Below are 446,299 nucleotides of genomic sequence, written 5' to 3'. Positions count from 1 at the left end.
AACCGCCACCGCCGGAGGGCTCGCGCCGCTTCGGCTGGCCGCCCTTGCGCGGCTGCCCGCCACGGCGCTCGCCGCCACCACCACCAGCGGGTTTGGCGCGGCCGCCGCCGACCTCGTCGTCCAGGCGCAGGGTCAGCGAGATCCGCTTGCGCGGGATGTCCACCTCGAGCACTTTCACCTTGACGATGTCACCCGGCTTGACTACCTCACGCGGGTCCTTGACGAAGTTCTTCGACATCGCCGACACGTGCACCAGGCCGTCCTGGTGCACCCCGATGTCGACGAACGCGCCGAACGCGGCCACGTTGGTCACCACGCCCTCGAGCCGCATGCCCGGCTTGAGGTCGCCGATCTTCTCCACACCCTCGGCGAACGTCGCGGTCTTGAACGCCGGACGCGGGTCGCGGCCGGGTTTCTCCAGCTCGGCGAGGATGTCGGTGACGGTCGGCAGGCCGAAGGTCTCGTCGACGAAGTCCTCGGGGCGCAGCTTGCGCAGCACCCGCTCGTTGCCGATCAGCTCCCGCAGCTCGATGCCCGTCTTCGACAGGATCCGCCGCACGACCGGGTAGGCCTCGGGGTGCACGCTGGAGGAGTCCAGCGGGTCGTCGCCGCCACGGATCCGCAGGAAGCCGGCGCACTGCTCGAACGCCTTCGGGCCCAGCCGCGCGACGTCCTTCAGCGCCGAGCGCGACCGGAACGGGCCGTGCGTGTCGCGGTGGTTGACGATGTTCTCGGCCAGGCCCGCGGTGATGCCGGAAACCCTGGTCAGCAGCGGAGTCGACGCGGTGTTGACGTCCACGCCGACCGCGTTCACGCAGTCCTCGACCACCGCGTCCAGCGAGCGGGACAGCGCCACCTCGGACACGTCGTGCTGGTACTGCCCGACGCCGATCGACTTGGGGTCGATTTTCACGAGTTCGGCCAGCGGGTCCTGCAGGCGCCGCGCGATCGACACCGCGCCGCGCAGCGAGACGTCCAGCTCGGGCAGCTCCTGCGAGGCGAACGCGGACGCCGAGTACACCGAGGCGCCGGCCTCGGAGACGACCGCCTTGGTCAGCTTCAGCTCGGGGTGCCGCTTGATCAGCTCGATGGCGAGCTTGTCGGTCTCCCGGGACGCGGTGCCGTTGCCGATCGCGATCAGGTCCACCGAGTGGGCGGCGCAGAGCTTGGCCAGCTCGTCGATCGACTGGTCCCAGCGGTTCTGCGGCTGGTGGGGGAAGATCGTGTGGGTGTTGACGACCTTGCCGGTCCCGTCCACGACGGCGACCTTCACGCCGGTGCGGAAGCCCGGGTCCAGGCCCATCGTGGCGCGGGTGCCGGCAGGTGCGGCCAGCAGCAGGTCACGCAGGTTCGCGGCGAACACGTTCACCGCGTCCTCCTCGGCCTTCTGCCGCAGCCGCATCCGCAGGTCGATGCCGAGGTGCAGGAGGATCTTGGTGCGCCAGGCCCACCGCACGGTGTCCTGCAGCCACTTGTCGGCCGGGCGGCCCTCGTTCGTGATGCCGAACCGCTGCGCGATGCGGCGCTCGTAGTCCGACGGGCCCACCTTCGGCTCGTCGCTGGGTTCCTCGGGCTCGACGGTGAGGTCGAGGACCTCCTCCTTCTCGCCGCGCAGCATCGCGAGCACCCGGTGCGAGGGCATCTTCGTGAACGGCTCGGCGAAGTCGAAGTAGTCGGCGAACTTCGCGCCCTCGGTCTCCTTGCCCTGGCGGACCTTCGACGAGAAGTAGCCCTCGGACCACATCTTCTCGCGCAGCTCGCCGATCAGGTCGGCGTCCTCGCCGAAGCGCTCGACCAGGATCGCGCGCGCGCCGTCGAGGGCGGCCTGCGCGTCCGCGACGCCCTTCTCGGGGTCGACGAACACGGCCGCCGCGGCCTGCGGGTCGGTGTTCGGGTCGTTCAACAGGCCGTCGGCCAGCGGCTCCAGGCCGGCCTCCCGGGCGATCTGCGCCTTCGTGCGCCGCTTCGGCTTGTAGGGGAGGTAGATGTCCTCCAGCCGGGCCTTGGTGTCCGCGGCGCGGATCGCCTCGGCCAGCTCCTCGGTGAGCTTGCCCTGGCTGTCGATCGATTCGAGGATCGCGGCCCGGCGCTCGTCGAGCTCGCGCAGGTAACGCAGCCGGTCCTCCAGGGTGCGCAGCTGGGCGTCGTCCAGCGCGCCGGTCACCTCCTTGCGGTACCGCGCGATGAACGGCACGGTCGCCCCGCCGTCGAGCAGGTCCACGGCGGCCTTGACCTGCCCTTCGCGGACGCCGAGCTCCTCGGCGATCTTCTGCTCGATCGACTGCACGGCCACTGTCACGATGCTGATCACTCCCTGCTCGCGGTTGCGGGGGCCAATTCTGCCTGCGCCGGCCCGGCGCGGCGCGGAAGGGGTGCCCGCCGTTGCCGAATCGGGAGGATCGGCGCGGTAACCAACGCGGGCCCGGCCGCGACCTCGGGTTACCGGGGTCGAGGTGGGCAGGTGCGGATGGGCGGGAAGCGGCAGGTGCGGGTGGCGATGCACCGCCGGCGGGTCGACGGGGACGGCCCGGACGGCGAGGCAGTGACGTTGTCGTACCCGGGGATGCTGCTGACCGGGTACGAGGACGGCCGCGAGGTGTGCCAGCGCTGGATCCCGCTGGGCAACGAGCCGAGCGTGTCCGACGACGAACGGCTCATCGCGGCCCTGCATGCGGCGATGCTGTGGCAGAACAACGAGGCTGAGGAGGAGTGCCCCTGAGGGGGCGTCCGGGCGATCGCGCGGTGCCGAGCCCGGGCTAGAGCGCCCAGAGGTGCACCGACGCGCCGTCCTCGCTCACCGTGTACCTGGTGCGGTCGCCGGCGGAGCGCGGTGGGCCCGCGACGGGAACGGGTAGGTGACTTCGCCGCGTGGTGTCAGGTCGCGCGGGAGCCAGTGACGGGCCGGGTGGTTGCCCGCGTCGGCGACGATGACCGTGCTCTCGTCGGCGAACGCCGCCTCCAGGTCCCAGTAGACGCGGCTCCCGGCGGGAGAGTGCCCGTCGCGTCCAGCTCACCCAGTACCGAGCCGTCCTCGTCGTGCAGCGACAGGTCTCCTGGGTGACGTCGACGGCGAGCAGCAGGCCGGACGGGCTCACCGCGAGCGCGACCAGCTCGTCGTCGACCTTCGTCACCGACAACCGCCCGTCCCAGCGGCCGGACAGGACGGGTGAACCCTCCTCGCCGATGCTCAGGTGCATCCGGGTGCGCGGTGTGGAACGAGCCGGAGGCGACGGTGCCGGTCTCCGCGCGGCCGAGCACGCGGCCGTCGACCGCGTCCAGCACGAGCCACGCCTCGCCGTCCGCTTCGCGGACGTGGGCCCAGACGAGCTTGCCGTCGCCGGACACCGCGGCCGATCCGTGGTCCGGGTACTCGTGGTCCTCATCGCCGAGGTACTCGGCAGCTGAGGCGTGCAGCATGTCGCAGCCGCCCCAGCACGCGTGCCGCACTTCCCAGCGGAGGTCGCCGGCCGGATCGACCGCGCGTACCGCGTGCAGCCCGGCGAACACCGCGAAAACGCCGTGCGGGGACAGGGTCGCCGTGCCGAAATCGCGTGGCCACGGCGCCGGGAGCGCACCTCGCGGCCCTCGCCGTGAACCAGCGCCACCAGTTCGGTGTCGCCGCGCTGCACGAGCAGCCCGTGCACCAGGTCAGGAGCTTCGGCGCCGGACGGGGGCAGCGGCGCGGCGAGGGTGGCGAGGAGACGGGCGACGGTCACGCACCCACCTTACGGTCAGGCCGGCGGCGGGCTGAGCTTCAGCAGGAGCCGGTGCAGTTCGGCGCGCTCCGCGTCGCTCAGCCGCCTCAGCATCGACTCGTCCACCTCGCGCGCGACCGGGTCGGCCTCGCGCAGGGCGGCTTCGCCCGCGCTGGTCAGGCGCAGGATGCGGCGGCGCCGGTCAGTGCCGATCGTGCGGGTGATCAGGCCGCGCTGTTCCAGCCGCAGCATCAGGTTCGCCAGCGTGGCCTTGTCGATCGCCGCCTGCTGGCCCGCGCTCGCCTGGTCCACGTCGTCGCCGTCGGCGATCGCCTTCAGGACCGCGTACTGCGGCTTCGTCAGCGCGGGCAGCTCCGCCTGCCAGCGTGCGCCGTGCTCCTGCAGGGCTCGGCGCATGACGTGGAACACGGCTTCGTCGACAGCGGTCATGGGGGCATGTTAGTGTGCGTACGAAAGGTTCGTATACGAACTAATAGGAAGGGTGCGATGCGGCTGATCGTCGGCATGACCGGGGCGACGGGCGCACCCTTCGGCGTCCGCCTGCTCGAAGCGCTGCGCGACCTGCCCGGGGTCGAGACCCACCTGGTGCTCTCCCGGTGGGCCCGCACCACCATCGAGCTGGAAACCCCTTACACCGCAAGGGAAGTCGGCAAGCTCGCCGACGTCATGTACGGCGCGGGGGACCAGGCCGCGCCGATCTCGTCCGGCTCGTTCCGCACCGACGGCATGGTCGTCGTCCCGTGCAGCATGAAGACAGTCGCCGGGATCCGCGCCGGGTACGCCGATGGGCTGGTCGGCCGCGCGGCCGACGTCGTGCTCAAGGAACGGCGCAAGCTGGTCCTGGTGCCGCGCGAGACGCCGCTGAGCGAGATCCACCTGGAGAACCTGCTCGCGCTGGCCAGGATGGGCGTGCGCGTCGTGCCGCCGATGCCCGCCTTCTACAACCACCCGGACTCCGTGGACGACATCGTCGACCACGTCGTCGCCCGCGTGCTGGACCAGTTCGACCTGCCCGCACCCCGCGCCCGCCGCTGGTCCGGCCTGCACCGATAGGAGGAAACCCGTGCCCTACGACGACTTCCGCTCGTTCCTGGACACATTGGACGAACACGGGCAGCTGCTGCGGATCACCGAGGAGGTCGCGCCCGAACCTGACCTCGGCGCCGCAGCCAACGCCGCTCCGCGTCTCGGCGACAAGGCGCCCGCGCTGTACTTCGACAACGTCACCGGATTCACCGATGCCCGGATCGCGCTCAACGTGCACGGCTCGTGGGCCAACCACGCGCTCGCGATGGGACTGCCGCCGCAGACCGGGATCAAGGACCAGGTCGCCGAGTTCATCCGGCGCTGGGAGGACTTCCCGGTGCCGCCCGAGCGGCGCGCGAACCCGCCGTGGGCCGAGAACGTCCTCGAAGGTGACGACGTCGACCTGTTCCGGGTGCTGCCGCTGTTCCGGCTCAACGACGGCGACGGCGGGTTCTACCTGGACAAGGCCGCGGTCGTGTCCCGCGACCCGGCGGACCCGCACCACTTCGGCAAGCAGAACGTCGGCGTGTACCGGATGCAGGTCAAGGGCCGCGCCAAGCTGGGGCTCCAGCCGGTGCCGATGCACGACATCGCGTTGCACCTGGCCAAGGCCGAGGAGAACGGCGAGGACCTGCCGGTCGCGATCGCGCTGGGCAACGAGCCGGTGATCTCGATCGTCGCGGCCACCCCGATGGCCTACGACCAGAGCGAGTACGAGATGGCCGGCGCCCTGCGCGGCGCCCCGGCCCCGATCGCGACGGCGCCGCTGACCGGGCTCGACGTGCCGTGGGGCTCGGAGGTGGTCCTGGAAGGCGTCATCGAGGGCCGCAAGCGCGAGATCGAGGGGCCGTTCGGCGAGTTCACCGGGCACTACTCGGGCGGCCGGAACATGACCGTGGTGCGCGTCGACCGCATCCACCACCGGACGAACCCGGTGTTCGAGTCGCTGTACCTCGGCATGCCGTGGACCGAGATCGACTTCCTGATGGCGGCGAACACCTGCGTGCCGATCTACCAGCAGCTGAAGGAGGCGTTCCCGGAGGTGCAAGCGGTCAACGCCATGTACACGCACGGGCTGCTGGCGATCATCTCGACGAAGAAGCGCTACGGCGGGTTCGCGAAGGCCGTCGGGATGCGGGCGATGACCACGCCGCACGGGCTCGGGTACGTCAAGACGGTGATCATGGTCGACGAGGACGTGGACCCGTTCAACCTGCCGCAGGTGATGTGGGCGCTGTCCACAAAGGTCAACCCGGCCGGCGACCTGGTGAACATCCCGAACCTGCCGGTGCTGGAGCTGGATCCCGGCTCGCAGCCGGCCGGCATCACGAACAAGATGATCATCGACGCGACCACCCCGGTGGCGCCCGACGACCGCGGTCACTACAGCCAGCCGGTGCGCGACCTGCCCGAGGCCGCCGCGTGGCTGACCAAGTTGCAGGGAATGCTGGCGCGGTAAGGAGAATCCGATGTGCCCACGTTGTGAGTTCGAGGTCGTGGAGAAGCTGGCGGACTCGCCGGTCGCCGGGGTGTGGGAGGTGCTGCAGTGCCGGCGGTGCCTCTACACGTGGCGGACGACGGAGCCGCCGCGGCGCACGAGCCGGGAGCACTACCCGGAGGAGTTCCGGATGACCCAGGCGGACATCGACAACGCGCCCGAGGTGCCCGCCGTGCCGCCGCTGCGGGTGCGCTGATGGCGGACACGCTGATGTGGGAGGCGCGCGCAGTGCCCGGCGGGCGTGACGCGCTGGCGCGCTGGGTCGTCGAGAACGTGCCCGGGCCGGCCGACGTGTATCTCGGCGGGCAGGACCGGGTGGTGGTGATCGCGCGCGGCGCTGGCCGGCTGCCCGAGCCGCCGGCGGACCTGGTGGCGCGGCCGGTGGCGCAGTGGCCGTTCACGTTCCACCGGTCGGTGTAGTGCACGATCGGTGAACCCCGCCCGGCCCGTTACGCTGGCTGATGGCGGACGAGGACGAACCGGCGCGCCCGGAGGAGTCCTTCCCGTGGCGGCGCAAGCCGGAGGGCGCGCCGACGCAGTACCCGCGCGAGACTCCCAACCGCGACCCCCGGCGAGGGTCCGCGCATCGAGGGGCTGCCGGAGCCGCCCGCGATCGCCTAGGGCCTGTTTCAATGCGCTGATCTGGGAAGGTCTTCGGCAGTGTGGGTGTCGCGGCGTGTCGTTGATCAAATAAGTGAGGTCTCCGGTAGATCGATCAGCGACTAAGAAGATCGAGAACACCGGAGACCTCGTGGCTAGCGTAGCGGCGGCGGGGCGAGCCGATCTGACCGACGCGCAGTGGGCGGTGCTGGAACCACTGCTGCCGGTCGGCCAGAAGCCGGGTCGCCCACCGAAGTGGACCAAGCGTCAACTCCTCGACGGAATTCGGTGGCGAGTGCGTGTGGGCTCTCCCTGGCGCGATGTCCCACCGGTGTATGGGTGCTGGCAGACGGTCTATGGGTTGTTCCGGCGCTGGCAGCGCGCGGGTGTGTGGGCGGTGATCCTGGCGGCCTTGCAGAGCAGGGCCGACGCCGCTGGGGTGATCACCTGGGACGTGAGCGTGGATAGCACGATCAACCGAGCGCATCAGCATGCGGCGGGCGCGCGGACCGAGAGTGAGGTGCAGAAGGAACCACCGGGTGGGGTGGGCGCGCCCGAACCCGCTGATCACGCATTGGGCCGGTCTCGGGGTGGATGGACCACCAAGCTGCATCTGGCGACTGAACAGGGGCAGAAACCGCTGTCGCTGCTGGTCACGGCGGGGCAGCGTGGGGACAGCCCGGAGTTCGAGGCGGTACTGGCCGGAATCCGGGTCGCCCGAATCGGCGGTGGACAAGCCCGGACCCGACCGGATCGGGTGCTGGCGGATAAGGCCTACAGTTCCCGCGCCAACCGGGCCCACCTGCGCAGGCGCGGGATCGCGTGCACCATCCCCCAGCCCGCTGATCAGATCCGGCATCGCCGCAACCGTGGACCAGACGGTGGCCGGCCACCAGCCTTCGACCCGCACACCTACAAACAGCGACACGCGGTCGAGTGCGGGATCAACCGCCTCAAACGTCACCGAGCCCTCGCCACCCGATACGACAAGCTCGCCGTCCGCTACGAAGCCACAATCCACATCGCCGCGATCAACGAGTGGCTACCTCGCTTATGAAACAGGCCCTAGTCGCGGCCGCGGGCAACGGTGGGTCGGCGAGTCCGCTGACCGGCGGGGTGGCAGCGCTTGAAGCCGATCCATGTGCGGTAGCGCTCGCGGGCCGCGAACTGCGTCAGCGTCCACACCTCCGGCATGCCGATTTCCGCGCAGAGGTGCAGGACGCGGTCGTCGTCCGTCCAGACGCCCAGGTGCGCGCCGCCGGGTTGCCGGGGGAGCGTCAGCCACTCGGGCAGCCGGGTGAGCAGGGAGTTCACGAGACGATTCTGCTGGTCCGTGCCAACCCGCCGCGACTGTGCCAAGCTCGCCTCTGCAGGGGTCAGCGAGGACTTGGAGGGCGCACATGGAGCGGGTCGGCACCGGCGAGCACGTCGTTCTCGTGCTGCACGGTTGGTTCGGGTCGTCGACGGCGTGGGAGGACCTCACCCCGCACCTCGACGCCGAGCGGTTCAGCTACTACTTTCCCGACTTCCGCGGCTACGGCACGCGCAAGGACGAGGCGGGCACGTACACCATCGCGGAGGCCGCCGGGGACGTGCTGCTGCTCGCCGACGAACTGGGCATCGACCGGTTCTCCGTCGTCGGGCACTCGATGGGCGGCAGCGTCATGCAGTACGTCCTCGCCGAGGCGCCCGGCCGCGTCCGGTCGCTGTTCGGGATCTCCCCGGTGCCCGCGAGCGGGGTGCCGATGGACGCGGACACCTGGGGCCTGTTCAGCAGCGCGGCCGAGAACCCGTCGAGCCGCCGGGCGATCATCGACTTCACCACCGGCGGCCGCCACCCCGACTCGTGGCTCGACGGCATGGTCCTGCACTCGCTGGAGAACTCCGACAGGGCAGCGTTCGGCGCCTACCTGGAGGCCTGGGCGAAGACCGACTTCTCGGAGCGGATCGCCGGTAACGAGGTGCCGGTCAAGGTCGTCGTCGGCGAGCACGACCCGGCGCTCAGCGAAGACGTCATGCTCGCGACGTTCGGGCAGTGGTACCCGAAGCTGGAGCTGGAGGTGCTGCCCGACGCCGGGCACTACGCGGCCGACGAGGTGCCGGTGACCGTGGCCAACATGATCGAAGTTTTCCTGGACGAGCACTGATGTCCGATGTGGACGTTTTCGACCCGAGGGTGTTCGCCCGCGGCGTGCCGCACGACGAGCTGCGCCGCCTGCGCGACACCGAACCGGTCGCGTGGCAAGAGGAACACGAGGTGCTGGACTGGCCGTCCGGGCCCGGCTACTGGGCGGTGACGCGGTACGCCGACGTGAAGCACGTGCTGCGCACGCCGGAGGTGTTCTCGTCCTGGCTCGGGGCGACGCAGATCCGCGACCCCGAGCCGGACGACCTCGCGTTCATCCGGCGCATGATCCTCAACATGGACCCGCCGGAGCACAACCGGTTGCGTCGCATCGTGGCGGCGGTGTTCACGCGGCGGCGGCTGGAACGCTCGGCGGAGCAGATCGCCGAGCGGGCCCGCGCCCTCATCGGGGCGGTGGTGCCGCGCGGGCGGTGCGATCTGCCGGTCGAGGTGACCGACGACTTCCCGCTGCTGAACCTGGCGGACCTGATCGGGGTGCCGCCGCGGGACCGCGGGTTGCTGCTCAAGTGGACCAACCGCGTCATCGGCTACCAGGACCCGGAGCACGCCGAGGTCGTGCGCGGCCCGGACGGCAAACCGCTCAACCCGCGCTCGCCCGCGCTGCTGGCCGACATGTTCGACTACGCGCACGAACTGGCCGAGACGAAGCGGCGGGACCCGGCGGACGACCTGATGACGGCGCTCGTCCAGGCCACTGTGGACGGCCGGTCGCTGGACGACGCCGAGTTGCGGATGTTCTTCTTCCTCATGGTGATCGCCGGGAACGACACGGTGCGCAGCGCGTTGCCCGGCGGGGTGCTGGCGCTGGTGCAGAATCCGGGCGAGTACCGGCGGTTGCGGGCAGATCCGTCGCTGCTGCCGTCGGCGGTGGAGGAGATGCTGCGGTGGCACCCGCCGGTGCTGACGTTCCGCCGCACGGCTGCTGTTGACACGGAGCTGGGCGGGCAGCGGATCGCGGCGGGGGACAAGGTCGTCGTGTACTTCGCCTCGGCGCACCACGACGAGCGGCAGTTCCCGGACCCGCACCGGTTCGACGTGTCGCGGACGCCCAACGACCACCTGGCGTTCGGGCAGGGGCCGCACCTCTGTCTGGGCGCGCACTTCGGGCGGTTGCAGATGCGGGTGTTCTTCCGGGAGTTCCTGACGATGCTGCCCGAAGTGCGCCTGGACGGCGAGGTGCGGCGGTTGACGTCGAACTTCATCAACGGGATCACGCATTTGCCGTTGGCTTGGTGATGGCGCTACGCGGGTTCTGCGCTGCGACTAAGCAAACGAACGAACCGAAACCCCAGCCTCCACCAGCGCCGCTCGTACGCGGCGGCCGATCTCCACCGCGCCGGGGGTGTCCCCGTGCAGGCAGATCGACTCCGGCTCCACCTTCACCTCGGAGCCGTCCACAGCCACCACAACGCCCTCGACAGCCATGCGCACGCACCGCCGCACCACCTCGTCGGCGTCGTGGATCACCGCGCCCGGCTCGCGGCGCGAGACCAGCGTTCCGGACGGCGTGTAGGCCCGGTCGGCGAACGCTTCGCGCACCGGGCGCAACCCGGCCTTTTCCGCCTGCCGCAACCACTCCGAACCCGGCAACCCCAGCACCGGCAGCGACGGGTCGAACATCCGCACCGCCTCGACGACCGCCGCGGCCTGCTCCGCGTTCGAGACGATCGCGTTGTAGAGCGCGCCATGCGGCTTCACGTACCCCACCCGGGTGCCCGCCACCCGTGCGAACGCGTCGAGAGCGCCGATCTGGTACAGCACGTCGTTCGCCAGCTCGTCCGGCGGCACGTCGATGAACCGGCGCCCGAAACCGGCCAGGTCCCGGTACGCCACCTGCGCCCCGACAGTCACTCCCCGCTCGGCCGCGGAAGCCGTCACGCGCCGCAGCACGCTCGGGTCTCCCGCGTGGAAACCACACGCCACGTTCGCGCTCGACACGATCTCCAGCAGCGCGTCGTCCTCGGTGAGGTGCCAGATCCCGAACCCCTCGCCGAGATCCGCGTTCAGGTCCACCCCGGTCACTCGCCCTCCAGCTCACCTTCGGTCCGCAGGTACACCTCGCGCAACTGCCCCAGCAGCTCCGGGTCCGGCTCCGCCCACAGGCCGCGGTCGGCGGCCTCGGTGAGCCGCTCGATGATGCCGCGCAGCGCCCACGGGTTGGCCTTCGCGAGGAACTCCTGGTTCTGCTGGTCGAGGACGTACGACTGGGACAGCTTTTCGTACATCCAGTCCTGCACGACCCCGGCGGTGGCGTCGAAGCCGAACAGGTAGTCCACAGTGGCCGCGAGCTCGAACGCGCCCTTGTAGCCGTGCTTGCGCATCGCCGCGATCCAGCGCGGGTTGACCACCCTGGCGCGGAACACGCGGGCGGTCTCCTCGGACAGCGACCGCGTCCGCACCGCGTCCGGGCTCGTCGAATCGCCCACGTAGGACGCGGGAGCCTGGCCGGTCAGCGCGCGCGTGAACGCGATCATGCCGCCGTGGTACTGGAAGTAGTCGTCCGAGTCGGCGATGTCGTGCTCACGCGTGTCGGTGTTCTTCGCCGCCACCTCGATGCGCCGGTACGCGCTCTCCATGTCCGGCCGCGCCTCGACGCCGTCCAGGCCCCGCCCGTAGGCGTAGCCGCCCCACGTCGCGTACACCTCGGCCAGGTCGGCGTTGTCCCGCCAGTTGCCCGAGTCCAGCAGCGGCAGGATCCCCGCGCCGTACGCGCCCGGCTTGGAGCCGAAGATCCGCGTCGTCGCCCGGCGCTCGTCGCCGTGCGTGGCCAGGTCGGCCTGCACGTGCGCGCGCACGAAGTTGTCCGAAGCAGGCTCGTCCAGCGACGCCGCCAGCCGGACCGCGTCGTCCAGCAACGCGACCACGTGCGGGAACGCGTCCCGGAAGAACCCGCTGATCCGCACGGTCACGTCGATGCGCGGGCGGCCGAGTTCGGCGAGCGGGATCGGCTCCAGCCCGGTCACCCGGCGGGACGCGTCGTCCCACACCGGCTGCACTCCCAGCAAGGCCAGCACCTCTGCCGCGTCGTCGCCCGAGGTGCGCATCGCCGAGGTGCCCCACACCGACAGGCCGACCGACTTCGGCCACTCGCCGGTGTCCTCGCGGTAGCGGCGCAGCAGCGACTCCGCGAGCGCCTGCCCGGTCTCCCACGCCAGGCGGCTCGGGATCGCCTTCGGGTCCACGGTGTAGAAGTTGCGGCCGGTCGGCAGCACGTTGACCAGCCCGCGCAGCGGTGAACCGCTCGGCCCGGCGGCGATGTACCCGCCGTCCAGGGCGTGCAGGACCGAGTCGATCTCCGCCGACGTCCCGGCCAGCCGCGGCACGATCTCGGTGGCCGCGAAGGTCAGCACCCGCGCGACCTCGGGATCGGGAGCCACCTCCGCGACCGCCGACGGAGCCCAGTCCCGCTTCTCCATCGCCTCGACCAGGGCACGGGCCGACGCCTCGATCGCGTCCACTTCGGACGTCGGCGCGCCGTCGGTGAGCCCCAGCACGGACCGCAGGCCGGGCACCGCGCCGACCTGGCCGCCCCACATCTGCTGCGCCCGCAGCATCGCCAGCACCAGGTTCACCCGCGCCTCGCCGACCGGCGCCGCGCCGAGGACGTGCAGCCCGTCGCGGATCTGCGCGTCCTTCACCTCGCACAGCCAGCCGTCGATGTGCAGCAGGAAGTCGTCGAACTCGGCGTCGTGCGGTCGTTCCGCCACACCCAGGTCGTGGTCCAGCTTGGCGGCCTGGATCAACGTCCAGATCTGCTGGCGGATCGCGGGCAGCTTCGCCGGGTCCATCGCCGCGATGTTCGCGTGCTCGTCGAGCAGCTGCTCCAGCCGGGCCAGGTCGCCGTAGCTCTCCGCACGCGCCATCGGCGGGATCAGGTGGTCGACGATCGTGGCGTGCGCGCGCCGCTTCGCCTGCGCGCCCTCGCCCGGGTCGTTGATCAGGAACGGGTAGATCAGCGGCAGGTTGCCCAGCACCGCGTCCGGCCCGCAGGACGCGGACAGGCCGGCGTTCTTGCCCGGCAGCCACTCCAGCGACCCGTGCTTGCCGAGGTGGACCACCGCGTGCGCGCCGAACTCCTCCTCGATCCAGCGGTAGCAGGCGAGGTAGTGGTGGCTCGGCGGCAGGTCCGGGTTGTGGTAGATCGCCACCGGGTTCTCGCCGAAGCCGCGTGGCGGCTGGATCATCAGCACGACGTTGCCTGCCCGCAGCGACGCCAGCACGATGTCACCATCCGGATTGGACGATCGGTCGACGTAGAGGTCGCCCGGCGGCGGGCCCCAGTGCTCCTCGATCTCGGCGCGCAGGTCCTCCGGCAACGCGGCGAACCACTCGCGGTAGCGCGCGGCCGGCACGCGGATCGGGTTGCCGGACAGCTGCTCCTCGGTCAGCCACTCCGGGTCCTGGCCGCCCGCGGCGATCAGGGCGTGGATGAGCGCGTCGCCGTCCGGCTGGTCGGTGCCGGTCGGCTCCACGCCGGGGAACGGCTCGTCGCCGAGGTCGTAGCCCTGCGCGCGCATGCGGCGCAGCAGCTCGATCGCCGAGGCCGGGGTATCCAGGCCCACCGCGTTGCCGACCCGCGAGTGCTTTGTCGGGTACGCCGACAGCATCAGCACGATCTTGCGCTGTTCCGGCGGGGTGTGCCGCAGGCGGGCGTGCGCGAGCGCGATGCCCGCGACCCGCGCGGCGCGCTCGGGATCCGGCACGTAGTGCGGCAGGCCGTCGTCGTCGATCTCCTTGAACGAGAACGGCACGGTGATCAGGCGGCCGTCGAACTCGGGCACCGCCATCTGGTTGCCCGCGTCCAGCGGGGACAGGCCGTCGTCGTTGTCCTCCCAGGTCGCGCGGTCGCTGGTCAGGCACAGCGCCTGCAACGTCGGCACGTCCAGCGCGGCCAGCTCGGCGACGTCCCACGCCTCGTCGTCGCCACCGGCGCCCACCTCGGACGGCCGGGTGCCGCCCGCCGCGAGCACCGTGACCAGCAGCGCGTCGGCCTTGCGCAGCTCGGCCATCATCTCCGGCTCGCGCGAGCGCAGCGACGCGCAGTAGATCGGCAGGGCCTGCCCGCCCGCGTCCTCGACCGCCTCGGCCAGCGCCTCGACGAACCGGGTGTTCCCGGACAGGTGGTGCGCGCGGTAGTACAGGATCGCCACCACCGGGCCCTGGGAGTTCTCAGCGCGGCGTCCTTTTCGATCCAGCACACCCCACGCCGGCTGCTCGGCGGGCGGCTCGAAGCCGTCGCCGGTGAGCAGCAGCGTGTCGGAGAGGAACCGGTGCAGCTGGGCGAGGTTGTCCGGCCCGCCCTGCGCGAGGTAGGCGTGCGCCTCGGTGGCGATGCCTGCCGGCACGGTGGACAACGCCATCAGCTCGGCGTCCGGCGTCTGCTCACCACCCAGGACCACCACGTGCTTCCCGCTCGCCCGGACGGTGTCCAGGCCCTCCTGCCACGTCCGCGCGGATCCCAGGATGCGGACCACGACGACGTCGGCCTCCGCCAGCAGGCCGGGCAGCTCGGCCAGGTCGAGCCGCGCCGGGTTGGCCAGGGTGTAACCGGCCTCACTGGTCCGGGCGCTGAGCAGGTCGGTGTCCGAAGTGGACAGCAGCAGGATCACGCGGTTCCCTCCTAGGTCCCCCCAACACTGTCCGCTGGGCAGGCCCGGAGTCAAGCCGTCGGTTCCTCGCGGCCGAGGCGGGGGAAGGGTTGCGTGGAGAAGATCACCTCGACGGGCACCTCGAAGTACTCGGCGATGCGCAGCGCGAGGTACAGGCTCGGGCTGTATTCGCCGCGTTCGAGGTACCCGATCGTCTGGTAGTGCACCCCGACCGCCTCGGCCAGCTGCCGCCGCGAGATGCCGCGCTCGGCGCGCAGCATCGCGATGCGGTTGTAGATCGACTCACTCATCCCGGCATCCGCTGTAGTGCCTTCTCCCGCCGTGCGGCCACGGTTGACCCGGACTCGCGCCGCGCCATCCTACGCAGCACGATCGGTGCCAGTACCAGGCCCGCGACCGCCCACGCGCCGAGCACGCCGAAGGTCTCCCAGGTCCGCCACGACTGCCCGATCTCCACGGCCACCATGCTGTCCGGCAGGAACGCCGAGCGCATGCCGAGGCCGAGCCAGTACAGCGGGAACACCTGCGCGATGCCCTGGATCCAGGACGGCAGCTCGCCGATCGGGTAGAAGATGCCCGACGTGCCGACCAGCGCCATCACTGGCAGCATGATCACGCCCATCGTGCGCGGGTTCTCGAACAGCGACCCTAACACCGCCCCGATCGGCAGCGTCGCGACCAGGCCGAGCACCAGCACCCAGGCGAGGGTCACCCAGGTCATGGCGTCGATCTCCAGGCCGTCGAACATGAACAGGCCGGGCAGGATCAGCAGCGCGATGCCGACGATCGCCATGCCGGAGACCAGCACGATCTTGCCGATCAGGTAGCCGCTCATGCCGTTGGGCAGGGCCTTCGCGCGCAGCAGGGTCCCGTCCTCGCGTTCGACTGTGAGCTGCTGCATCGTGTTGACCAGCCCGCTGAAGCCGACGCTCGCGCCGATCAGGCTGGGCAGCGTCATCGAGCCGCGGGAGAATGTGGTGCCCGGGATGACCGAGCCCTGAAGCTCTGCCGCAGCTCGATCAGGCCGCACTGGAACCCGGCGCGCAGGGCCGTTCATCGGGCGCCTCCCTCGAACTCGCGCAGCAGCGCCATGTAGGTGTGCTCCAGGCTCGCCCGGCGCACCTCCAGGTCCTCGATCTCCTCGTCGTACTGGGCGAACAGCTCGCGCACGTACTTCGTCGCGTCCGTGGTCGAGTGCACGTACCGCTGGCCGCCGCGGGTCCAGCGCACCTCGGCGTCGGTGGACATCTCGCGGCCGAGCCGCTCGGCCGAGCCGTTCGCGAGGATCGTGCCGCCGGCCAGGATGAGGATCCGGTCGGCGAGCTTCTCGGCCTCGTCCAGGTCGTGCGTGGTGAGCAGGATCGTGGTGTCCGACTCGTCGGCCAGCCGGTGCACCAGGTCGTGGAACTCGCGGCGCGCCTCCGGGTCGAACCCGGCGGTCGGCTCGTCCAGGAACAGCAGGTCGGGCGGCCGGCGATGCCGATCGCGACGTCCAGGCGCCGCCGCTGCCCGCCGGAGAGCCTGCCGACCCGCTTGTGTGCGTGCGGGGTGAGGCCGACCGTCTCGATCAGGTCGTCGACGTCCCACGGCTGCCGGTGGTCGACGTAGTACGAGCCGAGGTGGGCCAGCAGCTCGCGCACCTGCCACTTGCCGTGGTCCCGCCACGACTGCAGCACGATGCCCAGCCGTGCGCGCCAGGCCTCGGTCCCCCTGGCCGGGTCGACGCCGAGCACGCGCACCTCGCCCGCCGAGCGCATCCGGAAGCCTTCGAGGATCTCGATGGTGGTTCGTCTTGCCCGCGCCGTTCGGGCCGAGCAGCGCCAGCACCTCGCCCGGCGCGGCCTGGAAGGTCACGCCCTTGAGCACGTTCCTCAAGCAAGCATCGCGCCGGGATGCGTGGACAACTCGCGGCCGGCGTTTTGGCCTGGTGCTCAGGTCGATCGGGTCACCTTCAAGTTGGGGCATCCGCGGCCATCTCGGGGCGCCACCCCGGATCGCGTTGGGATGCGTAACGGTCCGTCACGGGCATTGGCAGAAGGTAACGTCGCGTCGGGATGCGTGCTCATGAGCTGCTGCGACACACCCAGAGCGCTGGCAGCGTTCACCTCCGCTCGCCTCTACGCTGTGCGAGGTGACGACACAGGCCGATCTTGCCTTCGCGCGGGACGCCGCGCAGGTGAGCATCCTGGACCGCGAACAGCAGGAACTTGGGTTCGTGACGCGGGTGTTCGCCTCGACGTCACTGCCCTACAAGGAACCGCCGCCGACCACCGAGGTGTGGTGGCGCCGCAACGGCAAGCTGCTGCTGACGGTCACTCCCGGCAAGACTCTCGATGAAGACGGCACCGTCCAGAATCTGGGGTTCCCTTTCGGGGCGATCCCGCGACTGCTGCTCGCCTGGTTGTCCACGGCGGCCGTGCAGACGCGAGATCCGCTGTTGCAGCTGCCCGATTCGATGGGCGAGTTCATGCGGGACCTTGGCATTGGCGCGGCGACCGGCGGTAAGAAGGGCAGCATCAGCCGGTTCCGCAACCAGACTAACCGGCTGCTCGAGTGCAACCTCACCGTGAAGCAGGAGGGCGACCCGCGCCTCGACAAGGGCGGAAAGCTCAACATCGCCAGCTCCTGGCAGCTGTGGTGGAGCGAGAACAAGACGCCTGGACCGTCGTGGATCCGGCTCTCCGAAGAGTTCTTCCAGCTGATCCTCCGAGCACCGGTGCCCATCAGCCTGCACGCCCTGCGGGTTTGCCAGAAGTACCCGGTGCAGATGGATCTGTACTGGTGGCTGACCTACCGGCTGTGCTTCCTGCAGAAGCCAGTGCTCGTGACCTGGGAACAGCTCTCCGAACAGTTTGGCTTCCAGCTGGCCCCAACACCGCGCGGCCTGTTCACTTTCAAAAAGGCGATCGTCGACAACTTGAAGAAGGTGCTGGCCGTCTACCAGCAGGCCAATGTGGAGGTCACCAAGCACGGACTGCTGCTCAAGCCGAGCCAACCGCACGTGCCGTTCAAGGGGCTGCGCGCGCTCGAAGTCGGATGATCCGGCGGCGGAGGGGCGCCTGGCGCCCCGCTGTAGCACTCGCGGCTGTTCCAGTCGTGTTGAGCACCGCCTATCAGCGGCTCGCCGAGCGGCGGGACGCACGCCGCTTCCCGTCACCCGGCGCTCTGGTCGACATCGGTGGCCGGCGGGCTGCACGTCTTCCGGTCCGGCAGCAGGGCACTAGCGGTGATTGTGTTGCCAGCGCCGACGAGGCCCACACCCTGCTCACCGCGCTCGAGCTCCACGACCCGGTGATTCTGGTTGGCCACTCCGTCGGCGGGCTGATCGCGAGGTTGTTCGCTGCACGCCATCCGCAGCGTGTGGCATTGTGCTGATGCTGCGCGGGCCGTGGTCTGCTTCGCTCCAGCCGATGCCCGCCCGATCGACCAGCACAACCTGCGCATCCGTGCGCTCGGCGACGGCACGGTGCACCCGGATCTATTCGATGGCCGGGGTCCCCATCGGCACGTGTCATCCTTGTCGACTCCAGCCACGAGGACATGTACGAGCGGCTGCACCGAGTCGATCGCACAGTTCGCGCGAGCGAGCGGTGGAAGGATGTCATCCGTTGGCAGCTGCGGGTGCTGGGCTGGCGGAGGCTGCGGTTTGCGCTCGGGGGACTTCGCGAGCTGCGGAAGTCAGCGGCGCGCGAAGCGCCGCTGATCTCGTCCATGCCCACCTCGCCCGCCAGCTGACGAGCAACTACCGCCGCGCTACCGTCCAAGAGTTCCTAGGTCTCCTCTGCGGCCGGCAAGTCCTGCGTCGCGAGGCGCGAGAACTCGGAGACGTGCCGATCACGGTGGTGACCGCCGGTCCGGCCGGGCGCGAAACCTGGTATCAAGCCTGGCTTGACCTCCGTCCCGGCCGCTGAGACCCGGCGATCCATCCGCCCGTGATTTCCGCGCGTCTGCGAGCCTGCGCGCGGCCAGCGCGATGTCAGCCTTAAGCCCCTACGATGCGCCAGGTTGGCGCACGCCTCATGTCCCCAGCCTGCGCCAATCCGACCCAGCGAAGCGCCCTTCGGTTAGGGCTTGCCCCGCCCCTCACAGGGGCCCGGACGACCGGGCCAGCAGCTTCCCGAGTGCGGCCGAGGCCTTCCCGCCTTGCCTCAACGTACTACGTACCGGAATTCTGGGCCGACTTTCGATGAGGTGAGGCGGCGGGCAGCGAGATGCGCGCGGGCTACGACCGCGTCGACCGGTGGCGGCAAGACTGCGCCCGGCTCGCCGCAGAGCACCGCGGCATCCTCGACGCCCTCGAAGCCGGGGCCCGGCTCGCCGCCGAGTACGTCACCGCCCATATCAGCCGGTTCTAGGGCCTCCTGCACACGAGCTGGCGTGCCCCGCCCCGGATGTTCAGGATTCCGGGGTTCGCCGGTAGTGGTCGGCGTAGCGCTGGCGCACCACGTTCTTCTGGATCTTGCCCGTGGAGGTGCGGGGCAGTTCGTCAGTCACGATCACCGACTTCGGTGCCTTGTAGGGATCGATGCGCTGCTTGACGCCGGTGATGATTGCCTGCGGATCCAGCCGAGTGCCAGGACGTGGCACGACCACCGCCGTGATCGCCTCGCTCCAGTGGTCGTGCGGCAGGCCGACCACCACCGCCTCCGCGATGTCCGGCTCGACTTCGTAGACCGCCTTCTCGACCTCGATCGAGGCCACGTTCTCGCCACCGGTCTTGATCACGTCCTTGCGCCGGTCGGCGAACCACAGCACCCCGTCGTCGTCGAACAGGCCCACGTCGCCGGAGTGGAACCAGCCGTGGGCGAACGCCTCGGCGGTGGCTTCGGGGTTCCGCAGGTATTCCGACAACGTGTGGGGGCCGCGGTAGACGATCTCCCCCTTCTGTCCCGCGGGCAGCAGCCTGCCGTCCCCGGCCATGATGCCCACCTGGACGTTCGTCACCGGGGTGCCGACCGCGCCTGGGTGCGACAACTGGTGCTCCGGCCGGAAGAAGGTCGCCACCGGGCTCATCTCGGTCTGACCGAACAGCAGGTAGAAGTCGCAGGCGAACACTTCCAGGCACCGGCGTAGCTGGTCGTGGGGCATCGGCGCCATGGCGTAGCAGGCGCGGCGGAGGCTGCTCAGATCGCGTTCACCGACTCCGGGCTCGTCGAGCATCGCCCGGTACATCATAGGCAGGCCGAACAGCTGGGTGACCCGCTCGCGCTCGATCAGGTCAAGCAGTGGCCCGGGCTCGAATCCCCGACGCAGGTACTGCGCGGCGCCCACCGCGACCGCGGGCGTGCAGAACGCGTTGAGCTGTGCGGTGTGGAACATCGGCATCATCGCCACGATCCGGTCGTCCTCGGCGAAGCGGGCCTCTAGCGCCACCGATAGCGACTCGAGATAGATCGCGGTGTGGTTGCCGACCACGCCTTTGGGAAACGACGTGGTCCCGCTCGTGTACAGGTAGCTCAGCGGATCACGGTCGGCGACGTAACACTCCGGATCCGTGCCGGGCCGGTCCGCGCCGAGTTCGGCGAACGTCAGCCATCGCCGGTCTACGGGGCGCGGCAGTCCCGCCGTGACCGTGCCCGGCGCGACGATCACCTCCCGCACCCCGCCCGCTCCGGCGATCGCGGGCACCATCGCGGCGGCGAGCTGGCTCTCCACGACGATGCCGCGGGCCCGGGAGTGCTCCAGGACGTAGGTCACCTCGTTCGGGCGCCAGCCTAGGTTCACCGGTACACACACGATCCCGGTCTTGGCGCAGGCGAAGTACGTCGCCAGGAATTCCAGGCTGTTGCCCGAGGCCACTGCGAGCGCGTCCCCGCGGGTGTAGCCGAGCGCGAGCAGTCCGTGTGCGGTCCGGTTGACGAGGGCATTGAAGTCCGCATAAGACAGCCGCCGCTCACCGTCGGCGACCGCGAGCCGCGCGGGAAAGCGCGCGGCCGAACGTGTCAGCAGGTCCCCCACGTTGACCCGCTGGATGAGATTGACACCCAGCTCTCCGGCTCCGGTCATCGTTTACGGCTCTCCTCGGTCCGGAATGAACGGTTTCGGCTGGATCGTGAGGTTTGGACGCGGAGCTCGTGCCGCTCGGCGCCCGGGGCGTGCGTGCGGCACGCACCCTCCCGTCAGGTCCGGCCAGCAACGACGTTACTCACTATTCACTAGTTGGGAAAGTCGAGGTTTCTCCGAGTGCCGTCCCGCTCGCGGGGGATACGATCCGCGATCGGTGCGCCTCGCGCGAGCCCCGGGCGAGACTGGACTGCCTAGTCAGGCGCGATTCACATCACAGGCGCGCTCGCGCGGGGGCAGGCGGCGCAACGGAACAAGAGGATAACCCTGCTGAAGCTGCCGATTGAGGGTCGAGCCGCCCACGCGGCCGACCGGCGGGGTGTCCTTGTCAAACCGCCCGTAGTGAACCATCATGCACTAAGGTGGCTTCGCTGCCTGCGGCGCACGATGACAAAGGAGTTGGCGTGGACTTTCGGGAGACCTCGGAACACAGGGATCTCCGCGACACGGTGGCGGCGATCGCGGCGAAGTTCGGCCCGGCCTACTACGTACCGCGGGCCGAGGCGGGGGAGCCGACCTCCGAGCTGTGGGCGGAGCTGGGGCGCAGCGGCTTCCTCGGTATCAACCTGCCCGAGGAGTACGGCGGCGGCGGGGCAGGCCTGGCCGAGCTCGCGATGGTGTGCGAGGAGACCGCGGCGGCGGGCTGTCCGCTGCTCCTGCTGCTGGTCTCGGCCGCGATCTCGGGGGAGATGATCGCCGACTTCGGCACAGAGGAACAGAAGCGGTACTGGTTGCCGCGCATGGCCTTGGGCGAGTCCAAGGTGGTATTCGGCATCACCGAGCCGGAGGCGGGCTCGAACACCCACCGGCTGTCCACAGTGGCCCGGCGGGACGGCGGGGATTTCGTCATCACCGGCACCAAGCACTACATCTCCGGCGTGGACGAGGCCGAGGCGATCCTCCTCGTGACCAGGACCGGGTGGGACGAGGCCGCGGGCCGGGGAAGGCTCTCGCTGTTCGTCGTGCCCACCGACACCCCGGGTCTGGTCGCGACCCCGCTGCCGGTCTCGGCGAAGGTGCCGGAGAAGCAGTTCGTCCTGCACTTCGACGAGCTCCGTGCGCCAGCCGAGTGGCTCGTGGGGGAGGAGGGCAACGGCTTCCGGCAGGTCTTCCACGGGCTCAACCCCGAACGCATCACCGGCGCGGCCGTGTGCGTCGGCGTCGCGCGGCACGTGCTGCGGCAGGCCGCGGACTACGCCTCGACGAGATCGGTGTGGGGCACGCCCATCGGCACCCACCAGGGCGTCTCCCATCCGCTCGCCAAGGCCCAAATCGAAACCGACCTCGCCGCCTTGATGACGGCGAAGGCGGCATGGCTGCACGACAACGACCTGCCGGCGGGCGAGGCATCCAACGAGGCCAAGTACGCCGCCGCGGAAGCCGCCGGGGCGGCCACCGACGCGGCGATCCAGGCGCACGGCGGCAACGGGCTGGCCACCGAGTACGGCCTGCTGCCCTACTGGGGCCTGGCGCGGCTGCTGCGGATCGCTCCGGTCAGCCGCGAGATGATCCTCAACTTCGTCGCCCAGCACGGCCTCGGGCTGCCCCGCTCCTACTGATCTGAGAAGAACGGACCACAGCCAGATGACGACGGTACTGCGCTCCGCGCTCAACACCGCGGACGAGACTTACCAGGCCAACTACCGCCACCAGAAACGGGTACTGGCCGAACTCGACGAGCAGACCCAGGCGGCCATCGCCGGTGGTGGGCCGCGCTACCAGCAACGCCATCGAGACCGCGGGCGGATGCTGGTCCGCGAGCGCATCGAGCTGCTGCTCGATCGCGACGCCTCGTTCCTCGAACTGTCCACGCTCGCGGCGTGGGGCACGCAGTTTCCCGTCGGCGCGTCGGTGGTGACCGGCATCGGCGTCGTCTCGGGCGTCGAATGCATGCTCATCGCCCACGATCCCACGGTACGCGGCGGCGCGATGAACCCGTACTCGCTGAAGAAGACATTGCGGGCGCTGGAAATCGCCCGGGTCAACCGGTTGCCGGTGATCAACCTGGTGGAGTCCGGCGGCGCGGACCTGCCGACGCAGTCGGAGTTGTTCGTGCACGCCGGGAAGATCTTCCACGACCTCACCGAGCTCTCGTCCATGGCGATCCCCACGATCGCGCTCGTGTTCGGCAACTCCACCGCGGGCGGCGCCTACGTGCCCGGCATGTGTGACTACGCGGTGATGGTCGACCAGCAGGCGAAGGTGTTCCTCGGCGGCCCACCGCTGGTGAAGATGGCCACCGGGGAGGACGCCGACGACGAGGAGCTCGGCGGTGCGGCGATGCACGCGAAGGTGTCCGGGTTGTGTGACCACTTCGCCGTCGACGAGCGGGACTGCATCCGCATCGGGCGGCAGATCGTGTCCGAGCTGAACTGGCGCAAGCTCGGCCCGGGACCGACGATGCCTGCCGACGAGCCCCTTTACGACCCGGACGAGTTGCTGGGCATTGCCCCGGCGGACATCAAGGTGCCCTTCGACCCGCGCGAGGTGATCGCCCGGGTGGTCGACGGTTCCCGGTTCGGTGAGTACAAACCGTTGTGGGGCACGAGCCTGGTTACCGGCTGGGCCTCGGTGCACGGTTACCCGGTGGGCATCCTCGCCAACGCCCGCGGCGTGTTGTTCAGCGAGGAGGCCAAGAAGGCGAGCGAGTTCATCCAGCTGGCGAACCAGACCGACACGCCGCTGCTGTTCCTGCAGAACACCACGGGCTACATGGTGGGCAAGAACTACGAGCAGGGCGGGATCATCAAGGACGGCTCCAAGATGATCAACTCGGTCGCCAACAGCAAGGTCCCGCACATCACCGTCAACCTGGCGGCCTCTTTCGGCGCGGGCAACTACGGGATGTCGGGCCGCGCGTACGACCCGCGGCTGATGTTCGCGTGGGCGGGCTCGCGGCTGGCGGTGATGGGCGCCGCGCAGCTGGCCGGGGTCCTGTCCATCGTGGCGAAGCAGTCGGCGTCCGCCGCTGGGCGCGAGTTCGACGTCGAAGCCGATGAGCGCAACCGCGCGGCGATCGAGGCACAGATCGACAAGGAGTCGCACTCGTTCTTCGTCACCGCGCGCCTGTACGACGACGGGCTCATCGACCCGCGTGACACCCGCACCGTGCTCGGCATCGCTCTGTCCGCCGCGCACTCCAACATCGTCGCCGGCCAGCGTGGCTACGGCGTCTTCCGGATGTGAGGACCACCTGAGATGACCACCCAGACCAGCCCGGCCCGGCACCCGATCCGGAAGCTGCTCGTGGCCAACCGGGGTGAGATCGCCGAACGGGTCATCCGCTCGGCGCGCGCACTGGACATCGCCACCGTCGCGGTGCACTCCGACCCCGACGCCGACGCCCTGTTCGTCGAGGCCGCCGATGAGGCAATCCTGCTCCCCGGTGCCGCCTCGGCCGACACCTACCTGCGCGGCGACCTGATCATCGAGGCCGCATTGGCCACCGGCGCTGACGCCATCCATCCCGGCTACGGATTCCTGTCGGAGAACGCCGGCTTCGCCCGCCAGTGCGCCGAAGCGGGATTGATCTTCGTCGGGCCGCCGGTCGAGGCGATCGAGGCAATGGGGTCGAAGATCGCTGCCAAAGAGCTGATGGCCAAGGCGGGCGTGCCCGTGCTGCCCGGCGCCACGATCGACGACACTGATGAGGTCGACGCCGTGGCCGTGGCCGCGATGGCCGACGGCGTCGGGTATCCGCTGCTGGTCAAGGCCGCCTTTGGGGGTGGCGGGCGCGGAATGCGCATCGTCCGTGATGCGGACGAGGTCGTCGACGCCGTAACCGGGGCTCGGCGGGAAGCGGCGTCGGCGTTCGGCAACGCAACGGTGTTCCTCGAACGGTTCGTCGAGAACCCGCGGCACGTCGAGGTACAGATCTTCGGCGACACCCACGGCACCGTGGTGCACCTGTTCGAACGCGAGTGCTCCATCCAACGCCGCTATCAGAAGATCATCGAGGAGGCCCCGTCGCCCGCCGTGGACGAGGTGCTGCGCGCGCGGCTCGGCGAGGCCGCCGTCGCCGCGGGCGCCGCGATCGGCTACACCGGTGCCGGCACGGTCGAGTTCGTCATGGCGCCCAACGGCGAGTTCTTCTTCCTTGAGGTCAACACCCGGCTCCAGGTCGAGCACCCGGTCACGGAGGAAGTCACCGGCCTGGACCTCGTGGCGCTGCAGATCCAGGTCGCCGAGGGCGAGCCGCTCCCGGCCGAGGTCCTTGAGGCGAGGATCGCCGGGCACGCCGTGGAAGCACGCCTGTACGCGGAGGACCCCGCAGCCGACTACCTGCCGGGCAGCGGCACCCTGCACCGCTTCCGGATCCCGGACCTGCCCAGCGTGCGCGTCGACACCGGGGTCCGGGACGGTTCGGTGGTCGGGACGAATTACGACCCGATGCTCGCCAAGGTGATCGCGCATGGGCGGACCCGCGACGAAGCCGTGCGCAGGCTGGCCCGGGCACTGGCCGAGGCACAGATTCACGGGCTGGTGACCAACCGCGATCTGCTGGTCGCGATCCTGAGGGACCCCGAGTTCGTGGCCGGCGCCACCGACACCGGCTACCTCACCCGGCACCCGCCCGCCACCCTCGTCGGCACGCCGGGCAAGGACGTCATCGCCGTGCACACGCTCGCCGCGGCACTCGCGGGTCAGGCCGCGCGCCGGGCCGGGGCGCCGGTACAGCGCGCGGTGCCCACCGGCTGGCGCAACGTCGTGAGCGGCCCGCAGCGCGCCGAGTACCGCATCGGCGACACCGATGTGGACATCGCCTACCGCATCACAAGGGAGGGCCTGACCGCCGAGGTGGACGGGACGCCGCTGACCGGGCTGGCGCTGCTTGCCGCCCGGCCGGACCTGGTAGACCTGCGCGTGGACGGCGTGCGGCGCCGGGTGCACGTTCACACCGTCGGAGACGCGGTGTATTGCGACTCCGTGCTCGGCGGGACCACGCTGACCGAACGCCCCCGGCTGCCCGAGCCGGGCAGTGGCGCGGCGCCCGGCTCGCTGCTCGCGCCGATGCCTGGCACCGTGGTCCGGGTCGTCGCCGAACAGGGGCAGCAGGTCGAGGCCGGCGCGGTGATCGTCGTGTTCGAGGCGATGAAGATGGAACATTCCGTGCGCGCACCCATAGCCGGGACAGTCGCCGAACTGTCCGTCCGCACCGGGCAGACGGTCGAAGCCGGCGAGACCGTCGCCGTGATCGCCGAGGAGGAGGCCTGATGACCCCCGTGCGCTACGAAGTGACCAACGGTGTCGCCTGGCTGACCATCGACCGCCCGGAGGCGCGCAACGCACTCAGCGAAGACGTCCGGAAAGGACTGTTCGACGGGGTGCACCGGTTCAACGCCGACGACGAGGCCAAGGTGCTGGTGCTCACCGGCGCCGGGGAGAAGGCGTTCTGCGCGGGCGGCGATCTCAAGGAGATGAACGCCACCGCACTGACCGTCCCGCCGCCGGACTTCGTGCCCCAGATGGGCCGCAACGTCGACGTGCCCAAGCCGACGATCGCCGCGGTCAACGGGATCGCCTACGGCGGCGGGTTCCTGCTCGCCCAGCAGTGCGACCTGGTCATCGCCGCCGACCACGCCCGTTTTGCCGTCTCGGAGGTCAAGGTGGGCCGCGGTTGCCCGTGGGCCGCGCCGCTGTCGTGGCTGGTGCCGCCACGGGTGGCACTGGAGATCCTGCTCACCGGTGATCCGATCAGCGCCGCCCGCGCCCAGCAGCACGGGCTGGTCAACGACGTGGTGCCGCTGGCCCGGCTGCGGGAGCGCACCCAGCAGCTCGCCGAGCGGATTGCCGCCAACGCGCCGCTGTCGGTGTTGGCGTCAAAACGCACCGCCTATCTGTCCGCCAGCCACCCCCGTGGGCAGGCATATGACCGGGCCGAGGAGATCTGGGAGCCGGTGTACCTCTCGCAGGACGCGCAGGAGGGGCCGCGGGCCTTCCGGGAGAAGCGTGCGGCGGTCTGGCGGGGGCGCTGACATGAGCGTGTCGATGGATCAGGTACTCGACGATCTCACCGCCGAGACGGGGGTGCTGGCCGAGCTGGTCGCCGGGCTGGACGACACCGCGATCTCCGCTCCCACACCCGCGGTGGGCTGGAGCATCCGCGACCAGCTCACCCATCTCGCGTTCTTCGACGAGACCGCGACGCAGGCCGCCGTCGATCCGGCGGCGTTCCGGCGCCACGCCGACGCGCTGATCGCCGGCGGTATGGACTTTCCCGACCGGATCGCCGCCGAGCACGCACACCTGTCCGCTGACGAGGTCCGCGCCTGGCTGACCAGGGCGCGGGCCGGGCTCGTCACGGTGTTCCGCGACCTGGCACCGAAGACGCGGCTTCCCTGGTACGGGCCGGACATGAGCGCGATGTCCTCGGTCACGGCGAGGCTGATGGAGACCTGGGCGCACGGTCAGGATGTCGCCGACGCGCTGGGCAAGCAGCGCGAGCCCACCGACCGGTTGCGCCACATCGCGCACTTGGGAGTGCGCACCACCGGGTTCTCCTTCGCCCTGCACGGCAGGCCCGCGCCGACCGAGCCGATCCGGGTCGAGATCGACGCGCCCTCTTGCGCCCGCTGGACGTGGGGCCCTGCCGACGCGCGGGACCGGGTGAGTGGGTCCGCCCTGGACTTCTGCCTCGTCGTCACCCAGCGGAGGCACTTGGACGACACCCAGCTCACCGTCACCGGCCCGGTCGCGGCCGAGTGGTTGTCGATCGCCCAGACCTTCGCGGGCGCGCCCGGCACCGGGCGCGCTCCTGGTCTGGTGACCAGTCGAGGAGGAACATCATGACCAGCGCCGGCCGGGCCGTGCGGATCGGCAACTGCTCGGGCTTCTACGGTGACCGGCTGGCCGCCGCGCGCGAGATGGTCGAGGGCGGACCGATCGACGTGCTTACCGGCGACTACCTCGCCGAGCTGACCATGCTGATCCTGTGGAAGGCCAAGCGGAAGGACCCCGCCGCCGGGTACGCCAAGACGTTCCTCACCCAGGTCGAACAGGTGTTGGGCACGTGCCTGGACCGCGGCATCCGCATCGTGTCGAACGCCGGCGGGCTCAACTCCGCCGGGCTCGCTGCCGAGCTGGCGGCGCTGGCCGGGCGGCTCGGGCTGCACCCCCGGATCGCCCACGTCGACGGGGACGACCTGATCCACCGTCTCGACGAGCTGCAGGCGGCGGGCCACGCGCTCGCGCATCTGGACACCGGGCGCGAACTCGCCGAGGCACACGTACGGCCGGTGTCGGCCAACGCCTACCTGGGGGGGTGGGGGATCACCGAGGCGCTGCGGGCCGACGCCGACATCGTGGTCACCGGGCGGGTCACCGACGCCTCGCTGGCCGTGGGACCCGCGGCCTGGTGGCACGGCTGGAGACCCAGCGACGCCGACATCTTCGACAAGATCGCGGGCGCGATGGCCGCCGGGCACGTCATCGAGTGCGGTCCCCAAGCCACCGGCGGGAACTACGCGTTCTTCGAGGAGGTCACCGACCGCCGCTACCCGGGCTTCCCGATCGCCGAGATCGCCGCGGACGGTTCCAGCATCATCACCAAGCACGAGGACACCGGAGGCCTGGTCTCGCCAGGAACCGTCACCGCCCAGCTGCTGTACGAGATCGCCGAGCCCGCCTATGCCGGACCCGACGCGGTCGCTCACTTCGACACGCTCAGCCTGGAACAGGAAGGAGTGCACCGGGTCCGGATCCGGGGCACCCGCGGCAGCCCGCCGGGTGACCAGCTCAAGGTCGCCCTCAACTACGAGGGTGGGTACCGCAACACCATGACACTCGTCCTCACCGGCACCCGGATCGAGGAGAAGGCGGCCTGGGCGGTCGAGCAGCTGACCGAGCTGCTGGGCGGGCCGGACGCCTTCGCCGAGTTCGACACGCGGCTGTTGCGGTTCGACAAGCCCGACGCGCCGAACAATGCCGAGGCCACCGCGCACCTGCGGGTCTCGGTCAAGGACCCGGACCGGCGCAAGGTCGGGCGGGCCTTCTCCAACACCGTTATGGAGCTGGCTCTGGGTGGTTACCCCGGGTTCCACACCACGACCCCGCCATCGGCGGAAAGCGCGTTCGGCGTCTACTGGCCCACCCTCGTCCCCGCCGGGGAGGTCGAGCACCGGGTGACCCTGCCCGACGGCGGTGTCCGGGTCATCCCGCACAGTCCGGTCACCGCCCCGTCGCCGGCTCCCGGGGTGCCCGAACCCGCCGCACCGCCGCCGCCCGGGGCGACACGCCGGGTGCCGCTGGGCACCATCGCCGGGGCACGATCCGGCGACAAGGGCGGCAACGCCAACGTCGGCGTGTGGACCCGTACCGACGACGAATACGCCTGGTTGCGTGGTTACCTGACCACCGCTCGCCTGCGGGAGCTGATCCCGGAGGCGGCGCCGCTGGAGATCCGCCGCTACGAGCTGCCCAACCTGCGCGCGGTCAACTTCGTGATCGTCGGCATCCTCGGCGAGGGCGTGGCCTCGGCGACCCGGCCTGATCCGCAGGCCAAGGGACTTGGCGAATATTTGCGCAGCAGGTTGGCCGACGTCCCGGAAAGCCTGCTGGGAAGCTGAGCGCCGCCGTGCCCGCGCCTAAGCCGGCCAGAAGTCTCGACCGCGTCCCGCGGCGGGACCCCGGCCGTAAGGCACGCATCCTGGCCTGCTCGGCAGAGCTGATCTCCCGGCACGGCTACCACGCGGTCGGGCTGGCGGACATCGGTACCGCGGCAGGAATCGTGAGCACGGGGATCTACCGGCACTTCCCGAGCAAGTCGGCGATCCTGACCGCGCTGCTGCACCAGGTGATGGACCTGCTCGCGCGCACGTCCGCGGAGATCACCAGCACGGCGCAGAATGACCGCGCGGCGCTGACCGCCCTGGTGGAAAACCACGTGCGCATCGCGATCGGTGACCGGCGGATCCTGCGGGTCTACCACCTGGAAGCGCACAATCTCGCACCCGAGGACCTGCGCGGGCTGCGCCGTGCGCAGCGCCGCTACCTTGAGCACTGGGTTTCGGTCGTGGTTCTGTTGCGCTCGGGTGTCACCGGAGACGAGGCGAGGGTGCTGGTCCACGCCGCGATCGGCAGCGTCCAGTCGATCCTGTTCCACGACTCCGGGTTGCCGCTGGATCGGCTCACGGCGCTGCTGTGCCAGACCGCGCACGCCTGCCTGGGGATCGCTCCGGGCGGGGCCTGAGGTCGTGGTCAGCTGCCGAATACGGCTTGGGCCACGGCGTCCAGATCGCCGGGCAGCCCCTGCACCGCGATGGAGTCGACCACCGTGGGCTCCCCGCTGGCGAGTGCGTCGCGGATCGCGGCCGCGCCGTCGTAGGACAGTGGTGTACTCGCGTGCGAGCACCGACCACTTCGACGTACTCACGGGTCCGCGCGAGCCGGCGGGATAGGCTACGCCGTGCCAGCCCTCGGACACCTGGGGCCCGGACACTCCGAGGTCGAGGACCACCCGGCCACCGGAGAGGTGATCCAGCGTCGCCGCGCTCATGGCGGTGGCCGCCGGTGTGCGGGCCGAGATCTGGGCGACCGCGGTGCCCAGCCGCAGGCGCTCGCTCGGTCCGTGGTGCCGTGCACCAGGCCAGCGGGGTGAACACGTCCGATCCGTATGCCTCGGCGAACCAGACGTCGAAACCGAGGTCCTCGATCTGGCGGACCTGCTCGTCCCCCCACCGGGGCGGCAAGCCCCGCGGTGAAAGTGCCCGACGTTGAAGGCGGACCCAGGCGCCGCGTGCCGGGGCGCGGCGTCGGCGTTCGCCTATAGTAGTGCATGGTCATTCACTTCGACGTCAGCCATCCTGCTTCCCCGACGGCCGTCGTTGGCGCTACTCACGTGCTGTTGAGTGGACATGTCATCGCGTCGTCGCTGTCCGGCCAGGTGGGACTGATTTCATGTTGATGTGAATGATCAGTGACTTTGGTCTTGTCGCCGGGGCGCCCAAGGGGCATGCTGTCGATCGTCAGGCAGGCAGCAAGGAGGCTGATGTGGACCTGCGCGGGACGATCGATGTCGAGACGTTGCGAGGCCGCCGGGCGGTGAACCGCTGGGAGCGGACTTCCGTCGGGGACGTGTTCGAGAGACTGACCTGGAGCTACCCGGACAAGGTCGCCATCACGGGACGTCCCGGTGCCTACGGCGAAGAACGTTTCTCCTCGCTGACGTACCGGCAGGCGGACGAGTTGGCGAACCAGATCGCGCACGCACTGGCCGGCCGGGGCCTAGAACCCGGTGCCCGGGTGGTGCTGTTCTGCGAGAACTCCGTCGAGGCGTATCTGACCAAGATCGGGGTCGCCAAGGCGGGCATGGTCGCGATGCCGGTCAACCCGGCTCTGGCCACCGACGTGCTGGAGTACCTGATCGGGCAGGCCCGCCCCGAGGCGGCCATTGTGGACGCCGAGCTGTGGCCGCGGGCGGAGGCGGCCTTCGCCGCCACCGGCCTGCCGGTGGCGGCGACCATCACCATCGGCGGCGGCCCGGTCGCCGGCAGCCCCCCCTTCGGAGATTTCATCGCCGGCCACGCCACCACCGAGCCCGAGGTCGAGATCCACGGCGACGACATCTGGCAGCTGCTGTATACCTCGGGCACGACCGCGATGCCTAAGGGCGCCATGACCTCTCACCACGCGAGCTATTTCGCGGGCCTGAACTTCAGCGTCACGCTGACCCGAGGGCTGAGCCTGGAGACCGACCTGAAGCTGATCACCTACCTGCCGATGATTTACCATGTCGGCGACCAGGTCTTCACACTGTCGGTGTTCCTCGCGGGTGGATCGCTGGTGCTCGGCCGCCGTCCCGTCCCGGACCAGGTCGCGGTGGCGATCGACCAGGAGCGGCCCACCGCCATCTGGGCGGGTTCCCCGCAGTTCGTCGCCGCGCTGGCCACGGAGGCGGAGGACGCCGACCGCGACCTGTCCAGCCTGACGGTGCTGGTCTATGGCTGGGGGGCACTGGAACCGTCAGTTTATGAGCTGCTGCAGCAGAAGGCGCCCGGGCTGGTCATGGTGGGCATCTTCGGGCAGACCGAGGCAATCGCCTGCCACCGCTTCTGGCCCGCCAAGTGGCCCGAGGTCTACCAGCGCACCGCGCCCGCCGTGAACTACGTGGGGGTTCCCAGCCCGTTGTTGGCCTCGGACGTGGTGGACGAGACGGGAGCGTCCCTGCGGGACAAGCCGCACACGCCGGGCGAGGTGGTCTACCGCACTCCCACCGTCACCGCCGGGTACTACCTCAACGAGGAGGCGACGCGGGCGGCTTTCCGCGACGGCTGGTTCCACTCCGGCGACTCCGCGGTGGTCGACGCCGACGGTCTGCGGATCATGGTCGACCGGTTCAAGGACATCGTGAAGTCCGGCGGGGAGAACGTGTCCAGCCTGCGGGTGGAATCTGTGCTGCATGGCCATCCCGCGGTGGAGAAGGCGGCCGTGATCGGGCTGCCGCACGAACACTGGGGCGAGGCCGTCACCGCGGTGGTGGTGCTGCGGCCGGGTGCGGAGGCGGACGAGGCGGAGCTGATCGCGCACTGCCGCGCCAGGCTCGGTGGCTACGAGACTCCCAAGGCGATCGTGTTCGCCGACACCCTGCCCGAGACGGTGGGAGGCAAGGTGCTCAAGTACAAGCTCCGCGACCGGCACTCGGATCTTTTCCGTGGCCGGATCTGATCGTTCGCCGGTGACGAGGAAAGGAGGCTGACGTGGGTGCCTTCGAGGACGTCCGTTCGGCGAGCATGACCGACCGGGAGGAATTCTGGCTGGCCGCGGCGAAGGCCCTGGACTGGTACCGCCCTCCCGAGCGGGCTCTCGACGAGGACGACCCGCCCTTCTACCGGTGGTTCCCCGGCGGGGAGCTCAACGTCGCCTACAACGCGCTGGACCGCCATGTGGCGGGGGGCCGGGGCGGGCAGGCGGCGCTGATCCACGACTCGCCAGTCACCGGGACACGTCGCACCTACACCTACGCCGAGCTCACCGATGAGGTGGCCAGGTTTGCCGGGGTCCTGCGCGGCCTCGGCGTGGGCAAGGGGGACCGGGTGGTGGTGTATCTGCCGATGGTGCCCGAGGCCGTCGTCGCGATGCTCGCGTGCGCGCGGCTGGGCGCGGTGCATTCGGTGGTGTTCGGGGGGTTCGCCGCCCACGAGCTCGCCGTGCGGATCGATGACGCCACGCCGAAGGTGGTCGTCTCCGCGTCGTGCGGGATCGAGGGCGGACGGATTCTGGAGTATAAGCCCCTGCTCGACCGTGCGCTCGGGTTGTCGGCCCATCGTCCGGCCGCGTGCGTGATACTGCAGCGCCCGCAGGTCAGGGCGGCGATGGGGCCGGCCGACGTGGACTGGGCGGAGGCGATGGCGGCGGCGGTGCCGACCCTGCCTGTGCCGGTGCGCAGCAGCGACCCGCTGTATGTGCTCTACACCTCCGGGACGACCGGCAAGCCCAAGGGCGTCGTCCGCGACAGCGGCGGGTACGCGACGGCACTCGCCTGGTCGATGACCGGTGTTTACGACGTGGGGCCCGGGCAGGCCATCTTCACCGCTTCCGACGTGGGCTGGGTGGTCGGCCACTCATACATCGTCTATGGGCCGCTGCTGACGGGTGCCACGACGGTGCTGTACGAGGGAAAGCCGGTGGGTACGCCGGATGCGGGGCAGTTCTGGCGCGTCTGCGCCGAGCACGGGGTGCGGTCGTTGTTCACCGCGCCGACGGCGTTCCGCGCGCTGCGTAAGGAGGACCCGCACGGTGAGTACGCGCGACGGTACGCCCTGTCGGGACTGAAGTACCTGTTCCTCGCGGGCGAGCGGCTCGATCCGGAGACTTACCATTGGGCGGCGGACCTGCTCGGGATACCGGTCATCGACCACTGGTGGCAGACCGAGACCGGCTGGCCGATCGTGGGCAATCCGGTGGGTGTCGAGCTGTTGCCCGTGAAGCCCGGGTCACCAGCCAAACCCATGCCGGGCTGGGATATTCAGGTGATCGACGCCGACGGCGCGCCGGTCCGCCCGGGGGAGGACGGGGCGATCGTGGCGCGGCTTCCGCTGCCGCCCGGCGCCCTGCTGACCCTGTGGAACGACGACGACCGGTTCGTGCGGTCCTACCTGTCGGCCTTCGACGGCTGTTACCTGACCGGTGATGCCGGGCACATTGACTCCGACGGCTACGTGTTCGTCATGGGCCGTACCGACGACGTGATCAACGTGGCCGGGCATCGGCTGTCCACGGGCGCGATGGAGGAGGTGCTGGCCACGCATCCTGACGTCGCCGAGTGCGCCGTCATCGGGGTGGCCGATCCGCTCAAGGGGCAGGTGCCGCGTGGTTTCGTCGTGCTCAAGGCCGGGGTGGACGGCGACGATGAGGGTTATCGGCGGCAGCTGCGCGATGAGCTGGTGGGGCTGGTGCGGGACCGGATCGGCGCGGTGGCCTCGCTCAAACAGGTCACGGTCGTCGCCGCGCTGCCCAAGACGCGCTCGGGCAAGATCCTGCGCAAGACGATGCGCGGGATCGCCGATGGTCTCGACGAGCCGGTGCCCGCCACGATCGAGGATGCCGGAGTGCTTGAGTCGTTGCGGGCCGTGCTGCGCGGACAGGCACGATGACCGGCGCCACCGGTCTGGTCAGCCTGACCGTGCGGGAGCCGGTCGCGATCGTGCGGCTGGAGCGTTCGTCGCGGCTCAACACCCCGACCGGGGAAATGCTGGCGGATCTGCGGGCCGCGCTCGACGAGGCGGAGTCGCGGCCGGACTGCCGCGCGATCGTGGTCACCGGCAGCGGCCGGGCGTTCTGCGCGGATGCGGACCTGCGGCAGCTGCTGGCCTTGCTGGACAACGGGTCGGGAGGCGGTGTTGTCGTTCGTCCGGCAAGGCCGGGGAGGTCATCAGCAGGCTGGAGACCTCCCCTCTGCCGGTGGTCGCCGCGGTCAATGGCCACGGTCGCGGGTAGTTTCGAACTGGTGCTGGCGACGGACGTGGTGGTGGCGGCCGAGGGCGCGCTGCTCGGTGACGAGCATTTGCGTTCGGCGTGCTGCCCGATGGTGGCGGCGCGGTCCGGCTGGGCCGCAAGGTCCCAGCCAACGTCGCCAGCCGTCTGCTGCTGACCGGTGATCTCGAACCCGCCGAGCGGTTTCAGGGGTGGGGTCTGGTCGAGGCGGTGGTGCCCGCCGGGCAGCCTGCTCGAGCACGCGCTGGCGCTCGCGGGGCGCATCGCCACCCGGAGCCCCCGTGGGCTGGCCGAGATCAAGCGTGTGGCCGGGGCCGTGCAGGATCTTGCCCACCTCCGAGGGGCTCTCGCGGCCGAACTGGACGCCCTCGCCGGTTACGTGGAATCGGCCGACCTGCGTGAGGGCCCGACCGCGTTCGGGAAAGGCTGGGCGTCCCGGTTCGACGACTGGTAGGGGCGGCGCGGGGAACTGGCATGCCGCCTCCGCCGCGGTGCGCCTGCGGTCGGGGGTGGTGTGCGACCGTGCGTCCCGGCCGTGATCCGCGGCGTCGCTCCGCGTGCGCCGGGGTGCGCTGTCAGGCGACTCTGGAAAGGTGTGGCGGCTGGGGTGCCCGGGCGGTCAGGCGCCTTCCTTGTCCTGCCAGTCGGCGAGGGGTTCGACTCGTATTCCCGACGGGACACCGCGAACGCCGAGGCACGCGTGCGCGGCTTCGGTCAGCAACGTTGTCAGCCGCGGCACTGGCAGGCCGGAGTTGTAGAACAGGATCGACTGGATGCTGCCGATCGCCGCGTGCACCAGGACCCTGATCTCCCCGTCGGCCAGATCGGGCCGCAGCGGGGCGACCGCGGCCACCCACTCCTCGATGTAGTGCCGCTGCGCCCGGCGGAGGCGGCGCAGATCGTGGTCGGGCAGGTTGCGGGCTTCCCGGTGGTAGACCTGGAGAATCCGGCGGTCGTGAATGGCGATACGCACGTGGTGCCGAATCAGCCCGCTCACCGCGCTGCCGTCGTCGCGGGCCTCGTCCACGATCGCCGAGGCCCCGTTGGTGAGCTGGTCCATGACTTGTTCGAGCAGCTCGACGAGGATGGCGGACTTGCTCTCGAAGTGCCGGTAGATGCCGGAGCCCACGATGCCGGCGGCCTGACCGATGTCGGCCATGCCGACGGTGTGGTAGCCGTTACGGGAGATCAGTTCCGCGGCCGCGGTCAGGATGCGCGCCTTTCGTGCCGGGTCGCGTCGAGGTCTTCGCGCGTCCTTCACCGGTACCTCCTCGACATTCGCGAGATCTCATCGTACCGGTGCGCGCCTCGCGGGTCGCTGGGGTTTGCCCTCGCGCGGTGGGCGCGGCCACCTGGTGCTCTCCGGCTCGGTACATCTCCTTGCCGTGCCGGAGAGCACACCGCGTCCACTGTGCTCGTCCGGCACGGGTGCCCAAAAATAACCCGTTCAAGTGAAGGACCGTCGGGGCTTGCCGTGCTATGGTCCCCTAGCTAGTGAATAGCGGATCACTAAAGGTCCCGCTCGCGTCTCGGGAAACATCCTTACCGCGCGCCTTTCCCTTGCTTCTGCCCGTGTTGCTTCTAGTATCTGGATTGACAACGAGGTCAGTATGTCCATACTGAAGAATGGCCGTTCACTCAGTCGTCGGCGCCGTCGTAGCGCGTTCGTGTTGCTATCGGCGCTGCTAATCGCATCCGGTATCGCCACGACACCAGCCGAGGCAGCTCGAGTTCCCGCCACCTCTTGCAAGAATGTCGCCGTCCCGGTCACCGCGGCAGGACAGGCTGCCACGATCACGGGCACCCTGTGTGTCCCTCCGGGGGCCACCACCGTGCAGATCCTCGTTCACGGATGGTCCTACGCGCGCTACTACTGGGACATGCCGGAGCAGCCCGACACCTACTCCTACGTGCGCGCGGCGAACAGGCGCGGATACGCGACGCTGAACATCGACCGCCTCGGTGACGGCCAGTCCACCCACCCGCTGAGCGCCTTCGACACCTTCTACGCCGACGTCAGCACCGTGCACCAGGTCATCACCGCGCTGCGGGACGGCAGGCTGGGTACCGCCTTCACAAAGGTGATCGAGGTTGGCCATAGCCTGGGCGGCATCGTCACGATGACCGAGGCGGGCATGTACAAGGATGTCGATGCCATCATTCCCACCGGCATCGCCCACTCGCTCAACTACGTCAACGTCGTCACCAAGATCATCGCAGATGACTATCCGGCGGCGCTGGATCCCAAGTTCGCCGGCTCGGGGCTGGATCCGGCCTACCTCACCAGCTATCCCGGCACCCGAGGCGGATTCTACCTGGGCAGCGCCTCCTCGACCGACCCCGCGGTCGTGGCGGCGGATGAGCGGCTAAAGGAGACCGGCAACCTCGTGGAACTGGCCACGCTGGCCGGGTACAACGTGCTCAATGTCGACCGCACTCTCAACATCCCGGTCTACACGGTCGTGGGTCAGCAGGACCCGTTCATCTGCGGCCTGCTCGGCCCAAGCTGCGGTGATTCCCAGGCGCTGGCGGACTTCGAGCGGCCCTTCTACGGTCCGAATGCGACGGTCGTGGCCGACGTGGTTCCGAACACCGGGCACGACCTGCAGCTGGAACGAAGCGCGCCGCAGAGCAACGCGCGGATGCTCGACTTCGCCGACAAGTACGTCGGCGCAGGCAGGGCGCTGCGGAACACGGCTCCCGGTGTGGCCGCTCCCGTCCCGGCTCCCCGGAACCCGGCCCCCAGCCTCGCCGCGACCACCATCAACGCTGCGGTGATGCATGCCGTGGTGCCTGCCGTGGCGCTCCTGCAGCAGGCCAGCAACGTGGTGCCGGGCCTGGGGGACAACCAGGATCCGATCCCCGGTATGGCGCACGCGCTGTCCACCATCGGCAACCTGACCGACTCCCTGGTCGGCACGTTCCCCGAGGACGTGATCGGCGGCATCTGAGCACGGCATGAGGTTGGCCGGGTGCGGGGCGCTGCCCGCGCCCGGCCAATCCTTGTCTCCCTGTTGCCGGTCTCGGCAGCAGGGCGGAAGGGGCATCCGCTCGTGTCGAGCAGTGCTTCGTCCGGACCAGTGAAGTCAAGGTCGTCTCCGGGGCCCGCCCAGCCCTCGGATCCCGAGTTCGTCCTCACTAAGATCGCCAAAGAGCGGTCCCAGTACGGCGGGCGGCCCGATGATGGTCGCGACCTTTCGCGTCCAGACCCAAGCCGTCGCGATGACGTGATGTGGCTGGCCAATACCTACGACGCGCTGCTCGAAGTGCCGAGCTCTGAGGAACGCGACGCGGATCTCGCGCGCGTGCAGAAGTGGATGTGCCGCGTGACTGGGATGTCGACGGTCAGCGGCGCCGTGTCTGCCATTCGGCGCCTGACACGGCATCAGGTCGTCTTTCATTGCTCCGGTCCGGCTGCCACGCCCGACAGCGTCGCGCCGTGGCTCGGGGTGGAGACGGTGTGGCCGGCCCCCGAACCCGCTGACCGGCCGCGCCCGCTGCGTGAGGTGTTCGGTGAAGCGGTCGCCGACCTGTGTGAGGGCGTGGACACGGTGGCGGTCACCGTGTCGGGCGGCCTGGACTCGCTTGCCGTGCTGCTGCAGGTCGTGGCGTTGCGGCCCCGCCGCCGGGTGCTCGTTTACTGCACTGACCTCGTCGACGACCACGGCCTGGCCGCCGCCGACGTGGTCAGGCGCCTGATCAAGGACCTGGCGCTCGAGGTCGAGCTTATGGTGCTCGACCCCGCCGACTGCCTCGCCGAGCCGGCCTGGTCGCCGCACGGGCCGCGGCTGGACGCCCTGCCGGGCGCCAACGCCACCATTGCCCACCTCGCTGCCGATCGCGGCGCGGGTGTCGTGCTGTCGGGCAACGGGGCCGATGAACTGCTCGCCGTGCCGCGCTACCTCACCCCGCTACTGCTGCGTGCCGGGCGGCTGCCCGGCACGGTGCGCTATCTGGGCGACTCCCGGCGGTCCGGTCCGGGCTGGACCGGTGAACTCCTCGCCACGGCCGCGGGCCTGCTGCCCGCCGAGCAGCGGGCCCGCTGGTACTGGGCGGCGAACTGGCCCGAATGGTGCCAGCCGGCCATCTCCCCGGTGGTCGCGCAACCGTGGCGAGCGCCGGCGCTGACCCGCGCTCAGGAATGGATCACCAGCACGCTCGCCGAGCACACCCGCTCGCGGCGCAGCTGGGCGGCGGCCGACGCGCACGACGCGTTCTGGCCGCGCAGCTACCTCCCACCCGCCGGCCCGGTGCCCGAGGCCTCGCCGTTCCTGCACCCGGACCTCGTGGCCGCGGCGCTGGCGATCCCGTTGACCGACCGCTACGACCCGCGTCTGCCCACGGCCTACCAGCGTTGCAAAGCCGCGGTTGTCGGCTTGCTCCCGTCGGCGGCGCGGGCGGTGCTCCCGCCGCGCAAGCAGTACTACCGGCACGCGCTCACCGCGGCGGTGTCCGGACCGGTGCAGGCGCCGCTCGCGGTCGCCGCCGGCCTGCTGGATCCCGCAGCACTCGCCGGCCAGCTGGACACCGCAGTGCGGATGAACGTGCTCGCGGTCGAGTCCTGGCTGGCCGGTGCGCTCCAGGCCGGGGCCGAGATTCCGGGTGCTGAAGCTCAGCGCTCCAGCCGGTAGGAGTGCAGCCGGTCGTACTCGATGAACCCGCTGGCGTCGTAGAGCCGGTTGGCCGCCGTCCGATCCCGCTCACCACCAGGCTCGTCATCGTCGACGAACAAGATCACGTCGGAGGCGCCGAGCTCGGTCAGCAGCTGCAGCGCCGAGCCGAGCAGCGCCCGCCCGACCCCACGCCCGCGGGCCTCGGGCTCGCTGCTGATCCACCACAGCACGCCGATCCCGAACACCGGCACCCCAACGGTGGCCTGCGCGAGCGCCCGGTCTCCGTCGACCCACGGTCAGCTCACGGACGTCCGGCTCTGGGGCCTCGATCCGGACCTCCGGAACCCGGGGCAGGTCGTCGGCGGGCAGCCGGCGGCCCATGTACCGCCACAGGTCGGTGCCGACGAATCCGGCCTCGACCAGCGCCGCCGCGGTCACCGGCCGGTGCCGCACGGGCAGCGCCTCCAAACCGAGCCCGAGGGCGGTGGCGAAGCTGAACGCTTCCACCACCCGGTGCTCACGCAGCTCATCCAGGACGTGCTGCAGCAGAACGTCGATCGTGGTGCGGTCTTCCCGCGCGTGCAGCCACAGCAGCACCCCTGCGTCATCCCGGGACCGCGTGGAGAACGACACCACCCCCACGACCTCGCCGTCGCTGGTCGCGGCCACGGCCGTGCGCGGCGCGGCCAGCTCCTCCCACCACGACGAGTCGACCGGCGAGCGGCCGGCCAGAGCCTCGCCGAGCATCTCGGCCGTGGCGACCGGCTGGCCGGGAAGCCTGTCCGCGTTGACCAGCTCGAGCACAGCGTCGTGGTCAGAGGCGGGCCGCAGGAGCTGGCTCGAATTCCGGGGGCGCTACACGGAGACCGGGAGGCGGCCGGGAGACCCGCCGCCGCGGCCTCCGTTGTCGCCGAGCGTGCCGTTCTAGCTGCTCAGCGGGCGCGAACGCGCTGCACGGGGACACGATGCCGGAAGCCCCCTGCGCAACGTGCGGCGTCCACGCGGCACTCCACCACGACGTCCGGCCGGACCGGCAGGTAGCTGATCTGCTCGCCCAGCCCGGCACGCGCCGTCACCGCGGCGCGGACGGCTGGGCGCAGCCGCCCCTGCAACGCGGCCAGCACCCAGCTGGACAGTGTCGCCGACAGGCCGGTCCGCACCTGGCCGTCGTCGTCGACCACGGCGAGCACGAGTGCGGTGGGGGAGTCGAGCGCGCCGAGTACGCCGATGACCACCGCGTCCCGATCATCCCAAACTTGATCTTGAGCCAGCGGGCGCGGCCCCCCTGTATCCGCCGCCGCTCCCATCCCGCGTGTGTGCCCCGAACAGGCCGAGGAGTGGTTCACGCGCGGAGCGCAACGGAGGGCGACCGACCGGCCCTCGGTGTTGATGTCGCAGCCCCGCGATCGTTTAGCTGCTCTGGGAGGGGTGTCCCGCAGCTTGCGGACAACCTCCTTCTGCCTGTGGTGGAGTTGCCAGCTTCTTCCCCGGGTGCTGGCTCCTGGGTTGTCCCGCCGGAGGCGGGGGGTGTGTGGGTGGGGTTTGGGAGTTTGGGTGTTGGTGGGGTTGGTTGTTTGTGTGTCTGGTGGTTCGGTAGTTGGGGTGTTGGGAGCGGAGCGGCCTGGTGACCCGGGTGTGGGTACGTTTCTGGTGTATGGTACAAGCGTAGAGCGCTTACCCTGTTTCCCTTGCGTTAGCAAGGGTTCCTTTGTAGACAGACGTAGCTATGAAGAAACTCGTTGCGTAGCAACGGCTTTCGGTGGCCTGAACCACCGAAAGCGTCCGCCGGAGGCGGGGCGCCGGGCAACCGGAGGGCGGCAGTCGTTGGCGCCGTAACGCATGCGGAGGTCGCGGACGTCGAGCGTCGGCTGGTCGCGCGGCGGCTCCGGTGCTCTCATCGCGACCTGGCTCGTCGCTGTCGTAGGTGTTCTCCCCAGCGCTACGCCTGCGCGATGGAATGTAGCAGGCCTACTACATATGATCCAGGTAATACTTCGCGCCGATCCCGCCGTTTACAGTGAGCGCATGGCCCATCCCGGACGTGTCCGCCCCGACGCCTGTCCGGGTGTCTTCGCCACGCACGACGCCGCGGACGGCGCGCTCGCCCGGATCCGGCTGCCCGGCGGACGGGTGAGCGCCGATCAGGCCGACGTGCTGGCCTCGTGCGCGGAGGAGCTCGGCGACGGTTCGGTGCACCTGACCTCGCGCGGCAACATCCAGCTGCGCGGCCTGTCGCGGGACACCGGCGAGCTGGCCGCCCGGCTGACGTCGGCCGGTCTGCTGCCCGCGCCCGCGCACGAGCGGGTGCGCAACTACCTGGCCTCGCCGCTGAGCGGGCTCACCGGCGGGCTGGTCGACGTGCGGGACACGGTGTTCGAGTTGGACCGGGCGGTGTGCGCGCGGCCCGAGCTGGCCGCCCTGCCGGGCCGGTTCCTGTTCGCGCTCGACGACGGCCGGGGCGACGTGTCGGGCGAGGACGCGGACGTGTGCTGGCGGGCGCTGGACTCCGCGACCGGCGCGGTGTTGCTCGCCGGGCGGGACACCGGCGAGCGGGTGCCGTTCGCCGGGGCGGTCGACGCGCTCGTGCGGAAGGCGTTGTGGTTCCTGGAGGTCCGGGGCAGCGCGTGGCGGATGCGGGAGCTGGACCTGCCCGCCGGCGAGCGGCTGCCGTCCTCGCCGGGGGTGCCGATCGGGCCGTTCACCCGTGACGACGGGCGCACCGGTGTCGTCGGCGCGCCGGTGCTGGGGCAGCTCGCGGCCGCGGATCTGCGGGCGCTGGGCGAGGTCGTGGTGACGCCGTGGCGGTCGGTCGTCGTGCCGCTCGGCCTGGACGCGCCGGGACTGGTGACCGATCCGGACGCGCCCGGCCTGGGGATCAGCGCGTGCATCGGGCGGCCGGGCTGCGCGAAGTCGCGCGCCGACGTGCGGGCGGACGCGCTGGCCATGATGTGCCGCGTCCCCGCCGGGGTGCGGATGCACTTCTCCGGATGCGAACGACGGTGCGGGCGACCGCACGAGCCGCACGTCGACGTGCTCGCGGGCACCGAGGGATACCAGAAGGGAACAGCGTGATCGACTACATCCGCGACGGGGCGGAGATCTACCGCCACTCGTTCGCCACGATCCGCGAGGAGGCCGACCTCGCGATCCTGCCGGAGGACCTGGAGCCGGTCGCGGTCCGCATGATCCACTCGTGCGGGATGGTCGACCTCGTCGACGATCTGGCCTACTCGCTCGACCTCGTCGCGTCGGCCCGCGCCGCGCTGCGCGACGGCGCGCCGGTGCTGTGCGACGCGCAGATGATCGCCAGCGGCGTGACCCGCAAGCGCTTGCCCGCCGCGAATGAGATCCTGTGCACGCTGTCCGACGAGCGCGTTCCCGCGCTGGCCGAGCGGATGGGCACCACCCGTTCCGCGGCCGCGCTGGAGCTGTGGCGGGACAAGCTCGCGGGCTCGGTGGTGGCGATCGGCAACGCGCCGACCGCGTTGTTCCGCCTGCTGGAGATGATCGAGGAGGGCGCCGGGGTGCCCGCCGCGATCATCGGGGTGCCGGTCGGGTTCGTCGGCGCCGCCGAGTCGAAGGAAGAGCTGGTCAAGCGCGCGCCCGCGCCCTACCTGGTGGTGCACGGGCGGCGCGGCGGCAGCGCCATGGCGGTGTCGGCGGTCAACGCGCTCGCGAGCGAGGTCGAATGAAGACGGGCAAGCTGTGGGGTGTCGGACTAGGCCCCGGTGACCCGGAGCTGATGACCGTCAAGGCCGCGCGCCTGATCAGCGAGGCCGACGTGATCGCCTACCACTGTGCGCGGCACGGCCGCAGCATCGCGCGATCGGTGGCCGAGCCGTACCTGCGCGAGGGCCAGGTCGAGGAACGGCTGATGTACCCGGTGACGACCGAGGGCACCGACCACCCGGGCGGCTACGAGGGCGCGATCGCCGAGTTCTACGAGCTGAGCGCGAAGCGGCTGGCCGAACACCTGGACGCCGGGCGCGACGTGGTGGTGTTGTGCGAGGGCGACCCGTTCTTCTTCGGCTCCTACATGTACATGCACGAGCGGTTGTGTGACCGGTACGAGGCCGAGGCGGTGCCTGGGGTGACGTCGGTTTCGGCGGCGTCGGCGGTGCTCGGCAAGCCACTGGTGCAGCGCGACGAGGTGCTGACGATCCTGCCGGGGACGTTGCCCGCGCCGGAACTCGCGCGGCGGCTGGCGGACACGCAGGCCGCGGCGGTGATGAAGCTGGGCCGCACGTTCAACTCGGTGCGGGAGGCGCTGGCGGAGGCCGGACGGCTGGACGAGGCCTACTACGTCGAGCGGGCCACGTGGTCCAACCAGAGGGTCGAGCCGTTCGCTGACGTGGACCCCGCGACGGTGCCGTACTTCTCGCTGGCGCTGGTGCCGAGTCCGGCTTACGCATCGCGGAAGGAGCCGGCTGCCGAGCCGGCGGCGGTTGCCGCTGAGGGCGGCGAGGTCGTGGTGGTCGGGCTGGGGCCGGCCGGGCCGGAGTGGCTGACACCGGAAGCGTCCGCGGCGTTGGCCGAGGCTGAGCACATCGTCGGGTACGGGCCGTACGTGGCGAAGGTGCCGCAGCGGGCCGGGCAGGTGCGGCACGCGTCCGGCAACCGGGTCGAGGCCGATCGGGCCCGGCATGCGCTGTCGCTGGCCGCGTCCGGTGCTCGGGTTGCCGTGGTGTCCTCGGGTGATCCCGGGGTGTTCGCGATGGCTTCGGCGGTGCTGGAACAGGCGGCCGAGCTGGAGTCGCCGGTGCCGGTGCGGGTGATCCCGGGGGTGACGGCTGCTTCCGCGGCGGCGGCCCGGGTCGGGGCGCCGTTGGGGCATGACTACTGCGTTTTGTCGTTGTCGGATCGGTTGAAGCCTTGGGACGTCATCGAGCGGCGGCTTGATGCGGCTGGGGTGGCTGATCTTGTGGTGGCGATGTACAACCCGGCTTCGCGGACGCGGACTGAGCAGCTGGTTCGGGCTCGGGACGTGTTGTTGCGGCATCGGTCGCGGGAGACGCCTGTTGTGGTGGCGCGGGATGTTGGGGGTCCTGAGGAGTCGGTGATGGTGACTTCGCTGGGGGAGTTTGATCCTTCGGTGGTTGATATGCGGTGCTTGGTGATTGTCGGGTCGTCGCGGACTCGCGTTGATCACGGGTTTGTCTGGACTCCGCGGTCTTACTGATTGCGTAGCCGCTACACGGGTGTCTGCGCTGCGCGGCTGAAAGCGCAGGCTTCGCTTCGCTACGCCCGGATTTGACCCGCCGCCCCGAATTTCATCGTTTCTACGCCCGACCAGGGGTTGTCAAGGCTGGAAAGAGCCCCTGGTCGCGCGCAGAACTGGGCTGGGGATCGGGTGCGGGGGAGGGGTGGGCGGTCTGTGTGGTCGGGTTTGTTGCCGGGTGGCGGTTTTGTTGGTGGTGAAAAGAGAAGGCCCCCGCTGTTTGGCGGGGGCCTTCTCTTAGCGGGTTGGGGTTGAGCCGTTTGGTTGTTGGGGGCCGGGGCCGGGGCTTTGCCAGCCCCACATGGTTTCGGTTCCGTGTTCCACCTGGGGTGCCACGCCGTCGGTGTACGGCTCGATCTGAAGCAGGCGTCCCCACGAGCGGCCGGACTGGTCGCCCTCCAGGTAGCTCGGCACCTCGGGCTGGTCGGCCAGCTCCTCGATCCACCCGTTCGGCCCGCCGCCGATGTTGTCCGCCACACCGGCCTCCGCGGCCAGATCGCCCGCGGTGATGCGGTACGCCGGGATCTGCGAGATGCCGTCGTGCGAGGCGACCGGGTTCATGCACGGGTACACGAACGCCGCTGGCCAGTCCATGTAGACCGGCGCGCTGCCCACCCGCTGCGTCAGCGTGGTGAACGTCGGCACGCGCGGGGCGCTCACCGCGACCCAGCCGTCGCCCGTGATGTCGTCGTCCTTGGCCACCACACGCACCCGATTCACGTCCGCGGGCAGATCACCGATGTCGAGCCGCTCGTCGGCCCACTTCGTCTCGTCCGCCGACGCCCCGGTGCCGACGTTCTCCGCCAGCACGGTCGTCGACCGCACCACCTCGACACCCGCCGGCGTCTCCCGGCCGAACTCCAGCGCCACGCTCGTCGCCTTGCCGGGGGGCGCCGCGGCGGCGATCGTCACCTGCGCGCCTGCGTGCTGGTCCGGCAACGCGTACCAGTCGGTGCGCAGCCGGCCAGTCGCGGAGCCCTCGTGATAGCTGCTCCACATCGGCACGGTCGCCGTGGTGAAACCGTGCGGCGGCGAGGTCAGCGGGTCGTCGTCGCCGTTGCCGTCGGTGTGGAAACCCGCCGACGACTTCTCGTTGCCCTCGTCCTCGGGCCGGGGCAGCGTCGAGTTCTCCTGCGCCGTGGTCTCCGGCACGGTCACCGCCGACACCGGTTTGAGCATGCTCGACACCGGGTCCTGCTCGACCATCACGTGATCGGAGAGGTTGCAGCTCTTGCCGAACAAGTGGTCCACGTTCGCCGCGGCCAGGCTGTAACTGCCCGTCGACATCTGCTTCTGGATGCCCTTCGCCATGCTGGCGACCTCGAACACCACGACCGCCCCGCACACCACGACCAGCGACGTCGCGCCCAGCCGCAGCGCCCGGCCACCCCGCTCCTGCACCGGCGGCGGCGCACCCGGCCGCTGCATGCGCACGTTCTCCACGAACGCGAACACCGCCGCCACCGCCGCGGCCAGCAGCAGCGCGGTGGACAGGTGGTAGCCCTTGATCGACGGCGCCTTGTCCCACCACGGCACGCCGAGGCTGGACACGAACCAGTACGCGTTCGGGCCCGTCGCGGCCAGCGCGGACACCACCAGCAACCCGGCGGTGAACGCCGCCCGGTTGCGCCGCGACCGCAGCACCGTCGAACTCGTCGCCAGCGCGGTCAGCGCCGCCATCGCCGCCCCCACACCGGCGAACGCGCCGAAGTGGTGCGTCCACTTGGTCGGGGTCAGCGCCAGCAGCAGGAAGAACAGCGCCACGGTGCCGATCAGGCGGCGGGCCGGGCCCAGCGCCGCGCCCTGGATGCGGCCGCGGCGCAGCAGCACCACCAGGCAGGTGCCGGTGCACAGGATCAGCAGCAGCACCGGGAACCGGCGGGTCAGCGCGCCGTCCGCGCTGCTCTCGAACAGCAGCTCGTACCGCGACAGCTCCTCGTACCACGACTTGTTCGGGCCGACCGAGCCACGCAGGCGGGTCGCCTCCATCACCGTCGAGAACGTCTGGTCGGCGAAGACCACGATCAACACGATGAACCCGGCCGCCGCGATCGGCGCCAGCACCGCGGCCCAACCGGAATCGCGGGCCCGGCCGCGCAGCAGGTGGAACAAGGGCTTCGCGGCCACCAGGAACGGCGCCACCGCGATCAACGCGGTCGGCGTCGCGGCCAGCGCGAACGCGGCCCCGATCAGACCGAGGCACAGCGGCAGCAAACGCCGCGTGACCAGTGCGCGCTCCACGGCGCACAGCGCGATCAGCGAGCCCAGCGCGGCCCACGGCTCCGGACGGACACCGTTGTTGAACGGCAGCCACCACACCAGGAACACCACGGCCGCGGCCCAGCCCGCCGCCGGGCTGATCCGGACCTCCTTGCCCAGCCGCGGGAGCACCTCACGGCTGATCAGCAGCCAGCTCAGCACGCCGAGCAGGAACGACGGCAACCGGATCCACGTCGGCACCGTGGACACCGTCGCCATCAGCTCGTAGATGTGGTCGTTCCACCCGAACGGCGCCTCCGCGACGCCGAACCACCGGTGGTAGTTGGTCAGGTAGCCGACCTGGTCGGCGACTCTGGCCATGGTCAGGATGTAGCCGTCGTCCGAGGTCACGGGCCCGATGAACACCCACGCGCCGAGCACGCCGAAGACGGTCACGTCCCGTTTGGTGAGCTTCCACCAGCCGATCGGCGCCCACCGAGGCGCGCGCCGCGCGGTGCCCGAGTCCAGCCGGTTCACCGCGATCAGGCAGCCGATCAGCGACAGCACGCCGAACACGCCGATGCCGACCTTCAGCCCGGTGGGGGACGACTGGTAGCGGGTGTCCGGGGTGATGCCGACCGACAGGCCGGCGATCGGGTCCCGCGCCGACGAGATGTCGGTGTAGATGCCCAGCACGCGTGGCCGGACGTCGCCCGCCGAGTCGTAGACCGGGGTGCCCGCCACCGAAAGGGTGGTGTGCGTCGCGGTCGAGCTGACCCGCACGTCACACCCTGTCGCGGGCAACGGCTGGCGCGCGACCTGCTGGCCGCGGCTGGTCGCGGTGAGCACGCCGTCCTGGACGTTGAGCTGCAGGCCGGCGCCGTTGCCCGCACGGGCGGGCGGCACGGTCGAGAACAGCAGCCCCGCGCCCGCGGTGCGCGCGTCGAGCGATTGGATCGTCGCGCACGGCACACCGACCTGCAGGTCCTGCGCCCAGTAGCCGACGAGCGGGGCGTTCACCGGGCGCGTGTCGCTGCCGGCCGGCCACACGATCTTCGCCGTGTCCTGGACGACCGGCAGCAACGGGAAGGCGACCGCGCAACCCGCGGCGAACAGGCCCAGTACGACGGCGAGCAGCCGCCACAAGAACGTGTGAGGTCGCTCCGGGGAGGTGCGTGCCGAAGTGCCCGGCTGGTCCGGGTCCGTCACCTCATCCGGTGCGACAGTAGGTGTCCTGCTGGCCATCCACATTGGCAGAACGCTATCGCGATGCTTCCTCGCGCTCGCTACGGGATGGGGGTGTGCGGAACCGCTCACGGTGCGTCGCCGCCGACAACGGCCGCCGCCTGCGCCACCCGTGGCGCTCCAGGTCCGGAATGTCCTGCAGCCGGCTCACCGGGCCGAGGCAGAGCCACGCCACCGGCCGCACCCCGGCCGGGATCCCGAGCAGGTCGCGCAGGAATTCCTCGCGGTAGAAGCTCACCCAGCCGACGCCGAGGCCTTCCGCGGTGGCCGCCAGCCAGAGGTTCTGGATGGCCAGGCACACCGAATACAGGCCGGCGTCGGCGATCGCGTGGCGGCCGAGCACGTCCGGCGCGCCGCGGCTCTCGTCGTAGGTCACGACGACACCGAGCGAGGACGACAGGATGCCCTCGATCTTGATCGGCGCGAAGGTCTCCCGGCGCTCCGGCGGCAGCGACGCGGCGAACACCTCGCGCTCGGTGAGCACGTGGTCGCGGAACGCGGTGCGCGTCCGGGTGCTCTCGACGAGCACGAAATCCCACGGCTGGGTGAGTCCGACGCTGGGCGCGGAGTGCGCGGCCTCGAGCACACGGGTCAGCACCTCGTCGTCGATGGGCTCGCCGGTGAACTCCGCGCGCACGTCCCGCCGTCGTCGCAGGACCTCGTAGAACTCCTCGATCATGCGTCCAGGATCGCCGACACCCACCGCAGCGCGGCGCCCACGTCCGCGACGGTGTGCGCGGGCGGACGCGCCGGGCGCCGCACGACGACCACCGGCACGCCCTCCTGCCGGGCCGCGACGAGCTTCGCGGTGGTCATCTCGCCGCCGCTGTCCTTGGTGACCAGCACGTCGATGCGGTGCTCACGCAGCAGCGCGGTCTCGCCTTCGACGGTGTACGGGCCGCGGTCGAGGAGGACCTCCAGGCGCGGCGGCAGCGGCGGCTCCGGCGGGTCGACGCAGCGGGCCAGGAAGTGCGGCCGCGTGCAGCGCGCGAAGGCGGACAGGCCCTGGCGGCCGCTGGTGAGGAAGATCCGTTCGCCGAGGCGTTCCACCAGGTCCGCGGCCTCGTCGAGGGTGTCCACCCAGTGCCAGTCGTCGCCGGGGCCCTGCTGCCAGCCGGGGCGCTGCAGGCGCAGCAGGGGGACGTTCGCCCGGTGCGCGGCCTCGACGGCGGAGGCGCCGATGCGTTCGGCGAACGGATGTGTGGCGTCCACCACGGCGGCGGTGCCGTGCTCGGACAACCAGCGCGCGAGGCCGTCCGGCCCGCCGAAGCCGCCGACGCGCACCTCGCCGACCGGCAGACGCGGGTTGGCGACCCGTCCGGCCAGCGACGACGTGACCGCGACGCCGCGTTGCACGAGCCCGGCGGCCAGCGCGCGGGCCTCACCGGTGCCTCCGAGCACGAGTACTTCCGTCACGCCAGCCATACTGCCTGGTGATGAGGTACGGGTGGACCACCGGAGCGTGTGCGACCGCGGCCACCACGGCCGCGTACACCGCGCTGCTCACCGGCGAGTTCCCCGACCCGGTCGAGGTGGAGCTGCCGCAGGGGCGGCGCCCGGCGTTCGCGCTGGCCACCGAGCGGCTGGACGTGGATTCGGCGACCGCCGGGGTGATCAAGGACGCCGGTGACGACCCGGACGTGACGCACGGCGCGCTGATCCTGTCCACGGTCCGGCGCGGCGAGCCGGGCAGCGGCGTGACGTTCCGCGCGGGCGTCGGGGTGGGGACGGTGACCCTGCCCGGGCTGCCGCTGCCGGTCGGTGAGCCGGCGATCAACCCGGTGCCGCGGCGGCTGATGACCGAGGCGGTGCGGCGGGTCGCGGCCGAGTTCGGCGATGCCGGGGATGTCGTGGTCGAGATCTCCGTGCCCGAGGGCGAGGAGCTGGCGCGGCAGACGTGGAACCCGCGGCTCGGCATCCTCGGCGGGCTGTCGATCCTCGGCACGACCGGCGTGGTGGTGCCGTACTCGTGCTCGGCGTGGATCGACAGCATCCGGCGCGGGGTCGACGTCGCGCGGGCGCTGGGGCACCAGCACGTGGCCGGTGCGACGGGCAGCACGTCGGAGCGGGCGGTGGCCGCGCGGTACGGGCTGCCGGAGACGGCGTTGCTCGACATGGGCGACTTCGCGGGCGCGGTGCTCAAGTACGTGAAGCGCCATCCCGTGCCGCGGCTGACGATCGCCGGCGGGTTCGCGAAGATGTCCAAACTCGCGGCCGGGCACCTGGACCTGCACTCGAAGCGGTCGCAAGTGGACCTCGCGCTGCTGGCCTCGCAGGCGCCGGAGCCGCTGGCCGCGCGGATTCTCGAGGCGAACACTGCGCTGCACGCGCTGCAGCTGTCGCAGGAGGCGGGCTTCCCGATCGGCGAGGCGGTCGCGGACCGGGCGCGGGCCTTCGCGGCGTCGGTGCTGGCCCCGGCGCCGGTCGCGGTGGACGTGCTGGTGATCGACCGGGCGGGGAACGTGGTCGGGGTCAGCGGGGCCTGAGCTTTTCCGACCGGTCCCGCGCCGCCGAGTACAAGTAGCTGTCCGGGAACTTCCCCGCCGCCAGCACGCGGCCCACGAAGATCACCGCCGCGCGGTCGATTCCCGCGGCGCGCACCTCCTGCGCGATGCCGGACAGGACCCCGCGCAGGATCCGCTGCCCCGGCTGGCTCGCGCAGTGCACCACGGCCACTGGGCAGTCCGCGCCGTAGTGCGGCAGCAGCTCCTCGACCACCTGCTCGATCCGGTTGATCGCCAGGTGCACGGCCAGCGTCGTGCCGGTCGCGGCGAAGTTCGCCAGCGTCTCGCCGTCCGGCATGGCCGTCGAGCGGGCCTGGACGCGCGTGATGACCAGGCTCTGCCCGATCGTCGGCACCGTCAGTTCGCGCCCCAGTTCCGCGGCGGCCGCGGCGAAGGCCGGCACGCCGGGCACCACCTGGTACGGCACACCGGCGGCGTCGAGGCGGCGCATCTGCTCGGCCACCGCGCTGTAGATCGACGGGTCGCCCGAGCACAGCCGCGCCACGTCGTGGCCCGCGCGGTCCGCCGCGACCAGCTCGCCGACGATCTGGTCCAGCGACAGGTCCGCTGTGTCGATCCGGCGCGCGTCCGCGGGGCAGTGGGCGAGCAGGTCGGGCGGCGTGAGGCTGCCGGGGTACAGGCAGACCCCGCAGCGCGCCAGCAGGTCCCGCCCGCGCACGGTGATCAGGTCCGCCGCGCCGGGCCCGGCGCCGATGAAGAACACGGTCATTTCACGAAACTCCATTGCGTCACGGTCCGGGCCGGGGTCCAGCCGGTGAATCCGCCGAGCGGCGCGGCGTGCTCGACGGCGATCCGGGTCAGCTCGCCGCCGTGCCGCTGGTACGCCGTCGCCAGCGCCTGTTCCGAGTCGAGCGTCACCGCGTGGGCGACGAGCCGTCCGCCGGGCCGCAGCGCGTCCAGGCAGACGTCCAGCGACGCCAGCCCGCCGCCGACGAACACCGCGTCGGGCGTGGGCAGGTCCGCCAGCACCTCCGGCGCCGCACCCGTCACGACCCGCAGCTCGGGCACCCCCAGCCGGTCCGCGTTGCGCTGGATCCGCGCGACCCGTTCCGCACTGCGCTCGACGGCGATCGCGCGGTTGGCCGGATGCGCCCGCGACCACTCGATCCCGACGCTGCCGGCGCCCGCGCCGACGTCCCACAGCAGCTCACCGGCCACCGGCGCGAGCCGGGCCAGCGCGCTCGCCCGCAGGTCCCGCTTGGTGATCTGCCCGTCGTGTTCGAAGGCGTCGTCCGGCAGCCCGGGCAGGGTCGGCAACGCGGGGCCGGCGCACTCGACCGCGACGACGTTCAACGGATCGCCCACCGGGTGTGACCAGTCTCGCGCGAAACCTTCGACGCGGCGCTCGGCCGGCCCGCCGAGCTGCTCCAGCACCGTGAGTTTGCTCTCGCCGAAACCCCTTGCCACCAGCACGCCGGCGAGCTCCGCCGGCGTGCCGCCGTCGGAGCTGAGCACCACCAGCCGCGCCCCCGGCGCCAGCGCCCGGCTCACCCGGTGCACGCTGCGCCCGACGACGCTGACCACCTCGATCTCCTCCGCGGACCAGCCCATCCTGGCCCGCGCGAGTGCGACCGACGAAACGGCGGGCACGATCCGTACGTGCTCCGCGCCGAACCGCCTGACCAGCGTCGTCCCGATGCCGGACAGCAGCGGATCGCCGCTGGCCAGCACCACGGTCCGGCGTCCGGCGTGCTCGGCGAACAGGCCGTCCAGCGCGGGCAGCAGCGGGCTCGGCCACGCCACCTTCGGCACGTCCAGCGGCACCAGGTCGAGCTGGCGGCGGCCGCCGAACAGCACGTCGGCAGCCGCGATCTCGGCGCGCGCGGGCTCGGTCAGCCCGGCCCACCCGTCGGCCGGGACACCCACAACGACGATCCTCACGGGGGGAGACCGTATGCGATGATCCTGGGGACGGTCGCCGCAGGAACCCGGTGCGATTCCGGGGCGGTCCCGCCACTGTGACCGGCCAGCGGGCCGGGAGCCAGAGCTTCGACGGCCGTTACGTGCCCGGCACGTGCCCTGTTCAGGCGGGCGAGGACACCCGCGCGTGGCGAAGGAGTTCGCTTGAGGCCGTATCCGTTCACCGCCGTCGTCGGGATGCCGGACCTCCGGCTCGGGCTGGTGCTCTCGGCGATCTCCCCGGCCATCGGCGGCGTGCTGGTGCGCGGCGAGAAGGGCACCGCGAAGTCGACGATGGTGCGCGCGCTGGCCGGGCTGCTGCCCGAGGTCGACGTCGTCGAGGGCTGCCGGTTCTCCTGCGACCCCGCCGCGCCCGACCCGAACTGCCCCGACGCGCCACACGACACCCGTGCGCTGCGCCGTCCCGCGCGACTGGTCGAACTGCCGGTCGGCGCGGCCGAGGACCGCGTGATCGGCTCGCTCAACCTGGAACGCGCGCTGACCGAGGGCGTCACCGACTTCCAGCCCGGCCTGCTCGCCGCCGCGCACCGCGGCCTGCTCTACGTCGACGAGGTCAACCTGCTGCACGACCACCTGGTCGACACGCTGCTCGACGCGGCGGCGATGGGTCGCGCGACCGTCGAGCGCGAGGGCGTGTCGGTGTCGCACGCGGCGCGGTTCGTGTTGATCGGCACCATGAACCCGGAGGAGGGCGAGCTGCGGCCGCAGCTGCTCGACCGGTTCGGGCTGACCGTCGAGGTCGCCGCGAGCCGCGATCCGGAGCAGCGCGCCGAGGTGATCCGCCGTCGGCTGGCTTACGAGGCGGATCCGGATGCGTTCGCCGCCCGGTTCGAGGACACCGACGCCCAGCTCGCGGCCGAGATCGCCGCGGCGCAGAAGCTCCTGCCGTCGGTCGAGCTGAGCGACGAGGCGTTGCGGCAGATCGCCGAGGTGTGCGCGGCGTTCGAGGTGGACGGGATGCGCGCGGACATCGTCACGGCCCGCACCGCGGTCGCCCACGCGGCGTGGAGCGGGCGCACCGAGGTGTCCACAGAGGACATCCGCGTCGCGGCGCGGCTCGCGTTGCCGCACCGGCGCCGCCGCAACCCGTTCGACGCGCCCGGGATCGACGAGGAACAGCTCGAACAGGCGCTGCGCGATGCCGAGCCGCCGGAGGACCCGGGTCCGCCGGACGACGACGGCCCCGGCTCCGGATCGGACACCCTCGACGGGAGCGGCCAACTCGGTGACCGGAACGGCGAACACGGTGACCGGAACGGCGAACACGGCGGTGAGCAGCGGGCCGTCGGCGCCGGAAAGCCGTACCGGGCCAGGATGTTCAGCGTCGCCGGTATCGGTGAGGGCGCGCACGGCAAGCGGTCCCGCGCGGTGACCGACGCGGGCCGGACCATCGGCGTCCGGCCGCCCGGCGCCCGCGAGGGACGGCCGCACCTGGTCGCGACCGTGCGGGCGGCCGCGCCGCACCAGCGCTCCCGCGGCCGCGACGGCGCCGGCCTCGTGCTCCGGCCCAGCGACCTGCGGTTCGCGCTGCGCGAGGGCCGCGAGGGCAACCTCGTGTTGTTCTGCGTCGACGCGTCCGGCTCGATGGGCGCGAAGTCGCGGATGCGGGAGGTCAAGGCCGCTGTCCTGTCCCTGCTGCTGGACGCCTACCAGCGGCGGGACAAGGTCGGACTGGTGACGTTCCGGGCGGGCGGCGCCGAGCTGGCGCTGCCGCCGACGATCAGCGTCGAGGCCGCCGCCACGCGGCTGGAGGGGTTGCCGACCGGCGGGCGGACCCCGCTCGCGGAAGGACTGCTGGAGGCCGCGCGCGTGCTGCGCGTCGAGGCGGTGCGGGACCCGCGCCGTCGCCCGCTGCTGGTCGTGGTCACCGACGGCCGCGCCACCAGCGGCGCGGACGCGGTCGCGCGCTCGCAGCAGGCCGCGGACATGCTGGCCGGGGCGGGCGTCGCGTCGGTGGTGATGGACTGCGAGACCGGGCGGATGCGGCTGGGGCTCGCAGCGGAACTGGCCGCGCGGCTGGGCGGCGAGCACGTGCCGCTGGGCGAGGTCGCCGCCGACACGCTGGCCACCGAGGTGCGCAGGAGGGCTGCCTGATGCCGCAGGGGAAACCGCTGGTCGTGCCGGACGACGGCCTCACCACGCGCCAGCGCCGCAACCGGCCGCTGCTCGCCGTGCACACCGGCGAGATGAAGGGCAAGTCCACCGCGGCGTTCGGGATGGCGCTGCGGGCGTGGAACCAGGGCTGGTCGGTCGGCGTGTTCCAGTTCGTCAAGTCGGCGAAGTGGAAGGTGGGCGAGGAGAACGCCTTCCGCGCGCTGGGCGCCCTGCACGAGAGCAGCGGTCAGGGCGGGCCGGTCGAGTGGCACAAGATGGGCGAAGGCTGGAGCTGGTCGCGTAAGCCGGGGTCGGACGAGGACCACGCCGCCAACGCGCGGGAGGGCTGGGCGGAGATCAAGCGCCGCCTCGCCGAGGAGCGCCACGACTTCTATGTGCTCGACGAGTTCACCTACCCGCTGCACTGGGGCTGGATCGACACCGCCGAGGTGGTCGCCGCGCTGCGCGACCGGCCGGGCCGCCAGCACGTGGTGATCACCGGCCGCAACGCGCCCGATGAGCTGATCGAAGCCGCCGACCTGGTGACGCACATGACGAAGGTCAAGCACCCGATGGACGCTGGGCAAAAGGGCCAGCGGGGCATCGAATGGTGAACCGCGTCGTCATCGCCGCGCCCGCGTCCGGGCACGGCAAGACGACGATCGCGACCGGGCTGATGGCCGCGTTGCGGGCGCGCGGGCTGGCGGTGTCCGGGCACAAGGTCGGGCCGGACTTCATCGACCCCGGCTACCACTCGCTCGCCACCGGGCGGCCGCCACGCAACCTCGATCCGTTCCTGCAGGGTGAAGATCTGCTCGCGCCGTTGCTGCGGCACGGGTCTGCGGGCGCGGACATCGCGGTGATCGAAGGCGTGATGGGCCTGTTCGACGGGCAGCTCGGCACCGAGGGCTACGCGTCGACGGCGCACGTCGCGCGGCTGCTGGGCGCGCCGGTGGTGCTCGTGGTGGACGCGTCGGCGGCGAGCCGCAGCGTCGCGGCGATGGTGCTCGGGTTCGCGCGGTACGAGCCGGGCGTCGAGATCGCGGGCGTCATCCTCAACAAGCTGGGGTCGCCGCGGCACGAGGAGGAGATCCGCGCGGCGCTGGTGCGCACCGGGATCCCCGTGCTGGGGGCGTTGCGGCGCAGCGACGACATCCACGCGCCGAGCAGGCACCTCGGGCTGGTGCCTGCCGCCGAACGGGACGCCGAGTCGCGGGAGCTGCTGCCGAAGCTGGCCGCGTGGGTGGCCGACGGCGTCGACCTGGAAGCGATCGTGCGGGTGGCGCGGTCGGCCGGTCCGCTGAGCGCGCCGGCGTGGGAGCCGACCGGGTCGTATTCGGGGCCGCGCCGGGTGGTCGCGGCGGCCGCGGGGCCGGCGTTCACGTTCCGGTACACCGAGACCGTCGAGTTGCTCGCGGCGTCCGGTGTGGACGTCGTCGACCTGGATCCGTTGCACGACAAGGCGCTTCCCGAGGGGTGCGCCGGGCTGTACTTCGGGGGCGGGTTCCCGGAGGTGCACGTCGAGGACCTGTCGGCGAACGAGCCGTTGCGCGAGGAGCTGGCCGCGGCGATCCGGAGCGGGATGCCGGTGGTGGCCGAGTGCGCCGGGTTGCTGTACCTGTGCCGGGAGCTGGACGGGCTGCCGATGGTGGGAGCGCTGGACGCGTCGGCGGAGATGACCAAGCGGGGCGCGCTCGGGTACCGGACCGCTTCCGCCGCGCGGGACCACCTGCTGGCCCGCGCCGGGGAGCGGGTGACCGGGCACGAGTTCCACCGGACCGTGGTGACGCCGCGGGCGGGCGCGGTGGCGGCGTGGGAATGGGACGGCGTCGCGGAAGGCTTCGCCTCGTACACGTTGCACGCGTCCTACCTGCACGTCCACTGGGCCGGGCACCCCGTGCTGGCCCACCGGTTCGCGGCGGCGGTGCACGCGCGTGGCTGACTACGACCTGCACCACCACGGGGATCGCGAGGTCGGGGACGGCCTGGTGGACCTGGCGGTGAACGTCCGGCTGCCGTCGCCGCCGCCGTGGCTGCGCGCGGAGCTGGCCGCGGCGCTGGAAGACCTGGCCGCTTATCCCGATCCGGGCGCGGCTGCCGAGGCGGTCGCCGAGAGGCACGGCCGGGACGTTTCGGACGTGCTGGTGACGGCGGGCGCGGCGGAGGCGTTCACGTTGCTGGCCAACGCCTTGCGGCCGCGGCACGCGGTGGTGGTGCACCCGCAGTTCACCGAGCCGGAGGCCGCCCTGCGCGCGGCCGGCCACGAGGTGGACCGCGTCGTGTTGTCCGCTTCGGACGGTTTCGTGCTGGGACCGGTGCCCGTGGACGCGGATCTGGTGTTCGTCGGCAACCCCACGAACCCGACTTCCGTGCTGCACCCGGCGTCCGCGTTGCGTGCGCTCGTGCGCCCTGGCCGGTTGCTCGTGGTGGACGAGGCGTTCCTGGACGCGGTGCCCGGTGAGCCGGAAAGCCTGGCGGGGGAACGGCTTCCGGGTGTGGTGGTGATCCGCAGCCTGACGAAGACGTGGGGCATCGCGGGCCTGCGCGCAGGCTACGTGCTGGCCGAACCGTCGCTTGTGGACACCCTGCGGGCCGTGCAGCCGCCGTGGTCGGTGTCGACGCTCGCCGCGCGGGCAGTGGTCGCCTGCATGCGGCCGTCGGCGCTGGACGAGGCGGACAAGCTCGCCGTGCGGGCGGAGCAGGACCGGGAACACCTGGTCGCCGGGCTGCGCTCGCTGGGCGTCGAGGTGGCAGGCGATCCGCGCGGACCGTTCGTGCTGGTGCGGATCCCGGGCGCGGCGGACCTGCGGCTGCGCCTGCGGACGGCGGGGTTCGCCGTCCGCCGCGGCGACACGTTCCCCGGCCTGGACGGCGACTGGCTGCGGATCGCGGTCCGGGAGCCCGCGGTGACCGACTCCTTCCTGGACGCGCTACGAGGCCTGCGCTGACCCCGGGATTCCCAGCAGCGCGAGGAAAGCGGCCGCCGCGGGCGTCGGGCCGGAGCGGCTCCACGCGACGTACTCGACGCGGGCCGGCGCGTCCGTGACCTCGATGGTGACCACCCCCGTCAGCTGGGGCACGTAGGCGGACGGGAGCATCGCCACGCCGAGGCCCTGCCGGACCATCCGCGCCAGCAGCGCCGCGTTGGTCACCTCGAAGGCGACGTCCCGGTCCAGGCCTGCTGCCGCGAACGCCTGGTCGCTCTGCATTCGGCCGGCTGTCGCCGCGGGCAGGTCCACGAACGTCTCGCCGGCGAGCCGCCTCAGGTCGACCGCCGGTTCGCCGGCGAGGGGGTGGTCCGGCGCGACGATCGCGACGTGGGTGTCCCTGGCGAGTTCGCGCGCGTGCACGCCCTCGGGCCGCGTGGTGGTGGGCAGCCCCAGGAACGCCACGTCGACCGCGCCATGCACCACCCGCTCGGTGAGTTCCTCGCTCGGGCTCACCCGGAGGCTGACCCGCACGTCCGGGTGGCGCTGGTGGAACTCCCGCAGTGCGGCCGGGATGTCCACCGCAGCGACGGTGGAGATCGACCCGACCGCGAGGCGCCCGCGGACCTCGCCGACCGCCGCGGCGACCTCGGCGGCCGCGCGCTCGGCCGCGTGCAGGCACTCCCGGGCGGCGGGCAGGAACGCGGCGCCCGCCGGGGTCAGCCGCACGCGCCGGCTGGTGCGCTCGAAGAGCCGGGCGCCCAGTTCCCGTTCCAGGCGCGCGATCTGCTGGCTCAGCGCGGACTGGACGACCAGGCAGCGCTGCGCGGCCCGGGTGAAGCTGTTCGTCTCCGCCACGGCGACGACGTAACGCATCTGCTGGAGCTCCATGGATCAATCATGGCGAGTGATCGATGGAATGACAAAGATGCGTTGGACTCATCGATCGAGGCGCGGAAGGCTTTGGGGCATGGTCATCCAAGAAGTGCGCCCGCTCTCGCCCGTGAGAGCGTGGTCGGGGGTCGCGGCGATCACCGCGAGCCTGTTCGTCTTCCTCACCACCGAGTTGATGCCGGTCGGCCTGCTCACGCCGCTCAGCACGAGCCTCGGCGTCACGGTGGGCGTCGCCGGGCTGATGGTCACCCTGCAGGGCGTTTCCGCCGGTCTCGGTGTGCCGTTCATCGTCGCGTGGACCCGGTGGGTCGACCGGCGCGTCCTGCTGTCCGCGCTGCTGGCTGTGCTGGCGCTGGGGAACCTGGTCACGTCCGTGTCGCCGAGCTACCCGCTGATCCTGGCGACGCGCCTGGTGATGGGGTTCGCCAGCGGCGTGTTCTGGGCCATCGGGGTGAGCATGGCGATGCGCATCGTGCCGGAACGCCACGCGAGCCGGGCGGCCGCGGTCGTGATGTCCGGCATCTCGATCGCCACGGTCGCCGGGATCCCGCTGGGGACCGTCGTGGAGAGCCTCACCGACTGGCGCACGACGTTCCTCATCTGGGCCGGGCTGAGCGTCCTGGTGTTCCTCGCGGTCGCCATCGTCGTGCCGTCACTGCCGTCGGCCAACGCGGTGCCCGTCCGGGAGGTGTTCGCGCTCCCGGTCCGGAACCTCCCGCTGCGCCGGGTGTTGTGCACCGTCGTGCTGTTCGTGCTCGGCCACTTCGGGGCGTACACGTTCGTCCGGCCCTACCTGGAGGAGAACGCCTCCGCTCCGCCGGTGTTCATCACCGTCGTGCTGATGGTCTTCGGCGCGGCGGGGGCGGTCGGGAACTTCGTCGCCGGGTACACCGTGAACCGGAGCCTGCGGGGCAGCTTCCTCGTCGGCTGCGCCGGACTCGTGGTGTCCATGTTGCTGCTGCTCACGATCGGCAGCGGGCCGGCGGGCGTGGTGGTCGCGATGGTCCTCTGGGGACTGTCGTTCGGCGCCGTGCAGCTGTGCCAGGTGAACATGACGCTCGCGGCCGCGCCGGAGACGTTCGAGGCCGCGATGTCGCTGAACACCATGGCCTACAACACGTTCATCGCGCTCGGCGCGCTGTTCGGCGGGCTGTTCGCCGACCACCTGGGCGTCACCAGCGTCGTCTGGTTCGGCGTGGCGCTGACGGCGGCCTCGCTGCTCCTCACGCTACGGCGCCAGCGCTAGCCAGGCCGCGGCGGCCGCGATCTCCACGCACGCGCCGAGCACGTCCCCGGTGATGCCGCCCAGCCGGGCGGTGCAGCGCCACAACACGAGCCCGGCCGCGGCGACGGCGGCCGCCACCGCGACGGGGCCACGCCACCACTCCAGCCCGGGCGCCAGGATGGCGAAACCGGCGGCGGCGCACAGGGTCGCCACTGTCCACGGCAGACGGATGCTGCCCGCGACGGCGGCGCCGAGGCCGTCGGGCCGGGCGGAGGGCACCCCGCGGGTGCAGCACAGCGCCAGCACCCAGCGGCTCACCAGCGTGCCGGCGGTGGCGGCCGTGACCCCATGCCCGGCGAAGATCGCGCCGCTGAGCGCTCCACACTGGACGATCAGCACGAGGATCAGCGTGGCGACGCCGGTGGGACCCGAGTCGCCGCGGCGCATGATCTCCAGGGCGCGCTCGCGGTCAAAGGACGCGCCGAGGCCGTCCGCGGTGTCGGCGAGGCCGTCGAGGTGCAGCCCCCGGCTGGCCAGGCCCACCGCGCCGACCGCGAGCCCCGCCACGGCGATCGCGGGCAGCCCGAGCGCGTCCCCCGCGAGGACGACGAGCCCGGCCAGCACGGCGAGCGGCACCGCGGCGAGCGGCGCCAGCAGCATCGCCCTGCCCGCGACGCGCCGGTCGATGGTGCGCGGCGCGGGGACGGGGAGGGCGGTCAGGGTGCCGAGCGCCATCCGCAGCGCATCGCCGATCACGGCCGGCCTCCCGCGAGCCGCCGGCGCGTGATCCGGCGGAGCCGGGCGAGCCTGCATCCGGCGAGGTCGCGAAGCTCAGGCAAGGTCGACCAGCAGACCCATGTCCGCGATGATCGCCCGGGCGGCGCGCAGGGTGGGGATCGCCTGGACCGCTCCGCTGCCCTCGCCCAGCCGCAGGCCCAGGTCGACGATCGGCGTCAGCCCGAGCGCCTTCAACGCGACCGCCTGCGAGGGCTCTGTCGACCGGTGCCCGGCCAGCCACCACCGCACCGCCTCCGGCGCGATCTCCGCGGCCACCACCGCCGCCGCGGCGGAGAACACCCCGTCCAGCAGCACCGGCACCCCGCGGACGGCGCCCTGCACCAGGAAACCGGCCGTCGCGGCGGCACACGCGCTGCCCAGCGCCGTGAGCAGCTCGAACGGGTCCGACACCCGCTCCCCGGCCCGCTCCACGGCGGCCCGGACCACCGCGACCTTCCGCGCGCGCCCAGCCTCGTCGACACCCGTCCCGGTGCCGACGACCTCTTCGGCGGGCACCCCGAGCGCCGCGGCGACCAGGGCCGCCGCCACCGCGGTGTTGCCGATCCCCATGTCACCGGGGATGAGCAGGTCCGCGCCGTCGTCCACCTCGGCGTCGGCGACCCGGCGGCCGACCTCGAAGGCACGCGCCGCCTCGCCTGGTTCCAGCGCGTCCTCGGCCTCGATCGACCCGGAACCGCGCCGGACCTTCCACGCCCGCACCTCGGCCGGCACGTCGGACAGGTCGTCGTCGACCGCGATGTCCAGCACCCGGACCCCCGCGCCGACCTCGCGGGCCAGCACGTTGACCCCGCTCTTGCCTGCCAGGAACACCCGCACCATCGCCGCGGTCACCTCACGCGGGTACGCCGACAGCCGGCTCACGCCGTGGTCCCCGGCGAACACGACCACCCGCGGCCGCTCGATCGGCGGCGGCGGGACCTGCCCGGACGCGGCGCACAGCCACGCGGCGAGCTCTTCCAGCCGCCCCAGCGCGCCGACGGGTTTGACCAGCGCGTCCAGCCGTTCCAGTGCGGCGGCGTGCGCGGCCGCGTCCGGTGCGGGGATGTCGAAGCTGGTCACAGCCGAGCCCTTTCGTCGAGGTGCAGGACGCGCCCCGCCACCACCAGCTGGACGCTGTCCGCCTGGGCCGCGACGCGGTCGTTGAGCGCCCCCAGCACATCACGGAACAGCCGTCCGGAGGCTGTCGCGGGCACCACACCCATGCCGACCTCGTTGGTCACCGCCACGATCGGCACGTGCGCGATCCGCCACGCCTCGAGGAACTCCTCCATCCGCTCGTCCAGCCGCAGTTCCCAGCCGTTCTTCGCGTCCCACGCGCCGACGTCGCCGAGCACCCGCGTGACCCAGGTGCCGAGGCAGTCGATCAGCAGCGGCCGCGACGCCTTCCGGACCGTCGTGGCGAGGTCACCGGTTTCGACCGTGCGCCAGTTCGCCGGTCTGCGGGCCTGGTGCAGCGCGATCCGCGCCGCCCATTCGGGATCGTCGCCGGTGGGCACCGGGCCTGGCGCGACGTAGACGACTTCGGGATGGCGGGCCATCAGACGCTCCGCGTGGCGCGACTTGCCCGAGCGGACCCCGCCCAGGACCAGCACCTTCGCCTCGTCGTCCCCGTACCGGCGGAGCAGCCGGGCGGCGGCCTCCAATGAGGCGGCCAGCCGCTGGGTCAGCTTGGTCATACCCGGCATTGTCGTGCACGGGCTACCGTCCCGTGTGTGGTGTATGCAAGATCGTTGACCGCGGTCGGCCTCGTGGCCGGATACGCGCTGGACGCGGCCTTCGGTGATCCGCGCCGCGGGCATCCGGTCGCCCTGTTCGGGCGCGCGGCGAAGGCGCTGGAGCAACGCGTCTGGGCCGATTCGCGGGCCCGCGGCGCCGCATACGCTGTGACCTGCGTCGGTGCTGCGGCTGGGCTCGGCGTTCTCGCCCAGGCCGCCGCCCGGCGGCCGTTCGCCCGCGTCGCGGTGACGGCGCTCGCCACGTGGACCGTGCTCGGCGGCCGGGGCCTGGCGGCGGAAGGGGAGGCGATGGCCGTCCGGCTCGAATCGGGCGACGTGCCCGCGGCCCGGCAGCGGCTGGGGCACCTGTGCGGCCGCGATGCCTCCGAACTGGACGAACCGGGCCTGGCCAGGGCCGCGGCCGAGTCGATCGCCGAGAACACCAGCGACGCCGTCGTCGCGCCGCTGGTGTGGGGCGCGGTGGCCGGGGTGCCGGGGCTGCTCGGGTACCGGGCGCTCAACACCCTCGACGCGATGGTCGGGCACCGCACGCCGCGCTTCGAGCGGTTCGGCTGGGCCGCCGCGCGCGGTGACGACCTCGCCAACCTGCTGCCCGCCCGCCTCGGCGCGCTCGCCACCGCCGCGTGCGCGCGCGTGGTGGGCGGCCGCCCTGGCCGGTCGCTCGCGGTGTGGCGGCGCGATGCCGCGCGGCACCCGAGCCCGAACGCCGGGCAGATCGAGGCCGCCTTCGCGGGCGCGCTCGGCGTGCGGCTGGGCGGCGTCAACACCTACGCCGGCCGGGTCGAGGACCGGGGCGCGCTCGGCGACGGCCCGGCACCGGGCGCGGGCGACCTGCGGCGCGCCGTCCGGTTGTCCCGCGCGGTCGGGCTGGCGGCGCTAGCGCTGGCCGCGGCGGTGGCGCGATGAGGGGCCTGCTGGTCGCCGGGACCACTTCGGACGCCGGGAAGAGCCTGGTCACCGCGGGCATCTGCCGGTGGCTCGCGCGCCGCGGGCTGCGGGTAGCGCCGTTCAAGGCGCAGAACATGTCGAACAACTCGATGGTCTGCGCCGACGGCGCGGAGATCGGGCGCGCGCAGTGGTTGCAGGCGGTCGCGGCCGGGGTGGAGCCGGAGGCCGCGATGAACCCGGTGCTGCTGAAACCGGGCAGTGACCGGCGCAGCCACGTCATCGCGCTCGGCAAGCCGTTCGGGACGCTGGAAGCCGGCGAGTTCGCCACCGGCCGCCGCGAGCTGGCGCGCATCGCCTTCGAGGCTTTCGACGAGCTGCGCACGCGGTTCGACGTCGTGGTGTGCGAGGGCGCGGGCAGCCCGGCCGAGATCAACCTGCGCCAGGGCGACTACGTGAACATGGGGCTGGCGCGGCGGTTCGGGCTGCCGGTCGTGGTGGTCGGCGACATCGACCGCGGCGGCGTGCTGGCCGCGATGTACGGCACGGTCGCGTTGCTGGAGCCCGCGGACCAGGCGCTGCTCGCCGGCTGGGTGGTGAACAAGTTCCGCGGTGACGAGGCGTTGCTGCGGCCGGGCCTGGACCGGATCGCGGAGCTGACGCACCGGCCGGTGCTGGGGGTGCTGCCCTGGTTGGACGGGGTGTGGATCGACTCGGAGGACGCGCTCGCCGCGGCGGGCTGGCGGCACGAGCAGCAGGCCACCGGCGGTCTGCGGGTTGCCGTGGTGCGGTTCCCGCGCGCGTCGAACGCGACCGACGTGGACGCACTCGCCGCCGAGCCGGGCGTAACGGTCACGCTGACCGCGGACCCCGACACCGTGCGGGCCGCGGACCTGGTGGTGCTGCCGGGAACGCGCGCCACGGTGGGGGATCTGCGGTGGCTGCGGGAGCGCGGCTTGGAGCCGGCGCTGACCGCGCGCGCCGCCGCGGGGCGGCCGGTGCTGGGGATCTGCGGTGGCTACCAGATGCTGGCGGAGACCATTGTGGACGATGTCGAGTCGGGCGCGGGCACGGTGCCGGGGCTGGGTCTGCTGCCGACGCGCGTGTCGTTCAGCGTGGAGAAGGTGCTCGGCAGGCCGGTCGCGCGGTGGCGCGGGCACGCGGTCGCCGCGTACGAGATCCACCACGGCAGCGCGACGCCGACCGGGGAGGCCGAACCGTTCCTGGACGGCTGGCGCCGCGGCGCGGTGTGGGGCACGACCTGGCACGGCACCCTGGACAACGACGGTTTCCGCCGGGCGTGGCTGACGGAGGCGGCGGCGCAGGCCGGGGTGAGTTGGTCGCCGACCGCGGACGCGCCCGGTTTCGCCACCCTGCGCGAGTCGATGCTGGACCGGCTCGCGGACGCCGTCGAGGAGCGCCTGGACACGGATGCCTTGCTGCGGTTGATCGAGCGTGGGGCGCCGGAGGGGCTGCCCGGCGTGGGGTGAGTGGTGCTCGCCCGCGGGGCTGGCGCCGCGGCGCCTGGTGTGAGCGTGGCTTGCCCGCGGTGCTGGCACCGGGGTTCGGCTGGGCGGGTGTGGTCGAGCGACGGCTGCGGCGGTTCGGGCGCGGCCTGCCGGGCGGTGCCAGCGCGGGCTGGACGCGGCCAGCGGGTTTCAGCTCAGACGAGCGTCACCCGCACGCCCTCGAGTTCGAAGGCCGACACCAGGCTCGGCTCGGCGGCCGTGTCGGTGATCAGCAGGTCGATGTCGAGCGTCGGGCAGATGCGGGCGAACGCGTAGGCGCCCAGTTTCGAGCTGTCGGTCACCACCACGACCTTCTTCGCGCGGTGCGCCAGCAGCTTGTTGATCGCCGCCTCGGATTCGTGGTGCGCGTAGGCGCCCCGCAGCGGGTCGACCGCGTCCACGCCGATGAACGTCAGGTCGAGGCTGACCTCCTCCAGCACCATGCCGGCCAGGTGCCCGGTCAGCTCGAACGACTGCGGCCGCGCCACCCCGCCGGTGCTGACCAGCCGGATGCTCTGCCGCACGGTCAGCTCGTGCGCGATGTTCACCGCGTTCGTCACCACCGTCAGCACCGGCGAACTGCCGCGGTCGTTGAAATCCGGACGGCTGGCGATCGCCCTGCTGACCTCGGTCGTGGTGGTGCCGCCGTTGAACCCGATCACCATTCCCCGATCAACCAGCCGGGCCGCGGCCTCGGCGATGCGGCGCTTTTCCACCGAGTGCCGGTCGGCGTGGTTGCGGCCGGGGAGGTTGTAGGCGACGTTGGCGGCCACGGCGCCGCCCCGGGCTCTGGTGAGCAATTGGCGGCCTGCCAAATGATCGAGGTCGCGCCGGATCGTGGCGGGGGAAACGCTCAGTTTCGCCGCCGCCTGGTCCACCTCGATCCGCCCCTGCTGCCCGATCATTTCGAGCAGCGTGTTCAGCCGCTCATGCCTGTCCACGCATCAGTAATACCGCCTCGCGCGCGACTTGGAAACCCGATCACGACGACAGCCCCGCCGGGCGGAATCCGGTGGGCTGTCGGAATTTCACTCACAGACTCCGCAGAAAGGCGAGTGATGGCATGAAGAAATACTCGCCGCCCTTCATGGTGACCGCCTGTGGAATGGGAATCGGTCGCCTCGACGACGTTGTTGTGACCCCATTCCGGCGCGTATTTCTGCGGCGCCCGCGCGCCCTGCCCGATGACCGGATCGAGACCCGGCCGCGAACCGTCCGGCGGGAACGGGAACGCGGGGTTGTCCGCCCAGATCTGCTGCGTGAACTCGAACTGGTTGCCCAGGTTCGAGTTGAAGGCCATGAACAGCAGGCCGACGTCCTTCGCCGGGCGCAGTCGCGGCGGCAGGTCCGCGTTCGGGTCGTCGCGGCGGCGGCCGTAGGTCTGGCCGCGCCGGGCCATCAGGTGCTTGCGCTCGCCCTCCGGCGCCTCCGCGCCACCCGAACCACGCGGGTTGGTCTTGCGGATGTGGGCGTGGAACGGGCACTTCTGGCCCAGTTTGTCGCTGTCGTAGCTGAAGTCGTTGCCGACCGGGTGGTGTGAGCCAGGCGCGCTCTGCACGGTCAGCGGGGTGCCGTCCTCGAACCGGCCGATCAGCATCGCGCCTGCCCGTTCCCGGTCCTCGCCGTGCAGCCCGAGGTCGCGCTCGGCCTCCTTGAACAGCCGGACGTTCTGCTCCAGCTTGCGGAACACGAAGTAGCTTCCGAAGTGGACGGTCGGGTCCGGCGCGGCCGGGTCGGGCACGAGGACCTGCTCCAGCGGCGCCGAGGGGGCCCAGTCGTTGACGCCGTCGGTGGTGTCCCGCTCGGTGTCGACGTCCTCGGTGAGGAACAGCGGCTGGCTGCGCCCGTCGACGTAGCCGAAGTGCTCGATGCCGTCGCCGTTGGCGTTGGCGAGCCCGAGGCCGGACTCCTCGCCCAGCACGCTCACCGACGCCGGGCGCAGCGCCTCGATCTGGCGGCGGAGGGTGCGGACCGGTCCGGCGGTCGCGTCGCCGAGGAGGAGCACGGCGTCGATCGTCTGCTGGTAGTTGCCCTCCCACTCGGTGACGGCCGGGTCGGCCGGCGCCGTGACGCCGAGCGTGGCGTAGCCGTGCGCGGTCAGGCCGACGCCGAGGTAGGGCGTGCCGCCTGTCTTCGTGAGCTTGTGCGCCTCGACTTCCTGCAGGTGGGTCTGGGCGGACTTCATCCGCCCGGACAGGCCGTTCAGAAAGGCGCGGGCTTCGGCGGGGTCGCCGAAGCCGAGGAACAGCACGGTGAGGCGATCCCGGACGTGCGCCTTCAGGATGTCTGGCTTTACCCCAGTCACGGTGGCGGCGCCGCGAGGCCCCTGTCGTGTGCGGCGCCGTCACCTGCCCCTAAGTCGCGCTGAGTGGCGGCCAAGTACGGATCGGGCGGGTTTTCACCCGATCGGCTCAGGGGCCGAACGGGTCCGTGTCACTCTCCAGGCGCGCGCAGCCGGTCCAGGTCGGCGCTCGTCCACGTGTCCGGCCCGGGTTCGAGGTAGGTCTGCGTGATCGCGACCAGGCCGAGCGCGGGCAGCGACCAGTCGCCCGCGGCCCCGGCGATCGTGGCCGCGGTGCGCTGCTCCGCCAGTTCCGGCGTGGTGGTCGCCTTCGTGATCAGGCCACGCACCAGCGCGTTGCCGAGGTGGGCGATGGTCTCGAACGACACGCCTGCCGGGCGCAGCCCGAGCAGGTCCGCCACCCCGCGGTGGCTGCGCGCGATCCGGGTGGTGAACGTGCGCTCCGAAGTCGGCCAGCGCCGCGACGACCTGGTCGCGGAGGTCCCCGTCGGGAAGGCCGGCCGCGGTCGCGGTCAGGGCCAGGTAGGTCTGCCACACCGGCGAGCCGAGCAGGTGCCGGAAGTCCTGGAAGGCGGTCTCGCGAACCAGTTCGGCCGTGGCGGCACGGCGGCCGTCCGGAGTGGTGAGCGCGTCCAGCCGAGCCAGGAGGATCCGCCGGACCAGGACGCCTGCCGCCTCCCCGCCCGTCGCGCCGAGCGGCGCCTGGCCGCGGGCGAGTTCGAGGAGGAGGTCGCCGAGGAAGGCCTCCCTGTTCGGCCACTTCCGGTACACCGCGCTGCGGGCGACGCCGGCCTGGCGGATCAGCTCCGCGAACGGGAGGTGGTCCAGGCCGACCGTCAGGCCGGTGCGGCCCACGGCCTCGGCCGCGGTGGTCAGCATGCGTCGCTGCGTCTCCTGGTCGGACAGGCGTGGCCGGCGCCGCCCGCCGAAGGCGGCTGTCGATTCGGGTTGCACTGAACACCTCCTTTGAGACGCGATATCCCAAGTCTCAAACTTTCGGCGAAGGGGGATGGCGTGACGGTGGAGCTGACGCGGACCGGGAAGGCGAACCGGGCAGCCGCGGCGCTGTGGGCGGGGCTGGTCCTGCAGCTGGGCACGATCGCGGCGGCAGTCGCCTGGGCGGATTCGCTGGCGGAGCACCTGCGCGGGGTGTACGCGGCTTACCGGCCGGACGGGGCCGGCCAGGCCGCGACGCTGGTCACCGCGTACCTGGTGACGGTAGGGGTGCTGGGCGCGCTCGGCTGGCTCGGGACGGTGTGGGCGCACCGCCGCGGCCGCCGCTGGACGTGGCCGCTGGCCGTGACGCTGCTGATGCTCGGCACGGCTGGCGGTGACGAACCTGACGATCACCGAGTACCGCGGGCAGTCGGTGCCGCCGTGGCTCGGCCTCGTGGGGCTGGCGCCGTCGATCCCGGGGCTGGTGGCGGTGGTGCTGCTCCGCCGTGAGCGCGACGCTTGACGGTGGTGGAATTCGCGCCGTCGAATGCAGAACTCGCCACGCTGAACGTAGAACTCGCGTGCGTGAGCGTGGGGCTCGCGAAGGGCTGGGCTCGGAGCGGGCCGTCGTGGCTTCGTTGCCGCGGCGGCCCGCCCCGGGGCACTAGGCGATCGGCCGGTCCGTCGGCGCGATCGGCGCTGGCAGGACGTTCCGGCCGGTCAGGTAGGCGTCCACACCGGCCGCGGCGGAGCGGCCCTCGGCGATCGCCCACACGATCAGCGACTGCCCGCGGCCCATGTCACCGGCCACGAACACGTTCTCCACACTGGTGCGGAAATCCGCGTCCCGCGCGACGTTGCCGCGCGCGTCCAGCTCCACACCGAGCTGCTCGAGCAGGCCTTCGCGTTGCGGGCCGACGAAGCCCATCGCCAGCAGCACCAGCTGCGCGGGCAGCTCCCGCTCGGTGCCCTCGACCTCGACGAACTTCCCGCCCTCGTTGCGGACCTCGACCAGCCGCAGCGCACGCAGGTTCCCGCCCTCGTCGGCGAGGAACTCCTGCGTGCTCACCGAGTACAGCCGCTCGCCGCCCTCCTCGTGCGCCGAGGACACCCGGAAGATCATCGGGTACGTCGGCCACGGGTGGGCCTCCGACCGGGTCTCCGGCGGGCGGGGCATGATCTCCAGCTGCGTCACCGAAAGCGCGCCCTGCCGGTGCGAAGTGCCGACGCAGTCCGCGCCGGTGTCACCGCCGCCGATCACCACGACGTGCTTGCCCTCGGCCGAGATCGGCGACGACTCCAGCTCGCCCGACGCCACCCGGTTCGCCAGCGGCAGGAACTCCATCGCCTGGTAGATGCCCGGGATGTCGCGGCCCTTGACCGGCAGGTCGCGCCACGCGGTCGCGCCACCGGCCAGCACCACCGCGTCATACTCAGTCCGCAGCTCCTCCGCCGTGACGTCGACGCCGACGTTCACGCCGGTGCGGAACTCCGTACCCTCGGCCCGCATCTGGTCCAGCCGCCGGTCCAGCCTGCGCTTCTCCATCTTGAACTCGGGGATGCCGTACCGCAGCAGCCCGCCGATCGCGTCGGCCCGCTCGAACACGACCACGTCGTGCCCGGCGCGGGTCAGCTGCTGCGCCGCCGCCAGACCGGACGGACCGGACCCGACCACGGCGACCTTCTTGCCGGTGCGCGTCTTCGGGGGCTGCGGCGTGATCCAGCCCTCCTCCCACGCACGGTCCACGATGGAGATCTCGACCCGCTTGATCGTCACCGGGTCGTCGTTGATCCCCAGCACGCACGCGGTCTCGCACGGCGCAGGGCACAGCGTCCCGGTGAACTCCGGGAAGTTGTTCGTGGCGTGCAGCCGCTCGATCGCGTCGCGCCAGTCGTCGCTCCAGACCAGCGTGTTCCACTCCGGGATCAGGTTGCCCAGCGGGCAGCCCTGGTGGCAGAACGGGATGCCGCAGTCCATGCAGCGGCCGGCCTGCTTCTCCAGCTTGCTGGACGCGAAGTCCTCGTACACCTCGCGCCAGTCGAGCAGCCGCAACGGCACCGGCCGGGTCTTCGGCGTCTCGCGCGGCGTCGTCAGAAAACCCTTGGGGTCAGCCATGTGCGGCCTCCATGATGGCTTCGTTCACGTCCCGGCCCTCGCGCTCGGCTTCCGCCTGCGCGGCCAGGACCCGCTTGTAGTCCTTGGGCATGACCTTGGCGAACCGGGCGACCGTGGTCTCCCAGCCGGCCAGCAGCTCCCGCGCTACCGGCGACTCGGTCTCCACGAAGTGCGCCTCGACCGCGTCCCGCAGGAACTCGACGTCCTCGTCGTCCAGCGGGTCCACGTCGACCATCTCCGGGTTCACCCGCAACGGCGACAGGTCCAGCACGTAGGCGATCCCGCCCGACATGCCCGCGGCGAAGTTGCGCCCGGTCGGCCCGAGCACGACCACGCGACCGCCGGTCATGTACTCGCAGCCGTGGTCACCGACGCCCTCCACGACGGCCAGCGCGCCCGAGTTGCGCACGCAGAACCGCTCGCCGACCTTGCCGCGCAGGAAGATCTGCCCGCCGGTCGCGCCGTAGCCGATCACGTTGCCCGCGATGATGTTCGCGGACGTGTCGAACTTCGCCTCCTTGGGCGGCCGCACGATGATGCGGCCACCGGAGAGGCCCTTGCCCACGTAGTCGTTGCCGTCGCCGAACAGCCGCAGCGTGATGCCCTTCGGGATGAACGCGCCGAACGACTGGCCGGCGGTGCCGGTGAAGGTCACGTCGATCGTGTCGTCCGGCAGGCCCTCGCCGCCCCACCGCTTGGTCAGCTCCGACCCGAGCATGGTGCCGACGGTCCGGTTCACGTTGCGCACCGGCAGTTCCAGCCGCACCTTGTCCCCGGAGTTCAGCGCGCCCTCGGCGAGCTGGATCAGCGTGTTGTCCAGCGCCTTCTCCAGGCCGTGGTCCTGCTTGACCACCTGGTGCCGCGCGGCCCGCGGCTCCAGCTCGGGCACATGGAAGATCGGCGACAGGTCCAGCCCACGCGCCTTCCAGTGGTCGACCGCGGGACGGGTGTCGAGCACCTCGGCGTGCCCGACGGCCTCCTCGATCGACCGGAAGCCCAGCCGCGCCAGGTACTCGCGCACCTCCTGCGCGATGAACTCGAAGAAGTTCACCACGTACTCGGCCTTGCCGCTGAACTTCTCCCGCAGCTTCGGGTTCTGCGTCGCGACGCCGACCGGGCAGGTGTCCAGGTGGCAGACGCGCATCATGATGCAGCCGGACACCACCAGCGGCGCGGTCGCGAACCCGAACTCCTCGGCGCCGAGCAGCGCGGCGATCACCACGTCGCGGCCGGTCTTGAGCTGGCCGTCGGTCTGCACCACGATCCGGTCACGCAACCGGTTGGCCAGCAGCGTCTGCTGCGTCTCGGCCAGGCCCAGCTCCCACGGGCCGCCCGCGTGCTTGATCGAGGACAGCGGCGAGGCGCCGGTGCCGCCGTCGTGACCGGAGATCAGCACGACGTCCGCGTGCGCCTTCGACACACCCGCCGCCACCGTGCCGACGCCGACCTCGGACACCAGCTTCACGTGGATGCGGGCCGCCGGGTTGGCGTTCTTCAGGTCGTGGATCAGCTGCGCCAGGTCCTCGATCGAATAGATGTCGTGGTGCGGCGGTGGGGAAATCAGGCCCACACCCGGCGTGGAGTGCCGCGTCTTGGCGATCCACGGGTACACCTTCGCGCCGGGCAGCTGGCCGCCCTCGCCGGGCTTGGCGCCCTGCGCCATCTTGATCTGGATGTCGTCGGCGTTGACCAGGTACTCGCTGGTGACGCCGAACCGGCCGCTGGCGACCTGCTTCACGGCGCTGCGCCGCTCGGGGTCGTACAGCCGCTCGGGGTCCTCGCCGCCCTCACCGGTGTTGGACTTGCCGCCCAGCCGGTTCATCGCGATCGCCAGCGTCTCGTGCATCTCCTGCGAGATCGAGCCGTAGGAGATGGCGCCGGTGGCGAACCGCTTGACGATCTCGGAGACCGGCTCGACCTCCTCGATCGGCACCGGCGGGCGCACGCCCTCCTTCAGCTCGAACAGGCCGCGCAGCGTGAACAGCTTCTTCGACTGCTCGTCGACGGCGTTCGTGTACTCCTTGAACACCTCGTAGCGGCCGGTGCGCGTGGAATGCTGCAGCTTGAAGACCGTGTGCGGGTTGAACAGGTGCGGCTCGCCCTCGCGCCGCCACTGGTAGTCCGAGCCGATCTCCAGCTCGCGGTGGTTCGGGCGGAAGCCGTCGCGCGGGAACGCGCGGGCGTGCCGCTGCCGGACCTCCTCGTGCAGCACGTCGAAGCCGACGCCGCCCAGCCGCGAGGTGGTGCCGGTGAAGCAGGTGTCGATGACCTCCTGCGACAGGCCGAGCGCCTCGAAGATCTGCGCGCCGGTGTAGGAGGCCACAGTGGACACTCCCATCTTCGACATGGTCTTGCGGACGCCCTTGCCCAGCGCCTTGATCAGGTTGCGGGTCGCCTGCTGCGCGGTGACGCCCGGGATCTTGCCGTCGCGGGCCAGCTCCTCGACCGTGGCCATCGCCAGGTACGGGTTGACCGCGGCGGCGCCGTAACCCAGCAGCAGCGCGATGTGGTGCACCTCGCGGGCGTCGGCGGTCTCGGCGATGATGCCGACCTGCGTGCGGGTCTTCTGCCGCACCAGGTGGTGGTGCACCGCGCCGGTGAGCAGCAGCGACGGGATGGCCGCGTGGTCGGCGTCGACCCCGCGGTCGGACAGCACGATCAGCCGCGCGCCCTCGGAGATCGCGTTGGACACCTCGGTGCGGATCTCCTCCAGGCGCGCCAGCAGCGCGTCCCCGCCGCCGTGCACGTCGTAGAGACCGTGGATGGTGACCGCGGTGAACTCGGGCAGGTCGCCGTCGTCGTTGATGTGCACCAGCTTGGCCAGCTCGTCGTTGTCCAGCACCGGGAACGGCAGGACGACGCGGCGGCACGACTCGCCGGTGGCCTCCAGCAGGTTCGGCTGTGCGCCGAGCTGGGTGCCCAGCGACGTCACCAGCTCCTCGCGGATGGCGTCCAGCGGCGGGTTGGTGACCTGGGCGAACAGCTGGATGAAGTAGTCGAAGATCGGGCGCGGGCCGGACGACAGCGGCGCGAGCGGCGAGTCGTTGCCCATCGAGCCGATCGGCTCGGCGCCACTGCGCGCCATCGGCGACAGCAGCGTGTCGAGTTCTTCCTCGGTGTAGCCGAAGGCCTGCTGGCGGCGCACCAGCGAGGCGTGTGTCGGCACCTCGCGCTCGCGCTCGGGCAGCTCTTCCAGGCGCACCAGGCCCTGGTCGACCCAGTCGCCGTACGGGTGCTCGGCGGCCAGCTGGCCCTTGATCTCCTCGTCGTCGATGATGCGGCCCTCGGCCGTGTCGACGAGGAACATGCGGCCCGGCTCCAGCCGGCCCTTCTTCACGATCGTCGACTGGTCCAGTTCCAGCACGCCGACCTCGCTGGCGAGCACGACCAGGCCGTCCTCAGTGACCCAGTACCGCGCCGGGCGCAGGCCGTTGCGGTCCAGCACGGCGCCGATCTGGGTGCCGTCGGTGAATGACACCAGCGCCGGGCCGTCCCACGGCTCCATGAGCGTGGAGTGGAACTCGTAGAAGGCGCGGCGCGCCTCGTCCATCTCCTCGTGGTTCTCCCACGCCTCGGGGATCATCATGAGGACCGCGTGCGGCAGGCTGCGGCCGCCCAGGTGCAGCAGTTCGAGGACCTCGTCGAAGCTCGCCGAGTCGCTCGCGCCGCGGGTGATAATCGGGTAGATCCGCTTGAGGTCACCCGGGATCAGGTCGGTGGACAGCATCGACTCGCGCGCGTCCATCCAGTTCCGGTTGCCGCGCAGGGTGTTGATCTCGCCGTTGTGCGCCACGTACCGGTACGGGTGGGCGAGCGGCCACGACGGGAACGTGTTGGTGGAGAAGCGGGAGTGCACCAGCCCGATCGCGCTCGTCACGCGCTCGTCGGTCAGGTCCGGGAAGAACCGCGGCACCTGCGGCTCGGTGAGCATTCCCTTGTAGACGATCGTGCGGGCGGACAGGCTCGGGAAGTAGACGTCCTCGTCGGCCAGCAGGTGCTCGGCGCGTTTGCGCACGCAGAACGCGGCGCGCTCCAGGTCCAGCCCGGTGCGCAGGCCTTCGCGCGAGGCCAGGAACAGCTGCGCGAAGTGCGGCATGGTCGAGGCCGCCGTCGGCCCGACGTGCTCGGTGTCCACCGGGACCTCGCGCCAGCCGAGAACACGCAGGCCCTCCTCGGCGACGAGGCCCTCGATCGCGCTCATCGCGCGGCCGCGGGCGGTCTCGTCGATCGGCAGGAACGCGGTGCCCACGGCGTAGTGGCCCGCTTCGGGCAGCTCGAAGTCGACGACCTCGCGGAAGAACGCGTCCGGAACCTGGATCAGGATGCCCGCGCCGTCGCCGGTCTCCGGTTCCGCTCCTCTGGCGCCACGGTGTTCGAGGTTGCGCAGGGCCGTCAGGGCCTTGGTGACGATGTCGTGGCTGCGTCGGCCGGACATATCGGCGACGAACGCGACACCGCAGGCATCGTGCTCGTATTGCGCGTCGTACAAGCCTTCCGGCTTGCGAACACTGTGGCGGGTCACGGCTGGCCGTCTCCTCACACGTGGGCGCGGCACGGGCTGTTGTTAACGCAACAGCCCTCCTGCGCGATGGTCAGTCGAGAGCAGAAGTCCGAGTCGCCTGAACGAGGGCAGGACTCGGCACACCGGCCACACGTCGTTGGGTGGCCGCCGGTCGGCACGTCTTCGGGCCGCTGGCGCGCATCAGCGAGTTCCCGGGTTGTGGTGGGTGGGTTCCCGCGGCGCGCCAGTTACCCCCGGGTTCGCCGGGTCTTATGACAGTAGTGTGAACTCGCCGTTATCGACATACGTCGACCGGACCTCGTGGCATATGCCATACGGACGTTGACGCGACAGCCTCCGATGTGGAAGTACCGCTGCAACAGCGTTGACCTGTGCAAAGGTCGATTGGGGCGTGCCGTGATCGATTCACCGGTTCGAGTGAGTGTCCGATTAAGTAATCAAGGTGTTACGGACGCGGAGCGCCTTCCGGCCGGGATACTCGGGGCATGGACGGCCTGGCGATGCGTTTCCTCGGCCACTCGACGGTCCGACTGGAGGTCGCCGGCCGGGTCGTGCTGACCGATCCGGTGCTGACGCGCACGGTGGGCGGGCTGGTGCGGGTCGTGCCGCCGCTGGATCCGGCGGCCTACGCCGACGTCGACCTGGTGCTGATCTCCCACCTGCACGGCGACCACTTGCACGCGCCGTCGCTGCGGCTGCTGGGGCGGGACGTGCCGATCGTGGTGCCGCGCGGGGCCGGCGCGTGGATGCGGCGGCGGGGGTTTCCGGCGGTGGCGGAACTGGACATCGGGGAGCAGTTGCCGGTCGGCGACCTGCGGGTGACCGCGGTGCCGGCGGACCACTCCGGGCACCGCTGGGGGCCGCGCTTCACGCACGGCCCGCAGGCGCGCGCGAGCGGTCACGTCGTGGAGGCGCCGGGGGTGCGGGTGTACGTCGCCGGGGACACGGACCTGTACCCGGGGATGGCCGAGCTCGGCCCGGTGGACGTGGCGTTGCTGCCGGTGTGGGGGTGGGGGCCGAACCTCGGGCCCGGGCACCTGGACCCCGCGCGGGCCGCGGAGGCGGTCGCACTGGTGCAACCGCGCGTGGCGGTGCCCGTGCACTGGGGCACGCTGGCCGTCCCCGGCCTGGCGCGAACCCCCCGCATGCGGCGGTTGCTGGTCTCACCGCCACGAACGTTCGCGGCGGAGGTCGCGGACCGCCGCCTGCCGACCACGGTGGCCCTCACGAAGCCCGGCGAGCCCGTGCGCCTGTACGAGGCCCCCCGATGACCGCCCGCTGTCGGAGCGCAGACCTCAAGCGCCCCACCGCAGATCTCGGGCGCCCGGCGGGAGAACTCGGGCGCACGACCGCAGACCTCATGCGGCTGAGTGTGGGTCTCATGCGGCGGAGGGTGGGACTCGCGGGGCTGAGGGTGGAACTCGCGCGGTGGGACGCGAGTCCCACGCTTGTGGGTGCGAGTTCTGCGCTCGTCGGGGTGAGATCCGCGCTCGGCGGCGCAGTGGTCACCGGGCCGGGTGAAGACCGGGTGAGCTGTGAGGTTTTCCGGTGGCCTTGATCGGCGTGGCCCAGCCGTGCGCCGCCGCGGGGCGTGGTGGGGTGGGCGGGTGAACTGGACCGACCTCTCCAGCGTCGGCTACCCGACCCTCTTCCTGGGCGTCCTCGTCGGCTCGATCGTGCCCATCGTCCCGACCGGCGCCGTCGTCGGTGCGGCGGCCGCGATCGCCATGACGACCGGGCACCTGTCGTTGCCCTTGGTGCTGCTGCTGGCCGCCGCGGGGGCGATGGTGGGTGACGTCGTGACCTTCGCGGTCGCGCGGCTGGGCAGCGACGCGGCGGTCCGCTGGCTGGCGCGCGGCCAGAAACCGGAACGTCTCGTCGCGGCTCGGCGGCGGTTCGCGCGGCAGGGGTGGCAGCTCGTGGTCGTCGGGCGGTTGCTGCCGGCCGGGCGCATCCCGGTGCTGCTGGCCGCGGGCGCGATCGCCTACCCGTGGCGGCGGCTGTTGCCCGCCACGGCCGTCGCGTGCGTGCTGTGGGCGGTCGCGTACGCGTTGCTGGGCGTGCTCAGCGGCGGTCTGTTCGACTCGCCGCTCGTCGCGACGTTCCTGGCCGCCGTGCTGGTCTTGCTGGTCACCGGGGTGATCAACCTGGTCGCGAGGCGCCGCAGGGAAAGGGTGGGGAACCGGGGATGACAACGGCGGAGAGGGGCCGGCTGTTCCGGCGTGGACGGTCGCTCGCGCGGTTCGCCCTGGTGTGGCTGACCACGTCGCTCGCGCTCGTCGGCATGGACGACCTGCTCGACGGCTTCGCGATGCCGGACTGGTGGCAACCACTGGTGTGCGGCCTGCTTCTGAGCCTGCTGACCGCCGTGGTGTGGCCGCAAGTCCTGCGGGTCGCGTTGCCGCTGGCGTTGTTCACGCTCGGCATCGGCAGCTTCCTGGTGCTCGGCGCGGGCGCGGTGGCGGCGTTCGCGGTGGTGCCGGGGGTGGAGGTCAACGGGCTGCGCACCGGGTTCCTCGTCGTGGTCGGGGTGTCCGCGGTCAGCGGTGTGGTGTCGAGTGTGCTGGCCATCGACGAGGACGAGGTGTTCTTCCGCCGCGCCCGCCGCCGGTCGCGCCGCTGCCCGGCAGCCGAACCGGACCTGCCGCCCGGGCTGATCTTCCTGCAGGTCGACGGCCTCGGGTACGACGTCGTGCGCCGCGCGGTGCGGGACGGCGACATGCCGACCCTGGCGCGCTGGCTCGCCGAGGACAGCCACGCCCTGGTGCGCTGGCAGACCGACTGGAGCTCGCAGACCGGCGCGAGCGTGTGCGGCATCCTGCACGGCTCCAACCACGACATCCTAGGGTTCCGCTGGTACGAAAAGGACCGCGACCACGTGATGGCGTGCGCCCACCCGCGCGACGCGGCCGAGATCGAGCGGCGGCACTCGAACGGCCGCGGCCTGCTCGCCGTCGACGGCGCCAGCCACGGCAACCTCTTCACCGGCGACGCGCCGCACGTCAGCCTCACCATGAGCGCCGTGTCCGTGCTGCTGCCCAAGGGCCTGCGCCGACGCCGTGCGGACCGCGTCGGCGCGGGCTACTACGCCTACTTCGCCAACCCGGTGAACGCGTTGCGCACCTTGGGAGCGGCGCTGGTCGACATCGTCCGCGAGGTCTCGGCGTCGGCGCGGCAGCGGCGGGCGGGCGTGGTGCCGCGGGTGCCGCGCGGCGGGATCTACCCGATCGCCCGGACCGGCACCACGGTCATCTCCCGCGACGTCGTGGTGTCCGCGGTACTGGAGGACATGCTCAACGGCCGCCCCGTGGTCTACGCGGACTTCCTCGGCTACGACGAGGTCGCCCACCACTCCGGCATCGAACGGTTCGACACGCTCGCCGTGCTGCGGGGGATCGACCAGCAGATCGGCCGGCTGCACCGGGCTTCCCGGCTCGGGCCGCGGCCCTACCACCTGGTGGTGCTGTCCGACCACGGGCAGACGCAGGGGTGGGCGTTCGCACACCGGTTCGGCGAGTCGCTGGAGGAGCTGGTCGGGCGGCTGTGCGGCGGGCCGACCCCGGAAGCGGTGTCCGGCGGCCCGGTCGCCACCCGCCTGCGGGAGCGGGTGACCGGGGCGCGGCGCATCGAGCACCGGCCACGGGAGGACGAGCGGCACGAAGTGACGCGCGTGGCGCCCGGCGTGGTCGTCGTGGTGTCCGGGCACGTCGGGATGGTCTCGTTCACCGAGCACGAAGGCCGGGTCTCGCTGGAGACGATCGAGCGCGAGTACCCGGAGCTGCTCCCCGCGCTCGTCGACCACCCGGGCGTCGGGTTCATGCTGGTGCGCAGCGACGTCCACGGCCCGGTCGTGCTCGGCCGCGACGGCGTCCACCGGCTGGCTTCCGGCGAGGTGCTCGGGGAGGATCCGCTGGCGCTGTACGGGGAGCACGCCCCGGACCTCATCCGGCGCGTGGACGCCTTCCCGCACTGCGCCGACATCATGATCAACAGCCGGTGGGACCCGGAGACCGGGGAGGCCTCACCGTTCGAGATCCACGTCGGCTCGCACGGCGGGCTCGGCGGGGAGCAGGAGCGCGGGTTCCTCATCTACCCCAAGGAGTTCGAGCCGCCCGGGGAGCTGGTGGGGGCCGAGTCGCTGCACCGGTTGTTCCGGGTGTGGCTGACCAAGTTGGGGCACCCGGAGCCTGGGTCGTAGGCGCTACGCGGGTTGTTAGGGCGCCGGCTTCGCTTCGCTACGCCCGGATAGCCCCTTCCGAACCCGATCTTTCAGTGTTCGGTTGCCGAGACACCGGCTCGGCAACCGATTTGGCTGGGGATCGGGTTGCGGGAGGGGAGTGGTTCGGGGGTTTGGGCTGTTGTTGCCGGGTGGCGGGTTTTGGGTCAGCCGGCGAGTGTTATTGAGCCCAGGCTTGTGAAGTGCGCGGCGATGCGGGCCCCGGGTGAGACGGGTACGGCGTCGGTGAGACCGCCGGTCAGCACGATCCACCCCTCCTCCAATGCCAGGCCCCGTTCCGCCAGTGCGTTGGCTGCCAGTGCGAGCGCCTCGCCTGGGTGACCGAGCACCGCGGCGCCGGTCGCGCTGTCCACGATCGCTCCGTCGGCCTCCAGCAGGCACGCCTCCAGCGTCAGGTCCATTCCGGTGGGCGCGACCCCCACCGAGCCGACCCGGAAGACGCTCGACGAGGCGTTGTCGGCGATGGTGTCCGGTGCGGCGAACCGGAAGTCGGCGTACCGCGAGTCGATCACCTCGATCCCGCCGTACACCCGGTCCACCGCCGCCATCGCGGTGGCCGCCGTGACGCCGGGGCCCGCCAGGCGCGAGCCCAGCACGAACACGATCTCCGGCTCGGCCCGCGGGTGGATCAGCTTCGGCAGCGGGTCCGCGGCAGGCAGCACCATGGCGTCGGTCAGCCAGGCCATCACCGGGCGGTCCACGCCCATGCGCTCCTGCTTCGCCTTCGACGTCAGGCCCAGTTTGAGCCCGATGAGCTTTTCGCCGCGCGCGAGCCGCAACCGCAACGCCTCGTCCTGCACCGCATACGCGGTGCGCACGTCCAGGCCGGGCCACTCCTCGGTGATCGGCCCGCGCGCCGTTCCCGAGTCCTCCGCCGCCAGCAGCACCCGCGCCGCCTCGGCGATGCTCCACCCGGTCACGCGTCCTCCTTCGACCCGAACACAGCCGTCACACTGCCCAGCCCCGCCACCGTCGACACCACCGTGTCGCCCGGGCGCAACGGGATCGCTTTCGTCATCGACCCGGGCAGCACCACGTGCCCCGGCTCCAGGTCGATGCCCAGCGGGCCGACGGTGTTCGCCAGCCACACCAGCGCGTTGAGCGGCGACCCGAGCACGGCGCCGCCCGCCCCGGTCGCCACCAGCTCACCGCCCGAGTGCAGGGTGCAGCCCGCCAGGCGAAGGTCCACCGTGGACAGCGCGGTCGGCCTGCTGCCCAGCACCACCCCGCCCGAGGACGCGTTGTCGGCGATGGTGTCGACGATCGAGATGCGCCAGTCTTCGATGCGGGAGTCCACGATCTCCAGCGCGGGCACCACGAAGTCCACGGCGCGCACCGCGTCGGCCACCGTCACCCCGGGCCCGGACAGCTTCCGCCCCAGCACGAACGCGATCTCCGGCTCGATCCGCGGCTGCAGGAAGCTGTCCACCGGGATCGGCTGGTGCTCCAGGTGGAACATGGTGCCGGTGAGGTGCCCGTAGTCGGGCTGGTCGACGCCCATCTGACGCTGCATCGCGGCCGAGGCGAGGCCCACCTTGTGGCCCTTGATCTCGTCGCCGCCCTCGGTCCACACGCGCACCTGGTCGAGCTGGATCCGGTAGGCGTCCTCGATGGTCGCGCCCGGGTAGGTCTCGATCAGGGGCGCGATGGGCTTGCCCGCCGCGTAGGCCTGCAGCAGGAGGTCGGCCGCCTCCCGCACCGCTGTCGCATCCATGGCCTGAACTCTCGTGGCCGCCCCCGCGGATCGCAACCACCGCGTCCCGCTGGGCGGCACGCGTCAGACCCGCGCGCCCTGGTCCGCCGCGACGATCTCCGCCGCGGTCGGCGCGTTGTCCGGATCGGTGAGCCATTGCAGCGCGACCCCGACCAGCAGCGAGTAGTAGTGCGAGCCGACGATCCGCACCCGGTCTGGGTCCGCGTCCGGCCCGAGCCTGGCGAACGCCTGCGCGAGCGCCGTGCGCGCGGCCTGCTGGCCCCGCGCGTTCATCCCGCGGATCTTCTCGTCGTGCTGCGGGTAGGCGACACCCTCGAAGTTCACGAACCACAGCTGCCGGTTGGCCTGGATCGACTCGATGATCCGGCCCCAGCGTGCTTCGTTCGTGTCGCCCTCGCCGAGCGCCTGGAACAGCAGCTCGCCCCACTCGGCGTTCAGGTCGTTCAGCGCCCGCGTGAGCAGGCCCTCCTTCGAGCCGAAGTGGTAGTTGATCGACGCCAGGTTCGCGCCGGAAGCGGCGGCCCCTGCTGTGCGGATCCGGGCTTGCGCTGCAGATTCGAGGGGGAAGCGGGGCCGGTCGACGCGCTGCGCGGCATCGACCTGGACGTGCCGAGGCGGGCAAGACCACGTTGCTGCGCGGCCGGGCTGCGGACCCCGACCGCGGGCACGGCCGAGCTCGACGGGTGAGTCCCGCCGGGCTCGACGAGACGAAGCTGGCCGAGCTGCGCCGCCGTCGTGCCGACTTCGTGTTCCAGGCGTTCAACCTGCTGCCGGCGCTGACCGCCGAGGAGAACGTCGAAATGCCGCTGCGGCTGGACGGCCGCAAGCCCGACCCGCGCCGGACCGCCGCGCTGCTCGAGCGCGTCGGGCTGGGCAACCGCGGCGCCCATCGGCCGGACCAGCTCTCCGGCGGTCAGAAGCAGCGCGTCGCGGTGGCGCGGGCCCTGATCACGGACCCGGAGGTCGTCTTCGCCGACGAGCCGACGGGCGCGCTGGACATCCGCTGCGCCCGCGAGGTCCTGAGCCTGCTGCGCGGGCTCGCCGACCAGGGTCAGACGATCATCATGGTGACGCACGACCCGGTCGCGGCGTCCTTTTCGGACCGGGTGCTGTTCCTGGCCGACGGCCTGATCGTCGACCAGATGGCCCGCCCGGCGGCGGTCGCGGTCGCCAACCGCATGGCGACCCTGGTCGAGTCGGCCGAGCGGGCCGCCGCGATGGGGGTGAACTGACGTGGTGAGCCTCGCCCTGCGGCTGTTCCGCCACCACCGCGGCGCGGCGATCGCCACCGGCCTGATCGCGCTGATCGGGATGGCGCTGGTGTCGACGATGACCACGCTGCTCGCCACCGGGCTCGCGGACAGCACCGCCGAGGAGGACCGGTCCTTCCTGACCCAGTTCCCGGCGCGACCCTCGGCGGCCGCGCCGGGGAGATCGGCGGGCCGCGCCTGATCGGGGCGACGCCACGGCAGATCCAGGTCATGGTCTCGGCGGAGACGCTCGCCGTCTCGGCGGTCGCCGCGCTGCCCGGTCTGCTGCTGGGTTACCTCCTCGGCTGGATCGTGCTGGCCGCGGTCCGGTCGTCGGGGCTGATCGCCGGCTCTCGGCCTACTCGCCGGGCCCGGCGCTACCGGTGGCCGGTGTCGTCGTCGTCCTGCTCGCGAGCATCGCGGCCACCGCGATGACCGGTCGTCCCGCAACCGTGCTCGTCGCGATCGGGCTCGTGGTGCTGGCGCCGGAACTGGTCGTCCTGGTGAACCGGGTCCTGAAGGTCCTCTCGCCGCGCGGCGCGGCCGGGCACCTGGCGGCCGTGAACCTGTCCGCGGCGCCGGTACGGGTGCGGCCCGCGGTCACCTTGAGAACCGGCACTCGGCCGAGGGCAGCACCGCGCAGGTCCTGGCGTCGAGCAACTACCTGGTGGTGGTCCTGATCTCGGTGTTCATGGCGATCGCGCTGACCAACAACCTGGTGGCGGCGCTGGGCAGGCGGCCGGAGGAGTTCACGACCATGTCGCTGATCGGGTCGACCTCCTGGCAGAGCCGCGGGATGCTGCTGCGCGAGATCGTCGCCGCGACGCTCGTCAGCGTGATCGCGGCCGGGATCGGCGCGCTGGTGTGCGTCATCCCGTTCGCCATCGTCAAGACGGGCAGCCCCGCGGCGGCGTTCGCCGCCGGGCCGTACCTGCTGAGCATCGTGCTCGGCGCGGTGATCGCGCTCGGGGTCACCACGGTCGCGGGCAACCGCGTGGTCCGCACGGCCGCGGTGCACTGACCTGGTGGCCCGCCAACGGGGGCGGGCCACCAGGCGCGGTCACTTCTGGTGCGGCGCCACGTAGTCCTTGGCGTCCGGGGCCTCGAACAGCGGCTTCACGTACTTGATGCCGCCCTCGACGCTCGCGTCGGGCTGCGCCACGTAGACCTCGCGGGTCGGCGGCGCACCGGGCTTCGAGAAGTCCAGCGCCGCGACCAGATCACCGGTGTCGGCCGAGGTCGTCTGCTGCAGCGCGGTGAGGATGCCGTCGCGGGTCAGGTCCTTGTTGTCGCAGGCCTTCTTCAGCACCGAACCCCACACCTCGGCCACCGCGTAGCCGTACGGGACACCGGCGTTCGGCGGCTCCGGGAACTTCGCGGCCTTGTACTTCGACAGCACTTCCTTCGCCTTGGGCACGTCCGCGGCCACCGGCACGCTGCTCGCGACGACGTACAGCCGGTCCAGCGCGTTCGCGGCGGGGCTGTTCAGCAGCACCGGGTCGAACGTCGGGTTGTTGCCCAGCAGCGGCACGTTCAGCCCGAGCGCCTTGTTCGCCGCGGCCACCGAACCGGTCTGCGCGGGCGTGGTGGTCAGCATGATCGCCTTGACGCCCTCGCCACGCAGGCCGGTGACGATGTTGGTCAGGTCGTTGTCCGACGAGGTGATCTTGACCTCGCGCAGGTTCAAGCCGTGCTTCTGCGCGTAGTAGCGGGAGCCGCGCAGGCCGTTCGCGCCGTACTCGCCGTCGATGTAGATGTGCCCGACCGTGTCGCCGTCCTTGATCATGCCCTGTTCCTGCAGGTAGGACATGCCGTCGATCATCTCGACGTCGTAGGTGGTGCCGACGATCATCACGTACGGGTTGTCCAGCAGCTCCGACGACCAGGACGCCGGGGTCGTGGTCACCTTGTCGGACTTGATGTTCTGCTTCAGCGCCGCCATGATCGGCGACCCGACGACCTGCACGAAGCCGAGCACCTTCGGCTCCAGCTGCGGGTACAGGGTCTTCGCGGTGTCGGCCTTGTAGGCGTGGTCGACGACCTCCAGTTTGACCTGCCGCCCGCACACGCCGCCCGCCGCGTTGAAGTCGTTGACCCACAACTGGTTGCCGTGCGTGATGCCGATCGAGAGGTTCTTGAACGGGCCCGTCATGTCGGTCATGACGCCGAGGGTGAGCTCGTTGGCGGTGACGCCGAGATCGGTCTTGACGCCGGAGGCGTCCGAACCGGACGATCCCTGATCGCCCGCCTTGGTGCCGCACGCGGCGATGACCAGCATCGCCGCGAGGACCAGGGAAAGCCGTCGCTTCATCGGGACGTTCCTTCCTTCTTCCGTTCCCTGTGCAGGCCGCCGGTGATCCGGCGTCCGATCGCCGCGAGCCCGCCCGGCTCGAAGAGCACGACGAGGATGATCGCGGCGCCGTAGACGAAGGTGCTGACGAGGATCGGGGTGAACGCGCCCTCGCCGCTCCCGGTGAAGATCCCCAGCTGCGTCGAGTAGAGCGACAACACCTGCGGCAGGCCGAACACGATGAGCGCGCCGACCAGCGCGCCTCCGATCGAGCCGAGGCCGCCGATGATGACCATCGCCAGGTAGGCGATGGAGACGTTGATGCCGTAGGTGCCGAACTCGTTCTCGTCCGGCTTCAGGATGTCGAACCACAGCACGGTCATCACACCGGCCAGCCCGGCGTAGGCGGAGGACACGGCGAACGCCCCGGCCTTCGCGCGGGCGACGCTGACACCCATCGCGGCGGCGGAGGCCTCGTGGTCGCGCACCGCGCGCCAGGACCGGCCGACCCGGCTGTTCACCGCGCCGCGCGCCAGCACGAACGCGATCACCGTCAGGGCCAGGTAGAGGTACCACATCTTCTCGGCCTGCCGGAACGGAACGCCGAGCACCACGAGCCCGCCGGAGTTGTCGAAGGTGATCCCGAACAGCTCGAACGGCGCCGGGGTGCGGCCGGTGGACGTGCCGCCGGTCAGCCGGTCCGCCGACTGCCCGAAGTAGAGCCCGATGAACACCAGCGACAGCGACGCCACCCCGAGGTAGATGCCGCGCAGCCGTCCGGACACCGGCGCGAACGCCAAGCCGAGCAGGGCGGTCACGACGATCGCCGAGACCATCGAGAACAGCGGGTTCAGCTCGAAGCCGATGACCCGGCCGTCCTCGGTGCCGCTGGCCAGCACGGTGTAGGTGGTGCCGCCCATGAGCAGGAAGAACGCGTGCGCCAGCGACAACTGGCCGGCCTGGCCCACCAGCATGGTCAGCCCGATCGAGCCGACCGCGCCGGTCATCATCCACTGGCCCGCCTTGAGCCACTCCGCGCCGAGGTACAGCGGCAGCACCAGCAGCAGGGCGAGCAACGCCAGCCACGCCGCCAGCCGCAGCCAGCGCACGGGCTTCGCCGGGGCCTTCGCGGACGCCGAGGTGACCGTCGCCCGCGTCGCGAGTTCAGACACGGGTGATCTCCCTCGTTCCGAACAGCCCGGACGGCCGGATCACCAGGACCAGCAGCATCACCAGGAACACCGCGCTCTTGGAGAAGTCGAACGAGATGTACTGCGCGGACAGCGCCTCGACCAGGCCGACCACCAGCCCGCCCACGACGGCGCCCACGGTCGAGTCCAGCCCGCCGAGGATGGCGGCGGGGAACGCGGCCAGCGCGATCGCGTGCGTGCCGCGGGACAGGCCCGCGCCGGAGAAGTCCTGCGTGGCGAGGAACAGCACGGCGACCCCGGCGAGCATGCCGGCGACCAGCCAAGCGGTCATGGTGACCCCGCGGCTGCGGATGCCCATCAGTGCGGCCGCCTCCCGGTTCTCCGCCTGGGCCCGCATCGCGACGCCCCAGTTGGAGAACTTGAACGCGAGGTAGAACGCGGTGATCAGGACCGCGGCGACGAGCATCGCGACGAGGTGCGTGCGGAACAACGTGATGCCACCGACCTGGATCGGTTTCGCGTCCCATGCCTCGCCGAGGAACGGGATGCCGACGCCGAGGCGCCGCACGAGCTCCTCGACGACGATCACGTCCACGCCGATCGTGAGCAGCGCCAGGCTGTGCGGATCGGCCAGCTTCGAGCGGGACAGCAGGAGCCGCTCGATGACCACCGCGAGCAGGCCGGCGCCGGCGATGCCGACCAGCGAGGCGCCGACCCAGCCCAGCGACTCCCTGGTCACCACGACCAGGTAGCCGCCGAACAGCACCAGCGAGCCGTGCGCGAAGTTGATCACCTCGGTGGCCTTGAAGATGATCACGAACCCCAGCGCCAGGAGCGCGTACACCGCGCCCTTGCCGAGGCCGTTCACCACCAGTTGCAGGAACGTCTCCATCTACGCGGCCTCCGTTCCCAGGTACGCCTTGATCACTTCCGGGTTCCGCTGCACCTCGGCAGGCGGGCCGTCGGCGATGCAGCGGCCGAAGTCGAGCACCGTGACCCGGTCGGCGATGCCCATCACCAAGCCCATGTCGTGCTCGACCAGCAGGATCGAGATGCCCAGCTCGTCGCGCACGTCGTGGATCGTGGCCGCCAGGTCGGCGGTCTCCGCCGCGTTCATGCCCGCAGCGGGCTCGTCCAGCAGGAGCAGCACCGGTTCCACGGCCAGCGCGCGGGCGATGTCCACGCGCTTGACCTCGCCGTAGGGCAGCGCGGCGACCGGCGTGTGCAGCAGCCTGCCGATGCCGAGGAAGTCGCAGATCTCCTTGGCCCGTTCGGTGTGCTTGCGCGCGGCCCGCACCGTCCACGGCGCGCGCAGGGCGCACTCCAGGAACCCGCCGCGGGTGAGGGCGTGCCTGCCGAGCATCACGTTGTCCAGCACGGTCGACCCCGGCGAGAGCGCCGCGTTCTGGAAGGCCCGGCCGATGCCGAGCTTCGCCATCTTGTGCGGCCGCATGCCGGTCAGCTCCTTGTCGCCGAGCAGCACGCGGCCCTCGCTGGCGCGGTAGAGGCCGCTGATCACGTTGAAGCAGCTGGACTTCCCGGCGCCGTTGGGCCCGATGAGGGCGTGCAGCGAACCGGGCGCCACGGTGAAGGAGACGTCGTCCAGCGCGGTCAGCCCGCCGAAGCGGAGCGTGAGGTGCTCGACGCGCAGTTCCGGGATCATCCGCCCCACCTCGACAGGAAATGCTTGCGCGGACCGGCCGCAGCCTCCGCGACCTGGGTTTCCGCGTGCCCGCCCAGGTACAGGCGCTGGACGTCCTCGCTGCGGGACAGCTCGTCGGAGGGGCCGGCGAGCGCGACGGTGCCGACCTCCAGCACGACGGCGTGGTCGGCGACGTTCAGCGCCATCACCGCGTTCTGCTCGACCAGCACCACCGAGGTGCCCTGTGCGTGGATCTCGCGGATGATGCCGCTGATCTGCTCGACCACCTTCGGTGCCAGGCCGAGCGACGGCTCGTCGAGCAGCAGCACCTGCGGTGTGGACATCAGCGCCCGTCCGATCGCGAGCATCTGCTGCTCGCCGCCGGAGAGCAGCCCGGCGCGCTGCCGGGCGCGCTCGCCCAGCACGGGAAACAGCTCGTGCACGCGTTTGCGGGCCTTGGCCCGCCGCTCCGGCGACACGGCGATGCCACCGGCGCGCAGGTTCTCGTCGACGGACATGCGGGTGAAGATCTGACGGCCTTCCGGCACGCCGACCACACCAAGCCGCACGATGGCCGCCGGGTCGAGCCGGTCGATCCGCGTTTCGCCGAGCCGGACCTCACCGCGCGTGACGACGCCGCGGTGCAGCTTGAGCGTGCCGGAGATCGTCCGGAGCAGCGTGGACTTGCCCGCGCCGTTGCTGCCCAGTACGGCGAGGACCCCGTCGTCGGGTACCGCCAGGTCGACGCCGTGGAGTGCGGCGACCGAGCGGCCGTAGCGGACGTGCAGGTCTCGGACGTTCAACACCGGGGGCGCACACCTCCTCCGATCGCGTGACGGGCGTCACTCTCGGTGGCGGCAATCCTTGATCGGCCCTCGCCGGTCCGACACCCCCACTTGGAGAGGTATGCCGGACTTTTGCCCAACCGTGCCCTCTCCAGGAGGGGATGTCCGGATCGGATCCGATGTGCGATCGTGGGCGCGTGACCGCAGAGCAGCGCGTCGCCGCGGATCGTGCCGTCGAGCACAGCAACGTGCTCGACGAACTGCTGCGCGAGCGCGAAGGTCTGCTCGGGACCCTCGACCGGGTGATAGCCCTGCAGGGCACGGCGCACCTCATCCGGGAGTCACTGGGCGTGCACGCCGCGTTCGTGGGTGAGCTGGAGCGACCCGGCACGGCCGTCATCCGGTGGATGGCCGGGAACCGCACCGACGCGATCCAGAACCTCGTGGTGCCCACCGGCCAGGGCGTCGGCGGCCGGGTACTAGCGTCCGGCAAACCGGTGAAGGTGTCGGACTACCTGCGGGCGCCGACCATCACGCACCAGTTCGACGCGCAGGTCGCGGGCGAGGGGCTCGCCGCGTTGCTGACCGTTCCGATCATCAGCCGGGTGCGTGGCAAACCGGAGACGCTGGCCATCGCCTACGCCGCGATGCGCGAGCCCGCCGACTTCGGCGACGACGCGGTGCGGCGGCTGGAGGGCATCGCCGACCAGGCCGCGTTCGCGCTCAAACTGGCCGGCGTCGCCGAGTCCGACCGTGCCGACGCGATCTCCGCCGAGCGGCGCCGGATGCAGAGCGCGCTGCACGATTCGGTCGGGGCCCTGCTGTTCTCGATCGGCGTGCAGGTGCGGAACCTGCACCAGGACGTGGCAGGCGACCCGGTGCTGGAGGGCCGGCTGTGCCGCCTGGAAGGCGACGTGTCGGCGGCGTCGCGGGCGCTGCGGGAGTCGTTGCTGTCGCTGTCGGAGTCCACGCCGGAACGGGCGCTGCCGGTCGAGCTGGCCGAGCACTGCCGCTCGTTCGAGGCGCGCTGCGGGCTGCCGGCCCGGTTCGTGCAGCTCGCGCCCGTGCGGCCACTGGACGCCGAGCGCACGTCGTTGCTGGTGTGCGCGGTGCGGGAGGGGCTGCTCAACGTCGAGAAGCACGCGCGTGCCTGCTCGGTCGTGGTGAGCCTCGGGCCGAGCGGGGGAGGCGTGCAGGTCGTGGTCGCCGACGACGGCAGCGGCGAGGACGCCGAGGACTCGCCCGGCACCGGGATGGGCCTGCGCTCGCTGGCGGAGCGGGCCGCGCGGCTGGGCGGGCGGGTGAGCCTGGTCCGCGACGAGGACGGCGGCTGCACACTGCGGGCCTGGGTGCCCGAAGTGCCATGACGGCGACGGTGCTGGTGGTCGACGACCATCCCGTGGTCCGCGACGGGGTCACCCTGCTGCTGCGGGCCGAGCCGTCGCTGAAGCTGATCGGCAGCGCGGAGTCCGGGCGGGTGGCGTTGCTGCGGGTCGGCGAGCTGCGGCCCGACCTGATCCTGCTCGACCTGCGGCTGCCGGACATGCTGGCGCCGGAGGTGATCGCCGGGCTCCGCCAGGTGCACCCCGCGGGGCGCATCGTGGTGTTCACCGCGCACGGCGACCACCAGGGGCTGCTGGCCGCGCTCGACGCGGGCGCCAACGGGTGCCTGTTGAAGGACGTGGCGGGCACCGACCTGGTGTCCGCGCTGCGGCGGGTGCTGCGCGGGGAGCGCGTGGTCGACCCGCGGATCCTGCCGGACCACTCGTCGCGCTCGGACGCGCTGGCGCGCAGCGGCCTGACCCGGCGGGAGTACGAGGTCCTGCGGCTGGCCGCGCAGGGCCAGACGAACCCGGAGATCGCGGAGACGACCGGGCTGACGCGGAACACGGTGAAGACGTACCTGCAGTCCGCGCTGCACAAGCTCGGGGCGCGCAACCGCGTGGAGGCGATCGGGAAGGCGTCCGAGGCCGGGCTGCTGTGAGCAGGCGCCGCGCGGGGTGGCGGCGGTCAGGCGGCGGTAGAACTTGACGAAGTTCGTCGCCTCGGTGAACCCGGCCCGCCGCGTGTTTGCCCCTGCGCGCGCCGTGTTTGCCATCCCGGGCGCCGAGTTGGCTGTGGGGGGCGCCGAGTTGCCCTTCCGGGACAGCTCACGGGCTGGACAGGCGGACGCAGCTTGAGGACCACCAGGTCATCGCGGCACGCGTAGACCGGCAGCGACCCGCCCGCGAACCGGCTCACCTCGCCGGGCACCCCCGAGCTGCCGGGCCACCGCCTCGACCCCGGCGGCGGGTTCCTGGGGCTCAGCCTCGAACTGCTCCCCGGTAGTCCCACCCAGCGGAGATGACCGTGGCGGCCACCGCCTTCCGGTGGCCGCCACGGGCACCGCTAGGGCAGGAGCAGGAACGCCAGGCCGTTCGGCGCGCCCAGCCCGGTCACGTTGTCGTACCCGGGCGTCGTGTGGATGGTCAGGCCCGGCCAGTCCAGCTCACGCGCCGAGGTGATCAGGCCGCCGCTCGCGTCCACCGAGTTGGCGTAGTCGACCCGCATCACCGCGCCGTCCACGTGGCGCACGTCCTTGATCGCCGGCGTGCCGCCCGCCCGGTAGATGACCGGGTTGACGAACCCGTGGTGGAACCCGGACAGGCTGTCCGACACCGCCATGATCCCGGCCAGCAGCGGCGACGACAGGCTGGTGCCGCCGATCCGGTACTGGTCGTAGTACACGCCGTCGGGGAAGGTCTGCGTCTGCCCGACCAGGAAACCGGTGTTCGGGTCGCCCACCGCGGAGATGTCGGGCACCACGCGGCCCTTCGCCTTGCCGTGCTGGTTCTGCGCCGCGAGCGCGTCCGGCACGACACCCCGCTGGTAGAACGGCTCGTCGAACAGCACGCTGGTGCCGCCGCCGGAACCGGACGTGTACGCGGCGGGGCCGTACGTCCCGCCGGTCAGCGTGCTCTTGCCGGTCTCCCAGCCGGTTTCGAACAGCGTCCGGCCGTCGTTGCCGACCGCGAGGCTCGTCCCGCCGACCGCGGTCACCCACGCGTCCGACGCCGGGAAGTCCGCCGACGGGCCGCCCAGCCGGGCGGCCTCGTCACCGTTGTCGCCGGAGGAGAAGTAGACGCCGATGCCCTCCATCGCCGCCTGCTGCGCGATCTGCGTCCACACCCGCACCTCGGCGGCCGGAATGTCCTCGCCCGCGTCGCCGTAGGAGTTGGAGATGATGTCCGCCTCGTGCCCGGCGACGATCCAGTTCAGGGCCTCGTCGAGCGAGGCGTCCTGGCAGTCGGACCCGCCGACGTACAGGACCTTCGCGCCGGGCGCCATCGCGTGCACGGCCTCGACGTCCAGCGTCTGCTCGCCGTACCAGCCTGCCGCGTCGCACTGGTCCGGCGGCTCCTGGTCGACGTTGGCGGGGAACACCTTCTCCGCGAACTGGGACCGCCGCAGCGGGTGCGCCGGATCGTTCCGCCTGGCGTACTCGGCGGCGTCGGTGTACAGCGTGGGGGAGGCGAAGGCGTCCACAATGGCCACCGTGGTGCCGCTGCCGTCGGAGCGGACCTTGTCCAGCCCGTAGGCCGACCGCAGCTGCGCGGGCGTGTAGCCACACGGCGCGTACGGCCGCTGCTGCCCGCGGTACGCCGGGTCGGTGGTGTCGATCTTCTCGCGGTAGTACGCGCTGCACGGCGGGGCGTTGCGGAAACCGTCCGACGGCGGCACGTCCGCGGGCGATCCGTCCGTGGTGTCCGGCTTCATCAGCGCGCCGGCTTGGTCGACGCCGATCACGCCGAGCACGTCCCCGGCCAGCGCGGCCGGCACCGACAGTTCGCGATCCGCGGCCCGCAGCACCTGCCCGTCGACGCGGTAGCGCGCCAGGTCCACGCCGAACGCCTGCTCGACCTGGCCGGTGGTGCCGGTCGCCTCGACGTAGGCCCGGTTGGCGGGGACCTCGCCGATGCTGAACCCGCTGCCGGACAACCAGTTCCGCACCGCGCCGAGCGTCGCGTCGGTCGCGGCGAACCGGTCGCGCACCTGGTCCGGCGTCAGGTACCGGCGGAACGACGAACTGGACGGGTCGGACACGGCGCGGGCGGTGGCGTCCGCGCCGGCCTGGTCGCGCATGGTCAGGTACACCCGGAAGCTGAGCTTCGCGGACGGGGCGGAATCGGCGACCTTGGCCTGCGGGGTCGCCCACAGCGGGTGGGACAGCGGGATCACCGCGCGCCCCTGCGCGGCGGCGCCCGGAACGAGCACACCACCGGCCAGCGCCAGCGCCGCGACAACAGTCAATGCTCTTCGCATTGCGCAGACACTAGAACCGCGCCCGGGAAAAGCCAGCGCGTCCGCGAATTCGTTACCAGGTTACCGAAGGAAGTAGGGAATCCGGCAAACGGAATTCAGGGTGCCATCGGGCCCTTTTCGGTTACCACGGCGGTGATCAGCTCCGCCGGAGTCACGTCGAACGCCGGGTTGAAAACGTTCGTCCCGGGCGGTGCGACCGGAATGCCGGAAATGGTGGCGATTTCCTCCGGCGCCCGTTCTTCGATGACGATGGATTCACCCGATGTCAAGTCCGGGTCCACTGTGGACGACGGCGCCACGACGACGAACGGCAGCTCGTGCCGCGCGGCGGCGATCGCCAGGCCGTAGGTGCCGATCTTGTTCGCCACATCGCCGTTGACCGCGATCCGGTCCGCGCCCACCACGACGCAGTCGACCATCCCGCGCGCCATCGCGGCGGCCGCCGCGGCGTCCGGCAGGACCTGGTAGGGCACGCCCGCCTCGGCGAGTTCCCACGCCGTCAGCCGTGCGCCCTGCAGCAGCGGGCGGGTTTCGTCGGCGAGCACGTACTCCAGGTGCCCGGCGGCCTGCAGGTGCCACACCACGCCGAGTGCGGTGCCCCAGCCGACCGTCGCCAGCCGTCCGGCGTTGCAGTGCGTGAGCAGGCGCAACGGGCGGCGCGGGCACTTCTCCAGGATGAGCTCGGCGGCGCGGGCGGAGGCCTCGTGGTTGAGCCGCTCGTCCTCGTCGAGCAGGGCGAGCGCCTCGGCGAGGACGGCGTCGGCACCGTCGCCGAGCCGGGCCAGCGCGCGGGACACGCCCCAGCTCAGGTTGACCGCGGTGGGCCGGGCAGCGGCCAGCCGCTCCGCGTCCCCGCGCACGGCCGCCGGGTCGTCGTGGGCGAAGGCCGCCAGCGCCGTGCCCAGCGCCCCGGCTCCGCCGAGGGCGGGCGCGCCGCGCACGGCCAGCCTCCGGATGGCGTCGATCAGCTCATCTACCGTGGTCAGCCGCAGCGTCCGGTACTCGCCCGGCAGGGCTACCTGGTCGATGATCTCGACCGCACCGTTCACCCAGTCGATGGTCCTGCGCACGTCTTCCATTGAACGCCATCGGGAGCCAAGCTGGGGGAGCCGCCACGAGGGAGGTGCATCCGATGACCGGTCGCACGAAGTACCTGCTCGACGAATCGGATCTGCCCACGACCTGGTACAACGTGATCCCCGACCTGCCGGAGCCGCCGCCACCGCCGCTGCACCCCGGCACGCGGGAGCCGGTCGGGCCGGACGACCTCGCGCCGCTGTTCCCGCAGGCGATCATCGCCCAGGAGGTCACTCAAGATCGCTTTGTCGACATCCCCGGCGAGGTGCTGGACGTCTACCGGCTGTGGCGGCCCTCGCCGTTGTACCGGGCGCGGCGCCTGGAGAAGGCGCTCGGCACGCCGGCCCGCATCTACTACAAGTACGAAGGCGTCAGCCCGGTCGGCTCGCACAAACCGAACACCGCCGTGCCGCAGGCGTTCTACAACGCGGCGGAGGACATCCGGCGGCTGACCACCGAGACCGGCGCCGGGCAGTGGGGCAGCGCGCTGGCGTTCGCGTCCGCGACCTTCGGGCTGGAGTGCGAGGTCTGGCAGGTGCGGGCCTCCTACGACCAGAAGCCCTACCGCAAGATCATGATGGAGACCTTCGGCGCCACGGTGCACCCGAGCCCGTCGAAGGAGACCGCGGCCGGGCGCGCCGTGCTGGAGTCCGACCCGGACTCGACCGGCAGCCTGGGCATCGCGATCAGCGAGGCCGTCGAGCAGGCGGCCGCCGACCCGGACACCCGGTACGCGCTGGGCAGCGTGCTCAACCACGTCCTGCTGCACCAGACCGTGATCGGCGAGGAGGCGCTGCTGCAGTTCGCGCAGGCCGGGGACACGCCGGACGTGATCGTCGGCTGCACCGGCGGCGGGTCCAACTTCGGCGGGCTGGCGTTCCCGTTCCTGCGGGAGAAGCTGGCCGGGCGGATTGACCCGGTGATCCGCGCGGTCGAGCCGGCCGCGTGCCCGTCGCTGACCCGCGGCCGCTACGCCTACGACTTCGGCGACACCGCCGGGCTGACGCCGCTGCTGAAGATGCACACGCTGGGCCACGACTTCATCCCGGATCCGATCCACGCCGGCGGCCTGCGCTACCACGGGATGTCGCCGCTGCTGTCGCACATCTACGAGCTGGGCCTGATCGAGGCGCTCGCGGTCGGGCAGCAGGAGTGCTTCGCCGCCGGGGTGCGGTTCGCCCGCGCCGAGGGCATCATCCCGGCGCCGGAGCCGACGCACGCGCTCGCGGCGTGCATCCAGGAAGCGTTGCGCTGCAAGGAGACCGGGGAGGAGAAGGTGATCCTGACCGCGTTGTGCGGGCACGCGCACCTCGACCTGCCCGCCTACGCCGCGTTCCTGTCCGGGCGGATGACCGACAACGAGCTGCCCGAGTCCGCGCTCGCCGACTCGCTGGCAGGGCTGCCGTGACCTCCGCCGAGCACGCGTCGCTGACCTACACGTCGTACCTGGCGCTAGACGACCTGCTGGCCGCGCAGCACCCGCGATCGGAGGAACACGACGAGCTGCTGTTCATCGTCATCCACCAGGTGTACGAGCTGTGGTTCAAGCAGATGCTGCACGAGCTGGCGCACCTGCAGGCCAGGCTCGAAGCCGGCGACACCGCGCACGCGATCCGCACCCTGCGGCGGGTGCTGACGATCCTCAAGGTCGTGGTCGCGCAGATCGACGTGCTGGAGACGATGACGCCGAGCCAGTTCACCAGCTTCCGCACCCGGCTGGACGCGGCGAGCGGGTTCCAGTCGGCGCAGTTCCGGGAGCTGGAGGCGGTGCTGGGCCGTCGCGACCAGGGGATGGTCGCGCACTACCCCGAGGACAGCCCGGCGCGGGAGCGGATCGCGGCGGCGATGGCGCGCCCGTCGCTGTACGACTCGTTCCTGACGTTCCTGTCGGTGCACGGCTACGACGTCAACGGCGACCGCCGGAAGCTGCTGCTGGGGGTCTACACGGACGACGGCGGCCCGGCGACGGTGGCCGAGCACCTGGTCGACCTGGACGAGGGCGTGCAGGAGTGGCGGTACCGGCACGTGAAGATGGTGGAACGCACGATCGGCGACAAGGCGGGCACGGGCGGCTCGTCGGGCGCGAAGTACCTGCGGGGGACGCTCTTCCAGCCGCTGTTCCCGGACCTGTGGGCGGTGCGCGCCGACCTTTAGCGGTCAGGCGTCGCGCAGGCGGGCCAGCAGCGGGTCCAGTGCCGCGGGGTCCTCGACGTGCGCGTTGTGCCCCAGCCCGGGCAGGATCACCGCGCCGTCCGGCAGGTGCTCGGGACGGCACATCGGATCGTGCTCACCCGCCGCGAGAACCACCGGCGCCCGCGCGGCGGCCAGCAGCCCGTCCATGCGTGGCCTGGTCGGCGGCCCGCGCCAGCTCCTCGTCGCTCCAGCGCACCTTCATGCCGAGTCCGCAAGCCCCGCTCACCCGCACCCCGAACCAACCGCTCGCCAGGGTGAGGGCCACCACCCCGCCGAGGGAGTGCCCGAGCACCGCGACCGTGGTCCCGGCGGGCACGACCTCGGCCACCGCGGCGGCCAGCGCCCCGAACGAATACCGGGGGAGCGGTTCCGACCGGCCGTGGCCGGGCAGGTCGGCACGATCCAGCGGCCCGGCCACCGCTCGACCAGCCCGTTCCACACCGCCCCCGTCGCGCCGCGGCCGTGCAGGGCGAGCAGGGTTGGTCCGTCCCGACCACCGGTGCGCACGTGCATCGTCTGATCGTCCCATGGCTTTTCGCCCGAAGAACGCTAAGTTTCTCCTCAGGAGCCGACGGGAACGACCTTCCCGGGAGCTCCACCCACAACCGGTACCCCTCCGCGGCGCCACGAACGTCGCCGGACGGGTCGCAGATGAGGAGTCACCACCGTGACGGATGGAGTGTTCGGCCGCGAAAGCGGTCACGAACAGGTCGTGTTCTGCCAGGACCAGGCGACCGGCCTGAAGGCGATCATCGCCGTCTACTCGACCGCGCTCGGCCCCGCCCTCGGCGGCACGCGCTTCTACCCCTACAGCCGCGACAGCGACGCGCTCGACGATGTCCTCGCGCTGTCCAAGGGCATGGCCTACAAGAACGCCCTCGCCGGGCTCGACCTCGGCGGTGGCAAGGCCGTCATCATCGGCGACCCGGCGACCACCAAGACCGAGGCGCTGCTGCGGGCCTACGGCCGGTTCGTCCAGTCGCTCGGCGGGCGGTACTACACCGCCTGCGACGTGGGCACCTACGTCGCCGACATGGACGTCATCGCCCGCGAGACCCGCTTCGTGACCGGCCGCTCCCGCGACGACGGCGGCGCGGGCGATTCCTCGGTGCTGACCGCGTTCGGCGTGTTCCAAGGCATGTGCGCCGCCGCCGAGTTCCGGTGGGGCAGCCCCGACCTGGCCGGGCGGCACGTCGGCGTCTCCGGCGTCGGCAAGGTGGGGCACCTCCTCGTCGGGCACCTCGTCGAGGCCGGCGCCCGGGTGTCGGTCACCGACGTGTCGCAGGCGGCGGTCGAGCGCGTGAAGGCCGCCCACCCGGCGGTCGAGATCGTCGAGGACAACGCCACGCTGCTGCGGATGCCGCTGGACGTGTTCGCGCCGTGCGCGCTCGGTGGCGCGCTCAACGACACGACAGTGCCCGAGCTTGGCGCCGAGATCGTGTGCGGCGCCGCGAACAACCAGCTCGCCCACCCCGGCATCGAGAAGTCGCTGGAGGACCGGGGCGTGCTGTACGCGCCGGACTACCTCGTCAACGCGGGCGGGGTGATCCAGGTGAGCGACGAGCTGCACGGCTTCGACTTCGAGCGGGCCAAGCGCAAGGCGGCAGGCATCTTCGAGACGACGAAGGCGGTGTTCGAGCTGGCCAAGGCCGAGGGCGTGCCGCCTGCCACGGCCGCCGACCGGCTCGCGGAGCGCCGCATGTCGGAGGTCGGCAGGCTGCGGTCCATCCTTACCGTGTGACACCAGGGAAGAGCTTCGAAGCGGCGGGCGTGCGGGGTTGGCTGCACGCCCGCTGCCTCGACTGCGGCGGCGAGACCGGTCACCACCCGGACGAGCCGGTCGTGCTCGCCTCCGTCGTCAAGGTCCCGCTCGTCCTCGAACTGGCCCGCCAGGTCGCCGCGGGGCAGCTGGACCCGGCCGACCGCCTGCGGGTCACCGCGGCTGATCGGCTCAGCGGCACTGGCACCGCGGGCTGCGCCGACGACGTCGAGATGAGCCTGCGCGACGCGGCGTTCTCCGCGCTCTCGGTCAGCGACAACACCGCCGCCGACCTCCTCTTCGACCGCGTCGGCCTGGACAACGTGCGCTCGCTGCTGCGCGAGCTGGGCTGACGAACACCCGCGTCATCGGTTCACCGCGCGACGTCGTAGCCACGATGGCCGAGGACATCGGCGCCCGCGACGCCGCCGACTTCGCCCGCCGCTTCCCGGCCCTGCCCGCCGAGGAGGTCTTCGCCACCCGCGCGCTCGACCCGCTCCCGACCTCGGCGACCACCCCGCGCGACATGACCACTCTGCTCGCCGCGATCGCCGGCGACACCGCGGGCACCGCCGGAGGCGTGCCACTGGGTCCGGCAGCTCATGGGCCAGCAGGTCAACTGGCACCGCCTCACCGCCGCCTTCCCGCCCCAGGTGCGGGTGTGGGGCAAGACCGGCTCCCTGCTCGCGGTGCGCGACGAGCTCGGCGTCGCCGGGGGCGCCCGCTACGCCGTCGCGGTGTTCACGAAGGCCCGACGCTGGAATCGCGCCTGCCGGACGTCGACCACGCCATCGGCGAGGCCGCGAAGGCCGCGATCGAGGCGATCGTTCACGACCGCCCGAACACCACGCTCCACGGCCTCTGCACCGGTCCTGAACCGGCGCGAGCGTGGTCACCCCGTCGCGCGCCAGCACGTCCGCGACGACCTCCGCCAGCCGCGCGGCCTCCGGATGCGGGTTCACCGCGGGCCACGCGACCGACATCCGCCACGACAGCGACCCCGCCGCCAGCGGCCGCCACACCACGAGCGGCTCCTTGCGCGCCACCAGACCCTGGTCGAACGCCACGCCCTGCCCGGGCAACACGAGCCGCAGCACGAACTCCGGGTTCCGCGCGTGCCGCACGTGCGACGGGCGGAACCCCTGCTCCCAGCACGTGCGCAGCGTGGCGTCGTACAGGCCGGGCGCGGCGGCCCGCGGGAACAGCACCAGCCCGTGCCCGGCCAGGTCGCCCAGGGCCGGCTCGGACCGCGCCGCCAGCGGCGAGTCCCGCGGCAGGACGACCCCGAGCGGCGTCTGCACCGCCGGACCCAGCTCCAGCCCCGAGACGTCCACCGGTGCTGCAGCAGGCCGGCGTCCAGCTCGCGGTCGGCCAGCAGCCGCACCTGCTCGGTCGTCGTCAGCTCCTGCAGGTCCAGCCGCACGTCCGGGCTGGCGCGACCGAACTCGGCCAGCACCCGCCCGGCCAGTTCCGGCGGCACGCCGACCCGCAGCGCGTCGATCTCACCGCGGTGCGCCTTCCCGACCAGCGTGCGCATCCGCTCCCACCGGGCCAGCAGGTCACGCGATTCGGCGAGCAGGATCTGGCCGGCCTCGGTCAGTTCGACGCGACGGCTGTCGCGTTCGAACAGCCGCGCGCCGAGGTCGGTTTCGAGCCTGCGGATGCGCTGGCCCAGTGGCGGCTGGGCGATGCCGAGCCGGTCCGCGGCGCGTCCGAAGTGGAGTTCTTCGGCGACCACGACGAAGTAGCGCAACGCGCGCAGGCACGCTGTGACGATATCCGGGGGCGTATCACGGCAGGCCAGGACTGGTCTTGGACAGTCGTACCAGTTCCGTGCTGGGCTGGCGGAATGACTGATCGACTGAGCAGGCGCGGGGTGTTCGGGGCGGGCCTGGGGGCGGACCCGAAGACCCGGCTGTCGGTGGACACCGTACTCATCGACCACATTCTGGTGACCCACGGCCACTACGACCACCTGACCGATGTCCCTTACCTGGCGCGGAAAACCGGGGCGACCGTGTACGGGACGGAAACGCACCTGAACCTGATGGCCGCGCTCGGCGCCCCGGAGGACCAGCTGGCGGTCGCGAGCGGCGACGAGTTCCTCACCTTCGACGGCTCACTGCATTCGGCGGCCGGGGCGCGGGCCGCGGTGCCGTTCCCGGGACACGGCCGGGTCCCGGGCTCGGCAACCTACCAAAACCGAAATACATTCAGGACCTTGTGGGGGGTGGAACCCTCGCGTACCACGTGACCTCCGCCCCGGGGCCGCAGCGTGATCGACTTCGGCGGATCGAACTACGTCGAATCGGAACTGGCGGGGCTGCGCCCGGATGTGGTGCTGCTGCCCGCCGGTGGCGGCAAGATCGCCGACTACGTGGGCCGCCTGCTGCGCGTGCTCGGGCAACCGCCCTACGTGATCCCCACGCACTGGGACGACATCGACCACCCGCTGACCGAACCGGCCCGCGACTGGGGCGGCCTGGACGCGCTGCGGTCCGCGGTCGCGGCGACGTCCCCGGCCGCGCGGTTCGTCGTGCTCGGCCACCTGCGGACCTTCACGCTCTGACCCGGGTCGGCGTGGGTGCCCGGACGAGCACCCACGCCGACCGGTCAGCCGCTCTTGCGGCGGAAGGTGCGCTTGCTGGCCGCGGGGCCGTGTCCGTGGACGTGGCCGCCCTTGCCGCCCCCGTTGTCGTGCTTGCCGGACGACTGGGCGTTCGCCTGCTTGCGTTCGAGGGCTTCGCGGAACCTGCGCTTGACGTCGTCTTCCGATTCGCCTGGTGAACTGTTCTCGGACATACGACCTCCTGGGTGTCACGCGCTTGCCCGTCCAGCCTTCCAGGCCCGGTCCACCTTGGCGAGCCGTTTCCGTCACGATTCACGGCGGTGTTGACTGGCGCGCCAACACGAGGGAGCTACTGTTACGCCATGGCGAAGTCTGCTCCCGTGCCCGGTCGTCCGCGCTCCCGTGACGCGGCGGGGTTGCCCGCGGTCACCCCGGATCGCATCATCGACGCGGCGCTCGAGCTGACCGCCAGGCATGGGGTGGAGTCGTGGACGCTGCGCCAGCTCGCCGGCGCGGTCGACGCCTACCCGGCGGTGATCTACCACCACGTCGGCGACCGGGACACGGTCGTGACCGCGGTCGTCGACCGCGTCATAGCCATGTACGAGCTGCCGCCAGCCGAGATGGAGTGGCGGTCCTGGTGGCGCCAGTTCCTCACCAACCTGCGGCTGGTGTTCATGCGCTACCCCGGGGTGGCGCGCCGGGTCGCGCTCAACGGCCCCTCGGTCGAGGCCGGCGGGCCCACTGTGGACCGTGCGATGAGGACGCTCCTGCGCGCCGGGTTCGAGCAGGACGAGGCCGCCATGGTGTGCCGTCTGCTGGTCAGCCAGGCCTGCCTGTTCATCTCGCTGGAGGACGACCAGCGCAAGGCCAGCGAGGTGAAGGCCCAGATCTCCGGCGGGTGGGGCGAGCCGCCGGTGGACCCGGACCTCTCCGGCCTGGCCACCCTCAGCGAATCGGTCCACGAGCGCCTCGCCGACCCGGAGAAGAACCGCGACTACTTCGCCGAGCTGTTCGACTACGCGGTGGACCGTGTGCTGGACGGCGTTCAGGTGCGGCTCGACGAGATCAACCGCGGCTCCTGACCGACGCGAAACGGGGCCGCACCGGATCGGTGCGGCCCCGTTTTCCCGCCCTCGTCAGGGGCAGACGATCTTCGGCTGCGGGTTGTAGTGGACGGTGCGGGTCTCGCGCTTGACCTCGCGGCCGGTCTTCGCGTCCCGCAGCACCCGGGTGTCGCTGGTGGTGAAGCCCTGCGCCCCGTTGGAGGCGTGGCAGTTCTCCGCCGGGCCCGGCTTCTCCTGCGGCGGGACGAAGTTCGACTTCGGCCCCGGGATCGACTCGACGGTGTACCGCTTGGTGCCCCACAGCTTCACCGTGATCGACGACGGCGTCCAGATCGTCTGGATCGCCACGCCGGTGTCGGAGTCGTTGGTGAACTTCAGGTCGATCACGCTGCTGCCGCTGGCGCTCTGGAACACCGTCGCCTCCCGCGCGGCGGGGTAGCGGCTGATGTAGTAGCTGTGCTCCTTGTGCCCGGCGTCCTTCAGCCCGGCGAAGTAGGCCGCGTTGTACAGCGTGGTGGCGAACTGCGAGATGCCGCCGCCGACCTCGCGGGCCGGGGCGCCGTTCTCGATCACGCCGGCCTCGACGTAGCCCTGTGCCTTGCCGCGCGGCCCGGTGAACCCGTTGAGGCTGAAGGTCTCGCCCGGCTTGACGATCGCGCCGTTCACCTTCTGCGCGACGGTCCGGATGTTCACTCCGGAGTCGGGGGCGAACCCGCCGGTGGTGAACTCGCCGATGACCTCGGTGATGCCGAGCTGGTTGGCCTGCTCGGTGGTCACCTTCGCCGGGGTGGTGTGGTACTTCGCGACCAGCTCGTGCGCGCCCGGCGCCTTGAGCACGTCGAACAGCGGCTGCAGGGTCGGGTTCCAGTCGACGCCCTTGCCGTCCACCGACGGCTGCACGGTGGGACGGCCGCCCTCGAACACGATCTGGGCGTCCTTGCCCTCCTTCTCGGAGGACTTGAGCTGCGGGCCGGCCGCCTCGACGATCTTGTTGTGGTCGACCTTCGGGACCAGGATGCCGCCGTCGCCCGGCTCGAACGACAACGCGGCGGCCACGGCCGCAGGGGCGAGCGTCGCGGTGGCGCCCTCGCCACGGATGACCAGCGGCGCGGACACGGCGGGCTTGGCGAACCCGTCCAGCGTGGCCTGCACGGCCTCGGCAGAGACCTGGACCGGCGTGGTCGTCACCGGCAGGGACAGCGTCTGGCCGGTCGCCCAGTGGCGCAGCACCTCGTTCTTGGCGGCCTCGGCGTCGAGCTGCTGGCCGGGCTGCGGCGGCACCGCGACCGGCTGGGCCTCCTCGAACCGGATCGTGCCCTCGACGGGGAGGCGGTCCGTGCGGGCGCGCAGTTCCTCGATGGCCGCGGCGAGCTTGCCCTCGTCCGCGTGGGTGACCACGCCGACCTCGCGGTCGCTGAAGAACGACGCGATGCGGGTGAACGGGTTGAGCGGCTGGTCGCCGGCCTGGTCCAAAGTGGACGGCCAGTCGAGCGTGAGGCCCGCGGTGGACGGGTCGATCGCCGCGGTGGCGTCACCGGCGCGCACCGGGATCGTCTGCGTCAGCCGCGGCTCGATCTCCTCCCGCAGCTTGTCCTCGGCCGCGGTGCGCTTGAGACCGCCGACCTCGACCCCAGCGACAGTGACGCCGCGGGGCACGTTGCCCTGGCTCACCAGCAGGTCGACGGCGTAGAGCGCGGCCAGCACGCCGAGCACCGACCCGGCGATGATCGCGGCGCGCTTGGCGGACCTCTTCTGCCGCGGCGGCTCCTGCGTCACCTTCGGCAGCACGTCGGTGACCGGGGCCATGACCTCGGTCCGCTCGTCGTCGGACGTGGGCCACGCGGGTTCCTGCGTCAAGGCTCACCCCTCCTGATCCGGACAACCCGGATGAAGGTTACGGGCGGGGGGATCGGCGCCCTGCTCCGGGTGGCCCAGCGTGATACACCGGTGACCATGCAGCTCCTCGTCATGTCCGACACCCACGTGCCGAAACGGGCGCATGATCTGCCGGAACAGCTGTGGCGCGAGGCCGGGCGTGCCGACGTGGTGGTGCACGCGGGCGACTGGGTGGAGGTCGCGCTGCTGGACGAGCTGGAGGAGCGCAGCAGGCGGCTGATCGGCGTGTACGGCAACAACGACGGCCCGGAGCTGCGCGCGAGGCTGCCCGAGGTGGCCAGGGTGGACTTGGACGGTCTGCGGCTGGCGGTGGTGCACGAAACGGGCCCGGCGAAGGGCCGGGAGGCGCGGTGCGCGCGGGACTACCCGGATGCGGACGTGCTGGTGTTCGGGCACAGCCACATCCCGTGGGACACGGTGGCGCCCAACGGCCTGCGCCTGCTCAACCCCGGTTCGCCGACGGACCGGCGCCGCCAGCCGGACCACACGTACCTGACGGCGCGGGTGCGCGCGGGGCGGTTGGAGCAGGTGAAGCTGCACGCGCTGCCGCCTCGCTGATCCGGGCACTGCTGCTGGCCCCGGCCCTGCTGGCAGTCGCGTCGCCGGCCGTCGGCGGGCGGGCAGTGTCCGCGCCCGCTTCGCGGGGGCGCCGCGGGCCGTGCGGCCGCATCCGGCATGCCGCGGTGCTGGACCTTGCGGTCGCGCCGAAGCGGCTGGGCGGGTCGTCGTCAGTCGCGGTTCGTGGCCGAGTCTGCCCCGCCTGCAGGTTCGTGGCTGGCCGAGCGCGCCTCCGGCACCTTCACTTCCGCCGGCTGCGCCAGCAGCCGCACGATCGAGGTGAACGATTCCACCCCGATGGCCGGATCCACGGAGCGCAGCAGGCCCAGCCCCAGGGTGATGCTGAACAACCCGTACGCCGCCTGCCGGGCGTCCATCGGCAGCCGCACGCCCAGGCGCCGCGCGTTGGTGTTCAGCAGGCCGGTCACCAGGTCGGCAATCTCGGCGTTGCTCTTGGCCAGCCGCCCGAGGAGTTCCGGGTCGCGGCGGCAGTTGAGCAGGTACTCCGCTTCCAGCCGGATCCACTCCTGGTCGCCGCCGGTGCCCGCGGCCCACACCGCGAAGGCCGCCAGGAGCTCGTCGAGGCTGTCGGTGCCTGCCAGTGTCGCGTCCACCGATGCCGCCTTCTCCGCGCGCACCCCTTCCAGGACGGCCAGGCACAGCTCGTCCTTGTTGCGGAAGTTGGAGTAGACGGCGCCCTTCGAGAAGCCCGCCTCCTCGGCCACCCGCTCCAGCGAGGTCCCGGTGTAGCCCTCGCGCAGGAACAGCTCCGTTGCCGTGTCCAGCAGGCGGCGGCGCGTGTGCGCCTGACTTTCAGCGCGCGTCAGTCGAGCCATGCGATCACTGTAAGGCTCGACTTGAACTGTGTTTAAGCCAGGTCGGGGTTTCGGTTTTGGCTATCCCCCGTCCGGGTGGTTCAGGACGGCAACGTGCGGAACGCCAGCCCCGCGTTCTTCAGCCGGGTCAGCAGCGCGTCGCCCATCGCGGCGGCCGGGGAGAGCTGCCCGGCGCGGGACGGCAGGTCGTCGTGCGCCAGGCAGAGCGCGGACTCGGCGAGCATCTTTGCCGTCTCGTCGTAGCCGGGGTCGCCGCCGGAGACCTCGGTGACCACCCGCTTGCCGCCGCCGTCGGCGACGAACCGGACCTTGAACCAGGACTTCGCGCGGCGCTGCTCGCTCGGGCCCTCGCCGGGCTTGCGCAGGTTGCCCAGCGCCTTGCGCACCGGCGGCAGCTGCACGAGCGCGACCGCCGCGCCCAGCCCGGCGAGCCCGCCCGCCAGCACCGGCAGGTGCTTGACCGCGGCGTAGTGGCTGTAGGTGAAGTCGGGCCCGTACTCGGGCAGCTCCCGCGCCGAGCCGACGACGATCTGCGGGTCGATGGTCGGCAGCGGCACCAGCCAGTGGCCGGTCTCGCCATCGCGCCGCGGGGTGCCGGTCACCGCGCGCACGCGGCGGCCCTCGGGCCGGTGCTGCACCTTCCGGCGTTCCCGTGCGGCCTGGGCCATCGGCAGCAGCCGGGACGCCGCGCCGAGCGCGGAGGCGTAGGTGCCGCCGGAGAACGTCGCGCCGACGCGCACCTGGCCGCGCACCCGGATGGGCACGTCGTCCGGCAGCTGCTTGACCGTGTAGTAGACGCCGAGGTCGTGCGGGATCGAGTCGAAGCCGCACGCATGGACGATGCGCGCCCCCGTTTCGGCGGCGCGGGCGTGGTGGCGGACGTACATCAGGTCGGTGAACTCGGGCTCCCCGCACAGGTCCACGTAGTCGGTGCCGGCCTCGGCGCAAGCCGCCACCAGCGGCTCGCCGTACTGCACGTACGGGCCGACCGTGGTGATCACGACCTTCGCGGACCCGGCAACCGCTTTCAGCGACGCCGGGTCGGTGACGTCGGCGTAGAGGAGCGGCAGCTGGGCGAACTTCGGCCCGAGGCCGTCGCGTACGCCTTCGAGCTTGGCGCGGCTGCGGCCGGCGAGCGCCCACCGGCAGTCGTCGGGGGCGTGCCGGGCCAGGTACTCCGCGGTGAGCCGGCCGGTGAAGCCGGTCGCGCCGAACAGGACCACGTCGTAAGCCATGCGCGCCACCCTAACGGCTGCCTAGGCTCGATGGATGATCAATGGCGCTCACGTGATCCTGTACAGCCACGACGCGGAGGCCGACCGCGCCTTCCTGCGTGACGTACTCGGGCAGCCGCACGTCGACGCGGGCGGCGGCTGGCTCATCGTCAAACTGCCCCCCGCCGAGATCGCGGTCCACCCGACGGACGCCGCGCAGGCGCACGAGCTGTACTTCCTGTGCGACGACGTGGAAGGGACGGTTCGGGAGCTGACCGCGCGGGGCGTCGAGTTCACCGCGCCGGTCAGCGACGCGGGCTGGGGCCTGCTCACCCGGCTGCGCCTGCCCGGCGGCGGGGAGGTCGGCCTGTACGAGGCCCGGCACCAGCGCGCCGCCGATCTCTGAAATCCGCTGGACGGTCCCGTCACGATGAACCCGTGTGGACGATCAACCCGGTCCCGGTGACGGACCCCGCCGCGCAAGCGATCCTGCGCGCCTACCTCGACGACGTCGCCAGCCGCTACTACGGCCGCCCGGCTACGGTGGCCGAACTGGACACCGCGATGGCCGACGACCCGAGCGACGACCTCGTGCCGCCGACGGGCCTGTTCCTGCTCGCGCGGTCGCACGATGGGGTGACCGGCTGCGTGGGCATCCGCGTGCTCGACGTCACGACCGCCGAGCTGACCCGGATGTTCGTCCTTCCCGGAGCACGCGGCCGGGGAGGTGGTGACCAACTGCTCCGCGCGGCCGAAACCGCAGCTCAGGCACTGGGTCGCGAGCGGATGAGGCTGGACACGCGGCACGATCTGGTGGAGGCTCGTGGGCTCTACGCCAAACACGGCTACCGCGAGATCGAAGCCCCTGAACAACGCTTGTACGCCGATCACTGGTTCGAGAAGCGGCTGGCGCTCGGCCGGCAGGTGTAGTGGCCGAAAAACCGGGGTAGTCCTGCGCGCAACTGAGATGGTCGCGGAGGTGAGGTCGAGATGGCGGACACGTCACGGCTGCCGGTGCCTGTTGCCGAAACGTGGGAGTGGCAGAGGCACGGCAACTGCCGGAACTTGGACAGCTCGGTGTTCTTCCACCCGGACGGCGAACGGGGTTTCGCGCGGGCGGACCGCGTGGCTCGGGCGAAGCAGATCTGCATGTCCTGCCCGGTGATCGTCGAATGTCGGCACCACGCGCTCACCGCCGAAGAGCCCTTCGGCGTCTGGGGTGGGCTCGACGAGACCGAGCGGCGCGCGATGATCTCGCGGCGCAAGCAGCTGCTGGCCGTCGCTGAGAAGGAGCAGGAGTGCGTTTCGGTTACACCCTGATGACCGAACAGGCTGGGCCGAGGGAGCTGGTCCGGCACGCGGCGGCCGCCGAGCAGGCGGGGTTCGCGTTCGAGGTGTGCAGTGACCACTATTCGCCCTGGCTCGACGAACAAGCGCATGCCCCGTACGCGTGGAGCGTGCTGGGTGCGATCACCCAGGTGACCGAACGCGTCGAGCTGCTGAGCTTCGTGACCTGTCCGCTCATGCGGTACCACCCGGCGGTGGTGGCGCAGAAGGCGGCGACCATCTCCCTGCTGTCGGGCGACCGGTTCACGCTCGGGCTCGGGGCTGGGGAAAACCTGAACGAGCACGTCGTCGGCCGCGGGTGGCCGCCGGTGAACGTGCGGCACGAGATGCTGAGCGAGGCTCTCGCGATCATCGGCGACCTGTTCGACGGCGGGTACGTCAACTATTCGGGTCAGCACTACCGCGTCGACTCGGCGAAGCTGTGGGACCTGCCGGAGCGGCGCACGCCGATGGGTGTGGCCGTATCCGGCAAGCAGTCGGTGCGGCGCTTCGCCCCGGTGGCCGACGCGCTGATCGCCACCGAGCCGAAGCCGGAGCTGCTGCACACCTGGGACGAGGAGCGCGCCCAGCTGGGGCAGGACTCCTCCCGCAAGTACGCGCAGCTGCCGGTGTGCTGGGACGCCGACCCGGAGGCGGCCAAGCAGCGGGCGCACGAGCAGTTCCGCTGGTTCGGCGGCGGATGGAAGGTCAACGCCGAGCTGCCCGGCACGTCCGGGTTCGCCGGCGCGACCCAGTTCATCACGCCCGGCGAGGTCGCACAGGCCATCCCGTGCGGCCCGGACGCCGAGCCGATCGTGAAGAGCGCCCAGGCCTTCGCCGACGCGGGTTTCACGGATCTGGCGCTTCTCCAGATCGGCGGCGACCACCAGGACGGGTTCTTCGAGTTCGCCTCGCGCGAACTCCTGCCCGCCCTGAACGAGGCCTACGGCTAGTCGAGCAGGTCGCCGTCGCGAGTGATCATGGCGCGCAGCTTGCCGAGGGCGCGGTGCTGCGTGACGCGGACGTTGCCTGCCGAGATGCCCAGCGCCTCGGCCGTCTCGTTCGCCGACAGGCCGACGGCGATCCGCAGCGTCAGGATCTCCTGCTGCAGTTGCGGGAGGGTGGCCAGCAGCTTGGTCATCCGGTCGCCGAGGTCGACGTCGAGCGCGTGTTTCTCCGGCTCGTTGTCGGCCAGCGGGCGTTCCGGCAGCTCGGCGACCGGGTCCGACCGGTCCCGCGAGACCAGGCGGTAGGCGTCGGCGACCTTGTTGGACGCGATGGCGTGCACCAGGTAGAGAAACGATCCGCCCCGGTCCTGGTACTGCGGCAGCGCGTGCAGGACGGCCAGGCAGACCTCCTGCGCGACGTCGTCCGCCGACAGGTAGGACAGATCGCGTCCGCCCAGCCGCGCCCGGCAGTACCGGACGGCGACCGGGGTGATCATCTGGATCAAGCGGTCCACGGCTCCGCGTTCGCCGGTGGCGGCTTCGCGGACGACCGGGTCGAGTTCTTCCTTCGTGAGCCGCTGTGATGCCCGAGGAAAGGCCTGGGGTGTCAGCCCCGGCGCCTCGGGCTCGGCTCTTCCGGCAGTGACAGGCGGGACACTCGTTCGCATGGTCGGCTCCCCAACGACAACAACGATGACCCGTCGACCGGTCGCCGTCGGGGGCCCGCGTTTCTTGTTACTGTCGGTGAACGGGTACTCCCTCTAGGTCCCTGCCGACCCGTTCCCGATGAACTGTGCGTAATCGTATGTGGTGGTCGCCCGGCAGTCCAGATTTCAACTAGACATACCCCATTCGCAGCAAGAGCCCGCTCGATCGAGTTCTCCAGGTGTGTGAACCGAGCACCCGCGAACAATCCAGCGCAAAGTGACACACTTCTTGGCTGTGTGACAACACGCAGGTCATGGGCGTGCGAAGACCCACCAACGCAGTACCGCGAACCGGACGATGCCGCCAAGGCCGCTCGCCGCCGCGAGTGCGATCGCCTGGAGGGCGGCCGACGGGTTCGCGGTGAACAGGTGTAGCGAAAGCAGTACGAGCGAGCCGTAGCCCGCGTAGAAGGCGAATGTCCCCGCGGACTGCAGGTGCAATCGAACGGGTGACGCGGAATGGTCGGCGAACGTCACGCGGCGCTGGAACTCGGTGTTGGCGAGCGTGGTGAGCGCGATGGCGAGCACGTTCGCGGTCAGCGCGCCCAGCAGCGGGCGGGCGCCGAGGAAGAGGAGTTCCTGCAGACCGGTCGTCAGCACTCCGGCGACGACGTACCAGGCGACCGGGTGGTGTTCGGCCGGACGGTGTGCGGCGGGAGCCCGCCGCGTCACCGGCCCGCTGATCCACGTTGCGGTCATACCCAAAAACTTACCTACGCTCAGCAATTGTTTGTACTGTACAACCACGTGAGCTTGATCTCGGGTTTGCCCGTTCCGCCACTCGGGTATCGCCACCGCTAGGACAGCAGGTGAGGAGGATCGATGAGTGAGGCTCATGGCCATCCCGCGCCGGACGCGGTGGAGAGCGATCCGGCCGCGTTGAACAGCGCGGAGGACCTCGACGAGGACCGGTTGCGCGTCGACCCGCTCGAGGAGGGCGTCGAGCCGCCGGAGCGGTACATGGCCTCCGACCGGTTCGGCACGACCCCGAACGAGGAGCGCGAGGGTGAGAGCCTCGACGGGCGGCTGGCGCAGGAGCGCCCGGACGTCCAGTCGGAGGGTGTGCCCGCCGACGAGACCGAAACCCGCGACGGCCTCGACGTCGCCGACGTGGGGCAGAACCTCGGCGACGCGGTCGACCAGAAGGCGGACAACCCGCCCGGCTCGGTGCCGGACGCCATCCGCACGCCGCCGGACGAAGACCTGGTGTGAAATCGGTCACACCGACGCTGACCTGGTGAAACCGAGGGTGAGCGGCGATGACGGCCGGTGCAGGACAGCGCTCACGCTGGGGTGGCCCTACGGTCGGAGGTACGAGTGCACGTGACGCGAAGGGACTGACACGATGCTCGCTTTGACCGATGCCGCCGCCGAGGCCATCAGCGCCCTGACGGCACAGGAGGGCCAGACCGACAGTGGTGGCCTGCGCTTCGCCGTGCAGGCCCAGCAGGACAGCGGTGCGCAGCTGGCGCTGTCCGTGGCGCCGGCTCCGGAGGACGGGGACCAGGTCGTGGGCGCGGACGGGGGCGCGAAGGTGTTCCTGGAGCCGCAGGCCGCGATCTTCCTCGACGACAAGGTGCTGGACGTCCAGCAGGACGAGCAGGGGCAGCTGAACTTCGCCGTCCTGCCGCAGCCGGACGCGCAGCAGCCGGGCCTGTAGGACAAGGGACTTCCGCTGAGGGAGGGCGCCCCGTGCGGCGCCCTCCCTCAGCGCGTTCCCGGGCCGAACCACCTCGTGCAGGCCGTCGCCGTCCGTGAACAACTGGGCCCGCCTGCCGGGCCGGCGTAGGCAGGCCTCGTGCGAACCGTCCGGCGGGTTCACCGGGGCTGCCCACGAGCGCGCGGGCTGCGCCGGCGCGCAGTTCCGCCAAGCACGCTTCGCCGCCCCGGGGCAGACCCCATTCCACGGTGCTGACCATCGGGTTCGCGCGCCCGGTCCGGAAGTCGTGGCCGATCGCGAGGTGCACGGCGGCCACGACCGTGGCCGCCGTCCAGGTGTGCGTCCCGCTCGAGCGAGGCGCCGGTGCGCTCGGCGACGGCCGCGGCGATCTCGGCTCCGCGACCGCGCCCGCCGGGCCCCCGCTCAGCTGATCGCCGAGCCTTCTTCCGTGTCGCGCGAGTGTCAGAAGTGGTGCGGCAGCTCCCGGAACGAGCGCAGCGTCAGCACCCGCTCGTCGGCCTCGTCCAGCTCGTCGTGTTCCAGCACCCAGGTGTGCGCGTTCGGGATGAACACCGCGTTCATCCCGGCCGCGCGCGCGGGGCGGATATCCGACTTCGGCGAGTTGCCGATCATCCAGGTCGACTCCGGCGCGAGCATCCGCGCCGACGCCAGGCCGCGGTACACCTCGACGTGCTTCTCCGGCACGATGTGCACCTCGCGGAAGTGGTGGGCCACCCCGGAGGCGTCGATCTTGCGCTGCTGCTCCTCGCGGTCGCCCTTGGTCAGCAGCATCAGCTCGTGCCGCGAGCCCAGCTCGCCGAGCGTCTCGGCGACACCGGGGATCAGCTCGACCTCGTGGTTGATCAGCGCCGACGCCAGCTCCTCGATGCGGGCGCGCTCTGCCCCGGTCGCGGGACGTTCGCGCAGCTTCTCGAAGCACTCGCCCAGGCTGTGCAGGAACGCCTTGGTCCCATAGCCGTGCGACACCGCGTTCGCCCGCTCGATGTCGTCCAGGATCTCCCGCACCGCGGCGCGCTCCAGCGTGGGATGCGCGATCCAGTCGAGGTAGTCGTCGATGACCCGCTCGAAGATCACGTTGTTCTCCCACAACGTGTCGTCGGCGTCGAGGATCAGGACCTGTCCACTCAGTCGCACGCTGCGCACACTAGGAGCGGTCGCCGTCCGGGCGCACCTCATTAACGGCGCCCTCGCCCGCGAGGACCGCGGCGACGTTGCGCGCCGCGAGCAGGGCCATCTCGGTCCGGGTCTCGACCGTGGCGGAGCCGAGGTGCGGTGTCACCACCACGTTGTCCATCTCCAGCAGCCGCGGCTCGACCTCCGGCTCCTTTTCGAACACGTCCAGCCCGGCGCCGGCGATCTCCCGGCGCAGCAGCCCGTCGGCCAGCGCGGCCTCGTCCACGACCGGTCCGCGCGTGGTGTTGATCAGGAACGCGCTGTGCTTCATCACGCCCAGCGCCTCGGCGTCGATCAGGTGCCGCGTCTCCGGCGTCAACGGGCAGTGCAGCGACACCACGTCGGCGGTCCGGAGCAGCTCCAGGAAGGACAGGTGCTCCGCGTGCAGCGCCGACTCCACCTCCGGCTTCGCGCGGGACCGTCCGCTGTAGACGATCCGCATGCCGAACGCGCGGGCCCGGTGGGCCATCGCCTGCCCGATCTGGCCGAGCCCGACGATGCCGAGCGTCTTGCCCTGCAGACCGGAGCCGAGCATGAACCCGAGGTGGAACGACCAGGGCGTGCGGGACCGCAGCAGCCGCTCGCCCTCGCCGATGCGCCGCGTCACCGCGAGCAACAGCCCGAACGCGAGGTCCGCGGTGGCGTCGGTGAGCACCCCCGGTGTGTTGGTGACGGTCACGCCCCGCTCGGCCAGCGCGGGCACGTCGATGTTGTCGTAGCCGACCGCGACGTTCGCCACGACCTTCAGCTGCGGCCCGGCCGCGTCGGCCACCGCGCCGTCGACGCGGTCGTGCAGCATGCACACCACCGCGTCCGCGCCGCGCACCGCTTCGCGCAGCTCGTCGGGGCTGAGCGGCCGGTCCTCGCCGGACACCCAGACCTCGCCCGCCTCGCGGAGCACCACCATCGCTGCTTCCGGAACCCGCCGCGTCACCACGATTCGCATGGGCTCAGCTTTCCAGGACCGGCGGCCGCGCGCGCTATTCGGGGTCCATGCCGCCGGGGCCGCCCTCGCCCTCCGGTTCGGCCTCGTCGGTGCCGACCTCGGGGTCCTGGTCGCGGTAGGTGGGCTCGGTGTGCTCGCCGCCGATGTCGGTGTCCTGCTGCTCGCTCTCGGCCGTCACCGGATCGATTTCGGGTCCGCTCATGCGTCCACCCTTCCTTGCGTGGCTCCGGTCGGCCAGCTATGTTCATATGTAGAACTTGTGTGCGGAATGCGAACGGAAGCAGCTCAATGGCCGAGATATCGTCGCTCCGTGACGCCGTCGCCCAGCTGGTGCACGACGGGGACACGGTCGCCCTCGAAGGATTCACCCACCTGATCCCGCACGCGGCGGGGCAGGAGATCATCCGCCAGCGGCGCAGGGACCTCACGCTGGTCCGGATGACGCCGGACATCGTCTACGACCAGCTCATCGGCGCCGGGTGCGCGAAGAAGCTGATCTTCTCCTGGGGTGGCAACCCGGGCGTCGGGTCGCTGCACCGGTTCCGCGACGCCGTGCAGAACTCCTGGCCGGCGCCGCTGGAGATCGAGGAACACAGCCACGCCGGCATGGCGAACCGGTACGTCGCCGGCGCCTCCGGGCTGCCGTTCGCGGTGCTGCGCGGCTACCGGGGCACGGACCTGCCGAAGCACACGGACACGATCAAGACGATCACCTGCCCGTTCACCGGCGAGGAACTGGCCGCGGTGCCCGCGATCAACCCGGACGTGTCGATCATCCACGCGCAGCGCGCCGACCGGGCGGGCAACGTGCAGATGTGGGGCCTGGTCGGCGTGCAGAAGGAGGCCGTGCTGGCCGCCAAGCGCAGCCTGGTCACGGTCGAGGAGATCGTCGACGAGCTGACCCCGGTGCCCGGCCAGGTCATCCTGCCGACCTGGGCCGTCACGGCGGTCGCCGAGGTCCCGAACGGTGCGCATCCGTCCTACGCGGCCGGGTACTCGGAACGCGACAACGAGTATTACGCGTATTGGGATTCCATTGGGCGGGAGAGGGACTCGTTCCAGCGCTGGCTGGACGAGAAGGTGTTCGGCGTGGAGGTGGCCCAGTGACGACGGTCGAACGGACGTACACGTCCGACGAGATGATGTCGGTCGCCGCGGCCCGCGCCCTGACCGGCGGCCAGCGGGTGTTCGTCGGCATCGGCCTGCCCTCCACCGCTGCCAACCTGGCCCGCCGCACCCACGCCGAGGACCTGGTGCTCATCTACGAGTCCGGCACGCTCGGCTCGAAGCCCACCCGGCTGCCCGCGTCGATCGGTGACGGCATCCTCGCCGACACCGCCGACGCCGTCATCAGCGTGCCGGAGGTGTTCAACTACTGGCTGCAGCCCGGGCGGATCGACGTCGGTTTCCTCGGCGCGGCCCAGCTGGACAAGTTCGGCAACATCAACACCACGGTCATCGGCGCCGACTACGCCGACCCGAAGGTCCGCCTGCCGGGCGCCGGTGGTGCGCCGGAGATCGCCGCGAACTGCCACGAGGTCTACGTCGTGGTGCGGCAGAGCAAGCGCAGCTTCGTCGAGCAGGTCGACTTCATCACGTCCTTCGGCCACGGCCGCGGCAAGGGTGAGCGGGAGAAGCTGGGCCTGCCCGGCGCCGGCCCGACCCTGGTGATCACCGACCTCGGCGTGATGCGCCCCGATCCGGAGACCGCCGAGCTGGTGCTGACCCAGATCCACGACGGCGTCACGGTGGAGCAGGTCAAGGAGGCGACCGGCTGGGACTTGAAGGTCGCGCCGGAGCTGGAGACCACGCCGCCGCCGACCGAGGCCGAACTGACGGCCCTGCGGGAGTTGAAGGCGGCCAAATGACTGACGCATACGTTCTCGACGCCATCCGGACCCCGTTCGGCCGCTACGGCGGCGCCCTCGCGAAGGTCCGTCCCGACGACCTCGCCGCGCATGTGCTGCGTGAACTGGCGTCCCGCAACGACCTCGATCCAGCCACGGTGGACGAGGTCGTGCTCGGGGACGCCAACCAGGCCGGGGAGGACAACCGCAACGTGGCGCGCATGGCCGCGCTGCTCGCGGGTTGGCCGACCTCGGTGCCCGGCACCACCGTGAACCGGCTCTGCGGCTCCGGTCTGGACGCGGTCATGCAGGCCAGCCGCACCATCGCGACCGGCGACGCGTCGCTGGTCGTCGCGGGCGGCGTGGAGTCGATGACCCGCGCGCCGATGATCCTGCTCAAGCCGGAGAAGGCGTACTCCCCGGCGGCGCAGACCTTGCATTCGAGCACGCTCGGCTGGCGCATGGTCAACCCGGAGATGCCCGAGCAGTGGACGATCTCGCTGGGCGAGAGCACCGAGCGGCTGGCCGAGAAGTACGGCATCACCCGCGAGGCGCAGGACGAGTTCGCCCTGCGCAGCCACCAGAACGCGGCGAAGGCGTGGGACGCCGGCTTCTACGACGACCACGTCGTCCCCGTTCCCGGCACCGACCTGACCCGCGACGAGGGCATCCGCGCCGACTCGACGCTGGAGAAGCTGGGCAAGCTCAAGCCCGCGTTCCGCAAGAACGGCACCATCACCGCCGGCAATGCCTCGCCGCTCAACGACGGCGCGTCCGCCGTCCTGCTGGGCGACCAGGCCGCGGCCGACCGGCTCGGCAAGACGCCGCTGGCGCGCATCGCCGGGCGCGGCGCGGCGGGTGTCGACCCGGACGTGTTCGGCATCGGCCCGGTGCGGGCCGCGGAGATCGCGCTGGAGCGCGCCGGGATCGGCTGGGAGCAGCTGGCCGCGGTCGAGCTGAACGAGGCGTTCGCCGCGCAGTGCCTGTCCTGCTTCGCCGACTGGCCGAAGCTCGACCCGTCGATCGTGAACGTCAACGGCGGCGCGATCGCGATCGGGCACCCGCTGGGCGCCTCCGGCGGCCGCATTCTCGCGTCGCTGGCTTACGAGCTGCGCCGCCGCGGCGGTGGCTACGGGCTGGCCGCGATCTGCATCGGCGTGGGCCAGGGGCTCGCGGTCGTGCTGGAAGCGTGAGGAGAAAGGAAACCGTGCTATGGCAGCACCGACGAGTAACAAGCTGATCCTGCCGCGCTACCGGCGGGACCCGGAGGGCACGCACCCGCCGCTGGACTCACCGGGCTACCGGTCGACGGCCTTGCGGCACCCGAAGCAGCCCCTCGTTCTGCTGCCGCAGATGCTCACCGAGGTGACCGGCCCGCTGCTCGGTCCCGGCCGCCTCGGTGAGTTCGACAACGACCTGACCCGCCAGCACGCGGAAGAGCCGCAGGGGCAGCGCATCCTGGTGCACGGCCGCCTGCTCGACGGCGACGGCCGGGGCATCCCGAACTCGCTGATCGAGATCTGGCAGGCCAACGCGGGCGGCCGCTACCGGCACATTGGCGACAACTGGCCCGCGCCGCTGGACCCGAACTTCGACGGGGTCGGCCGTACCATCACCGACTCCGAGGGCCGGTACGAGTTCATCACCATCAAGCCGGGCGCGTACCCGTGGAAGAACCACGACAACGCCTGGCGGCCCGCGCACATCCACTTCTCGGTGTTCGGGCAGGCGTTCACGCAGCGCCTGGTGACGCAGATGTACTTCCCGGACGACCCGCTGTTCTTCCAGGACCCGATCTTCAACTCGATCCCGGACGAGAAGGCGCGGCAGCGGATGATCTCGCGGTTCGACTACAGTCGCACGATCGACCACTGGGCGCTGGCCTTCGAGTTCGACATCGTGGTGCGCGGCCGCGAGCAGTCGGTGTTCGAGAACGAGGAAGAGGAAGACGAATGACGACCCCTTCGCAGACCGTCGGCCCCTACCTCGCGATCGGCCTGCCCTGGGAGGACGGCCCGACCGTGGTGCCCGAGGGCACCGAGGGCGCGGTGCGGATCCGCGGCACCGTCACCGACGGCGAGGGCAACCCGGTCCCGGACGCGATGATCGAGACCTGGCAGGCCGACCCGCAGGGCCGGTTCGACCACCCGGACGACCCGCGCGGCCGCGTTCCGGGCTTCCGCGGGTTCGGCCGCTGCCCGACCAAGCCGGACGGGAGCTACGAGATCCTGACCCTGCTGCCGGGCGCGATCCCGGGCGAGAACGGCGAGATGCAGGCCCCGCACATCGACGTGTCGGTGTTCGCGCGCGGGCTGCTGAACCGGGTCGTCACGCGCATCTACTTCCCGGAGAACACCGAGGCCAACGCCGCCGACGCGGTGCTGAACTCGGTGCCGGAAGACCGGCGCGGCACGCTGATCGCAGCCAAGACCGACGACGGGTACCGCTTCGACGTGCGTCTCCAGGGTGGGGCTGAGACAGTGTTTTTCGATGTCTGACCTGTTCGACCCGATGCTCGCCGCCGGGCCGGTCCGCGACGAGGTCTCCGACGCCGCCTGGCTGCGGGGCCTGCTCGACGCGGAAGCGGCGCTGGCGGAGGCGGAGGCGGACGCGGGCGTGATCCCGCGCGAGCACGCCGACCGGATCGCCGCTGTGGCTCGTGACGGGCACTTCGACCCCGCCGCGATCGGCGCGAAGTCGGTCGGCGTCGGCAACCCCGCCGCGCCGCTCGTGCGGGAGCTGACCGCGCGGGTCGGTGGCGAGGCGGGCCGGGTGGTGCACCTCGGCGCGACCAGCCAGGACATCGTGGACACCGCGGCGATGCTGGTGTCCGCACGTGCGGTGGACGTGCTGCTCGGTGAGGTCGAGGCGTGCGCGGACCGGCTCGCCGAGCTGGCGCGGGAGCACGCTCGCACTGTCCAAGCGGGACGGACGTTGCTCCAGCAGGCGCTACCGGTGACGTTCGGGTTCCAGGTCGCCGGCTGGCTCTCCGGGCTGGATTCGGCCGCGGACCGGTTGCGGGCGCAGCGGTTCGCGGTGCAGCTCGGCGGGGCGACCGGCACGTTGGCGTCGCTGGGTGAGCAGGGGCCTGCCGTGCTGGCGGCCTTCGCGCGCAGGCTCGGGCTGGCGGAGCCCGCGTTGCCGTGGCACACCGAGCGGACGCGCATCGCGGAACTCGCCGGTGCGCTCGGCTCGTTGTCGGGTGTGGTCGCCGGTGCGTCGCGGTCGCTGGTGCTGCTGGCGCAGACCGAAGTCGGTGAGATCGCCGAGGTCGCCGAGGGCAGCGGCGGCTCGTCCACCATGCCGCACAAGCGGAACCCGGTCGCCACGGTGGCGGCCGCGGCAGCCGCGCAGCAGGCGCCCGGACTCGTCGCGACCCTGCTCGGCGCGATGGCGCAGGAGCACCAGCGCGCCGCCGGTTCGTGGCACGCCGAGTGGCGGCCGCTGACGGAACTGTTTCGCAGCACCGGATCCGCCGTGCACTGGCTGCGCACGAGCCTCGACCGGCTCCAGGTGGACGCGGACCGGATGCGCGCGAACCTCGACCTCACCCGTGGCGCGCTGCTGTCCGAGCGGGTCACGACCGCGCTCGCGGCGGAGACCGGGCGGCTCGAAGCACACGACGCGGTGAGCGCGTGCGCTCGCCGCGCACTGGCCGGTGAGGGTGAGCTGGCCGATCTGCTGGCCGAGGACGACTTGGTGGGCAAGCACCTGTCGCGTGAGCGCATCGGCGAGCTGCTGGACCCGGCCGGTTACCTGGGGAGCGCGCGTGTCTTCGTCGAACGGGTGCTGGAGAAGCGAAAGGGGACTTCGTGAAGGTCCACTACGAGACCGCGGGCGATGGTGACGTCGTCGTCCTGAGCAATTCCATCGGCAGCAACCTGCGCATGTGGGAGCCGCAGGTGAAGCCGTTGACGGACAACGGTTTCCGCGTCGTCCGGTACGACACGCGCGGGCACGGGAGCTCCCCGGTGCCGCCGGGGCCGTACTCGATCTCCGATCTCGGCCGTGACGTCGTCGAGCTGCTGGACACGCTCGGCGTCGAGTCCGCGCACTTCGTCGGCCTGTCGCTGGGCGGCATGACCGGCGCCTGGCTCGGGCAGCATGCCCCGACGCGGATCCGGTCTTTGGCACTGACGTTCACCTCGGTCAAGCCCGGCAACGTCGACATGTGGACCGGGCGTGCGAAGCAGGTGCGCGCCGAGGGCATGGCGACGATCGCCGAGGGCAGCATCGGCCGCTGGTTCACACCGGACTGGATCTCGGCGAATCCCGAGCTGGCCGAGGAGCTGCGGCAGATGACCGCGACGACCCCGGCCGAGGGCTACGCGTCGTGCTGCGAGGCCATCGCCGGGCTCGACCTGACCGCCGGGCTGGGCACGATCACCGCACCGACCCTGGTGATCTCGGGAGCCGACGACGCCGCACTGCCGCCCTCGCACGGGCAGGTCATCGCCGACGGCATCCCCGGTGCGAAGTTCGAGGTGATCGATCACGCCGCCCACCTGGGCAGCTACCAGCAGGCAGGCAAGTTCACCGAACTGCTCCTGGAGCACCTGAAGGGGGCGCGATGAGCGACGAGCTGTACGACGCGGGCATGAAGGTCCGGCGCGAGGTGCTGGGCGACGCGCACGTCGACCGCGCCACCGCCAACGCGACCGAGTTCACGCAGAAGTTCCAGGACTACATCACTCGCGCCGCGTGGGGCTCGATCTGGACGCGTGAGGGCCTGGACCGCAAGACCCGCAGCTGCATCACGCTGGCCGTGCTCACCGCGCTGCACTGCCACGGCGAGATCGCGATGCACGTCCGCGCCGCCGTCGGCAACGGGCTGACCGCCGACGAGATCGGCGAGGTGCTGCTGCACGCCGGCGTGTACGCGGGAGTGCCTGCGGCCAACGAGGCGTTCGCCATCGCGCAGAAGACACTGGCCGAGATGGGAGAGTCCGCCGCCCAGCCACGCGCCCACTAATCCCGCCCGTCGCCCGCCACCACCCTCAACGGAGGCGCTTCGCGCCGCAGTTAGATTGGGAATATGGAACCGACCGAGCGCGGAGCGCACCACGTCCAGTCGCTGGAACGCGGCCTGGCTGTGATCCGCGCGTTCGGCGCCGGGTCGCCCGAGCTGACGCTGTCCGACGTGGCGCGCTCGACCGGCCTGACCCGCGCCGCGGCCCGGCGGTTCCTGCTCACGCTCGTGGACCTCGGGTACGTGCGCACGGACGGGAAGTACTTTTCACTGACCGCGCGCGTGCTGGAACTCGGCTACGCGTTCCTATCCAGCATGACCCTGCCCGAGGTCGCGCAGCCGCACCTGGAGCGGCTGTCGGCGGAGGTGCGTGAGTCGAGTTCGGTGTCCGTGCTGGAGGGCGCCGACATCGTCTACGTCGCGCGGGTCGCGGTGTCCCGGATCATGACGGTGAGCATCAACGTGGGCACCCGGTTCCCGGCCTACGCCACGTCGATGGGGCACGTGCTGCTCGCCGGGCTCGACGACGAGGGGTTCGCCCGGTACCTGGAGCAGGCCGAGTTGCAGCGTCTGACCTCGCACACGCTCACTTCGCCCGCCGCGTTGCGGGCCGAGCTGGCGGCGGTCCGGCAGCAGGGCTGGGCGCTGGTGGACCAGGAGCTGGAGGAGGGGCTGCGGTCGGTCGCGGCGCCGATCCGGGACCGGCAGGGCCGCGTCGTGGCGGCGGTGAACGTGTCCACCCACGCGAGCCGCACTCCGCGGGAGACGGTGATCGAGGAGATGGTGCCGCCGCTGCTGGCCGCCGCGAAGCGCATCGAGGACGACCTGGCCGTCGCACCCGCGCAGGCGCGCCGTGGCTGAGTGCGCCGGGTTGCTGCTGGCGGCCGGCGCCGGGCGGCGGATGGGGCGTCCGAAGGCGCTGGTCGACCTGGACGGGGAACCGTTGCTGCGCCGGGCTTTGCGCGTGCTGACCGACGGTGGCTGTGCGCCGGTGCGGGTGGTGGTGGGCGCGCAGGCCGACGAGGTGCGAGCGTTGCTGCCGGATCCGTCGTGGGCGGTCGAGTCGCCGGACTGGGCCAGCGGGATGGGCGCGTCGCTGCGGGCCGGGCTGCGCGCGTTGCCGGAAGCGTCGGCCGTGCTGGTGCACCTGGTCGACCTGCCCGGGGTGGACGCCCGCATCGTGGCGCGGCTGCGGGCGCTGGCGTCGGAGGAGGTGGTCGCACGCGCCGCCTACGACGGGGTGCCGGGGCATCCGGTGCTGTTCGGCCGCCGCTGGTGGGACGAGGTCGCCGAGAGCGCCTCGGGCGACCGCGGAGCGCGGGACTGGCTCCGCGGCCGCACCGACCTGCGGCTGGTGGAGTGCGCCGACCTGGGCGGTGGCCAGGACGTGGACACCCCGGCGGACCTGCAGCGCTAAGCGGCGATCACCCCGCCGACGCCGGTCCGCCCGGCGGGTGTGCCGACGAGTTCCACCGTCACCCCGGCCCGCACCCGTTCCCCGAACACCGCCACGATCGCGTCGGTCACCCCGGCCGCCAGCCGGGCCACGAGGTCGTCCGCGTCCGGGCGCTCGAACGCCGCTTCCCGGATGCCGAAGATCACCGACGGCGCGGGCGCGGGCGCCGGCTTGCCCCCGATGCCCCACCGGTTCGACGGCACCCCGACCAGCCGCACGACCGCGATCTCCCGCGCCCACTCGCCATACACGGCGACGATCGCCTCGGTCAGGCCTTCGATCAGCTCGGCCTCGCGCCCGGCCAGGTCGCTCTCCAGGACGTGCGCGGTCAGATGAGGCATCTCAACTCCCAAAGTAGATTTGCAAGCAAAGGTAATCACGAGCGGAGTGGCTGTCAACGACGGGCGAACCCCTTAGGGTGGAGGGGTGAAGGTCAACTCACCCGAAGAGCTGGCGACGGAGCTGGACCGGGTCGGCTACCTCGCCGACGAGGGCGTCGCCACCGCCGCGTTCCTGGCGTTGCGCATGCAGCGCCCGCTGTTCTGCGAAGGCGAACCTGGCACGGGGAAGACCTCGCTGGCCGTGTCGCTGTCGGAAGCGCTCGGCCTGCCGCTGGTGCGGTTGCAGTGCCACGAGGGCATCGACGCGGCGCAGGCGCTGTACGAATGGGACTTCCCGCGCCAGCTGCTGCACCTGCGCGCGCTGGAAGCCGGCAGCGAGCACCTGGACGTCGAAGCCGCGGAGCAGTCGCTGTTCACCGAGCGGTTCCTGCTGGCCCGGCCGTTGCTGCGGGCCCTGAAGGAGTCGCCGTGCGTGTTGCTGGTCGACGAAATCGACCGCGCCGACGACGAGTTCGAGGCGTTCCTGCTGCAACTGCTCGACGAGAACGCCGTGACGATCCCGGAGTTCGGCGAGATCCGCGCCGTGCGGCCGCCGCTGGTGCTGCTGACCTCCAACCGCACCCGCGAGGTGCATGACGCGCTGAAGCGACGCTGCCTTTACCACTGGCTGGAGCACCCCGACCTGGCCCGCGAGGTCGCCATCCTGCGCCGCAGGCTGCCCGGAGTCGGCGAACGGCTCGCGACGCAGGTGGCCGCGGCCGTCCGCCGGCTGCGTGAGCTGGAGCTGCTGAAACCGCCGGGCATCGCCGAGTCGCTCGACTGGGCGCAGGCGCTGCTGGCGCTCAACCGCACCGAACTCGACGCGGAGATCGCCGCCCGGACCCTCGGCGCGGTGCTCAAGTACTCCGAGGACCTCGACCGCGTCCGCGCCAAACTCGACACGGTGCTGGCTTAGCCGACGCGGGCGAGGGCGTTCCGCGGTCGCCTCCCTGCGCCCGCGCCCGTCCGGCGCCGCGTACTCCACGAACGCGAGCACCTCCCCGGACACCGCACCTCCTGCAGCAGCTCCCGCAGCTCCTTCGCCGTCACCTCCGCGCCGGTCGGGTCGGTGTGCCGCTGCACGTGCCGGGCGAAGTCGATCTGCAACCGCCGCGGGAGTTCGACGCCGCAACCGGTGCTCAGCAGACGCGCGATGCCGCCCTTGCCGGACTGCGAGTTCAATGCTCGACCTGTGCGGACCTGATCGAGTACGTCGTAGTCGGGCTCGGTCGGGTTGAACACCTCAGCCGGGCGTACCCGTCGCGGTACCGGTGGGAGGGCATCGGGGGAGGGGCGCTGGGTGTTCAAGCGGTACATGTTCGCGTTTCCTCTGGTCCGGTCGACGGGGAGGCGATCCGCGAGCTGGCGGCCACGGGGGCTGGAGACACGTCAGGGGGCGGGATGGTCGACATGCTGCGCCCCGGCGGCCCTGACCACGAGGCGCGCGCCGGATTGGTGGACGCCATCGCGGCCAGGGCTGGTGGTGAGCCGGGCTCACCTGGTGTCGATGAAGGAGGCTCTCAGCGCGGGCAGTGCGCGAGCAGGTACGCCTGCGGAGTCGTCTCGTATTCGAACGCGGGCTCGCGGATCAGCCGCGCGGTCACCGGGAGCCCGGCGTCCGCCAGCAGTTCCGTGATGCGGTCCGGCGGCAGGCGGTACGCGTCGTAGGTAACCGTGTGCCCGTAAGCCTGTTCGAGGCGCTTGCGCTCGTCGCCGACCTGGAACGCCACCATCAGGTGCCCGCCCGGCGCGAGGACGCGCGCGAACTCCGCGAACACCTCCGGCAGCAGCTCCGGTGGTGTGTGGATGATCGAGTAGAACGCGAGGATCCCGCCCAGGCTGGCGTCCTCCAGTGCCAGGTCGGACATGGTGCCGACCTCGAACCGCAGGTGCGGGTAGCGCCGCCGCGCCTCCGCCAGCATGCCGGGCGACAGGTCGATGCCGAACACCGGAACCCCCAGCGAATCCAGGTACGTCGTCACCCGCCCCGTGCCGCAGCCGATGTCCGCCACCAGCCCGCCGTCCCTGCGCACGTAGTCGGCGAAGAGCCGCAACATCGCCAGGTCCTCCGGAGTCTGCTCCAGGAGGCCTTCGAGGAGTTTCGCGTAGTCGACCGCCACGGTGTCGTAGGCGGCGCGGGTCATGTCGAGATGGGTCACGCGGCGACCGTATCGAGGGCGGGTGGCCGGTGTGGCCTGACTCGCCGGTGCGGGTGAATTTCTTGTCCCGCAACGGTTTTCGCGGCGCGGGCGGGCGAATCACCCGGCTGATCCCGCTGCGCTCCCGCGAGTTGATCGCGGCGGCTTCGCTCCGCTGAGGCCGTACTGCAGCAGGTCGAAGGCCCGGTCGATCACCGCGGGCTGGTCCCGGTGCACGTCGTCGGGGTCGTCGCCGTCCAGCATGCGGCCGGTCGCCCGCTCGTAGATCGAGTCGATCGCGGCGGTCAGCAGGTTCGCGGTCAGGCGCGCTTCCACCGGGTCGCCGGTCTCCTCCGTCAGGACGTCCGCCAGCATCGCGGCGATCTCGCGGGACTGCTCGTAGGTGCGCGTGACCAGCGCCGGGCTGGCGCGCAGGATCGACAGGAACCCCACCGTTCCCGGCCGCGTCCCGGACAGCGGATGGCGTTGCCGCACCAGTTCGTGGTGGTACCGCCGCAGCGCCGTCACCACGTCCTGCCCGGCCGGCCGCTCCCGGACGACCCGCTCCAGTTCGCGGAGCCGGTCGTCGTGCCGGTCGAGGAACAGGTCCTCCTTGTGCGGGAAGTAGTTGAACACGGTCATCTTCGAGACGCCGGCGGCCTCCGCGACCTCGGCGACCGTGACGTTGTCGAAGCCCTTGACGGCGAACAGGCCGGTCGCGACGTCGGAGATGTGCCGCCGCGTGGCCCGCTTCTTCTCTTCGCGCAGTCCCACGCCGAAATCCTATACCGAACCAAAACATTGACCGAGTCTAAGTTTGTGGCACGATGGTGGCATGGAACTTCCACATGGTGATCTCCGGGGGCGCCGACCGGCCTGATGCTGGCGGGCGAGTTGCGGCTCGGCGGCGTGGACGTGCTGGTCGTGGAGCGGCGGACCGAGATCGATCTGACCCTCAAGGCGGGCTCGATCAACCTCGCGACGGGTGAGGCGCTCTACCGGCGCGGCCTGCTGGAGCGGCTCGAGCACGAAACGCGGCAGGGCATGGCGCAGGTGAAAGCGATGCTGTCGCGGGCGACTCGGCGCCACCGCCGATCGCCGGGCACTTCGCCGGGATCATGGTCGGCCTCGACCTGGTCGATTTCGCCGATCCCGCGTTCCGGGACGCGGGCCCGGCCGCCAACCTGCAGCTGGTGGGCCAGCGGACCGTGGAGAAGGTGCTGGAGGAGCACGCGACCGGCCTGGGGGCGGTCGTGCGCCGGGGCGCCGAGGTGACCGGGTTCGAGGCGGATGACGAGGGCGTGACGGTCTTCGTCGGCGGCGAGCGGGTCCGCGCGGGCTGGCTCATCGGCTGCGACGGTGGCCGCAGTCTGGTGCGCAAGCTGGCCGGGTTCGACTTCCCCGGCACCGATCCGGAGATCACCGGACGTCAGGCGTCCGGAGTGGACGTCACAGTCAGGTCGATCCACAGCGCCACGCGATTCACCGACAACGCCCGCCAGGCCACCACCTACCGCAGGGGCCGGGTGCTGCTCGCCGGCGACGCGGCGCACGTTCATTCGCCGTTCGGCGGGCAGGGGCTCAACCTCGGCATCGGCGACGCGGTCAACCTCGGCTGGAAACGCGCCGCGACCGTCCGCGGCGACGCGCCGGACGGGCTGCTCGACACCTACCCGGTCGAACGGCACCCGATCGGCGAGTGGGTGCTGGAGTGGACCCGCGCGCAGATCGCGGCGATGCGGCCCGATCCGCACGCCAAGGCCCTGCGCTCGGTGCTCACCGACCTGCTCACCACCGGCGACGGGGCGACGTACCTGGCGAAGAAGCTGTCCGGGGTGCCGCACCGCTACCCGGTCGACAGCGACCACGACCTGGCGGGCAAGAGCGCACCGGACTTCGAGTTCACCGACGGCAGCCGTCTCGCCGACCACTGCGGCGACGGCCGGGCCGTGCTGATCGGCGCGCGGATCGACGACGAGCGCGTCCGCGTGGCGCCGGGGGAGTCGTCAGGCGGCCCGTTCTCAAGGCCCTGATCAGGCCCGACGGTCACGTCGCGTGGGCGGCCGAGGACGGCGGCACAGCCGGCCTGGAGAAGGCGTTCGCGATCTCGTTCGGCACGCGGAACCCCTCACATCGGATTTTCGCGTAACAATGAACAGGTGAACACCCAGAACCCGCTGGCCGGATTCGTCGGCTTCGCCACCGCGCTGCGCGAAGCCGGCGTCGCCTGCGGGCCGCAGCGGGTGCAGGCCTACCTCGACGCAGTCGAGCGGCTCGACGTCGGCGAGGCGGACCAGCTGTACTGGGCGGGCAGGCTGACGCTGTGCTCGGACCCGGACGACCTGATCCGCTACGACGACGCGTTCGCGCAGTGGTTCGCCGCGGCGCCACCGGAACCGCGGCCGGCCACCGTCCGCCGCGAGCAGCGGTCCCGCATCGCCGCACTGGTGTCGCAGCCGGCGGGCGAGGGCGAGGCCGGGTCGGACGACGAGCAGCTGCGGGTCGCGGCGACCGACGCCGAAGTGCTGCGCGAACGGGATCTCGCGGAGCTGACCAAGGCCGAACGCGAGCACCTGCGGGAGCTGATGGCGGTGCTGCGGCCGCAACCGCCGATGCGGAAGTCCCTGCGCAGCAGGCCGGCGCGCCGCGGCTCGCTCGACCCGGGCCGGACGCTGCGCGCGATGCTGGCCGGCGGCGGCGAACCGGTCCGGCTCGCGCACCGGAACCGGTCCACCCGCCCGCGCCGCGTGGTGCTGCTGCTCGACGTGTCCGGGTCGATGAGCCCGTACGCCGACTCGCTGCTGCGGTTCGCGCACGTCGTGGTGCGCCGGGCGCCTGCCGCCGTCGAGGTGTTCACCCTCGGCACCCGGCTGACCAGGGTGTCCCGGCAGCTGCGGCAGCGCGACCCGGAACGCGCGATGCTCGCCGCGGGCACCGCGGTGCCCGACTTCGCCGGCGGCACCCGGCTCGGCGAGACGCTGCGGATCTTCCTGGACCGGTGGGGGCAGCGCGGGCTCGCGCGCCGCGCCGTCGTCACGGTGTTCTCCGACGGCTGGGAGCGCGGCGACCCCAGCCTCCTCGGCGAGCAGATGGCCCGGATGCGCCGCCTGGCGCACGCGGTGTTCTGGGTGAACCCGCACGCGGGACGCGAAGGCTACGCTCCGGTGCAGTCCGGCATCGCGGCCGCGCTCCCGCACGTCGACCGCTTGCTGGCCGGCCACAGCCTGGCCACCCTGGAACGACTGCTGCTGGAGATCCGCGATGCATGATGTACTCGACGAGTTGTACAAGCGCTGGCGCGAGGGCGAAGCCGTCGGCGTCGGCACGGTCGTGGCGACCTTCTCCTCGGCGCCCCGTGCGCCGGGCGCCGCGATGCTGGTCACCGAGGACGGGACGGCGGTCGGCAGCGTGTCCGGCGGCTGCGTCGAGGGCGCGGTGTACGAGCTGGCGCAACAGGTGGTCGCCGACCGCGAGCCGGTGCTGCAGCGCTACGGCGTCAGCGACGACGACGCGTTTGCGGTGGGCCTGACCTGCGGCGGGATCATCGACATCTACGTCGAGCGGATCGACAGGGAGACTCTGCCCGAGCTGGGCGACGTCGTCGACTCCGTGCACCGCGGGGAGCCCGTCGCCGTGGTCACCGTGATCGAGCACGAGGACCCGGAGCGGCGCGGTCGGCACATGGTCGTGTGGCCGGACCGGACAGCGGGGACGCTCGGCACCGACCGGATCGACGACGCGGTCGCCGACGACGCGCGCGGCCTGCTCGCCAACGGGCGCACCGGAACGCTGCACTACGGCCTCGAGGGCGAGCGGCGCGGCGAGGGCATGGCGGTGTTCGTCAACTCCTTCGAACCGCAGCCGCGGATGCTGGTGTTTGGCGCGATCGACTTCGCGGCCGCGATGGCGCGCATGGGCTCCTACCTCGGTTACCAGGTCACGGTGTGCGACGCGCGTCCGGTTTTCGCCACCGCGTCGCGGTTCCCGGACGCCGACGACGTCGTCGTGGACTGGCCGCACCGCTACCTCAAGGCCGAGGCGGAGGCGGGCCGTATCGACCGGCGCACCGTGATCGCGGTGCTCACCCACGACCCGAAGTTCGACGTGCCGCTGCTGGAGGTCGCGTTGCGGCTGGACGTCGGCTACATCGGGGCGATGGGGTCGCGGCGCACGCACGACGACCGCCTCGCCCGCTTGCGGGAGGCGGGATTGACAGAGGCGGAACTGTCGCGATTGGCCTCTCCGATCGGGCTCGATCTCGGCGCCCGCACACCGGAGGAGACCGCGGTGTCGATCGCCGCGGAGATCATCGCGTTGCGGTGGGGCGGTGGCGGGAAGCGGCTCACGGAGTTGTCCGGACGCATCCACGGCTGACCCTGTCGTGCACCCACGACTGGCCCTTTCGCAGGCCTGCGACTGGTCACTTCGTACGAGCCGGTTCCGCGGCTGCAGCGTAGAGCCGGATTTTTCCGTGCAGTTGCGGGAGTCGGGGTGAAGTGTCACCCAACCAGGACTTGTCCGAACGGCACGGAAGTAGCACGCTCGCTTGTGAAGCCGATCACCCAGCTCCCACCACTGGAGGCCTCATGCGCATCACCGTCAACGTGGACGGAACCAGTTACACCGACGAGGTCGAACCCCGCACGTTGCTTGTTCACTACCTGAGGGAGACGCTCGGGAAAGTCGGCACCGTCATCGGGTGCGACACCAGCAACTGCGGTGCCTGCACCGTGCACCTCAACGGCCAGAGCGTGAAGTCCTGCTCGGTCCTCGCCGTGCAGGCCGACGGTGCCGAGGTGACGACCATCGAGGGCCTGGCTCGCGACGGCAAGCTCCACCCCGTGCAGGAAGCGTTCCACGACAACCACGCCCTGCAGTGCGGGTTCTGCACGCCGGGCATGATCATGCAGTCGATCGACCTGCTCGCCGACAACCCGAACCCGGACGAGCACGCCGTCCGCGAGGGGCTCGAGGGCAACCTGTGCCGCTGCACCGGTTACCAGAACATCGTTCGCGCCGTGCGGGACGCGGCGCAGCGGATGAGCCCGGGCGCGGGGCCGGAGGCCGAGCGCGTCTCCGGTGACGACGTCTCCCGCGCGCCCAGCGCGTTCGCGGGCGGGGGCGAGTGACATGACGTCGACGATCGAACCCGAGGTCGGCAAGGCGCGCACCCGCAAGGAGGACGCGCGGCTCATCACCGGCCGCACCCGCTGGACCGACAACATCACGCTGCCCGGGATGCTGCACGTGGCGATCCTGCGCAGCCCGTTCGCCCACGCCCGGATAAGGTCCATCGACACGGCCGCGGCGCGGGACATGCCGGGCGTCGTCGCCGTCTACACGGCCCGCGACCTCGACCCGGACAACGCGATCGGCATGCCGTGCGCGTGGCCGATCACGCCGGACATGAAGCAACCGCGGCGGCCCGTGCTGGCCGCCGACCAGGTCAACTTCGCCGGTGAGGGCGTCGCGGTGGTCGTAGCCCGCAGCAAGGCCGAGGCCGCCGACGCGCTCGAGGCCATCGACGTGGACTACGAGGAACTGCCCGTGGTCCTCGGCCTGGAGAACGCGATCGCCGACGACGCGCCGCTGGTGCACGACGAGCTGGGCACCAACAAGCAGGCGACGTGGGTCTTCGACTCGGCCGAGGCGGGCACCGGCGGTAACGTCGAGGAAGCGCTGGCCGGCGGCGAGGTCGTGCTCAAGCGGCGTTTCCGCCAGCAGCGCCTGGTGCCCGCGTTCATGGAGCCGCGCTCGGTCGTGGTCGACCCGACCGGCACCCAGATCACCATGTGGTCGGCCACCCAGGTGCCGCACATCCTCAAGACGATGACGGCGCTGACGCTCGGCATCCCCGAGCACAAACTGCGCGTCATCGCGCCGGACGTCGGCGGCGGGTTCGGCGGCAAGATCGCCGTGCTGCCCGAGGAGACCATGGCGGTCCTCATCGCGCAGAAGCTCGGCAAGCCGGTCAAGTGGACCGAGACCCGCTCGGAGTGTATGCAGACCGCGCACCACGGCCGCGACCAGATCCAGGACATCTCGATCAGCGCGAACCGCGACGGCACGATCACCGGCCTCAAGGTCGAGTTGCTCGCCGACATGGGCGCCTACAACGGGCTGGTCGGGCCCGGCGTGCCGATCCTGGGCGCGTTCATGTTCAACGCGATCTACAAGATCCCGGCCTACCACTTCGCCTGCACGAACGTGTTCACCAACACCACGCTCACCGACGCCTACCGCGGCGCCGGGCGGCCGGAGGCCACGTTCGCGATCGAGCGGATGATGGACGAGCTGGCCGCCGAGCTGGGCATGGACCCGCTGGAGCTGCGCGAGAAGAACTGGATCAAGCACGAGGAGTTCCCGTTCACCACGGTCTGCGGGCTGACCTACGACTCGGGCAACTACGAGGCCGCCACCGAGCGCGCCAAGGAGCTGTTCGACTACGAGGGCCTGCGCCGGGAGCAGCAGGAACGCCGCGAGCGCAAGGATCCGGTGCAGCTGGGCATCGGCATCTCGACGTTCACCGAGATGTGCGGGCTGGCGCCGTCGCGGGTGCTCGGGTCGCTGGACTACGGGGCGGGCGGCTGGGAGCACGCGGCGATCCGCGTGCTGCCGACAGGCAAGGTCGAGGTGGTCACCGGCGCCTCCGCCCACGGGCAGGGGCACGAGACGGCGTGGAGCCAGATCGTGGCCGACCGGCTCGGCGTCGCGTTCGAGGACATCGAGGTCATCCACGGCGACACGCAGTCCTCGCACAAGGGCATGGACACCTACGGGTCGCGGTCGCTGGCCGTCGGCGGCATCGCGGTGGTAAAGGCCGCCGAGAAGGTCGTCGACAAGGCCCGCACGATCGCCGCACACCTGCTGGAGTGCTCGCCGGACGACCTGGAGTTCGAGGGCGGCAAGTTCACTGTCCGCGGCACCGACACGTCGACGACGATCCAGGACGTCGCGTTCGCGACGTTCGCCGCGCACAACCTGCCCGAGGGCATGGAGCCCACGCTGGACTCCGAGGCCGTGTTCGACCCGGAGAACTTCTCGTTCCCGCACGGCACGCACCTGTGCGCCGCCGAGGTGGACACCGAGACCGGGCGGGTGCGGTTGCGCTCGTACGTGTGCGTGGACGATGTGGGCAAGGTGGTCAACCCGCTGATCGTGGAGGGGCAGGTGCACGGCGGTCTCGCCCAGGGCATCGCGCAGGCCCTCTACGAGGAGGCGGTGTTCGACGAGAGCGGCACGCTGACCACCGGCACGTTCGCCGACTACCTGCTGCCCTCGGCGGCCGACCTGCCGTCGTTCGTCACCGACCGCACCGAGACGGCGGCGACGTCGAACCCGCTGGGCGTCAAGGGTGTCGGCGAGGCGGGCACGATCGCCTCCACCCCGGCGGTGGTCAACGCGGTCGTGGACGCCGTGCGGCAGTTCGGGGTCAACGACATCGAGATGCCGTGCTCGCCCATGCGGGTGTGGTCGGCGATCCACCGCGGCCGCACCGACGCCGGCGGCGTCGGTGCGGAGGCCGGCGGCGGACTGGGTTCCATCGACGCTTCGGGAGGTGCGCAGTGATCCCCGCTGCCTTCGACTACGTCGCGCCGTCCACTGTGGACGAGGCGGTGCAGGCACTGGCCGCGGCCGGTGAGGACGCCAAGGTGCTGGCCGGCGGACAAAGCCTGCTGCCGGTGCTGCGGATGCGGCTGGCCGCGCCCACGACGCTCATCGACCTCGGCAAGATCACCGAGCTGCGGGGTGTCCGCGACGACGGCGACGCGATCGTCATCGGCGCCATGACCACGCACTACGACGTGCAGCGCGACCAGCTGGTCGCCGAGCACGCCGCACTGCTGGCCAAGGCGACCGACACGGTGGCCGACCCGCAGGTGCGGCACCGCGGCACGTTCGGCGGTTCGATCGCGCACGCGGACCCGGCAGGCGACCTGCTGGCCCCCGCACTGGCGTTGGACGCCGAGATGGTGATCGCGAGCAGCAGTGGCAGGCGGACGGTGCCTGTGGCGGAGTTCTTCCAGGACTTCTTCACCACGGCGCTCGAGCCGGGCGAGATCCTGGTCGAGATCCGCGTGCCGAAGCACACCGGGTGGAAGGCGCACTACGAGAAGTTCAACCGGGTCGCCCAGGCGTGGTCGATGGTCGCGGTGGCGGCCACGGTCCGCACGGACGGCGACACGATCGCCGAGGCCCGGGTCGCGCTGACGAACATGGCGTCGGTACCGGTGCGGGCCACCGCGGTCGAGCAGGCCCTGGTGGGCCAGTCCGCGTCCGACGACACGATCCGCGCCGCGGCCGCCCACGCCGCCGAGGGCACCAGCCCCACGGCGGACGGCAACGCGGACGTGGAGTACCGGCAGGAGCTGGCCAAGGTGCTGACGGGCCGCGCGGTCTCGGCAGCCCTGTCCGCGGTGTAGGCCCAGGCGCCCGCGGCCGCCCTGCAGTGGGCGGCCGCGGGTACCAGCCGCGGGAGCGCAAAGCTCTCGTCGGTCAGCGCTGGCCGTGCGGGCGTGGTGCTCCCGCCGGTGGGCCCCGGGCTCCGACCGCAGCAATGTGATCATCCGACCACCGTTCCCCCGTGCGGGGCGCGCCGATCCGGGCCCCGCGAAGTCACGCACATGCCGGTTCCGGCACTAAGGTGGCTGCGAGGGACTTGAAGCTTTCTGGAGAAGGGAGGTCGGCCCGTGCGGCTCGACCATGAATTCACCGTTCCGGCCCCGCCCGCCGAGGTGTGGAAGGCGGTCACCGACCCGGAACGCGTTGCCCCCTGCATGCCGGGTGCGACCCTGACGAAGGTCGAGGGCGAGACGTTCACCGGCACGGTCAAGGTGAAGCTGGGGCCGATCTCCCTGCTGTACAAGGGCTCCGGCGAGTTCCTGGAGACCGATGAGCAGGCCCGCAAGATCGTGATCAAGGCCTCCGGCAAGGACTCGCGAGGAGCGGGCACCGCGGCGGCGACCGTCACGGTGACGCTGTCCGAGGAGAACGGCGGGACGAAGGGTTCCGTGGCGACGGACCTGAACGTGACCGGCCGCCCGGCGCAGTTCGGCCGCGGCATGATCTCGGAGGTCGGCGGCAAGATCCTCGACCAGTTCGCGACGAACCTGGCCGACCGCCTCGGCGCGGCGGAGACCTCATCCGCCCCCGCCGAGGAGAAGCCGGCCGAGTCCGGGGTGACCACCGAACCGGCCCCGGAGAAGCCCAAGCTGGAGACAGTGAAGCCGCAGCCCCAGGAAGCCGAGGCGATCGACCTCTTCGAGTACGCGGGCGGCTCCATCGGCAAGCGCCTGGCCCCGGTACTCGCCGGAGTCGCCGCGGTACTCGGCATCGTGGCGATCGTGCGCCTGATCCGCCGCCGCTGAGGCCCAGCGCCGAGCGGGCGCCCACCTGCTCGGCGCACCTCCTCACGACAACCGGGTACCGCGGCGGCCCCGTGGGTTCGCCGCGGCCTCCCACCGCGCTGGCACCCGGCCTGCTCGCGCGCACCCCCAACGTGCGGCCACGCGGCCGCTCGCGCGCACTGCCGCCGCGCGGCACGCGGCTCGCTCGCGCGCACTGCCGCCGCGCTGGCACGCGGCCTGCTCGCGCGCACCCCCGGCGTGCGGCCACGCGGCCGCTTTCGCACAGCCACGCCCATGCGTGGCATCACCCGGTCTCGCGCCCGCTGCATCGCGACCAGCGTGCCGCCCCGCGCCGGGCGCTGCCCATCGCTCAGGGCCGGGCGTTGCCTGTCGCGCCGCCCCGCGCCGGGCGCTGGCCATCGCGCCGCTCCGCGCCGGGGTGTTGTCCATCGCGCCGCTCCGCGGAGTTCTGCCCACTCCGCATGGTGCGGTCGTGCGCGCCGCGCCCTCCACCCCGCGCCGGTCCTCCCGCCCACCGCCGCGCCCGCACTTTCAGCCAGCGCCCGGCCGTCCCTCCCAGCGCCGCGGCGCGCTGCCATCTCCGCCACCGCGCCGCACCGACCCTGCCTCGCCCCGACGTGCCGCGCGCCACGGCGGGGAAGTGGGTCGCCGCGGGCGATGTTGTACCTCTTGTGCGTACCGAAACCGACGTCGTGGTGATCGGAGCGGGGCAGGCCGGCCTGTCGGCGGCCTACTTCCTCCGGCGGTCCGGCCTGGAGTTCGTCGTCCTCGATCGGGATTCCTCGCCGGGCGGGGCGTGGCAGCACCGGTGGCCTTCGCTGCGGCTGGACAAGGTCCACAAGTTCCACGACCTGCCCGGCATGGCCTTCGACGAGCAGGACGAGCACCGGAAGGCGTCGGAAGTCGTCGCGGAGTACTTCGCCCGCTACGAGCGCGCCTTCGAGCTGCCGGTGCGGCGCCCGGTCGAGGTGGTCGCCGTTCGGGACGCCGGTGAGCGGCTCCTCGTCGAGAGCGCCGGCGGCGACAGCTGGGCCGCCCGCGCCGTGATCAACGCGACCGGCACCTGGACGCGCCCGTTCTGGCCGCACTACCCCGGCCAGGAGACGTTCACCGGCCGCCAGCTGCACACCGCCGACTACCGCAGCGCGGAGGAGTTCCGCGGGCACCACGTCCTGGTCGTCGGCGGCGGGACGTCGGGCGTGCAGCTGCTCATCGAGATCGCCGAGTTCGCGAGCGGCACCACCTGGGTCACCCGGCGCCCGCCGGTGTTCAAGGACGTCGAGTTCAGCCCCGAGCTGGGCCGCGAAGCCGTGGCGCAGGTCGAGCGCCGCGTGCGGGCCGGGTTGCCCCCGGGGAGCGTGGTGAGCGTGACCGGCCTGATGCGCACGCCCCAGGTGCGCGAGGCCGAGGCCCGCGGGATCCTCGACCGGAAGCCGATGTTCGACCACCTGACGCCGACGGGCGTGGTGTGGCCGGACGGCACCGAGCAGCACGTCGACGCGATCCTCTGGGCGACCGGTTTCCGCGCCGCGCTGGACCACCTCGCGCCACTGCACCTGCGCGAATCCGGCGGCGGCATCCGCATGGAAGGCACCCGCGCGGCCGCGGAACCCCGCCTGCACCTGGTCGGCTACGGCCCGTCCGCGAGCACGATCGGCGCGAACCGAGCGGGCCGCGCAGCAGTCCACGAGATCCGGCGGCTGCTGGCCGCACCCGAGGTGGCCGCGGCGAGCTGAGCGGCTCGCCTGGAGTGGCTACCGGGGAGCCGCGGCGGCAGGGCGCGGGCCTGTGGGAATGGCGCGGGCGCACCGGGGGTGGCTGCGATGTGGCAATTCCATGTGGGCACCGGGGTGGGGCTGGAGATGGGGTGGCTGGCTGCGCCGGGGTGGTGGCGGTGTGGCTGGTTGGGGGCGCGAGGGGAGTCGTGGGGGCGAGGGGGTGGCGTCGGGATGTGGGGAGCTGCGGCGGCACAGGGCGGGCCCGTGGGCGCGCCGGGGTGGCGGCGGTGCGGACTGGAGCTGCGGGGTGCGTCGGGGGCGGCGCCGATGGTTCGGCACGGAAGCCAAGGCCGCGCAGCGCGTCGGCCCAACGGCCGACAGCCGCGGCGCCCAGGAGTCGGCCACCATCAGTTCGGCAGCGCGAACACCCTCCGCGCATTGCCACCCAGAAACGCCTCCCTCGCGGAAACCCCCAGCTCCAACGCGGCCAGTTGCTTCAGGGCCTGGGCCGGGGTGAGCATCGGGTAGTTGCTGCCGAACATGACGCGCGTCCGGCCGCGGTCGCGCATGAACTCGACCAGCTCGGCGGGCAGCCGGTGCACCGCGTAGGCCGACGTGTCCACGTGGAAGTTCGGGTACTTCGTCGCCAGGGACAGGACCTCCGCCATCCACGGGTAGCCCACGTGCCCGCCCACCACGACCAGCTCCGGGAAGTCCAGCAGCACCTCGTCGAGGTACGGGATCGGCCGCCCCGGCTCGGACGGGCACCGCGGGCCGGTGTGGCCGATCTGCGTGCAGAACGGCACGTCCTCCTCCACGCAGGCCACGTAAACCGGGTAGTAGCGGCGGTCGTTCGGCGGTAGGTTCCACAGCCACGGCACCACCCGCACGCCGACGAAACCGTTCCGCACGCACCGCCGGACCTCCCGCACCGCCCGCACCGGGTCCGTCAGGTCCACCGAGCACACGCCGGCGAACCGGTCCGGGTGCGCCGCCGCCAGCTCCGCCACCTCGTCGTTCGTGATCAGCGCGCCACCCGGCCCGTGCCAGGCCGACAGCAGCCCGACCCGCACCCCGGCCTCGTCCATCGCGTCGAGCGTCGCCCTCAGCTGGGGCGCCCTGCGGGACATGCTCGTCCACCGCACCAGCGGCTCCAGCCACGGCTGGTCCATGAAGCGCTGGTTCGGCTGCTGCATCCACACGTCCACCACGTCAGCCATCGCTCACCCTCCCAGCGGCCCACCGAAGATCCGCTTGACAGCATCCCACGCCCACCCCAAGGGTTGTCACATGAACAAGGGCATGCTCACCCTCGACCAGCTCCGCGAACTGGCCGAGGAGGGCGCCGTGGACACCGTGCTCGTCGCGATGACCGACATGCAGGGCCGCCTCCAGGGCAAGCGCTGCTCGGCCGCGTACTTCCTCAACGAGGTCGTCACCCACGCCACCGAAGCCTGCAACTACCTCCTCGCCGTCGACGTCGACATGAACACCGTCGACGGCTACGCGATCTCGAGCTGGGAAAACGGTTACGCCGACTTCGTGCTCCGCCCGGACCTGTCCACGCTGCGCCGCGTGCCCTGGCACGACGGGACCGCGCTCGTGCTGTGCGACGTCGAGCACGTCGAAGGCGGCGAGGTCGCCGCATCGCCCCGGCAGGTCCTCCGCCGCCAGCTCGACCGGCTCGCCCAGCGCAACCTCGCCGCGTTCGTCGGCGCCGAGCTGGAGTTCATCGTCTTCGACGACACCTACGAGCAGGCCTGGCGTGGCGGCTACCGCGACCTGACACCAGCCAATCAGTACAATGTGGACTATTCGATGCTCGGCACCGCCAGGCTGGAGCCGTTGCTGCGCCGCATCCGCAACGACATGGCCGGCGCGGGCATGTACGTCGAGTCCGCCAAGGGCGAGTGCAACCCCGGCCAGCACGAGATCGCCTTCCGCTTCGACGAGGCCCTGCGCACCTGCGACAACCACAGCATCTACAAGACCGGCGCGAAGGAGATCGCCGCGCAGGAGAACCGCAGCCTCACCTTCATGGCCAAGTACAACGAGCGCGAGGGCAACTCCTGCCACATCCACCTCAGCCTGCGCGGCACGGACGGCGCCCCGGTGTTCGCGCAGGACCCCGCGCTGATGCGGCACTTCATCGCCGGGCAGCTGGCCTGCCTGCGCGAACTGACCTACTTCCTCGCGCCGAACATCAACTCCTACAAGCGTTTCGTGCCCGGTAGTTTCGCGCCGACCGCCGTCGCCTGGGGCACTGACAACCGCACGTGCGCGCTGCGCGTCGTCGGGCACGGCGAGTCGCTGCGGGTGGAGAACCGGGTGCCGGGCGGCGACGTCAACCCCTACCTCGCCGTCGCCGCGCTCATCGCCGCCGGCCTGCACGGCATCGAGAACGAGCTGCCGCTGGAGGACGAGTTCACCGGCAACGCCTACCACTCGGACAAGCCGACCGTGCCGACTACGCTGAGGGAGGCGGCGGAGCGGCTGGCCGACAGCAAGGTCGCGCGCGAGGCGTTCGGCGAGGACGTCGTCGAGCACTACCTCAACGCGGCCCGGGTCGAGCTCACCGCCTTCGATGCCGCCGTCACCGACTGGGAGCGCCAGCGTGGGTTCGAACGCCTCTAAGCCCATCATCGGTCTCACCACCTACACCGAGAATGCGAGCTGGGGCGTGTGGCACACCGACGCCGCACTCCTCCCACGCTCCTATGTGGACTCCATCAGCAACGCCGGCGGCATCCCCGTCCTGCTCCCGTCGGGGGACACACGAGCACTGTCCGCTGTGGACGCCCTTGTCCTCACTGGGGGCGCCGACGTCGAACCCCACCGCTATGGCCAAGCCCAGCAGGACAAGACCGTCACCTGCCCCGAACGTGACGCCGCCGAGTTCGCCCTCGCGCGAGCCGCCCTCGACCGCGGCCTGCCGGTGCTCGGCGTGTGCCGCGGCATGCAGGTCCTCAACGTCGCCCTCGGCGGCGGCCTGATCCAGCACCTGCCGGACCGCGTCGGCCACACCGGGCACCAGCCGTCGCCGGGCGGCTACGGCCCGACGCACGTCACCCTCGCCGAAGGCAGCCGGATCGCGGGCATCCTCGGCGCCGACGCGAAGTGCCAGTGCTACCACCACCAGGCCGTCGACCGGCTCGGTGACCGCCTGCGGGCCGTGGGTCACGCCGCGGACGGCACGATCGAAGCCGTCGAGCTGCCGGGCGCGGGGTTCGTGGTCGGCGTGCAGTGGCACCCGGAAGAGGACACGCAGGAGACCCGGCTGTTCGCGGCGTTGGTGGAGGCCGCGTGCAGGTGATCGATCCGGCGACCGAGGACGTCACCACCGACGTCCCGCTGGCCACCGAAGAGGAAGCCGACGCGGCGATCGCGAAGGCTCGCAAGGCGTTCCCCGCGTGGCGGGACACCGCCCCCGGCGACCGTGCCCGCCTGCTGCGCCGGTTCGCCGAAGCCGTCGACGGGGACCTGGAGAACCTCGCGCGCCTGGAGGTGCGCAACTCCGGCGACACCATCGGCAACGCCCGCTGGGAGGCCGGCAACGTCCGCGACGTGCTGCACTACTACGCCGCCGCGCCGGAACGCCTGCTCGGGCAGCAGATCCCCGTCGCGGGCGGGCTGGATGTGACCTTCCACGAGCCGCTGGGCGTGGTCGGCCTGATCGTGCCGTGGAACTTCCCGATGCCGATCGCTGGCTGGGGCCTCGCCCCCGCTCTCGCCGCCGGCAACACCGTCGTGCTCAAACCGGCCGAGCTGACCCCGCTCACCGCGCTCCGCCTGGCCGAGCTGGCCCGCGACGCCGGGATCCCGGAGGGCGTCTTCCAGGTCGTGCCCGGCGCGGGCCCCGTCGTCGGGCAGCGGTTCGTCACCCACCCGGACGTGCGCAAGGTCGTCTTCACCGGGTCGACCGCGGTCGGCAAGCAGGTCATGGCCGGCTGCGCCGAGCAGGTCAAGCGCCTGACGCTGGAGCTGGGCGGCAAGAGCGCGAACATCGTCTTCGCCGACGCCGACCTGGAGAAAGCCGCCGCCACCGCGCCCTACGGCGTGTTCGACAACGCGGGCCAGGACTGCTGTGCCCGCTCCCGCATCCTCGTCGAACGCAGCGTCGACGACCGGTTCCTGGAGCTGCTGGAGCCCGCCGTGCGGAACTTCGTCGTCGGCGATCCCGGCGACGAGAAGTCCGAGATGGGCCCGCTGATCTCCGCAATCTGTCGGTCAACTCGCACTCGTCGGTGCGGTACTGGACGCCCTTCGGCGGTTTCAAGCAGTCCGGTCTCGGCCGCGAGCTCGGGCCCGACGCCCTGCACGCGTTCACCGACGTCAAGAACGTCTTCATCAGCACGGAGGAATAGATGCAGCGGTTCGACGGCCGGGTCGTCGTGATCACCGGCGGCGGCAGCGGGATCGGCCTGGCGACCGCCCGCCGCCTGGCGAGCGAGGGTGCGAAGGTGGTGGTCGCCGACATCGACGCCGACGCGGGCAGGAAAGCGGCCGCCGAGGTCGGCGGCGAGTTCATCCCCACCGACGTGACCAGCGAGGAGCAGGTCGAGGCCCTCTTCCAGGCCGCGGTCGACCGCTTCGGCTCCCTCGACGTGGCGTTCAACAACGCCGGCATCTCCCCGCCCGAGGACGACTCGATCCTCACCACCGGCATCGACGCCTGGCAGAAGGTCCAGCAGGTCAACCTGACCTCGATCTACCTGTGCTGCAAATACGCCATCCCGCACATGCAGCGCCAGGGCAAGGGCTCGATCGTGAACACCGCGTCCTTCGTGGCGGTGATGGGCGCCGCGACCTCGCAGATCTCCTACACCGCGTCCAAGGGCGGCGTGCTGGCGATGACCCGCGAGCTGGGCGTCCAGTTCGCCCGCGAGGGCATCCGGGTCAACGCGCTGTGCCCCGGACCGGTGAACACGCCGCTGCTGCGCGAGCTGTTCGCCAAGGACCCGGAGCGGGCCGCGCGCCGCCTGGTGCACGTGCCGCTGGGCCGCTTCGCCGAGCCGGAGGAGATCGCCGCCGCCGTGGCGTTCCTGGCCAGCGACGATGCGTCGTTCATCACGGCGTCGCAGTTCCTGGTGGACGGCGGTATCTCGGGCGCGTACGTTACCCCGCTGTAGACTGAAGCCGGACAACTGAACAGCAGGCCGTCACGAGCCGGAGCGGGAGAGTCCTCAGGTCAGCACTGGGGCGCCGAAGGAGCAACTTCCCCGCCAATCTCTCAGGTACCAGTTACCGCTCCGCGCCAGGCCACTCTGGAAAGCAGGCGCGCGCCGTCGCGTCTCACCCAAGGTGAAAGCCGCGAGCGCGGTGAAACTCTCAGGTGCCGATGACAGAGGGGGAGTTCCCGCACCCGTAGATGAGGAGCTCCCGATGTCCTTCGCCGATCGCCACATCGGACCTTCCGAGCACGAACAGGCCAAGATGCTCGCCGAGTGCGGGTTCGGGAGCCTGGACGCGCTGGTCGAGGCCGCCGTCCCGGCGTCGATCCGCACCGCGGGCGCGCTGGACCTGCCCCCGGCCGCCGAGCAGGAGGCGACCGCCGAGCTGCGGGCGCTGGCGGCGAAGAACCGCCCGATGACCCAGATGATCGGCCTCGGCTTCAGCGACACCGTCACCCCGCCGGTCATCCGCCGCAACGTGCTGGAGAACCCGGCCTGGTACACCGCCTACACGCCGTACCAGCCGGAGATCTCGCAGGGGCGGCTGGAGGCGCTGCTCAACTTCCAGACGATGGTGTCGAACCTGGCCGGCCTGGACATCGCCAACGCCTCCCTGCTCGACGAGTCCACCGCGGTCGCCGAGGCCGTCCTGCTCATGCGCCGCGCGTCGAAGGCGAAGTCGTCGCGCGTCGTCCTGGACGCCGAGTGCCTGCCGCAGACCATCGCGGTGGTGCGGACGCGGGCCGAGGCGGTCGGCATCGAGGTCGACGTGCGGGACCTGGGCACCGGGCTGCCGGAGGACTTCTTCGGCGTCGTCGTGCAGTACCCGGGCGCGTCCGGCGTGCTGCGCGGCAAGGGCTTCTACGACGCGATCGGCAAGGTCGCCAAGGACGCCGGCGCGCTCTACACCGTGGCCGCGGACCTGCTGGCGCTGACGCTGGTCACCGCGCCGGGCGAGTTCGGCGCCGACATCGCGGCGGGCACCACCCAGCGCTTCGGCGTGCCGCTCGGCTACGGCGGCCCGCACGCCGGGTACCTCGCCGTGCGCAAGGGCCTGGAGCGGTCGCTGCCCGGCCGCCTGGTCGGCGTGTCGGTCGACGCGGACGGCAACACCGCCTACCGGCTCGCGCTGCAGACCCGCGAGCAGCACATCCGCCGCGAGAAGGCGACCTCGAACATCTGCACCGCGCAGGTGCTGCCCGCCGTGCTGGCCGCGATGTACGCCGTCTACCACGGTCCGGAGGGCCTCAAGGAGATCGCGCAGCGCGTTCACAGCCTGGCCGCCGGGCTGGCCGGGGCGCTGCGGTCCGCCGGCGTGGAGGTCGTGCACGAGAGCTTCTTCGACACGGTGCTCGCGCGGGTGCCGGGCCGGGCCGCCGCCGTGGTCGCCGCGGCGCGTGAGTCGGGGGTGAACCTCGGCCACGTGGACGACGACCACGTGCGGGTCGCCTGCGACGAAGTGACCACTGTGGACATCGTGGACCGCGTGCTGCGGGCGTTCGGGGCGGAGCCGGGCATCGCCGACGGGGCCACCGCGCTGCCCGCCGGTCTGGCGCGCACCAGCGAGTTCCTGACGCACGAGGTGTTCCACACCCACCGTTCGGAGACCGCGATGTTGCGGTACCTGCGCCGTCTGTCCGATCAGGACTACGCGCTGGACCGCGGCATGATCCCGCTCGGTTCGTGCACCATGAAGCTCAACGCGACCGCCGAGATGGAGCCGATCAGCTGGCCGGAGTTCGCGGGCCTGCACCCGTTCGCGCCGGCCGAGGACGCGGCGGGCTACCGCGAGCTGATCGACCAGCTGTGCGGCTGGCTCGCCGAGGTCACCGGCTACGACGAGGTGTCGTTGCAGCCCAACGCGGGCAGCCAGGGTGAGCTGGCCGGGCTGCTCGCCATCCGCGCCTACCACCGCGCCAACGGGCAGCCGGAGCGCGACGTGTGCCTGATCCCGTCGTCGGCGCACGGCACCAACGCCGCCTCCGCCGTGCTCGCCGGGATGCGCGTGGTCGTGGTGGCCTGCAACGACAACGGCGACGTCGACCTGGACGACCTGCGCGCCAAGGCGGAGCAGCACCGTGACGCGCTGTCCGCGATCATGGTCACCTACCCGTCCACGCACGGCGTGTACGAGGAGGGCATCGGCGAGATCGCCCGCATCGTGCACGAGGCTGGCGGGCAGGTCTACGTCGACGGCGCGAACCTCAACGCGCTGCTGGGCCTGGCCAAGCCGGGCGAGTTCGGCGGCGACGTTTCGCACCTGAACCTGCACAAGACTTTCTGCATCCCGCACGGCGGCGGCGGCCCTGGCGTCGGCCCGGTCGCGGTGCGCGCGCACCTCGCCCCATACCTGCCCAACCACCCGCTGTCCGACGGCGCGGGCCCGGAGACGGGCGTCGGCCCGATCTCGGCGGCGCCGTTCGGCTCGGCGTCGATCCTGCCCATCTCGTGGGCCTACATCCGCATGATGGGCGGGGCCGGGCTCACCAGCGCCACCAAGGTCGCCGTGCTCGCCGCGAACTACGTTGCCGCGCGGCTGTCCCCGCACTACCCCGTGCTCTACACCGGGCGCAATGGGCGGGTGGCGCACGAGTGCATCCTCGACCTGCGCGCGCTGACCAAGCGCACCGGCGTGACGGTCGACGACGTCGCCAAGCGCCTGGTGGACTACGGCTTCCACGCGCCGACGATGTCGTTCCCGGTCGCCGGGACGCTGATGGTCGAGCCGACCGAGAGCGAGGACGTCGCCGAGCTGGACCGGTTCTGCGACGCGATGATCGCCATCCGGCGGGAGATCGAGGAGGTCGCCGAGGGCCGGTGGGCCATCGAGCAGAGCCCGCTGCGCAATGCGCCGCACACCGCGGAGATGCTGACCGGCGACTGGGACCTGCCGTACGACCGCAAGACCGCGGTCTACCCGGGCGGGGTGTCGCCGAAGAACAAGTACTGGTCCCCAGTCCGCCGCATCGACGGCGCCCACGGCGACCGCAACCTCGTCTGCTCGTGCCCGTCCATCGAAGCCTACGGGAGCTGACCATGCGCACCGCACTGTATTCCGTCCACAAGGGACTGGGCGCGCTGTTCACCGACTTCGCGGGCTGGGAGATGCCGGTGCGGTACGGCAGCGAGCTGGCCGAGCACCGCGCGGTGCGTGAGGCGGCCGGGCTGTTCGACCTCTCCCACATGGGCGAGATCGAGGTGACCGGTCCGCAGGCCGCCGACGCGCTGGACCACGCGTTCGTCGGCAAGCTGTCCGCGGTCAAGCCGGGCCGCGCCCGCTACACGATGATCTGCGACGCCGATGGCGGGGTGATCGACGACCTCGTGGTGTACCGGATCGAGGACGAGAAGTACCTCGTGGTCGCCAACGCGGGCAACGCGCCGGCGGTCGCCGCCGAGCTGGCCGAGCGCGCGTCCCGGTTCGACGCGCGGGTCACCGACCGGTCGGCGGAGTTCGCGTTGATCGCGGTGCAGGGCCCGAAGGCGGTGGACGTGGTCGGCGCGGTCACCGACGCCGACTTGGCCGGCCTGAAGTACTACGCGAGCGTGCCCGCCACGGTGAAGGGCCACGAGGTGCTGCTGGCGCGCACCGGCTACACCGGCGAGGACGGCTTCGAGCTGTACGTCCCCGCGGACGAAGCGGCCTCGGTGTGGCACATCCTCACCGAGGCCGGTCAGCCGCACGGGCTGGTGCCCGCCGGGCTAGCCTGCCGCGACACGCTGCGCCTGGAGGCCGGCATGCCGTTGTACGGCAACGAGTTGTCCCGGCAGCGGTCGCCGTTCGAGGCGAACCTGGGCCGCGTGGTCAAGCTGGACAAGCCGGACTTCGTCGGCAAGGCGGCGCTGGAAGGGCGGCAGGAGCCGTCCGAGGTGCTGGTCGGGCTGCGTGGCACCGGGCGGCGCGCGCCGCGGCACGGGTACCGCGTGCTCTCCGGCGAGGAGCCGGTGGGCGAGGTGACCAGCGGCGCGCTGTCGCCGACGCTGGGCCACCCCGTCGCGATGGCCTACGTGCCGGTCGCGCTGGGCGAGCCGGGCACGCAGCTGTCGGTCGACATCCGCGGCCGGATCGAGCCGGTCGAGGTCGTCGCGTTGCCGTTCTACCAGCGGGACGCGACGAAGTAACTTCCTGACCGCGTTTGTGGTGTGTGGAGAACAAACGCGGTCGGGAGTGGCGACGGGTCCGGCGGGTCGCGTGTGCGCCGGCCGGGCTCGTCATCGGGGTGCCGGCGGCGCGTGGATGGCAGGCGCGAGCACGTCGCGGGATGTGCCCGTCACCGGCGCCACGCTGCCATCGGAGCTGTCTACGCGGGGAGGTCCCCGCGGCGGCGCAGCTCCTCGAACACCTGCTGGAACGCGCGGGATCCGCGGTGGCGGTCGGCGTAACCGAGCCAGGCCACCTCCGCGATCTCGGCGGACGGCGTGATCGTGCCGTGGTAGTCCGCGGTGTAGCAGGTCATCCGCAGCAGCTGCGCCTGCCCGTCGGCGGGCGCCTCGATCGTCGCGGTGTGCACCGCGGTCGCCGGGTCGATCGACACCGACAGCTCCTCGGCGACCTCGCGCACCAGCGTCGCCACGTCGCTCTCACCGGGCTCGCGCTTGCCGCCGGGCAGGTACCACGCCGACCTGCCGTGCGAGCGCGCCGCCAGCACGCGGCCGGACTCCACCCGCAGCCAGGCGACCTTGTGGATCACTCCGTCACCAGCGCGAGCGTGAACCCGTCGTAGCCCTTCTGGCCGACGGTCTGCACCACGGTGGCCTCGACGCGCGGCTCGGCGGCGATCAGCTCGTGCATCTCGCGGGTCGCGACGATCGTGGGGTCCGTGCTGTCCGCGTCGGCGAGCGCGCCGTTGCGCACCACGTTGTCGACGATGATCACCGAGCCCGGCCGGGACAGCCGCAGCGCCCACCGGAAGTACTCCGGGTTGTTCGGCTTGTCCGCGTCGATGAAGATCAGGTCGAACGGGCCCTCGACGGACGGCAGGGTGTCCAGCGCCTTGCCGACCTTGACCTCGACGACCTCGCCGAACCCGGCCGCGTCCAGGTTGTTCTCCGCCACTTGCGCGTGCTTGCGGTCGGCCTCCAGCGTGACCAGCCTGCCGTCCGGCGGCAGCGCCCGCGCCAGCCAGATCGTGCTGTACGCGCCGAGGGTCCCGATCTCCAGGATCGAACGGGCGCCGTGCATCCGCGCCAGCAGGTGCAGCAGCTTGCCCTGGGCGGGGGACACCGCGATCGGGGGCAGCCCGGCGTCGGCCGCGGCCGCACGCGCGTCGTCGAGCACCGGGTCGGCTGGGATGAGCGTCCGGTCCACATAGTCGTCGACCGCGCTCCACACGTCCTGGCTCACAAGAGCCGAAACTACCGGCGCGCCTTCGGGATGACCAACGGGGTTCCGGTCTCCGGGTCGGGGATGACCGAGCACGGCAGGTCGAAGATCTCCTCGACGCGTTCGGCGGTGACGACTTCCTCCGGCGTGCCGGTCGCGAGCACCTCGCCGCCGCGCATGGCGATCAGGTGCGTGGCGTAGCGGGCCGCGTGGTTGAGGTCGTGCAGCACCGCGACCAGCGTGCGGCCCTGCTCGGCGTGCAGCTTCGCGCACAGGTCGAGGATGTCCATCTGGTGCGCGATGTCCAGGAACGTGGTCGGCTCGTCCAGCAGGAGCAGCTCGGTCTCCTGCGCGAGCGCCATCGCCAGCCACACGCGCTGCCGCTGCCCGCCGGACAGCTCGTCGACCATGCGGTCGGCCAGTTCGGACACGCCGGTCGCGGCCATCGAGCGCTCGACCACCTCGGCGTCCTCGCGCGACCACTGGCGCAGCAGCCGCTGGTGCGGGTACCGGCCGCGGGACACCAGGTCGGCGACCGTGATGCCGTCCGGCGCGATCGAGCTCTGCGGGAGCAGCCCCAGCTTGCGCGCGACCTGCTTGGCCGGCAGCGACGTGATGACCTCCCCGTCCAGGTAGACCATGCCCTGCCGCGGCCTGAGCAGCCTGCTCAGCGCACGCAGCAGCGTGGACTTGCCGCACGCGTTCGGCCCGACGATCACGGTGAACGACCGGTCCGGGATGGTGACCGAAAGCCCCTCGGCGACGACCCGGCCGTCGTACCCCAACGTCAGGCCGTCACCGTGCAGCCGGGTGCTGGTGGTCGGCTCGGCGACAAGATCCACGGTCTGGGCCATAGAGGTTAGGCTAACCTACAAGTCTGGCGAACGGTACGGATCATGCCTACGTTGACAGGGTGTTCGACGTCACGGATCTGACTCGCGTCACGCCCGTGCTCGACTCGCGGGCGGTCACGTTCGAGAACCCCACCGGGGAGCGCGGCGCCGGCGGCCGCGCCGGAGACGGCCGCAAGGGCGCTCCCAGCCGGGTGATCGAAGGCGGCGAGCGCGTCACCCTCGCCGACCTCGCCGGGCCGGGGACCATCCGGCACATCTGGATGACGTTCCCGCCCGACCGGCCGGCCCGCATGCGTGCCGTCCACCTCGAAGTCCGCTACGGGGGCCTGTCCTACCCCAGCGTGTCGGTGCCGTGCCTGGACTTCTTCGGCTCCCCGCACGGCCGCCCCGTCGCCTACTCCAGCGCGCTGACCAGCATGCCGGAGGCCCGCGGTTTCAACAGCTATGTGCCGATGGCGTTCGGCGAACGCATCCACATCGACCTGGTCAACGGCAACCCCGACCCGATCGTCCTGTACTTCCAGATCGACTACACGCTCGGCGAATCCGCGTCCGGGCGGCTGCACGTGGGTTTCCGCCGGGAGAACCCGACGGTGTCGAAGCGGGACTTCGTGGTGACCGAGGGGCTGCGCGGACCGGGCCGGTTCCTCGGCTGGGTCGGCGGGGTGCGGCCGATCGACGGTGGCCAGTGGTACGGCGAGGGGGAGGTGAAGGTCTACCGCGACGGCGACCGCGAGTTCCCCACGATCTGCGGGACCGGGCTGGAGGACTACGTCGGCTCGGCGTGGGGGATGGGCCCGCACGCCGGGCTGTACGCGGGCGCGCCGCTGGAGGTGCCCGGCCGCGGGCCGATCCCGAAGTACGTCGGGTTCTACCGCTGGCACGTGCTCGACCCGATCATGTTCAGCACCGACCTGCAGGTCACGCTGCAGCAGATCGGGGCCGACCGGGGCGGTCTGGTCGAACGCGTCGACGACTACTGCGCCGCCGCGTTCACGGTGTGCGAGCGGGCGCAGCCGGTGCCGCCGGTGGACGTCGCCGCGGCCGTCGCGGACCTGGAGTGACTACTGGGACCGTTCGCCGACCACGACGACGGCGTCGCGCAGCGCGGCGCGCAGCCTGCCGACGTCGAGCGGTTCGAGCACCGCGGCTTCGCCCGGCGGCGCCACCAGGACCACGCGCCCGCTGCTCACGAACACAGTCAGGTCGCGTCGCCTGCCGGCCAGATCCCGGCAGCTGATCGACCATTCGTCTCGAGCCGCCACGTCCGTCGCCTTCCTTCGGTGGTCTTGCAGGTGACGGAGGGACGGCCGAGCGGGCAGGGCGTGACGCGGTGGCGCGGAAAAAATGTCCGCAGTAGCGTCAGGTGGCACGGATCACACGGATGAGGAGTGGCCCATGTCCGAGCCCAGGCGGATCGTGATCGTCGGCGCCGGCCTCGCGGGCGCGTCAGCCGCGGCGGCCCTGCGGGAGAACGGCTACGACGGCGAGGTGGTGGTCCTCGGCGCGGAGGCGCACCCGCCCTACGAGCTGCCGCCGCTGTCGAAGAAGGTCCTGCTCGGCCAGGGCGACGAGCCCGACTGGGTGCGGGACGCGGACTTCTACGCGCAGCACCGCATCGACCTGCGCTCCGGCACCAGCGCGACCAGGGTCGAACTGGGCGCGCGGGTGGTGCTGGACGCCCGTGGCGGGCGGCACCCCTACGACCGGCTGCTGCTGGCGACCGGGTCGCAGCCGCGGACGCTGCCGGTGCGCGGGGTGGACCTGCCGGGCGTGTACACGCTGCGCACCCTCGACGACGCGCTCGCCCTGCGGTCGGCGTTCACGGGCTCGCCGCGGGTGGTGGTGATCGGCACGGGCTGGATCGGGACGGAGGCCGCGGCGGCGGCGCGCCACCACGGCGCGGACGTGACGATGGTCGACGTGCTGCCGGGGCCGCTGTGGGTGCTGGGGCCGGAGATCAGCAAGGTGTTCGCCGACCTGCACACCGAGCACGGCGTGCGGTGGCGGCTGGGCAGCGGCATCACCGAGGTGACCGGCGGGCCGGGCGGCGTGGCCGGGGTGCGGCTGGCCGACGGCAGCGAGCTGCCCGCGGACGTGGTGCTGGTCGCCGTCGGCGCGAAGCCGCGGGTGGACCTCGCGCACGCGGCCGGACTGGACCTGGCCGACGAGGGCGGGGTGGCTGTCGACGCGTCCCTGCGCACGGCGGCGCCGGACGTGTACGCGGCGGGGGACATCGCGGCGCAGTGGCACCCGCGGTACGGGCGCCGGATCCGCGTCGAGCACTGGGCGAACGCGAAGAACCAGGGCACGCACGTGGCGGCGAACCTGGCCGGCGGGCAGGAGCAGTACACCCGCACCCCGTACTTCTTCACGGACCAGTACGACCTCGGCTGCGAGTACCGCGGCATCGCCGACCCGGAGCGGGACGAACTGGTGGTCCGCGGCGACCTGGGCAAACGCGAGTTTACCGCCTTCTGGCTGCGTGACGGCCGCGTGACGGCCGCGATGAACGTGAACATGTGGGACGACGGCGACGCGCTGAAAGCACTGGTGGACGGCGACGCGACGGTGACGGCGGAGCAGCTGCGCGAGGGGGATCTGGCCGCGCTCGGGTGAGGCCGCCCGGTGCGGGCGGCCTCCGCACGTCAGGGGCTGACGCAGGTGCGCGCGACGTAGGCGTTGCGCCCGCTGTAGTGGACGATCACCCACGTGGACGAGGAGCTACCGCACGCGCTGTAGCTCCCGCCCGAGGTGGTGCCCCAGGTGCAGATCTCCGCCCCCTTGCTCACCTGCCCCAGCGCGGTGTAGTTCGTGCCGGCGCCGGAGCGGATCTTCACCGTCTCCTTGACCACGCCCACCCGGCAGGACGGGGTGGCGTTCGCGGCGGGTGCGGTGACCAGCACCGAACCCGCGGCGATCGCCAGGCCCGCCAGTGCGGCCGCGCTTCTCTTCAGCATTCGTTGCGTCCCACGTCGGTTGTGCGCGGGTCGGACGCGGCGGACGCGATCTTGGTTCCGCGCGCCGCCCGGGTGAGGAACGCGTTGTCGGCGGCACCGCGGAGAACTAGCGTCGGACGATGCGGTTCGTCGTGGCGGGCGGCGGCGTGGCCGGACTCGCGTCAGCGCTGGCGGTGGCCAGGGCGGGGCACGACGCGGTCGTCCTGGAGCGCGACGCGCCGGATCCCGCCGGGCCGCCGGAGAGCGCCTTCGCGCTGGAGCGCCGCGGCATCCCGCACTACTTCCAGCCCCACGCCTTCCTGCCCCGCGGCCGGAAGCTGCTGACCGAGCACTCGCCGGATGTCCTCACTTCGCTCGCGGAGGCCGGCGCGAGCGAACAGGACCTCACGGAGAAGCTGCACGGGCCCCGGGAACCGGGCGACGAGGAGCTGGTCTACCTGTGGGCGCGCCGCCCACTCATCGAGTGGGCTCTGCGTCGTGCGGTTGCCGCGGAACCGTCCGTCGACCTGCGGGGCGGCGTGCACGTCGACGGGCTGTCCGAGGACGGCTCGGTGGTGGCCGACGGGCAGCCGGTGCCCGGCGACGTGGTCGTGGACGCGCTCGGCCGCTACCGGCGGCCGCCGGGCTGGCCGGCGGCCGCGGGGGAGCCGACCGACTGCGGCGCCGTCTACTACTGCCGGTACTTCCGGCTGCGGCCCGGCGCCGGATACCTGGACGCGCCGCTGCTGAACCCGCGTGGCGACCTGGGCTACCTCGGGTTCAACACCTTCCGCGGCGACAACCGCACGCTCGCGGTGATCATCCTGGTCCCGAGCGAGGACCGCGACCTGCGCGTGCTCCGCTTCGAACAGGTCTGGCAGGCAGTTTGCGCCCGGATCACGCCGCTGGACGTGATGACCTCGCCGGACTTCGCCGAGCCGATCACCGGGGTCATGCCGATGGGCGGCCTGCGCAACGTGGACCACACCCGGTCGGCGGTGCTCCTCGCGGTCGGGGACGCCTTCTGCCACACCGATCCGGCCTTCGCGTACGGGTTGTCGTTCGCCCTCGCGCACGCCCGCGCCCTGGCTGACGCGGCCGCGGAGGCGCCCGGCGACGTCGCGGAGTGCTTCCGCGCGAAGGCCGGCCCGGAGTCCCGTGAGCGGCACGCGCTCGCGTGCGGCATCGACGGGGGCCGGGCCGCGCGGTGGCGGGGCGAGCCGGTGGACCCCGCCCGTCCCGACAGCGACTACCCGCTGTTCTCCTTCGTGGGCGCGCTGGCCGCCGCGCCGCACGACGACGGGGTGCTGCGCCGGACCATCCGGCGGATCGGGCTGCTGGACCGCGTCGCGGTGTTCGACGAGGACACCGCCCTGCACGACCGAATCGCGGCGATCCTGGCCGCGCTCGGACCGCCGAAGTCGCCCGGCCCGCCCCGCGCCGAGCTGCTGGCGCACCTGCGCGGAAGCCACCTGCTCGGCTGAACCTGCGCCTCGCGTGCACCCGGCGCGCGTGCCCGCCACATACCCTCGGTCCTCGTGATCGACGAAGCAGCCAGGCGGGGCCGCGTCGCCAGTTGTCCGGACCCCGCGGGCGGTCCGGTGGCCGCGTTCGCGCACCGGTTATGGTCCCTCAAGCGGTCGGCGGGCGATCCCTCGTACGACCGCATGCGCACCGAACTCGGCGCGCTCGCTTCGAAGTCCGCCCTCTCGGCGGCTGCGCGGGGGCAGCGGTTGCCGTCGTGGGACACCACCTGGGAGTTCGTGCGCGTGCTGGCCGTCGGGGTGCTCGGCGAGCACGAGGAGGAGGTCCGGGCCCGCTGGCGCGCCGATTGGGAACGGGTCCGCGACGGCGTGGCGAACCCGGCACCCGCTCGGCGCCGCCGGAGGCGTCCGGTGGTCGTCGCGGCAGTGGTGGCCGTCGTGCTGGCGATCGGCGTGGTCGCCGGGGCCGCCGCCCTGCTGCACAGCCCGGAGCCCGCGGTGCCCGCTCCGGCCGCCCTCCCGCCGCTGGTCCCCGGCGACGAGTCCGAGTTCGCCGGCGACGTCACCGTCCCGGACGGGACCGTCGTGCCGACCGGGGCGCGGTTTGTCAAGACGTGGGAGTTCCGCAACACCGGCACCGTGCCGTGGGTGGACCGCTCGCTGCGCCGCGAGGGCGGCTTCGGCCCCGGCGACGGCTGCCAGACGCCCGCGGTGGTCCCCGTTCCGGACACGCCGCCCGGCCGCTCCGCGCGCGTCTCGGTCGAGGTGCGCGCGCCGGACGAGCCCGGCTACTGCCAGGTGTACTTCAAGATGACCGACAGCGCGGGCCGGCTGCTCCTGCCGGGCACCCGCGCGGCGTACTTCTTCGTCCGGGTGGCGGGCTGATTCGGCCACCCGCGCCGGTGGTCAAAGCCCTGACCTGCGTGGACATCCGGATTTGGCCACCGGACGCGGTGTGGCCGTCGCAAGCCTTCCACTGGTGGTCCAGACCTCTCTAGCGTCGGCGCCAGTCCACCGACGAAGGAGATCCCGGATGCGGAAATCGATCAGGACACTCGCCGCCGCGCTGCCCCTCGCCGCGGCACTCCCGCTGCTCGTCGCGCCGCAGGCGTCGGCGGCGGAGAAGGTGTGCGCGGGCGGCTCGCTGATGGGCGGCCGCACCACCACCGCCGGGGTGGCCGCCGACCAGGTCATCCACATCAAGGTCCACAACCACGACTACCGCGGCCTCGCGCTGGTGATCCGCGACGTGACGCGCGGGAAGCAGCTGTGGAAGGGCGTCATCGCGCCGGGCAAGGAGCACACCGTCAGGACCGACGTGTTCGGCGAGCCGCCCATCGGTTACGAGATCGCCTTCGACGTGACCTCGAACCTGTCGAACAACTACACCTACGCGATCTCCTCCGCCCGCTGCTACTGAAAGGCCACCACATGCGCACCCTCCTGATCGCGGCCGTCGCCGCGACCGCGGCCGCCCTGCCCGTGCCGGCGTCGGCCACGCCGGCCCCCGTGACGGGCTCGGACATCATCACCACCTGCGGCCAGGGCTACTCCGGTTACATCCGCCGCTTCGGCAAGGACGCGCTGTGCCTGCGGCCCGGCACCCGCACCTGGGTCGCGTTCAAGGCGTTCGAGTGCAAGGGCGCCATCACCGTCCATTTCAAGAACGGCACGAAGCTCGAGTGCGGTGGCGGGGTCGACTTCCCGGACAACGGCGGGATCGTCAAGACCGTCGCCCGCTGACGCCGACCACCACGCGCGCGACCAGCGCGGCGACGGCGAGGACGCCGACGCCGATCGAGGGCGCGAGTTCGGCGAAGGTGGGCCGGTGCGCACCGGTGCCGAGGAACAGCACGGCCGCGGTGACCACCAGCGCCGCGGCCACCAGGCTCAGCGAGCATGCCCACCGTTGCCGGCGCCGCGCCCGCGCGGTGGGCTGCTCCGGCTGCAGGAACCACCACGTCACCAGGAACAGCAGGCCCATCACCGCGAACACGAACCCGAAGCCGTGCCCGTCGAACACGAGGCTCCCGCCGAGGGGGACGAACAGCACGCCGACGAGGAACAGCGCTGGGCGCGCCGCCCAGGCCGGGGTGCGGGGCGAGACGTGGGGCATCGCCGGACCCTAGCGGGTCCGCTGCCTGGTCAGCGTCCCGAACACCACCAGCGCCACCACGGCGGACGCGGCCATCACGACGCCCATCGGCACCGCGCTGGCCTCGCCGCCGATGCTCACCAGCGGCGTCGCCAGCCCGCCGACCGCGAACTGCATCACCCCGAGCAGCGCGGACGCCGCACCGGCGTTGTGCGGGTGCTCGGCCAGCGCCAGCGACGACGCGTTCGGCATGACCAGCCCGATGCTCGACACCATCACCAGCAGCGGGGCCAGCAGCACGCCCAGCGGCAGCCCGGCCAGCGCCGCCGCAAGGACGCCGGCACCGCCGGCCGCCGAGGCGGACAGGCCGACCGTCAGCAGCGTCCGCTCCCGCACGCGGCCCACGATCCGCCCGTTGACCTGCCCGGCGATCACGATCCCCAGCCCGTTCGCGCCGAACACCAGGCTGTACTCCTGCGGGCTCAGCCCGTACACGTCCTGCAGTACGAACGACGACGCGGAGATGTAGGCGAACAGCCCGGCGAACATCAGCCCGGCCGACAGCGCGTACCCGACGAACGAGCGGTCCCGCAGCAGCACGCCGTACCCGCGCAGCGTCGAGCCGATCCGGGCCGGTCGGCGGCGGTCGGCGGGCAACGTCTCGGGCATCACCAGCGCCGCGGCCACCAGCAGCACCGCGCCGAACACGGCCAGCACGACGAACACCCCGCGCCACGACGTCAGCCGCAGCACCTGCCCGCCGATCACCGGCGCCAGGATCGGCGCCAGCCCGCTGACCAGCATCAACATCGAGAAGAACTTCGTCATCGCGGTGCCGGCGAACAGGTCTCGCACGCACGCCCGCGCGATCACCATCCCGGCCGCCGCGCCGAGCGCCTGCACCGACCGGCCCGCGATCAGCAGTTCCGCCGTCGGGCTCACCGCGCACAGGACCGACGCGACGGCGTACAGGACGAGCCCGGCCAGCAGCGGACGGCGGCGGCCGAGCGAGTCCGACAGCGGCCCGGCGATCAGCTGCCCCAACGCCAGTCCGATGATGAACGCGGTCAGCGTCAGCTGCAGCGTCGGCGCCGAGCTGTGCAGGTCGTCGGCCATGCGGGGGAGCGCGGGCAGGTACATGTCGATCGAGAGCGGCGCGAACGCCGACAGCCCGCCGAGGATCAGCGCGTACCGCAGGGTTCCGGGTGTCCGTCTGGTCTTCGCCGGTGCCGTGACCGCTGCCGTGCTCACTCCGCCTCCAGTCGACCAGATCCGCCCGGTAACAACGAACACCGGAGATCACGTCCGCATTCCCCGCTGTGGTGCGGAACACCCGGCCCCGATCAGTCCATAGTGGACTCAACTGTCTGGTATACTGGACAAACCGGACCGTTGTCGAGAGGAGTGCCGTGGGGCGGAAGCTGGGAACGAAATCCCGGCACCGGTCCGTCCGCGGCCTGTTCGTCCTGGCCCTGCTGCTGCTCAGCCTCGTCACGCCGACGACGCCGGAGAGCCACCCGCACCCGCCCGCGCCGGACGGCATCGCGGCCCTCGCTGCGGAGCCGTTGCCGCACGTCACGGCCACCCCGCTGCCGGTCGCGGATCTGCCGCCGGTCGTCGGCGCCGAACCACCGCGCGGGCACGCGGAAGTCCGGCCGTGGCCCGGCGGCCCCGCGCCCGCCCGTGCTCAGGCCACCGCTCTGGGTGCCCGCGCGCCGCCCTCCAGGTAGTGCCCCGGACCCCATCCGCACACCGTGTCGATCCGCGGTGCGCTTCGCCATGCCCTGGAGGGACTTCACCACATGCAAACCGGACACGCCCTGCTCGCCGTCGGCGGCGCCTTCCTCGCCGCCGGCGTCCTGGCCAGAGCCGGCGCCCGCATCGGGCTGCCCACGATCCCCCTGTTCATGCTGGCCGGGTTCATCTTCGGCCCCAACACCCCCGGCCTGTCGCTGGTGCACGACCCGGGTGAGCTGAGCGTGCTCGCCGGGCTCGGCCTGGTGTTCCTGCTCTTCTACCTGGGCCTGGAGTTCTCGCTCGACGACCTCGCCAAGGGCGGCCGCAAGCTCGCCGTGTCCGGCCTGGTCTACCTCGCGCTCAACATCGGCGGCGGGCTCGCGTTCGGGTTCCTGCTCGGCTGGGGCTCCAGCGAGGCCCTGGTGATCGCGGGCGCGATCGGGATCTCGTCCTCGGCGATCGTGACCAAACTGCTCGTCGAAACCGGCCGCACGCGGCACCCGGAATCACGCCTGATCATGGGCATCATCGTGATCGAGGACCTGTTCCTCGCGCTGTACCTGGCGCTGCTGCAGCCGGTGCTCTCCGGCGCCGACTCGTTCTGGCCCGCGCTCGCCGACTTCGGCAAGGCGCTCGGCTTCCTGCTGGCGCTCGCCGCGCTGGCCCGCTGGGGCGGGCGGCTGGTGTCGAAGCTGTTCGGCTCGGCCGACGACGAACTGCTGACCGTGTGTTTCGTCGGTGTCGCGGTGCTGGGCGCCGCGGTCGCCGAGGAGCTGGGCGTCTCCGACGCGATCGGCGCGTTCATGGTCGGCATGATGCTGGGCGGCTCGAAGGTGGCGCCCCGCATCCACAAGCTGGTCCTGCCGCTGCGGGACGCGTTCGGCGCGTTGTTCTTCTTCATCTTCGGGCTGAGCATCGACCCGGGCGCGGTCGGGACGGTCGTGGTGCCGGTGCTGATCGCCGTGGCGCTGACGCTCGCGTTGAACCTCGCGGCAGGCGCGATCGCGGCGAAGCTGCACTCGTTCGACGGCCAGGCCGGGCTGAACATCGGGCTCACCGTGCTCACCCGCGGCGAGTTCTCGCTGGTGCTGGCCACGCTCGCGGCGGCGGCCGGGCTGGACTCCCGCGTCGCGCCGTTCGTGGCGGGTTACGTGCTGCTGCTCGCGATCATCGGCCCCCTGGCGGTGCTGAGGTCGGAGCACCTGGGGCGGCTGTTCCGAGCGCGACGGGCATCACCAGCGTCGTGAACGAGCCCTGGTCGGCTGAGCGGACGCGGGCGACCTGCTGCGGCCCGGCGAACTCCAGCAGCACGTCGGGCCCGACGCCCGCCTCCAGTGCGGCGCCCAGCACCGCGGGGTCGAGGCCGATGCGCAGCTCGCCACCGCAGACGGCGGGCAGCGCGTCCCGGAGCGCGACGCGGTCCACGACGACCCGCTGCGCCGGGACGGGCAGCGCGTCGAGCACCGCTCGGTAGTCCGGGAAGTCCTGGTTCAGCAGCGGCAGCGTCGTCCCGTCGAGGGGCACTTCGTCCTGCCGCGCCAGCCGCGGGCCGAGCGCGGCCAGCTCCCCGGCGGACACGACGAACCGGTCGGTGCCGCCGTGCACGGGCTGCGGACGCGCAGCGCGAGCCGGTAGCGGTCGGTGGCGACGACGCGGACCTCGTCGCCGTCGGCCTCGATCAGCACGAAGTCCAGCGGCGCGCCCGCGGCGGGGGCGACCTGCCGGATCGCGCTCGCCAGGTCGAGACTGGCGACCCGCACCGGGCCCGGCAGCAGACGCCCGACCGCCGTCGACGCGGCGCGGAAGTCCTCCCGCAGCCGCCGCCGGTGCGCCTCCAGCACCGCCGCGCCTCGGTCGACGGTCCGTCGAGCACCGTCGTGACCTGCGCCAGTGGCAGGCCCTCCGCCCGTAGTTCACGCAGCCGGACGGCCCGCTCGACCTGGTCCTCGCGGTAGTAGCGGTAGCCGGTGGCACCGTCCACGCGCGCGGGCGTGAGCACGCCGCAGTCGTCGTAGAAGCGCAGCGTGCTCGGGGTGAGCCCGGCCAGCCGCGCGAAGGCGCTGATGGTCAGCATGCCGCCGATTCTGCGGCTTCCAGCAGGTCGAAGGTCAACAGCGGTTCAGCATGTCGGTCAGCGCCGCCTGCTCCGCGGTGGTGACGCTCAGCTGGTAGTAGTGCTTGACCTCGATCCAGTCGGTGGCGTAGGTGCACCAGAACGACTCCAGCGGCGGCCGCCACTCGTCCGGCGCCTTGTCGCTCTTCGACTGGTTGACGTTGTCGGTGACCGCCCACAACTGCGGGCGCACCAGGTCGTTCGCGAAGGCCTCGCGCTGGGCCTGCGTCCACGCCGACGCGCCGCTGACCCAGCTCTGCGCGAGCGGCACCATGTGGTCGATGTCCACATCGGACGCCTTGGTCCAGGTCGCGCCGTCGTAGGGGCTGACCCAGGTGCCCGAGGTGGGCGAGCAGTCCTTGCCGACGACGACGTTCGTGCCGGAGCGCTTGAGCACCTCCTCGCGGGTGTTGCAGGCGCCCTCGACGGTGTCCCAGTGCGGGTACTTCTCCCGCGAATAGCCGTTCAGCGTGCCCCGCGGCTTGACCTGCAGCTCGGCGAGCTGCTGCCGCGCCACGCCCGGATCCGTCCCCGGATTCGCCTTCGACGGCGGCACCGGACCCGGCCGCCACACCACCACCAGAACCGCGATCGCCACGACGACGATCAGCGGAACCCACACCCGCGCCTTCACGTCGGTGAGGTTAAGTGATCAAGTACCGGCGGTACGCTGCGGTCTCCGGCGTGTCGACGAGGAGGTGCGCGTGGCCGAGCGGTTCGGTGGCTACCAGAACGAGATCTACCTGCACGGACTCGGCGGGACGAAGCCGCCGTTCACCACGGATCCGGTGCGGCTGGGGGAGTCGGCCCGCGAGGTGATGACCCCGGAGGCCTACGGCTACGTGGCGGGCGGCGCGGGCTCGGGCGCGACGATGGACGCCAACCGCGCGGCGTTCGACCGCTGGAAGCTCGTGCCGCGCATGCTCACCGACGCCACCGCGCGCACCACGTCGGCCACCGTGCTCGGGTCCGAGCTGCCGGCGCCGGTGCTGCTCGCGCCGGTCGGGGTGCAGTCGATCGTGCACCCGGACGCCGAGCCGGCGACGGCGCGGGCCGCGGCGGCGCTGGGCCTGCCGATGATCCTGTCCACCGCGGCGTCGCACACGATCGAGGAGGTGGCCGAAGCCTCCGGCGACGGCCCGCGCTGGTTCCAGCTGTACTGGCCGTCCGACTCGGACGTCACCGCGAGCATCCTGACCCGCGCGAAGAAGGCCGGCTACACCACGCTCGTCGTCACGCTGGACACGTGGACCCTGGCCTGGCGCCCGCGGGACCTCGACTCCGCCTACCTGCCCTTTCTCAAGGGCGAGGGCCTGGCCACGCCGCTGTCCGACCCGGCGTTCCGCGCGCTGCTGGAGAAGGCGCCGGAGGACGACATGCCGTCGGCGATCCTGCGGTGGGTGTCGTTGTTCACCGGCACCGACCACAGCTGGAACCAGCTGCCGTTCCTGCGCGAGCACTGGGACGGCCCGATCGTGCTCAAGGGCATCCAGCACCCCGACGACGCGCGGCGCGCGGTGGACGCCGGGATGGACGGCATCGTGGTGTCCAACCACGGCGGACGGCAGGTCGACGGCGCGATCGGCTCCCTGGAGGCGCTGCCGCCGATCGTGAGCGCGGTCGGGGACCGCATCGAGGTGCTGTTCGACTCCGGCGTGCGGACCGGCGCGGACGTCCTGAAGGCGCTGGCGCTGGGCGCGAAGGCAGTTCTCGTCGGGCGGCCCTGGGTGTACGGGCTGGGCCACGCGGGCGAGGACGGCGTGCGGCACGTGCTGCGCAGCCTCCTCGCGGACCTCGACCTCACCCTGGGGCTGACCGGGCACCGCTCGATCGGGGAGCTGGGGCCGGAGTCGCTGCAGCGGTCCTGACGACACCGAGCGGCCGCGATACGCGGCTCCCGGGCACCGGCACCGCCGCGCTCCCGGTGACGGCGATCACTCCGGCCACCTCACGTGCGGTGCGGGCATATTCGCAGGCCAGTCGGATCGCGCGGAGCTATCCTGGAAGCCGTATGTCTACGCGATCTCCCCTCGAAGACCTCCGGGCCCGGCTGTCCGGCTTGATGCTGCGCGACGAGCACCGGTTGCGCCGCCGGCTCGACGGCGCCCGCCGGGCGCGCGACAAGGACCGCGTCGCGCGGGAGATCGCCGCCGACATCGAAGCCGCCGAAGCCCGCGTGCAGCGCCGCCGCGCGCCGGAGATCCGCTATCCGGACGAGCTGCCGGTCTCCCAGCGCAAGGACGACATCGCCGCCGCGATCCGCGACCACCAAGTGGTGATCGTCGCGGGCGAGACCGGGTCGGGCAAGACCACGCAGCTGCCGAAGATCTGCCTCGAACTCGGCTTGGGCGTGCGCGGCCAGATCGGGCACACCCAGCCCCGCCGCCTGGCCGCGCGCACGGTCGCCGAGCGCATCGCCGAGGAGCTGAAGACCGAGCTGGGCAGCACCGTCGGCTACAAGGTGCGCTTCACCGACTCCTCCGGCGACGACACCATGGTCAAGCTGATGACCGACGGCATCCTGCTCGCCGAGATCCAGAGCGACCGGATGCTGCGCCGCTACGACACGCTCATCATCGACGAGGCCCACGAACGCAGCCTCAACATCGACTTCATCCTCGGCTACCTCAAGCAGCTCCTGCCGAAGCGCCCCGACCTCAAGGTGATCATCACCTCGGCGACCATCGACCCGGAGCGGTTCTCCAAGCATTTCGGCGACGCGCCGATCGTGGAGGTCTCCGGCCGCACCTACCCGGTCGAGGTCCGCTACCGCCCGATCGTCGACCCGGACGACCCGGCGTCCGAGGACCGCGACCAGGTCACCGCCATCGCCGACGCGGTCGAGGAGCTGTGCGCCGAGGGCCCCGGCGACATCCTCGTGTTCCTCTCCGGCGAGCGGGAGATCCGCGACACCGCGGACGCGCTGAACAAGATGGATCTGCGCAACACCGAGGTGCTGCCGCTGTATGCGCGCCTGTCCGCGGCGGACCAGCACCGCGTGTTCAGCCGCCACACCAGCCGCCGGATCGTGCTCGCCACCAACGTCGCCGAGACATCGCTGACCGTGCCTGGCATCAAGTACGTCATCGACCCGGGCACCGCGCGCATCTCCCGCTACAGCCACCGCACCAAGGTGCAGCGGCTGCCGATCGAGCCGGTCTCGCAGGCCTCCGCGAACCAGCGCAAGGGCCGCTGCGGCCGCACCTCCGACGGTATCTGCATCCGGCTCTACAGCGAAGAGGATTTCCTGTCCCGGCCGGAGTTCACCGACCCGGAGATCCTGCGTACCAACCTCGCGTCGGTCATCCTGCAGATGACCTCGCTCGGCCTCGGCGACCTGGCCGCGTTCCCGTTCGTCGACCCGCCGGACCGCCGCCAGATCACCGCCGGTGTCCAGCTGCTGCAGGAACTCGGCGCGCTGGAGGAGTCCACGAAGGAGCGCCGGCTCACCGAGGTCGGCCGTCAGCTCGCGCAGCTGCCCGTCGACCCGCGGCTGGGCCGGATGGTGCTGGAGGGCGCGCGCACCGGTTGTGTCCGCGAGGTCATGATCATCACCGCCGCGCTGTCCATCCAGGACCCGCGCGAGCGGCCCGCGGACAAGCAGGACGCCGCGGCCCAGCAGCACGCCCGGTTCGCCGACAAGTCCTCGGACTTCGTGGCCTACCTGAACCTGTGGGAGTACCTGCGGGAGCTGCAGAAGACGCTGTCCAACAGCCAGTTCCGCAAGCGCTGCAAGGCGGAGTACCTGAACTACCTGCGCGTGCGGGAGTGGCAGGACATCTACAGCCAGCTGCGGCAGCTCGCCAAACCGTTGGGCGTCACGCTGAACTCCGAGCCCGCCGACCCGCAGCGCGTGCACACCGCGCTGATCGCCGGGCTGCTGTCGCACATCGGCCTCAAGGACCCGGAGAAGGGCGACTACCTCGGCGCGCGCGGCACCCGGTTCGCGATCTTCCCCGGCTCGGCGCTGTTCAAGAAGCAGCCGCGCTGGGTGATGTCGGCGGAGCTGGTCGAGACGTCGAAGCTGTGGGGCCGGGTCAACGCGCGCATCGAGCCGGAGTGGATCGAGCCGCTGGCGCAGCACGTCGTCAAGCGCACCTACTCGGAGCCGCACTGGGAACGCAAGCGCGGCGCGGTGGTGGCCTCTGAGCGGGTGACGCTGTACGGGGTGCCGCTGGTCGTCGGCCGGAAGGTGGACTACGGGCGCATCGACCCGGAAACCTCGCGTGAGCTGTTCATCCGCCACGCGCTCGTGGAGGGCGACTGGGACACCCGCCACAAGTTCTTCAAGGAGAACCGGGCGCTGCTTGACGAGGTCGAGGACCTGGAGAACCGGGCCCGGCGCCGCGACCTGCTGGTGGACGACGAAACCCTGTTCGAGTTCTACGACCGGCGGGTTCCGGCGGAGGTCGTGTCCGCGCGGCACTTTGACAGCTGGTGGAAGAAGGTCCGCGGCGCCCAGCCGGACCTGCTGAACTTCGAAAAGGCCATGCTGCTCAACGAGGCCGCGGAGCAGGTGTCCGAATCGGACTACCCGGACACCTGGACGCAGGGCTCGCTGCGGTTCCCGCTGACCTACCAGTTCGAGCCGGGCGCGGACGCCGACGGCGTCACCGTGCACATCCCGGTCGCGGTGCTCAACCAGGTCACGCCCGACGGGTTCGACTGGCAGGTGCCCGGGTTGCGCGAGGAGCTGGTCACGGCGCTGATCAAGTCGCTGCCGAAGCAGCTGCGGCGCAACTTCGTGCCCGCCCCGGACACCGCTGCCGCGGTCCTCGCCCGGGTCGGTCCCGAGGACGGCCCGCTGCTCGACGTGCTGGCCCGCGAGCTGGAGGCCCTGCGCGGGGTCGCGGTGCCGCCGGACGCGTGGCAGCTCGACGCGGTGCCGCACCACCTGCGGATGACGTTCCGGGTGGTCAACGACAAGCGCCGCAAGCTCGCCGAGGGCAAGGACCTGGCCGTCCTCAAGGAGGAGCTGAGCGGCGAGGTGCGGGCGACGATCTCGGCGGCCGCGGACAGCATCGAGCGGTCCGGCCTGACCACGCCCGCGTTCGGCGAGCTGCCGCGGGTGTTCGCCGGGAAGCGGCGCGGGCACCAGGTGAAGGCGTACCCGGCGCTGGTCGACGAGGGCGACACGGTGGCCGTGCGCATGCTCGACACGCCGGTGCAGCAGCGGCAGCGGATGTGGCAGGGCACGCGGAAGTTGTTGCGGCTCAACATGCCCTCGCCGATGAAGTTCATCAACAGGGCGTTGACCAACCAGGCGAAGCTGACGCTGAGCCGCAACCCGCACGGCGGTGTCGCGGCACTGCTGGAGGACTGCGTCGACTGCGCGGTGGACAAGCTGATGGCCGACAACGGCGGCCCGGTGTGGGACGAGGCCGGGTTCGCGGTGCTGCTGGAGAAGGTGCGCGGCGCGCTGAACCCGACGGTGCTGGACGTGCTCACCGAGGTCGAGAAGATCCTGAAGGCCGCCAACGAGGCCGAGGTGGCGCTGGAGGGCGCGCGTGGGCCGGCGGAGTCGCTGGCGGACATGCGGCAGCAGTTGTCGCGGCTGGTGTACCCCGGTTTCGTCACCGCGACCGGGTTCGACCGGCTGCCGCACCTGGTCCGGTACCTGCGCGGGATCGGGCGGCGGGTGGAGAAGCTGCCGTCGACGGGCGCGAAGGACGTCGAGCTGCTGCGTGATGTCGAGTGGGTGACGGGCGAGTACGAAGCGGCGGTCGCCGCGCTCCCGCCGGGTGTTACGCCGGGGCCGGAGCTGCTCGAGGTGCGGTGGATGATCGAGGAGCTGCGGGTGAGTTTCTTCGCGCAGACCCTCGGCACGGCGCACCCGGTGTCGTTGAAGCGGGTGATCCGGGCGCTGGACAAGGCGGCCGCTTAGCGGCCTGGCTATTTGGCGTCGGCGTAGGTGTCCACGGTGACCGGTTGCATGGGGAAGTGCACAGGGCAGGCGGCGCCGAACGTGAGCGCGGCGGCCTCGGGCACGGACTCGCCGATGGCGGCTTCGACGGCGGGCGCCAGCTCCGCGGGCGAGTGCACGATGACCTCGTCGTGCTGGAAGAACACCAGGTGGGCGGGCTCGGGCAGCTTGCGGCGCAGGGTGGCGAGCAGCACCGCGGTGAAGTCGGCCGCGCTGGCCTGCACGACGAAGTTGCGGGTGAAGCGGCCCCAGTTGCGGGCCGCCTGGCGGGCGCGGGTCTCGTCCTCGTTCGCGCCGCCGGTGAGGGCGCGCCACGCTTCGCTCGGCGCGGGGGAGACGCGCCCGAGCCGGGAACGGACGCGCTCGCCGCGTTCCCCGGCGTGCGCGGCACGCTCCACATAGGACACGGCGTCCGGGAAGCGTTGCCGCAGCAGGGCGAGCAGCGACGCGGCTTCACCGGCCGTGCCGCCGTACATCGCGGACAGCATGGCGATCTTCGCGCGGGGCCGTCCGGCTTCGGGGGTCATCGTGCCCGCGAACATGGCTTCGGACAGGCGGGCGTACAGGTCGGTGGAGGCGGAGGCTTCGGCCAGGCGGCGGTCGCCGGACAGGGCGGCCAGCACGCGGGGTTCGAGCTGGGCGGCGTCGGCCACGACGAGTTTCCAGCCGGGGTCGGCTTGCACGCACACGCGCAGGGTCTTGGGGATCTGGAGGGCGCCGCCGCCGCTGCTGGCCCACCGGCCGGACACCACGCCGCCGACGACCCACTCGGGCCGGAACCGCCCGTCGGCGACCCATTCGTCCAGCCACACCCAGCCGTTCGCGGAATGCAGCCGGGAGAGTTCGCGGTACTCGACGAGCAGGGGGACGGCCGGGTGGTCGATGTCGCGCAGGACGTGCGCCCTGGCGGACGGGATGGAGATGCCCTCGCGGCCGAACGCGCGCACGATGGTCTGCGGGCTGTCCGGGTTCACCGGTTTGCCGCCGAAGGCTTCGCTGATGCGCGCCGCGAGCTCGACGAGCTTCTTGGGCCGTTGGCCGGCAGGCACGCGCGGCCCGAGCAGCTCGGTCAGGAGGGCGTCGTGCACGTCGGCCCGCCACGGCAACCCGTCCGCCCGCATCTCCTCGGCGACGAGCGCGCTGGCCGATTCGGCGGCGACGAGCAACCGGAAGCGCTCCGGGTGCTCGACGTGCCTCATGCGGCGCTCCTGGTTCTCGAGCACGGCGGCGGCCGCCTCGGCGACGCTGGTGCCGGGCGGGAGGCCGGAGCCGCGGGTCTCGAAGAGAGCGGGCTGGGAGTCGGCGTGGCTGGGCGCGTCCGGTGGTGGTTCCTGACCGTTGAGCCGGGCCCACGCGGCCGGCAGCGCCTTGGGCTGACCGGCTTTCCCCTCCGCGGCGAGCAGGAGACCTTCGGTGAGCGCGAGGTCGTGGCAGCGCCGCAGGCGGAGGTTCGCGCGCAGCAGGAGGGGGTAGAGCTGTGGGACGGAGGGGAAGACCCAGCGCGGGGCTTCGGTGCGCTCCAGTGTTTCGAGGTGTGCCGCCAGGTGGTGCTCGGGCAGGCGCAGTTGCTGGTGCGGGGTGGATACGAGGAAGTCGCCGTCCTCCTCCCGCGTGACGATGACCTGCACCTGTCCATTGTGCGCTGGGGGTACGACAGTTACGGCGCGCGTCGCCGTGCCGGGCGGCGGTTCAGAGATCAAGAGATGTCCTCGCCGGGCGGACAGGCTCCGGGATGACCACCCAGCATGGTTGGGTTCAGGGCATGCGCTGCGCGCTCCGCCGCGCTCGCCGCGCTCCCTGGGCGCGCCGCGGCGCGCGCTTCACCTCCCGGGGCCCGCGCTTCACCTCCCGAGACGGCTGGCACTGATGCGCGCCGCGCGCTGACTGTGCGCGCTGCCCCATCCCAACGCCGCCGCACCCCAGCGCCGCCGCCCCCACCGCTACCGCGCCCTGGTCGCGGCTCTCGCGCTGCCGCGCCTCGGGCGATCTTCGGCCCCTCGCGATCTGCTCCGCGGCCTGCGCACCCCGCGCCCGCTCCGCTTCGCTCCACCACCCCCACCCCAGCACCACCCCACCCCAATCCCGCCCGATTTATCCGTTTCGCCCCACCCCCGCCGAACCGCTGGCGCGCCTCCTCGCCTTTCGGCTACTGTCCAGTAACCACACATACTCCCAGTACGGTCGGCCCAATGGAGGTGCTGTCCATGCGTATTCCGCCCCGCTTGTCCGTGCTCCCCGGCAAGGTGGCGGAGACCGCCCGCGGCCTGGAGGTCATGTGGCGCGCCGGGCTCGTCCCGTTTCCCCGGCTGGACGAGGGCCTGCGCAGCGTGATCGCGACCCGCAAGGTGGGTCCGTTCGCCGCCGCGGCGCAGACGTCCGCCCGGCGCGATCCGAACGCCATCGGGCTGGTCGACGAGCTGGGGCCGCTCACCTTCCGCGAGCTCGACCTGCGCTCCAACGCCCTCGCCCGGGCCTGGGAAGAACGCGGCGTCCGCCCGGGCTCCGTCATCGCGGCGCTGTGCCGGGACCACCGCGGACTGGTCACGGTCATGATCGCGGCGGGCAAGGTCGGCGCGCGCCTGCTGTTGATGAACACCGGCTTCGCGAAACCGCAGCTCACCGACGTCGCCGCACGGGAGAAGGTGCAGGCGCTCGTCTACGACCAGGAGTTCACCGACCTCCTCTCCGGCATCCCGGACACCGTCGACCGCTACCTGGCCTGGGTGGACGAGCCCGACCCGGCGGACCGCATCCCCGTCCTCGACGAGCTGATCGCCAGCACCGACGACCGCCCCCTGCCGGCGCCGCCCCAGCGCGGCGGGTTCGTCCTGCTCACCAGCGGCACCACCGGCACCCCGAAGGGCGCGCCGCGCGAACGGACCTCCGTGCTGGCCACCGTCCAGTTCCTCGACCGCATCCCGCTGCGCGCCGGCGAGGCCACGTTCCTCGGCGCGCCCATCTTCCACGGCACCGGCATCTCGCAGTTCATCCTGTCGTTCGCGCTCGGCTGCAAGGTCGTGCTGCGCCGCCGGTTCGACCCCGAAGCCACCCTGAAGGGCGTCGCCGACCACGGGTGCACCGCGCTGGTCCTCGTCCCGACCATGCTGCAGCGCATCGTCGACCTCGGGCCGGAGGTCCTGGGCAAGTACGACACGTCGTCGCTGCGGATCATCTTCGTCGCGGGCTCCGCGTTGTCCCCCGACCTCGGCAACCGCGCCACCGAGGCGTTCGGCGACGTGATCTACAACCTGTACGGCTCCACCGAGGTCGCGGTCGCCACCGTCGCCACCCCCGAGGACTGGCGCAAGGCCCCCGGCACCGTCGGCCGCCCGCCGGTGACCTGCAAGGTCCAGCTGTACGACGAGCAGGGCAACCGCATCACCGAGCCGCACGTCACCGGACGCGTCTTCGTCGGCAGCGGCCTGTCGTTCGAGGGCTACACCGACGGCCGCCACAAGGAGATCATCGACGGCCTGCTCTCCACCGGCGACGTCGGCCACTTCGACGAGAACGGCCTGCTGTTCATCGACGGCCGTGACGACGAGATGATCGTCTCCGGCGGCGAGAACGTGTTCCCGGTCGAGGTGGAGAACCTGCTCGTCGAGCACCCGGACGTGCTCGAAGCCGCCGTGATCGGCGTGGCGGACGCCGACTTCGGCCAGCGCCTCAAGGCGATCGTGGTGACGAAGAAGGACTCCAAGCTCGACGCCGACGCCGTCCGCGACTACGTCAAGGGCAACCTCGCCCGCTACAAGGTGCCGCGCGACGTCGAGTTCGTGCCGGAGCTGCCACGCAACGCCACCGGGAAGGTCCTCCGCAACAAACTGAGCTGACGCGCCGTGGAGGAGATCCGCCTCCGCCGCGCCCTGATCGGGATGTGCGGGACCCAGGTGGTCAGCTGGGGCGCGCTGTACTACGCACTCCCGGTCGCCACCGCGCAGATCGCGGGCACCACCGGGTGGACACCGGGCACGATCACGCTCGCCTGCTCGGCCGGCCTGCTGGTCGCGGCGGTCGCGGGAATCCCGGTCGGCCGCCTGCTCGACCGGTACGGCCCACGGCCGGTGATGACCGCGGGGTCGGCGCTCGCGGCCGAGCTGTACCCGCCGGTGTTCGCGGCCATCACCTGCTGGTACGGCGAGCGCCGGGCGCGTCCGCTGACCGTCGTGACGCTCGTCGGCGGCCTGGCGAGCACCGTGTTCGCCCCGCTCACCGCGCTGCTGGTAGACCACGTCGGCCGGCGCGCGAGCTACCTCGTCTACGCCGCGGTTTTCCTGCTCGTCAACCTGCCCGTGCACTGGCTGCTGCTCACGCCGGCCTGGCCGGACCACCGCACGTGACCGGCCGCCACGCCGGTGCGGCAGGTGACCCGCTCCGCCCGGTTCCGGTCGCTGCAGACGGCGATGACCCTGGCCGCTCTCGGGTTGTACGCCTCCGCGGTCGTGGTCGTGCCGCTGTTCGTCGAACGGGGTCTGAGCCACACGATCGCGTCGGTCGCGCTGGGACTCGTCGGCGCCGGGCAGGTCCTCGGGCGGCTCGTCTTCGCCGCCGTCCCGCGCACCAGCGCGCCCGCGTCCCGCACGGTCGGCGTCCTCGCCGCGAGCTGCGCCGCGCTGGTCCTGCTGGCTCTGCTGCCCGGGCCCGCGGGTGCGTTGCTTGCGGTCGCGGTGGTGCTCGGGAGGGCCCGCGGGGCCTACACGCTTGTCCAGGCCACCGCCGTCGCCGACCGGTGGACGACGGCCCGCTTCGGGGCGCTCAACGGGATTTTCAACGCCCCGATCACCGCGGCGACGGCCATCGCGCCGGGGGGATCGTGCTCGCCGAGCGCGTCGGCGGGTACAGCACGGCCCTGATCCTGCTCGCCGTGCTCGCGGCGGTCGCCGCCGTCCTCGCGGTCTTCACCTGAACGAGTGGCGTCGGGCTACCGAGACGGGCCGTTCGGCGACGGTGACCGGCCGGTGGGCGCTCAAACCCGACGATCTCGTGACGGTGGCAACTCGTTTCTGCACGATGAGTGAGGTCGCGCCCTGCCGCGACATGGAGCGCGGCCCCCTGCTGCCACAGGGAGCCGCGCGGCGTCGACCGTCCCTCTCGGAGAGGAAGGCATCAACATGCCCACCGTACAACCGCGCCGCGAAGATCCGCGGCAGGTGCAGTCGCCGGAACGGCGGAAGGTCGTGCTCGATGAGTCGTTCCTGGCGGCGGTCGAACCCCAGGACCGCCCGCCACCCGCTCGTCCCGGGGGCAGGCGGTTCCTCCGGCGGACCGCGCGGGGCGGGGCACGGGTGTGGCGAGTCGCGCTGGTGGTCCTGACCGCGGCGTCGTCGCTGGCGATGATCGTGTTCGCGCTGCTGAAGGCGATCCCGCTGACGGTGCTGTCGATGCTGGCGCTGGTCGTGGTCAAGATCGCCGACCACTGGCACAGCAGGCGCCTCGGCAGCGTCTGATCAGCCGAGCAGGCGGGCCTTCTGCGCCTGGAACTCCGCCTCGGTGAGCACCCCCTGGTCCCGCAGCTGTCCTAGCTCGCGCAACTGGGACAGCACGTCGGCCTGGCTGGGCGCGGGTGGTGCCGTCTCCGCGGCGCGCTCCGCGTCCTGCCGAGCCCACCGGCCTTCCTGCCTGCGGGTGACGCGGTTCGCGACACCCTTGGCAGTGCCGGCGACGATGGCGGTGCGGGCGATCCCCCGCAGCAGACCGGGCATGGTGGACCTCCTGTCGTCCTCGGTGGTGGATCAGGCTTCGGCGGCGTCGAGGGCGGCGAGTAGCGCCTGCACCGGGATGCGCCCGCCTGCGACCAGTTGCGCGCCGTTGCGCCGCAGCTCCCGCGCGAGCGGCGCGGCCCACAGGTTCTCGTACAGCAGGACCACCCCCACGGTGCCCGGTTCGAGGACCCCGCCGGCGGCCGCGACGTCCTCGTCGTCCAGCAGGCCGGACCGCGCACCGGCGAACACCGACAGCTCCACCGACGGCTCGCCGTCGAGGTCGTCGAGCTCGAGCCGAGTGATGCTCCCGTCCGTCCCCGTGCTGACGATCTCCAGGTCGATCACCCGGATGATCCCGCGGTCGACCAGGTCGAGGAGCAGGTCGAGCCCGCGCCCGGTCATCCGGTCCGCGGGCATCTCGATCACCAGGTAGTCGACGGGACCCATCTCGTCGAGTCCGGTCGCGGTGGTGGTGGCTTCCGGCGCGCTCATGGCAGACCTCCCGGCTCGTGGGGTCCCACCGTCGCGCGCCCACCCGTGCGGCTCCTCGTCCGCGTCGGGTGAGATCCAGCCGAGGCCGGCCCGGTCACTCCCAGGAGATACCGAACACCCCGGGCCCGTAGTCGAGCGCCACAGCGTGCACCCCGCCGGCCGTGTCCAGGTGCAGCTCCCGCCGCTCCTCGGTCTCCGCGGAGCCCCGGCGCGCGTACTGCCAACACTTGCGCAGGGCCTCGGCCTCGTCGAAGCGGATCTCCAGCAGGTACTCGCGGATGGGGCGGCGGAACTCGCGGTAGTAGGTGTTCTCGCAGTCCGGGTATGGCGGCCCGCTGTTGGTGAGCGTGTACTCGATCAGGCAGGTCTCGCCGCGGTGGATCGGGCGGTCGAACAGCAGTTCCGCGACGGTCAGGCCGTGCTCCGGGGCGATCTCGACCCGCCCGCTGCGGCAGTTGCGCAGCTGGTGCAGCGTCGGCGCGGGCGCGCCGCCGTGGTCGTACACCAGGATCCAGCGGTCCTGCCGGTCGGCGGTGGCCTGGAACACCGAGCGCGTGGTCAGCGACCGCTGGCGGCCACCGGCCGCGATCTCGCACCGGTCGTGCAGGTTGACCAGGTTCAGCCGGTGCTGCTGCTCCAGCGCGTGCGGCGCGCCTACCCGCTCCAGCAGGATCCGCAGCGCCTCCATCGGGAACTTGACCACACCGTCCGCCTGCCTGCGGGACGGCAGCCCGCGCGGGCGCGGCGGCGGGAGCAGGGACAGCAGCTCACCGCGCTGCAGGCCGAGGACGTCCTCGAGCACCCGCACCGCCGAGATCGAGCTCTGCCGCTCGGGCTGCCGCTTGCCGGACTGCCAGTAGCTCAGGGCCGTGACGCTGATCGGCACGCCGCTGGCCTGCAAGCGGGCCTGGATGCGATCGAGACTCAGCCCACTGCGGGCGATCGCGGACCGGAGTCTGCTGGCGAACGGGCTCGGCACCGCGCGCTCGGACGTGGACACCTGCTACCACCTGGAAATCGACTTCGCCACCGCTGATGGTAGCAGTGTGTGACCTCTACTCGTCCGAGAATGATGATCAGGACGTCATCCCATTGGGTGGTTAACGAATAGCCCCATCGGGTGAGTACTGGTAACTGTGAAGTCGCGGTCCTCTTCCCGGACTGCGAACCTTGTCCTGACCTGCGACTTTGTCCTGCGCAGGACCACAAGTGGGAGGGCAGGCCGTTAGGCTGTACGGATATCGGCCGCCCCGATCGGGCGAAGCCGAGATCACCCCATCGGCGGAGGACTACGCCATGCTCACCACTGATCAGCTCCGCGACCTTGTGGACTCCTGGATGATCCACATGGAGGCGGAGAACCTGGCCCGCAACACGCGGCACTCCTACCGGGTGAGTGTTGATCAGTACTTGGACCGCTCATGTTCCCGGAGATGAGCAACGAAAACGCGAGCCTGCTCACGAAACCTCTGCATACACATTCTTACATGAGTGATTTCGTGAACAACACCACGCATCAAACGTCCTCGTGATCGGTGACTTCACGAATTACACGGTGAATCGCCGAACGGGACTTACGGTTGAACTCGTGCCCCATCTGCTGCATACCGCCAACAACCGGCCCTATGCCGCGCGCGGGTTTATCGCCTACTCGCGGTTAGGTGCAGGAGTCTCGATACCGGAAGCGTTCCGGCTACTGAATCAACCCTGATGACGAATCGTGACACGGCGTCAAACCTAACCGAAACTCTTAGGCAAGGGCGGCCATGATGTGTTTCTTTCCACTAGCCGTACCTGCGCCGTGAGCACGATTCTGACGCCGGTCTATCCGGTGGCGGGTTCTGTGTCCCCATCCTTACCGCCGCGCGGCGTTGACCGGCGTCACCCGGGTCGCGGGGTTGAGCGCATTGGTTCCGGGGGTGCGCTCCCCCGTGCCCTCTTGTTGAAACGACCGGTGAGACCGGCTGTACAGGCACAGAAAGGCCGCCCCGACAAAACTGAGGACCAGGGCGGCGGTTGATGTTGTTGTGGGGACGCGCACCCTGCCCGGCAGCCGACCGGGTTGGTGTTGGCGTTGTCCTGGGCGGTGAGCCCGGCCGTGCCGTCCGCCGGGTAGCTTCCGGCCGCATAGAACCCCTGCGCTGCCCCTGCTGCCCTGGAATTTTCGATCTCGTCAGGGAGTGCTGAGTCTACGGGAGGTGGGGCCTTGGTTGCTTTCATACCGACCATACTGTGCGCGGCCTGCTACTCTGTGTCCCGCAGTTTGTGGGCGCACTGGGGGGGCAGTCGAAACCGTGACAGACTGGACCGGCGCGGGCCTGACCGGCGCGTTAGGCGATCAGGAACAACTCAAGGCGATGGGCGACCAAGCGCAACGTCTGCTGGCCGACGCCAAGTCCGGTGGCTGGGCAGTAGATGAGGAGACGGGAACACATCTGCGTAACGCGATCACCCAAGCCGAGGACCGGCTCTCCCGAATTTCCCTTAACATTGAGCGCCTTCGTCGCAAACCCAAATTTGGCAATGACGACTACGCCCAGAAGGCCGCGACGCATTTTCAGGCAGCGATGGACTCCGATCAGCAGTCGTTAATTCCCGTTTATGAGACTGTGTTGAGCAATCTGAAGACCATCAGAGAAGCGCTCGACATCGCTATGAGCAAGTACGACGCCTCTAATGAGGCGACAACGCGGTATCTCGGCACTTTTAAAGAGGACTGACCCGGTGAAAATCAGCACCAGAAGTGGCGTTGCGGCGAGCGCAATCACAATTCTCGGAGCGGTTGTGGTCGGATGCACGTCAGCCGTGCACGGTACGCCTTCACCCGCGACAAGCGGGGTACCAACGTCGGCGTCCAACGACCCATTCGCAGGACTGGTCGCTTGCCAGGTACTTGACCAACTCAACGCCGGGCAAGGTTTCAACCACGGCGACAACATCAGCCATCGCAACGAGTGCACGGCAACGAAGCCTGGTCTTGGTAGTAATGGGCTAGCACTCGACCCGGTGCAGGGGCTAGCCGAATTCCGCGAAACCGATCCGGATGCAACGGAAACAACCGTGAACGGCCGGAAGGCGTTGGAGGTGCAGAACGCCCTCGGATGCACGGTGGCGTTCGAGGTGAGTGAGCACGCCCGTGTCCTCGCTCAGATGGCAATGTCCCAGCCCGAGAACAATCCGCAAGCATGCCCGCTGGCGCGAGACCTGGCGGTTCGGGTGGAGGCGTTGCTGCCGAAGACACGGTGAGCCGATCTCCGGGCAATGGGAGCCCTGGTGCACCTCGTGTTGCTTTGGCGCGGTGGGCGCGCGAGGGCAAGATCACGCCACCGAGGCGACCCTCGGTGGTCCGGTCCCGCACGGTGGAACTTGGATGATCTCCGAGCGCAGATCAGGAAGTTGCGCGAATGATCTGACAGGGGTGATTACGGACGGCTCGCAGGAAGCGCCCGTGTCCCTCGTCGGGGTGAAACGCGCCGTGTCGGATCATGGTCCCGAAGTACGGGATATCTGAGGGTAAGCCGTTGCCCCCAGATATTTCACCTTCCCCTGTTAGTCCTGGTCAGGGGGCTGTGGGGCAAGCCGCTAGCTAGTTGGTAACTGTGAATCATTGCCCCCGCTCAAGCCCCCGGGATTGCATGAGACCGCATCACCCGGTCGGGGAGAGGAGACGGCGGCTCATGCGGAAGCGCGCGATGTGGTCCGTACTCGCGGCGGCAGTCGTCGCCACGACGGTCTGGGCCGGCCCAGCCCAAGCCAGAGAAGGGCGGATCCTCGAAGCGGGCACCCCCGGCTCGGTCGCGGACAGCTACCTGGTGGTCCTCAAACCGGGCGCCACCTCCCGGGCCGACGACCTGACCAGCCGCTACGGCGGCTCGGCCACCCGGACCTTCAGCGCCGCGCTGAAGGGTTTCGCCGTCAGCGCAGGCGAAACCGAGGCCAAGCGCCTCGCCGCGAACCCCGACGTCGCCTACGTCGTGCAGAACCACGTCCTGCGCATCGCCGACGTGCAGCAGAACCCGCCGTCCTGGGGGCTGGACCGCATCGACCAGGCGAACCTCCCGCTGGACTCGGCCTACCGCTACGACACCCCGGCGGACAACGTCACCGCCTACGTGATCGACACCGGCGTGCGGGCGAGCCACGAGACCTTCGGCGGCCGCGTCACCGGCGGCAAGGACTTCATCGACAACGACGACGACCCCACCGACGAGCACGGTCACGGCACCCACGTCGCGGGCACCATCGGCGGCGCCGAGTACGGCGTCGCCAAGGGCGTGCGGATCGTCCCGGTGCGCGTGCTCGACGCGCAGGGCAGCGGCACCACCGACCAGGTCGTCGCCGGGATCGACTGGGTCGTGCAGAACGCGAGCGGCCCGTCCGTGGCGAACATGAGCCTGGGCGGCAGCGCCGACACCGTCCTCGACGACGCCGTCCGCGGCGCGATCGCCAAGGGCGTCACCTTCGCGATCGCCGCGGGCAACGAGGGCGCCGACGCCGGCAACGATTCCCCGGCGCGCGTCACCGAGGCGATCACGGTCGCGGCCAGCGACCGGACCGACCGGCAGGCGAGCTTCTCCAACTACGGCAGCGTCGTCGACCTCTACGCGCCGGGCGTGAGCATCACGTCGTCGTGGGGCACCGGCGACACCGTGACCAACACGATCAGCGGCACCTCGATGGCCACCCCGCACGTGGCCGGCGCTGCGGCCCTCTACCTGGCCGGACACCCGGACGCCACACCCGCGCAGGTCGCCGACGCCCTGATCGCCTCAGCCACCCCGGGCAAGATCAACGGTGCCACCTCGGGCACGCCCAACCGCCTCCTGAACACCGCTGGATAGGCTGCGGGCGGGCGACGGCGAGCGAAAGGACGGCCGATGGGCGCCATCCACCTGATCCGGCACGGTCAGGCCTCCTTCGGCGCGGCCGACTACGACCAGCTGTCCAGCACCGGGATCGAGCAGGGCGCCGTGGTCGGCGCCGAGCTGCTGCGGCGCAAGATCCGCTTCACCGAGGGCCGGACCGGGTCGATGGCCCGTCAGCGCGCCACCGCGGAGATCGTCCTGGACTGGCTCGGGGCGGGCGCCACGGCCAAGGAGGATCCGCGCTGGAACGAGTACGACCACGTCGACATCGTCGCCCGGCACGGCGGCGGCGCGCTGCAGGACGCTAACGACCCGCGCGGGTACCAGGAGGTGCTGGACGCGTCGCTGGCCGCGTGGGTGCGCGCCGGTGACGACGGGCCGTGCGCGGAGACCTGGCCGCAGTTCGCCGAGCGGGTGCGCGTCGCATTGGCCGACCTGGTCGCGGTGCTGCGCAAGGGCGAGAGCGCGGTGGTCTTCACCAGCGGCGGGGTGATCGGCACGCTCGCCGGGCACCTGCTCGGCGACCCCGCGATGGGGTTGCTGCAGCTCAACCGGGTCACCGTGAACTGCGGGATCACGAAGCTGGTGACCGGGCGCGGCGGGGTGACGCTCGTGTCGTTCAACGAGCACGCGCACTTCGAGGGCCGCGCCGCCCGCCTGCTCACCTATCGGTGACGGCGGGGAACACGTCCTCGATCAGGGTCACCAGCGAGCGGGACAGCAGGGTGTGGACCTGGTCGCGGTCGAGTTCGCCGCGCAGCAGCCACTCGCGGCCGGCGGCCTTGACCATGCCGCCGTAGGCGCGGATGAGGGCGTTGCAAGCCTCGGCGTGTGCGGCGTCGACCTTCACGCCCAGCGCGTCCAGCACGCGCGCGGCGGAGCGGCGTTCGGCCTCGACGAGGATCGCCTCGACCTCCGGATCGCTGCCGAGGCCTTCGGGCGCGGTGGCGACGAGCCAGGTCTTGCCCTGCTTGGTGACGAGGGTGAGGAACAAGTCGACCGCGACGCGTGCTTTTTCTTCGAGCGGCCCGTCGGTGACGATGTCCAGCGCCGTGGTCGGGATCGTCATCGCGCGGCGCAGCACCGCCAGGTAGAGCTCACGCTTGGTGCCGAAGTAGTGGTTGATCAGCCCGCGGGCGACGCCCGCTGCCGCTGCGATGTCCGATGTGGATACCTCGGCGTATGGGCGCTCACCGAACAGCCGGGCGGCGCAGGTGAAGATCTGCTCCCTGCGCGCGTCCGGTTCGAGTCTCCGCCACCGGGGCTGGGAGTCCGTCATGGGCGACATGCTGGCACGGGTCACTCAGGGGAGTTGTTCTTTTCCGACATGTCGGCGAATACGTCATTCGATCGGAGGCACGTGTTAATAGCGTAACCCGGCGGAAGGGGCCGGAAATGCGTGATCGGGATCCTGCCGGTATCGGAATTGCCGGTCTCGTGGTGCTGGTGCTGGGGTTCGTCGCGGCGGTGCACGCGGATTCGCTGCCGTTGATCGGCGCGGGGGTGTCGTACGAGGCGGAGTTCAGCGAGGCGGGCGGCCTCGCCGTGGACGACGAGGTGCGGGTGGCCGGCGTGAAGGTCGGCGAGGTGGTGGACGTCGGCCTGGACGGGGCGTCGGTGCGGGTCCGGTTCAAGGTGTCGGACACCTGGCTGGGCGACCGCACGACGGCGGCGATCAAGATCAAGACCTTGCTGGGGCAGAAGTACCTGGCGCTGGATCCGCTGGGTTCGCGGCCACTCGACGAGGTGATCCCGCGCTCGCGGACGATCGCGCCGTACGACGTGCTGGACGCGTTCCGGGACCTGTCGAAGACCGTCGGCGGGCTGGACACAGACCGGCTCGCCCGGTCATTCGACGCGCTGTCGGCGGCGCTGCCAGGCGGCTCCTCGGTGCGCGGCGCACTGGACGGCCTGTCCCAGCTGTCGACGACGATCGCTTCGCGGGATGCGGAGTTGTCGCGGCTGCTGGGGAACACGGCGGCGTTGTCACGAACCTTGGCAGATCGAGATGCCCAGGTGGTGCGGTTGATGGCGGACGGGAACCTGGTGCTGGCCGAAGTGGCGGCCAGGGCGTCGACGATCTCGGCGCTGCTGACGGGGGCGCAGTCGCTGTCCCGGCAGGTGCAGGGACTGGTGGCGGACAACGATGCCGCGCTGCGCCCGGTGCTGGCGTCGCTCGACCAGCTGACCGGGATGCTGCAGCGGAACCAAGAGGCACTGGCAGCGGGCCTCGCCCGGCTCGCGCCGCTGGTCCGCTACGCGACGAACATCACGGGACAGGGGCACTGGGGCGACACGTACGTGTGCCTGCCCGTGGTGTCGGGCTGCTATTGAGGGGCTTGGTCGGCTGTCCGGGTTGGACGTCGGCGGAGCCTTCGCGGGTCGCCGCCGGCTCTCTTGCCGCCACCGTGACCACCCGGAGAGCCGACCACGCAGAGGTCAACCCCGTCGCCGGCGGCGGGGCTTCGCCGTGCTCCCGCGCAGCAGCACCTCGCCCGAAACCCGCCGAACGCGCCCCCGCGCCCCGCCACCGCCGGCGTCGTCGAGGGCCAGCTCCAGCGCCTCCGCCCCGATGCGCTCCAGCGGCAACCCCACCGTGGTCAAACCGAAATCCCGCACCAGCGGCACGTCGTCGAACCCCGTGACCGACACGTCCTCCGGCACCGACAGCCCCGCGGCACCCAGCGCGCTCACCGCCCCCACGGCCATCACGTCCGACGCCGTCAGCACGCACGTCGCCTTGTGCTTGGCCGCCAGCAGGGCCTTCGTCGCCTCGTAACCGCCGTCCCGGTCGAACGAGCCGGCGAACACGTCCCGTTCGGACAGTTCGATCCCCAGCCCGGCCAGCCCCTCCCGGAACCCGGCCACCCGATCGGCCACTGTGGTCAGGCGCGTCGGCCCGGTCACCACCGCGAACCGCCGGTGGCCCAGCCCGTGCATCGCCTCCACCAGGGCCCGCGCGCCGCCCCGGTTGTCGGGCGCGACGGTGTCCGCCTTGAGCGACCGGTGCCGCGTCACGACGGCCACCCGCCCGCCACCGCGCCGGTACGGCTCCAGCTCGGCCGCCATCCGCCGCTCCCACGCCCGGTCCTCGAACGCCGAACCGGTCAGCAGGATCGCCGACGCTCGCTGCGCCCGCAGCGTCGACACGCACGCCAGCTCCCGGTCCGGGTCGGCGAACGTGCCGGCGAGCATCACGAGCAGGCCGTGGCTGTCGGCCACCCGCATGACCCCACGGGTGATCGCCGCGAAGTACGGGTCGCTGATGTCGTGGCAGATCACCCCCACCGTCCGGCGCGACCCGCCGGCGAGGGCCTGCGCGTGCGCGTTCGGCGTGTACGCCAGCTCCGCGGCGGCCGACAGCACCCGCTCCCGCAGGTCGTCGCGCACTCTGGTCGTGCCGTTGAGCGCACGGGACGCCGTCGCGAGCGAGACCTCGGCGCTCCTCGCCACGTCCTCGAGCGTCACGTGTGGCCGGTCGCTCATCGTTCCTCCCGCGGTCGGCGTTGCGCCGAATTCTAGGTCGGTTTCCGGCTTTCGCCTGGTCAGGACCACCCGAGCGAGTGGGGATGACCGAGTGTGATCGTGGAAATACGTGCGCGCCCCGCCGCGTTGCGGTTGTCGAGAGACATCTGCCCCGACGAAAGGACCCCGCATGCTCTTCGGTGACGAACACGTCCGCCGGTACGAGGAGACCGATGGTGAAGTCGGTCACGACTGGGAGAAGGGCGCCCCGATCCTGATCCTCACGACCACCGGTCGCAAGTCCGGCCAGGAGCGCAAGTTCGCCCTGATCTACCAGGAGCACGAAGGCGCCTACGTGATCGTCGCTTCCAAGGGCGGCGCGCCCCAGCACCCCGGCTGGTACCTCAACCTCCAGGCCAACCCCGAGGTCAAGGTGCAGGTCAAGGCCGACAAGTTCACCGCGAAGGCCCGCACCGCCACCGGCGCGGAGCGCGAGACGCTCTGGGCGAAGATGGCGAAGGTGTGGCCGGACTACGACGAGTACCAGAAGAAGACGGACCGCGAGATCCCTGTCGTGGTCCTCGAGCGCGCCTGATCAGGGGCCGGTCGTGGGTCCGAGCACCCACGACCGGCTCGCCCGCGAGGGCATAGGGTGACGGGTATGAGTGCGCATTTCGACGTTGTGGTGCTGGGTGCCGGGCCCGGCGGGTATGTCGCGGCGATCCGGGCTTCGCAGCTCGGCCTGAAGACGGCGATCGTCGAGGAGAAGTACTGGGGCGGCGTGTGCCTGAACGTCGGGTGCATTCCGTCGAAGGCGCTGCTGCGCAACGCGGAGCTCGCCCACCTGGTCACCAAGGAGGCCAAGACCTTCGGGATCAGCTCGGACGGGCCGATCACCTTCGACTACGGCGCCGCGTTCGACCGCAGCCGCTCGGTCGCCGACGGCCGCGTCAAGGGCGTGCACTTCCTGATGAAGAAGAACAACATCCAGGAGTTCACCGGCCGCGGCAAGTTCACCGACGCGCACACCATCGAGGTCACCGGCGAGAACGGCGTCGAGACCGTCACCTTCGACCACTGCATCATCGCCGCGGGCGCCACCACCAAGCTGCTGCCGGGCACGCAGCTGTCCGAGCGCGTGGTCACCTACGAGGAGCAGATCCTCTCCCGCGACCTGCCGGGCAGCATCATCATCGCCGGCGCCGGCGCGATCGGCGTCGAGTTCGCCTACGTCATGCACAACTACGGCGTCGACGTGACGATCGTGGAGTTCCTGGACCGCATGGTGCCGCTCGAGGACGCCGACGTGTCCAAGGAGCTGGCCAAGCGCTACAAGAAGCTCGGCATCAAGGTCCTGACCGGCACGAAGGTCGAGAGCATCGACGACAGCGGCGCCAAGGTCAAGGTCACCGTGTCCAGCGGCGGCAACCAGCAGACGCTGGAGGCCGACAAGGTGCTGCAGGCGATCGGCTTCCAGCCGCGCGTCGAGGGCTACGGGCTGGAGAACACCGGCGTCGAGCTGACCGAGCGCGGCGCCATCGCGGTCGACGGCCGCTGCCGCACGAACGTGCCGCACATCTTCGCGATCGGCGACGTCACCGCGAAGCTGATGCTGGCCCACGCGGCCGAGTCGATGGGCATCGTGGCGGCCGAGACGATCGGCGGCGCGGAGACCATGGAGCTCGACTACACGATGATCCCGCGCGCGACGTACTGCCAGCCGCAGGTCGCGAGCTTCGGCCTGACCGAGGCGCAGGCGCGCGAGCAGGGCTACGACGTGCAGGTCGCCAAGTTCCCGTTCACCGCGAACGGCAAGGCCCACGGCCTCGCCGACGCGGGTGGCTTCGTGAAGATCCTGTCCGACGCCAAGTACGGCGAGCTGCTCGGCGCGCACCTGATCGGCCCGGACGTGACCGAGCTGCTGCCCGAGCTGACGCTGGCGCAGCAGTGGGACCTGACGGTGCACGAGGTGGCCCGCAACGTGCACGCGCACCCGACCCTCGGCGAGGCGGTCAAGGAGGCCATCCACGGTCTCGCCGGGCACATGATCAACTTCTGAGGTTGACCTCCAGTTAACTGGAGGTGCCACCGTTGATCTCGCAGGTCGAGATCGAGGAGGCACCTCATGAAGGCAGCGGCATTCACCGAGCCAGGTGGCCCGGAGGTTCTGCGCGCCATCGACGTCCCGGACCCGCAGGCGGGTCCGGGACAGGTCCGGGTCCGCGTGCGGGCGGCGGGTGTGCAGCCGTTCGACGCGGCGGTGCGGGCCGGCTGGGAACCGCCGTACGCGACGGGGCTGACGTGGCCGCGGATACCCGGCAACGAGTTCGCCGGCGTGGTGGACCAGGTCGGGGACGGGGCCGCGTGGTCGGTCGGCGACGAGGTGCTCGGCTTCAACGTGCTGGGCTGCTACGCCGAGTCCGTGGTGGTGGGGCAGGACCAGATCACCGCCAAGCCGGCACGCATGCCGTGGACCGTCGCGGGCGGGTTCACCGCCGGGGCGCAGACGGCGTACCTGGCCTTGCGGCAGCTCGGGGTCGGGCCGGGGGACACGGTCCTGGTGCACGCCGCGGCGGGTTCGGTCGGCACCGCGGCGGTCCAGCTGGCACGGCTGTGGGGCGCGTCCGTGATCGGCACCGCGAGCGAGGCGAACCAGGACTACGTGCGTTCGCTCGGCGCGACGCCGGTCGTCTACGGCGACGGCTTGGAGGACCGGTTGCGAGCGCTTTCACCCGGCGGGGTGCATGCGGTCCTGGACGGCGCGGGTGGTGTCGCGCTTGATCTTTCACTCGCACTGGTGAAGGAGCGGCGTCGCGTGGTGACGTTGGTGGACCACGATCGGGCGGAGTCGCTCGGGGTGCAGCTGGTGCGCGGGCAGCGGTCGGCGGACCGGCTGGCCGAGCTGGCCCGCCTGTACGACCGGGGCGAGCTGAGCTTCCTGGTGCGGCGCACGTACCGTTTGGGCGAGGCGGCCGATGCGCACCGGGAGATCGAGACCGGGCACGGACGTGGCAAGGTCGTGTTGACTGTCTAGCGGGCCGGCCGCGGGGCCGGGGTCGAGCGGGAGGTGCGCATGGGTGGGGTCGCCATCGTGACGGGCGCCGGTTCGGGCATCGGACGGCACGTGGCGCAGGCGCTGCTGGGTGCCGGCTACCGCGTCGCACTGGCCGGCCGCAGAGCCGCCGCGCTGTCGGAGACGGCCGCGGGTGCGCCGGACGCCCTCGTGCACCCGGCCGACGTCGCCGACCCCGCCCAGGTCAGCGCGCTGTTCGAGGCGGTCGCGGACCGCTGGGGCCGGGTGGACGTGTTGTTCAACAACGCGGGCACCTTCGGCCCGGCGGGCGACCCGGACGAGATCCCGGTCGAGGCGTGGCAGCAGACGGTGGCGGTGAACCTGACCGGCGCGTTCCTGTGCGCGCGGGAGGCCTTCCGGATCATGAAGCGCCAGGACCCGCGCGGTGGCCGCATCATCAACAACGGATCCATCTCCGCGCACGCCCCGCGACCCGGCAGCGCCGCCTACACCGCGACGAAGCACGCCATCACCGGGCTGACGAAGTCGCTGTCGCTGGACGGCCGTCCGTACGACATCGCGTGTGGCCAAATCGACATCGGCAACGCGGCGACCGAGATGACGGCGGGAATCGCCAGGGGCGCACGCCAGGCGGACGGTCGTGAGCTGCCCGAACCCACCTTCGACGTGAGACACGTCGCGGAAGCCGTGCGGTACATGGCAGGGCTCCCGCTCACCGCGAACGTGCAGTTCATGACCGTCACGGCGACGAAGATGCCGTTCATCGGCAGAGGCTGAAACGTTCCCCCGCCATCCGGCGATAGGGGAAGTGACGGTGACTAAACTGCAGGTCAGGACGGCCTGTGGTCGTCGGCGCCAGGCCCTCGTAGCTCAGCCGGATAGAGCAAGAGCCTTCTAATCTCTAGGTCGCAGGTTCGAGTCCTGCCGGGGGCGCATCTTGGCTGGTCAGGACCCCCATCTCCGATCAAGGCCCTGACCAGCCCATGCTTAGTACCGCCGCTTGAGCATGTCCATGACCCACGTCGGCGGCCGGATGGCGCGCATCCCGGCGTGGTCTCGGTGTGCTCCTGGACCAGCAGCCCGCGGCCGGTGACCCGGATGCAACGCATGAAAGATGCCCTCGCTGGGCAGGCAGACGCCATCAGGTGACGGGACGACCACCAAGCAGATCCTCGCCCTCGCCACGCAACACACCGGCGAACGACGCAAAGGTCTCCGCGAACAACTCGGTGTCGACGGAGCCGTCGAAGGCCCAGACGCCGTCGGGCACGCTCAGCCGTGGCATCTTCTCGCCGAATGACTCGAAACGGCGCAGCACGCGCTCGTGGATCTCCTGCACCAGCCCGATCCGCGCCTCGTCCTCACCGAGATGTGTGTGGTAGCTCGGGTCCATGACACCGTTGATCCGAACCGTGGCGAGGACGAACCACCACTCCCGAGCCTCCAGCAGCCAGCCCGGCGGTTCGGCCATACGGTCGATTTCGGCGCACACCAAGTACATCCACGTCTCGGTGTGGGCGTCAGGCGCCCAGAACCCGGCGCCCCGGAACCCGATGAATGTCCTCGGCACGTCCCTGATCCTGCTCTGAGCGACGACTCCCCGGCAAACCAATTGCTCCGCTGCAGGTGGCCGCGTGAGTGAAGTGATCGTCTACATCTGGCGGGATCCCATCGCCGACGACGAGATGGTCGACCGTGCTCCCGGTCGGCTTCGTGAACGACCGATGCGGGACTGATCCACCTGGCGCCCGGGCGGTGATCAGCTTCCTGACGGCCTCAGCTCAGGGGCGCTTCTTCTGCCGCGCGTCGTACTCGGCGCGGGCCCGCTCGACCTTCGCCAGGTTCGGCGACCACTCCGCGAGGGTGGCGAACAGCGGCGCCAGGCTGCGGCCGAGGTCGCTGATCTCGTACTCCACCCGCGGCGGCACCTCGGCGTGGTAGGAGCGCACCACGAGCCCGTCGCGCTCCAGTTGGCGCAGCCGCTGCGTCAGGACCTTCGGCGTGATCGTCGTGATGCGGCGGGACAGCTCCACGAAACGTTGCCTGCCGTACTCGTTCAGCGTCCACAGGATCGGCGTGGTCCACCGGCTGAACACGAGGTCGACCACGGGCGCGATCGGGCAGGCCAGCTCGGGACTGACTGTGGTTTCGGTCACCGGAGCCACTACTTTCCTCTAGGTACCTACTAGCCCCACGACAGTAGCGTCGCTCCCACACGAAGAGAACGGGAGCGGAAATGTTTGTGGTGACCGGAGCTATCGGTAACGTCGGGCGGCCGCTGGTGCAGGCGCTCGCCAGGACCGGCGAGCCCGTGACGGCGGTGTCGCGCAAGGAAGCGGACCTGCCTGCCGGTGTGCGGCACGTGCGGGCGGACCTCGTCGAGCCGGAGACGCTCAAGCCCGCGCTCGACGGGGCGCGGACACTGTTCCTGCTCACCTCGCCGGACTTCCTGGCGGCCGGCGGGGGCCTCACCGGCGTCCTGCACACAGCGAAGGCGAGCGGCGTGCGACGGGTTGTGTTGTTGTCGTCGCAGGGGGTGGCGACCGGGCGGCACGCGCCGGGACTGGAGGAAACGGTCGTCACCTCCGGCCTGGAGTGGACCCTCCTGCGGCCGGGCGGCTTCCACTCCAACGCGTTCGGCTGGGCCGACATGGTGCGCACCCGGCGGACGGTCGAGGCGCCGTTCGGGGACGTCGCGCTGCCCACCGTGGACCCGCTGGACATCGCCGAAGTGGCCGCCGCGGCGGTGCGTGAGGACGGGCACGCCGGCCATGCGTACACGCTTACCGAGCCGGAGCCGATCACGCCGCGGCAGCGGGCGGCGGCGATGGCCGACGCGCTGGGGGAGCCGGTGCGCTTCGCGGAGCTCAGCCGGGCGGAGGCGCGGACGCGGATGCTGCAGGTCATGCCCGAGCCGGTCGTGGAGTCCACACTGGACATCCTCGCCACGCCGACGCCGGCGGAGCAGCGGGTCAGCGAGGACGTCGAGCGCGTCCTACGGCGCCCGGCGCGCAGCTTCCCCGAGTGGGCGGGCGCGAACGCGGCGGTGTTCAAGTGATCCTGCACCACCGCGAGACCGGGGACGGCCAGCCGATCGTCTTCCCGCACGGCAACCCCGCGTCGTCCCACCTGTGACGGCACATCGTGCCCGCGGCAGGCCCGGGCCGGAAGCTGGCGCCCGACCTGATCGGCATGGGCGAGTCGGCGAAGCCGGACATCGGCTACACCTTCGACGACCACGCCCGCTACCTCGACGCCTGGTTCCAGCACCTCGGGCTGGACGACGTGGTGCTGGTCGGCCACGACTGGGGCGTCGCCGTCACCGAGACGATCGTCAAACCCATGTCCTGGGAGGAGTTCCCGCCCGCAGGCGCCGAGATCTTCCAGGCGCTCAAGACCCCGGGCGTCGGCGAGAAGATGATGCTGGACGACAACATCTTCCTGGAATCGATGGCGCTCGCCGACGAGGACCGCGCCGCCTACCTGCGGCCCTACCCGGCGCGCGAGAGCCGCGTGCCGCTGCTGACGTGGGCGCGCTCGATGCCGCTGGGCGGGGAGCCGGCCGACGTCGTCGAACGCGTCGAGCACTACGACATGTGGCTCGCGGCCAGCGTGGACGTGCCGAAGCTGCTCATGACGTTCGGCCCCGGCTTCGACACGATGATGGACGACCGGATGATCGCGTGGTGCGCGGAGCACATCGCTGCTCTCGACATCGTCCACCACGATCTCCCCGCCGGGCACCACACCCCGGAGGACCAGCCGGCGGCGATCGCCGCCACGCTGGCCGCCTGGCTGGACGCGCACTGAAGTCCCGGCCCCGTCGCACGGGGCCGGGACTCCGTGACTCAGAACGGCAGCCGCAGCGCGAGGGCGTCCCGCACGGGGGCGTTCGCCCGCACAGCGTCCAGTTCGGACGGTGACAGCGCCTTGCGGTAGAGCCGGACGTCGTCCAGCGCGCCGTCCAGTCCCATGCCTCCATCGAGGCGGCGGCCCAGCCAGAACTGGAACGACACCCGCTCCGTCACCGAACCGGCCGCTGCCGGGCCGGCCGCCACCTGCACGCCGTCGACGAACAGCAGCAACTGGCCGCCGGTGCGCTGCAGCGCCACGTGATGCCACTGCTGGTCGTTGAACGCGCCCGCCGACGTGACCTGCTTCGTGCCCGCCGTGGTGGTCATCGACGCGATCAGGCGGTTCGCCGCCGGTTCACCGCGCAGCCAGATCTGCGGCGCGGTCGAGCCCATGCCGCCCATCCAGAAGAACACCTGGTTGCCCGTCGACGCGCCGTACCGGATCCAGCCGGTCCACGTGAAGTCGCCGTCGCCGACCACCTGCGCGCTGTCGTAGGGCACGCGCACGAAATCGTCCACGCCGTCCAGTTCCAGCGCGTCACCGTAGCGGCCGGGCACCGGAACCGGGCCGCCGACCAGGTAGGCGTCCGACCGTTCACCGGACACGTCCCGCGTCGTCGGGCCGGCCGAATTGTGCCAGCCCAGCACGTCCTCGGTGAAGCGGGCGAACCGGATCTCGTCGCGCGCGTCGACCGGGCCGCCCTCGTACATCAGGCCGATCTCGGTCGTGCGGGCGGACCGGTCGCTGATCTGCACCATGTCCGAGTAGCCGGACCACTCGTCGGTCACCCGTGTGCCCTGCTCGGCGTTCTCCCAGCTGCGCCCGCCGTCGTAGGACGAGCGGATCATCATCCACCGGCGCCGGTCGGTGTCCGACGGCGACGCGAACAGGATCCGGTCCGGCCCCGGCCGGTCCAAGCGCAGCAGCGAGCCCTGCACCATCGGCGTGACCAGGTCGGGGATCGTCCGGAACGGCTGGCTGAAGGTCTCGCCGCCGTCGCGGCTGATCGCGTAGTCGCGGTTGCCGATGTCGGTGCCACCCTGCTCTCGGCCGCCGGCGTAGATCGACCCGTCGGCGAGCTCCACGACGGTGATCTCCTGCGGCTTCTGCGTGAACGGGCCCTTCGCCTGGAACGGGTAGCTGTCCACCGCGCCGATGTGCCAGGTCGCGCCGTGGTCGTCGCTGTAGACGAGCGCGGCGTGGTTGGCCACCGGGTCGGTGCCCTGCGCGGTCTCCGCGTTCACCCCGAACACCAGGCGGCCGCGGTGCTCGCCCTGGGTGAGCTGGATCCCGTGCACCGGACCGGAGGCGTACCAGGCGTCCCACTCGGGCCTGCTGGCCTGCGCGCTGATGTCGACCGGCGCGGACCACGTGAGCCCGTCGTCGTCGCTGTACTGCACGTGCGGCGGGCGGGCGCACGGCACGTCGCAGCCCTTGCCGTCGGTGCGGCCGGCGTTGTAGGTGGTGATCAGGACGATCCGGCCGGTCGTCCGGTCCACGATCGGGACCGGGTTGCCGTGCGTGTCGCCGTCTCCGGAGTTGATGACCTCCAGCGGTGACCAGGTCCGGCCGCCGTCGGTGGAGCGCTTGAGGACGAGGTCGATGTCACCGGCGTCGCCGCAGTCGTTGACCCGGCCCTCGGCGAACGCGAGCAGGGTGCCCGCGGTGCTCTTGACGATCGCCGGGATGCGGAAGCAGAAGTAACCCTGCTCCTGCTTGGGGTTGAACAGCGACTGCTGGTCGAAGCCCGGTCTGGCGGTGTCGGCGGAGGCGGTGACCCCGCCGCCGAGCAGACTGGCGAACAGCACCGCCACGAGCGGGACCGCGCGCCACGCTGCGAACGATCTCATGTGCCTTCCCTTCGGTTTAGTGGAGCCGGAGGACTGCGACGCCGCGCGGTGGCAACGTGTGCCGGGCCGACGGCGCGGAACCGGTGAGCAGGTCGGGGGCCGGTTCTCCCAGGTCCACCGCGACCGCATCCGTGTTGTGGTTGAGCAGGAACAGGAACTGCCGGTCCGCGGCTTCCCGGCGCACCGCCTGGACACCGGCGGGCAGGCCGGGCAGGACCGGCCGCACACCCGCTTCCGCGGCCACCCGGTCGACCAGCTCGCGCATCCCGGCCGGGTCGAGCCGCGTGCCGAGGTACCAGGCGACACCCGCGCCGTAGGCGTGTCGGGTCACGGCGGGAGAGCCGGCCAGGTCGCCGCCGTCGAATGACGCGACAGCCTCCGCGCCCCGCAGCTCCACGGCTTCCGACCACAGAGTGCCGGTCCACTCCGGACTCAACGGCACCGACGTGCCCGGCGCCAGCGGCCAGAACTCCTCCACCGACACCCCGAGCGCTTCCCGCAGCGGGGCCACCGGGTAGCCACCGAGGTGGGCCCGGTCGCACGAGTCGACGATGCCGGAGAAGAACGACACCACCAGGTGCCCGCCGCCCTCGACGTACCGCCGCAGCCCCTCGGCGGTGTCCGGATCGAGGAGGTACAGGTTCGGCACCACGACGAGCCGGTACCCCGCCGGCCGGTCGGGGCGCACCACGTCGCAGGAGATGCCGGCGTCGAAGAAGGGCGCGTAGTGCGCCAGGTGCGCGTCGAGCTGCGTGACGTCGGCCGACGGGTGCGCGTCCAGCTCCAGCGCCCACCAGCTGTTCCAGTCGTGCAGGAACGCCACGTCCGACCGCACCCGCGTGCCCGCCACGTCGGCCAGCGCCGCGAGGTCCTGCCCGAGCGCCCGCGCCTCGGCGAACACCCGGGTGTCCGCGCCGGCGTGCGGCACCATCGCCGAGTGGAACTTCTCCGCGCCACCGCGGCTCTGCCGCCACTGGAAGAACATCGCGGCGTCCGCGCCCCGCGCCACCGCCTGCAGCACACCCTGCCGCATCACGCCGGGGGCCTTGGCGCCGTTGTGCTTGCGCCAGTTCACCGCGCTCGGCGCGTGCTCCAGCAGCATCCACGGCTGCCCGTTCTTCAGCGACCGCACCACGTCGTACCCGAACGCCGCCTCGACGTGCCCGCGCGGGTCGTAGGGCTCGGGGTAGGAGTCCAGCGACACCACGTCCTCGTGCGGCTCCCACACGTGCCAGTCCAGCGCCTTCTGCACCAGCCCGACGAAGTTGGTGGTGAGCGGGACGTCCGGCGTGACCCGGCGCAGCACCTCCGCCTCCACCCGGTAGCAGGCCAGCGACGCGTCGGAGGAGAACCGCTGGTAGTCCAGCTGCTGGGCGGGGTTGCGGAAGGACGGCGCCACCCGCGGCGGCTGGATCTCGGCCCAGTCCGAGTAGCCCTGCGACCAGAACGTCGTCGACCACGACGCGTTCAGCGCGTCCAGCGTGCCGTACCGCTCGCGCAGCCAGGACCGGAAGTCCTCGGCAGAGGTGTCGCAGTAGCACGCCCGGATGTGGCAGCCGTACTCGTTGCCGACGTGCCAGATCTTCAGCGCCGGGTGGTCGCCGTACCGGTTCGCGAGCTGCTCCACCAGCCGCGCCGCGTGCTCGCGGAACACCGGGCTGGACGGGCAGAACTGCTGCCGCGAACCCGGCGAGAGCCGCGTCCCGTCCTCGCGCACGGGCAGCACCTCGGGGTGGCGGTGGGGCAGCCACGGCGGCGGTGAGGCGGTCATCGTCGCCAGCGCCACCTGGATACCGGCCGCCGCGAGCTTGTCCATCACGGTGTCGACCCAGCCGAAGTCGTACTCGCCCGGCCGCGGCTCGACCTTCGCCCAGGAGAAGACACCGAGCGTCACCAGCGTGACCCCGGCCTCGGTCATCAGCTTGACGTCCTCGTCCCAGACGTCCTCGGCCCAGTGTTCCGGGTTGTAGTCCGCGCCGTAGTGGATCACAGCAGGCCCGCCTCCGTGAGCGCACCCTTGATGCGCAACAGTTCCTCGTCGTTGAGCGGCAGTTGCGGCGGCGCCATCACCGAGTTGTCGATGAACCCGCGCATCTTCATCGCCGCCTTGAACGCGCCCAGCCCGGCCGAGCCGCGGCCCATCCGCTCCGGCGGGGCGGCGTGCGTGATGTCGTACAGCCGCATGAGCCGGTCCTGTTCCCGCCGTGCCGTGGCGAGGTCGCCCGCCCGCACCCGGTCCCAGATCGTCACGTACCCGGCGGGGTCCACATTGGCCAGTCCGGGCACCGCGCCGTCCGCGCCCATCTGCAGCGCGAGGTCCACCACCAGTTCGGAACCGGTGAACACGGCGAACTCCGACAGCCCGCGCTCCCGTCGGCCCAGCAGCAGCGCGCCGAACCCGGCCTCGTCGCCGCTGGAGTCCTTCAGCCCGGCCAGCACACCGTCCTCGGCCAGCCGCAGGACCATCTCCCGGTCCAGCTTCGAGTGCACCGCGACCGGGATGTCGTAGGCGAAGATCGGCAGCGAGGCCTGCGCGTGCAGCAGGCGGAAGTGCTGCTCGATCTCCGCGGAATGCGTGCGGGTGTAGTAGGGCGCGGTGATGACCAGCGCGTCCGCGCCGGCCTCCTCGGCGACCCGGATGTGCTCGGCGACCCGCAGCGTCGTCATGTCGATACACCCGGCGAGCACCGGGATCCGGCCGCCGACGTGCGCCACCGCCGTCTCGATCACCACCCGGCGCTGCCGGTCCGGCAGGAACGCCACCTCGCTGGACGAGCCCAGCACGAACACCCCGTGCACCCCGGCGTCCAGCTGGACGTCCAGGTGCCGGCGCAGCGAGTCCACGTCGATGGTGAAGTCGTCGCGGAACGGGGTGCACAGCGGGGGGATGATGCCGGTGAATCGAGTCATCGCACGCTCACTTCGAGTTCGGGGTGGATGCAGTGGTAGGTGTGCCCGTCGCCGGCGTCGGCGGACGGGGGCACCGCGCCCGCGCACTCGTCCGTCGCTTTCGGACAGCGGGTGCGGAAGGCGCACCCGCTCGGCGGGCTGACCGCGGACGGCACCGGCCCGGTCAGGACAATGGGTTCGATCGGGTTCAGCAGGCTCGGCGTGGCGGAGAACAACGCCCGCGTGTACGGGTGCCGCGCGGCGCCGGGAATCGCGGCGGCCGGGGCGTCTTCGACGATGCGGCCCAGGTACATCGTGACGATGCGGTCGCTCATCTTGCGCACGGTCTGGATGTCGTGCGACACGAAGATCATCGCCAGCCCCAGCCGGTCCCGCAGGTCGAGCAGCAGGTTGAGGATCTGCGCGCGCACCGACACGTCCAGCGCCGAGGTCGGCTCGTCGGCGACCAGCAGCGACGGCTCCAGCGCCAGCGCACGCGCGATCGCCACGCGTTGCCGCTGGCCGCCGGACAGCTGGCCGGGCACCGCGTCCGCGACGCTGGGCGGCAGGCCGACCAGCTCCATCAGCTCGCGCACCCGCTCGGCCCGCTGCGCCGGGGTGCCGACGCGGTGCACGTCGAGCGGGTCCCGCACGATGCGGGCGATCGACATCCGCCGGTTCAGCGCGGTCGACGGGTCCTGGAAGATCATGCCGATGTCGCGGCCGAACCCACGCTGGTCCGACACCGGTTCGCCGCGGTAGCGCACGACGCCCCTGGTCGGCTTCTGCAGCCCGACGACCACCTTCGCCAGCGTCGTCTTGCCGCACCCGGACTCGCCGACCACGCCGATCGTTTCGCCGGGCCGCACGGTCAGCGTCGCGTCTGTCAGCGCGTGCACGGAGTCGTGCCCGAACAGGCCGGACGAGCGGATCTTGTGCACCACGTGCACCCGGTCCAGTTCCAGCAGGGTCATGCCGGCGCTCCCTTCACCAGGACCTCCGGTTCCGCCATCGGTTCGGCGGGGTGGTGGCACGCGACGAGGTGGTCCATCCCGGATCCCGCCACCACCGGCAGGTCGGTGCGGCAGTGCGCCCGCGCCGCCGGGCAGCGGTCGGCGAACCGGCAGCCGGGCGCGAAGTCCGCCGGGGCCGGGACGACGCCCGTGATCTGGGTGAGCCGGGCGTCGTTCTCCTCCAGCGACAGCACCGCGCTGAGCAGGCCGCGCGTGTAGTGGTGCCGCGGTGCGCCGACGACTTGCGCGGTGGTGCCGGCCTCGGCGACCTGCCCGCCGTACATCACGACCACGCGATCGGCCACATCGGACACCAGCGCCAGGTCGTGCGACACCAGCACCAGCGCGAAGCCCAGTTCCTCCTGCAGGCGCAGCAGCAGCGAGATCACCTGTGCCTGAACGGTCACGTCCAGCGCGGTGGTCGGCTCGTCGGCCACGATCAGCCTGGGGCTGCGGGACAACGCCATCGCGATCAGCACCCGCTGCCGCTGCCCGCCGGACAGCTCGTGCGGGTAGGCCCGCAGCGTGCGGTCCGGGTCGAGGTTGACCAGCTCCACCAGCTCGCGCGGGGTGCGGGTGCCGCCGCGGCGGGTGAACTGCTTGAGCTGCGCCTGGATCGTCATCGCCGGGTTCAGCGAGCTGAGCGCGTCCTGGTAGATCATCGCGATGTCGTGGCCGAGGTGCCGCCGCCGCGCGGACGGTTTCATCGTGAGCAGGTCCTCGCCCGCGAACCGGATCCGGCCGGACAGCCGCGCGGTCCGCGGCTGCAGCCCGACGATCGACAGCGCGGTCAGCGACTTGCCGCAGCCCGATTCGCCGATCAGGCCGAGTACCTCGCCCGAGCGCACGGTGAACGAGACGTCGTCGACGACGTTGACCCCGTTGTGCCGCTCCGGGAACGCGATCGTCAGCCCCTCGACGGAGAGCAGGGTGTCCCGCCCGGTCAGCGCACGGGCGCGGCGGGACAGCCGTTCGCCCACCTCGCGCAGACCGCGGATCGGCAGCACCGGCGCGACGTTCTCGGCCGCCTCCTTGGCGACGACCGCCTTGGCGACCTCCGCCGCCTTCGCCGTGCGGGACGACGGCGCCGCCCACGCGTCGGAAATCCCTTCGGACAGCACGTTCAGCGCCAGCACCGTGAACAGGATCATCAGACCCGGGAACAACGTGGCCCACCAGCCGCCGTTGAGCACCATGTCCTTGCCGTCGGCGAGCACCGAGCCCCACGACGGGTCGGGCGGCTGGATGCCGGCGCCGATGAACGACAGCGACGCCTCGAACACGATCGCGTCGGCCACCATCACCGTGCAGAACACCAGGATCGGCGCGGCGCAGTTCACCGCCACGTGCTTGACCAGGATGAAGAACCGGCGCGCGCCGATGATGTGCTCGGCCGCGACGTAGTCCTCGCTGTACTGCGCCAGCACGTTCGCCCGCACCACGCGCGCGACCGGCGGCACGTTGACGAACGCGATCGCCAGGATCAGCACCCCGATGCCGCGGCCGAACACCGCGACGAGCACGGCCGCGAGCGCGATGCCGGGGAAGGCCATCAGCACGTCGAGCACGCGCATGACCACCGAGTCCACCCCGCGCCGGGAGGTCGCGGCGAGCGCCCCGATCAGCGCGCCGCAGACCAGCGCCAGCGCGGCGGCGCCGAGCCCGATCGCGAGCGACCAGCGGGCGCCGTGCACCACGCGGGAGAGGATGTCGCGGCCGGACTGGTCGGTGCCGAACCAGTGCGCGGCGTTCGGCCCGGTGACCTCGGTGCCCAGCGCGTAGGGGGCCTTGACCAGCAGCGGGCCGATCAGCGCCACCAGCGCGAGCACGGCCAGCACCCCGATCGCGATCCACGACGCCGTGTTGAACCGGCGGAACCGGATGCCGGGCCGGGACAGGCGCTTGGTGAGCCCGGGCCGGTACAGCTGCCGCATCACGACCGGCTCCGCAGGCGCGGGTTCACGATCAGGTACAGCACGTCGACGATCAGGTTGACCAGGACGAACCCGACCGCGATGGTGATCACGAAGCCCTGGACCTTCGCGGTGTCGCCGTCCTTGACGGCCTGGATCATGTTCTGTCCCATCCCGGGCAGCGCGAACATCGTCTCGATCACGACGGCGCCGCCCAGCAGGTAGCCGACCCGCAGGCCGAGCACGGTGAGGGGGTTGATCAGCGCGTTGCGCAGCACGTTGCGGCCGACGACCACCACCGGCGGCAGCCCGCCGCCGCGCGCGGTGCGGACGTAGTCCTTGTCCAGCTCCTCGACCATCGAGGTGCGGATGATGCGCGTCAGCTGCGCGGCGACCGGCAGCGCGAGCGAGATCGCGGGCAGCGCCAGCGAGTTGAGCCAGCCGCCGAACGAGTCGGCCGGGCTGACGTAGCCGCTGGTGGGGAAGAGCCCTTCGCCCACCGCGAGCCACTGGACGAGCAGCACCGCGATCCAGAACGCGGGCGCGGCGACACCGGCCAGCGTGACGATCCGGATCAGCTGGTCCGGCCAGCGGTCGCGGAACAGCGCCGACGTCACGCCGAGCACGAGCCCGGCGACGATCGCGATCAGCAGACCCAGCAGCGTGAGCTGCACGGTCAACGGCAGTGCGGTGGCGATGACCTGCCCGACCGGCTCCCTCGTGATCACGCTGGTGCCGAAGTCGCCCTGCAGCAGGTGCCACACGAAGTGCACGTACTGCAGCGGGAGCGGGTCGAGCAGGCCGTTCTCCTGGCGGAACTGCCGGAGCTGTTCCGGTGTGGGGTTGGCGTCGCCGAGCGCGGCCACGGCCGTGTCCACAGGGGAGAACTGCATGACGATGAAGACGAACAGGACCACCCCGAGCACCAGCGGGATCAGGGCGAGGATGCGGGCGAGCAGCATCCGCACGACGACGGCCACGGCAGCGCTCCTCAGACCGGCTTGGCCTGGTTGAGGTAGATGCCCGGGTAGCCCTGTGCCCGCACGCCGGTGATCTTCTGCGCGTTCCACGCCGTGCCGAGCTGGGTGAACACCACGGGGTAGATGACGGCGTGCTCGGAGATCAGGTCCAGCAGCTGCTTGGTGAGCTGCGCGCGGCGCGCCTCGTCGGTCTCCGCGGCGGCCTGGTTCTGCAGGTCCAGCAGGGCCTGCGACTCCGGGCCGGTCCACCGGGCGTAGGTGGTCATCAGCACCGACGTCTTGTCGTAGTAGTAGCGGGTCAGCAGGTCCGGGTCGTTGCCGAACTGCAGCGGGTTGTTGGTGGTGGCGACGACCTCGAAGTCCTTGCCGCTGTCCAGTTTCGAGAACAGCGCCTTGGTGTCCTGCGAGTCCAGCGTGGTGGTCACGCCGATCGCGTCCCAGCCCTCCTTGATGACCTTCACGCAGTCCGAGACGAGCGAGGTGTTGGTGGTGGACAGGGTGATCGTCAGGTTGGTGACGCCGGCCTGCTGGAGCAGTTGCCTCGCCTTGTCCGGGTTGTAGGCGAAGTCGTTGGCGGCGGGCTGGGACGCGGGCAGCTTCGGGTTGATGAACGAGGTCGCCGCCGTGCCCGCGCCCTGCAGGCCGATCTGGATCATCTTCTGCTTGTCGATGGCGTAGTGCAGGGCCTGCCGCACGAGCTTGTTGTCGAACGGCGCGTGCGCGGTGTTGAACATCAGGAACAGGTTGTTACCGCCGTCGGCGAACTCGACGCTGCGGCCGGACTTGCGCAGCTGCTCGGCGTTGGCCGCCGGGATGTTCTCCACGATCTGCGCCTCCGGGTTGGCCCCGGAGATGGCCGCGACGCGCGGCGCGGCGTCCACGATCGACTTCCACAGCATGGACTGGTAGGCCGCCGGGCGCGGGCCGTTGTACTCGGCGAACTTCTCGAACCGGGTGTAGGACAGCGGGGCCTGCTCGACGACCTTGTACGGGCCGGAGCCGACGACCTTGCCACCCGCGGCGTCCTTCCACTTGCCCTCGAAGACGTGCTTGGGGCAGATCTTGGCGGTCTGGATGCGCTTGAGCGCGTACGGGAAGGGGTGCTTGAGCACGAACTCGACGGAGTTCTCGCCGGTCTTGCGGACTTCGGCGAGCCAGTCCGCGAAGAAGCTGTGAACCAGCACCTTTTCGTTGGGGTCGAGCACGCGGGCGTAGGTGAAGACGACGTCGTCGGCGGTCACCGGGGTGCCGTCGTGCCACTTGGCGCCGTCGCGCAGCTCGAACTTCAGGCTGGTGCCGGTGAGGTCGGCCGGGAGCGCCTTGGCCAGGCCGGGGAACGGGTCGCGGGTGATTGGGTCGCCCTCGACCAGCGATTCGTAGCAGTGCAGGTTGGCGGCCATCGAGAAGGCCGACGCGGTCTGCAGCGGGTCCCAGGTCTGGTTGTTGCCGTAGCCGATGACCGCGGTGAGCGTGCCGGTGGAGCTGCCCGTGGTGTTGGTGGACGCCGGTCCGCCACAGGCCCCCAAGGTGACCGAGAAGGCCGCGGCCGTGCCGGCGAGTCCGGTGTACCGCAGGAAATCGCGGCGGCTGAGGCCGGACAGGCTGTGCGACATGACGTCTCCTGACTTGTGCGTCGTTGATCAGGCCGGAGCAGAGAAGTAGGACGTAGGACGTCCTGCGATCGGGTGACTGTAAACAGTGGCGCGTCCCGTGGTCAAGGGGTCTGACGTAGGATGTCCGGAAATCCGGCGGTCAGCAGGCGGGGAGTTGGATGTGGCACGCCCTCAGCTCGGCGACGAGATCAGCAAACGGATCATCGACCTGATCATCGAGCGGGACCTCCCGCCCGGCTCGCCGATGCCGACGGAGCTCGACCTGATGGCCGACATCGGGGTGAGCCGCAATTCGATCCGCGAGGCGATCCGGGCGCTGCGGGCACTGGGGATCGTCGAGGTGCGGCACGGTTACGGCACGTTCGTCGGCTCGGCCGGTTCGGAGGCGTTGCGGACGTGGCTGCTGTTCCGCACGCGGACGCCCGGGGCCGGGACGACGGGCCGGTTGCGGGACCTGCTCGAGGTACGGGAGATGCTGGAGACCGAGCTGACGCGCCGGGTGGCGCGGCGGCACCGGCCGGAGCTGATCGCGGCGCTGGAGTCGTGCGTGGCGCGGATGCGCAAGGGCCCGGACAGCGCGGCCGCCGATCGTGAATTCCACGACCTGATCTGCGCCGAGGCCGGTTTCGACCTGGCCCGCGAGCTGACGCGCCTGTTCTGGGACGTGTACCGGGCGGCGGAGGCCGAGCTGGGCGGCCCAGCCGGCTCGGCGAGCTCCACGGCGAAGCGTCACCAGGCGATCGTCGATGCGCTGGCGGCCGGGGACGCCGATGCCGCTGAGGAGGCCGTGCACCGGCACTTCGACGAGGTGCGGAAGCGCGCGAAGGCCGGCAAGTACGGGGGTTTCGGGGCCGCGGCGCCGGTTGACTAGGGGGCGCTACGCGGGTTTCTTCTTCTCACAGCCACCACCGCAAACCGGCGCCCGGCAACGCACAAAAACGCGTAGCGCCTATAAAACCCCAGAAAGCCAAGAGGCCTGTTCAGCGACCTGAGCCCCCTGCCCCCCTTCATGTTCATTCCACTCCCACACCCGGATCTCCGAATCCCCACCCCACCGGTTGAACGCCGCGAAAACCGTCGACGGAGGACAAACCGGATCCCGCAACGCCACGCTGAACAAAGCAGGCGCCGAAGCCCGCGAAGCCAACACAGCCCCGTCGAAATACCGCAGCGTGGCAAACGCCTCTCCGGCCCGGTGCCGGTGCGCGGCCAGCCACGTCACCAGCTCCAGGTACGGCCCCTCGGAAGCGATCTCCGCCCCACGGCGGAAATGGCACAGGAACGGCACATCCGGCATCGCGGCCGCGACCCCGGGCGCCAGTGCCGCAGCGGCGATCGTGATCCCACCGCCCTGGCTGCCGCCCGCCACCACGATCCGGTCCGCGTCCACCGACGGGTGCGCCCGCGCCGCAGCCACCGCGCGCACCGCGTCGACGTACACCCGCCGGTAGAAGTATTGCGCCGGGTCCCGGATTCCCAGCGTCATGAACCCCGGCACGTGCGGCCCCGCCGACCACGAATCTCCCGTCGCGCCGGGCACCGACTTCCCGCCCTGGCCGCGCGTGTCCACCACCAGGTGGGCGTACCCGAACGCCGACCAGGTCAGGTAATCGTGCGGCAGGCCGCGCCCCAGGTTGTACCCCAGGTACTGCACGACGCACGGCAGCTTGGCCGGCCGGTCGCGCGGCAGCAGCAGCCACGCGGAGATCCGCTGCCCGGCCGCGCCGGTGAACGACGCGTCGAACACGTCCACCGTCCGCAGCAACGTCTTCTGTGGACGAAAAACCGGGTCCAGCGGTGACCGGTCCGCTTCGGCCAGCGCGGTGGCCCAGAAGGCGTCCAGGTCGGCGGGTTCGTCCAGTGGCGGCCGGTACTCGGCCAGCTCGGACAGCGGCAAGTCGTACAGCGTCGTCACGATCGTGACCCTAGCGCCGGAAACCGCCGCCGACGAGGGGTTCGGCGGATTCTGTCCACACCGGACAAGGGAGGTTCAGTCGCGGTTTTCGCGCAGTGTCGGCAGCCCCGCCGCCAGTGCTCGCAGCATCCGCTTCGCCGTCGGGGCGAACTCGATGCACAACTCGGCGATCACCGGGTCCTCCGCGTACAGCTTCGCCATCACCGGCGGCGGGTAGCGGTGCCGCAACCACCTCGCCGTCCGCTTCGGCGTGCCCCTCGCCGACGTGCGGGTGATCGCGCCGTTCGTCGGCGGCGGTTTCGGCGGCAAGGCCATGGTCTGGCCGGGCACGATCCTCGCCGCGCTGGCCGCCGCGCGACCGGACGGCCGGTCCGGCTCGCGCTGACCCGCGCGGACGTGTACCGCACCGTCGGCGGCCGGACGCCGTCGATCCAGCGCGTCGCGCTCGGCGCGGACCGCGACGGCGCGCTGACCGCGCTGATCCACACGAGCGTCACCCGCGTCGGCCGCGTCGGCGGCGCGCCGGAGCAGGTCACCTCGCAGTCCCGGCACCTCTACGACGCGGACCACATCCTCATCCAGGCGAGCACGGTCGAACTGGACCTGGTGCCGAACACGTCGATGCGCGCGCCCGGCGAGTCCATCGGCACGTTCGCGGTCGAGTCGGCGGTCGACGAACTGGCCGCCGAACTGGGCGTGGACCCGATCGAGCTGCGGATGCGCAACGAACCCGAGCGCAACCCCTTGGACGGCAAGGAGTTCACCCACCGCAGGCTGCGGGAGGTCTACGAAGCCGGCGCGCTGCGGTTCGGCTGGCGGGACCGGGCGCCGGAGCCGGACGCGACGCGGGACGGCCGGTGGCTGGTCGGGATGGGCGTCGCCACCGCCTACCACCCGGCGTGGTTGTTCACCACCAACGTGACGCTGCGGCTGTCGGCCGACGGCACGGTCCTCCTGCGCTGCGGCTTTCAGGAGATGGGCATGGGCGCCGCGACGGCGCAGGCGCAGATCACCGCGGACGCGCTCGGCGTGCCGGTCGACGCGGTGCGCGTCGAATACGGCGACTCGGCGCTGCCGGTGGCGCCCACCGCGGGCGGTTCGACGCAGACCGCGAGCGTGGCGGCCAGCGTGCTCGCAGCGGCGGAGAAGCTGAAGCGGCGGCTGCCGAAGGGGTCCGGGGCCGACCTGGTGGCGGCCGTGCGACAGGCGGGCGTGCCGCACGTGGAGGTGTCGGTCGGCTCCGGCGCCCGGTTCGGCCGCCTCGCCGGGCAGGCCCGGCTCATCGGCCGGTTCGTGCGCGACCGGCGGCGGGTGCGGGCCGCGACCGGGGCGCAGCTCTGCGAGGTGCGCGTCGACCCGGACACCGGGGAGGTGCGGATCTCGCGGTGGCTGGGGGTGTTCGACATCGGCACGGTGGTCAACGCGAAGACCGCGGCGAGCCAGTTGCGGGGCGGGATCGTGATGGGCATCGGCATGGCCCTGTCCGAAGAGACCCTGGTCGACCCGCGCACCGGGCGGATCATGAACCCCAGCCTGGCCGAGTACCACGTGCCCGTGCACGCCGACGTCCCGCGCATCGGGGTGTCCACTCTGGACGATCCGGAGCCGTCGACGCCGCTGGGTGTCGTCGGCGCCGGCGAGGTGGGCATCACCGGGGTGGCGGCGGCCGTGGCGAACGCGGTGTTCCATGCGACCGGCAGGCGGGTGCGCGACCTGCCGATCACGCTGGACAAACTGCTCTGAACCGGACGAACGCCGGGCGCCGGTTTGCCGGCGCCCGGCGTGCATCGGAGCGTCAGTACCACCACTGGTTCTGCGCACCCGCCACGTACTGCCACAGCTGCACGACGGTGCCGTTGCGGTAGCTGGTGTTCAGGTCCGCGTCGAGGTACCGGCCGCTCTGCACGTTCTGCAGCCGCAGGTAGCCCTCGGGGATCTCGCTGGCGGCGAACCACTGGTTCTTCGCGCCTGCCACGTAGTCCCACAGCTGCACGACGGTGCCGTTGCGGTTGATCGTGTTCAGGTCGGCGTCGAGGTAGCGGCCGCTGTACGCGTTCTGGAACCGGTAGTAGCCCTCCGGGATCAGCCGGATGTACCAGGCCTGCTGAGCCGCGTACTGGTCACACGCCCACAGCTGCACCTTGGTGCCGTTGCGGTTGATGGTGTTGAGGTCGGCGTCCAGGCAGCGAGCCGGGTCCGAGGCCGGGCCGAGCAGGTAGGCCTGCTCCTCGGCCATCGTGTTGACGCCGCCCTTGACCTGGTTCGGGTGCGCCGGGCGCAGCACCAGCCCGTCCAGCGACGTGACCGGCTCGCCTGCCTGCTGGGCCGCGCCCGCGTTCGGCGCCACGAACAGCGACAGCAGGCCGGCCAGCAGTGCCGCGGCCGCGAACGGCCGCTTCAGTCTTCTCATGGGTTCCCCATTCCGTGACGGGGCGCGGAATCCTCCGGCCGCACCCCGGGATTGGATCTTCGCCGTGGCGGCGCTCCGGAGTCGACCACATTTCCCGGACGCTCAACAACGCTGTTCAACGGTGTAACGGACCGGTATCGCGAACGATCTCTCCAGTGCTGCCACAGTTTCGCGGAGAGGATCGCCGGTGCGCCTGGAGCTGAAGTCGCGCGACCTCACCCGCGTGGGGCTGTCCAACGCCGCCGATCCGTGCTGGGAGCTGGCGAGCAGCGTGCGGCTGCTGCTGGACGAGGAGGTGGCGTTCGGCTGGTGGCGGCGCCGCGTCCGGGGGCGGCTGCCGGAGTCGTTCCCGGTGCTGCGGTGGCTGTACGGGCCGGGGGAGGTGCCGGAGTTCCTGCTGCCCGCGGGCGGTGACCTGGCGTCCGGGCTCGCGACGGTGCTGGGCACGCCGCCGGACCGGCTGCGTGCCGCGCTGGCGGCGCTGCCGGAGCCGCACGGCCTGCCGCCGTGGGCCGCGGCCCTGCGGTCCGGTTCGGACGCCGCGTTGTCGCGGCTGGTGCAGGCGTTGCGGGAGTACTTCATGGTCGCGCTGGCGCCGCACTGGGACACCGTGCGGGCGCGGGTCGAGGTGGACCGGCAGGCGCGGATCCAGGCGCTGGCCGACGGCGGGGTGGACGGTTTGCTGGCCACGCTGCGCCCGGTGCTGCGGTGGGAGCCGCCGTACCTGGTGACGGGCGTGGCGAGCCCCGGCACGCCGCGGCGGACGGCCGGGGTGCTGCTGGTGCCCACCTACTTCGCGGTGCAGCCGTGGATCGTGCCCGGCTCGGCGGGCCCGGTTCGCCTCGGTTACCCCGCGGCGGCTGAGGACTCGCGCGTCCGCCGTGCCCGGCACGCCACCCCGCGCGCACTGGCCGCGCTGCTGGGACCGACCCGCGCGGCGGCGATGGTCCTGGCGGCGGCCGGGTGCAGCACGTCGGACCTGGCGGCGCGCCTGGGGGTGACCCCGTCCGCGGCGAGCAAGCACATGTCGGTGCTGCGGGCGGCCGGCCTGATCGCGAGCCACCGCAACCGCAACACGGTGCGTCATTCACTGACCCCACTGGGAATGGCGTTGGTGGACGGCGCTTCGACGTGAGCGAGCCCCGGCGCCGGGGCAGCGGCGCCGGGGCTCGGGGTGAAGGGCAGCGGCGCGGCTTCGCCGAATGGCACATGCCGGGGGGCTTCGGAGGGGTGTGGCCTGGCGCCGCGGTGATGGTGCCCGGGGTTTGGGGAACGGCGGGGCGCCGTTGGTTGGGGCGGGGCGTCGGTGCGGCTCCAGGCGTGGTGGGGTCGCGCGTGTCCCCGGCGGCCGTGTGGGACTTGTCGCGCGGGCGGCACTTCCGCGTGAGCGAGTCCGGCACGGTCGGTACGGCACCACCGGCATGAGCGAGCCCCGGCGCCAGGGCAGCGGCGCCGGGGCCCGGGGAGAAGGCGGGGCGGCTAGTGCGCCGTCGCCTTTTCGGCGCCGGCGCCGGTCAGCGAGCGGACCTCCATCTCCGCGTGCTTGCGCTCGTCGTGCTCCTTCGACAGCAACGTGCCGACGATGCCGAGCAGGAACGACGCCGGGATGGACACCAGGCCCGGGTTCTGCAGGGGGAACCAGTCGAAGTCCGCGTTCGGCAGCATCGACTTCGGCGTCCCGGACACGGCGGGCGAGAACACGATCAGCGTGATCGTGATCGCCAGGCCGCCGTAGATGCTCCACAGCGCACCCGAGGTGTTGAACCGCTTCCAGAACAGCGAGTACAGGATCGTCGGGAGGTTCGCCGACGCCGCCACCGCGAACGCCAGCGCCACCAGGAACGCGACGTTCTGGTTCTTCGCCAGGATGCCGCCGACGATCGCGACCGCGCCGATCACCACGGCGGTGATCCGGGCGACCCGCACCTCGCCGTTGGGGTCGTCCACCTTGCCCTTCTTGATCACGTTCGCGTAGATGTCGTGCGCGAACGACGCCGAGGCGGTGATCGTCAGTCCGGCGACCACGGCGAGGATCGTCGCGAAGGCGACCGCGGCGATGAACCCGAGCAGCACCGGCCCGCCGAGTTCCAGCGCCAGCAGCGGCGCCGCCGCGTTCTCCGAACCCGGCGCCTTCCGGATCACGTCCGCGCCGACGAGCGCGTTCGCCCCGTAGCCGAGCACCAGCGTGAACAGGTAGAACAGGCCGATCAGCGCGATGGCCCACACGACCGAACGACGGGCTTCCTTCGCGGTCGGCACGGTGTAGAACCGCATCAGCACGTGCGGCAGGCCCGCGGTGCCCAGCACGAGGGCCAGGCCCAGCGACAGGAAGTCGATCTTCGACGTGCCGGTCGCGCCGTAGCGGGCGCCCGGGTTCAGCACCGCCTCGCTGGAGCGGTCCACCGCGCCCTGCAGCAGCGCGGACAGGTTGAGCCCGTACTTGCCCAGCACCCACACGGTCATCAGCGCGGCGCCCGCGATCAGCAGCACCGCCTTGATGATCTGCACCCAGGTGGTGCCCTTCATGCCGCCGACGAGCACGTAGATGATCATCACGACACCCACTACGGCGATGACCACCGACTGCCCGATCCCGCTGGACACTCCCAGCAGCAACGAAACCAGCACACCGGCGCCGGCCATCTGCGCCAGCAGGTAGAAGAAGCTCACCGCGAGCGTGGACGTCGCCGCCGCCGCGCGCACCGGCCGCTGCCGCATCCGGAACGCCAGCACGTCGCCCATCGTGAACTTGCCGGTGTTGCGCAGCAGCTCCGCGACCAGCAGCAGCGCGACCAGCCACGCCACCAGGAAGCCGATCGAGTACAGGAACCCGTCGTAGCCGTACACCGCGATGGCGCCGGCGATGCCGAGGAACGATGCGGCCGACAGGTAGTCACCGGCGATCGCGATGCCGTTCTGCGGTCCGGTGAACGCGCGCCCGGCCGCGTAGTAGTCCGACGCGGTCTTGGTGTTCCGGCTGGCGCGCAGCACGATCACCAGTGTGACGGCCACGAACAGGCCGAAGATGCTGATGTTGAGCGCGGGGCTGCTGCCCGCGACTCCCGCGGCGAGGTTCATCGCGCGCCTCCCTCGACGTCCTCACGGATGCGGTCGGCGATCGGGTCCAGCTTCCGGTTGGCGAAGCGGACGTACAGGCCGGTGATCAGGAACGTGGACACGAACTGCAGCAGTCCCAGCAGCAGTCCGACGTTGAAGTTGCCGACCAGCTTGGTCGACATGAACCCGTGCGCGTAGTCGGCGAGCAGGACGTACAGCAGGTACCAGCCCAGGAACAACGCGGTCATCGGGAAGACGAAGCCCCGCAGCCTTCGGCGCAGCTGCGCGAATTCGGGGCTGGAGTGGACCCGCGTCCACTCCTCGTGGCCGAGATCGTGCTCGGTGGCCGCCACTGGAGACCTCCTTGTCGTGTGGTGGCGGACACGTTAGGAGGTCACGACGTGCGGCGCCGTGGCGTGGCGACCAACCGTCAGCGGGCGCGACGAACGGTCGACAAGCGGTCGCGGAAACCCGTCGAACGGCGGCGCGGACCGGCCTGCCGCGGCGGGTTCTCGTCCAGGTGCAGCCGCAACATGGCGGTGATCGCCCAGGCCGGCGGCCGCCCGCGCAGGGAAACCACCACCATCGTGCCGAAAGCCAGCGGAACCGACCAGGGCGCGGGCTGGGCGAGCAGGATCGCGAGCACGCCGTGCACGTCCGCCCCGGCCAGTGTCGCGAGGATCGCGCCGGACGACGCGAGCAGTCCGGTGAGGACCCCGGCGATCGCGCCGCGCGCGGTCAGCCGCGACCACCAAATGCCGAGGACGAGCAGCGGGCAGAACGTCGACGCCGCGACCGTGAACCCCCACGTGACGAGCACGCCCGCGTCGAGGTGCACGGCGAACAGCGCGAGCAGCACCACCGCGGCCGCGGCGGCGACCACCGTGCCGCGCAGCCGGGCCAGCCCGCCCGGCGCGAGGTCGTGCGCGATCGCGCCGGACACCGCCAGCAGCAGGCCCAGTGAAGTGGCGAGGAACGCGGCGAACGCGCCCGCGGTGAGCAGTCCGGTGAACAACGTGCCCGCCCAGCCGGTGTCGACCTGCATCGGCAGCGCGACGACCGCGGTGTCGGTGGCGCCGGACAGGTACAGGTGCGGCACCAGGACCCGGCCGAGCACGCCGTAGACGCCGGGGAAGACGTAGAACGCGGACAGCAGCGCCACGGTGAGCGCGGCGGTGCGGCGGGCGGCGCGGCCGTCGGGGCTGGTGTGGAAGCGCATGATCACGTGCGGCAGGCCCATGGTGCCGAGCACGATGGCGACCAGGACGGCGAGGGTGCCGAGCAACGGGTGGCCTTCGTTGTTCAGGTTGAGCAGCGGCCGTTCCCAGCCCGCGGCGCCGGGCGGGGCGCTGCCGGGCAGCCGCGGGACCGGTTGCCCGGCGAGGAAGACGAGTTCCTCGCCCGCGGCGAAGGTGTGCGGGCCGGGGGCGAGCGTGACCGGTGTGCCGTCGGACTCCCTGGCCCGGATGGGCTGGGTGGCCTCCAGGGTCACGTCGACGCGGAAGACCACGCGCGTGTCCTCGCGGAGCTGGGTGAATTCGGCGGGGTGCAGGGCCTCGTCGCGGGCGGCGGCGCCTGCCGTGATCGCCAGCCACAGCGCGGGGACGGCGAACAGGACGACCTTCAGCACGAACTGGAAGGCCTGCACGTAGGTCGCCGCGCGCATCCCGCCGAGCGCGAGCGTGGTGGCGACGGCGGCCCCGGCGAGGACGACGCCGACCCAGTAGGGCGTGCCGCTGACCACGCTCAGCACCAGGCCGGAAGTGCGGAACTGGGGGACGAGGTAGAGCGCGCCGATGACGAGCACCACGACGGCGGCGAGCCTGCGCAGCGCCGGCGAGGCGAGCCGGGCTTCGGCGAAGTCGGGCACGGTGAGCGCCCCGGAGCGGCGCATGGGCGCGGCGACGAGGACGAGCATGGCGATGTACCCGGCCGTGAAGCCGACCGGGTACCAAAGCGCGCCGACCCCGTCCTTGACGACGAGCCCGGCGACGCCCAGGAACGAGGCCGCGGAGAGGTACTCGCCCGACACGGCGGCCGAGTTGAGCAGCGGAGTGACCCGGCGGGAGGCCACGAGGAAGTCGGAGGTGGTGCGCATGGCGGCGACCCCGCGCAGCCCGATGAAGAGCGTGACGAGAACGACCGGGGCGACCGCGAAGAGGCCGACCATCAGGGTTTCTCGGCTCGTTCGGCGCGACGCAGGTGCCAGTGCCCGAGCCCGATCAGCAGCGGGTACGGCACGACCGCCAGCACCAGCCAGGAGACCGGCACCCCGGCGAGGCGCGCGTGGTCGAGCGCGGGCCAGACCGCGAACAGCACGGGCAGCCCGGCGAGCACCGCGAAGAGCAGCAGCAGAGCGGCGACCGCCCGGCGGCGTTGGCGGCGGTAGTTCCGCAGGGCGCGCTCGGCGTCGGCCGCTTCGAGCCGCGGTGGCCGCCAGCGCCCCCGCTGCCTACGACGCGCATGGGCGAGCCGGGTCTGCGGACTCATCACCGCGACACGGCGGTTGGGCATTCAGCACCTCCCCTCGGGGTAGGGGACAGGGGATTCCGCGGTACTTCGGATCCGCAGGTGAGGGCATCCCGGAGCGTGCCGCCGCTGCGCGGCAGCCGCCGCAGCGGCGCGGAAGCGTCCGCCGGGCCGCCTATGATCGCCGCGGCGCTCCGCGGTGGGGAGTGCCATGATCACCGCCCCAGCTCGCTGCGCTGCGCGGCGCGCAACAGGCGTTCCCGCAGCTCGCGGGCGTGCCGCCGGCTCACCGGGACGTCCCCGGCCGCCGTGTGTGCCAGCAGCCCTCCGACGGAATCGCTGCGCAGTTCGCGCACCGCGTCCAGCGCCACCAGGTATCCGCGGTGCACCCGCACGAACCCGCTGCCCTCCCAGTACTCCGCGAGCCGCGAGATCGGCATCCGCACCACGTGCACGCCACCACGCGTGTGCAGCTTGACGTAGTCGCCCTGCGCCTCGACGAACAGCACTTCGCTGCGCCGCACGTACCGCGTCCGCCCCCGCGACTCGACCGGCAGCGCCGCGAGCGCGTCGGCCAGTTCGGGCGACTTCGGCGCGCCCGCGGGCAGCATCCGCAGCACCTTCCCCAGCGCGGCCGACAACCGTTCCGCGCGCACCGGTTTCAGCAGGTAGTCCACCGCGCCGATGCCGTACGCCGTCACCGCGTGCCCGTCGTGCGCCGTCACGAACACGATCACCGGCGGTTCGCTCAGCTTCGCGAGCAGGCCGGCCAGCTCGAGCCCGTCCAGGCCGGGCATCGAGATGTCCAGGAACACCGCGTCGAACCGCTCGCTCTGGATCATCCGCAGCGCGGTCAGCGCGTCACCGGCGCCGGTCACCTCCGCCACCTCGGGCGCCTCCCGCAGCAGCTGGCAGATGTCCTCCAGCGCGGGCGGCACGTCGTCCACGGCGAGCACGCGCAGCCCGGTCACGGCAGGACCACCCCGGGCTGGAACATGGGCACCCGCACCACGACGCGGGTGCCCGCGCCCGGCGCGGTCTCCACGACCAGGCCGTACCAGGGGCCGTACACGCTGCGCAGCCGCCGGTCGACGTTGGCCAGCCCGACGCGCTCACCGTCGCCGGAGAGCACCGCTTCCGCGTCCGCGGGTGGCATGCCGACGCCGTCGTCCTCCACGCTGATCACACAGTCGTTCCCTTCCGCCTCGCCGCGCACCGAGACCGTGCCGGGTCTGCCGAGCGGCTCGATCCCGTGCCGGATGGCATTCTCGACCAGCGGCTGCAGCACCAGGTACGGCACCGGCACGGCGAGCACGTCCGGCGCGACGCGGATCTGCACGCGCAACCGGTCGCCGAGGACGGCTCGCTGCAGCGCGAGGTAGGTCTCGATGGCGTGGAACTCGTCCGCGAGCGCGGTGTACTCGCCGTGCCTGGCGAGACTGTGCCGGATGTAGTCGGCGAAGTCGAGCATCAGTTCGCGGGAGCGGTCGGGGTCGGAGCGCACCAGCGACGCGATGACGGTGAGCGCGTTGTAGACGAAGTGCGGGGAGATCTCCGCGCGCAGCGCCCGCAGTTCCGACTGCGCCGCCAGCTCCGCGGACGCCTCCAGCCTGCCCCGTTCCAGCGCGGCGGCGACCAGCCGGGCCACCTCCTGCACGGCCTTGCGCGGCGTCTCGCCCTCGACGACGAGCACCCCGGCGAGCTCGCCGTCGACGTCGAGCGGCACCGCCCGCAGCGGCGCCTTCCCGGCCGGCGTCTCGCTGTGCAGGACGGCGGAGACGAGTTCGCGGGCCGCGTCCTCGTCGGACGGGTGACCGGCCCAGGTGGTTGCGCCGGAGAGGTCGGTCAAACCGGCCGCGGGCACGCCGAGCAGGGACCGGACGCCCTTCGCCGCCGCCCGCGCGCCCGGCCCGGACAGCCCGTCGGCGAGGTGCCCGGCGACGCGCCGCGCGGTGGCGAGCACGTCGGCGGCGTCCGGGGCGCGCCGGGCACGCCACAGGGCGCGCACGCCCGCAGGCTCCTCCTCGGCGACCACCAGTCCTCCCATCGACCACGATGAGTGCCGGTCGATCGTACGGGGCGGACCTGCCCCGCGCGGGGGTTGGCGGGGGTGGTGCTCCTCATGCCCCGCTGCCGACGACGGGCGGCGGGTGGTCGGCGCAGTCGCCGGAGGCCTCGACGTAGCAGGCGAGCGCGCCGACGACCGCGGCGGAGACGGCGCCCGCACCGGCCGGACGCGGCCTGCCACTCGTGGCCCGCGTCGGCGGGGCGGCCCGGTGGTCGAGCGCGTCGCGCGGCGCGACCCCGCGTTCCCCATCGCGAGCAGGAGACCCACCTTCGGCCCGCGCCGGGCTTCCTCATCGGACTACGTAGAACGTCTTCGTGCAGGTGTTTTCCGGGCAGGTGATCGACACGGTGTGCGCGCCCCGCTTCGCCTTCGGTGGCACCGTCGCCGACCAGTGCGTCGGCTCGCCGGTGGGCGTGAAGTTCAGCAGCACGTCGGACTCGGGGAGCGCCACCGCGTTGCGGCAGTTGGCTTCCACGTCCACCACGTCGCCGCGGTGGACGACGTCCGGCACCACGTTGACCCACCCGCACGAGCCGGTCGAGCCGGGGTTCGGGTCGCGGTCCACCGGGTCCGCCGCGTTCGCGGCAGGCGCCGCGAACACCGCCAGCCCGATCGCCCGGACGCCGCCCCCATGAGAATTCCCTTGATGCGCATGCCCTTTCCTCCCTGTCGGCGGGCCTACGCACCTCCTTACGCGGTGGGCGAATCCGGGTTGCCCGGCCCCGCAGGAAACCAGGACCACCGAGATCACCAGGCCGAGAGCACCGGCGAGCACGAAGGTATTGCCGAGGCCGACGGCGTTCACCACCGGCTGCGCCAGCAGCGGCGAGGCGAACTGGCCGAGGAACAACGCGGACGTCAGCATCCCGAGCGCGCGGGTGCGGGCCGCGGGGTCGACCGAGGCGACCACCCACCCGTTCATCACCGGGTTCTGCAGGCCGATGCCGACGCCCGTGATGAGCATGCCGAGCGCCGCCATCCAGATCCCGCCCGCGAGGCCGAGCACGACCAGCCCGGCCGCGTAGGCGGCGAAGAGCACGGCGGCGAGGACGCGGAAGTCCCACCGGGCGCGCAGCCGCCGGCAGTTCAGGCCGACCAGCGTCATGACGAGGTTCAGCGCGCACATCAGCACGCCGACGACGACCGGGCCGGTGCCGGTGACCGCGCCCAGCCAGAACGGCGCATGCGTCGGCACGGTGTAGAAGACGACCACGCCGAGGAACATCAGCGCGTACAGGCCGAGCAGCCGCGGTGTCTGTTGTGGACCGCCGGGAGCCCGCGGCGACTTCGGCGCCTCGGGTACGAACCGGAGCACGAGCACGACCATCGGCACCGCGAGCAGGTACACCGCGAACGGACCGCGCCAGCTGAGGTCGGCCAGCACCCCGCCGAGCAGGAGGGCGACGCCGCCGCCGAACCCCATCGCGGCGCCCCCGGGATTTCCGCTCCCGTGATGAACGACGCCTTGTCCGGGAGCAGGAACACCACCAGCGGCGCGACCTCGTCGACGGTTCCGGTGCGGCCCAGCGGGGTTTCCGCGATGTTCGCGTCCCGGAAGGCCGTCGCCGCCGAGGCGGTCATCGAATGTCTCGATGTAGCCGGGGTGCACCGCGTTGACCCGGATCCCGTGCGCGCCCAGCTCCAGGCACCCGCCCGCGTCAGCCCGCGCAACGACCACTTGCTCGCCGTGTACGCCACCGGGTACTGGCCGGTCAGCGCCGCCACCGAGCCGACTGTCACGATCGACCCGCCCGCGGGCATCAGCGGCAGCACGGCCTGGATCGCCCGCACCGCCCTGCCGACGTTCACGTCGTGCACTCGCTCCAGGTCGGCCGGGTCGACCTCGTCCAGCCGCGCCCGCCAGGTGACCCCGGCGTTCGCGACCAGCCCGTCCACCCGGTCCAGCCGGGACACCAGCGCCGCCCAGCCCGCCGAGTCGGTGACGTCGAGCTGCACGTACTCGACCCCCGGCAACATTCCACCGGCGAGGCGCCCAGGTCCACGCGGATCACCCGGGCGCCCTCCTCGGCCGGCAGCCGTGCCTCCGCAGCGCCCTGCCCCTGCCCGGCGCCGGTCACGACGACGACCTTGCCGGCCACCCTCATCGCTTGCGCGTCCGAGGCCGGGCGCGGGTGAGCCGCCCGGTCCGCACCAGCAGCAGGTCGCCGCGGCCGTCGCAGGCGGTCGCGCCCTGCGCGGCGATCGTCGCCTCCAGGTGCTCGACCGTGATCGCGAACCCGTCCGGCAGCTCGCCGTCGTCGCCGGTCGCGCGCCCGACGTCGAGCAGAACGCCGCGGTCGGCGATCCGGCCCGCGGTGGTCTCGATGCCGGTCACCCGGTCGCCTTCGCCCTCGGCCTCGAACGGCTGGGCCAGCGAGAAGCTCTTGCCCTGCCGGACGAGCGCGGCGCCTTCGCGGCGCTTGGCCTCGTCCAGGAAGTTCAGCGTGCCGAGGACGTCCTCGGCTCCCCAGCGGCCCCCAGTTGGAGCACCGCTTGGCCGCGGCGGCGAGCAGCGGTATCAGGGAAGACGAAATCGGTTATAGGAGGTATCACGCGCTGCTGCAGGAGCGCAGCGTCACGCGCGCGGCCGAGTGGATGGGCCTGAGCCAGCCGGCGGTGTCCGCGCACCTGGGCAAGCTGCGCCGGCACTTCGGCGACGACCTGCTGATCCGGGTCGGCAACTCCTACCGGCTGACCCCGCTGGCGGTGCAGCTCAAGGAACGGGTGCGCGTCGCGATCTCCGGGGTGGAGCGGGTGTTCGCCGCCGAACCGGACTTCGACCCGGCGTCCTCGGCCCGCGAGTTCTCGCGAACACCCCGCCGCTGGTCGAGCAGGCGGCGCAGGCCCTGGTCAACCACGACCTGCTGCTGACGCCGCACGGGTTCAACCGACCTGCCCTACCGCGAGCTGTACCTGGACGACTGGGTGTGCCTCGTGTCCCGGGACAACCTGGACGTGGGCGAGGAGCTGACCGTCGAGCAGCTGAAGACGATGCCGTGGGTGGTCACCTACCACGGCCCGACGGCGTCCACGCCCGCCGCGCGGCAGATGCGGATGCTCGGCATCGAGCCGAACGTGCAGGTGGTGACGGAAAGCTTCCTGACCGTGCCGAGCCTGGTCCGCGGCACCGGCCGGGTCGCGCTGCTGCAGCGCCGGCTCGCCGCCGGGGTGCCCGCCGAGCTGGGTGTGCGGGCGCTGCCGTGCCCGCTGGAAATCGGCCCGCTGCGCGAGGCGATGTGGTGGCACCCGATGTACGACGACGATCCCGAGCACCGGTACCTCCGGGACGTCGTCCTCCGCGCGACGGCTGTCCTGAATCAGGATCCCTGATAGTTTGCCGGGTCATGGCGACCCCGTATGAGCCACCGCGACCCGGTCTGGAGTTCCTCGCCAGGGCGGAGGTGACGCTGGACGAGGTGCTCGACCTCGGCGGCACCCCGCACGGCCGCCGTCGGGTCGTGCCGATCACGGGCGGCCGCGTCGACGGCCCGCGGCTGTCCGCCGACGTCCTGCCCGGCGGCGCGGACTGGCAGATCCTGCAGACCGGCGGCTGGGTACGGGTCGAGGCGCGCTACACCGCCTGGACCGACGACGGTTCGCTGGTGTCGATCGTCAGCCGGGGCGTGCGGCACGGGCCGCCGGAGGTGATGACCGCGTTGCTCGCCGGACAGTGCCCGGACCCGTCCACGTACCGCTTCCGCACCGCGATCACCTTCGAGACCGCCGAGGACTCGCCGGAGCACGCGTGGCTCAACCACGTCGTCGCGGTGAGCTCGGCACTGCGCCGCCCGGACGCGGTGGTGCTGGACGTGTACGCGGTCTGCTGAACCGTGGGCTGGGCGACCGCCGGGGGTGGAGTTGCGGCGCCGGGTGGCCTGGGACCCCTGTCCGGCGGTCGGCGGGTTTCCGCCGGTCGTCGCGCGGGAACTCCTGGCCATGGGCGCGAAGACGGTCATCGAGCGGGAGCGGAAGTTCGACTTCGACGACGGCCGGCCGGTGCCGCGGCTGGCCGGGGTGGGCCCCGTGGCGGAGCAGGCCCCGCCGAGGGAGTCCTGGCTCGACAACACCTACTACGACACCCGCGACCTCCGGCTGGCGCGCGCCGGCGTGACCCTGCGCCGCCGCACCGGCGGGGACGACGCGGGCTGGCACCTCAAGCGCCCGGCGACAGCCGGGGCCCGCGAGGAGACCCAGCTGCCGCCGGGCGACCACCTGCCACCTGAACTCGCCGACGCCGCGCGCGAGTGGACCGGTGGTGCGGACCTCGTCGAGATCGCGCACCTACGCGTCGACCGCTTCACCCACGACCTCGCCGCCACTGACGGGCGGCGTCTGGCTGTGCTCACCGACGACCACGTCCACGGCGAGCGCGCCGGCGACCACGCGCACCTGGACCACTGGCGTGAACTCGAGGTCGAACTCGACGACGCCGAACCGGAACTCCTCGACACCATCGCCGAGGCCCTCGTCGCGGACGGGGTGCGGCCCGCGCACTGGCCGTCGAAGCTGCGGCGCCTGCTCGCCGCCGACCTGGCCGCCGACGAGGAGCCCGGCAACGCCGGGGACACCGTCATGACCTACATGCGCGCGCAGGTCGAGGCGATCCGCCGATACGACGAGGGCGTCCGGCTCGGCGACGAGGACTCGGTCCACCAGTTGCGCGTCGCGATGCGGCGGCTGCGGAGCGCGTTGCGCGGCTACCGGCGCCTCTTCGTGCGCGACCGGGCGAAGGCGCTGGCGGACGAGCTGAAGCGGGCCGGCCGGGTGCTGTCCCCGGCCCGCGACGGCGAGGTCCGGCGCGAAACGCTGCTCGCCGAGCTCGCGAACCTCCCGCGCGAGCCGGAAACCGAGCACGCCCGCCGCACGCTTGTGTCCCATTTGGACGAAGCAGCCGAGCGGGACCGGCAGTCGCTGGTCGCGGAGCTGACTGGCGAGCGGTATGCCCGGCTGCTGGGCGCGCTCGACGAGTGGGTGGCCGATCCGCCGTTGACGATCGCCGCCGAGTCCGGGCGCCGTGAGCTGCGCAAGGCCCTCCGCCGCGCGAACCAGCGGTTGACGGCCGCGGCCGAGGCGGTACACGACGCGAGGGACCCGGACGCCGCTCTGCACGAGGTGCGCAAGAAGGCGAAGGCGGCGCGGTACGCGGCCGATGTGGCGAAACCGTTGCTGGGCAAGCGGGTGCGCTCGTGGCGGCGGGCGGTCAAGCAGGTGCAGAGCGAGCTGGGCGAGTACCACGACCTGGTGAGCGCGGGTGAGCTCCTCCGGCAGCGAACGGGTGATTCGGTGACCGACGCGTTCGTGTTCGGGCGCCTGTACGAGCGTGGCCACGCCCGCCGCGCCGCCCTGCGGGAGAGCTTCGAGCGGCGGAAGCTGCCGGGCGCGCCCTGACCGCGGTACCGTTCGACGATGGCGACTGTCGGCGACGTGGCGCGGCTGGTTTCCGAGCTGCCCGACGTGACCGAGGGGGAGCGGCACGGTCACCAGACGTGGTCCGTCGCTGGTAAGGCGTTCGCCTGGGTGCGGCCGTTCAGCAAGGCCGACCTCCGGCGGTTCGGCGACGAGTCCCCACCGGACGGGCCGATCCTCGCGATCCGGGTGGACGACCTCGGCGAGAAGGAGGCCGTCCTCGCGACGAACCCGGACGCCTTCTTCACGATCCCGCACTTCGACGGTTACGCCGCGGTGCTCGTCCAGTTGCGGAAGGTGTCCCGCACAGCGCTGCGCGAAGCGCTCACCGACGGGTGGCTCGCCGTCGCGCCCGCGAAGCTGCGGGGCCGCCTGACCGGCGGACCTGGTGACGAGGACATCGCGGGCGTTTAATGACCCGGTGGACACGCGCGTCCTGCTCGAGCGGGCCGGCGCGGCTTACGACCAGCGGGCCTGGGCCGACGCCTGTGACTCCCTGGCCGCCGCCGACCGGGAAACCCCTCTCGCGCTGCCGGACCTGGAGCGGCTCGGCGAGCTGGCCCTGTTGCTGGGCCGTCCGGACGAAGCCGCCGACGCGTTCCGCCGTTGCTACGAGCAGCACGTCCACGCCGGCGCGATCGGCCGGGCCGTGCGGTGCGCCTTCTGGTTGCGCGAGGTGTGCGCGTTCCATGGCGAGTTCTCGCGCGCACAGGGCTGGATGGCGCGGGCGGCGCGGCTGCTGGCGCACGACCCGGACTGCGCGCAACGCGGCTACCTGCTGATCAGCGAGGCCGAGCGGCAGACCGGGGACGCCGCGTTCGCCACCGCCGCGGAGGCCGTCGAGCTGGGGAACCGGTGCGGCGACCGGGATCTCGTGGCCATCGGGGTGCAGGTCCAGGGCCGCGCCCGGCTCGCGCAGGGCCGCGTCGAGGAGGGGCTCGCGCTGCTGGACGAGGCGATGCTCGACATCTCCGCGGGCGCGTGCTCGTCCCAGGTGACCGGTTGGATGTACTGCAGCATGATCGCCGCCTGCCGCGACGTGCACGAGCTGGGCCGCGCCCGCGAGTGGACCGCCGCCGTGAACGCCTGGTGCGACGCGAGCCCGCAGTTCAACGGCGCCTACTCCGGAATCTGCCGGGTGCACCGCTCGGAGCTGCTACAGCTCGTCGGCGACTGGCCGGACGCGGTTCGCGAGGCGCGGACGGCCTGCGCGCGGCTGGACCAGCGGTACGGGCAGGTGGTCGCGGGGATGGCCTACTACCAGCTCGCCGAGATCCACCGGCTGCGCGGCGAGTTCGCCGACGCGGAGAGCTCCTACCGGCGGGCCGGCGAGAGGGGGTGGGACATCCAGCCGGGCCTGGCGCTGCTCCGCCTGGCCCAGGGCCGCGCCGACGCGGCGGACGCGTCCCTGCGCCGCGCGCTGGCCGAGGCCGAGGACGACATCAGCCGGTCCCGCCTGCTGCCCGCGCAGGTGGAAGCCGCGATCGGCAACGGCGACCTGGGGTGCGCCCGCTCGGCGGCGGCCGAGCTGACCGCGATCGCCGGCCGGTTCCACACGCCCGCCCTGCGCGCGCTGGCGTCGGGCGCGACCGGGGCGGCGCTCCTCGCCGCGGGTGACGAGTCCGCGGCGCTGCCGCTGTTGCGGACGGCGCTGCGGCTGTGGTGCGAACTGGACGCGCCCTACGAGGCGGCGCGGACCCGGTACCTGGTCGGGCTGGCCTGCCGCGCTCTTGGCGACGAGGACGCCGCGGAGGTGGAGCTGGACGCCGCCGCGGAGGTGTTCGCGCGGCTCGGCGCCGAACCGGACCTGGCCCGGGTGCGCGGCGCCCGCCGCGGCGCCTCGCTGCTGAGCCCGCGGGAGACCGAGGTGTTGCGGCTGCTGGCCGCCGGCGCCACCAACCGCGGGATCGCGCGGGAACTGGTGCTGAGCGAGAAGACCGTGGCGCGCCACGTCAGCAACATCTTCGCCAAGCTCGGGGTGGGCTCGCGCACCGCGGCGGCGGCGTACGCGTTCCAGCACCGGATCGGCTGACTGGGCAGAACTACCCATGCCGGGCGGCGGGGAATTGGGTCGTTCACCCGAAGTTCCGCGACGGGCCGCGGCCTAGCGTCGGTCTCCTCGGAAAAGCTGGAGGTGCACGATGAGGTTCGACACGGTGGTCATCGGCGGCGGGCAGGCCGGGCTTTCGGCCGGGTACCACCTGGCCCGCGACGGCAGGCGGTTCGTGATTCTCGACGCGCACGAGCGGATCGGCGACTCGTGGCGGCGGCACTGGGATTCGCTGCGGCTGTTCAGCCCGGCGCGCTACGACGGCCTGCCCGGGATGCGGTTCCCCGCGCCACCCGCCAGTTTCCCCACGCGGGACGAGATGGCCGACTACCTGGAGGCCTACGCGAACCGGTTCGAACTGCCGGTGCGCTGCGGCACGCGGGTGGAGCGGCTGTCGCAAGAGGACGGCGAGTTCGTGGTGACCGCGGGGGGCCAGCGGTTCGAGGCCGCCAACGTGGTGGTCGCCTCGGGGGTGTGGGGCGCCCCGTCCATCCCGGCCTTCGCGGGCGAGCTGAGCCCGGAGATCTGTCAGATGCACTCGAGCGAGTACCGCAACCCGGCGCAGCTGCGGCCAGGGCCGGTGCTGGTCGTCGGCGCCAGCCACTCCGGCGCGGACATCGCCTACGAGGTTGCCCGCGAGCACCCGACGATCTTGTCCGGCACGGACACCGGCGAGATCCCGTTCTACTTCGAAAGCCACGTCGCGTCGGTGGCGTTGCGGGTGCTGTGGTTCGCCGCGACGCGGGTCCTCACCGTGAACCGGGCGGTGGGCCGCAAGCTGCGTGCGGAGGTGCGCGGGCACGGCGGGCCGCTGATCCGGGTCAAGAAGGAGGACCTGCGCAAGGCCGGTGTGGAGCGGGTCGTCGACAAGACCACCGGCGTCCGGGACGGCATTCCCGTGCTGGCGGACGGACGCGTGGTGGAGGTCGCGAACGTGGTGTGGTGCACCGGTTTCCGCCCCGACTACGGGTGGATCGACCTGCCCGTCACCGGCGAGGACGGCTACCCCGAGCAGGAGCGCGGCGTGACGTCGGTGCCCGGCCTGTACTTCGTCGGGCTGCCGTTCCTGCACTCGTTCAGCTCGATGCTGGTGGGCGGAGCGGGCCGCGACGCCGAGTACGTGGTCCGCCACCTGGCCCGGCGCGCCCCCGAGGTGTCCGCGGCGGGCCTGACGACGCTCGGGATGGACCATCAGGCGCACGGAAACCTGACCGAGGCGCGACGGCTGTACCAGCGGGCGCTGCGGACGCTCGACCGGTGACGCCGGGGCCGCGCGGGGGCCCTGGCGCGCCGCTCGCCGCACCCCGCTCCCCGCGCGGCGCCCGCCGCGCGGCGAGCGGCCGCTGCCGGGATGGGGGCCGGCGGATTGCGGGCTGCCCTTCTCGGCCGGTCAGCAGTGAGGCGCGCCTTGCCGCCCGGCAACGGCACCCCGGCCCCAGCTTGGCTGGTGCGGGCGATCGGCCCACCGCCGCACCAGCCTGCGGTGCCCGAACCCCCGGCCCCAGCGTCAGAGCCCGCCGTGCTGCCGGTCCGCGCGGAGGGCCGTCGTCAGCGCGTGGGCCTCCTTGAGCAGCAGCGCGCCCAGCTGCGCCCGCCGCGGCTCGCGGAATCGGGACTCCACCCCGGTCAGCGTCAGCGCCCACGCCGGCTCCCCGGACGAGCCGAACACCGCTGCCGCCATGCCCCAGCTGCCCTCGACCACCAGGCCCGGGTTGACCGCGTACCCCCGCTCCCGCGTCTCGGCGATCCGCTCCCGCAGCGGCCCCGGCGCGTGCGCCGCGCCCCACCGCTCCGTCAGGTCGACCCGCGCCAGGTAGTCGTCGATCTCCCGGTCGGACAGCAGCGACAGCACGACCAGCCCGGCTGAGACCACGCCCAGCGGGAACCGCGCGCCCTCGTACAGCACGAACGACCGGATCGGGAAGTCGCCGTCCTCGCGCAGCAGGCACACCGTCTCGTCGCCGCGCCGGGCGGAGAAGAACGCGCTCTCCCCGGTCGCCGCGGCGAGCCGGTGCACGCTCGCCCGCGCGTGCTGCGTCACGTCGTAGCGGGCGGCCGCCGACTCACCCAGCAGGTACAGCTCCGGGCCCAGGTACCAGCGGCCGCTGCGCTGGTCGCGGTCGACGAACCCCTCGTCGGCCAGCGCCGCCAGCAACCGGTGGACCGTCGGCCGGGCCAGCCCGGTCAGCCGCGACACGTCCGAGGTCGACGCGCCGGGCTCGCCGGCCGCGGACAGCGCACGCAGCACCAGCGCGGCCCGGCCGATCAGGTGGGCGGGCGGCATGTCGCCATCGTACGTCCACTCAGTGAACGCCAAACCGCGAGCCGTTCACCTGACGAGAGATCCAGAAGGCGCGCTTGACCGGGTTTCCCCAGGTCGTCTTGACTGCGGGCAGGTGCTCATCCCACGGACGCTCGAAGGAGAGTTCACGTGTCCAAGGTGTTCGGCGCGGCCGCCGACGCGATGGCAGGCGCGCTGCGAGACGGCATGACGATCGCGGTCGGCGGCTTCGGTCTGTCCGGCATCCCCTATGACCTGATCGAGGTCGTCCGCGAAGCCGGGGTCCGCGATCTGACGATCGTGTCGAACAACATGGGTGTGGACGGCAAGGGCCTCGGGCTGCTGCTGGAGAACAAGCAGGTGCGTAAGGTGATCGCGTCCTACGTCGGGGAGAACAAGCTGTTCGCGCAGCAGTACCTGGACGGTTCGGTCGAGGTCGAGTTCGCGCCCCAGGGCACGCTGGCCGAGCGGATGCGCGCGGGCGGCGCCGGTATCCCGGCGTTCTACACGAAGACGGGCGTGGGAACGCCGGTGGCCGAGGGCAAGCCGCACGCCGAGTTCGACGGCGAGACCTACGTGCAGGAGCGCGGCATCGTCGCCGATCTGGCGCTGGTGCACGCCCACACCGCCGACCGGGAGGGCAACCTCGTCTACCGGATGGCGGCCCGCAACTTCAACCCGGTGGTCGCCACCTGCGGCCGGGTGACCGTGGTGGAGACCGAGGTCCTGCTCGACGGCTATGTCGACCCGGACCTGGTCATCACCCCCGGCGTGTTCGTCGACCGCCTGGTGGTCGCCACGCCGCGGGAGAAGGAGATCGAAAAGCGCACGGTGCGCCCGCGGGCGCTCGCCGGGACGGAGGCGTGACCATGGGCTGGAGCCGCGACGAGATGGCCGCGCTGGCGGCGGCGGAACTGCGCGACGGGGACTACGTGAACCTCGGCATCGGCATCCCCACGCTGGTGGCCAACCACATCCCGGACGGCGTCCGGGTGACCCTGCAGAGCGAGAACGGCATCCTCGGCCTCGGCCCGTTCCCGTTCGAGGGCGAGGAGGACGCCGACCTGATCAACGCGGGCAAGCAGACGGTGACCGTCCAGCCCGGCGCGAGCTTCTTCGACTCGGCGACGTCGTTCGCCATGATCCGCGGCGGGCACATCGACCTCGCGATCCTCGGCGCGCTGCAGGTGGCCGCCAACGGCGACCTGGCGAACTGGACCGTGCCCGGCGCGCTGGTGAAGGGCATGGGCGGCGCGATGGACCTGGTCGCGGGCACCAAGCGGATCATCGTGATCACCGACCACGTGGCGAAGGACGGCAGTCCCAAGATCGTCGAGACGTGCACGCTGCCCCTGACCGGCGCGGGCGTGGTGGACCGGATCATCACGGACCTCGCGGTGCTGGACGTGACACCGGAGGGCCTCCGCCTGGTGCGCCTCGCGCCGGGCGTCACGGAGGAAGAGCTGCAGGAGAAGACCGGTGCGAAGGTGCTGGAGCCGGTAGCGGGTTAGGACTGCGACCGGGTGGGACCGTTGGTTGCCAGTCCCACCCGGTCACCACACGGGTTGCCCGGCAAGCCGCTCGGCCACGGCGCGGCTTGCCGGCGGCCCCGCGGGCGCGGTGCGGCTTGTCGGGAAGTCGCGCTCCGTCGCTGCACGGCTTGCCCGGCGCGCAGTGACGGTCTGGCTCGCCGACAGACCCGCTTGGTCACGGCGCGGCTTGCCCGGCGGCCCCGCCGGGGCCCGCACGCCTTCCGCGCCCAGCGTCAGGGCATCCGCCACACCAGCGGGTTGCCGTCGTAGTCGTTGCCGTCGTAGCGGGCCGCCACCACCGGGTCGTCCGGCGACGTCGCGTCCAGGTCCGCGTTCTCGTACCGCGCGCCCGGGTGGTCGAAGTCGCCGGGGGAGAGGCGCGGTGCGCAGCTCGGGATGTCGCCCGTGATGAACGTTCCCGTGGTCTCGCCGTCGCCGGCCAGGGCCTCCAGCGTCGGGCCCACCTTGGTGCCGAAATCGGTCCCGGTCAGGTTCTCCACGGTGTAGCGGATGCAGTACGGCGTCAGCCCCTGCGCCTTGTCGCCGAACGCGGTCCGGAACTCGTTCTGGTCGGCCTGCTCGATCGCGGTGACGGTGATCGCCAGCAGGCCTTCGTCGATCCCGTCGGAGTAGTTGACCACCGCGCGCTGCCCGACGGTCAGCGAAGTACCCGGCGGCGTCGTGGGCTCCACGATGGGCGGCGGGGCGCTGCTGCTCGTCGCCGGCGCGCTCGGGGCGTCCGAAGAGGACGATCCGCACGCCGAGGCGGCCAGCGCCGCCGCCACCACCGCTACTGTCCGGACGATTGAACCACGCTTCACGCCGGTTATGATGCCGTAACCGATCAAGGCGTTCCGCGATACCTCATCGCGATCTTGCGACCACGGCGCACCTCACGGAAGCCCAGCCGCCGGTACGGCTCGTACGCCCGCGTGTTGACGGCCAGCACGTCCAGTTCCACCGCCAGCCCGCGCCGGTCCGCGTCGGCGATCAGGTCCGTGATCAGCCTGCTCCCGACGCCGCGTCCCTGGAACTCCGGCAGCAGTTCGTAGAACTCGCGGTCGCCCTCCGTCGCGGGGCGCAGGGTGACTCGCACGTGACCTCCCTAGAACGGCTCGCCCGTCCGGACGTCCACCGCCGAGCCGCGGTCGTTCGTCTCCGACGGCAGCTCCACCCGGCTCGGCGAAGGTTCGCTGATCAGCTCCACAATGTAGTGCGTCACGGCGTGGTCCTCCAGGTTGCGGATCCGGTGCGGCGTCAGGGGCCCGCCGCTGCCGACGGTCGTGAACGCCACGTACCCCGCCTCGGCGGTCTGCCGCAGCGTCCAGTCCTCGTCGCCGAGGCGCTGCGCCTCCGCGCGGCCCGGGTCCGCGCCGCGAGCCAGCCGTAGGCCGCGGCGACGAGGGTCAGCGGCAGCGCGCTGATGACGGGCGAACCGCTGCCGGTGATCTCCGTGTAGTGCGCGACGATGACCACCCCGCAGCTCATCAGCGCCACGCACGCGATCGACGGCGCCACCCGCACCGCCCAGGTGGACCCGCTGATCCGCCCGCGCGCGGCCGCGGTGACGATGCTCGCCGAGCACGCCGCCATCAGGTAGATGATCGCCAGCGCGGTGATCCCGGAGACCGCGGGGAAGTACGTCGCGATCGGATCGGCGCCGGCCACCGCGAACGGCACCACCACCAGCACGCACACCACCAGCTGCACGGTCCCCGCGGACACCGGCGTCCGCCGCCGGTGGTGCACCCGGCTCAGTGCCCGGGGCAGGAAACCGTCGCGTGCCAGGGAGAACATGTAGCGCGACGCGATCGCGTGGAACGACAGCGCCGCGGCGAAGAAGCTGAACGTGATCATCAGGCTCAGCACCGGCCCGGCCCACCCGCCGAGGTAGGCGGTGATCGCCGAGACGAGCAGCGCGCCGGGATCGGCCTGCGCCGTCGCGGCCGCGTCCGGGAACGCGGCCGCGATCGCCCACATGACGAACACGAACGTCACGGCCAGCACGATCAGCGCGGAATACGTTGCCCGGCCGACGTTCCGCCGCGCCGACCGCGCCTCCTCGCCGTAGATGGCCGCGGCCTCGTACCCGGCGAAGGACAGGATGCGGAACACCACGGCGAGCCCGAAGTTCCCGCCGAACACGCTGCCTGGCGCGAGCACGTCGAACGAGAACCCGCCCGGCCGCCGCACCAGCACGGCGATCGCGAACGCCAGCAGCACCGCGAACTCGGTGACGGCGACGAAGACGTTCACCTTGCCCGCGATCGTCACGCCGAAGTAGCCGACCACCCAGGTGGCCGCCACCGCCACCAGTGCGATCACCCACCACGGGACGTTCACGCCGAGGTAGGCGGACAGCCCGGCGTGCCCGAAGTGCCCGACGGCCACGGACATCCCGGCCGCCGCGACGTTGTAGGCCAGCGTCGCCACGGGCGCCGACGCGCCGCCCATGCGACGGCCGAGGCCGAACCCGATGTAGGCGAAGTAGGCGCCCGCGTTGACCACCTGGCGGCTCAGCGCCACGTAGCCCGCGGAGAACACCAGCAGGATCGCCAGCACGAGGACCAGCACGCCGACAGTGCCGGTGCCTGCGCCGAACGCGAGGCTCAGCGAGAGGTTCGAGGCGACCGCGGTCAGCGGTGCGGTCGCCGCGATCACCATGAGGATCATGTCGAAGATGCCCACCGCGTTGGGGCGCAACCGGTGGTAGTTTCCGTCTGGGGTCATGAGCACTCCTGGACTACTGGGGGGTGAATGGCGGTCCCCCACCACGCCACGGAACAGCGCTCGCGAGTGGTCGATACGGTATCGTGCTACGACGAGGTCGTCGACCGCGCCAGGGCGCTCCGGCCACGCATCGCCGAGCTGGGCGTCGAGGTCGACGCTCGCGGGGTCGATCCCACCGAGGCGATGCGCCTGCTCGGTGAGGCCGGTCTGCAGCGCGCGAACGTCCCCGTCGAGTTCGGCGGACTGTGGACGGGCGGCACCTTCGCCGGCTGGGACCGGGTGGTCGAGGCGGCGCTGGAGGTGACCGCGGGCGACGGGTCGACCGGCCAGTGCTGGTCGACCACCGCGCTGCAGGCCCGCGAGGTGATGTCCGCGCCGCTGCCCGTGTCGACCAAGCAGGCGCTCGCCGACGAGCTGATCTCCCAGGGGCGGCGCATCGTCGCCTCCAACGCCGAAACCGGCGGCACCGGACCGGTCACCGGCCGCCGGGTCGACGGCGGGGTGGTCGTCAACGGCGTGAAGACCTTCAACACCAACAGCGGCGGCGGTGGCCGCGACCTGGCGAACGTCAGCTTCCGCCTCACCGGGCCGGACGGCGCGACGTCCCGACACCACGCACTGATCCGGCTCGACGCGCCCGGCGTCGAGGTGCACGGCGACCGGGACAACATGGGCCAGCGCGGCACGATCAGCCAGACCATCACCTACGCCGAGGTGTTCGTGCCCGACGGCTGGCACTACGCGGCGCCCGAGTCGGAGGTCGTGTTCGTCGACCTCGTGCTGCCCGGCCACGCGTTGCTCCTGCAGGGAATCGGCGAAGGCGCGTACGCGGCGATGCTGGAGTACCTGCGCGGGCTGAACCGCGCGAGCATGCCGATGTTCGCCTCCGCCATGGAGGATCCGCTGATGCACCGGCAGATCGGCGAGATGGCCGCGGAACTCGCCGCGGGCCGCGCCTACCTGCTGGACACCTGCCGGAAGCTGGCGAACTCCGACAACACGACCGACCTGCGCGCGCTGATGACCGAGTTCTTCAAGGTCAAGGTCGTGTGCACCACGGCGGCCCTGGACGTCACCGCGCGCGTGCACGACCTCACCGGCGCGCGCAGCACCGCCAACAAGTACCGGCTGGACCGGTTCTGGCGCAACGCCCGCACGTTCGCCAGCCACGACAGCATCGATGCCAAGAACGCGTTCGTCGGCGCCGCCGAGCTGAACGGCGAGATCCCCGACGCCGGCCGTTACCTGCCGGGGGTGCGCAAGGCATGACGCTGCCGCACCCGTCCGACGTCGCCTTCGTGCGGCCCGCCTCGCACCACCTGGCTGACCCTCGCTTGTGGACGGTCCGCCCGGTGCGGATCCTCGGCGACGCCGAGTCGTACCTCAACGTCAAGTACGCGATCCCGGTCGGCTGGCGGCCGCTGACGCTGGACCTGCACGTCCCGCTCGGCGCGACCGGCCCGGTGCCGGTGGTGGTGTACGCGCACGGCGGGAGTTTCCTCGGCGGGGTCAAGGAAATGGGGCCGTGGGCGAGCCTGCCGCGGCACGGGATCGCGGTGGCGTCGGTGGACTACCGGCTCGCCGGCGAGGCGCGGTACCCGGAGCCGGTCGAGGACGTGCTCGCCGCGATCCGGTGGGTCCGCGTCCACGCCCACCGGTACGGGCTGGACCCGGTGCGCGTCGCCGGGTGGGGCAGTTCCGCCGGCGGGTACCTGATGGCGCTGGCCGCGCTCACCGACCGCATCGGACGGCTCGTCGGCGACTACCCCGCGGCGTCCGCGCGGCTGTCCGCGGTGGTGCTGCACTACCCGGTCACGGACTTCTCGACGATCGTGGAGGACGCGTTCGAGCCGACGGCGGCCGGTCTGCGCAACGCCGTCGACGTCGGCGCGCAGTTCTTCGGGTTCCCGCTGACGGCGCGGCCCGGGGTGGTGGCCGGGGCGGCGGTGTCCCGCGCGGTGGCGGCGGCGCCGCGGGTGCCGCCGTTCCGGATCAGCCACGGCGACGCCGACCGCCGGTCCGGGCTCGGGCAGAGCAGGCGGCTGCACGAGGCGGTGATCGCCGCGGGCGGACAGTCCACTTTGGAGGTGGTGCCGGGTGCGGACCACGCCACCGCGGTGTTCAGCAGCCCGAAGGTGATCGGCCCGGCGGTCGAGTTCATCCGCGGCGCGTTCGAGCTGGAAGGAGTGGCGACATGATCGACGGGACCACGTTGCGGGCGGCGTTCGGCCAGTTCCCGAGCGGGGTGGCGGCGGTGTGCGCGCTGGTCGGCGGCGAACCGGTGGGCATGGCCGCGAGCACGTTCACCGCCGTTTCCCTGGACCCGCCGCTGGTTTCGGTGTGCGTGCGGAAGGCGTCGCGGACCTGGCGGACGTTGCGGGCGGCGCCGGAGCTCGGGGTCAGCGTGCTGTCGGCCGGGCAGGGCGGGATCTGCCGCAGCCTGGCGATGCCGGAGGGGGACCGGTTCGCCGGGGTGCCGTGGGTGGCGCGAGGCGGCGCCGTGCTGGTCGAGGACAGCGCGCTGCAGCTCGAATGCCGGCTGACCGGTGAGGTCGACGCCGGTGACCACGTCATCGCGCTGCTCGGGATCACGGCGTTGCGGGATTTCCCGGGGGCGGAGCCGGTGGTGTTCCACCGCAGCACGTTCCGGGTGCTGCGGTGAATTACCTGCGCCGCTTCTTCGCTGGGCGGGCGCCGAGGAACGCCAGCGTCGAGTCGGTCAGCGTCGCCAGGAACTCGGGCGTGATCTCGGTGCGGCGGACGGTGTAGCGCCAGTAGATCGGGGCGGCGAAGATGTCGAGCGCCAGTTCGCGGTCGACGTCCGGCGGCAGCTCGCCCCGGGCGATCGCGCGGTCCAGCACCGGTTCCGCCTTGGCGCGGCGCGGGTTCTCCAGGTGCTCGGTCAGGGCCTTGGCCAGTGCCGGGTTGCGCTTCGCCTCGGCGGTCAGGTCGGGCAGGATCCGGCCGAGACGCTCGTCGCTGAGCCACTGCGCGACCATCTCGAAGGCGCGCTCGATGTCGCCGCGCAGGGAGCCGCTGTCGGGGATGTCGACCAGCGGGACGCTCAGCTGGGAGACCGCGTCGGCCACCATGTCCTGTTTCGAGGACCACCGGCGGTACAGCGAGCTCTTCCCGACCTCGGCCCGCCTGGCAACGCCGTCCATCGAGGTGCGGGCGTAGCCCTTCTCGGCGAGTTCGTCGATCACGACCTCGACGATGGCGTCCGTGAGCTCGACACGCAGCACGGCGGCGCCACTGGGCGCGCGACGGGTCCGGGTCATGTCCCGGACAGTACCAGGACTGGACGGGACGGACTCGTCGCGATGGAGCCCCGTAAGCGATGCGCGGGCTGAACCAGTGGTGAGGTGCGGGGCCGCACGGGCTCCGGTGGCCGCTACGTGAGCGTGCCCGGTTCCCGCCGCTGGAACGCGGCCCGGTAGGCGTTCGGGCTCGTGCCGACCACCCGCCGGAACCGCTCGCGGAACGCGGTCGGCGACCCGAAACCCACCTGCCCCGCGATGCGGTCCACCGGGTGCCGCGTCGTTTCCAGCAGGTACTGCGCCTGCCGGATCCGCTCGCGGTGCAGCCACTGCAGCGGCGTCGTCCCGGTCTGCTCGCGGAAGCGCCGGTTCACCGACCGCGTGCTCATGCCCGCCCGCGCCGCGATGTCGCTCAGCGTCAGGTCCCGGTCGAGGTGGTCGGTCATCCACCGCAGCACCGGCTCCAGCACCGAACCCCGCGGCGCGGGTGGCTGGTCGTGCACGATGAACTGCGCCTGGCCGCCCTCCCGCTCCAGCGGCATCACCGACAGGCGCGCGGCGTCGGCCGCCACCGCCGAACCGTGGTCGCTCCGGATGAGGTGCAGGCACAGGTCCAGCCCGGCCGCGGCGCCCGCCGAGGTGAGGAACTGGCCGTTGTCCACGTACAGCACGTCCGGGTCGACCTCGATCTCCGGGTGCCGCCGGGCGAGCAGGTCCGCCGCCACCCAGTGCGTCGTCGCGCGCAAGCCGTCGAGCAGCCCGGTCGCGGCGAGGACGAACGCGCCCGCGCAGATCGACGCGATCCGGGTGCCGTCGGCGGCCGCCTTGCGCAGGGCGTCCAGCACGTCTTCCGGCACCGGCACCGTCGGGTCGGCGCAGCCGGGCAGGATGATCGTGTCGGCGTCGGCGAGTGCCTCCAGGCCCCACTCGGCCCGTATCGTGAACGCGCCCGCGCCGACCTCCGGGGTCGGGGCGCAGACGCGCACCCGGTAGGCCGGGCGGCCGCCGGGCAGGCGGGTCCTGGTGAAGATCTCGATCGGGGTGGCCAGGTCGAACGGGACCACCTGGTCCAGCGCCAGCACGGCGACCGTGTGCATGGCGACACCGTAGGTCCTCGCCACGGCGTTCCGCCAGGACCGGCCTGGTCAGCGGGTTGGCGAGAATCCGGTGGAAGTTGGCCATCGAGCCAGTTCCGGTGATCACCGGCGGCCGTTACCGTCCCGGTGCGTGACGAAGGTACTGCTCTCCCTCCACGTGCTCGCGGCGCTGGTCGCGATCGGCCCGGTCACCGTCGCGGCCAGCATGTTCCCCGCCGCGACCCGCCGGGCCACCGGCGGCACCGACCACGATCTCGCGGTGCTGCGCACGCTGCACCGCATCTGCCGGGTCTACGCCGCGGTCGGCATCGCGATCCCGGTGTTCGGGTTCGCGACCGCGGGCAGCCTCGGCGTGACGGGCGACGCGTGGGTGATCGTGTCCATCGTGCTCACCGCGATCGCGGCGGCCGTGCTCGTGCTGGTGGTGCTGCCGCGCCAGCAGGGCATCCTGGACGGGATCGCGGAGCAGGCGGAACCGGAACCACGCGCGCCCGCGCGGCTGGCGATGTACACCGGGATCTTCAACGTGCTCTGGGCCGTCGTCACGGTGCTGATGATCGTCCGCCCCGGCTCCACGACCAGCGCCTAGGCCTTGCCGGAGAGGTACTTCCGGGCCGCCTCGCGGGCCTCCTCCAGTGACGCGGTGATCGTGAGGATGCCGTCGAGCCCGGTCATCTCCAGCGGCCGCGTGACGACCGGCGTCGGGCAGACCAGCGCGAGCGCCTGCTCGGCGGAGTGGCACTCGGCGGCCGTCTCGACCAGCACCGCCAGGCCGAGGGAGTCCAGGTGCTCGACCTCGGACAGGTCGAGGATCACGGTGGTGAGCGCGACCGGGGCGACGCTGTCGCGGGCGTCCTTCACGGCTTCGCGGACGCGGGGCGCCGTGGTGAGGTCGACCTCGCCGGCGATGGTGACGACGACTTCGCTGCCCTCGCGCGTCCAGCGGGTGGCGAAGGCCTGCGGCACGGATTCCCCTCCACGGTCGGTAGTTCAGCCCGGACACTCTAACCGCCGTCGCCGGTGGCCCCGATCCCGGACCACCGGCGACCACCGTCACGCCGGTTCCGTGACGTGCACCGCGTCCAGCGCCGGACCGTCCGGCGTGGCCGGTGCGGCGACCGGGACATCCGCCCACAGCACCGTTTCGCCGCGGCGCGGCGTCATGCCCGACCTGGTGGCGATCTCGTCGAGGACCTGCGCCGACGTACCGAGTTCCCCGCGGGCGGGTGGCTCCGCGGCGATCGTGACGTCGACGCGGATGGTGTCCGCGCCCGCCCAGCCCAGCCGCAACGTGAACGGCTGGCGCGTGGACAGCCAGGCGATTCCGGCGATTTCATCGGTCACCAGCAGCGCGTCGACCACGTGCTCTTCGCCGACGCCCGCGAGCATGACCCGCACCCGCCGCCGGAGGGCCGCCAGTTCGGACGGCCCGTCGACGACGCTGGTGAACCGATCCGGCCGATGCACCATGTCATCCACGATGCACCACCTCCTCCGCTGACTCGTCAACCGGAGGATCCTCGGTTTACCCAGGGGTTACCGACGGTAAACCGGTCCACAGAGGACTGTGCCGGCTCAGTCCAGCGCGTCCGGCAGCCCGAACACCGCGAAGTGCTCCCGCCCCACGAACGACGTGATCTCCGCGATCCGCCTGTCCCGCGGCCGGAGCACGTTGATCGACCAGCTCTCGAACGCGCCGCCCGGCGTCGAGCGCAAGTAGGACGCCGCCGCGGGCAGCCCGTTCGCGCCGACGATCCGGTGCCGCCACGAGCCGCAGGACGCGAGGGGGTACCGGCGCGCGAAGGACATCGCCGCGTCGATCCCGCGGTACCAGTGCGGCATCGGCGGCATCGACCAGGTCACATCCTCCGTCAGCAACGCCACCAGCGCGTCCGCGTCGCCCCGCTCCAGTGCCCGGGCGTCCGACGCCAGCGTCCGCACCCGCGCGTCGGGCGGCGCGGGCTCCCGCGCCGGCACCACACGCCGCGCTCCAGCGCCGAGTTCACCGACGCCGCCGAAGTGCCCAAGATCGACGCGATCTCGGCCGCCGAGAACCCCAGCACCTCGAACAACACCAGCGCCGCCCGCTGGTTCCCCGGCAGGTGCTGCAACGCGGCCACGAACGCCAGCTCGACCGCCTCCCGCTGCTCGGCCCGCGCGTCCGGCCCCGTCGGGTACGGCCCGAGCCACGCGACGTCCGTCCGCGGCGCGTCCCCGGCGACCACGTGCTCGCTGGACGGTCCGAGGTCCATCGGCAGCGCCCGCCTGCCGCGCCGCTCCACAGCTCCCGCCGCAGCGGCTCGACCAGCCGCGTGAACGCCGAGTCGTCCCCGGCGCCGAGCTCTACCACGAGATCCGCGGCCACGGCCCGCTCGTCGTGCTCGTCGGCGCACCGATGGACGCGCGCTCGTTCACCCCGCTCGCCGAGCTGCTCGCCACCGACCACACCGTCCTACCGCAGCCCCGTCGACGACCCGGACCAGGATTCCACGCCGGATATGCGCGCCGACGACCTCGCCCGGCTCATCGAGCACGCCGACGCCGGCCCGGCCGTGGTGCTGGGGGTCCAGCGGCGGCGCGGTCAGCGTCCTCGCGCTCGCCCAGGCGCGCCCCGACCTGGTCACCACCGTCATCGCGCACGAACCGCCGCTGAGCGACCTGCTCCTGGAAGCCGACCGGATCCGTGCGCAGGGTGAGGAGGTCATCGCGACCCACTTCGGCGGCGACCCGGTCGGTGCCATGCGGAAGTTCCTGGTGATGGCGGGCATCCACCTCCCGGAGCCGGTCTTCCAGCAGCTCTTCGCGCAGGAGCCCAGCCAGCAGGACCGGGCCGACGCGGACTTCCAGTACGCGCACATGTACCGCCCGACCACCCGCTGGACCCCGGACTTCGACGTCCTGCGCACCCGTCCCGTGGTGGTCGGCATCGGTGCCGAGTCCGCCGGCCAGCTGTGCGAACGCACGTCCGAGGCGCTGGCGAAGGAGCTGGGGATCGAGCCGGTCCGGTTCCCCGGCGACCACACGGGCTTCGCCGGCGACCCGGTCGCCTTCGCCGCCCGGCTGCGCGACTTCCTGTGACCGGGCCGTCGAAGGTCTCAGGACGGTAAAGGTCTGCACCCGCCACTGGTCTTCCGGCACTGTGGGATCTAGGTTGCCAGGGAACTAATCAAACCGTTGATCTTCTTTCCAATGGCGGGAAGGGATGGCCCATGACGCACACGCCCGAGGCCTCGGCCCGGACGAGCTCGGCGCACGACGGCCGGCAGCTGCGCCGCGTCGTCGGCGCGAGCCTCGTCGGCACGACCATCGAGTGGTACGACTTCTTCATCTACGCCTCGGCCGCGAGCCTGGTGTTCGGCAAGCAGTTCTTCCCCTCCCTGGACGGAACCGCGGCGCTGCTGGCCTCGTTCGCGACGCTCGGGGTGAGCTTCGTGGCGCGGCCGATCGGCGGGATCGTCGCCGGGCACCTCGGTGACCGGGTCGGCCGCAAGGCGGTTCTTGTCGCGACCCTGCTGCTGATGGGAATTTCCACGATCGGTGTCGGTCTGCTGCCCGGCTACGACTCGATCGGTGTTGCGGCCCCGGTCCTGCTCGTCGTGCTGCGGCTGCTGCAGGGCCTGTCCGCGGGCGGCGAGTGGGGCGGCGCGGCGCTGATGTCGGTGGAGCACGCGCCGCCCGGCCGCCGCGGCTACTTCGGCTCGTTCCCGCAGATCGGCGTGCCGATCGGGCTGCTGCTGGCGAACCTGGTGTTCTTCAGCGTGTCGGCGGCGACCACTGACGACCAGTTCGCGCGCTGGGGCTGGCGGATCCCGTTTCTGCTCAGCGTGGTGCTGATCGCGGTCGGCTTCTTCGTGCGGGCCAGGGTGTCGGAGAGCCCGGTGTTCAGCGAGCTGCGCGCCCGCCGCGCCCGCCGGTCGGCGCCGCTGGCCGAGCTGCTGCGCACCAACCGGCGTGAGCTCCTGGTCGCGATCGGGCTGTTCATCGCCAACAACATGGTCGGCTACATCCTGATCGCGTTCATCAACTCCTACGGCACCCGCACGCTCAAGCTGTCCAGCACCACGATGTTGTTCGTGGGCATGGTCGGCGCGGTGTCGTGGGGTGTGTTCACGGTGCTGGCCGGGCACTGGTCGGACGGCTGGGGGCGGCGGCGCACCTACCTCGTCGGCACGCTGGCGATGGGCGCTTGGACGTTCCCGTTCTTCCTGCTGTTCGACACCCGCTCGGTGCCGCTCATGCTGGCCGCGGTGATCGTGCTGGGCTTCGGGCTCGGCCTGACCTACGGCCCGCAGGCGGCCGCGTACAGCGAGTTGTTCCCGGCCGGCATCCGGTACAGCGGGGTGTCCTTCGCCTACGCCTTCGGCGCCATCCTCGGCGGCGGGTTCGCGCCGCTGGTGTCGACCTGGCTGGTCGGCGAGACTGGCACATCGCTGTCGGTGTCGGGGTACATGCTGGTCGCCTGCCTGGTAACGCTCGCCGCGGTCCTCGCCCTGCGGGAGCGGCCCGCCGCCGAGCGGGAGGCCTTCGTCACCGGCGCCGAGTAGTCAACGGCGCTGCTCGGGCGGGAACTCGGTGTCCACCCGTTCCTGCTCGTGGTAGGAGCGTTCCTCCGCGTAGGACTCGTAGGCGCGGTGGTCGGCGTCCGTCTCCGGGGCGCCGACCAGCGCGCGCGGGTGCAGCCGGTCCTTGAGCACGACGTTGAGCTGCGCGCCGAGCAGCGTGATGATGCTCTGCAAGTAGAACCACCAGAGCAGCGTGATGACCGTGGCGAACGTGCCGTAGGTGCTCTGCGCGTTCTGCAGGTAGCGGCTGATGATCAGCGACGAAAGCGTTTGCAGCACCCAGAACAGCACGCCGGACAGCAGCGCGCCGGGCAGCACGTCGCGGGTGGTGATCTCGCGGTCGGTCAGGATCCGGAACGCGGCGACGAACAACCCGACGTCCAGGACGATCGCGATCGCGTAACCCAGGATCCGGCCCAGCCAGCCCAGGTCGAGCAGGTCGCTGCCGCTGGAGACGAAGCCGCTGATGAGCGTGCTCACGACCAGGCCGAGCCCGATCGTCGTCAGCACCAGCAGGCTGCGGCCGATCTGCACGGGCAGGCTGGGGCGTGCGTGGAAGGGCAGTTCCCACACCGAGTTGAACGCGGTCTGCGTCGCGCGCACGACGGCGATCCCGCTCCACAGCGCGGTCACGAGCCCGAGGATCAACGCCCACGCCGAGCCGCCGAAACCCTGCATCGTGGCCGGATCGAGGAGCGGGAACATCGAACCGACGTTGCCCAGCACGTCGTTCTTCAGGTCGTCCGGCACGAAGAACCCGAGCAGGGTGATCAGGACGAGGAACAGCGGGAAGATCGAGAAGAACGCCCAGAACGCGATCATGCTCGCCAGCTGCGTCGACTGGTCCTCGAGGAACTTCTTCACCACGGCGACCGGCACGGACAGCGCGGTGTGCTCCTGCTGCACCGCGTCGACGCGGTCGAGGCCGGCCTTCGCCCTGCTGACAACGCTTTCCCTGTTGTGCTCGCTCACGGTTGCACTCCCACCCTCGGCGTCTGCGCGATGGCGGTGAGCTACCCCGTGGAGCGGCGGGTCAACCGGCCTTCGTGAGACGCGCCTCGCCGAGCGTGGCACGCAGCACCGCGCGGTGGGTCGGCTTCGCCTCCTCGTAACGGCGCCGTCCGGCGTCGGTGAGCGAGACGAAGATGCCGCGCCGGTCCTGCTCGCACATCGCGCGCTCGACCAGGCCCTCCTTCTCCAGGCGGGCGACCAGGCGCGAGGTGGCGCTCTGGCTCAGGTGCACCGCTTCCAGGAGGTCGGCGGAGCGGCACTTGAAGTCGCCGGTCGCGAGCCGTTCGAGGGCCTCGAACTCGCTGACCCCGATGCCGTGCTCGTCCTGCAGGCGGCATTCCAGCTCGCCGAAGACGGTCGCGTGCAGGGCCAGCAACTCGTGCCACTGCTGCACCAGCCGGCCTTCGGCGACGTCACCCATGGCGACACCATAGCATGCACGGGAATTTGATGCAAAGACATTAAATCCTCTTACATTAGATGCGCGCGCATGTAATCTGGCTGCCATGACTTCTCCTGCGCACCTGTCCACCACATCGACGCGGTGGGACGCACGGCTGTGGGCCGTGCTGCTCACGGTGTCCACGGTCGTGGGCCTGGACGCCCTCGACGTTTCGATGGTCGGCGTCGCGCTGCCGTCCATCCAGGCCGACCTCGGCCTGTCCACCAGCGCGTTGCAGTGGGTCGTGAGCGGCTACGTGCTCGGTTACGGCGGGCTGCTCCTGCTCGGCGGCCGCACGGCGGACCTGCTCGGGCGGCGGCGGGTGTTCCTCGTCGCGGTGGCCGTGTTCGCGGTCGCGTCGCTGCTCGGCGGCCTCTTCGACAACGGCGCGCTGCTCATCGCGAGCCGGTTCGTCAAGGGCCTCGCGGCGGCCTTCACCGCGCCGGCCGCGCTGTCGATCATCACCACGACGTTCCAGGAGGGCCCGGCCCGCAACCGCGCCATCAGCATCTTCGCGGTGTTCGGCGCCAGCGGGTACTCGGCGGGCCTGGTGTTCTCCGGGCTGCTGACCGAGGTCGGCTGGCGGTGGACGTTCCTGCTGCCGGTGCCGATCGCGTTGATCGCGCTGGTGTCGGCGATCAAGGTCGTCCCGGCCTACGAGCGGGACCACACGGCGGGCGGCTACGACCTGCCCGGCGCGATCACCGGCGCGGCCGGGTCGCTGCTGCTGGTGTTCGGTGTCGTCGAGGCGCCGGAAACCGGGTGGGCCTCGCCGCAGACGTTGATCACCTTCGTCGTCGCGGCGGCGCTGCTGACCGCGTTCGTGCTGATCGAAAAGCGCAGCAGCCACCCGTTGCTGCGGCTGGGCATCCTGCGCTCCGGGCAGCTGGCGCGGGCGAACCTTGGGGCGGCGCTGTTCTTCGGGGCCTACATCGGGTTCCAGTTCGTGGTGATGCTGTACCTGCAGGACGTGCTGGGGTGGTCGGCGCTGGAGACCGCGCTCGGGTTCCTGCCCGCCGCGCTGATCGTCGCGTTCGGTTCGCCGCGGATCGAGCCGCTGATCGACCGGGTCGGCACGTCGCGCACGATCCTCGGTGGCGTGCTGGCGCACGTGCTCGCGTACGTGCTGTTCCTGCGCGTCGACGAGCACTCGGGGTACGCCGGTTCGTTGCTGCCGAGCATGATCCTGCTCGGCATCGGCTTCACCCTGGCCTTCTCGTCCCTGAACATCCAGGCGACGACCGGCATCAGCGACAACGAGCAGGGACTCGCCGGTGGCCTGCTGAACACGTCACTGCAGGTCGGCGGCGCGATCGGACTGGCGATCGTGACGGCGGTGCTGACGGGCAGCGGTGAGGGCAACCTGCTGACCGGGCTGACCCCGGCGCTGGCGGTGATCAACGGAATCGCGGCGCTCGGACTGCTGATCGCGGTGTCCGGTGTGGTGCGCCCGCGCCGGGCGCCGGAACCGGAACTGGCCCGGGTCTGAGCCATGGGGGTGGTGGGGCCCGTCCTCGGGGGGCCCCAACTCGCGTGACAGCCGGCCGACGCGGCGCAGCCTTGGCTTCGCGCTCGTCGCGCTGGTGACCGTGGTCAACACCCTCGAACCGTTCTTCGCCTGACGCTCGCTGTGGGTTCTCATGGAGGAGACGCAGTACCGTTTCTACCGGCTGCGCGACGACCTCACCTACTACCTGGCCGAGACCCCGCCGGAGCAGGTGGACCGCGAGGTGGTCCGCCGCATGTTCGGCGAATACCAGGGGATCTGGGACTCGCTCGGCGAACGCTGGCTGAGCCACCGCCGTCCGGGGGAAGGCCCCTGAAACCCCGCCCCGCCACCGCTGAAACCGCGTTGAAGCCCTTCTGAAGCCGCCTCCTCCGAAGTTCGTCACCAGCAACGGGACAGCACACGGAGGAGGGGGCTTTGACCACCACCACGACCACCCGGCCATCGAGGTCGCCGGGCTGCGCAAGGCGTTCGGGGACAAGGTCGTGCTCGGCGGGATCGATCTGCGCATCCCGGCCGGCTCGATCTTCGCCCTGCTCGGGCCCAACGGCGCGGGCAAGACGACCATGGTCCAGATCCTGTCGACCTACCTGCGGGCCGACTCCGGCAGCGCCCGCATCGCCGGGCACGACGTCGCCGCGGAAGCCGACCGCGTTCGGGCCGCCATCGGCGTCACCGGGCAGTTCTCCGCCGTCGACAACAAGCTGACCGCCGAGGAGAACTTCTGGCTGATGGCACCTGCACCACCTGCCGAAGGCCGAGGGCCGTCGCAGGGCGGCCGCGCTGCTCGAACGCTTCGACCTGGTCGAGGCACGCAAGAAGCTCGCCGCGGTCTACTCGGGCGGCATGCGGCGCCGCCTGGACCTCGCGATGAGCCTGGGCGGCGAGCCGCGCATCATCTTCCTCGACGAGCCGACCACCGGCCTCGACCCGCGCAGCCGCCACACCATGTGGGAGATCATCCGCGACCTCGTCGCCCGCGGCGTCACTGTCTTCCTCACCACCCAGTACCTGGAGGAGGCCGACGAGCTGGCCGACCGCATCGCGGTGCTCGACCACGGCGTGTTCGTCGCCGAGGGCACCCCGGCCGAGCTCAAGCGCCGCATCCCCGGCGGGCACGTCGAGCTCCGTTTCGCCGACGACCGCGCGCTCGACCTGGCCGCCCGCACGTTCGGCGAGGTCACCCGCGACGACGAGGCCCGCACCCTGCAGATCCCCAGCGACGGCGGCGTCCGCTCGCTGCGCGCGCTGCTCGACGGCATGGATCACGCCGGCATCGAGCCCGAGGGCCTGTCGGTGCACACGTCCGACCTCGACGACGTCTTCTTCGCCCTGACCGGACACCCCACCGAAGAGAAGGTCTCCCGCTGATGTTCACCGACTCCGCCACCATGCTGCGCCGCAACCTCCGCCACGCGCTGCGCTACCCGTCGATGACCGCGAGCGTCGTCGCCGTCCCGATCATGATGCTGCTGCTGTTCAACTACGTGTTCGGCGGCGCGATCGGCAACGGCATCGCGGGCGCCCCGGCCGGCGGCGACTACCTCGGCTACCTCGTGCCCGGCATCCTGCTGCTCACCATCGGCTCGGCCTCGATGCCGGTGGCCGTCGCGATCTGCACCGACCTCACCGAGGGCATCGTGGCCCGTTTCCGCACCATGGCGATCGCCCGCGCGTCCGTCCTCACCGGACACGTCGTCGGCAACGTGATCCAGACCGTGGTGAGCCTCGTGATCGTTCTCGCGGTGGCCGTCGCGATGGGTTTCCGCACCTCGGCCGGCTTCGGCGACTGGCTGCTCGCGGCCGCCGTCCTGCTGCTGCTCACGCTCGGCCTGAGCTGGTTCTCCGCCGCGCTCGGCCAGCTCTCCAAGACGCCGGAGGGCGCCAGCAACGTCGTGTTGCCGATGACCTTCCTGCTGCCGTTCCTGTCCAGCGCCTTCGTGCCGCTGGACTCGATGCCCGCCGGCATCCGCTGGTTCGCCGAGTACCAGCCGTTCACCGCGGTGATCGAGACCCTGCGCGGGTTGCTCGCCGGCACGCCGATCGGCTGGTACGGCTGGGGCGCGGGGATCACCGTCCTCGGCTACTTCTGGTCCAAGCGCCTCTTCAACCGGGAGCCGACCCGCTGAGCAGGTCCAGCGCCGCCAGGCGCAGCTCGTCCGGCCCGTCGGCTTTCTCGGCCGCGGCCCGGAACCCGGCCGGTGTCATGGTGGGCTGGAAGTTGCGCAGGAACCCGAGCCGCTCGGCCAGCGCCACCAGCCGCGCCCCGGTGCGGTCCCCGCGGTCGAGCGCGAGCACCCCGAGCGCGAGCAGAAGAGTGCCGCGCACCGCCATCCCGATCAGGTAGGCGGGCACCTTCGCCGCGCTCTCGCTGAACAACGGCGGGGCCAGCGGCGGGAGCTCGGTGACCAGGTCGGCGACTAGGTCGAGCCTTCCGCGCTGGGCGTGCGCGATCACCGTGACGCAGAGCAGTTCCAGCGTCCACGCGTCCAGGCCGGGCGCATCCGGCAGGGGGAGCACGCCGCTGTCCCGCTGACGGGCCACCGCCTGCCGCCACAGCGCGAGCCCCTCTTGCCCAGCCCGGCCGCGGCAGGCCACCCGCGGCAGCAGGGTCAGTTCGACGGTCACCGGGCCGGCTTGCCGGATCCGCGCGGCGTCTTCTCCTGGCTGAGCGCGACCCACCGCAGCTTCTCCTGCTCGCGGCGCGGCAGCCCGGAAACGACCAGGTCGTAGGAGTCCTCGACCATCTCGCGCACCAGATCCTCGGGCACGCCGCCGTCCAGCACGACGGTGTTCCAGTGCCGCTTGTTCAGGTGGTACCCGGCGGTGATCTCCGGGTGGTCGCGGCGCAGCTGCACCGCCAGGTCCGGATCGCACTTGAGGCTGACCCGCAGCGGCTTCGACTCGAGCGGGCTGAGGGCGAACATCTTGCCCGCGACCTTGAACACGCTGTTGGCCTCGCCGAACGGGAACTCCTCGCGTGCCCCCGGCAGCGACAGGCACAGTCGTTTGAGTTCGCCTAACGTCATGGGTTCAGGCTAGCCACGTGCGGCCGCGTCCAGGATGCGGTCGAGCCCGAACTCGAAGCGGCGGGTGAACTCGTTGTCCACGAGGTGCGGCAGCACGCGGGCCAGCGCAGGGTGGCTGTCCGGGGTGACCGCGGACTCCAGCAGGCCGGCCACCGCGCCCGTCGCGCCCTGCTCCTCCTGCGTGAGGCCGAGCGTGAAGTAGAGGATCGTCCAGCAGGTCCAGCCCGCGTCGCGCGGTTCGAGGCCGCCGTCGAGCAGGGCGGCGACCAGCGCTTCCGCGGCGCGCAGGGTGGCCGGCTCGGCGACGAACGTTCCGGCGACGACGAACGCACCGTCCCGGTGCGCCAGCAGCGCACGGCGGAACCGGTGGGCCAGCTCGGTGGTGCGGTCCCGCCAGTCGTCCGGGAGCCCGTCGAGGGAGATGCCGGCGAAGATCGCGTCGGCCATCAGCTCACGCAGCCGCGCCTTGGTCTTGACGTGCCAGGAGACGGTGTTGAGCCGGACACCGAGCCGCCGCGCGACGGCGCGCAGGCTGACGGCCTCCAGGCCCTCTTCGTCGAGCAGGGCGAGCGCGACCCGGACGATCTCGTCGCGCCGGCTGTCGCCGTTCCGGGTGATCACCGGGCGATGCTAGCCAGGTCGCCGTCAGGGGTGCTGATCAGGCTCGCCGCGGGGGGTCACGTCCGCGCTGTGGCCGTCGGGGCGGATGAGGGCCGTGTCAAGTGCGGCCCAGTCCGGCCGGTCGCCCAGCGGGCGTCCGTGGTGGACGACGGCGCCGGGGGTGGCGGGACCTGGCTCGTCGCGGAAGTCCAGCAGAACCGGGCGTCCCGCGTGCAGGAGCCGGAAGGGGTAGCGGACGGACAGACCGGACAGAGGCTCGGCGAGCGCCCTGGCGAACGTTGGCTGTTCGGCGATGAGGGTGCTGAGCAGCGACCGCAGCCGGCGGCCGTCCGGGGTGAACGCGGTCATCAGCGCGGTCTGCGCCTGGGTGTGTTCCAGGAGTTCGGCGCCGACCGGGTGGCCTTCGTCGTGGTAGGTGTCGAGCAGGTCGTCGGGCGCCTCGCCGCGAACCACGGCCCCCAGCTGCCAGCCGAGGTTCATCGCGTCCTGCAGGCCGACGTTGAGCCCGACGCCGCCGGCCGGCATGTGCGTGTGGGCGGCGTCGCCGGCGAGCAGGACGCGTCCCCGGCGGTAGCGGGTGGCCTGGCGGCGGGCGTTGGAGAACCGGGACAGCCAGGCGGGGGAGTGCATGCCGAAGTCCCGGCCGTCGATGGCGGTGACCTTGGCGCGCAGCTCGCCGAGGGTGAGTTCGCCGGGGTGGTCGGCGCGGACGTCGCCAGGACTGTGGCCGGCCAGCCGGTGCAGGCCGCCGGGCAGCGGGACGGCCAGGAGCAGGCCGTCCGCGGTCGCGCGGCTGTAGGAGCCCGCGGACGGCGGGTCGGTCAGCACGACGTCCCCGATCCAGCCGTAGACGGACGCGGACGTGTCGGGGAAGTCGATCCCCGCTGCGGCGCGGACGGTGCTGCGGGTGCCGTCGCAGCCCACGACGTACGCGGCGGCGACCGCCACGATCACCTCGCCGGGGTGTTCGGTGAGGCCGGTGACGCGGTGGCCGCGCCGGATGTCCGCGTCCGCCTCGCACGCGTGGTCTGCCAGCAGTTCCTCGGTGCGTGCCTGCAGGAGCGCCAGCGTGATCGGGAAATCGGTGTCGAGCAGGGCGAAGTCCAGGCGGTCGTCGAGTACGGCGAAATGCCCCTGCGGGACCGGGATCCCTTCGGCCAGGAACGGCTGCTCGACGCCGCGTGAGGGCAGCACCTCGATGGTGCGCGGGTAGATGGTGAGGGCCTTCGAGTGCGAGTCCCGTTCGGTGCGCTGTTCGAGGACGGTGACTTCGGCGCCCGCGAGGCGGAGTTCCGCGGCCAGCGACAGCCCGGTCGAGCCCGCTCCGACGATGACGATGTTCTTGGTCGCTGACCAAACATAGCCTAGGGTGGGTCGATGACCAAGAGTGAGATGCCGCAGTACGCCAACCCGGCCGGGCTCTTCGCGCTGCCGGAGATGTTCAGCCTGTCCGTCGCCGTGCCCGCGTCGCGGCTGGTGTTCCTGTCCGGGCAGGTCGCCTGGAACGTCGACGGGGAACTCGTCGGCGAGGGTGACTACGGCGCGCAGGTGGAGCAGATCGTGCGGAACATCGACATCGCGCTCGCCGCGGCGGGCACGAGTCGTGAGCACCTGGTGAAGCACACGATCTACGTCGTGGGGTACCGGCCGGAGCTGGCGGAGGCGATCCTCGCGCCGTTGCGTGCCGGGGTGACGACGCGTTCGGCGAGCACGCTCGTCGGCGTCCAGGCCCTGTTCGACCCCCGCTACCTGGTCGAAATCGATGCGGTTGCCTGGATCCCTTGACGCATTCCCATATGGGTATATATTTGGTGCATGGCAAGGGCAGCGACTACGGCGGACGCGTTCAACGCGGTGGCCGAACCGCGGCGGCGGCAGATCCTCGATCTGCTGGCCGGCGGGGAGAAGCCGGTGAACGACCTGGTGTCGGTGCTCGGGCTCGCCCAGCCGCTGGTGTCGAAGCACCTGCGGGTCCTGCGGGAGGTGGGTTTGGTGGAGGTTCGCGACTCGGGACGGCAGCGGGTCTACCGCATCAACGCCCGCCCGCTGAAGGACATCCACGAGTGGGTCAGTGGTTACCAGAGGTTGTGGGACGAGCGGTTCGACCGCATGGACGCGGTGTTGGAAGAACTCAAGGAACTGGAGGACGGAGATGAGCACGATGACGACTAGCGGTACGGCGAAGGTCACGCTCCCGGCGGACAACCAGGTTCAGATCGTGCGTGAGTTCAACGCGCCCGCGCGACTGGTGTGGAAGGCGTGGACCACGCCGGAGCTGGTGAAGCGCTGGTGGTCGGGCGAGCGTGGCGAGGTCACGTCCGTCGAGGTCGACCTGCGGGTCGGCGGGAGATGGCGCAACGCCATGATCGCGGACGGCGGTTTCGAGGTCGCTTTCCACGGCGAGTACCGGGAAATCGTGCCGCACGAGCGGATCGTGTCGACCGAGGTGTTCGAAGGCATGCCCGGTGCGGAGTCGCTGAACACGCTGACGCTGACCGAACACGAGGGGCGCACCACGCTGACCGTGCTGGCCGAGTACCCGAACAAGGAAACCCGCGACGGGCACCTGGAGTCCGGCATGGAGGGCGGCATGCAGGAGGCGCTGGACCGGCTGGAGCAGGTGGCGGTGTCGCTGGCCTGACGGCTGGTGGTGTTCCTGGGGCAGGGGCCTGGGGGTCGCTGTCGGGGTGCTGGCCGGAGGGCAGGTGGTTGCCTCAGGGCTGGTGGTCTCGCCCGGCACTGAGGGGCCGGCCTGGCGCTGCTGCTGGTGCTGGGGGTTGCCGCTGGGGTTGCTGCTGGTGCTGCTGGGCTGACGGCTGGTGGTGGTTGCCCGAGGGGCTGGGGGTCCGGTCTGGGGCTGCTGCTGGTGCCGGCGTTGCTGGTCTGAGGCGGGTGCTGGCGGCGGTGTTGCCAGGGGCGCTGGTGGTGGCGTTGGCGTAGTCCTCGCTGCTTCGGTGGCGGTGCTTCGAGGTTCTGGGTTCGATGGGCCTCGCGTAGCGGGGCCCATCGACATGTGCGCCGCGGATGCCGCGGGCGCCAAGGGTGGGCTCTGCCCGGTGGGGTGGGTCGCGCGGCCGGGTTCAGAGCGTGGGCGCACCTTTCGGTCGGCGCCTGCCCGCTTGAGCAGGTTCCGCCACAGTGAAGGTTCTGCCAGGCCGCGGCGAGGGTTCCGCCCGGCCGTGGCGAAGGTACCCGAGCGCGGCGAAGGTGCCGCCCCGGCAGCGCTCAGCAAGTCTCCGCTCCGCCGGGGCGGGGATTTGCCCGCGCCTGCTGGCCCGCCTGGGGTTCCGCCCGGAGGTGCGTGTCCGGGCGGAACCGGGGCCGGTGCGGGGTTGCCGCGGGGTCAGGCGCGCAGGACTCCTTGTGCCACCAGCGTTTCCCGCAGGCGGGCGATGATCGGCACCTGGCCCTTGACGAGCAGTTCCGCGGCGCGCTCGGGCGTGGTCCACTCGATGCGGTCGACCTCCGGGAACTCCTGCACGCGGCCGGAGCCCTTCGGCCACTCCATCTCGAACGTGTTGCTGGCGAAGCCTGCCAGGTCGAAGTCGCCCTCCGCGGCGAACGTCGTGATGACCTTGCCGCTCGGCTGGCGCACCTCGCCCAGCTCCAGGATCTCGCCCGTGAGGACGGGCTCGCCAACCTCCTCGGCGAACTCGCGCCGTGCCGCGGGCAGCGGATCCTCGTCGGCGTACTCGCCCTTCGGGATGGACCAGGCCCGCTCGTTCTTGCGCGCCCAGAACGGACCGCCCATGTGCGCGATGAGCACCTCCACCCCACCGTTGCCGGTCAGGCGGTACAGCAGGAACGCCGCGCTCTTCCTGGGCACCGGGTCACCACTGGTCGTAGTGCAGGACCTCGGACAGCGGCTGGCGCTTCGCCGGCTTGAACGTCTCGCCGGTGTAGAACGCCGTCGGGATCAGCGCAGCCTGCCGGACGTGGTCCGGTATGCCCAGCAGTTCAGCGGCCTCCTTCTCGTAGACCAGGTGCAGCGATGTCCACGCGGTGCCGAGCCCGAGGGTGCGCGCGGCGAGCATGTAGCTCCAGACCGCGGGGAGGATCGAGCCCCACAAGCCGGCCTGGTTGCCCTCGGGCAGCTTGCCACCCGGCACGTGGATCGCCGGGACCAGCAGCACCGGCACCTCGGCCATGTGCTCGGCCAGGTAGTCGGCGCTGTTCATCACCCGGTGCTGGGTGGCGGCGCGGTCCGTGTCGCCCGGATAGCGCTCCTCCGGCGCGGGGCCCAGGTCGCGGTACGCCTTGTAGGACTTCGCGTACAGCTCCGCCAGCTTGGCGCGCTTGCCGGCGTCGGTGACCACGACCCAGTGCCAGTCCTGCCGGTTCGACCCGGTCGGCGCCTGCAGCGCGAGGGTGATCGCGCGCTCGATGAGCTCGCGCGGCACGGGCCGCGACAGGTCCAGCCGTTTGCGCACGCTGCGGGTGGTGGTCAACAGCTCCTCAGGTGTCATGACCCCGATCCTGGCACGCGCCCCTGGGACCGGCGTCGGTCCCCGAGGCAGGCCCGTCGAGGTGCCCTGCTCGGGGCGGACAAGTGGGTGCGTGGTGGGCGAGGTCGGGAGGGGGCGGCGGTGTGCGTGGTGGTGATGTTGGGGTTGGTGTTCGTCGGAGGTGGGCTGGGTCGAGGGTTGGTCGTGGGGAATGCGGAGAGGTGGGGTGGGTGCGCGTGAGCTGATGTGGAGGTGGCGATGCTGTGGGTGGTGTCCACCGACGGCTGGGGTGGGTGGACGGCACGCAGGTGGGGGTGGGCACGAGATCGTGAGCGGGATGCGGTGGCGGGCGTGGCGGGTGACAATGCCGGGGCCGGGATTCGCCTAGGGCAAGGAGGCCTGAGATGGCCGGGCACACCTATCGCGTCACCGAGATCGTCGGCTCGTCCAGTGAGAGTTTGGACGCCGCCATTCGTGGGGGGATCGAGCGTGCGGCGCAGACGTTGCGGGGGTTGGACTGGTTCGAGGTGACCGAAATACGGGGACACATCGAGAACGGGGCGATCGGTCACTTCCAGGTCGGGCTGAAGGTCGGGTTCCGGCTGGAGGACGCGGACTGAGCTGGCCAGGGCGCGCACGACGCCCAGCAGGGCGGTGCGGATGCGGACCGTCCACTTGGGACTGCGGTGGGTTGTCGGGTTCATGCCGATCACGTTAGGGACGGGGACCGACAAAAACCTGTGCTGGGCGGAAAATCGCCACCCTATCGAGTCGAATCGGTTGAATCACCTGACTGGAGCAACAGGTATACCCGCGTGCGGGGCGCATCGGTAGGAACTCAGGGCAGCGAAACGCTGGGAGTGAGCCTCAACGACGAGGCGCGATGCCAGGCGCGGGCCATCGAGACAGCGCATAGCCGCGCGGGTCTCAGCGGCACAGCGCAGAGCCCGGAGCAGCGCTCAATGAACCAAGCCTTGACGCCCCTCCGGGCCGGGACGAGGTACCTACAACGAGCCGAGCAACCCGCACAGACCCGATCGAACCGGCATCAATCGGTCGACAGCGCCTGCAGCAGGTCACCGATCTTGGGCTCGTCCAGGGACCTTGCCACGTCCGCTTGCGCGACGATCCCCACCAGGTCGTGGCCGTCGATCACCGGGAGCCGCCGGACCTGGTGTTGCGACATCGTGCGCAGGATATCCTCCGCATCGTCGTCGTCGGCGCCGATCGTGACCGCCTCGCCCTGCGCGAGCTCCCCGGCGCTCACGGCACGCGGGTCCTTGCCCTCCGCCAGCACTTTCACCACGATGTCCCGATCGGTCAGCATGCCCTTGAGCTGGTTGTCCTCACCGCAGATGGGCATCGCCCCCACCTGCAGGTCCGTCATCCGCTTCGCGGCGTCGAGCACGGTGTCGCTCGTCCGCACGCACTCGGGTTCCGGCGTCATGATTTCGCGAGCCTTGGTCATCTCTGCCTGCCTTCGGATGCACTCGAACTGGGCACTCGCCGTCATACCCGCACCTGGTTGGTTTACTCGTCCCATGTCCGAGATCGAGGTCCACCACGACGTCACCACCGGCGGCGACCTGGCCCACCACTACGCCCGGGGCGAGTCCCGGCCCATCACCGTCGTCGGCAACCCGGTGCTGCACCAGCCGTGCGCCGACGTCACCGAGTTCGGCGCCGACCTGGCCCAGCTGGTGTCCGACATGTTCGTCAGCATGCGCACCGCCAGCGGCGTCGGCCTCGCGGCCAACCAGATCGGCGTTCCGCTGCGCGTGTTCGTCTACCTGTGCCCGGAGAGCTACGCACGCAGCGACGGCGAGCTGTGGCACGCCGGTCACGTCGTGAACCCCGTCATCGAGGTCGCCGGCGACGAGACCGGCGCCCACCCCGAAGGCTGCCTGTCGGTGCCCGGCGCCAGGGCCGTCGTCGAACGCGCCGCCCAGGTCACCGTCCGCGGCTTCGACCTCACGGGCAACCCCGTCGCCGTGCCTGGCCGCGACCTGCTCGCCCGCTGCTTCCAGCACGAGACCGACCACCTCAACGGCCGCCTCTACATCGACCACCTCACCCCGGAGGGCCGCGAGACGGCGCTGGCAGAGATGAGCGAACCGGCCTACCCCGTCGTCACAACGGACGCCGCCACTCGACCGTGACCCGGCCCGGCTCGCGGCACACGACCGCGTCCCCGGACACCTCAGCCAGTGCCCGCTCCACGCCGGCCACCCGCTCGTCCGGCACCGCGCACCGCACGTGCAGCCGGATCTCCTCGCCGGACAGCGCCAGCTCGACCTCCTCCGCGCCGCCGCCCGGCACCGCGGTGGCGCGCAGGAAGTCGCGCAGCACCTGGGTGACCTCGGCGGTGACCTCCTCCGGCGGCTCGATGTCGAGGTCGCCGGTCAGGACGAGCCCCGGTGCGCGCCCGTGGGTCGTCTCCAGCTCCCCGACCACGTCGCTGACCTGCGCGCGCAGCGCCGGGCGGGTCCGCGTCGCGGCCGTGCCGTAGACGGAGCTCCGCAGCGCCGAGATCGTGCGGTCGATGCCGCTGATCGCGGTGGCCATCACCGGGCCGGACCGGGGGAACCGGGCGGCCGCGGACTGCAGGTCCAGCGTGATGCCGTAGAGTCGGCGGATCGCCGTGTCGCCGAGCGTGCGGGCGATCCGGTCGGTCTCCTCCAGCCGGGCGATCCGGTTCGCCGACGCCGCCACCTGTTCGGCCTCCGACAGGATCCGCACCCGCATCGCCTCGACCGCTTCGCCGAGCCGCACCACCTCTTCCAGCCCGGTGGCCTCGACCTCGCGGTGCAGGTCGCCGGCGGCCACCTCGCGCACCTGCGCCACCAGCCGGTTCAGCGGCGTGATGAGCGATCGGCGCAGGATGACCACGCTCGCGATTCCGAGTACGAGCGCCAGACCCACGCAGAGCCCGGTGGTCAGGTTCGCGGCGGCGTTCGCGCGGCGCGAAGATTCCAGCCGGGCCGCGATGAGCTGGTCGAGGTGGTTGCCCAGGGCAGCCAGCCGGGCGCGCAGGGTATCGGACAAGGCCTTGCCCAGCTGCCCGTCCGCGACGGTGCCGTCCGCGCGGACCTGCGCGATCGACGGCTCGGCCACCCGGGTGCGCCACTCGGCGCCCACTGCGCTGACTTCGCCGAGGAGAGCGATCGTGTCCGCGTCGTCGGCCATCAGCCGTCTGAGGTCGCCCTCCGCTCCGGCGACCGCCGCTTGTCCCGTTTCGTAGGGTTGCAGGAATTGCGGATCACGCGTGAGCAGAAAACCGCGCTCGCCCGTTTCCATGTCCACGTAACCCTTGCCGAGCGCGGCGACCGCGACCTGCGCCGGGCGCAGCGTGTCCCGCACCCGCGAACCGACGTCTGTCACGTGGACGCGGGCCGCGGTGGTGACGATCGCGGTGGTGGTGAGCAGCAGGAGCAACCCGCTCCCGAGCACGATCACCTGCCACCGCAAAGTCCGCGGCCGGAATCGCGGAATGGTCACGAAACACGATAACCCGCATCACCGGAAACCGAGAGCGCCGTTTTCCCCGTCATCACCGCGGCACCGGCCGTAGCCGATCGCCAATGCGATCCCGATCTGGCACGCGGCAGACGCGCTGGTCACCTCGGCGCTGTCTGGTGAACGACCACGCCGTGCGCCCTGGCGGAGATCGGGGCACGAAGACGACGAGCGCGACGGCGCCGGCCGCGGGGAGCCGGTAGTCCGGAGTGGACAGTCGCGTCAGCGGGTGGACGACCGCCAGGTCCAGGCCTCGGTGAGCACGCCGCCGAGCACCGGCCCGCACACCGCCGCCAGTCCCATGCCGGGGCCGGTCGCGCCCAGCGCGCGGGACAGCGCCGGGCCGGTGAACATCGCGCGGGTCAGCCCGATGGTCTGCGGGATGCTCACCGCCGCGACGCGCCCTGAGCGGCCCGGAACACGATCAACGCGGTGGCGCCCGGCGCGGGCGCGCACGCCAGCGAGGTGAGCAGGAACGCCGTCACCCCGAGCCGGAACACCCGGCGGCGCCCGGCGAGGTCGCACACCGGCGCGCTGCACCGGTACCTGACGACCCGGCTCGCGCTGACCGCCATCATGCACCTGGAGACCGCGCCGCTCCTGCGGACGCTGTAAGCGGACGCGCCGTTGGTCTCCCCGGCCGGCGCGGCTTCGGTCCGCGCCGGCCGGGGGCGGCCCGTGCGATAGCGGGCCCGCGCACGCGCGCCTCGGCGACCGGACCGGCGCGCGCGGTGTGGAGCCGGGCGCGGCGGATCGGGCGGGCATCGCGTGGAGTTTCGGTGCACTCCACTGTCGTCCGCGAACGGGCGCCAGTCAAAGTATTTTCCGGTGTGGTGTCGATCCGCGGGCCCGCAGTTCGTGTAGAGGGTGGAAACCGACCCGAGGAGGGACCATGACGCACTACCTGCTCACGATCTACCAGCCCGACGGCGAGCCGCCCGCGCCGGAGATCCTCGAGCCGATCATGAAGAACGTCGCGGCGTTCCAGGAGGAGCTGCGGGCCGCGGGCGCCTGGGTGTTCAACGGTGGTCTGCACCCGCCGGACACCGCGACCGTCGTGCGCGCGCAGGACGACGACGTCCTCGTCACCGACGGGCCCTACCTGGAGGGCAAGGAGCACGTCGGCGGGTTCACCGTGATCCGCGCGGCCGACCTGGACGAGGCGCTGGAGTGGGGCCGCAAGCTGACGCGGGCGACCACACTGCCCATCGAGGTCCGGCCGCTGGTCGACGGGTCCTGCGGTTGACCGAGGAGATCGCCCGCGTCTTCCGGGAGGAGTACGGGCGCGCGGTGGCCGTCCTGGTCCGCGTTTTCGGCGACATCGACGTCGCCGAGGAGGCGGTCCAGGACGCGTTCACCACGGCTGTGCGGCGGTGGCCCGAGGACGGGATCCCGCCGAGCCCGGCGGGCTGGATCATCACGACCGCCCGCAACCGCGCCGTGGACCGGTTGCGGCGCGAGGCGATCCGCGACGATCGGCAGGCCCGCGCGGCACTGCTGCACGCCCGCGACGAGCCGGTGGAGGAGGGTGCCGTGCCTGACGAACGGCTCCGGCTGATCTTCACGTGCTGCCACCCGGCGCTCGCCCCGGCCGCGCGGGTGGCGCTCACCCTGCGGCTGCTCGGCGGACTGGCGACCGCCGAGATCGCGCGGGCGTTCCTGGTGCCGGAGAAGACGATGGCGCGGCGGATCGTGCGCGCGAAGGGCAAGATCCGCGCCGCCCACATCCCGTACCGGGTGCCGGACGAGGCGGACCTGCCGGACCGGCTGCGGGCCGTGCTCGCGGTGCTGTACCTGGTGTTCAACGAGGGCTACACGGCCCGGCGCGCCGGCCTGTGCGCCGAGGCGATCCGGCTGACGCGGGTGCTGGCCGGGCTGATGCCGGACGAGCCGGAGGTGCTGGGGCTGCTCGCGCTGATGCTGCTGACCGAGTCGCGCCGCGCCGCCCGCACCGGCCAGGGCGGGGAGCTGGTGCTGCTGGCCGACCAGGACCGGAGCCGGTGGGACCGGGACCTGATCGCTGAGGGACAGGCGCTGGTGCGCCGGTGTCTGCGGCGTGGACGGCCGGGGCCGTACCAGATCCAGGCCGCGATCAACGCGGTGCACAGCGACGCGCCGACCGCCGCGGAGACCGACTGGTGGCAGGTGGTGGAGCTGTACGACCAGCTCATGGCGGTCGCGCCGTCCCCGGTGACGGCTCTGCACCGGGCGGTCGCGGTGGCGGAGGTCGACGGACCCGCGGCCGGGCTGGCGCTCGTGGAGCGCCTGCGGCTGACCGAGTACTACCTGTTCTACGCGATCCGGGCGGACCTGCTGCGCCGCCTGGACCGGCGGGAGGAGGCGGCGCGGGCCTACGAGGAAGCCCTGCGGCGGACGGAGAACGCGCCCGAGCGGGAGTTCCTCACCCGCCGGCTGCGGGAGACCGGCGGGTGAGGAACCCCGGTCACACCTGCCGCGCCCCCGCGCGGCCGGCTTCGATGACGAAGCTCGCCCGCGTCTGGACGGGCGCGCCGGGGCGCGTCACGTAGTCCACGATGCGGTAGTCGGCGGTCCACGAATCCCGCGTGATGGTATTCCGGACGTAGCCGCGCTTGCGGTTGATGAACTTGATGTGCGGGTTCTCCGCGAGCTGCACGCGGTCACCGGCGTTCTGGTCGGTCCCGTCGCCGCCGGAGGAAATCGACGTGCCCACCAGCTCCGTCGCGACCGTCGCCGACGCCGGGTCCTCGAAGTCGGCCTTCACGTCGGCCACGTAGTTCGCGTGCACGTCGCCCGTGATCACCACCGGGTTGCTCGCCTGCGCCAGCTTCGAGCGCACCAGGTTGCGCTCCACGTAGTAGTTGTCCCAGGCGTCGTCGCTGAACGAGTCGGCGGTACCTGACGTGAAGTCGCGCTGGGAGAAGAACACCTGCTGCGCCAGGACGTTCCACCGCGCGGTCGGTCCGGACAGGTTGCGCAGCAGCCACTCCTTCTGCTGCGCGCCCAGGATCGTGCGGGACGGGTCCAGCCGCGCGTCGCCCGCGACCTGGTCGTCGCGGTACTGGCGGGTGTCCAGCAGGTGCACGTCGACCAGGTCGCCGAAGGTGAGCCTGCGGAAGATGCGGATGTCCGGCCCGGACGGGCGCTGGGCGCGGCGCAGCGGCATGTGCTCCCAGTACGCCTGGAACGCTTGCGCCCGCCGCTGCCGGAACACGGCCGGGTCCTGGTCGGGCTCGGTGTCCGGCTGCGAGATGTCGCCAGCCCAGTTGTTCTCCACCTCGTGGTCGTCGAACACGACCGCCCACGGGAACGCGGCGTGCGCGGCCTGCAGGTCCGCGTCGCCCTTGTACTGGGCCAGCCGGACGCGGTAGTCGGCCAGGTTGAAGGTTTCCGCGGCGGGGGTGTGCCCGCGGCCGATGCTGCCCTGCCCGCTGCCCTCGTAGATGTAGTCGCCGAGGAACGCCACCAGATCCAGGTCCTCCTGCGCGAGGTGGGCGTGCGCGGTGTAGAAGCCGTCCGGGTAGTTCTGGCAGCTGGCGAACGCGAACGAGAACCTGTCCAGCCGCGCGCCCGGCCGCGGCGCCGTCTTCGTGCGGCCCACCGGGCTGATCTCGTTGCCCACGCGGAAGCGGTAGAAGTACTCGGCGCCGGGCCGCAGGCCGGACACCTCGGCGTGCACCGTGTGCGCGGACTCCGGCCGCGCGATCTCGGCGCCCGCGCGCACCACGTGCCCGAACCGCTCGTCCGCGGCGACCTGCCACTCGACGGGCACGGCCTCGACGGCATGCCGCCGAGGCCGTCGGCGGCCAGCGGCTCCGGCGCGAGCCGCGTCCACAGCACGACGCCGTCGGGCAGCGGGTCGCCGGACGCGACGCCGAGGGTGAACGGGTCGCGCACGGGGCTGGCGGAGGCGGTGCCCCAGCCGGCGAAGGCAGCGGCGCCGAGCGCGGCGCCACCGGCTATCAGAACCTGACGGCGGGTGGGGGAGAGGTCGGTCATGCGTCACCTTTTCGGGGATTCGGGAGGAAAGGCGCGCACACGCTAAGCACCCCGGGTGGCCGCTGCCCGAATCCCTGGTGGACGGGACATTGATGATCGTGCTTGTCACATCACGGTTCGATCACCCCGGGTAGCGCGCTGCCCCGAAAGGACGATCAGCTGGTTGTGCGACTGATGATCGAGATGGCCGTGCTGGTACCGGCCGTGGCGACGGCGTTCTGGTTCGGCCGCCGGTCGGCCCTGCCGCGCTGCGGCGGTGAGCCGGCGCCCGCGTTCCGCCTCGAGGCCCAGCCGCAGCAGTGGTACCGCCTCACCAACACCGGCCCGGTCCTCGCCACCGGGGTCCGCGTCGACTTCGGCGACCGCTACGACCGCGTCCTCACCCGCCGCCTGCCCGATGTGCTCGACCTCGGGCCGGGCGAGTCCGTCACCTTCCTGATGCTGGGCACCTGGGCGACCCCGCGGCCTGCCGAACTGCGCGTGAGCTGCGCGGAACTGCCCAAGCCCGCCCTCGTGCCGGTGCCCGAAGGCGCCGAGCCGCTCGCGTCCTGACCCGCCGGTACTAGCTTGGTACCGAGGAGGCCGACGTGGAGCGCCTCCGGTCGCGAGGAGGGACATGGCTTCCGTTTCCCGGATCGGCCTGGTCGTGCACGGCGGCAAGGAGGCCGCGCGGCGCACCGCGGGCGAGGTCCGCGCCTGGGCGGCCGCCCGCGGCATCCCGTGCACCGACATCGACGTCTGGGACGACTTCGACGGCCACCGGCTGCACGCCAGGGAGGAGGCCGAGCGCGCGGGAAACCCGGACCTGATCGTCACCGTCGGCGGTGACGGCACCTTCCTGCGCGGGGTGCGGGTGGCGGCGCCGGTCGGGTCGCTGGTGCTCGGCGTGAACGTGGGCCGCGTCGGGTTCCTCACCGAGGTCGCCACCGAGGACGTGGTCGCCGCGCTGGACGCGGTGAACGACGGCGCCTTCCAGGAGGACTCGCGGATGACGCTCACCATGTGCGCGTCCAGGCCGCTGAGCATCCCGAAGGGCATCGAGCCGATGCTGCGCTACGGCCGCGGCCCGGCGCTGCCGCCGCCCAACACGCGGCGGGCCCCGTCCGACGGCGACGGCATCCAGCTCGACCTGCTGGGCCTCAACGACATCGTGGTGGAGAAGCTGGCCCGCGACCGGCAGGCGAGCCTCGCGGTGTACGTGGACGGGCGGCAGTTCGCCGTCTACTCGACCGACGCGTTCGTCGTGGCGTCCTCGACCGGATCGACCGCCTACAGCTTCTCCGCGGGCGGCCCGATCGTCTCCCCCGGCCTGGACGCGCTGGTGTTCACGCCGGTCGCGCCGCACATGGTCTTCAACCGCAGTGTCGTGCTGGCGCCGCAGCAGCGGGTCGGCATCCGGGTGCTGGAGCAGTCCGGGGAGGCCGCGGTGAGCGTCGACGGGCAGCTGCGGGGCGTGCTGGAGCCGGGCGACTGGATCACCGTGCAGGCGGCGAGCCGGCGTGCGCGGCTGGTCCGCCTCGACGAGCCGGACTTCCTGTGCCGGGTGCGCGACCGCTTCGGGCTGGCCGATTCGGTCGCCGCCCTCGCGGACGAACGGCCCACGCGCTGATCGCAGTCCGTGGGAGCATGGGGTGTGCCTCGCCTCGACACCGCGATCCCGCTGATCGGCCGCGACCCCGAGCTGGACACCCTGCGTGCCGCGCTCGACCGGGCCAGGGCGGGCCACGCGGGGGCGGTGCTGCTGGCCGGTGACGCCGGGGTCGGCAAGTCGCGGCTGCTCGGTGAACTGGCCGGGGACGCCGACGGGGTGACCGTGCTGTCCGGGCGTTGTCTCGACGTCGGCGAGGCGGGGCTGCCGTACCTGCCCTTCGCCGAGGCGCTGGGCGGGCAACGGGAGGCGGCGGAGCGGTGGCCGGTGCTCGGGCGCCTGCTGCCCGGCCTCACCCAGCCCGAGCCCGCCGACCAGACGGTGGAACGGCTGCGGCTGTTCGACGCGGCGCACGCGCTGCTGGTGGAACTCGCCGCGCGCGGCCCAGTGCTGCTCGCGCTGGAGGACCTGCACTGGGCCGACGCCTCGACCCGGGACCTCGTGTTGTTCCTGCTGTCCCGGCTGGACACCCAGCGGCTGCTGGTGGTCGCCACCTACCGCACCGACGACCTGCACCGCCGCCACCCGCTGCGCCCGCTGCTCGCGGAGGTGTCCCGGCTGCCCGCGGTGGCCCGGATCGAGCTGGCCCCGCTCGGCGCGGCCGACACGGTCGCGTTCGTGTCCGCGCTCGCCGAAGGCGCGTTGCCTGACGCCATCGTGCGCACCGTCGCGGAACGCTCCGAGGGCAACCCGTTCTTCTGCGAGGAACTGACCGCTGCGGTGCGCCGGGGCGCGAACCTGCCCGAGGGACTGGCCGAACTGCTGCTGGCGCGCGTGGAACGGCTCAGCCCTGAGGCGCGGCGCGTGGCCCGCGCGGTCTCCGGCGCGACGCAGCTCGTCGCGCACGCCAGCCTGGGCACGGTCTGCGGGCTGGACGAGGACACCTTGGAGACCGCGTTGCGCGAGGCCGTGCTGCACAACGTCCTCGTCGCCGCGCAGGACGGCTACGCGTTCCGGCACGCGCTGCTGCGCGAAGCGGTCTACGACGACCTGCTGCCCGGGGAGCGGGTCCGGCTGCACGCCGCGTTCGCCCGCCTGGCCGCGGCGAACGGCACCGCGGCCGCGCTCGCGCACCACAGCTTCCGCAGCCACGACCTGCCGACCGCGCTCGCCGCGTCGGTGCGGGCCGCGGACCAGGCGGTCGGGATGCAGGCGCCGGGCGACGCGCTGCACCACCTCGAGCAGGCGCTGCAGCTGTGGGAGGCGGTGGACGAGCCGGAGCGGATCAGCGGGCGGGACCAGCTGGCGCTGCTGCGCTCGGCGGCCGCGATGGCGGACACCGCGGGCGAGGCCGACCGCGCCGTGACGTACGCGCGCTCGGCGGTGACCGAGGCGGACCTGCGCGACGACCCCGAGCTGGCCGCCGACACGCGGCACCAGCTGGCGATCGCGTTGATCCCGTTCGACGTGCACCGCGGCGAGGTGTCCAAGGCGGTCGCCGAGGCGTGGGAGCTGGTGCGCGACCGCCCGGCGAGCGTCGTGCGCGCCCGGGTCCTCGCGCTGCGGGCCCGCGCCTGGGTGTGGGGCGTGCCGGACGTCGACGTCGACGAGCTGCGCGGCCACGTCCGGCAGGCGGTCGCCGACGCGCGTGCGGCCGGGGCGCCCGAGGTCGAGGCCGACGGGATGGTCACGCTCGCCGCGTTCGAGGACTGGCAGGGCAACGTCGAGCTGTCCACGCGCCTCGGCCTGGCCGCCGCGGAGCGCGCGGCCGAGATCGGCGCGGTCCGGGTGGAGCTGCGGGCGCTGCACAACGTCACCTGCAACCTGCTGGTGATCGGGGACCTGCCCGGTGCGGCGCGGATGGCCGCGCGGGCGTGGCAGCGCGCGGAACGGGCCGGGCTCGGCTGGAGCAACGTTGGCGTCGAAGCTCGCACAAGCGAGCTGTTCGACCTGTACGTGCTCGGGGACTGGGACACCGCGCTCGCCCGCGCCGAGGTGCCGGGCGCGCCGCGGTTCGCGCGGGCCAGGGTCGGGTCGTACTCCGCGCCGATCCTGGCCGCGCAAGGGCGGTTCGCCGAGGTCGAAGACCTCGCGGCGCGGCTGGCCGACCAGCGCGACGACGCGCGCACGGGCGTGCTGCTGGGGATCGCGCTGGCCGAGGCCGCCCAGTGGCAGGGCGACGCCGAGCGGGCCGTCGCGGAGATCCGGACCGTGATCGAGCGACTGCATGCGCTGACCCGGTCCAGCCTCGCCGACCTGCGGTGGGCGGTCGTCACCGGGGTGTCCGCGCTGGCCGACCTCGCCGAGGAGGCCCGGCGCCGCGGCGGGGACGCCGGTGAGCTGGTCGGCCAGGGCGAGGAGCTGGCCGCCGCCGCGGAGCCGGTGTCGTCGGTGCAGGTCCGGCTCGAGGGACGCAGCCCGGACACGCGCGTGCCGACCGCGCGGCTCGCCGCGGAGCTGAACCGCTTGCGCGGCGCGGACGATCCGGCCGCGTGGGCGGTCGCGGTCGACGAGGCCGCGCCCCTGCCGTACTGGCAGCTGATCGCCCGGTGGCGGTGGGCCGCGGCCCTGCTGGCGCACGGCGAGCGGGACGCGGCCGCCGAGCAGGTCCGGCTGGTGCACGACGCCGCGACCGAGCTGGGCGCGGAACCGTTGCGGTCCGCGGTGGCGGAACTGGCCCGGCGCGGCAGGCTGACCGCCGCGGCCGCGCCCGCCGACGACGTGCTGACCCCGCGTGAACGGTCCGTGCTGGAACTGGTCGCGGGCGGGCTGACCAACCGCCAGGTCGGCGAGCGCCTGTTCATCAGCGAGAAGACCGCGAGCGCGCACCTGTCGCGCGTCATGGCCAAGCTGGGTGCTGGGAGCCGCGCCGAGGCGGTTTCCCTGGCGCACCAGCGTGGTCTGCTCGGTTAGGTGCCGTTGAGCAGCTGCTTGTCACGCGGTTCCGGGGCCGGCGCGGACAGTCCGCACCATTCCCGGAGGCCACGGTGCGCGGCATCCACCGCGATCTTTGTCAGACACGCCCCAAGTCCCCACGAAGAGGTGTGGCCGACTGGCGGAGGCACACGATCCGGCGCAGCATCGGGGGCATGCCGCTGCCCGAGCCCGTCGCCCCGATGCTGGCCGTTCCCGGACCCGTGCGGGACAGCGAGGGCTGGGCGTTCGAGTGGAAGTACGACGGGGTGCGGTGCCAGGCCGCGCTGTCCGGCGGCGAGGTCCGGCTCTACTCGCGGCGGCTGCGTGACGTCACCGCCACCTATCCGGAGCTGGCCGTGCTCGGCGGCGATCCCCGCACACTGCTGATCGACGGCGAGGTCGTCGCGCTCGACGAGGACGGCAGGCCGGATTTCGGGCGCCTGCAACAGCGCATGAACCTGGCCGCGCCCTCCCCGGCGCGGCTGTCCTCGGTGCCCGTCGTGTTCTTCGCGTTCGACCTGCTGCGCGAGGGATCGCGGGACTGCACCGGCCTGCCCTACGAAGAACGCCGGGAACGGTTGCTGGGCCTCGGCATCGACCGGCCGGAGGTGCGGGTGCGGCGGCACTTCCTCGCGTCCGACGTGGAGGGTGCGGAGCTGCTGAGCGCGGCGCGCGAGGTCGGCCTGGAGGGGCTGGTGTCCAAGCGGCTCGGCTCGGTCTACCAACCCGGCGTGCGGTCGCCGGACTGGGTGAAAACACCGCTGACCCGCACCCAGGAGGTGGTGATCGCGGGCTGGACCGCCGGCGAGGGGCGGCGGTCCCGCACGTTCGGCGCCCTGCTGCTCGGCCTGCACGACGAGACCGGGCTGCGCTTCGCCGGGCACGTCGGCACCGGGTTCACCGACCGCATGCTCGACGACCTGCAGGCCCGCCTGCGCCCGCTGGCCCGCCGCACGAGCCCGTTCGACAGCCCGGTGCCCCGCGAGTACGCCCGCAACGCACACTGGGTGGAGCCGGAACTGGTGGGCGAGGTGGAGTTCCGGCAGTGGACGTCGGACGGGCGGTTGCGGGCGCCGTCGTGGCGGGGGCTGCGGCCGGACCGGCGGCCGGAGGAGGTCACGCTCGCCTGACCAGCCTGGTGCGCACGGCGAGCCCGGCGCACGCGATCACCGCGAGGCCGCCGAGCACCGTCGGCCAGGTGATCGCCTCGCCGAGGAACAGCACCGCCCAGCAGATGCTCAGCACCGGCTGGACCAGCTGGATCTGGCTCACCCGCGCCATCGGGCCGATCGCGAGCCCCCGGTACCACGCGAAGAACCCGAGGAACATGCTCACCACGCCGAGGTAGGCGAACGCGGCCCAGTCCACGGCGGTGCCCGCGGGCGGGCGCTGCCACACCGCGACGGCCGCGAGCGCGGTCATCAGCGGCGCGGACAACACGAGCGCCCACGAGATCGTCTGCCACGCGCCGAGTTCGCGGGCCAGCAGCCCACCCTCCGCGTAGCCGATCCCGGCGGCCAGCACGGCCCCCACCAGGAGGAGGTCCGACCACCGCGGCCCGGTGAAACCGCCCTGCAGGGACGCGAACGCGACCGCGGCCACCGCGCCGAGGGGCGCCGCCGCCCAGAAGCGGGCCGCCGGCCGTTCCCGCCCGCGCAGCACGGCGATGACCGCGGTGGCGGCGGGCAGCAGCGCGATCACGACGGCGCTGTGGCTGGCCGATGCGGTGGTCAGCGCGAACGACGTCAGCACGGGGAACCCGGCGACCACGCCCGCGGCGACGATCGCGAGGCGGAACCACTGCACGTCCCGCGGCAGCCGTTGCCGGGCGCACGCCAGCGCCACCGCGGCGAGCAGCGCGGCGACGACCGCCCGGCCGGCGCCGATGAACAGCGGCGACATGGCGCCGACGGCGACCCGGGTGAACGGGACGGTGAACGAGAACGCTGTGACCCCGAGCAGACCCCAGCCCAGACCGGCCCGAGCGGGTGGTAGCACCTGACGGTTGATGAGAGTAGCGCTACTATCTTGTCTCATGTCTGACGATAGCAGCTCCCGCATCGTCGCCGGGCTGCGCGAATGGATCGCGACCGCCGAACCGGGCGCGAAGCTGCCGTCCACCCGCGCGCTCGTCGCCGAGTACGCGGCCAGCCCGGTGACCGTGCAGAAGGCGCTGCGGACCCTCGCCGCCCAGGGGATCGTGGAGAGCCGGCCCGGTGTCGGCACCTTCGTGCGCGCCATCCGCGTGGCGCGCGCCAACGACTACGGCTGGCAGACGGCGGCGCTCGGCTCGCCGCCGCACCGGATGCCGCGGGCGTCGACCGCGCTGCGCACGGTGCCGAACGACGTGATCGCGTTGCACTCCGGGTACCCGGACCGGGAACTGCTGCCCGAGCGGCTGGTGCGGGCTGCGTTCGCCCGCGCCGCGCGGGGCGCTTCCGCGGTCAGCCGCCCGCCGGCGGCCGGGTTGCCGGAGCTGCAGGCGTGGTTCGCTGCGGAGCTGGGGCCGGCGGCGCCGGGCGACGTCGTCGTGTTCCCGGGCAGTCAGAGCGGGCTCAGCGCGGCGTTCCGGGGGCTAGTCGGGGCGGGCGCGCCGCTCGTGCTGGAGTCGCCGACGTACTGGGGCGCCATCCTCGCGGCCGCGCAGGCCGGGGTGCGGGTGGTACCCGTGCCGAGCGGGCCGCACGGTCCGGACCCGGACGAGCTGGACCGCGCGTTCCGGCGGACCGGGGCCAGGGCGTTCTACGCGCAGCCGAACTTCGCCAACCCGACCGGCGCCCGCTGGCCCGCCGAGCTGGGCGACCGGGTCCTCGGCGTCGTGCGCGAGCACGGCGCGTTCCTGATCGAGGACGACTGGGCGCACGATTTCGGGATCGCGGCGGATGTGGTGCCGCTCGCCGCGCGCGACGACCGCGGGCACGTGGTGTACCTGCGGTCGCTGACGAAGAGCGTGTCCCCGGCGGTGCGGGTCGCCGGGATCATCGCCCGCGGCGCGGCCCGCGAGCGGATCCTCGCCAGCGCACAGGGCGAGTCGATGTACGTGAGCGGGTTGCTGCAGGCGGTCGCGCTCGACGTCGTCACGCAGTCCGGGTGGCGCACGCACCTGCGCGGGGTGCGCCGCCAGCTGGCCGCGCGGCGCGACCTGCTCGCCGCCGCGCTGCGGGAGCACGTGCCCTCCGCACGCCTGGAAGGGTTGCCGCAGGGCGGGCTGAACCTGTGGGTGCGGCTGCCGGACGCCACCGATCCGGCCCGCCTGATCCGCGACTGCGAGGCGGCCGGAGTGGTGGTGAACCCGGGCGGCGAATGGTTTCCCGCGGAGCCGCCCGGGGTGTACCTGCGGCTCAACTACTCCGGCCCGAACCCGGGCGTTTTCCCCGACGGCGCACGGATCATCGGCGAGGCACTGGCCGGGCAAGGGCTTTAGACGTCCCGTCGATCCGACCCGCGTCGCGGTCTACTCTGGCGGGATGCTGCGGGTCTCCCTGCTGGGAGAACAAGCAATCCTCGACGAGGCGGACGGTTCGGTGGTGACTCGTTCGCCGCGCACCGTCGCGCTCGTCGCGTACCTCGTCGTGCACCCGGGCGTGCCCCAGCCGCGGCAGCGCATCGCCGAACTGTTCTGGCCCGACTCGTCCGAACCGCAGGCGCTGACTAACCTCCGCCGCGAACTGCACCACCTGCGCCACACACTCGGCGAGGACTGCCTGGTCGTCACGGCGAAGGACCTGTGCTGGCGTGACACCGCGACCGTCCGCGTCGACGTGCGCGACTTCGAACTGGCCCGTGCGGCGGCCCAGTCCGGCGACGGGGTGCTCGAACGCGCGCCGGCCGCGCTCGCGCTCTACCGCGGTGAATTCCTGCCCGGCATCAACGACGAATGGGTGATCGAGCCGCGTGCCGCGCTGGAATCGGCCTCCGTCCGGCTGTGCGATCTGCTGTGCCAGGCCAGGAAGAGCCGCGGCGACCTGCCCGGCGCCGCGGAGGCCGCCCGCAGGCGGATCCAGTTGCGCCCGCTGGAGGAACAGGGCTACCGCACGCTGATGGACCTGCAGGCGGCGATGGGGGACCGGGCCAGCGCGGTCAGCACCTACCACCACTGCGCGTCCACCCTGGAGCGCGAACTGGGCGTCGTACCGGACGAGACCACGCGGCGGGCCCTCCGCCGCCTGCTGGCGGGCGACGCGACGGGCCCCCGCCCCGGCACCACCGGGCTCGTTGGGCGCGGCCGCGAGGTGGTCCTCCTCTCGCGTGTCTGGCAGACCGCGGCGGCCGGCCGACCGGGGCTCGTGCTGGTGTGCGGCGGCGCGGGAGTCGGCAAGAGCAGGCTGGTCGCCGAAGTCGCCTCGGCGGCGCGGGCGCACGGCGCGATCGTGGCCACCTCGCAGTGCTTCGGCACGCCGGGGCGGCTGCCGTTGGCGCCGGTCGCGGACTGGCTGCGCGCCCCCGCGGTGCGCGCCGCGACCGCGAACCTGGAACCGGTGTGGCGCGCCGAGGTGGACCGCCTCGTGCCCGCGGGCCGCTCGCGGAGCGATCCGGACACCGGCCCCCGCGCGATGGTGGACGCCTGGCAGCGGCACCGCTTCTTCGAGGGCCTGGCCAGGGCGCTCACCGGCGCGGGCCGCCCGATGCTGCTGGTGCTGGACAACCTGCAGTGGTGCGACCAGGAAACCCTGGCGTTCCTCACGTTCTGCCTCGGCCTGACCCCGGACGCGCCGGTCCTCGTCGCCGCGACCCTGCGCACCGACGGCGAGTGGCCGGAGCTCGCCGAGTGGACCACCCGCATGCGCGGCACCGGCCTGCTGACCGAGCTGACGCTGAACCCGTTGGAGATCACCGAATCCGCCCGGCTGGCCGAGCTGATCTCCGGGCAGCCGCTCGCCCCCGCGGACCGTGAGCTGTTGCAGGCCACCACCGGCGGTTTCCCGCTCTACGTCGTGGAAGCCGTGCGTGGCAAGGCACTGCCCGGCAGCGACCTCACCGATGTGCTGCGCAACCGGGTGGAGCAGGCGAGCCCGGCCGCGCGCAAGATCGCCGGGCTCGCCGCCGCGGTCGGCCGGGACTTCACGCTCGCCCTGCTCACCGAGGCCAGTGATCTCGAACCGGACACTGTCGTGCAGGCCGTCGACGAGCTGTGGCGGCGCCGCATCATCCAGGAGATCGGCGACGGCTACGACTTCAGCCACGACCTGCTCCGGGACACCGCCTACCACCTGGTCAGCCCGCCCAACCGGTGGCTGCTGCACCGGCGCATCGCGCAGGCGCTGGAGCTGCTGCACGCCGGCGACACCGCTCCGGTGTCCGGCCGCCTCGCCGAGCAGTACGCGCGGGGCGGGCGCCCGGACCGCGCGGTCGGTTTCTACCGGCGCGCCGCGGCCTTCGCGTCCAGCACCTTCGCCCACGCCGAGGCGATCCGGCTGCACCAGGAGGCGCTGGACATTGTGCGGTCCCAGCCGGACAGCGCCGAGTCCGCCCGTCAGGAACTGGCGATCCTGGAGACGATGGCGGCGCCGCTGAACGCCCGCCGCGGGTACGCCTCGCCGCAGCTGCAGCAGGCCCTGGAGCGCACCATCGCGCTCGCCAAACGGCTGGGGCAGCAGGATTCCATGCTCACCGCGATGGTCGGACTGTGGGCTTCCCGCTTCGTGCAGGGACGCACCGCGGACGCCTACGAGGTCGCCACGAGCGTGCTGGACCTCGTCGACCCGGACTCGGAACTGCGCGGCGCGGCGCACTTCGTGTACGGCGGGAGCGCGAGCAGCCTTGGGCGGCCCGCCGAGGCGCTGCAGCACTTCGAACTCGCCGTGAAACTGTCCCACGGCGCCCCGTCGCTGACCGTCGGCACCCGCCCGGACGTGCACGCGACGGGGTGGGCCGCGCACCCGCACTGGCTGCTCGGCCACACCGGGGAGGCGCTGGCCGCCTGCCAGGACGCGATCGACCTCGCCAGGTCGGCCGAGCACCCGTACAGCCTCGCCGTCGGGCTCGCCTACGCCGGGATCACCTACCAGATGTGCGGCGAGGTGGACCGGCTCGGCGACACCGTGCGCGAGCTGGGCGAGCTGTGCGACCGCTACGGCTTCGCCTACTACCGGGAATGGGGCCTGGTGCTGGGCGGCTGGCGGGCCGGGCGGCCCGAGGTCGCCCGGCGCGGCATCGACAACCTGCGCGCGGAGGGCTCGTTCGCGCGGATGCCGTACTGGCTCGCGCTGCTCGCCGACCTGTCCGGCCCGGACGCGGCCCGCGCGACCCTGGACGCGGCGATCGTCGCCGGGCAGGCCCGCGACGACGTGTGGTGGATGCCCGAGGTGATGCGCAAACGCGCTGCTCTCGACGACCCGGACACCGCGGTGTCCCGGTTGCGCTCGGCGGTGCGGCTCGCCAGGGCGCAGGGCAGCCTCGCCCTGGTGCGGCGGTGCGAGCACGACCTCGCCGTTCGGGCCGTCGGCGGCTGACCCCGCGCGGGCGAACGCTGCGCGAACGCCCGGTCCCTAGCGTCGTGGCGACCCACCTGAGGAGGAACCATGACAACCATTGCCACCGCACCGTACGAGGAGCTGGCCGCCACCCTGCGCGGCGACCTCGTGCTGCCGTCGGACCCGGACTACGATGCGGCCCGTGCCGTCTACAACGGGGCGATCGACCGGCGGCCGTCCGCGATCGTCCGGGTGCGCGACACCGCGGACGTGGTCGGGTGCGTGAAGTTCGCGCGGGCACACGACATCACGATCGCCGTGCGCGGCGGCGGGCACAACGCCGGCGGGCTCGGCATCGCCGACGACGCCCTGGTGATCGACTTCGCGTCGCTGCGCAGCACGACCGTCGACCCCGAGCACCACACCGTCCGCGTCGACGCGGGGTGTACGTGGGCCGACGTCGACCACGCCACCGTCCCGTTCGGCATGGCCGTGCCGTGCGGGTTCCTCGGCTCGACCGGGGTCGCGGGGCTGACGCTCGGCGGCGGGGTCGGCTACCTGGCCCGCAGGTTCGGGCTCACCGTCGACAACCTGCTCTCGGCCGACGTCGTGCTGGCCGACGGCACGCTGGTGACCGCGAACGAGACGTCGCACCCGGACCTGTTCTGGGCGTTGCGGGGCGGCGGCGGGAACTTCGGCGTGGTCACGTCGTTCACGTTCCGCGCCCACGACATCGGCGAGCACGGCGTGATCATCGGCGGGCCGGTGCTCTACGACCTGGCCGACACCCCGGACGTGCTGCGCTGGTACCGCGAGCTGCTGCCGTCGCTGCCGGAGGAGCTGTCCGGCTGGTTCGGGTTGCTGACGATCCCGCCCGCGCCGCCGTTCCCCGAGGAGCTGTGGGGACGCAAGGCGTGCGGCATCGTCTGGTGCTACACCGGGCCGCACGACCGCGCGGACGAGGTGCTGGAGCCGGTGAAGAGCTATGGCACGCCGCTGGTGGTGGGGCTGCAGCCGATGCCGCACAACATCCTGCAGACCGCCTTCGACGCGCTCTACCCGGCCGGGATGCAGTGGTACTGGAAGGCCGACTTCTTCTCGGAGATCAGCGACGAAGCGATCGAAGTCCACGTCAGGTACGGGCAGACGCTGCCGACGCCGTTCTCGACGATGCACCTGTACCCGATCGACGGTGCCGCGGCGCGCGTCCCGGCGGAGGCGACCGCGTTCGGCTACCGCGACGGCGGGTGGGCCGGTGTGATCGTCGGAGTGTCGCCGGAGCCGGCCGACCTCGACGGGATGTCCCGCTGGGCCAAGGACTACTGGTCGGATCTGCACCCGACGTCGGCGGGCGGGGCGTACATCAACTTCATGATGGACGACGAGGGCCAGGACCGGGTGCGGGCGTCCTACCGGGACAACTACGACCGGCTGGCGCGGGTCAAGGCCAAGTACGACCCGGAGAACGTGTTCCACGTCAACCAGAACATCCGCCCAGCCCGGTGACGGGCCACCTCGTCCGCGCCGACACTGCTCGGCGCGGACGAGGTTCGCTCAGAACGCGTTGATCCCGATCAGTTCCGCGGACCGCGCCCAGAGCCGTTCCGCCTCCGCGGGGTCCACCGCGTGGTCACGGACGCCGGCGATCATCTCCGTGCTGTCCGTGGGTTCGGCGATGTCGCAGTCCTCGCAGTAGAGGCCGCCGAGGCCGTCGAGCTGCGGTGACGTGTCGGCCCAGACCTGGGTGGCCGCGCCCTGCTCGGGTGTCTTGAAGCTGGGGTCGGCGGGGTCGCGGCCGAGGGCGTCCAGCAGCACGGCGAAGAGCGCGTTCGCGGTTTTGGACTGGGCGTAGGCGAGCGAGCGATCGTAGCCGCGGTCGAAGTGGATGTCGTCCCAGCGTATGGGCGAGAGCTGGTGGCCTGCCGAGGAGACCACCACGACGCGCGCGCCGGGGGCGATGGCCGGCCAAAGGGGGGTGACCAGCGCGAAGGCCCAAGGTGGTTGACGGCGAAGTGCGATTCCCAGCCCGGCCCGACGCGTGTTTCCGGGGCGGCCATGATGCCCGCGCCCGCGATGAGGATGTCGATGCCGCGGCCGGAGGCGAGGAACCGCTCGGCGAACCGGCGCACGCTGTCCGGCTCGGCGAGATCGAGTTCGTCCACTTCGGCCGCTTCACGCGCGGCTTCCGGGCGGCGCGCGGGAACGACGACGTGCGCGCCGGCCTGGGTGAGCGCGCGGGTGGTGGCCAGGCCGATGCCCGAGTAGCCGTCGGTGACGATCGCGAGCCTGCCGGTCAGGTCGACGCCGGCGAGGACCTCGGCGGCGGTGGTGCGGGCGCCGAAGCCGGTGCCCAGTGGTTTCTGGATCATGGCCGCGACGCTAGGAGTTAGAGCGGCGTCTAGGTCAACTTAGGCTGGTCCGGTGGACTTGAGCATCGGCGAGGTCGCGCGGCGCACCGGGCTGAGCGTGCACACGTTGCGGCTCTACGAGCGGGAAGGCCTGGTGGCGAGCCCGGTCGCCCGGAACGCGAGCGGCCGGCGCGTCTACCGCGAGGCGGACGTCGAGTGGCTGCGGTACTGCACGCGGTTCCGCGCGTCGGGGATGCCGCCGGAGGAGATCCGCCGGTTCGCCGCGCTGGTGCGGCAGGGGAGGGGCAACGAACCCGAGCGGCTGGCGCTGCTGCGTGAGCACGAGGAGCGGGTGCGGGCGCGGATCGCGGAGCTGCGGGAGAGCCTCGCCGTGATCCGGCACAAGGTGGGGGTGTACGAGGAGCACGTGGCGGAGGGCCGCGCCGCCGGGTTGTGGGAACCGGCGGGGTCCACTGTGGAGTGATGCTCGGTCGCGCGGAATGGACACGCCGCTGACCTTCACGACCGGAACACGCCCGCCGGTTCCACCGAACACCGGCAACCTCGGCCCCGTGGTCTACACCCTCCTCGACGCCGACGGCCGCCCCTACCGCAGCGCCATCCCGGGCACGCTCGGCGAGCCCCGGCGCTTGCGGACCTCCCCTAACGTCGAGGCATGGCGAACCGGTTCTTCCCCGGTTGTTCAAGCGCATCGGCGCCCGCAACGAGGCCCGGGGCGGCGCCGCGCTCCGGCGGGAGACTCCTCGCGGGCGCGCGGGGACGGGTGCTCGAAGTCGGGGCGGGCACCGGGCTGAACTTCCCCACTACCCGCCCGGGGTGGACCTCACGGCCGTCGAGCCGGAGCCCGCCCTGCGGGCCGAAGCGGCGAAGTCCGGCGTCCCCGTCCTGGACGCGCGCGCCGACCACCTCCCGCTGCCGGACGGGTCCGTCGACGAGGTCGTGGTCAGCGGGGTGTTGTGCTCGGTGCCCCACCAGGCCGCCGCGCCCGCCGAGTTCCGGCGCGTCCTCCGGCCCGGCGGACGTCTGCGATTCTACGAGCACGTCCGCGCCCGCACTCCGCTGCGGGCGCGCTGGCGGGACCTCCCCGCGCTGGTCTGGCCGCGGCTGATGGGCGGGTGCCTGCCCAACCGGGACACCCGCACCGCGATCGAGGCCGCCGGGTTCGTCGTGTCACACTGCCGCGAGTTGATCTTCCCGCCCGGCGCGAAGGTGTCCGTCGTCGCACCTCGCATAGTGGGAGTTGCGCGAAAAGGACCGGACCAGCCGTAACAACAGTCCCTCCAGCAACTGCGGTCGCAGAACGAGGGTGCGCCGCGTGAGTCACACCCGGGGTGTGGTTAGTCTTCGCCAGCGAATGTCGTCGAGACCGTCCCGGGGGGTCAGGTGCGCAGGACCAGTTCCCGGCCGTGGCAGCGCCGGCCGCCGAGCCCGCAGCCGCCGCCGAGCAAGCCGCAGCCGATGCCAGGCCGCATCAGCCGCTGAGGAAGTCCAGGCCGGTCGCGCCGGTCCGGGAGGTGCGGACCGCCACACCTTCCGCGTCCACCTCCACCAGGACCTCGTCCCCGCACGTCAGCCGTCCCCGGTAGACGCCAGGTGCGGGCAGCGCGGTCCCCGGCTCCACCCGCAGCCGCCCGTCGGCGAGCACGCCCTCGACCCGGTGCGGCCGGCCCAGCGCCCGGGCCGCACCGGCCACGTCGCCCGCCCGCAGGCACGACCGGACGTGCGTGGACGAGACCAGCGGCAGCAGGTCCACCGGGTGCGTGGTGAAGCCGTAGTCGCGCCCGAGCCGCCGCAGCGTCTCCGGCGTGCCCTCGCCGCGGTGGCCGAACGTGAAGTTCCCGCCCACCACCACGGCCGCGGCGCGCAGGCGCCCGGCCAGGATCCGGGCGACGAAGTCCAGGGGAGACATCCCGGCCAGCTCCCGTGTGAACGACAGGACGCACACCGCGTCGACACCGAGTTCCCCGGCCAGCTCCGCGCGCCGCTCGACGGAGCTGAGCGCGTCCGTGCACCGCGGCGGCCCGACGACCCGCGCCGGGTGCGGGTCGAAGGTGACGAGCACCGTCGGCAGGCCGCGGGCACGGCCGATGCCGACGGCCTCGCCGATGAGCCGCGCGTGCCCTCGGTGCACCCCGTCGAACACGCCGAGGGTCACCACGCACGGCCCGAGACCGGCGGCCACGGTGTCGCGCCACACCGGGCACAGCATCGCGGTCATCGCAGCTCCTCGCTGGTCGCACCGGGTGCGGCGCCCCGGGGGACGAGGCGCCGCACCCGGCGGTGGTGGCCCGGCGACATCGTCGTCCACCGGGCCCCGCCGTGGGATCACCGGACCGTCAGCGACGGCCTTCCGGGTTGAACAGGTCCGGCACGGTCCAGCCATCCAGGTCGTACTCGGCCATGCACTGCTCGGCGAAGCCCTTCATGCCGTCGGCCTGACCCGACTGCTGCGCGGCGAACAGCAGCTCGGCGCGCACGCCCTCGTGGTTGCCCGAGTAGTTGCGCTCGTACAGCTCGTGCCTGCCGCCGAACTCGCTGCCGATCGAGTCCCAGATCAGCTTCATCAGCTTGACGCGTTCGATCGCGTCGATGCCGTTCGAGCCGCGCACGTACTGGTCGAGGTAGGGGCGGACCTCCGGCGACTTGAAGTCGTCGGCGTGCGAAGGCAGGTAGATCAGCCCGGATCCGAGGTCCTGCATGATGATCTCGCGCACCCGGGGGTAGCCGACGGTCATGAACCACCGGTAGGCAAGGCCGTAGTCCAGGTGCGGCAGGACCGCGCCGTCGATCCACTCGTCGGGCCGCGCGGCCATCGCGTCGGACAGCGCCCAGAACAGGTTGCGCCACCCGATGACCTCGCCGACCCGGGTCTGGATGCCGCGGAAGTCCTTGGTGCCGGTGACCTCCACGCCCTTCATCAGCAGCCCGGCGATGAAGTCGAGCTTGACCGCCAGCCGGGTGACGCCGTGGAAGGTGAAGCGGTGCAGGAAGCCCGAACCGGGGAAGAACGTGCTGGCCTTCTCGGCGTCACCGTAGATGAAGACGTTCTCCCACGGGATCTTCACCTTGTCCAGGATGAAGATCGTGTCGTTCTCGTCGAACCGGGACGACAGCGGGTAGTCGAACGCGCTGGTCGCGCTCTGCGCGTAGGACTGGCGGCAGATCAGCTTCATGCCGGGAGCGCCCATCGGCACCGTGCACACCAGCGCGAACTCGCGCTTCTTGATCGGCAGGCCGTAGTGGGCGATGAAGTTGTAGTTCGTGATCGCCGAACCGGTGGCGACGACCTTGGCGCCGGAGACGATCAGGCCGTCGTCCTTCTCCTCCTCGACGTGGATGAAGATGTCCTTCACGTCGTCGGGGTTGCGGTCGCGGTCGACCGGCGGGTTGATGATCGCGTGGTTCCAGTAGAGGACCTTCTCCTGCGATTCGGTGTACCAGCGGCGGGCGTTGTCGGCGAAGGGCTCGTAGAAGTCCGAGTTCGCGCCCAGCGTGCCGAGGAAGGCGGCCTTGTAGTCGGGGCTGCGGCCCATCCAGCCGTAGGTCATGCGCGCCCACTCGGCGATGGCGTCCCGGTCGGCGAACAGGTCTTCCCGGCTGCGCGGGGTGCGGAAGAACGGGTGCGTGAACCCGCTGCTGCCAGTGTCGGTCGGCGCGGTGAGGACGCCCTGCTTGTCCGGGTCGTGCAGCGCGTCGTAGAGGCGCGCGGTCATCCGGGCGGAGTTGCGGAACGCCGGGTGGGTGGTGACGTCGTCGACCTTCTCGCCGTAGATGAAGATCTCGCGGCCGTCCCGGATGCTGTCGAGGTACTCCTCGCCGGTCATCGGGCGGGTGGTCCGGGTGGGGGTCGTGGCCTCGTCGGGCTGGTGGATCGCCACGGGGTGGTCCCTTCGTCGTTGAACGGGATCTGGTGGGTGGTCAGACGGCCGCCGGAGCGGCCGGGAACCAGCCGATCTCGGGGCAGTCGAGGGAGACGGCCCAGTGCGAGCCGTCGTCGGCGGGGCCGAGGTTGCGGAAGCGGCCCGCGTAGAACAGCAGCGGCTCGGCGTTGGTGAGTTCGAGGTCGACGACCTCGCCGAGCACGATCAGGTGGTCGCCGCCGTCGTAGGTGCGCCACGGCAGGCAGGAGATCGTCGCGGCGTTGCCCAGCAGCACAGGCGCCGTCGGGCCGGTGCCCCAGCGGGGGCCCGGGTCCTGCGGGCGGCCTGCGAAGTGCATCGCCGTGTCGAGCTGGTTCGCGGCGAGGACGTTCACCGCGAACGGGGAGTCCGCCAGGTAGCCGCACGCCTTGGACGAGCGGGTCAGCGTCACCTGGCAGAGCGCGGGCTCCAGCGAGACCGCGGTGAAGGCGTTGACGGTCGCGCCGTGGGGTTCCCCGGCGCTGTTGCGGCAGGTCACCACCGTGACACCGGTGGCGAACCGGCCGAAGCCGGTGCGCAGCTGGCGCTGGTCGAGCGTCATCTTCGACACCTCCTGTACGCTCTGCGTACTAGTTGCACGCTCTGCGTTCACAAGGAGAGTGCCTGCTGGTGGGTGCGCGAGTCAATACCTCAGGTGCGGGAAGATGGCGGCCATGACCACCGAGGGGAATCCGCGCGACCTCATCCAGAGCCTCGAGCGGGGGTTCGCGGTGCTGCTCGCGTTCGACGCGGAGCGGCCCAACCCCACGCTCGCCGAACTCGCGGCCGCGACGCAGCTGTCGCGCCCGGCGGTGCGGCGGATCCTGCTGACCCTCCAGCACCTGGGTTACGTGCACGGCGAGGGCGGGCGCTGGACCCTGACGCCGCGGGTGCTGAGCATCGGGCAGCACTACTCCGCCTCGCACGGGATGATCGAGATCGCGCAGCCGCACCTGCTCCGGCTCGCCGAGCAGACCGGCGAGTCGGCGTCGCTGGCCGCGCTGGACGGCACGGAGGTCGTCTACGTCGCCCGCGTGCCGGTGCGGCGGATCATGAGCATCAACGTGTCGATCGGGACGCGCGTGCCCGCGCACTCCACGTCGATGGGCCGGGTGCTGCTGGGCTGGGCGCCGGACGAGGTGGTCGACCACGTCATCGCCGCGGGGCTGACCGCTCACACCGAGCACACGGTCACTGATCCGGACGAGTTCCGGCGGCGGTTGCGGGACGTCCGCTCGCTGGGTTATTCCGTGGTGGCGGAGGAGCTGGAGAAGGGGCTGCTCTCTGCCGCCGTGCCGGTGCGGGATTCCTCCGGCGCCGTGGTGGCCGCCCTGGCCTCTTCGACGTCCAGCGGACGGTCCACAGTGGAACAGCTGCGCGCCGACGTGGTGCCGCTCCTGATCAAGGCGGCCGACCGGATCAGCACCGACTTCGGCCACCGGCAGAGCGTGACGTCCGGACCAAACGTCCGAAAAGGACATGAAGGCTTCTTCTGACGGGCGCCCGCGCCCCGGCTAGGCTGGACGTATGCGCTTCGGATTGTTCATCCCCCAGGGCTGGCGGCTCGACCTGACCGGTATCGAGCCCGCCGGGCAGTGGCAGACCATGCTCGACGTCGCCCGGTACGCCGAGAACGGGCCGTACGAGTCGGTGTGGGTGTACGACCACTTCCACACCGTCCCGGCTCCGCTGGCGGAGGCCACGCACGAGGCGTGGTCGCTGATGGCGGCGCTTGCCGCGACCACGAGCCGCGTCCGCCTCGGCCAGATGTGCACCTGCATGAGCTACCGCAACCCGGCCTACCTGGCGAAGGTCGCGGCGACCACGGACGTCATCTCGGGCGGCCGCGTCGAGATGGGCATCGGCGCCGGCTGGTACGAGCACGAGTGGCGGGCCTACGGCTACGGCTTCCCGTCCGCGGGCGAGCGGCTCGGCATGCTCGACGAGGGCGTGCAGATCATGCGGCAGCTGTGGAGCGAGGGCAAGGCGACGCTGGACGGCAAGCACTACCAGGTCGACGGCGCGCTGTCGTACCCGCTGCCGCTGCAGGACGGCGGTATCCCGCTGTGGATCGCCGGCGGCGGCGAGAAGAAGACGCTGCGCATCGCCGCCCGGTACGCCCGGTACACGAACTTCGCCGGTGGCGCCGAGGACTTCAAGCACAAGTCCGAGGTCCTCGCCGCGCACTGCAAGGACGTGGGCACCGACTTCGACGCCATCGTCCGCTCGGCCAACTACAACGTCGTCATCGGCGAGACCGAGAAGGACGTGGCCGACCGCCTGGCGTGGATCCGCTCGCACTACGAGCCGCACCTGTCCGCCGACCTGCTCGAGAGCACCGTGAACTCGTTCGCGAACGGGCCGCTGGTGGGCACTCCTGAGCAGATCGCCGAGCGGCTCACCGAGCTGCGCGACCTCGGCATGACGTATGCGATCACCTACTTCGCCGACATCGCCTACGACCGCGCGTCGGTGGAGCTGTTCACGAACAAGGTCATCTCCGAGCTGGCCTGACCGCGAACTCGTCGAGCGCGGCGCGCATCGCCGCCCGCATCGCGTCGCTGCCGGTGTGGCCGGAGTCGTCGATCACGATCAGTTCGGCGTCCGGCCACACCTTGGTCAGCTCCCACGCCGTCTCGACCGGGCCGGACAGGTCGAGACGGCCGTGGATGAGCTTCCCGGGGATCCCCTTCAGCCGGTGGGCTTCCCGGATCAGCGCGCCCTCCTCCAGCCAGGCGGCGTTCGAGAAGTAGTGCGCGCAGATCCGCGTCATCGCGAGCAGGTCGCGGGACGGGCGGTCGCTGTAGGAGTTCGGCACCCCGTTGGGTTCGAGTGAGATCGCCGCGTCCTCCCAGGTGCTCCAGTCCCGCGCGGCCTTGTTCCGCACCTCGGGATCCGGGTCCGCCAGCAGGCGCGCGTAGGCGGCGAGGACGTCGAACGTGTCGCCCTCGACATCGCCCGCGCCTGCCCGGAACCGCTCCAGCTCGGCCGGGAAGAACCGGCCGACCCCGTTGTACAGCCAGTCGATCTCGCGGCGACGGGTGGTGGTCACGCCGACGATCACGATTTCGCTGACCCGCTCCGGGTGCCGCTCGGCATAGGCGAGTTGCAGCGTGGAGCCCCAGGAACCCCCAAAGAGCAGCCACTTTTCGATCCCGAGGTGCTCGCGCAGCCGTTCCATGTCCGCGATGAGATGCTCGGTCGTGTTGTGGCTCAGGTCGGTGGCCGGGTCGCTCGCGTGCGGTGTGCTGCGGCCGCAACTGCGCTGGCTGAACAGGATGATCCGGTAGCGCTCCGGGTCGAAGTAGCCGCGCGGCTTGGTCCAGGCGCCCTGTCCGGGGCCGCCGTGGACTGCCGCCACGGGCTTGCCGTCGGGGTTGCCGAATGTGGCCCAGTGGATTCGATTACCGTCGCCGACGTCCAGCATGCCTTCGGCGTGGAGCTCGGCGACGGGGTGGAGCTGGGTCATGATCCCTCCAGATGCAACAGTGCTGTTATATTAGCGCTGTGATAATCCCCGGCGCCGAACTCCTCGCCACCCGGCTGCGGCACCTGCTGGAACTGCTGGACGGCGACGTCGCCGCCGTTTACGCCGACCTCGGCCTGGCCTGGTTCCGGCCACGCTTCACGCCGGTCGTCCGGACGCTGGCCGCCGACGGTCCGCAGCCGATCCGGGATCTCGCCGCGGCCATCGGGGTCACCCACTCGGCGGCGAGCCAGACGGTCGCGCAGATGGTGAAGGCGGAGCTGGTGACGCTCAGCCCGGGCGCCGACGCCCGCCACCGCATCGTCCGCCTGACACCCAAGGCCGAGGAGTTGCTGCCCGTCCTGGATGCGGAATGGGCGGCGACCGCCGCCGCGGCGAAACGTTTCGAAGCCGAGCTGGCCTACCCGCTGAGCAAGCTGGTCGACGAGGCCATCGAGGCCTTGCGGGAACGTTCGATGCGGCAGCGGATCGCCGACGCGGCACCGGATCTGGGCCGCTGAGGGCGAGCAGGTTTCGCGTTCCCTTGACCGGGGTACAAGGACGCTCCACGCGCGTTGAAGGACCAGCGGAGGACCGTCTTGCCGGACTCAGCCCAGATCTGTGACAGAACCAGCGGCGTGCCCTTGTTGGGTGCGCCTCACCTCGCCGGGCTCCGGCGGCACCTCCGGCGCTGCGGCTCCCGCTGCACATCATCGACCGGCTCGCCCGCACTTGGTGCGTCGACCTGCGCGAGCACCACGGCGTGCTTCCCGCCGAGGTCGACCTGGCCTGCTGAAAACCGGTTGCGCGACCGTGCGGCGGGCCGGAGGCTGCCGCACGTGACCGAAGCGTTCTTCGCGTTGTTCCACGGCCTGCCGCGGCAGGGCCCGGGATCGGACGCCACCACCCTCCGCCTCCTCGACCTCGCCCGTCCGCTGCCCGAGCGGCCCCGCGTCCTGGACCTCGGGTGCGGCCCCGGCCGGTCGGCGCTGCTGCTGGCGAAAGCCGGCGCTCGGGTGACCGGCCTGGACACCCACCAGCCCTTCCTCGACGACCTCGCCGCGGCCGCCGAGGGGCTCGACGTCGACACCGTCAACGCGTCGATGGCCGACCCCCCGTTCCCGGACGGGGAGTTCGACCTGTTGTGGGCCGAAAGCTCGGTCTTCGTGCTCGGCTTCGACACCGCGCTGCGCACGTGGAAGAGGTTGCTCAAGCCCGGTGGGGCGCTCGTGCTCACCGAGTGCGAATGGTCCACCGCCACGCCGTCGGCGGCCGCGCGGGAGTTCTGGGACGAGCAGTATCCACTGAGGACGACCGAGGAGAACTCCGCCGCCGCGGTGGCCGCGGGCTACCGGGTGGATGCGGTGTTCCCGCAGCCGGACCGCGACTGGTTCGACGAGTTCTACGACCACCTGGCCGCGCGGGCCGACGCCGCGGCAGGCGATCCGGCGATGGCCGAGGCGGTCGCCGCGGCACGCCGCGAGATCGCGATGCGCCGCGAGCATGGCTCGGAGTACCAGTACACCGGCTATGTTCTCCGTACATACCAGTAGGTACAGTGCGGGGATGTATGCGAAACAGTACGAGATCGCCCTGCCCGCCGGCTACGACATGGGCATCATCCGCAGGCGGGTCGCCGAGCGCGGGCACGCGCTGGACGACCGCGCGGGCCTCGGCCTGAAGGCGTACCTCGTCCGGGAGGGCCCGAACCAGTACGCGCCGTTCTACCTGTGGCGGGACCCCGGGCGGATGGCCGAGTTCCTGGTGGGCGGCGGCGGTTTCGAGAACATCGTGCGGGACTTCGGCCGCCCGGTGGTGCGGCACTGGACCGGACTGGCGTTCCAGCCCGGTCCAGTGCGCGACCGCACGCCCCGGCACGCGTTCCGCCTCCTCACCCCGGTCGGCGTGGATGCCGCCGCGGCGGTCGAGGAGGCGCTCGCCAGGCTGAGCGCGATCGCCCGGGAGGCCGGGGTGCACAGCGCCGCCCTCGCGCTGGACCCGCACCGCTGGCAGCTGGTGCGGTTCATGCTCGGCGAGCACGACGGCGAGGCGAGCGAGCGGTACGAGGTGCTGCACCTCTCCGCGCCGGAACTGGCGGCGCTGCGCGTGGGACGGCAGTGGTTGGTCAGGCGGCCACTTCGGTGAGGAGGCCGCGGCCGGATGGCCAGTCGCCGAGGCCGCTGGCGGAGTTGAGGTGGCCGCGCCCGGCGAGCAGGCGCCGCGGGACTCGCCACGCGTCGGCGAGCGCGGCCGAGGCCGCCGGTTCGCAGTAGGGGTCATCGTCGCCGGCGACCACCAGGCCGGGACACGGCAGTGGCCGGGCCCGCAGGTTCGCGAACGTCGGCGCGGCCTGGCGGGGGAACGCCGGCCCCCGCGGGTCGGGCGGTGCGACCAGGAACGCGGCCACCCCGCGCAGCTGGGCCGCGGCCAGCCACTCGGCTGCCGCCCAGCAGCCGAGGCTGTGCGCCACCAGCACCACCCGCTCGCCGCGCCGGGCCGCGGTCGTGTGGGCGGCGCCGACCGCCGCCACCCAGTCCGCGAGGTCGGGCTCTGTCCAGGAGGCCGGGGCGATCCGGACGGCCGAAGCGCCCCACCGCTCCTCCCACACGGTCTGCCAGTGCTTCTCGTTCGAACCGTCGATCCCCGGGATGATGACGTACGCGACCAGCGTCCACCGCCGTTTCCACTCGTGGCCCCCGCACGTCCGGGTGCCGCCGGGGACGATGATCGATGGTTCAACGGTCCGCGGTGGGCCGGACAAGTGATCTCAAGGGAAGTGGCGGCGACAACGCTGGAATCACTCGACGAGATCGACCGCGCGACCCTGGAGCTGTTGCAGACCGAGGGGCGGCTCAGCGGCGCCGAGGTGGGCCGCCGGGTGGGGCTGTCCCAGCCGACGGCCGGCGCGCGCATCCAGCGCCTGGAGAAGAGCGGCGTCATCCTCGGGTACCGCGCGCCCGCCGCGGTGGGCCTGAACATCCACGCCGTCGTCCGGCTGCGCACCACGCACGCGCAGCTGCCGAAGGCGCTGGCCCTCGCCGAGCGGATCGCCGAAGTCGTCTCGACGGTCCGGGTGACCGGGGAGGACTGCCTGCTGTTCGACGTGCACTGCACGCACGCCGAACGGCTCGAACAGGTCGTGGACTCGCTGGCCCGCTTCGGGCCGGTCACCACGTCGCTCGTGCTGCGCAGCTACCCGGCGAAGCCACTGCCTACCCCTTGACGCACACCACCTGCTTGAGGTGCGCGACCACTTCGACGAGGTCGGCCTGCGCCTTGATCACCGAGTCGATGTCCTTGTAGGCGGCCGGGATCTCGTCGACGACGCCCTCGTCCTTGCGGCACTCCACGCCGTCGGTCTGGGCGGCGAGGTCCGCGGCGGTGAACGTCTTGCGCGCCTTGGTGCGCGACATGCGCCGCCCGGCTCCATGCGACGCCGAGTGGAACGAGGTCTCGTTGCCGAGGCCGCGGACGATGTAGGAGCCGGTGCCCATGCTGCCCGGGATGATCCCGAGGTCGCCGGAGCCCGCGCGGATCGCGCCCTTGCGGGTGACCAGCACGTCCACGCCGTCGTAGGTCTCTTCGGCGACGTAGTTGTGGTGGCACGAGATCGGCTCGTCGAACCGCACGCCCGGCACCGTGTCGATGACGGCCTGCTGCACGAGCGCGACCATCGTGGCCCGGTTGCGGGCCGCGTAGTCCTGCGCCCAGAACAGGTCGCGCCGGTAGGCCGCCATCTCTGGGGTGCCCGCCACGAACACCGCCAGGTCGCGGTCCGGCAGGTCCGCGTTGTGCGGCAGCTTGCGGGCCACGTCGATGTGTCGCTTGGCGAGTTCGTTGCCGATGCCGCGGGAGCCGGAGTGCAGCATCAGCCACACGCGGCCGGCGTCCGGGCCACCCTGTTCGAGGCACACCTCGATGAAGTGGTTGCCACCGCCGAGGCTGCCGATCTGCGCCCGCGCCCGGTCGCGGAGGTTCTGGACGCCGTCGTGCAGCTGCCCGAACGCGGACCAGAACTCGTTCCACCCGCCGGTGCCGGGCACGCGGGCGGGGTTGACCGGGGTGCGGTGCATGGCGAAGCCGACCGGGACGGCGTCCTCGATGCGCCGGCGCAGCTTGCCGAGGTCGTCGGGCAGGTCGCCGGCGGTCAGCGAGGTGCGGACCGCGCTCATGCCGCAGCCGATGTCCACACCCACCGCGGCGGGGGAGACCGCGTCGCGCATCGCGATCACGCTGCCGACTGTCGCGCCCTTGCCGTAGTGCACGTCCGGCATGACGGCCAGACCGTGCACCCACGGCAGGTTGGCGACGTTGTGCAGCTGACGCATCGCTGCGTCCTCGACGGTCGCCGGGTCGGCCCACATGCGGATCGGCACGCGGGCGCCCTCGACGGCGGTGAACATCCGAAGATCCTTTCGCTCAGGTGGATCCACAGGGTTACCCGCGGATCGGTCCGGAGCAACCGGATTTCAGTAGTCGTCGCGCCCGGTGAGCTGTTCTTCGAGCAGCTCGGCGGAGCTGGTGACCAGGGCGAGCGGGTCGACGAACTCGTTGATGTCGAGGTTGGCCAGCGGGAGGGAGTGCCGGAGCACCAGGTACTCGCCCATGACGACCACCCCGCCGACAACGGTGGTGTGCCCGACCTCGGCCAGCACCCCGACGACGTCCACCTCGTCCACGCGGGCGAACGGGGTCGCGATCTGGATCCACTCGTCCCGCCGGTCGAGAACCTCCCGCGCGATCACGACGATCTGCGTGCGTTCCTCCTCCTCGGGATCGGACTGGAAGCGGATCCGGATGCGCAGTTCGTCCGGTTCATCCCGAACCACCTTGTACTGCTGCCGGATGAACGTCGCGAGATCGCGCCAGCTCGTCACCCCAGAAAGTCCTTCCTCGTGCCCGATCGGTCACGGGAAGTGAAGCACAGATGACCCAGAACCGGGACCGGACCGGGAAAACTCAAGACAAACGCAACCGGCGACCCGGCAACGCAAAAAGCCGACTACCCCAACCAGACCTCCCCCGCCCCCGATCCGCAGCCGATCTTTGATCGGCGACTGAAACACAATCAGGCATCGGGGGCGGGGGGTGGTCGAAGGTGACCTTTCGGCGCCGTGAGTTGCCATCCTGCGCGAAGCGCAGGAAAAAGATCACAAGAGTCCTCGCCGCACGGGCAGGCTCCGGGATGACCACGGGACCGTTGTTATCTCACCTCGAGTGGGTGGCTGGGTGGTCATCCCGTCGCCTTCCGGTGTGTGCATATCACGCCGGTGTCAGGCGACGGGATGACCACCCAGCTTCTCTTTTGTTGCTTGGCGCGTTGTCGCTGTTGCCCAAACGGCCAGTCCGATCAGCGGCAGCGCCGCACCGAACAGGGTTGGCCCGGCCCAGCCGAACACGTCGTAGAAGCTTCCCGCAACCGCCGACGCTACCGCGCCGCCCACGAAGATCGTCGTCATGAACACCGTGTTGATGCGGGCCCGCGCGTCCGCCCGCAGGCCGTAGATCTCCCGCTGCGACAGGACCTGGTGGCCCTGCACCGCGAGGTCGAGCACCACGCCGGCCAGCGCCAGCACCACCACCGATCCCGCGCCCAGCCACGCCACAACCATCGCGACCGCGGCCAGGGCCAGTGCGATTCCGCTGCCGATCCCGCCGTGCCCGCGGTCGCCCAGGCGCCCTGCCAACGGGGCGGCCGCGGCGCCGGCCGCGCCCACCAGCGCGAACACCCCCACCTCGGTCTGCGTGAGCCCGTGCCGCCCGACCAGTTCGAACGCCACCGACGTCCAGAACGCCGAGAACGCCCCGAACATCAACGCCTGGCACACCGCACGCCGCCGCAACGCGGGTTCCTCCCGGGCCAGCGTGAGGATCGACCTCATCAACCGGGCATAACCCTCGTCGTGCGTCGGACGGCGGTGAGGCAGCATCCGGCGCGCCGCGACCGCCACCACCAGCATCAGCACCGCCGACACGAAGTAGATCGTCCGCCACCCGAACGCACCGGCGACCAGGCTGGACAACGTCCGCGCCAGCAGGATCCCCAGCAGCAGACCGGTCATGACCGTGCCGACGAACCGGCCGCGCTGCTCCTCCGGCGCGAGGTGCGCGGCGAACGGGATGAGGATCTGCGCCACCACCGACGTCACCCCGATCAGCACCGACGCCGCCAGGAACACCCCGAACACCGGCGCCACGGCCGCGACCACCAGCGCCAGCGCGGTGAACACCAGCGTGCGCGACGCCAGCGCCCGGTTCTCCACCAGGTCGCCCAGCGGCATCAGCAACGCGAGCCCGGCCGCGTAACCCAGCTGCGTCAACGTCACCACCAGCGCGGCGCTGCCCTGGCTCACGCCGAACGCGGTCGCGATCTCGGCCAGCAGGGGCTGCGCGTAGTACAGGTTGGCCACCGTGGCGCCGCACGAGAACGCGAGCACCACCATGATCAGCCGCAGGTTGCGGATTTCCGGCATGACAGTGCGGACACCACGCACGGCCGGGGCATTCCCGGTGTGAGACCGTTCACCCGGGAAACCCGGCAAACGAGTCCTAAGCGGACCGCACCCGCAGCCCGTCGAAGGCCACCGCGGCCACCGTCTCCGCCAGCTCGTCGCCGCTCTGCCCGCCGCGCGGCCGGTACCACTCGATCAGCGAGTTGACCATGCCGAACAACAGGCGCGCCGCGGTCGGCGGGTCGATGTCCGGCCGCAGGTCGCCCTCGTCGACGGCCTTGGTGACCAGTTCGGACACGATGTGGTCGAACTCACGACGACGGGCCAGCGCGTCCCGCTCCACCTTCGTGTTGCCGCGCACCCGCAGCAGCAGCGTCACGAACGGCAGCCGGTCGACCAGCACCCGGACACTGCCGCGCACCAGGTACTCCAGCCGGTCCACCGCGCGCCCGTCGACCGATTCCAGCTCGGCCACGATCTCGAACAGCCCGTCCAGCGCCCGGTTCACCGCCAGCCGCAACAACTCCTGCTTGCTCGGCACGTGGTGGTAGATGGCGGACTTGGTGATGCCGAGCTTGCGCGACAGGTCCTCCATGCTGGTGCCGTCGTAGCCGCGCTCGTTGAACAGCTTGACCGCGACCGCGAGCAGGGACTCCAGGTCGTAGCCCGGCCTGCCACGCCGGGCGGGCCGGGCCGGAGGTGCGGTCGTCATGACCCCAGTATCCCAAGCGGTCTCAGGCCGGCGGGCGCTGGTCGATCACGCGGCGCAGCTTGCCCATCGACCGTTCCAGCGTGTCCGGATCGAGCACCTCCACACCGACGCTGATCCCGACGCCGTCCTTGATCCGCGCGGCGATCTCCGCGGCGGCGCCGGAACGGCGCTCGGCCGCGGTGTCGTGCCGGACCTCCACCAGCACCGTGAGGTGGTCCATCCGGTCCTTTTTGGTCAGCTTCAGCTGGAAGTGCGGCGCCAGGCCCTCGGTGGCGAGCACGATCTCCTCGATCTGCGTCGGGAACACGTTGACCCCGCGCAGGATGATCATGTCGTCGCTGCGGCCGGTGACCTTGTCCATGCGCCGGAACGCCGGCCGCGCGGTGCCGGGGCGCAGCGCGGTCAGGTCCCGCGTGCGGTAGCGGATGACCGGCATGGCCTGCTTGGTGAGCGAGGTGAACAACAGCTCACCCGTCTCACCCTCGGCCAGCACGTTCCCGTCGACCGGGTCGACCACCTCGGGGTAGAAGTGGTCCTCCCAGATGTGCAGGCCGTCCTTGGTTTCCACGCACTCCTGCGCGACACCCGGCCCCATCACCTCGGACAGGCCGTAGATGTCCACGGCGTGGAGGTCCATCCGCTGCTCGATCTCGCGCCGCATCTGCTCGGTCCACGGTTCCGCGCCGAAGATGCCCACCCGCAGCGAGGACTTCGCCGGGTCGAGGCCCTGGCGCTCGAACTCGTCCAGCAGCGTCAGCATGTACGACGGGGTCACCATGATGACCTCGGGCCGGAAGTCGGTGATGATCTGCACCTGCCGGGCGGTCATGCCGCCGGACGCGGGGATCGCGGTGCAGCCCAGCTTCTCCACGCCGTAGTGCGCGCCGAGCCCGCCGGTGAACAAGCCATAGCCGTAGGCCACGTGCACCTTGTGCCCCGGCCGCCCGCCCGCCGCGTAGATCGAGCGGGCCATCACCGTCGCCCACGTGTCGATGTCCTGTTCGGTGTAGCCGACCACGGTCGGCTTACCGGTGGTGCCACTGGAGGCGTGGATGCGGCGTACCTGCTCCTGTGGCACGGCGAACATGCCGAACGGGTAGTTGTCCCGCAGGTCGTGCTTGGTGGTGCAGGGGAACTTCGCCAGGTCCGACAGCTCGCGGCAGTCGTCCGGGTGCACCCCGGCCTCGTCGAACTTGCGGCGGTAGAATGGCACGTTCTCGTACGCGTGCCGCAGTGTCCACTGCAGACGTTCCAGCTGGGTGGCACGCAGCTCGTCGACGCTCATCCGCTCGGCGGCCGTCAGGTCGTCCGGCGCGGGCGCGGTGCCGAGGCGCTTCGCGTGGGGCACGTCGCTGTGCATGGTCGTCATGGGGACCGGCTCCTCAGTTCTTCCCGATCGTGCGGCTGCGGCCGCGGAATTCGGCGATCACTACGCGCCCGGCGTCGGTCTCGCGGTGCACCGTGACGTCGTAGATGCCGTTGCGCCCGTAGCGCGTGCGTTCCTCGGCCGTGGCGACCAGGTGGTCGCCGAGGCGGGCGCTGGCGACGAACGAGATCTCGGCGCCCGCCGCGACCGTCACCGGGCCGTGGCTGTTGCACGCGCAGGCGAACGTCGTGTCGGCCAGCAGGAAGATGTACCCGCCGTGGGCGATCGCGTGCCCGTTCACCATCTGCTCGGTGACCGTCATGCGGGCGACCGCCCGGCCACCGTCGGCTTCGACGAGTTCGATGCCGAGCGACTTCGACGCGACGTCGTCGGCGAACATCGCCTGCGCGGCTTGGGACACGGCAGCACTGCCTTCCGTCGTTACTGACCGAATGGACGGTTAATAATGTGCGTCCGGCCTCGGCACTGTCAAGACCCCTGGAACCCCGGCTTCGACTTGCTCAGGAAGGCCTCGACGGCGCCGCGGTGGTCGTCGGTGAGCCCGAGCCGCGCCTGCGCTTCGCCTTCCAGGCGCAGGACTTCCGGCAGCGGTGCGCCCCAGGACGCGGTCAGCGCGCGCTTGGCCTCCGCGTAGGCGCGCGTGGGGCCCGCGGCCAGGCGGGCCGCCAGGGCGGCGGCGGTCGCGGCCACCTCGTCGGGCGGCACGACGCGTCCGGCGACGCCCCACTCCGCGGCCTGCGTGGCGGTGAAGGTCTCGCCGAGCAGGACGAGTTCGCTCGCCCTGGCCGCGCCGACGGCGCGCGCGAGGGTGGCGGAGAGCCCGGAGTCGCAGGTCAGGCCAATCCCGGTGAACGCGGTGCCGAACTTCGCGGTGTCCGCGGTGACCCGCAGGTCGCAGGCGAGCGCGAACCCGAGCCCGGCGCCGACGCACGTGCCGTTGACGGCCGCGACCACCGGTTTCGGCATGGTCGCCAGCGCGGTGACGATCGGGTTGTAGTGCTCGTCGATGGTGGCGAACGCCGTGGCCGGGTCGGCGCGCAGCGCGTCGGCGTGCTCGGCCAGGTCCTGGCCCACGCAGAACGCCCGGCCGGTGCCGGTGAGCACGACGGCGCGGACCGAATCGTCGGCCGCCACCCGCTCCAGCGCGTCCCGCAGCTCGGTCTTCAGTTCGCCGGTGAGGGCGGGCCGGAGCATCGTCACGGTGGCCACGGCGCCTTCGCGGGAAACGGAAACAACGTCACTGGTGCTTTCGTCGGCCATGTCGAGACGCTACCATGACTTCCTGAACGTTCGGTTGGTTAATCCGGGGAAGCGAGGAACGATGGCCCAGCAGTCGACGAGGATGCTGCGCAGCTACGTCAGCGGCGGCTGGCGGACCGGGGAGGGCGAGGGGGTGCCTCTGCACGACGCGGTCACCGGCGCCGAGGTCGCACGGATCTCCTCCGCCGGCATCGACATGGCCGCCGCGCTCGACCACGGCCGCCGCGTCGGCGGACCTGCCCTGCGCGAGCTGACCTTCCACCAGCGGGCCGCGCTGCTCAAAGCCGTGGCCTCCCACCTCCGCGAGCACCGCGACGAGCTGTACGAGCTGTCCGCGAAGACCGGCGCCACGCTCGGCGACTCGAAGTTCGACGTCGACGGCGGCATCGGTGTGCTGTTCGCCTACTCCGGCAAGGGCAAGCGCGAGCTGCCCAACGACACCGTCTACGTCGACGGCAACGTGGAGCCCCTGAGCAAGGGCGGCACGTTCCTCGGCCAGCACATCGCCACCCCGCTGCGGGGCGTCGCCGTGCAGATCAACGCCTTCAACTTCCCGGTGTGGGGCCCGCTGGAGAAGTTCGCCCCGGCGTTCCTCGCCGGCGTGCCGAGCCTGGTCAAGCCGGCCAGCCAGACCGCGTACCTGACCGAGCGCGTGGTCGAGCTGATCATCGAATCCGGTCTGATCCCCGAGGGCACGCTGCAGCTGATCTCCGGCAGCGCCGGCGACCTGCTGGACCACCTCACCGAGCAGGACCTGGTGTCGTTCACCGGGTCGGCGTCGACCGCGCAGAAGCTGCGCACGCACCCGGTGATCGTGCGCCAGGCTGTGCGGTTCAACGCCGAGGCCGACTCGCTGAACTGCTCGATCCTCGGCCCGGACGCGGGGCCCGGCACGGCCGAGTTCGACCTCTACGTCAAGCAGCTGGTCACCGAGATGACCGTCAAGGCCGGACAGAAGTGCACCGCGATCCGCCGCGCGTTCGTGCCGGCCGAGCTGCTCGACGACGTGGCCGAGGCCGCCGCCGAGCGCCTGGCGAAGGTCAAGATCGGCAACCCCTCGGCGGAGGGCGTCCGCATGGGCGCGCTGGCCAGCCTGGAGCAGCGCGAGGAGGTCCGCCGCTCGCTCAAGGCGCTGCAGGACGCCTCCAGCATCGTGTTCGGTGACCCGGAGCGGGTCGACGTGGTCGACGCCGACGCCGAGCGCGGCGCGTTCATCTCGCCGGTGCTGCTCAAGGGCGACGCCGACCGCGCCGAGCCGCACGAGGTCGAGGCCTTCGGCCCGGTCTCCACGCTGATGCCCTACACCTCGGTCGAGCAGGTCATCGGCTACGCCGCGCGCGGCCAGGGCAGCCTCGCCGGGTCGGTCGTCACCGGCGACGCCCAGTTCGCCCGCGAGGTCGTGCTCGGCGTGGCCCCGTGGCACGGCCGCCTGCTCGTGCTCGACGCCGACGACGCGAAGGAATCGACCGGCCACGGTTCGCCGATGCCGGGCCTGGTGCACGGAGGCCCTGGCCGCGCCGGTGGCGGCGAGGAGATGGGCGGCATCCGCGGCGTGCTGCACCACATGCAGCGCACGGCCGTGCAGGGCAGCCCGAAGGTGCTGTCGGCGGTCACCGGTCGCTGGGTCGAGGGCGCGCCGCGCAACACCGAGGACGTCCACCCGTTCCGCAAGTCCCTGGCGGAGCTGAAGATCGGCGACTCGGTGGTGGCCGGGCCGCGCACCGTGACCCAGGAGGACGTGGACCACTTCGCCGAGTTCACCGGCGACACCTTCTACGCCCACACCGACCCCGAGGCGGCAGCCGCGAACCCGCTGTTCGGCGGCATCGTGGCGCACGGCTACCTGGTCGTGTCGTTCGCGGCAGGCCTGTTCGTCTCGCCCGAGCCGGGACCGGTCCTGGCCAACTACGGCCTGGAGAACCTGCGGTTCCTCACCCCGGTCAAGCCCGGCGACGAGCTGACCGTGACGCTGACCGCCAAGCAGATCACCCCGCGCGAGAACGCCGACTACGGCGAGGTGCGCTGGGACGCCGACGTGACCAACTCCGCGGGCGAGTCCGTCGCCAAGTACGACGTGCTCACCCTGGTTGCCAAGGAGAAGAACTGATGACCGCCACGCTCGACGAGCAGGACCTCGAACGGCACTTCGAGCACACCATCGAAAAGGACCAGCGGATCGAGCCGCGGGACTGGGTGCCGGAGGGCTACCGCAAGACGATGATCCGGCAGATCGCGCAGCACGCGCACTCCGAGATCATCGGCATGCAGCCGGAGGGCAACTGGATCACCCGCGCGCCGTCGTTGCGGCGCAAGGCGATCCTGCTGGCGAAGGTGCAGGACGAAGCCGGGCACGGGCTGTACCTGTACTCGGCCGCGGAGACGCTGGGAGCGGACCGCGGGGACCTGACCGAGAAGCTGATCAGCGGGCGGCAGAAGTACTCGTCGATCTTCAACTACCCGACGCTGACCTTCGCCGACGTGGGCGCGATCGGCTGGCTCGTCGACGGCGCCGCGATCTGCAACCAGGTGCCGCTGTGCCGGTCCTCGTACGGGCCGTACGCCCGGGCGATGATCCGGATCTGCAAGGAGGAGTCGTTCCACCAGCGGCAGGGCTACGAGCTGCTGATGACGATGATGAAGGGCACGCAGGCGCAGCGGGACATGGTGCAGGACGCGGTGAACCGGTTCTGGTGGCCGTCGCTGATGATGTTCGGCCCGCCGGACGCCGAATCGGCCAACACCGCGCAGTCGATGGCGTGGAAGATCAAGCGGCACACCAACGACGAGCTGCGCCAGCGGTTCGTCGACATGACGGTGCCGCAGGCCGAGGCGCTCGGCGTGACCCTGCCCGACCCGGACCTGAAGTGGAACCCCGACCGCGGGCACTACGACTTCGGCCAGGTCGACTGGGACGAGATGAAGCAGGTCGTCGCGGGCAACGGCCCGTGCAACACCGAGCGGCTGGCGCGGCGGCGGCAGGCGCACGAGGACGGCGCGTGGGTCCGCGAGGCCGCGGCCGCGCACGCGCGCAAGATGGCGGAGGCGAAGTGAGCAAGAGCGAGTGGCCGCTGTACGAGGTGTTCGTGCGCGGCAAGCGAGGCCTCAACCACGTGCACGTCGGGTCGCTGCGCGCGGCCGACGACCAGATGGCCCTGCACAACGCGCGTGACCTGTACACACGGCGCAACGAGGGCGTCAGCATCTGGGTGGTCAAGGCCGCCGACATCACCGCGTCCTCGCCGGACGAGAAGGACCCGTTCTTCGCGCCGTCGGGCGACAAGGTGTACCGGCACCCGACGTTCTACGACATCCCCGACAACGTTCCCCACATGTGAGCTGATGATGTCCTTTGACAACGCCTACGAGGCTTTGATCGACGCTCACGACGACTCGCGGTGGGCGTTCGGCACCGGGTTCGAGGACCCGCTCGCCGGGGTCGACACCTCGGTTCCGTCCGGTGTGGACGGTGACGACCTGGCGCGGTACTGCCTGATGCTGGGCGACGACGCGCTGGTGTTCTCGCACCGGCTGCAGCAGTGGTGCACCCGCGCGCCCGAGCTGGAGGACGAGGTCGCGATCGCCAACATCGGCCTCGACCTGCTCGGCCAGGCGCGGCTGCTGCTGGCCCGCGCGGGCAAGGCCGACGGGACCGACCGCGGCGAGGACGACTACGCGTTCTTCCGCGACGAGCACGAGTTCCGCAACGTCCGGCTCGCCGAGCTGGAGCGCGGCGACTTCGGGCAGCTGATCGCGGTGCTGCTGGTGTTCTCGACCTGGCGGCTGGCGCTGTTCCAGCGGCTGCGGTCGTCGGTGGACCCGGTGCTCGCCGCGATCGCCGACAAGGGCGTCAAGGAGCTGACCTACCACCGCGACTACGCGGCGCAGTGGGCCGTGCGGCTCGGGGACGGCACCGCGTTCTCGCACGAGCGGATGCAGGCCGGACTGGACGGGATCTGGCCGTTCCTCGACGAGCTGTTCGTGCCGCACGAGACCGAGTCGCGGCTGGCCGCGGCGGGTGTCGCGGTGGACCCGGCTTCGGTGCGCGAGGAGTTCGACGACGTGCTGGCGCAGGTGTTCGCGGCTGGTTCCCTGGCCCGCCCGGAGATCGCGGGCAAGGCCGGGGTCAACGGGCAGACCGGGCGGGGCGGCCGGCACACCGAGGCGATGGGCTACCTGCTGGCCGAGCTGCAGAGCGTCGCCCGCGCCCATCCGGAGGCGACATGGTGAGCGCCCGCGCTGTCGCGGAGACCGTCCGCGATCCCGAGCTGCCCATGCTGACGCTGGCCGACCTCGGCGTGCTCCGCGAAGTGTCCGAACAGGACGGCGCGGTGACGGTGTCGATCACGCCCACCTACACCGGATGCCCGGCCATGGACACCATGCGCGACGACCTGGTGCACGCGCTGCAGGGCGCCGGGTACTCGCGCGTGGAGGTCCGCACGGTCCTGCAGCCGGCCTGGAGCACCGACTGGATCAGCGAGCGGGGCCGCCGGGCGCTGGCCGAGGCGGGTATCGCGCCGCCGGGCAGCGCGCCGCGGCGGCCGGCCGGCCCGATCCCGCTGACGCTGAGCCCGCCGGTGCGCCGGGTGTCCTGCCCGCGGTGCGGGTCGGCGGACACCGAGCTGGTGTCGGAGTTCGGGGCCACCGCCTGCAAGTCGTTGCTGCGCTGCCGGTCCTGCGATGAACCCTTCGAGCACGTCAAGGAGATCTGAGGTGACCGCGAGCACCAAATCGAGGCTGCGGGGCGACTTCCACACGCTGACCGTGGCCGAGGTCACGCCACTGTGCGACGACGCCGTCGCGGTCACCTTCGACGTGCCGCCGGAGCTGGCGGCCGCCTACGCGTTCCGTGCCGGGCAGTCACTCACGCTGCGGCGGACGATCGACGGGCGCGAGGAGCGCCGGTCGTACTCGATCTGCTCATCCGAGGGCAGCAAGCCGCGCATCGGGGTGCGCGAGGTGCCGGACGGGTTGTTCTCGACGTGGCTGGTGCGCCAGGTGCGGCCGGGCGACAAGATCGAGGTCGGGACGCCGACCGGGAACTTCACGCCCGATCTTTCGGTGCCGGAGCACCACGTGCTCATCGCGGCCGGCTCGGGCATCACGCCGGTGCTGTCGATCGCGGCGACGGTGCTGCGCGACCCGGCGGCGACGGTCACCGTGCTGTACGGCAACCGCCGCACGGACACGGTGATGTTCGCCGACGAGCTGGCCGACCTGAAGGACCGCTACCCGGACCGGCTCGAGCTGGTGCACGTGCTGTCCCGCGAGCCGCGCGAGGCGGAACTGTTCACCGGACGGCTCGACGGCGAGAAGCTGTCCGCGTTGCTGGCGCTGTTCCCGGACGTGTCGGCGGTCGGGCACTGGTGGCTGTGCGGGCCGTTCGGGATGGTCACGGTGGCGCAGGACCGGCTGCGCGCGGCCGGAGTGCCTGCTTCGCGGATCCACCAGGAACTGTTCTATGTGGACGACGTGCCGCCGGAGCCGGTGCGGCACGAGGAGAAGCCGCTCGACGGAGTCGTCACCAAGGCGACGATCATCCTCGACGGCCGCGCCACGACGCTCGCCGTGCCGCGGGACGTGCCGGTGCTGGACAGCGCTCAGCGCGCGCGGCCGGACCTGCCGTTCGCCTGCAAGGGCGGCGTGTGCGGCACGTGCCGGGCGAAGGTGACCGCCGGGGCCGTGGACATGCGCCGCAACTTCGCGCTCGAGGAGAGCGAGGTCGCCGACGGGTTCGTGCTGACCTGCCAGTCGCTGCCGGTGTCCGACGCGCTCACGGTCGACTTCGACGTGTGATCGGCACCGCCTTCGCCGCGGCGGCCAGTGATCCCGCCGCGGCGAAGGCGAGCACGATCGCCAGAACGCCGGACAACCACACGGACATGGCGAGCGCCAGGTAGACCTGCACCGCCGCGGTCGCCGCGAACACCGCCGTCAGGACAAGCCAGACCGGACGGTCGGTGACCGGAGTCTTGGACTGGCCCAAACTCACTGCGAAACCCCTCCCGCGATCTTTCGGATACCCCTGGTATCGCCAATTGGGCCGTCCGGGTTACCGCTGGGCACCATCCGTGACGTTGTCAACATTTGCCAGTCGGCGCGCTTCCCGCGGCGGACTTGCTGCGTGGAGTGGCCGAACCATTGCGAGAGTGCGCAGCCCCGCCCTTTCACCGCGTGACGCCGTTCACCCGGCCGGGCGGAGCGGTTCATCCGGCTCGTGGACAATCATGCCGTGACCGTCACCGCCAAGGCCTCGCCGGGCGCGCGCAAAGCCGTGCTGAGCTGGGCGTTCTGGGACTGGGGAGCGTCGGCGTTCAGCGCCGTCATCCTCACGTTCGTCTTCTCCGTCTACCTCACCGACGGTGTCGCCGCCGACACGGAAAGCGGCTCGCAAGCGCTTGGCGTCGCGCTGACGATCGCCGGTGTGGCGGTCGCCCTGCTGGCCCCGGTGACCGGGCAGCGCAGCGACGTCGGCGGCCGGCGCAAGCTCTGGCTCGGGATCCACAGCGCCATCGCGATCGCCTGCACGGCCGGGCTGTTCTTCGTCCAGGACGAGCCGTCCTACCTGCTGGCCGGGCTGGTCCTGCTCGCGGTCGGCAGCGTGTTCTTCGAGTTCGCCGAGGTCAACTACAACGCGATGCTCGTGCAGGTGTCCACGCCGAAGACGATGGGCCGCGTGTCCGGGTTCGGCTGGGGCATGGGCTACTTCGGCAGCGTCATCGCCCTCGCGATCGTGTTGTTCGCGTTCGTGCAGCCGGACGTCGGGCTGTTCGGCGTGACCTCCGAGGACGGCCTGAACATCCGCGCGGTGGCCTTGTTCGTCGCGGTGTGGTTCCTGGTGTTCGCCCTGCCGGTGCTGCTGTTCGTGCCGGAGAACCCGCCGTCCCGCGAGCAGGCCAGGGGCAACTTCTTCGCCGGCTACAAGGTGCTCGTCAAGCGGCTGGTGCACCTGTGGCGGACCGACCGGCGGACGCTGTGGTTCCTCGCCGCGAGCGCGATCTACCGTGACGGCCTGACCGCGATCTTCACGTTCGGCGGGGTGGTCGCGGCCGGGACGTTCGGGTTCAGCCAGACCGAGGTCGTGATGTTCGCGATCGTGGCGAATGTGACCGCCGGGATCGGCGCGGTCAGCGGTGGCCGGCTGGACGACCGCCTCGGGCCCAAGACCGTGATCGTGACGTCGCTGATCGCGCTGGTGATCATCGGTGTCGCGCTGACCGTGCTGCCCGGCAAGGTGACGTTCTGGGTGTGCGGGCTGGCGCTGTCGGTGTTCCTGGGCCCGGCGCAGGCCGCGAGCCGGACGTTCCTGGCGCGGATCGTCGAGCCGGAGCGGGAGGGCGAGGCGTTCGGCCTGTACGCGACCACCGGGCGGGCGGTGAGCTTCCTGGGGCCGTTGGCGTTCAGCGGGTTCATCGCGATCTTCGACAGCCAGCGCGCCGGCATGGCGGGGATCGTGCTGATCCTCGCTGCCGGGCTGGCGGCGATCCTGCCGGTCAAGGCGCCGGCGAGGCAAGATGGATGACCATGGAGTCCACGCGCGTGGACCGCTGGCTGTGGGCGGTCCGTCTGACGAAGACCCGATCCGATGCGGCCGCGGCCTGTCGCGGCGGGCACGTGCGGGTCAACGACCGCCCGGCCAAGCCCGCGACGGGCGTCCACCCCGGCGACACGGTGCGGGCGCGTGTCCATGACCGGACGCGGATCGTCGAGGTCGTGCGGGTCATCGAAAAGCGGGTGGGCGCCCCCGACGCGGCCACGTGCTACATCGACCGCACCCCGGCGCCCCCGCCGGAAGCCCTGACGCCGGTCGCCCGCCGTGAGCGCGGAGCGGGCCGCCCGACGAAGCGGGACCGCCGCCTGCTCGACCGGCTGCGCGGCCAGGGCTGGTGAGTTCCCGGGCCGCCGCGTCGCAATGCGGTTGGGCCGGTAAACCGCGCCGCTCACAGCCGATACACGCGCCGAGCGTTCTCGTGCGCGATCATGTTCACCACGCGCCGCGCGTCGGCTTCCGACCAGTCGTCGTCGGCGACCCACCGGCCGAACGTCGTCGTCACCGCGCGGCGCCACAGCAGCGCGCCGAGGTAGTGCAGTTCCGGCGGCCCCCACGCGTCCGACGAGTACAGCTGCTTCGCGAACGGCGCCAGTTCGAACGATTCCGCCACCACCGCCACGCTGCGCACCCCCGTGTGGTTGATGCCGAGCCCCACGTCGAAGTGCACGTTCGGGAACGCCTGCGCCAGGTACCCGGCCTCGCGGTGGTACGGGTAGCAGTGCAGCAGCAGGATCGGCACGTCCGACGTCGCGCGCAGTAAGTCCAGCAGGTGCAACGGGTTGACGCGGTGCAGGTCGAGGTCCCGGTCGCCGATCCCGGTGTGCAGCTGCAGCGGCAGGCCCCGCTCGATCGCCGCGTGCAGGCCGAACCGGATCAGCACCTCGTCGTCCAGCCGCGGCTCGTCGCCCCCCGTGTCCAGCCACCGGTCCGCCGCCGCCGTCACCTCGGCCGGTGACGGCGGGGTCAGGTCGATGTCGAAGCCCGTGCGGTAGGCCAGGATCGACTTGGCCCCCACCGCGTTCTCGGCCCGCGCGGCCAGCCGGGCGGTGAACGCGTCGGCGTAGTCGCGTCCGGACACGTTGTCCAGCGCGAGCTCCTCGGCCAGCGCCTCGAGCCGCACCACCTCGTGCGCCCGCGCGCCGGAGGCCGACTCCATGCCCTCCAGCCCGAGCAGCGAACTGGTGGCGTACCCCGTGTCGACGATCCAGTCGCTCACGCCGGCGCCGCCGAGGAACCGCCGCGTCACCTCGTCCACGCCCAGCTCCGTGCGTCGCTTCCAGTACTCGTCGGCCGGCGCGTGCTCGGGCAGGTCGAGCACCGGCGCGCACCATCGCCGCACCGCGAACCCCAGCTGCGAGTCGAACTGCGTCATCCACGGCGGGATCGGGGCGGGTGAGCCCTCGTTGAGGTGCCCCTCGAACTCGGCCCGTTCCACCTCGACCGTGAAGGCGCCGTGCGCGTGATGGTCCACGAGCGGGGCGGCGGCGACGTGCTCGGCGAGCGCGCTCACCACGTGTACCTGAACTTCCCGGTCAGCACGTCGATCTCCGCCTTGCCGTAGGTGTCCAGTTCGTGGCGGCGCACCGCGGTCAGCGCACTGGCGATTTCCGGGCCGAGCAGCCGCCGCGCGAGCGGGGACGCCACGAACGCGTCCAGTGCGGCGGCCGGGTCGGGCAGCCGGGGAACGTCCGGCAGTTCCGACGGGTTGCGGGTGACCTCCCCGGGCAACGGCAACCGCCGGGTGATGCCGTCCAGGGCGAGCCCGAGCAGCGTCGCCAGCGCGAGGTACGGGTTGGCCGACGGGTCCGCGCACTTCAGCTCGACGCTCGCGCCGTGCGGGTTGCCCGCGGTGGCGGCGCAGAACCGCACGGCCGCCTCCCGGTTCTCCCAGCCCCAGCACGCGTGGGCGCCGGACCAGGTGTCCGGCTGGAGCCGGTGTCCGGACAGGACGGAGCCGGCGAACACCGCGAGGGTTTCCGGCAGGCCGGTCACGATCCCCGTGATGGCTGCGGCACCGTCGGCGGTCAGGCCATGCGGGCCGTCGCCGCCGGAGAGCAGCGGAACGCCGTCGCGCGCGAGGGAAACGTGCAGGTGCGCGCCGTTCCCGCTGCCGCCGGCGAAGGGCAGTGGCGAAAAGGAGACCGAAAACCCGTGCCGCCGCGCGATGCGGCTGGTCAGCAACCGGGCGAGCACGACCTCGTCCGCGGCTTCGACCGGGCTCGCCGGCGCGAGGGAGAACTCGAACTGCCCGGCGCCGTACTCGCTGTGGATCTGCTCGACGGGCAGGCCGGCGTCGACCAGGTCGGCGAGGAACGGCTCGGCGGCGAGGTTGAGGCCGTAGGCGTTCCAGTGCGGGAAGGCGTCGGTGACCACGAACTCCAGCTCGCACCCGGCGCGCGCGACGATGCCGTGGTCGGCCAGCGCGTTCTCCGCCTCGTGCAGGGCTTTCCGGGCGCACAGTCCGCTCGGCTCACCGTCCTGTGTGGACACCCCGACAGGCGCCCAGGCCAACCCGTCGCCGAGGATCCGGAGCGCGTCCAGGTCGGCACGCAGGCGCAGGTCGCCGACCACGCCCAGCTCTGGGGTGAACGCGATCGCGTTGTCGATGCAGAACACGTGCCAGCTGGGGGAGGCGCCCAGGCCCGCGCGGTGGAAGTCCCGCGCCCGGTGCGGCGGCACGAACTTCGCCCGCGTCACCCCCGCGGGATCCACCAGGGTGCCCGCGAGCAGACGGCAACCGGCGTCGGCCAGGCGGCGCTCGACCGCGGCCAGCTGGGCGTCGTCGAGCTGCCGCATGAGGATCAGTGTCCCACCGAGCGCGGTGCCCTGCGCGACTCGGCGCGGTGAGCGAAAATGGAGGGCCATCGCAACGCGGCGACGAGGTTTCGTGATGCGACGCTTCGGGTGGATCGGCGCGGTGCTCCTGCTGGTCCTGTTCTCGGTCACGCCCGCTTCGGCCGGGCAGCACGACTACCTCGCCCTCGGTGACTCGGTCGCGTTCGGTGACCGTCCGCCCGCCGTGACTCCGCCCGCCGACTACTTCGACGCCTCGAACTTCGCGGGCTACCCGGAGCGGTACTCGCCCAACGTGACGAACGCGTCGTGCCCGGGTGAGACGACCGCCAGCATGATCACCCCCGGGGCGCAGAGCAACGGCTGCGAGAACTCGGTCGGGTCCCCGTTCGGCTACCGGACGATCTACCCGTTGCACGTCAGCTACTCCGGCACCCAGCTGGAGTACGCCGTGCGGTTCCTGAGGACGCACCCGCGCACCCGGCTGGTCACGATCGACATCGGCGCGAACGACCTGTTCGTGTGCCAGCAAACCACACCCGACCAGTGCACCGGGGCCGGTTCCAGGTGGCGTTGCAGCGGATCAGCCGCAACCTGACCACCATCTTCGCGGCTCTGCGCGGTGCGGCCCGGTACCGGCACGACCTGGTGCTGGTCTCCTACTACGCGCTCGACTACCGCGATCCGGCCGCGGTCGCACAGGTCCAGGCCCTCAATGCGCACTCGCCGGGCCCACCCAGCGGTTCGGTGGCGTCGTGGCCGACGGCTCCGGCGCGTTCCAGGAGGCGTCCCGGTCCACCGGCGGCGACCCGTGCGCGGCCGGCCTGCTGATCGCACTGCCCACCGGCGGCTGCGACGTCCACCCCACCGCCAAGGGCCACGCCGTGCTGGCCGGCGCCGTCGAGGACGCCGTCGCGAAGGGACAGCGTCACGCCGCCTGACCCAGGTTCAGCGGCGGCCGCGCCGCCCCGAGTTCGGCCGCCGCCTGCGTTGTGATGCCTGTCTAGCGGCCCTGCCCGCGCGTGCCACCTGTATTACCGTGCGGTAATGCACGCCGTCAGTGAGAAAGCGGTGGACGAGCCCACCCTGGCCGACCTGCTCGACCTCGAGGAGATCGACCGCGACCTCTACCGCGCCAACCTCGTGTTCGACGACCCCCTGCCGCTTTACGGGGGCCAGGTCGCCGCGCAGGCGCTCGCCGCGGCCGGGCGCACGGTGCCGGAGGACCGGCTGCCGCACTCGCTGCACGGCTACTTCCTCCGCCCGGGTGACGCGACGCGCCCGACGATCTTCCACGTCGACCGGGACCGCGACGGCGGCTCTTACTCCGCCCGCCGGGTGGTCGCCGTGCAGAACGGCGAGGTCATCTTCAACATGTCGGCGTCCTTCCACCGCCGCGAGGAGGGCGTGGACCGTGAGGCGCACCCAGAGCGTCCCGAGGGCGACCCGGAGCAGCTGCCCGGTGGCGGCATGCCGCGACTCTTCTCGATGCAGGGCGCGTTGCCGCCGCAGCCGTACCCGGACGGCCAGTGGCCGACGCGTTTCTGGGCACGCTGCGAGCTCGATCTGCCCGACAACCCGCTCATCCACGCCTGCGTCCTGACCTACCTGTCGGACATCTCGTCCGGTGTCGCGGCCTTCGGCAACGACGAGGCGTCCGCGTCGTCGAGCCTGGACCACGCGGTGTGGTTCCACCGGCTGGGCCGCCTCGACGAGTGGGTGCACATGGACCTGGTGCCGCAGAGCGTCGCGGGCGGCCGCGGCTGGTACACCGGCACCGTGCGCACGCGGGACGGCGTGCTGCTGGCGAGCCTCGCGCAGGAGTGCCTGTTCCGGAACCGCAGGCGGTAGCGTTCGCCGGGTGAAGGTCGATTTCGCGGTCCCGTTCTCCAGCCCGGCCGACTGCCGGGAGACGATGCGGCGGGCCGAGCGCGACGGTTTCGACGGCGTGTGGACGACCGAGGTCAAGCACGACCCGTTCCTGCCGCTCGCGCTCGGCTCCACGGTCACCGAGCGCGTCACGCTCGGCACGGCGATCGCGGTGGCGTTCGCGCGCAATCCGTTGACCGTCGCGCAGATCGCGAACGACCTGCAGGAACTGTCCGGCGGACGGCTGCTGCTCGGCCTTGGCACGCAGATCAAGACGCACGTCACCCGGCGGTTCTCGATGCCGTGGTCGCAACCGGCCGCCCGGATGCGCGAGTTCGTGCTGGCGCTGCGGGCGATCTGGGACAGCTGGCAGACCGGTGCGTGCCTCAACTTCCGGGGCGAGTTCTACACCCACACGGTGATGACCCCGATGTTCACGCCGCCGCCGCACCCGTACGGCCCGCCGAAGGTGCTGCTCGCGGGCGTGGGGGAGGGCATGACGCGCGTGGCGGGCGAGGTCGCGGACGGCTTCCTGTGTCACGGGTTCACCACCGAGCGGTACCTGCGCGAGGTGACGGTGCCTGCGTTGCGGTCCGGGCGGGACTCGCTGGACGGCTTCGACCTGGTGGGTTCGCCGATGGTGGTGACCGGCCGGACGGACGCCGGGATCGCCGCCGCGCTCGCGGACACGCGGCGGCAGATAGCGTTCTACGGATCGACGCCGGCCTACCGGGGCGTGCTGGAGCTGCACGACCGGGGCGAGCTGGGTGACGAGCTGCACCGGCTGTCCCGCCGCGGCGAGTGGGAGCGGATGGGCACGCTCGTCGACGACGAGTTGCTGGCCGCGATCGCGGTGGTAGGCAAGCCCGACGAGGTCGCGGCCGAGGTCCGGCGCCGCTACGGCGATCTGTTCACCCGCGCGACGCTCTACCTGCCGTACGAGGCGGAGCCGGGCCTGGTGGCCGAGGTCGCCGCGGCGGTGCGTTCGTAGGCCCGAGCCCCTCAGGAGGGGGAGAAGCGGTCGTCGTCCTCCTGGTGGGGCGGGTGTTCGGCCGGGGCGCCCTCCTGCTCGGCCTGTTCGTGGGGTCGCGTGAGCTTCGCGTCCCGCGCCGCTTCCTTCGCCTCGGCCAGCGCCTGCTTCGACTCGGCCAGCTCGTCGTGCTTCTCGTCCGGCACGATCGCCTCCCTTCGTCCGCTCCCGGCTACCACTTCCGGCGGCCCGCAAACCCGCGAGGTCGAGCAGGCCGGTTCGCCCGGCGAGGCGGTCCGCTGGCACGGCGAGGGTGGCGGCGAGGTCCTGTTCGGACGTGCTGCCGGTGATCACCACGCGGTGACCAGCGGCGCGGAGCGCGCGGGCGACGGTGGCGAAGCGTTCGGCGGGCCAGCGTTTGCTGCCGAAGGCGGCGCCGGGGTGGACGACGACCGCCCGGCGCGGTAGCTGGAGGTCGTGGGGGTCGGAGGGGACGCCGTGTTCGGTGAGCAGGCGGCGCCAGCGGTCGCGCTCGTGCAGGCCGTCCATCCCCTCCGGACCGGGCCAGCCGTGTCCACTGTGGCCTACGCGGCGGTGAAACGATGTTCAGCCGCGGGGCGCGTACATGATCACCGCGACGCCCGCGAGGCAGATGAGCGCGCCGATGACGTCGAACCGGTCGGGCCGGTACCCGTCGGCGACCACGCCCCAGGCCAGCGAGCCCGCGACGAACACACCCCCGTAGGCGGCGAGGATGCGGCCGAAGTTGGCGTCCGGCTGCAGGGTGGCGACGAAGCCGTACAACCCGAGCGCGATCGCACCCGCGCCGATCCAGATCCACCCGCGGTGCTCGCGGACGCCTTGCCAGACGAGCCAGGCGCCACCGATCTCGGCGAGCGCCGCCAGCACGAACAGTCCGATCGAACGCAGAACCAGCACGAGCCGACCTTAGCTGCGGGCTGCCAGTCCCACATGCGGCACTTCGGTCAACCGGCGGCCCGCGCTCGCCCACTCCGTGGAGGTTGTTGCGAACGGTCCGACGGGCAGGGTAGCGGCAGCCGTTCTTGGCGGGTGGTTTGTGCGACCCCGCCGCCCCCCCGGGGCGGTTGCGACCAGGGTGGTCCCAGACCCACCCGATCGACTCGGCCCCGTCGGAACCAAGCCGGGCCGACCCGGGCTTGGTGAACCATCCCTCGGCCCGGTGGCCCGGATCCGGCCGCGGACAGGGGCGTCAGGGGCGCGGGATGTTCCGCAGGTTGCTGCGCGCCAGCTCGACCATCTTGCCCACCCCGCCGTTCAGCACCGTTTTGCTCGCGGCCAGCGCGAAGCCCCGCAGCATCTCGCTCGTGATCTTGGGCGGGATGGACATCGCGTTGGGGTCGGTGGTCAGCTCGACCAGCGCGGGCCCCTGGTGTTCGAACGCCTTCGTCAGCGCCGACCGCACCTCGCCCGGGTGGTCGACCCGCGTGGACCAGATCCCGCACGCCGCGGCGATCGCGCTGAAGTCGACCGGCGTGTGGTCCGTGCCGTAGGACGGGAGGCCGTCCACGAGCATCTCCAGCTTCACCATGCCCAGTGAGGCGTTGTTGAACAGCACCACCTTCACCGGCACGTCGTACAACGACAGCGTTAGCAGGTCGCCCATCAGCATCGCCAGCCCGCCGTCGCCCGAGATGGACACCACCTGGCGGCCAGGCGAGGACAGCGCGGCGCCGATGGCGTGCGGCAGCGCGTTCGCCATGCTGCCGTGGCGGAACGAGCCGATCACCCGGCGCCGCCCGTTCGGCGTCAGGTACCGCGCCGCCCACACGTTGCCCATTCCGGTGTCCACAGTGAACACCGCGTCGTCGGCGGCGACCTCGTCCAGCACCGCGGCCGCGTACTCGGGGTGGATCGGCGTGTGGTGCTCGATGGCCTTCGTGTACGCGTCGACCACCTTCTCCAGCCGCCGCGCGTGTTCGTGCAGCATGCGGTCCAGGAAAGACCGGTCGGTGCGCTGCCGCAGGCGGGGGAGCACCGCCGCGAGCGTCTCCTTCACCGAGCCGTGCACGGCCAGGTCCAGCGGCGTGCGGCGGCCGAGGTGCGCCGGGTTCGTGTCGATCTGCACCGTGTGCGCCTGCGGCAGGAACCCGTCGTACGGGAAGTCCGTGCCCAGCAGCACCACGCGGTCCGCCTCGTGCATCGCGTCGTAGCACGCGCCGTACCCGAGCAGCCCGCTCATGCCGACGTCGTACGGGTTGTCGAACTGGATCCACTCCTTGCCGCCGAGCGAGTGGCCCACCGGCGCGAGCAGGCGGCCGGCCAGCGCCATCACCTCGTCGTGCGCGTCCCGGCAGCCGGCGCCGGCGAACAGCATCACCTTCTCGCCGCTGTCGAGCACCTTGACCAGCTCCGCGATGGCCGCCTCCCGCGGCACCACGGGCGACGGCTCGACCACGTGCACCGACTCGGCCCCGGAGCCGGTGGCCCGCCGCTCCGACACGTCACCCGGGATGCTCAGCACCGACACCCCGCCGCGCCCGACCGCGGTCTGCATCGCGATCCGCAAGAGCCGCGGCATCTGGTCCGCCTGGGACACCAGCTCGCTGAAGTGGCTGCACTCGGCGAACAACTGCTCCGGGTGGGTCTCCTGGAAGAACCCGGTGCCGATCTGGTTGGACGGGATGTGCGAGGCGATCGCCAGCACCGGCGCGCCGCTGCGGTGCGCGTCGTAGAGACCGTTGATCAGGTGCAGGTTCCCCGGCCCGCAACTGCCCGCGCACACGGTGAGCTGACCGGTGATCTGCGCTTCCGCGGCCGCCGCGAACGCCGCCGTCTCCTCGTGCCGGACGTGCACCCACTCGATGCCGGGGGTGCGGCGCACCGCGTCCACGACCGGATTCAGACTGTCGCCGACGACCCCGTAGATGCGGCGCACACCGCTGTCCCGCAGGATCCGTACCATCTGCTCGGCCACTGTCGCCATCGCCCCACCCCTTCGTCTCCTGGGGCCCAGGCTCCTCCCGCAGCGGTGCGGACGTCCACCCGACTTCACTCGTTACGGGCGAAAATCGAATACGCCACAATCAGGTGAGCCGGCTCCGGACCTCGTCGAAGTGGTGGCGCACGGCGTCGTCGATCGCCTCCGGATCGCCGCCGGTGATGGCGTCGACGATCCGCTGGTGCTTGGCGACCAGCGCGTCCGACGGCGTGCGCGGCGCTCCGATGAGCGCCTCGGCCTGCCGGTAGACGCTCCAGAACAGGCGGATCAGCTCGGCGGCCAGCTCGTTGCCGACCGCGGTGCAGATCAGCTCGTGGAACTCGCCGTCGGCGGCCGTGGCGGTGGCCGGGTCGGACATCCGCCGCACCCGCTCGGCGAGCTGCTCGAGCAGTTCGCCGTCGCGCTGCCGGGCGAGCTTGCGGGTCAGCTCGGTCTCCAGGATCTGCCGGACCTCCAGCAGATCGCGCAGCCCGCTCAGGTCGTCGCGCGACCGGGCGCGCGTGCGGAACAGCAGCGACGGGCTCAGCGCGGTCATGCTCGCCGCGCCGACGAACGTGCCGTAGCCGTGGCGGATTTCGACGATGCCCAGCGCCTGCAGGGTGCGCAGCGCCTCGCGGACCGAGTTGCGGGCCGCGCCGAACTCCTCCATCAGCCGCGGTTCCGGGGGCAGGGGATCGCCGGGCCCGAGGCGCCGCCGGTCGATCAGCTCGACGATCGAATCGGCCAGTTCCTGGCTGCGCAGTGTCCGCACTCTTGCCACCATCCGGAATCGTCGGCTAACGTCCGCAGCATCATACGACGTCCAACGTCCCACGACTAGCCCTCGATGAAGAGGTAAGGAACATGAACCCGTGGTACCGCCGGCTCGGTCCGGGCCAGTGGAAGGTGTTCGGCGCAGCGTGGCTCGGCTACCTGCTCGACGGCTTCGACTTCGTGATCATCACGCTGGTGCTCACCGAGCTGCGCGACGAGTTCGACCTGTCGCTGGCCACCGCGTCCACGCTGGTGTCGGCCGCGTTCGTGTCCCGCTGGCTGGGCGGGCTCGCGCTGGGCGCGCTCGGCGACCGCTTCGGCCGCCGCCCGGCGATGATCGCGTCCATCGTGCTCTACGCGGTCGGCACGGCGCTGTGCGGGTTCGCCTGGGACTACTGGTCGTTGTTCGTCTTCCGGGTCGTCGTCGGCCTCGGCATGGCGGGCGAGTACGGCTCCAGCAGCACGTATGTGATGGAGAGCTGGCCGAAGGGCCTGCGCAACCGGGCGACGGGGTTCCTGCTGTCGGCGTACCCGATCGGCACCGTGCTCGCCGCGCGTGCCTACGACCTGATCGTGCCGGGCTTCGGCTGGCGGTGGCTGTTCTGGTTCGGGATCCTGCCGGTGTTCGTCGCGCTGTGGCTGCGGCGCACGTTGCCCGAGGCGAAGGACTGGGCCGAGGAGGTCGGTTCTGGTGGAGGCGGCTCGACGAGCGCGACGGCGTTGCTGAACCGGCGGCGGGCGCCGCTCGACGTGGTCGTGGCGGTGGTGCTGGCGACCTGCCTGGTGCTGATCTTCTCGGGGCACGCGGGGAGCCTGTATCCGCTGTACATCGCGCTGTGCGTGGTGGGGTTCGTGGTGTTCGGGGTGCAGATCAGCGGCCGCGCGTGGCCGGTGGCGGTCGGGTTGATGCTCACCGTGTTCTGCGCGTTCCTGTACTCGTGGCCGATCCAGTCGCTGCTGCCCACGTACCTGAAGACGGAGCTGCACTACAACGCCGGGCAGGTGGCCAACGCGCTGACCTGGGCCGGGCTAGGGTACGCCGCCGGTTCGTGCCTGGCTGGGGTGGTCGGCGACCGGTTCGGCACGCGCGCGACGTACGTGGGCGGGCTGCTGCTGTCGCTGGTGTTCGTGTTCCCGGCGTTCGCGCTCGGCTCGGGCAGCATCGTGTTGGTCTGGTTGCTGCTGTTCGTGTTGCAGGGCACCAGTTCCGGGACATCGGGGCTGCTGCCGAAGTACATCGGGGACCACTTCCCGACCCGCATCCGCGCGGCGAGCCTCGGGTTCACCTACAACGTCGGCGCACTCGGCGGCGCGGTCGCCCCGCTGCTCGGCGCGCAGGTGGCCGGGCACATCGGGCTGGGGCCGGCGCTGGGGTGGCTCGCGGCCGGGCTGACGGTGCTGACGGCGCTGCTGGTCGGGCTCGACGTGCCGGCGCGTCTCGGGCGGATCGGCCGCGCGGGGCGGCGGGAGCGGGTGGAGGTGGGGTGAACCCGCGGTGGGGCTCGGGTGGCTCGCGCGAGGGGGTTGGTGGTGTGGGAATGAATGGACCGTTCATGGCTTGGGTGGCGGGTGAGAGGTCCAGTGGTGTGGCGATGAATGGTCCGTTCATGCCTTCGGCGCCTACGAAATCGTCCAGTCACCCGCTGGTGAACGGTCCGTTCATGCCTTCACCCCGCAGCACAGGGAGCCACCCGGCAACTCAAGCCGCCAACAAAAACCCCCGCCACAAAATCACGCCTCATTAGCCGTGACCCAAGCAGCGATCTGGCTGCGCGAAGTGAACCCCAGTTTGGCGAGGATGTGCTCGACGTGCGTTTCGGCCGTCCGCTGGGAGATGACGAGCTGCCCGGCGATCTGCCGGTTGCTCAGTCCCTTCGCGACCAGCGCGGCGATTTCCGACTCGCGGGCGGTCAGCGGGTTGCGCGAAGGGCTGGCCGGCGCCGCCGACATCCGCCGCTCGTCCAGGGCGAACGCCACCGCCCTGTCGAACGTCATCGACGCCCCGCGCGCGTACTCCTGCTCGAACACCCGCCGTCCCAGGGCCTCGCGCGCCGGGAGCGCGGCGTGCGTCTGCGAAACCTGCTGCAGCGCCGGTTCGATCCGCCCGGCGCCGGACAAGCGCCACGCGGTCGCGGCCGCGCCGAGCAGCCGCGCCGCCCGGTTGTACCGCCGGTCGGACGCCGCGCACCAGGCCAGCGACTCCAGGCTCAGCGCGATCCCGGAATGATCACCCGCCGGTTCGCGCAGGCGGATCGCGTCGCGCTGGAGGCGTTCCGCGCGCTGCAGGTCGCCGCGCCGCCAGAGCGCCAGTCCCACCACCCACACCGCCAGCGCGGTGTACCAGGGCGGGTTCCCGTGCGCCGCGCAGAGTTCGACCGCCTGCTCGCCGGCCTCCTCGGCGTTCGGCTCGCTGAGCACGAACCGCGCCAGCGCCAGGTACGGCAGGATCTGCAACGCCAGCCCGTCGTGCCCGGCCGCCCGGCACGCCTCGTGCGCCTCCTCCAGCAACGCGCACGCCCGCCGCGGATCGCCCAGGAAGTAGCGGCTCACCCCCTCGCACACGAGCAACTCCACGCTGATCAGCGGGTCGTCCAGCTCCGCCGCGATCGACCGGTACTCCCGCAGCCGCCCGGCGAACCCCCGCCGCACCCCCAGCCACGTGCAGGTGAGCAGCGACGCGTGCAACGCGCGGGCCCGCTCCCGTGATGGGTCGCCGCCGAGTTCGAGCACGCGGTCCAGCCACCGGCTGCCCTCCAGCAGGTGCCCGCCCGCGATCCAGAACGTCGACAGGTTCCCCGCCATCTCCAGCGCCGGCCGCGGGTCCGGCTCCTCCAGCCACGACTCCAGTGCCGCCCGCAGGTTCGCGTGCTCGCTCTGCATGCGGGAGATCCACTCCTGCTGACGCGAGGTGATCTTCTCCTCGGTGAACCGGCGGGCGAGCTCGCGGTAGAAATCGCGGTGCCGCCGCGTGGAACCGGCCGGATCACCGTTCTCGTCGAGCCGCGCCGCGCCGAACTCGGCGAGCGTCTCCAGCATCCGGTAGCGCGCGTTGTGCCCGTAGGTCTCCCGCACCCGTACCAGAACCGATTTGTCGACCAGCCCGGCGAGAACGCCGAGGAGCGAGTCGCCGCCGATCTCGTCGCCCGCGCACACGAACTCGGCCGCGGGCAGGTCGAACCCGCCGCGGAACACCGACAGCCGTTCCCACGCCCGCTGCTCGGCGGGCAGGCACAGCCGGTAGCTCCAGTCGACGAGCGCCTCCAGGCCCTGCTGGCGCGGCGGCGCCGTGCGGGAGGCTTCGCTCAGCAGCCCGAACCGGTCGGCCAGGCGGTCGTTCAGCTCGGTGAGCGAGAGCGTGCGCAACCAGACCGCGGCCAGCTCGATGGCCAGCGGCAGCCCCTCGACGTGCCGGCAGATCGTCGCGATCAGCGCCTCGTTCTCGGCGGTGAGCGCGAACCCCGGCGACACGGCGGCTGCGCGGTCGGCGAACAACGCCATCGCTTCCCAGCCGCTGGTTCCCTCGGTGGTGCCGCTGCGGTCGGGCAGGCTCAGCGGTTCCACCGGCAGCAGGTGCTCGCCCTCGACCGAGAGCCGCTGACGGCTGGTCGCCAGGATGCGCAGCCCGCTGGTCGCCGCGAGCAGCTTGCCGATCAGCGTCGCGCACGCGTCGGTGAGGTGCTCGCAGTTGTCCAGCACCAGCAGCACCTGGCGGTCGCCGAGGAACTGGGCGAGCCGGTCCGCGGGCTCGACGGCCTCGTCCCGCAGGCCGAGCGCGGTGGCGACGGTCTGCGTCAGCAGCGCCGGGTCGTCCAGGTCCGCGAGTTCGGCGAAGTGCACCCCGTCCGGGAACGCGCGTTTCAACCCGACCGCGGCCCGCACCGCGAGCCTGGTCTTGCCGACCCCGCCGACTCCCGTCAGCGTCACCAGGCGCGCGGCGGACAGCAGCCGCCGGATGTCCGCGAGCTCCTGCCGCCGGCCGACGAAACTGGTGAGCTCGCTCGGAAGTGTGCCCGCCACCGCAACAGCCTAGTTCGTCCGGACGGTGATCGGTGGGGTCGTGTTGCTGAGGAGATGATGAACTAGGTCAGTTTCCGTCACCGATCGGTCGCATTCCGGAGCCATGACGGACACCCCGGCGCGGCTGCTGACACTGCTGTCCCTGCTGCAGACACCGCGCGAATGGCCGGGCACCGTGCTGGCCGCGCGGCTCGCGGTCAGCACGCGGACGATCCGCAGGGACATCGACCGGCTGCGCGGGCTCGGGTACCCGGTGGAGTCCACGATGGGCGCCGAGGGCGGCTGCCGGCTGGTGGCAGGAGCGGCGATGTCGCCGCTGCTGCTCGACGACGAGGAGGCCGTGGCGATCACGGTCGGCCTCCGCGCCGCCGCGCGGCAGGCGGTGGCGGGAATCGACGAGGCCTCGGCCAGGGCGCTGGCGAAACTCGAACAGGTGCTGCCCTCGCGGCTGCGCCGCCGGGTGCGCACGCTCGGCGCGGCGACCGTGCCGATGCCCGATCCCGGCCCGCCGGTCGTTCCCGAGGACCTCGCCGCGCTGGCCGCCGCGATCGCCAACCACGAGCGCGTCCGGTTCGGCTACCGCGACGGCGAGGGCCGCGAATCCCGCCGGCTGGCCGAACCGCACCGCCTGGTCGTCGCGGGCCGCCGCTGGTACCTGGTGGCGTGGGACGTCGACCGCGACGACTGGCGCCTGTTCCGCTCCGCCGTCCCCACGGCACCGGCGCCCGCACCACCCCGCGCGAACTGCCCGCCGACGACGCGGCGGCCTTCGTCACGGCGAAGCTCTACCGCACCGCGCCGACGCACCGGGCGGTGGTGACCCTGCACGCGCCCCTGGAGGAGATGCGCCCGCGGGTGGGCAACGCCGGCGAGCTGACGGCGACCGGCCCGGCCGCCTGCCGCGTGGAGACCCACGCCGACACGCTCGACTGGCTGGCGTTCCGGCTGCTGGCCCTCGGCTGCGAGTTCGAGGTGCACGAACCGCCGGAACTGGCCGCGCACCTGCGTGCGCTCGCCGGCCGCATCACCCGCGCCACCAGCGGCTGAGCCGCCGCTGCGGCCGGCTGCCCGCCTGGTGGCGCGACCGGTTCTCGCGTAACGTCCGACCTGCGGTTATGTCGGCACGGAGCGGAGGGCCCGGCGATGCGATCGATGTGGAAGGGCTCGGTGTCGTTCGGGCTGGTCACGATCCCGATCAACCTCTACGCGGCCACCGAGAACAAGAACGTGTCCCTGCGCCAGGTGCACGTCACCGACGGCGGGCGCATCCAGTACAAGCGCTTCTGCACCATCGACGGCGAAGAGGTGCCCTACGCCGACATCGCCAAGGGCTACGAGACCGACGACGGTGAGATGGTGGTCATCACCGACGAGGACCTCAAGGAGCTGCCGCTGTCCAGCTCCAACGTCATCGACGTGCTGGAGTTCGTGCCGCTCGAGGCCATCGACCCGCTGCACTTCGACCGCCACTACTACCTGGAGCCGCAGAAGGCCGCGGTCAAGCCGTACGTGCTGCTGCGCGACGCGCTGCACAAGTCCGGCAACGTCGCCATCGCCAAGGTCGCCCTGCGCCAGCGGGAGACCCTCGCGCTGCTGCGCGTGCACGCCGACGTGATGGTCATGACCACGATGCTGTGGCCGGACGAGGTGCGCACCCCCGACTTCGGGTTCCTGCGCGACGAGCTGCCCCAGGTGCGGCCGCAGGAGCTGAGCATGGCCGGCTCGCTCATCGAGTCGCTGTCCGAGCCGGTGTTCGACCCGGACAAGTACACCGACCAGTACCGGGAGGCGCTGGAATCGGTGATCGAGGCGAAGATCGCGGGCAAGAAGACCACCCGGCCGAAGGGGCGCTCGCCCAAGACCGACGTGGTCGACCTGATGGCCGCGCTGGAGGCTAGCGTCAGCGAGGCGAAGAAGGCACGCAAACCGGCCAAGCGCACGGCCGCGAAGAAGCCGGCCGCCACCCCGGCGCGCAGCCGCCGCTCGCCGAAGAGCGCCTGACCTTACGCCGACACGCCGGGAGCTCCTCCCACCTTCCGGTGAAGCGCGGTGGTACCAAGGTGCCGCAACACGAACCGGCGGAAGGGTGTCAGACATGGAGTGCCCCAGCTGCGCACGGGACCTCGACCACTGCCACGGCACCCTCGTCCTGCACGTGGACGCCCTGGTGGAGTGCACCGAACCGGACTGCACCGACACCGACCTGGTGCGGCACAGCCTGACGGTCCGGTGCGAGGAGGTCGACGGCGGCTGCGTCTGCACGGCCGACTACGTGGTGGAGTACGCGCAGGCGTCCTGATCACCGCACCACGTTGACCAGCGGTTGGCCCCGTGCGAACCGCTGCAGCTGCTGCTCCACCAGCCGCTTCGCGCGGGGATAGAACGAGTCGGAACCGCCCGCCACGTGCGGGGTGATGATCGCGCCCGGCGCTCGCCACAGCGGGTGGTCCGACGGCAGCGGCTCCGGATCGACCACGTCCAGCGCGGCCCGCAGCCGGCCCGCCACGACCTCCTTCGTCAGCGCCTCGGTGTCGATCGCGGTGCCGCGGCCGACGTTGACCACCAGCGCGCCGTCCGGCAGGGCCGCCAGCTCGGGCGCCCCGATCAGACCACGGGTGGCGGGGGTGTCCGGCAGGATCAGCATGAGCATGTCCGCGGACGGCAGGAGTTCCGGCAGCTCGTCGATGCCGTGCACACCCTCACGCGCGGTGCTCGCGACGCGCACGACGTCGGCTTCCCCGGCGACGAGGTACCGCTCGATCGCCTTGCCGATCGAGCCGTACCCGACGAGCAGGACACGCTCGTCCGCCAGCGACCGGGTGTGCTCGCGGTCCCACGAGCCGGTGCCCTGCTGCCGGAACCAGCGCGGCAGGTTCCGCTGCGCGGCGAGGATCAGGGCGAGCGTGTGCTCGGCGACGCTGAGGTCGTGCAGGCCGCGGCCGTTGGCGAGGGTGACGCCGTCCGGGATCAGCGGCAGGAGGCTGTCAACACCCGCGGACAGCGACTGCACCGCCTTCAGCGACGGCATCTTCGCGATCAGCTTCGGCGGCTCGGGCCCGCTGTCGTAGGGCAGCACGTAGAACTCGACGCCGTCCAGGGCGGGCGGCGTGCCGGTGCCGTCGTAGCAGGCGGTCTCCAGGCCGTCCGGGACGGTGAGATCGGACCAGGGCAGCAGAACTCGGGGCGTCATGCGACCTTCCTCTTCGGGGTGCGGACAGCGAGCAGGACCAGCGCGGACGCGGCCATCGTGCCGGCCAGCATCAGGAACGCGGCGGCGTCGGTGCCGGTGGCGGTGCGCAACCAGCCCACCAGGTACGTGCCGAGAAAGCCACCGAGCGCGCCGGCGGCGTTGACCAGCGCCACGGACACACCGGCGGTGCGGCGCGGCAGCAGCTCCGGGATCATCGCGAAGAACGGGCCGTAGGGCGCGTACATCGCGATCCCAGCGAGGACCAGCAGCGGGAACGACAGCCAGAACGCGTCGTGGCCCGCCAGGTAGGAACCGTAGAAAGTGACCGCTCCACCGAGCAGCCACGGCCACACGTAGCGGATGCGCCGGTGGGTGCGGTCGGAGCGGCGCGAGTTGAGCAGCATCGCGACGACGGCGAAGGCGTAGGGGACCGCGGAGAGGAGGCCGGTGGTGCCGATACCGGCGGACGACCCGGCCTTCACGATCGACGGCAGCCAGAACACGAACCCGTACACGCCGATGCTCCACAGGAGGTACTGCGCGGACAGGATCAGCACGGCCGGGGTGCGCAGGGCTTCCCGGAGCGGGTGCGCTCCCGCTCCCGGGGTGTCGGCGGTGCTCGCGAGTTCGGCTTGCTCGGCGGCGATCGCGGTGTCGACGGCCTCGCGTTCGGCCGGGGCGAGCCACGGCGCGTCGGCGGGCCGGTCGCGGACCTGCGCGCGGAAGTAGAACGCCCAGATCAGGGCGGGCACGCCCTCGATGATGAACATGCCGCGCCAGCTCGTGGCCTCGATGAGGTAGCCGGAGGCGGCGGACAGCCACATCACGGTGACCGGGTTGCCCAGGATGAGGAAGGCGTTGGCGCGGCCGCGTTCGGCCTTGGTGAACCAGCGGGCGAGCAGGACGACCAGCGCGGGCAGCACCGCGGCCTCGACGGCGCCGAGCAGGAAGCGGACGACGATCAGCAGCGGGACCGAGCTGAGCAGGCCCTGGAGCGTGGCGAGCGCGCCCCAGGCCAGGACCGACCAGAAGATCAGGTCACGGACGCTGCGGCGGTCGGCGTAGAGCACGCCCGGGACCTGCAGCAGGAAGTAGCCGGCGAAGAACGACGCGGCGATGAGACCGGACGTCGAACTCGTGATGCCCAGGTCCTCGGACATGCCACCGGCCGCGGCGATCGAGAAGTTCGAGCGGTCCAGGTAGGCGAGGCTGTACGTGACGAACACGATCGGGATCAGGCGCAGCCAGCGCTGCCTGCCCGGTTGGGTGGCCGTGCCGGTCAGTGGCGGGCTCTCCAAGGCGGCCTCCTTGCCGTTCTTTCCGTAATATGGAAAGCTATTCCGTATTGTGGTGCTCGATGAGTGTGGAACTTCGACCGGGAGACGTCAAGGGGTGGTGTGTGGCCGACATGGTGGGCAAGGCCCTGCGGGTGCTGTCGCTGCTCGGCGAGTACCCCGACGGGGTCGGGTTGTCCGAGCTCGCGCGGCGCGCGGGCTACCCGGTGAGCACGACGCACCGGCTGCTGGGTTCGTTGCAGGAACAGGGTTTCGCGCGCAGCGACCCCGCGTCGAAGCGGTACGCGCTCGGGTTGCGGCTGTTCGAGCTGGGGCAGCGGGTGTCGCACGCGCGGGGGTTCGCCGGGGTGGCGCTGCCGGTGCTGCGGGCGCTGACGGAGCAGACCGGCGAGCCGACGCTGATGGCGGTACTGGACGGGCACCAGCAGGTCTACGTGCATTCCGTGCAGGGGCCGCGGCAGATCCAGATCCGGGGCGAGCCGGGACGGCGTGGGCCGCTGCACTGCACGGCGATGGGGAAGTGCCTGGTGGCGTTCGCGCCGGACCGGGAGGCGCTGGTGGAGACGCTGGAGCTGGCGGGACTGGCGCCGCGGACGATCACCTCACGGGCGGAGTTCGCGCGGGAGATCGCCACGGTGCGGTCCCAGGGCTACGCGATCGCCGACGAGGAGCACGAGCCGGGGATAAGGGCCGTCGGGGTGCCGGTTCTGGGTCCCGACGGGCACGCGATCGCCGCGCTCTCCACGGCGGCGCCCGCCTACCGGATGTCGGTGGCCGAGCTGGAGGCCTTCGTGCCCGCCCTCCGCGAAGCGGCGCGGGAGCTGGGTGCGGTGCTGCCGCGCTGATGGTGGCTCGCGAGGCCCGGGAGGCGGCGCGGGTGCTGCCGTGTTGATGGTGGCTCGCGAGGCCGGTGGGGTGGCGCGGATGCTGGGTGCGCTGCTGCCACGCTGAGCGCGCGTTGCGACGCCACCAGCCCGAGGCCAGGCGCCGGCCGCGCCGCGGGGCGGGCGCCCGTGGCGGGGCGCCGCTCGTGCGGCGAGGCGGGTGCCCCGAGGCGAGGCGCCGCGGGGCGCGGGGTGTGGGTGGCACCCGCTTCGCGAAGCGGCTGCCTCGCTGGCCGCGCGGCCGGGCGGGCGCACCCCAGTGGACGGCGCACCGACTACAGCGTTGAATTCCACCCTCATCCCGCGAGTCCACGCTCGCGCGGGTGAGTTTCGCGCTCCTGCTTCGCGAGGTTTCCAGGGACCCCACCGTCCTGCGCACGGACCTTCCTGGCCCAGCCCCGGCCTCCACTGTCCCGAGCCGGGGACCCGCGACGCGTCAGTGGGGTTCGCCCACGCAGAACTGGTTCCCCTCCGGGTCCGTGAGCACCGTCCAGGTCAGGCCGGGCACCTCGTGCTCCGCGAGCTTCGCCGCGCCGAGGCCGACCAGCCGGGCCACCTCGCCGTCCCGGTCGGTGGCCGCCAGGTCCAGGTGCAGCCGGTTCTTCCCGGCCCGCTCCTCGGGCACCTGCTGGAACCCCAGCCGCACGCCGCCCTCGCGCGCGGGCGTCAGCACCAGGTACTCGCCCCAGTCCTGGTCCACCCGCACGCCCAGCGCCGCGCACCAGAACGCCGCCATCTGCCGTGGATCCGCGCAGTCCACGGTCACCATCCCCAGTTCGAGAGTCATCTCAGCACGGTAGCGCGCCCCACCGACAATTCCGGCCCGCCCGATAACCGATGGACGCCCCTGACTACCCTGTTCACACCGTGTTTCGACGCCGAGGAGCAGCCCAGTGATCACCAGGATGTCGTCGTTGTTCCTGCGCACGCTGCGCGAGGATCCGGCCGACGCCGAGGTTCCCAGCCACAAGCTGCTGACGCGGGCCGGCTACGTCCGCCGGGTCGCGCCGGGCGGGTACTCGTGGCTGCCGCTGGGCCTGCGGGTGCTGCGCAAGATCGAGGAGGTCGTCCGCGAGGAGATGGCCGCGATCGGCGCGCAGGAGATCCTGTTCCCCGCCCTGCTGCCGCGCGAGCCCTACGAGGCGACCGGCCGCTGGACCGAGTACGGCGACGCCCTGTTCCGCCTCAAGGACCGCAAGGGCGCCGACTACCTCCTCGGTCCGACGCACGAGGAACTGTTCGCCCTCACCGTGAAGGGCGAGTACAGCTCGTACAAGGACTACCCGGTCATCCTGTACCAAATCCAGACCAAGTACCGCGACGAGGCGCGTCCCCGCGCCGGCATCCTGCGCGGCCGCGAGTTCGTCATGAAGGACTCCTACTCCTTCGACCTCGACGACGACGGCCTGTCCCGCTCCTACCAGCTGCACCGCGACGCCTACATCCGGATCTTCGACCGGCTGGGCCTGGAGTATGTGATCGTCGCGGCGACGTCCGGCGCGATGGGTGGCTCGGCGTCCGAGGAGTTCCTCGCCGTCGCCGAAACGGGTGAGGACACCTACGTCCGCAGCAACGCGTCCGGTTACGCGGCCAACGTCGAGGCCGTCGTCACGCCCCCGCCGCCCGCGCAGTCCATCGAGGACAAGCCGCAGGCGCAGGTCCACCACACGCCGAACACGCCGACCATCCAGACCCTGGTCGACTACCTCAACGACAAGACCGACCTGGGCCGCACCTTCACCGCCGCGGACACGCTGAAGAACGTGATGGTGAAGATCCGCCAGCCGGGCGAGAAGGACTGGCAGATCCTCGGCATCGGCGTCCCCGGTGACCGCGAGGTCGACCAGAAGCGGCTCGAAGCGTCGCTGGAGCCGGCCGAGGTCGCGCTGCTCGACGAAGCCGACTTCGCGGCCAACCCGTTCCTCGTCAAGGGCTACATCGGCCCGAAGGCGTTGCAGGACAACGGGGTCCGGTACCTGGTCGACCCGCGCGTCGTCACCGGCACGGCGTGGGTGACCGGCGCCGACAAGGCCGACCACCACGTCGTCGACCTCGTCGTGGGCCGCGACTTCCACCCGGACGGCACGATCGAGGCCGCCGAGGTCCGCGAGGGCGACGCCTCGCCCGACGGGCAGGGCACGCTGGTCGCGGCGCGGGGCATCGAGATCGGGCACATCTTCCAGCTGGGCCGCAAGTACACCGACGCGTTCCAGGTGGACGCGCTCGGCGCGGACTCGAAGCCGATCCGCATCACGATGGGTTCGTACGGCGTCGGTGTGTCGCGCCTGGTCGCGGTGATCGCCGAGCAGAGCCACGACGAGCTGGGCCTGGTGTGGCCGCGTGAGGTCGCGCCGTACGACGTGCACGTGGTGATCGCGGGCAAGGACGAGTCGATCGCCGCGGGCGCGGAGAAGCTGGCCGCCGACCTCGACGCGGCCGGTGTGGAGGTCCTGCTGGACGACCGGAAGGCCACGCCGGGCGTCAAGTTCGCCGACGCGGAGCTGGTCGGGGTGCCGACGATCCTCGTGGTCGGGCGCGGCCTGGCGAAGGGCGTCGTCGAGGTGAAGGACCGCAAGACGGGCGACCGCGAGGAGATCGCGGTGGACGCGGTGGTCGACCACCTGGTCAAGCTCGTCCGCGGCTGAACCGCGGTTTTCCGGCAACGGGCCCGCCGCGAAAAGCGGCGGGCCCGTTGCCGTCTTCGCCGCTAGCCGAACCCGGCGGTGAAGTGCGGGCCAGGGCGGTCAGCTCTCCCCGAACACCGCGGCCAGCACCAGCTTCGTGTCGCTGAGGTCGCGCAGCACCACCTGCGCCCCCGCCTCGCGGAGCGCGGCCGCGTCGAACCGGCCGGTCGCCACCCCCACGGCCACCGCGCCGTGTTCACGCGCCGCGTCGATGTCGTGTGGCGTGTCGCCCACCACGATGACCGACGCGGGCTCGAACGGCCGCCCGAGTGTCGCATGGGCGCGGTCGACCGCGTACGCCACCAGGTCCGGCCGGTGCGCGGACAGGTTCCCGTAGGCGCCGATCTCGAAGTCCAGGTGGGTGTGCAGCCCGAACGCGGACAGCTTGTGCCACGCGATCTCCCGCAGGTTCCCGGTCACCAGCGACTGCACAGCCCCGCCCGCCGCGGCCACCCCCGCCAGCGCGGTCGACGCGCCGGGCAGTGCGAGGCCGCGCTTCGCCAGCTCCGGCAACGCCAGCTCGGACACCGCGGTCAGCGCCGCCCACATCCGCTGGATCAGCTCTTCTGTCGGCTCGATCCCGTGCAGCCTCAGCACTTCCGCGGTGATCGCGCGCTCCGTCCGCCCGAAGAAGTCCGGCATCGCGGTCATCGGGACCCCGGTCACCTCCTCGAGCACCTGCCGGTACCAGCCGCGGCCCGCCCCGCGCAGGTCGATGAGGGTCTGGTCGATGTCCCACAGCACCAGCCGGTGCGCACTGCTCGTCACGTCCGCCGACGCTACCAAGGCCGTTATTCATCGAGCGTTGACTTCGCTCGAAGCCAAGGCTACCGTTCCCCTTGAATTCAACAGTCGAAGAAATATAGGGGAGGTCCCCATGGCTGGCACATCCCGGAGACCGGTCGCCGGGCTGGCGGCCCTGGCCGGCGCGGTCGTCGCGGTGGTGCTGGGATTCCTGACCGTCGGGGTCCAGGCGTCGGTCGAACCGGACGGGCTGCCGGTGGCGGTCGCGGTGCCCGACAACGCCCCGCCGCAGCTGCGCGCCGCGGCCGGGCAGCTCACGAGCCAAGGCGGCGAGGCCCTCAGCTGGCAGGTCACCACCCCCGCCGAGGCGAGGACGCTGCTCGACGACAAGGACGTCTACGGCGTCCTGGAACTGGCGCCCGGACAGGTGGGCGTGGTCGTGTCCGGCGCAGTCAACCCGAGCGGCACCCAGGTCGTGCAACAGGTGCTCACCGGCGCGGGGCAGGCGCTGTCGTCGGCGATGAGCCAGGCGACCGGCACCCCGACCGCGCCGGTGCGGGTGGAGACGGTGCACCCGGCGAGCCCCGCGGGCCGCACGGCGCCGCTCGCGGTGAGCATCCTCGCGTGGGTCGGCAGCCTGGCCGCCGGCGCCATCCTGGTCGTCGTCGCCGAGCGGACCGGGCGGCGAGTGGGCGTCGCGGCGCGCCTCACCCAGGTCGGGGCCACGGCCGTGCTGATCACCGGCGTCGCTGCCGGGTTCCTCGCGTTGTGGGACTCGTCCCTGCCCCTCGGCTGGGACGTCCTCGGCTACATCCTGCTGGTCGCGGCGGCGTTCGCGGCCGTGCAGGCCGCGTTGCTGCGGCTGCTGGGCATCCGCGCCACGGCGATCCTCGGGCCGCTCTACCTGCTCGCGCCGAACGTCGCCGGGCAGGTGCCGGAGCTGCTCAACCCGGCCTACCGGGCCCTGCTGTGGTCGTGGACGCCGTTCCGCTTCTCCACCGAGGGCACCCGCAGCCTGTTGCAGGGCACCCCGGGCGCGCCGGACGTCACCACCGGCATCTGGGTGCTCGGGGCGATGCTGGTCGCCGGCCTGGTGGTCATCCTCTGGCCAGGCCGGGTGAAGTCGCCGGCGCCGGTGGCGGCGGCGGCGCTTCAGCCGGCGAGGTAGCTGAACCGGACGTGCCGGACCGGGTTGTCGATGTTGGTGTCCACCAGGCAGATCGACTGCCAGGTGCCCAGCGCCGGCGACCCGCCCAGCACGGGAACGCTCGCGTACGGCGGCACCAGCGCGGGCAGCACGTGGTCCCGGCCGTGGCCCTTGCTGCCGTGCTGGTGCCGCCACCGGTTGTCCCTGGGCAGTAGTTCGTCCAGCGCGGCGAGCAGGTCGTCGTCGCTGCCCGCGCCGGTCTCCAGGATCGCCAGGCCCGCGGTGGCGTGCGGCACGAAAACGTGCAGCAGACCGTCCGAGGCGTCCGCTTCGGCCAGGAACGCCTCGGCGTCCCTGGTCAGGTCGTGCACCACGGCGCGGCCGCCGGTCTTCACCTCGATCTCCTTGGAGTACATGTCTCCCACCGTAGGCGTCCCAACGGGTGGTACGCGAAATAGCGCGGGCCGCCCAATCGCTGGACCGGGGGAGGCGAAAGGAGCGAGGCATGGTTCATCTCGCGGTGGCACTGGAGGGCGCGGGCTGGCACCCGGCCGCGTGGCGGGAGCCGGACGCGCGCCCGGACGAGCTGTTCCGCCCGCGGTACTGGGCCGGTCTGGTGCTCGAGGCCGAACACGGCCTGCTGGACTTCGTCACGATCGAGGACTCCCTGGGCGCGCCGCGGGACGGGCGCACCGACCGGGTGGACGGCAGGCTGGACGCCGTGCTGATCGCCGCCCGCGTCGCGCCGCTGACCCGGCACATCGGGTTCCTGCCGACGGCGATCGCCACGCACACCGAACCGTTCCACCTGTCCAAGGCGATCGCGACGCTCGACTACGTCTCCACCGGGCGCGGCGGTGTGCGCGTCCGGATCGCGAGCAGCCCCGACGACGCGGCGCACTTCGGCCGTCGCGAGTTCCCGGTTCCGCTGCCCGACCTGGCCGAGGAGGCCGGTGACTGGGTCGAGGTCGTGCGGGGGCTGTGGGACAGCTGGGAGGACGACGCCGAGATCCGCGACACCGCCACCGGCCGGTTCATCGACCGGGACAAGCTGCACTACATCGACTTCACCGGGCGGTTCTTCAGCGTCAAGGGTCCGTCGATCACGCCCCGCCCGCCGCAGGGCCAGCCGCCCGTCGCGGTGCTCTCGCACGTCACCGAGATCCACCGGCTCGCGGCCCGCTCGGCCGACCTCGTGTTCCTCACCCCGCAGGACACCGACGACGCGCGCGCTCTGGGGCAGGAGGTGCGCGGCCCGCGCGATGACCTGCTGGTGTTCGGCGACATCGTCGTGTTCCTCGACGAGACCGAACAGGCGGCCCGCGACCGCAAGGCCCGCCTGGACGATCGCGCCGAGTTCACCTCCGACGCGCTGGTCTTCACCGGCACACCGGCCCAGCTCGCCGACCAGCTGCTGGCCTGGCGCGACGCCGGCCTGTCCGGTTTCCGGCTGCGCCCGGGCGCCCTGCCGCACGATCTGTCCGCCATCACCCGCGGGCTCGTCCCGGAACTGCAGCAGCGCGGCGTGTTCCGCCGCGAGTACGAGGCCACCACGCTGCGGGGCCTGCTCGGCCTGGAGCGTCCCGCCAACCGCTACGCAGGAGCGACGCGATGAAGCAGATCCACCTCGCCGCGCACTTCCCCGGCGTCAACAACACCACGGTGTGGAGCGACCCGGAGGCGGGCAGCCACATCGAGTTCTCCTCGTTCACGCACCTCGCGCGCACCGCCGAGCGGGCCAAGTTCGATTTCTTCTTCCTCGCCGAAGGACTGCGGCTGCGCGAGCACGCGGGCCAGATCTACGACCTGGACGTGGTCGGCCGGCCGGACACGTTCACCGTGCTGGCCGCGCTCGCCGCCGTCACGGACCGGCTCGGCCTGGCCGGGACGATCAACTCGACGTTCAACGAGCCGTACGAGGTGGCCCGCCAGTTCGCCAGCCTCGACCACCTCTCCGAAGGCCGCGCCGGGTGGAACGTGGTCACCTCGTGGGACGCGTTCACCGGCAAGAACTTCCGCCGTGGCGGCTACCTGCCCGAGGAACAGCGTTACCAGCGCGCGAAGTTGTTCCTGCAGACCGCGTTCGAGCTGTTCGACTCCTGGGGCGCGGACGACATCGCCGCCGACAAGGCGTCCGGGGTGTTCCTGCGCAACGCCCGTGCGGGCGCGTTCGAGCACCACGACGCGCAGTTCGACATCGCGGGCCGGTTCAACGCGCCGCGCGGTCCGCAGGGCAGGCCGGTGATCCTGCAGGCGGGCGACTCGGACGAGGGCCGCGAGTTCGCCGCGGCGACGGCGGACGCGATCTTCACGCGGCACGGGACGCTGGAGGCGGGGCAGAAGTTCTACGCCGACGTGAAGCGCCGGTTGCCCGCCTACGGGCGCGAGCCGCACCAGCTGCTGGTGCTCCCCGCGGCGACATTCGTGCTCGGTGACACCGACGCGGAGGCCGAGGAGCTGGCGAACGTCGTGCGGTACCAGCAGGTAAGCGGCCAGACGGCGATCAAGTTCCTGGAGCAGGTGTGGAACCGCGACCTGTCCGGCTACGACCCGGAGGGGCCGCTGCCCGAGGTCGAGCCGGTGGTCGGCGCGGAGTCGGTCGCCAAGGGACGCGCGCAGACGCGCATGTACCGCGACCCGGTGGCGACGGTGCGGCAGTGGCGGGAGCTGGCGGAGGCGAAGAACCTGTCGATCCGGGACCTGGTGGTCGAGGTCAGCGGGCGGCAGACGTTCGTCGGCTCCCCGGAGACGGTCGCCGAGGCGATCAACACGTACGTGCAGGAGGACGCCAGCGACGGGTTCATCCTGGTGCCGCACGTGACGCCCGGCGGGCTGGACCCGTTCGCGGACAAGGTGGTGCCGTTGTTGCAGGAGCGGGGCGTGTTCCGCGCCGACTACAGCGGCACCACGCTGCGGGAGCACCTCGGCATCGACCGCTGATTCCGATCTTGGGGGGCCGTGGACAGCACGCCGGGGCGCCTCGCTGAAGCGCCCCGGCGTCGCGAAGGCTTGATGCCTACGGGGATCTACGGCACCTGGCCGAGTGCCTCCCGGCGCCGGACGTACCGGTCAATGGTTGATGCCGCTGGGATTTGCGGCATCTCGGCGAGTGCACTGCGGCGGAGATCCCGCTCAGTTCGTGGGCGGGGCACATCTCCGGCGCCGGATGTCCCACTCAGTTCGTGGCCGCGGAGAACACCACGGGCGGCGCCTTGCGCACGGTCTTGCGAGGAGCCTTCTCCGCCGGCGCGACCTTCTTCGTGGACGGCTTCTTGGCGGTCGTGTTCTCCTTCGCGGGCGCGGCCTCGGCGGGCTTGGCCTTCGCCTTGGCGCGCGACGGCTTCGCGGCGGGCTTGGTCTTCTTGCCCTCCGCCGCGGCCTCCGTCGCGGTGGTCTTCGGCGCGGAAACCGTGGTGGCCCTGCGCCGGGTGGCCGGCTTCGGCGTGCTGGCGTCAGCGGTCTTCGCCGCCGCCGTGGTCTTCTTGCCCCTGGTCGTCTTGGTGTCGGTGGTCTTCGGCGCCGCCGGGGTGGCCTTGCGCCGGGTGGCCGGCTTCGGGCTGGTGGCCTTGGCAGCGGCCTCCGCCTTCACCGTCTTGCCCACGGCCGCCGTGCGAGCGGTCGTGCGCTTGCCCGCCGTGGTAGGGGCCTTCGCCGTCCCGGTGGCGGCCGTCTTCTTCGACGGCGAGTCCGCGGCCTTCCGCGCCGTCGCGGCAGTGGAGTTCGCCGTGCGGCGCGTGCGCTTCATCGGGGCGAGGCGGCGCGGCGGACGCTTGCGGCCGCCCGTGCGGCGGCCCGCCTGCACGTAGGTGGCCAGCAGCTCGCGCAGGCTGCCCGCGTTCGAGTCCGAGAGGTCGATGTCGTACTCGACGCCGTCCAGGCCGAACCGCACCGTCTCCGCGGCCGGTTCGCCGTTCAGGTCGTCCAGTAGTTGCACCGCGGTGTTCTTCGCCACCGATAACCTCCAGTACTTACGATTTGCCGCTGAGAATACCCGCCCCACTTGCGCCGGGCGCCGGGCTGGTGTGCGCTGTGACCCATGTCCGAGGAGACTCTTGACGTCATCGTGATCGGTGGCGGACCGGTGGGGGAGAACGCGGCGGACCGGGCGGTCAAGGGCGGCCTGTCCACCGCGCTGGTGGAGTGGGAACGGTTCGGGGGCGAGTGCTCCTACTGGGCGTGCATCCCGAGCAAAGCCTTGCTGCGACCGGGAAACGCGCTCGCCGCGGCCCGCCGGCTGCCCGGCGTTCCGGTGGGCGAAGCGCTTGACCCGGCGGCGGTGTTCGAACGCCGCGACTACTTCACCGGCAAGGGCGACGACACCGGTCAGGTCGAGTGGGCGCGCGGCGCGGGCATCACGACGATCCGCGGGCGCGGCCGCATCACCGGTGAGCGCGAGATCACTGTGGACGGCGGCCGGGTCCTGCGGGCGCGGCACGCCGTGGTGGTCTGTACCGGCAGCGTGCCGAAGACGCCGCCGATCCCGGGCCTGGACGAGGTGCCGGTGTGGGGTTCCCGCGAAGCCACGTCCAGCAGCACGGTGCCGGGCAGGCTGGCCGTCGTCGGCGGCGGGGTGGTCGGCGTCGAGATGGCGCAGGCCTGGGCCCGGCTCGGCGCGCAGGTGGACCTGATCGTCACCGGCCCGCGCCCGCTGCCGCGGTACCCGGACTTCGCCGGCGACGCCGTCGCGGAGGGCCTGCGGGCCGATGGCGTCCGCGTGCACACCGACTCCGGCCTGGAGCGAGCCTCCCGAGTGGACGGTGCCGCCCGGCTGGAGCTCAAGGGTGGCGCGGTCGTCACGGCCGACCAGGTGCTCGTCGCGACCGGGCGGCGTCCCGCGACCGACGACCTCGGCCTGGAGGTCATCGGGCTCGCGCCGGGCAAGCCGCTCACCGTTGACGACAGCGGCCTGGTGTCCGAAGTGGACGGCCAGTGGCTGTACGCGGCCGGCGACGTCACCGGCCGCGCGTTGCTGACGCACCAGGGCAAGTACGCCGCCCGCGTGGTCGGGGACGTGATCTCCGCGCGCGCCACGGGCAAGCCGGTGGACACCCGGCCGTGGGGCAAGCACAGCGCCACCGCCGACCACCACGCGGTGCCGCAGGTCGTGTTCACCGACCCGGAGGTCGCCTCGGTGGGCCTGACCGAGCCCGAATCGGGCGCGCCGCACCGGGTGGTCGACATCGACATCGCCGTCTCGGGGTCGTCGCTGCACGCGGACGGCTACGCGGGCAAGGCCAGGATGATCGTCGACACCGAGCGCGAGGTGCTGGTCGGCGTCACGTTCGTCGGCCAGGACGTCGCGGAGCTGCTGCACTCGGCGACCGTCGCCATCGCGGGCGAGGTCCCGCTGGGAAGGCTGTGGCACGCGGTCCCGTCGTTCCCCACGATCAGCGAGGTGTGGCTGCGGCTGCTGGAGGCGTACGGGCTCTGAAAACCGGTTGTGGGAGAGGCAGCCGGGGCCGACGCTTGGGGTGCAGGTGCGGTTCGGCGATCGGCTAACTGATCCGCACGCCCAGCGCGGCGCCCGCCGCGCGCAGCAGGGCCGGGTCGTCCGGCGAGGACTGGCCGTCCACGTAGGCGGCCAGCACCAGCCGGACAGCGGGGCCCGAGATCGTGCTCTGGTACGCCGCGCCGGCGGTGTCCGGCTCGCGCGGCCACTGGTGTGTCTCGGTGGCCAGATCGGCGATCCCGCCGCTGCCCGGGGTGTCGGCGAGCTGCTTGAAGGCCGCGGCCTGTTCGTCGCTGCCGAAGGTGAGCACCGCGACCGACACGGCGACCGCCCGCCCGTCCACGGTGGCCTCGAAGCTGCCGCGTTCCATGCCCGCGCAACCGCTTGCTTGCAACCGCGCCTGCAGGTCCCCATAGGCGCGGGCGGCGCAGGTGCGTTCCGTGCCGGAGGCCCGCTTGGTGAACTCGATGCCCGCGACGGCCTGCGGCGCGGGGGTGGCCGCGGTGGTCGTCGGGGGCGCGGTGACCGTTTCGCCGTCCCCGCCGGTCGTCACCAGCACGAGCACGACGGCCAGCAGCACCAGCGCCACGGCGATCGCCGCGACCGGCCGCCACGGCACGGGCGCGGAAGCCGGGATCGCGGGCGCGGCCGCGGCGATCCGGGGCACCGGCATCGTCACCTCGGCGGGCGGGACGATCGGCGGCACGGCGGCGGGCGTGGCCGGGCGGTGCCGCCGGGGGCGGGGTTTGACCGGCGCCAGCTTCACCGTCGCCGACTCCTCGGTGACGGTGAAGCCTTCCGCCGCCAGTTCGTCGCCGGTGAGACCGGTGTCCGGAGTGAGCGTGCCGATCAGAGCGCGGGCCTGCGCCGGGGTGCACGGCCACGGCGCGGGGGTCAGCGACGCGATCGCCGCGAGCAGGGTGTTCTGCGTCGGGAACAGGACGCGGACGTTCCCGGCGAGGTCGGTCGGCGGCTGCTCGATCTCCTCCACGAACGGCCCGACGGCGAGGATCGTGGCGATAGGCAGGTGCTCCGGGACGTCCGGGCGCAGCCGCTCGATGACGGCATCGGCGAGAGCGAGCGCGTCCGCCGCGGGGTTGACCACGTCCCCGTCGGCGACGAGCGGCCAGCCGTCGGCCTTCCACTGGCCGGTGAGGGGCGCTTCGAGGCGGATCGCCGGGTCCGGCAGGTCGACGCCGATCACGACCAGGACGACGGTCGGCATGATGACGATCGCCTCGACCGGCCGCCGGTCCGGCAGCGGCCGGGCCCCGGCCAGCGCGATGCCGCCCGCGACGTAGTCCCCGCGGCCGAGCGCGGCGAGCGCGGCCCGGACGTCGTCGGCGACGCGCGAGGGCTGTCGTTCCAGGCGGATCAGCCGCACCTCGCACCTCCCCGGTCCCGTCCACGTGCGCTTACGCTAGCGCGCTGTGCAGTTGCTGACCCTCGATGGTGTGAAAATCACTCGCGGAAGGTGTCTGCTTCCGGGCACACCCGTGCGGATAAGTGATCATTGACAGTGACCGGGGTCACCCTATTGAGTGCTACTCGTTAGTAGATCGTAGGGCCGGCTGGAGAGATAGGGGACCCCGATGCGATGGCGCTCCACGCGCGCGGTGGCGATCGCCGCCGCCGTGCTCGTCCTTCCGTTCACCGGCGCCGTCCCCGCGGCGAACGCCCAGGTCCCGCTCGCGCCCGTGTCGGACACGCTCGGTCGGGTGCTGGCCACCGCGACCGCGCTCACCCCGGTCACGATCCTCGTGCACGCCGCGGACGCGGGCACCGCCGCACAGGCCGTGCGGGCGGCCGGGATGCGGGAGATCATCCGGTTCCCGCGCATCGGCGTGGTCGCCGCGACGGGCACCGCAGCGCAGGTCGCCGCGGTGCGCAAGGCGGCCGGCGTCACCTACGTCGAGAACAACGACCCGCTCGTCGCGTTCGGCTCGTCCGGCACGACCGCGACCCGCAGCGCCGCAGCACGCACCACGCTCTCCGGCGCGGACGGCGCTCCGCTGGACGGGCGCGGGGTGTCCGTGGCGATCATCGACACCGGGATCGACCCGACGCACCCGGCGTTCCGCGGCGCCGACGGTTCGACCCGCGTGGTGCGCAACCTGAAGAACCTGTGCCTCGACGGCACCACCACCTCGTGCATCGTCGACGTGCCCACCTCGGTCGACACCGACGCGACCGCGCTCGGCGGGCACGGCACCCACGTCGCCGGCATCGCGGCGGGTGCGCCGTACACGCTGGCCGACGGTTCGTCCGTCGGTGGTTCGGCGCCGGGCGCGAAGATCGTGTCGATCTCGACCGGCCTGGCGATCCTGGTGCTGGGCACGGACGCCGCGCTGAACTGGGTGCTGGAGAACCACGCCGCGCCGTGCGGGGCCGGGGTGCCGGCAACGGTGTGCCCGCCGATCAAGGTGATCAACAACTCGTACGGCCCGAGCGGCGGTGGCGAGTTCGATCCCGAATCGGCGACGGTCAAGCTGCAGCGCGCGCTCGCGGCCGAAGGGGTCGTGACGGTGTGGGCGAACGGCAACGACGGCGGGGACGGTTCGGCCGATCTGTCGAACCCGCCGGGCAAAGACCCGACGCCCGGGGTCATCTCGGTGGCCTCCTACAACGACCAGGGCACCGGGACCCGCGACGGGACAGTGTCGGACTTCTCCTCGCGCGGTCTCGCGTCGGACCCGTCGACGTGGCCGGACGTGTCCGCGCCGGGCGAGAACATCCTGTCCGCGTGCCGGCCCTACCTGGTGATCTGTGCGACCGGATTGCAGCCGTCTAACGGGCCGGGGATGCTCGACCTCGGCACCTACAACGTGATCAGCGGCACCTCGATGGCGACGCCGCAGATCACCGGCATCGTGGCGCAGCTGTTCCAGTCCCGGCCGGGCGCCACGCCGGGCGAAATCGAGGCCGCGATCAAGTCGACGGCGTACAAGTACAGGGACGGCGCCGCGTACCAGGGCGGTTCGAGCTTCGACAAGGGCGCCGGGCTGGTCGACACCGTCGCCGCCGTGGGGGCGCTCGCCGGGGCCTGACGGCTTCCGCCCGGTGGTGGTCCTGCGACATCTGAGGTTCCTGTGGCGAAATGCCGTCGCCGGGGTGCACAATATGGGCAGTCACGGCAGGGATGCTTGTCAGCAGGCTCCGAGCTCGCGAGGTCGTAGGGGAAGACGCCCCTCGTCGAGTAGCGGAGGTCAGCAGTGAGCACCCGTGGCGTGGTTTACGTCCACTCGTCGCCGTCTGCGGTGTGCCCGCACGTCGAGTGGGCGATTTCGGGCACCCTGGGTACCCGAGTGGATCTGAAGTGGACGGCGCAACCCGCCGCTCCAGGGCAGCTTCGCGCTGAGTGCATGTGGAGCGCGCCCGCCGGAACCGGCGCCAAGCTGGCGGCCGGTCTCAAGGCGTGGCCGATGCTGCGCTTCGAGGTGACCGAGGAGCCGAGCGCCGGCGTCGACGGCGAGCGGTTCTGCTACGTGCCCGGGCTGGGACTGTGGCGCGGCCGGACGAGCGCCAACGGAGACATCGTCGTCGGGGAAGACCAGCTGCGCGCCCTCGTGGCGACCTGCCGCGCGGGGGAGCAGCTGGCGCACAAGCTCGATGAACTGCTCGCTTCGAGCTGGGATGAGGCGCTGGAGCCGTTCCGGCACGCCGGGGACGGGGCTCCGGTCACCTGGCTGCACCGGGTGGGGTGAGTTTCGGGCGGGTCGGTTGCGTGGCCTCGGCTGGCTGCCTCGGTGCCCGGTGCCCGGTGCCTGGTGCTGGTGCTCGGTGAGGTGCCCAGTGCTCGGTGCCCAGTGCTCAATGGTCGGTGCTCGGTGAGGTGCCCACTCATGCGGCGATGAACGGAGCGTTCATGCCTTGCGCCGCGTGAGGTGCCCAGTCGGCCGCCGATGAACGGACCGTCCGTGGCTTCAGTTGGCCCGAGATGCCCAGTCGTGCGGTGATGAGTGGTCCGTTCATGGCTGGCGCCGTGTGAGGTGCTCAGCCGTGCGGCGATGAACGGACCGTTCAGTGCTTCCCCCGGCGAGGTGTCCACTCGTGTGCCGATGAGTGGGTCTGTTCATGGCTTCAGCCTGCGCGAGATGCCCAGTCGTGCGGCGATGAACGGACCGTTCATCGAACCAACCCCCGCGCGAACCAACCCCCGCCGCCGTAACCACCCGCACCCACCCCAGCCACCAGAACCCCGCATCAGCCCAGCCCTTCACCTACCCGGCCCAACCACACCAACCCGCACCGCACAAGACAGCACTCGGTAACGATCACTACTACGCTGCCGATGTGACAGCCATGTCGGCGCCTCCCACAGCACCGCCGCGCTGGTTGGTGCCCGTCGTCATCGTCGTGGTGTCGATCATGGTCGGCGGCGGTCTCCTGGCCCGCGAGCTGTACCGGCTGCCCGAAGCGACCCCGGACGCGATCCTCGCCCAGTCGTCGGCCGCCCGGCCGCTCGCGCAGCAGCCGGGGCCGGGCACCGTCGAGCTCACCCCGGACGCCGCGGCGCACCCGCAGAACACCACGGTCCGCACGCTGCTCCAGACGTACTTCGACTCGATCAACAACCGCGACTACGAGCTGTGGAAATCAGCCGTCACCCGCGAGCGCGTCCAGGCCAAGTCGAAGAGCGCCTGGCTCACCGACTACCGCACGACGCGGGACGGCAGCATCCTCGTCTACCGCATCGACCCGGTCGCCGAAGACGAGCTCCGCGCCCTCGTCGGCTTCACCAGCACTCAGGACGTCAAGGACGCCCCGGCCGAACTACCGGAACCCTGCGTGCACTGGCGCCTCGTGCTCCCGCTCACCCTGGAATCCGGCGCCTGGAAGGTGGACACCGTCACCGGCTCCACCACCCCCGAACTGTCCCGCTGCTGACGCACCCCGCACACGAGAAGACCCCGGCCACCAACGGCCGGGGTCCTCCCACGAGAAGCCGAACTCAGGCGCCGGTGAACAGCAGCGCCGTGTTGTGACCGCCGAAGCCGAACGAGTTGCTCAGCGCCGCGGTCAGCTCGACCTTCCGCGGCTCGCCCGCGACGACGTCGAGCCCGACCTTCGGGTCCAGGTTCTCCAGGTTCAGCGTCGGCGGCACCAGACCGTGGTAGATCGAGAGCAGCGTGAGGATGCCCTCGACCGCCCCGGCGCCACCGACCAGGTGACCCAGCGCGGACTTCGGCGCGGTCACCACCGGGTGCTCACCGACGGCCTTGCGGATCGCCGCGGCCTCGCCGATGTCGCCGACCACCGTGGACGTCGCGTGGGCGTTCACGTGCCCCACGTCCGCCGACGTCAGCCCCGCCATCGTCATCGCGTTCGCCATCGCGGCGATCTGGCCGATGCCCTCCGGGTGGTTGCCGGTGATGTGGTGCGCGTCCGAGGTGATGCCGTACCCCGCCAGCCGCCCGTAGATCCGCGCGCCGCGGGCCTTCGCCCGGTCCGCCCGCTCCAGGACGACCACACCGGCGCCCTCACCGAGCACGAACCCGTCCCGGTCGGTGTCGAACGGGCGCGACGCGCGCTCGGGCTCGTCGTTGCGCGTCGACACCGTCCGGGCCTGCGCGAAACCGGCCACGGTGATCGGGTGGATGCAGGACTCCGCACCACCCGCCACCACGACGTCGGCCCGCCCGTTCTGGATCATCTGGTAGCCGTTGGCGATGCCCTCGGCGCCGGACGCGCACGCCGACGCCGGCGAGTGCACCCCGGCCCTGGCCTTGAGGTCGATGCCGACGTGCGCGGCAGGCCCGTTCGGCATCAGCATCGGCACGGTCAGCGGCGAGACCTTCCGGATGCCCTCCTGCTCGAGCAGGTCGTCCATCGCCAGCAGCGTCAGCGGCCCGCCGATGCCGGTGCCGATGGACACGCCGAGCCGGTCCGGGTCGACGTCCGTGCGCTCGTCGCTGGGTTGCTCGAAACCGGCGTCGGCCCACGCCTGCCGGGCGGCGATGAGCGCGATCTGCTCACACCGGTCCAGCCGGCGCGCCTGCACGCGCGGCAGCTTCTCCGCCGGATCCTCGGCGAGCGTGGCGCCGATCTTGACCGGCAGGTCGAACTTCTCGACCCAGTCGGCCTCGATCCGCCGGATGCCGCTGCGGCCGGCGAGCAAGCCCTCCCACGTGGACGCGACGTCCCCGCCGAGTGGCGTCGTCGCGCCGATCCCGGTGATCACGACGTCGATGTTGCTCATGAGGAGTCTCCCCGAGGTTCAGACGAAGAATTCAGCTCGTGCTTACTTGGCGTTCGCGGCGACGTAGTCCACCGCGTCGCCGACGGTCTTCAGGTTGGCCAGCTCGTCGTCCGGAATCTTGACCCCGAACTTGTCCTCGGCCTGCACCGCGATCTCCACCATCGACAGCGAGTCGATGTCCAGGTCGTCGACGAAGGACTTCTCCAGGCTCACGTCGTCCTGCGCGACACCCGCGACCTCCTCGACGATCTCCGCGAGGCCGCTGAGGATCTCCTGCTTGTCCGCCACGATGGTGTTTCCTTTCTGGGGTTCGACACCGGCAGGCCCGCGCCTGCCGGCGATAGTGGTATCACGGGCAGATGACGACCTGTCCGGCGTAGGACAGGCCCGCGCCGAATCCAACCATCAGCACCACGTCACCCGTTTTGACGGTGCCCGCTTTCCGCATGTGGTCCAGCGCCATGGGAATCGACGCGGACGAGGTGTTGCCGGAGAACTTGATGTCGTCGGCGACGACCAGGTCCTCTCGCGCGCCCTTGGCCCTGAGCCGCTTGGCGATCGCGTCCACGATCCGCAGGTTCGCCTGGTGCGGGATAAGCACGTCGACGTCCGACGGCTCCAGCCCGGCCAGCTCGACCGCCTTCAACGCGATCGGCGCGATCTGCGTGGTCGCCCACCGGAAGACCGACTGGCCCTCCTGGTAGATGTACTTGTGGTCGCGCATGTAGATCGTGTCGACCAGGTCGCCCGCGCTGCCCCAGGACACCGGCCCGATGCCCGGCTCGTCGGACGGCCCGACCACCGCGGCGCCCGCGCCGTCGGCGAAGATGATCGCGTTCGCCCGGTCCACCGGGTCGACCACGTCGGTCAGCTTCTCCGCGCCGATCACCAGCACCTTGCCAGCCGAGCCGGCGCGGATCAGGTCGGAGGCGACGCCGAGGCCGTAGCAGAACCCGGCGCACGCGGCGTTGAGGTCGAACGCGCCGGCCGCCTTCACGCCGATCCGGTCGGCGACCTGGCCGGCCGCGTTCGGGATCGGCGCGGGCATCGTGCAGTTCGGCACGATCACGGTGTCAACATCGGACGGCTGCAGGCCCGCGTCGGTGAGCGCGGCGTTGCCCGCCTTGACCGCCATGTCGACCAGCAGCTCGTCCTTCTCGGCGAAGCGGCGCTCGATGATGCCGACCCGCTCACGGATCCACTGGTCGTTGGTCTCCATGATCTGGGACAGGTCGTCGTTGGTGACGACGCGGTCCGGCTGGTAGCTGCCGACGCCCAGGATCCGGGTGGCGGCGGGCCCCTGCTTCTGGCGCAACACCGGGCTCACAGGATCTCCTTCGCGGCGGGCAGGTCGGTGGGGGTCTTCAGCGCGACGGTCTGCGTGACCGTGCCCTTGAGCTGGCGCTTGACCAGACCGGTCAGGGTGCCGGCCGGCGGCAGCTCGACCGTCGCGGTGACACCCAGCTCGACGAGGCCGTCCATCGTCAGATCCCAGCGGACCGGGCGGGTGACCTGCTTGACCAGCCGCTCCAGGTACTCGGCGCCGCTGGTGACCACGGTGCCGTCGGCGTTGGACAGCAGCGGGCGGACCGGGTCCTTCGGCGTGATCGACGCGGCGTGCGCGCGCAGGGCCTCCTCGGCGGGGGCCATGTAGGAGGTGTGGAAGGCGCCGGCGACCTTCAACGGCCGGACCTTGGTGCCTTCGAGTGGCTCGGCGACGATGCGCTCGATCGCGTCCTTCGCGCCGGAGGCGACGATCTGCCCGGCGCCGTTGCGGTTGGCCGCGGTCAGGCCGTGGCCCTCCAGCCAGGCGACGACCTCGTCCGGGTCGCCCAGCATGACGGCGGCCATGGACGTCGGCTCGATCGCGCACGCCTTCGCCATTTCGGCGCCGCGGACGGCCGCGAGTGCGACCGCGTCCTCGGCGGTGAGCACACCCGCCGCGGCGGCTGCCGCGAGCTCGCCGACGGAGTGCCCGGCGACCGGGGTGTCGTCCGGGACGTCGCCGAGGGCGTCGAAGGCCAGCAGCGAGAGCGCGACGATCAGCGGCTGCGTGATCGCGGTGTCCTGGATGGTCTCGGCGTCGGCCTCGGTCCCGAGGTGGACCAGGTCGAGCCCGGTTCGCTCGGACCAGCGCGCGAGCTTCTCGCGAGTGCCGTCGAGTTCGAGCCAGGGGGAGAACATGCCGGGCGCTTGGGAGCCCTGTCCGGGAGCGAGCACTGCTGTCACGTCTCTAGGGAACATGCTTCCCCGGCGGGCCCGGGATGCCGCTGTTCACCAAGTCGGAGCGGTGATCTTGTAGGGATCCTACAAAAATGGCGCCCACAGGTCCGCATCCAGCGCTGATGTGTTGTCGGTTCCGGGCAGCCCGGAAGTGAGACCGGTCACCAGAGGCCGCGTGCCCTGGCCAGCCGTCCCACGGTCAGGGCCACCCGCAGCACCAGCGCGTCCCGCGGCTCGGTGGCGTTGCGGCCGGTCAGCTCGGCCGCCCGCCGCAGCCGGTAGCGCACGGTGTTGGGGTGCACGAACAGCTTCTTCGCGCACGTCTCCAGCACCCCGCCGGACTCCAGGTACTCGTCCACCGTCTGCAGCATCGTCGGCCCCGCCGCCTCCAGTGGCTGCGCGATCTCCTCGATCAGCAGCCGCTCGGCCTCGGCGTCGCCGGAGAGCGCTCGTTCCGGCAGCAGGTCCGACGACCGCACCGGGCGCGGCGCCCCCGGCCAGCCGACCACCGCGCGCAACCCGGACAGCGCCTCGGCGGCGCTGCGGTGCGCCTCGGCCAGGCTGTCCACCGTCGGCCCGGCCACCACCGGCCCCTCGCCGAACGCGCCTGCCAGCTTGCCGAGCACCTCCTTCTGCTTGGCGTCGCCGTCGGTCGGCCCGCCTGCCACCACGATCAGCCGCGAGCCCTGGACGCTCAGCAGCACCGGGCGTCCCAGCCGGGCGGCGAGGCGGCGCACCTCGAACACCACGCTCGGCGGGTCGTCTGAGGGCGGGCGGCCGGCCAGCACGGTCGCCATCGCCGACGGCTCCCACCCCAGCGCCGCGGCCCGGGACAGCACCGCCTCCTCAGCGTCGCCGCGGACGATGCCGTCCACGACCAGCGCCTCCAGCCGGGCGTCCCACGCGCCGCGGGCTTCCGCGGCCGCGGCGTAGGAGTTGGCCGTCGCGAAGGCGATCTCGCGGCCGTAGCGGAGGATGCCCTCGGTGAGCGCGGCGTCCTCGGCCTTGGTTGCGGCGAACTCCGGCAGCTGCTCCTCGAACACCTCGATCGCCAGCCGCACCAGACCCACTGCCTGCCGCAGGCTGATCCAGCGGGACAGGTCTTCGGGAGCGCCGCGGAAGGCGTCGGTGGTGAGCTTGAGCGCCTCCTGCGAATCACGCAGCCAGTCGACGAACCCGGCCGCGCCGGTCTGGGTGATCAGCAGGATGCTCGCCCGCTGCTCGGCGGGCAGCCGCCCGAACCACGGCAGCCGCTGCTCCATGGCGGCGACGCTGGCCGAGGCGAGGCGCCCGGAGGCGCGCTCCAGCCTGCGCAGCGTCTTCGCCGAGAGGCCGTGGTGCTTGGCCGGCCGCCTGCCGTTGGTCTGGCTGCCGTTGGTCTGGGTCATGGTGAAACCGACTCTAACCGGCCGTCCGGTAAACGCGAGGCCGCCCGGCGCATCGCGGTTCTCGCAGCGCCGGGCGGCCTCATCTCCCCGGTCCCCACCGGTAGGTCCACTATGGACCTTGTGGATATTTTTCCGCCAGTCTTCTCACTCGATCGTGCAAGTAATTTTCGAGATGTGTAGCGGGGCTCACTGGTGGTGAGGGAATCAGTGCCGGATGTGGCAGGTTGATCCGGCAGACGGGAGGCGCCATGCACGTTCTGTTGCAGCACGGTTTGTCCGTTTTCGGGCAGTGGATCTCCATCGCGGAGCTGGTCGGCCAGCTGTGCGCGCTCGCCGTGGTCTTCCTGGCGCAGCGGCGCACGCTCTGGACCTGGCCCGTGCAGGTCGGCGCGACGGTGCTGCTCTTCGCCGTTTACGCCTCCGCGCACCTGGGCGGGCTCGCGGCCCGGCAGGTCGCGATCCTGCTGATCTCGATCTACGGCTGGTGGGCCTGGACCCGCCGCCGCGACCCGGTCTACGGGGTGGTCGTGCGCAGTGGCCGGGCCGTCGAGCGGCTGGTGATGGCGGGTGCGTTCGTGGCCGGCACCGTGGTGATGGCGCTGGTGCTCGACGCGCTGGACGCGTCCTGGGCGCCGTGGCCGGACGCGGCGATCTTCATCGGGACACTGGTCGCCTTCGCCGCCCAGGGCCGCGGCCTGGTCGAGTTCTGGCTGGTGTGGCTGGTCGTCGACGCGATCGGCGTGCCGCTGCAGATCTCCTCGGGCCTGTACTTCTCCGCGGCGGTCTACCTCGTGTTCGCCGCGCTGGTCGTGCACGGCTGGTGGAGCTGGCACCGCGCCGCGGCCACGCGCCCAGAGCTCACGGCAGCATCCCGCTGAGGAAGCTCGCCTGCGCCACAACGATCAGGCACATCACGAGCAGCAGCCCCACGCTCCACGGCAGCACCTTGCGCAACAGCGTGCCCTCCTCGCCCGGCAGCATCGCCGCCGCACACGCGATGCTCAGGTTCTGCGGGGAGATCATCTTGCCGAGCACACCGCCCGAGGAGTTGGCCGCGGCGAGCAGTTCGGGCGGCAGCCCGGCCTGGTGCGCCGCGGTCACCTGAAGCGCGCCGAACAGGGCGTTGGCCGAGGTGTCGGAACCGGAGACCGCGACGCCGAACCACCCGAGCACCGGGGACAGGAACGCCAGGCCGGCGCCCGCGCCCGCGATGAAGTAGCCGATCGTGGTGGCCTGGCCGGACAGGTTCATCACGTAGGCCAGCGCGAGCACGCTCGTCACGGTCAGGATGGCGAACCGCAGCTCGTGCACCGTGCCGCCCCATTCGCGCACCGCGTCGCGGGCGCGGACCCGCAGGAACACCGCGGTCAGGACGCCCGCGATCAACACGAGCGTGCCGCCGGTGCTCAGGAACGGCACCGAGAACGTGTTGCCGGACACCGGTTTGCCCGCCGCGTTCGCCACCGACAGGGCCGGCCAGTCGAACTTCCACGTCGCCGCGTCGAGCAGCCGCTTGACGGGCGGCAGCTGGCCGATCGAGAAGATCACGATGATCAGCGCGTACGGCAGGTAGGCGCGGACGACCTCGCCGCGGTCCTCCGGCCGGTCCAGCGTTTCGGTGGCCACGCCGGTGAGCACAGCGGTCCGGACCTCTTCGCGGGCCGGCTTGCGGGCGGCGGGCAACGCGACCAGTGCGGCCGCGCCGGCGAGCGCGGCGCCGATGTCGGCGAGCTGTGCGGAGACGTAGTTGGCGGCGGCGAACTGCACCACCCCGAAAGCCGCACCGCACACCAGCGCGGGCACCCAGGTTTCCCGCAGCCCCCGACGGCCGTCGACGATGAAGACCAGCAGCAGCGGCACGAACAACGCGAGGATCGGCGTCTGGCGGCCGACGATCGACGACACGATGTCCAGCGGCAGCCCGGTGACCTGCGCGAGGGTGACGACCGGCGTGCCCATGGCGCCGAACGCGACCGGCGCGGTGTTGGCGACCAGCGCGACGACCGCCGCCCGCACCGGGGTGAACCCGAGCGCCACCAGCATCACCGAGCTGATCGCGACCGGCGCGCCGAAACCGGCCAGTGCTTCCATCAGCGCGCCGAAGCAGAACGCGATGATCAGCGCCTGGATGCGGGGATCGTCGGAGATCCGGCCGAACGACCGGCGGAGCACGTCGAAATGGCCGGTGCGCACGGTGATCCGGTAGATCCACAGCGCGTTGACGACGATCCACATGATGGGGAAGAGCCCGAACGCGGCGCCCTGGAACCCGCTCGAGATCGCCTGCCCGATCGGCATGCCGAAGATCGTGACGGCGACGATGAGTGCGACGGCCAGGCCGATCAGGCCCGCTTGGTGGGCCTTCATCCGGACCACGCCCAGCAGGACGAGGACGGTGGCCAGTGGGAGAGCCGCGAGCAGCGCGGACAGGCCGAGTGAACCGGCTAGCGGGGCGAGCTCCTGCACGAACATGCCGACCTCGATTCCACATCGCGGAAGTGGGGTTCCGCTTTTGGTGGGGAGGTATGGTCCAGGGTCCCCGGTGAGGCGTCAAGGGGAGCGTTTCACTGATCGAGATGGTTCAGGAAGTGTGTGGAAGGATCGCCGGTTCGGCGCATCGTCAATCAACCAGAGCCTGAGCTACGGTCGCGTGTCGGGTCCTTTCCTGGGGGTGCGCGGTGGCACGCAAACGTGGTTTCTTCGCCGAACTTCAGCATCAACAGATGGTGCGGGAACGGGAACGGCAGCGGCAGTGGCAGCAAGCACAAAGGGAAGCCGAACGTGCTGTCCGTGCCCGTGAACGAGCCTTGGCGAAGGAAGCTCGCGAACAGCGAGAATTGCATGTCAAGCAGCAACAGAACGAAGCTGTAGCGATGACCACAGCTGCGCAGGAGCGGGTGGATGAACTGGGCAGGGTCCTGGTCGACGGCCTCCGTCATCGAAGTGTCTTTTCCTTCGCTCAGATGCGCAGGTCTTTCAAGGCGCAGCGATTTGAAGCGCCGCCGGCTCTAGCCACTCCAGCGACGCAGCCGCAATGGGAGAGATACGCTCCGCCGCCTCCGTCTGGGGTGAGGCGACTCTTCAAGGGGGCGCAGAACAAGGCCGTCGATCAAGCCAAAGCCAGGTTCGCGCACGCCATGGCGCGGTATGAACAGGTCGAACACGAGCGACTTGCCGCACTGGCGGCTGCGGAAGCGCGACATCGACAGGCTGAGGAATCTCGCCGACAAGAAGTAGAACAACACAACGCTCAGGTGGCAGATCTCGAAAGCCGCGTCCTGGCGAGAGCGCCAGAGGCGGTCGAAGACTATTTCGAGCTACTCATCGAGCAGTCACCTCTGCCGGCCGATCTGCCGGTCGATGTCGAGGTTGCCTACCAGTCCGACTCGAAGAAGTTGCTCATGATCGGGGAGTTGCCCGGGGTTGATGTGATTCCGCCCAACCGCGAGTACACGTATGTCAAGTCACGAGATGAGATCGTAGCCAAGCCCCGACTGGCGAAAGAAGTCAAGCAGGCTTACGCGAATCTGGTGGCGCAGATCGTTCTGAGGATGATGCGTGACGTGTTCGAGGTCCGCCCGAGCGACCTCGTCGACGAAGTGGCTGTGAACGCGCACGTGTCGACGCGCAACAGGGCCACCGGCAAATCGGAACGCCCTTGTCTGGTCAGTGTCTCCGCGACGCGGAAACAGTTCGAGGAACTGGTGCTCACCGAGCTGGATCCTGCTGAATGCCTGAAGTACTTCAACGCGCTCGTGTCGCCCCATCCGTGGGACCTCGAAGCAGTGCGTCCGATCTTCGATCCGGACTTGTCGAAGTACCGCCTCGTGGATGCTCACGACGTGGCGGCGGGTCTGGACGGCCGTGCGGTGCTCCTGGAGATGAAGCCTTTCGAGTTCGAGGTTCTGGTCAAGCAACTCTTCGAAGCCATGGGGATGAAGTCCTGGGTCACACAGGCTTCTCGCGATGACGGCCTTGACGCGCTCGCCGTCAATGAAGACCCAATCATGGGCGGGGTGTGCGTGATTCAGGCAAAGCGGTACAAGGGGACCGTCGAACCGGATGCGGTTCGTGCGCTCGCGGGCGTGATGGATGACAAGCGCGCGAGTCGTGGCGTGTTGGTGACCACCTCGCGCTTCGGCAAGGCCTCATGGGATTTCGTCGCGCGTCACGGGCGAATCCAACTCATCGAAGGTCCGCACCTCAAACACCTGCTGGCGGAATACCTGAACCTCGACGTGCTGCTCGGGCCGCAAACCAGGTGAAGAGAGTTCGTCTCGCTACCGAAAGGCGCCGGCTTCGCTTCGCTACGCCGCGGTTGAGAGGGCCCCTTCCGAACCCGATCTTTCAGTCTTCGTTGCCGAGAAGCGGGGTCAAGGCGGGAAAGCGTGCCTTGACCCCGCCGCTCGGCAACCGATTTGGCTGGGGATCGGGTTGCGGGAGGGGAGTGGTTCGTGGGGTGGGTGCGTTTCGTTGCCGGGCGGCGGTTTGGTGGTCGCCGGGTGCCGGTTTTGTCAGCGCACGGTGGCGTGGGTTGGTTGTAGGGCGTCGATCGTTCGCACGCCCAGTAGCTGCATGGTGCGGATGATTTCCTGTCGCAGGATGTCCACGCAGCGCTGGACTCCCCGTTCGCCGCCGGCCATGAGGCCGTACAGGTACGCCCGGCCGATAAGGCACATCGACGCGCCCCTCGCCATCGCAGCCACGATGTCGCCGCCGGACAGGATTCCGGTGTCCACCCACACTTCCGCGTCGCCGCCCACGGCGTCCAGCGTGGGCGTCAGCAGTTCCAGCGGGGTCGGGGCTCGATCCAGCTGGCGGCCGCCGTGGTTGGACAGCACCACGGCATCGGCGCCGTGCTTCACCACGTCCCGCGCGTCGTCCGGGTTCTGGATCCCCTTGACGACCAGCTTGCCCTTCCAGGTTTCCCGCACCCACGCCAGGTCGTCGAAGCTGAGCGTCGGGTCGAAGAGGGCGTTGATCAGCTCCGCGACGGTCCCGTCCCACGAACCGAACGACGCGAACTCCAGCGGCTCCGTGGTGAGCAGGTTGAACCACCACGCGGGGTGCGTCGCGCCGTCCAGGAACGTGCGCAGCGTCAGCGTCGGCGGGATGGTCAGGCCGTTGCGCACGTCCCGCATCCGCGCGCCGGCCACCGGGGTGTCCACGGTCAGCAACAGCGTGTCGTAACCGCTTTCCTCCGCCCGCCGCATCAGCTCCGCGCCCGCGGCGTGGTCGCGCCACACGTAGAGCTGGAACCATTTCCGCGCGTGCGGGGCGGCCTTCGCGACGTCCTCGATCGACGTCGTCCCCATCGTCGACAACGCGTACGGGATGCGCTCCCGCTGCGCCACCCGGACCACCGCGCGTTCGCCCTCGTGGTGCATCATCCGCGTGAAACCGGTCGGCGCGAACGCGAACGGCAACGCCGACTGCTCGCCGAGCACCTCCACACTGGTGTCCACATCGGACACCCCGCGGAGCACGTTGGGGTGGAACTCCACGCTGCGGAACGCCTGCCGGGCGCGGCGCAGGCTGTCCTCGAGCTCCGCGGCACCGTCGGTGTAGTCGAACACCGCCCGCGGCGTCCGCCTGCGCGCGATGGTGCGCAGGTCGGCGATCGTGTGGGCGTTCGACAGGCGGCGATCGGTCGGGTTGAGCTTCACCGGTTTCGGTCGCAGGATCTGCTGCAGCTCACTGGGCCTCGGCAGGCGGCGTCGCGTCATGGATACATCATCGGTGATGACGACGTGCGAAGGCCACCCGCGCGAAAAACGCGGGTGGCCTTCGAAAAACCGGAGATCAGGCGTTCCCGGCGTCGGTCAGCTGCGGACCGGCGGCGGACACGTCGTGGATCCGGTACTTCCGGGCGGCCTCGACCACCTTCTCCTGCGCGACCTCACCGCGCTTGGCGAGCGCGGCCAGCGTGGCGACCGTGATCGACTCGGCGTCGACCAGGAAGTGCCGCCGCGCCGCCGGACGCGTGTCGGAGAAGCCGAACCCGTCGGTGCCCAGGGTGACCATGTCGGTCGGCACCCACGGGCGGATCAGGTCGGGCACCGCGCGCATCCAGTCCGACACCGCCACGACCGGGCCGGTCGCGCCGGACAGGGCCTCCGTCACGTATGGCACGCGCGGCGAGTCACCTGGGTGCAGCAGGTTGTCCCGGTCGATCTCCACGGCCTCGCGCCGCAGCTCCGACCACGACGTCGCCGACCACACGGCCGCGCGCACGCCCCACTCGTCGGCGAGCATCGTCTGCGCCTTGAGCGCGTCCGGCATCGTCACGCCGGACACCAGGATCTGCGCCTCCGGACCGTCGCCCGACGGCGCCTCCGCGTACCGGTACAGGCCCTTGAGCAGCCCCTCGACGTCGAGGTTCTCCGGCTCGGCCGGCTGCCGGTACGGCTCGTTGTAGACCGTCATGTAGTAGAAGACGTTCTCGCCGTTGCCGTCCGGGCCGCCCTCGCCGTACATGCGGCGCAGGCCGTCCTTGACGATGTGGGCGATCTCGAACGACCACGCCGGGTCGTAGGCCACCACGGCCGGGTTTGTGTGCGCCAGCAGCAGCGAATGCCCGTCGGCGTGCTGCAGACCCTCACCGGTCAGCGTGGTGCGCCCCGCGGTGGCGCCCAGCACGAAACCGCGCGCCATCTGGTCCGCCGCCGCGTACAGGCCATCGCCGGTGCGCTGGAACCCGAACATCGAGTAGAAGATGTAGATCGGGATCATCGGCTCGCCGTGCGTGGCGTAGGACGTGCCGACCGCCGTGAACGACGACGTCGACCCGGCCTCGTTGATGCCCTCGTGCAGCAGCTGGCCGTGCTCGGACTCCTTGTACGCCAGCATCAGGTTGGCGTCCACCGACGTGTAGGTCTGCCCGTGCGGGTTGTAGATCTTCGCCGTCGGGAACATCGAGTCCAGGCCGAACGTGCGGGCCTCGTCCGGGATGATCGGCACGATCCGGTGGCCGATCTCGGCGTCCTTGGCCAGCTCGCGCACCAGCCGCACGAACGCCATCGTGGTGGCGACCTCCTGCTTGCCGGAGCCCTTCCGGATGGCCTCGTACACCTTGTCGCCCGGCAGCACCAGCGGCTTGGCCCGGTTGCGCCGCTCCGGCACGAACCCGCCGAGGGTCTTGCGGCGGCCCACCATGTACTCGATCTCGGGCGAGTTCGCGCCCGGGTGGTAGTACGGCGGCAGCTTCGGGTCGCGCTCCAGCTCCTCGTCGCTGATCGGGATGCGCTGTGCGTCCCGGAACAGCTTCAGGTCGTCCAGCGTGAGCTTCTTCATCTGGTGCGTGGCGTTGCGGCCCTCGAACGCCGGGCCGAGGCCGTAGCCCTTGATGGTGTGGGCCAGGATCACCGTCGGCTGGCCGTGGTGCTCCATCGCCGCCTTGTACGCCGCGTATACCTTGCGGTAGTCGTGGCCGCCGCGCTTGAGGTTCCAGATGTCGGCGTCGCTCATGTCCTTGACCAGGTCCTTCGTCCGCGGGTCGCGGCCGAAGAAGTGCTCCCGGACGTAGGCGCCGTCGTTGGCCTTGTAGGTCTGGTAGTCACCGTCCGGCGTCTGGTTCATCAGGTTGACCAGCGCGCCGTCGCGGTCGGCGTGCAGCAGCGCGTCCCACTCGCGGCCCCAGATGACCTTGATCACGTTCCAGCCCGCGCCGCGGAAATACGCCTCGAGCTCCTGGATGATCTTGCCGTTGCCGCGCACCGGGCCGTCGAGCCGCTGCAGGTTGCAGTTGATGACGAAGGTCAGGTTGTCCAGGCCCTCGCCCGCGGCCACGTGGATGAGGCCCCGCGACTCCGGCTCGTCCATCTCGCCGTCGCCGAGGAACGCCCACACGTGCTGGTCCGAGGTGTCCTTGATGCCGCGGTCACGCAGGTACCGGTTGAACCGGGCCTGGTAGATCGCGTTCATCGGGCCGAGGCCCATGGACACGGTCGGGTACTCCCAGAAGCCCGGCATCAGCCGCGGGTGCGGGTACGACGGCAGGCCGCCGCCCTCGCCGGCGTGCGACAGCTCTTGGCGGAAGCCGTCGAGCTGCTGCTCGCTGAGACGGCCCTCCAGGTAGGCGCGGGCGTAGATGCCCGGGGAGGCGTGCCCCTGGATGAAGACGTGGTCACCGCCGCCGGAGTGGTCCTTGCCCCGGAAGAAGTGGTTGAAGCCGACCTCGTAGAGCGCCGCCGACGACGCGTACGTGGAGATGTGGCCGCCGACACTGACGCCGGGGCGCTGGGCGCGGTGCACCATGATCGCCGCGTTCCAGCGGATGTAGGCCCGGTAGCGGCGCTCGATCTCCTCGTCGCCCGGGAACCACGGCTCGTTCTCCGTGGGGATGGTGTTGACGTAGTCCGTCGCGGTCAGCGGCGGGACACCGACGTTGCGCTCGCGGGCGCGCTCCAGGATCCGCAGCATCAGGTAGCGAGCCCGCTGCTGGCCGCCCCGGGCGAGTGCCTCGTCGAACGAGTCCAGCCACTCGGCTGTCTCCTCGGGGTCGATGTCGGGCAGGTGGGCCGCCAATCCGTCACGGATGACGCGGACCCGGGCCGGGGCCCGATCGGTGCTGGCGCCGGTGCCTGCGGCCTGGTCGTTCTGGGGGGCCAAGGGATCTCCTCGCCGGTTGTCACTTCGCGTGCGGGGCACGGATGCCTCAGTTCGGCCGTGCCCTCTCTGTCATGGTCGTCTAGTCCGGGCTTCCCGTCATCGCTACTGAGCGGTAACGTTCACCTAAGTCCGCGCGCGCGTTATTCCTACCCTAGGCCAGGTGTGCCCGGACGGGTGCCGCCGAGGGTCGTTTTGCGGTCGCGAACACGTCCCCCGGGGTCCTACGCTGCGCTACGAGTTGACAGAGATCCGGTGTGGACGGTTGCGCCGGAGGCTCCAGGCGTGTTCGCTACACCCATCCGTATGTCGAGTGGGCGGCGCCGTGCCGCCCGCGTCGTGAGTTGGAGGAGTGACAGCAGTGGTCGCCGCTGGAGACGCTGAGTACAGCAGCGTCGCCGAGAGGCTTGGCATCAAGCCGGACATGGTTGTTCAGGAGATCGGGTGGGACGAGGATGTCGACGACGACCTGCGTGCCGCGATCGAAGAACATATCGGCGGCGATCTCCTCGACGAGGACGCCGACGAGGTCATCGACGTGGTCCTGCTGTGGTGGCGGGAGGACGACGGGGACCTGGTCGACGCGATCATGGACGCCCGGTCGCCCCTCGACGAGAACGGCATCATCTGGGTCCTGACGCCCAAGACCGGGCAGCCGGGGCACGTGGAGCCGAGTGAGATCGCCGAGGCGGTGCCCACCGTCGGGCTCGCGCAGACCTCCAACATCAGCGTCGGTCCGAACTGGGCCGGGACCAAGCTGGTGCCGCCGAAGTCGAAGTCGAAGCAGCGCTGACCGGCCGCACGCTAAGGTGAGCGTGCGGCAAGTGCAACGTTGGCGATGTGAGAGGTGCTTCGATGGCGGTCGAGGTCGGTTCAGCTGCTCCGGATTTCACCCTGAACGACTACAACAAGCAGCCGGTCACGCTGTCGTCGTTCCAGGGCGACAAGCCGGTCCTGCTGGTCTTCTACCCGTTCGCGTTCAGCGGGATCTGCCAGGGCGAGCTCTGCCAGCTGCGCGACGAGTTCGCGGAGTACGACGGCCAGGGCGTGCAGGTGCTCGGTGTGTCGGTGGACACACCCTTCTCGCTCAAGGCGTGGGCCGAGCAGCAGGGCTACCAGTTCCCGCTGCTGTCGGACTTCTGGCCGCACGGTGAGGTCGCCAAGCTCTACGGCGTGTTCAACGAGGGCGCCGGGCTGGCCAACCGGGGCACCTTCCTGATCGACAAGGGCGGCGTGGTGCGCTACGCCGAGGTCAACCAGCCGGGCGAGCCGCGGGACCAGCTCGCCTGGAAGCGAGCGGTGGCCGAGCTGCCCGAATGATGCTCGCACCGGCGGTGCCCGTGGGTTGGGCGCCGCCGGTCCGGGGCGCATAGCTCAGCGGAAGAGCACCTCCCTTACAAGGAGGGGGTCGCAGGTTCGAACCCTGCTGCGCCCACCCGATTTCGACGGCCGCTGGCCGGGCCTCCGCAGTGTGCGGGCTCGTCGGCGGGCGCTGGGCGGTTGACCCACACGGGTCTTCCTTCTCGGAGCGGCGCCGGACGGGCGCGCCCGTTGCTCCGTCCGGTGGCGACCCGGCCGGGTGTCGTCCGGTCCGGCCACGATCGCCGGAAATTCGCGTGCGCGTCCGCCCGGCACCGGGGAGGCTGCCGTCGTGGAACGTGACTTGATCTCGCGCCTCGCGCATGCCGACCATCCCATTGCCGCGCCCCTCGGGGATGCCGCGGTGACCGCCCTGCTGGAGCGGGCCCTGCCGCGCGGGGACGAGCACCTCCTCGACCTCGGGTGCGGTGGCGGGGAGTGGCTGCTGCGGGCCCTGGCGCTGGTACCCGGGGCCACCGCGGAAGGCGTGGACGTCTCCGAAGCGGCCCTCGACCACGCCCGCCGGGAGGCCGAGCGGCGCGGTCTCGCCGAGCGGCTCACGCTCCACCAGACCGACGCGGCCGGCTTCGTCCCCGGACAGCCGGCCGACGTCGTGTTCTGCGTCGGCGCCACCCACGCCTTCGGCGGGCTCCTGCAGGCCCTCGCGGCGGCCCGGAAGGTCCTCGCGCCCGGTGGGCGGGTCGTCGTCGGCGAGGGGTACTGGGAACGCGAACCGAGCGCGGCGGCCGTCGAGGTCCTCGGCGACCTCGCGGACCTCCCCACCACGGTCGAGACGATCACCGCCGACGGCTGGGTGCCCCTCTACGGTCACCTCAGCACGCGCCACGAGCTGGACGACTACGAGTGGAACTGGACCGGCTCGCTCGCCGCCCGCGGCCTCGACCAGCCCGACGTGCTCGCCATCGCCGCCGCCCACCGGGACGAGTGGCTGCGCGGATACCGGGACTGCTTCGGCTTCGCCACGCTGCTCCTCGCGCCCCTCAGCTGACCGGCCCCTTTCCCGCGATCCGCCACGCTGGTAGTTGTTGTCAGGGCTGGGCATCACACACGCAAACGCAAGCCGGCAACGGAAAGCCACCGACTACCCCAACCAGACCTCCCCCGATCCGCAGCCGATCTTTGGTCGCCGACCAGGCGTGTCAAGGTACTCTTTCCCGCCTTGACACGCCTGCTCGGCGACTGAAACACAATCAGGGAGAGGGGACGGGGGTGGTCGGAAGGTGACCTTTCCAGCGCCGTGAGGCGCTTATCCGCGCGACAGCGCGGGTTTAAAGATCAAGAGATGTCCTCGCCGGACGGGCACGCTCCGGGATGACCACCCAGCTACCTGGGTTCACTGCAGGCGCTGGCGCGCCCTGTTTGGTGGTGGGATTGTGGGGTGGTGAGGGAACGTGCTTTGGCGGCTTTGGCGGGTCTTGCCATCGGGGATGCGCTCGGCGTGCCCACGGAAGGGTTGTCGCCGGCGGAAATCACTCCTGTCACAGGCTTCGCGGCGGCTCGGGGGTTGCCTGCGGGTGGTGTCAGCGATGACACCCAGCAGGCGGTGATCGTCGCGCGGTTGCTGGTTTCCGGGGGTGGGCGGATCGATCCGCGCGGGCTCGCCGATGCGCTTCTGGAGTGGGAGCGGGATCTGCGCAGCCGCGGCATTCGGGGGCTGCTCGGGCCGTCCACGCGCGCCGCTCTCACAGCGGTCGCCGCGGGGGGAGCCCTTGAGGAGGCCGGCAAGTACGGCACCACGAACGGTGCGGCCATGCGCATCGCCCCGGTGGGGATCGCGAATCCGGCCGACCTCGACGTGCTCGTGGAGACCGTGGTCGAGGCCAGTTGGGTTACCCACAACACAGGCGTCGCCTTCGCGGGGGCTGCCGCGGTCGCCGCCGCGGTGAGTGCGGGCGTCGGCGGGGCGAACCTGTCCGAGGCGATCGACTTCGCCGTCGAAGCTGCGGAACGAGCCGCCAAGCGGGGGAACTGGGTCGCGGCCGGGGACGTCGCCGCGCGGATCCGCTGGAGCCGCACCATGGATCCGGCCGACGTGCCTGCGCTGATCGGCACGAGCGTCGCCACCCAGGAGTCGGTGCCCGCCGCGTTCGCGGTGCTCCGCCACGTGGAGGACCCGTGGCAGGCCTGCTGCACGGCGGCGAGCCTCGGCGGGGACACGGACACCATCGCGGCCATCGCCGGCGCCATCGCGGGCGCCTGCACCGGCGCGGGCGCGTTCCCGGACGAAGCCGTTCGCACGGTGACCGAGGTCAACGACCTTCCGCTGCCGGAACTCGCCGACGATCTGCTGAAACTGCGCGCCAGAACCCGATGAGCGCCTCGGCCGTCTCCTGTGGACGGTCCAGCTGCACGCAGTGGCCCGCGCCCTCGACAGCGACCGCGTCCCGGCCGAAGCGGCGGGCCGCCCGCTGGTACTCCTCCGGCGAACCGGTGAACTCGTCGTCCACGCCGTGCACGAATAACAGCGGCACCCCGGAACCGGCCAGCTCGCCGACCCCCGCCCGCGGCCCGCACAGCAGCCGCGCGAACCCGATGAGGTGACCGGTGCGCGTGGTCGACAGCCGGTCCCGCATCAGGTCCGCCCGGTCCGGATCCGTGCGAACCCAGTGGTCGACCAGGTTGCGCAGGCCCGCGGCGCCCTCCGCGGCGACCGCGTCCGCGCACCAGGTGAGGAACGCCGTCTCCTTTTCCGAACCGGTCAGCAGGCTGCCCAGCGGCGCGAAACTGCGCACTGCCCGCGGCAGGGCCACCGCGGCGGCGTGCGCGACCGCGGCGCCCGCGCAATGTGCCACCAGGTGCGCCGGCTCACCCTCGCCGACTTCGCCGATCACCGCCAGCACGTCCTGCGCCATCGCGGACAACGTGTACGCGCTCGGATCGTCCGAGCCCGGGCTTTCGTGCTGGCCGTGGTGGTCGACCGCCCACGCCGCGTACCCGGCGGCGGCCAGCAGCGGCAACAGCGGCGCGAAGTCCTCTTTGGACCCCAGGTACCCGCCCACCAGCACCACCGGTTCACCGGACCCGGCCCGGCAGGCGGCGAACCGGCCGCGGTCGGTCTCCAGCATGACGTTGCGGACCGGGCTCTCCAGGGTCGTCACAGCGCAGCGCCTTCCCGGACCGAGGCCTTCTCGATCACGTCCGCGGCCTCCGCCGCCCCGCCGCAGGCCCGCACGATCTCCCGCATACCCGCCACGTTCGCCGCGATGCCGGCATCCGACGACACCCGCAGCACCGCGTTGTGCAGCGTTTGCGCCGACACCTCAGCGCGGTCGAGCGTCACGCCCAGGCCGAGCTCGGCGAGACGCGCCGCGTTCAGCCGCTGCTCGGCCATCTGCGGGACCGCGACCATCGGCACCCCGTGGTACAGCGCCTCCAGCAGGCTGCCCATCCCGGCGTGCGTGACGAACGCCGACGCGGCGGCCAGCACGTCGAGCTGCGGCACCATCGGGGCGATCTCGACACCGTCCGGAACCCGCCCCAGCGACGCCGGATCGACGTGCCGACCGATCGCCATCACGGTGTGCCAGCCCAAGCCGGCGGCCAGGTCGAGGCAGGCGCGGAAGAAGTCCGGCTGGTCGGTGAAGCACGACCCGAGCGAGACCAGCAGCACCGGTTTCCCCGCCGGCGGCCGCCACGTCCCCTGGAACGACCGGTCGCCGAGCGCGGGACCGGCGAACGTGTGCTCCGGCCCGAGCAGGTCCGGCGAGATCTGGAACGCCCGCGGCACGAACACCACCTTCGGGTCGTCCACCGCCTGGAACTCCTCGACCGAACAACCGAGGCCGTTGGCATCCAGGAACCGCTGGAACCGTTGGTACACCGGCAGGTCCGAGAGGTTCTCGACGCCGAACGCGATCCGCTCCCAGCCGGGGAACAACGCGTGCGTCGGCGACAGCTGCACCATCGGCAAGCCGAGCTTGCGTGCCAGGACCTTGCCCGCGAACGCGACGAAGTCGTAGGCGACCACGTCGGGCACCTCGCCGAGGGCTTCCAGCACGGGAAGCGCGGCCTCGGCGTCCCGGTGGTACATCGCCACGCCCGCCATCAGGTCCTCCGGCGGCGGGCTGCCGTCCCGGACGTTCGGCAGCACCACCGGTTCCGCACCGGCCGCGCGCACCTGCGGGACGAAGTCCGCGCCGACCGCGTAGCTCACCCGCCAGCCGCGCGACACCAGCTCCGACACCACGGCCAGCGTCGGGTTGACGTGCCCGTGGTCGGAGACGTTGACGAACAGCGCGTGCTTCACCGCGCCACCCCGCAGACGACGTGCTCGACCGGGGTGCAGTACGGCAGACCGGACAGCGGTTCGCCGGCGAAGAACCGCAACGCGAGATCCACCACCTCGGCCGGCCGTTCCAGGTGCACGAGGTGGTCGGCGCCGTGGATCGCGGTGAAGCGGGCGTCGGCGCACCGGGCCGCGGCCGCCCGGCTTAGGACCGGTGTGGTCAGCGGATCGTGCTCACCGGTCGTGACCAGCACGGGGACGGGTAGGACCCGGCCGTCGTCGCCCGGGTGGTCGAGCAGCCGCCGCGTGTTGTCCAGGTACTTGGCGATGTCGGCGCCGGTCATCGCGCTCACCAGGCTGTTGAGGCACCGGCGGACCGCGGCTTGCCGCCGCACGTCCGGCGCGCGGCTCAGCATCAGGTCCAGCACCTCGGCGGTGAACTCCGCGTGCCTGCCCTGCTCGGCCAGTTCCACGCTGCGGGCGATGCGGCGGCGCAGGCGCCCGGTCACGTGCGTCATGGTGCCGACGAGAAGCAGGCGGCGCACCCGTTCGGGACGCAGCTGTGCCCACCGGTGGGCGACACCGCTGCCGTAGGAGGCGCCGACGACGTGCACCGGCTCCGGCGCGACTTGGTCGAGGAGGTGGCCGAGCGCGCCGGCGAGGAAGTCCACGCCGTAGCCGGGCGGCAGCCGGTCCGCCGCTCCCCAGCCGGGCAGGTCGACCGTGATCACGTCGGCGTGCCCGAGCAGGTCGCGTTCCACCCGGCCCCACGCGTCCTTGTGCTGGAAGGCGCCGCCCACCAGGACGATCGGCGCGAGTCTGCCGCCCCCGCGGACGATGCGGCCCGCGAACTCGAATCCGCCGAACGTGAGCGGGACGGTTTCCTGCCGGGTGGTCGTTGCCGTCACAAGCGATCTTCCTCGGTGCGGTCGGGGTTTGGGGCCCGCTACGTAACCACGTCGTCCTCCGCGGGCGCGCCGCGGAAACTCGATCGAGCCAACTTGACCACTCGCGCGTGTGACCGCGGCGCAACAGGGCTTCCACCATGCGGAAGGCAGGTTGTATGAGCGGCCGCACTCGATCAAGGATGGACGGGACGGAGTCAGCGCCGACCCCCGGAGGAGCCGCCGTGGACAGGGCTGTGCGGAGACCGATCCCCATGACCGCGGCGGGACGGCTGCTCGCCGTGCTCGACGCGTTCACGCCGGGCCGCAGCCTGCTCACGTTGAGCGAAATCAGCCGCAGGGCCGGGCTTTCGCTGACGACCGCGCACCGGCTCGCCGGCGAGCTGGTGAACTGGGGAGCCCTCGAACGCGACGACGACGGCCGCTACCGGATCGGGCTGCACCTGCTGGAACTGGCCGCGCTCGCGCCGCGCGGGCTGGAACTGCGCGAGCTGGCGCAGCCGTTCCTGGAGGACCTGTTCCACTCCACGCGCGCGCACGTGCACCTGGCGGTGCGGGACGGGCACGAGGTGGTGTACGTCGAGACGCTGCGGGCGCGCGGCACGGTGACGGTGCTGAGCAGGCTCGGGCAGCGGTGGCCGTTGCACGCCACCGGGACCGGGCTCGCGCTGCTCGCCCACGCGGGGCGCGAGGTGCAGGAGCAGGTGCTGGAGGCGCCGCTGAAGCGCTTCACGCACAGGACGATCACCGACGCGCGGGAGCTGCGGCGGGTGCTGGCGGAGGTGCGGCGCACCGGGGTCGCGGTGGCGGAGGAGCAGCTGACGCTGGAGGCCGTCGCGATCGCGGCGCCGATCCGCGGCGCCGGTGACGAGGTGGTCTCCGCACTGGGCCTGGTCGTGCACGTCGACGAGTGCGAGCCGAGGGCGCTGGTCCCGGTGATGACCGCCGCGGCGCGGGGGATCTCGCGTGCGCTGGGCGCGCCGTCGGCGGCGGACGTGCGGGGCGTGGTGCGCGGGCGGTGATGAGTTCGGGCCGCTGCGCGGCCGGCTCGGCGTGGCGAACACGGTGCCCGGCGTGCGGAGGTGCCGAGCCCGCCATCATGAGCCGATGCCCCTGACCTTCCTGCTGATCGCGCGGCTGCCCGAGGGCGGCGCGGAAGCCTTCGACGCCTACGAGGACGCCGTCCTGCCCCTCCTGGCCGAGTACGGCGGCCGCCTCGAACGGCGTGTCCGCTCACTCGACAACCGCACCGAGGCGCACCTCGTCGGGTTCCCGGGCGAGCAGGAGTTCGAGGCCTACCGGAACGACCCGAGGCGCGCCGAGCACGCGCATCTGCTCGACCGGTCCGGCGCGGCGGTCGAACTCCTGCCCGTTCGCGACCTCACTTCCCGAAACCCGCCGTCAGGCCGCTGACCAGCTACCGCCGCCCCAGGACGTACAGCGCCAGCACCGGCAGCGTCGACAGCACGACCGCCGCGAGCACCGCGGGGATGTTGACCCGGAACTGTCCCTGGAACGACCACAACGCGAGCGGCAGCACCCGCTGGTCCGGGCTTTGCGTCAGGATCAGCGGGAACAGGAACCCGTTCCACACGTTCAGCCCGTCGTGCACCGCGACCGTCACCACGGCCGGCCGGATCATCGGCAGCACCAGGCTGAACAGCATCCGCCAGTCACCGGCGCCGTCCACCCGCATCGACTCGAACAGCTCGTTCGGCACGTCCCGCAGGAAGTTCGCCAGGATGATGACCGACAGCGGGATCGCGACCGCCACCGACGGGAGGGTGATCGTCGCCTGGATCGGGATCGCCAGGCCCAGCAGGTAGCCGCGGTAGGTGAACCGCGAGAACCACGTCGTGCCGCGCACCACGTAGTAGGCGGCCATCAACGCCACCGCGACCGCGATCGCCACCGTCGGCGTCACGACCACGCTGTTGGCGAAGTAACGCCAGAAGTCGTTGCGCAGCACCAGTTCGTACGCGCTGAAAGTCGGCGAGGTCGGCACCGACAACGGGTTCGTGTCGTAGAACCCGCGTTGGTTGCGCAGGCTCGTCACCACCACGTAGTACACCGGCACCAGCACGACGGCCAGCCACACGAACCCGGCGAGGCCGCCGAGGTAGTTCGGACGGGTCCGCATCACGCCCCCTCCAGCTGGCTGCCCCGCCGGACAGCGGCAGCATCCGCGTCGCGTCGCCCGGCCCGCCGCCGGTCAGCACGAACACCAACCAGGTCGAAGTAGGTCAGCGAGCTCCTGACGCTGGTGCTGGGCGCCGTCGCCGCCCTCGGGGTGTTCAACACCGTCGTCCTCAACGCCCGCGAACGGCGGCGCGACCTCGGCATGCTCAAGTCGATCGGCATGACACCGCGCCAGGTCACCGTGATGCTGGTGACCTCGATGGGCGCGCTGGGACTGGTCGGCGGGCTGATCGGCGTGGCGCTCGGGATCCTCGCGCACCGGGTGGTCGCCCCCGCGATGATGCGCGCGGCCCAGTCCGACGTCTTCGGCTTCGTCCTGGACGTCTACCGCGCGCCGATGGCGGCCCTGCTGGCGCTGGCCGGCATAGCCATCGCGGTGGCGGGCGCGCTCATCCCGGCGCGCGGCGCCGCGCGGACGCCCATCGCGGCCGTCCTGCGCAGCGAATGACCGGCTACGCGAGCCGCTCCACGGCCTCGGCCAGTGCGCGCAGCTCGTCCTCGGTGTTGTAGTAGTGCACGGAGGCCCGCACCATGTCCGGCAGGCGCCGCACCTCCTGGTCGTACTGGTAGGAGGTGGGGCGCGCCACCGAGGTGTTGATCTTCGCCGCGGCCAGCGCCGTCTGGACCTCCGCCGCGTCGGTCCCGGCCACGCTGAAGGTGACGATGCCGCACTTGCGCTTGCCCTGGTCGTGCACCGAGACACCGGCGATCTGCGACAGGTCCGCCCGAAGCCGCGCGGCCAGCGCGGTCACCCGCTCCTCGATGGCGGCCAGGCCGATCTGCTGGGCGTACTCGACGGCGGCGCCGAGGCCGAGCACGAGACCGTGGTTGCGTTCCCAGGTCTCGAAGCGGCGGCCGTCCGGCGCGATCTCGAACTCCGCGGGCGCGGTCCACGTGGCCGAGTGCAGGTCGAGCATCGCGGGCTCGAGCCGATCGCGCAGCCGCGGGTGCGTGTAGAGGAAGCCGGTGCCGCGCGGGCCGCGGAGGTACTTGCGGCCGGTGCCGGACAACGCGTCGCAGCGCAGGCGGCGCACGTCGAGGTCCAGCTGCCCGGCCGACTGGCACGCGTCGAGCAGGAACGGGATCCCGGCCGACTCGGCGATCGCGCCGACCTCCTCGGCCGGGTTGACCAGGCCGCCCTGGGTCGGCACGTGGGTGATCGCGATGAGCTTGACGTCGTCGTCCAGGCGGCGCTCCAGGTCGGCGACGTCGAGCTGGCCGCTCTCGTCGTCCTCGATGACCTCGACCACCGCGCCGGTGCGGCGCGCGATCTGCAGGTAGGCGATCGCGTTGCTGGCGTACTCCGACCGGCAGGTCAGGATGCGGTCGCCCGGCTCGAAGCGGAACGCGTAGAAGACGGCCTGCCACGAGCGGGTCGCGCTGTCGGTCACCGAGATGTCGGCGGCTTCCGCGCCGAGGAACCGCGCGATCGCGTCGGGCACGGCCTGGATGCGGTCGGCGTGCGCGGCCGCGGTCTCGTAACCGCCGCGCACCGACTCCTCGCGCAGGTAGTCGAGCACCGTGTCGGTGACCTGCCGCGGCGGCAGGGCCGAGCCGGCGTTGTTGAGGTGCACGACCTCTTCCGTGCCCGGGGTGTCGCGGCGGAAGCGGTCGACGTCTTCTTCACGCAGTGTCGTCGTCACAGACCGACCATATTGGGCGCGTGCAGGCTGGGACAGCGGTTTACCACGTCGTCCCAGTCGTACCGGGGCGCGAAGCGGCGCAGCGCCGCCAGGGTCGCCGGCATGCGGGCGCGCGCGGAGCCGTCGGCGATCTTGACGGCGACCGTGACGCCGTCCGGCAGGACCGCGATCTGCACGGCCTCGGCACCGTCCTTGGCGATCAGCCCGGGCACCGCGGTCATGAGCTGGGTGACGTCCCGGTTCGGCCCGGCCAGCATCTCCGGGTGCGTGCGGATCGCCTCGGCCACGCGGTGTTCCGGGGTGCCGGGCGGAGCGGTGGCGACCCGCTGGACGGCGGTCGCGAGGCCGCGCAGGGAGATCGCGAACAGCGGTGCGCCGCACCCGTCGACCGCGGTGTGCGCGATCGGTTCGCCCGCGAGTTCGGCCACCGTCTCGGCGAGCTTCACTTGCAGCGGGTGCGCGGGGTCGAGGTAGTCGTGGGTGGACCAGCTGTTCAGCTTCGCGGTGGCCAGCATCGCGGCGTGCTTGCCGGAGCAGTTGTGCGCGAGCCGCCGCGGCGCGCGTCCCTCGGCGATCCACAGGTCGTGCAGGACCGGGTCGTGGGGGAGGTGGGCGGGGCACTGCAGGTCGTCCTCGGTGAGCTCGCCGAGGATCTTGCGCGCCCCGTCGAGGTGGAACTCCTCCGCGGAGTGGCTCGCGGACGCCAGCGCGAGCAGGTCGGGCGGGAGGTCGAGCCCGAGCCGCACCATGCCGGCGGCCTGCATGAGCTTCGCCGTGGACCGGGGGTAGCCCGGCTGGTCGACGTCACCCCCGGCCTCCAGCACCTCGCCACCTGGGCCGAGGACGACCCGCGATCCGAAGTGGACGCTTTCCACGAGCCCGTCGCGGACTACCTGAACGAGGGGGATCACCACGCTCCGAGGCTCGCCGCGCCCCTTCCCGCTGTCAACCGGATGCTCGTCACTACACGGTCTTGATCACCCCGCCGTCGGCCAGGTAGTCGGCGCCCGTCAGGTTGCCGGAGCGGGGCGAGGCGAGGAACGCCACCAGCGCGGCCGTCTCCTCGGGCTCGGTCAGCCTGCCGGTGGTGATGCCCATCGACGCGGGCACGCCGGCCAGGAACTCCTTCAGCGGCACTCCCGCGGCGGCCGCGAGCTCGCCGGCGTACCCCTCCGGGTCGGCCCAGTTGGCGGTCCGCGTCGGGCCGGGGCTGACGGTCAGCGCGCGCAGGCCCCGCAGCCCGAATTCCTCGGCTAGCGCCTTCGTGAGGTTCGTCAGCGCGGCCTTGGCGGTGCCGTAGTCGACCGGCTGGAAGGCAGCGCGCGCCCCGATCGACGAGATGTTGATCACGATGCCACGGCGCCGGAGCAGGCCCGGCAGTAGCGCCCTGGTCACCCGCACGGTCGAAGACAGGTTCAGCTCTTACGTCCGCAGCCACGCGTCGTCGTCGATGTCCAGGAAACCGCCTGCCCGCATGCTGTCCGCGGTCACTCCGCCCAGGTTGTTGACCAGGATGTCCACGTCCCCGGCCCGCTCCGCGAGCAGCGCCATCCCCTCGCGGGTCGTCAGGTCCGCCCGCACCGGCACGCCTTCGCTCACGGTGCGTGCCGCCACGAACACCGTCACGCCCTCGGCGGCCAGCGCACGGACGATCGCCAGGCCGATCCCCATGCTCGCGCCGGTCACGACCGCCGTCTTGCCATCCAACTGCAGGTCCACGTGCTCTCTCTTTTTTGAACGAGAGTTACAAAATGAAAGCAGCGCAAAACGCCGCAGGCCAGCGGGTTCAGAGCGCGCGCAGAGCCGTGCCTGCCAGGTCCGCGAGGCGGCGCGGGTCCGGGTCGGCCTTGGCCAGCACGCGGATGCCGTTGATGGTGGTGAGCAGGAACGACGCGAGCGCCCGCGCGTCGGCGGCGGGGTCGATTTCGCCTGCCCGCTGCCCCTCCTCGACGGTGCTGCGGAAGGCGGCCTCCTGTCGCTCGAAGGTGCGTCGCACCAGGTGGTTGACCACCTCGTCGGCCGCGCCGAACTCGACCGCGGCGTTGGCCATCATGCAGCCACGCCGGTCTTCGCGGGCCGCGTCGACGACGAGTTCCACCGCCGCGCGCAGTCGCTCGCGGGCCGGGCCTGGGCCGTCCAGCACCTCGATCAGCCGGACCGTCTCGCGCTCGTAGTAGCGCCGCAGCGCCCGCTCGTAGAGGGCGTGCTTGTTGTCGAACGCGTTGTACAGGCTGCCCCGCCCGATGCCCAGCGCGTCGACCAGTTGCTGGGGCGTGGTGCCGCCGAACCCGTTCGCCCAGAAGACCTCCATCGCCTTGTCCACGGCGGCGTCCACGTCGAAGGTCTTCGATCTCGCCATGCCGGAACCGTAGCTCATACTGGAACTGGAGGTCAAATAAAGTTCGCTCGGCACGTCGGCGCGTTTTTCGTCGGTGCCGCGAGCTAGGCTGATCCCTCCAGGCCGGGAGTCAGCGTGAAACAAGGGGAGGTTCCTGCTGGTGTCGAACGATTCCTTCGTCCACCTGCACGTGCACACCGAGTACTCGATGCTCGACGGTGCGGCGAAGATCGCCCCGCTGTTCGCCGAGGCGAGTCGTCTCGGCATGCCCGCGGTCGGGATGACCGACCACGGCAACATGTACGGGGCGGACGAGTTCTACCAGCAGTCGCGCAAGGCCGGGCTGAAGCCGATCATCGGCATCGAGGCCTACATCGCGCCGGAGTCGCGGTTCACCAAGAAGCCGATCTTCTGGGGGCAGGCCTCGCAGCGGGGCTCGGACGAGTTCGGTGAGGGCGGCGACGTCTCCGGTGGTGGTGCGTACACGCACATGACGATGCTGGCGGAGAACGCGACGGGGTTGCGCAACCTGTTCAAGCTGTCGTCGCTGGCCTCGATCCAGGGCTATTACCGCAAGCCGCGGATGGACCGGGAGCTGATCGCGGAGAACGCCGCCGGCATCATCGCCACCACCGGCTGCCCCTCCGGTGAGGTGCAGACCCGGTTGCGGCTGGGCCAGAAGCAGGAGGCCATCCAGGCCGCCTCCGATTACAAGGACATCTTCGGGGCGGACAACTTCTTCCTGGAGCTGATGGACCACGGCCTGCCCATCGAGCGGTCGGTGCGCGAGGGGCTGCTGGAGATCGGCAAGCTGCTCGACCTCAAACCGCTGGCCACCAACGACTCGCACTACGTCACCAAGGACCAGGCCGACTCGCACTCGGCGCTGCTGTGCGTGCAGTCGGGCAAGACCCTCAACGACCCGAACCGGTTCAAGTTCGACGGCGACGGCTACTACCTGAAATCGGCCGCGGAGATGCGCGAGTACTGGGACACCGAGGTCCCCGGCGCCGCCGACTCCACCCTGCTCATCGCCGAACGCGTCCAGTCCTACGAAGACGTCTACACCCACAAAGACCGGATGCCCGTCTTCGAGGTGCCCGAGGGACACGACGAAGCCTCCTGGCTGCGCGCCGAGGTCGACCGCGGCCTGGCGTGGCGGTTCCCGGAGGGCGCGCCCGAGGGCTACCGCGAGCGGCTCGACATGGAGCTCGAGGTCATCATCGGGAAGGGCTTCCCGGCCTACTTCCTCGTCGTCGCCGACCTCATCAACTACGCCCGCAAGGTCGGCATCCGCGTCGGTCCCGGCCGTGGTTCGGCCGCGGGGTCGCTGGTCGCCTACGTCCTGGGCATCACGAACCTGGACCCGATTCCGCAGAAGCTGCTGTTCGAGCGGTTCCTCAACCCCGAGCGCGTGTCGATGCCCGATATCGACATCGACTTCGACGACCGCCGCCGTGGCGAGATGATCCGCTACGCCACCGAGAAGTACGGCGCGGACAAGGTGGCCCAGGTCATCACCTTCGGCACCATCAAGACCAAGGCGGCGATCAAGGACTCGGCGCGCGTGCACTTCGGCCAGCCGGGTTATGCGATCGCGGACAAGATCTCCAAGGCGCTGCCGCCGCCGATCATGGCGAAGGACATCCCGCTGTCCGGCATCGTGGACCCGCAGCACGAGCGCTACGGCGAGGCCGCCGAGGTCCGCACGCTGATCGAGACCGACGACGAGGTCAAGACGATCTTCGAGACCGCGCGGGGCCTGGAAGGCCTGATCCGCAACGCCGGCGTGCACGCCTGCGCGGTCATCATGTCCAGCGAACCGTTGATGGACGCCATCCCGCTCTGGCAGCGGGACGACGGGTCGATCATCACCGGATGGGACTACCCCTCCTGTGAGGCCATCGGCCTGTTGAAGATGGACTTCCTGGGCCTGCGCAACCTCACCGTCATCGGTGACGCCATCGACAACATCAAGGCCAACCGCGGCATCGACATCGACCTGGACACACTGGGCGTCGACGACCCGGAGACCTACAAGCTGCTGTCCCGCGGTGACACGCTTGGTGTGTTCCAGCTGGACGGCGGCCCGATGCGGGACCTGCTGCGCCGCATGCAGCCGACGGTGTTCGACGACATCGTCGCGGTCGGCGCGCTGTACCGGCCCGGCCCGATGGGCATGAACGCCCACAACGACTACGCCGACCGGAAGAACAACCGGCAGCAGGTCAAGCCGATCCACCCCGAGCTGGAAGAGCCCCTGAAGGAGATCCTGGCCGACACGTACGGCCTGATCGTCTATCAGGAGCAGATCATGCACATCGCGCAGAAGGTCGCCGGCTACTCGATGGGCCGAGCGGATGTGCTGCGCCGCGCGATGGGCAAGAAGAAGAAGGAGGTCCTCGACAAGGAGTTCGAGGGCTTCCACGCCGGGATGAAGGAGAACGGCTTCTCCGACGAGGCCATCCAGGCGCTGTGGGACACGATCCTCCCGTTCGCCGGGTACGCGTTCAACAAGAGCCACGCGGCCGCCTACGGCCTGGTGTCGTACTGGACGGCGTACCTGAAGGCGAACTACACCGCGGAGTACATGGCCGCGCTGCTCACCTCGGTGGGCGACAACAAGGACAAGTCCGCCGTCTACCTCTCCGAGTGCCGTCGCCTCGGCATCAAGGTGCTGCCCCCGGACGTCAACGAATCCGGCCAGCGCTTCGCCGCGGTCGGCGACGACATCCGCTTCGGCATGGGCGCCGTCCGCAACGTCGGCGCCAACGTCGTGGAGTCGATCATCAAGACCCGCCAGGAGAAGGGCAAGTACTCCTCCTTCACCGACTTCCTCGACAAGTCCGAACTGGTGGCGTGCAACAAGCGGGTCATCGAATCGCTGATCAAAGCCGGCGCGTTCGACAGTCTCGGCAACACGCGCCTGTCGATGATCCAGGTGCACGAGGACGCGGTCGACGCGGTGGTGCCGCTCAAGCGCCAGGAGGCGATGGGGCAGTTCGACCTGTTCGGGGCGTTCGGCGGGGACGGCGACGCGGCCGAGCCCGCGCCTTCGTCGTCGCCGCTGGCGCACCTGAAGTTCGGCGACGAGGAGTGGCCGCGCAAGCAGCTGCTGGCCTACGAGCGGGAGATGCTGGGCCTGTACGTGTCGGCGCACCCGCTGGACGGCGCCGAACGGATCCTGCGCAAACACGCCCCACGCCCCATCGCCGCCATCCTGGACAACCCACCCAAGGAAGGCGAGCTGGTCATCTCCGGCCTGATCACCTCGCTCGAGCGACGGGTCAACAAAAAGGGCGAACCCTGGGCGATCTGCACGGTCGAGGACATGGACGCCTCACTGGAAGTCCTGTTCTTCCCCAAGTCCTACGCCCTGTTCCAGGCCGACCTCATCGAGGACAATGCCGTCCTGGTCAAGGGCCGCGTCAACTGGCGCGAAGACAAGATGTCCGTCTTCGGTGGCGGCCTGGTGCCGTTGGACCTGTCGGAAATCGGCAACGGCGACGACGAGCCCCCGCTCGTGCTGCGCTGCACCGCGGAACGTCTGGACAAGAGCGTGGTCGGCGAGTTGAAGTCCACGCTGCTCGCCCACCGCGGCGACACCCCCGTCCGCTTGAAGCTGGTGGGCAAACAACGCGAGACGACGTTCGCCTTGTACGACTACCCGGTCAAGGTGAGCTCCATGCTGATGGGTGAACTGAAAGGCATCCCCGGCATCACCGCCGGCACCTAAACAAGGAGAACCAACGGACACCAGGCAACGAACGCCGACCACTCCCCGAGCCCCCCTCTCCGGCAACCGAACACTGAAAGATCGGGTTCGGGAGGGCTCAATCGGGGCGTAGCGACGCGAAGCCGGCGATTGAGAAACCCGCGTAGCGCGCGCGACCCGGACCCAAAGGCCACCATGGATGAGTGACCCTCACCGACCAACCGGACCCACGCCGCTGGAAAGCCCTGGCCGTCACCCTCACGGCGGGGTTCATGGGCCTGCTGGACGTCAACATCGTGAACGTGGCCCTGCCGTCCATCCAGAAGGGGATCGGTGGCGACGCCGGCACCGCGCAGTGGGTGGTCTCGGGCTACGCGCTCACCTTCGGCCTGGTCCTCGTCTCGGGCGGCCGTCTCGGCGACGCCCTGGGCAGGCGCCGGATGTTCCTCATCGCACTGGCGGGTTTCGTGGCGATGAGCGCGTTCGCGGGTGCCGCGCCGACGGGCGAGGTGCTGGTGGTCGCGCGGTTGCTGCAGGGGTGCGCGGCCGGGTTGCTCACGCCGCAGAACACGGGGCTGATCCAGGACCTGTTCCGCGGCGCGGAGCGGGGCAAGGCGTTCGGCGCGTTCGGGTCGGTGGTCGGTATCTCCACGGCGGTCGGGCCGGTGCTGGGCGGTCTCATCCTCGCCGTGTTCGGTGAGGAGCAGGGCTGGCGCTGGGTGTTCTACGTGAACGTGCCGATCGGGGCTTTCGCGTTCGTCCTGGCGCTGCGGTTGTTGCCGCGTGCCGAGGGCCGTCCCGCGCGGCTGCGGTCCGAGATCGACTTCCCCGGTGTGCTGCTGCTCGGGCTCGCCGTGCTGGGGGTGCTGCTGCCGCTGGTGGAGTCCGAAGCGGACGGTGTGCGGCGGTTGTGGTGGTTGTTCCCGGTCGCGGCAGTGTTCGGGTTCGCGTTCGTCCGCTGGGAGCGGCGCGTGGTGCGGCACGAGCGCACGCCGTTGATGGACGTTCGGTTGTTCACCGAAACTCCTGGCTACACCCCGGGTGCGCTGATCGGCGCGGTGTACTTCTGCGGGTTCGCCGGGATCTGGCTGGTGTTCGCGATGTTCTTCCAGCAGGGCCTCGGTTACACGCCGCTGGAGTCCGGGCTGGCGGTGACGCCGTTCGCGGTGGGGGCGGCGGTTTCCGCGGCGGTGGCGGGACGGCTCGTCGCGCGGTGGGGGCGCCGCCTCACGGTCACCGGCCTGTCGCTGGTGGCGTTGGGGCTGGGTGTCGTCGCGCTGCTGGCGTGGCTCGCGCCCGGGCAGGACCTGGGTCTGGTGGTCGCGTTGCCCCTGCTGGTGGCCGGGACCGGCGGTGGCATGGTGATTTCGCCCAACACGACGCTGACGCTGGAGTGCGTGCCGACCCGGATGGCCGGGGTCGCCGGGGGTGCGTTGCAGACGGGGCAGCGGATCGGCACGGCGATCGGCACCGCGGTGCTCGCGTCGGTGTTCCGGGCGGTCCTGCCCGTGTCCGGCAACGACTTCCCGGCCGCGCTCGCGGTCTCGCTGGTGTGTGCCGCCGGTATTGTCCTCTTCGCGCTGGGGCTCGGGATCGCCGAACTTCGCGCCCGGCGAGCACGCGCCTCTAATGATCAACTACTCAGCGCCACACCTGCTGCTCCATATGAGTGAGACTTCCCCGAAGGTGCTAGATCTACAGAGAGCGACCAGGTAAACCTTGACTTGCCTTCACGGTGCGGGGATCAGCTACGGACAGTGGCAATGTGGAGCGGGTTCCGGGGATGGGGACCGCGCTCCGGGCTCTCGAGATCGGACACTCAGGGTCACGCCCGGCCCGGTACCGTCGGCGTCCGCGGGGGATCGTACGGCGGCAGGAAGGCACCCACGTGGGTGGGCCCGGACGAGGGGGAGCCGGGCCCACCTGTCGTGTGTGCTGGGATGAGGCGGACAGCAGCCGACCGGGAGGGGTGAGGCATGTCCGTGGCGCCCGCCAACCGCCGGTACCGCGTCTGGTACCGGCCGATGACCGCGCGGAACCGCGACGAGGAGCACCGCGCGGCGACGCCGCTGGAATTGTTGTTCGACCTGTGTTTCGTCGTCGCGGTCGGCCAGGCCGCGGCGGAACTGCACCACGCGTTGTCGGAGAACCACGTCGGCCACGGTGTGCTGAGCTTCCTGCTCGTGTTCTTCGCGATCTGGTGGGGCTGGGTCAACTTCACCTGGTTCGCCTCGGCGTTCGACACCGACGACGGCCCCTACCGGCTGCTGACGTTCGTGCAGATCGCCGGCGCGCTGGTCGTCGCCGCCGGCGTGGGGAAGGCGTTCTCCGACGACTTCACCGTCATCGTGATCGGGTACGTGCTGATGCGGCTGGCGATGGTCGCGCAGTGGCTGCGGGCCGCCCGCAGCGCGCCCGAATGCCGGCCGACGGCGCTGCGGTACGCGCTGGGCATCACGATCGTGCAGGCAGGCTGGATCGCGCGGCTCGCGGTGCCCGAATCGTGGTTCCTGCCCAGTTTCCTGGTGCTCGCCGCGGCCGAGCTGCTCGTGCCGGTCTGGGCCGAGCGCCGCACGCCGACCAAGTGGCACCACCACCACATCGCCGAACGGTACGGCCTGTTCACGCTGATCGTGCTCGGCGAAACGATCTTCGGCGCGACGAACGCGGTCCGCGAGGCCATCGACACCGGTCACGACGTGCTGAACCTGGTGTTCCTCGCGCTGGCCGGGCTGGTCCTGGTGTTCGGAATGTGGTGGCTGTACTTCGACCAGCCCGGCCACCAGCGGCTCGCCCAGTTCAAGTACGGCTACGCGTGGGGCTACGGCCACTACCTGATCTTCACATCGGCGGCCGCGGTCGGCGTCGGCATCGAGGTCGCGCTGGACCACGAAACCCACACCGGGCACGCGCCCGAGCTGGTCGCCGCGTTCGCCCCGACCGTGCCCGTGGCGGTGTTCCTGGTCAGCGTGTGGCTGCTGCACGTCGGACCGCGCAACGAGTGCCGCCCGATCGCGATCGGCTTCCCGCTCGCCGCGGTGCTGGCGCTGGGCGTGTCGTTCACGCCGGTGCCGGTGTACCTGACCGCGCTGGTCGTCGCGGCGCTGGTGGCCACCACGGTGATCGCCAGTCACGGCGAACCGGTCAGCGACTGACCAGCTTCGGCAGGACCTCGCCCAGCGGCTCACGCAACACGACGGTCGCCACGTCGTCGTACGGCGTTTCGGAGGCGTTCACGATGATCACCGGCGCCCCGGCGGCCGCCGCGATGTCCACCAGGCCCGCGGCCGGGTGCACGGTCAGCGAGGTCCCCAGCGCCAGCATCAGGTCGCACGTCTCGGCGGCCTTGCGGGCGCGGTCCACCACCTCCGGGTCGAGCATCTGACCGAAGGACACCGTCGCGGACTTCAGTATGCCGCCGCAGATCTCGCACTCCGGGTCGGACTCCCCGGCCCGCACGCGGTCCAGCGTCTCGTGCATGTCGCGGCGGTCGTCGCACGCCAGGCAGATCGTGTCGGCCATCGTGCCGTGCAGTTCGACCACCCGGTCCGGCGAGTTCCCGGCCTTCTGGTGCAGCCCGTCGATGTTCTGCGTGAGGATCGCCGACAGCCTGCCCTGCCGTTCCAGGTCGACCAGGGCCAGGTGCGCCGCGTTCGGCCTGGCCCACCACCCGGGGTGGTCGAGCCTGGCCTGCCACGACTGCTCACGCACCTCGCGGCTGGCGACGTAGTCGTCGATGTGCGACAGCTTCTCGGCGTCCGGGTTCTTCGTCCACACCCCCTGCGGGCCCCGGAAGTCCGGGATGCCCGAATCGGTGGAGACACCGGCGCCGGTGAGCGCGACGATCCGCGAAGCGCCGTCCACGAGCCGTCGCGCGTGATCGAGTTCCGGGGCAGTCATGCCCCCATCGTGCCGCCCCGGAACCGCGATCACCACACGTCACTTCAGTGCGCTGCCCTGCTGCCACTGCTCCCACGACAGCGCCCAGTCGCCGTAGAGGTCCCACACCGGCAGCTGCTGCCCGCCGGAGTTGGACACCTCGACCACGTCACCCAGCCCCAGGTTGTGGAAGAACCACTCGGCGTTCTCGGCGTTGAGGTTGATGCAGCCGTGCGACACGTTCGAGTTCCCCTGCGCGCCCACGCTGTTCGGGTTCTCGTGGACGAACTCGCCGTCGTTGGAGATGCGCTCGGTCCATTTCTCCTCGGACCGGTACCACTTCGGATCGCCCTGGCAGACGCCGTAGGTGCAGGAGTCCATCGTGTAGCTCTCGGCCTTGAACGAAATGACGTGCGCGCCGAGGTGCGTCGGGGTGGCGTCCTTGCCCATCGAAATCGGCATGGTCTTCACCACCTGGCCGTTGTGGAAGATCTGCATCTGCTCGGTGTTGCCGTCGGCTTTCGCGATCCAGGAATCGTGCACGTGGTAGGTCTCCGTGCGGTCCTCCGCGCCGTAGACGCCGTTGCCGAAATCGACACCGTAGATCTTCGCCGAAACGGTCAGCGTCGTACCCGGCTGCCAGTACTCCTTCGGCCGGTAATGCACGTTCTTGTCGTCGATCCAGTACCAGCTGCCCTCCTGCGGCGGATTCGACACCACCGACAGCTGCTTTTCCACGTCCGCCTTGTTCTTCACCGGGTAGCTGAACTGGAAGACGACCGGCTGCCCGACGCCGACACCCGTCTGGGCCACCGAAGCCGGCGCGGGGATCATGTTCGGGTTCGCCTGCTTCGACGGCGACACCGTGGTCACCTGGCCCTGCTGCTCGACGGTCTTGCCGCTGCGGTCCGCGCCGTGCGCGTCGATCGTGTAGGTGCTGCCGTACCCGAGCGGTTCCGACGAGGTCCAGGTGGTCTTGTCCGCCGAGAACTCGCCCTTCACGGTGGTGTGCTTCGCGGTGTTCTGGACGGTCACGTCCGTGAGCGTGCCGTTCGCCGCCTTCACCACGATTGGCGTGACCGGGCTGATGTTCTTCCCGTTCGCGGGTTCGATGGAAACGGAGACCGCGGCCGCCTGGCTCGGCGTGCCGGGCGCAGCCGTGCCGCCGTTGTTCGTATTGCCCGAATTGCCGGAACTGCAGGCCGACAAAAAGAGCGCCACCGCGAGCAGTCCAGCCGTGATCGGCGCGCTGCGGGCGAAAAGTAAAGTCTTCTTGACTGTCATGTGGTCTCTTTTTGGGAAATAGTGGGTGAGAAAGCAAAACTACCGCGCCCGGATAGACGTGCCCTCACCCGGTTTGTTGTCCCGGAGTGGTCCGCGTCACCCGATCTTGACCCCGGGGCCGCCGTAGAGACCGGGCCCGTCGATCACCAGGCCGTCCAGGTAGATCCGCGCGGCCTCGAACGCCAGGTCGGTCAGCTCCTCGGTGCGGCTGAAGTCCAGCGGGCTCAGCCGCACCGGACGCGGCCCCGGCAGGTAGACCACCGGCACCTCCGCCGCCGCGATCGGCGCCTCCAGCACGGCCTGGTTCCGCATGCTCACCATCGCTGTGTACATCAGCACCTCGGCGAACGTCTGCGGCGGCGACGGGATCTGGCCGGGGAAGGCGCAGTCCAGCACGACGAGCGACCGCGCGCCGAGCACCAGCGCCTGCCGCATCGGCACGTTCGCCACCAGGCCGCCGTCATAGAGCAGGCGCCCGTCGTGCTCGACCGGCGGGTAGATGCCCGGGATCGCCGCGCTCGCCAGCAGTGGCGGCCGCAGGTCGCCGGAGGTGAACAGGCGCGCCTCCGCGGTGTCCACGTCGGTCGCGACGACGCCCAGCGGCAGCGCGAGGTCCTCGAACGTGGTGCCCGGCCCGAGGTGGTCGTCGACGATCGTGGCCAGCCCGATGTTCGGGAAGAGGTGGGTCTTGCTGTGCCGCAGGGTGCGGACCTGGCTGAGGACCCCGCCCGGGAACGCCTCGTGGCGGGTCATGTGGGTCCACGTCTTGCGCAGCCGTTCGCCGGCGTCGTCCGGGTCCAGCGCGAGCACCGCGCCGTTGAGTGACCCCACCGACGTGCCGACGACCAGGTCGGGCCGGATCCCGGCCTCGGTGAGGGCACGCAGCATCCCGACCTGCATCGCACCCAGGCTGCCGCCCCCGCCGAGCACGAACCCGACCGGGCGGGGCAGGGCGACCTCGGGCATCGGACCACCTCCACTCGCATGGTGCCCCGCGCCCCCGCGCGCCGCCATCGGAGGCGTGGTGGCATTCACCACCCCGGTCGAGGGGCTTCCGTTCGCGCTACCGGTGAGTAACACTGGTCACAATGTCTTGACGGCGCACCGAGGAGGTGTTCGGTGGTTGATCAGCCGAAGGTGACGGAGAAGGAAGCCCGCGCGGTCGCCGAGGAGGCCAGGGAGAGCGGCTGGCGCAAGCCGTCGTTCGCCAAGGAGCTCTACCTCGGGCGGTTCCGGCTCGACCTCGTCCACCCCCACCCGCGTGCCGAACCCGCGGTCGCGAAGAAGGCCGAACAGTTCCTCACCCGCCTGCGGGAGTACGCCGAAACCCTCGACGGCGCCGTCATCGAGCGGGAGGCGCGCATCCCGGACGAGTACGTCAAGGGCCTGGCCGAGCTGGGCTGCTTCGGGATCAAGATCCCGGAGGAGTACGGCGGCCTCGGGCTGTCCCAGGTCGCCTATAACCGCGCGCTGGCGTTGCTCGGCTCGGTGCACCCGACGCTGGGCGTGCTGCTGTCGGCGCACCAGTCGATCGGCGTGCCGGAACCGCTGAAGCTGGCAGGCACGCCCGAGCAGAAGGCGAAGTTCCTGCCGCGCTGCGCGAAGGGCGCGGTCACCGCCTTCCTGCTCACCGAGCCCGACGTCGGCTCCGACCCGGCGCGCCTGGCGACCACCGCGACCCCCACCGAGGGCGGCGGGTACCTCCTGAACGGCGTCAAGTTGTGGACCACCAACGGTGTCGTCGCCGAACTGGTCGTCGTGATGGCGCGGGTGCCGCGCAGCGAGGGGCGCCGCGGCGGGATCACCGCGTTCATCGTCGAGATGGATTCGCCCGGCATCACCGTGGAGCGGCGCAACGCGTTCATGGGCCTGCGTGGCATCGAGAACGGTGTGACCCGCTTCCACCAGGTGCGGGTGCCCGCGGACGCGGTCGTCGGCGGCGAGGGCAAGGGACTGAAGATCGCGCTGGCGACGCTGAACACCGGGCGGCTGTCGATCCCGTCGATGTGCGCCGGCGCCGGCAAGTGGTGCCTCAAGATCGCCCGCGAGTGGTCCGCGGCACGTGTGCAGTGGGGCAAACCGATCGCCGGGCACGCGGCCGTGGCGAACAAGATCTCGTTCATCGCCGCGACCACGTACGCGCTGGAGAGCGTGCAGGAGCTGTCCGGCCACATGAGCGACGAGGGGCGCAACGACATCCGCATCGAGGCGGCGCTGGCCAAGCTGTACGCCAGCGAAATGTCCTGCAGGATCGCCGACGAGCTGATGCAGATCCGCGGCGGCCGCGGCTACGAGACCGCCCAGTCGCTCGCCGCGCGCGGGGAACGGGCGGTCGGCGTCGAACAACTGCTGCGCGACCTGCGGATCAACCGCATCTTCGAGGGCTCGACCGAGATCATGCACCTGCTCATCGCACGCGAGGCGGTGGACGCGCACCTCGCGGCCGCCGGGGCGCTCGCCGACCTGGAGGCCGACCTGCCCGCGAAGGCGAAGGCCGCGGCCAAGGCCAGCGGCTTCTACGCGAAGTGGCTGCCGCAGCTGGTCACCGGCCGCGGCCAGGTGCCGACGTCGTTCGCCGAGTTCGGGCAGCTCGCGCCGCACCTGCGCTACGTCGAGCGCACCGCCCGCAAGCTGGCGCGCTCGACGTTCTACGGCATGGCGCGCTGGCAGGCCGGGCTGGAGAAGCGGCAGGGGTTCCTCGGCCGGATCGTCGACATCGGCGCCGAGCTGTTCGCGATGTCCGCGGCGTGCGTGCGGGCGGAGATGCAGCGCGAGGACGACGTCCGGGAGGGCGAGGCCGCCTACGAGCTGGCCGACGTGTTCTGCCGCCAGGCGCGGGTGCGGATCGAGACGTTGTTCGAGGGCCTGTGGCGCAACACCGATGACGTGGACCGCCGCCTCACCGACCGGGTCATGGACGGCGCCTTCACCTGGCTGGAGGAGGGCGTCCTGGACCCGAGCGAGGGAACCGGGCCGTGGATCGCGGACTGGCGGGCGGGCGCGTCCACCGCGGAGGACGTCGCGCGGCGATACACGACGAGCTGAGCCGTGGTACTACTCGGCGGTGGCTTTCGTCGAGCTGAGCACGGACACTGTGGACGGTGCGATCGCGGCGGACGGGCTCGGCGCGGACCGCGTCGAGCTGTGCGCCGCGGGCGCGCTGGGCGGGCTGACCCCCGGGCCGGGGCTGCTCGCGGCCACCCTGGCGCGCTGCACCCGCGCCGGGGTGCACGTGCTGATCCGGCCGCGGGACGGCGGGTTCCGCTACGCGCCGGCCGAGGTGGACGCGATGCTCGCCGACGTCCGGCACGCGGTCGCGGCCGGAGCGGCGGGCGTCGTGGTCGGGGCGCTGACCGCGGCCGGCGAGGTCGACCGGGTCGTGGTGGCGGAGCTGGTGGCCGCCGCCGCGGGCCGCGAGGTGACGTTCCACCGGGCGATCGACGTGTGCGCGGATCCGCTGGCGGCGTTGGAGGTGCTGGCGGAGCTCGGTGTGCGGCGCGTGCTCAGCTCCGGCCAGGCGGCGACGGCCGTCGAGGGGGCGCCGCTGCTGGCGCGGATGACGGAGCTGGCAGGCGACCGGGTGACGGTGATGGCGTGCGGCGGGATCCGCCCGCACAACGTGCGCCAGGTGCTGGAGACCACCGGCGTGCGGCACGTGCACGCCGCGCCCCGGCGCCCGGCAGAGCAGGCCCCGGCGACGGCCGTGGACTTCGGCGTGCACGAGACCCTGGATGTCGAGGCGGCGAAAGAGCTGATCGCCGCCGCCCGCTGAACACACACGAGCGCAGAACTCGCTGTGGTGAATTCTGCGCTCGTGGATGTTCCCGCGCGGGGAGTCACTCGGCCTTGCTGGGCTCCGTGGTGCGCTCGTCGAGCTTGCCCATCGCCTTCTTCTTCTTCCACCGCAGCAGGAAGAAGAGCCCGACGGCGACCAGCACGCCGACCACGATCAGGCCGCCGGTGTTCAGCACGCCCTCGATGCGCTTGGCCGCCTCGCCCATCGCGGCGCCCAGGCTGATGTGCAGCAACGACCAGCTGATCGCGCCCGCGGCCGCCGCGGGCAGGAACTTCCGGAACTCCAGTCCCGATGTCCCGGCCGCAGCCGGTGTCAGCGTCCGGATCACCGGCAGGAACCGGGCGAAGAACACCGCCCACGCGCCTCGGCGGTGCAGCACGTCCGTCGCCTTGTCCCAGGCGTCCGTGCCGTACTTCTGGATCAGTTTGGTCTCGCGCAGCCGCGGCCCGAACTTCCGCCCGATCGCGTACCCGAGCGAGTCGCCGAGGGTGGCGCACACCGCCACCACCGCCCACAGGATCAGGAACCGCGGCGCGGTGTTGGCGGTGGTCGCGGCGACCAGCAGTCCCGACTCGCCGGGGGCGATGAAGCCGAGCCCGATGGTGCACTCGGCGAACACGAGTGCGCCGGTCGCGCCGACCAACGCAGGCTGCGGCAGTGCCTGCAGCCATTCCAGGATGTCGGTTACCAGCGCCACGTGTGATCCCCTGTCCTTTTTGCCCCTGCTGACCCCTTCAAACTACCGTGCACGGTATCGGGCTCGCGGCGCACTTTCGTCAGGGAATTCCCCCGACTTTCAGCGGGTGAGGAGGCTGCTGGCTTCCTGGGCGGCGGGTCCGGCTTCGGCCAGGTGCGCCAGGTTGGCGGGCAGTTCCTCGCCGCGGTGGCGCTTGGTCTGGGCGTAGAGGCGGCCGGCGCGGTAGGAGGAGCGGACCAGCGGCCCGGCCATCACCCCGGCGAACCCGAGGCGCTCGGCGACCTTGGCGTGCTCGACGAACTCCTCCGGCTTGACCCACCGGTCCACCGGGTGGTGGCGCACCGACGGGCGCAGGTACTGGGTGATCGTGAGGATCTCGCAGCCGGCCTCGACCAGGTCGCGCATCGCGGGCTCGACCTCCTCGGGGGTTTCCCCCATGCCGAGGATCAGATTCGACTTGGTGACCAGCCCGGCCTCACGGGCACGGGTGAGGACCTCCAGCGACCGCGCGTAGCGGAAGCCGGGGCGGATCCGCTTGAAGATCCGCGGCACGGTCTCCACGTTGTGCGCCAGCACCTCCGGCGCGGAGCCGAACACCTCGGCCAGCTGCCCGGGGTCGGCGTTGAAGTCCGGGATCAGCAGCTCCACCCCGGTGCCCGGGTTCAGCGCGTGGATCTGGCGGACGGTCTCGGCATACAGCCACGCCCCGCCGTCGTCCAGGTCGTCGCGGGCGACGCCGGTGACCGTCGAGTAGCGCAGGCCCATCGCCTGCACGCTCTCCGCCACCCGGCGCGGCTCCTCCCGGTCCAGCGCGGCCGGCTTGCCGGTGTCGATCTGGCAGAAGTCGCAGCGGCGGGTGCACTGGTCACCACCGATGAGGAAGGTCGCCTCGCGGTCCTCCCAGCACTCGTAGATGTTGGGACAACCCGCCTCCTCACAGACCGTGTGCAGGCCCTCCCGGCGGACCAGGCCCTTGAGCTCGGTGAACTCCGGCCCCATCTTCGCACGGGTCTTGATCCAGGACGGCTTCTTCTCGATCGGCGTCTCACTGTTGCGGACCTCGAGCCGCAGCAGCTTCCGACCTTCAGGCACAACAGTCACGCGCCCCAGCGTACGCCCCCGGGCGGGGCGGATGACCTACGCTGGGTCGGGGGTCACGCCGGTCAGCTTGGCCGTCAGGTCCCACAGCTTGCGGCCGTTCTCGCGGTCCAGCGCGGCCCGCAGCGGCGGCACCACCGTGGGGTTGCCGCGGATGCCGCGGAACAGACGCGGGCCGATGTAGTCGCCGCCGTTGACGTCCGGCGCGGTGGCCGCGATCAGGGACGGCAGCGCGCCGGTGCGGACACCCTGCGCGATGAGCAGATCGCCCAGGAAGGTCACGCCGCCGACGAGCTTGCGCACGACGGGGTGGCCCTGCGCGTTGGCCATGTTGGAGTTCAGGTTGGTGGCCGTGTAGCCGGGGTGGGCGGCCACGCTGATCACGTCGTCACCGGCGGCGCGCAGGCGGCGGTCCAGTTCCAGCGCGAAGATCTGGTTGGCGATCTTGGACTGGCTGTACGCCGCGGCCGGGTTGTAGCGCCGGTGCTCGAAGCCGGGGTCGTCGAAGTCGACGCGGCCGCCGGTGGCGGCGAGGCTGGACAGCGTCACCACGCGGGCGTTCGTGCCGCGCCGCAGTGCGGGCATGAGCAGCCAGGTCAGCGCCGCGTGGCCCAGGTGGTTGGTGCCGAACTGCAGCTCGAAGCCGTCCTTGGTGCGGTCCTTGGGGGCGGCCATCAGGCCGGCGTTGTTGATCAGGACGTCGAGTTTCCCGCCGGTGATCTCTTCGGCGCGGGCCGCCGCCGCGCGCACCGACGAAAGGTCGGCGAGGTCGAGGGAGATCAGTTCGGGAGCGACCGCCGCGCCTGCCGAGACGGTGCGCAGCGCCTGCTCGCCGCGCTCCGGGTCGCGGCAGGCGATCAGCACGCGCGCGCCCTTGGCGGCGAGCACGAGGGAGGTTCGCAGACCGAGGCCGGAGTTCGCGCCGGTGACGAGCACCGTGCGGCCCGTCTGGTCGGGGATGTCGGCCTCGGTCCAGGTTTTCATGTTCGCGATAGTAGAGCGACGCGGAGCGTCACCGTTGAGGGTGACGGTGGGAGACGGGCGGGGCCTAGGGAAGATCACGCACTCGGGGCCAGCATTCGCAGCAGGCGGCCGAACGGGCGCGCCGGACGCAGTCCGGGGCCTTCGCTCAGCAGGGCCTCGAAGGCGGCGCCGACCTTGGCCACCTCGTCCACCGGCTCGTCCGGCTCGGCCAGCCCGGCCGCGATGGCGAGCATCGCCTGCTCGGCGCGGTGTGCGGCCTTGAGCGCCGGGTATTCGTCGCGGTGGGCGGCGACGACCTCGTAGAGCGCGCGGTTGCGCCGGACCGCGGCGGTCCAGGCGCGCTTGACCGCGTCCACGTGGTCATTGTCGCCCTCGACCTCGGCGCGCAGGTGGCCGCTGAGCAGCTGGGTCCACCGGTAGTGCAGCGCGAGCATGAGGTTTTCGCGCGTGCCGAAGGCCTCTGCGGCACCGGGGATCTCGTCGAAGGGCAGCGGGCTCCGCGGGTCGCGGGCCGCCGCGGTCAGGACGGCGTCCAGGATGTCGCGCCGTCGGTAGAAGTCGTTCCAGCTCACGGGTCCTCCCCAAGTTGCGACCCCGGCCATACTCTGGGTTCGGAGCATACCGTCGGTATGGTGCCGACACTGCGAACATACCACGGGTATGGAAACGGAAGCCGGCGTAAGCTTGTGAGCGTGGTGACAATGCGGTCCAGGCGTCTCGACTATTCGGAGTCCACGCGGTCGGCCCTGGTGAACAGCGCTGTGGAGCTGTTCACCAAACGGGGCTACGCCAGCACTTCGCTCGACGAGGTCGCCAAGCGCGCCCGGGTCACGAAAGGTGCCCTGTATCACCATTTCAGTGGAAAGCAGGCGCTCTTCGAAGCGGCGTTCGAGAAGGTGGAGAGCCGGGTTTTCGGGCGCCTGGAAGAGATCGTGGGCGGCAGCGGCACGCCGTGGGAGCGGGCGCTGGCGGGGCTGCGGGAGTTCATCTCCAGCTGCCTCGACCCGGCCTACCAGCGGATCGCGATCCACGAGGCGCCGGTGGTGATGGGCTGGGAGCGCTGGCGGGAGGCTGAGGACAGGGCGAGCTTCGGGCTGATCCGGTCGAGCCTGGAGGACCTGATCGAGGCGGGCGAGGTCGACGAGGTCCCGGTCGAGATCACCGCGCGGCTGCTGTTCGGGGCCCTGCACAGCGCGGCGACCGAGATCGCCAGCTCACCCGACCCGAAGAAGGTCGGCGCCCAGATCGAAGCGGTGATCGTGCAGCTGCTGCACCGCGTCCGCCGCACCTGAATCGATAGGGTGGAGACCGTGGACTTGAGGATCTTCACCGAACCGCAGCAGGGCGCGAGCTACGACGATCTCCTGCGTGTCGCCAAGGCGACCGAGCACAACGGCTTCGACGCCTTCTTCCGTTCCGACCACTTCCTGAAGATGGGCTCCGCCTCCGGGCTGCCCGGCCCGACCGACGCCTGGGTGACCCTCGGCGCGCTGGCCCGCGAGACCTCCCGCATCCGCCTGGGCACGCTGGTCACCGCCGCGACGTTCCGGCACCCGTCGGTGCTGGCGATCTCCGTGGCGCAGGTCGACCAGATGTCCGGCGGCCGCGTCGACTTCGGCCTCGGTTCCGGCTGGTACGACGCCGAGCACCAGGCCTACGGCATCCCGATGCCGGAGATCAAGGAGCGCTTCGACCTCTACGGCGAGCAGCTGGAGATCATCACCGGCCTGTGGGAGACCCCCGAGGGCGAGACGTTCTCCTTCGACGGCAAGCACTACCAGCTCGCCGACGCGCCCGCGCTGCCCAAGCCGGCCCAGTCGCCGCGCCCGCCGGTGATCATCGGCGGCGGCGGCAAGAAGCGCACCCCGGCGCTGGCGGCCCGCTTCGCCGACGAGTTCAACGCCGCGTTCGTCGACGCCGCCACCGCCGCCACCCAGTTCGAGCGCGTGGACGCCGCGTGCCGCGAGATCGGCCGCGACCCGAAGGCGGTCATTCGCTCCGCGGCCCAGGTGGTGGCGGTCGGCAAGGACGACGCCGAGTTCGCCCGCCGCGCCGCCGCGATCGGCCGCGAGACCGACGAGGTGAAGCAGAACGGCCTGGCGGGCACCGTGGACGAGGTGGTCGACAAGATCGGCCGCTACCGCGAGGCCACCGGCGTCACCCGCCTCTACCTGCAGGTGCTGGACCTGTCCGACCTGGACCACCTCGAGCTGATCGCCTCGAAGGTCGCCCCGCAGCTGTGACCGCGCGTCCTCCGGTCCTGGGCTCGGCTCAGGGCCGGAGGGCGAACGTCACGCCCGGCGCCGAGGGCGCCGAATCCTCGCGGCGCAGCCACCGGTCGTCCGACACCGCCAGCTCGCCGTCCAGCGCGGCCAGCACGGCGTCGCGGGCAAGGGGGAGCGCCTCGGCGACCGGGACGTCCCGCTCCAGCTCGAACGACAGCGACGTCACGCCGGCGTCCCGGATCCCGCACGGCACGATCTTGTCGAACGCCGTCAGGTCCGCGTTGCAGTTCAGCTCGAAGCCGTGCATCGTCACGCCGCGCTGCACGCGGATGCCGATCGCCGCGATCTTGCGCTCCGGACCGCGCTCGTCGGCGGGCACCCACACGCCGCTGCGGCCCTCGACCCGCCCGGTGTAGACGCCGAACTGGTCGCACACCCGGATCAGCGCCTCCTCCAGGCGCCGCACGTAGTGCACGACGTCGATCGGGTCGCCCAGCTTGACGATCGGGTAGCCGACCAGCTGTCCGGGCCCGTGCCAGGTGATCTTCCCGCCGCGGTCGACGTCGATCACCGGGGTGCCGTCGGTCGGCCGGTCGGCGTCCTCGGTGCGCTTGCCCGCGGTGTAGACCGACGGGTGCTCCAGCAGCAGGAGCGTGTCCGGGGCCTCCGAGCAGTCCGCCCGCGCGTTCACCAGCTCCCGCTGCAGCTCCCAGGCTTGCAGGTAGTCGATGGTGCCGATGTTCTTGACGGTGACGGGGGTGCTGGCGGCGCGGCAGGACTTGGGACTCACGACTGGCAGGTTACGCCGACCGCGGCGCCGACGGCACGGGCTGTGGCGGTAACAACCGCACCGCCCACCCCGTGAGAAAACCCACGCCGAGCACGCCAAGCACGGCGCCGACGGTGTCGCTGACCCAGTGCACCCCGAGTATCACCCGGCTCGCCGCGCACAGCACCGTCGCGACCGAGAAGAACACCACGACCCACTTCGTCAGCTTCGGCGCGAGCCACAGGCACAACAGCGCCGCCGCGAGCCCGGTGCTGGAGATCGACACCACGTGGCCGCTGGGGTAGCTGAACTCCGGGTACTCGCGGGGCCGGTCGCGCACGAACAGCGGCTTGAAGACCACGCTCACCAGCCGGGTGGCGGCGAGCACGGCCAGCACCCGTAGCGCCACGCCCGCCTGGTACCGCATGCCGCGCCGCCAGCACACCACGATTCCGACCGCGAGCGCGATCGCGAAGATCGCGGGCACGACCGGTCCGAACACGTCGCTGACCACCTGCGCCACCTGTCCCGGCGTGCCGCGCCACCAGCCCTGCACCAGGCCCGCCACGGCCAGGTCGACGGCGTACGGCGGCCGCGCCACGGCCACGCCCAGCCCGAGGAACAGGACGAGGAACGCGCCGCCGAGCGGGAGCCACCTGGTCAAAGGGCGACCGCCAATGCGCCCTCGAGGTCGGTGTGCACGAACGTGAACCCGGCCTTCTCCAGCATCGCAGGCACCGCCCGCTGCGAGATCAGCGCCATCTCGTCGGCCACCTCGCCGAGCGCCGCCCGCAACGCGAACCCGGGCGCCCACCACGGGGCAGGCCGCCGAAGCGCGTGCCCCATCGCGCGGGTGAACTCGGCGTTGGTCGACGGCTCCGGGTTGCACACGTTCACCGGACCGGACAGCGTCTCGTGCTCGATGAGGAACCGCATCGCGGACACGTGGTCGCGCAGGCTGATCCACGGCATGTACTGCTTGCCGTCACCCAGCTTGCCGCCCAGGCCGAGCCAGAACAGCGGCTTGAGCGGCCCGAGCAGGCCCTCCGTGGACAGCACCAGACCGGTGCGCAGGTTCACCACGCGCGAGCCCGCCTCCGCCGCAGGCGCGGTCGCCGCCTCCCACGCCTCGCACAGCTCGGCCAGGAAACCCTGACCCCGCGGCGCGGTCTCGGTCACCACGGTGTCGCCGGTGTCGCCGTAGTAGCCGACGCCGGAGGCGTTGACGAGGGTCGGGATGCGGTACTCCGCGACGGCCTCGGCCAGCACCTCGGTGGGCTCGATCCGGCTGTCGCGGATCATCTGCTTACGGGCCGCGCTCCACCGCAGCCCCATCGGCGAGCCGCACAGGTTGACGACGGTGGTGACGTCCTCGAACGCGCGGTCGTCGATCCGGCCCGCGGGCGGGTCCCACGAGTGCTCGTCCGCGGCCCTGGCCGGACGCCGTACCAGCCGGCGCACGTCGTGCCCCGAGTCGCGCAGTGTGGCGACGAGCGCCGAGCCGAGGAGCCCGCTGGATCCGGCGATCAGTACTCGCATACCCCGATCGTTGCTCACGCCGCCGTTTCGCGCACGTTCCCTCACCGCAGTTGCCCGGCGACGTCGGCGGCCGCGGTCAGCAGCACGAGCACGGGGATCGTGGCGCGGGCGGGCAACCGGTAGCTGCCGCGCTTGTCCGGCTCGACGATCCCGGCGCCGGTCAACGCTTTGAGGTGCCCGGTCGAGCCGGGCCCCGCGCGCGGCCAGCGCCCGCACGATCGCCAGGCGCGCCGGATTGCCCAGCGCCGCCGGCACTTCCGCGCGGGGACCGTCGTCGAGGGCCAGCGTGCGGGTCGCGGTGCGGGGCGCCGCGGAGCCGGGCAGAGCGAGCCGGGAAAGCGCGAAGACCCCCTCCGCCGGTTTTCCGTAATCACGGAATGCCGGCGGAGGGGGTCTCCGGTCAAGCCGTTACAGACCCAGCTCGTCCTCGAAGTGGCCCTCTTCGAGGCGGTTCTTGATCGTGGTCAGGAACCGGCCCGCGTCCGCGCCGTCGATCAGGCGGTGGTCGTAGGTCAGGGCCAGGTAGGCCATCGACCGGATGGCGATGGTGTCCTGCCCGTCCGCGTCGGTGACCACGACCGGCCGCTTCACCACCGCGCCGACGCCCAGGATCCCGGACTGCGGCTGGTTGATGATCGGCGTGTCGAACAGGGCGCCGTTGCTGCCCAGGTTGGTCACCGTGAAGGTGCCGCCCGACAGCTCGTCCGGCTTGATCTTGTTCGCGCGGGTGCGGGCCGCGACGTCGGCGATCGCCCTGGCCAAGCCGGCCAGGTTCAGCTCGCCCGCCTTGTGGATGACCGGGGAGATCAGGCCCTTCTCGGTGTCCACGGCGACGGCGAGGTGCTCCTCGCCGAAGTAGGTGATCTCCTTCTTCTCCTCGTCCAGGTAGGCGTTGATGTTCGGGTGCTGCTTGAGCGCCTCGACCGTCGCCTTCGCGAAGAACGGCAGGAAGGTGAGCTTCACGCCCTCCCGATCCTGGAAGGAGGCCTTCGCCTGCTGGCGCAACCGGGCGATCTTGGTGACGTCCACCTCGAACACCTGGGTGAGCTGCGCCGAGGTCTGCAGCGACTCGCGGGTGCGCTGCGCGATGACCTGGCGGATCCGGCTCGCCTTCTGCGTGGTGCCACGCAGCGCGGCCAGCTCCGGCGACGGGGCAGCCGGGGCCTTGGCGGCGGGGGCGCTCGGCGCGGCGGCCGGGGCCTGTGCGGCGGGCGCCTGGGTGGCCGGGGCGCTCTGCTTCTGCTTCGCCTCGGCCGCCGCCAGCACGTCCTGCTTGCGGATGCGGCCGCCGACACCGCTTCCGGTCACCGACGCCAGGTCGATGCCGTGCTCGGTGGCGAGCTTGCGCACCAGTGGGGTGACGTACGGGCCGCTGCCGTTGCCGTCGCTCGCGGCCGGGGCGGCCTGCGGCTGCGGAGCCGGCTGTTGCGGCGCGGGCTGCTGCGGGGCCGGCTGTTGCGGCGCGGGCGCCTGCGCGGCCGGGGTGGGCTCGGGCTTCGGTTCCGGCTTCGGCTCGGGCGCCTTCGGCTGCTCCTGCTGCGGGGCGGGCAAGGCGCTCGCGTCGCCGATGATGGCGAGCGTGCCGCCGACCTCGACGGTCTCGTCCTCACCGACGCTGATCTCCAGCAGCGTGCCGGCGATCGGCGACGGGACCTCGGTGTCGACCTTGTCGGTGGAGATCTCCAGCAGCGGCTCGTCCACCTCGACCGTGTCGCCGACCGACTTCAGCCAGCGGGTGACGGTGCCCTCGGTGACGCTCTCGCCCAGCTCGGGCAGCGTGACCGGCGTGCCCTGAGCGGAACCACTCGGCGCGGGCTGTGCCTCCGGGGCCGACTGCAGCTGCGGCTCGGGCTCCGGCTCGGGCTGGGCCTGCTGGGCGGGCGCCTGCTCCTGAGCGGGGGCGGAACCACCGCCGGAACCGTCGTCGATCACGGCGAGCTCGCCGCCGACCTCGACGGTCTCGTCCTCCTGGGCGACGATCTTCTGCAGCGTGCCTGCGACCGGCGACGGGACCTCGGTGTCGACCTTGTCGGTCGAGATCTCCAGCAACGGCTCGTCGACCGCGACCGTGTCACCCTCCTGCTTGAGCCAGCGGGTGACGGTGCCCTCGGTAACGCTCTCCCCGAGCTCCGGCAGTGTGACGGAGAAGGCCATCGTGAATTGACTCCCTTGAATCTTTAGTCGGCTGCGGTCCGGTCAGCTGTGCACGTGCAGTGGCTTGCCGGCCAGGGCAAGGTGTGCTTCGCCGAGGGCCTCGGTCTGGGTCGGGTGGGCGTGGATCAGCGGAGCGACGTCCTCCGGGAAGGCCTCCCAGTTGTAGATCAGCTGGGCTTCGCCGATCAGTTCGCCGACCCGGTCCCCGACCAGGTGCAGGCCGACGACCGGCCCGTCCGGCGCCTTGATCACCTTGATCGCGCCGGAAGTCTTGAGGATCTGGCTCTTCCCGTTGCCTGCCAGGTCGTACGTGAAGGTCTGCACGTCCGAGCCGTAGCGCTCCTTCGCAGCCGCCTCGCTCAGGCCGACGGAGGCGACCTCGGGGTGGCTGTAGGTGACGCGCGGGATGCCGGCTTCGTCGATCGCCTTCGGCTCCAGGCCGGCGATCTCCTCGGCGACGAAGATGCCCTGGGCGAAGCCGCGGTGCGCGAGCTGCAGGCCGGGGACGATGTCGCCGACGGCGTAGACGTTCGGCAGGTTGGTGCGCAGGCGCTCGTCGGTGATGACGAACCCGCGCTCCATCCGGACGCCGGCCTCCTCGTAGCCGTGGCCCGCGGTGTTGGGACCGCGGCCGACGGCGACCAGCAGCAGGTCGGCCTCCAGCGTCTCACCGGACTCCAGGGACACGGTCACGCCGTTCTCGTCCTGCTTGGCGCCGGTGAACTTCACGCCGGTCTTGAAGTTGATCTTGCGACGGCGGAACGCCCGCTCGAGCTGCTTGCTGGCGAACTCGTCCTCGGCCGGGACCAGCCGCGGCAGCGCCTCGACGATCGTCACGTCCACGCCGAAGGAGGCCCACACGCTGGCGAACTCGACGCCGATGACGCCGCCGCCGAGCACGACGACCTTCTCCGGGATCCAGTCCAGGGTCAGCGCCTCGTCGCTGGCGATGATCCGGCCGCCCAGCTCCAGGCCCGGCAGGGTCTTCGAGTACGAGCCGGTGGCCAGGACCAGGTTCTTGCCCGTGTACCGGGTGCCGTCCACCTCGACCGTGGTGCCGCCGACGAACGTGCCGGTGCCCTCGACGACGGTCACCTTGTGGGCCTTGGCCAGGCCCTGCAGCCCCTTGTAGAGGCGGCTGATGACGCCATCCTTGTACTTGTGGACGCCGGCGATGTCGACGCCCTCCAGGGTGGTCTTCACGCCGAACTGCTCACCCTCGCGGGCGGTGTCGGCGACTTCGGCCGCGTGGAGCAGAGCCTTGGTCGGGATGCAGCCGCGATGCAGGCACGTCCCGCCCAGCTTGTCCTTCTCGATCAGGATGACGGACTGGCCCAGCTCCGCGGCGCGGAAGGCCGCGGCGTAGCCGCCGGATCCGCCACCGAGGATCACCAGGTCGGCGCCAGCGTCGCTCACGTCGTTTACTCCTCGTTTTACGTCCAAACCCTCATCATCTTGTCACTACGTAGTCCGGCCCTGCGAGGTAGCCGGGTGTGTTAATCGGCGCACTTCTGATCCCCGGGATAATGGCGGGGGAGGGCAGGCGGAGATGAGGTGGTCGAGGTGGGTTTGTTCGACGGTCTGAAGCGCAGACGCGGTGCCGGGAAACCGGGCACGCTGCGCCGTGCCAGTGACGCTGACCTGCGTCATCTGGAGGGCTGGGCGGCCGCGCGGCGGGGCGTCGAGGCGTTCGTGGAGCCGCGGACGACGGTCACCGAGACCACGGTCGTCCTCGTCGCGCACGACGGTGAATGGACGCGGCGCCGGATCGGCAGCCTGGACGCCGCGCAGCAGTTCGGGCGGAAGCATTCGATCCCGGTCTACGAGGTCGCGAAAGTCGGTTACCCGAAGCGCATGCGCGAATACACAGAGCGGCAGAAGGGCGCGCAGAGCTGATTCGCACGCACGTGGTGGCCCCGTACGTGCGGGGCCACCACGGCGCGGTGATCGTCAGCCCTGGTCGGCGATGTCCGCCAGCACGGCGGCGATGGTGCGGACCGGGACGCCGGTGCCGCCCTTGCCGGTGTAGCCCCACGGCGCGCCGGTGTTGAACGACGGCCCCGCGATGTCGATGTGCGCCCACGGCAGGCCCTCGGCGACGAACTCGCGCAGGAAGATGCCGGCCGCGAGCATCCCGCCCCAGCGGTGCCCGGTCACGTTCGCCAGGTCGGCCAGCCGCGAGTCCAGGTCGCCGCGCAGCTCCTCGGGCAGCGGCATCGGCCACCCGCCCTCGCCGGTGGCCTGTGCGATCGCCGCCACCCGGTCGCGGAACTCGTCCGAGCCCATGATCCCGGCGGTCCGGTTGCCCAGCGCCACCATCTGCGCGCCGGTCAGCGTCGAGGTCTCGATCAGGTAGTCCGGGTCGTCCTCGGCGGCGCGCACGATGGCGTCGGCCAGCACCAGGCGGCCTTCGGCGTCGGTGTTGAGGACCTCGACGGTCTTGCCGCCGTACATGCTCAGCACGTCGCCCGGCCGGTAGGAGGTGCCCGACGGCAGGTTCTCCGCGAGCGGGATGTTGGCGGTGACCTCGAGCGGGTACTTGAGCTTGGCCGCGAGCACGACCGAGGCGAGCACCGCGGCGGCCCCGGACATGTCCGAGGTCATGTGGTCCATGTTCGCCGCGGGCTTGATCGAGATGCCGCCCGAGTCGAACGTGATGCCCTTGCCGACCAGCGCGACCTTCTTCGCCGCCTTCGGACCCTTGTAGGACACCCGCACCAGCCGCGGCGGGCGGGACGAGCCGCCGCCGACGCCGAGGATGCCGCCGAAGCCCTTGCGCTTGAGCTGCTTCTCGTCGAGCACCTCGAAGTCGAGGTCGTTGGCCTCGGCGAGCTTGCGGGCCCGCTCGGCGAAGGAGGCCGGGAACAGGTCGTTCGGCGGGGTGTTGATCAGGTCGCGGGCGATGATCACGGCCTCGGCGATCGCGGTCGCGGCCTTCAGCGTCGCGGTGTGCGCGCGCTTGGTGCCTTCGGCCGGCGTGGCGAAATCGACCGCCGCGACGGGCGCGTCACCCGGCTCGGACTTGTACTCGGTGAACGTGTAGGCGCCCAGCGCGGTGCCTTCCACCGCGGCCTGCAGGTCCACAGCGGACAGTGTGGACACGGCCCGCGCGGTGCCGGCCAGCGCGCGCCCGGCGGCGCCCGCGGCGCGGCGCACCTGCTCGGCGGTCACGGTGCCGTCCCCGTCGGCGCGGCCGAGGCCGACCGCCAGCACGACCGCGGCGGGCAGCTTGCCCAGCGTGGGCAGCTTCACGACCTCCTCGGCCTTGCCGGAGGCGCCCACGGTGGCCAGCAGCTCGGCCAGCGAGCCGTCGAAGGTCTCGTCGACGGCCTCCGCACCCGGCGCCAGCGTCACGGCCTTGTCGCCCTGGAGCGTCCCGACCACGACGACCTCGGCCCGGCTCTTGCCGAGCGCGGCGCCGGTGTTCTCGATCAGGGCAAACTTCGGCACGGTCACTTGTGGCTCCTCGCGCATCCATCGACGGTCGTGCCGGGTGGGGTACCCGGCCAGGTGGTGAGCCATGCTAATGAGGACGGAGCCCGGCAGGAGAGGCAGGTGGTGGGCGTGCGGCTGGCGGCGGGACTGCTGATCGCGCTGGCCGTGGGCGCGCAGGCGGGCGGCTGGTGGCTGCTCGGCGGCGCGGTGGTGGCGGCGCTGCTGGCGTTCTGCGTGCCGGAGCCTCCCGCGCTGGAGCCGAACCCCGCGCGTCTGGTGGCCGCCACGCGCCTGGTGTCCCGCCTCGCGCTGGTGCCGCTGTTCGCGTCGGTGTTCGCCGCCTACCTGTTCCCCGGGCAGTCGTGGGCGGGCGCGGTCGTCGCCCTGGCGGTCACCGCCGCCGACGCGGCCGGGCTGCGGCTGGCGAGGTACGCGCGGGCGTGGCTGCTGGGCATCCTGCTGGTCGCCGGGGCCGGTTTCGTGGCGCTGAGTTTCGCGATCGAGCCCGCGCAACCGGTGACCGCGCCGCATTTCACGATCGGTGGGCTGTTCGCCGCGGGCGCGGTGCTGTTCCCGTTGCTGCCGCGGCACAACCCGTCCTGGCTCGCCGGTTCGGTGATGGTGGTGCTGACCATCGGCGCGGGCGCGCTCTACCAGCTCGGCCCGGTGCGGCTGGCGTTGTCCGGCGTGCCCGTGCGGGACGCGCTGGCCGCCCTGGACGGGCAGGTGCTGAACCCGTTGCTGGCCGGGGTCGTCGTGCTGTCCACTGTGCCCGCCGCGCTGCTCGCGATCCGCGGCGCCCGCGAGGAACTCGCGTGGCCGCGCGCGTCCGTCGCTTGTGGACTGATCGCCGCGGCCGCGGCCGTGCTGCTGGATCCGGACCAGGCGCTGCTGCTGGCCGCGGCGGCCGCGCTGGCCGAGGTGCTGGTGACCGCGGTGCTGTCGATGATCACCGGGATCACCGCGCGCGGCGTGATCGCGGCGGTACTTGCCGTGACGCTGCTGGCCTGGCTGCCGCCGGTCTATCTACTGGGGACGGTGGTCGCCGTCGCGGCCGGCGCCGCCGTCACGCGACGAGCAGGAACGCCAGCAGCGTGATCAGCGCGGTGGCGACCGTGAGGACGATCAGCGACTTCGCCGGCAGGTCGCGCGGGAACACCTGCTTGTCGTGGACGCTGCGCCACCACACGACGCCGAAGATGCCGCCGACCAGGCCGATGATCCCGCCGAACACGCCGAGCAGGGCGTAGCCGAGGAGCGTCAGCTCGCCCACCGCGAAGGTGAGCAGGACGGCGGTGACGAAGGTCTTGACGTCGGAGGCGGGTCCGGCGGACACGGAGTTCGGCGTGGCGGTCTGCGGCACGTTGGCGGTCACGCCGCCATGGTAGGGGAGTAGGCGATTCTCGGAAGTCCAACTAACAGTTATCCTGGTCGAATGACGACCACGTTGCCCTTCACCCGTACCCCGCACCCGTCTCCCGCTTCGGCGGAGCGTGTAGCCGAGGTACTGGCGAAGCCGGGCTTCGGGACGTTCTTCACCGACCACATGGTCACGATCAAGTACAGCAAGGGCCGCGGCTGGTACGACGCGAACGTCGGCCCCTACGAGCCGGTCACGCTCGACCCCGCCACCTCCGTGCTGCACTACGCGCAGGCGATCTTCGAAGGCCTCAAGGCCTACCGCCAGCCGGACGGGTCGGTCGCGGCCTTCCGCCCGGACGCCAACGCGGCCCGGTTCCGCAAGTCGGCGGCCCGCATCGCGATGCCGGAGCTGCCCGAGGAGCTGTTCCTCGGCTCGTTGCGGGAGCTGATCGCGGCGGACGAGCGGTGGGTGCCCAGCAACCCGGGCGACACGCTGTACCTGCGCCCGTTCATGATCTCCACCTCGGTGGGGCTCGGCGTGAACGCGCCGGCGAGCGACTACCTGTACCTGGTGATCGCCTCGCCCGCCGGCTCGTACTTCACCGGCGGGATCAAGCCGGTGAGCGTGTGGCTGTCCACCGAGTACGTGCGGGCCGCTCCGGGCGGCACCGGCGCGGCGAAGTTCGCCGGCAACTACGCGGCGTCCTTCGTGGCGCAGTCGCAGGCCGTGGAGAAGGGCTGCGACCAGGTGGTGTGGCTCGATGCGGTGGAGCGCCGCTTCGTCGAGGAGATGGGCGGCATGAACCTGTTCTTCGTGTTCGGCTCGGGTTCGGATGCCCGGATCGTCACGCCGGAGCTGTCCGGTTCGCTGCTGCCCGGTGTCACGCGTGATTCGCTGCTCAAGCTGGCGGCGGACCACGGCCTCGGCATCGAGGAGCGCCGGATTTCCACCGACGAGTGGGAGAAGGCGGCCGCGTCCGGTGAGCTGACCGAGGTGTTCGCGTGCGGCACCGCGGCGGTCATCACGCCGGTCGGCCGGGTCAAGCACGCGGGCGGCGAGTTCACCATCGCGGGCGGCGAGCCCGGCGAGGTGACGATGAAGCTGCGCGCCGAACTGACCGGCATCCAGGAGGGCACGCGCCCCGACCCGCACGGCTGGATGCACAAGCTGTCCTGATCGCTTCGACATGAAGGGCCACCCCGTTCCGGCGGGGTGGCCCTTCATGGTTCTCAGGAGGCGTTGGCGCCGAATGAACTCCAGCTGCTCCGGCGACGGCCCGCCGTGCTCACGCTGGATCCGCTCGCTGTTGTCCGCCTGCATGCGGTGGAGCGAGTCCCGCAGCCCGGTGTCGCCACCGTGGAAAGCCTCCAGCAGGCGCATCCACTCGGCCGCGACCTCCCGCCCCTCCGCCGAGGCCGGGGGCGAACCCGGTCTCGACGGCCCGCTGCACGCGGGGGATCAGGTCCTGCCACCTCCGCTGGACATCCTCCTGCTCGCCGAGCCGCGATCGGCGCTCGGCCAGCTCCGCCAGCTGGGTTTTGCTGAAGTACTGCTTCACCGTCTCGTCCACGGCGGTCACCTCCCGGATCAGAGCCAGGAAGCCGCGCCGACCTTGTAGAACCTGCCGTTCACCCACTTCCGCCAGCGCCTTTGCGCCGGTGTGAACGACGCTGGGACCTGACGTCGCGTGAGGATCAAGCGTTCGGCGCCGTGACCCCGGCTTCCGCGTGTGTCGGCAGGTCCGTGAGCAGCCGGGCGGCCGTGATCAGCAGCGGGAGGGCCGTCGCGGCGCCGGTGCCGTCGCCGAGCCGGATGCCCAGGTCGACGACCGGCTTGAGGTCCAGGTGGTCCAGCGCCATCTGGTGCGCCGGCTCGGCGTCGCGGTGCGCGGCCTGCCACCACGATCGCGCGCCGGGCGCCAGTTCCTCCGCCACCAGCGCCGCCGCGCCCACCGCGAGCCCGTCCAGCAGCACCGGCGTGCGGCGGACCGCGGCCTGCGCCAGGAACCCGGTCAACGCGGCCAGGTCCGCGCCACCCGCGGTGCGCAGCAGCGCGACCGGGTCGGGCAGCACCGCCCGCGCCCGCCGCAGTGCGTCCCGGATCGCCACGGTCTTGCGCATCCACGCGTTGTCGTCGATGCCCGATCCGCGGCCGACCACGGCCACCGGCTCGGCGCCGGTCAGCGCGGCGACCAGCACCGCGGCCGGCGTGGTCGCCCCGACCCCGACGCTGCCCGCGACGAGCAGATCGGCGCCCTCGTCCACCTCGGCGTCCGCGATCGCCATGCCGGCCCGCAGGGCGGCCCGCACCTCGTCCTCGCTGAGGGCGTCCTCGACGTCGATCGACCCGGAGCCCGCCCGCACCTTGTATTCGGCGACCGGCGTCTCCCCGTCCACCGCGATGTCCACCACGCGCAGCCCGGCGTCGGCCACCGCCGCGGCGACCGCGACCGGCCCGGCGCCCTTGAGCAGGTTGTCCACCAGTTGCCCGGTGACCTCCGGCCGGTAGGCGGACACGCCCTTCGCGGCGATCCCGTGGTCCCCGGCGAACACGATCACCCGTGGCCGCTGGAACCGCCGCGGCGGCGCCGAGCCCTGGCAGGCCGCGACCCACGCGCCGAGCGCCTCCAGCTCGCCCAGCGCGGACACCGGTTTGAGCAGCTCGGCGTGCCGCCGCACCGCCTCGGTGCGGGCGGCTTCGTCGGGTTGGGGGACATCGGCGAACGACACGTCAGTCACGGCGCCAAACCTATCGTCAGCCTGCCCGGGCGGTCAGGCGCGGATCGTCCTCGACCACGCCCAGCAGCACCGAGTCGATCTCGGTCAGCAGGTCGGCGTCGAGCTTCACGCCGGCCGCCTTCACGTTCTCGTGCACCTGCTCCGGCCGCGAAGCGCCGACGATCGCCGAGGAGACGTTCGGGTTCTGCAGCACCCACGCCACCGCCAGCTGCGCCGGCGTCAGCCCGGCCTGCGCGGCCAGCGGCTCCAGCCGGGCGACCCGCTCGAGCACCTCGTCGCGCAGGAAGCGCTGCACGAACCGCGAGCCGTTCTCGTCGGTGGCGCGCGACCCGGCGGGCGGCGGCTGGCCCGGCTTGTACTTGCCGGTCAGCACACCCTGTGCGATCGGCGACCAGACGATCTGGCTCAGCCCCTCGCGCTCGCTCGCGGGCACGACCTGCGCCTCGATGACGCGCCAGAGCATGTTGTACTGCGGCTGGTTCGACACGAACGGGATCCGCAGCTCGCGGGCCAGCGCGGCGCCGCGGGTGATCTCCTCGGCGTTCCACTCGGAGACCCCGACGTAGAGCACCTTGCCCTGACGGACCAGGTCGGCGAAGGCCGACATGGTCTCCTCCAGCGGCACCGTCGCGTCGAACCGGTGCGCCTGGTACAGGTCGATGTGGTCGGTCTGCAGCCGCTTCAGCGAGGCGTGGCAGGACTCGATGATGTGTTTGCGGCCCAGCCCGCGGTCGTTCGGGCCACCGGGGCCGGTCGGCCAGAAGACCTTCGTGCAGATCTCCAGGCTCTCTCGGCGCTGACCGGCGAGCCCGCGGCCGAGCACCGACTCGGCCACCGTGTTCGCGTAGACGTCGGCGGTGTCGAAGGTCGTGATCCCCGCGTCCAGCGCGGCCTTGATGCAGGCCTGGGCCTGCTCCTCCTCGATCTGGGAGCCGTGGGTGAGCCAGTTACCGTAGGCGATCTCACTGACGGACAGGCCACTGCGGCCGAGACGGCGAAACTCCATGTCAGGCAGCCTACCGGAATTGGTTCGTCTTGCTAACGACCTGGAGTGCGCTCCAGCGGTCAGGAGACCGTGTCGCCGACCTTCACGCGCGGCTTGGGCATCCGGAGCTTGCGGATCTGGCTCGCCCGCACGAACGCGTACCAGCCCAGCGACCGGCCGCTGATGTTCTCCTTCGGGAACTTCGCCCTGGCCAGGCGCGCGATGCGGCGGCCGTTGAAGTAGCCCTCGACGGCCATGACCAGCAGCGCGGCCATGCACAGCAGCGTCACGTACTGCTGGATCACCGGGTACGGCACCAGCAGCACGACGAACACGAGGATCGCCAGCGGCATGAACGCGCCGAGGAAGTGGCGGCGCGAGTCGACCAGGTCGCGCACGTACGCCTTGACCGGGCCTTTGTCGCGCGGCAGCAGGTAGCGGTCGTCGCCCGCGGCCATCCGCTCCTGGCGCTCCTTGGCCAGCCTGCGGCGCTCTTCCTTGTCGACCGGGTTCGACTTGCGCAGCTCGCGGTTGCGCTTCATCGCCTCCCGCATGGTCCTCGGCGGGGGCGCGACGGGGCCGCGGCGCTTGCCCTCGGCCTCCTTGCGCTTCGGCGTCGGCCTGCCCTTGCCCGGGGTGTAACCACGGGTGTGAGATTCGACGCTTTCGGCCACCTCGGCCGCCTCGATCTCGGGGCTGTCTGCGGTGGTCGTGCTGTTACGACGGAGAAACCTCACCCAACCAGCTTATTCCAGACAGCGGCGTGCGTGTTCAACCCCCTCGCCGATGTGTAACCATGGGTTCAGCGCCAAGGCGGGAACCAGCCCGGGAACAGAACGGGTGGCACCGGTGTTCCAGTAGGGAGGAGCACCCCCCACCCGGTGCACGGCAAGACCCCGAGGGAGAGCTATGACTGCCGCTGAGCAGACCAGCACGCAGGCCGAGGCCGAGGCCACCCACGGCGTCACGTTGAGCGACGCCGCGGCGAGCAAGGCGAAGGCCCTGCTCGAGCAGGAAGGCCGCGACGACATGCACCTGCGCATCGCGGTCCAGCCCGGTGGTTGCGCGGGCCTGCGTTACCAGCTGTTCTTCGACGAGCGCACGCTCGACGGCGACCTGTTCCGCGACTTCGACGGCCTGCGCGTGGCGGTCGACCGCATGAGCGCGCCGTACGTCGAGGGTGCGGTGATCGACTTCGTCGACTCGATCGAGAAGCAGGGCTTCACCATCGAGAACCCGAACGCCACGGGCTCCTGCGCCTGCGGCGACTCGTTCCACTGAGCCAGCACACGCGAAAGGGCGCCGGTCGAGATTTCGACCGGCGCCCTTTCGCATGTCCGCGTAACTAATAGTCCTCCAGCCCGACTACCTGTGCGTGGCAGGCGTCGTCGACCGCCCAGCCCCGCGGCGCAGGCGGGCGGGGCGCCGAGGCGTGTGCCGCGCGCAGTTCGGCGGGGATGTCGGCGCAGTCGTCGATCAGCTCGGCGATGGTCTCCGGTTCCGTCACGGTGCTCACGCAGGCGACGCTAGGGCGACCGGCGCGAGCCGGACAGGTCTACCAGCTAGTAGTGTCGGTCAGCGGGTCAGATTTAGCTCCGACGGGGTATTTCCCGTCGGTAACTTCAGTTCGAGCCAGCCAGAGGGAGCAGAGCACCGGTGGCCATCAACGCCCGCATCGCCGTTTCCGGCAGCATCGCAACCGACCATCTCATGCACTTCCCCGGCCGGTTCGCCGAGCAGCTGGTCGCCGACCAGCTGCACCGCATCTCGCTGAGTTTCCTGGCCGACGACCTGGTGGTCCGCCGCGGCGGGATCGGCGCCAACATCGCGTTCGGCCTCGGGGTGCTCGGCGTGAAGCCGGTGCTGGTCGGCGCGGCCGGCGCGGACTTCGCCGACTACCGGTCCTGGCTGGAGCGCCACGGCGTGGACGCGTCGGGCGTGCTGATCTCGGAGCTGGCCCACACCGCCCGGTTCGTGTGCACCACGGACGACGACCTCAACCAGATCGCCACGTTCTACGCAGGCGCGATGGCCGAGGCCCGCAACATCGAGCTCGGCCCGATCGCGGACCGCGTTGGCGGGATCGGGCTGATGCTGATCGGCCCGGACGACCCGGACGGCATGCTCCGCCACGCGGAGGAGTGCCGCCAGCGGGGGATCGACTTCGCGGTGGACCCGTCGCAGCAACTGGCCCGCATGAACGGGGAGCAGGCGCGCCGGTTCGTCGCCGGGGCGAGGTACCTGTTCACCAACGACTACGAGTGGGAGCTGCTGCTCCAGAAGACGGCCTGGTCCGAGGCCGACGTGCTGGACCACGTCGGCATCCGCATCACCACCCTCGGCGAGAAGGGTGTGGAGATCGTGGGCAAGGACGGGCTGGCCCTCGAGGTCGGCGCGGTGCCCGAGCTGGCGAAGGCCGACCCGACCGGCGTCGGCGACGGCTTCCGGGCGGGCTTCCTGGCCGGCCTGAACGCGGACCTGAGCCTGGAGCGCTCGGCCCAGCTGGGGTCGATGATCGCGGTGCTGGTGCTGGAGACCGTCGGCACGCAGGAGTGGACCCTCGACCGCGAGTCCGCGCTGACCCGCATCGGCGCCGCGTTCGGCCCCGACGCCGCGGCGGAGATCGCCCCCGCACTGCCTGCCTGACCGGAGCCGCGGGCCTGGTCGGCCGGCACCGCGGCACCGCTCCGACGGTCAGCAGACGAAGAAGGGCCGCAGCCGGGCGGCTGCGGCCCTTCGAACGCTCAGCTCGCGCCTCAGATGCGCACCGGGTAGACCGGCTCCGGGATCTCCGGCTTGATGCGGTGCTCGATGAAGATGCCGTGCCAGATCATGAACACCAGCAGCGCCCAGATCCGCCTGCTGTGGTCCAGCGTGCCCGCCTTGTGCTCGTCCAGCAGGCGCTGCACGGCCAGCTTGTCCAGCAGCTCACCGGTTTGCGAATCGGCGATGATGCCGCGCGCCCAGTCGTACATCTCGTCCCGCAGCCACAGCCGGATCGGCACCGGGAAGCCCAGCTTGCGCCGGTTGAGCACGTGCGCGGGCACGATGCCCTCCAGCGCGCGGCGCAGCGCGTACTTCGTGGTCTCCTTGGTGATCTTCTGGTCCAGCGGGATGCCGGCCGCGACCTTGAACACCTCCGCGTCCAGGAACGGCACCCGCAGCTCCAGCGAGTTCGCCATGGTCATCTTGTCGGCCTTGACCAGGATGTCGCCGCGCAGCCAGGTGAACAGGTCCACGTGCTGCATCCGCGCGACCGGGTCCCAGTTCGCCGACGTGCGGTAGTGCTCGGCGGTGACGTCCTTGTGGCCGACGCCCTCCTGGAACGTCTTCAGCACCCCGCGCAGCTGGTCGTCGCGGAAGATGCGGGCGTTGCCGTAGTAGCGCTCCTCCAGCGGCAGCGCGCCGCGGCGCAGCAGGTCCTTGCCGCGCGTGCCCTCCGGGATCCGCTCCGACACCTTGCCGATCACCTTGCGCAGGCTGCCCGGCACCTTCTCGAACGGCGCGAGCGACAGCGGCTCGTTGTAGATCGTGTAGCCGCCGAACAGCTCGTCCGAGCCCTCGCCGGACAGCACCGCCTTGACGTGCTTGCGCGCCTCCCGCGCGATGAACCACAACGGCACCAGCGCCGGGTCGGCCACCGGGTCGTCGAGGTACCAGACGATGAGCGGCAGGGCCTCCATCATCTCGTCGGCCGACACCGTCCGGATGACGTGCTTCACGCCGATCGCCGCCGCGGACTCGGCCGCCACGTCGACCTCGGAGTAGCCCTCGCGCTCGAACCCGGTGGTGAACGCGATCAGGTTCGGGTTGTGCTCCTTGGCCAGCGCCGCGATCGCGGTCGAGTCGATGCCGCCGGACAGGAACGTGCCGACGGTGATGTCCGGGTCGGCGATCATGTGCCTGCCGACCGAGTCGCGCATCACGTCGCGGATCCGCTCGTGCAGGATCTTCGCCTCGGCCTCGCCGCGAACCGGCTTCGCGGCGAACTCCGGGAAGAAGTAGCGCTCGATCTTCGGGGCGCCGCCGGGGGAGACGGTGAACGAGGTGCCGGACTCGATGCGGCGGATGCGCGTGTGCAGCGTCTCCGGCTCCGGCACGTACTGCAGCGTCAGGTAGTGCTGAAGCGCGGTCCGGTCCAGTTGCTTGGTGATCCCCAGCACGCCGGAGAGCTCCAGCAGCGACTTCTTCTCGCTGGAGAACGCCGTGCCGCCGGGCCCGTGCGTGTAGAACAGCGGCTTGATGCCGAACGGATCACGTGCGCCGAAGATCACCTTCTCCTCGGCGTCCCAGATCAGGAACGCGAACATCCCGCGCAGCTTCGACACCGCGGCGCGGCCCCAGTGGTGGTAGGCCGCGACGATCGCCTCGCCGTCGCCCTCTGTGGCGAACTTCGCACCGTGCTCTGCCGTGAGCTGTTCCCGCAGCTCACGGTAGTTGTAGATCTCGCCGTTGAAGTTGAGCGTGTACCGGTTCGGCGACTCCGGCGGACCCCACGTCAGCGGCTGGTGGGCGTGCTCGACGTCGATGAACGCGAGCCGGTTGAAGCCGTAGACGACCTCGCCGTCGGTCCAGGTGTCGCGCTCGTCGGGACCGCGATGACGCTGGCAGCGCATGGCTTCGCCGACCGCGTCACGCGCGTTGACCGCGTCGTTCTCAGTGGCACACACCAGTCCAAGCAGGCCGCACACGGATATTCACACCTCGAGGTCGTGGCCGGATGTCGAGCGCCCAGTATGCCCGCAGCCTCCGCCGCGAACGGTCACCCCTTGGGCTGCGGATCGCGGTAGCTCGGCTAGGCTCCCGCTGGTAAGCCAGAAATCGTCAAGGAGGCCTGGGTTGAAAGGGCGCTGCGCAGTGGGCAGGGATGAGCGCACTCCGGCATCACGTTCGGCGAAAGTGGGTAAGGTCGCCGCGCTGGCCGGGCTCGTCGCGCTCCTGGCGACCGGGTGCTCCGGTGACGAGGTGCTGCGGTTCGGGTGGCCCGTCGGCGTGACCAAGGAGTCCGAGGACATGCGCGTCCTCTGGACCTGGTCCGTGATCGCCGCGCTCGTCGTCGGTGTGATCGTGTGGGGCCTGATCTTCTGGTCGGTCGCGTTCCACCGGAAGAAGAAGACCGACGGCCCCGGCGACCTGCCGCGGCAGTTCCAGTACAACGTGCCGCTCGAGCTGTTCTGCGTCGTGCTGCCGCTCGTGATGGTCTGCGTGCTGTTCTTCTTCACCGCGACCACCGAGAGCAAGGTGCTGGCCGAGGAGCCGGACCCGGACGTCACGGTCGACGTGATCGCGTTCCAGTGGAACTGGGAGTTCGACTACCCGAGCGCCCCGAAGGACGCCAACGGCCAGGTCGTCAAGACCGTCGGCAGCTCGAGCGAGATCCCGATCCTGGTCCTGCCCGTGGGCAAGCGCATCCAGTACAACCTGCGCTCCGCGGACGTCATCCACTCGTTCTGGGTGCCGGAGTTCCACTTCAAGCGGGACGTGTTCCCGGACCCGGAGAAGAACAACCAGGACCCGTCGTTCCAGAACACGATCGACCGGGCCGGTGCGTTCGTCGGCCGCTGCGCCGAGCTGTGCGGCACCTACCACTCGGGCATGAACTTCGAGGTCCGGGCGCTGCCCGCCGACCAGTTCGACCGGTACATCCAGCTGCGCACCCAGATCAACCCGGCCACCGGGCAGCCGAACACCACCGCCGAGGCGCTGGCCGCGCTGAACTGCGGCGAGCTGTGCGCGCCGCAGGCGACCACGACGAAGCCGTTCAACACCGACCGCACGCTGCGGACGCAGTCCGGCTGAGCCGGTTGGTTCCCGTGGGTGTTGGAAGCATGAGCACAGTGAGGACAGCGTCATGAAGGTCGAAGCCCGGATTTTCGACTTGGTCACCGCTTTCGCGTTCTTCATCGCGATCGTGTACGGCGTGTGGACCGGCCTGGCCAGTGGCTACGGCGTCGAGCCGGTCGGCCTGGTCGCCCTGATCCTGACCGGCGGACTGTCCCTCCTGGCGGGCAGCTACATGCGGTTCGTCGGCCGCCGGATCGAACCGCGTCCCGAGGACCGCGACGACGCCGAGATCAGCGACGGCGCCGGTGAGATGGGCTTCTTCAGCCCGGGCAGCTACTGGCCGATCGGGCTGGCCGCCTCGGCCGCGTTCGTCGGCCTCGGCCTCGCGTTCTTCCACATCTGGATGCTGGTCGTCGGCGGCATCCTGATCCTGCTCACGGTCGGCGGCCTGGTGTTCGAGTACCACACCGGCCCCAACCACGAGTGATCTGATCCGCGAAAAGGGCCCGCCCGGTGGTTTTCCACCGGGCGGGCCCTTTTCGTTGTGGAGTGCGGGAAGTCACCCCGGCTCCTCAGCTCAGCGGAAAGCCGCCCAGCGGGCCAGCAGATCCGCCACAGCGCCGGAATCCACGGCCTCCGCGGCCCGCGTCAGCCCCGCCGCGAGATCGTCCGTCAGCGACGAACTGAACCCGGCGTGCGCGGCCAGCGCCCCGGCCGCGTTCAGCAGCACCGCGTCCCGCACCGGACCCGGCTTGCCGGCCACCAGTTCACGTACCACCTCGGCGTTGGCTGCCGGGTCGCCACCCCGCAGGTCTTCCGCCCTGGCGCGTGCGATGCCCAGCTCGGCCGGATCCAGCGACTCGGCCCGCACCGATCCGCCGGACACGACCCACACCGAACTGGTCGTCGTGGTGGTGAGCTCGTCGAGGCCGTCGTCCCCGCGGACCACCAGCGTCGAGGTGCCCCGGCCTGCGAACACCCGCGCCAGCACCTCCGTCTTGTCCGGGAACGCGCACCCGATCAGCCCGGCCGTCGGCTGCGCCGGGTTCGTCAGCGGCCCCAGCAGGTTGAACGCGGTCGGCACCCCCAGCTCGCGGCGCGGCGCACCGGCGTGGCGGAACCCGGGGTGGAACACCGGCGCGAAGCAGAATCCGATGCCCAGCTCGTCGACGCACCGCTGCACCCCCTCCGGCGGCAGGTCGATCGCCACCCCGAGGGCCTCCAGCACGTCCGCTGTCCCGGCCTTCGACGACGCCGCCCGGTTGCCGTGCTTCACCACCGGCACCCCGGCGGCCGCGGTGACCAGCGAGGCCATCGTCGAGATGTTCACCGACCCGGACCGGTCGCCACCGGTGCCGACGATGTCGACCGCGTCCCGCGCGATCCGCACCCGGCGCGCGTGCGACAGCATCGCGTCCGCGAGGCCGGTGATCTCGTCCGGCGTCTCGCCCTTGGCGCGCAGTGCGACCAGGAAACCGCCGACCTGGGCCGGCGTGGCCTCCCCGGACATCACCTGGTCCATCGCCCACGCGGTGTCCTCCGCGGAGAGGTCGGCGCCGGCGATCAGCTGGTTGAGCAGCGTGGGCCAAGTCTGCGTGCCCATGGTCACCTTTCACGGCCGGCGAACCGGCCTCATTCGGTCGCGGCGCCTCAGCCCCGGACGACCGGGACCCGGCGGGCCCGCAGCACGTCCGCGACCGTCTCCGCCGCGGTCAGCGGGTCGAGCGGATGGACCAGGACGGCGTCGGCCTGCGACCAGGTCGCCAGCCAGCGGTCGTCCTTGCGCCGCACGGCGATCACGATGGGCGGGCAGTCGTCGATCTCGTTCTTCAACTGCCTGCACAGCCCGATGCCGCCGGTCGGCTGGGCCTCGCCGTCCAGGATCGCCAGATCGACCGCGCCCTCGTCCATCTCGGCCAGCACATCGGCCACTCCGGCGGCCTCGACGTAGTCGACCCGGCCCAGGTCGGTGGCGGGCCTGCGGCCGACCGCCGTGATGATCGACTCCCGCACTTCGGGACGATGGCTGAACACCAGGATCCGCGTGGACTGTTCGGACAAGTCGACCCTCCGGCTTCGTCGCTGTACTGGTCGTGTCGATGCTAGCCGTCCCGGCCGGTTCCACCCAGGCCCATCGGCTGTAGCGCGTCCCAGCCGAGCCAGTCGCCGTCCAGCCGCTGCGCCAGCCCCGCCATCCGGGCCCGTTCCTGGGCGCAGTGCAGCGCGTCGAGCTTCTGCACGCGCAGCGCGTGCACCCGGACGGGGCCTTCGCCGCCGGGCCCGGGGCGCAGCTCCCACCCGTCCTGGGCGAGCACCGACGCGGCCTCGGTGACCCGATCCGGTGGCAGCACGAGGTGGTGGCGCAGAATCGCCGGTTCGTCCGCCCGCCAGAGGTGTGATCTGCCCAGCACCGCCGAGTCGGCCTCGGCGACGTCGAAGGCCTCGGCCACGACGACGACACCCTCGGTGTCCACGGTGAGGTCCGGCCCGCCACGCTTTCGCAGCAGGTCACGAACCCGATCGATGAATCCCACGCCCTGATACTCACCCTCCGCGTTCGTCGCTGTGACCAACACCCCCGGCGCGGCGTGCCGGACCCGACCAAGCAGGTCGCTTCGCAGGGAGACATAATGCGACCCGTGACAACGGCAGCTCCCACCATCAGCCAGCGGGTGCACTCGCTGAACCGGCCGAACATGGTCAGCGTCGGCACGATCGTGTGGCTCTCCAGCGAGCTCATGTTCTTCGCCGGGCTGTTCGCGATGTTCTTCACGGTCAAGGCGCAGAACAGCACGGGGGTCTGGCCGCCGATCAACCCGGCGACCGACGAGCCCATCCACCTCGACATCCCGTACGCGCTGCCCTTCACCATCATCCTGGTGGCGTCGTCGTTCACCTGCCAGCTCGGCGTGTTCGCCGCCGAGCGCGGTGACGTCTACGGGCTGCGCCGCTGGTACGTCATCACCCTGATCATGGGCGCGATCTTCGTCGCCGGTCAGGCTGGTGAGTACGTCACGCTCGTCGAGGAGGGCGTGACCATCCCGTCCGGTGCCTTCGGCACGGTGTTCTTCCTGGCGACCGGTTTCCACGGTCTGCACGTGATCGGTGGTCTCGTCGCCTTCGTCTTCTTGCTCATCCGCACCAAGCTGAGCAAGTTCACCCCCGCGCAGGCGACCTCGGCGATCGTCGTGTCCTACTACTGGCACTTCGTCGACATCGTGTGGATCGGCCTGTTCGCGGTCATCTACATCATCCCGTGACCGCGCCAGCCACCCCATGGACCGGCCTGAACTGACAGCAAGGGTTGCCGAAGAATGACCACCAGCAAGAACACCTCCAGGCGCCGCTTCGGCGCCCGCACCAAGCTGCGCCGCCGCATCGCCGGCGCGCTCGCGCTCGGTGTGGCGCTGGTCGGCGCCGGACTGGGCTACGCCCTCCTGGTGCCGCAGCCGCAGACCGCGCAGGCGCAGGACGACCCGGCGCAGCTGCGCCTCGGCCAGCAGGTCTACAACAACAGCTGCATCAGCTGCCACGGAGCGAACCTGCAGGGCGTCGAGGACCGCGGCCCGAGCCTGATCGGCGTCGGTGACGCGGCGGTGTACTTCCAGACCTCGTCCGGCCGCATGCCCGCGGTCCGCCAGGAGGCGCAGGCCGAGCGCAAGCCGGCCAAGCTGACCCCCGAGGAGATCGACGCGGTCGGCGCGTACATCCAGGCCAACGGCGGCGGCCCGGAGCGGCCCGCCGAGTCCGGCGAGGCGCTGCGCGGTGACAACCCGGCGCGCGGTGGCGAGCTGTTCCGCCTCAACTGCGCGTCGTGCCACAACTTCACCGGCCAGGGCGGCGCCCTGTCCGCGGGCAAGTTCGCGCCGGAGCTCGGCCCGGCCAGCGAAGAGCAGATCTACACGGCGATGCTGAGCGGTCCGCAGAACATGCCGAAGTTCTCCGACCGGCAGCTCACCCCCGAGGAGAAGCGGGACATCGTCGCCTACGTCAAGTCCGTGTCCGACGGGAACAACAACCCCGGCGGCAACGGCCTGGGCGGTCTTGGGCCTGCCTCGGAGGCGCTCGTCGCGTGGATCGTCGGCATCGGCGCCATCGTCGGCGTGACTTTGTGGATTGGATCGAGGGCATGACTAGCATGGAAGAGCACCCGGGCGCCGGGCGCGAGCCGGGGGTTCCCCAGCCTTCCGAGGCCGAACTGGCCGAGATGGACCGCGACCAGCTGGTCAAGCTGGGCACCAAGCTCGACGGCGTCGAACTGGTCGACTACCCGGACCCGTGGCCGGTCAAGGGAACCCGCGCGGAGAAGCGCGCGGAGCGGGTCGTGGCGCTGTGGTTCACCATCGCGGCGCTGGCCGGTCTCGGCTTCCTGGTGACCATCTGCTGGCCGGAGTGGTGGGAGTACAAGGCTCCGGACACCGGCCAGTACGAGCGGTACGCGCTGTACACGCCCGTCCTGGGCTTCACGCTCGGCCTGTCGATCCTCGCGCTGGGAATCGGCGTGCTGCTCTACACGAAGCGGTTCATCCCGAGCGAGCTCGCGGTGCAGGAGCGCCACGACGGCGACGGCAAGGGCTCGGCCGAGATCGACCGCAAGACGATCGTCGCGCAGCTGGCCGACGCCGGTAACCGCAGCACGATCGGCCGCCGTTCGCTGGTCAAGCGCACCGCAGGCCTCGGCGTCGGCGTGATGGGCCTCGGCCTGGTCGCGCTGCCGGTCGCGTCGTTCATCAAGAACCCGTGGAAGGACCCCGAGTCCAAGGACAACCTGGCCCACACCGCGTGGAAGCCGGAGTACCCGGGGGAGGTCGTCTACCTGCGCCGCTACACCGGCAAGGCCGACGAGGTCGTCCTGCTGCGCCCCGAGGACCTGGACGCCGGCGCGATGGAGACGGTGTACCCGTTCCGCGAGAGCGAGCGCGGCGACCACGAGAAGCTCGCCGCGGTCTTCATGCGCTCGGACGCCCCGGTCATGCTGATCCGCCTGCGTCCCGAGGACGCCCAGCGGGTCGTCAAGCGCGAGGGCCAAGAGGACTTCAACTTCGGCGACTACTACGCCTACACGAAGATCTGCAGCCACGTCGGCTGCCCGACTTCGCTGTACGAGCAGCGGACCAACCGGATCCTGTGCCCGTGCCACCAGTCGCAGTTCGACGCCCTGCACTACGCCAAGCCCGTCTTCGGCCCGGCGACCCGCGCGCTTGCGCAGTTGCCCATCACGGTCAACGATGAGGGTTACTTCGTGGCGCGGGGAGACTTCATCGAGCCGGTCGGCCCCGCCTATTGGGAGCGCAAGTCATGAGTTCACTCACCACGCCGACACGGGGCTCCAGCATGCTGGAGCGGCACGCCGCCGAGGCCGCGAACAACATGGACCAGCGGTACCGTCTGGCCAAGGGCCTGCGGCACCAGATGAACAAGGTCTTCCCGACCCACTGGTCGTTCCTGCTCGGTGAGATCGCGCTCTACAGCTTCATCGTCGTGATCATCACGGGTGTCTACCTGACCCTGTTCTTCGATCCGTCGATGGCCGAGGTCGTCTACAACGGGCCGTTCAAGAACTTGCAGGGCGTCGAGATGTCCCGCGCGTTCCAGACGACCCTGGAGATCTCGTTCGAGGTCCGCGGCGGTCTGTTCGTCCGGCAGCTGCACCACTGGGCCGCGCTGGTGTTCGTCGCGGCGATGATGGTGCACATGTTCCGGATCTTCTTCACCGGAGCGTTCCGCAGGCCGCGCGAGGCCAACTGGGTCATCGGCGCGCTGCTGCTGATCCTCGGCATGTTCGAGGGCTTCTTCGGCTACTCGCTGCCGGACGACCTGCTGTCGGGCACCGGTATCCGCGCCACCCTGTCGGGCATCGTGCTCTCGGTGCCGATCATGGGCACCTGGCTGCACTGGGCGCTGTTCGGTGGGGAGTTCCCCGGCGACGAGATCGTGCCGCGCATGTACACGCTGCACATCCTGCTGCTGCCGGGCATCATGCTCGCGCTGGTCGGTGTGCACCTGGCGCTGGTCTGGTACCAGAAGCACACCCAGTTCCCGGGCGTGCGGCGCAAGGAGACCAACGTCGTCGGCGTGCGGATCATGCCGGTGTTCGCCGCGAAGGCCGGCGCGTTCTTCGTCATCGTCACCGGCATCCTGTCGATCATGGCGGGCATCTTCCAGATCAACCCGATCTGGAACCTGGGCCCGTACAACCCGGGGCAGGTGTCGGCGGGCTCGCAGCCGGACTGGTACCTCGCCTGGGCCGACGGCATGCTGCGGATCTTCCCCGCGTGGGAGCTGTACCTGGGCAACTACACGGTCCCGGCGGTGTTCTTCGCGGGCGCGGTCTGGATGCCGATCCTGTTCGCGCTGCTGATCGGCTACCCGTTCATCGAACGGAAGCTGTCCGGCGACACCGCGCACCACAACCTGCTGCAGCGCCCGCGTGACGCACCGGTCCGCACCTCGATCGGCATGATGGCGCTGGCGTTCTTCATGGTGATCGAGCTGTCCGGGTTCAACGACATCATCGCGGACAAGTTCAACATCTCCCTGAACGCGACGACGTGGGCCGGTCGCATCGGCATCCTGGTGCTGCCGCCGCTGGCGTACTTCATCACCTACCGGATCTGCCTCGGCCTGCAGCGGTCCGACCGGGAGGTGCTGGAGCACGGCATCGAGACCGGCATCATCAAGCGCCTGCCGCACGGTGAGTTCATCGAGATCCACCAGCCGCTGGGCGGTGTGGACGACCACGGCCACGCCATCCCGCTGGAGTACCAGGGCGCGGCGGTGCCGAAGAAGATGAACAAGCTCGGCGCGGCCGGGCGTGCGGTGCCGGGCACCCTGCTGGCGCCGGACCCGGTGGAGGAGACGTCGGCGCTCGACCGCGCCCGCGGCGACGGGCACGGCGACGGCCACGTCCCCGGCGAGCTGCCCGAGAAGGGTGAGGTCCCCTCGGGCTGGAAGACGCCGGACCACTAGTCATGTTTCGGGAGTGGCTTGCGTGGTGGTGCGGGTAGCGGAACCTGAGGCGGTGCCGGTTGACGGCCCACCGCAAGCGGCTCCGCCGCTCCTGAAACACACCTAGTCCACGAGAAAGGGCCCCGGGTTTCGCCCCGGGGCCCTTTCTCGTGTGGTCGTCAGTCGGCGTCCTCGACGCCGATCGCGAACGCGGACTCGGTGTCGGCGGTGGAGTAGGACCGGAACGCGATGTGCGTGTCGGTGTCGATCACGCCCGGCACCTTGCCGATCTTGGCCGGGATGAGGTCGGCGAGCTCCTCGTGGGCGTGCACCCGCACGATCGCGATCAGGTCGACCTCCCCGGCGCACGAGTACACCTCCGTCACGCCGTCGATGTCGGCGATCGCGTGCGCGGTCTCCGGGATGCTGTCCGCCACGGCATGGATCAGCACGATCGCGGTGATCACTCGCGTCCTCCTCGCGTAATTGGGTAGCGCGGCGATCGTAGCTCCCCGCGTCCTTACCCGGCCTGCTCGAGCGACACGGCGGCGGCGACCTGTTCCAGCCAGCCGCGCCACGGCCCGGCGGCGTGGGCGGGCTCCGACCAGGGCACAGCCGTGCGCACCAGGCGGACGCCGGGCCGGGTGAGCCAGTGCAGCAGGATCGATGTCTCCTCCGGCGGCGCCCCGTACAGCGGCCCCGGGCCGGGTTCGACCGTCTCCGCCGACGCCACGAGCTGCTCGACCACCGGCATCGGCGGCACGCCGCGGCGGGCCACTCCGGCTGAGGCCAGCCTGCCGTGCCGGATCACCGCGAACTCCCACCCGCGGTTGCCGTCCGGGGCCGCGGCGACCAGTTCTGGGATCGCGGCCAGCGCGGACAGCCGGTGTGCCCGGTCGACGGCGCGCACCAGCACGGCGAGCTCGTCCCGCCGCCGCGCGGCCTGCTCGAAATGCTCGGCCCCGGCCAGGTCGTCGAGCTGGCGGCGCGCGGACTCCAGCGGCCGGGTGCCGCGCCCGGCGACCAGGTCGACGATCGCGTGCACGCCGGGGGAGTACTCCTCGACGCTCTGGCGGCCGGCGCACGGCGCCCCGCACCGGCCGAGCTCGGCGAGCGCGCACGGCCGGCCGGACGGCGAGTGCGCGGAGATCCGTTGGGTGCACGTCCGCAGACCGACGGCGCCGGCCAGCGCGTCCGCCGCGATCTTGGCCGTCACCTGCGACGAGAACGGCCCGAGCGCGCCGTCCTTGGGCAGCCGCACCACGGACAGGCGCGGGAAGGCCTCGTCGGTGAGCACGATCCACCACGACTTGCGCGGGTTCTTGGAGCGGCGGTTGTAGGAGGGCCGGTGCGCGGCGATCAGCCGCAACTCGCGGACCTGGGCCTCCAGCGCGTGGCTGCACTCGATGCCGTCCACCCGCTCGGCGAGGGCGACCATCTCGCGGATCCGGCCACGGCTCTCCGAACCGGTGAAGTACTGGCGCACCCGGCGGCGCAGGTTGGTCGCCGTCCCGACGTACAGGACCTCGTCGCCCGGCCCGCGGAACAGGTACACGCCCGGGCGTTCCGGCAGGTGGGCCGCCATTCCGCGCTTGCGCCGCTGGGCCGGCGTCACCTCGGGCAGGTAGTCGAGCAGTTCCTCCAGCGACTGCACCCCGACGTTGCCGACCCGCTCCAGCAGCGCGTGCAGCACGTGCACGGTGGCGCGGGCGTCGTCCAGCGCCCGGTGGTTCGGCGTGACAGGCGAGCCGAACAGGGCGGCCAGCGCGGAGAGCCGGAAGCTGGGGCTGTCCTGCCTGGTCAGCACGCGGCGCGCGAGCCGGACCGTACACACCACCGCGGGCTTCGGCCACGGGTAGCCGTGGTGCAGGCAGGCCGCGCGCATGAACGACGTGTCGAACGGCGCGTTGTGCGCGACCAGCACCGCGCCGCTGGCGAACTCCAGGAACGCGGGCAGCACGCGGTCGATCTTCGGCGCGTCGTGCAGCATCGCCGAGGTGATGCCGGTCAGCGCCACGATCTGCGGCGGGACGGGCATCCCGGGGTCGACGAGGGTGGCGAACTCACCCAGCACCTCCCCGCCGCGGACCTTGACCGCGCCGATCTCGGTAATGCCGTCCGGGCCCGGCTTGGTCCCGGTCGTCTCCAGGTCGAACACGACGAACGTGGTATCCCGAAGCGGCGTGCCGAGTTCGTCGAAGGTCAGTTGCGCGCCGTCCGCGAGTTGCATGATCGGCACCATAAGGAGGGGGACCGACAATCCCGGATCACGGCACGAACGGTGATCGTTACCGAAGCGGACTACCCTGAACGGATGTTTCCCTCAGTGCACGCCGAAGAGCCCGAAGACCCCGGTCTCCGGGCGCCCGCGGCGAGCGCGCGCCCGGAGCCGGACGCCAAGTCCGTGAACTGGCGCGATCTGCCGGAGCCGGTGCGCGGCCGGCTCGCCGAGCTGGCCGCCGAGGCACTGGGGAAGATCCCGCGCATCGACATCCCGCAGCAGCTGCGGCCGGTCGCGAAGTTCGCCCCGGCGAAGCGCGCGAAGCTGGGCGGTGCGGCGCTCCTCACAACCCTGGAGGATTCGACCGCGTTCCGCACCGCCGTCCTGGAGTGGGTGCGCGAGTACCGGCCCGACGCGCTCGACCCGAACGACCCGGACCCGGTGGCCGCCGCGGTGGCGGCCGTCCTGCTCGGCGAGGCCAGCGCGGCCACCCGCGTGCGGCTGCTGGTCAAGAACGCGGCGGAGACGGCGCTGCGGGCCGAGCGCGACGCCGCAGTGGCGCGCAACCAGCGGCTGGAGGCGGAGCTCGCACGGGTGCGCGAGGAGCTGGCGGAGGCGCGGGAGGCGATCGAGGGCGCCCGCCTAGAGCGCGAGGAGGAGCTGGCGAAGCTGCGCAACCGCCTGCGCGAGCAGGGCACGCAGCTGCGGCAGGCCAAGGACGCCGCCGAAGAGGCGCGTGAGCTGCTGGCGCAGGCCGATGTGCGGCGAGAGCAGGAGGTGGCCGAGGTGACCGCTCAGCTGGAGCGTGAGCGGCAGCGCGCGGCTTCCGAGCGGGCGCGGGCCGAACGGGCGGCGGCGGACGCGGAGATCGCGCGCCAGTCCGCGAAGGAGGCCCGCGAGGCCGACGAGGTGCGCCTGTCGCTGCTCGTGGACACGCTGCAGGGCGCGGTGTCGGGGTTGCGGCGGGAGCTGTCGCTGGACACCAGCGCGCGGCGCCCGGCGGACACCGTGCTGGGCGCTTCGCCGGGAACCGGGGCCGGGCGGCAGGTGCGGGACCCGGCGGCGCTGGACCGGCTGCTCGCGTTGCCGAGCGTCCACCTGATCGTCGACGGCTACAACGTCACCAAGACCGGCTACCCGGAGCTGACACTGGCCGACCAGCGGAACCGACTGGTGCAGCAGCTCGGGGCGCTGGCGGCGCGGACGGGCGCGGAGATCACGGTGGTGTTCGACGGCGCCGAGGTGATGTCGGTGCCGACCGTGAGCGCCCGCGGGGTGCGCGTGTTGTTCTCCGACCCCGGCGTGATCGCGGACGACGTGATCCGGTCGCTGGTCGCGGCCGAGCCGCAGGGACGCCCGCTAGTGGTGGCCTCCACCGATCGCGGGGTGGCCGACTCGGTGCGGCGAGCGGGGGCGCACCCGGTGGCTTCGGCGGTGCTTCTGGCGCGTCTCGGACGGGTCTAGAGATCTTTTTGGCCGGTTTTTTCGCAGGTCAGCGGTTTTCTCGTGCACCGTTGGTCCATTCGTTCGATACGCGAGCCCGAAATTGTCGGTGGTCACTCGTACCGTGCATCCCAGTAGCGACGAGGAGGCACGCCATGAACGACAACACCGTGATCATCGAGTGCAACCGGTGCACGCTGAGGGGCCGCGTCTGCGGCGACTGCATGCTGAGCGCTGTGGTCGACGCCCCGCCGGTCGTCGAACTCGACTTCGAGGAACTGGCCGCGGTCGAGTTGCTCGCCGACGCCGGCCTGGTGCCCCCGCCACGGACGATCTCCCGGGGCCGCCGCCCGCACGTGCGGCTGCCCGAGCGCCGCGCCGGCTGACGCACGCCCATCGGGCGCCCCCCGGGTGGATGGGGAACGACCGGACCCGTTCGTGGGCGGTTGCTCTGCTGGCGATTGCCCTCGCCAGGCGGCCAGGGGCCTGGCGCGTGGCAGCAGGCGTCTCGCGTGCATGGGTCGCCTAGAGATGACCGAGTGCGCGGCAGTGCCCTGCGTCTGCGGGGGCAGGCACGAAGCCGTGGCCGGTTTGTTCAGCGGCAGGCATCAGCCGCGGGGGAGTGGGGCGACGCGCCGTGTCGGGCGGCGGAGCCCCACCGCGGCGGCCGGGCGGCGCAAGCCGCGTCTCCGATTCCCCGAAGGAGAAACGGGTCGCTGTCGAGCGCCAACGGGCGCCTGGGGTGGGGCGAGTGCCAGAGACGACCGAGCACGCGGCAGTGCTCTGCGTCTGCCGGGGCGGGCACGAAGCCGTGGCCGGTTTGCTCAGCGGCACGGCATCAGCCGCGGGGAGCAGAACGCCGCGCCGTGCCGGGCGGCCGCTGTGCACCCGAATGACCCCACCCTCGGCGGCAGGGGACCCACCGCGACCCCGACACGCCGAAGGCGATAAACGGTCGCTTCGCGCGGCAAACGGTCAGTAGTCGTGATCCTGCTGACTGTTGTCTTGGTCACACCCACAGGGGAACTGCTGGTCCGAACGGGAAGAGAGGTGATTACGCAAAGTTTTTACCTGGTGCCTGGTGGACGCGGCGGCGGTCGTTTCGTAACCTGGCCGAGATCTCGCGCCCGGCAGCCGTCGCGCCCGCGGCGGCGACGCGAGATTGTCGCCGTAGCAGCTTGTCGGGGAGCTGTGCCGGACCCACGCATGGACCCAAGATGCGCTACCCCCTGCGTCTGGACATGCCGGGTTACCGTCGTAGACCGGTTTCGGGTGCTTGTGTCCGCCCGCGCCGGTGCGCGTGGAGGGTCCCCCGACCTCCTGCGACGGCCGGCGGCGACATGAGTGCAAAGGAGACACGCGCGGCGTGCAGTCGCAACCCATCAAGCGCGTGGTCGCAGGAGCCCTCGCCGCCGCCGCGGTACTCGCGGTCGGTGGTTTCCCCACGGCTCCGGCCGGCGCGGTCCCCCTCCCCGCCCCACAGCAGCCCACCACCTCGTCGGACGCCCTGGCGCAGTACCGGCAGCTCGCCGCACAGGCCGAGCAGCTGAACGAGGAGGCCATGCAGGCGCAGGCCGACCTCGACGCCAAGCAGGCCGACCTGGACCGGGCCAACGCCGACCTGGCGGCCGCCAACGCGGCCGGTCAGCAGGCGCTCACCGCGAAGAACCAGTACCAGGGCGTGGTCGACCAGTTCGCCGACGCCTCGTTCGTCGGTGGCGTGCAGTTCAACAAGTTGTCCGCCTTGCTGAACGGCACCTCGGCGCAGGACTTCCTGGAACGCTCCTCCGCTCTGGAAGTGCTCGCCGACGAGAAGAACAAGGCGCTCGCCGACTACAACGCGGCGATCCAGGCGGCTGCCGACGCCCAGGCCGCGGCAGCCGACGCCCAGACGCGCTCGCAGGTCGCCAAGGACGCGGCCGCGACGCTGCTGAACGACCTGCACGCCCGGCAGGCCGCGCTGCAGACGCAGCTCGACCAGCTGGACCAGGCGCGCCAGCGGCTCACCGCGTCCGAGCGTGCCGCGCAGAAGGACACGGGCGGCCTCGCGCCGAACGTGCCCGCCCCGACGGCCGCCGCCCAGGAGGCGATCGACGTCGCGTTGAGCAAGCTCGGCAGCCCGTACGGCTGGGGCGACACCGGCCCCAGCTCGTTCGACTGCTCGGGCCTGACGCTGTACGCCTACAAGGCGGCCGGCATCACTCTGCCGCGGACGAGCCAGCAGCAGGCCACGGTCGGCGTCGCGGTCTCGCGCGCCCAGCTGCAGCCCGGTGACCTGGTGTTCTTCGGTTCGCCGATCCACCACGTGGGCATCTACCTCGGCGACGGCAAGATGGTGCACGCCCCCGAGACCGGGGACGTCGTCAAGATCTCGCCGCTGCAGAACAACTACGTCTCGGCCCGCCGCGTCGCGGTGAGCTGAGTTCGGCACCCGACAGGGGCGGCACCGGCGACAGCCGGCGCCGCCCCTGACTCGTTCCCGGGGCTGCCGCCCCCGCAACCGCTCCCTAGTAGTCTCCAGCCCGTGCTTCGGACCCTGCTGGTGACCAACGACTTCCCGCCGCGGCCCGGGGGGATCCAGAACTACCTGAACTCCTTCGCGCGCCTGCTGCCGCCGGACCAGCTCGTCGTCTACGCACCGTCCTGGGACAAGCCCTCCGGTTCGCACCCCGAGTTCGACGCCGCCGCGCCGTTCGAGGTGGTCCGGCACCCCACCTCGCTGATGCTGCCCACCCCCGACGTGCTCCGCCGCGCCAAGGAGATCCTGCGCGCGCACGACTGCCAGGCCGTCTGGTTCGGCGCCGCGGCCCCGCTGGCGCTGCTCGCCCAGCCGCTGCGGGCCGCGGGCGCGGACTGGGTCGTCGCGAGCACCCACGGGCACGAGGTCGGCTGGTCGATGCTGCCGCTGGCCCGCCAGGCGCTGCGCCGCATCGGCGACACCACCGACGTGATCACCTACGTCAGCAAGTACACGCGCGGCCGGTTCGCGTCGGCGTTCGGCCCGTCCGCGGGGCTGGAGCTGCTGCCGCCGGGCGTCGACCCGGACGTGTTCAAACCCGACGACGCCGCCCGCGACGAGATCCGCGCCCGGCACGGCCTCGGCGACCGGCCGACCGTCGTCTGCGTGTCCCGGCTCGTCCCGCGCAAGGGCCAGGACATGCTCATCCACGCCCTTCCCGAGCTGCGCCGCCGTGTCCCGGACGTCGCGCTCCTGCTCGTCGGCGGCGGCCCGTACCGGAAGTCCCTGGAACGGCTCGCCGACGCGCAGGGCGTCGCCGGCGACGTCGTCTTCACCGGCTCGGTGCCGTGGACCGAACTGCCCGCGCACTACGCCGCGGGCGACGTCTTCGCCATGCCCGCCCGCACCCGCGGCAAGGGACTGGACGTGGAAGGCCTCGGCATCGTCTACCTGGAGGCCTCCGCGACGGGCCTGCCGGTCGTCGCGGGCAACTCGGGCGGCGCCCCGGAGACCGTCCTCGACGAGGTGACCGGTCACGTCGTCGACGGCCGCGACGTCCACCAGCTGGTCGAGACCCTCACCCCGCTGCTCGACGACCCGTCGCGTGCCCGCAAGATGGGCGCCGCGGGCCGGGCCTGGGTGACCGAGCAGTGGCGGTGGGACCTGCTGGGTGCCCGGTTGCGCGCGTTCCTCAGCGGCGAGCCTGCCGTCGCGCCCTGACCGTCACGCGGCCCGCTCCAGCACCGCCGGGTGCCGCGGGTCGTCGGCGCGCACCACCACGTCGGCGATCTCCGCGGGCCGCACCTCCTCCTCGTACCGCTCGAACGCGGGCAGCGCCCACTGCTCGTCTCCGGGCAGGCGCCGCCGCAACGCTCCCGCGGACAGCTGCAGGTGCACGGTCAGTTCGAACGGCAGGCCACGTCCGAGGAGCATCTCGCCGTCCACGACAAGCACGCCCGGCGCGGGCAGCGGCACCCGCGCCGACCGCGTGGCGCGGTCGCGAGCCGAGTCCCACAGCGCGGGCAGCACCTCGCCGCTTCCATTGCGCCCCAGCGGATCGAGCACTTCGCGGCGCAACGCGCTCTCGTCCAGCCAGGACCAGTAGCGGGAGTCCGGGTTCTCCCTGCCGTACTCGAACCGCAGCGACGCAGGCCGCAGGAAATCCACAGTGGACACCCGCTGCACCGCGCGGCCGCCCACCCGCAGCGGGTCCACCAGCGCGTCGGCGAGTGCCGCGGTGCCCGCCGGGCCGTCCACGGCGATCCGCACCCACGGCGCGTCCAGCACGAGGACCCGCTCGGCCAGTTCCCCGGCGAGGTGTTCGAAGGTGATGGGCCGATACCGCACGATTTCCCATCGTGCCCCATGACGGGGCCGGAATTGTCGGTGCCTCCTGCCATCATGAGCCCATGACCAAGGAAGTGGGCAGGACAGCCGACGCGGGCTGGCAGGTCGGCGTCTCGCGGACGCTGCCGCACCCGGCCGCCACCGTCTGGGAGTTCCTCACCAGCAGGGCCGGCGCCGAGATCTGGCTCGGCCCAGGCGCAGGCGTGCCCGGTGGCAAGGGGGAGCGCTTCGAGACGGCAGGCGGAACGGCGGGCGAGGTCCGCAGTTTCCGCGAGCTGGACCGCATCCGGCTGACTTGGCGGCCCAAGGACTGGGACCACGACTCGACGGTGCAGGTGACGGTTTCGCCGTCGGGCAACAGGACGGTCGTCCGCTTCCACCAGGAGTGGCTCGCCGGCGCCGAGGAGCGCGCCACGCAGCGGGAGTACTGGAAGGGGGTGGTGGACCGGGTCGCCGACGCCCTCGCCGCACGGTGAGCCGGGCACCAATCGCGCCCGTGGCCCGTTGACGAGTTGCCGGAGCACGAACGCCACTGGGAGGACCACGAAATGCGCGTGGTGGACGAACCGATCGAGCTCGACGACGACGTCATCCAGGACCCGCACGCCCTCTACCGCGCGCTGCGCGAGGAGGGCCCGGTCCGGCCCGCGATCATGCCCCGCGGGTTGCGGGTCTGGCTGGTCTCGGGATACGCGGAGGCCAAGGCGCTGCTGGCGGACCCGCGGCTGAGCAAGGACGCCAAGCGGGCGCAGGAGCTGTTCGAGACGCGCCTGACGGCGACCGGGGGGACGGACGGCGACGACCCGTCGGGCAGCCTGCTGCGCCACCACATGCTCAACAACGACCCGCCGGACCACACGCGGCTGCGCAAGCTGGTCAACAAGGCCTTCACCGCGCGCACCGTCGCCCGCCTGCGACCGCGCATCGAGCAGATCACCGACGAGCTGCTGGACTCGGTTGCCGCGCGCGGCCGGGTGGACCTGCTGGACGCGTTCGCCTACCCGCTGCCGATCACGGTGATCTGCGAGCTGCTGGGCATCCCCGAGGAGGAGCGCGGCGACTTCCGCGAGTGGTCGAACACGCTGCTCAACTCCGGGCCCGCGGACGACTTCCACGACGCGGCCCGCTCGATGGCCGGTTACCTCACCGCGCTGGTCGCCGCCAAGCGCGCGGCGCCGACCCAGGACCTGCTGTCCGACCTGGTGCACGTATCGGACGAGGGTGACCAGCTGTCGCCGGAAGAGCTGGTCGCGATGGCGTTCCTGCTGCTCGTCGCCGGGCACGAGACCACGGTCAACCTGATCGGCAACAGCGTGCTGGCGCTGCTGCGGCACCCGGACCAGCTCGCGGCCCTGCGCGCCGACCCTTCGCTGCTGCCCGGCGCGGTCGAGGAGTTCCTGCGGTTCGAGGGGCCGATCAACATCGCGACCCTGCGGTTCTCGGTGGAACCGGTGCCGATCGGCGACGTCGAGATCCCGGCGAACGAGTTCGTGATGGTCTCGCTGGTGGGCGCCAACCGCGACGGCGAGCGGTTCCCGGAGCCGGACCGCCTGGACGTCACCCGTCCGGCGGGTGGTCACCTGGCCTTCGGCCACGGCATCCACTACTGCGTCGGGGCGCCGCTCGCCCGGCTGGAAGCGGAGGTGGCGCTCGGCCGCCTCTTCGACCGCTTCCCGGCGATCGAGCTCGACGGCGACCCGGGCGAGCTCCGCTGGCGGGAGAGCACGCTCGTGCACGGCCTGAACACCTTGCCGGTGGTGGTCCGCTGAGACGTCAGTGGTGGTCGTGGCGCTGGCGGTAGACGACTACCGCCATGGCCACGCCCATCAGGGCGTGCCCGATGCCCATCAGCGCGCCGCCGGAGATGGCGCCGGTCCAGTACGGCACGAGCAGCACCACGAACGGCACGTACATCCACACGGTCATCTCGAACACCGAGCGCCGGCTGTGCCGGCGTACCCGCATCCAGGCGGCCATCGGCAGGGCCATCTCGGTCGCCATGATCATCGCCCGCCAGTCGGTGCGGTCCACGACCGCCGACCAGCCCGCCGCGTCGAAACCCAGCCGGACGAGTGGCCCGAGGACCGCCATGCCAAGGCCCATGGCGATCCACATCTCGGCGTAGTGCAGTACGGCCCGGCGGGTGATGGGCGAGCGCAGGGACAGGGTGGTCATTCTCCTCGCCTCCAGAATGGATAGCTGTACTATCTTAAATGGGAAGCTACTCTACCCATGACGCTGTGTCCAGAGGGAGGAACGCCGGATGCGCATGGCGGAGCTGAGCCGGGAGTCGGGCGTCCCGGTCGCGACGATCAAGTACTACCAGCGCGAAGGCCTGCTCCCGCCCGGCGAGCTGACCAGCCCCAACCAGGCCCGCTACGGGCCCGCCCACGTGCGGCGGCTGAAGCTGGTTCGTGCCCTGCTGGAGATCGGCGGGTTGTCCGTGGCCGCGGTGGGCGAGGTACTGACCGCGATCGACGACCCCGCCACCTCGACGCACGACATCCTCGGGTTGGCCCAGCACGGCCTGCCGATGGCGAAGCTGGAGGTGACGGCCGACGACCGGGCCTGGGCGCTGAGCCGGATCGAGGAGGTGGCCCGGCAGCGGGACTGGGAGGTGCACCCCGGATCGCCGGTGGTCGAGTCGCTGGTCGGTGTGCTGTGCGCGCTCCGGGAGGTCGGGCACGAGTGGGTACTGGAGGAGCTCGACTGCTACGCCGAGGCGGCGGCCTCGGTCGCCGAGCGCGACGTGACGACGGTGGCCCGGCTGGGCGCCACCGAGGCGGTCGTCGAGGGTGCGGTGGTCGGTACCGTCCTCGGCGACGCCTTGTTCGCGGCCCTGCGCCGCATGGCGCACGCGGCGGTCTCGCGGCGGCAGTTGTCCGGGTAGGGCCGGCTCACGGGGACGGGGGACCCCGGACGTGGCTGTACCGGGTGGCGCGCTCACCCCCGGTCATCCCGCGCCGCCTGCGCCGCGGTGCGGCGTCTGCGTGCGGACGGCGTCGGGTGGCGCTGGGGACCAGTCGCGAGGGTGGCCCGAAGCGCTAATACCTACCACCGTGAATAATTCACCCAATCCAGTGTGACCAGTAGCGCTCGGTCCGCTCTCGCGCACTGTCTGTCACGTTTCGTGTCTATCGTCGCGCCGCTTGGTGACCTGTGTCACGCGCACTGATGGCCTCGCGTCAATACGCCGTTACTCATCAGTCATGACACTTTGTGAACAAAACGTGAGAATTTCTTTGCATACCGGACATCCCGGGCGTTTTTCGGTATCTCTGGTGCTACAGGCCGTCACTGGGGCCGGTCTCCCCTTGGTTCATCCCCATGTTCGGGCACTTCCGCACCGGAGGCGTGAATGATTGACAACTCTGCCCAGGAGCGTGAGCACGCTCCGCCCCGCTCGTGGCGGTCCGCGCTGGACAACCTCCGCCACGACGTGCCGGCCTCGCTGGTCGTCTTCCTCGTCGCGATCCCGCTGTCGCTGGGCATCGCGCTGGCCTCCGGCGCGCCGATCGTCGCCGGCCTGATCGCCGCGATCGTCGGCGGCATCGTGGCCGGCGTGCTCGGCGGGGCGCCGCTGCAGGTCAGCGGCCCCGCCGCGGGCCTGACGGTGATCATGGCGGAGACCATCAACGAGTTCGGCTGGGCCGCCACCTGCGCCATCACCGTCCTGGCAGGCGCGCTGCAGATCCTGCTCGGCCTGAGCCGGATCGCGCGGGCCGCGCTGGCCCTGTCCCCGGCCATCGTGCACGGCATGCTGGCCGGCATCGGGGTCACGATCGTCCTGGCCCAGCTGCACATCGTGCTGGGTGGCACCGCGCAGAGCTCGCCGATCGACAACCTGCTCCAGCTGCCGGCGCAGATCCTCGACCCGCACGGGCCCGCCACCCTGATCGGCCTGCTCACCCTCGGCGTCCTGCTCGTGTGGGGCAAGCTCCCCGCCGCGGTGCGGAAGGTGCCCGGCCCGCTCGCCGCCATCGTCGCGGTCACCGTGTTCTCGCTGGTCGCCGGCCTGGAAGTGCCGCGCGTCGACATCCCGGCGAACGTGCTCGACATCAGTTTCGCGCCGGACTTCCCGGACACCGGCTGGTTCGACTTCGGCGTCGCCGTCGTCACCATCGCGCTGGTCGCGAGCGTCGAGAGCCTGCTCTCCGCCGTGGCCGTCGACAAGATGCACACCGGCCCGCGCGCGAACCTCAACCGTGAGCTGCTCGGCCAGGGCGCGGCCAACATGACCTCGGGCGCGCTCGGCGGCCTGCCGGTCACCGGCGTGATCGTGCGGAGCTCGACCAACGTGCAGACCGGCGCCCGCACCCGCGTTTCGGCCGTCCTGCACGGCGTCTGGGTTCTGCTGTTCGTCGCCGTGCTGGCCGGGCTGCTGCGCAACATCCCGCTCGCCGCGCTCGCCGGCCTGCTGGTGCACGTCGGCGCGAAGCTGGTCAACCTCAACCACATCAAGCAGGTGCTGCGGCACGGCGACCTGCCGGTCTACCTGATCACGCTGCTCGGCGTCGTGGCCATCGACCTGCTCACCGGTGTGCTGATCGGTGTCGCCGCGGCCGCGCTGATCATGCTCCGCCGCCTCCTGTGGTCCGGCATCCACGCCGAACGCGACGGCGACAAGTGGCGCGTCGTCGTCGAGGGGGCGTTGTCCGCGCTCTCGATCCCGCGCCTGACCTCGGTACTGGGCACCATCCCGCGCGGCGCGACGGTGACCCTCGAACTCGTCGTGGACTACCTCGACCACGCGGCGTTCGACACGCTCTCGGCCTGGCAACACTCCCACGAGGAGGCGGGCGGCCAGGTGATCGTGGACGAGATCGGGCACCCCTGGTTCGAGCGGGGCAAGGCAGGCGAGCCGACCGTGCACAAGGCCAAGGCCCAGCGGATCGCGCCGCGCTGGTTCGCCCCCTGGTCGGACTGGCAGCGGGCCCGGCAGGAGGAGCCGGTCGAGGTCCCGGAGCAGCGGCAGCCGCGGGAGAGCTCGATGCGGCGCGGCATGGTCGAGTTCGAGCGGCGCACGTCCCAGCTGGTCCGCCCGATCCTGGGCAGGCTGGCCGACACGCAGAACCCGGAGACGCTGTTCATCACCTGCGGCGACGCGCGGATCGTGCCGAACCTGATCACCAGCAGCGGTCCTGGCGACCTGTTCACCGTGCGCAACATCGGCAACCTGGTGCCCGACCACGCGACGTGCGCGGCGGGTTCGGACGCGTCCATCGGCGCCGCGGTCGAGTTCGCGGTCGGGGTGCTCAAGGTGCGCGAGATCGTGGTGTGCGGCCACTCGTCGTGCGGCGCGATGAAGGCGCTGCTTGGCGGCGTGCCGGCAGGCGCGCCCGCGCTGGAGTCCTGGCTCCGGCACGCCGAGCCGAGCCTGGAGCGGGCGAAGACGCAGGCGCCGATCCGGATCGGCGACTCGCTGCCCGGGTCCGAGGCCGACCAGCTGGCGCTGCACAACATCCTGCAGCAGCTGGACCGGCTGCGGGAGTATCCGACGGTCGCGGCCGCCGAGGCCCGCGGCGAGGTCGACCTGGTGGGGATGTACTTCGAGGTCGGCGCCGCCCGCGTCCACCTGTACGACCCGAAGGCGAACGCCTTCGTCTCGGCCGACAGCGTCGTGACCGGGACCGCGGAGAGCAACCCGATGGTCACCGGGTAGCCACACACCGGAAAGCCGGCCGGCCGGCGCCGGTATTAGTGTCGGATCCCGTGAGCGTGCTGGTGGTGACCGGGACCGGAACCGGCGTCGGCAAGACCGCGGTGACCGCGGCCCTCGCCGCGCTCGCGCGCGCCGAGGGCCGCCGGGTGGCCGTGCTGAAACCCGCTCAGACCGGGGTCGCCCCGGACGAGCCCGGCGACATCGACGAGGTCACCCGCCTCGCCGGGGACGTCACCGCCCGCGAGCTGCGCCGTTACCCGGACCCGCTTGCCCCGGACGTCGCGGCGCGGCGCAGCGGCATCGCGCCGGTCGGGCCGGCCGAGGCCGCGGGCGCGGCGAGCGAGCTGGCCGAGACGCACGACCTCGTGCTGGTCGAGGGCGCCGGGGGACTGCTGGTCCGTTTCGACGCCGACGGCGCCACGCTGGCCGACGTCGCGTGGTCGCTGTCCGCACCGCTGCTGGTGGTCGCCGAGGCCGGGCTCGGCACCCTCAACGCCACGGCCCTGACGGCCGAGGTCGCGACAGCGCGCGGCCTCAACGTGCTCGGTGTCGTCATCGGGTCCTGGCCCGCACGGCCGGACCTGGCCGCCCGGTGCAACGTGTCCGACCTGCCGGTGGCCGCCGGATCGCCCCTGCTCGGCGCCCTCGCCGAGGGTGCGGGCGCGCTGGACCCCGACGCCTTCCTGGAGGCGGCGCGCGCCGGGCTGTCGCCGTGGTTCGGCGGCGACTTCGACGCCGAGCGGTTCGAGAAGGGCCTGAACACCCAGTCCTGACCCGCGTTCTCCGGGTGAACCCGGCCGACTGGATCGGCGACGCGGCCGACACGGTGCGTACACGGGTGGGGGGACCGGCTAATCTCGGTGCGGCGGATCAAGCGGCAACGGAAAGAGGTGCGGTGGCCGACTCGTCGCCGGTGCAGGCCAGGCCGGGAGCACCCGGTCCGGAGCTGTCCGCTGTGCTGTTTCACCGGCGGCCACCCCGGCCGCGGGTGGTCGTGAAGGCCGACCTGCTGCCCGCGGTCAGCCTGCTGTCGCTGATCGGTGTGCTCGGCATCCCGCTCGGCTGGCTCTGGTCGCTGCTCGCCCCGCCCGAACGGGTGCGCGTGTTCGACGGCGGCCAGCTGGTCCCGCTGCAGCTGGAGAGCTGGCACCGCTTCGACGACCTCGCGATCTACGCGTTGCTGGGCCTCGGCCTGGGTGTGGTCACCGGGGTCGCGGTGTGGATGCTGCGCGAGCGGCGCGGGCCCGTGGTGCTGATCGCCGCGGTGCTCGGCGGCCTGCTCGCGGCCTGGCTCGGCGTCCAGATGGGCGTGGCCTTCGCCAACAGCGCGTACGCGGTCACGACCACGCCCGCGGTCGGCGACGTGATCGAGCGGGCGCCGCGCATCGAGTCGTTGTGGGTCCTGGTGGCCCAGCCACTCGGCACCGCGCTGGTCTACGGCCTGCTCGCCGGCTGGAACGGCCGCGACGACCTCGGCCGCAGGCTGGGCTAGAAACGCGAAACGGCCGGGACCCCGTCCTCGGGGTCCCGGCCGTTCGGCTTGTCTCAGGCCGCCTCGGCGCGCCGGCGGGAGCGGATCAGGCTCCGCCGCTCCTGCTCGGTGGTCCCGCCGAAGATGCCGTTGTCCAGACCGGAGTCCAGTGCGTAGGCCAGGCATTCGGCGCGCACCGGACAGCTTGCGCACACCGCCTTGGCCCGTGCGACCTGCCGGGCGCCCGGGCCCATTTCGGACACGGGGAAGAACAGCTCAGGGTCCTCGTCCCGGCAGGCGGCACGAGTACGCCAGTCGATCACGTCGCGGCTCATGGCGTGCCGCCTCCTTCCATGCGTTTCGTTTCTCAGCTGGCGCTCCAGGCACCAGCAAGGGTGACAGGCACGCGTCAGGGCCCATCTGGTTTTTCTCGCTGCGGTATCTGGGTTGCCACGCCGGGCTCGGATCAATCACCTTGATCCGGCGGGCTGGTGGCAGGGGCTGTTGCCAGCGCCGAAGGTCCAACGGTACCAGGGAGATCGTTGTTCCCGCTCGCCCGTGAAAACGTTGTGGGCAGCGTCTCAGTTCAGGCTGGCGGGCAGGCCGAGCTGGATCAGCTCGGGCGGAGGAGCGGGCACGGCGCGCAGCTTCGACAGGAAGCCGGCCTCCCGCCGCAGCATCCGGCTGACCATTCGCAGCCGGCGCAGCGGCTGGGTCTCTTCGAGCAGTTGCTGCCGGTCGGCCAGCGGTAGCAGGCAGTCGGCGGCCAGCAGGTACGACAACGCGCCCGGCCCGGTTTCCGATTCCGGCGTCGCCCACGAGTCGCGGTGCCAGGCCGCGTCGCAGTACGCCGCGTGCGCGGACAGGGCCGCGTCGCGCAGGCCGCCGACCGCCCGTCCGGCGGCAGGCGGCAGCGGGGCGTCGTCGACCCATTCGACGGTGCCGACGAGGTAGGGCGCGCGACTGTTGTCGATGTCCAGCACGCGGAAGCGGCGCTCGCCGCGGGTGATGATGTCGAACCGGCCGTCGGGCAGCCGCTCGCTCTCGCCGAGCAGCGCGGTGCAGCCGATGGGGTGCACGTGGTCGAGGTGCTCGACCTCGCGCACGGCGGAGGTCCGGATCGCGACGATCCCGAACCGGCGGTCGGGCACCGTGCCGGTCAGCAGGTCGACCGCGAGCTGCCGGTAGCGCGGCTCGAACAGGTGCAGGGGCAGCGTCGCGTCGGGCAGCAGGACGGTTTGCAGAGGGAACAGGGGAATGGTCTCTGTCGTTCTTTCCTGCCGCTCCGCATCCACGGCTACACGGTACGTCGATCCGGTGGTTCTCGCTCAACGTCGTTTGGGGGGCGGGCGGAACACCGCGAACGGGTCCGTCACCTGGATGCCTTTCCCGGTGAAGGAGAACAACGCGGCCGGCCGTCCCCCGCTGCGCCCCGGCGCGGCCGTGTGCCCGGTGGGCGAGAGCAGGCCGCGCCGGGCCAGCACGCGCTGCAGGTTCGTCGCGTCGACCTTGTAACCCAGGGCGGCCGAGTACAGCTCGCGCAGGGCCGAGATGGTGAACTCGCGTGGCGCGAGCGCGAAGCCGACATTGGTGTAGGACAGCTTGGAGCGCAGGCGGTCGCGGGCGCGCAACACGATGTCGCGGTGGTCGAACGCGGTGCGCGGCAGATCGTCCACCGCGTGCCAGCGCGTGTCCTCCGGGACCTCGGGATCGACGTCGGAGGGGACCAGCCCGAGGAACGCCGTGGCGACCACGCGCGGCCCCGGGACGCGGTCCGGCGCGCTGAACACCGCCAGCTGCTCGACGTGGCTCAGCTGCCGGACGTCGACCTTCTCCGCGAGCTGGCGGCGGATCGAGGTCTCCACGTCCTCGTCCGGCCGTAGCCGTCCGCCGGGCAGCGACCAGCGCCCGACGTGCGGATCCAGCGCGCGGCGCCACAGCAGGACCTGCAGTGTGGCGCAACGCACCTGCAATACCGCTGCCAAAACCTCGTGTGCCAGGGGGGCGCTGCTGTTAATATGACTCCGCACGGTTTTCGATTGTAAGGCGAAAACCAGCGACTGGTCCAGGAGGGCCGATGACTGCAGCGACTGTGGACCTGACCCCGTACGGGGGCGTGGAGCCGGACGAGGCATGGGTGGAAGAGGTGCGCAAGCTGGCGCGCGAGCGGGATGCCGTGCTGCTGGCGCACAACTACCAGGCTCCGGCGATCCAGGACATCGCCGACCACACGGGGGACTCCCTCGCGCTGTCGCGGATCGCCGCCGCCAGCGACGCGTCGACCATCGTGTTCTGCGGCGTGCACTTCATGGCCGAGACCGCGAAGATCCTGTCGCCGGACAAGACGGTGCTGATCCCCGACGCCCGCGCCGGCTGCTCGCTCGCCGACTCCATCACCGGCGCCCAGCTGCGCGAGTGGAAGGCGCAGCACCCCGGCGCGGTCGTGGTGGCCTATGTGAACACCACCGCCGAGGTCAAGGCGGAGACGGACATCTGTTGCACGTCGTCCAACGCGGTCGACGTGGTGACCTCGATCCCGGCCGACCGCGAGGTCCTGTTCGGCCCGGACCAGTTCCTCGGCGCGCATGTCAAGCGCAAGACCGGGCGCGAGAACATGCACATCTGGGCCGGCGAGTGCCACGTCCACGCCGGGATCAACGGCCCGGAGCTGGCGCAGCGCGCGGCCGAACACCCGGACGCGGACCTGTTCATCCACCCCGAGTGCGGTTGCGCCACCTCGGCCCTCTACCTGGCGGGCGAGGGTGCGGTGCCCGCGGACAAGGTGAAGATCCTGTCCACTGGGGACATGGTGCAGGAGGCCCGCGCGACCAAGGCGAAGTCGGTGCTGGTGGCCACCGAGGTGGGCATGCTGCACCAGCTGCGCAAGGCCGCGCCGGGTATCGACTTCCGCGCGGTGAACGACCGGGCGTCGTGCGCATACATGAAGATGATCACCCCGGCCGCCCTGCTGCGCGCGCTGCGCGACGGCGCCGACGAGGTGCGCGTCGACCCGGAGACCGCGGCCAGGGCGCGCGCCTCGGTGCAGCGGATGATCGAGATCGGGCAGCCCGGCGGCGGCGAATGACCGGCCCGGTTATCGACGAGCAGACGAAAACCGCCTGCTGGGAGGCTCGCGCGGATCTGGTCGTGCTCGGCACCGGCGTCGCCGGGCTGACCGCGGCGATCCGCGCGCAAGAGCTCGGTCTGCGAGTGCTGGTCGTGACCAAGGCGGCGGTCGAGGACGGCAACACCCGGTGGGCGCAGGGCGGCGTCGCCGTGGTCATGGAGGACCAGCACGACGAGGGCGACTCGGTCGCACGGCACGTCGACGACACGCTGACCGCCGGGGCCGGGCTGTGCGACCCGGATGCGGTGGGGGCGATCCTCGCCGACGGCCCCCGCGCCGTGTCCTGGCTGCGGTCGGCGGGCGCGCGGTTCGACCCCGGCGCCTCCGGCCTGCTCGCCCGCACCCGTGAAGGCGGGCACAGCGCGTTCCGCGTGATCCACGCCGGCGGTGACGCGACCGGGGCCGAGGTCGAGCGGACGCTCGTCGCCGAGGCCACCGGCCGTCGGCTGCCGGTGCTGGAGCGGCACATCGCGGTCGACGCGCTGCGCACGCCGCGTGGCGACGTCGCCGGGGTGACCGTGCTCGACCCGGAGGGGCGGCCGGGTGTGCTGCGCGCGCCCGCGGTGCTGCTCGCGACCGGTGGCATGGGCCAGCTCTACCAGGCCACGTCGAACCCGGAGATCGCCACCGGTGACGGCGTCGCGCTCGGGTTGCGGGCCGGTGCGGTGGCCGCGGACCTGGAGTTCGTGCAGTTCCACCCCACCGTGCTGTACACGCCGGGAGCCCGCGGCCGGTGCCCGCTCGTGACCGAGGCCGTGCGCGGCGAGGGCGCGGTGCTCGTCGACGGCGCGGGGGCGTCCGTCATGCAGGGCGTGCACCCGCTGGGCGACCTGGCGCCGCGCGACGTCGTGTCCGGCGCGATCACGCGGCGGCTCGCTTCGGCGCCCGGTGGGATCGACGACCACGTGTTCCTCGACGCGACCGGCGTGCCCGGGTTCGCCAAGCGGTTCCCGACGGTCTTCGCGGCCTGCCGGGCGATCGGCGTCGACCCGGCGCGTGATCCGATTCCGGTGACCCCGGCGGCGCACTTCGCCTGCGGCGGGATCGCCGCGGGCACCGACGGCCGCACCGGTGTCGCCGGCCTCTACGCCGCCGGCGAGGTGGCGCGGACCGGGTTGCACGGCGCGAACCGGCTGGCGTCCAACAGCCTGCTGGAAGGGCTGGTCACCGGGCGCGCCGCCGCCGAGGCGGTGGCCGCCGACCTCGCCGCCGGGCTGCTGGCCGACCCGAAGCAGGCGTCGGCACCCGCGTGGGGGCGGCTGCGGATGGCTGAGCGGGACGCGCTGCAGCGCGCGATGAGCCGGTACGCCGCGATCGGGCGGGACGCCGAGGGGCTGGCCGTGGCCGGTGCGGTACTCGACCTGTCGACTTCGGACGGTCCACCGCGGACCCACGCTGACGTCGAGAACGCGTCGCTCACCTTGGTGGCGCAGGCGTTGCTGGCCGCGGCCGCGCGCCGCACGGAATCGCGCGGCTGCCACGTCCGCGCCGACCACCCCGGCCGGGACGACGTGGCGTGGCAGCGCAGTCAGCTGATCCGGCTGAACCCGTCGGGGCAGCCGGTGCTGGCCGACCCCGTGTGCACGGAGGAAGTGGCATGAACCTGGACCGGGAGGACGCCCGCCACGTCGTGGAGACCGCGCTGGCGGAGGACCTGCGGTACGGTCCGGACGCGACCACCGCCGCCACGGTCCCGGAGACGGCGACCGCGGTCGCGGAGATCACCCCACGCGTGGACGGCACGCTCGCCGGGGTGCCGGTGGCGCTGCTGGTGTTCGACGCGGTGCTCGGCTCCGGATACGAGGTGCTAGACCGCGGCGAGGACGGCACCCGGCTCGTCGCGGGCAAGCCCGCGCTCGTCGTCCGCGGACCGGTGCGCGGGCTGCTCACCGCGGAGCGCACGGCGCTGAACCTGCTGTGCCACCTGTCCGGCGTGGCGACCGCGACGGCCGCGTGGGTGTCCGCTGTGGACGGCACGAGCTGCGCGATCCGCGACTCCCGCAAGACGCTGCCCGGCCTGCGGCTGCTGGAGAAGTACGCGGTGCGGTGCGGTGGCGGCGTCAACCACCGGATGGGCCTCGGCGACGCGGTGCTGATCAAGGACAACCACGTGGTGGCCGCCGGTTCGGTCACCGCCGCGCTGGCGGCGGCCAGGGAGCACGCGCCGGCGCTGCCGTGCGAGGTCGAGGTCGACACGCTCGACCAGCTCGACGAGGCACTGGCGGCGGGCGCCGACGAGGTCCTGCTGGACAACTTCACGCCAGGGCAGTGCGCGGAAGCCGTGCGCCGCAAGGACGAGGTGTCGCCGAAGACGCGGCTGGAGGCCTCCGGCGGGCTGAAGCTGGCGAACGCGCGGGCCTACGCCGAGACCGGCGTGGACTACCTGGCGGTCGGCGCGCTGACCCACTCCTCGCCCGCGCTCGACCTCGGGATGGATCTCCGCTGAACCTTGTTCCGGCCTCCCCCGGCTTGCTATGACTGGGGCCGGGGGAGGAAGGAACGGGCATGGCTGCCAACTTCCTGCTCACCTTGCTGCGCAAGGGGGCGGGGGTGCTGGCGTCCACGCCGGGCGAGCTGCCGGCGGAGATCGACGATCCGGAGCCGGTGTCCGCGCTCAGGCGGATGGGCGCCGTCGCGGCGAGCAGCACCGACGGGCCGCGCTCGTCGCTGATGGTGCGCGCGACCCGGTACGCGGTGCTGCTGCCGCTGGTCTACCGGATTGGGGTGCTGCCGATCGCCTGGGTGTGGCTGGTGGCCGCGCACGGTTTCGTGCTCTCGGCGACGGTGGTCGCCTGGGTCGGCGTGCTGGCGAACCTGACCGGGCTGATGTGGGTGCTGCGCGTGCCGGACCGCAGCGGGCGCACGACGGCGTTGCTGCTGGCGGCTGATCTGGTTTTCGCGGTCGCGGCGGGCGTGGCGGTCAGCGCGACGGCTCCGGCGGAGTTGTACTGGGCTGCCGCGTGGGTGCCGTTCCTGAACCTGACCGGGACGGTCGGGTTGTGGACGATGTGCCGCGGCGTGCCTGCCGGGCTCGCGCTGGTGGTGCTCGGGGTGCCGTTCCAGGTGGGGTTGCTGGCGCTCGGCGGGCAGCTGTCGATGTGGGTGCCGCCGCTGGTCAGCGGGACCGGGACGATGCTCGTCGCCGTGGTGACCGCGGCCGGGACACTCGTGCTGCTCGGGGTGGCGACGCGCTTGGCGCTGGCGATCGGGATGCGGCTCGGGGTGGCCGGGGAGCGGGCGCGCACGGAGCGGGCGCTGCACGACACGGTGCTGCAGGCGCTCGAAGCGATGGCGATGCACCGCGCCGGGGATCCGGCCGCCGAGCTGGACCGGGTGCGCGCGCAGGCGCGGGCGCAGGCGGCCGAGCTGCGGCGGGGGCTGGGCACGCCGGGCGGTGGCGGTCAGGGGCTCGCGGGGGAGCTGACCGGGCTGGCGACCGAGATGGCGCGGGAGGGGCTGCGGGCGCAGCTGGCGCTGTCCGACCTGGCCGACGACACCCTGACGGAGGCCCGCCGAGCAGCAGTCCGCGACGCGGCGCGCGAGGCGTTGCGCAACACGCTGAAGCACGCGGGCACCCGGGAGGTCGTGATGCGCCTCGCCGAGCACGACGGCGGGATCGCGGTGGTGATCCGCGACCACGGAGTCGGCTACGACGAGGACGCGCGCCCGGCGGGCTTCGGCGTGAGCTCGTCGATGAAAGCGCGCCTCACCGAGGCCGGCGGCTGGTGCCGAATCGACTCCAAGCCAGGCCACGGCACGCGGGTGACGTTGTGGGTGCCGCGTTAGCGGTTCGGGACCTCGACGCCCACCCGGTGCTAGTCCCCGAGGGGCAGGTGCGCGTTCGTCGCCTTGACGAGGGCTGACAGGTCGGGCAGTTCGCGCACCTCGCGGCCCGCCGCGCGCAGCGTTTCCGCTCCCACGCAGTCCACGAACAGGTTCGGCTCGCGCCAGGCGAACACCACTCGCGGGATGCCGGCGTTCAGGATGTGCTGCGTGCAGGACACCGCCCGCGACGCGCGCGAGCTGCACGGCTCCAGCGATGAGTAGATCGTCGCGCCGGTGAGGTCCGCGTCGCCCAGTTTGGCGATCGCCACCTCTTCCGCGTGGTCGTGCGGGTCGGTCTCGCCCGAGTACCCGGTGGCCAGCACCTCGTCGGCGGCGTTCACCACGATCGCGCCGACCCGGAACGTCGTCGACGGCGGGCACTTCTCCGCCAGCTCGATCGCCTCCCGCAGCCTGCGGTGGTCCCGCGCCGCCTGCCCCAGGTGGTACCGCATGAACACGACGTCCCCGATGCGGCGCGTCTCGGTCAGCTGCAGCCGTCCCGGCGGGAACCGGCCGGGTCCGACGAACCGCGGCGCGGCCGCCTCGCCCACGAACACCGGCGCGACCGCGAGTTGCAGTTCGTCCACCACGCCCGCGGTGAGGAACATCGTGTGGATCGCGCCGCCGCCCTCGACCATCAGCCGCTCGATCCCGCGGCCGGCCAGGTCCGCCAGCACGTGCCACAGGTCGAGCGGGTCCCCGCCGTCGACCACGGTCGCCACCGCGCCCAGCCGCTCCCGCACCTTCGGCACCGCCGCGGCCGGGGTGTAGACCAGCTTCTCGACGTCGCCGGTGGTGAAGAAGTTTGCCGACGGGTCGAGGTCGCCGCTCCCGGTGATCGTGACCTTCGCCGGGTTGCCGCGCCCGGAGCGGACCAGCAGCCGCGGGTTGTCGGTGCGGATCGTGCCCGCCCCGACCAGGATCGCGTCCACCCCGGCGCGCACGTCGTCGACCCGCGCGAAGTCCTCCTCGTTGGACAGCAGGAGCCGCCGGTCGCTGGTGTCGTCGAGGTAGCCGTCCAGGGAAACCGCCGCCGAGGCGAGGACGTACGGGCGCGTGCTCACCCCCCGGAGTCTGCCACCGTCCCGCATCGCGGGCCGTTTTGACGCGGTCGGCTACTTTCGTGCACGGTGGAACGAAGTCCTGGGGGGTGAGCAGTGTCGAACGCCGCCGCGGTGCTCGGCGCGATCAGGCGGGAAGGCCCGCTGTCGCGGGCCGCGATCGCCGAGCTCACATCGCTGAGCATGCCGACGGTCAGCCGTCAGGTCGCCGCGCTCGCCGAGGCCCGGCTGGTGCGGGACGTGCCGGACCTGGCCCGCGCCGGCGCCGTCGGACGGCCCAGGGTGCCGGTCGACATCGACGACACCGTGCTCGCCGCGTGCGGGGTGCACATCGGCGTCCGCACCACCACGTTCGGCATCGTCGACCTGCGGGGTCGGCTCGTCGGCAGCGAGAAGATCCCGACCCCGCGGGGCAGCGCCGAGGACGGGCTGGCGTTCCTCGCCGCGAAGGTCCGCGCGTTCCTGCGGCGCTGGCGGGAGCGGCGGGTCGCCGGGCTCGGCCTCGCCACCGGCGGTCAGGTCGACATCGCCCGCGGCTTGATCACCCACGACCGGCTCGGCTGGCACCGCGCCCCCGCGCAGGCGGTGCTGTCGCGCGGGACGGGGCTGCCGGTGCACGTCGACGGCCACGTGCCCGCGATGGCGCACGCCGAGCTCCTGTTCGGCGAGGGCAAGCAGTACCCGAGCCTGCTCTACTTCTACGCCCGCCAGGTCGTCGGCGCGGCGCTTGTCGTCAACGGCGTGCTGCACCGCGGCCCCGGCCAGGCCGGGTCGGTCGCGCACCTGCCGGTCGGCGGCGACGTGCGGTGCCCGTGCGGCCGGACCGGCTGCCTCGAAGCGACGGTCAACGACCAGACCGACCGGGGCGCGCTGGCCGAACGCGCCGCGACGATGGGCCGGGCGGTCGCCATCCTGCGCGACGTCGTCAACCCGGACCAGGTCGTCCTCGGCGGCCAGAACATCACCGACGCGCCGGAGCACCTGGCGACCCTGCTGCACGCCTTCGCGGCGACGACCGCGCTGCCCGGCACCGACCTGGTGACGGTGACGAGGTTCGGCCCGGACGTCCAGGCCGTCGCGGCGTGCACCGGTGTCCTGGCGGACATCTTCGCCGACCCGACGCCGCTGATGGCGTGACTCAGCCCGGCAACGCGAGCGGCAGCGTGCGCCGCACCGCGGCGGCGTGCCTGCCGTACAGCGGCACGACCGGCACGTCCAGGTCGCGGGTCCGGGGCGGGCGCCGCGTCCCGGCGTAGCGCACCAGCCGCAGCGTGACCTCCTCCGTGAGCCGCCCGAAGCGGTTGCGGCGCAACGTGAATGAGCCGACCGTCAGCGCCGCGCCGCGAGCCGTCGACGTCAGCAGCACGGGAACGTCCTCACGCGTCAACGGGACGAAGCCGGCCTGAGCGGTCCCGCCCGCCGACCACGACCGCCAGCCGTCCGCCACCGGCGCCGGGGCGTCCGCGCCGAGGGTGGCGCGCAGCTCCGTCGCCAGCTCGCCCGCCTCCAGCAGCGTGCTGCCGTACCCGGCCTTCGCGAGCGCGCCCATCAACGCCAGCGCCGCGCGGGTCGTCGCCCGCAGCTCGCCCGCCTCACCATCGCCGCGGGCCAGCGCCGCCAGCGGCGCCTCGCTCGCCCGGTACCGCACCGCGACCAGGTACGTCCGCTCGCCGAAGCTCGTCCGCACGAGCAACTGGGCGCCTGCCAGCGGGATCTCCGGGTTGTCGCACGCGGCGCGCAGCAGGTCCAGCACCTTCGCCACGTCCGGCTCCACGCCCTCGCGCAGCCGGATCACCGTGGTCCAGCCGTCGCCGACCCCGGCGACCCCGAACCGGTTACCCGCGCGGTCGACGTGCTGCCGCAGCCGGAAGTCGTGGGCGAGCACGCGCAGCGGGTCGGCGGCCTGGCGGCGTTCGTCGTGCTGCAGCAGCCGGTAGGACACCCAGGTGAGCGCCCAGCCTGCCAGGTGCCGTCCCGCGAACCGGACGGACGTGGACACGACCACCAGCACCGCCAGCACGGTCACGACGAGCTTCGCGGGCAGCACGCCGTGCACCGCCAGCAGCGTCGCGACCAGTGCGGACTCCCAGACCGCGATCTGGGCGAAACCGATGGGCAGCACGAACGGCGCCACGGTGAACCGGCGGGGCCGGGGTGCTTCGGGTGCGGTCCCGCCACCGGCGGAGACCCCCGCGTCGGCAGCGGTCAACTCGCTTCTCCTTGATCCTGGTACAGAATAGACGGGGAACCGGTCTTCGCTGCCGGGAAAAATGCCCACAGGGAGTGAGGTCCCATGGCCGCGAGGGAGAGCGGGCCCATCCGGGTCGGCGTGATCGAGGACCACCCGCTGTACCGCTACGCGGTCGCGAACGTGCTCTCCGAGGCGAGGGACATCGAGCTGGGTCCGGTAGCGGAGTCGGTCGCCGCGTTCGCGAGCAACCAGGAACCGGCCGGGTGCGTCGTCGTGCTGGACCTCAAGTTGCGTGGCGTGACCGACTCCCAGGCGGTGCAGGAGGTCGTGCGGATGGGGCACAAGGTGCTGGTGGTGTCCGCGCACGCCGGCCAGGACGAGGTGCTCGGCGCGATCTCCGCGGGCGCGCGGGGGTACCTGTCGAAGGACGCTGACGGCGACGACATCCTGCACGCGATCCGCGAGATCGCCGCGGGCAACTCCTACGTGTCGCCGACGCTGGCGTCGTTCCTGCTCGACTCGACGCGCCCGCGCGCCGGGGTGAAGAGCGTGTTGTCCGACCGCGAACGGCAGGTGCTGTCGCTGGTCGCCGCGGGGGAGCGGGACGCCGACATCGCCGAGGCGATGTCGATCAGCGTCCGCACCGTCCGTTCCTACCTGGACCGGATCCGCGACAAGACGGGCCGCCGCCGGCGCCCGGAACTGACCCGGCTGGCCATCGAAGAGGGTATGGCCTGACCCGGCTCAGAGCCGCCGGTTCGCCAGCGCTCCCGTCGCGTTGCGGGCCTTCTCCGCGACCTCCGGGTCGATGTCCACGACGACCGACTCGGGCCCCGCGCCGAGCTGCGCGTGCACGCGCCCGAACCCGTCCGCCACCGTCGAGTACCCGATGCCGGTCGGCGCCTTCGGGTTCACCTCGACGCCCGACGCCACCGGGTCGGCCTGGCCGCAGCCCAGCACCCAGCAGCCGGAGTCGAGCGCCCGCGCCCGCACCAGCACATCCCACTGGTCGCGCTTGCCCTCGCCCGCGCCCCACGACGTCGGCAGCACGACCGCGGACGCGCCCCGGTCGGCCAGCGCCCGGAACAGCTCCGGGAACCGCACGTCGTAGCAGGTCGCGAAGCCCAGCGTGACGCCGTCGACCTCGACGGTCACCGGCGAGGCGCCGGGCGCGACCGTGTCGGACTCGCGGAAGCCGAACGCGTCGTAGAGGTGGATCTTGTCGTAGCCGGTGTGGTGCCCGAGCCCGGTGATGAGCAGGGTGTTGCGCACCCGGCCGTCCTCGTGCGGGGTGAACATCCCGGCCACCACCAGCACGCCGTGCTCGTCGGCGATCGCGGCGACCGACTTGGCCCACGGCCCGTCGAGCGGTTCGGCGACCGGCCCGAGCGGCACCCCGAACCGCGCCATCGCCGCCTCCGGGAACACCACGACCCGCGCTCCCTCACCTGCCGCGCGCGCCACGCCCTCGCGGATCGGGGCGAGGTTCTCCGCGGGCTCGGCACTCGATGTGAGCTGGCACAAGCCGATCCGGAGCACGGGCTACCTCCCTGGTCGTCGTCAACGTTCCAACTCGTACCCTAGACCCATGTTGAACCGCATCGACCTGCGTGGACGCGTGCTGTCCGCCACCGAACTCCGAGCCACGCTCCCGCGTGCCGAGATCGACGTGGACGCGGCGCTGCATCAGGTCCGCCCGGTGGTCGAGGCGGTCCGCGAGCGCGGGGTCGAGGCGGTCCTGGAATACACGGAGCGGTTCGACCGCGTGCGCCCGGCGAGCGTCCGCGTGCCGCGCGCGGAGATCGAGGCCGCGCTGACCACGCTGGACCCGGCGGTGCGCGCCGCGCTGGAGGAGGCCATCGAGCGCGCCCGCAAGGTGCACGCCGACCAGCGGCGGGCCGACGTGACCACGACGGTCGCCGACGGCGGCACGGTCACCGAGCGCTGGGTGCCGGTCGAGCGCGTCGGCCTGTACGCCCCCGGCGGTCTCGCGGTGTACCCGTCGAGCGTGGTGATGAACGTCGTCCCGGCGCAGGTCGCGGGCGTCGGCTCACTGGTGCTGTGCTCGCCGCCGCAGGCCGAGTTCGGCGGCAGGCCGCACCCGACGATCCTGGCCGCCGCGGCGCTGCTGGGCGTGGACGAGGTGTGGGCGGTCGGCGGCGCGCAGGCCGTGGCGCTGATGGCCCACGGCGGCACCGACACCGACGGCGCCGAGCTGGTCCCGGTCGACCTGGTCACCGGCCCCGGCAACATCTACCTGACCGCGGCCAAGCGCCTGCTGCGCGGCCTGATCGGCATCGACTCCGAGGCGGGCCCGACGGAGATCGCGATCCTGGCCGACGAGACGGCCGATCCGGTGCACGTGGCGGCCGACCTGGTGAGCCAGGCCGAGCACGACCCGCTCGCGGCGAGCGTCCTGGTCACCACGTCGGAGGAGCTGGCCGACGCCGTGGACCGGGAGCTGGCCGGCCGCGTCGCCGCGACCAAGCACACCGAGCGCATCGGCGAGGCGTTGCGCGGCAAGCAGTCCGGCACCGTCTTGGTGTCCACTGTGGATGAGGGTCTGCGGGTGGTGGACGCCTACGCGGCCGAGCACCTGGAGATCCAGACGGCCGACGCGCGGGTCGTCGCCGCCCGGGTGCGCAACGCCGGCGCGGTGTTCGTCGGCCCGTACGCGCCGGTCTCGCTCGGAGACTACTGCGCGGGGTCGAACCACGTGCTGCCCACCGGCGGGTACGCGCGTCACTCGTCGGGGTTGTCCGTGCAGAGCTTCCTGCGCGGCATCCACGTCATCGACTACAGCGAGGAGGCGCTGCGCGAGGTGGCCGGCCAGGTCGTCGCGCTCGCCAACGCCGAAGACCTGCCCGCACACGGGGAAGCGGTCACCGCCCGCTTCCCGGGAGGAGCCGAGTGAGTTCCGAAGACGTCCGTCTCGAGGACCTGCCGCTGCGCGAGGACCTGCGGGGCCGCAGCCCCTACGGCGCCCCGCAGCTGGACGTCCCGGTCCGGCTCAACACGAACGAAAACCCGTACCCGCCGCCGCAGGCCCTGGTCGACGACGTCACCGAGGCCGTCCGCGAGGCCGCCGCGGGCCTGCACCGCTACCCGGACCGGGACGCGATCGCGCTGCGCCAGGACCTCGCCGCGTACCTGTCCGGCGCGACGGGCGTGCCGCTGACCGAGCGGAACCTGTGGGCCGCCAACGGGTCCAACGAGGTGCTGCAGCAGATCCTGCAGGCCTTCGGCGGTCCCGGCCGCAGCGCGCTGGGCTTCGAGCCGTCATACTCGATGCACCCGATCATCGCGGCGGGCACCCGCACCGACTGGGTCGCGACGCCGCGGCGGGACGACTTCACGCTCGACACCGAGGCCGCGGCGCGGATCGTCGCCGAGCGCAGGCCCGACGTCGTGTTCGTGACCAGCCCGAACAACCCGACCGGCGGCTCGATCCCGTTCGACGAGCTGGAGCTGGTGCTGCGCGCCGCGCCGGGCATCGTCGTGGTGGACGAGGCTTACGCGGAGTTCTCCTCGCAGCGCAGCGCCGTCGAGTTGATCGAGGCCTACCCGGCGCAGCTGATTGTGTCGCGCACGATGAGCAAGGCGTTCGCGTTCGCCGGCGGGCGGCTCGGCTACCTCGCGGCCGCCCCGGCGGTGATCGACGCGCTGCAGTTGGTGCGCCTGCCCTACCACCTGTCGGTGCTGACGCAGGCGGCCGCGCGGGCTGCGCTGCGACACGCGGACGAGACGCTGGCCTCGGTCGCCAAGCTCGCGGCCGAGCGTGAGCGCGTCGTCGAGGGCCTGCTGGGCCTCGGCTTCACGCCGGTGCCCAGCGACGCCAACTTCATCCTGTTCGGCCGCTTCGCCGACGCGCGCGCGAGCTGGCAGGCCTACGTGGACAACGGGGTGCTGATCCGCGACGTCGGCATCGAGGGCCACCTGCGGGTGACCGTCGGCACCCCGGAGGAGAACGACGCCTTCCTGGCGGCGAGCAAGGAGGTCCCGCGGTGAGCCGCGTCGGCAAGGTTTCCCGGACCACGAAGGAGTCCTCGATCACCGTGGTGGTCGACCTGGACGGCACCGGGCAGGTGGAGGTGTCCACCGGGGTCCCGTTCTACGACCACATGCTCAACTCGTTCGGCGTGCACGGCTCGCTCGACCTCAAGGTCGACGCGACCGGGGACATCGAGATCGACGCGCACCACACGGTCGAGGACACCGCGATCGTGCTGGGCCAGGCGATCCGCCAGGCGCTGGGCGACAAGTCGGGCATCCGCCGCTTCGGCGACGCGTGGATCCCGATGGACGAGACCCTCGCGCACGCCGCGATCGACGTGTCCGGCCGCCCGTACTGCGTGCACGTCGGCGAGCCGGAGCAGTTCAACACGTTCACCATCGGCGGGAACTACCCGTTCGTGCTGACGCGGCACGTGTTCGACTCGCTGTCGTTCCACGCGCAGATCGCGCTGCACGTCCGCGTCATCCACGGCCGCGACCCGCACCACATCGCCGAGGCCCAGTACAAGGCCGTCGCGCGTGCGCTGCGGGCCGCCACCGAGCCGGACCCGCGTGCGGGCGGCATCCCGTCGACGAAGGGTGTCCTGTGAGCAAGGAACTGGTCGCCGTGCTGCTGCTGGCGCTCGGCGGCTTCCTGGTCGGCGGCGTCTACAGCACGTGGAAGACGGCCAAGGTGCTCGCGATGCTGTTGCTGGTCGCGGCACTCTTGGCCGTCGGCGGCGCTATCGCCTGGCTGGTGTCCTAGCTCCGCGCGCCTTCCAGTTCGCGGCGCTGGTTGAGGTGCCGGGCGAGGCTCTCGCCCTCCACGTCGACGTTCGGCAGCGCGCGGTGCAGCCACTTCGGCAGCCACCACGCGTGCTTGCCGAGCAGCGACATCACCGCGGGCACGATCGTCATGCGCACCACGAACGCGTCCACCAGGACGCCGAACGCCAGCGCGAACCCGATCGACTGGATCAGCGACAGCTCGGCCGCGATGAACCCGGCGAACACGCTGATCATGATCAGTGCCGCCGCGACCACGACCCGAGCGCCGTGCTTGAACCCGCTCACCACGGCGTCGCGGGCGTCGGCGCCGTGCACGTAGTCCTCGCGCATCCGGGTCACCAGGAACACCTGGTAGTCCATCGCGAGGCCGAACAGCACGCCGATCAGCAGGATCGGCAGCATGCTCATGATCGGGCCGGTCGAGTCCACGCCGAGCAGGTCGGTGAGCCAGCCCCACTGGAACACCGCGACCACCGCGCCGAAGGTCGCCACAACCGAGCCGAGGAAGCCCAGCGTCGCCTTCAGCGGCACGATGATCGAGCGGAACACCACCATCAGCAACAGGAACGCGAGCCCGACGATGAGGCCGAGGTAGGGCAGCATCGCGCCGGCCAGCTTCTCCGACACGTCGATCTGCAGCGCCGTCTGACCGGTCACCGACAGCTTCGCGCCGGTGGCGCCGGAGAGGCGGTCGGACTGGTCGCGGATGCTCGCGACGAGCTGCTCGGTCGCCTCGCTGCTCGGACCGCTCTTCGGGATCACGGTGACCAGCGCGGTGTCGCCGTCGGTGTTGAACTGCGCCTGGGTCACCGCGGCGACGTCCGGCAGGCGCGAGATCGAGTCGGTCGCCTCCGTGGCGGCCGCGCGCGGGTCGGGAGCGTTCGCGGAATCGATGACGACGATCAGCGGGCCGTTGGTGCCCTCGCCGAAGCCCTTGCTGATCAGGTTGTAGGCCTTGCGCTGGGTCGAGTCGGGCGCGGCGGTGGCGTCGGTGGGCAGGCCGAGCTGCATGCTCAGCGCCGGGATCGCGACGACGAGCAGGCCGACCACCGCGGTCACCAGCACCGGGACGCGATGCCGTCCGACGTACCGGGCCCAGCGCTCGCCCATCGCGGGCTTGCCGTTCTGCTTCGGGCGGGCGTGCTTGCCGACGACCTTGCGGCCGGCGAAGCCGAGCAGCGCGGGCAGCAGGGAGAGGGCGATGAGGACCGCGATGGCGACGGTCGCGGCGGCCGCGACGCCCATCTGGCCGAGGATCGGGATGCCCACGACGGTGAGCCCGACCAGGGCGATGATCACCGTCAGGCCGGCGAACACCACGGCGGAGCCCGCGGTGCCGACCGCGCGCCCGGCGGCCAGTTCCGGATCGTGCCCCTCGGCCAGCTCGTGCCGGTAGCGGGAGACGATGAACAACGCGTAGTCGATGCCAACGGCGAGGCCGAGCATCAGCGCGAGGATCGGGGTGTTGGAGTTCAGGTCGACGTACCCGGACACGGTCATCACGCCCGCCATGCCGACACCGACGCCGATGAGGGCGGTTAGCAGCGGCAGCCCGGCGGCGACGATCGAGCCGAAGGTGATCGCCAGGACGACGGCCGCGACGATCACGCCGATGCCCTCGGTGGCCTCGGTGGCGGGCACGCCCTGGATCGCGTCGCCACCGAATTCGACGGTGAAACCGGCGCTCTTGGCCGCGTCGGCGGCTGATTTGAGCGCTTCGCGGTCATTGTCGGTCACGTCGGTGGCCGGGACTTTGTAGCTTACCTGGGCCATGGCGATGCGGCCGTCCGCGGAGATCGTCTTGGCCTGGTACGGGTCGGCGACCATCGCGACACCGGGCGCGGTCTTGATCCTGCCGACCAGGTCCTCGACGGTCGCGCGGGCGGCGGGGTCGGTGAGCGCCTGTCCGTCCGGCGCCTCGATCGCCACGCGCGCGGTCGCGTTGCCCGCCGCTGCCTGCGGGAACTTCTCCTTGAGGTGGTCGATGGCCTGCTGCGCCTCGGTGCCCGGGATGGTCACCGAGTTCGACATCTGGCCGGACAGCGTCAGCGCGCCGCCGCCCAGGACGAGCAGAACCGCCGTCCAGGCGCTCGCGACGAGCCAGCGTCGGCGGAACGAAAACCGGGCTAGGCGGTAGAGCAGGGTGGCCACGTACTCGGCTCCAATTCAGTCGAGTGGCATCCGATCAGGTGATACTCAAACTAGCCGATCGGCAAGTGGAGCTCCAAGTCGATCGGCTAGTGTGTGACCAGCCGCACGGCTAGCGCCTCAAACGTTTGCCGCAGGATTTCGCGTCGCGTACTCTTCGGCTGCTGACGAGGAGGTTCACCAGTCGATGGCAGCCGTGGCCGGACACGAAGACACCCGTACCCGCCTGCTCGCCACGGCATTGCGGCTGTTCACCGCGCACGGGGTCGAGGGCACGTCGCTGCAGATGATCGCCGACGAGCTCGGCGTCACGAAGGCCGCGGTGTACTACCACTTCAAGACGAAGGACGAGATCACCGAGGCCGTGGTCGAGCCCGGGCTGCGCGAGCTGGAGTCGATCGTCGGCGAGGCGGCGCGGGAACGCAGGGTGGGGGCGCGGATCGACCACATGCTGGCCGGGTTCGTGGACCTCGTGGTGCGGCACCGGGCGCTGGTCGCGTTGTTCTCCAGCGACCCCGGCGTGGCCCGGGCGCTGGAGAAGCACTTCTTCGGCAAGGAGAGCTGCATGGTCGGGATGATGACGATCCTGACCGGGCCCGATCCCGATCCGGCGCGGGTGGTCGCCGCGCATGCCGCCGTCGCCGGGATCGCGCTGGCCGGCGGTTCGCCCGACCTGGCGCACTACGACGACGACACCCTGCGCGAATCGCTGCTCGAGGTGGGGCGCAAGCTGCTCGGCAGGCCCCGCCGGCGCGGTTGACTCAGGAGAGCGGCAGCGTCAGGCAGGTCGCGGTCTCGGCGAAGCCCAGCCGCTCGAAGTAGCCGGGGATGCGCCTGGCGATGACGTGCACTTCGACGGCCCCGGCGCGCCGCGCCCGCCGGACGACCGCGTCGACGAGCATCCCGCCGATCCCCTGCCCGCGGTGCGCCTGCGCGACCACGAGTTCCAGCAGGTGGCTGACCGGGCCGCCGGCGTGCAGCGACAGGACCCGGGCGGCCAGCACGTAACCGACGACGTCGCCGTCGTGGTCGGCCACCAGGAAGTCGGTGTCGTCGTAGGTCATCGCCGCGATGAGCTGCTCGTAGTTGTGGTCGAACGCCGCCCGCCGCGGTTGTCCGCCGGCGGACTGGTCCAGCAGGGTGAAGACGGCTACGGCGTCGGTGACATCGGCTGGCCTGATCCGCACTCGTTCATTGTGATCGGTCAGTGACGGCTCAGGTACTGCGAAGGCACCACACGGGTGAGCCGGACGCCGTTCTCGCTCACCTGGAAACGGTGGCCGTCGCGGGTCATCGCGGCGGCGTCGACGGCCAGCACGACGGGTTTGCCGTGCCGCGAGCCGACGCGGACGGCGGTCTCGGTGTCACGCGAAAGGTGCACGTCGTGGCGGGAGCGCGGGCGCAGGCCCTCGCGGAGGATGGCGGGCAGGAACCGTTCCGCGGTGCCGTGGAAGAGCGTGGCCGGCGGGTCGGCGTCCGGCAGGCCGAGGTCGACGTCCACGCTGTGCCCTTGGCTGGCCCGGATGAGTGTCCCGGTCTCGTCGAAGGCGAAGCGGCGTTTGTCGTTGCCTGCCACGACTTCGTCGAGTCGCGCGCGGGAGAGCGGAAGCCCGTGGCGGGCGAGCGCGGCGAGGAGTTCGGTGACCGGGACCCAGCCGCCGGGGCCGAGGGAGAGCCCGATTTCGCCGGGCTCGTGCCGGAGGTGCCGGGACAGCCATTTGGACACCCGGATGATCGTTCTTTCGTCCATGTTGTTTCCAGTTGCGCACGATCGGGTGAGGCGGCGCAAGGTTTTGTCGGAGGCCGCTGGTAGTCAGGGAGCACGAACCGAAGGAGGGTCCGATGACGAACGCCGGCCTGCTCGACCTGTGGACCGAGCCGCAGGAACGGGAATGCCTCGGCTGCTACGTGAGCCGTTTGCTGGCCGATTTCGGCTGCGACGGCACGCTGCGGTGGACGCGGTGCTGGCGCGCCCTGCGCGCCCCAGGTGTTGCGGCGCTCGACCGGTTGTTCCGAAGACGCGACGTGAAGTGCGACTGCGGCGTGCCGGCCGCGCTCGGCGCCGCGGCATGGACCGGCATGCCCCCGCCATGCGCAGGAGTCCGCCGCGGCTCGACAAGGCCCTGCTCGGTGTGGGGCAGGCCGCCCGATACTCCAGGGGGCGCCCGTGGCTCGCCGGCTTGAGCGCCGGCTCCCGGATCGGGGCCGCCGCCTCAAGCCGGCGCCTGCCGATGATTGAGCACCCGTCGCGGCGGAACGCGCCACCACTCGGAATCGGCTTGGCTCCCGCGCGCCCGGCCGCCGCCGAGACCACCGTCGCCCACCCGTCATCGTCATATTCCGGTCAACCGAAGGAGGCGATGCCCCGGCACTCCCGAAACCAAGCACCCATCGCGCCGGCTGCGCGCCACCCTCGCTGGCCAGCTGCGTTCCACCCTCGGTGGCCACTAAGCGCCGCCCTCGGTGGCCGGTTAAGCGCCGCCCTCGGCGGCGGGCTTGAGTCCTCGCGCGCCAGGGCCGTACTGCGCCATCCGGTCGTCGGTGTTGTAGAGCCCGCACACGCGCAGCGACAGGCACCCGCACCCGACGCAACCCGTCAGCCGGTCGCGCAGCCGCTGCAGGGCGTCGATCCGGGCGTCGAGTTCGTCCTGCCACCCGCGGGACAGCCGGGCCCAGTCGGCCTTCGTCGGCGCGTGGTCGCGTGGCAGGGTGGACAGCGCGTCGTGGATTTCCTCGAGGCTGAGCCCCACCCGCTGTGCCGCCCGGATGAACGCGATCCGGCGCAGCACCGATCGCGGGTACCGGCGCTGGTTCCCGGCCGAGCGCTCGGAGGTGATCAGGCCCCGGTCCTCGTAGAAACGCAACGCCGTGTGCGGCACGCCGCTGCGCTCCGCGACCTGGCCAATGGTCAGGTGGTCGGCAAGCTTGGTCACGACGCCAGCCTAGCCTTGACTTCGACTTAAGTCGAGGTTGCACGGTCGATACATGGAGAACACGACCAGGGGGTTGGGCTACGCCGACCTGCCGGCGCTGATCGACGCCATGCGCGGCGACGAGAAGCATTCCGGCGCGGCGGAGTCCACAGTAGATGTGCTGTGGGTGCTGTACGACCGGGTGCTGAACGTGTCGCCCGAGGCGCCGGACGAGCCGGCCCGCGACCGGTTCCTGTTGTCGAAGGGCCACGGGCCGATGGCCTACTACGCGGTTCTGGCGGCCAAGAGGTTCCTCGACCCCGCGGAGCTGGCCGGGTGGGCGGGCAGCGAGTCACGGCTGGGCTACCACCCGGACCGGACGCTCGTGCCCGGCGTGGAGATCTCCAGCGGGTCGCTGGGGCACGGGCTCGCGATCGGCGTCGGCACGGTGTTCGGGCTGCGCGCGCAGGGACTGACGGAACCGAAGGTGGTGGTGCTGACTGGGGACGCCGAGCTCGACGAGGGCTCCAACCACGAGGCGATCGCGCTCGCCGGACGGGCGTCGATGGCCCAGCTGACCGCGGTGGTGGTCGACAACCAGTCGGCGACGCACGGCTGGCCGGGTGGCATCGCGGAGCGCTTCGCCGTCGAGGGCTGGGCCACGCGCACGGTGGACGGCCGCGACCACGACGCGTTGTACGCCGCGTTCACCACGCCGCACCCGGACCGCCCGCTGTGCGTGGTCGCCGTCGTCGAACCGAAGGGGAGCTGAGCCGTGACCGGAATGCGGGAGGCCTTTCTGTCCACAGTGGAGCAAGTGCTCGACGAGGATCCGCGGGTCGCGGTCGTGCTGGCCGACATCTCCGCGGCGTCGCTGGAAGCCGCCCGGCGCAGGCACCCGGACCGGGTCATCAACGTCGGCATCCGGGAGCAGGCGCTGATCGGCGTCGCGGGCGGGCTGGCGCTGGCCGGGATGCGGCCCGTGGTGCACACGTTCCCGTCGTTCCTCGTGGAGCGGCCCTACGAGCAGGTCAAGCTGGACCTGACCCACCAGGGTGCGGGCGCGGTGCTCGTCTCGTGGGGCGGTTCGTACGACATGCCCGACCGCTGGCCGCACCCACCAGTCGCCTGCGGACGTCGCGCTCATCGACGCCATCCCGGGCTGGACGGTGCACGTGCCGGGGCACCCGGACGAGGCGGTGTCGCTGCTGCGTGAGGCGCTGCCCGGTGACGGCACGGTGTACCTGCGTCTGAGCGGCCAGTCGAACGCGCGCCCGCGCCCGGGGCCGGGCATGCAGGTGGTGCGCCAGGGCGGGCGCGGGGTCGTGCTGGCGGTCGGCCCGATGCTGGACCGCGTGCTGGCCGCGGCCGAGGACATGGACGTGACGGTGCTCTACGCGAAGACCGTCCGTCCCTTCGACGCCGAGACCTTGCGCGCGGCAGTGGCCCGGACCGGGGTGGCGGACGTCGTGCTGGTCGAGCCGTACCTGGCAGGCACGTCGGCCCACCAGGTCAGTGAGGCCCTCGTGGAGTCCCGCACCGTCTCCGGGCACTCGGTACCCGCCGGGACGCCGAGGTGCGCAGGTATGGCGAGGTCACCGACCACGACTTGGCGCACGCCCTCGACGAGGCGAGCATCGCGGCCGCCCTGAAGGCCTCCCCGCGCCCGAACTGAACGGACGAGGTGGAGGCCGAGAACCACCCAGGAATTTCACCCACCCGGGGCGGGCTGGGACGTGCGGCCCGGCGCCGCAGCGCGCACGCCGCACCGCAGGGCATCCGGAGGCCGGCTGCGGCACGAGTTGCCTCCGCGTCCTGCATTGGCTGCCGGACGGGGTCGGCGTCACCAAACACCGCTCTGCGAGAGCGCGTGGCGCCAGCCCGGCGGCCTCTCGTGCCGAACTCGCCCGGCACGGGAGGCGCGGCGGTGGCGAATGCCGGTGCGGTGCCTCCACGAGGACATGCCGGAGAACCTGCGGTTCAATCGCCTCCCGAGGTGTGCTCCGGCAGCAGCCGGCACAGCGCCTCGGCGCTCACCTGCAGGTCTTCGGCTGCCGCGGCGGCCTGTTCCAGCTTGCTGCGGATCGTCTGGAACGCGAGCAGCCCCAGTTCGTGCTCCCGCTCCCGCAGCACCCGGCACCCCCGCAGGTCGTCGAGCACGCGCGTCACCGCCGTGGCGAGAGTGGTCAGTCCTTCGAGCAGCTCGCGCACCTCGTCCGGGCCCAGCAGGCCGCTCTCCAGCTCGTCCAGCGTCTTGGCCAGCTCCCTGGCCCGCTCACCGGAACCGTGGGCTTCGCTCTGCGACGACATCGTCACTCCCTACCGCGGCGCCCTCCCGCAGCCTTCCCCTGCCTGCCGCCATCAAACGCCTCCGAGCCGCCCGGCGGAACCACCCGCACGAAGCCTCTAGACTGGTCAGGTGGCTCGCGTCGTGATTCTGGACTACGGATCGGGGAACCTGCGCTCCGCCGAGCGCGCCGTGCGGCGCGTCGGCGCCGAGGTCGAGGTGACAGCCGACCCGCATGCGGCGCTGGAAGCCGACGGCCTCGTCGTCCCCGGTGTGGGCGCCTACGCGGCCTGCATGGCGGGCCTGCTGTCCGTGGGCGGGGAGAAGATCATCGGCAGCCGTCTCGCCGGCGGGCGTCCCGTCCTGGGCATCTGCGTCGGCATGCAGATCCTGTTCGAGCGGGGCGTCGAGCACGGCCTGGAGACCGAGGGCACCGGCGAGTGGCCCGGCACGGTCGACCGCCTGCACGCCGACGTCGTCCCCCACATGGGTTGGAACACCGTCCGCGCGCCCGAGGACTCGCAGCTGTTCGCCGGCCTCGACCCCGACGCCCGGTTCTACTTCGTGCACTCCTACGCCGCCCGCAGCTGGCAGCTCGACTCCGGCCTGCCCGGCCAACAGCCCAAGGTGACGTGGGCGCACCACGGCGAGGATTTCGTCGCGGCCGCGGAGAACGGCCCGCTGTGGGCGACCCAGTTCCACCCGGAGAAGTCCGGCGACGCGGGCGCCCACCTGCTGGAGAACTGGCTGCGCACCCTCTGACCAGCTCAGCGCCCCTGCTCCTTATAGTGGCCGCGTGACGTTCACCCTCCTTCCCGCCGTCGATGTGGCCGATGGCCAGGCCGTGCGTCTCGTCCAGGGCGAGGCGGGCACGGAAACCTCCTACGGCAGCCCGCTCGACGCGGCGCTCGCCTGGCAGCGGGACGGCGCGGAGTGGATCCACCTCGTCGACCTCGACGCCGCGTTCGGCAAGGGCGACAACAAGGAACTGATCGCCCGCGTGGTCGGTGAGCTGGACGTGCAGGTCGAGCTGTCCGGCGGCATCCGCGACGACGCGTCGCTGGAGGCCGCGCTCGCCACCGGGGCGCGCCGGGTGAACCTGGGCACCGCGGTGCTCGAAGATCCGGAGTGGACCGCGAAGGTCGTCGCCACCTACGGCGACCGCGTCGCGATCGGCCTCGACGTGCGCATCACCGAGGACGGCCACCGGCTCAAGGGCCGCGGCTGGACCAGCGACGGCGGCGACCTGTGGGAGGTCCTGGAGCGCCTGGACCGGGACGGCGCCTCGCGCTACGTGGTCACCGACGTCAGCAAGGACGGCACGCTCAAGGGCCCGAACCTGGACCTGCTCGCGGAGGTCGCCGCTCGCACCGACGCGCCGGTGATCGCCTCCGGTGGGGTGTCCAGTTTGGACGACCTGCGTGCGCTGGCCGGTCTCGCCGCCGACGGCGTCGAGGGCGCCATCATCGGCAAGGCCCTCTACGCGGGCGCGTTCACGCTGCCGCAGGCCCTGGAAGCGGTCAGCCCCCGAGTTTGATCGCCAGGCCGATCGTCTTCTGACGGCCCCGCAGCCTGCTGAAGAACATCGTCACCTGACCGACCACCCCGTACTTGCGCGCGATCGCCGAGCGCACCCGCTCGGTCGCCGCCTCGTCCAGGAGCCGGGCCTTCCCGGTCACCACCGGCCCGTGGGTCTCGCGGCCGCGGAAGTCGCAGCCCTGCAGTGTGACCTCGGGGTTGTTGCGGATCCGCTTGACCTTGCCCGCCGTCCGGTCGCTCCACACGGCGATCTCGCCGTCGTGGCCGGCGGCCCACACCGGCGTCGGCACGGGCGTGCCGTTCTTGCGGAACGTCGTCAGCAGGAGGTACTTCTCGGCGGCGATGCGCTCGAAATCCGACATGCCCCAACGGTAGCGTGATCAGCGCCGCACCGGTGTCCGCTGTGGACTGTCGACCTCGCCGAACCGGGCCAGCGCCAGCGCCGCCGCCACCGCGACCACGAACCCGGCCACGGCCACCGGCGCGAACCCGGCCCGCGTCGAATCGCCCAGCAGGACCACGCCGATCAGCGACGGGACCACGGTCTCGCCGACCACCATCAGCGCGGTGGCTGTCGTGACGCTGCCGCGCTGCAGGGCCGAGGCGTAGAACAGCATCGCGAGCACCCCGGCCGCGGCGAGGGCGTACGCGGCGGGATCGGTCAGCACCGCGGCCATGCCCGTCGCGTCCAGCACCCGCCCGGCCAGCGCGACCACGCCGAAGCACAACCCGGACACCAGCCCAAGTGCCGGCGTGCGGACGTGCCCGGGAGCACGCCCGACGGTCCAGCCCGCGACCGCCAGCAGCGCGACGGACACGAGCAGGGCGACGTGGAACGCCGTGCCCACCGGCTCGGAACCCTCGCTCCGCGCGGACACGCCGAGCAGCGCCAGTCCGGCGCACACCAGCGCGATCGCGCCCCATTCCCGGCCGGACAGCCGCACGCCGAGCGTGAGGGCCGCCACGGCGGTGACGGCGAGGCTCGCCGCGAGCGCGGCCTGCACCACGAACAGCGGCAGCACCCGCAACGCGACCAGCTGCGCGACGAACCCCACGACGTCCAGACCGAGCCCGAGCACGTACCGCCACTGCCGCAGCACGCGCACGAGCAGCCGCGGGTCCACCCCGGACCCGCCGTCGTCCACCGCGCGGGCCGCGACGGCCTGGAATACGGAGGCGACCCCGTAGGCGACCGCGGCGGCCACCGCACACAGCAACCCCCACCACACCCACGCCACTGTAGGGAACATCTACCCTGGTGGCATGGGTGTAGCGGTCAGGGTGATCCCGTGTCTGGACGTCGACGCGGGCCGGGTGGTGAAGGGCGTCAACTTCGCCGACCTCAGGGACGCCGGCGATCCGGTCGAGCTGGCGCGGGCCTACGACGCGGAGGGCGCCGACGAGCTGACCTTCCTCGACGTGACCGCATCCTCGGGCAACCGCGAGACCACCTTCGATGTGGTCCGGCGCACGGCCGAGCAGGTGTTCATACCGCTGACCGTCGGCGGCGGCGTGCGCGCCTGCGACGACGTCGACCGCCTGCTGCGCGCTGGCGCGGACAAGGTGAGCATCAACACGGCGGCGATCGCCCGCCCCGAGCTGCTGCGCGAGGCCTCCCGCCGCTTCGGCGCCCAGTGCATCGTGCTGTCGGTCGACGCGCGGCGCGTGCCGGAGGGGTCGGAGCCGACGTCGTCCGGGTTCGAGGTGACCACCCACGGCGGCCGTCGCGGCACCGGCATCGACGCGGTCGAGTGGGCCCAGCGCGGCGAGGAGCTGGGCGTCGGCGAGATCCTGCTCAACTCGATGGACGCCGACGGCACGAAGGCCGGTTTCGACCTGGAACTGATCGAGAAGACCCGCAAGGTCGTCACCGTGCCGGTGATCGCCAGCGGGGGAGCGGGCGCGGTCGAGCACTTCCTGCCCGCGGTACGGGCCGGGGCGGACGCCGTGCTCGCCGCCAGCGTGTTCCACTTCGGACAGTTGAAGATCGGCGCGGTCAAGGACGCCCTGCGCGAGGGCGGGGTCGAGGTCCGGTGAGCCTGGCACCCGAGCTGGCCCAGCGGCTCAAGCGCACCGCCGACGGCCTGGTGTGCGCCGTCGTGGTCGACCACGCGACCTCCGACGTGCTGATGGTGGCCTGGATGAACGACGAGGCGCTGGAGCGCACGCTGACCACGCGCCGCGGCACGTACTTTTCGCGCAGCCGCCAGGAGCTGTGGGTCAAGGGCGAGACGTCCGGGCACGTGCAGCACGTGCGCGAGGTCCGCCTCGACTGCGACGCGGACACGCTGCTGGTGCGGGTCGACCAGACCGGCCCCGCCTGCCACACCGGCACCCGCACGTGCTTCGACGGTGCGGACCGCCTGCTGCTGGCCGACGACGCCTAGTCGATGTCGCCGGTCAAGTAGCGCTGCAACGTCGGGCCCACGGCCGCCGCCAGGGTTTCGATGTCCGTGGTCGAGAACGGCTCGAACTTCGCCACGTACCGGGCCATCCCCATGCCGACCATCTGCGACGCGCACAGCGTCGCGCGGAGTTCCGGCCGGTCCGGTGACACCCGGCTGACCACGTTCTCCAGCACGTGCCGGATCAGGAAGTCCTTGAGGCTCAACGCGGCCTGGTCGTGGCTGGCGATGCTGCGCACCAGCGCCGGGAACGCGCCGCCCTCGGTCGCGTCCCACACCGTCAGGAACCGCCGCACGATCCGCTTCCCGAGCTCGTCCACCGGTCCGTCCAGGAGCTGCGAGAGCAGCTCGACCGGGTCGAACGGCAGCTGCAGCACGGCCTGCGCGAACAGGCCCTCCTTGCCGCCGAACCAGTGGTTCACCATGGCCGCGTCGACACCGGCGCGGGCGGCGATCGCGCGCACGGTCGCGCCCTCGTAGCCGCTTTCGCTGAAGACCTCGCGCGCGGCGGTCACGAGCGCGGCCCGGGTGTCCTGGCCGCCGGGGCGGCGGCCGCGCCGCTTGCCGGGCGTAGGCTGTTCCGCGGTGCTCACCCCTCCATCATGACTCGGGCGGAACCAGAATTCAACAGAGCCTGAATTAACGCCCGGTGCGAAGAGTGTCGGACCCGGGCGGCACAATGGCTCCATGGTCAGTGCGAATCCCACCGACGGCGGCCTCGGTTCGGTGAGCCCCGCGCGCGACGAGTTCCGTGCCCTCGCCGAGGGCCGTCGCGTGATCCCGGTGGTCCGGCGGTTGCTCGCCGACGGCGAAACGCCCGTCGGGGTCTACCGCAAGCTCGCGGCCGACCGCCCGGGCACGTTCCTGTTCGAGTCGGCCGAGAACGGGCAGTCGTGGTCCCGCTGGTCCTTCATCGGGGTCCGCAGCCCCGCCGCGCTGACCGTGCGGGACGGCGAGGCCGTGTGGGAGGGCACTCCGCCGGTGGGCCTGCCGACCGAGGGCGACCCGCTGACCGTGCTGCGGGAGACGGTCGCCGCGCTGCACACCGAGCCGCTGCCCGGCATGCCGCCGCTGACCGGCGGGATGGTCGGCTACCTCGGGTACGACGCGGTGCGCTGGCTGGAGAAGCTGCCGGAGCTGGCGGAGAAGGACCTCGACATCCCCGAGCTGACCATGCTGCTGGCGACCGACCTGGCCGCCGTGGACCACCACGAGGGCACGGTCACGCTCATCGCGAACGCCGTCAACTGGGACGACAGCCCGGAGCGGGTCGACGCGGCCTACGACGACGCCGTCCGCCGCCTCGAGGAGATGACCGAGCGGCTCGGTGCGGCGGCCCCCGCGACCGCCGCCGTCTTCGACCGCCCCGCGCCGCAGTTCGAGCGCAGGCGCACGCAGGCCGACTACTTCGCCGCGGTGGAAAAGGCCGTCGAGGCGATCAAGGCCGGCGAAGCGTTCCAGGTCGTGCCCTCGCAACGGTTCGAGATCCCCACTCAGGCCGACGCGCTCGACATCTACCGCGTGCTCCGCACCTCCAACCCGAGCCCATACATGTACCTGCTGCGGCTGGACGGGTTCGACATCGTCGGCTCGAGCCCCGAGTCGCTGGTCACCGTGCGGGACGGTCGCGCCACCACGCACCCGATCGCGGGCACCCGCTGGCGCGGCGCGGATCCGGAGGAGGACGCGCAGCTGGCCAAGGACCTCCTGGCCGACGAGAAGGAGCGCGCCGAGCACCTGATGCTGGTCGACCTCGGCCGCAACGACCTGGGAAAGGTCTGCAAGCCCGGTACCGTCCGGGTGGTCGACTTCTTCGCGATCGAGCGCTACAGCCACGTCATGCACATCGTGTCCACCGTCACCGGGGAGCTGGCCGAGGACAAGACCGCGTTCGACGCGGTGGCAGCGTGCTTCCCGGCCGGCACGCTGTCCGGCGCCCCGAAGGTGCGCGCGATGGAGCTGATCGAAGAGCTGGAGCCGACCCGCCGCGGTCTCTACGGCGGCGTAGTCGGCTACCTCGACTTCGCGGGCGACGCCGACACGGCCATCGCGATCCGCACCGCCCTGATCCGGGACGGGATCGCGTACGTGCAGGCGGGCGGCGGCGTGGTGGCCGACTCGGTGCCCGAGTACGAGGACAACGAATGCCTGAACAAGGCCCGCACGGTGCTCTCCGCGGTCGCCGCCGCGCAGACCATGGCGCCGCCGCGGAAGCTGGACCCGGCCGATGACGTCGCCCGCGTCCAGTAAGCGTCCACTGTGGATCGTCGCGGCCGCGCTCCTGCTGGCCGCGGCCGCGCTGTGGGGTTCCTCGCGGCTGGTCTGGGCCGCCGAGCTGCGCGACGCGGGCGTGCGCGGGATGGTGCTGGACAAGCACACCGGCGAGCAGGAGTCCGACGCGCTGGTGCCGCTGGCCGTGCTCGCGCTGGCCGGGGTCGCCGGGCTGATCGCCGCGGGCGGCTGGCTGCGGCGCGTGCTGGGCGTGCTGGTCGCGCTGGCCGGCATCGCCGCGGGCTGGATCGCGATCGACGGCTGGCGCTTCGGCGGCTTCCCGGAGGGTGCGCCCACCGCGCAGATCTTCGCCGGGCGCGGACTGGCCCTGCTGGCGGGAATTCTGATGCTCGCCGCGGGGTTGTTCGCCATCAAGGGCGCCGGTCGCATGGCGAAGCTGGGCGCGCGCTACGAGGCCCCGGCCGGCCGGAAGAAGGCCGCGAAGGATCCGGACGCGGAGTTGTGGGAGGCGCTGTCGGAGGGCGAGGACCCGACTACTGATCGGTAGGCGGCGATTTCCGCTGCCGGACAAGGCAAGTCCGACCCGGAACCGGTCCGCACAGGTGGGCGGGTTAGCATCTTTTCTGCGGGAAGGGGAAGGTGTTTGTGAGCCAGCTTTCGAGTGAATGTGCGACAACCGGTGAGGTTGCGCCGTGACCGTTCTCGAAGACATCGTCGCCGGCGTCCGGGAAGATCTCGCCGAACGGGAGAAGGCGCTCCCGTTCGACGAGCTGAAGCGGCTCGCCGCGCAGGCGCCGCCGCCGCGGGACGCCATGTCCGCGCTGCGTGACTCGTCGATCGGCGTCATCGCCGAGGTCAAGCGCCGGAGTCCGTCCAAGGGCGCGCTGGCCGACATCTCCGACCCCGCCGCGCTGGCCAAGGACTACGAGGCGGCAGGCGCGCGGGTCATCAGCGTCCTCACCGAGGAGCGCCGGTTCGGCGGCTCGCTGGCCGACCTGGACGCCGTCCGCGCCGCGGTCGACATCCCGATCCTCCGCAAGGACTTCATCGTCACCCCCTACCAGGTCCACGAGGCCCGCGCGCACGGCGCCGACCTGGTCCTGCTGATCGTCGCGGCGCTGGAGCAGAACGCCCTCATGGCGCTGCTCGACCGGGTCGAGTCGCTGGGCATGACGGCGCTGGTCGAGGTGCACAACGCCGAGGAGGCCGACCGCGCGCTGGAGGCCGGCGCCAAGGTCATCGGCATCAACGCCCGCAACCTGCACACCCTCGAGGTCGACCGGGACGTCTTCGGCCGTCTCGCGCCGGGCCTGCCGTTCGACACGGTGAAGGTCGCCGAGTCCGGCGTCCGCGGCCCCGGCGACCTGATGGCCTACGCCGGGCACGGTGCCGACGCGGTGTTGGTCGGCGAGGGCCTGGTGGCCTCGGGCGACCCGAAGGGCGCCCTCATGAAGCTGGTCACCGCCGGATCGCACCCCGCATGCCCGAGGCCGAGCCGATGAGCGAGCACGAGCGGCACGACGCGCACGACCCCGACGAACGCGGCTACTGGGGCCCCTACGGCGGCCGGTTCATGCCGGAGGCGCTGATCGGCGTCGTCGACGAGGTGTCCGCCGAGTACGACAAGGCCCGGCTTGACCCGGAGTTCCAGGCCCAGTTCAAGCGCCTCCTGCGCGACTATGCCGGACGGCCGTCGCTGCTCACCGAGGCCGAGCGGTTCGCCGAGCACGCGGGAGGCGCGCGGATCTTCCTCAAGCGCGAGGACCTCAACCACACCGGCTCCCACAAGATCAACAACGTGCTGGGCCAGGCGCTGCTCACCAAGCGGATGGGCAAGAAGCGGGTCATCGCCGAGACCGGCGCGGGCCAGCACGGCGTCGCCACCGCCACCGCGTGCGCCCTGATGGGCCTCGAGTGCGTGGTCTACATGGGCGAGGTCGACACCGAGCGGCAGGCGCTGAACGTGGCGCGGATGCGGCTGCTCGGCGCCGAGGTGATCCCGGTCAAGACCGGTTCGCGCACCCTCAAGGACGCGATCAACGAGGCGCTGCGCGACTGGGTCGCCAACGCCGACACCACCCACTACCTGTTCGGCACCGCCGCCGGGCCGTACCCGTTCCCGATGATGGTGCGCAACTTCCACAAGGTCATCGGCGAGGAGGCCCGCGCGCAGATCCTCGAGCAGACCGGGCGGCTGCCGGACGCGGTCGCGGCCTGCGTCGGCGGCGGGTCCAACGCGATCGGCATCTTCCACGGCTTCATCGACGACCCGGACGTGCGGCTCGTCGGCCTGGAGCCGGGCGGCGAGGGCATCGACGGCAACCGCCACGGCGCCACCCTGACCAAGGGCACGCCGGGCAACCTGCACGGCGCGATGTCGTACCTGCTGCAGGACGAGGACGGCCAGACGGTCGAGTCGCACTCGATCTCGGCCGGCCTGGACTACCCGGGCGTCGGCCCCGAGCACGCCTGGCTCAAGGACAGCGGCCGCGCCGAGTACCGGCCGGTCACCGACGCCGAGGCGATGGACGCGTTCGCGCTGCTGTCCCGCACCGAGGGCATCATCCCGGCGATCGAGTCGGCCCACGCGCTGGCCGGAGCCATCCAGCTCGGCAAGGAGCTGGGCCGGGACGGGCTCATCGTGGTGAACCTGTCGGGCCGCGGCGACAAGGACATGGACACCGCCGCGAAGTACTTCGGATTGGTGGAGAAGTGACCGGGCTGCAGGATCTGTTCGCTCAGACGAAGAGCGAGGGCCGCGCCGCGCTGGTCGGCTACCTGCCCGCCGGGTACCCGACGGTGCCGGGCTCGAAGGACCTGCTGGCGGCGCTGATCGACGGGGGCGCGGACCTCGTCGAGGTCGGCGTGCCTTACTCCGACCCGGTGATGGACGGTCCGACGATCCAGCTCGCCGCGGACGCCGCCCTGAAGAACGGCTTCCGGCTGCGGAACCTGTTCGAGGTCGTCGAGTCGGTGTCGGCCCGCGGTGGCCGGGCGGTCGTGATGACCTACTGGAACCCGGTGCGCCAGTACGGGGTGGCGAAGTTCGCGCGCGACCTCGCCGCCGCCGGTGGCCTCGGCCTCATCACGCCGGACCTGATCCCGGACGAGGCAGGCGAGTGGATGGCCGCGTCCGAGCAGCACGGCCTGGACCGCATCTTCCTGGTCGCGCCGTCCTCGTCGGAGGAGCGGATCGACCTGACCGTCAAGGCGTCCTCCGGGTTCGTGTACGCGGCCGCGGTCATGGGCGTCACCGGCGCGCGGGACCAGGTCAGCAGCGGCGCGGCCGAGCTGGTGTCGCGCACCAGGGCGCACACGGACCTGCCGATCGGCGTCGGGCTGGGTGTCCGGTCGCGTGAGCAGGCGGCCGAGATCGCCGGGTTCGCCGACGCCGTGATCGTGGGGTCGGCGCTGGTGTCGGCCGCCGCGGGCGGCACCGAACCGGTGCACGCGCTGGCCGGTGAGCTCGCCGAGGGTGTGCGTCAGGCCGTCGCCACTGCCTGAGGATTCCACGGCAAAACACGTGGCTTCCGCGCCGATCGATCGGCAGACCGGCGGCATGGCCTATGAACTCGCGCAGGTGAACGTCGGCCGCCTGGTCGCTCCGCTGACGTCGCCCCAGCTCAAGGACTTCGTGGACGCGCTCGACCCGGTCAACGCGCTCGCCGACGCCGCGCCCGGTCTCGTGTGGCGCATGCAGACCGAGGACGGCAACGCGACCGCGATCCGCGCCTTCGAGTGGGACGCGGGCACCAGCGCGGGGGTCATCGTCAACATGTCGACGTGGCGTTCGGTCGAGGACCTGGCCGCGTACGTGTACTCGGGGGAGCACCGGGCGGTGCTCAAGCGCCGCCGCGAGTGGTTCGAGCGGATGCCCGAGGCGTTCACCGCGCTGTGGTGGGTGCCCGAGGGGCACCGGCCGGGTACCGACGAGGCCGAGGACCGGATCCGGCACCTGCGTGCGCACGGGCCGACGCCGTACGCGTTCACCTTCCGCGAGACGTTCCCGCCCGGCGGCGCCGTGCCCGAGCCCGGGCAGGCCGACTGGTTCTGCAAGGCATGAGCATGGCGAAGGTGCTGTCGGTCAACATCGGGACGAAGCGCGAGCTGCGGGAGGCCGATCTCGGGATCACCGGGATCGACAAGCGCCCCGTCGACGGGCCGGTGGCGGTGGCCGCGCCCGGCCCGCGCGGCGTCGGCGCGAGCGGTGTGGCCGGTGACGTGATCTGCGACCTGCGCCACCACGGCGGCGACGACCAGGCGGTGTACGCGTACGCGCGGGAGGACCTGGACGTCTGGGCGGTGGAACTACTGGGCCGCGAGCTGCCACCCGGCGTGTTCGGCGAAAACCTGACCACGACGGGCGTCGACGTGACCGGGGCGCTGATCGGGGAGCGGTGGCGGGTCGGCTCGTCGCTGGTGCTGGAGGTGACCTCGCCGCGCATCCCGTGCCGCACGTTCGCCGGCTGGCTCGGCGAACGCGGCTGGGTGAAGACGTTCACGCAGCGCGCGCTGCCCGGCGCGTACTTCCGGGTGCTGGAGCCGGGGCCGGTGGAGGCCGGCGACGCGGTGACGGTGCTGTCACGGCCCGGCCACGGCGTGACGATCGGGACGGCGTTCCGGGCGTTCACCACGGAGCCCGCGCTGCTACCCGACCTGGCCACCGTGGAGGCCCTGCCGGAGTACGACAAGCGCAAGATACGCCGCGCCCTTGAGCGACGCGCCACCGCCGCGGAGTGATCCCACCCTGGCACTCGCACACCCGACTGGAGAACTCGCGCGCCCGAACGTGGGACTCGCGCACCTGAGCGTGGAACTCGCACGCGCGAGCGTGGGACTCGCGCGAAACGCGAGTTCTGCATCCGTGGCCGCGAGTCCCACGTTCCCGTCGGCGAGTTCTGCGTTTCCGTGGGCGAGTCCCGCGTACTCGGTGGGGGAGGGCGCGTCGCCCTGATCCGGGCGTGGCAGGCTGTCCGCATGGCCCGGCCTTCTCCTCTGCAGGTGCGCAGTCTCGTGATCGCCGTGGTGGCGGCTCTCGTGGCGGTCTGGAACGTCACCCAGGGTGGCCCGTGGTATCTCACGGCGATCTTCGGCGTCGGGTGTGTGCTCGCGATCGGGTCGGCCGTCCTCAACCGCGCGGGCTGACCCACGCACTTCACACCGCGCACGTTACGGTGAGCGCGTGAATTCCGCCTCGGCTGTGTTCCTCGCGACGATCCCGAGCCCGGACCGCGGCGTCTGGCACCTGGGACCGATCCCGATCCGCGCCTACGCGCTGTGCATCATCGCCGGCATCATCCTCGCCATCTGGTGGGGCGACCGCCGCTGGGTGCAGCGCGGCGGCACCAAGGGCACGGTCGTCGACATCGCCGTGTGGGCCGTGCCGTTCGGTCTCGTCGGCGGCCGCCTCTACCACGTCATCACCGACTGGTGGCGCTACTTCGGCGAGGGCAAGGACCCGGTCAAGGCGCTCTACATCTGGGACGGCGGCCTCGGCATCTGGGGCGCGATCGCCCTCGGCGCGGTCGGCGCGTGGATCGGCTGCCGCCGCAAGGGTGTGCCGCTGCCCGCGATGGCCGACGCGATCGCCCCCGGCATCGTCGTCGCGCAGGCCATCGGCCGCCTCGGCAACTACTTCAACCAGGAGCTCTACGGCGCGCACACCACGCTGCCCTGGGGCCTGGAGATCTACCAGCGCTTCGACCCGAACAACCCGACGATCCCGGACCAGGGGCCCAACGGCATCGCGTTCGGGCACATCCCGCTCGCGGACAGCCCGGTGCACCCGACGTTCCTGTACGAGCTGATCTGGAACCTGCTCATCGCGGCGCTGGTCGTCTACGCCGACCGGAAGATGCGCCTCGGCCACGGCCGCGCGTTCGCCCTGTACGTCGCCGGGTACACGCTGGGCCGGTTCTGGATCGAGCTGATGCGCACCGACGACGCCACGCACATCGTCGGCCTGCGGGTCAACACGTGGACGTCGATCCTCGTCTTCGCGGGCGCGATGGTCTACTTCGTCCTCGCCAGGCGGCGAGGGCCGCGCGAGGCACCGGAAACGTTGCGCAGCAAGGACGACGACACCGAGAAAGTCGCCCCGGAACGCGAGTAGTTCTACTCACGCGCGCCGCCGGCCGGGCGCGGCAGACTGGCGATCACGACCGAGGACCGGCGGCCGGGTGCGGCCTCAGGGTTCGCGCTCGCGACCGGATTGCTGATCGCCGTCGTGGCCGCCCTGGCCGGGGATCTCGTCGCGGCTGGCACGCCGGCGAATACGCTTACGCGTTCATCGGGGTCACGTTCGGCGCGATCATCGGCGGGTCCCTGTGCCGGCTCGCGCGGCCGCCGTGGCGTTCCCTGGGCAGCGGCCTGCTCCTCGGCGGCGCGCTCGGTTTCGCGGCCCTCGTCGTGGCGGGCGTGGTCCTCTACATCGGCCTGACGCACTGGTCCAACTGACCAGGCCGCGCCCCGTCACCAGCGGCAGGTCCAGCGCCGTCAGCAGCCCCGGTGGCGCCGCGACCACCGCGGGGATCGCGTTCACCAGGCGCATCGCGGTCGCCTTCAGGCCCGCCGTGTTGTGGTCGCCCTCCGTGCCGACCAGCCGCAGGTCCAGCATGTAGTTCGGCTCGCCGGTCACTTGCACCCGGTAGCAGCCCTGCCCCGACGGCTGCGGCCAGTCCGGCCCCAAGTCCGGCCGCAGCCGCGTCACGTGCTCCAGCACGCACACCGGCCGTCCGCCGCGCATGCCGCGCACCTCGAACCGCGGCGCGGCCGCGGTGCCCTCGGCGATCGTGCCGCACGAGATGTCGAACGCCGACGGTGCCGGCAGCCGCTCGGAGCTCTCCTCGACCGCGTCCAGCTCCACGCCCAGCCCGGCCGCCAGCTGACGCACCACGCTGCCCCACGCCAGCGACAGCACGCCGGGCTGCAGCAGCATGGGAGTCTCCCCGAGCGAGCCGCCGAAGCACATGATGTCGAAGACGACCTTGCGGTTGTCGTAGGTCGAGTAGTCCAAGATCTCGAAGCAGCGCACCTCGTCGATCCGCTCGCACACGCCGGTCAGCACCAGCGGCAGCCAGTCGTTGGCGAACCCCGGGTCGACGCCGTTCACCCACAGCGACGCGCCGCCTTCCGTCGCGGCCGCGCGCACCGGGCCGGACACCTCCTCGGGCACCACGCCGTCCGGGAACTGCAGGAACACCGGGCTGCTCGACACCACGTTCACCCCGGCCCGCAGGATCCGCTGCAGGTCGGCCAGCGCCTCCATCGACCGGTCGTCCGCCATCGCCGTGTAGACCACGTAGTCCGGCTCCAGCGCCAGCAGCGCGTCGGCGTCGGTGGTCGCCTCGACGCCCAGCGACCGGCCCAGGCCGGCCAGCTCACCGGCGTCGTGGCCGGCCTTGTCCGGGTGCGACACCCAGACACCGACCAGTTCCAGCTCCGGATGCGCGTCGATGCCCGCGATCGCGTGCCGCCCCACATTGCCGGTGCTCCACTGCACCACCTGGTGCGTCACAGGTCCGGCAATCCGAGTTCGAGGTTGGGCGCCTGCAACCCACCGTCCACTTCCAGCACCTTCCCCGTGACGAAGGAGCCGGCGGGGGAGGCCAGGTAGACGATGGCGGCCACGACGTGTTCGCCACCACTTCGAGCGCCGAGGTCGCCACCGACCCGACGGCGATCGCGTTGACCCGGATGCGCGGCGCGAGGTCGTAGGCGGCCAGGCGCGTGTAGTGGGCGAGCGCGGCCTTCACGGTGCCGTAGGCGGCGAACCCGCGCCCGGCGACGCGGCCCATGTTGGACGAGATGTTGACGACCGCGCCGCCGTCGGTCATCAACGGAACCGCCGCGGTGGTGAGCGCGTGCGCCGTCGAGACGTTGAAGCGGAACGCCTCTTCGAGGAACTCGGGCGTGGTCTCCAGCAGCGGGCGGGGATAGGTGCCGCCGACGTTGTTGACCACGATGTCCACGCGGCCGAACTCGCCGACCGCGGCCTGCGCCAGTGCGGCGGCCGCGGCGGGATCGCTGAGGTCGGCAGGCACGACGTGCGCGCGCTGCCCGGCGTCGGCCACGCGCGCGGCGACGGCCTCCAGATCGGTCTTCGTGCGGGAGGAGATCACCACGTCCGCACCGGCTTCGGCCAGCGCGACGGCGGCTCACGCGCCGATGCCGCGGGCGGCGCCGGTGACCACGGCGACCCTGCCGGTCACGCGGAAACGCTCGAGGATCATGCACCCGACTGTAACAGGTTCTAGTTCTGTCCGGGGTGGAAGAACCGGTGGATCCAGGGGCCGAACTCCCGCGTGCAGTCCGTGCGCAGCGCGTCCACGAACGCGTCGATCGCCGAGTCGATCTCCAGCTCACCACGATCGCCGGCCCGGATCTCCGCGGCCGCGCCGTAGTGACGTGCGAGCGCTTCCATGGTGAGGACCTCGGCAGGCGGCCCGGCGGTGACCGCTCGGCCGTCGAGCAGGAGGAGTGGTCGCCGTATTGGTCGGGGTCAGGGCCGGCCCGGGCGGATCGGTAGTACGGCCAGTTCACCATGATCGCCGACGCGGACCTCCGCCGCCGCGCCGTAGTGCCGTGCCAGTGCCTTCGCGGTGAGCACCTCCGCTGGCGGCCCGGCCGCGACCGCCCGGCCGCCGTCGAGCAACAGGAGCTGGTCGGCGTACTGCGCGGCGAACGTCAGGTCGTGCAGCGTCGACACCACGGTGATGCCGTCCTCGTGCCGAAGCCGGTCGATCAGCTCCAGCAGCGCCTGCGCGTGCCCGATGTCCAGGCCGGTGGTCGGCTCGTCGAGCAGCAGCAGGCTCGCCCGCTGCGCCAGCACCCGCGCCAGGACCGCCCGCTGGCGTTCGCCGCCGGACAGCATGTCCATCCGCCTGCCCGCCAGCTCACCAAGATCCAGCCGGGCCAGCACGTGCTCCACAATGGACAGATCCGCGCGGCTTTCCCGTGCCAGCAGGCCCAGGTGCGGTGTGCGGCCGAGCAGCACGTAGTCGGTCACCGTCAGGCCCGCGGGCACCGCCGGGTCCTGGGGCGCGTAGCCGACGACGCGCGCGAGTTCCTTGCGTGGCAACCCGGAGCGGCCGCCGATGAGCACTTCCCCTTGCGGCGGCAGGAGTCCCGCCACCGTTTTGAGCAAAGTGGACTTCCCGGCGCCGTTCGGGCCCACGATCGCCAGCCACCCGCCGGGCGGCACCTCGACGGACACCCCGTGCACCACCGGGCAATCGCCGTAGCCGGCCCGCACCGAGCGCAACGACAACGCGGTCACGAGAACCTCCTCCGCGACGAGCGCAGGATCCAGGCGAAGAACGGCGCCCCGGTGAACGCGGTGACCACGCCCAGCGGCAGCTCGCCCGGCATGACCGTGCGCGCCAGCTGGTCGGCCAGCACCAGGAACGCCGCGCCGCCGACCAGCGACAGCGGGATCACCACCCGGTAGCTGGCCCCGGCGAGCATCCGCACCACGTGCGGCACCACGATCCCGACGAACCCGATCAGCCCGCTCACCGACACCGCCGCCGCGGTGGCCAGCGACGCCGCCGCCAGCACCACCAGCCGGATCCGGCCGGGGCGCAGCCCCAGCGACGCCGCCTCCGCGTCGCCGAGCGCGAGCACGTCGAGCAGCCGCGCCGACAGGCACAGCACGACCGCGGCGACCGCCACGTACGGCACCGCGATCAGGACCTCCCGCCACCCGCTCACGTTCAGCCCGCCCAGCATCCACGTGTAGACCTGCCGGATCGTCTCCGTGTTCAGCTGCTGCGCGAACGTCTGGATCGCGGTGAGGAACGACGCCACCGCGACCCCGGCCAGCAGCAGCGTGCTCGTGCTGCCGCCGGCCGAGCGGCCCACCAGCCAGCTCAGCCCGACCCCGCCGAGCGCGCCGGCGAACGCGGCCAGCGGCAGCGGCCCGACGACCCAGCCGCTGACCGCCGGGGCGAACACGACGACGAGCGTGGCCGCCATGCCCGCCCCGGCCGCCGCGCCGAGCAGGTACGGGTCGGCGAGCGGGTTGCGGAACACGCCCTGGAACGTCGCCCCGGACACCGCGAGCGCCGCGCCCACGATTCCCGCCAGCAGGACCCGCGGGACGCGCAGCTGCCACACGATCGCGGCCTCCCGCGCGGACAGCGGCGACTGCCCGCCGGTGAGCTGCGCCCAGATCTCGGCGAGCACCCGCTGCCAGCCGAGGTCGCTGGCGCCGACGAGCGCGGCGAACAGCAGGACGGCCACGAGCACCACGAGCCCGGCGACCAGGACCGGGGCCCGCAGCCGGGTCCGGGTGTCAGGCACCGGTCCTGGCGATCGCGTCGGCGACCGTGCGGACGAGCTCGACGATCCGCGGGCTCCACCGCGAGGCGATGTCGTCGTCGAGCGCGATCACCTGTCCGCGTTGCACGGCGGTCAACGTGTTCCAGCCCGGCCGGGCTGCGACGGTCTGGGCGTTCTGCCCGCAGCACTTGCTGTCCGCGAGGAAGATCAGGTCCGGGTTCGACTGCAGGATGCGTTCGGCCGACAGCTGCGGGTAGCCGCCGGAGGCGGACGGATCGGTGCCGTCGGCGATGTTGGTGAGGCCGAACCGGGTGAGCACCTGCCCGGCGAAGGTTGCCGCGGTCACGCTGTAGAACGTCTGGTCCAGCTCCCAGTAGTAGGTCAGCGACCGCTTCGGCGTGTCCGCGACGATCTTGTCGATCTCGTCGCGGGTCTGCCGGGCCAGGCTCTCGCCCTCGGCCTGGTGCCCGGTCGCCTTGCCCAGCACCTCGAACTGCGCGTAGGCGTCGTCGAGCGTCTTCGCGTCGGGCATCACGAGGGTCTTGGTGCCGGTCTTGGCCAGCGCGTCGGCGAGGCCGGTGGTGTCGGCGTAGACCACGACGAGGTCGGGCCGGTAGGCGGCGATCGTCTCCGGATCCGGGCTCAGGCCGGACAACTGGGTCCGCGGCGCCTGCTCCGGGAAGTTCGACGCCGAGTCGACCGCGACCACCTGCGGTCCCGCGCCGAGCGCGAACAACGTCTCGGTGGCCGACGGCGACAACGACACGATCCGCTGCGGCTGCCGGTCGAGGGTCACCGCGGGTGCGCCGGGCGCGGCGACCGTGACCGGGAAGACGCCGTCGCTTTCGGGTGGGGCGGTGGAATCCTCGGACGGCCGGGTGGCGCACCCGGCGAGTACGAGTAGAACGGCGAACAACGGTGCGATACGACGGAACACGGGAAGACCTCGGTTTCCGGCCGGCGTCATGGGGCCCCGTCCCGCACCCAGGCGTAACGGACGCCGCACCCCTGAGCCGGAGGCGAAAGGCGTCGGCGCGGCGGCAGGCGACCTGGCTCGACCCGGGTGTGCACGGAGCGCACCCGAGTCATCACAGTTGCGGCACAGCACCGGGTTCCCACCGGTTTCGCGGCCGCCGCGTCACTGGTCGGCAAGCCGCTGACCAGCGTGAGGAACGCTACCACCGGCGAATCTGGCCGCCGGGCGGGATCCTCGCGTAATATTGATGGGATCGCGCGACGCGTATGCTCGGTAAGCAGAACCGAAGCAGCCCATCAAGAACGACGTCGTTCCTCGCAGCCAGATCGTTACCGATCGGATGAGAAAATCCACACTCCGAGAGGGTGCCGTCATGTTTCCTGGGTGTTAAGGTCGCGCTAATCCAAGGGCCATCGTCGTCCCTGCAGCAGTACCGGGGGAACTTTCCGAACTGAGCATTGAGACGACGAAGGAGGTCCCCGCATGATCTTCTCCGCCAACCCGGGCAAGCAGGGCCTGTACGACCCTGCCACGGAGCAGGATTCCTGCGGTGTGGCGATGGTGGCCGACATTCAGGGCCGGCGCACGCACGCCATCGTCACGGACGGGCTGACGGCGCTGATCAACCTGGACCACCGGGGCGCCGCGGGCGCCGAACCGACTTCCGGCGACGGCGCCGGGATCCTCGTGCAGCTGCCCGACCAGCTGCTCCGCGAGGAAGCCGGCTTCGAGCTGCCCGAACCCGACGCGCAGGGCCACCACCGCTACGCGGCGGGCATCGCGTTCCTGCCGGCCGAGGAGGAGGCGCGCGGCAAGGCCGTGGCGCTGATCGAGCGCCTCGCCGACGAGGAAAGCCTCGAGGTCCTGGGCTGGCGCGAGGTCCCGGTCGACGCCGACGGGGCGGACATCGGCCCCACCGCGCGTTCGGTGATGCCGCACTTCGCCATGCTGTTCGTGGCGGGCAGGCCGGACGCCGACGGCGTGCGGCCGTCCGGTCTCGCCCTGGACCGGCTCACCTTCTGCCTGCGCAAGCGGGTCGAGAACGAAAGCGTCGTGGCCGAGTGCGGCACGTACTTCCCGTCGCTGTCCTCGCGCACCTTGGTCTACAAGGGAATGCTCACGCCCGAGCAGCTCCCCGCGTTCTTCGGCGACCTGCGCGACCGGCGGCTCACCAGCGCGATCGCACTGGTGCACAGCCGGTTCTCCACCAACACGTTCCCGTCGTGGCCGCTGGCGCACCCGTTCCGGTTCGTCGCGCACAACGGTGAGATCAACACGATCCGCGGCAACCGCAACCGCATGCGGGCCCGCGAGGCGCTGCTCGAATCGGGCCTGATCCCGGGCGACCTGACCCGGCTGTACCCGATCTGCTCGCCGGAGGCGTCCGACTCGGCGTCCTTCGACGAGGTGCTCGAACTGCTGCACCTGGGCGGCCGCAGCCTGCCGCACGCCGTGCTGATGATGATCCCGGAGGCGTGGGAGAACCACGCCACCATGGACCCGCAGCGCCGCGCGTTCTACCAGTTCCACGCCAGCCTGATGGAGCCGTGGGACGGCCCCGCGTGCGTCACGTTCACCGACGGCACGCTCGTCGGCGCGGTGCTCGACCGCAACGGCCTGCGCCCGTGCCGCTGGTGGCGCACGGCCGACGACCGCGTCGTGCTGGCCAGCGAGGCCGGCGTCCTGGACGTGCCGCCGGACCAGGTGGTCGCCAAGGGGCGCCTCAAGCCGGGCCGCATGTTCCTGGTGGACACCGAGGCCGGCCGCATCGTCGCCGACGACGAGGTCAAGTCGGAGCTGGCGAAGCAGCACCCGTACGAGGAGTGGCTGCACGCCGGCCTGCTGCAGCTGGCCGACCTGCAGGACCGCGACCACGTCACGCAGAGCCACGACTCGGTGCTGCGCCGTCAGCTCGCGTTCGGCTACACCGAGGAGGAGCTGAAGATCCTGCTCGCGCCGATGGCCGAGAAGGGCGCCGAGCCGCTGGGCTCGATGGGCACCGACACCCCGCCCGCCGTGCTGTCGAAGCGTTCCCGGCAGCTCTACGACTACTTCAAACAGGGCTTCGCCCAGGTGACCAACCCGCCGCTGGACGCGATCCGCGAGGAGCTGGTCACCTCGATGAGCCGGATCATGGGTCCCGAGCGCAACCTGCTCGACCCGGGCCCGGCGTCGTGCCGGCACATCCAGCTGCCGTACCCGGTTATCGACAACGACGAGCTGGCCAAGCTCATCCACATCAACGACGACGGCGACCTGCCCGGCTTCGCCTGCACCGTCCTGTCCGGACTGTTCGAAGTGGACGGCGGCGGCAAGGCGCTGGCGGAGGCGATCGAGCGGGTGCGCCGCGAGGCGTCCGAGGCGATCGCGGCCGGCGCGCGCACGCTCGTGCTGTCCGACCGGGACTCCGACCACAAGATGGCGCCGATCCCGTCGCTGCTGCTGGTCTCCGCGGTGCACCACCACCTGGTGCGCACCAAGGAGCGGCTGCGCGTCGCGCTCGTCGTCGAGAGCGGTGACGCCCGCGAGGTGCACCACATCGCGCTGCTGCTCGGTTATGGCGCGGCCGCGGTGAACCCGTACCTGGCCTTCGAGACGATCGAGGACATGATCGCGCAGGGCGCGATCACCGGCATCGAGCCGCGCAAGGCGGTGCGCAACTACGTCAACGCGCTCGTCAAGGGCGTCTTGAAGATCATGTCCAAGATGGGCATCTCGACTGTCGGCGCCTACACCGCGGCGCAGGTGTTCGAGTCCTTCGGGCTGTCGCAGGAACTGCTCGACGAGTACTTCACCGGCACGGTGTCCAAGCTGGGCGGCGTCGGTCTCGACGTGCTCGCCGAGGAGGTCGCCGTCCGGCACCGCCGGGCGTACCCGGACAACCCCACCGACCGGGTGCACCGCCGTCTGGACAGCGGCGGCGAGTACGCCTACCGCCGCGAGGGCGAGCTGCACCTGTTCACCCCGGAGACGGTGTTCCTGCTGCAGCACGCCAGCAAGACGCGCCGCGACGAGGTGTACCGCAAGTACACCGAGGAGGTGCACCGCCTCTCCCGCGAGGGCGGCGCGCTGCGCGGGTTGTTCAAGTTCCGCAAGGACGGCCGCGCCCCAGTGCCCATCGACGAGGTCGAGTCGGTCGAGTCGATCTGCAAGCGGTTCAACACCGGCGCGATGTCCTACGGTTCGATCTCGGCCGAGGCGCACCAGACGCTCGCGATCGCGATGAACCGCATCGGCGGCCGCTCCAACACCGGTGAGGGCGGCGAGGACCCGGAGCGGCTCTACGACCCCGAGCGGCGCAGCGCGATCAAGCAGGTCGCCAGCGGCCGGTTCGGTGTGACGAGCGAGTACCTGGTCAACGCCGACGACATCCAGATCAAGATGGCGCAGGGCGCCAAGCCCGGCGAGGGCGGCCAGCTGCCGCCGAACAAGGTGTACCCGTGGATCGCGCGCACCCGGCACTCGACGCCGGGCGTCGGCCTCATCTCGCCGCCGCCGCACCACGACATCTACTCGATCGAGGACCTGGCGCAGCTGATCCACGACCTGAAGAACGCCAACGAGCAGGCCCGCATCCACGTGAAGCTGGTCAGCTCGCTCGGCGTCGGCACGGTCGCGGCCGGTGTGTCGAAGGCGCACGCGGACGTCGTACTGATCTCCGGTCACGACGGTGGCACCGGCGCCTCGCCGCTGAACTCGCTCAAGCACGCGGGCACGCCGTGGGAGATCGGCCTGGCCGAGACCCAGCAGACCCTGATGCTGAACGGGCTGCGCGACCGCATCACCGTGCAGGTCGACGGCGCGATGAAGACCGGCCGCGACGTCGTGGTCGCCGCGCTGCTCGGCGCCGAGGAGTACGGTTTCGCGACCGCGCCGCTGATCGTGGCCGGCTGCATCATGATGCGCGTCTGCCACCTCGACACCTGCCCCGTCGGTGTCGCCACGCAGAGCCCGGAGCTGCGCAAGCGCTACACCGGCCAGGCCGAGCACGTGGTGAAC

At 71.6% G+C, this 446,299-nt stretch carries 446 protein-coding genes, 2 tRNA genes, 16 pseudogenes and 2 riboswitches (2 of these 466 only partly in view); of the genes and pseudogenes, 257 read left to right on the top strand and 207 right to left on the bottom strand.

Annotation, left to right across the window (positions count from 1 at the left end; genetic code table 11):
- Positions 1–2,311 carry the 5' portion of a Tex family protein gene (locus AMETH_RS27575; protein WP_017984436.1) on the bottom strand. 41 nt of this gene lie to the left of the window's left edge, so the window shows 2,311 of its 2,352 coding nt (coding positions 1–2,311); the start codon lies at positions 2,309–2,311; its stop codon lies beyond the left edge, outside the window.
- Between the two features lie 156 nt (positions 2,312–2,467).
- Here AMETH_RS27575 and AMETH_RS27570 point away from each other — a divergent pair, with 156 nt between their 5' ends.
- Positions 2,468–2,719 carry a hypothetical protein gene (locus AMETH_RS27570; RefSeq protein ID WP_017984435.1) on the top strand — a complete coding sequence of 84 codons (252 nt, stop codon included), beginning with the start codon at positions 2,468–2,470 and terminating at the stop codon, positions 2,717–2,719.
- Between the two features lie 338 nt (positions 2,720–3,057).
- Entirely contained in the window at positions 3,058–3,405 is a 348-nt protein-coding gene (locus tag AMETH_RS39395) for a hypothetical protein (RefSeq protein ID WP_017984434.1), read from the top strand.
- 326 nt (positions 3,406–3,731) lie between these two features.
- On the opposite strand, the gene AMETH_RS27560 is transcribed toward AMETH_RS39395, so the two are convergent.
- Entirely contained in the window at positions 3,732–4,145 is a 414-nt protein-coding gene (locus AMETH_RS27560; protein WP_017984433.1) for a MarR family winged helix-turn-helix transcriptional regulator, read from the bottom strand.
- 57 nt (positions 4,146–4,202) lie between these two features.
- On the opposite strand from AMETH_RS27560, the gene AMETH_RS27555 reads away from it, so the two are divergent.
- From AMETH_RS27555 to AMETH_RS27535, 5 genes are all read left to right on the top strand, one after another.
- A complete protein-coding gene (locus tag AMETH_RS27555; RefSeq protein ID WP_017984432.1) occupies positions 4,203–4,769 on the top strand; it encodes a non-oxidative hydroxyarylic acid decarboxylases subunit B in 567 nt (188 codons plus the stop codon).
- Positions 4,770–4,779: 10 nt separating this feature from the next.
- Positions 4,780–6,201, top strand: a complete 1,422-nt coding sequence (locus tag AMETH_RS27550) for a non-oxidative hydroxyarylic acid decarboxylases subunit C (protein ID WP_017984431.1) — start codon at positions 4,780–4,782, stop codon at positions 6,199–6,201.
- A 10-nt stretch (positions 6,202–6,211) separates the two neighbouring features.
- Complete coding sequence (locus tag AMETH_RS27545) at positions 6,212–6,436, top strand: non-oxidative hydroxyarylic acid decarboxylases subunit D (protein ID WP_026153429.1); 225 nt, start codon at positions 6,212–6,214, stop codon at positions 6,434–6,436.
- On the top strand, positions 6,436–6,660 hold the full coding sequence (locus AMETH_RS27540; protein ID WP_017984429.1) for a hypothetical protein: 225 nt from the start codon (positions 6,436–6,438) through the stop codon (positions 6,658–6,660). The genes AMETH_RS27545 and AMETH_RS27540 overlap by 1 nt, the downstream gene beginning before the upstream one ends.
- Before the next feature lie 331 nt (positions 6,661–6,991).
- Positions 6,992–7,897, top strand: coding sequence for an IS5 family transposase (locus tag AMETH_RS27535; RefSeq protein ID WP_026153428.1), 906 nt, complete (start codon positions 6,992–6,994; stop codon positions 7,895–7,897).
- A gap of 8 nt (positions 7,898–7,905) precedes the next feature.
- Here the strand turns inward: AMETH_RS27535 and AMETH_RS27530 are convergent, their stop codons facing one another.
- Positions 7,906–8,154 (bottom strand): hypothetical protein, encoded by a 249-nt coding sequence (locus AMETH_RS27530; protein WP_017984428.1) that lies wholly within the window; start codon positions 8,152–8,154, stop codon positions 7,906–7,908.
- Positions 8,155–8,240: 86 nt separating this feature from the next.
- Between AMETH_RS27530 and AMETH_RS27525 the strand changes: the two genes are divergently transcribed.
- Entirely contained in the window at positions 8,241–8,987 is a 747-nt protein-coding gene (locus AMETH_RS27525; protein WP_017984427.1) for an alpha/beta fold hydrolase, read from the top strand.
- Positions 8,987–10,222 (top strand): cytochrome P450, encoded by a 1,236-nt coding sequence (locus tag AMETH_RS27520; protein ID WP_017984426.1) that lies wholly within the window; start codon positions 8,987–8,989, stop codon positions 10,220–10,222. Before AMETH_RS27525 ends, AMETH_RS27520 begins: the two co-directional genes overlap by 1 nt.
- A 27-nt stretch (positions 10,223–10,249) precedes the next feature.
- On the opposite strand, the gene AMETH_RS27515 is transcribed toward AMETH_RS27520, so the two are convergent.
- From AMETH_RS27515 to AMETH_RS27495, 5 genes and pseudogenes are all read right to left on the bottom strand, one after another.
- Entirely contained in the window at positions 10,250–11,008 is a 759-nt protein-coding gene (locus AMETH_RS27515) for a LamB/YcsF family protein (RefSeq protein ID WP_017984425.1), read from the bottom strand.
- Entirely contained in the window at positions 11,005–14,595 is a 3,591-nt protein-coding gene (gene cobN, locus AMETH_RS27510; protein ID WP_017984424.1) for a cobaltochelatase subunit CobN, read from the bottom strand. The genes AMETH_RS27515 and cobN overlap by 4 nt, the downstream gene beginning before the upstream one ends.
- Before the next feature lie 50 nt (positions 14,596–14,645).
- On the bottom strand, positions 14,646–14,885 hold the full coding sequence (locus AMETH_RS27505) for a helix-turn-helix transcriptional regulator (RefSeq protein WP_017984423.1): 240 nt from the start codon (positions 14,883–14,885) through the stop codon (positions 14,646–14,648).
- On the bottom strand, positions 14,882–15,553 hold the full coding sequence (locus AMETH_RS27500) for an ABC transporter permease (protein WP_017984422.1): 672 nt from the start codon (positions 15,551–15,553) through the stop codon (positions 14,882–14,884). Before AMETH_RS27500 ends, AMETH_RS27505 begins: the two co-directional genes overlap by 4 nt.
- A 95-nt stretch (positions 15,554–15,648) precedes the next feature.
- A pseudogene (locus AMETH_RS27495) lies at positions 15,649–16,560 on the bottom strand (ABC transporter ATP-binding protein).
- A 166-nt stretch (positions 16,561–16,726) separates the two neighbouring features.
- Between AMETH_RS27495 and AMETH_RS27490 the strand changes: the two are divergent.
- From AMETH_RS27490 to AMETH_RS38230, 3 genes are all read left to right on the top strand, one after another.
- Positions 16,727–17,635, top strand: coding sequence for a replication protein RepA (locus tag AMETH_RS27490; RefSeq protein ID WP_020486732.1), 909 nt, complete (start codon positions 16,727–16,729; stop codon positions 17,633–17,635).
- Between the two features lie 56 nt (positions 17,636–17,691).
- On the top strand, positions 17,692–17,970 hold the full coding sequence (locus AMETH_RS38235; protein ID WP_223842952.1) for an alpha/beta fold hydrolase: 279 nt from the start codon (positions 17,692–17,694) through the stop codon (positions 17,968–17,970).
- Positions 17,971–18,806: 836 nt separating this feature from the next.
- The gene (locus AMETH_RS38230; protein ID WP_017984416.1) at positions 18,807–18,950 is read left to right on the top strand and encodes a hypothetical protein; all 144 of its coding nucleotides are present in this window, start codon (positions 18,807–18,809) and stop codon (positions 18,948–18,950) included.
- Positions 18,951–18,990: 40 nt separating this feature from the next.
- On the opposite strand, the gene AMETH_RS27480 is transcribed toward AMETH_RS38230, so the two are convergent.
- Positions 18,991–20,601, bottom strand: coding sequence for an AMP-binding protein (locus tag AMETH_RS27480; RefSeq protein ID WP_017984415.1), 1,611 nt, complete (start codon positions 20,599–20,601; stop codon positions 18,991–18,993).
- 461 nt (positions 20,602–21,062) lie between these two features.
- On the opposite strand from AMETH_RS27480, the gene AMETH_RS27475 reads away from it, so the two are divergent.
- Genes AMETH_RS27475 through AMETH_RS27445 form a run of 7 tightly spaced genes read left to right on the top strand, consistent with a single transcriptional unit; the run spans position 21,063 to position 29,845 of the window.
- The gene (locus tag AMETH_RS27475; RefSeq protein WP_017984414.1) at positions 21,063–22,217 is read left to right on the top strand and encodes an acyl-CoA dehydrogenase family protein; all 1,155 of its coding nucleotides are present in this window, start codon (positions 21,063–21,065) and stop codon (positions 22,215–22,217) included.
- A gap of 25 nt (positions 22,218–22,242) precedes the next feature.
- A complete protein-coding gene (locus tag AMETH_RS27470) occupies positions 22,243–23,844 on the top strand; it encodes an acyl-CoA carboxylase subunit beta (RefSeq protein ID WP_017984413.1) in 1,602 nt (533 codons plus the stop codon).
- A 12-nt stretch (positions 23,845–23,856) separates the two neighbouring features.
- Positions 23,857–25,872 carry an acetyl/propionyl/methylcrotonyl-CoA carboxylase subunit alpha gene (locus AMETH_RS27465; protein ID WP_017984412.1) on the top strand — a complete coding sequence of 672 codons (2,016 nt, stop codon included), beginning with the start codon at positions 23,857–23,859 and terminating at the stop codon, positions 25,870–25,872.
- The gene (locus AMETH_RS27460) at positions 25,872–26,633 is read left to right on the top strand and encodes an enoyl-CoA hydratase/isomerase family protein (protein ID WP_017984411.1); all 762 of its coding nucleotides are present in this window, start codon (positions 25,872–25,874) and stop codon (positions 26,631–26,633) included. Before AMETH_RS27465 ends, AMETH_RS27460 begins: the two co-directional genes overlap by 1 nt.
- 13 nt (positions 26,634–26,646) lie before the next feature.
- Positions 26,647–27,447, top strand: a complete 801-nt coding sequence (locus AMETH_RS27455; RefSeq protein ID WP_223842951.1) for a TIGR03084 family metal-binding protein — start codon at positions 26,647–26,649, stop codon at positions 27,445–27,447.
- Entirely contained in the window at positions 27,444–29,222 is a 1,779-nt protein-coding gene (locus tag AMETH_RS27450) for an acyclic terpene utilization AtuA family protein (RefSeq protein WP_017984409.1), read from the top strand. The genes AMETH_RS27455 and AMETH_RS27450 overlap by 4 nt, the downstream gene beginning before the upstream one ends.
- 8 nt (positions 29,223–29,230) lie before the next feature.
- A complete protein-coding gene (locus tag AMETH_RS27445) occupies positions 29,231–29,845 on the top strand; it encodes a TetR/AcrR family transcriptional regulator (RefSeq protein ID WP_026153427.1) in 615 nt (204 codons plus the stop codon).
- A gap of 163 nt (positions 29,846–30,008) precedes the next feature.
- Here the strand turns inward: AMETH_RS27445 and AMETH_RS42790 are convergent.
- Positions 30,009–30,344: pseudogene (locus tag AMETH_RS42790) on the bottom strand (LLM class flavin-dependent oxidoreductase); the annotation flags it as partial.
- Positions 30,345–30,564: 220 nt separating this feature from the next.
- Between AMETH_RS42790 and AMETH_RS27440 the strand changes: the two are divergent.
- Genes AMETH_RS27440 through AMETH_RS36105 form a run of 4 tightly spaced genes read left to right on the top strand, consistent with a single transcriptional unit; the run spans position 30,565 to position 35,041 of the window.
- On the top strand, positions 30,565–32,319 hold the full coding sequence (locus AMETH_RS27440) for an AMP-binding protein (RefSeq protein WP_223842950.1): 1,755 nt from the start codon (positions 30,565–30,567) through the stop codon (positions 32,317–32,319).
- 32 nt (positions 32,320–32,351) lie between these two features.
- Positions 32,352–34,247 (top strand): propionyl-CoA synthetase, encoded by a 1,896-nt coding sequence (locus AMETH_RS27435; RefSeq protein WP_017984406.1) that lies wholly within the window; start codon positions 32,352–32,354, stop codon positions 34,245–34,247.
- Positions 34,244–34,744, top strand: a complete 501-nt coding sequence (locus AMETH_RS36110) for an enoyl-CoA hydratase/isomerase family protein (RefSeq protein WP_051079450.1) — start codon at positions 34,244–34,246, stop codon at positions 34,742–34,744. The genes AMETH_RS27435 and AMETH_RS36110 overlap by 4 nt, the downstream gene beginning before the upstream one ends.
- A gap of 3 nt (positions 34,745–34,747) precedes the next feature.
- On the top strand, positions 34,748–35,041 hold the full coding sequence (locus AMETH_RS36105) for a Clp protease/crotonase-like domain-containing protein (RefSeq protein ID WP_017984405.1): 294 nt from the start codon (positions 34,748–34,750) through the stop codon (positions 35,039–35,041).
- Positions 35,042–35,206: 165 nt separating this feature from the next.
- Here the strand turns inward: AMETH_RS36105 and AMETH_RS27425 are convergent, their stop codons facing one another.
- Positions 35,207–35,848 carry a TetR/AcrR family transcriptional regulator gene (locus tag AMETH_RS27425; RefSeq protein ID WP_017984404.1) on the bottom strand — a complete coding sequence of 214 codons (642 nt, stop codon included), beginning with the start codon at positions 35,846–35,848 and terminating at the stop codon, positions 35,207–35,209.
- Positions 35,849–36,197: 349 nt separating this feature from the next.
- Here AMETH_RS27425 and AMETH_RS27420 point away from each other — a divergent pair, with 349 nt between their 5' ends.
- Entirely contained in the window at positions 36,198–37,538 is a 1,341-nt protein-coding gene (locus AMETH_RS27420; protein WP_081617599.1) for an alpha/beta hydrolase, read from the top strand.
- 21 nt (positions 37,539–37,559) lie between these two features.
- On the top strand, positions 37,560–39,218 hold the full coding sequence (locus tag AMETH_RS27415; RefSeq protein WP_223842949.1) for an asparagine synthase-related protein: 1,659 nt from the start codon (positions 37,560–37,562) through the stop codon (positions 39,216–39,218).
- On the opposite strand, the gene AMETH_RS42230 is transcribed toward AMETH_RS27415, so the two are convergent.
- Both AMETH_RS42230 and AMETH_RS27405 read right to left on the bottom strand, forming a co-directional pair.
- Positions 39,200–39,430, bottom strand: coding sequence for a GNAT family N-acetyltransferase (locus AMETH_RS42230; RefSeq protein ID WP_223843263.1), 231 nt, complete (start codon positions 39,428–39,430; stop codon positions 39,200–39,202). The genes AMETH_RS27415 and AMETH_RS42230 overlap by 19 nt on opposite strands.
- Positions 39,431–40,132: 702 nt before the next feature.
- Positions 40,133–40,435, bottom strand: a complete 303-nt coding sequence (locus tag AMETH_RS27405) for a hypothetical protein (RefSeq protein WP_017984399.1) — start codon at positions 40,433–40,435, stop codon at positions 40,133–40,135.
- A gap of 790 nt (positions 40,436–41,225) precedes the next feature.
- On the opposite strand from AMETH_RS27405, the gene AMETH_RS27400 reads away from it, so the two are divergent.
- The 3 genes from AMETH_RS27400 to AMETH_RS27390 are packed head-to-tail and all read left to right on the top strand — an operon-like array spanning position 41,226 to position 44,379.
- Positions 41,226–42,272, top strand: a complete 1,047-nt coding sequence (locus AMETH_RS27400; RefSeq protein WP_017984398.1) for a nitrite/sulfite reductase — start codon at positions 41,226–41,228, stop codon at positions 42,270–42,272.
- The gene (locus AMETH_RS27395) at positions 42,269–42,892 is read left to right on the top strand and encodes a precorrin-8X methylmutase (RefSeq protein ID WP_017984397.1); all 624 of its coding nucleotides are present in this window, start codon (positions 42,269–42,271) and stop codon (positions 42,890–42,892) included. Before AMETH_RS27400 ends, AMETH_RS27395 begins: the two co-directional genes overlap by 4 nt.
- On the top strand, positions 42,889–44,379 hold the full coding sequence (locus AMETH_RS27390) for a precorrin-2 C(20)-methyltransferase (protein WP_017984396.1): 1,491 nt from the start codon (positions 42,889–42,891) through the stop codon (positions 44,377–44,379). The genes AMETH_RS27395 and AMETH_RS27390 overlap by 4 nt, the downstream gene beginning before the upstream one ends.
- Positions 44,380–44,655: 276 nt before the next feature.
- Here the strand turns inward: AMETH_RS27390 and AMETH_RS27385 are convergent, their stop codons facing one another.
- Genes AMETH_RS27385 through AMETH_RS27375 form a run of 3 tightly spaced genes read right to left on the bottom strand, consistent with a single transcriptional unit; the run spans position 44,656 to position 49,287 of the window.
- Positions 44,656–47,826 (bottom strand): arabinosyltransferase domain-containing protein, encoded by a 3,171-nt coding sequence (locus AMETH_RS27385; protein WP_017984395.1) that lies wholly within the window; start codon positions 47,824–47,826, stop codon positions 44,656–44,658.
- Positions 47,827–47,878: 52 nt separating this feature from the next.
- Complete coding sequence (gene bluB, locus AMETH_RS27380; RefSeq protein WP_017984394.1) at positions 47,879–48,541, bottom strand: 5,6-dimethylbenzimidazole synthase; 663 nt, start codon at positions 48,539–48,541, stop codon at positions 47,879–47,881.
- A complete protein-coding gene (locus tag AMETH_RS27375; protein WP_026153425.1) occupies positions 48,538–49,287 on the bottom strand; it encodes a cobalt-precorrin-6A reductase in 750 nt (249 codons plus the stop codon). The genes bluB and AMETH_RS27375 overlap by 4 nt, the downstream gene beginning before the upstream one ends.
- 11 nt (positions 49,288–49,298) lie before the next feature.
- On the opposite strand from AMETH_RS27375, the gene AMETH_RS27370 reads away from it, so the two are divergent.
- Complete coding sequence (locus AMETH_RS27370; RefSeq protein WP_017984392.1) at positions 49,299–50,348, top strand: cobalt-precorrin-5B (C(1))-methyltransferase; 1,050 nt, start codon at positions 49,299–49,301, stop codon at positions 50,346–50,348.
- Here the strand turns inward: AMETH_RS27370 and cobM are convergent.
- Both cobM and AMETH_RS27360 read right to left on the bottom strand, forming a co-directional pair.
- Positions 50,335–51,096, bottom strand: coding sequence for a precorrin-4 C(11)-methyltransferase (cobM, locus tag AMETH_RS27365; RefSeq protein WP_017984391.1), 762 nt, complete (start codon positions 51,094–51,096; stop codon positions 50,335–50,337). The genes AMETH_RS27370 and cobM overlap by 14 nt on opposite strands.
- On the bottom strand, positions 51,093–52,253 hold the full coding sequence (locus AMETH_RS27360) for a bifunctional cobalt-precorrin-7 (C(5))-methyltransferase/cobalt-precorrin-6B (C(15))-methyltransferase (protein ID WP_017984390.1): 1,161 nt from the start codon (positions 52,251–52,253) through the stop codon (positions 51,093–51,095). The genes cobM and AMETH_RS27360 overlap by 4 nt, the downstream gene beginning before the upstream one ends.
- Positions 52,254–52,310: 57 nt before the next feature.
- A riboswitch (cobalamin riboswitch) is annotated at positions 52,311–52,370 on the top strand.
- Positions 52,371–52,451: 81 nt separating this feature from the next.
- On the opposite strand from AMETH_RS27360, the gene AMETH_RS27355 reads away from it, so the two are divergent.
- The 4 genes from AMETH_RS27355 to cobC are packed head-to-tail and all read left to right on the top strand — an operon-like array spanning position 52,452 to position 57,349.
- Positions 52,452–54,401, top strand: coding sequence for a putative cobaltochelatase (locus AMETH_RS27355; RefSeq protein ID WP_017984389.1), 1,950 nt, complete (start codon positions 52,452–52,454; stop codon positions 54,399–54,401).
- Positions 54,401–55,015, top strand: coding sequence for a cob(I)yrinic acid a,c-diamide adenosyltransferase (gene cobO / locus AMETH_RS27350; RefSeq protein WP_017984388.1), 615 nt, complete (start codon positions 54,401–54,403; stop codon positions 55,013–55,015). The genes AMETH_RS27355 and cobO overlap by 1 nt, the downstream gene beginning before the upstream one ends.
- Positions 55,009–56,343, top strand: coding sequence for a cobyrinic acid a,c-diamide synthase CobB (locus AMETH_RS27345; RefSeq protein ID WP_017984387.1), 1,335 nt, complete (start codon positions 55,009–55,011; stop codon positions 56,341–56,343). The genes cobO and AMETH_RS27345 overlap by 7 nt, the downstream gene beginning before the upstream one ends.
- Complete coding sequence (gene cobC, locus AMETH_RS27340) at positions 56,336–57,349, top strand: Rv2231c family histidinol phosphate aminotransferase CobC (RefSeq protein ID WP_017984386.1); 1,014 nt, start codon at positions 56,336–56,338, stop codon at positions 57,347–57,349. Before AMETH_RS27345 ends, cobC begins: the two co-directional genes overlap by 8 nt.
- On the opposite strand, the gene AMETH_RS27335 is transcribed toward cobC, so the two are convergent.
- Positions 57,332–58,219 carry a LysR family transcriptional regulator gene (locus AMETH_RS27335; RefSeq protein ID WP_017984385.1) on the bottom strand — a complete coding sequence of 296 codons (888 nt, stop codon included), beginning with the start codon at positions 58,217–58,219 and terminating at the stop codon, positions 57,332–57,334. The two genes, cobC and AMETH_RS27335, sit on opposite strands and share 18 nt — an antisense overlap.
- A 112-nt stretch (positions 58,220–58,331) precedes the next feature.
- Between AMETH_RS27335 and AMETH_RS27330 the strand changes: the two genes are divergently transcribed.
- Positions 58,332–59,468: an MFS transporter gene (locus AMETH_RS27330; RefSeq protein WP_223842947.1), complete on the top strand. Its 1,137-nt coding sequence runs from the start codon at positions 58,332–58,334 to the stop codon at positions 59,466–59,468.
- Here the strand turns inward: AMETH_RS27330 and AMETH_RS27325 are convergent.
- The 3 genes from AMETH_RS27325 to cobU all read right to left on the bottom strand — a co-directional run bounded on the left by AMETH_RS27325 (position 59,451) and on the right by cobU (position 61,921).
- Positions 59,451–60,203, bottom strand: a complete 753-nt coding sequence (locus AMETH_RS27325; protein WP_017984383.1) for an adenosylcobinamide-GDP ribazoletransferase — start codon at positions 60,201–60,203, stop codon at positions 59,451–59,453. The two genes, AMETH_RS27330 and AMETH_RS27325, sit on opposite strands and share 18 nt — an antisense overlap.
- A gap of 75 nt (positions 60,204–60,278) precedes the next feature.
- Positions 60,279–61,304: a nicotinate-nucleotide--dimethylbenzimidazole phosphoribosyltransferase gene (gene cobT, locus AMETH_RS27320; protein ID WP_017984382.1), complete on the bottom strand. Its 1,026-nt coding sequence runs from the start codon at positions 61,302–61,304 to the stop codon at positions 60,279–60,281.
- Positions 61,301–61,921 (bottom strand): bifunctional adenosylcobinamide kinase/adenosylcobinamide-phosphate guanylyltransferase, encoded by a 621-nt coding sequence (gene cobU, locus AMETH_RS27315; protein ID WP_017984381.1) that lies wholly within the window; start codon positions 61,919–61,921, stop codon positions 61,301–61,303. Before cobU ends, cobT (AMETH_RS27320) begins: the two co-directional genes overlap by 4 nt.
- A 36-nt stretch (positions 61,922–61,957) precedes the next feature.
- Between cobU and AMETH_RS27310 the strand changes: the two genes are divergently transcribed.
- Both AMETH_RS27310 and AMETH_RS27305 read left to right on the top strand, forming a co-directional pair.
- Positions 61,958–62,887 carry a cobalamin biosynthesis protein gene (locus AMETH_RS27310; RefSeq protein WP_051079449.1) on the top strand — a complete coding sequence of 310 codons (930 nt, stop codon included), beginning with the start codon at positions 61,958–61,960 and terminating at the stop codon, positions 62,885–62,887.
- Positions 62,884–64,356, top strand: coding sequence for a cobyric acid synthase (locus AMETH_RS27305; protein WP_017984379.1), 1,473 nt, complete (start codon positions 62,884–62,886; stop codon positions 64,354–64,356). Before AMETH_RS27310 ends, AMETH_RS27305 begins: the two co-directional genes overlap by 4 nt.
- A gap of 173 nt (positions 64,357–64,529) precedes the next feature.
- Here AMETH_RS27305 and AMETH_RS27300 read toward each other — a convergent pair whose 3' ends face one another.
- From AMETH_RS27300 to AMETH_RS36100, 3 genes are all read right to left on the bottom strand, one after another.
- The gene (locus AMETH_RS27300; protein WP_017984378.1) at positions 64,530–65,315 is read right to left on the bottom strand and encodes a DeoR/GlpR family DNA-binding transcription regulator; all 786 of its coding nucleotides are present in this window, start codon (positions 65,313–65,315) and stop codon (positions 64,530–64,532) included.
- The gene (locus AMETH_RS27295) at positions 65,294–66,679 is read right to left on the bottom strand and encodes a Dyp-type peroxidase (protein WP_223842946.1); all 1,386 of its coding nucleotides are present in this window, start codon (positions 66,677–66,679) and stop codon (positions 65,294–65,296) included. The genes AMETH_RS27300 and AMETH_RS27295 overlap by 22 nt, the downstream gene beginning before the upstream one ends.
- Before the next feature lie 128 nt (positions 66,680–66,807).
- Entirely contained in the window at positions 66,808–67,077 is a 270-nt protein-coding gene (locus AMETH_RS36100; protein WP_017984377.1) for a hypothetical protein, read from the bottom strand.
- A 34-nt stretch (positions 67,078–67,111) separates the two neighbouring features.
- On the opposite strand from AMETH_RS36100, the gene AMETH_RS36095 reads away from it, so the two are divergent.
- Positions 67,112–67,633: a hypothetical protein gene (locus AMETH_RS36095; protein WP_156131733.1), complete on the top strand. Its 522-nt coding sequence runs from the start codon at positions 67,112–67,114 to the stop codon at positions 67,631–67,633.
- 57 nt (positions 67,634–67,690) lie between these two features.
- On the top strand, positions 67,691–68,122 hold the full coding sequence (locus AMETH_RS27285; protein ID WP_026153423.1) for a hypothetical protein: 432 nt from the start codon (positions 67,691–67,693) through the stop codon (positions 68,120–68,122).
- Positions 68,123–68,276: 154 nt separating this feature from the next.
- On the opposite strand, the gene AMETH_RS27280 is transcribed toward AMETH_RS27285, so the two are convergent.
- Both AMETH_RS27280 and gltB (AMETH_RS27275) read right to left on the bottom strand, forming a co-directional pair.
- Positions 68,277–69,728: a glutamate synthase subunit beta gene (locus AMETH_RS27280; RefSeq protein WP_017984375.1), complete on the bottom strand. Its 1,452-nt coding sequence runs from the start codon at positions 69,726–69,728 to the stop codon at positions 68,277–68,279.
- A complete protein-coding gene (gene gltB, locus AMETH_RS27275) occupies positions 69,721–74,250 on the bottom strand; it encodes a glutamate synthase large subunit (RefSeq protein WP_026153422.1) in 4,530 nt (1,509 codons plus the stop codon). The genes AMETH_RS27280 and gltB (AMETH_RS27275) overlap by 8 nt, the downstream gene beginning before the upstream one ends.
- 485 nt (positions 74,251–74,735) lie before the next feature.
- Here gltB (AMETH_RS27275) and AMETH_RS27270 point away from each other — a divergent pair, with 485 nt between their 5' ends.
- The 3 genes from AMETH_RS27270 to AMETH_RS27260 all read left to right on the top strand — a co-directional run bounded on the left by AMETH_RS27270 (position 74,736) and on the right by AMETH_RS27260 (position 78,448).
- Positions 74,736–75,521: an MBL fold metallo-hydrolase gene (locus AMETH_RS27270; protein WP_017984373.1), complete on the top strand. Its 786-nt coding sequence runs from the start codon at positions 74,736–74,738 to the stop codon at positions 75,519–75,521.
- Between the two features lie 336 nt (positions 75,522–75,857).
- Positions 75,858–76,442 (top strand): DedA family protein, encoded by a 585-nt coding sequence (locus tag AMETH_RS27265; RefSeq protein ID WP_017984372.1) that lies wholly within the window; start codon positions 75,858–75,860, stop codon positions 76,440–76,442.
- A complete protein-coding gene (locus tag AMETH_RS27260) occupies positions 76,439–78,448 on the top strand; it encodes a phage holin family protein (RefSeq protein WP_017984371.1) in 2,010 nt (669 codons plus the stop codon). The genes AMETH_RS27265 and AMETH_RS27260 overlap by 4 nt, the downstream gene beginning before the upstream one ends.
- 185 nt (positions 78,449–78,633) lie before the next feature.
- Here AMETH_RS27260 and AMETH_RS27255 read toward each other — a convergent pair whose 3' ends face one another.
- From AMETH_RS27255 to AMETH_RS40910, 3 genes are all read right to left on the bottom strand, one after another.
- Positions 78,634–79,407, bottom strand: a complete 774-nt coding sequence (locus AMETH_RS27255; protein ID WP_017984370.1) for a 2-keto-4-pentenoate hydratase — start codon at positions 79,405–79,407, stop codon at positions 78,634–78,636.
- Positions 79,404–80,201: a 2-keto-4-pentenoate hydratase gene (locus AMETH_RS27250; protein WP_017984369.1), complete on the bottom strand. Its 798-nt coding sequence runs from the start codon at positions 80,199–80,201 to the stop codon at positions 79,404–79,406. The genes AMETH_RS27255 and AMETH_RS27250 overlap by 4 nt, the downstream gene beginning before the upstream one ends.
- Positions 80,202–80,264: 63 nt before the next feature.
- Positions 80,265–80,552, bottom strand: coding sequence for a TetR family transcriptional regulator C-terminal domain-containing protein (locus tag AMETH_RS40910; RefSeq protein WP_267283498.1), 288 nt, complete (start codon positions 80,550–80,552; stop codon positions 80,265–80,267).
- Between the two features lie 192 nt (positions 80,553–80,744).
- Here AMETH_RS40910 and AMETH_RS40905 point away from each other — a divergent pair, with 192 nt between their 5' ends.
- Genes AMETH_RS40905 through AMETH_RS39370 form a run of 6 tightly spaced genes read left to right on the top strand, consistent with a single transcriptional unit; the run spans position 80,745 to position 82,472 of the window.
- On the top strand, positions 80,745–80,888 hold the full coding sequence (locus AMETH_RS40905) for a hypothetical protein (RefSeq protein ID WP_223843299.1): 144 nt from the start codon (positions 80,745–80,747) through the stop codon (positions 80,886–80,888).
- Positions 80,831–81,433: an ABC transporter ATP-binding protein gene (locus AMETH_RS27240; RefSeq protein ID WP_223842945.1), complete on the top strand. Its 603-nt coding sequence runs from the start codon at positions 80,831–80,833 to the stop codon at positions 81,431–81,433. Before AMETH_RS40905 ends, AMETH_RS27240 begins: the two co-directional genes overlap by 58 nt.
- Positions 81,434–81,437: 4 nt before the next feature.
- The gene (locus tag AMETH_RS39385) at positions 81,438–81,653 is read left to right on the top strand and encodes a hypothetical protein (protein ID WP_209436811.1); all 216 of its coding nucleotides are present in this window, start codon (positions 81,438–81,440) and stop codon (positions 81,651–81,653) included.
- 29 nt (positions 81,654–81,682) lie between these two features.
- Positions 81,683–81,886 (top strand): hypothetical protein, encoded by a 204-nt coding sequence (locus AMETH_RS39380; protein WP_267283453.1) that lies wholly within the window; start codon positions 81,683–81,685, stop codon positions 81,884–81,886.
- Entirely contained in the window at positions 81,835–82,131 is a 297-nt protein-coding gene (locus AMETH_RS39375; RefSeq protein WP_017984365.1) for a hypothetical protein, read from the top strand. Before AMETH_RS39380 ends, AMETH_RS39375 begins: the two co-directional genes overlap by 52 nt.
- On the top strand, positions 82,119–82,472 hold the full coding sequence (locus AMETH_RS39370) for an FtsX-like permease family protein (RefSeq protein ID WP_017984364.1): 354 nt from the start codon (positions 82,119–82,121) through the stop codon (positions 82,470–82,472). Before AMETH_RS39375 ends, AMETH_RS39370 begins: the two co-directional genes overlap by 13 nt.
- A gap of 39 nt (positions 82,473–82,511) precedes the next feature.
- Here the strand turns inward: AMETH_RS39370 and AMETH_RS27230 are convergent, their stop codons facing one another.
- The 5 genes from AMETH_RS27230 to AMETH_RS27210 are packed head-to-tail and all read right to left on the bottom strand — an operon-like array spanning position 82,512 to position 87,340.
- Positions 82,512–83,762 (bottom strand): ABC transporter substrate-binding protein, encoded by a 1,251-nt coding sequence (locus AMETH_RS27230; protein ID WP_017984363.1) that lies wholly within the window; start codon positions 83,760–83,762, stop codon positions 82,512–82,514.
- Entirely contained in the window at positions 83,759–84,913 is a 1,155-nt protein-coding gene (locus AMETH_RS27225) for a branched-chain amino acid ABC transporter permease (RefSeq protein WP_017984362.1), read from the bottom strand. The genes AMETH_RS27230 and AMETH_RS27225 overlap by 4 nt, the downstream gene beginning before the upstream one ends.
- Positions 84,906–85,784, bottom strand: coding sequence for a branched-chain amino acid ABC transporter permease (locus AMETH_RS27220; protein ID WP_017984361.1), 879 nt, complete (start codon positions 85,782–85,784; stop codon positions 84,906–84,908). Before AMETH_RS27220 ends, AMETH_RS27225 begins: the two co-directional genes overlap by 8 nt.
- The gene (locus AMETH_RS27215) at positions 85,785–86,555 is read right to left on the bottom strand and encodes an ABC transporter ATP-binding protein (protein WP_038532418.1); all 771 of its coding nucleotides are present in this window, start codon (positions 86,553–86,555) and stop codon (positions 85,785–85,787) included.
- On the bottom strand, positions 86,552–87,340 hold the full coding sequence (locus AMETH_RS27210; protein ID WP_017984359.1) for an ABC transporter ATP-binding protein: 789 nt from the start codon (positions 87,338–87,340) through the stop codon (positions 86,552–86,554). Before AMETH_RS27210 ends, AMETH_RS27215 begins: the two co-directional genes overlap by 4 nt.
- Positions 87,341–87,498: 158 nt before the next feature.
- Here AMETH_RS27210 and AMETH_RS27205 point away from each other — a divergent pair, with 158 nt between their 5' ends.
- Positions 87,499–88,686 carry a GAF domain-containing sensor histidine kinase gene (locus AMETH_RS27205; protein WP_410468242.1) on the top strand — a complete coding sequence of 396 codons (1,188 nt, stop codon included), beginning with the start codon at positions 87,499–87,501 and terminating at the stop codon, positions 88,684–88,686.
- Complete coding sequence (locus AMETH_RS27200) at positions 88,683–89,303, top strand: response regulator (RefSeq protein WP_017984357.1); 621 nt, start codon at positions 88,683–88,685, stop codon at positions 89,301–89,303. Before AMETH_RS27205 ends, AMETH_RS27200 begins: the two co-directional genes overlap by 4 nt.
- 404 nt (positions 89,304–89,707) lie before the next feature.
- On the opposite strand, the gene AMETH_RS27195 is transcribed toward AMETH_RS27200, so the two are convergent.
- Together AMETH_RS27195 and mtnA are read right to left on the bottom strand one after the other, a co-directional pair.
- Complete coding sequence (locus tag AMETH_RS27195) at positions 89,708–91,621, bottom strand: S53 family peptidase (RefSeq protein ID WP_026153419.1); 1,914 nt, start codon at positions 91,619–91,621, stop codon at positions 89,708–89,710.
- A 95-nt stretch (positions 91,622–91,716) separates the two neighbouring features.
- Entirely contained in the window at positions 91,717–92,700 is a 984-nt protein-coding gene (mtnA, locus tag AMETH_RS27190) for an S-methyl-5-thioribose-1-phosphate isomerase (RefSeq protein ID WP_017984355.1), read from the bottom strand.
- Positions 92,701–92,753: 53 nt separating this feature from the next.
- On the opposite strand from mtnA, the gene AMETH_RS27185 reads away from it, so the two are divergent.
- Complete coding sequence (locus AMETH_RS27185; RefSeq protein ID WP_017984354.1) at positions 92,754–94,106, top strand: TrpB-like pyridoxal phosphate-dependent enzyme; 1,353 nt, start codon at positions 92,754–92,756, stop codon at positions 94,104–94,106.
- Complete coding sequence (locus AMETH_RS27180; RefSeq protein ID WP_017984353.1) at positions 94,103–94,852, top strand: tryptophan 2,3-dioxygenase; 750 nt, start codon at positions 94,103–94,105, stop codon at positions 94,850–94,852. Before AMETH_RS27185 ends, AMETH_RS27180 begins: the two co-directional genes overlap by 4 nt.
- A gap of 3 nt (positions 94,853–94,855) precedes the next feature.
- Here AMETH_RS27180 and AMETH_RS27175 read toward each other — a convergent pair.
- Positions 94,856–95,404, bottom strand: a pseudogene (locus tag AMETH_RS27175) (alpha/beta fold hydrolase).
- Positions 95,405–95,558: 154 nt separating this feature from the next.
- Here AMETH_RS27175 and AMETH_RS27170 point away from each other — a divergent pair.
- Complete coding sequence (locus AMETH_RS27170; protein ID WP_026153415.1) at positions 95,559–96,632, top strand: Glu/Leu/Phe/Val family dehydrogenase; 1,074 nt, start codon at positions 95,559–95,561, stop codon at positions 96,630–96,632.
- Positions 96,629–97,003 (top strand): serine hydrolase, encoded by a 375-nt coding sequence (locus AMETH_RS40900; protein WP_223842944.1) that lies wholly within the window; start codon positions 96,629–96,631, stop codon positions 97,001–97,003. The genes AMETH_RS27170 and AMETH_RS40900 overlap by 4 nt, the downstream gene beginning before the upstream one ends.
- A 20-nt stretch (positions 97,004–97,023) precedes the next feature.
- On the opposite strand, the gene AMETH_RS40895 is transcribed toward AMETH_RS40900, so the two are convergent.
- Positions 97,024–97,254: a hypothetical protein gene (locus tag AMETH_RS40895; protein ID WP_223843298.1), complete on the bottom strand. Its 231-nt coding sequence runs from the start codon at positions 97,252–97,254 to the stop codon at positions 97,024–97,026.
- Here AMETH_RS40895 and AMETH_RS41725 point away from each other — a divergent pair.
- Positions 97,253–97,336 (top strand): annotated as a pseudogene (locus AMETH_RS41725) (serine hydrolase); the annotation flags it as partial. The gene AMETH_RS40895 and the pseudogene AMETH_RS41725 overlap by 2 nt on opposite strands.
- Before the next feature lie 294 nt (positions 97,337–97,630).
- Here the strand turns inward: AMETH_RS41725 and AMETH_RS37370 are convergent.
- A pseudogene (locus tag AMETH_RS37370) lies at positions 97,631–98,388 on the bottom strand (LysR substrate-binding domain-containing protein); the annotation flags it as partial.
- Positions 98,389–98,499: 111 nt separating this feature from the next.
- Between AMETH_RS37370 and AMETH_RS40885 the strand changes: the two are divergent.
- On the top strand, positions 98,500–98,904 hold the full coding sequence (locus tag AMETH_RS40885) for an MBL fold metallo-hydrolase (RefSeq protein ID WP_223843261.1): 405 nt from the start codon (positions 98,500–98,502) through the stop codon (positions 98,902–98,904).
- A 21-nt stretch (positions 98,905–98,925) separates the two neighbouring features.
- A complete protein-coding gene (locus AMETH_RS40880; RefSeq protein ID WP_026153414.1) occupies positions 98,926–99,219 on the top strand; it encodes an MBL fold metallo-hydrolase in 294 nt (97 codons plus the stop codon).
- Positions 99,220–99,263: 44 nt separating this feature from the next.
- Here AMETH_RS40880 and AMETH_RS27150 read toward each other — a convergent pair whose 3' ends face one another.
- Positions 99,264–99,452: a DUF5302 domain-containing protein gene (locus AMETH_RS27150; RefSeq protein WP_017984350.1), complete on the bottom strand. Its 189-nt coding sequence runs from the start codon at positions 99,450–99,452 to the stop codon at positions 99,264–99,266.
- A gap of 129 nt (positions 99,453–99,581) precedes the next feature.
- On the opposite strand from AMETH_RS27150, the gene AMETH_RS27145 reads away from it, so the two are divergent.
- Positions 99,582–100,304 carry a TetR/AcrR family transcriptional regulator gene (locus tag AMETH_RS27145; RefSeq protein ID WP_026153413.1) on the top strand — a complete coding sequence of 241 codons (723 nt, stop codon included), beginning with the start codon at positions 99,582–99,584 and terminating at the stop codon, positions 100,302–100,304.
- Positions 100,305–100,358: 54 nt separating this feature from the next.
- Here the strand turns inward: AMETH_RS27145 and AMETH_RS27140 are convergent, their stop codons facing one another.
- The gene (locus tag AMETH_RS27140) at positions 100,359–102,143 is read right to left on the bottom strand and encodes a VanW family protein (protein ID WP_017984348.1); all 1,785 of its coding nucleotides are present in this window, start codon (positions 102,141–102,143) and stop codon (positions 100,359–100,361) included.
- A gap of 96 nt (positions 102,144–102,239) precedes the next feature.
- On the opposite strand from AMETH_RS27140, the gene AMETH_RS27135 reads away from it, so the two are divergent.
- Complete coding sequence (locus tag AMETH_RS27135) at positions 102,240–102,740, top strand: metallophosphoesterase family protein (RefSeq protein ID WP_020486730.1); 501 nt, start codon at positions 102,240–102,242, stop codon at positions 102,738–102,740.
- A 170-nt stretch (positions 102,741–102,910) separates the two neighbouring features.
- Here AMETH_RS27135 and AMETH_RS27130 read toward each other — a convergent pair whose 3' ends face one another.
- Positions 102,911–103,576 (bottom strand): TetR/AcrR family transcriptional regulator, encoded by a 666-nt coding sequence (locus AMETH_RS27130; protein WP_017984346.1) that lies wholly within the window; start codon positions 103,574–103,576, stop codon positions 102,911–102,913.
- An 80-nt stretch (positions 103,577–103,656) separates the two neighbouring features.
- Positions 103,657–104,811 carry a saccharopine dehydrogenase family protein gene (locus AMETH_RS27125; RefSeq protein ID WP_017984345.1) on the bottom strand — a complete coding sequence of 385 codons (1,155 nt, stop codon included), beginning with the start codon at positions 104,809–104,811 and terminating at the stop codon, positions 103,657–103,659.
- A 34-nt stretch (positions 104,812–104,845) separates the two neighbouring features.
- Between AMETH_RS27125 and AMETH_RS27120 the strand changes: the two genes are divergently transcribed.
- From AMETH_RS27120 to AMETH_RS27105, 4 genes are read left to right on the top strand one after another with little or no spacing between them, the layout of a single operon-like run.
- Positions 104,846–105,196, top strand: coding sequence for a VOC family protein (locus tag AMETH_RS27120; protein WP_026153411.1), 351 nt, complete (start codon positions 104,846–104,848; stop codon positions 105,194–105,196).
- 32 nt (positions 105,197–105,228) lie between these two features.
- The gene (locus AMETH_RS27115) at positions 105,229–105,720 is read left to right on the top strand and encodes a GNAT family N-acetyltransferase (protein ID WP_017984343.1); all 492 of its coding nucleotides are present in this window, start codon (positions 105,229–105,231) and stop codon (positions 105,718–105,720) included.
- A gap of 60 nt (positions 105,721–105,780) precedes the next feature.
- Positions 105,781–106,110: a WhiB family transcriptional regulator gene (locus AMETH_RS27110; RefSeq protein WP_017984342.1), complete on the top strand. Its 330-nt coding sequence runs from the start codon at positions 105,781–105,783 to the stop codon at positions 106,108–106,110.
- Entirely contained in the window at positions 106,089–107,069 is a 981-nt protein-coding gene (locus AMETH_RS27105; protein WP_026153410.1) for a TIGR03557 family F420-dependent LLM class oxidoreductase, read from the top strand. The genes AMETH_RS27110 and AMETH_RS27105 overlap by 22 nt, the downstream gene beginning before the upstream one ends.
- Here AMETH_RS27105 and shbA read toward each other — a convergent pair.
- Together shbA and AMETH_RS27095 are read right to left on the bottom strand one after the other, a co-directional pair.
- Entirely contained in the window at positions 107,066–107,731 is a 666-nt protein-coding gene (gene shbA, locus AMETH_RS27100; protein ID WP_026153409.1) for an RNA polymerase sigma factor ShbA, read from the bottom strand. The genes AMETH_RS27105 and shbA overlap by 4 nt on opposite strands.
- Positions 107,732–108,022: 291 nt before the next feature.
- The gene (locus tag AMETH_RS27095; RefSeq protein ID WP_017984339.1) at positions 108,023–108,469 is read right to left on the bottom strand and encodes a GtrA family protein; all 447 of its coding nucleotides are present in this window, start codon (positions 108,467–108,469) and stop codon (positions 108,023–108,025) included.
- Positions 108,470–108,592: 123 nt separating this feature from the next.
- Between AMETH_RS27095 and AMETH_RS27090 the strand changes: the two genes are divergently transcribed.
- The 3 genes from AMETH_RS27090 (at position 108,593) to AMETH_RS27080 (ending at position 109,861) form a co-directional block, all read left to right on the top strand.
- Positions 108,593–108,982: a hypothetical protein gene (locus tag AMETH_RS27090; protein ID WP_026153408.1), complete on the top strand. Its 390-nt coding sequence runs from the start codon at positions 108,593–108,595 to the stop codon at positions 108,980–108,982.
- Positions 108,983–109,115: 133 nt separating this feature from the next.
- The gene (locus AMETH_RS27085) at positions 109,116–109,430 is read left to right on the top strand and encodes a HesB/IscA family protein (RefSeq protein ID WP_017984337.1); all 315 of its coding nucleotides are present in this window, start codon (positions 109,116–109,118) and stop codon (positions 109,428–109,430) included.
- Positions 109,431–109,678: 248 nt separating this feature from the next.
- Positions 109,679–109,861, top strand: a complete 183-nt coding sequence (locus AMETH_RS27080) for a hypothetical protein (protein ID WP_017984336.1) — start codon at positions 109,679–109,681, stop codon at positions 109,859–109,861.
- A 31-nt stretch (positions 109,862–109,892) separates the two neighbouring features.
- On the opposite strand, the gene AMETH_RS27075 is transcribed toward AMETH_RS27080, so the two are convergent.
- Genes AMETH_RS27075 through AMETH_RS38835 form a run of 3 tightly spaced genes read right to left on the bottom strand, consistent with a single transcriptional unit; the run spans position 109,893 to position 111,772 of the window.
- Positions 109,893–110,585, bottom strand: a complete 693-nt coding sequence (locus AMETH_RS27075; protein ID WP_209436810.1) for an HAD family hydrolase — start codon at positions 110,583–110,585, stop codon at positions 109,893–109,895.
- A 10-nt stretch (positions 110,586–110,595) separates the two neighbouring features.
- Positions 110,596–111,570, bottom strand: a complete 975-nt coding sequence (locus AMETH_RS27070) for a 2-hydroxyacid dehydrogenase (RefSeq protein WP_038532412.1) — start codon at positions 111,568–111,570, stop codon at positions 110,596–110,598.
- A gap of 34 nt (positions 111,571–111,604) precedes the next feature.
- Complete coding sequence (locus AMETH_RS38835; RefSeq protein WP_017984333.1) at positions 111,605–111,772, bottom strand: hypothetical protein; 168 nt, start codon at positions 111,770–111,772, stop codon at positions 111,605–111,607.
- Positions 111,773–111,858: 86 nt separating this feature from the next.
- Here AMETH_RS38835 and AMETH_RS27065 point away from each other — a divergent pair, with 86 nt between their 5' ends.
- The 10 genes from AMETH_RS27065 (at position 111,859) to AMETH_RS27020 (ending at position 119,803) form a co-directional block, all read left to right on the top strand.
- The gene (locus tag AMETH_RS27065; protein WP_017984332.1) at positions 111,859–112,677 is read left to right on the top strand and encodes a CoA transferase subunit A; all 819 of its coding nucleotides are present in this window, start codon (positions 111,859–111,861) and stop codon (positions 112,675–112,677) included.
- A gap of 32 nt (positions 112,678–112,709) precedes the next feature.
- Entirely contained in the window at positions 112,710–113,438 is a 729-nt protein-coding gene (locus AMETH_RS27060) for a CoA-transferase subunit beta (RefSeq protein WP_051079555.1), read from the top strand.
- Complete coding sequence (locus tag AMETH_RS27055; RefSeq protein ID WP_017984330.1) at positions 113,435–114,610, top strand: thiolase family protein; 1,176 nt, start codon at positions 113,435–113,437, stop codon at positions 114,608–114,610. Before AMETH_RS27060 ends, AMETH_RS27055 begins: the two co-directional genes overlap by 4 nt.
- 19 nt (positions 114,611–114,629) lie before the next feature.
- Positions 114,630–115,373: a protocatechuate 3,4-dioxygenase subunit beta gene (gene pcaH, locus AMETH_RS27050; RefSeq protein WP_017984329.1), complete on the top strand. Its 744-nt coding sequence runs from the start codon at positions 114,630–114,632 to the stop codon at positions 115,371–115,373.
- Positions 115,370–115,915: a protocatechuate 3,4-dioxygenase subunit alpha gene (gene pcaG, locus AMETH_RS27045; protein ID WP_017984328.1), complete on the top strand. Its 546-nt coding sequence runs from the start codon at positions 115,370–115,372 to the stop codon at positions 115,913–115,915. Before pcaH ends, pcaG begins: the two co-directional genes overlap by 4 nt.
- Positions 115,908–117,233 (top strand): 3-carboxy-cis,cis-muconate cycloisomerase, encoded by a 1,326-nt coding sequence (pcaB, locus tag AMETH_RS27040; RefSeq protein ID WP_017984327.1) that lies wholly within the window; start codon positions 115,908–115,910, stop codon positions 117,231–117,233. Before pcaG ends, pcaB begins: the two co-directional genes overlap by 8 nt.
- Entirely contained in the window at positions 117,230–117,991 is a 762-nt protein-coding gene (gene pcaD, locus AMETH_RS27035) for a 3-oxoadipate enol-lactonase (protein ID WP_017984326.1), read from the top strand. The genes pcaB and pcaD overlap by 4 nt, the downstream gene beginning before the upstream one ends.
- A complete protein-coding gene (pcaC, locus tag AMETH_RS27030) occupies positions 117,988–118,389 on the top strand; it encodes a 4-carboxymuconolactone decarboxylase (protein ID WP_017984325.1) in 402 nt (133 codons plus the stop codon). The genes pcaD and pcaC overlap by 4 nt, the downstream gene beginning before the upstream one ends.
- 63 nt (positions 118,390–118,452) lie before the next feature.
- Complete coding sequence (locus AMETH_RS27025; RefSeq protein ID WP_017984324.1) at positions 118,453–119,247, top strand: IclR family transcriptional regulator; 795 nt, start codon at positions 118,453–118,455, stop codon at positions 119,245–119,247.
- Entirely contained in the window at positions 119,240–119,803 is a 564-nt protein-coding gene (locus tag AMETH_RS27020; RefSeq protein ID WP_017984323.1) for a nucleotidyltransferase family protein, read from the top strand. Before AMETH_RS27025 ends, AMETH_RS27020 begins: the two co-directional genes overlap by 8 nt.
- Here AMETH_RS27020 and AMETH_RS27015 read toward each other — a convergent pair.
- Complete coding sequence (locus AMETH_RS27015; protein WP_017984322.1) at positions 119,800–120,183, bottom strand: tautomerase family protein; 384 nt, start codon at positions 120,181–120,183, stop codon at positions 119,800–119,802. The two genes, AMETH_RS27020 and AMETH_RS27015, sit on opposite strands and share 4 nt — an antisense overlap.
- Before the next feature lie 85 nt (positions 120,184–120,268).
- Between AMETH_RS27015 and AMETH_RS27010 the strand changes: the two genes are divergently transcribed.
- Positions 120,269–121,138, top strand: a complete 870-nt coding sequence (locus tag AMETH_RS27010; RefSeq protein WP_017984321.1) for an AAA family ATPase — start codon at positions 120,269–120,271, stop codon at positions 121,136–121,138.
- On the opposite strand, the gene AMETH_RS39365 is transcribed toward AMETH_RS27010, so the two are convergent.
- From AMETH_RS39365 to AMETH_RS26995, 3 genes are all read right to left on the bottom strand, one after another.
- On the bottom strand, positions 121,135–121,464 hold the full coding sequence (locus AMETH_RS39365) for a hypothetical protein (RefSeq protein WP_020486729.1): 330 nt from the start codon (positions 121,462–121,464) through the stop codon (positions 121,135–121,137). The genes AMETH_RS27010 and AMETH_RS39365 overlap by 4 nt on opposite strands.
- 278 nt (positions 121,465–121,742) lie before the next feature.
- The gene (locus tag AMETH_RS27000; protein ID WP_017984319.1) at positions 121,743–122,366 is read right to left on the bottom strand and encodes a class I SAM-dependent DNA methyltransferase; all 624 of its coding nucleotides are present in this window, start codon (positions 122,364–122,366) and stop codon (positions 121,743–121,745) included.
- Positions 122,367–122,480: 114 nt separating this feature from the next.
- Positions 122,481–123,134 carry a TetR/AcrR family transcriptional regulator gene (locus AMETH_RS26995; RefSeq protein ID WP_017984318.1) on the bottom strand — a complete coding sequence of 218 codons (654 nt, stop codon included), beginning with the start codon at positions 123,132–123,134 and terminating at the stop codon, positions 122,481–122,483.
- 105 nt (positions 123,135–123,239) lie between these two features.
- Here AMETH_RS26995 and AMETH_RS41930 point away from each other — a divergent pair.
- The 10 genes and pseudogenes from AMETH_RS41930 to AMETH_RS26955 all read left to right on the top strand — a co-directional run.
- Positions 123,240–123,359, top strand: a pseudogene (locus AMETH_RS41930) (hypothetical protein); the annotation flags it as partial.
- Positions 123,360–123,478: 119 nt separating this feature from the next.
- On the top strand, positions 123,479–124,393 hold the full coding sequence (locus tag AMETH_RS41925; RefSeq protein ID WP_017984317.1) for an FAD-dependent monooxygenase: 915 nt from the start codon (positions 123,479–123,481) through the stop codon (positions 124,391–124,393).
- The gene (locus AMETH_RS42225) at positions 124,291–124,509 is read left to right on the top strand and encodes an aromatic-ring hydroxylase C-terminal domain-containing protein (protein WP_323806993.1); all 219 of its coding nucleotides are present in this window, start codon (positions 124,291–124,293) and stop codon (positions 124,507–124,509) included. The genes AMETH_RS41925 and AMETH_RS42225 overlap by 103 nt, the downstream gene beginning before the upstream one ends.
- A 10-nt stretch (positions 124,510–124,519) precedes the next feature.
- Positions 124,520–125,629, top strand: coding sequence for a vWA domain-containing protein (locus AMETH_RS26985; RefSeq protein ID WP_017984316.1), 1,110 nt, complete (start codon positions 124,520–124,522; stop codon positions 125,627–125,629).
- Positions 125,622–126,734, top strand: coding sequence for an XdhC family protein (locus tag AMETH_RS26980; protein ID WP_017984315.1), 1,113 nt, complete (start codon positions 125,622–125,624; stop codon positions 126,732–126,734). Before AMETH_RS26985 ends, AMETH_RS26980 begins: the two co-directional genes overlap by 8 nt.
- A gap of 212 nt (positions 126,735–126,946) precedes the next feature.
- Positions 126,947–127,489, top strand: a complete 543-nt coding sequence (locus AMETH_RS26975; RefSeq protein ID WP_017984314.1) for a (2Fe-2S)-binding protein — start codon at positions 126,947–126,949, stop codon at positions 127,487–127,489.
- Position 127,490: 1 nt separating this feature from the next.
- Positions 127,491–129,929, top strand: a complete 2,439-nt coding sequence (locus tag AMETH_RS26970) for a xanthine dehydrogenase family protein molybdopterin-binding subunit (RefSeq protein WP_017984313.1) — start codon at positions 127,491–127,493, stop codon at positions 129,927–129,929.
- On the top strand, positions 129,926–130,783 hold the full coding sequence (locus AMETH_RS26965) for an FAD binding domain-containing protein (protein ID WP_017984312.1): 858 nt from the start codon (positions 129,926–129,928) through the stop codon (positions 130,781–130,783). The genes AMETH_RS26970 and AMETH_RS26965 overlap by 4 nt, the downstream gene beginning before the upstream one ends.
- Before the next feature lie 267 nt (positions 130,784–131,050).
- Entirely contained in the window at positions 131,051–131,728 is a 678-nt protein-coding gene (locus AMETH_RS26960; protein ID WP_017984311.1) for an SRPBCC family protein, read from the top strand.
- Between the two features lie 671 nt (positions 131,729–132,399).
- A complete protein-coding gene (locus AMETH_RS26955) occupies positions 132,400–133,464 on the top strand; it encodes an FAD-dependent oxidoreductase (protein WP_017984310.1) in 1,065 nt (354 codons plus the stop codon).
- 389 nt (positions 133,465–133,853) lie between these two features.
- On the opposite strand, the gene AMETH_RS26950 is transcribed toward AMETH_RS26955, so the two are convergent.
- Entirely contained in the window at positions 133,854–134,666 is an 813-nt protein-coding gene (locus AMETH_RS26950; RefSeq protein ID WP_017984309.1) for an amidohydrolase family protein, read from the bottom strand.
- 82 nt (positions 134,667–134,748) lie between these two features.
- Between AMETH_RS26950 and AMETH_RS26945 the strand changes: the two genes are divergently transcribed.
- From AMETH_RS26945 to gcvT, 6 genes and pseudogenes are all read left to right on the top strand, one after another.
- Positions 134,749–136,080: a glutamine synthetase family protein gene (locus tag AMETH_RS26945; RefSeq protein WP_026153406.1), complete on the top strand. Its 1,332-nt coding sequence runs from the start codon at positions 134,749–134,751 to the stop codon at positions 136,078–136,080.
- On the top strand, positions 136,061–136,759 hold the full coding sequence (locus tag AMETH_RS26940; RefSeq protein ID WP_017984307.1) for a gamma-glutamyl-gamma-aminobutyrate hydrolase family protein: 699 nt from the start codon (positions 136,061–136,063) through the stop codon (positions 136,757–136,759). Before AMETH_RS26945 ends, AMETH_RS26940 begins: the two co-directional genes overlap by 20 nt.
- Positions 136,750–137,810, top strand: a pseudogene (locus AMETH_RS26935) (aldehyde dehydrogenase family protein). Before AMETH_RS26940 ends, AMETH_RS26935 begins: the two are co-directional and overlap by 10 nt.
- On the top strand, positions 137,811–138,575 hold the full coding sequence (locus tag AMETH_RS26930) for a 3-oxoacyl-ACP reductase (RefSeq protein ID WP_017984306.1): 765 nt from the start codon (positions 137,811–137,813) through the stop codon (positions 138,573–138,575).
- Positions 138,576–138,608: 33 nt separating this feature from the next.
- Positions 138,609–138,703, top strand: a riboswitch (glycine riboswitch).
- Between the two features lie 125 nt (positions 138,704–138,828).
- Positions 138,829–141,651, top strand: a complete 2,823-nt coding sequence (gene gcvP / locus AMETH_RS26925; protein WP_017984305.1) for an aminomethyl-transferring glycine dehydrogenase — start codon at positions 138,829–138,831, stop codon at positions 141,649–141,651.
- Positions 141,652–141,653: 2 nt separating this feature from the next.
- Positions 141,654–142,739: a glycine cleavage system aminomethyltransferase GcvT gene (gene gcvT / locus AMETH_RS26920; RefSeq protein WP_017984304.1), complete on the top strand. Its 1,086-nt coding sequence runs from the start codon at positions 141,654–141,656 to the stop codon at positions 142,737–142,739.
- Between the two features lie 179 nt (positions 142,740–142,918).
- On the opposite strand, the gene AMETH_RS26915 is transcribed toward gcvT, so the two are convergent.
- Genes AMETH_RS26915 through AMETH_RS26905 form a run of 3 tightly spaced genes read right to left on the bottom strand, consistent with a single transcriptional unit; the run spans position 142,919 to position 144,794 of the window.
- Positions 142,919–143,308 (bottom strand): NUDIX hydrolase, encoded by a 390-nt coding sequence (locus AMETH_RS26915; protein ID WP_017984303.1) that lies wholly within the window; start codon positions 143,306–143,308, stop codon positions 142,919–142,921.
- On the bottom strand, positions 143,305–143,961 hold the full coding sequence (locus AMETH_RS26910; protein ID WP_017984302.1) for an O-methyltransferase: 657 nt from the start codon (positions 143,959–143,961) through the stop codon (positions 143,305–143,307). Before AMETH_RS26910 ends, AMETH_RS26915 begins: the two co-directional genes overlap by 4 nt.
- A gap of 11 nt (positions 143,962–143,972) precedes the next feature.
- Entirely contained in the window at positions 143,973–144,794 is an 822-nt protein-coding gene (locus AMETH_RS26905) for an ABC transporter ATP-binding protein (protein WP_017984301.1), read from the bottom strand.
- A 59-nt stretch (positions 144,795–144,853) separates the two neighbouring features.
- Here AMETH_RS26905 and AMETH_RS26900 point away from each other — a divergent pair, with 59 nt between their 5' ends.
- The gene (locus tag AMETH_RS26900; RefSeq protein ID WP_017984300.1) at positions 144,854–145,858 is read left to right on the top strand and encodes a glycoside hydrolase family 172 protein; all 1,005 of its coding nucleotides are present in this window, start codon (positions 144,854–144,856) and stop codon (positions 145,856–145,858) included.
- On the opposite strand, the gene AMETH_RS26895 is transcribed toward AMETH_RS26900, so the two are convergent.
- Positions 145,859–146,059 carry a hypothetical protein gene (locus AMETH_RS26895; RefSeq protein WP_017984299.1) on the bottom strand — a complete coding sequence of 67 codons (201 nt, stop codon included), beginning with the start codon at positions 146,057–146,059 and terminating at the stop codon, positions 145,859–145,861.
- Between the two features lie 133 nt (positions 146,060–146,192).
- Here AMETH_RS26895 and AMETH_RS26890 point away from each other — a divergent pair, with 133 nt between their 5' ends.
- Positions 146,193–147,413, top strand: coding sequence for an NAD(P)/FAD-dependent oxidoreductase (locus AMETH_RS26890; RefSeq protein ID WP_017984298.1), 1,221 nt, complete (start codon positions 146,193–146,195; stop codon positions 147,411–147,413).
- Positions 147,414–147,442: 29 nt separating this feature from the next.
- Here AMETH_RS26890 and AMETH_RS26885 read toward each other — a convergent pair whose 3' ends face one another.
- A complete protein-coding gene (locus tag AMETH_RS26885; RefSeq protein ID WP_017984297.1) occupies positions 147,443–147,754 on the bottom strand; it encodes an SH3 domain-containing protein in 312 nt (103 codons plus the stop codon).
- A gap of 119 nt (positions 147,755–147,873) precedes the next feature.
- On the opposite strand from AMETH_RS26885, the gene AMETH_RS26880 reads away from it, so the two are divergent.
- The 4 genes from AMETH_RS26880 to AMETH_RS26865 all read left to right on the top strand — a co-directional run bounded on the left by AMETH_RS26880 (position 147,874) and on the right by AMETH_RS26865 (position 150,960).
- Positions 147,874–149,217: an FAD-dependent oxidoreductase gene (locus tag AMETH_RS26880; RefSeq protein ID WP_017984296.1), complete on the top strand. Its 1,344-nt coding sequence runs from the start codon at positions 147,874–147,876 to the stop codon at positions 149,215–149,217.
- A gap of 54 nt (positions 149,218–149,271) precedes the next feature.
- Entirely contained in the window at positions 149,272–150,102 is an 831-nt protein-coding gene (locus AMETH_RS26875) for an NBR1-Ig-like domain-containing protein (protein WP_223842943.1), read from the top strand.
- Positions 150,103–150,250: 148 nt separating this feature from the next.
- Positions 150,251–150,637: a hypothetical protein gene (locus tag AMETH_RS26870; protein ID WP_017984295.1), complete on the top strand. Its 387-nt coding sequence runs from the start codon at positions 150,251–150,253 to the stop codon at positions 150,635–150,637.
- Positions 150,638–150,648: 11 nt separating this feature from the next.
- The gene (locus tag AMETH_RS26865) at positions 150,649–150,960 is read left to right on the top strand and encodes a hypothetical protein (protein ID WP_017984294.1); all 312 of its coding nucleotides are present in this window, start codon (positions 150,649–150,651) and stop codon (positions 150,958–150,960) included.
- Here the strand turns inward: AMETH_RS26865 and AMETH_RS26860 are convergent.
- Both AMETH_RS26860 and AMETH_RS26855 read right to left on the bottom strand, forming a co-directional pair.
- Positions 150,941–151,333 (bottom strand): hypothetical protein, encoded by a 393-nt coding sequence (locus AMETH_RS26860; RefSeq protein ID WP_017984293.1) that lies wholly within the window; start codon positions 151,331–151,333, stop codon positions 150,941–150,943. The genes AMETH_RS26865 and AMETH_RS26860 overlap by 20 nt on opposite strands.
- A 9-nt stretch (positions 151,334–151,342) precedes the next feature.
- Positions 151,343–152,563, bottom strand: coding sequence for a Bcr/CflA family multidrug efflux MFS transporter (locus AMETH_RS26855; RefSeq protein ID WP_017984292.1), 1,221 nt, complete (start codon positions 152,561–152,563; stop codon positions 151,343–151,345).
- Positions 152,564–152,721: 158 nt separating this feature from the next.
- On the opposite strand from AMETH_RS26855, the gene AMETH_RS26850 reads away from it, so the two are divergent.
- Both AMETH_RS26850 and AMETH_RS26845 read left to right on the top strand, forming a co-directional pair.
- Positions 152,722–153,042 (top strand): hypothetical protein, encoded by a 321-nt coding sequence (locus AMETH_RS26850; protein ID WP_017984291.1) that lies wholly within the window; start codon positions 152,722–152,724, stop codon positions 153,040–153,042.
- Positions 153,043–153,114: 72 nt separating this feature from the next.
- Positions 153,115–154,296: a cation:proton antiporter gene (locus AMETH_RS26845; protein WP_017984290.1), complete on the top strand. Its 1,182-nt coding sequence runs from the start codon at positions 153,115–153,117 to the stop codon at positions 154,294–154,296.
- Here AMETH_RS26845 and AMETH_RS40865 read toward each other — a convergent pair.
- The 3 genes from AMETH_RS40865 to AMETH_RS26835 all read right to left on the bottom strand — a co-directional run bounded on the left by AMETH_RS40865 (position 154,217) and on the right by AMETH_RS26835 (position 155,796).
- Positions 154,217–154,654 (bottom strand): hypothetical protein, encoded by a 438-nt coding sequence (locus AMETH_RS40865; protein WP_051962087.1) that lies wholly within the window; start codon positions 154,652–154,654, stop codon positions 154,217–154,219. The two genes, AMETH_RS26845 and AMETH_RS40865, sit on opposite strands and share 80 nt — an antisense overlap.
- 73 nt (positions 154,655–154,727) lie before the next feature.
- A complete protein-coding gene (locus AMETH_RS40860) occupies positions 154,728–155,123 on the bottom strand; it encodes a MerR family transcriptional regulator (protein ID WP_051962086.1) in 396 nt (131 codons plus the stop codon).
- A gap of 34 nt (positions 155,124–155,157) precedes the next feature.
- Positions 155,158–155,796, bottom strand: coding sequence for an HNH endonuclease family protein (locus AMETH_RS26835; RefSeq protein WP_017984289.1), 639 nt, complete (start codon positions 155,794–155,796; stop codon positions 155,158–155,160).
- A gap of 70 nt (positions 155,797–155,866) precedes the next feature.
- Between AMETH_RS26835 and AMETH_RS26830 the strand changes: the two genes are divergently transcribed.
- A complete protein-coding gene (locus AMETH_RS26830) occupies positions 155,867–157,030 on the top strand; it encodes a lactate 2-monooxygenase (RefSeq protein WP_017984288.1) in 1,164 nt (387 codons plus the stop codon).
- Between the two features lie 143 nt (positions 157,031–157,173).
- Positions 157,174–161,046 carry an ATP-dependent RNA helicase HrpA gene (gene hrpA, locus AMETH_RS26825; protein ID WP_081617597.1) on the top strand — a complete coding sequence of 1,291 codons (3,873 nt, stop codon included), beginning with the start codon at positions 157,174–157,176 and terminating at the stop codon, positions 161,044–161,046.
- Between the two features lie 8 nt (positions 161,047–161,054).
- Here hrpA and AMETH_RS26820 read toward each other — a convergent pair whose 3' ends face one another.
- A complete protein-coding gene (locus tag AMETH_RS26820; protein WP_017984286.1) occupies positions 161,055–162,713 on the bottom strand; it encodes a bifunctional 3'-5' exonuclease/DNA polymerase in 1,659 nt (552 codons plus the stop codon).
- A 576-nt stretch (positions 162,714–163,289) separates the two neighbouring features.
- Between AMETH_RS26820 and AMETH_RS26810 the strand changes: the two genes are divergently transcribed.
- The 4 genes from AMETH_RS26810 (at position 163,290) to AMETH_RS26800 (ending at position 166,532) form a co-directional block, all read left to right on the top strand.
- Positions 163,290–164,918 carry an acyl-CoA synthetase gene (locus AMETH_RS26810; protein WP_026153400.1) on the top strand — a complete coding sequence of 543 codons (1,629 nt, stop codon included), beginning with the start codon at positions 163,290–163,292 and terminating at the stop codon, positions 164,916–164,918.
- Positions 164,919–164,924: 6 nt separating this feature from the next.
- Positions 164,925–165,425 (top strand): MFS transporter, encoded by a 501-nt coding sequence (locus AMETH_RS42220; RefSeq protein WP_017984283.1) that lies wholly within the window; start codon positions 164,925–164,927, stop codon positions 165,423–165,425.
- 24 nt (positions 165,426–165,449) lie between these two features.
- Positions 165,450–165,938: an MFS transporter gene (locus AMETH_RS42215; RefSeq protein ID WP_323806965.1), complete on the top strand. Its 489-nt coding sequence runs from the start codon at positions 165,450–165,452 to the stop codon at positions 165,936–165,938.
- A gap of 258 nt (positions 165,939–166,196) precedes the next feature.
- Positions 166,197–166,532 carry a hypothetical protein gene (locus AMETH_RS26800; RefSeq protein WP_017984281.1) on the top strand — a complete coding sequence of 112 codons (336 nt, stop codon included), beginning with the start codon at positions 166,197–166,199 and terminating at the stop codon, positions 166,530–166,532.
- Here AMETH_RS26800 and AMETH_RS26795 read toward each other — a convergent pair whose 3' ends face one another.
- The 3 genes from AMETH_RS26795 to AMETH_RS26785 all read right to left on the bottom strand — a co-directional run bounded on the left by AMETH_RS26795 (position 166,533) and on the right by AMETH_RS26785 (position 168,222).
- Entirely contained in the window at positions 166,533–166,787 is a 255-nt protein-coding gene (locus tag AMETH_RS26795; RefSeq protein WP_017984280.1) for an SHOCT domain-containing protein, read from the bottom strand. It abuts the gene before it with no gap.
- Between the two features lie 30 nt (positions 166,788–166,817).
- Positions 166,818–167,279 (bottom strand): DUF6325 family protein, encoded by a 462-nt coding sequence (locus AMETH_RS26790; protein ID WP_017984279.1) that lies wholly within the window; start codon positions 167,277–167,279, stop codon positions 166,818–166,820.
- 94 nt (positions 167,280–167,373) lie between these two features.
- Positions 167,374–168,222 (bottom strand): hypothetical protein, encoded by an 849-nt coding sequence (locus tag AMETH_RS26785; RefSeq protein WP_223843259.1) that lies wholly within the window; start codon positions 168,220–168,222, stop codon positions 167,374–167,376.
- Between AMETH_RS26785 and AMETH_RS40855 the strand changes: the two genes are divergently transcribed.
- From AMETH_RS40855 to AMETH_RS26760, 6 genes are all read left to right on the top strand, one after another.
- Positions 168,149–168,331 (top strand): hypothetical protein, encoded by a 183-nt coding sequence (locus tag AMETH_RS40855; RefSeq protein ID WP_223843297.1) that lies wholly within the window; start codon positions 168,149–168,151, stop codon positions 168,329–168,331. The genes AMETH_RS26785 and AMETH_RS40855 overlap by 74 nt on opposite strands.
- Positions 168,332–168,807: 476 nt before the next feature.
- Positions 168,808–168,990, top strand: coding sequence for a phage major capsid protein (locus AMETH_RS42785; RefSeq protein ID WP_156131730.1), 183 nt, complete (start codon positions 168,808–168,810; stop codon positions 168,988–168,990).
- A 583-nt stretch (positions 168,991–169,573) separates the two neighbouring features.
- Complete coding sequence (locus AMETH_RS26775) at positions 169,574–169,999, top strand: hypothetical protein (RefSeq protein WP_017984276.1); 426 nt, start codon at positions 169,574–169,576, stop codon at positions 169,997–169,999.
- Between the two features lie 4 nt (positions 170,000–170,003).
- On the top strand, positions 170,004–170,525 hold the full coding sequence (locus AMETH_RS40850) for a DUF3558 domain-containing protein (protein ID WP_223842942.1): 522 nt from the start codon (positions 170,004–170,006) through the stop codon (positions 170,523–170,525).
- A gap of 431 nt (positions 170,526–170,956) precedes the next feature.
- Positions 170,957–172,120 carry a S8 family peptidase gene (locus AMETH_RS26765; protein ID WP_017984274.1) on the top strand — a complete coding sequence of 388 codons (1,164 nt, stop codon included), beginning with the start codon at positions 170,957–170,959 and terminating at the stop codon, positions 172,118–172,120.
- Positions 172,121–172,156: 36 nt separating this feature from the next.
- Positions 172,157–172,819, top strand: a complete 663-nt coding sequence (locus AMETH_RS26760; protein WP_017984273.1) for a histidine phosphatase family protein — start codon at positions 172,157–172,159, stop codon at positions 172,817–172,819.
- Here AMETH_RS26760 and AMETH_RS26755 read toward each other — a convergent pair.
- On the bottom strand, positions 172,806–173,423 hold the full coding sequence (locus AMETH_RS26755; protein WP_038532399.1) for a TetR/AcrR family transcriptional regulator: 618 nt from the start codon (positions 173,421–173,423) through the stop codon (positions 172,806–172,808). The two genes, AMETH_RS26760 and AMETH_RS26755, sit on opposite strands and share 14 nt — an antisense overlap.
- Before the next feature lie 116 nt (positions 173,424–173,539).
- On the opposite strand from AMETH_RS26755, the gene AMETH_RS26750 reads away from it, so the two are divergent.
- Positions 173,540–174,478, top strand: a complete 939-nt coding sequence (locus AMETH_RS26750) for an MCE family protein (RefSeq protein WP_038532396.1) — start codon at positions 173,540–173,542, stop codon at positions 174,476–174,478.
- Positions 174,479–174,583: 105 nt separating this feature from the next.
- Here AMETH_RS26750 and AMETH_RS26745 read toward each other — a convergent pair whose 3' ends face one another.
- Complete coding sequence (locus AMETH_RS26745; protein ID WP_026153397.1) at positions 174,584–175,630, bottom strand: LacI family DNA-binding transcriptional regulator; 1,047 nt, start codon at positions 175,628–175,630, stop codon at positions 174,584–174,586.
- A 169-nt stretch (positions 175,631–175,799) separates the two neighbouring features.
- On the opposite strand from AMETH_RS26745, the gene AMETH_RS26740 reads away from it, so the two are divergent.
- The 5 genes from AMETH_RS26740 to AMETH_RS26720 all read left to right on the top strand — a co-directional run bounded on the left by AMETH_RS26740 (position 175,800) and on the right by AMETH_RS26720 (position 179,576).
- Complete coding sequence (locus AMETH_RS26740) at positions 175,800–176,204, top strand: nitroreductase family deazaflavin-dependent oxidoreductase (RefSeq protein WP_017984269.1); 405 nt, start codon at positions 175,800–175,802, stop codon at positions 176,202–176,204.
- A gap of 66 nt (positions 176,205–176,270) precedes the next feature.
- Entirely contained in the window at positions 176,271–177,668 is a 1,398-nt protein-coding gene (lpdA, locus tag AMETH_RS26735) for a dihydrolipoyl dehydrogenase (RefSeq protein WP_017984268.1), read from the top strand.
- Between the two features lie 66 nt (positions 177,669–177,734).
- Complete coding sequence (locus AMETH_RS26730) at positions 177,735–178,643, top strand: NADP-dependent oxidoreductase (protein ID WP_017984267.1); 909 nt, start codon at positions 177,735–177,737, stop codon at positions 178,641–178,643.
- Between the two features lie 39 nt (positions 178,644–178,682).
- Entirely contained in the window at positions 178,683–179,420 is a 738-nt protein-coding gene (locus AMETH_RS26725) for an SDR family oxidoreductase (RefSeq protein WP_017984266.1), read from the top strand.
- A gap of 82 nt (positions 179,421–179,502) precedes the next feature.
- Positions 179,503–179,576 (top strand) — tRNA-Arg (locus tag AMETH_RS26720).
- Between the two features lie 208 nt (positions 179,577–179,784).
- On the opposite strand, the gene AMETH_RS26715 is transcribed toward AMETH_RS26720, so the two are convergent.
- Together AMETH_RS26715 and AMETH_RS26710 are read right to left on the bottom strand one after the other, a co-directional pair.
- Positions 179,785–180,213, bottom strand: coding sequence for a hypothetical protein (locus AMETH_RS26715; protein WP_017984265.1), 429 nt, complete (start codon positions 180,211–180,213; stop codon positions 179,785–179,787).
- A gap of 211 nt (positions 180,214–180,424) precedes the next feature.
- On the bottom strand, positions 180,425–180,799 hold the full coding sequence (locus AMETH_RS26710; RefSeq protein WP_017984264.1) for a winged helix-turn-helix transcriptional regulator: 375 nt from the start codon (positions 180,797–180,799) through the stop codon (positions 180,425–180,427).
- Between the two features lie 80 nt (positions 180,800–180,879).
- Between AMETH_RS26710 and AMETH_RS26705 the strand changes: the two genes are divergently transcribed.
- Together AMETH_RS26705 and AMETH_RS26700 are read left to right on the top strand one after the other, a co-directional pair.
- Positions 180,880–181,701, top strand: coding sequence for an NAD(P)H-binding protein (locus AMETH_RS26705; protein WP_026153396.1), 822 nt, complete (start codon positions 180,880–180,882; stop codon positions 181,699–181,701).
- 86 nt (positions 181,702–181,787) lie between these two features.
- Positions 181,788–182,453, top strand: coding sequence for a haloalkane dehalogenase (locus tag AMETH_RS26700; protein WP_017984262.1), 666 nt, complete (start codon positions 181,788–181,790; stop codon positions 182,451–182,453).
- Between the two features lie 38 nt (positions 182,454–182,491).
- Here the strand turns inward: AMETH_RS26700 and AMETH_RS26695 are convergent, their stop codons facing one another.
- The 7 genes from AMETH_RS26695 to AMETH_RS26665 are packed head-to-tail and all read right to left on the bottom strand — an operon-like array spanning position 182,492 to position 192,756.
- The gene (locus AMETH_RS26695; protein ID WP_017984261.1) at positions 182,492–184,348 is read right to left on the bottom strand and encodes a sialidase family protein; all 1,857 of its coding nucleotides are present in this window, start codon (positions 184,346–184,348) and stop codon (positions 182,492–182,494) included.
- A gap of 16 nt (positions 184,349–184,364) precedes the next feature.
- Complete coding sequence (locus AMETH_RS26690) at positions 184,365–186,338, bottom strand: beta-galactosidase (RefSeq protein WP_017984260.1); 1,974 nt, start codon at positions 186,336–186,338, stop codon at positions 184,365–184,367.
- A complete protein-coding gene (locus tag AMETH_RS26685; RefSeq protein WP_017984259.1) occupies positions 186,335–187,258 on the bottom strand; it encodes a dihydrodipicolinate synthase family protein in 924 nt (307 codons plus the stop codon). The genes AMETH_RS26690 and AMETH_RS26685 overlap by 4 nt, the downstream gene beginning before the upstream one ends.
- A complete protein-coding gene (locus AMETH_RS26680; protein ID WP_017984258.1) occupies positions 187,255–188,211 on the bottom strand; it encodes an oligopeptide/dipeptide ABC transporter ATP-binding protein in 957 nt (318 codons plus the stop codon). The genes AMETH_RS26685 and AMETH_RS26680 overlap by 4 nt, the downstream gene beginning before the upstream one ends.
- On the bottom strand, positions 188,208–190,184 hold the full coding sequence (locus AMETH_RS26675) for a dipeptide/oligopeptide/nickel ABC transporter permease/ATP-binding protein (RefSeq protein WP_017984257.1): 1,977 nt from the start codon (positions 190,182–190,184) through the stop codon (positions 188,208–188,210). Before AMETH_RS26675 ends, AMETH_RS26680 begins: the two co-directional genes overlap by 4 nt.
- The gene (locus AMETH_RS26670) at positions 190,184–191,143 is read right to left on the bottom strand and encodes an ABC transporter permease (protein WP_017984256.1); all 960 of its coding nucleotides are present in this window, start codon (positions 191,141–191,143) and stop codon (positions 190,184–190,186) included. The genes AMETH_RS26675 and AMETH_RS26670 overlap by 1 nt, the downstream gene beginning before the upstream one ends.
- Before the next feature lie 11 nt (positions 191,144–191,154).
- Positions 191,155–192,756, bottom strand: a complete 1,602-nt coding sequence (locus tag AMETH_RS26665) for an ABC transporter substrate-binding protein (RefSeq protein ID WP_017984255.1) — start codon at positions 192,754–192,756, stop codon at positions 191,155–191,157.
- Between the two features lie 160 nt (positions 192,757–192,916).
- Here AMETH_RS26665 and AMETH_RS26660 point away from each other — a divergent pair, with 160 nt between their 5' ends.
- Positions 192,917–193,627 (top strand): FadR/GntR family transcriptional regulator, encoded by a 711-nt coding sequence (locus AMETH_RS26660; protein WP_017984254.1) that lies wholly within the window; start codon positions 192,917–192,919, stop codon positions 193,625–193,627.
- A 78-nt stretch (positions 193,628–193,705) separates the two neighbouring features.
- Here AMETH_RS26660 and AMETH_RS26655 read toward each other — a convergent pair whose 3' ends face one another.
- Together AMETH_RS26655 and AMETH_RS41720 are read right to left on the bottom strand one after the other, a co-directional pair.
- Positions 193,706–194,671: an acetylxylan esterase gene (locus AMETH_RS26655; RefSeq protein WP_017984253.1), complete on the bottom strand. Its 966-nt coding sequence runs from the start codon at positions 194,669–194,671 to the stop codon at positions 193,706–193,708.
- 75 nt (positions 194,672–194,746) lie between these two features.
- Positions 194,747–194,875 carry a hypothetical protein gene (locus AMETH_RS41720; RefSeq protein WP_267283452.1) on the bottom strand — a complete coding sequence of 43 codons (129 nt, stop codon included), beginning with the start codon at positions 194,873–194,875 and terminating at the stop codon, positions 194,747–194,749.
- Positions 194,876–194,921: 46 nt separating this feature from the next.
- On the opposite strand from AMETH_RS41720, the pseudogene AMETH_RS42780 reads away from it, so the two are divergent.
- Both AMETH_RS42780 and AMETH_RS26645 read left to right on the top strand, forming a co-directional pair.
- Positions 194,922–195,337, top strand: a pseudogene (locus tag AMETH_RS42780) (molybdopterin cofactor-binding domain-containing protein); the annotation flags it as partial.
- Between the two features lie 51 nt (positions 195,338–195,388).
- On the top strand, positions 195,389–196,414 hold the full coding sequence (locus tag AMETH_RS26645; protein WP_410468241.1) for a xanthine dehydrogenase family protein molybdopterin-binding subunit: 1,026 nt from the start codon (positions 195,389–195,391) through the stop codon (positions 196,412–196,414).
- A gap of 52 nt (positions 196,415–196,466) precedes the next feature.
- Here AMETH_RS26645 and AMETH_RS26640 read toward each other — a convergent pair whose 3' ends face one another.
- Entirely contained in the window at positions 196,467–197,081 is a 615-nt protein-coding gene (locus AMETH_RS26640; RefSeq protein WP_017984250.1) for an RICIN domain-containing protein, read from the bottom strand.
- 187 nt (positions 197,082–197,268) lie between these two features.
- Here AMETH_RS26640 and AMETH_RS26635 point away from each other — a divergent pair, with 187 nt between their 5' ends.
- Positions 197,269–198,216, top strand: a complete 948-nt coding sequence (locus AMETH_RS26635; RefSeq protein WP_017984249.1) for an ArsR/SmtB family transcription factor — start codon at positions 197,269–197,271, stop codon at positions 198,214–198,216.
- 344 nt (positions 198,217–198,560) lie between these two features.
- Here AMETH_RS26635 and AMETH_RS26630 read toward each other — a convergent pair whose 3' ends face one another.
- The 8 genes from AMETH_RS26630 to AMETH_RS40845 all read right to left on the bottom strand — a co-directional run bounded on the left by AMETH_RS26630 (position 198,561) and on the right by AMETH_RS40845 (position 207,010).
- A complete protein-coding gene (locus AMETH_RS26630) occupies positions 198,561–200,159 on the bottom strand; it encodes a solute symporter family protein (protein WP_017984248.1) in 1,599 nt (532 codons plus the stop codon).
- Complete coding sequence (locus tag AMETH_RS26625) at positions 200,156–200,491, bottom strand: DUF485 domain-containing protein (RefSeq protein ID WP_017984247.1); 336 nt, start codon at positions 200,489–200,491, stop codon at positions 200,156–200,158. The genes AMETH_RS26630 and AMETH_RS26625 overlap by 4 nt, the downstream gene beginning before the upstream one ends.
- 77 nt (positions 200,492–200,568) lie before the next feature.
- Complete coding sequence (locus tag AMETH_RS26620) at positions 200,569–202,308, bottom strand: sodium/solute symporter (RefSeq protein ID WP_017984246.1); 1,740 nt, start codon at positions 202,306–202,308, stop codon at positions 200,569–200,571.
- Positions 202,308–202,652: a hypothetical protein gene (locus AMETH_RS26615; RefSeq protein WP_017984245.1), complete on the bottom strand. Its 345-nt coding sequence runs from the start codon at positions 202,650–202,652 to the stop codon at positions 202,308–202,310. The genes AMETH_RS26620 and AMETH_RS26615 overlap by 1 nt, the downstream gene beginning before the upstream one ends.
- 170 nt (positions 202,653–202,822) lie before the next feature.
- Positions 202,823–203,578 (bottom strand): LytR/AlgR family response regulator transcription factor, encoded by a 756-nt coding sequence (locus AMETH_RS26610; RefSeq protein ID WP_017984244.1) that lies wholly within the window; start codon positions 203,576–203,578, stop codon positions 202,823–202,825.
- Positions 203,575–204,654, bottom strand: a complete 1,080-nt coding sequence (locus AMETH_RS26605) for a sensor histidine kinase (RefSeq protein WP_051079445.1) — start codon at positions 204,652–204,654, stop codon at positions 203,575–203,577. Before AMETH_RS26605 ends, AMETH_RS26610 begins: the two co-directional genes overlap by 4 nt.
- Before the next feature lie 1,245 nt (positions 204,655–205,899).
- Positions 205,900–206,652: an SDR family NAD(P)-dependent oxidoreductase gene (locus AMETH_RS37345; protein WP_223842941.1), complete on the bottom strand. Its 753-nt coding sequence runs from the start codon at positions 206,650–206,652 to the stop codon at positions 205,900–205,902.
- Positions 206,653–206,776: 124 nt separating this feature from the next.
- The gene (locus AMETH_RS40845; RefSeq protein WP_017984241.1) at positions 206,777–207,010 is read right to left on the bottom strand and encodes a cyclase family protein; all 234 of its coding nucleotides are present in this window, start codon (positions 207,008–207,010) and stop codon (positions 206,777–206,779) included.
- 146 nt (positions 207,011–207,156) lie between these two features.
- On the opposite strand from AMETH_RS40845, the gene AMETH_RS40840 reads away from it, so the two are divergent.
- The 7 genes from AMETH_RS40840 to AMETH_RS26565 all read left to right on the top strand — a co-directional run bounded on the left by AMETH_RS40840 (position 207,157) and on the right by AMETH_RS26565 (position 213,392).
- Positions 207,157–207,546 carry a helix-turn-helix domain-containing protein gene (locus AMETH_RS40840; protein WP_223842940.1) on the top strand — a complete coding sequence of 130 codons (390 nt, stop codon included), beginning with the start codon at positions 207,157–207,159 and terminating at the stop codon, positions 207,544–207,546.
- A 63-nt stretch (positions 207,547–207,609) separates the two neighbouring features.
- Positions 207,610–208,005 (top strand): LysR substrate-binding domain-containing protein, encoded by a 396-nt coding sequence (locus tag AMETH_RS40835; RefSeq protein ID WP_267283450.1) that lies wholly within the window; start codon positions 207,610–207,612, stop codon positions 208,003–208,005.
- A gap of 14 nt (positions 208,006–208,019) precedes the next feature.
- The gene (locus AMETH_RS26585) at positions 208,020–208,502 is read left to right on the top strand and encodes a DUF3237 domain-containing protein (protein ID WP_017984240.1); all 483 of its coding nucleotides are present in this window, start codon (positions 208,020–208,022) and stop codon (positions 208,500–208,502) included.
- Between the two features lie 43 nt (positions 208,503–208,545).
- Entirely contained in the window at positions 208,546–210,063 is a 1,518-nt protein-coding gene (locus AMETH_RS26580) for a CYTH and CHAD domain-containing protein (protein WP_017984239.1), read from the top strand.
- A gap of 18 nt (positions 210,064–210,081) precedes the next feature.
- Positions 210,082–210,495 (top strand): MmcQ/YjbR family DNA-binding protein, encoded by a 414-nt coding sequence (locus tag AMETH_RS26575; RefSeq protein WP_017984238.1) that lies wholly within the window; start codon positions 210,082–210,084, stop codon positions 210,493–210,495.
- Positions 210,496–210,502: 7 nt separating this feature from the next.
- Positions 210,503–212,113 (top strand): helix-turn-helix transcriptional regulator, encoded by a 1,611-nt coding sequence (locus AMETH_RS26570; protein WP_017984237.1) that lies wholly within the window; start codon positions 210,503–210,505, stop codon positions 212,111–212,113.
- Positions 212,114–212,222: 109 nt separating this feature from the next.
- Complete coding sequence (locus AMETH_RS26565) at positions 212,223–213,392, top strand: flavin-containing monooxygenase (RefSeq protein ID WP_017984236.1); 1,170 nt, start codon at positions 212,223–212,225, stop codon at positions 213,390–213,392.
- A gap of 246 nt (positions 213,393–213,638) precedes the next feature.
- Here AMETH_RS26565 and AMETH_RS26560 read toward each other — a convergent pair whose 3' ends face one another.
- Positions 213,639–214,415: an IclR family transcriptional regulator gene (locus AMETH_RS26560; protein WP_017984235.1), complete on the bottom strand. Its 777-nt coding sequence runs from the start codon at positions 214,413–214,415 to the stop codon at positions 213,639–213,641.
- A 147-nt stretch (positions 214,416–214,562) separates the two neighbouring features.
- On the opposite strand from AMETH_RS26560, the gene AMETH_RS26555 reads away from it, so the two are divergent.
- Together AMETH_RS26555 and AMETH_RS26550 are read left to right on the top strand one after the other, a co-directional pair.
- The gene (locus AMETH_RS26555; protein WP_017984234.1) at positions 214,563–215,279 is read left to right on the top strand and encodes a CoA transferase subunit A; all 717 of its coding nucleotides are present in this window, start codon (positions 214,563–214,565) and stop codon (positions 215,277–215,279) included.
- 2 nt (positions 215,280–215,281) lie between these two features.
- Complete coding sequence (locus AMETH_RS26550; protein WP_020486727.1) at positions 215,282–215,923, top strand: CoA transferase subunit B; 642 nt, start codon at positions 215,282–215,284, stop codon at positions 215,921–215,923.
- A gap of 254 nt (positions 215,924–216,177) precedes the next feature.
- Here AMETH_RS26550 and AMETH_RS26545 read toward each other — a convergent pair whose 3' ends face one another.
- The 4 genes from AMETH_RS26545 to AMETH_RS26530 are packed head-to-tail and all read right to left on the bottom strand — an operon-like array spanning position 216,178 to position 218,674.
- Positions 216,178–216,765, bottom strand: a complete 588-nt coding sequence (locus tag AMETH_RS26545; RefSeq protein ID WP_223842939.1) for a hypothetical protein — start codon at positions 216,763–216,765, stop codon at positions 216,178–216,180.
- 23 nt (positions 216,766–216,788) lie between these two features.
- The gene (locus AMETH_RS26540) at positions 216,789–217,040 is read right to left on the bottom strand and encodes a GNAT family N-acetyltransferase (RefSeq protein WP_017984230.1); all 252 of its coding nucleotides are present in this window, start codon (positions 217,038–217,040) and stop codon (positions 216,789–216,791) included.
- 9 nt (positions 217,041–217,049) lie between these two features.
- Positions 217,050–217,238 (bottom strand): hypothetical protein, encoded by a 189-nt coding sequence (locus tag AMETH_RS26535; RefSeq protein ID WP_017984229.1) that lies wholly within the window; start codon positions 217,236–217,238, stop codon positions 217,050–217,052.
- The gene (locus tag AMETH_RS26530; protein WP_017984228.1) at positions 217,202–218,674 is read right to left on the bottom strand and encodes an APC family permease; all 1,473 of its coding nucleotides are present in this window, start codon (positions 218,672–218,674) and stop codon (positions 217,202–217,204) included. The genes AMETH_RS26535 and AMETH_RS26530 overlap by 37 nt, the downstream gene beginning before the upstream one ends.
- A 66-nt stretch (positions 218,675–218,740) precedes the next feature.
- Between AMETH_RS26530 and AMETH_RS26525 the strand changes: the two genes are divergently transcribed.
- The 3 genes from AMETH_RS26525 to AMETH_RS26515 are packed head-to-tail and all read left to right on the top strand — an operon-like array spanning position 218,741 to position 221,336.
- Positions 218,741–219,943, top strand: coding sequence for an acyl-CoA dehydrogenase family protein (locus AMETH_RS26525; RefSeq protein WP_017984227.1), 1,203 nt, complete (start codon positions 218,741–218,743; stop codon positions 219,941–219,943).
- Positions 219,940–220,872 (top strand): alpha/beta hydrolase, encoded by a 933-nt coding sequence (locus AMETH_RS26520; RefSeq protein WP_017984226.1) that lies wholly within the window; start codon positions 219,940–219,942, stop codon positions 220,870–220,872. The genes AMETH_RS26525 and AMETH_RS26520 overlap by 4 nt, the downstream gene beginning before the upstream one ends.
- On the top strand, positions 220,869–221,336 hold the full coding sequence (locus AMETH_RS26515; protein ID WP_017984225.1) for a flavin reductase family protein: 468 nt from the start codon (positions 220,869–220,871) through the stop codon (positions 221,334–221,336). Before AMETH_RS26520 ends, AMETH_RS26515 begins: the two co-directional genes overlap by 4 nt.
- A gap of 1 nt (position 221,337) precedes the next feature.
- Here the strand turns inward: AMETH_RS26515 and AMETH_RS26510 are convergent, their stop codons facing one another.
- Together AMETH_RS26510 and AMETH_RS26505 are read right to left on the bottom strand one after the other, a co-directional pair.
- Complete coding sequence (locus AMETH_RS26510; RefSeq protein ID WP_017984224.1) at positions 221,338–221,955, bottom strand: TetR/AcrR family transcriptional regulator; 618 nt, start codon at positions 221,953–221,955, stop codon at positions 221,338–221,340.
- Between the two features lie 113 nt (positions 221,956–222,068).
- The gene (locus tag AMETH_RS26505; RefSeq protein WP_026153392.1) at positions 222,069–223,031 is read right to left on the bottom strand and encodes a GlxA family transcriptional regulator; all 963 of its coding nucleotides are present in this window, start codon (positions 223,029–223,031) and stop codon (positions 222,069–222,071) included.
- 130 nt (positions 223,032–223,161) lie between these two features.
- Between AMETH_RS26505 and AMETH_RS26500 the strand changes: the two genes are divergently transcribed.
- Positions 223,162–223,620, top strand: coding sequence for a DUF2269 family protein (locus tag AMETH_RS26500; protein WP_017984222.1), 459 nt, complete (start codon positions 223,162–223,164; stop codon positions 223,618–223,620).
- Here the strand turns inward: AMETH_RS26500 and AMETH_RS26495 are convergent.
- From AMETH_RS26495 to AMETH_RS40825, 4 genes are all read right to left on the bottom strand, one after another.
- Positions 223,617–223,997 (bottom strand): STAS domain-containing protein, encoded by a 381-nt coding sequence (locus AMETH_RS26495; protein WP_017984221.1) that lies wholly within the window; start codon positions 223,995–223,997, stop codon positions 223,617–223,619. The genes AMETH_RS26500 and AMETH_RS26495 overlap by 4 nt on opposite strands.
- Positions 223,998–224,084: 87 nt before the next feature.
- Positions 224,085–224,501, bottom strand: coding sequence for a hypothetical protein (locus tag AMETH_RS26490; RefSeq protein ID WP_017984220.1), 417 nt, complete (start codon positions 224,499–224,501; stop codon positions 224,085–224,087).
- Positions 224,502–224,606: 105 nt separating this feature from the next.
- Positions 224,607–224,915: a sigma-70 family RNA polymerase sigma factor family protein gene (locus AMETH_RS40830; protein WP_267283449.1), complete on the bottom strand. Its 309-nt coding sequence runs from the start codon at positions 224,913–224,915 to the stop codon at positions 224,607–224,609.
- Positions 224,903–225,283, bottom strand: a complete 381-nt coding sequence (locus AMETH_RS40825; protein WP_223842938.1) for a sigma factor-like helix-turn-helix DNA-binding protein — start codon at positions 225,281–225,283, stop codon at positions 224,903–224,905. The genes AMETH_RS40830 and AMETH_RS40825 overlap by 13 nt, the downstream gene beginning before the upstream one ends.
- A 487-nt stretch (positions 225,284–225,770) precedes the next feature.
- On the opposite strand from AMETH_RS40825, the gene AMETH_RS40820 reads away from it, so the two are divergent.
- Together AMETH_RS40820 and AMETH_RS26475 are read left to right on the top strand one after the other, a co-directional pair.
- Entirely contained in the window at positions 225,771–226,109 is a 339-nt protein-coding gene (locus AMETH_RS40820) for a hypothetical protein (protein WP_017984219.1), read from the top strand.
- Positions 226,110–226,240: 131 nt separating this feature from the next.
- On the top strand, positions 226,241–227,575 hold the full coding sequence (locus tag AMETH_RS26475) for an MFS transporter (protein ID WP_017984218.1): 1,335 nt from the start codon (positions 226,241–226,243) through the stop codon (positions 227,573–227,575).
- Here AMETH_RS26475 and AMETH_RS26470 read toward each other — a convergent pair whose 3' ends face one another.
- Positions 227,576–228,565: a YihY/virulence factor BrkB family protein gene (locus tag AMETH_RS26470; protein WP_017984217.1), complete on the bottom strand. Its 990-nt coding sequence runs from the start codon at positions 228,563–228,565 to the stop codon at positions 227,576–227,578.
- Positions 228,566–228,626: 61 nt separating this feature from the next.
- Complete coding sequence (locus tag AMETH_RS26465) at positions 228,627–229,025, bottom strand: MarR family winged helix-turn-helix transcriptional regulator (RefSeq protein ID WP_017984216.1); 399 nt, start codon at positions 229,023–229,025, stop codon at positions 228,627–228,629.
- Between the two features lie 85 nt (positions 229,026–229,110).
- Between AMETH_RS26465 and AMETH_RS26460 the strand changes: the two genes are divergently transcribed.
- The 4 genes and pseudogenes from AMETH_RS26460 (at position 229,111) to AMETH_RS26445 (ending at position 232,682) form a co-directional block, all read left to right on the top strand.
- Positions 229,111–230,535, top strand: coding sequence for an MFS transporter (locus AMETH_RS26460; RefSeq protein WP_026153391.1), 1,425 nt, complete (start codon positions 229,111–229,113; stop codon positions 230,533–230,535).
- Positions 230,536–230,686: 151 nt separating this feature from the next.
- Complete coding sequence (locus tag AMETH_RS26455) at positions 230,687–230,869, top strand: hypothetical protein (RefSeq protein ID WP_017984214.1); 183 nt, start codon at positions 230,687–230,689, stop codon at positions 230,867–230,869.
- 127 nt (positions 230,870–230,996) lie between these two features.
- Positions 230,997–231,924 (top strand): annotated as a pseudogene (locus tag AMETH_RS42775) (ATP-binding cassette domain-containing protein).
- On the top strand, positions 231,924–232,682 hold the full coding sequence (locus AMETH_RS26445; protein WP_017984212.1) for an ABC transporter permease: 759 nt from the start codon (positions 231,924–231,926) through the stop codon (positions 232,680–232,682). The pseudogene AMETH_RS42775 and the gene AMETH_RS26445 overlap by 1 nt, the downstream one beginning before the upstream one ends.
- On the opposite strand, the gene AMETH_RS26440 is transcribed toward AMETH_RS26445, so the two are convergent.
- From AMETH_RS26440 to AMETH_RS26425, 4 genes are read right to left on the bottom strand one after another with little or no spacing between them, the layout of a single operon-like run.
- Complete coding sequence (locus tag AMETH_RS26440; RefSeq protein WP_017984211.1) at positions 232,660–233,181, bottom strand: hypothetical protein; 522 nt, start codon at positions 233,179–233,181, stop codon at positions 232,660–232,662. The genes AMETH_RS26445 and AMETH_RS26440 overlap by 23 nt on opposite strands.
- Positions 233,178–233,582 carry an MmcQ/YjbR family DNA-binding protein gene (locus AMETH_RS26435; protein ID WP_017984210.1) on the bottom strand — a complete coding sequence of 135 codons (405 nt, stop codon included), beginning with the start codon at positions 233,580–233,582 and terminating at the stop codon, positions 233,178–233,180. The genes AMETH_RS26440 and AMETH_RS26435 overlap by 4 nt, the downstream gene beginning before the upstream one ends.
- A 9-nt stretch (positions 233,583–233,591) precedes the next feature.
- Positions 233,592–234,203: a TetR/AcrR family transcriptional regulator C-terminal domain-containing protein gene (locus AMETH_RS26430; protein WP_017984209.1), complete on the bottom strand. Its 612-nt coding sequence runs from the start codon at positions 234,201–234,203 to the stop codon at positions 233,592–233,594.
- 24 nt (positions 234,204–234,227) lie between these two features.
- On the bottom strand, positions 234,228–235,697 hold the full coding sequence (locus tag AMETH_RS26425; RefSeq protein WP_156131869.1) for an FAD-dependent monooxygenase: 1,470 nt from the start codon (positions 235,695–235,697) through the stop codon (positions 234,228–234,230).
- Between AMETH_RS26425 and AMETH_RS26420 the strand changes: the two genes are divergently transcribed.
- Genes AMETH_RS26420 through AMETH_RS26410 form a run of 3 tightly spaced genes read left to right on the top strand, consistent with a single transcriptional unit; the run spans position 235,581 to position 236,844 of the window.
- Positions 235,581–235,988 carry a RidA family protein gene (locus tag AMETH_RS26420; RefSeq protein WP_017984207.1) on the top strand — a complete coding sequence of 136 codons (408 nt, stop codon included), beginning with the start codon at positions 235,581–235,583 and terminating at the stop codon, positions 235,986–235,988. The two genes, AMETH_RS26425 and AMETH_RS26420, sit on opposite strands and share 117 nt — an antisense overlap.
- A 30-nt stretch (positions 235,989–236,018) precedes the next feature.
- Positions 236,019–236,375, top strand: a complete 357-nt coding sequence (locus AMETH_RS26415) for an ArsR/SmtB family transcription factor (protein WP_026153388.1) — start codon at positions 236,019–236,021, stop codon at positions 236,373–236,375.
- The gene (locus AMETH_RS26410; RefSeq protein ID WP_017984205.1) at positions 236,365–236,844 is read left to right on the top strand and encodes an SRPBCC family protein; all 480 of its coding nucleotides are present in this window, start codon (positions 236,365–236,367) and stop codon (positions 236,842–236,844) included. The genes AMETH_RS26415 and AMETH_RS26410 overlap by 11 nt, the downstream gene beginning before the upstream one ends.
- A 702-nt stretch (positions 236,845–237,546) precedes the next feature.
- Here the strand turns inward: AMETH_RS26410 and AMETH_RS26405 are convergent.
- Positions 237,547–238,029, bottom strand: coding sequence for an NUDIX hydrolase (locus tag AMETH_RS26405; protein WP_017984204.1), 483 nt, complete (start codon positions 238,027–238,029; stop codon positions 237,547–237,549).
- Between the two features lie 4 nt (positions 238,030–238,033).
- The gene (locus AMETH_RS26400) at positions 238,034–238,669 is read right to left on the bottom strand and encodes a nitroreductase family protein (RefSeq protein ID WP_017984203.1); all 636 of its coding nucleotides are present in this window, start codon (positions 238,667–238,669) and stop codon (positions 238,034–238,036) included.
- A 383-nt stretch (positions 238,670–239,052) separates the two neighbouring features.
- Between AMETH_RS26400 and AMETH_RS26395 the strand changes: the two genes are divergently transcribed.
- A complete protein-coding gene (locus AMETH_RS26395; protein ID WP_017984202.1) occupies positions 239,053–239,268 on the top strand; it encodes a dodecin in 216 nt (71 codons plus the stop codon).
- A gap of 428 nt (positions 239,269–239,696) precedes the next feature.
- Here AMETH_RS26395 and AMETH_RS26390 read toward each other — a convergent pair whose 3' ends face one another.
- A complete protein-coding gene (locus AMETH_RS26390) occupies positions 239,697–240,116 on the bottom strand; it encodes a CBS domain-containing protein (RefSeq protein WP_017984201.1) in 420 nt (139 codons plus the stop codon).
- A 73-nt stretch (positions 240,117–240,189) separates the two neighbouring features.
- Between AMETH_RS26390 and def the strand changes: the two genes are divergently transcribed.
- Positions 240,190–240,807 carry a peptide deformylase gene (def, locus tag AMETH_RS26385; protein WP_017984200.1) on the top strand — a complete coding sequence of 206 codons (618 nt, stop codon included), beginning with the start codon at positions 240,190–240,192 and terminating at the stop codon, positions 240,805–240,807.
- Here the strand turns inward: def and AMETH_RS26380 are convergent.
- The 3 genes from AMETH_RS26380 to AMETH_RS38200 all read right to left on the bottom strand — a co-directional run bounded on the left by AMETH_RS26380 (position 240,779) and on the right by AMETH_RS38200 (position 242,739).
- Positions 240,779–242,146: a CHASE3 domain-containing protein gene (locus tag AMETH_RS26380; protein WP_223842937.1), complete on the bottom strand. Its 1,368-nt coding sequence runs from the start codon at positions 242,144–242,146 to the stop codon at positions 240,779–240,781. The genes def and AMETH_RS26380 overlap by 29 nt on opposite strands.
- Before the next feature lie 240 nt (positions 242,147–242,386).
- Positions 242,387–242,554, bottom strand: coding sequence for a hypothetical protein (locus AMETH_RS38205; RefSeq protein WP_017984198.1), 168 nt, complete (start codon positions 242,552–242,554; stop codon positions 242,387–242,389).
- Positions 242,551–242,739, bottom strand: a complete 189-nt coding sequence (locus AMETH_RS38200) for a hypothetical protein (RefSeq protein WP_156131728.1) — start codon at positions 242,737–242,739, stop codon at positions 242,551–242,553. Before AMETH_RS38200 ends, AMETH_RS38205 begins: the two co-directional genes overlap by 4 nt.
- A gap of 317 nt (positions 242,740–243,056) precedes the next feature.
- Here AMETH_RS38200 and AMETH_RS26370 point away from each other — a divergent pair, with 317 nt between their 5' ends.
- Both AMETH_RS26370 and AMETH_RS26365 read left to right on the top strand, forming a co-directional pair.
- Positions 243,057–243,410, top strand: coding sequence for a YciI family protein (locus tag AMETH_RS26370; protein WP_017984196.1), 354 nt, complete (start codon positions 243,057–243,059; stop codon positions 243,408–243,410).
- Entirely contained in the window at positions 243,407–244,597 is a 1,191-nt protein-coding gene (locus AMETH_RS26365; protein ID WP_017984195.1) for an RNA polymerase sigma factor, read from the top strand. The genes AMETH_RS26370 and AMETH_RS26365 overlap by 4 nt, the downstream gene beginning before the upstream one ends.
- Before the next feature lie 10 nt (positions 244,598–244,607).
- Here the strand turns inward: AMETH_RS26365 and AMETH_RS26360 are convergent.
- Positions 244,608–246,142, bottom strand: a pseudogene (locus AMETH_RS26360) (alkaline phosphatase D family protein).
- 174 nt (positions 246,143–246,316) lie between these two features.
- On the opposite strand from AMETH_RS26360, the gene AMETH_RS26355 reads away from it, so the two are divergent.
- The 4 genes from AMETH_RS26355 to ligD all read left to right on the top strand — a co-directional run bounded on the left by AMETH_RS26355 (position 246,317) and on the right by ligD (position 251,776).
- A complete protein-coding gene (locus AMETH_RS26355; RefSeq protein WP_017984193.1) occupies positions 246,317–246,694 on the top strand; it encodes a hypothetical protein in 378 nt (125 codons plus the stop codon).
- Positions 246,695–246,758: 64 nt separating this feature from the next.
- A complete protein-coding gene (locus AMETH_RS26350; protein WP_017984192.1) occupies positions 246,759–247,751 on the top strand; it encodes an NAD(+)/NADH kinase in 993 nt (330 codons plus the stop codon).
- Between the two features lie 24 nt (positions 247,752–247,775).
- Complete coding sequence (locus AMETH_RS26345; protein WP_017984191.1) at positions 247,776–250,643, top strand: helix-turn-helix transcriptional regulator; 2,868 nt, start codon at positions 247,776–247,778, stop codon at positions 250,641–250,643.
- Positions 250,644–250,819: 176 nt separating this feature from the next.
- Positions 250,820–251,776 (top strand): non-homologous end-joining DNA ligase, encoded by a 957-nt coding sequence (ligD, locus tag AMETH_RS26340; protein WP_209436809.1) that lies wholly within the window; start codon positions 250,820–250,822, stop codon positions 251,774–251,776.
- Here the strand turns inward: ligD and AMETH_RS26335 are convergent.
- Positions 251,763–252,644, bottom strand: a complete 882-nt coding sequence (locus tag AMETH_RS26335) for a DMT family transporter (RefSeq protein WP_017984189.1) — start codon at positions 252,642–252,644, stop codon at positions 251,763–251,765. The two genes, ligD and AMETH_RS26335, sit on opposite strands and share 14 nt — an antisense overlap.
- A gap of 37 nt (positions 252,645–252,681) precedes the next feature.
- On the opposite strand from AMETH_RS26335, the gene AMETH_RS26330 reads away from it, so the two are divergent.
- The 3 genes from AMETH_RS26330 to AMETH_RS26320 all read left to right on the top strand — a co-directional run bounded on the left by AMETH_RS26330 (position 252,682) and on the right by AMETH_RS26320 (position 258,565).
- Entirely contained in the window at positions 252,682–254,070 is a 1,389-nt protein-coding gene (locus tag AMETH_RS26330; protein ID WP_017984188.1) for an aminotransferase-like domain-containing protein, read from the top strand.
- A 43-nt stretch (positions 254,071–254,113) separates the two neighbouring features.
- Positions 254,114–257,098: an ATP-binding protein gene (locus AMETH_RS26325; RefSeq protein ID WP_017984187.1), complete on the top strand. Its 2,985-nt coding sequence runs from the start codon at positions 254,114–254,116 to the stop codon at positions 257,096–257,098.
- A 69-nt stretch (positions 257,099–257,167) separates the two neighbouring features.
- Positions 257,168–258,565, top strand: coding sequence for an FAD-binding oxidoreductase (locus AMETH_RS26320; RefSeq protein ID WP_017984186.1), 1,398 nt, complete (start codon positions 257,168–257,170; stop codon positions 258,563–258,565).
- A gap of 48 nt (positions 258,566–258,613) precedes the next feature.
- On the opposite strand, the pseudogene AMETH_RS26315 reads toward AMETH_RS26320, so the two are convergent.
- Positions 258,614–259,428: pseudogene (locus tag AMETH_RS26315) on the bottom strand (SDR family NAD(P)-dependent oxidoreductase).
- Positions 259,429–259,480: 52 nt separating this feature from the next.
- On the opposite strand from AMETH_RS26315, the gene AMETH_RS26310 reads away from it, so the two are divergent.
- On the top strand, positions 259,481–259,891 hold the full coding sequence (locus tag AMETH_RS26310; protein WP_017984183.1) for a MerR family transcriptional regulator: 411 nt from the start codon (positions 259,481–259,483) through the stop codon (positions 259,889–259,891).
- 353 nt (positions 259,892–260,244) lie between these two features.
- On the top strand, positions 260,245–260,697 hold the full coding sequence (locus AMETH_RS26305; RefSeq protein WP_017984182.1) for a class I SAM-dependent methyltransferase: 453 nt from the start codon (positions 260,245–260,247) through the stop codon (positions 260,695–260,697).
- Between the two features lie 202 nt (positions 260,698–260,899).
- On the opposite strand, the gene AMETH_RS26300 is transcribed toward AMETH_RS26305, so the two are convergent.
- From AMETH_RS26300 to AMETH_RS26290, 3 genes are all read right to left on the bottom strand, one after another.
- Positions 260,900–261,646 carry a cytidyltransferase gene (locus tag AMETH_RS26300; protein ID WP_017984180.1) on the bottom strand — a complete coding sequence of 249 codons (747 nt, stop codon included), beginning with the start codon at positions 261,644–261,646 and terminating at the stop codon, positions 260,900–260,902.
- A gap of 118 nt (positions 261,647–261,764) precedes the next feature.
- Positions 261,765–263,252: a 4-hydroxyphenylacetate 3-hydroxylase family protein gene (locus AMETH_RS26295; RefSeq protein WP_209436938.1), complete on the bottom strand. Its 1,488-nt coding sequence runs from the start codon at positions 263,250–263,252 to the stop codon at positions 261,765–261,767.
- Positions 263,253–263,346: 94 nt separating this feature from the next.
- On the bottom strand, positions 263,347–263,889 hold the full coding sequence (locus AMETH_RS26290; RefSeq protein ID WP_017984178.1) for a flavin reductase family protein: 543 nt from the start codon (positions 263,887–263,889) through the stop codon (positions 263,347–263,349).
- 103 nt (positions 263,890–263,992) lie between these two features.
- On the opposite strand from AMETH_RS26290, the gene AMETH_RS26285 reads away from it, so the two are divergent.
- Together AMETH_RS26285 and AMETH_RS26280 are read left to right on the top strand one after the other, a co-directional pair.
- Positions 263,993–264,823 (top strand): IclR family transcriptional regulator domain-containing protein, encoded by an 831-nt coding sequence (locus tag AMETH_RS26285; protein ID WP_020486726.1) that lies wholly within the window; start codon positions 263,993–263,995, stop codon positions 264,821–264,823.
- Positions 264,824–264,854: 31 nt separating this feature from the next.
- Positions 264,855–265,841, top strand: a complete 987-nt coding sequence (locus AMETH_RS26280; protein WP_017984176.1) for an LLM class F420-dependent oxidoreductase — start codon at positions 264,855–264,857, stop codon at positions 265,839–265,841.
- On the opposite strand, the gene pip is transcribed toward AMETH_RS26280, so the two are convergent.
- Complete coding sequence (pip, locus tag AMETH_RS26275; RefSeq protein WP_017984175.1) at positions 265,822–266,796, bottom strand: prolyl aminopeptidase; 975 nt, start codon at positions 266,794–266,796, stop codon at positions 265,822–265,824. The genes AMETH_RS26280 and pip overlap by 20 nt on opposite strands.
- Before the next feature lie 38 nt (positions 266,797–266,834).
- Between pip and AMETH_RS26270 the strand changes: the two genes are divergently transcribed.
- From AMETH_RS26270 to AMETH_RS26260, 3 genes are all read left to right on the top strand, one after another.
- Complete coding sequence (locus AMETH_RS26270) at positions 266,835–267,314, top strand: MarR family winged helix-turn-helix transcriptional regulator (RefSeq protein ID WP_017984174.1); 480 nt, start codon at positions 266,835–266,837, stop codon at positions 267,312–267,314.
- A gap of 318 nt (positions 267,315–267,632) precedes the next feature.
- Positions 267,633–268,346: a class I SAM-dependent methyltransferase gene (locus AMETH_RS26265; protein ID WP_017984173.1), complete on the top strand. Its 714-nt coding sequence runs from the start codon at positions 267,633–267,635 to the stop codon at positions 268,344–268,346.
- 13 nt (positions 268,347–268,359) lie between these two features.
- Positions 268,360–268,938: a DUF4865 family protein gene (locus AMETH_RS26260; protein ID WP_017984172.1), complete on the top strand. Its 579-nt coding sequence runs from the start codon at positions 268,360–268,362 to the stop codon at positions 268,936–268,938.
- Here the strand turns inward: AMETH_RS26260 and AMETH_RS26255 are convergent.
- Complete coding sequence (locus tag AMETH_RS26255) at positions 268,919–269,554, bottom strand: RBBP9/YdeN family alpha/beta hydrolase (protein WP_017984171.1); 636 nt, start codon at positions 269,552–269,554, stop codon at positions 268,919–268,921. The genes AMETH_RS26260 and AMETH_RS26255 overlap by 20 nt on opposite strands.
- Between AMETH_RS26255 and AMETH_RS26250 the strand changes: the two genes are divergently transcribed.
- Positions 269,555–270,016 (top strand): Lrp/AsnC family transcriptional regulator, encoded by a 462-nt coding sequence (locus AMETH_RS26250; protein ID WP_223842936.1) that lies wholly within the window; start codon positions 269,555–269,557, stop codon positions 270,014–270,016.
- Here the strand turns inward: AMETH_RS26250 and AMETH_RS26245 are convergent.
- The 7 genes from AMETH_RS26245 to AMETH_RS26215 all read right to left on the bottom strand — a co-directional run bounded on the left by AMETH_RS26245 (position 270,006) and on the right by AMETH_RS26215 (position 276,604).
- Positions 270,006–271,196, bottom strand: a complete 1,191-nt coding sequence (locus AMETH_RS26245) for an RtcB family protein (protein WP_017984169.1) — start codon at positions 271,194–271,196, stop codon at positions 270,006–270,008. The two genes, AMETH_RS26250 and AMETH_RS26245, sit on opposite strands and share 11 nt — an antisense overlap.
- 66 nt (positions 271,197–271,262) lie before the next feature.
- Positions 271,263–271,670 (bottom strand): hypothetical protein, encoded by a 408-nt coding sequence (locus tag AMETH_RS26240; protein ID WP_017984168.1) that lies wholly within the window; start codon positions 271,668–271,670, stop codon positions 271,263–271,265.
- Positions 271,671–272,066: 396 nt separating this feature from the next.
- On the bottom strand, positions 272,067–273,266 hold the full coding sequence (locus tag AMETH_RS26235; protein ID WP_017984167.1) for an MFS transporter: 1,200 nt from the start codon (positions 273,264–273,266) through the stop codon (positions 272,067–272,069).
- 76 nt (positions 273,267–273,342) lie between these two features.
- Positions 273,343–273,957, bottom strand: coding sequence for a TetR/AcrR family transcriptional regulator (locus AMETH_RS26230; protein WP_017984166.1), 615 nt, complete (start codon positions 273,955–273,957; stop codon positions 273,343–273,345).
- Positions 273,958–273,979: 22 nt separating this feature from the next.
- The gene (gene paaK, locus AMETH_RS26225; protein ID WP_017984165.1) at positions 273,980–275,326 is read right to left on the bottom strand and encodes a phenylacetate--CoA ligase PaaK; all 1,347 of its coding nucleotides are present in this window, start codon (positions 275,324–275,326) and stop codon (positions 273,980–273,982) included.
- A gap of 13 nt (positions 275,327–275,339) precedes the next feature.
- A complete protein-coding gene (gene paaI, locus AMETH_RS26220; RefSeq protein ID WP_017984164.1) occupies positions 275,340–275,723 on the bottom strand; it encodes a hydroxyphenylacetyl-CoA thioesterase PaaI in 384 nt (127 codons plus the stop codon).
- An 89-nt stretch (positions 275,724–275,812) separates the two neighbouring features.
- Positions 275,813–276,604 carry an enoyl-CoA hydratase/isomerase family protein gene (locus tag AMETH_RS26215; RefSeq protein ID WP_017984163.1) on the bottom strand — a complete coding sequence of 264 codons (792 nt, stop codon included), beginning with the start codon at positions 276,602–276,604 and terminating at the stop codon, positions 275,813–275,815.
- An 82-nt stretch (positions 276,605–276,686) separates the two neighbouring features.
- Between AMETH_RS26215 and paaZ the strand changes: the two genes are divergently transcribed.
- The 6 genes from paaZ to paaE are packed head-to-tail and all read left to right on the top strand — an operon-like array spanning position 276,687 to position 282,400.
- Positions 276,687–278,711: a phenylacetic acid degradation bifunctional protein PaaZ gene (gene paaZ / locus AMETH_RS26210; RefSeq protein WP_017984162.1), complete on the top strand. Its 2,025-nt coding sequence runs from the start codon at positions 276,687–276,689 to the stop codon at positions 278,709–278,711.
- Positions 278,711–279,655, top strand: coding sequence for a 1,2-phenylacetyl-CoA epoxidase subunit PaaA (gene paaA, locus AMETH_RS26205; protein WP_017984161.1), 945 nt, complete (start codon positions 278,711–278,713; stop codon positions 279,653–279,655). Before paaZ ends, paaA begins: the two co-directional genes overlap by 1 nt.
- On the top strand, positions 279,652–279,939 hold the full coding sequence (paaB, locus tag AMETH_RS26200) for a 1,2-phenylacetyl-CoA epoxidase subunit PaaB (RefSeq protein WP_017984160.1): 288 nt from the start codon (positions 279,652–279,654) through the stop codon (positions 279,937–279,939). The genes paaA and paaB overlap by 4 nt, the downstream gene beginning before the upstream one ends.
- A gap of 7 nt (positions 279,940–279,946) precedes the next feature.
- Positions 279,947–280,831: a 1,2-phenylacetyl-CoA epoxidase subunit PaaC gene (gene paaC, locus AMETH_RS26195; RefSeq protein ID WP_026153382.1), complete on the top strand. Its 885-nt coding sequence runs from the start codon at positions 279,947–279,949 to the stop codon at positions 280,829–280,831.
- The gene (gene paaD / locus AMETH_RS26190) at positions 280,825–281,316 is read left to right on the top strand and encodes a 1,2-phenylacetyl-CoA epoxidase subunit PaaD (RefSeq protein WP_017984158.1); all 492 of its coding nucleotides are present in this window, start codon (positions 280,825–280,827) and stop codon (positions 281,314–281,316) included. Before paaC ends, paaD begins: the two co-directional genes overlap by 7 nt.
- A 1-nt stretch (position 281,317) precedes the next feature.
- A complete protein-coding gene (gene paaE / locus AMETH_RS26185) occupies positions 281,318–282,400 on the top strand; it encodes a 1,2-phenylacetyl-CoA epoxidase subunit PaaE (RefSeq protein ID WP_017984157.1) in 1,083 nt (360 codons plus the stop codon).
- Here the strand turns inward: paaE and AMETH_RS26180 are convergent.
- A complete protein-coding gene (locus AMETH_RS26180) occupies positions 282,378–282,596 on the bottom strand; it encodes a hypothetical protein (protein ID WP_020486725.1) in 219 nt (72 codons plus the stop codon). The two genes, paaE and AMETH_RS26180, sit on opposite strands and share 23 nt — an antisense overlap.
- A gap of 240 nt (positions 282,597–282,836) precedes the next feature.
- On the opposite strand from AMETH_RS26180, the gene AMETH_RS26175 reads away from it, so the two are divergent.
- Both AMETH_RS26175 and AMETH_RS26170 read left to right on the top strand, forming a co-directional pair.
- On the top strand, positions 282,837–284,126 hold the full coding sequence (locus AMETH_RS26175; RefSeq protein ID WP_017984155.1) for an MFS transporter: 1,290 nt from the start codon (positions 282,837–282,839) through the stop codon (positions 284,124–284,126).
- Positions 284,127–284,128: 2 nt separating this feature from the next.
- Entirely contained in the window at positions 284,129–284,494 is a 366-nt protein-coding gene (locus tag AMETH_RS26170; protein ID WP_020422842.1) for an RNA-binding S4 domain-containing protein, read from the top strand.
- Positions 284,495–284,544: 50 nt separating this feature from the next.
- On the opposite strand, the gene AMETH_RS26165 is transcribed toward AMETH_RS26170, so the two are convergent.
- The gene (locus tag AMETH_RS26165) at positions 284,545–285,669 is read right to left on the bottom strand and encodes an amidohydrolase family protein (RefSeq protein WP_017984153.1); all 1,125 of its coding nucleotides are present in this window, start codon (positions 285,667–285,669) and stop codon (positions 284,545–284,547) included.
- Complete coding sequence (locus tag AMETH_RS26160) at positions 285,663–286,952, bottom strand: type I glutamate--ammonia ligase (protein WP_017984152.1); 1,290 nt, start codon at positions 286,950–286,952, stop codon at positions 285,663–285,665. The genes AMETH_RS26165 and AMETH_RS26160 overlap by 7 nt, the downstream gene beginning before the upstream one ends.
- A 94-nt stretch (positions 286,953–287,046) precedes the next feature.
- Between AMETH_RS26160 and AMETH_RS40815 the strand changes: the two genes are divergently transcribed.
- The 4 genes from AMETH_RS40815 (at position 287,047) to AMETH_RS26140 (ending at position 289,809) form a co-directional block, all read left to right on the top strand.
- The gene (locus AMETH_RS40815; protein ID WP_017984151.1) at positions 287,047–287,547 is read left to right on the top strand and encodes a hypothetical protein; all 501 of its coding nucleotides are present in this window, start codon (positions 287,047–287,049) and stop codon (positions 287,545–287,547) included.
- Between the two features lie 157 nt (positions 287,548–287,704).
- On the top strand, positions 287,705–287,890 hold the full coding sequence (locus AMETH_RS40810; protein WP_017984150.1) for a hypothetical protein: 186 nt from the start codon (positions 287,705–287,707) through the stop codon (positions 287,888–287,890).
- Between the two features lie 106 nt (positions 287,891–287,996).
- On the top strand, positions 287,997–288,800 hold the full coding sequence (locus tag AMETH_RS26145) for an acyl-CoA thioesterase (RefSeq protein WP_017984149.1): 804 nt from the start codon (positions 287,997–287,999) through the stop codon (positions 288,798–288,800).
- Between the two features lie 10 nt (positions 288,801–288,810).
- Positions 288,811–289,809, top strand: coding sequence for a TIGR03617 family F420-dependent LLM class oxidoreductase (locus AMETH_RS26140; RefSeq protein WP_017984148.1), 999 nt, complete (start codon positions 288,811–288,813; stop codon positions 289,807–289,809).
- Between the two features lie 11 nt (positions 289,810–289,820).
- Here the strand turns inward: AMETH_RS26140 and AMETH_RS38195 are convergent, their stop codons facing one another.
- The 5 genes and pseudogenes from AMETH_RS38195 to AMETH_RS26125 all read right to left on the bottom strand — a co-directional run bounded on the left by AMETH_RS38195 (position 289,821) and on the right by AMETH_RS26125 (position 293,519).
- Entirely contained in the window at positions 289,821–289,994 is a 174-nt protein-coding gene (locus AMETH_RS38195; protein ID WP_017984147.1) for a hypothetical protein, read from the bottom strand.
- A 58-nt stretch (positions 289,995–290,052) separates the two neighbouring features.
- A pseudogene (locus AMETH_RS37330) lies at positions 290,053–290,337 on the bottom strand (glycosyltransferase family 9 protein); the annotation flags it as partial.
- Between the two features lie 57 nt (positions 290,338–290,394).
- Positions 290,395–290,727: a YnfA family protein gene (locus AMETH_RS26135; RefSeq protein ID WP_017984145.1), complete on the bottom strand. Its 333-nt coding sequence runs from the start codon at positions 290,725–290,727 to the stop codon at positions 290,395–290,397.
- 292 nt (positions 290,728–291,019) lie between these two features.
- A complete protein-coding gene (locus AMETH_RS26130; RefSeq protein WP_017984144.1) occupies positions 291,020–292,753 on the bottom strand; it encodes a pyruvate dehydrogenase in 1,734 nt (577 codons plus the stop codon).
- Positions 292,754–292,853: 100 nt separating this feature from the next.
- Positions 292,854–293,519: a FadR/GntR family transcriptional regulator gene (locus AMETH_RS26125; RefSeq protein ID WP_017984143.1), complete on the bottom strand. Its 666-nt coding sequence runs from the start codon at positions 293,517–293,519 to the stop codon at positions 292,854–292,856.
- A 92-nt stretch (positions 293,520–293,611) separates the two neighbouring features.
- Here AMETH_RS26125 and AMETH_RS26120 point away from each other — a divergent pair, with 92 nt between their 5' ends.
- On the top strand, positions 293,612–295,009 hold the full coding sequence (locus AMETH_RS26120) for a sialate:H+ symport family MFS transporter (protein ID WP_017984142.1): 1,398 nt from the start codon (positions 293,612–293,614) through the stop codon (positions 295,007–295,009).
- Positions 295,010–295,252: 243 nt separating this feature from the next.
- On the opposite strand, the gene AMETH_RS26115 is transcribed toward AMETH_RS26120, so the two are convergent.
- Positions 295,253–297,538, bottom strand: coding sequence for an ATP-binding protein (locus tag AMETH_RS26115; RefSeq protein WP_017984141.1), 2,286 nt, complete (start codon positions 297,536–297,538; stop codon positions 295,253–295,255).
- A 103-nt stretch (positions 297,539–297,641) separates the two neighbouring features.
- Between AMETH_RS26115 and AMETH_RS26110 the strand changes: the two are divergent.
- The 3 genes and pseudogenes from AMETH_RS26110 (at position 297,642) to AMETH_RS26100 (ending at position 299,837) form a co-directional block, all read left to right on the top strand.
- A pseudogene (locus AMETH_RS26110) lies at positions 297,642–298,585 on the top strand (helix-turn-helix transcriptional regulator).
- A 96-nt stretch (positions 298,586–298,681) separates the two neighbouring features.
- Entirely contained in the window at positions 298,682–299,539 is an 858-nt protein-coding gene (ku, locus tag AMETH_RS26105; protein WP_026153379.1) for a non-homologous end joining protein Ku, read from the top strand.
- Between the two features lie 94 nt (positions 299,540–299,633).
- Positions 299,634–299,837, top strand: coding sequence for a hypothetical protein (locus AMETH_RS26100; protein ID WP_017984138.1), 204 nt, complete (start codon positions 299,634–299,636; stop codon positions 299,835–299,837).
- Here AMETH_RS26100 and AMETH_RS26095 read toward each other — a convergent pair whose 3' ends face one another.
- Entirely contained in the window at positions 299,838–300,728 is an 891-nt protein-coding gene (locus AMETH_RS26095) for a 2-hydroxyacid dehydrogenase (RefSeq protein ID WP_017984137.1), read from the bottom strand.
- Positions 300,725–302,026, bottom strand: coding sequence for an MFS transporter (locus tag AMETH_RS26090; RefSeq protein WP_017984136.1), 1,302 nt, complete (start codon positions 302,024–302,026; stop codon positions 300,725–300,727). The genes AMETH_RS26095 and AMETH_RS26090 overlap by 4 nt, the downstream gene beginning before the upstream one ends.
- Positions 302,027–302,136: 110 nt before the next feature.
- Between AMETH_RS26090 and AMETH_RS26085 the strand changes: the two genes are divergently transcribed.
- Positions 302,137–302,868 (top strand): IclR family transcriptional regulator, encoded by a 732-nt coding sequence (locus tag AMETH_RS26085; protein WP_081617726.1) that lies wholly within the window; start codon positions 302,137–302,139, stop codon positions 302,866–302,868.
- 475 nt (positions 302,869–303,343) lie between these two features.
- Here the strand turns inward: AMETH_RS26085 and AMETH_RS26080 are convergent, their stop codons facing one another.
- Positions 303,344–303,694 (bottom strand): VOC family protein, encoded by a 351-nt coding sequence (locus AMETH_RS26080; RefSeq protein WP_017984134.1) that lies wholly within the window; start codon positions 303,692–303,694, stop codon positions 303,344–303,346.
- A 106-nt stretch (positions 303,695–303,800) separates the two neighbouring features.
- Between AMETH_RS26080 and AMETH_RS26075 the strand changes: the two genes are divergently transcribed.
- Positions 303,801–305,552 carry a proline--tRNA ligase gene (locus AMETH_RS26075; RefSeq protein WP_017984133.1) on the top strand — a complete coding sequence of 584 codons (1,752 nt, stop codon included), beginning with the start codon at positions 303,801–303,803 and terminating at the stop codon, positions 305,550–305,552.
- 99 nt (positions 305,553–305,651) lie between these two features.
- On the opposite strand, the gene AMETH_RS26070 is transcribed toward AMETH_RS26075, so the two are convergent.
- Positions 305,652–306,359, bottom strand: a complete 708-nt coding sequence (locus AMETH_RS26070; RefSeq protein ID WP_017984132.1) for an HAD family hydrolase — start codon at positions 306,357–306,359, stop codon at positions 305,652–305,654.
- Between the two features lie 109 nt (positions 306,360–306,468).
- Between AMETH_RS26070 and AMETH_RS26065 the strand changes: the two genes are divergently transcribed.
- Positions 306,469–307,503, top strand: a complete 1,035-nt coding sequence (locus tag AMETH_RS26065) for an ABC transporter permease (protein WP_017984131.1) — start codon at positions 306,469–306,471, stop codon at positions 307,501–307,503.
- Here AMETH_RS26065 and AMETH_RS26060 read toward each other — a convergent pair.
- A complete protein-coding gene (locus tag AMETH_RS26060; protein ID WP_017984130.1) occupies positions 307,488–307,898 on the bottom strand; it encodes a secondary thiamine-phosphate synthase enzyme YjbQ in 411 nt (136 codons plus the stop codon). The two genes, AMETH_RS26065 and AMETH_RS26060, sit on opposite strands and share 16 nt — an antisense overlap.
- 89 nt (positions 307,899–307,987) lie before the next feature.
- Here AMETH_RS26060 and AMETH_RS26055 point away from each other — a divergent pair, with 89 nt between their 5' ends.
- Both AMETH_RS26055 and AMETH_RS26050 read left to right on the top strand, forming a co-directional pair.
- A complete protein-coding gene (locus AMETH_RS26055) occupies positions 307,988–309,097 on the top strand; it encodes an LLM class flavin-dependent oxidoreductase (RefSeq protein WP_038532381.1) in 1,110 nt (369 codons plus the stop codon).
- Positions 309,094–310,422: an NtaA/DmoA family FMN-dependent monooxygenase gene (locus tag AMETH_RS26050; protein WP_017984128.1), complete on the top strand. Its 1,329-nt coding sequence runs from the start codon at positions 309,094–309,096 to the stop codon at positions 310,420–310,422. Before AMETH_RS26055 ends, AMETH_RS26050 begins: the two co-directional genes overlap by 4 nt.
- Positions 310,423–310,657: 235 nt before the next feature.
- Here the strand turns inward: AMETH_RS26050 and AMETH_RS26045 are convergent, their stop codons facing one another.
- Positions 310,658–311,434, bottom strand: coding sequence for a histone-like nucleoid-structuring protein Lsr2 (locus AMETH_RS26045; protein ID WP_051079440.1), 777 nt, complete (start codon positions 311,432–311,434; stop codon positions 310,658–310,660).
- An 84-nt stretch (positions 311,435–311,518) separates the two neighbouring features.
- Between AMETH_RS26045 and AMETH_RS26040 the strand changes: the two genes are divergently transcribed.
- On the top strand, positions 311,519–312,913 hold the full coding sequence (locus AMETH_RS26040; RefSeq protein WP_020486724.1) for a dihydrolipoyl dehydrogenase family protein: 1,395 nt from the start codon (positions 311,519–311,521) through the stop codon (positions 312,911–312,913).
- Positions 312,914–312,977: 64 nt separating this feature from the next.
- On the opposite strand, the gene AMETH_RS26035 is transcribed toward AMETH_RS26040, so the two are convergent.
- On the bottom strand, positions 312,978–314,315 hold the full coding sequence (locus AMETH_RS26035) for a hypothetical protein (RefSeq protein WP_017984126.1): 1,338 nt from the start codon (positions 314,313–314,315) through the stop codon (positions 312,978–312,980).
- A gap of 208 nt (positions 314,316–314,523) precedes the next feature.
- Between AMETH_RS26035 and AMETH_RS26030 the strand changes: the two genes are divergently transcribed.
- The 3 genes from AMETH_RS26030 to AMETH_RS26020 all read left to right on the top strand — a co-directional run bounded on the left by AMETH_RS26030 (position 314,524) and on the right by AMETH_RS26020 (position 317,818).
- Positions 314,524–315,978, top strand: a complete 1,455-nt coding sequence (locus AMETH_RS26030) for a S8 family serine peptidase (protein WP_017984125.1) — start codon at positions 314,524–314,526, stop codon at positions 315,976–315,978.
- 165 nt (positions 315,979–316,143) lie between these two features.
- On the top strand, positions 316,144–316,635 hold the full coding sequence (locus AMETH_RS26025; RefSeq protein WP_026153376.1) for a DUF3145 domain-containing protein: 492 nt from the start codon (positions 316,144–316,146) through the stop codon (positions 316,633–316,635).
- A 598-nt stretch (positions 316,636–317,233) separates the two neighbouring features.
- Positions 317,234–317,818 (top strand): hypothetical protein, encoded by a 585-nt coding sequence (locus tag AMETH_RS26020; protein ID WP_223842935.1) that lies wholly within the window; start codon positions 317,234–317,236, stop codon positions 317,816–317,818.
- Positions 317,819–317,882: 64 nt separating this feature from the next.
- Here AMETH_RS26020 and AMETH_RS26015 read toward each other — a convergent pair whose 3' ends face one another.
- From AMETH_RS26015 to AMETH_RS25995, 5 genes are all read right to left on the bottom strand, one after another.
- Positions 317,883–319,130, bottom strand: a complete 1,248-nt coding sequence (locus AMETH_RS26015) for a beta-ketoacyl-[acyl-carrier-protein] synthase family protein (protein ID WP_017984122.1) — start codon at positions 319,128–319,130, stop codon at positions 317,883–317,885.
- A 42-nt stretch (positions 319,131–319,172) separates the two neighbouring features.
- A complete protein-coding gene (locus AMETH_RS26010) occupies positions 319,173–319,418 on the bottom strand; it encodes an acyl carrier protein (RefSeq protein WP_017984121.1) in 246 nt (81 codons plus the stop codon).
- A gap of 61 nt (positions 319,419–319,479) precedes the next feature.
- Complete coding sequence (locus AMETH_RS26005) at positions 319,480–320,457, bottom strand: beta-ketoacyl-ACP synthase III (RefSeq protein ID WP_017984120.1); 978 nt, start codon at positions 320,455–320,457, stop codon at positions 319,480–319,482.
- Positions 320,454–321,374 (bottom strand): ACP S-malonyltransferase, encoded by a 921-nt coding sequence (locus AMETH_RS26000; protein WP_081617595.1) that lies wholly within the window; start codon positions 321,372–321,374, stop codon positions 320,454–320,456. The genes AMETH_RS26005 and AMETH_RS26000 overlap by 4 nt, the downstream gene beginning before the upstream one ends.
- A gap of 140 nt (positions 321,375–321,514) precedes the next feature.
- Entirely contained in the window at positions 321,515–322,741 is a 1,227-nt protein-coding gene (locus AMETH_RS25995) for a PucR family transcriptional regulator (protein WP_017984118.1), read from the bottom strand.
- A gap of 248 nt (positions 322,742–322,989) precedes the next feature.
- Here AMETH_RS25995 and AMETH_RS25990 point away from each other — a divergent pair, with 248 nt between their 5' ends.
- On the top strand, positions 322,990–323,619 hold the full coding sequence (locus AMETH_RS25990; protein ID WP_017984117.1) for a nicotinamide mononucleotide transporter family protein: 630 nt from the start codon (positions 322,990–322,992) through the stop codon (positions 323,617–323,619).
- Here AMETH_RS25990 and AMETH_RS25985 read toward each other — a convergent pair.
- Positions 323,600–325,213, bottom strand: a complete 1,614-nt coding sequence (locus tag AMETH_RS25985; RefSeq protein WP_017984116.1) for an L-lactate permease — start codon at positions 325,211–325,213, stop codon at positions 323,600–323,602. The two genes, AMETH_RS25990 and AMETH_RS25985, sit on opposite strands and share 20 nt — an antisense overlap.
- A gap of 206 nt (positions 325,214–325,419) precedes the next feature.
- Here AMETH_RS25985 and AMETH_RS39355 point away from each other — a divergent pair, with 206 nt between their 5' ends.
- Positions 325,420–327,006: a restriction endonuclease gene (locus tag AMETH_RS39355; RefSeq protein ID WP_209436807.1), complete on the top strand. Its 1,587-nt coding sequence runs from the start codon at positions 325,420–325,422 to the stop codon at positions 327,004–327,006.
- Between the two features lie 249 nt (positions 327,007–327,255).
- Here the strand turns inward: AMETH_RS39355 and AMETH_RS25970 are convergent, their stop codons facing one another.
- Together AMETH_RS25970 and aceE are read right to left on the bottom strand one after the other, a co-directional pair.
- Positions 327,256–328,467: an alpha-hydroxy acid oxidase gene (locus AMETH_RS25970; RefSeq protein WP_017984113.1), complete on the bottom strand. Its 1,212-nt coding sequence runs from the start codon at positions 328,465–328,467 to the stop codon at positions 327,256–327,258.
- Positions 328,468–328,543: 76 nt separating this feature from the next.
- Positions 328,544–331,351: a pyruvate dehydrogenase (acetyl-transferring), homodimeric type gene (gene aceE, locus AMETH_RS25965; protein ID WP_017984112.1), complete on the bottom strand. Its 2,808-nt coding sequence runs from the start codon at positions 331,349–331,351 to the stop codon at positions 328,544–328,546.
- A gap of 358 nt (positions 331,352–331,709) precedes the next feature.
- On the opposite strand from aceE, the gene AMETH_RS25960 reads away from it, so the two are divergent.
- The 5 genes from AMETH_RS25960 (at position 331,710) to AMETH_RS25940 (ending at position 335,042) form a co-directional block, all read left to right on the top strand.
- Positions 331,710–332,141: a DUF3052 domain-containing protein gene (locus tag AMETH_RS25960; RefSeq protein WP_017984111.1), complete on the top strand. Its 432-nt coding sequence runs from the start codon at positions 331,710–331,712 to the stop codon at positions 332,139–332,141.
- 62 nt (positions 332,142–332,203) lie between these two features.
- Positions 332,204–332,668, top strand: a complete 465-nt coding sequence (locus AMETH_RS25955; RefSeq protein ID WP_017984110.1) for a peroxiredoxin — start codon at positions 332,204–332,206, stop codon at positions 332,666–332,668.
- A 43-nt stretch (positions 332,669–332,711) separates the two neighbouring features.
- A tRNA-Val gene (locus AMETH_RS25950) sits at positions 332,712–332,783 on the top strand.
- A 288-nt stretch (positions 332,784–333,071) separates the two neighbouring features.
- On the top strand, positions 333,072–333,716 hold the full coding sequence (locus AMETH_RS25945; protein WP_017984109.1) for an SAM-dependent methyltransferase: 645 nt from the start codon (positions 333,072–333,074) through the stop codon (positions 333,714–333,716).
- Between the two features lie 393 nt (positions 333,717–334,109).
- On the top strand, positions 334,110–335,042 hold the full coding sequence (locus tag AMETH_RS25940; protein ID WP_081617725.1) for an ADP-ribosylglycohydrolase family protein: 933 nt from the start codon (positions 334,110–334,112) through the stop codon (positions 335,040–335,042).
- Here the strand turns inward: AMETH_RS25940 and AMETH_RS25935 are convergent.
- Genes AMETH_RS25935 through AMETH_RS25925 form a run of 3 tightly spaced genes read right to left on the bottom strand, consistent with a single transcriptional unit; the run spans position 334,978 to position 337,861 of the window.
- Entirely contained in the window at positions 334,978–335,826 is an 849-nt protein-coding gene (locus AMETH_RS25935) for an alpha/beta fold hydrolase (protein WP_017984107.1), read from the bottom strand. The two genes, AMETH_RS25940 and AMETH_RS25935, sit on opposite strands and share 65 nt — an antisense overlap.
- Positions 335,823–336,974 carry a macrolide family glycosyltransferase gene (locus AMETH_RS25930; RefSeq protein WP_017984106.1) on the bottom strand — a complete coding sequence of 384 codons (1,152 nt, stop codon included), beginning with the start codon at positions 336,972–336,974 and terminating at the stop codon, positions 335,823–335,825. Before AMETH_RS25930 ends, AMETH_RS25935 begins: the two co-directional genes overlap by 4 nt.
- The gene (locus AMETH_RS25925; RefSeq protein ID WP_017984105.1) at positions 336,971–337,861 is read right to left on the bottom strand and encodes an alpha/beta fold hydrolase; all 891 of its coding nucleotides are present in this window, start codon (positions 337,859–337,861) and stop codon (positions 336,971–336,973) included. The genes AMETH_RS25930 and AMETH_RS25925 overlap by 4 nt, the downstream gene beginning before the upstream one ends.
- Positions 337,862–338,112: 251 nt before the next feature.
- On the opposite strand from AMETH_RS25925, the gene AMETH_RS25920 reads away from it, so the two are divergent.
- Together AMETH_RS25920 and AMETH_RS25915 are read left to right on the top strand one after the other, a co-directional pair.
- The gene (locus AMETH_RS25920) at positions 338,113–338,880 is read left to right on the top strand and encodes an IclR family transcriptional regulator (protein ID WP_017984104.1); all 768 of its coding nucleotides are present in this window, start codon (positions 338,113–338,115) and stop codon (positions 338,878–338,880) included.
- An 85-nt stretch (positions 338,881–338,965) separates the two neighbouring features.
- Positions 338,966–339,271, top strand: coding sequence for a DUF1330 domain-containing protein (locus AMETH_RS25915; RefSeq protein ID WP_017984103.1), 306 nt, complete (start codon positions 338,966–338,968; stop codon positions 339,269–339,271).
- A gap of 4 nt (positions 339,272–339,275) precedes the next feature.
- Here AMETH_RS25915 and AMETH_RS25910 read toward each other — a convergent pair whose 3' ends face one another.
- A complete protein-coding gene (locus AMETH_RS25910; protein WP_017984102.1) occupies positions 339,276–339,998 on the bottom strand; it encodes a carbohydrate ABC transporter permease in 723 nt (240 codons plus the stop codon).
- Between the two features lie 123 nt (positions 339,999–340,121).
- Between AMETH_RS25910 and AMETH_RS25905 the strand changes: the two genes are divergently transcribed.
- Positions 340,122–340,505: an ABC transporter permease gene (locus tag AMETH_RS25905; RefSeq protein ID WP_017984101.1), complete on the top strand. Its 384-nt coding sequence runs from the start codon at positions 340,122–340,124 to the stop codon at positions 340,503–340,505.
- A gap of 4 nt (positions 340,506–340,509) precedes the next feature.
- Here the strand turns inward: AMETH_RS25905 and AMETH_RS25900 are convergent, their stop codons facing one another.
- The 4 genes and pseudogenes from AMETH_RS25900 to AMETH_RS25885 form a co-directional block, all read right to left on the bottom strand.
- A complete protein-coding gene (locus AMETH_RS25900) occupies positions 340,510–341,700 on the bottom strand; it encodes an aminotransferase class V-fold PLP-dependent enzyme (protein WP_017984100.1) in 1,191 nt (396 codons plus the stop codon).
- Positions 341,697–342,608 (bottom strand): asparaginase, encoded by a 912-nt coding sequence (locus AMETH_RS25895; protein WP_026153371.1) that lies wholly within the window; start codon positions 342,606–342,608, stop codon positions 341,697–341,699. Before AMETH_RS25895 ends, AMETH_RS25900 begins: the two co-directional genes overlap by 4 nt.
- A gap of 55 nt (positions 342,609–342,663) precedes the next feature.
- A pseudogene (locus tag AMETH_RS25890) lies at positions 342,664–343,386 on the bottom strand (SDR family oxidoreductase).
- Between the two features lie 100 nt (positions 343,387–343,486).
- Complete coding sequence (locus tag AMETH_RS25885) at positions 343,487–344,059, bottom strand: TetR/AcrR family transcriptional regulator (protein WP_038533463.1); 573 nt, start codon at positions 344,057–344,059, stop codon at positions 343,487–343,489.
- 139 nt (positions 344,060–344,198) lie between these two features.
- Here AMETH_RS25885 and dnaE point away from each other — a divergent pair, with 139 nt between their 5' ends.
- The 3 genes from dnaE to AMETH_RS25870 all read left to right on the top strand — a co-directional run bounded on the left by dnaE (position 344,199) and on the right by AMETH_RS25870 (position 350,908).
- Positions 344,199–347,774: a DNA polymerase III subunit alpha gene (dnaE, locus tag AMETH_RS25880; protein ID WP_017984095.1), complete on the top strand. Its 3,576-nt coding sequence runs from the start codon at positions 344,199–344,201 to the stop codon at positions 347,772–347,774.
- A 251-nt stretch (positions 347,775–348,025) separates the two neighbouring features.
- On the top strand, positions 348,026–349,426 hold the full coding sequence (locus AMETH_RS25875) for an MFS transporter (protein WP_223843256.1): 1,401 nt from the start codon (positions 348,026–348,028) through the stop codon (positions 349,424–349,426).
- 303 nt (positions 349,427–349,729) lie between these two features.
- On the top strand, positions 349,730–350,908 hold the full coding sequence (locus tag AMETH_RS25870; protein WP_017984093.1) for a low temperature requirement protein A: 1,179 nt from the start codon (positions 349,730–349,732) through the stop codon (positions 350,906–350,908).
- Here AMETH_RS25870 and AMETH_RS25865 read toward each other — a convergent pair.
- Positions 350,898–351,653: an SIR2 family NAD-dependent protein deacylase gene (locus tag AMETH_RS25865; RefSeq protein WP_017984092.1), complete on the bottom strand. Its 756-nt coding sequence runs from the start codon at positions 351,651–351,653 to the stop codon at positions 350,898–350,900. The genes AMETH_RS25870 and AMETH_RS25865 overlap by 11 nt on opposite strands.
- Before the next feature lie 39 nt (positions 351,654–351,692).
- A complete protein-coding gene (locus tag AMETH_RS25860) occupies positions 351,693–352,667 on the bottom strand; it encodes a L,D-transpeptidase (protein WP_267283448.1) in 975 nt (324 codons plus the stop codon).
- 4 nt (positions 352,668–352,671) lie between these two features.
- Here AMETH_RS25860 and AMETH_RS42770 point away from each other — a divergent pair, with 4 nt between their 5' ends.
- Complete coding sequence (locus AMETH_RS42770; protein ID WP_223843296.1) at positions 352,672–352,938, top strand: hypothetical protein; 267 nt, start codon at positions 352,672–352,674, stop codon at positions 352,936–352,938.
- A 74-nt stretch (positions 352,939–353,012) separates the two neighbouring features.
- On the opposite strand, the gene AMETH_RS25855 is transcribed toward AMETH_RS42770, so the two are convergent.
- Complete coding sequence (locus tag AMETH_RS25855; protein WP_017984089.1) at positions 353,013–353,882, bottom strand: patatin-like phospholipase family protein; 870 nt, start codon at positions 353,880–353,882, stop codon at positions 353,013–353,015.
- A 153-nt stretch (positions 353,883–354,035) separates the two neighbouring features.
- Between AMETH_RS25855 and AMETH_RS25850 the strand changes: the two genes are divergently transcribed.
- Entirely contained in the window at positions 354,036–355,961 is a 1,926-nt protein-coding gene (locus tag AMETH_RS25850; protein WP_017984088.1) for an acyl-CoA dehydrogenase family protein, read from the top strand.
- Positions 355,962–355,980: 19 nt separating this feature from the next.
- Positions 355,981–356,688, top strand: a complete 708-nt coding sequence (locus AMETH_RS25845; protein WP_017984087.1) for a copper homeostasis protein CutC — start codon at positions 355,981–355,983, stop codon at positions 356,686–356,688.
- 64 nt (positions 356,689–356,752) lie between these two features.
- On the opposite strand, the gene AMETH_RS25840 is transcribed toward AMETH_RS25845, so the two are convergent.
- The 4 genes from AMETH_RS25840 to AMETH_RS25825 all read right to left on the bottom strand — a co-directional run bounded on the left by AMETH_RS25840 (position 356,753) and on the right by AMETH_RS25825 (position 360,063).
- A complete protein-coding gene (locus tag AMETH_RS25840; RefSeq protein ID WP_017984086.1) occupies positions 356,753–357,409 on the bottom strand; it encodes a DedA family protein in 657 nt (218 codons plus the stop codon).
- A gap of 99 nt (positions 357,410–357,508) precedes the next feature.
- Positions 357,509–358,510 carry a lipoyl synthase gene (gene lipA / locus AMETH_RS25835; RefSeq protein ID WP_026153369.1) on the bottom strand — a complete coding sequence of 334 codons (1,002 nt, stop codon included), beginning with the start codon at positions 358,508–358,510 and terminating at the stop codon, positions 357,509–357,511.
- A 36-nt stretch (positions 358,511–358,546) separates the two neighbouring features.
- Complete coding sequence (locus AMETH_RS25830) at positions 358,547–359,491, bottom strand: oxidoreductase (protein ID WP_017984084.1); 945 nt, start codon at positions 359,489–359,491, stop codon at positions 358,547–358,549.
- 74 nt (positions 359,492–359,565) lie between these two features.
- The gene (locus AMETH_RS25825; protein ID WP_017984083.1) at positions 359,566–360,063 is read right to left on the bottom strand and encodes a hypothetical protein; all 498 of its coding nucleotides are present in this window, start codon (positions 360,061–360,063) and stop codon (positions 359,566–359,568) included.
- Between the two features lie 129 nt (positions 360,064–360,192).
- On the opposite strand from AMETH_RS25825, the gene AMETH_RS25820 reads away from it, so the two are divergent.
- Positions 360,193–360,783, top strand: a complete 591-nt coding sequence (locus tag AMETH_RS25820) for a TetR/AcrR family transcriptional regulator (RefSeq protein ID WP_017984082.1) — start codon at positions 360,193–360,195, stop codon at positions 360,781–360,783.
- Between the two features lie 18 nt (positions 360,784–360,801).
- Entirely contained in the window at positions 360,802–361,734 is a 933-nt protein-coding gene (locus AMETH_RS25815; protein WP_026153368.1) for an LLM class F420-dependent oxidoreductase, read from the top strand.
- Between the two features lie 28 nt (positions 361,735–361,762).
- On the opposite strand, the gene lipB is transcribed toward AMETH_RS25815, so the two are convergent.
- From lipB to lpdA (AMETH_RS25785), 6 genes are all read right to left on the bottom strand, one after another.
- Positions 361,763–362,506, bottom strand: a complete 744-nt coding sequence (gene lipB, locus AMETH_RS25810) for a lipoyl(octanoyl) transferase LipB (protein WP_017984080.1) — start codon at positions 362,504–362,506, stop codon at positions 361,763–361,765.
- Between the two features lie 10 nt (positions 362,507–362,516).
- Positions 362,517–363,149, bottom strand: coding sequence for a phosphatase PAP2 family protein (locus AMETH_RS25805; RefSeq protein WP_017984079.1), 633 nt, complete (start codon positions 363,147–363,149; stop codon positions 362,517–362,519).
- Complete coding sequence (locus tag AMETH_RS25800; RefSeq protein WP_017984078.1) at positions 363,146–364,024, bottom strand: TIGR01777 family oxidoreductase; 879 nt, start codon at positions 364,022–364,024, stop codon at positions 363,146–363,148. The genes AMETH_RS25805 and AMETH_RS25800 overlap by 4 nt, the downstream gene beginning before the upstream one ends.
- Positions 364,025–364,065: 41 nt before the next feature.
- Positions 364,066–364,188, bottom strand: a complete 123-nt coding sequence (locus tag AMETH_RS42765) for a hypothetical protein (RefSeq protein ID WP_017984077.1) — start codon at positions 364,186–364,188, stop codon at positions 364,066–364,068.
- 244 nt (positions 364,189–364,432) lie between these two features.
- On the bottom strand, positions 364,433–366,178 hold the full coding sequence (gene sucB / locus AMETH_RS25790; protein WP_017984076.1) for a 2-oxoglutarate dehydrogenase, E2 component, dihydrolipoamide succinyltransferase: 1,746 nt from the start codon (positions 366,176–366,178) through the stop codon (positions 364,433–364,435).
- A 42-nt stretch (positions 366,179–366,220) separates the two neighbouring features.
- Complete coding sequence (gene lpdA / locus AMETH_RS25785) at positions 366,221–367,594, bottom strand: dihydrolipoyl dehydrogenase (protein WP_017984075.1); 1,374 nt, start codon at positions 367,592–367,594, stop codon at positions 366,221–366,223.
- 138 nt (positions 367,595–367,732) lie between these two features.
- Between lpdA (AMETH_RS25785) and AMETH_RS25780 the strand changes: the two genes are divergently transcribed.
- Positions 367,733–368,074 (top strand): hypothetical protein, encoded by a 342-nt coding sequence (locus AMETH_RS25780; RefSeq protein WP_017984074.1) that lies wholly within the window; start codon positions 367,733–367,735, stop codon positions 368,072–368,074.
- 54 nt (positions 368,075–368,128) lie between these two features.
- On the opposite strand, the gene AMETH_RS25775 is transcribed toward AMETH_RS25780, so the two are convergent.
- Positions 368,129–369,634 carry a leucyl aminopeptidase gene (locus AMETH_RS25775; protein WP_017984073.1) on the bottom strand — a complete coding sequence of 502 codons (1,506 nt, stop codon included), beginning with the start codon at positions 369,632–369,634 and terminating at the stop codon, positions 368,129–368,131.
- A gap of 99 nt (positions 369,635–369,733) precedes the next feature.
- Between AMETH_RS25775 and AMETH_RS25770 the strand changes: the two genes are divergently transcribed.
- A complete protein-coding gene (locus AMETH_RS25770; RefSeq protein ID WP_017984072.1) occupies positions 369,734–370,711 on the top strand; it encodes a hypothetical protein in 978 nt (325 codons plus the stop codon).
- Here the strand turns inward: AMETH_RS25770 and AMETH_RS25765 are convergent.
- A complete protein-coding gene (locus tag AMETH_RS25765) occupies positions 370,680–370,988 on the bottom strand; it encodes a hypothetical protein (protein ID WP_017984071.1) in 309 nt (102 codons plus the stop codon). The genes AMETH_RS25770 and AMETH_RS25765 overlap by 32 nt on opposite strands.
- Before the next feature lie 60 nt (positions 370,989–371,048).
- On the opposite strand from AMETH_RS25765, the gene AMETH_RS25760 reads away from it, so the two are divergent.
- A complete protein-coding gene (locus AMETH_RS25760; RefSeq protein WP_017984070.1) occupies positions 371,049–372,152 on the top strand; it encodes a branched-chain amino acid aminotransferase in 1,104 nt (367 codons plus the stop codon).
- 518 nt (positions 372,153–372,670) lie between these two features.
- On the opposite strand, the gene cobT (AMETH_RS25750) is transcribed toward AMETH_RS25760, so the two are convergent.
- The 3 genes from cobT (AMETH_RS25750) to AMETH_RS25740 are packed head-to-tail and all read right to left on the bottom strand — an operon-like array spanning position 372,671 to position 375,436.
- Positions 372,671–373,714: a nicotinate-nucleotide--dimethylbenzimidazole phosphoribosyltransferase gene (gene cobT, locus AMETH_RS25750; RefSeq protein ID WP_017984068.1), complete on the bottom strand. Its 1,044-nt coding sequence runs from the start codon at positions 373,712–373,714 to the stop codon at positions 372,671–372,673.
- A gap of 16 nt (positions 373,715–373,730) precedes the next feature.
- A complete protein-coding gene (locus AMETH_RS25745) occupies positions 373,731–374,720 on the bottom strand; it encodes an aldo/keto reductase family protein (RefSeq protein ID WP_017984067.1) in 990 nt (329 codons plus the stop codon).
- 59 nt (positions 374,721–374,779) lie between these two features.
- On the bottom strand, positions 374,780–375,436 hold the full coding sequence (locus tag AMETH_RS25740; protein ID WP_026153367.1) for a DUF3043 domain-containing protein: 657 nt from the start codon (positions 375,434–375,436) through the stop codon (positions 374,780–374,782).
- Between the two features lie 172 nt (positions 375,437–375,608).
- Between AMETH_RS25740 and AMETH_RS25735 the strand changes: the two genes are divergently transcribed.
- Positions 375,609–375,980 carry a HesB/IscA family protein gene (locus tag AMETH_RS25735; RefSeq protein WP_017984065.1) on the top strand — a complete coding sequence of 124 codons (372 nt, stop codon included), beginning with the start codon at positions 375,609–375,611 and terminating at the stop codon, positions 375,978–375,980.
- A gap of 64 nt (positions 375,981–376,044) precedes the next feature.
- Here AMETH_RS25735 and AMETH_RS38830 read toward each other — a convergent pair whose 3' ends face one another.
- Entirely contained in the window at positions 376,045–376,215 is a 171-nt protein-coding gene (locus AMETH_RS38830; RefSeq protein WP_017984064.1) for a hypothetical protein, read from the bottom strand.
- Between the two features lie 140 nt (positions 376,216–376,355).
- Between AMETH_RS38830 and AMETH_RS25730 the strand changes: the two genes are divergently transcribed.
- Positions 376,356–377,345 (top strand): carbohydrate kinase family protein, encoded by a 990-nt coding sequence (locus AMETH_RS25730; RefSeq protein WP_017984063.1) that lies wholly within the window; start codon positions 376,356–376,358, stop codon positions 377,343–377,345.
- Between the two features lie 110 nt (positions 377,346–377,455).
- Here the strand turns inward: AMETH_RS25730 and asnB are convergent, their stop codons facing one another.
- Positions 377,456–379,390 carry an asparagine synthase (glutamine-hydrolyzing) gene (gene asnB / locus AMETH_RS25725; protein ID WP_026153366.1) on the bottom strand — a complete coding sequence of 645 codons (1,935 nt, stop codon included), beginning with the start codon at positions 379,388–379,390 and terminating at the stop codon, positions 377,456–377,458.
- A gap of 166 nt (positions 379,391–379,556) precedes the next feature.
- Here asnB and ctaC point away from each other — a divergent pair, with 166 nt between their 5' ends.
- Both ctaC and AMETH_RS25715 read left to right on the top strand, forming a co-directional pair.
- Positions 379,557–380,498, top strand: a complete 942-nt coding sequence (gene ctaC, locus AMETH_RS25720; protein ID WP_026153365.1) for an aa3-type cytochrome oxidase subunit II — start codon at positions 379,557–379,559, stop codon at positions 380,496–380,498.
- A gap of 52 nt (positions 380,499–380,550) precedes the next feature.
- A complete protein-coding gene (locus AMETH_RS25715) occupies positions 380,551–380,970 on the top strand; it encodes a cytochrome c oxidase subunit 4 (RefSeq protein WP_017984060.1) in 420 nt (139 codons plus the stop codon).
- Between the two features lie 90 nt (positions 380,971–381,060).
- On the opposite strand, the gene trpD is transcribed toward AMETH_RS25715, so the two are convergent.
- The 3 genes from trpD to AMETH_RS25700 are packed head-to-tail and all read right to left on the bottom strand — an operon-like array spanning position 381,061 to position 383,017.
- Entirely contained in the window at positions 381,061–382,086 is a 1,026-nt protein-coding gene (gene trpD / locus AMETH_RS25710; protein WP_017984059.1) for an anthranilate phosphoribosyltransferase, read from the bottom strand.
- 47 nt (positions 382,087–382,133) lie between these two features.
- On the bottom strand, positions 382,134–382,544 hold the full coding sequence (locus AMETH_RS25705) for a response regulator (protein ID WP_017984058.1): 411 nt from the start codon (positions 382,542–382,544) through the stop codon (positions 382,134–382,136).
- A 41-nt stretch (positions 382,545–382,585) separates the two neighbouring features.
- On the bottom strand, positions 382,586–383,017 hold the full coding sequence (locus AMETH_RS25700; protein ID WP_017984057.1) for a hypothetical protein: 432 nt from the start codon (positions 383,015–383,017) through the stop codon (positions 382,586–382,588).
- A 96-nt stretch (positions 383,018–383,113) separates the two neighbouring features.
- On the opposite strand from AMETH_RS25700, the gene ctaE reads away from it, so the two are divergent.
- Genes ctaE through qcrB form a run of 4 tightly spaced genes read left to right on the top strand, consistent with a single transcriptional unit; the run spans position 383,114 to position 387,452 of the window.
- Positions 383,114–383,743 (top strand): aa3-type cytochrome oxidase subunit III, encoded by a 630-nt coding sequence (gene ctaE / locus AMETH_RS25695; RefSeq protein ID WP_026153364.1) that lies wholly within the window; start codon positions 383,114–383,116, stop codon positions 383,741–383,743.
- A 54-nt stretch (positions 383,744–383,797) separates the two neighbouring features.
- The gene (gene qcrC / locus AMETH_RS25690; RefSeq protein WP_017984055.1) at positions 383,798–384,616 is read left to right on the top strand and encodes a cytochrome bc1 complex diheme cytochrome c subunit; all 819 of its coding nucleotides are present in this window, start codon (positions 383,798–383,800) and stop codon (positions 384,614–384,616) included.
- 5 nt (positions 384,617–384,621) lie between these two features.
- Positions 384,622–385,785, top strand: coding sequence for a cytochrome bc1 complex Rieske iron-sulfur subunit (gene qcrA / locus AMETH_RS25685; protein ID WP_017984054.1), 1,164 nt, complete (start codon positions 384,622–384,624; stop codon positions 385,783–385,785).
- The gene (qcrB, locus tag AMETH_RS25680) at positions 385,782–387,452 is read left to right on the top strand and encodes a cytochrome bc1 complex cytochrome b subunit (RefSeq protein ID WP_026153363.1); all 1,671 of its coding nucleotides are present in this window, start codon (positions 385,782–385,784) and stop codon (positions 387,450–387,452) included. The genes qcrA and qcrB overlap by 4 nt, the downstream gene beginning before the upstream one ends.
- A 158-nt stretch (positions 387,453–387,610) precedes the next feature.
- Here the strand turns inward: qcrB and AMETH_RS25675 are convergent, their stop codons facing one another.
- Together AMETH_RS25675 and AMETH_RS25670 are read right to left on the bottom strand one after the other, a co-directional pair.
- Positions 387,611–387,898, bottom strand: a complete 288-nt coding sequence (locus tag AMETH_RS25675; RefSeq protein WP_017984052.1) for an Lrp/AsnC family transcriptional regulator — start codon at positions 387,896–387,898, stop codon at positions 387,611–387,613.
- Between the two features lie 53 nt (positions 387,899–387,951).
- Positions 387,952–389,673, bottom strand: a complete 1,722-nt coding sequence (locus AMETH_RS25670; RefSeq protein WP_038532373.1) for a DEDD exonuclease domain-containing protein — start codon at positions 389,671–389,673, stop codon at positions 387,952–387,954.
- A 72-nt stretch (positions 389,674–389,745) separates the two neighbouring features.
- On the opposite strand from AMETH_RS25670, the gene AMETH_RS25665 reads away from it, so the two are divergent.
- The 4 genes from AMETH_RS25665 to AMETH_RS25650 all read left to right on the top strand — a co-directional run bounded on the left by AMETH_RS25665 (position 389,746) and on the right by AMETH_RS25650 (position 394,774).
- The gene (locus AMETH_RS25665) at positions 389,746–391,116 is read left to right on the top strand and encodes an NYN domain-containing protein (protein WP_026153362.1); all 1,371 of its coding nucleotides are present in this window, start codon (positions 389,746–389,748) and stop codon (positions 391,114–391,116) included.
- A gap of 134 nt (positions 391,117–391,250) precedes the next feature.
- On the top strand, positions 391,251–391,481 hold the full coding sequence (locus AMETH_RS25660) for a hypothetical protein (protein ID WP_017984049.1): 231 nt from the start codon (positions 391,251–391,253) through the stop codon (positions 391,479–391,481).
- Positions 391,482–392,461: 980 nt separating this feature from the next.
- Complete coding sequence (locus tag AMETH_RS25655) at positions 392,462–393,517, top strand: C40 family peptidase (RefSeq protein ID WP_017984048.1); 1,056 nt, start codon at positions 392,462–392,464, stop codon at positions 393,515–393,517.
- A 102-nt stretch (positions 393,518–393,619) separates the two neighbouring features.
- Positions 393,620–394,774: a glycosyltransferase family 4 protein gene (locus AMETH_RS25650; RefSeq protein WP_026153361.1), complete on the top strand. Its 1,155-nt coding sequence runs from the start codon at positions 393,620–393,622 to the stop codon at positions 394,772–394,774.
- 3 nt (positions 394,775–394,777) lie between these two features.
- Here the strand turns inward: AMETH_RS25650 and AMETH_RS25645 are convergent, their stop codons facing one another.
- Positions 394,778–395,401, bottom strand: a complete 624-nt coding sequence (locus tag AMETH_RS25645; RefSeq protein ID WP_017984046.1) for a nucleoside/nucleotide kinase family protein — start codon at positions 395,399–395,401, stop codon at positions 394,778–394,780.
- A 62-nt stretch (positions 395,402–395,463) separates the two neighbouring features.
- Between AMETH_RS25645 and AMETH_RS25640 the strand changes: the two genes are divergently transcribed.
- Together AMETH_RS25640 and AMETH_RS25635 are read left to right on the top strand one after the other, a co-directional pair.
- Positions 395,464–395,877, top strand: a complete 414-nt coding sequence (locus AMETH_RS25640; RefSeq protein ID WP_017984045.1) for an SRPBCC family protein — start codon at positions 395,464–395,466, stop codon at positions 395,875–395,877.
- 72 nt (positions 395,878–395,949) lie between these two features.
- Positions 395,950–397,170, top strand: a complete 1,221-nt coding sequence (locus AMETH_RS25635) for a cytochrome P450 family protein (RefSeq protein WP_017984044.1) — start codon at positions 395,950–395,952, stop codon at positions 397,168–397,170.
- 4 nt (positions 397,171–397,174) lie between these two features.
- On the opposite strand, the gene AMETH_RS25630 is transcribed toward AMETH_RS25635, so the two are convergent.
- Positions 397,175–397,576, bottom strand: a complete 402-nt coding sequence (locus tag AMETH_RS25630; protein ID WP_017984043.1) for a hypothetical protein — start codon at positions 397,574–397,576, stop codon at positions 397,175–397,177.
- Between the two features lie 88 nt (positions 397,577–397,664).
- Between AMETH_RS25630 and AMETH_RS25625 the strand changes: the two genes are divergently transcribed.
- From AMETH_RS25625 to AMETH_RS25610, 4 genes are all read left to right on the top strand, one after another.
- On the top strand, positions 397,665–398,291 hold the full coding sequence (locus tag AMETH_RS25625; protein ID WP_017984042.1) for a MerR family transcriptional regulator: 627 nt from the start codon (positions 397,665–397,667) through the stop codon (positions 398,289–398,291).
- 468 nt (positions 398,292–398,759) lie between these two features.
- Entirely contained in the window at positions 398,760–401,063 is a 2,304-nt protein-coding gene (locus AMETH_RS25620; RefSeq protein ID WP_017984041.1) for a SulP family inorganic anion transporter, read from the top strand.
- 50 nt (positions 401,064–401,113) lie between these two features.
- The gene (gene bioD, locus AMETH_RS25615; protein ID WP_038533461.1) at positions 401,114–401,836 is read left to right on the top strand and encodes a dethiobiotin synthase; all 723 of its coding nucleotides are present in this window, start codon (positions 401,114–401,116) and stop codon (positions 401,834–401,836) included.
- A 122-nt stretch (positions 401,837–401,958) separates the two neighbouring features.
- Positions 401,959–402,555, top strand: a complete 597-nt coding sequence (locus AMETH_RS25610; protein ID WP_017984039.1) for a DUF2567 domain-containing protein — start codon at positions 401,959–401,961, stop codon at positions 402,553–402,555.
- A gap of 53 nt (positions 402,556–402,608) precedes the next feature.
- Here AMETH_RS25610 and AMETH_RS25605 read toward each other — a convergent pair whose 3' ends face one another.
- The 3 genes from AMETH_RS25605 to AMETH_RS25595 all read right to left on the bottom strand — a co-directional run bounded on the left by AMETH_RS25605 (position 402,609) and on the right by AMETH_RS25595 (position 404,501).
- Positions 402,609–402,869, bottom strand: a complete 261-nt coding sequence (locus AMETH_RS25605; RefSeq protein WP_017984038.1) for a WhiB family transcriptional regulator — start codon at positions 402,867–402,869, stop codon at positions 402,609–402,611.
- A gap of 246 nt (positions 402,870–403,115) precedes the next feature.
- Positions 403,116–403,829, bottom strand: coding sequence for an LON peptidase substrate-binding domain-containing protein (locus AMETH_RS25600; RefSeq protein ID WP_017984037.1), 714 nt, complete (start codon positions 403,827–403,829; stop codon positions 403,116–403,118).
- Positions 403,830–403,862: 33 nt separating this feature from the next.
- Entirely contained in the window at positions 403,863–404,501 is a 639-nt protein-coding gene (locus AMETH_RS25595) for an NUDIX hydrolase (RefSeq protein WP_026153360.1), read from the bottom strand.
- A 110-nt stretch (positions 404,502–404,611) separates the two neighbouring features.
- Here AMETH_RS25595 and nadA point away from each other — a divergent pair, with 110 nt between their 5' ends.
- From nadA to AMETH_RS25575, 4 genes are read left to right on the top strand one after another with little or no spacing between them, the layout of a single operon-like run.
- The gene (gene nadA / locus AMETH_RS25590; protein ID WP_026153359.1) at positions 404,612–405,619 is read left to right on the top strand and encodes a quinolinate synthase NadA; all 1,008 of its coding nucleotides are present in this window, start codon (positions 404,612–404,614) and stop codon (positions 405,617–405,619) included.
- On the top strand, positions 405,616–407,262 hold the full coding sequence (locus AMETH_RS25585) for an L-aspartate oxidase (RefSeq protein WP_081924794.1): 1,647 nt from the start codon (positions 405,616–405,618) through the stop codon (positions 407,260–407,262). Before nadA ends, AMETH_RS25585 begins: the two co-directional genes overlap by 4 nt.
- A complete protein-coding gene (nadC, locus tag AMETH_RS25580) occupies positions 407,259–408,107 on the top strand; it encodes a carboxylating nicotinate-nucleotide diphosphorylase (protein WP_017984034.1) in 849 nt (282 codons plus the stop codon). Before AMETH_RS25585 ends, nadC begins: the two co-directional genes overlap by 4 nt.
- A 59-nt stretch (positions 408,108–408,166) precedes the next feature.
- Positions 408,167–409,447 (top strand): sensor histidine kinase, encoded by a 1,281-nt coding sequence (locus tag AMETH_RS25575; protein ID WP_017984033.1) that lies wholly within the window; start codon positions 408,167–408,169, stop codon positions 409,445–409,447.
- A 29-nt stretch (positions 409,448–409,476) separates the two neighbouring features.
- On the opposite strand, the gene AMETH_RS25570 is transcribed toward AMETH_RS25575, so the two are convergent.
- Complete coding sequence (locus AMETH_RS25570; protein ID WP_020486722.1) at positions 409,477–410,550, bottom strand: dihydrofolate reductase family protein; 1,074 nt, start codon at positions 410,548–410,550, stop codon at positions 409,477–409,479.
- 93 nt (positions 410,551–410,643) lie between these two features.
- Here AMETH_RS25570 and AMETH_RS25565 point away from each other — a divergent pair, with 93 nt between their 5' ends.
- Entirely contained in the window at positions 410,644–411,684 is a 1,041-nt protein-coding gene (locus tag AMETH_RS25565) for an ROK family transcriptional regulator (protein ID WP_017984031.1), read from the top strand.
- Position 411,685: 1 nt separating this feature from the next.
- Here AMETH_RS25565 and AMETH_RS25560 read toward each other — a convergent pair whose 3' ends face one another.
- The gene (locus tag AMETH_RS25560; RefSeq protein ID WP_017984030.1) at positions 411,686–412,756 is read right to left on the bottom strand and encodes a type VII secretion protein EccE; all 1,071 of its coding nucleotides are present in this window, start codon (positions 412,754–412,756) and stop codon (positions 411,686–411,688) included.
- An 84-nt stretch (positions 412,757–412,840) separates the two neighbouring features.
- Here AMETH_RS25560 and AMETH_RS25555 point away from each other — a divergent pair, with 84 nt between their 5' ends.
- Positions 412,841–413,476, top strand: a complete 636-nt coding sequence (locus tag AMETH_RS25555; RefSeq protein WP_017984029.1) for a LuxR C-terminal-related transcriptional regulator — start codon at positions 412,841–412,843, stop codon at positions 413,474–413,476.
- A 6-nt stretch (positions 413,477–413,482) separates the two neighbouring features.
- Here the strand turns inward: AMETH_RS25555 and AMETH_RS25550 are convergent, their stop codons facing one another.
- Positions 413,483–414,277, bottom strand: a complete 795-nt coding sequence (locus AMETH_RS25550; RefSeq protein WP_017984028.1) for a carbon-nitrogen hydrolase family protein — start codon at positions 414,275–414,277, stop codon at positions 413,483–413,485.
- Between the two features lie 49 nt (positions 414,278–414,326).
- Here AMETH_RS25550 and hisD point away from each other — a divergent pair, with 49 nt between their 5' ends.
- The 4 genes from hisD to AMETH_RS38825 are packed head-to-tail and all read left to right on the top strand — an operon-like array spanning position 414,327 to position 417,497.
- Positions 414,327–415,652, top strand: a complete 1,326-nt coding sequence (gene hisD / locus AMETH_RS25545) for a histidinol dehydrogenase (protein ID WP_017984027.1) — start codon at positions 414,327–414,329, stop codon at positions 415,650–415,652.
- Positions 415,649–416,746, top strand: coding sequence for a histidinol-phosphate transaminase (locus AMETH_RS25540; RefSeq protein WP_017984026.1), 1,098 nt, complete (start codon positions 415,649–415,651; stop codon positions 416,744–416,746). Before hisD ends, AMETH_RS25540 begins: the two co-directional genes overlap by 4 nt.
- Positions 416,743–417,342, top strand: a complete 600-nt coding sequence (gene hisB, locus AMETH_RS25535) for an imidazoleglycerol-phosphate dehydratase HisB (RefSeq protein WP_017984025.1) — start codon at positions 416,743–416,745, stop codon at positions 417,340–417,342. The genes AMETH_RS25540 and hisB overlap by 4 nt, the downstream gene beginning before the upstream one ends.
- Positions 417,339–417,497 carry a hypothetical protein gene (locus AMETH_RS38825; protein ID WP_017984024.1) on the top strand — a complete coding sequence of 53 codons (159 nt, stop codon included), beginning with the start codon at positions 417,339–417,341 and terminating at the stop codon, positions 417,495–417,497. Before hisB ends, AMETH_RS38825 begins: the two co-directional genes overlap by 4 nt.
- Here AMETH_RS38825 and AMETH_RS25530 read toward each other — a convergent pair.
- Positions 417,494–419,671: an MMPL family transporter gene (locus AMETH_RS25530; protein ID WP_017984023.1), complete on the bottom strand. Its 2,178-nt coding sequence runs from the start codon at positions 419,669–419,671 to the stop codon at positions 417,494–417,496. The two genes, AMETH_RS38825 and AMETH_RS25530, sit on opposite strands and share 4 nt — an antisense overlap.
- A gap of 184 nt (positions 419,672–419,855) precedes the next feature.
- On the opposite strand from AMETH_RS25530, the gene AMETH_RS25525 reads away from it, so the two are divergent.
- The gene (locus tag AMETH_RS25525) at positions 419,856–420,428 is read left to right on the top strand and encodes a TetR/AcrR family transcriptional regulator (protein ID WP_017984022.1); all 573 of its coding nucleotides are present in this window, start codon (positions 419,856–419,858) and stop codon (positions 420,426–420,428) included.
- 1 nt (position 420,429) lies between these two features.
- On the opposite strand, the gene AMETH_RS25520 is transcribed toward AMETH_RS25525, so the two are convergent.
- Positions 420,430–420,855 (bottom strand): GNAT family N-acetyltransferase, encoded by a 426-nt coding sequence (locus AMETH_RS25520; RefSeq protein WP_017984021.1) that lies wholly within the window; start codon positions 420,853–420,855, stop codon positions 420,430–420,432.
- A gap of 17 nt (positions 420,856–420,872) precedes the next feature.
- Positions 420,873–421,418 (bottom strand): RNA 2'-phosphotransferase, encoded by a 546-nt coding sequence (locus AMETH_RS25515; protein WP_017984020.1) that lies wholly within the window; start codon positions 421,416–421,418, stop codon positions 420,873–420,875.
- Between the two features lie 92 nt (positions 421,419–421,510).
- Here AMETH_RS25515 and AMETH_RS37315 point away from each other — a divergent pair, with 92 nt between their 5' ends.
- Positions 421,511–421,852, top strand: coding sequence for a DUF2695 domain-containing protein (locus AMETH_RS37315; RefSeq protein WP_081617594.1), 342 nt, complete (start codon positions 421,511–421,513; stop codon positions 421,850–421,852).
- A gap of 287 nt (positions 421,853–422,139) precedes the next feature.
- Here the strand turns inward: AMETH_RS37315 and soxR are convergent, their stop codons facing one another.
- Positions 422,140–422,601 (bottom strand): redox-sensitive transcriptional activator SoxR, encoded by a 462-nt coding sequence (soxR, locus tag AMETH_RS25510; RefSeq protein ID WP_017984019.1) that lies wholly within the window; start codon positions 422,599–422,601, stop codon positions 422,140–422,142.
- A 52-nt stretch (positions 422,602–422,653) separates the two neighbouring features.
- Between soxR and AMETH_RS25505 the strand changes: the two genes are divergently transcribed.
- A complete protein-coding gene (locus AMETH_RS25505; RefSeq protein WP_017984018.1) occupies positions 422,654–423,352 on the top strand; it encodes a thiamine pyrophosphate-dependent enzyme in 699 nt (232 codons plus the stop codon).
- 12 nt (positions 423,353–423,364) lie between these two features.
- Positions 423,365–424,255, top strand: a pseudogene (locus AMETH_RS25500) (transketolase family protein).
- A 305-nt stretch (positions 424,256–424,560) separates the two neighbouring features.
- On the opposite strand, the gene AMETH_RS25495 reads toward AMETH_RS25500, so the two are convergent.
- Complete coding sequence (locus AMETH_RS25495) at positions 424,561–424,890, bottom strand: hypothetical protein (RefSeq protein WP_223842934.1); 330 nt, start codon at positions 424,888–424,890, stop codon at positions 424,561–424,563.
- A 109-nt stretch (positions 424,891–424,999) separates the two neighbouring features.
- Between AMETH_RS25495 and hisH the strand changes: the two genes are divergently transcribed.
- Positions 425,000–425,629, top strand: coding sequence for an imidazole glycerol phosphate synthase subunit HisH (hisH, locus tag AMETH_RS25490; protein WP_038532366.1), 630 nt, complete (start codon positions 425,000–425,002; stop codon positions 425,627–425,629).
- A gap of 34 nt (positions 425,630–425,663) precedes the next feature.
- A complete protein-coding gene (priA, locus tag AMETH_RS25485; RefSeq protein ID WP_017984015.1) occupies positions 425,664–426,404 on the top strand; it encodes a bifunctional 1-(5-phosphoribosyl)-5-((5-phosphoribosylamino)methylideneamino)imidazole-4-carboxamide isomerase/phosphoribosylanthranilate isomerase PriA in 741 nt (246 codons plus the stop codon).
- Here priA and AMETH_RS25480 read toward each other — a convergent pair.
- Positions 426,388–426,768, bottom strand: a complete 381-nt coding sequence (locus AMETH_RS25480; RefSeq protein ID WP_017984014.1) for a PPOX class F420-dependent oxidoreductase — start codon at positions 426,766–426,768, stop codon at positions 426,388–426,390. The two genes, priA and AMETH_RS25480, sit on opposite strands and share 17 nt — an antisense overlap.
- Before the next feature lie 18 nt (positions 426,769–426,786).
- Complete coding sequence (locus AMETH_RS25475) at positions 426,787–427,656, bottom strand: DMT family transporter (RefSeq protein ID WP_085929373.1); 870 nt, start codon at positions 427,654–427,656, stop codon at positions 426,787–426,789.
- A gap of 13 nt (positions 427,657–427,669) precedes the next feature.
- Between AMETH_RS25475 and hisF the strand changes: the two genes are divergently transcribed.
- On the top strand, positions 427,670–428,443 hold the full coding sequence (gene hisF, locus AMETH_RS25470) for an imidazole glycerol phosphate synthase subunit HisF (protein WP_026153356.1): 774 nt from the start codon (positions 427,670–427,672) through the stop codon (positions 428,441–428,443).
- Entirely contained in the window at positions 428,440–428,793 is a 354-nt protein-coding gene (gene hisI, locus AMETH_RS25465; protein WP_017984011.1) for a phosphoribosyl-AMP cyclohydrolase, read from the top strand. The genes hisF and hisI overlap by 4 nt, the downstream gene beginning before the upstream one ends.
- Here the strand turns inward: hisI and AMETH_RS25460 are convergent.
- Complete coding sequence (locus AMETH_RS25460; RefSeq protein WP_017984010.1) at positions 428,790–429,404, bottom strand: TetR/AcrR family transcriptional regulator; 615 nt, start codon at positions 429,402–429,404, stop codon at positions 428,790–428,792. The genes hisI and AMETH_RS25460 overlap by 4 nt on opposite strands.
- A gap of 94 nt (positions 429,405–429,498) precedes the next feature.
- Here AMETH_RS25460 and AMETH_RS25455 point away from each other — a divergent pair, with 94 nt between their 5' ends.
- From AMETH_RS25455 to lgt, 9 genes are all read left to right on the top strand, one after another.
- On the top strand, positions 429,499–431,061 hold the full coding sequence (locus AMETH_RS25455) for an anthranilate synthase component I (protein WP_017984009.1): 1,563 nt from the start codon (positions 429,499–429,501) through the stop codon (positions 431,059–431,061).
- Positions 431,039–431,590 (top strand): Trp biosynthesis-associated membrane protein, encoded by a 552-nt coding sequence (locus AMETH_RS25450; RefSeq protein WP_017984008.1) that lies wholly within the window; start codon positions 431,039–431,041, stop codon positions 431,588–431,590. Before AMETH_RS25455 ends, AMETH_RS25450 begins: the two co-directional genes overlap by 23 nt.
- A 145-nt stretch (positions 431,591–431,735) precedes the next feature.
- Entirely contained in the window at positions 431,736–432,545 is an 810-nt protein-coding gene (trpC, locus tag AMETH_RS25445) for an indole-3-glycerol phosphate synthase TrpC (RefSeq protein WP_017984007.1), read from the top strand.
- Positions 432,524–433,759 carry a tryptophan synthase subunit beta gene (gene trpB / locus AMETH_RS25440; RefSeq protein ID WP_017984006.1) on the top strand — a complete coding sequence of 412 codons (1,236 nt, stop codon included), beginning with the start codon at positions 432,524–432,526 and terminating at the stop codon, positions 433,757–433,759. The genes trpC and trpB overlap by 22 nt, the downstream gene beginning before the upstream one ends.
- Complete coding sequence (gene trpA, locus AMETH_RS25435) at positions 433,756–434,547, top strand: tryptophan synthase subunit alpha (RefSeq protein ID WP_017984005.1); 792 nt, start codon at positions 433,756–433,758, stop codon at positions 434,545–434,547. The genes trpB and trpA overlap by 4 nt, the downstream gene beginning before the upstream one ends.
- Before the next feature lie 55 nt (positions 434,548–434,602).
- Complete coding sequence (locus AMETH_RS25430) at positions 434,603–435,106, top strand: DUF3291 domain-containing protein (protein ID WP_026153354.1); 504 nt, start codon at positions 434,603–434,605, stop codon at positions 435,104–435,106.
- Positions 435,103–435,783 (top strand): MOSC domain-containing protein, encoded by a 681-nt coding sequence (locus AMETH_RS25425; RefSeq protein WP_017984003.1) that lies wholly within the window; start codon positions 435,103–435,105, stop codon positions 435,781–435,783. The genes AMETH_RS25430 and AMETH_RS25425 overlap by 4 nt, the downstream gene beginning before the upstream one ends.
- Positions 435,784–436,044: 261 nt before the next feature.
- Positions 436,045–436,188, top strand: a complete 144-nt coding sequence (locus AMETH_RS38820) for a hypothetical protein (RefSeq protein ID WP_167345508.1) — start codon at positions 436,045–436,047, stop codon at positions 436,186–436,188.
- 37 nt (positions 436,189–436,225) lie between these two features.
- Positions 436,226–437,155 carry a prolipoprotein diacylglyceryl transferase gene (gene lgt, locus AMETH_RS25415; protein WP_223842933.1) on the top strand — a complete coding sequence of 310 codons (930 nt, stop codon included), beginning with the start codon at positions 436,226–436,228 and terminating at the stop codon, positions 437,153–437,155.
- 198 nt (positions 437,156–437,353) lie between these two features.
- Here lgt and AMETH_RS25410 read toward each other — a convergent pair whose 3' ends face one another.
- The 6 genes and pseudogenes from AMETH_RS25410 to AMETH_RS25390 form a co-directional block, all read right to left on the bottom strand.
- Positions 437,354–438,559, bottom strand: a complete 1,206-nt coding sequence (locus tag AMETH_RS25410) for an NAD(P)H-dependent amine dehydrogenase family protein (RefSeq protein ID WP_017984000.1) — start codon at positions 438,557–438,559, stop codon at positions 437,354–437,356.
- Positions 438,556–439,274: pseudogene (locus tag AMETH_RS25405) on the bottom strand (SDR family oxidoreductase). Before AMETH_RS25405 ends, AMETH_RS25410 begins: the two are co-directional and overlap by 4 nt.
- A gap of 20 nt (positions 439,275–439,294) precedes the next feature.
- Entirely contained in the window at positions 439,295–439,465 is a 171-nt protein-coding gene (locus AMETH_RS40800; protein WP_017983997.1) for a hypothetical protein, read from the bottom strand.
- Between the two features lie 78 nt (positions 439,466–439,543).
- Positions 439,544–440,320 (bottom strand): ABC transporter ATP-binding protein, encoded by a 777-nt coding sequence (locus tag AMETH_RS25400; RefSeq protein WP_017983996.1) that lies wholly within the window; start codon positions 440,318–440,320, stop codon positions 439,544–439,546.
- Positions 440,317–441,345 (bottom strand): FecCD family ABC transporter permease, encoded by a 1,029-nt coding sequence (locus AMETH_RS25395; protein ID WP_017983995.1) that lies wholly within the window; start codon positions 441,343–441,345, stop codon positions 440,317–440,319. Before AMETH_RS25395 ends, AMETH_RS25400 begins: the two co-directional genes overlap by 4 nt.
- On the bottom strand, positions 441,338–442,291 hold the full coding sequence (locus AMETH_RS25390) for an ABC transporter substrate-binding protein (protein ID WP_051079439.1): 954 nt from the start codon (positions 442,289–442,291) through the stop codon (positions 441,338–441,340). The genes AMETH_RS25395 and AMETH_RS25390 overlap by 8 nt, the downstream gene beginning before the upstream one ends.
- A 492-nt stretch (positions 442,292–442,783) precedes the next feature.
- Here AMETH_RS25390 and gltB (AMETH_RS25385) point away from each other — a divergent pair, with 492 nt between their 5' ends.
- Positions 442,784–446,299, top strand: partial view of a glutamate synthase large subunit gene (gltB, locus tag AMETH_RS25385; RefSeq protein WP_017983993.1) — the 5' portion only. It continues 1,059 nt past the right edge of the window; the window shows 3,516 of its 4,575 coding nt (coding positions 1–3,516); its start codon is at positions 442,784–442,786; the stop codon falls past the right edge of the window.

It is taken from the genome of Amycolatopsis methanolica 239 (assembly GCF_000739085.1).
GTDB lineage: Bacteria > Actinomycetota > Actinomycetes > Mycobacteriales > Pseudonocardiaceae > Amycolatopsis_E > Amycolatopsis_E methanolica.
This window is presented reverse-complemented; position numbering and strand designations above follow the sequence as displayed.

Bases quoted from the DNA above. Each gene is read 5' to 3' on its own strand.
- AMETH_RS27570 (WP_017984435.1), top strand. From the start codon at position 2,468: ATGGGCGGGAAGCGGCAGGTGCGGGTGGCGATGCACCGCCGGCGGGTC.
- AMETH_RS27560 (WP_017984433.1), bottom strand. From the start codon at position 4,145: ATGACCGCTGTCGACGAAGCCGTGTTCCACGTCATGCGCCGAGCCCTG.
- AMETH_RS27555 (WP_017984432.1), top strand. From the start codon at position 4,203: ATGCGGCTGATCGTCGGCATGACCGGGGCGACGGGCGCACCCTTCGGC.
- AMETH_RS27545 (WP_026153429.1), top strand. From the start codon at position 6,212: ATGTGCCCACGTTGTGAGTTCGAGGTCGTGGAGAAGCTGGCGGACTCG.
- AMETH_RS27540 (WP_017984429.1), top strand. From the start codon at position 6,436: ATGGCGGACACGCTGATGTGGGAGGCGCGCGCAGTGCCCGGCGGGCGT.
- AMETH_RS27525 (WP_017984427.1), top strand. From the start codon at position 8,241: ATGGAGCGGGTCGGCACCGGCGAGCACGTCGTTCTCGTGCTGCACGGT.
- AMETH_RS27520 (WP_017984426.1), top strand. From the start codon at position 8,987: ATGTCCGATGTGGACGTTTTCGACCCGAGGGTGTTCGCCCGCGGCGTG.
- AMETH_RS27505 (WP_017984423.1), bottom strand. From the start codon at position 14,885: ATGAGTGAGTCGATCTACAACCGCATCGCGATGCTGCGCGCCGAGCGC.
- AMETH_RS27500 (WP_017984422.1), bottom strand. From the start codon at position 15,553: ATGACGCTGCCCAGCCTGATCGGCGCGAGCGTCGGCTTCAGCGGGCTG.
- AMETH_RS38230 (WP_017984416.1), top strand. From the start codon at position 18,807: ATGCGCGCGGGCTACGACCGCGTCGACCGGTGGCGGCAAGACTGCGCC.
- AMETH_RS27480 (WP_017984415.1), bottom strand. From the start codon at position 20,601: ATGACCGGAGCCGGAGAGCTGGGTGTCAATCTCATCCAGCGGGTCAAC.
- AMETH_RS27470 (WP_017984413.1), top strand. From the start codon at position 22,243: ATGACGACGGTACTGCGCTCCGCGCTCAACACCGCGGACGAGACTTAC.
- AMETH_RS27465 (WP_017984412.1), top strand. From the start codon at position 23,857: ATGACCACCCAGACCAGCCCGGCCCGGCACCCGATCCGGAAGCTGCTC.
- AMETH_RS27460 (WP_017984411.1), top strand. From the start codon at position 25,872: ATGACCCCCGTGCGCTACGAAGTGACCAACGGTGTCGCCTGGCTGACC.
- AMETH_RS27455 (WP_223842951.1), top strand. From the start codon at position 26,647: ATGGATCAGGTACTCGACGATCTCACCGCCGAGACGGGGGTGCTGGCC.
- AMETH_RS27450 (WP_017984409.1), top strand. From the start codon at position 27,444: ATGACCAGCGCCGGCCGGGCCGTGCGGATCGGCAACTGCTCGGGCTTC.
- AMETH_RS27440 (WP_223842950.1), top strand. From the start codon at position 30,565: ATGATCAGTGACTTTGGTCTTGTCGCCGGGGCGCCCAAGGGGCATGCT.
- AMETH_RS36110 (WP_051079450.1), top strand. From the start codon at position 34,244: ATGACCGGCGCCACCGGTCTGGTCAGCCTGACCGTGCGGGAGCCGGTC.
- AMETH_RS27420 (WP_081617599.1), top strand. From the start codon at position 36,198: ATGTCCATACTGAAGAATGGCCGTTCACTCAGTCGTCGGCGCCGTCGT.
- AMETH_RS27400 (WP_017984398.1), top strand. From the start codon at position 41,226: ATGGCCCATCCCGGACGTGTCCGCCCCGACGCCTGTCCGGGTGTCTTC.
- AMETH_RS27390 (WP_017984396.1), top strand. From the start codon at position 42,889: ATGAAGACGGGCAAGCTGTGGGGTGTCGGACTAGGCCCCGGTGACCCG.
- bluB (WP_017984394.1), bottom strand. From the start codon at position 48,541: ATGATCGAGGAGTTCTACGAGGTCCTGCGACGACGGCGGGACGTGCGC.
- AMETH_RS27375 (WP_026153425.1), bottom strand. From the start codon at position 49,287: ATGGCTGGCGTGACGGAAGTACTCGTGCTCGGAGGCACCGGTGAGGCC.
- AMETH_RS27370 (WP_017984392.1), top strand. From the start codon at position 49,299: ATGAGGTACGGGTGGACCACCGGAGCGTGTGCGACCGCGGCCACCACG.
- cobM (WP_017984391.1), bottom strand. From the start codon at position 51,096: ATGACCGTGTTCTTCATCGGCGCCGGGCCCGGCGCGGCGGACCTGATC.
- cobO (WP_017984388.1), top strand. From the start codon at position 54,401: ATGCCGCAGGGGAAACCGCTGGTCGTGCCGGACGACGGCCTCACCACG.
- AMETH_RS27345 (WP_017984387.1), top strand. From the start codon at position 55,009: ATGGTGAACCGCGTCGTCATCGCCGCGCCCGCGTCCGGGCACGGCAAG.
- AMETH_RS27335 (WP_017984385.1), bottom strand. From the start codon at position 58,219: ATGGAGCTCCAGCAGATGCGTTACGTCGTCGCCGTGGCGGAGACGAAC.
- cobU (WP_017984381.1), bottom strand. From the start codon at position 61,921: ATGACCAAGCTGACCCAGCGGCTGGCCGCCTCATTGGAGGCCGCCGCC.
- AMETH_RS27305 (WP_017984379.1), top strand. From the start codon at position 62,884: ATGAGGGGCCTGCTGGTCGCCGGGACCACTTCGGACGCCGGGAAGAGC.
- AMETH_RS27280 (WP_017984375.1), bottom strand. From the start codon at position 69,728: ATGGCTGACCCCAAGGGTTTTCTGACGACGCCGCGCGAGACGCCGAAG.
- AMETH_RS27270 (WP_017984373.1), top strand. From the start codon at position 74,736: ATGGACGGCCTGGCGATGCGTTTCCTCGGCCACTCGACGGTCCGACTG.
- AMETH_RS27260 (WP_017984371.1), top strand. From the start codon at position 76,439: ATGACAACGGCGGAGAGGGGCCGGCTGTTCCGGCGTGGACGGTCGCTC.
- AMETH_RS27250 (WP_017984369.1), bottom strand. From the start codon at position 80,201: ATGGATGCGACAGCGGTGCGGGAGGCGGCCGACCTCCTGCTGCAGGCC.
- AMETH_RS39380 (WP_267283453.1), top strand. From the start codon at position 81,683: ATGGTCTCGGCGGAGACGCTCGCCGTCTCGGCGGTCGCCGCGCTGCCC.
- AMETH_RS27230 (WP_017984363.1), bottom strand. From the start codon at position 83,762: ATGAAGCGACGGCTTTCCCTGGTCCTCGCGGCGATGCTGGTCATCGCC.
- AMETH_RS27220 (WP_017984361.1), bottom strand. From the start codon at position 85,784: ATGGAGACGTTCCTGCAACTGGTGGTGAACGGCCTCGGCAAGGGCGCG.
- AMETH_RS27215 (WP_038532418.1), bottom strand. From the start codon at position 86,555: ATGATCCCGGAACTGCGCGTCGAGCACCTCACGCTCCGCTTCGGCGGG.
- AMETH_RS27205 (WP_410468242.1), top strand. From the start codon at position 87,499: ATGTGCGATCGTGGGCGCGTGACCGCAGAGCAGCGCGTCGCCGCGGAT.
- AMETH_RS27200 (WP_017984357.1), top strand. From the start codon at position 88,683: ATGACGGCGACGGTGCTGGTGGTCGACGACCATCCCGTGGTCCGCGAC.
- AMETH_RS27195 (WP_026153419.1), bottom strand. From the start codon at position 91,621: ATGCGAAGAGCATTGACTGTTGTCGCGGCGCTGGCGCTGGCCGGTGGT.
- mtnA (WP_017984355.1), bottom strand. From the start codon at position 92,700: ATGGAAGACGTGCGCAGGACCATCGACTGGGTGAACGGTGCGGTCGAG.
- AMETH_RS27185 (WP_017984354.1), top strand. From the start codon at position 92,754: ATGACCGGTCGCACGAAGTACCTGCTCGACGAATCGGATCTGCCCACG.
- AMETH_RS40895 (WP_223843298.1), bottom strand. From the start codon at position 97,254: ATGAGCTGCCGGACCCAGTGGCACGCCTCCGGCGGTGCCCGCGGTGTC.
- AMETH_RS40885 (WP_223843261.1), top strand. From the start codon at position 98,500: ATGACTGATCGACTGAGCAGGCGCGGGGTGTTCGGGGCGGGCCTGGGG.
- AMETH_RS27150 (WP_017984350.1), bottom strand. From the start codon at position 99,452: ATGTCCGAGAACAGTTCACCAGGCGAATCGGAAGACGACGTCAAGCGC.
- AMETH_RS27145 (WP_026153413.1), top strand. From the start codon at position 99,582: ATGGCGAAGTCTGCTCCCGTGCCCGGTCGTCCGCGCTCCCGTGACGCG.
- AMETH_RS27135 (WP_020486730.1), top strand. From the start codon at position 102,240: ATGCAGCTCCTCGTCATGTCCGACACCCACGTGCCGAAACGGGCGCAT.
- AMETH_RS27130 (WP_017984346.1), bottom strand. From the start codon at position 103,576: ATGGCTCGACTGACGCGCGCTGAAAGTCAGGCGCACACGCGCCGCCGC.
- AMETH_RS27125 (WP_017984345.1), bottom strand. From the start codon at position 104,811: ATGGCTTACGACGTGGTCCTGTTCGGCGCGACCGGCTTCACCGGCCGG.
- AMETH_RS27120 (WP_026153411.1), top strand. From the start codon at position 104,846: ATGATCAATGGCGCTCACGTGATCCTGTACAGCCACGACGCGGAGGCC.
- AMETH_RS27110 (WP_017984342.1), top strand. From the start codon at position 105,781: ATGGCGGACACGTCACGGCTGCCGGTGCCTGTTGCCGAAACGTGGGAG.
- shbA (WP_026153409.1), bottom strand. From the start codon at position 107,731: ATGCGAACGAGTGTCCCGCCTGTCACTGCCGGAAGAGCCGAGCCCGAG.
- AMETH_RS27095 (WP_017984339.1), bottom strand. From the start codon at position 108,469: ATGACCGCAACGTGGATCAGCGGGCCGGTGACGCGGCGGGCTCCCGCC.
- AMETH_RS27090 (WP_026153408.1), top strand. From the start codon at position 108,593: ATGAGTGAGGCTCATGGCCATCCCGCGCCGGACGCGGTGGAGAGCGAT.
- AMETH_RS27085 (WP_017984337.1), top strand. From the start codon at position 109,116: ATGCTCGCTTTGACCGATGCCGCCGCCGAGGCCATCAGCGCCCTGACG.
- AMETH_RS27070 (WP_038532412.1), bottom strand. From the start codon at position 111,570: ATGCGAATCGTGGTGACGCGGCGGGTTCCGGAAGCAGCGATGGTGGTG.
- AMETH_RS38835 (WP_017984333.1), bottom strand. From the start codon at position 111,772: ATGAGCGGACCCGAAATCGATCCGGTGACGGCCGAGAGCGAGCAGCAG.
- AMETH_RS27065 (WP_017984332.1), top strand. From the start codon at position 111,859: ATGGCCGAGATATCGTCGCTCCGTGACGCCGTCGCCCAGCTGGTGCAC.
- AMETH_RS27060 (WP_051079555.1), top strand. From the start codon at position 112,710: ATGATGTCGGTCGCCGCGGCCCGCGCCCTGACCGGCGGCCAGCGGGTG.
- AMETH_RS27055 (WP_017984330.1), top strand. From the start codon at position 113,435: ATGACTGACGCATACGTTCTCGACGCCATCCGGACCCCGTTCGGCCGC.
- pcaH (WP_017984329.1), top strand. From the start codon at position 114,630: ATGGCAGCACCGACGAGTAACAAGCTGATCCTGCCGCGCTACCGGCGG.
- pcaG (WP_017984328.1), top strand. From the start codon at position 115,370: ATGACGACCCCTTCGCAGACCGTCGGCCCCTACCTCGCGATCGGCCTG.
- pcaB (WP_017984327.1), top strand. From the start codon at position 115,908: ATGTCTGACCTGTTCGACCCGATGCTCGCCGCCGGGCCGGTCCGCGAC.
- pcaC (WP_017984325.1), top strand. From the start codon at position 117,988: ATGAGCGACGAGCTGTACGACGCGGGCATGAAGGTCCGGCGCGAGGTG.
- AMETH_RS27025 (WP_017984324.1), top strand. From the start codon at position 118,453: ATGGAACCGACCGAGCGCGGAGCGCACCACGTCCAGTCGCTGGAACGC.
- AMETH_RS27015 (WP_017984322.1), bottom strand. From the start codon at position 120,183: ATGCCTCATCTGACCGCGCACGTCCTGGAGAGCGACCTGGCCGGGCGC.
- AMETH_RS27000 (WP_017984319.1), bottom strand. From the start codon at position 122,366: ATGACCCGCGCCGCCTACGACACCGTGGCGGTCGACTACGCGAAACTC.
- AMETH_RS41925 (WP_017984317.1), top strand. From the start codon at position 123,479: ATGGTCGGCCTCGACCTGGTCGATTTCGCCGATCCCGCGTTCCGGGAC.
- AMETH_RS26980 (WP_017984315.1), top strand. From the start codon at position 125,622: ATGCATGATGTACTCGACGAGTTGTACAAGCGCTGGCGCGAGGGCGAA.
- AMETH_RS26975 (WP_017984314.1), top strand. From the start codon at position 126,947: ATGCGCATCACCGTCAACGTGGACGGAACCAGTTACACCGACGAGGTC.
- AMETH_RS26970 (WP_017984313.1), top strand. From the start codon at position 127,491: ATGACGTCGACGATCGAACCCGAGGTCGGCAAGGCGCGCACCCGCAAG.
- AMETH_RS26950 (WP_017984309.1), bottom strand. From the start codon at position 134,666: ATGGCTGACGTGGTGGACGTGTGGATGCAGCAGCCGAACCAGCGCTTC.
- AMETH_RS26945 (WP_026153406.1), top strand. From the start codon at position 134,749: ATGCTCACCCTCGACCAGCTCCGCGAACTGGCCGAGGAGGGCGCCGTG.
- AMETH_RS26930 (WP_017984306.1), top strand. From the start codon at position 137,811: ATGCAGCGGTTCGACGGCCGGGTCGTCGTGATCACCGGCGGCGGCAGC.
- gcvP (WP_017984305.1), top strand. From the start codon at position 138,829: ATGTCCTTCGCCGATCGCCACATCGGACCTTCCGAGCACGAACAGGCC.
- gcvT (WP_017984304.1), top strand. From the start codon at position 141,654: ATGCGCACCGCACTGTATTCCGTCCACAAGGGACTGGGCGCGCTGTTC.
- AMETH_RS26905 (WP_017984301.1), bottom strand. From the start codon at position 144,794: ATGGCCCAGACCGTGGATCTTGTCGCCGAGCCGACCACCAGCACCCGG.
- AMETH_RS26890 (WP_017984298.1), top strand. From the start codon at position 146,193: ATGTCCGAGCCCAGGCGGATCGTGATCGTCGGCGCCGGCCTCGCGGGC.
- AMETH_RS26885 (WP_017984297.1), bottom strand. From the start codon at position 147,754: ATGCTGAAGAGAAGCGCGGCCGCACTGGCGGGCCTGGCGATCGCCGCG.
- AMETH_RS26880 (WP_017984296.1), top strand. From the start codon at position 147,874: ATGCGGTTCGTCGTGGCGGGCGGCGGCGTGGCCGGACTCGCGTCAGCG.
- AMETH_RS26870 (WP_017984295.1), top strand. From the start codon at position 150,251: ATGCGGAAATCGATCAGGACACTCGCCGCCGCGCTGCCCCTCGCCGCG.
- AMETH_RS26865 (WP_017984294.1), top strand. From the start codon at position 150,649: ATGCGCACCCTCCTGATCGCGGCCGTCGCCGCGACCGCGGCCGCCCTG.
- AMETH_RS26860 (WP_017984293.1), bottom strand. From the start codon at position 151,333: ATGCCCCACGTCTCGCCCCGCACCCCGGCCTGGGCGGCGCGCCCAGCG.
- AMETH_RS26845 (WP_017984290.1), top strand. From the start codon at position 153,115: ATGCAAACCGGACACGCCCTGCTCGCCGTCGGCGGCGCCTTCCTCGCC.
- AMETH_RS40860 (WP_051962086.1), bottom strand. From the start codon at position 155,123: ATGCTGACCATCAGCGCCTTCGCGCGGCTGGCCGGGCTCACCCCGAGC.
- hrpA (WP_081617597.1), top strand. From the start codon at position 157,174: ATGTCTACGCGATCTCCCCTCGAAGACCTCCGGGCCCGGCTGTCCGGC.
- AMETH_RS26810 (WP_026153400.1), top strand. From the start codon at position 163,290: ATGCGTATTCCGCCCCGCTTGTCCGTGCTCCCCGGCAAGGTGGCGGAG.
- AMETH_RS26800 (WP_017984281.1), top strand. From the start codon at position 166,197: ATGCCCACCGTACAACCGCGCCGCGAAGATCCGCGGCAGGTGCAGTCG.
- AMETH_RS26795 (WP_017984280.1), bottom strand. From the start codon at position 166,787: ATGCCCGGTCTGCTGCGGGGGATCGCCCGCACCGCCATCGTCGCCGGC.
- AMETH_RS26790 (WP_017984279.1), bottom strand. From the start codon at position 167,279: ATGAGCGCGCCGGAAGCCACCACCACCGCGACCGGACTCGACGAGATG.
- AMETH_RS26765 (WP_017984274.1), top strand. From the start codon at position 170,957: ATGCGGAAGCGCGCGATGTGGTCCGTACTCGCGGCGGCAGTCGTCGCC.
- AMETH_RS26760 (WP_017984273.1), top strand. From the start codon at position 172,157: ATGGGCGCCATCCACCTGATCCGGCACGGTCAGGCCTCCTTCGGCGCG.
- AMETH_RS26755 (WP_038532399.1), bottom strand. From the start codon at position 173,423: ATGACGGACTCCCAGCCCCGGTGGCGGAGACTCGAACCGGACGCGCGC.
- AMETH_RS26750 (WP_038532396.1), top strand. From the start codon at position 173,540: ATGCGTGATCGGGATCCTGCCGGTATCGGAATTGCCGGTCTCGTGGTG.
- AMETH_RS26745 (WP_026153397.1), bottom strand. From the start codon at position 175,630: ATGAGCGACCGGCCACACGTGACGCTCGAGGACGTGGCGAGGAGCGCC.
- AMETH_RS26740 (WP_017984269.1), top strand. From the start codon at position 175,800: ATGCTCTTCGGTGACGAACACGTCCGCCGGTACGAGGAGACCGATGGT.
- lpdA (WP_017984268.1), top strand. From the start codon at position 176,271: ATGAGTGCGCATTTCGACGTTGTGGTGCTGGGTGCCGGGCCCGGCGGG.
- AMETH_RS26730 (WP_017984267.1), top strand. From the start codon at position 177,735: ATGAAGGCAGCGGCATTCACCGAGCCAGGTGGCCCGGAGGTTCTGCGC.
- AMETH_RS26725 (WP_017984266.1), top strand. From the start codon at position 178,683: ATGGGTGGGGTCGCCATCGTGACGGGCGCCGGTTCGGGCATCGGACGG.
- AMETH_RS26705 (WP_026153396.1), top strand. From the start codon at position 180,880: ATGTTTGTGGTGACCGGAGCTATCGGTAACGTCGGGCGGCCGCTGGTG.
- AMETH_RS26695 (WP_017984261.1), bottom strand. From the start codon at position 184,348: ATGAGATCGTTCGCAGCGTGGCGCGCGGTCCCGCTCGTGGCGGTGCTG.
- AMETH_RS26685 (WP_017984259.1), bottom strand. From the start codon at position 187,258: ATGACTCGATTCACCGGCATCATCCCCCCGCTGTGCACCCCGTTCCGC.
- AMETH_RS26680 (WP_017984258.1), bottom strand. From the start codon at position 188,211: ATGACCCTGCTGGAACTGGACCGGGTGCACGTGGTGCACAAGATCCGC.
- AMETH_RS26675 (WP_017984257.1), bottom strand. From the start codon at position 190,184: ATGCGGCAGCTGTACCGGCCCGGGCTCACCAAGCGCCTGTCCCGGCCC.
- AMETH_RS26665 (WP_017984255.1), bottom strand. From the start codon at position 192,756: ATGTCGCACAGCCTGTCCGGCCTCAGCCGCCGCGATTTCCTGCGGTAC.
- AMETH_RS26645 (WP_410468241.1), top strand. From the start codon at position 195,389: ATGCGCAACGAACCCGAGCGCAACCCCTTGGACGGCAAGGAGTTCACC.
- AMETH_RS26640 (WP_017984250.1), bottom strand. From the start codon at position 197,081: ATGAGAAGACTGAAGCGGCCGTTCGCGGCCGCGGCACTGCTGGCCGGC.
- AMETH_RS26630 (WP_017984248.1), bottom strand. From the start codon at position 200,159: ATGAACCTCGCCGCGGGAGTCGCGGGCAGCAGCCCCGCGCTCAACATC.
- AMETH_RS26620 (WP_017984246.1), bottom strand. From the start codon at position 202,308: ATGGTCGGCCTCTTCGCGGTCGCCCCGGTCGTTCTCGTCACGCTCTTC.
- AMETH_RS26615 (WP_017984245.1), bottom strand. From the start codon at position 202,652: ATGCCCAACCGCCGTGTCGCGGTGATGAGTCCGCAGACCCGGCTCGCC.
- AMETH_RS26605 (WP_051079445.1), bottom strand. From the start codon at position 204,654: ATGGGAGGACTGGTGGTCGCCGAGGAGGAGCCTGCGGGCGTGCGCGCC.
- AMETH_RS37345 (WP_223842941.1), bottom strand. From the start codon at position 206,652: ATGTTGCCGGGGGTCGAGTACGTGCAGCTCGACGTCACCGACTCGGCG.
- AMETH_RS26585 (WP_017984240.1), top strand. From the start codon at position 208,020: ATGGCGACCCCGTATGAGCCACCGCGACCCGGTCTGGAGTTCCTCGCC.
- AMETH_RS26575 (WP_017984238.1), top strand. From the start codon at position 210,082: ATGGCGACTGTCGGCGACGTGGCGCGGCTGGTTTCCGAGCTGCCCGAC.
- AMETH_RS26565 (WP_017984236.1), top strand. From the start codon at position 212,223: ATGAGGTTCGACACGGTGGTCATCGGCGGCGGGCAGGCCGGGCTTTCG.
- AMETH_RS26560 (WP_017984235.1), bottom strand. From the start codon at position 214,415: ATGCCGCCCGCCCACCTGATCGGCCGGGCCGCGCTGGTGCTGCGTGCG.
- AMETH_RS26550 (WP_020486727.1), top strand. From the start codon at position 215,282: ATGGGCTGGAGCCGCGACGAGATGGCCGCGCTGGCGGCGGCGGAACTG.
- AMETH_RS26530 (WP_017984228.1), bottom strand. From the start codon at position 218,674: ATGACCCCAGACGGAAACTACCACCGGTTGCGCCCCAACGCGGTGGGC.
- AMETH_RS26520 (WP_017984226.1), top strand. From the start codon at position 219,940: ATGACGCTGCCGCACCCGTCCGACGTCGCCTTCGTGCGGCCCGCCTCG.
- AMETH_RS26515 (WP_017984225.1), top strand. From the start codon at position 220,869: ATGATCGACGGGACCACGTTGCGGGCGGCGTTCGGCCAGTTCCCGAGC.
- AMETH_RS26510 (WP_017984224.1), bottom strand. From the start codon at position 221,955: ATGACCCGGACCCGTCGCGCGCCCAGTGGCGCCGCCGTGCTGCGTGTC.
- AMETH_RS26505 (WP_026153392.1), bottom strand. From the start codon at position 223,031: ATGCACACGGTCGCCGTGCTGGCGCTGGACCAGGTGGTCCCGTTCGAC.
- AMETH_RS26490 (WP_017984220.1), bottom strand. From the start codon at position 224,501: ATGGTGCATCGGCCGGATCGGTTCACCAGCGTCGTCGACGGGCCGTCC.
- AMETH_RS40825 (WP_223842938.1), bottom strand. From the start codon at position 225,283: ATGGACCTCGGACCGTCCAGCGAGCACGTGGTCGCCGGGGACGCGCCG.
- AMETH_RS40820 (WP_017984219.1), top strand. From the start codon at position 225,771: ATGCGGAAGTTCCTGGTGATGGCGGGCATCCACCTCCCGGAGCCGGTC.
- AMETH_RS26475 (WP_017984218.1), top strand. From the start codon at position 226,241: ATGACGCACACGCCCGAGGCCTCGGCCCGGACGAGCTCGGCGCACGAC.
- AMETH_RS26465 (WP_017984216.1), bottom strand. From the start codon at position 229,025: ATGGGTGACGTCGCCGAAGGCCGGCTGGTGCAGCAGTGGCACGAGTTG.
- AMETH_RS26460 (WP_026153391.1), top strand. From the start codon at position 229,111: ATGACTTCTCCTGCGCACCTGTCCACCACATCGACGCGGTGGGACGCA.
- AMETH_RS26455 (WP_017984214.1), top strand. From the start codon at position 230,687: ATGGAGGAGACGCAGTACCGTTTCTACCGGCTGCGCGACGACCTCACC.
- AMETH_RS26445 (WP_017984212.1), top strand. From the start codon at position 231,924: ATGTTCACCGACTCCGCCACCATGCTGCGCCGCAACCTCCGCCACGCG.
- AMETH_RS26435 (WP_017984210.1), bottom strand. From the start codon at position 233,582: ATGACGTTAGGCGAACTCAAACGACTGTGCCTGTCGCTGCCGGGGGCA.
- AMETH_RS26420 (WP_017984207.1), top strand. From the start codon at position 235,581: ATGACCAAGAGTGAGATGCCGCAGTACGCCAACCCGGCCGGGCTCTTC.
- AMETH_RS26415 (WP_026153388.1), top strand. From the start codon at position 236,019: ATGGCAAGGGCAGCGACTACGGCGGACGCGTTCAACGCGGTGGCCGAA.
- AMETH_RS26410 (WP_017984205.1), top strand. From the start codon at position 236,365: ATGACGACTAGCGGTACGGCGAAGGTCACGCTCCCGGCGGACAACCAG.
- AMETH_RS26400 (WP_017984203.1), bottom strand. From the start codon at position 238,669: ATGACACCTGAGGAGCTGTTGACCACCACCCGCAGCGTGCGCAAACGG.
- AMETH_RS26395 (WP_017984202.1), top strand. From the start codon at position 239,053: ATGGCCGGGCACACCTATCGCGTCACCGAGATCGTCGGCTCGTCCAGT.
- AMETH_RS26390 (WP_017984201.1), bottom strand. From the start codon at position 240,116: ATGACCAAGGCTCGCGAAATCATGACGCCGGAACCCGAGTGCGTGCGG.
- def (WP_017984200.1), top strand. From the start codon at position 240,190: ATGTCCGAGATCGAGGTCCACCACGACGTCACCACCGGCGGCGACCTG.
- AMETH_RS38200 (WP_156131728.1), bottom strand. From the start codon at position 242,739: ATGGCGGTCAGCGCGAGCCGGGTCGTCAGGTACCGGTGCAGCGCGCCG.
- AMETH_RS26370 (WP_017984196.1), top strand. From the start codon at position 243,057: ATGACGCACTACCTGCTCACGATCTACCAGCCCGACGGCGAGCCGCCC.
- AMETH_RS26355 (WP_017984193.1), top strand. From the start codon at position 246,317: ATGATCGAGATGGCCGTGCTGGTACCGGCCGTGGCGACGGCGTTCTGG.
- AMETH_RS26350 (WP_017984192.1), top strand. From the start codon at position 246,759: ATGGCTTCCGTTTCCCGGATCGGCCTGGTCGTGCACGGCGGCAAGGAG.
- ligD (WP_209436809.1), top strand. From the start codon at position 250,820: ATGCCGCTGCCCGAGCCCGTCGCCCCGATGCTGGCCGTTCCCGGACCC.
- AMETH_RS26330 (WP_017984188.1), top strand. From the start codon at position 252,682: ATGTCTGACGATAGCAGCTCCCGCATCGTCGCCGGGCTGCGCGAATGG.
- AMETH_RS26325 (WP_017984187.1), top strand. From the start codon at position 254,114: ATGCTGCGGGTCTCCCTGCTGGGAGAACAAGCAATCCTCGACGAGGCG.
- AMETH_RS26320 (WP_017984186.1), top strand. From the start codon at position 257,168: ATGACAACCATTGCCACCGCACCGTACGAGGAGCTGGCCGCCACCCTG.
- AMETH_RS26300 (WP_017984180.1), bottom strand. From the start codon at position 261,646: ATGACCGCGATGCTGTGCCCGGTGTGGCGCGACACCGTGGCCGCCGGT.
- AMETH_RS26295 (WP_209436938.1), bottom strand. From the start codon at position 263,252: ATGACCGGCGAGGAGTACCTCGACAGCATCCGGGACGGCCGCGAGATC.
- AMETH_RS26290 (WP_017984178.1), bottom strand. From the start codon at position 263,889: ATGACGCTCGACCAGCGCCAGCTGCGCACCGGCTTCGGCCGGTTCGCC.
- AMETH_RS26285 (WP_020486726.1), top strand. From the start codon at position 263,993: ATGGCGGCCATGACCACCGAGGGGAATCCGCGCGACCTCATCCAGAGC.
- AMETH_RS26280 (WP_017984176.1), top strand. From the start codon at position 264,855: ATGCGCTTCGGATTGTTCATCCCCCAGGGCTGGCGGCTCGACCTGACC.
- pip (WP_017984175.1), bottom strand. From the start codon at position 266,796: ATGACCCAGCTCCACCCCGTCGCCGAGCTCCACGCCGAAGGCATGCTG.
- AMETH_RS26260 (WP_017984172.1), top strand. From the start codon at position 268,360: ATGTATGCGAAACAGTACGAGATCGCCCTGCCCGCCGGCTACGACATG.
- AMETH_RS26245 (WP_017984169.1), bottom strand. From the start codon at position 271,196: ATGTTCACCGCCGTCGAGGGCGCCCGCGTGCCGATCCGCATGTGGGCC.
- AMETH_RS26235 (WP_017984167.1), bottom strand. From the start codon at position 273,266: ATGCCGGAAATCCGCAACCTGCGGCTGATCATGGTGGTGCTCGCGTTC.
- AMETH_RS26230 (WP_017984166.1), bottom strand. From the start codon at position 273,957: ATGACGACCGCACCTCCGGCCCGGCCCGCCCGGCGTGGCAGGCCGGGC.
- paaK (WP_017984165.1), bottom strand. From the start codon at position 275,326: ATGACGACCATGCACAGCGACGTGCCCCACGCGAAGCGCCTCGGCACC.
- paaI (WP_017984164.1), bottom strand. From the start codon at position 275,723: ATGTTCGCCGACGACGTCGCGTCGAAGTCGCTCGGCATCGAACTCGTC.
- AMETH_RS26215 (WP_017984163.1), bottom strand. From the start codon at position 276,604: ATGGCCGACGAAAGCACCAGTGACGTTGTTTCCGTTTCCCGCGAAGGC.
- paaZ (WP_017984162.1), top strand. From the start codon at position 276,687: ATGCTGCGCAGCTACGTCAGCGGCGGCTGGCGGACCGGGGAGGGCGAG.
- paaA (WP_017984161.1), top strand. From the start codon at position 278,711: ATGACCGCCACGCTCGACGAGCAGGACCTCGAACGGCACTTCGAGCAC.
- paaC (WP_026153382.1), top strand. From the start codon at position 279,947: ATGTCCTTTGACAACGCCTACGAGGCTTTGATCGACGCTCACGACGAC.
- paaD (WP_017984158.1), top strand. From the start codon at position 280,825: ATGGTGAGCGCCCGCGCTGTCGCGGAGACCGTCCGCGATCCCGAGCTG.
- AMETH_RS26170 (WP_020422842.1), top strand. From the start codon at position 284,129: ATGGAGTCCACGCGCGTGGACCGCTGGCTGTGGGCGGTCCGTCTGACG.
- AMETH_RS26160 (WP_017984152.1), bottom strand. From the start codon at position 286,952: ATGCGGCAGCTCGACGACGCCCAGCTGGCCGCGGTCGAGCGCCGCCTG.
- AMETH_RS40815 (WP_017984151.1), top strand. From the start codon at position 287,047: ATGCGACGCTTCGGGTGGATCGGCGCGGTGCTCCTGCTGGTCCTGTTC.
- AMETH_RS26145 (WP_017984149.1), top strand. From the start codon at position 287,997: ATGCACGCCGTCAGTGAGAAAGCGGTGGACGAGCCCACCCTGGCCGAC.
- AMETH_RS26130 (WP_017984144.1), bottom strand. From the start codon at position 292,753: ATGGCGACAGTGGCCGAGCAGATGGTACGGATCCTGCGGGACAGCGGT.
- AMETH_RS26120 (WP_017984142.1), top strand. From the start codon at position 293,612: ATGAACCCGTGGTACCGCCGGCTCGGTCCGGGCCAGTGGAAGGTGTTC.
- ku (WP_026153379.1), top strand. From the start codon at position 298,682: ATGCGATCGATGTGGAAGGGCTCGGTGTCGTTCGGGCTGGTCACGATC.
- AMETH_RS26100 (WP_017984138.1), top strand. From the start codon at position 299,634: ATGGAGTGCCCCAGCTGCGCACGGGACCTCGACCACTGCCACGGCACC.
- AMETH_RS26095 (WP_017984137.1), bottom strand. From the start codon at position 300,728: ATGACGCCCCGAGTTCTGCTGCCCTGGTCCGATCTCACCGTCCCGGAC.
- AMETH_RS26085 (WP_081617726.1), top strand. From the start codon at position 302,137: ATGGTGGGCAAGGCCCTGCGGGTGCTGTCGCTGCTCGGCGAGTACCCC.
- AMETH_RS26080 (WP_017984134.1), bottom strand. From the start codon at position 303,694: ATGACTCTCGAACTGGGGATGGTGACCGTGGACTGCGCGGATCCACGG.
- AMETH_RS26065 (WP_017984131.1), top strand. From the start codon at position 306,469: ATGGCTGGCACATCCCGGAGACCGGTCGCCGGGCTGGCGGCCCTGGCC.
- AMETH_RS26060 (WP_017984130.1), bottom strand. From the start codon at position 307,898: ATGTACTCCAAGGAGATCGAGGTGAAGACCGGCGGCCGCGCCGTGGTG.
- AMETH_RS26055 (WP_038532381.1), top strand. From the start codon at position 307,988: ATGGTTCATCTCGCGGTGGCACTGGAGGGCGCGGGCTGGCACCCGGCC.
- AMETH_RS26050 (WP_017984128.1), top strand. From the start codon at position 309,094: ATGAAGCAGATCCACCTCGCCGCGCACTTCCCCGGCGTCAACAACACC.
- AMETH_RS26040 (WP_020486724.1), top strand. From the start codon at position 311,519: ATGTCCGAGGAGACTCTTGACGTCATCGTGATCGGTGGCGGACCGGTG.
- AMETH_RS26030 (WP_017984125.1), top strand. From the start codon at position 314,524: ATGCGATGGCGCTCCACGCGCGCGGTGGCGATCGCCGCCGCCGTGCTC.
- AMETH_RS26020 (WP_223842935.1), top strand. From the start codon at position 317,234: ATGTCGGCGCCTCCCACAGCACCGCCGCGCTGGTTGGTGCCCGTCGTC.
- AMETH_RS26015 (WP_017984122.1), bottom strand. From the start codon at position 319,130: ATGAGCAACATCGACGTCGTGATCACCGGGATCGGCGCGACGACGCCA.
- AMETH_RS26000 (WP_081617595.1), bottom strand. From the start codon at position 321,374: ATGTTCCCTAGAGACGTGACAGCAGTGCTCGCTCCCGGACAGGGCTCC.
- AMETH_RS25995 (WP_017984118.1), bottom strand. From the start codon at position 322,741: ATGACCCAGACCAACGGCAGCCAGACCAACGGCAGGCGGCCGGCCAAG.
- AMETH_RS25990 (WP_017984117.1), top strand. From the start codon at position 322,990: ATGCACGTTCTGTTGCAGCACGGTTTGTCCGTTTTCGGGCAGTGGATC.
- AMETH_RS25985 (WP_017984116.1), bottom strand. From the start codon at position 325,213: ATGTTCGTGCAGGAGCTCGCCCCGCTAGCCGGTTCACTCGGCCTGTCC.
- AMETH_RS25970 (WP_017984113.1), bottom strand. From the start codon at position 328,467: ATGACGCGACGCCGCCTGCCGAGGCCCAGTGAGCTGCAGCAGATCCTG.
- AMETH_RS25955 (WP_017984110.1), top strand. From the start codon at position 332,204: ATGGCGGTCGAGGTCGGTTCAGCTGCTCCGGATTTCACCCTGAACGAC.
- AMETH_RS25920 (WP_017984104.1), top strand. From the start codon at position 338,113: ATGACCGCGGCGGGACGGCTGCTCGCCGTGCTCGACGCGTTCACGCCG.
- AMETH_RS25915 (WP_017984103.1), top strand. From the start codon at position 338,966: ATGCCCCTGACCTTCCTGCTGATCGCGCGGCTGCCCGAGGGCGGCGCG.
- AMETH_RS25910 (WP_017984102.1), bottom strand. From the start codon at position 339,998: ATGCGGACCCGTCCGAACTACCTCGGCGGCCTCGCCGGGTTCGTGTGG.
- AMETH_RS25885 (WP_038533463.1), bottom strand. From the start codon at position 344,059: ATGGCGAGATCGAAGACCTTCGACGTGGACGCCGCCGTGGACAAGGCG.
- AMETH_RS25875 (WP_223843256.1), top strand. From the start codon at position 348,026: ATGGGCCTGCTGGACGTCAACATCGTGAACGTGGCCCTGCCGTCCATC.
- AMETH_RS25870 (WP_017984093.1), top strand. From the start codon at position 349,730: ATGTCCGTGGCGCCCGCCAACCGCCGGTACCGCGTCTGGTACCGGCCG.
- AMETH_RS25865 (WP_017984092.1), bottom strand. From the start codon at position 351,653: ATGACTGCCCCGGAACTCGATCACGCGCGACGGCTCGTGGACGGCGCT.
- AMETH_RS25855 (WP_017984089.1), bottom strand. From the start codon at position 353,882: ATGCCCGAGGTCGCCCTGCCCCGCCCGGTCGGGTTCGTGCTCGGCGGG.
- AMETH_RS25830 (WP_017984084.1), bottom strand. From the start codon at position 359,491: ATGAAAACCTGGACCGAGGCCGACATCCCCGACCAGACGGGCCGCACG.
- AMETH_RS25820 (WP_017984082.1), top strand. From the start codon at position 360,193: ATGCGGTCCAGGCGTCTCGACTATTCGGAGTCCACGCGGTCGGCCCTG.
- AMETH_RS25800 (WP_017984078.1), bottom strand. From the start codon at position 364,024: ATGCGAGTACTGATCGCCGGATCCAGCGGGCTCCTCGGCTCGGCGCTC.
- sucB (WP_017984076.1), bottom strand. From the start codon at position 366,178: ATGGCCTTCTCCGTCACACTGCCGGAGCTCGGGGAGAGCGTTACCGAG.
- AMETH_RS25760 (WP_017984070.1), top strand. From the start codon at position 371,049: ATGACGACCACGTTGCCCTTCACCCGTACCCCGCACCCGTCTCCCGCT.
- AMETH_RS25745 (WP_017984067.1), bottom strand. From the start codon at position 374,720: ATGGAGTTTCGCCGTCTCGGCCGCAGTGGCCTGTCCGTCAGTGAGATC.
- AMETH_RS25735 (WP_017984065.1), top strand. From the start codon at position 375,609: ATGACTGCCGCTGAGCAGACCAGCACGCAGGCCGAGGCCGAGGCCACC.
- AMETH_RS25715 (WP_017984060.1), top strand. From the start codon at position 380,551: ATGAAGGTCGAAGCCCGGATTTTCGACTTGGTCACCGCTTTCGCGTTC.
- trpD (WP_017984059.1), bottom strand. From the start codon at position 382,086: ATGGGCACGCAGACTTGGCCCACGCTGCTCAACCAGCTGATCGCCGGC.
- ctaE (WP_026153364.1), top strand. From the start codon at position 383,114: ATGCGACCCGTGACAACGGCAGCTCCCACCATCAGCCAGCGGGTGCAC.
- qcrC (WP_017984055.1), top strand. From the start codon at position 383,798: ATGACCACCAGCAAGAACACCTCCAGGCGCCGCTTCGGCGCCCGCACC.
- qcrA (WP_017984054.1), top strand. From the start codon at position 384,622: ATGGAAGAGCACCCGGGCGCCGGGCGCGAGCCGGGGGTTCCCCAGCCT.
- qcrB (WP_026153363.1), top strand. From the start codon at position 385,782: ATGAGTTCACTCACCACGCCGACACGGGGCTCCAGCATGCTGGAGCGG.
- AMETH_RS25670 (WP_038532373.1), bottom strand. From the start codon at position 389,673: ATGGTGCCGATCATGCAACTCGCGGACGGCGCGCAACTGACCTTCGAC.
- AMETH_RS25665 (WP_026153362.1), top strand. From the start codon at position 389,746: ATGTTTCCCTCAGTGCACGCCGAAGAGCCCGAAGACCCCGGTCTCCGG.
- AMETH_RS25660 (WP_017984049.1), top strand. From the start codon at position 391,251: ATGAACGACAACACCGTGATCATCGAGTGCAACCGGTGCACGCTGAGG.
- AMETH_RS25640 (WP_017984045.1), top strand. From the start codon at position 395,464: ATGACCAAGGAAGTGGGCAGGACAGCCGACGCGGGCTGGCAGGTCGGC.
- AMETH_RS25635 (WP_017984044.1), top strand. From the start codon at position 395,950: ATGCGCGTGGTGGACGAACCGATCGAGCTCGACGACGACGTCATCCAG.
- AMETH_RS25630 (WP_017984043.1), bottom strand. From the start codon at position 397,576: ATGACCACCCTGTCCCTGCGCTCGCCCATCACCCGCCGGGCCGTACTG.
- AMETH_RS25625 (WP_017984042.1), top strand. From the start codon at position 397,665: ATGCGCATGGCGGAGCTGAGCCGGGAGTCGGGCGTCCCGGTCGCGACG.
- AMETH_RS25620 (WP_017984041.1), top strand. From the start codon at position 398,760: ATGATTGACAACTCTGCCCAGGAGCGTGAGCACGCTCCGCCCCGCTCG.
- AMETH_RS25605 (WP_017984038.1), bottom strand. From the start codon at position 402,869: ATGAGCCGCGACGTGATCGACTGGCGTACTCGTGCCGCCTGCCGGGAC.
- nadA (WP_026153359.1), top strand. From the start codon at position 404,612: ATGACTGCAGCGACTGTGGACCTGACCCCGTACGGGGGCGTGGAGCCG.
- AMETH_RS25585 (WP_081924794.1), top strand. From the start codon at position 405,616: ATGACCGGCCCGGTTATCGACGAGCAGACGAAAACCGCCTGCTGGGAG.
- nadC (WP_017984034.1), top strand. From the start codon at position 407,259: ATGAACCTGGACCGGGAGGACGCCCGCCACGTCGTGGAGACCGCGCTG.
- AMETH_RS25575 (WP_017984033.1), top strand. From the start codon at position 408,167: ATGGCTGCCAACTTCCTGCTCACCTTGCTGCGCAAGGGGGCGGGGGTG.
- AMETH_RS25555 (WP_017984029.1), top strand. From the start codon at position 412,841: ATGGCCGCGAGGGAGAGCGGGCCCATCCGGGTCGGCGTGATCGAGGAC.
- hisD (WP_017984027.1), top strand. From the start codon at position 414,327: ATGTTGAACCGCATCGACCTGCGTGGACGCGTGCTGTCCGCCACCGAA.
- AMETH_RS25525 (WP_017984022.1), top strand. From the start codon at position 419,856: ATGGCAGCCGTGGCCGGACACGAAGACACCCGTACCCGCCTGCTCGCC.
- AMETH_RS25515 (WP_017984020.1), bottom strand. From the start codon at position 421,418: ATGGACGAAAGAACGATCATCCGGGTGTCCAAATGGCTGTCCCGGCAC.
- AMETH_RS37315 (WP_081617594.1), top strand. From the start codon at position 421,511: ATGACGAACGCCGGCCTGCTCGACCTGTGGACCGAGCCGCAGGAACGG.
- AMETH_RS25505 (WP_017984018.1), top strand. From the start codon at position 422,654: ATGGAGAACACGACCAGGGGGTTGGGCTACGCCGACCTGCCGGCGCTG.
- AMETH_RS25495 (WP_223842934.1), bottom strand. From the start codon at position 424,890: ATGTCGTCGCAGAGCGAAGCCCACGGTTCCGGTGAGCGGGCCAGGGAG.
- AMETH_RS25480 (WP_017984014.1), bottom strand. From the start codon at position 426,768: ATGTCGGATTTCGAGCGCATCGCCGCCGAGAAGTACCTCCTGCTGACG.
- AMETH_RS25475 (WP_085929373.1), bottom strand. From the start codon at position 427,656: ATGTTCCCTACAGTGGCGTGGGTGTGGTGGGGGTTGCTGTGTGCGGTG.
- hisF (WP_026153356.1), top strand. From the start codon at position 427,670: ATGGGTGTAGCGGTCAGGGTGATCCCGTGTCTGGACGTCGACGCGGGC.
- AMETH_RS25455 (WP_017984009.1), top strand. From the start codon at position 429,499: ATGGTCAGTGCGAATCCCACCGACGGCGGCCTCGGTTCGGTGAGCCCC.
- AMETH_RS25450 (WP_017984008.1), top strand. From the start codon at position 431,039: ATGACGTCGCCCGCGTCCAGTAAGCGTCCACTGTGGATCGTCGCGGCC.
- trpB (WP_017984006.1), top strand. From the start codon at position 432,524: ATGCCCGAGGCCGAGCCGATGAGCGAGCACGAGCGGCACGACGCGCAC.
- AMETH_RS25430 (WP_026153354.1), top strand. From the start codon at position 434,603: ATGGCCTATGAACTCGCGCAGGTGAACGTCGGCCGCCTGGTCGCTCCG.
- AMETH_RS25425 (WP_017984003.1), top strand. From the start codon at position 435,103: ATGAGCATGGCGAAGGTGCTGTCGGTCAACATCGGGACGAAGCGCGAG.
- AMETH_RS40800 (WP_017983997.1), bottom strand. From the start codon at position 439,465: ATGGAAGCGCTCGCACGTCACTACGGCGCGGCCGCGGAGATCCGGGCC.
- AMETH_RS25390 (WP_051079439.1), bottom strand. From the start codon at position 442,291: ATGACGCCGGCCGGAAACCGAGGTCTTCCCGTGTTCCGTCGTATCGCA.